Below are 456695 nucleotides of genomic sequence, written 5' to 3' on the forward strand. Positions count from 1 at the left end.
TCGCGCCCGTCAAAGATGCGGATAAACGCCAGGGCATAAAGATAGATGCGACGCCCTAGCACTACATCCTGGTTGAGGATGCCGAAACCGCGGACCGTATAGTTCGATGTCCCGATAGGGCTGATTGAATTGAGGATCTGGATGTAGTGCCGGCAATTCGTTCCTTTCACGACCTCGCGCATGTATCCGGCCAGCTCCGCGTTGAGATCGCGGAACAACCTGTCCTTCAATGTGTCCTTGGACTCATCGCGGGGAGGAAATTTCGCCGGGTTGTAGGGGATTCTCAGAACGGACACGCCGGCAGGGACCGCGGCGCGAGTCCGCGCGAAGATCAGATCGTTGAGCCCCCAGCCCGGGATCGGGATCACCATCTTCTTGTTCTGGAATACGGTGAGGCCGGTCGTCAGCACGGTGAACTCATCGCCGGTGGTGACCACGACACCGAAGTCGCACGAGCCGCCGACCACGGGAGCCGGCTTGCCTGTCGCTTCGCTTCGCGTGGTTACCTTGCCTTTGGCCGTGCTCGTCTTTGGCGCTGCCTGGGCCTCAGCCCCCGCCGTCGAGAGCAGATGAGCCGCGACGATCATTGCGACGGCCTGCATCGCCTTGATCATCGCCTTCTTACGAGCCTGGCTTCCCTTCAGCATCGTCACGGCGCGAAATACGGCGGCAAGATCTTGTCCAGCCGCTGGGTCAGAAAGTCGCGCGTGGTGTCGCGCAGGGTGGTGTTGTTGGCGGAGTCCGTGGCCGTCTCCGGAAACATCGACTTGTCCACTTTCTGCAAGAGCTCGTTCGAGACGAAGTTGTCCGCCATATGCTTCATGACACCTTCGAACGTTACGGCCGGGCCCTTCATGATTTCGAAGGTGCGGCCGTCGACCCATGTCACGCCGATATAGGCGAAGACATACGCGTAGGAGATGAGACCGACGCCCCTGCTGAAGATGCCGACGCCGCTGAGCGACTGGTTGGTTCCGTCTAGCTGTCCTTCGCTGCGCATGATGACGAGATAGCGCTCGCAACCGGCATTCCCCGCGACCTGTCGGATCAAGTTCGACAGCTCTTCGCCTCGATTGCGGAACAGGCCGGATTTGGGGTGATAGTAGGAATCGAGCGCGCCTTTGGCGTAAGTGATGCGTCGCACCGGCGTGCTGCCTGCGGCTGCCCGCGCCCGCGCAAAGACGAGATCGTCAAGGCCCCAGGATACCGGGACTTCTGCATAGTCGTTGCCGAACACGGTCAGGCCGATCTTCTGGACGACGAAGATGTCCCCCGTCCCCGCAATCACGCCGACGCCACAAGGACCGGCCGTCGCGGGCTCCGCCGGCTTGGCTGTCGCTTTTGGCTTCGCCGTCGCTTTCTTGGCCGCCGGCTTTGCCGGCGTTGCAGCTTGAGCGGGAGGCGCGGTGGGTGCGGGAGGAGTTTGCGCGGCTGCCGGAGTCAAAATGGGCAGGAGCGCGATCAGCGAGGCAGCAATTCGAAACATGGATTCCAGGAGACCACAGCAGGAGAATGTCGGACGCGTCACACTAGGGTGCGACCGCAACAACCGCAAGCTGCAGCCGGAGATCGCTGTCTATTCGCTGGGCCGTTGCCGCTTCCACCGGTAGTATTTCATCACGAACCCGTTCGACGGTTCGATCTCTTCCTTCTCGAACACAAAACCTTCGCGCTCGTACCAGCGCCAGGCCTTTTCGTTTTCGCGCACGCAACGAAGATGCATCTCGTCCGGCATTTGCGTTCGCGTGAAGGCGAGCAATTGCCGCCCGACCGATTGGCCCTGATAGGCAGGCGCGACGAACAGCATATCGAGATAGAGCTTTGGCAGGTGCAGCGCGAGCATCGCGCCGATCGTGCCGTTATCGTCGGCGACGAACAGGCTCCAGCCGTTCTCCATCTCGCGCCGGATGCGCGCGCGCAAATTTGCCAGCAGGAATTCGCTGGCCTCGCCAAGCCCGGTCGAGACCCAGCTCTCCATCCAGACGCGACCGATCTCGTCGTATTCGTCCGCGCGGGCAGGGCGGATGACGGGTTGCGACATCCGAGCTCAAGCCCTTTGGCTGCGCACGGATTGCCGTGCGCGTACCTTGCCGGCCGACAGGCACACCACTTCGGAGATCTGCAGCAGCTGCCGCGCCAACGGGCTGGTCTTGCGCCAGACCATGCCGATGGTGCGTGAGGGCTCGGGATCGCGAAAGCGCGTCAGCGAGACCGAAGCCGATCGCGTCTCCACCGGCACCGCCATTTCCGGGATCAAGGTCACGCCGATGCCGGCGCTGACCATCTGCACCAGGGTCGACAGCGAATTCGCGTCCAGCATCTCGCGCGGCGGCGCCGACTGCATGTTGCAGAACGACAGCGCCTGGTCGCGGAAGCAGTGGCCCTCCTCGAGCAGCAGCAGCCGCATCTCCCGCATCATCTCGCGCGAGGGCGCCGGCGTCCCTTCATCAGCGCCCGGCCGCACCAGCAGGAATTTCTCCTCGAACAGGGCGACCTCGGTGAGCGAGGGCTCCGACACCGGCAGCGCGACGATGGCGGTGTCGAGCCGTCCCTCCACCAGCTCCTGGATCAGCCGCGGCGTCATCGTCTCGCGCACGCGGATGTCGAGCTCCGGGTGCATGCGCGTGAGGTTCTTGGTGATCGTGGGCAGCAGGTATGGCGCGATGGTCGGGATCATGCCGATGCGAAGCCGGCCGGCGAAGCGGTCCTGCGAGGCCCGGGCGAAATCGCCGAGCTCGTCGACCGAGCGCAGGATATCGCGAACCCGCTGGGCGAGTTCCTCGCCGAACCGGGTCAGCGCGACCTGCCGCGCGCTGCGCTCCAGCAGCAGGCCGCCGAGCGTCTCCTCCAGTTCCTTGATCTGCATCGACAGGGCCGGCTGTGAGATCGAGCAGGACTCGGCCGCACGCCCGAAATGGCCATGGCGCGCCAGCGCATCGAAATACCGGAGCTGGCGCAGCGTCAGATTTATCATAAGAAAATCCTATCGCAGCGATCATTAAAGTCAACTTCACCTGATAGGAGGCGGCGCTTAGAGTGGTTCTACCTGGTCAAAGGCGCCGTCGGACGCCACCAGAGGAGGTAATCATGGACGACACTTCGAAGTGCCCGTTTTCGGGCGGAAAACCCACGCGCGTGAACCGCGACTGGTGGCCCACCCAGCTCAGCATCGAGATGCTGCACAAGAATTCCGACCTGTCCGATCCGATGGGCAAGGAGTTCGATTATGCCAAGGAATTCAAGTCGCTCGACCTGAACGCAGTCGTCAAGGACCTCACCGCCCTGATGACGGATTCGCAGGAGTGGTGGCCGGCCGACTTCGGTCACTATGGCGGCCTGATGATCCGCATGGCCTGGCATAGCGCGGGTACCTACCGCATCACCGACGGCCGCGGCGGCGCCGGTGCCGGTCAGCAGCGCTTTGCGCCGCTCAACAGCTGGCCCGACAACGCCAACCTCGACAAGGCGCGCCGTCTGCTCTGGCCGATCAAGCAGAAATACGGCCGCAAGATCTCCTGGGCCGATCTGATGGTGCTCGCCGGCAACGTCGCGCTGGAATCGATGGGCTTCAAGACCTTCGGTTTCGCCGGTGGCCGCGCCGATGTGTGGGAGCCGGAGGAGCTCTATTGGGGTCCGGAAGGCACCTGGCTCGGCGATGAGCGCTACAGCGGCGAACGTCAGCTCGCCGAACCGCTCGGCGCCGTGCAGATGGGCCTCATCTACGTCAACCCGGAAGGCCCGAACGGCAAGCCGGATCCGGTCGCCGCGGCCAAGGACATCCGCGAGACGTTCGCCCGCATGGCGATGAACGACGAAGAGACCGTCGCGCTGATCGCCGGCGGCCACACCTTCGGCAAGACCCATGGCGCGGGTGATCCCTCGCTGGTCGGACCGGAGCCGGAAGCAGGCGCGCTGGAAGATCAGGGCCTCGGCTGGAAGAGCAAGCACGCGTCGGGCCTCGCGGGTGATTCCATCACCAGCGGTCTCGAGGTGACCTGGACGACGACGCCGACGAAGTGGAGCAACAACTTCTTCGAGAACCTGTTCAAGTACGAATGGGAGCTGACGAAGAGCCCGGGCGGCGCGAACCAGTGGACGGCCAAGGGCGCCGACGCGATCATTCCCGATGCCTTCGACAAGTCGAAGAAGCACCGGCCGACCATGCTGACGACCGACCTGTCGCTGCGCATGGATCCGGCCTACGAGAAGATCTCGCGCCGCTTCCTCGAGAATCCGGCTCAGTTCGCGGACGCCTTTGCCCGCGCCTGGTTCAAGCTGACCCATCGCGACATGGGCCCGATCCAGCGCTATCTCGGCCCGCTGGTGCCGAAGGAAGCGCTGATCTGGCAGGATCGGATTCCGGCCTTGAACCACGAGCTGGCCAGCGACCAGGACATCGCTTCGCTGAAGTCGAACATCCTGGCCTCGGGCCTCTCGGTCTCCGAGCTGGTCTCGACCGCCTGGGCGTCGGCCTCGACGTTCCGCGGTTCGGACAAGCGCGGCGGCGCCAATGGCGCGCGCATCCGCCTTGCTCCGCAGAAGGATTGGGAGGTGAACCAGCCGGCCCAGCTTTCCAAGGTGCTCGGCAAGCTCGAAACGATCCAGAAGGAGTTCAGCACCGGTGCGAAGAAGGTGTCGCTCGCGGACCTGATCGTGCTCGGCGGCACCGCCGCGGTCGAGAAGGCCGCCAAGGATGCCGGCGTCGACGTCAAGGTCGGCTTCACGCCGGGCCGCATGGACGCCTCGCAGGAGCAGACCGACGCGGAGTCCTTCGCGCCGCTAGAGCCGCGGGCCGATGGCTTCCGCAACTACATCGGCAAGAAGCATCAGTTCCTGCAGCAGGAAGAAGCCCTCGTCGATCGCGCGCAGCTGCTCAAGCTCACCGGGCCTGAACTGACCGCGCTGGTCGGCGGCCTGCGTGTGCTCGGTGCCAATGCGAACGGCTCGAAGCACGGCGTGCTCACCGCGAAGGTGGGAACGCTGAGCAACGACTTCTTCGTCAACCTGCTCGACATGAGCGCGCAGTGGACGCCGGTAGCCGACGGCAGCTACGAGGCTCGCGACCGCAAGACCAACGCGGTGAAGTGGACCGGCACCCGCGCCGATCTCATCTTCGGCGCGCACTCGCAGCTCCGCGCCTTCGCCGAGGTCTATGCGACCTCGGACGCCAAGGAGAAGTTCGTCAAGGACTTCGCCAAGGCCTGGACCAAGGTGATGAACCTCGACCGCTACGACATCGCGGCGTGAGCTGCAGCTCCCTCTCCCGCTTGCGGGAGAGGTGACTTCCCGTAGCCCGGATGGAGCGGAGCGCAATCCGGGACGCCGGTCCCGCATTCCGCTTCGCTTCATGCGGGCTACGGACTGCGGAGAGGCGATACGTCAAACACAAATAAAAAGGGCGGCCCTTCGGCCGCCCTTCGTTTTTCTGGACTGTAGCGAGACCTACTCGCCGGCCGCTTCGCGCGGGGCCTTCTCGCCCTCGCCGCCCTTGTCCTTGCCCTCGAGGTCTTCGCCGGTGGTCTGGTCGACCACCTTCATCGACAGGCGGGTCTTGCCGCGATCGTCGAAGCCGAGCAGCTTGACCTTGACCTTGTCGCCTTCCTTGACGACGTCGGAGGTCTTCTGCACGCGTGCCGAAGCGAGCTGGCTGATGTGGACGAGACCGTCCTTGGAGCCGAAGAAGTTCACGAAGGCGCCGAATTCCATCACCTTGACGACGGTGCCGTCATAGATCTGGCCGACTTCGGGGTCGGACGCGATCGACTTGATCCACTTGATCGCGGCCTTCATGGCCTCGCCGTCGCTGGAGGCGACCTTCACGGTGCCGTCGTCCTCGATGTTGACCTTCGCGCCGGTCTTCTCGACGATCTCGCGGATCACCTTGCCGCCGGTGCCGATCACTTCGCGGATCTTGTCGGTGGCGATCTTGAAGGTCTCGATGCGCGGCGCGTATTCGCCGAGCTCGGCACGGGCTGCGGTCAGCGCCTTGGACATCTCACCCAGGATATGGATGCGGCCGTCCTTGGCCTGGGCCAGCGCCACCTTCATGATCTCTTCGGTGATGCCCTCGATCTTGATGTCCATCTGGAGCGAGGTGATGCCCGCTTCCGTGCCGGCCACCTTGAAGTCCATGTCGCCGAGATGGTCCTCGTCGCCGAGGATGTCGGAGAGAACCGCAAAGCGCTTGTCTTCGAGGATCAGGCCCATCGCGATGCCCGCGGTCGGCCGCTTCAACGGCACGCCGGCATCCATCAGCGCGAGCGAGGCGCCGCAGACCGAAGCCATCGAGGACGAGCCGTTGGACTCGGTGATCTCCGACACCACGCGCGTGGTGTAGGGGAATTCGTGGTGCGGCGGCAGCACCGGGTGGATCGCGCGCCAGGCCAGCTTGCCGTGGCCGATCTCGCGGCGCTTGGTGCCGCCGAGGCGGCCGGTCTCGCCGACCGAGAAGGGCGGGAAGTTGTAGTGCAGCAGGAACGTTTCCTTGTACGTCCCCGACAGCGCGTCGATGTACTGCTCGTCCTCGCCGGTGCCGAGCGTGGTCACGACCATCGCCTGGGTCTCGCCGCGGGTGAACAGCGCCGAGCCGTGGGCGCGGGGCAGCACGCCGACTTCGGCGACGATGTTGCGGACGGTCTTGCTGTCGCGGCCGTCGATGCGCTTGCCGGTGTCCAGGATGTTCCAGCGAACGATCTTGGCTTCCAGCTCCTTGAACACGGCAGCGATGCGGAGCTTGTCGTATTTCGGCTCCTGCCCTTCGGGGAAGTAATGGGCGATCACCTTTTCCTTGACCTTGCCGACCGCAGCGTAGCGATCCTGCTTGACCGGAATGGCGTAGGCGGCGCGCAGCTCCTGCTCGACGAGGCCGAGCATCTCCTTCTCGAGCGCGGCGTTGTCGATCACGGTGACTTCGCGCGGCTCCTTGGCGGCCTTCTCGGCGAGCTCGATGATCGCGTTGATCACCGGCTGGAAGTGGCGGTGACCGAACATCACGGCGCCGAGCATGATGTCTTCGTTCAGCTCCTTGGCTTCCGATTCCACCATCAGCACGGCGTCGGCGGTGCCGGCGACGACCAGGTCGAGCTGGGTGTCGACCATCTCGTCGAGCGTCGGGTTGAGGATGAACTCGTCATTGGCGAAGCCGACGCGCGCAGCGCCGATCGGGCCCTTGAACGGAGCGCCGGAGAGCGTCAGCGCAGCCGACGATGCCACCAGCGCGACGATGTCGGGGTCGTTCTCCATGTCGTGCGACAGCACGGTGGCGATCACCTGGGTCTCGTTGCGCCAGCCGTCGACGAACAGCGGACGGATCGGACGGTCGATCAGGCGGGAGACCAGCGTCTCCTTCTCGGTCGGACGGCCCTCACGCTTGAAATAGCCGCCGGGAATGCGGCCGGCAGCGTAGGTCTTCTCCTGGTAGTCGACGGTCAGCGGCAGGAAGTCGACGCCTTCGCGCGGCGCCTTCGCCGCGACGACGGTGGCGAGCACCACGGTCTCGCCGTAGGTGGCGATGACGGCGCCGTCGGCCTGACGGGCGATCTTGCCGGTTTCGAGCTTGAGAGGGCGTCCGCCCCAGTCGATCTCGACCGAATGCTTATTGAACATAGATGTCTTCTTTCATGGTTCTCGAAAGAAGGGACGGCTCGGAAAAACAAAAACCATGCGCAAGATTGCGGGATGCTGATCGAAGCGGGCGATCAGCGTCCTGCGATCCTGCCATGGTTTTTGGATTTCGGATGGCGTCCATCCTTTCGGGTCATACGGGCGCCTTGCCCGTTGTGCCCAGCCGCCGGATTGCTGCTGGACTGTCAGTCGGCACGAATGCGAACACCGAATTGCGGTCTTCGCCCTTCGTGCCTCGGGTGCTCGCCGTCAACGGCCCGCACCCGACGCGCACGCAGCCTCGATCAAAAACCTTTACACAAATGCTTTCGTTCGAAACCACGCGCGAAAACGCGCGCCGTTGGCGCGCGCAGAGCTCTTAACGACGAATGTTGTGCTTCTCGAGCAGCGCCTTGTACCGCGCCTCGTCCCGCTTCTTGAGGTAGTCGAGGAGCGAGCGGCGGGTCGAGACCAGCTTCAAGAGACCGCGACGCGAATGGTTGTCCTTCACGTGGGTCTTGAAATGGTTGGTGAGGTTGTTGATGCGTTCCGACAGGATCGCGACCTGAACCTCGGGCGAGCCGGTGTCGCCGGCCTTGGTGGCATTCGTCTTGATAACTTCCGCTTTGCGTTCTGCGGCAATCGACATCGTCAATTTCTCTCGTTGCGACCGGGGCTGGCAGTCAGGCCGGTCAGGTTGAACACACGCTTGGGGATGATTTCGCCATTGCCAACTTCGGCAAGCGCCAAAAGACGGCCTGCCACCGTGACATAGACTGTGCCGCTACAAGTGGGCGCATCCCGTCCGCGCAACAAAACGGCTTGGCCCCGATGGAGCCTTGCCGCATCAGCCCGAGTGACGGCCAGTGCCGGGATGTCGTCCAGCGCGGTCTCAACGGGCAAAAGCGCGTCGGCGAGGCTGCCCTCGCCGGACGCGGCTCTATCGCACAAAGCCTCCAACTGATCCAGCGGAATCATGTCGTTTTCGCCAAATGGGCCGACCAGGGTCCGCCGGAGCGCGCAGATATGGCCGTAAGTGCCGAGAATCCGGCCCATATCGCGGGCGAGCGCGCGGACATAGGTGCCCTTGCCGCACTCGGCCTCGAACACGGCCCGGTCGTTATCTGGTTGATCTACAAGGGCTAAATGATGAATCTCGACCGGGCGGGGGGCCAGCTCCACGACCTCGCCGTCGCGGGCGAGGTCATAGGCGCGCTCGCCCTGGACCTTGATCGCCGAATAGCGCGGTGGGATCTGCTCGATCACCCCGGTGAAGCGGGGCAGCAGGGCCAGGATGGCGTCCCGGGTCGGGCGCTGGTCGGAGGTCGCGGTCACCCGGCCCTCGATGTCGTCGGTGTCGCGCTCCTCGCCCCAGCACACGGTAAACTGGTAGCGCTTGCGGCCGTCCATCACAAAGGGAACCGTCTTGGTGGCCTCTCCGAGCGCGATCGGCAGGCCGCCGGAGGCGAGCGGGTCGAGCGTGCCGGCGTGTCCTGCGCGCTTGGCGTTGAACAGGCGCTTGAGCACGGCGACCGCCTGCGTCGAGGTCATGCCGATCGGCTTGTCGAGCACGACCCAGCCGTGGACGTCGCGGCGGTCGCGGCGCGGCTGGTTGCCCTTCTGCTGCTTGGCGCGCGGATCGTTGTTGATGCGGCGCGGCTCCTGATGCGGCTGGGAATTGCCGCCCATCTCCGCAAAATTATTGTTCTGCACATCGCGCTGATCGGCCTCGTTGCCGTCGATCGTGCCGTGAGCCGGGTCCATCGTCATTGCTCTTCTTCCCGATCCGAATCCGGATCCTGTTCCAAGTCCTGTTCGAGATCCTTCTGCACCGCAGGTGTTCGCAAAAGCTTCTCGATCCGTTCCGCCTCGTCGAATCGTTCGTCGACGCGGAAGCGAATGTCAGGTGCAAATTTCAGGTTAACGCGCCGCGCGACTTCGCCGCGCAGGAATTTCTTGTTGCGCTCGAGCGCAGCGATGACGATCTCGGTGTCGCGTCCACCGAGCGGCATCACGTAGATTGTTGCGAGCTTCAAATCGGGCGACATCCGTACCTCCGGCACGGTGATGATGTGGCCTTCGAGATCCGCATCATGCACGTTGCCTTGCGCCAGAATCTCGGCCATCGCATGGCGAACCTGCTCGCCGACACGCAGCTGACGCTGCGAGCCGCCGGGCGCGGAACTTTTTTTCTGGTGGTGGCGGGGCATAGTTTGGAAATCACCTCGTCATGCCCGCGTTTGGGACACGGGCATTGTCATTTGTCCTGTTGAAACGAAGAGGCGCGGATGGCCGGAAAAATCCGGCCATCGCACTCCTGCAATTTCAGCTCAAAAAGATCCGAACGCTTCGGTAAGATTTGGACTTACAGGGAGCGCTGGATCGTCTCCACGCGATAACACTCGATCACGTCACCGGCACGCATGTCGTGATAGTTCTCGAAGGCCATGCCGCATTCCTGACCGGCCTGGACTTCCTTCACCTCGTCCTTGAAGCGCTTCAGCGTCGACAGCTTTCCTTCGTGCACGACGACGTTGTCGCGGATCAGGCGCACATTGGCGCCGCGTTCCACGGTGCCGTCGGTGACACGGCAGCCGGCGACCTTGCCGACCTTGGAGATGTTGAAGATCTCAAGGATCTCGGCATTGCCCAGCATGGTTTCGCGCAAGGTCGGCGCGAGCAGGCCGCTCATCGCCTTCTTCACGTCGTCCACGAGGTCGTAGATGATGTTGTAGTAGCGGATCTCGATGCCGTTGCGCTTGGCGGCCGCAGCGGCCTCCTTGTTGGCGCGAACCGAGAAGCCGATGATCGCGGCGTTGAAACCTTCCGCCAGCGTCACGTCGGATTCCGAGATGCCGCCGACGCCGGCATGCAGGATGCGGGCGGCGACTTCGTCGGTGCCGAGCTTCTCCAGCGAGCCGAGGATGGCTTCCAGCGAGCCCTGCACGTCGGCCTTGACGATCAGCGGGAATTCCTTGCGGCCCGCCGTCTTCAACTGCGACATCATCTGCTCGAGCGAGCCGCGCATGCCGGAGATCGAGGCAGCCGCATTCTCGCGCTTCTGGTGCGCGCGGTAGCTGGTGACCTGGCGGGCGCGGGCTTCGTTCTCGACCACAGCGAGACGATCGCCGGCTTCCGGCGGACCGTTGAAGCCGAGCACCTCGACCGGTACCGAGGGACCGGCCTCCTGCACCGTCTCGCCCTGATCCGAGATCAGCGCGCGGACGCGACCCATCTCGGCGCCGGCGACGATGATGTCGCCGACACGGAGCGTGCCGCGCTGGACCAGCACGGTGGCGACCGGACCACGGCCACGATCGAGCTTGGCTTCGATCACGGTGCCTTCGGCCGGACGCTCCGAATTGGTCTTCAGGTCGAGGATTTCGGCCTGGAGCGCGATCATCTCGAGCAGCTTGTCGAGATTGGTCTTGTTCTTGGCGGACACTTCGACGTCGACGACTTCGCCGCCGAAGGATTCCACCTGCACCTCATGCTGGAGCAGCTCGGTGCGCACGCGCTCCGGCTTGGCATCGGGCTTGTCGATCTTGTTGATGGCAACGATGATCGGCACGCCTGCCGCCTTGGCGTGATTGATGGCTTCGACCGTCTGCGGCATCACGCCGTCATCGGCCGCGACCACCAGCACGACGATGTCGGTGACCTTGGCGCCGCGGGCGCGCATCGCGGTGAATGCGGCGTGGCCGGGCGTGTCGATGAAGGTGATCTTCTTGCCGGTTTCGGGCGAGGTCACCTGATAGGCGCCGATATGCTGGGTGATGCCGCCGGCTTCGCCGGAGACCACGTTGGCATGACGGAGCGCATCGAGCAGCGAGGTCTTGCCGTGGTCGACGTGGCCCATCACGGTCACGACAGGCGAACGGGTCTCAGTGTCGGTGGAATCGTCGACCTGGTCGAACAGGCCTTCCTCGACGTCGGAGGCGGCAACGCGCTTGACGGTGTGACCGAGCTCCTCGGCGATCAGCTGCGCGGTGTCGGCGTCGATCACGTCGGTGATCTTGTGCATCGCGCCCTGCTTCATCAGCATGCGGATGACGTCGACCGCGCGCTCGGCCATGCGGTTGGCGAGTTCCTGGATGGTAATCGCTTCCGGAATCGTCACCTCGCGGATGAGCTTTTCCTTCGGCTCGTTCGAGGCGTGGCCCTTCAGGCGCTGGGTGCGGCGGCGGAACGAGGCGATCGAGCGCTCGCGCACCTCGTCGGCATTGAGCGCGGTGACGACGGTGAGGCGACCGCGTTCCTTCTGCGGGCCGGGCTTGTGGGTCGTCTTGGGGGCTGCCGCAGGACGCACAGCGCCGCCGGGACCGCGGCGGATCTGGCGCGGACCATCGTCCTCGTCCGGTCCGGCTGCGACTGCGGGGGCGCGACCCAGCGGGCCACCGCCGGCCGGCCGTTGCGTGGTCGTTCCGGGGCGCGCGGTCGTTGTTCCCGGACGTGCCGTCGCGGGGGCGCCGGGACGCGCTGCGGGCGCGCTGGTGGGACGCGGCGCGGGAGCGGCCGGGGCCGCAGCCGCCGCAGGGCGGGGAGCGGACGGCTGCTCACCTTCGCCAAAGCGCTTCTTGGCCTCGGTCTCGGCCTTCCGCTTGGCTTCGTCCTCGTGACGATGGCGCTCTTCCTCGGCCTTGCGGCGCGACTCGGCGGCCTCGCGCTCGGCGCGTTCGGCGGCCTCGCGGACGGCGCGGCGCTGGGCCTCTTCCTCGGCCTGGCGGCGCTCTTCGACTTCGCGCACCTTGGCATCGGCCAGCGCGCTGGCGCGGGCGGAACGTTCGTCCTCGGTCAACGTGCGCAGGACCACGCCGGAACCGGCATTGCGCGGCGGGGGCGGCGGAGCAGGGCGCGACGGAGCAGGCGCGGCCGGTGCCGGCTTTGCAGCAACCTCAGGCGCGTGCGGCTCGGGGCCGTCACCAATGCGGCGCTTGCCGCGCTTCTCGACCACGACCTGCTTGCTGCGGCCATGGCTGAAGCTCTGGCGCACGGTACCCGTTTCGACGCGCGGCTTGAGCGATAGCGTCTTGCTCGGAACGCTCAGCTTCTTGTCGCCAGGGGTCTTGGTATCAACCATTCAGCAGTCCTAATCCTGATTTATCAGTGTTGTGCGTTGCCGCACCGTCAGATCGGTTCGTCGGTATCTCTCAGAAATCCTGGCCGTGCTTTTCGGCAGTCTTGTCATCGTCCGCCATCCGGTATCGGACCAGCATCTGGCTACGTGACAGGAATGACCTGCTCGCCGGGCCCGCGAGCAGCGCAGCATGTATCACATTTGACCGGGTCAGTGCCAAATCCAATTCTAACGATTTCAGTGCGGTAATGACGGGAATCTGCGGCTTGGCGCCGCGATTTCCGGCATTTTGACGCGCCAGCATGTCCAATTTGCGGATTCCGTCCGCAGCCCCGTCACTGGCGTGGATCAGGACCTCGGCCGTGCCTTCCCGCAGGGCGCTCTCGACCTTGCCGAAGCCGGCCACGATCTGGCCCGCCTTGGCAGCGATCCCAAGGGCTTCCGTCACGCTCCTGACGAGGAGCGCCTCGATGTCGGCGGGAAGCGTCTGGGGAACGCGCAGCTCGCGCTTGAAGGCCTTGCTAAATTGGTGACGCCGCACGGCTTCCGCAACCACCTCGCGCGAGGCGGTGACCCACATGCCGCGTCCGGGCAGCTTGCGCTTGAGATCGGGAACTATGTCGCCTTGCGGCGAGACGACGAAACGGATCAGCTCGTCGATCGGCCGGACTTCGCGACTGACCGCGCACATCCGCATGGTCGCGGACCTTTCGGTCCGCGGTCCATGGTCGAGTTCGGGGTCAGTATCTGCGAGCATCCGGGCGACATTCTCCTTAGCCCTTAAGCCGGCTGATCTTCGGTCGCTTCAGCCTCTTCAGCGGGCTTGGCGAGATCGGCCTCGGTGATCCAGCCGGCCTTGACGCGGGCCTGCATGATCATCGCCTCGGCATCGTCACGGGAGATGTCGATACCGTCGAGCGCACCCGGATATTTGGTCTGCTCGCCGCCTTCCTTGCGCTCGGTCCAGCCGACCAGATCGTCGGTGGCGCAGCCGGCGAGGTCGTCGACGGTCTTGATGTCGTTCTCGCCGAACTTCACCAGCATCTTCGAGGTGACGCCGGGCACGTCCTTGAGAGCGTCCTCGACACCGAGCTCCTTGCGCCTCGCCTCGAGCTCGGCTTCCTGCTGCTCGAGATATTCGCGGGCGCGGTTCTGGAGTTCCTGTGCGGTCTCCTCGTCGAAGCCCTCGATGCCGGCGAGCTCCTTGACGTCCACCATCGCGAGCTCCTCGACCGAGGTGAAGCCTTCGGACGCGAGCAGCTGGCCGACCACCTCGTCGACGTTGAGCGATTCCATGAAGACGCGGGTGGAGTTCTCGAAGTCGGCCTGGCGGCGCTCCGATTCCTCCTGCTCGGTCAGGATGTCGATGTCCCAGCCGGTAAGCTGCGAGGCCAGACGCACGTTCTGGCCGCGGCGGCCGATCGCCAGCGAGAGCTGGTTGTTGGTGTCGGGGACGACGACCTCGATGCGCTCGCGGTCTTCGTCGATGACGACCTTGGAGACTTCCGCCGGCGCCAGCGCGTTGACCACGAAGGTCGCGATGTCGGGCGACCAGGGAATGATGTCGATCTTCTCGCCCTGCAGCTCGTTCACCACGGCCTGCACGCGCGAGCCGCGCATACCGACGCAGGCGCCGACCGGATCCACCGAGGAATCCCGGGAAATCACGCCAATTTTCGCGCGCGAGCCGGGATCGCGGGCGACCGCCTTGATCTCGACGATGCCGTCATAGATCTCAGGCACTTCCTGCGCGAACAGCTTCGCCATGAACTGCGGATGGGTGCGGGAGAGGAAGATCTGCGGGCCGCGCGTCTCGCGGCGGACGTCGAAGATGTAGGCGCGGACGCGGTCGCCGTTGCGGAACACTTCGCGCGGCAGCATCTCGTCGCGGCGGATGATGGCTTCACCGCGGCCGAGATCGACGATCACGCTGCCATATTCGACGCGCTTGACGACGCCGTTGACGATGTCGCCGATGCGATCCTTGAATTCCTGGTACTGCCGGTCGCGCTCGGCCTCGCGCACCTTCTGCACGATCACCTGCTTGGCCGACTGCGCGGCGATGCGGCCATATTCCAGCGGCGGCAGGGTGTCGGCGATGGTGTCGCCGACCTGGGCGCCGGGATTGGCGCGCTGCGCATCGACCAGCGAGATCTGGTTGGAGTGATTCTCGACCTTGTCGACGACCAGCATGTGGCGCGACAGCCGCAGCTCGCCCTTCTTCGGGTCGATCTCGGCATGAACGTCAGTCTCGCTGCCGTAGCGGGCCCGTGCGGCCTTGGCGATGGCGTCCTCCATCGCCGCGATGACGATGCCGCGGTCGATCGATTTCTCGCGGGCAACGGCATCGGCGATCTGAAGCAATTCAAGTCGATTGGCGCTGACTGCCATGGCTAGTCTCCTTGGTCAGGCTCGAACTCGCCGCGCCGCGCGCGCTCGGCGGCAAGGCGATGTTTCTTGGTATTGGTCGGGGCCGGCTTCTTTTTCGGCTTGGTGTTCTTGGTGGTTTTTTCGCTGATTTTCGCGTGCGGCGCCTGCGGCGGCGCGAGGCCGAGATCCCTGCGCATCTGGCGCTCTTCGGCCTTGCCACGGCGCATGGATTCGGCGATCAGCTCGTCGGTCAGCACCAACCTAGCCTCGCCGATATCCTCCATGGTCAGGAGAACGTCGGCATCGTCGCTCGCCTTGACGTCGTCGCGATGCAGATGGACGCGGTCGCCTTCGACGGCGCCGAGCGTGCCGCGGAACCGCTTCCGTCCCTCATGCGCGACCGCCATCTCGACCTTCACCAGATGGCCGGAATAACGCTCGAAATCGGAGCGCCGCACCAGCGGGCGGTCGATTCCCGGCGAGGAGATCTCCAGCCGGTAGGCGCGATCGATGGGGTCGGCGACATCAAGTACGGGCGACAGCGCCCGCGAGATCGCCTCGCAATCCTCGAGCTGCATCGAACCGTCCGGCCGTTCGGCCATGATCTGCACGGTGCAGCCGGCTTCCCCGGAGATGCGGATCCGGACCAGGCGGTAACCCATGCCCTCGAGCACGGGAGCCGCGACAGCAGACACCCGTGCCGCCACGCCAGGCTCGACCACGAGCCTCGGCTCGGCCAGCAGTTCGGCATCGGTGGAACCAGTGTTCGGTTCGGTCATATCAGCGGTCAAGGCGCTCGTTGGTTAACGCTTGGGTTAAGGCTTGGTTAAGACTTCAAAGCCTGCTTTGGAACTCTCCCGACCGCGCGTCGGGCCGGATCTTCCGCCAACCCGCGTTCAGGTAATAAAAAAGAGCGGGTCCTTTCGGGCCCACTCTCACTACGCGGATCGTATGAGAAGATGAATTGGCGCTGATATAGCCCTTTCTGCCCTCCCGGACAAGGCCCATCGCTGGGGCTGCAAGGCTTTTTGCGCCCGGTTTGTGGCCTTCGGCGCAACGCTTCCTTCATTTCCGAGGCCTAAATTCCCTGATTGTGGGGCGGCTTGGACCTAGGGCGCACCCGCGGCGTGCCCTGTACGAGTTTGCGTTTCATGACCGCTGCCACGTCGCTCATTCCCGGACTGGACGCTATCGTCAAGCGCGGCGACCCCCGCCGTCGCGGCGAGATCGCGCGTGCCATCGCCGGGCTGTTCTTCCAGGATCCCACGAGGCTCGGTCCCGAGCTCATCGATCTCTTCGACGATCTCTTGATCGATCTCGTCCCGCATGCGGAGCTCACCTCGCGCGTCGATCTCGCCGAGCGCTTCTCGCGCCTGGACAACGCGCCGCCGCATCTGGTGAACCAGCTCGCGCGCGAAAACGAGATCATGGTGGCGGGACCCGTGTTGCGCCGCTCGCCCGTGCTCGATGACGCCGCTCTCGTCGAGATCGCGCGGCTGAAGGGACAGGGTCATCTGCTGGCGATGACGGAGCGCCCCGTCCTGCCGGCCGTCGTCACCGACGTGCTGGTCGAGCGCGGCGATCGCGATGTCGTGCGCCGCGCCGCGGGCAATGCCGGCGCAGTGTTTTCACCGGGCAGCTATTCCGAGCTGATCAAGCGTTCCGCGCAGGACGGCGTGCTGACGCTCAAGATCGGCCAGCGCAGCGATCTCTCCGGCGAGCACCTGAAACAGCTTCTCGACGGTACGCTCGACGTCATCCGCCGCCGTCTCTCCACCGTGGTCAATCCCGTGCGCCAGGTCGAGATCAAGCGTGCGATGGCGGCGATCGAGGAGGCCGCGCTGCCGCCCGGGCCGCGACGCGATTTCTCCGCGGCGCAGCGCACGGTGCTCACCTTGCATCGCGAGGGCCATCTCGGCGAGAGCGCGCTGCTTGGCTTCGCCAAGGCGCACAAATACGAGGAATCGATCGCCTCGCTCTCGGCGATGGCCGGCATCCGCATCTCGATCCTCGACCGTCTGATCGCGGGCGACCGCTACGATCCGATCCTGATCCTCGGCCGCGTGCTCAATCTCGGCTGGCCTACGGTGCGCGCACTGATCCTGCTCTGGTATGGCCCCAATCGCACACCGGCCGATGCCGACATCGAGGCCGCGCGCATGAACTTCACGCGCCTGATGCCGACGACGGCCGAGCGCGTCGTGAATTTCTGGCGCAACCGGCAGACGATCTAGTTTCTAACCGACCCGCCTGAACCGCAGATAAGCCGCCTTGCGGCCTTCGCGCGCCGCCTTCCGGCCGTAGCGCGTCATGGTGTAGCCGGGCCATGGCTGCCGGAAATCGTCGGCGCGCTCCGCGAGCCAGACGAAGTCCGACGAGCGCGCAAGATGCGACAGCGTCCAGGCGCAGTAATCGTCGATGTCGCAGACGAAGCGGAATTCGCCACCCGGCTTCAGCACGCGCGCCATCGCTGCGATCGTCCTGTCCTGGACGAAGCGCCGCTTCCAGTGCCGCCGCTTCGGCCAGGGATCCGGATGGATCAGGTCGATCCGCGACAGCGAAGCCTTCGGCAGCCAGGCCAGCAGCTCGGCGGCGTCGCCGGCGAACAGGCGGATGTTGGCGATGTTCGCAGCTTCGATCTGTGCGAGGATCTTCGCCATGCCGTTGACGTAAGGCTCGCAGCCGATGAAGCCGGTCGTGGCGAAAGCCTGCGCCTCGGCCGCGAGATGCTCGCCGCCGCCGAAGCCGATCTCGAGCCGCAGGTCATCAGCCGCGGGATCGAAGATCTCGCTTGCATCGGCCGGCTTCTCGCCCTCGATGTCGAGCGCAAGATGCGGCAGCAGATGATCGATCAGCCCGGCCTGGTGCTGCCTGAGCTTGTGGCCCTTGCGGCGCCCGAAGAAGGCGCGCTCGCTGTCGTCGCGATCGGGGTCTGACTTGCGCTCGCTCATCGCAGCGTCTGATACAGCCGGTAGAGCAGCCGCGCGCGCGGTTCGAGCGACGAGACATAGAGCTGCTCATAATGGGTGTGCGCGCCCTTGCCGTCGACGCCGAGCCCGTCGAGCGTGCCGGTGTAGGGCGCGGTGAAATTGCCGTCCGAGCCGCCGCCGGTATAGGTGTCGATCAGCTCGAAGCCGATCTCCGAGGCGAGCGCCTTGGCGTGCTCGTAGAGCGAGGCGCCTGCATTGCCCTTCTCGTAGGGCGGACGATTGAGCTCGCCCGTGACCGTGACGGTGACGCCCTCCGTCTTCGATTTCAGCCCGAGGATCTTGCCGACGAATTCGTCCGCGTCGGTGAAGCTCGGAACGCGCAGGTCGATTTCGGCATAGGCCTCTTCCGGCGTCACGTTGGGGCGCGTGCCGCCGCGCACCACACCGACATTGACGGTGACGCCGCGCTTGAGGTCGTTCATTCCCTCCAGCGCATGGATGATGTTGGCGAGCTCGCGGATGGCGCTGCGGCCGTCTTCGGGCCGCGAGCCGGCATGCGCGGGCACGCCCTTGATGAACACCTCGAAGCGTCCGACGCCCTTGCGTCCGGTGACGATCTTGCCGCCGTCGCGCGCCGGCTCCGTCACCAGCACGTATTTGGCCTTGCGTCCTTCCTGCTCGATCAATGCGCGCGAGGTGGGGCTGCCGATCTCTTCGTCGGAGGTGAACATGTGGGTGATGCCGAGCGGCGGACGCTTGCCGTCGGCGCAGAGCGCAGCGAATGCGTGATGGGCGATGTAGGCGCCGCCCTTCATGTCGTAGATGCCGGGACCGAACGCGCTGTCGCCCTCGACCTTGAACGGCAGGCGCTCGATGAAGCCGAGGGGGTGCACGGTGTCGAGGTGGCTCAGCACCAGGATGCCCGGCTGCTCCTGTCCCCATGTCGAGCGGGCCAGAAGATGATCGCCGCAGCCGTCGACGCCGGCGATGCGCTCGAGCGTGACGGGCAGATCGCGGTGTTGATCCGCGACCAGTGACACGAGTTTGTTGACCTGCTCAGGCGCCTCGGTCGGCGTCTCGATCTCCACCCAGCGCCGGATGCCGTCGAGAATAGTTTGGGTATCGAACCAGTTGGAGTTCGTCATGGGCGCATCTATGCCTTTGAATCGCATCATCCGGGAGGGCGCGCGTCAACGCGCGGCCGCAAATGACGACATAGGCCAGATTTGGCGCAGCCTCAAATCGGATTGAGCTGGTGCGCCTCAGCGCTTGTCGGGGCCTTCGCGGGCCGCGATCTGCTCGACGAGATCGACGATCGAGCGGCGCATCTTCGAATCGGTGATTCGGGTGAACGCCTTGGTCAAGGCGAGACCTTCGGAGGTCGCGAGGAAGTCGGAGACGTAGGAGGGCGAAGCACCTTCAGCGAAGCCGTCCGGGCCGGCCACACCGCTCGGGCCGCCCTCGAACAGGAACGACACAGGCACCTGGAGAATCTCGGCAATCTGCTGGATGCGGCTCGCGCCGACCCGGTTCGTGCCCTTCTCGTATTTCTGAATCTGCTGGAACGTCAGGCCCAAAGCTTCACCGAGCTTTTCCTGGCTCATGCCCAACATGATGCGGCGCATGCGCACGCGGCTGCCGACATATTTGTCAACAGGGTTGGGCGCTTTCGACATTTCCTCAGCCTCCAAACACCACCCTCAGCGCAATCGACCGGAATGCCTCAGGTGCCAGCAGCGTAAAAATCAAACCCTGTTATTGGGAAACATTGCGGAGAAATTTAGCAATGCCCACTGTCTTTCGCGGCGGGTGCAGAATGAGGAACCCGCCTGCAATCTGTCAACCGTGGGACTACGGTTGTCAAAGGATTCCGGCCGCCTCGGCGACGACGGCGCGATCAGGGGTGCCGTTTGGCAACACGTCGGCGGACCGCGAGTATCACGCCGAGCGCGACGAGCATGGCTGCGGGCACATCGCCTAGCCGCGCGTAGACGGTCGGCGGTATCGCGGCGGGCAGGCTTGCATCCAAAATGCCTTCGATGCCGAGACCGAGGCTGGCGACGGTTCGTCCGACCGGATCGATCACCGCGGAGATGCCGGTATTGGCGGAGCGGACCAGCGGCAATCCGAGCTCGATCGCGCGCATGCGTGCCTGCTCCAGATGCTGATAGGGACCGGTCGAGATGCCGAACCAGCCGTCATTGGTGAGGTTCACGATCCAGCCGGGACGTTCGTTTCGTCCTGCCACCTCACCGGGAAAGATGGCCTCATAGCAGATCAGCGGCAGTGCCGATGGTGCGGTGGGGACCGGCAGTGCATGCCGCACGCTGCCGGCGATGAAGCCGCCGCGCACACGCGTCAGCTGCTCGAAACCGAGCTTCTCCATCAACTCCTGATAGGGAAGAAACTCGCCGAACGGCACGAGGTGCAGCTTGTCGTAGACCGCGAGAACGCTGCCGTCGTGATCGATCACGTAGATCGAATTGTAGGCGCGCGTGATCGGCGTTCCCCGCGGCAGGTCGGGCGCGCGCACCGACCCCGTGATCAGCACCGTGCCCTTCGGCAACAGATCGGCGATTTGCGCCATCGCGTCGGCTTCGCGGGTCAGGAAGAACGGGAAGGCGGATTCCGGCCAGATCAGGATGGTGGCATCGCGCACGCCGGTCGATTGCGGTCCGGAGGCGCGGTCCGACAGCGCGAGGTATTTCTTCATCACCTCCGCTTTCGCAGCGTAGTTGAACTTGGCGTCCTGCTGCAGGTTCGGTTGCATCAGGCGCAGCTTGGCGCCAGCGACCATCGTTGTCGGATTGAGCGACAGGCGGATCGCGCCGAAGATGCTCATGACAATCAGCAGTGCGATCGCTGCGGCCGGTGCGCGCCACGCCACGCGGCGATCGGGCGTGCGGTCGATCAGAGCCGCGGGGCTCGCAAAGATCGCAACCGTCAGGAAGGTCATGCCCCACAGGCCGATCAGCGAGGCGGTCTGCGCCAGCGGCAGCGGCTCGGACAGCGCGTAGCCGAACGCGTTCCAGGGAAAACCGGTCAGCGCATGACCGCGCAGCCATTCGGCGATGGTGAGGCTTGCCGCGAGCGCAAGCACGCGCGTGGCGTTCTTGGTCCAGAGCAGGCGCGCCAGCGCAAATCCGAGCGCCGTGAAGATGGAGAGATAGGCCGGCAGGCCCAGCACGGCGAACGGCGTCAGCCAGGCGAAGATGTCGGCCTCGACGAAGAAGGCGTAGCCGATCCAGTAGAGGCCGGGGACGAAATAGCCGAGACCGAACCAGTAGCCGGTCAGCGCCGCGGCGGGGATGCCGCCATATCGTCCGGCGCCGGTGCCGTCGATCAGCCAGACCAGCACCGGAAAGGTGATGAACAGCACCGGGAAGAGGTTGAACGGCGCCAGCGCCAGCACCGACAGCGCGCCGGCGGCCATGGCGATGACGGCGCGCTTCCATCCCCAGGTGAGGATGATGGCAAGCGCGATCTGCCGAAGTCGCTGCAACGGACTCACTGCGGGCCGGTCCCGTCGCTCGGCGGCGGGGTCGGCGTGTCACTGGCCGGCGGCGGGCTGCTCTCCGGCGCGGCCTCGCGTCGCCGGCTCTCGCGCTGGGTGCGCGGCGCGGGACGTTCCTTCCGCGTCGAGATCCGCAGCCGCTTGACGCGGCGCGGATCGGCATCGAGCACCTCGACCTCGTAATTGCCGGGGCCCGAGATCACCTCGCCGCGCACCGGCAGGCGTCCGACGAAGCTGACGAGATAGCCGCCGAGCGTCTCGACCTCCTCGCCGGCCTCGCCGGTGACGAAGTCGGCGCCGATCACGGTGCGGACGTCGTCGAGGCTGGCGCGGGCATCGGCGATGAAGGCGTTGTCCGGCAGGCGCACGATCGAGGGCGGCTCGTCGCTGTCGTGCTCGTCGTCGATCTCGCCGACGATCTGCTCGACGATGTCCTCGATCGAGACCAGTCCGTCGCTGCCGCCATATTCGTCGACGACCAGCGCGAGGTGGATGCGGGTGGCCTGCATCTGCGCGAGCAGGTCGATCGCCCGCATCGACGGCGGCACGTAGAGCAGCTTGCGGATGATCCGCGCATCCTCGAGCGGCATCGCCAGATCGACCGCGCGCAAATCGAGGCCGGCCGGCAGCGGCTTCTTGCGCTTGGTCTTGGTGGCCTCCGACACGCGCGCCCGCACGGTCATGAAGGCGAGCAAATCGCGGATGTGGACGATGCCGACGGGATCGTCGAGCGTCTCGTTGTAGACGACGAGGCGGGAATGGCCGGCGCTCTCGAAGCGGTCCATCAATTCGCCGAGCGGGATGTCGCGCTTCACCGCGATGATGTCGGCGCGATGCACCATGACGTCGGCGATGCGGCGCTCGTGCAGGCCGAGGATGTTGCGCAGCATGGTGCGCTCGACGGCGGAGAAGCCGGTGTCGTCGGGCGTGGTGGCGTCGAGCACGACCTGGAGATCGTCGCGCACCGATCCCGCCTTCCAGCCGAACAGCGTGCGGATGGCGCGCAGCAACCAGCTTTCCGCGGTCGGGCGCAGCACCTCGCCTGATGTCACCACGGCCGGCAGGTTGGGCGTGTTGCGGGGATTGTCGTGGGTAGGCTCGGAGTCGGGCATCTCAGTGCGTCCCCGGGCGGTCGGCATAGGGATCGGGGATGCCGAGATGGGCGAGGATCTCAGTCTCCAGCGCTTCCATCTCCTCGGCGTCGTCGTCGTTCTCGTGGTCGTAGCCGATCAGGTGCAGGAAGCCGTGCACGGCGAGATGGCTCAAATGATGCTCGAACGGCTTGTGTTCCTCGTCCGCCTCGCGCCGCATGGTCTCGTAGGCGATCGCGATGTCGCCGAGCATGCGCGGCGCATCGCCTTCCTTCCATTCGCCTTCCGGCTGGAGCGCCGGAAACGACAGCACGTTGGTCGGCTTGTCGATGCCGCGCCAGTTGCTGTTGAGGGTGCGGATGCCGGCATCATCGGTCAGCATCACCGCGACTTCGGCGTCGGCAACGTCTTCGTCGACGCTCTCGGCGGCGGCGGCGACCGCGCGCTGGATCACGGCTTCGGAATCGGGCTCGCGCTGCCAGCAATCGGCAACGACGAGGACCTCGGTCATGGGAAGGTTCGGATGTGACATTGTCTTTGTTCGGAACGAAGAGCGCCGTGTCTGCGCCCTCTTGGTCCGGCTGTTGTCCCGTCAGGATTTATCGGCGGCCGGCCGCTGCGGCGAACCCTCATAGGCGGCGACGATCCGCGCCACGAGCTCGTGGCGGATCACGTCCTCGGCTTTGAAATGAACTTGGGCAATGCCTTCGACGCCGCCGAGCAGGCGCGTTGCCTCGGCAAGACCCGAGGTCTGGCCGTTCGGCAAATCGATCTGCGAGGGGTCGCCCGTCACGATCATGCGGCTGTTCTCGCCGAGACGCGTCAGGAACATCTTCATCTGCATCGACGTGGTGTTCTGCGCCTCGTCCAGGATGATGGCGGCATTGGTGAGCGTGCGGCCGCGCATGAAGGCGAGCGGCGCGATCTCGATCTCGCCGGTCTGCAGCGCGCGCTCGACGATGCGCGCGTCCATGAGGTCGTAGAGCGCGTCGTAGATCGGGCGCAGGTAAGGATCGACCTTCTCGCGGAGATCGCCGGGCAAAAAGCCGAGCCGCTCGCCGGCTTCCACCGCCGGGCGCGACAGGATGATCTTGTCGACCTCCTTGCGCTCGAACAGCTGCGCGGCATGCGCGACCGCGAGCCAGGTCTTGCCGGTGCCGGCGGGGCCGATGCCGAACACCAGTTCGTGGCGCTTCAGCGCGCGGATGTAGGAATCCTGCGCGGCCGTGCGCGCGCGCACCGGGCGCTTGCGCAAATTGATGCTGTCGAAGGTGGACTTGGCCGACTTGGCGTCGAACTCGAACAGCGAGCCCTGGGCGATCACGGCGCGGATCGCGCCTTCGACCTCGCCCTGGTCGAGATCCTGCCCCTTCACGGCCTGGGCGTAGAGCGTCTCCAGCACGCGGCGGGCGGCATCGCAGCCGTCGCGCGTGCCGCCGATGGTGATGTGGTTGCCCTTGGAGTCGACGACGACGCCGAGCCGCCGTTCGATCTGCGCGAGGTGCTGGCCGTACGGGCCGACCAGCGCGGAAGCGGCGCGGTTATCGTCGAAATCGATGACGACCTGGGTCTCGGGCGGAACTTGCATGTCGCGGTCAAATTTGCGGCTGGGAGCGATAGAAGACGAATCCGATGCGCTTTTTGGCAAGGGTTCAGGCTCCAGTGGCTTGCGATAAAGCGGGCTCGCGCGCGGTGTGCGCGGTCGCGAGCTCGCCGAGAAAGCTGTAGCGCTCGAGGCTGTCGATTCTGACAGCCAGGATTTGTCCGATGATGTCGGGCGAGGCCATCACATGCGCAGGTTGGAGAAAAGCGGTGCGGCCGACGATCTGGCCGTCCTTGCGCGCCGGACGCTCGAACAGCACATCGACCGTCGAGCCAATCGCAGCCTTGTTGAAGGCCGATTGCTGGCTGTCGATCAGTTCCTGGAGCCGCTCCAATCGCTGGTCCATCTCGGCGGGGGACACCGTCTCCTGCATGTCCGCGGCCGGCGTTCCCGGCCGGGCGGAGTATTTGAACGAATATGCTGCAGCGTAGCCGATTTGCGTGACAAGCGCGAGGGTGGCAAGAAAATCTTGCTCGCTTTCGCCGGGGAAGCCGACGATGAAATCTGATGAAAAAGCAATGTCTTGGCGGGCGGTACGGAAACGGTCGATGACACGCCGATAATCATCGGCGGTATGTTTCCGGTTCATGGCGGCGAGAATCCGGTCCGAGCCCGACTGCACCGGCAGGTGCACGAACGGCATCAGGGCATCGAGATCGCGATGCGCCGCAATCAAACTGTCATCGACGTCGCGGGGGTGGCTGGTCGAATAGCGCAGCCGCGCGATGCCTGGAATCGCCGCCAGATGTTCGAGCAACCGGCCGAGCGGCCAGGTTTTTCCGTCCGGTCCCTCGCCGTGATAGGCGTTGACGTTCTGCCCGATCAAGGTGAGCTCGCGGACGCCGTTGTCGGCAAGCCGCTTCACGTCGTCGACGATCTTCGCCACCGGGCGCGAGACTTCGGCGCCACGGGTGTAAGGCACGACGCAGAAGGTGCAGAACTTGTCGCAGCCTTCCTGCACGGTGACGAAAGCGGAAATGCCGCGCCCGCGGATCGCGGCGGGCTTCGGCTGGGCCAGGAAGCCGAATTTGTCCTCGGCCGGAAATTCGGTCTCGATCGCGCGGCCTTCGCTGCCGGCGCGCTTCAGGAGCTCCGGCAGATGATGATAGCTCTGCGGTCCCACCACGACGTCGACCACCGGCGCGCGGCGCACGATCTCCTCGCCCTCGGCCTGCGCCACGCAGCCCGCGACCGCGATCTGCATCGCGCGGCCCCCGCGCGCGGCCTCGTCCTTGGCGACGCGTAGCCGCCCGAGCTCGGAATAGACCTTTTCCGAGGCCTTCTCGCGGATATGGCAGGTGTTGAGGATGACGAGATCGGCCTCCTCGGCGCTCGCCGTCTCCACGAATCCCTCCGGAGCCAGCGTGTCCACCATGCGCTGGGCATCGTAGACGTTCATCTGGCAGCCATATGATTTGATGTGCAGCTTGCGCGGCGGCGTCATGGAACCCGAAATGGCGGTGGAGGACGGCCCTCAGATATAGGCTGGAGGGCCGAAAATCCAGCGAATGGAGGCATTTTCAGCCGTCATTCCGGGGCGCGCGCCAGCGCGAACCCGGAATCTCGGCCAAAACCTCTGGATTCCGGGTTCACGCGCTGGGCGCGTGCCCCGGAATGACGCCCCAGCGGCGGAAATCAGCCCGCCAGGGCCTCCGTCTCGACCCGCCGCACCAGTTCCGGCAATTGCCGCATATCGTCAAAGGTCAGTGCGGCGCCGGCAGCCCGCAGCCTTTCGGCATGGCCCGGGGGGCAGTGGCTGCCGCCGTGAAAGCCCAGCACGGTCATTCCGGCGGCGTGCGCGCCGGTCACCCCGGGGACGCTGTCCTCGATCACGAGGCACCGCTCCGGTGCGACCTTCATCTGCGCGGCGGCGAATAGGAAGAGATCGGGTGCGGGCTTGCCGCGCGCGACCTGGCTCGCCGAAAAGATGTGTGGGGCGAGCAGGTCGTGGAGCCCGGCGCACGTCAGGCCGTGATGGATCTTGTTCGGCGTGCCGCTCGATGCCACGCATCTCGGCAAATCGATCGCGGCGATCGCCGCGGCGACATGGGTGATTGGTTGCAGATCGCTGGCGTAGAATTGCAGCGTGGCCGCATTCACTTGGCTCTCGAGATCGTCGGGAAGACTGCGGCCGATCTCCTGCTCGACCATCCGCCGCGCGTCTTTCTCGGAGACGCCGAGGAAGCGCACCAACACCTGCTCCGACGTGATCGGATAGCCGTGCCGCGTCAGCACATCCGCATGCGCGCGACAGGAAATGACCTCGCTGTCCACGAGCACGCCGTCGCAATCGAAGATTATCAGTTCGACAGCCACTAGATCAGGACGTCGGCTTGTCGTCGTCGAGCGGGACGCAATAGAGCTCGAGCCGATGGTCGACCAGCTTGTAGCCGAGCTTGCGGGCGATCTCCGCCTGAAGCTTCTCGATCTCTTCGGAGGTGAATTCGATCACCTTGCCGTCGCGCAGATTGATGAGGTGGTCGTGATGGCTGTCGCGCATCGTCTCATAGCGCGCGCGGCCCTCGCGAAAATCATGGCGTTCGATGATACCGGCATCCTCGAACAGCTTGACGGTGCGATACACGGTCGAGATCGAGATCTTGTCGTCGACGGCAACGCAGCGCCGGTACAATTCCTCGACGTCGGGATGATCGACCGCCTCCGCGAGCACGCGGGCGATGACACGGCGCTGCTCGGTCATGCGCATGCCGGTGGCGGCACAGCGCGCCTCGATGCCGGACGCCTTGGATGCGGAAGAGGGTTTCAGTGCGGTCATGATCTGTCTGCCTGACGGGGCGCTTTCTGCCATCGATGTTACGACAAGTCACGTCGCATCAGAAGGGCGTTCAATTGTTCCCCATTCGGCTGCTTATAGTAGCGTTCGCGGCGTCCGACCACCATGAATCCGGCCCGGTCGTAGAGTCGCCGCGCCGGCTGGTTATTTTCCTCAACTTCGAGAAATATCGTGCGCACGCCGCGCCCCGCGAGATGGCCGAGATGGGTCATCAGCAGCGTGCGGGACAGGCCGCGGCCGCGATGCGCCTGGTCGACCGCGACCGAGAGGATCTCGGCCTCGTCCGCGCCGATCCGCGAGACGGCAAAGCCGATGATCTTGCGGCCGAGGCGCAACCGATGCACGAGCGTGTTGCGCTCGCTGATCATGCTCTCGAACTCGCCTTCGCCCCAGCCATGCGCGAAGGAAGCGCCGTGTAGCTGCGCCAGCCGCGCGGCATCGCGCAAGGAAACCGGCTCGACGGCGGCCGTGCCGCCGCGCCACCATTCCGACAGCCATCCCATCATGAGCTTGCGGCTTGTGCGAGCGGCGGAGTTGCGGCCGGCTTTGCGTCGGGCGCCTTCAGGTAGAACGGCCGCGCCGGATTCGTTTCGGGATCCGCCGCAGCGCCGAGCCATGCGACCCAGCCGATGTCGGGGGCGGGCTGCGCGTCGACCGCGACCGGCGGCGGCGCATCCTTCGGCCAGCGATCGGCGAGGATGTTCGCGGCATTGCCGACCAGATGCGGCGCGCCGAATTGCGAGGCCGCGATCGCATCATTGATGGGCGCGATGCCCGGCCGCACCAGCAGGCTGCCGTCGCCGGCGACGACCTGGAAATAGACGTGATCGTGCCGCGCATCGATCGCGGAGATCACCGGCGCCGGTTTGCTCTGGCCGACGACGGTGGCGGCATAGGCCGACAGCGTCGTCAGCCCGACCGCCGGACGTTTCGCCGCAAGCGCAAGGCCGCGCGCGGCCGAGATGCCGACACGCAGGCCGGTGAAGCTGCCCGGGCCGACGGTGACGGCGATGCGGTCGAGCGAGGTGAAGGCGAGATTGGCCGATTGCATCACGCGCGCGATCATCGGCATCAGCGCCTCGGCGTGGCCGCGCTTCATGAGCAGCGATTCTTGCGCGAGGAGCTCGCCGGCGTCGGTGTCGAGCACGGCCGCCGCGCACGCCTCGAGCGCAGTATCGATGGCAAGGATCAGCATGGAATAGCGAATGGCGAGTGGCGAATGGAGAGCAGTCTAGCGAACCGAGCGCCTATCCGCCATTCATCACGCACGATTTGCAGGCCCCCAAATGCCCTACTTCGTAGGGTGGGCAAAGCGAAGCGTGCCCACCACAACCGTTTCGGTGGGCACGGCGCAAGCGCGCCTTTGCCCACCCTACGACAGCTCGATTACATCGGCCGGACTTCGACCACGTCGGGCACGAAGTGCTTGAGCAGGTTCTGGATACCGTGCTGGAGCGTTGCGGTCGATGACGGGCAGCCGGAGCAGGCGCCCTTCATGTTGAGATAGACGATGCCGTCCTTGAAGCCGCGGAAGGTGATGTCGCCGCCGTCATTGGCGACCGCCGGCCGCACGCGGGTCTCGATCAGATCCTTGATCATGTCGACCGTCTCGGCATCGGCCTCGTCGAAGAACTCGTCCTCGTCGTCGAGATCGACATCGCTGTGTGCTTCGCCGCCGGCGAGCAGCGGCGCGCCGGACATGTAGTGCTCCATGATGGCGCCGAGGATCGCGGGCTTGAGCTGCTGCCATTCACCGCTCGCCTTGGTCACGGTGATGAAGTCCGATCCGTAGAACACGCCGGTAACGCCGGGCACCTCGAACAGCTTCTCGGCCAGCGGCGACCGCGCGGCCGATTCGCGGCTCGAAAATTCCATCGGGCTGCCGTCGACCACGACGCGGCCGGGAATGAACTTCAGCGTGGCGGGATTGGGGGTGGCTTCGGTTTGAATGAACATGGTTTTCTCCAGACGTCGCCGGTTCAAGGCCGGCGCGTGCTCTATCACCTAGCAGATGGCGACGGGGAACGCACGGTCAAGGGGAGGGGGAAATTTCGCTTATAAATTTCAGTGAGTTAGGGCGCTTCTTACCCTCCCCTGGAGGGGGAGGGTCGGCGCGAAGCGCCGGGGTGGGGTGATCTCTCTGCACGGGCACTGTCGGATGGGGAAACACCGTCACCCCACACCGCTCGCGCTGCGCGCGATCGACCCTCCCCCTCCAGGGGAGGGTAAGAGACCACCTACGACAGCGAATCCACGCTTTGGTCGCTCAGGGCGCCCGAGATGATCGTCACCGGCACCGGGAACGAGCCGAGCGCATGCGCCAGCAGCGCGACCAGCGGTCCCGGACCCTCCGCGCCGGGATTGGCGGCGAGCACCAGCATGGCGATGTCAGGGTCCTCGTCGATGACAGCGAGCAGCTGTTCCATCGCGGCGCCTTCGCGGATCACCCGTTCCGGTGTTATTGCGGCGATGCCGTTGGCTCTCCCGGCGGCGCGGTCGAGCGCGGCCTCCGCGGCCTCCTGCGCCTCGGCGCGCATGATGTCGGCGACCCCAAGCCATTCCTGGGTTTGCTCCTCGGGCTCGATGATGCGCAGCATCACCACGCCGCCGGCGGCTCGGATCGCCCAGCGGCTGGCGTAATAGACCGCACGATCCCATTCGGCGCTGTCGTCGACGACGACGAGGCATTTGGGCTTGTGACCCGGCTCGAAGCAAAGTCGCTTGCTGGTCATGCATGTCCCGGCATGTGCACGGCCGACATGCTGCCACACTCCCGCAATGTTTGGGAGAGGCGAAGCGGGCCGGCGCAATGGCGCCAGCCGGTCTTGCGAAGCGCGCCTTAGCGCCGGCGGATGAAGCCGACGATGTCCTTCGAGAGCTTCATGGTCTCGTCGGCGATGGCGCGGGCCCGGTCGGAACCCTCGTTCAGGATCGTGTCGATATGGCCGGGGTCGGCGACGAGGCGCTTCATCTCGCCGGCGATCGGCGCGAGCTTGGTGACGCACAGCTCCGCCAGCGCGTTCTTGAAGCTGGAGAACTGGCCGCCGCCGAAATCGCGGAGCACGTCGGCCTTGGAACGGCCGGAGAGCGCGGCGAAGATGCCGACGAGATTGTCGGCCTCGGGGCGTGCTTCCAGGCCCTTCTCTTCCGTCGGCAGCGGCTCCGGATCGGTCTTCGCCTTGCGGATCTTCTGCGCGATCGTGTCAGCATCGTCGGTGAGGTTGATGCGCGAATTGTCGGAGGCATCCGACTTCGACATCTTCTTGGTGCCGTCGCGCAGGCTCATCACGCGCGTCGCCGGGCCCGTGATCAAGGGTTCCGGCAGCGGGAAGAACAGGCCGTCATTGGCGCCGTGGCTGCGGATCGAGTCGCCGAAATCGTTGTTGAACTTCTGCGCGATGTCGCGCGAGAGCTCGAGATGCTGCTTCTGGTCCTCGCCCACGGGAACGTGGGTGGCGCGGTAGAGCAGGATGTCGGCGGCCATCAGCACGGGATAGTCGAACAGCCCCACGGACGCGTTCTCGCGGTCCTTGCCGGCCTTCTCCTTGAACTGGGTCATGCGGCCGAGCCAGCCCATGCGCGCGACGCAGTTGAAGATCCAGGCGAGCTCGGCGTGTCCCGAGACCTGGCTCTGGTTGAACACGATGTGCTTCTTCGGATCGATGCCGGCGGCGATGAACGCCGCCGTCACCTCGCGGGTGTTGCGCGCGAGCTCGACCGGTCCGCCCCAGACGTCCACGCCTTGCGTGATCGCGTGCATGTCGACGACGCAATAGATACAGTTGTGGGTTTCCTGCATCTTCACGAAGTTGACGATGGCGCCGAGATAATTGCCGAGGTGCAGATTGCCCGTCGGCTGGACGCCCGAAAAGACCCGTTCAACGAATGGCATGGTCAGCCTTCCCAAAGGTATTTGGCCGTCGTTTCCAACAGCGGCGCTGCTCCGTCAAGGGTAATTCGATGGCCTGCATGCCGGGGCTGGGCTAGGCAGGCCGCTTCAAGGCGGCAGTCGCCTCGCGCCAGGAGGCGGCGCCGAGGGTCTGCAGCAACAGGCCGTAGACGGCGATTCCGGCCGCGATCTGCACGCCCAGCACGATGAAGCGGATCAGGCCATGCGTCTCGGCGGGCATAAGGCCTGTCGTCAGCCAGAGCAGGGCACCCATCACGGCTGCGGCGAGCACGATCCGCGGCAGCCGTTTTCGCGCGGCGGCGTCCACCGAGAAACCGAATTCGCCGGTGCCCTTCCGGAGCAGCGAAATCGCGCTGCTCCAGGCCCCGGCCGCGATGCTTGCGGCGATCCCGCTGGCGCCGAAGAAATGCCCGAGCAGGACGGCGAGCGCGACCGCGACCACAAAGCCTTTGGCGGTGGCCATGAGCGGCGTCATCGTGTCGCTGCGGGCATAGAACGCCGGCGACAGCGCCTTGATCAGCACGTGGGCCGGCAGGCCCAGCGCCAGCCACATCAAGGCATGCGCAGTTGCCGTGCTGTCGTCCGCGCCGAAGGCGCCGTGCTCGAACAGCAGCCGCACGATCGGCTCGGCCAGCACGATCAGGCCGAGCGTCGCCGGCAGCGCCAGCCCGGCTGCAAGCTCCAGCGCCCGCGATTCCGCATGCGCCACCGCCTCGCGGTCGCCGCTGGTGACGGCGCGCGTCAGCTCCGGCACCAGCACGGTGCCCATGGCGACGCCGACGATGCCGAGCGGCAGCTCGATCAGGCGGTTGGCGAAATAGAGCCAGGACACGGCGGACGGCGTGGCCGACGCAATGATCGCGCCCGCGACCATCAGCCATTGCGGCCCCGAGCTTGCGATCATGCCGGGAATGGCCTTGGCGAAAAAGCCGCGCATCTCCTTGTCGAAGCTGACGCGGAGCGGTGTCGCAAGATTCGCACTGCGCTGCGACAGCAGCATCAGCAGTTGCAGCAGGCCGGCGATGCCGACGGTCGCTGCCAGCATCCATGCTGCGAAGGTCGCGTCGGCATGCCCGACGAGCAGCGCTGCGATCGCGGCGATCAGCGCGATGTTGAACAGCAGCGGCGAGAAGGCCGTGAGCGCAAAGCGTCCTTGCGCGTTCAGCAACCCCATCAGCACCGTGACGGGCCCGGCGAAGGCGAGATAGGGCAGCATCAGCCGCGCATTCGCGACGGCGAGATCGAGCGTGCTGCTCCCGAGAAAGCCCGGCGCGATGATCGTGATGATCAGCGGCATCACGAGCGCAATCACAGCCGAAATTGCGATCAGGGCCACGCTGACGGTGCCGAGCACGCGGCCCGCGAAGGCGGAAGCAGCCTCCTCGCCATCGCGGTCACGGACGCGCAGCCAGGCCGGGATCAGCGCCGCATTGAGCGCACCCTCGCTGAGCAGCCGTCGCACCACGTTGACGAGCTGGAACGCCGCCAGAAACGCATCCGCCACCGCGCCGGTGCCGAGCAGTGCGGCAATCATGGAATCGCGCGCAAAGCCCAGCAGCCGCGAGGCCAGTGTTCCCGTCGAAACTGTCAGGAAGGAGCGGATCATCGAGCGTACATAATACCGTTGCTTGCCCCTGCAGGGCCGGTCGTGATAGGCCGCGAGCCAGATTTCAGGCTGACAGGAAGCGGATTTCCGCAAGGATCGCAATCCGCCAAACAGGATCAAGGTGAATGGCTGACGTGAAATATGACGTTCTCGGGATCGGCAACGCGCTGTTCGACGTGCTGGTCAGGACCGACGAAGCCTTTCTGGCCAAGCACGGCATGACCAAGGGCAGCATGTCCCTGATCGACGAGGCGCGCGCCGCCGCCATTTACAAGGACATGGGTCCGGCAACGGAAGTCTCGGGCGGATCGGCCGCCAACACCATCGTCGGCATCGGCAGCCTGGGGGCGCGCGCGGCCTATGTCGGCAAGGTCAAGGACGACCAGATCGGCAAGCTCTACGTCCACGACATCCGCGCCGCCGGCGTCGCCTTCAACACGCCCGCCGCGACGGACGGTCCCGCCACCGGCTGCTCCTACATCCTGGTCACGGATGACGGCGAGCGCACCATGAACACCTATCTCGGCGCGGCGCAGGACCTGTCGCCCGCCGATATCGATCCGGCCGAGATCGCGTCCGCCGGCATCGTCTATCTCGAGGGCTATCTCTGGGACCCCAAGAACGCCAAGGATGCCTTCGTCAAGGCGGCCAAGATCGCCCATGACGCGAAGCGCAAGGTGGCGCTGACGCTGTCGGATTCCTTCTGCGTCGATCGCTATCGCGACGAGTTTCTCTCACTTATGCGCAACGGCACCGTCGACATCGTCTTCGCCAACGAGTCCGAGCTGCATTCGCTCTACACGACCTCGGATTTCGACACCGCGCTGAAGCAGCTGCGCAACGACGTCAATCTCGGCGTGGTCACCCGCAGCGAGAAGGGCTGCATGGTGGTGTCGTCGGAAGACGCCGTCGCAGCGCCGGCCTTCCCGGTCGACAAGGTCGTCGACACCACCGGCGCCGGCGACCTCTTCGCCGCCGGCTTCCTCTATGGTCTGGCGCGCAATCTCGCCTACAAGCAGTGCGGCGAGCTCGGCGCGCTCGCGGCCGCCGAAGTGATCCAGCACATCGGCGCCCGGCCGCTGGTGTCGCTGAAGCAGCTCGCCGGCCAGCGCGGGCTGACAGTTTAAGGCTCGTCTCTCTTGCGAGGATCTTGTAGCCCGGATGGAGCGTAGCGAAATCCGGGTTCTGTCCCCGCGGCAAGTCGGCCCCGGATTGCGCGTCGCTTCATCCGGGCTACAGGCCTCATCCTCCGCTCTCATCGCCCGGCGTGCGAGCCGGGCGATCCAGTCGTTGCATCGTGAGAGCGCTCAGTCCCTCACGCCGCCTTCTGCCCGCTCCCCGCATCGAGCCCGGCATAGATCCCGCGCTCGAAGCCCGTGAAGGCCTCGATGCACTTGGCGTCGACGAACGGCAACACCTGCATCAGGATCACGCCGGAAACATCGCGCGCCGGGTCGATCCAGAAATAAGTGTTGGCGAGACCAGCCCAGGCGAGGCTGCCGGCACTGCGGCCTTCCGGTGTTTTGGCGGTATTGATCAGGAAGGACAGCCCCCACTTCTTCACGATGTCAGGGAAGAGATCGACATCGTTGGTGTACATGGGCGCAACCGTCGTCATCTTGCCAATGGTGAGATCGCCGATGTGGTTCTGTCCCATCGTCGCGACCGTGTCGGCCTTCAGCACCTGATTGCCGTTGCCGCGGCCCTTGTTCAGGATCATCTGGGTGAACTTGATGTAGTCGCCGGCAGTGCCGTAAAGGCCGCCACCACCCATGCAAAATTCCGGATTCTGCTCGATCTCGAACGGGATCGGCGCCAGCGATCCATCCTCGCCGCGAGCATGGGTGGCGACCAGCCGCTTGCGCATGTCGTCGGTGATCTTGAAGCCGGTGTCGCTCATGCCGAGCGGGGTGAAGAGATTGTCGCGCAGATAGGCATCGAGCCGCTTGCCGCTGACGGCTTCCACGGCCTTGCCGACGAAGTCGATGTTGATGCCATATTCCCAGCGCGTACCGGGATCGGACATGATCGGCGTCTTCAGCGCGATGTCCTGGCAGGAGAAGATGTTCGGGGTCCCGGTCTTCTCCAAATAGACCGCGAGATCGCCGTTCCACACATTGTAGGCAAAGCCGGCGGTATGGGTCATGAGCTGGCGCAGTGTGATCGCACCCTTGGCCGGCCGCAGCTTCGGCTCGCCCTTGGCATCAAAGCCTTCCAGCACCTGCGGCTTGGCGAGATCGGGCAGCACGTCGCCGATCGGCTTATCCAGCGACAGCTTGCCCTGTTCGACCAGCTGCATCGCGCCTGCCGATGTCACCGCCTTCGTCATCGAGGCGATCCAGAACACGCTGTCCAGCGTCATCGCATCGGGCTTGGAGAGGTCGCGCTTGCCGAACGCGCCCTGATACAGCACGTCGTTACCGCTCGCGGCGATCGCGACGACGCCGGGAATCTCCTTGGCATCGCTGGTCTTGCGCAGAATCTCGTCGATCTGGGCCTGGCTTTGCATGCGCGTTTCCTCCGGTTTGATTATTGTTGGAAGTGATCGATTGTCCTCCCGCGGCTCGCGCGCGGCAAGCGCCTCCACCTTCGCGCCGGTCGCGATGTCGTGACTTGACGGCCCGCGCCCCACGCAGGACGAGAAGGCGGCTGGACGGCAACACTCCGTCACAATCTGCGGTGGATGACCGCAACGAGCCGTGACCACGGATGGGTCGTGGCGATATGTTTTTCGTGTTTGGAAGCACTTGAAACATTTTGTGCGTTGCGACGTTCAGCACTCGGCCGATCGACGGCCGACGTTAAGACTTGATGCAAATTTGGCGGCCGGTACCCGGCCGCGGGGGACCTCAAATGATTTCGACCTGGAGCGAATGGAAGCGCTATCCCCGTCCCGGACGGGGCGACAACCTTGAGGCGCCGATCTCGCCCGGCATTTACGAGGTCCGTGTCGCCGGCACCGGCGCACTCTATTCGTTCGGCGCGGTCGACAATCTGGCGCAGTCGCTGGCGCTGCTGCCGGTCGGCTCGAAATCCTGGTTCGGTCGCCGCGACACCTCCGACGTTCCCGATCTCGAATACCGGACCTGCGCGACGTCCTCGAAGGCCGACGCCAAGGCAGCCGCCGAGCGCATGATCGGCCGGCGCGAGACCTATATGAGCGGCGCGGCGTAAGGCCGCTGCGAGTTTAACTGCCATCAGCTGTGCGTTGCGGGGCCGTGCATTGCGCGCCGCCTGTCCCTATATTCCGGGCCAATCCGATCGCCCTCAGGGAGAACGCCATGACCCCGACTGCCGCCGCCCGCGCCACGCAAGCCACCGCCACCCTGCGCGACCGGTTGAAGGACCCCTCGCTGCTGAAGGAAGCCTGCTATATCGACGGCGCCTGGGTCGGCACGCCGGTCTTTGCCGTCAACAATCCCGCCACTGGCGTCGAGCTCGCAAAGGTCCCGCAGCTTGGCGCGGACGACACGACCAGGGCGGTCGAGGCCGCCGAGCGTGCCTTCCCGGCCTGGGCCAAGCACACCGCCAAGCAGCGCTCCAACATTTTGCGCAAATGGTTCGAGCTGATCACCGCCAATCGCGAGGATCTCGCGCTGATCCTCACCTCCGAGCAGGGCAAGCCGCTCTCCGAGGCGCTCGGCGAGGTCGATATCGGTGCCGCCTATATCGAGTTCTTCGCCGAGGAAGCCCGCCGCGTCTATGGCGAGACCATTCCGAGCCAGCGGCCCGATGCGCGTCTGCTCGCGATCAAGCAGCCGATCGGCGTCTGCGGCGCGATCACGCCGTGGAATTTCCCGAACTCGATGATCACCCGAAAGGTCTCGCCGGCGCTGGCCGCGGGCTGCACCGTGGTGCTCAAGCCCGCCAACGAGACGCCGCTGTCGGCGCTGGCGCTGGCCGTGCTCGCCGAGAAGGCCGGCATCCCCAAGGGCGTGCTCAACATCATCACCGGCGATGCGCCGCCGATCGGCAAGGTGCTGTGCGAGCATCCCGCGGTGCGCTTCGTCGGCTTCACCGGCTCGACCGCGGTCGGCAAGATCCTCTACCAGCAGGCCTCGGTCGGCGTGAAGCGGCTCGGCCTCGAGCTCGGCGGCAACGCACCGTTCATCGTGTTCGATGACGCCGACATCGATGCTGCCGTCGAAGGCGCGATCGTCTCGAAGTATCGCAACATGGGCCAGACCTGCGTCTGCGCCAACCGCATCTACGCCCAGGACAAGATCTACGACGCGTTCGTGCAGAAGCTCTCGAAGAAGGTCGCGGCGATGAAGATCGGCGACGGCACCGAGAGCGGCGTCACGCAGGGGCCTCTGATCAACATGAAGGCGGTCGACAAGGTCGAGCGGCACATCGCGGATGCCGTGAAGCGCGGCGCCAAGGTCGTCACCGGCGGCAAGCGCAGCGAGCTCGGACGCTCCTTCTTCGAGCCGACGGTGCTCGCCGACGTCAAGCCGGACTCGCTGGTGTCGCAGGAAGAAACCTTCGGCCCGCTCGCGCCTGTGATCCGCTTCAAGGAAGAAGCCGATGTCATCGCGATGTGCAACGCCTCGCCGTTTGGTCTTGCCTCCTACTTCTACTCCCGCGATCTCGGCCGCGTCTGGCGCGTCGCCGAAGCGCTGGAATCAGGCATGGTCGGCGTCAACACCGGCCTGATCACCACGGAAGTCGCGCCCTTCGGCGGCGTCAAGGAAAGCGGCCTCGGCCGTGAAGGCTCGCGTCACGGCATGGAAGAATATGTCGAGATCAAATACGTGATGATGGCGGGGGTGTGAGGCCCGTCGTCGTCGCGGGCACGCGAAGACCGCGTCGTCAGGGTGGGCTGATCCACGGACTGTCCACACCGACGACGATGCTCTTCGCCCAATCGATGAAGACCCGCACTTGCGGAGCCAAATGCTCGCGTGCCGGAAACATGATCGACAGCGGGCGATGGACCGGCCGCAATTTCGGGAGGACCCGCACAAGCTCTCCGCTCTTCAAGTAGTCTTTGACGACGCAACCGGGCACCTGAATAAGCCCCATGCCGGCGAGAGCGCACGCAAGGAAGGCTTCCGTGTCGTTCACGAGGATGCCTGTTTCAAGGCGCAGTTCGCGCTCGCCGGGTCCCTGCGGGAGACGCCAGGGGATGGCGATATGGCCCCTGCCTGAAAAATAGTTGACCGCGAGATGATCGCTGAGGTCCTCGACACTTTCCGGAGTGCCGTACCTGTCGAGGTAGGCCGGTGATGCGCAGATCAGCATGGCCATCTTGGCGAGAACGCGCCCGACGAGACTGCTGACCGGCAGATCGCCTATCCTCAAGACACAATCGACACCCTCAGCGATCAGATCGACCGGCTGATCGCTGACGCCAAGAATGAGATCGATATCCGGGTATTTCGCCTGGAAGTCCGGAAGATTGGGAATGATCAGCGGTTTCGCGATCGCGACCGGGATGTCGACGCGCAGGCGTCCTTTCGGAGCATCGCCCACGCCGCCAAACAGGTTCCGCGCTTGCCCGACCTCGTTCAATATTGCGACCGCGCGATCATGAAACAACCGTCCTTCACTCGTCAGCGAGGTCTGGCGCGTCGTTCGATGCAGCAGCCTTGCGCCGATTGACGCTTCCAGTTCGTTCACGGCGTTCGTGACCGTTGGACGGGTCGCGCGCAGGGCCTCGGCCGCCCGCGTGAAGCTCCTGTTCTCCGCCACGGCCACGAAGACCCTCAATTGCTGCAGAAAGTCCATTCGTCTCCGCCGTGCGGGTCAATCGGGCTCGTCCTCGATTGTTATCTTATTATATAACAATCAAGTCCGAATTTCGTCGCTTCTGAAGAACAAATGGCGAGGCTATTTCCCAGCTGCTCCGAATGATCCGAAAAGGCAGCAGATGGCTCGCGTTGTTCGCTTTCACGACTATGGTGACCCCGACGTTCTCAAGATCGAGGACGTCGATGTCGCGGCTCCCGATGCGGGCGAAGTCCAGATCGACGTGCGCGCGATCGGGCTCAATCGCGCCGAGATCATGTTTCGCCGCAACGCCTACGTCCAGCAGGCACAGCTGCCCAGCCGATTGGGCTATGAGGCTGCCGGTGTCGTCAAAGCGGTTGGCTCGTCGGTGAGCGATTTCCGTCCGGGCCAGTCGGTGAGTGTCATTCCGACGGAAGATATGGCGCGATGGGGCACCTATGGCGAAGTCATCAACATTCCGGCCCGCCATCTGGTGGTGCATCCCGAAAACCTCACCTTCGAGCAAGCCGCTGCGTCGTGGATGAAGTACGTCACCGCGTGGGGCGCGCTGATCGAGCAAGCGAAGCTGACGGCGGGCGACTATGTGATCGTCACGGCGGCATCCAGCAGCGTCGGGACTGCGGCGTTTCAGATCGCGCGCGCGGTGGGAGCAACGGTCATCGCGACGACGCGGACTTCCGCGAAAAGCAAGGCGCTGTTGGATGCAGGTGCCCATCACGTCGTCGCAACCGCTGAGGCGGATCTCGTCTCGCGGGTGATGGAGATCACGAGCGGCAAGGGAGCGCGCGTCGTCTTCGATCCGATCGGCGGCCCCGCCATCGAGCAATTGGCGAATGCGATGTCTCATCGGGGAATTCTGCTCGAATACGGTGCCTTGAGCCCGGACATTGGCGCTTTCCCCCAATTCGCCGTGCTTCGGAAGAGCCTGACGATCAAGGGATATTTGTACAACGAAGTCGTGGCTGACGACGACGCGCTGGCGCGGGCGAAGCAGTTCATCTCGGATGGCCTTTCATCCGGGACGCTGAAGCCGCTGATCTCCCGAAGCTTCAAGTTCGAACAGATCCAGGAGGCGACGCGCTTCCTGGAGTCGAACGAGCAGATCGGAAAAATCGTCGTCACTGTTTGAGACGCGCAACGCAGTTAGGGGTGATGGAATGACGAACGCGAACAAATGGCAGGCTCCCGGCCTGAACCGGCGGAAGATCGGCGACTATGTCGTCACCGCTATCGTCGATGGCATCGTCGGTGTGCCGTTCGACTTCCTGTCCGGAATAGGACCCGATGAGGCGATGAGCATGACGGTGGCGGCGGGACGTCCTTCGTCATCCGCGATGACCGTCAGCGCCTATCTGATCGAGGGAAAGGGCCGGACCATATTGGTGGATGGCGGTGGCGGCGGCATCAACGGGTGGGGCGGGCGACTGCACACCTCGCTTGCTGCGGCCAACGTGGATCCGCTCGCAATCGACCAGGTTCTCCTGACCCACGCCCATCCGGATCACATCGGAGGTCTCGTCGGAGCGTTGCCGTCGGCGCCCCAGTTTCCCAACGCCGAAATCGTGATGCACGACGCCGAATTCGCTTTCTGGACGGATGATGCGAACCTCAATCAGGCCCCGGATCCGGTCAAGCCGTTCTTTCACGCCGCCCGCGCCGCATTCGCGGCCTATGGCGCCCGGCGCCGGACGGTCAGCGCGGGGCAAGTCGCGCCCGGCATCATGATCGAACATCTGCCCGGCCATACGCCGGGGCATAGCGGCTATCGGATCGATGGCGGCGCTGCGTCCCTGCTCATCTGGGGTGACATCGTTCATTATCCGGACATCCAGGTGCAAAGACCCGAGGTGACGATCGCGTTCGACGCGGATCCGCAGGCGGCGGCAGAGACCCGAACGAAAATGCTGGAAAGAGTCTCTGCGACCGGCGAGCTCGTCGCCGGAATGCACCTGAATTTCCCCGGGTTCGCGCGGCTGTCGAAGAAGGGACGGTCGTTCGAGATCTGTCATGAGCCCTGGTCCGCGGAGCTCATCTGACGCGTTCTCCTTCGTCGTCCTGGCGAAAGCCAGGACCCATTGCCCCAGGGAGAAGTGGCGAAGATTCCGGTACTTGCACCGCTCGCAATCGATAGATTCCGCGGTATGGGTCTTGGCTTTCGCCAGGACGACACCGAGGTTGTGGCGCGCTAACGGCTTTGCCGCCTTAGCATCGTAGCCCGGATGAGCGCAGCGACATCCGGGGTCTCAGCTCCCGCATATCGCTGCGCTCCATCCGGTCTACGCCGCTCTTACCGCCTCAACACCGCAATCATCCGGTTCGCAAATGTCAGCCGCTCGGCCATGACCGACACGAAATAGGTCAGCAGCTTGTTGCTGAGCGCGGGGGCTTCGGACTTGATCGCGTCGAACTGGTGGATGTTGAGCACGTAGAGCACGCTGTCGACCTCGGCCTGGATCGTCGCGCTCCGCGGCGTGCGTGAGACCAGGCCCATCTCGCCGATCGTGGTGTAGCGGCCGAGGCTGCGCACGCGCGTGGTGCGGCCGTCGTCGGCGGGGATCATGATGCCGACGCGGCCGTCGAGGATGAAATGCATGGAATCGGCGGGGTCTCCGGCGTTCACGATGACCTCGCCGGCCTCGACCTCGATGCGCTGGCAGCGGCGGATCAGCTCGTCGGCATCGTCCTCGCTGCCGAGGATGCGCGCGAACCAGTCCCGCAGGCTGGCTTCTTCCCGCGCCAGGTCCTGATGCTGCGAGATGATCTCGTTCTCGCACCATTCCAGTGCGTGATCGAGCTCGGGGATGATGGTGACGCCCTCGCCGATGAAGTCGCTGGCGCGCAGCACCTTCTCGGCCGAGGTCGACAGATGCACCAGGATCAGCTCGACGCCGAGATCGGCCGCGCTGCGCTTGATCTGGGCAAAGCTGTAGGCGGCCGACGAATCCACCCCGGTGACGAGCTTGAAGTCGAACAGCAGAAAGCGGCATTCGGGACGCTCCTGCAGCAGCTGCTTGACGTGCTGGTAGAGCCGGTTGGCGGAGCCGAAGAACAGATAGCTCTGCAGGTTCAGGCCCTGGATCTTGCCGCCATGGGCCAGCAGCACGTCCTGGTCGTCGCGGGAACGGTCGAGCGAAGAGCGATATTCCGAGCCGTCGAAGCTGTATTTGATCGACTCCACCCTTGCGGCGCTGAACGCAAACGTGGCGCAGCCGATGATCACGCCGATCAGGATGCCCGGCACGAAACCCCAGGTCACGATGATCGCGATGATCGCGAGCAGCGAGAGATATTCGAGCTTCGAAAGCCGCCTGCGCGATTCGATGATCCATTTGTGCAGCTGGTCGGCGCCGAGATAGAGCAGCAGGCCGCCTAGCACGAATTTCGGGATGAAGCCGAGCAGCTGCGGCGCGATCGCCAGCATCAGCAGCGACAGCGCCGCGACGGTGAGGCCGGACAGACGGCCGCGGCCGCCGCTGCTGAAATTGAGGACGGAGCGGCTGATCGAGATGCAGCCGGCATAGCCGCCGAGCGCGCCTGTCAGCATGTTGGCGGCGCCGGTGACGTTCAGCTCGCGTTCCAGATTGGCTTCGCGATGCACGGCGACTTCGATCCCGGTGGTGTTGAACAGCGTGCTCGAAGCCGTGACGAAGATGACGGCGACGAAATTGGCGAGCAGGTCGGGTACGGCGAACCAGGGATAGTGGATGAGACCCTCGGCATGCCAGGGCATCATGAAGGCCGCCTGCGGCGGCGCCTGGAACGTCCAGCCCAGAGCGCGGGCCTCGCCGAGCGAGATGCCGGTGACCCAGAATGCCAGATGCGCCGTGAGTACGCCGCCGACCAGGATGACCGGCAGGCCGAAAGGGCTGCGCGAGCGATGCCAGGTCAGATACAGCACCAGCGCCATGACGCAGGCGGCACCGAGCTCCAGCAATGTCGTGCCGTTGACGAAATGCAGCAGCGTCGCGACGGGATGATCGGTGATGACGCGGATCGCACCCATGACGATCAGGAGTCCGGTGGCACCGAGGAAGCCGCCGACCACGGGGTAGGGCACGTAGCGGATGGCGCGGCCCATCCGCGTCAGGCCCAATCCGCACAGCACCAATCCGGTCAGCACCGTCGACAGGCCGATTGTGATCAGGATCGCCGACAACAGCGGCGTCGACGGGTTGGCGGCCTCGATTCGTTCGAGCACCGAGGCCGCCAGAATTCCCGTCACGGCGGCGGTCGAGCTATCAGGGGCGGCGACCGCGAAGGGCAGGGAGCTGCCGAGCGCGACGACGGCGGCAAGCGCCGCGGAGCTGATGAAGGTCGCCGCGATGCCGTAGGACAGATAGGGCGACAGCGGGCCCGTAAAGATCAGCAATGCGTAGGAGAGTCCGAAGGTGATGGTCAGGACGCTGGCAGCGCTGCCACCCAGTATGTCGTTCAGCGCACGCTTGAGAACCGGCTTGAACCGCGGGTGCGGACTGAGAGTCATCGCTGGGTCGGTCACGTCCTGGCGCTCGCCCCTGAAAAATCCTGTTTGAGACGACGACAGGCTTAGCGCAACAGGCTTCTTGTCGCTATGAAATATCCGGCGGTTTTTGCTGCGGTGACGGTGCAGCCCCCTCTACTGCGGTGACGGTGCAGCCTCATGCTCAACCGTCGTCCCGGCCCCCCGTGCGCAATTGCGCGCTAGGCCGGGACGACGGATAGGCTTAAATCTTCAACTCCGTCCCCGTCACGCGCCGATACGCTTCCAGATACCTTTTGCTGGTCGCCTCCACCACGCTCGCCGGCAGTGGCGGCGGTGGGGCATCGCCGTTCCAGCGGCCGGCGCGGCGCTCGACGTCGAGATAGTCGCGCAAGGGTTGCTTGTCGAAGCTCGCCTGCGGCTGGCCGGGCTTGTAGGCATCGACCGCCCAGAACCGCGAAGAATCCGGCGTCATGACTTCGTCGATCAGGATGATGCGGCCGTTCTTGTCGCGGCCGAACTCGAACTTGGTGTCGGCGATGATGATGCCCTGCTCGCGCGCCAGCTCCTCGCCGAGCGTGTAGATCGCGCGCGTCATGCTCTCGAGCGTGTAGGCGACCTCCTCGCCGACCACGTCGCGCATCTTCGCGATGGTGATGTTCTCGTCGTGCCCGGTCTCGGCCTTGGTCGCCGGGCTGAAGATCGCCGGGTCCAGCTTCTCGCTTTCGACGAGGCCCGCCTTCAGCTTTTCGCCCGCGAGCGTGCCTGAGGCCGCATATTCCTTCCAGGCCGAACCCGAGAGATAGCCGCGGATCACGCATTCGATCGGGAACACGGTGGTGCGCTTGCACAGCATGGCGCGGCCGAGGATCTCGGCGCGGTGCGGCTTCAGGACAGGCACGGCCGCGATGATCTCGTCGGTGTCGGCGCTGATCATGTGATGCGGCACCACGCCCTCGAGCTTGCCGAACCAGAACGCACTGATCTGCGTCAGCACCGCGCCCTTCATCGGAATGGTCTCGCCCATCACGACGTCGAAGGCGCTGATGCGGTCCGTGGTGAGCAGCAGCAGGCGGTCGTCGTCGACGGCATAGATATCGCGCACCTTGCCGCGCCCGATCTTGGTCAGGGGCAGGTCGCTGGAGAGCATGGCGGTCATCGGAAGATCTTTCGAGCAGGACATCCGGCCGCGCCTGATGGCACGGCCGGAGACCGGATTAGCCTATTCCGGCAGCGGAATGAACTCATGTTCCTGCGGAACCGCCGCGAAGCGGCCGGTTTTCCAGTCCTGCTTGGCCTGCTCGATCCGCTCCTTGCTGGAGGAGACGAAATTCCACCAGATGTGGCGCGGGCCCTCCAATGCATCGCCGCCGAGAAACATCATCCGCGTCGCCTTGAGCGCTTTCACCGTGATGCGGTCGCCGGGCCGGAAGATGAGGAGCCGCGGCCCCTCATAGCGTTCGTTCGCAATCTCGACCTCGCCGTCGACGAGATAGATCGCGCGCTCCTCATGATCGGGGTCGAGCGGCACGCTCGCCCCTTCGGCGGCCGTGACCTCGGTGTAGAACCAGGGCGACACCATCGTGACAGGCGAGGTGATGCCGAAGGAGGAGCCCGCGATCACCCGCGCGGTGAAATCGCGCTCGGAGATCATCGGCAGATCGCCCGCCGCATAATGCTGGAACGACGGCGCGATTTCCTCGGATCCCGCCGGCAGCGCGATCCAGCTTTGCAGGCCCAGCATCTTCTGGCCCGAGGCGCGCTGCGCATCCGGCGTGCGCTCGGAATGCGCGATGCCGCGCCCGGCGGTCATCAAATTCATCGCGCCGGGCGCGATCTCCTGGACGTTGCCCTCGCTGTCGCGATGCATGATCGCGCCATCGAACAGATAGGTGACGGTGGCTAGGCCAATATGCGGATGCGGCCGCACGTCCATGCCCTTGCCGGAGACGAACTGCACCGGGCCGAAATGATCGAAGAAGATGAAGGGCCCGACCATCTGCCGCTTGCCGTGCGGCAGTGCCCGGCGCACCGCAAAGCCGTCGCCGAGGTCGCGCGTGCGTGGCACGATGACGAGATCGAGCGCATCGCAGGATTTGGGATCGCCGAGCACGGGATCGTTGTCGGGCATCCAGCTCATGGGTGGGCTCCTTTTTGGCTTTCTTGCGCGCGATGGTAGCAGGAATTTGCAGCGCCGTCGCGACAAAGCCGGGACCCGACGTCACAGGTGCGATAGCGCTGTATTCCGCTGTCGTGCTCCACGACGAGCGGTCGTAGGGTGGGCAAAGGCGCATTAGCGCCGTGCCCACCATCTTTCTCCGATCGAGAAGAAGCCGCGGGCACGCTCCGCTTTGCCCACCCTACGGTCCGTGAAACCGGGCGATGACAGTTGTGGATGCGGATGGTCCTTGAAAAAAGGGGCGCAACGAACGATGTTCGGCGAAATTCCACCGCGCCCGATCGCATCGCCCGATGACACTTGCTGCAACCGAGCTCGTCTTCCGTGCTGCCAGCGTCGCGCTGCTGCTGGTGCTGGCGACGTCATTGGTCTCGGATTTCCGCAACGTGCTGGCAGCCCGCCTCGGTGCGGCCTTCGCGCTCGGCTCGGCCGCGCATGCGGCGAGCTATTCGGTGGACGTCACGTCACCGATCCCGCTCCTGCATGCACCGCTGATCGCGTTATCGACAGGCACCGTCGTGGTGTTCTGGCTGTTCACAAGCTCCCTGTTCGACGATGAGTTTCGCCTTCGCTGGTGGCACGGATGGGTCTGGGCGCTGGTGACGGCTTTCAGCTTCGCAGGTTGCGTCTGGATTGCACCCAGCGGCCATGTGCGGTTCTCGGTGACGATGGTCAATCTGATCGTGCTCGGTTTCATCGCGCTTGCGGTCGGGCAGATGATCGCCTCCTGGCCGGCCGACCTGGTCGAGCGACGCCGCCGCGTTCGCGTCTTCATCGTCTGCGCAACCGCGCTCTATGGCGGGCTGAACGCGGTGCTCCAGATCGCGGTCGCCGGCCAGCACGTCAGCGATGTCGCCGAAACCATCAATGCCGGCGTGCTCGCCTGCATCGTCGCGGGAATCGTCTATGCCATGATGCGCGTTGACGGGGCGGATCTGTTTCCGGCCGCGGCGGAGCCCGCACCCCCTGACGTTTTCAGTCAGCCTGCGGCCGATGACGCCGCCGACCAAAAGCTCATCGATGCGCTGATGCGCCTGATGGCGGACGAGCGGATCTATCGCCAGGAGAACATCACCATCGGCGTGCTGGCGGGCCGGCTGAAAATTCCCGAATACCGGTTGCGCCGGCTCATCAACCAGCGGCTCGGCTACCGCAATTTCAATGTGTTCCTGAACAACCACCGTATCGAGGAGGCCAAGGCCGCGCTCGCCGATCCCGCCCAGGCCGAGGTCCCCGTCATCACCATCGCCATGGACGCCGGCTTCCAGTCGCTCGGCCCCTTCAACCGCGCCTTCAAGGCGGTGACGGGCGTGACGCCGACGGAGTACCGGCGGCTGAAGGTCGGGGTTGCGTGATGGGTCCTTCGCCTCTCCCCGCCTGCGGGGAGAGGGAGCGGACCGCCGCGGCGATAACTTTCCCTGGAAGACAAGGCTTTGAAATAGCTTGCCTATTCCAAAATCGGCCAGCCTCGCCCAGTTTCAGCCAGCCCATTTTCCAAATCCGGCGAGCATCCACCGTCCGCATCCCGCTTCCTGCAGCCACATCCCCCAGCCGGAGAAAGCCCGTGACCCGCCGCCGCAAGATCATCCTCCTCACCACCACCATCGCCGCCGCCGGCCTCGTGCTCGGCGCCGCCCGGGCCCGCGACGTCCCGAAGGTCGCGACCGGGTTCGTTGCCGACATCCTCTGCTCCGAGACCTTCGTCTCCGGCCTCGATCCCAGCCACAACTTCACCGAGACCACCGACGCCATGCCCGGGACCAGCCTCATCACCTGGGCGATGGACACCCGGGTCGATCGCGTGCGCAAGGACGTCACGGTCACGCTGTTCGGCATCGGCCGCAGCCACGCCGTCTATCGCGAGGGCCTCGGCTGCACGCTCGAGCACGGCGCCGGCGTTGCCGCCGTCGAGCCGCCGGCGGACGAGAGGCAGCCGGCATTGTTGCCCGAGATCGCCTCCTTCTCCTCGGTCGTTCCGCCGCAAAGCCCCGAGCTGGCTGTCGCGCTCGACCGTGCCTTCACCGAACCCGCGCAGCCGCCGTACCGCCGCACCCGCGCCATCGTCGTGATGAAGGCCGGCCGCGTCATCGCCGAGCGCTACGCCGACGGCATCGCACCCGAGACGCCGCTGCTCGGTTTCTCCATGACGAAATCGGTGGTCTCCGCCCTGATCGGCGTGAAGGTGCGGCAGGGCAGGCTGAAGCTCGACGGACCCGCGCCGGTCGCCGCCTGGAAAGATCCCGATGATCCCCGCCATGCCATCACCGTCGATCAGCTGCTGCGCCACACCGCGGGCCTTGCGCTCGGCAGCTCGCTGGAGGCCTCGCTCGGCTCCGCCTTCGAGCCGGTCAACCGGATGAAGTTCGTGGAGAAGGACATGGCCGCCTATGCTGAGACCATCCCGCTCGAGACCGCGCCCGGCACCGCGTGGAACTATCACGACGGCAACATGCTCATTCTCTCGCACCTGATCCGCGTTGCTGCCGGTGGCAGTCCCGCAGACGCGCTGCGCTTCGCGCGCCGCGAATTGTTCGCGCCGCTCGGCATGCGCCATGCCGTGCTCCAGCTCGATGGCTCCGGCACGATCGAAGGGTCGGGCGAGATGCTCGCCTCCGCACGCGACTGGGCGCGCTTCGGCCAGCTCTATCTCAATGACGGCGTTGTCGGCGGCAAACGCATCCTCCCCGAGGGCTGGGTGAACTACTCCGCGACGGCGACGCCAAACGCGTGGGTCGGCATCGGCGCCGGCTTCTGGACCAATCAGGGCGACAGCTTTGGCGCAAAATTTCGCGTCGAGCATGGCTGGCCGCGCGATGCCTTCTTCGCCAAGGGCACGATCGGGCAGTACACCATCGTGATCCCCTCGGAGAAACTGGTGATCGTGCGGATGGGGCGCTCGCCGAACGCGCCGCCGCAAGCCGACGGCGTGTTCGATCTGGTGCGCGACGTGGTGGCGGCGACGCGCGAGAAAGGAAAGTTAGCGGGGTGAATTGAGGTCTTTCTTACCCTCCAGGGGAGGGTGAGAAGCGGCTGCGGCTCTAGCTCTTACCTCCCCAACTCCGTCGCCTTGGCCACGCGATCGAACCGCTCCAGCGTCATGATCGCATCGGCAAATTTCTCCGCCCGCGCATTCAGCACCGGGCGGGCCAGCGTCAAAAACTTCTGCTGCATCGCCTGGGTGTCCGGGAACGAGGTCGGCTCTCCGGACGGATCGGCATAAAGCCGCTCATGGACGCCGTCGTCCGTGGTGATGCTGACGCGCGCGCCAAAGGGATGGGTGCGGCCGACCTCGAGGCGATCGTCCTGGACCACGTCGAACTTGTCGGCGAGCGCGTCGATCGCGGCGTCGCCAAGGCGGCCATAGTCATCCCAGCCGAACGAGCCCTGGTCGAGCGCGAGCGCGCCGGTGAAGAACATCGAGAACTGGCCGCCGACGATCGAGCGCGGGTGGCGCTTGGTCGCGGCATCGCCGGTCAGCGTGATGCCGTTCCGATGCAAACCGATCTCGACGCGCTTGACCTGGTCCGGCGTCAGATTGTGCTCGCGCCGCATCGCGATCAGCGCGTCGATCGCGGCATGGGTGTAGCGGCAGCTCGGATACGGCTTCACGCCGATCTTCATGGTCTCATAGGTCTTGCCGAGCTCGGCCACCGCCTTGTCCGGATGCGCGTCGTCGGTGTAGCCGGCGAGCAGGCCGTGCTTGCCCTCGACCGATTCGGTCGCGCCGACGAAATCGTTGCGCGCCAGCGTCGCGGCGATCACGCCGTTCATCGCGGCGGCGCCGACCTGGTAGCGCTTGTTCCAGGCGCCGTTGACCAAAAATTGCAGCGAGCCCGCGGCCTGGCTGCCGGAGACGCCGAACGCGGCGATCAGCTGCTGCTCGCTGAGGCCGAACAGCTTGCCGGCCGCCGCGGCGGCGCCATAGGTGCCCGCGGTCGCGGTCGGATGGAAGCCGCGCGCATAATGCGAGGTCGGGTCGAGCGCGTTGCCGAGCCGGCAGCACACCTCATAACCCGCAACGATCGCGGTGAGCACGTCGCGCCCGGAGGCACCCACCATCTCGCCGACGGCAAAGGCGGCTGGAACCACCGGCGCGCTCGGATGCAGCGAGGAATCGGCGTGGGTGTCGTCGAAGTCGAGGGAATGGCCGAGCGCGCCGTTGAGGAGCGCCGCGACCGCGGGCGTCCAGGTCTTGGTGTCGCCGAACACGGTGGACTCGCCTTTGGTGTCGAGCGCCAGCGCCTCCAGCATCTTCAGCATCGATGGGGTCGATTCCGCCTCGCGCCGTGCCCGGATGGCGCTGCCGAGGAAGTCCAGCGTCAGCACTTTTGCCCGCTCCAGCACCTCCGCCGGAATATCCTGGTATTTCAGATTGAAGACGTAGGCGGCGAGCGTTGCGGTTTCGTGGGCCATCATGTTTCCTCGTTTTGGCGGGCAAGTTAGGCGGGCTGATTTGGCCTTTCAAGCGGCCTTGCGGCCGCGGGCATCAGCTATGCTTTTGCTTGGGCGTATGAGGATCGGACCGGGATAGTCGAGCATGGCATTCGCAGGGAAGGTGTTCGAGCGGATCCGGTCGCGGCGCACGCAACTGGGGCTCGCGATCCGGGTCACGGTGGCCGCGACCGCGGCCTATGCCATCGCCACCGCGTTGCATCTGCTATTGCCGCTCTGGGCGGTGCTGACCTCGCTGATCGTGACCCAGATGAGCGTTGGCCGCTCGCTGAAGGCGACGCGCGACTACGTGCTGGGCACGATCGGCGGCGCCATCTATGGCGGCACGATTGCGATCATGATCCCCTATTCGAGCGAGGCGGGCCTGCTCGGTCTGCTCGTACTCTCGGTCGCCCCGCTCGCCTTCATCGCCGCGATCAATCCGAGCCTGAGCGCCGCCACCGTCACCGCGGTGATCGTGCTGCTGGTTCCGACCATGCATCATTCCGATCCCATGACCTCGGCGATCGACCGCGTCAGCGAGGTCGGCGTCGGCGCCATCACGGGCCTCTTGGTCTCGTTCCTGGTGCTGCCCTCGCGCGCGGTGCGGCAGATTCGCGCCGCCGCCGCGCAATTGCTCGAGCTGATCGCGGATGCCCTCACCGAGCTGCTCGCCGGCCTGACGCGCGGCCGCGACAACGACGCGCTGCACCTTATCCAGGACGGCATCGGCACGGCGATGGTCGGCATGAATGCGATCGGCGCCGAGGCCGAGCGCGAGCGTGCCGCGCGGCTGTCGAGCGGGCCCGACACCGGCCCGCTGCTGCGCACCGTGCTGCGGCTGCGCCACGACGTCGTGATGATCGGTCGCGCCACGGTGGTGCCGCTGCCGGTCGAGGTGCAGATGCGGCTTGCAGCTCCCTTGAATGAGGTCTCGACCGTGATCGCGCGCTTCCTGCGCTCGGCCGCCGCGGCCTTGCGCGAGGGCGCCGGAGCGCCGCCGATCCATCCCGTGCACGTCGCGCTTCAGCATTACGCCGAGGCGGTCGCATCCGTCCGTCATGACGGCCTGATCCGCGGTCATCCCGGCGACACCGCCGAGCGCTTCTTCGCGCTCGGCTTCTCCCTGGAGCAGATGCACCAGAATCTCTGCGATCTCGACCGCGTCGTCGGCGAATGGTCGGAAATCGCAACCGACAAGTCCGTGCGCGTGGCGGAGTAAGCAGAGCGTTTTCAAGCGAAGTGGATGCCGGTTCGCGAAGAAAACGCGTCAAAATAGAGTGCTAAAGATCGAAGAACGCGAGCTGCGTTGCATCGCGCCGCTCGATGCCGTCCGTCAGCGCTTTCAGCGCGATGTCGAAGCTCGGCTGCTTCTGCTCCAATTCCCAAGCGCCGTCGTGATCCCATTGGAAGCACCAGCCATAGCGCTCGCCGGGCTCGAGATGGAGCAGCAGGCAGCGGCTGACCTGCGAGGGTTCGGCGATCGGAATCAGATGCTTCAATGAAACGCCGTACGCCTTCCGGAAATAGGCGCAGGCCTCTTCGAGCTCGTCCTCTGAATAGGCGATGAAGTCGAGGACATTGCGCAGCTGCGCGGCGAGCTCGCCCGGCGCATAGAAGCGCAGCTCGGAGGAGGATTCGGGCAGGCGCACCAGCAGTTCGGTCTCGCCCCGGGTCCGCAGGAAGTCGCGATAGTCGTCGGGCAGCCGGACGCCGAGCGTCTGCTCCGCAGCGCTGATATCCGCGTCGCTGACCGGCGTGGCGGGTCTCCAGCGCCAGCCCTTGGCCGATGTCCCCGCCTTGCGCCGCGCTTCATATTCCGCATATTCGGGAAGCCGCATGATGACGTCGTAGCCGCCGAAGCGCGACCATTGATAGGCGTCGTCGAAGGCTTCCTCCCGCCGTTCGGGAAAGAAGCCGCAGAGAAGTTCGGCACGCTGGCGAATGCGATCATGGCTCGGGGCGGTCCGGCATAAATGCTCGACGATCGCCAGCGCAGCGGCCGGATTGCTGGCGAGAAGATAGAGGCCGCTCAGCAACTCCAGGATCTCTCCTTCGAGGTCTCGCTCCGAGATGGACCATGCATAATGCGTCTGTCCGGCAGCCCGCCGTGCGTTGAGCGCAGCGCGCGCCTGGTCTGCATAGCGCAGGGTCTGCGCGAAGTCCTCGCCTGCGGTCTTGCCGTGATCGGCGGCGAGCAACAGATAAAGCGGCTCGTGCTCGGCCGGCGTGCCCCTGAGCGCTGCGATCTGCTTCGCCTGCTCGGCCAGCGGCGAACCGAGCACCAGGATCATCAGCTCATCGAGGCCCTTCTGCCAGTCCGGCTTGGCCTGCGGATCAGGTCCGAGGTCGCGCAGCGTGTAGTCGGTATGATCAGTCTCGACATAGCCCGCCGCGACCAGCTCGGCGACATGGCGGCGGAACGCCGCGGCGGCGTCCTCGATGTCGGAAAAGTCCTTGCGCAGATATTGATCCGATTCCGGATCGTCCTCCCGGTTCATGCGGACGCCGATCACCATGGGATCATTGCCCACGATCAGCATCAGCTCGCGATCGTCGTCGCCGGGCGGGCGATGGAAGAACTTTGCCAGATGCATGCGACCTCCGAAGGCGCCGCCGGCATCGGGGCGCCACGTCTCAGTCGCTCGCTCGAAGCAACCGGTTCACGTCAGCCGGGCTGACGCCGCGCGAGGCCCTTGCCCTGCATGCGCCAGAGCAGCAGGTCGATGCGGTCCTGGCCGAAGAACGGCTCGTTCTCGAACACGAAGGTCGGCACGCCCCAATGGCCCGAGGCGGCGTGGTCCTTCTCGTTCTCCGCGATCACCTGCTCGTAGCGATCCGGGTCGGCGATGATCGCTTCATCCATGGCCGCGAGATCGAAGCCGGCCTTCTCGGCCGCGCGTGCGAGATGGTCGCCCTCGTTCCAGCCCGAGACCGAACCGTCCCACAGCACGCGGGCGATCGCGTCTGTGAAGGCGAGCGAGCGTCCCTCAAGCTGCGCCATGGCGCCGAGGCGAGTCAGGCGATGGATGTAGGGCTGCTCGGCCGCGACGTCGAGCGTCGTCAGGTCCTGCACGACCGGATTGGGCCGGGGAAAGCGGAACGGAATGCCCTCATGCTCCGCCACGCGCGTGCTGTCGAGGACCACGTAGCGGATGAATTGCGGATTGGTCTTCTTGAAGAAGCCCGGCACGCGGATCGCCAGCGGATAGACCGGACGCAGGTTCACCGCGAGATCATACTCTTTGACCAGCTTCAGTGTCTTGGGCAGCGCCAGATAGCTGAAGGGACTGCGGTAGGAGTAGAAGAGGTCGACGGACAGCGTCATCGGGCCGCCTCCACGATGCGTCCCATCATGCCGCGGACCACGAGCTTGTGGAAGGGCATGATGAGGGCGAGGTAGCTCCGGCCCAGAAGATTGTGCGTGCGCACCAGCGTGGTCGAGGTGACCTGGCGGCTCGCGGTATCGCCCGCGACCTCGACGACGAGGCGGAAGTCGAGATGAGAATCGTTGAAGCCGGCGACCAGCTGCTCCGGCGTCTCGCTCACCACCGGAAACAGGCCGATCAGGCCGTGCGGCGCCGGCGCGCCTTCGCCCGAGGTCTTCAGCCCGAACGGTGTCACCAGAATGTTGCGCAGCCGCAGCAGCACGTCGATCCAGCGAGGTCCGTGCAGCACCATCCGGACGCAGGCCTCGCGCGCATCGATCCTCGCCGCGCCGATCTCGACGCGAAACGCATCGATGAACTGCGCGCCCGCCAGCACCGCGCCGGCGTCGACATTGGGGGTGACTTCGCGGACCGTCCCGATCATCCCGCCAGTTTGCGCGCCAGCATCCGGAAGCGCAAGATCAACAGGGCGGCATAGACGAACGAGCCGATCGAGAAGCCGATCCAGACGCCGACCGCGCCCAGTCCCGTGTGGAAAGCCAGCACCCAGGCGATGGGAAAGGCGACGCACCAATAGCCGATCGCCGCGAACACCAGCGTCATCCGGGTGTCATTGATGCCGCGCAGCGCCCCGCCCATGATGGTCTGGAGGCCGTCGGCGATGAAGAAGCTCGCGCCGACCAGCAGCAATGTCGCCGTCAGCTCCACCGTTGCCGCGCTGGCCTCGCCGCGGCCGAAGAACAGCCGCCCGAGCTCGTAGCGGCCGAGAACGATCGCGACGGTCAGGGCGGAGACGAACGCGATCCCGAGCACCGCTGCGACGAGACCCGCGCGCCTCACCGCGACCATGTCGTCGCGGCCGAAGGCGTGGCCGACGCGCACTGTTGCCGCCATGCTGATGCCCAGCGGCACCATGAACAGCACGGCGGTGACCTGGAGCGCGATCTGGTGCGCGGCGAGCGCCGTGGTCGAGATCAGCCCCATCAGCAGCGCGGCCGAGGAGAACAGGCCGTATTCCAGCAGCAGGGAAAACGAGATCGGCGCGCCGACCGCGACGAGCTGGTGCATCAAGGGCCAGTCGATCCGCCAGAGACGGGCGAGCGGATGATAGTCGGCGAACGGTTTGCGCAGCCCTGCGATCGCGAGCGCGGCGAGGAAGGTGCCGAGATTGACCAGCGTGGTCCCAAGCCCCGCACCGAACAGGCCGAGCTCCGGCAGCCCGAACCGGCCGTGGATCAGCGCATAGACCAGCACGGCATTGACCGGGATCGCCGCGACCGTGATCCACAGCGGCGCCTGCGGCCGGTTCACCGCGCTCATCATGCTGCGCAGCGCGATGAAGCCGAGCGCCGGCGCAATGCCCCAGGCAAGGCCGTTCAGGTAGCGCTGCGCCAGCGCGGCCGATTGCGGCACCTGACCGAGCGCGAGCAGGATCTGCTCGCCATAGAGCGGCGAGGCCATCATCGGCAGCGAGATCAGCAGCGCGGCCCAAAGGCCGACACGCAGCGAGCGGCGGATGCGCCTGACATCGCCGGCGCCGAACGCCTGCGCCGCCAGCGGCGACACCGCGGACATCAGGCCGAGCCCGAAGGTGAAGCTGACGAAATAGACCGTATGCGCCAGCGCGGCGGCGGCGACCGCGCTCTCACCGAGGTGACCGATCATCGCGAGATCGGTCGTGATCATCGCGATCTGCCCGAGCTGCGTCAGCATCATCGGCACGGCCAGCCGCAGCGTCTCGACGAACTCGTCGGCGAGACGGCCTTGCGGCACGCCGGCTTGCGGCTGCGCTTGATGTTGGACGGTGTCGAGCATGGCGGCTCATTAGCACAGCCACACGTCGAAAACATGGCCCGTGTCCCGGACGCAGTGCAGCGCGTAGCGCTGCTCCGCAGAGCCGGGACCCAGAAGCCAGCAGCGCATCACCGATGTGCTGCGCTGCGTCCGGGGCACGAGATGGGTGTGGGATGCTCTATCCGCTAGCTCGGAATCGTAGGGTGGGCAAAGGCGCACTTGCGCCGTGCCCACCACCTGTCAAATGCTGCATGGAAGCCGTGGGCACGCTTCGCTTTGCCCACCCCACGATACTGTGGGAAGGGCACCACCTTCTCCCGCAAGGGGAGAAGGAAGAAAGAACCTCAGCTCTTCCGTTCCGGCACGCGCTTGATCTTCGCGCCCAGCGCGTTCAGCCGTTCCTCGATGCGCTCGTAGCCGCGTTCGATCTGGTCGGCGTTGTTGATCGTGGACGTGCCCTCGGCGCAGACGGCGGCCAGCAGCATCGCCATGCCGGCGCGGATGTCGGGCGAGATCATCGATGCGCCGCGCAGGCGGCTGGGGCCTGCGATGATGGCACGATGAGGATCGCAGAGAACAATTCTTGCGCCCATCGCGATCAGCTTGTCGACGAAGAACATCCTGGATTCGAACATCTTCTCGAACATCAGGATCACGCCTTCGCATTGCGTGGCGGTGACGATCGCGATCGACATCAAATCGGCCGGGAAGGCCGGCCACGGCTGGTCCTCGAGCTTGGGCACATGGCCGCCGAAATCGTCCTGGATCTTCAATGTTTGATTGGATGGCACGATGAGATCGTCGCCCTCGACCCGGCAGACGATGCCGAGCCGCTCAAAACCCATGCGGATCGAGCGCAGATGCTCGACGCCCGATCGCACGATGCGAAGCTGCGAGCGCGTCACGGCGGCAAGGCCGATCAGCGAGCCGACCTCGATATGGTCGGGCTGGATCCGGTAGGTCGTTTCTCCCAGCGTCGCCGGACCATGGATGACCATGGTGTTGGTGCCGATGCCCTCGATCTTGGCGCCGAGCGCGACCAGGAAGTTGGCAAGGTCCTGCACATGCGGCTCGGACGCGGCGTTGCGTAAATATGTGACGCCGTCCGCGGCGACCGCCGCCACCAGCGCGTTCTCGGTCGCGGTCACGCTCGGCTCGTCCAGGAACACGTCGGCACCGGCGAGCTTCGCCGCGCGGAATTCGAGCCGGTCGGTCGCGGTGACCTTCGCGCCGAGCTGTTCGAGCGCCAGCACATGGGTGTCGAGCCGGCGCCGGCCGATGACGTCGCCGCCCGGCGGCGGCAGCATCACCTCGCCGCAGCGGGCGAGCAGGGGACCGGCGAGCAGGATCGAGGCGCGGATGCGGACGCACAGCTCGGGGTCGAGGTCGGCGGCGCGGATGCTCTTGGCATGGATGTGAAGCGTGTTGCGCGCGGTCCATTCCGCGGAAGCGCCGACCGAGCGGATCAGCTCGACCAGCGTCTCGGTGTCGCGGATCCGCGGCACGTTCTCCAGCGTCACCGGATGCTCGGTGAGCAGAGCGGCGGCGATGATCGGCAGCGCCGAATTCTTGTTGCCGGACGGCTCGATCGAGCCCGAGAGCCGGTGACCGCCCTCGACGATGTACTGGATGGGCGCCACGGGGATCTCTCCGTCCTGATGGGTTGGGGCGGGCTGCTTTGGAGGCGGAAACTATAGGGAATTGAGCGCGGTAGCAATTGTGCAGGGCGCGATTCGGAGCCTGCTTGCCGGCCTTGGAGACGCCGCCAGACCCTCATGGTGAGGAGCGCGGAACGCGCGTCTCGAACCATCAGAGGCCCGGCTTTCGCCCCCGGCTATCCTTCGAGACGCCCGCTGTCGCGGGCTCCTCAGGATGAGGACCTGAGTTCGTGGCAGGCGCCCGTCAAAGCAGTCCGATGATATTTCCCACCACATAAAGAATGACGATCAGCATCAGCACGCCCATGGCCAGGAAGGAGATTTCGACGGCAATGGCGCCGGCCCCGAGCGCGGCTGCGACGCCTGAAAGGAGCCGTTCCTCGCGAAACACGAGGGCCAGGACCGAGAGCAGGATGGCAAGCAGGCCGAGCGAGATCGCACCGATCGAGGACGCCTCCCTCAACTGGCTTCCCGTCGACTTCTCCCGCGGCGGGGCCTGGTACTCGACGCCCTTGACGCGCGCGATCAGGCGATCCTTCAGGCGATGGCCGGTATCGACGATCACCTTGTCCGCCGGCGGTGGCGGGTAGATCACCGGGATGACCCAATGTGGCAACACGGCCGCGATCAGCGCCAGCACGCCGACGATGCTACCAATCACGCCGAGACGGCGGGAGGGGAGGGCAGGGCTGGTTGCGGAGGCGGTCATGGCGTGGCGCTGTCCCGGCCGGAATTGGCCGCTGGGTTCATGCCATTTGGTCGTGATGGCGGAGGGTGAGGTTCAGGGGCTGCGGCTCTAGCCCGGTTGCTCGGTGTTGCCGCAACGGTGATCTGCTTCCTCTCCCGCAAGCCGGAGAGCTTACATCGCGTTTCAATTGCGGAACAAATTGATTGCGCCGCCCTCGCCTTTGACTTCGAAATACATGAGATCGATGTAGATCGCAGCCGCAAGAACCAGCGCTCGTTCATCTTCTGTCAGGCTGCGTTCCAGATACTCCACCAGAAAATTATCGTGGTCGGTGAAAAGTTCAGCGCCGAGGCCGGACCATTTTTTCGCAACGCGCGCGTGCTCTCGCCCTCCGCGCATGAACGGAAAGGTCCATACGCGCCAAAATGGCGAACTGACTTCGAGCACCACTCTCCCCTGCGCATCGTGCACATGGAAGGTCTTGGTGAGAATCGAAAACTGACGCTCGATGGTTCCGATGAGGCGGCTGTCGCGCGAACGCAGCTCCAGACACTGAAAGAACCAGCGGAAGGGATGAATCCCGCGCATGACCGGCTGTCGGGCGCCGTCGAAAAAATGAACCTCAAAAGAGCGCCAATGCCCAAATGCCTGGCGTCCGAGGAAGCCGAGAATTCCCTTTTGCTGTTCGGCCGCATAGAGCAGATCGCGGCCATTTTCATCGCGGATGCGATACTTGTTGCGGGTTTCGAAGCCGAAGAGTTCGGCCATTTCGAAGACCTGCTGCACGTACATTTGGCGCTGCTCGGCTAAAATCGGCAACATGTCGCTCGGACCTCTTCCAAGATCTGCCTTCAGGTCCATCGCGCCGGCTCCACATTGGCTCCGGCGCCCTCGTCCAGCGAGCTGCGTGAAATTCGCGTTGGCAACGTGGCACGCGGCCGATGGGCCTACGCCACTTCGTCGCGATTGCGGGGGGTGAGGTTCAGGGGATGCGGCGGCACGTTTGGTATCGCCACGAAGGTGGTGCGCCCCCTCTCCCGCTTGCGGGGGAGGGTTGGGATGGGGGGGCTTCCGCGTCGGGATTATTGAGGAAGTCTCTGCGTGGCGAAAACCCTCACCCGCCGCGCTCTGCGAGCGCGTCGGCCTCTCCCGCAAGCGGGAGAGGCACGGAAGACCTCAGATATCGATCGTCGCGCTGAGCGAGTGTTCCTGAATGAAATCGCGGCGGGGCTCGACCACGTCGCCCATCAGCTTGGTGAAGATGTCGTCGGCCTCGTCGACCTCCTTGACCTTCACCTGCAAGAGCGAGCGCACCTCGGTGTCGAGCGTGGTCTCCCACAGCTGCTCCGGGTTCATCTCGCCGAGACCTTTGTAGCGCTGCAGCGTGATGCCCTTGCGCCCCGAATCCGTCACCGCCTCGAACAGGTCGGACGGACCGTGGACCACGTGCTCGCTGTCCTTGCGCCGCAGCTTGCCGGAACGGGCGTAAACGTCCTGGAGCTTCGTCGTGTACTCGTCGAGCTTGCGGGCCTCGGCCGAACCGAGCAGCGCGTCGTCGATGATGGCCGATTCCTTGACGCCGCGCACGGTGCGCTCGAACAGGAAACCCTGGCCCTCGACGAATTGGCCCACCCAGCCGCGTTCGACTTCCTCGGCCTGGTTGTCCAGGCGGCTCGCGATGTATTGCGCGGCCGCGGCCGCATTCTCCGGATTACCGTAGATCGATTTGTTCAGCACGCCGGTGATGGCGGCCTGCTCGACCACCTTTCGGTTATAGCGGCTGTGCAGATTGCGCAAAATGCTGCGGACCACGCGGGCATCGTCGACCAGCGCGCGCAGATCGCGGCCGGAGCGGTCGCCGCCGGTGCCGGGGATGTACACGCAGTCATCGAGCCCGGCGTCGATCAGATAGTCTTCCAGCGCCCGCTCGTCCTTCAGATACTGCTCGGACTTGCCGCGCGAGACCTTATAGAGCGGCGGCTGGGCGATATAGAGATAGCCGCCGTCGATGATGTCGCGCATCTGCCGGTAGAAGAAGGTGAGCAGCAGCGTGCGGATATGGGCACCGTCGACGTCGGCGTCCGTCATCACGATGATCTTGTGATAGCGCAGCTTCTCGACCGAGAAGTCGTCGCTGATGCCGGTGCCGAGCGCGGTGATCAGCGTGCCGATCTGTTCCGACGACAGCATCTTGTCGGGGCGCACACGCTCGACGTTGAGGATCTTGCCGCGCAGCGGCAGCACCGCCTGGAACTCGCGGTTGCGGCCCTGCTTGGCGCTGCCGCCTGCCGAGTCGCCCTCGACGATGAAGAGCTCGGACTTGGCCGGATCCTTTTCCTGGCAGTCGGCGAGCTTGCCGGGCAGCGAGGAGACCGAGAGCGGGCTCTTCCGCGTCAGCTCGCGCGCTTTTCGCGCGGCTTCGCGGGCGGCGGCGGCCTGGATCACCTTGCCCACGATCATCTTGGCCTCGGAGGGGTGCTCCTCGAACCAGGCCTGGAGCGCCTCGTTGAGGACGTTCTCGACCACGGGACGCACTTCCGAGGACACCAGCTTGTCCTTGGTCTGCGACGAAAATTTCGGGTCCGGCACCTTCACCGACAGCACGGCCGTCAGGCCTTCGCGGCAGTCGTCGCCGGTCAGCGCGATCTTTTCCTTCTTCGCATTGGCCTCGGCATAGCCGTTGACCTGGCGCGTCAGCGCGCCGCGGAAGCCGGCCAGATGGGTGCCGCCGTCACGCTGCGGGATGTTGTTGGTGAAGCACAGCACGTTCTCGTGGTAGCTGTCGTTCCACCACAAAGCGGCCTCGACGCCGATGCCGTTGGCTTCCGAACGCACCATGATCGGCGTCGGCACCAGCGCCTTCTTGTTGCGGTCGAGATATTTGACGAACTCCTCGACACCGCCGGAATAGTACATCTCCTCGCGCTTCTCGACCGCGTGGCGCATGTCGGAGAGCGCAATGTTGACGCCGGAATTGAGGAAGGCGAGTTCGCGCAGGCGATGCTCGAGCGTGGCGAAATCATATTCGATGTTCTTGAAGGTCTCGGTCGAGGCCAGGAACGTCACCTCGGTGCCGCGCTTGCCCGGCGCGTCGCCCACGACTTTCAGCGGTGCGACGGCATCGCCGTGGGCGAACTCGATGTAGTGCTCCTTGTCGTCGCGCCAGATGCGCAAGCCGAGCTTGCTCGACAGCGCGTTGACGACGGAGACGCCGACGCCGTGCAGGCCGCCGGAGACCTTGTAGGAATTCTGGTCGAACTTACCGCCGGCGTGGAGCTGGGTCATGATGACCTCGGCCGCCGAGATGCCTTCGCCCTTGTGGATGTCGACGGGAATGCCGCGGCCGTCGTCGCGCACGGTGACGGAATTGTCGGCGTTGAGGATCACGTCGACGCGCGTCGCATGGCCCGCGAGCGCTTCGTCGATCGCGTTGTCGACGACCTCGTAGACCATGTGGTGCAGGCCCGAGCCGTCGTCCGTGTCGCCGATATACATGCCCGGGCGCTTGCGGACGGCGTCGAGACCCTTGAGCACGCGGATCGATTCCGCACCGTATTCGCTCGGATTGGAGGGCTCGTTTTCGGCAGCGGGCTGCCGAGCAGGTTCTGTCATGAGAGGCCTTCGAAATGTCGCCCGAATCAGCGGCGCAAAAGGCGCTGATTTGCGAGCTATTTGTGCCATGAAAGACCGCTTGCGCCTAGCGCAAAGTATCCTCCGGCAACCCTTTGAGCAGATAGGGTTTTTCTGCCGGTTTTCAAGGCTTTTGAAGGTCGATTCGGAGGCTCGCGAAAAGCCCGATTCGAGGCGCCGTTTTGGGCCTCTGGAAGGCGTGGTTTTTGCGGGGCGCAGAGGCCTGTTCCGAGCCGCCGTGGCGCCCCGGAACAGGCTACTCGGTTCAGTAGATCTGGGACGGCTTCTTGTCGTCGCTGAGGCTCCAGGCCTCGCCTGAGGCCAGGGTGACGGTATCGGTGCGCAGCAGAAGGCCCCACGCGCGCAGCTCGTAGGAATACGTGCCGGGCGGCAGATCCAGCGTTTGTGGATGATTTTCGCCGCCAGCGATCTCAATGGTTTGATCGTTGATCACAAGCGAAGCCACGTCTGGCCTTAAGTAGCCGAATATCAGCCGCGCTTGTCCTGATGTCGGCAGGACATTGGCCTCGGCCGCGGCCTCCGGATTCCTTTGCGCCAGGCTGACCGTGGTCTCGCCCTTGGCGCGGCCAAGCTTCAGGGTGGCCGGGCCCTTTGGGGAGGCGAAGGCCAGTTGCACGCGATCGGCGGCGATCACCGCGTCGTCCGGCTTCTCCTGCCAGCCGCGCTTTCCGAGCTCCCTGCGGTAGAAGGCCAGCACCTCGCCGAGCTCCGCGGGCACGCGCGCTTCGATCTCGAGCCGGAGCGGGGCCTTGGCGCCATGGGCCTGCGTGGTGTGGAATTGGCTGAAGCTGCTTTGCTTCGGTGCCGGCATGGCGACGTCGGGATCTGCCGTCAGCGGCTCGTTCGAACAGCCTGCGAGAAGAGTGAGGGCGCACGCCAATAGCCGCCATCGTGCCGGGACCTTCGTCCCGCGCCTTGCCGTCGTCATGCTCGCTCTCCAGGGGTATCGCGCGTCGTGATCTTCGCGCGATGCAGCGGCTGCGACACATCCCGCCGCCGCTTCCAGACGACTAGTCGCCTCGGGAACCGGACAGGTTCAACCTGGCCGTTACAGGCACAGGCGGCGGGATCAATACATCTGCAGCGGCAGCACCTCGCCGGTCGGACCCACCATGAGGCCCCAGGCATCGCCGGCGGCGACCGTGAGGCTCTCGGCGCGGGCCGGACGCCCAGGCATGCGCAGCGCGTACTGGTATGTCCCGGGCGCCAGATCAAGCATCGGACCTTTCGGCGATTGCGGGCCGCCGGCGCCGGCCGCGATCTTGACGGTCTGCTTGTTGATCGTGAGCGAGGCTTCCTTCGGCCCGATATTGCCGAACATCACCCGGGCCTGGCCCGGCTTGGGCATGATGTCCGCCTTGGTCGCGGCATCTGGATTCTTCTGCGCCAGATTGACCGTGGTCTCGCCCCTGGCGCGGCCGAGCTTGAGCACCGCTGGTCCCTGCGGCGAGGTGAATTCGATCTGCGCGCGCTCGGCGGAGACAGTCGCGCCCTCGGTCTTTTCCTGCCAGCCGAGCTTTCCAAGCTCGGTGCGGTAGAACGCCAGCACGTCGCCGAGCGGGGCCGGGATGCTGGCTTCGAGCTCGCGGCGGAACGGCATCTCCGTGCCCGGCAGCTTGGTGGTGGCGAGCGAGGTCGACGACCGCTGCGTCGGCACGGGCAGCTGGGATTCGGGATCGGGCTTGAGCGGCTCGGAGGATTTGGCCTGCACCTCCGGGACGGCCGCGGGCTTCGCGGCAGCCACGATGAGGCCGGAACCGTTGGCGCTGACATTCACCTTCGGGCCCATCTGCATCACGGTCATCGAGATCGACTTGCCGGCCTTTGAGAACGTCATCACCGCCATGTTGGGCTGGTTGATAACGGAGGGCTGCTCCTTCCAGCCCGCATTCTTCAGCGAAGCGCGGTAGAAGGTGCCGAGCGCCTTCACGCTCGAGGTGGAGGAGAATTCCAGCCGGCCGTCGCCGCCTTCGAACTTCACGCTCTCGGCGGTCTCGGGCAGCGGCACCGGTGTCTTGCTGTCGGCGAGCGCATTGAGCGGCGCATCGGACAGCGCGGCCGCCTGCACCTTGCGCCGCGCTTCGTCGGCAGCAATGAGCTGCTTGGCTGCACCTAGCGCATCCCCAAGGAATTTCTCGTCGGCTTCCTTCTTCGCCTTGGCGCGGGCGGCGAGCGCGGATTCCTTCACCTGCGCGGTCAGGCTGACCATGGTGAAATCGTATTTGCGGCCGAGCCGCAGCACGCCGGTTTCATCAGTGTTGGAGATCTTGATCGCGACCTCGTCGCCGGGCGCGAGCGGCGCGCTGCCGTCCTCCTGCCAGCCGCGCGCGGCGAGCTCGCGATGATAGAACGCCAGCACGGCCGGCAGCTCGGCCATCGCGGCCGCCGACATCTCGCGCTTGTTGGAGTCTGCGCTGCCGAGGCTCTTGGCCGTCTTGGTCGGGCTAGGCCGCGGCAGGCCGGCAAGATCGCCATCGGCCTTGAGCTCGCCGGGCAAGGCGAACGGCGCGACGCGGATGTCGACATTGGTGCGGCCGTCGTCGCGGCGCGTCAGCGTCAGCATGACGGGCTTCTGCCTGTAGAAGCCAGTGACCTCGCTGTCGGCATGCTCGTAGAACGCGCGCACGCCGTTCGGAACGGTCTCGTCCAGGCTGCTCGTCCAGCGCGCCGCCGTTTCCGGCGTGAGCTTGCGCCAGCCGATCGCGTCCATCTGGGTCTTGTAGAATTCCGATGTTGCCTCGAGCGCGCTGGGCGCGACGCAGCCGAGATAGGGCCTCGTGCCGTCGAACATGATGTCGCTCGCGCCGTCGGGAAACGGCACGTTGCTGTAGATCCGGTCGGTCGAGTAATAGACCACGGACTGGTCGGGCCGGCCGAGGGCTTGCGTGAAATGAACGGACAGGCCCTGCCGTCCTTTCTTGAAATTCAGCGTGGTGCTCTTCTCCTCCAGCGGGCGCACATAGGGCACCCAGCCGTTCGCGCTGAGGAGCTTCTTCACCGCCGGCGATGTCACCGCTTCTGGCGTCGGCATGCGATATTCGACGCGATATGGGTCGGGGCGCGACGTATCCTCCACCGCGCCCTCGAGCTGCGGCAGCGCGTGGACGTCGACGATGCCCTCATCAGCGGCGGCCGCGATCGAGCAGCTCGCCATCAGGAAGAGGCCGCAGGCAAGCAGCCGCCAGCGTGCCGGGACCTGCGTCCCGCGCTTGATCATCGACATCGCCAAAACTCCTGGATTTCGCGCGGGTCGACCCCTCGCGCAATTGCAGGCTGCGACCCCATGGGCGCGGCCTCAGACGAGGAGTCGCGGCAGGAACCCGTGAGGTTCAAAAAGCTCAATAGAGCAGGAGCGGCGACCATGCCTCGCCGTCGCGCCCGATCGTGAGCTCCCAGGTGTCGCCGGCTGCGAAGTTGAGGACTTTCGTGGTGACCGGATGGCCAGGCACGCTCACCTCGTAGGCGTATTTGCCGGGCTGCAGATCCAGCGACACCGCACGGGTGCCGGCGGCTCGCTTGAGGGTCTGGTCGTTGATGGTGAGCGTGGCTTCGGTCTCGCTGATATTGGAGAACACCAGCATGGCCTGGCCGGGCTCGGGCATGACCCTCGCATTGGCCGCGACGGATGCGTTTTTCTGCACGAGGTTGACATTGGTGCCGGAGTCCTTGCGGTCGAGCGCCAGCATGCCGGGTCCAACCGGGGAGACGAAGGCGAGCTGGACGTGATCGGCGGAGATCACCGCGCCATCGTGCTGCTCCTGCCAACCGAGCTTTCCGAGCTCGGTGCGGTAGAAGGCGAGCACGTTGCCAAGCTCGGCGGGCACGGTGGCCTCCAACCTGGTGCGAAGCGGCGTCTCGACGCCCTGGACGACGGTGGTGTGGATTCCCCTGTAGCTGTAGCGGGTCGGCGCGGGCAGCTTGGTGTCGGGGTCCGGCGTCAGCTCGGCCGAAAACAGTGCTGACACATGCGTCACCCAGGCGCTGGCGCTTGCCGCAAGCAGGCAGCTTGCGAGCAAGACGAGGCCGCACGCAAACGCCCGCCATCGTGCCGGGGCCTGCGCCCCGGACCTTACCGTCCGCATCTCACTCTCCAAGAGATTGCGCGTCATCTCATCGCGCGGTGACGGCTGCGACACCGTCGGCGCGGCCTCGCACAGCTAGTCGCTGACGGAACCGGGCGGGTTCAATGCGAAGGCGACCGGGCCGATACGCGTCCGCTCTCGACGTCAAACACCTCGCCGCCGGCGCCAATCTCGGCGAAGGCGGCGGGGTCCGCGCCGGTCAGCCAGACCTGCGCGCCCAGCTTGCGCAGCTCGTCGAACAGCGCGGCGCGCCGGTTCGGATCGAGATGGGCGACGACCTCGTCGAGCAGCAGCAGCGGCACGATGCCGGTCATCTCGGCGACCAGCGTGGCGTGCGCCAGCACGAGGCCGATCAACAGCGCCTTCTGCTCGCCCGTGGATGCGTCGCGCGCGGGCATGCTCTTCGGCGCGTAGATCACCTGGAGATCGGTGAGATGCGGGCCGTCGGTGGTGCGGCCGGCGATGGCATCGCGCGGACGGTTGTCGCGCAGGATCTGGCGATAGCGGTCCTCGACCGACGTCGCGGTCTCGGTCAGTAGCGCGTTCTCCATCCAGCCGTCGAGCGCGATCTGCGCCGACGGAAATGCGGATTGCTGTGCGCGTGCATTCAACATGCCGGTCAGCCGCGCTGCGGTCTGGCCGCGCGTGGCGGCGACCGCGACCGCAAGCTCGGCGGTCTCGCGCTCGATCGCGTCACACCAATGGTCGTCGTAATTGCGCGTCTCGAGCAGGCGGTTGCGCGAGCGCAGGGACCGTTCGAGCGCGTTGATGCGGCTGGAATGCTCGTTGTCGATGGCGAGCACCAGGCGGTCGAAGAAGCGCCGCCGCTCGGAGCCTGCGCCCATGAACAGCCCGTCCATCGCCGGCGTCAGCCACACCATGCGGATGTGGTCGCCGAAGCTGGCTGCCGAATTCACCGGCTCGCGGTCGATGCGGCAGCGCCGGCTCACAGTGCTGTCCGCGCGCGGCGCATCGATGCCGGTGCCGAGCGTGGCGAGCCCCAGCGCGCCCTCGACCTGCGCGGAGACCGCCCAGGAGCCGTCGCCCTGGTTGTCGGCAACGTCTTCCAGCGTCGCGCGCCGCAGGCCCCGGCCTGGCGACAGGAACGAGATCGCCTCGATGCAATTGGTCTTGCCCGCCCCGTTCGGCCCGACCAGCGCCACCATGTCAGCCGCCGTCTCGAGCCCCGCCGCCCGATAATTGCGAAAATGCGTCAGCGTCAGGCGATGAATGCGAGAGGGGGTCATGAGTTGTTCGTCGTGAACGCGCGCTCTCCCTTTGCGGGAGCATGCCGTAGGGTGGGCAACGGCGCGCTCTGCGCGCGCCGTGCCCACGTCTTGCTTTGATCCGTGCCGCTGCATCGTGGGCACGCTTTCGCCTTCGCTCTTCGAGCTACGGCGCAAGCTTTGCCCACCCTACGGCTCCGATGGATGGCGAGGGAGCACCTCCCTCACACCCGCATCGGCATCAGCACGTACAGTGCGCTCTTGTCGTCGCGGTCCTGGACCAGGGTGGGCGAGCCGGGGTCGGCGAGCCGGAGCGTTGCGACGTCGCCTTCGATCTGGGCGGCGATGTCGAGGAGGTAGCGGGAGTTGAAGCCGATATCGAGCGCGTCGGAGGCGTATTCGACCTCGAGCTCTTCGGTCGCGCTGCCCGAATCCGGGTTGGTCACCGACAGCACCAGCTTGCCCGCCGACAGCGACAGTTTGACCGCGCGGCCGCGTTCGCTCGAGATGGTGGAGACACGGTCGACCGCGTTCTCAAAATCCTTCTTGTCGACGACGAGCTCCTTGTCGTTGCCTTGCGGAATGACGCGGCCATAGTCGGGGAAGGTGCCGTCGATCAGCTTCGAGGTCAGCACCACGTTGCCGATCGTGAAGCGGATCTTGGCCTGCGACAGCTCGATCGTCATCTCGGCGTCGGTGTCCTCGATCAGGCGCTGCACCTCGCCGACGGTCTTGCGCGGCACGATCACGCCGGGCATGCCCTCGGCGCCCTTGGGCTGGACGAGGTCGAGCTGGGCGAGGCGGTGGCCGTCGGTGGCAACGCCGCGCAGGGTCGCGGCCTTGGCGGTGCCCGCGGCATGCAGATAGATGCCGTTGAGATAGTAGCGCGTCTCCTCGGTCGAGATCGCGAACTGGGTGCGATCGATCAGCCGCTTGACGTCCTTGGCGGCGAGCGAGAACGAATGCGACATGTCGCCGGCGGCCAGATCCGGGAAATCATTCTCCGGCAGCGTCTGCAGCGTGAAGCGCGAGCGGCCGGCGCGGATCGCCAGCACGGCGCGGTCGCCGTCGGCCTCGAGCACGATCTGCGAGCCGTCCGGCAGCTTGCGCACGATGTCGTAGAACATGTGCGCCGGCACGGTGGTGGAACCGGCGGTGGCGGTTTCGGCCGCAAGCGTTTCCGTCACCTCGAGGTCGAGGTCGGTCGCCTTCAGCGACAATTTGGCGTTCTCGGCGCGGACCAGCACGTTGCCGAGGATCGGGATCGTGTTGCGGCGCTCGACCACGCGGTGGACATGGCCCAGTGACTTCAGGAGTTGCGCGCGTTCGACCGTAACCTTCATTTCACTACTCGCCCGATCCCCAAGGAAAACTCAGCGTTGAGAAGGCCGGGCGGCGGGACGCGCGCCACGGCACCGAAGACCCCGAAAAGCCGGATCATCCAGCCGATATGACCAAAGCCGTCAGGGTCGCGCAAGGTGGCTCGGATGGCCCCCGGATTCAAGGGATCGGGGGGCAGTTCCCCACGATTAACAGCCTCAAACGAAGACCGCCGCCCAGGCGTGGCCGGGGCGGCGGGAGAAGGGCGGGGAGGAGGCCTAGGCCTTTATTCCTGAAGCTGGCGCTTCAGCGATTCCACTTCCTCCGACAGCGCGGTGTCCTTGGAGACCAGCGCCTCGATCTTGCGCACGGCATGCAGCACCGTGGTGTGGTCGCGTCCGCCGAAGCGGCGGCCGATCTCGGGCAGCGAGCGCAGGGTCAGCGTCTTGGCGAGGTACATCGCCACCTGACGCGGGCGGACCACGTTGGCGGTGCGGCGCGAGGACAAGAGGTCGGAGCGGCTGACATTGTACTGCCGGGCCACCACGCGCTGGATGTCCTCGATCTTGATCCGCTTCGGCTCCTGCGGCCGGACCAGGTCGCGCACCTCGCGCTCGGCCATCTCCAGCGTCACCGGCTGGTTGTTGAGCTTGGAGTGCGCCAGCAGGCGGTTGATCGCGCCTTCGAGGTCGCGGCCGTTATGGGTGATGGTGCGCGCGAGATAATGCAGCACCTCCTCCGGCACGTCGAAGGTCGCATGATGGGCGCGGGCAGCGGCGACGCGCGACTTGAGGATGCCGTGGCGCAGCTCCTCGCCGAGCGAGCCCATCTCGACCACGAGGCCGCCGGCAAGGCGCGAGCGGACGCGGTCATCCAGGCTCTCGAGGTCGGACGGCGGACGGTCGGCCGCGATCACGACCTGGCGGCCGGCATCGATCAGCGCGTTCAGCGTGTGACAGAACTCGGCCTGGGTCGACTTGCCCTGCAGGAACTGCAGATCGTCGATCACCAGCACGTCGATGCCGCGCAGCGCTTCCTTGAAGGCCAGCGCCGTCTGCGTCTTCAGCGCGGCGACGAAGCCGTACATGAATTTTTCCGCCGTGAGATACAGCACCTTGCGCTCGTTGCCGGAATTGCCGGCCCAGGTCACGGCCTGAAGCAGATGCGTCTTGCCGAGGCCGACGCCGGCATGGATGTAGAGCGGGTTGAACATCACGGGGTCGCCGCGGCGACCCTCGGCGACCTGACGCGCGGCCGCATGGGCCAGCGTATTGGAGCGGCCGACGACGAAGCTCGCAAAGGTCAGGCGCGGATCAAGCGGCGAGCCGCCGAGTGCATCATGATTGGCCGAGACCGGCGCGGTCGCGGTCGAGCGCAGCTCGGGTGCGGGCGCGCGGCGTGCCTCGACCGGCGCGGGCGCTTCCTTCGGCTGCACCACCGGGCGCACCGCGGAACGGACCGTGAGGTCGATGCGATGCACTTCCGGCATCTCGGCCTGCCAGCACGACAGCACGCGCTCGGCATAATGAGCCTGGATCCAGCTCTTCAGGAAGCGGGTGGGCACCGAGAGCCGCACGCTCTCCTCCTGCACGCCTTCGAGATCCATGCGAGCAAACCAGCTCGTATAGACGTCCTCGCCAACGCTCGAGCGCAGCCGACCCTTCACGCGTGACCAGCGATCCTGTTCCGATGTGTTCATCGTCAAAACTTCTCTTGAGAGCTCAGATTGAATTTGTGAGCGCCATGCAGGGTTCCTGCCGGAATCCCCGGAATGGCGCGACCTCAAGCGAGTCCATCGTCAGACATGGCTCGACCGTTCGGCGCGAAGCGCCGCGGGTCAGATCAGCGATGTCATTGATGGAGGGGTCGCGAGGTCAGCGCGTACTCGACGCGCCCGTGCACGTAGGAGGCTGGCCACAGGACGGATCGGAAACGGCATCGTCGAGCGATGGAACTTGAATCAATACCGCGTTGAATCCGTAGGACATGATACCCTCCCCGTCCTGCCGTGATCGCTCACGACAAGGTCCTGCGTAAAAGACAACCGCGCCGTACTCCTGTCGCGGATGCCTGCCCGTCTGCACTAGTCGTCCACTCGGCTTCGCCATCGCGTATGTCGGGGTAGCTGCAAGATGTCTCTCATTTGCGCTTGGCGCGAGCGAGATGCTTGAGATCCCGCTTGGAGACATTCAGACAAAGAACTACCATTCCCATATTGCTATGGGTTTTGAACCGACAATCGCTTGTTGAAGCGTCGCCAACGTGCACACCGCCGCCGATTTGCACGCTCGCCCCGTTTCCGATACCGCGCTGGTCTCAAGATCGTGGGCGCCGCGAACGACTTAAGGAATACACTATGCGGAAAGACTCGCAACGGAATTGATTCACACTTGAGGCATCAAAAAACTTGACCTCGGTTAACGTCGCGCGCCACTTGTGCACAGGCTCCGAAGCAAGTTTTTGGATTCGTGCACAGAATCGAAAATGCGGCGCTTCGTGTGACAATTCCCCGCCACCGCCAAAAATTTTTTACAAAAGCGTCACGCATCCGACGCGCAAGCGACTTTTCCAAATGCTTGTCGCCGCTATGTCGATAAGTGATTAGCGAGTCATCGTTTTTTGAGTCTCGTTTCACAGGGTAACTCCACCTGTGGCAGCATCCCGGTGAATCTACGGTGTGCAGAACTTTTCCGCGCGCGGATTCAACTTAGCCCCGCGCCGCAGGGGTTTTTCGCAACGCAGTGTAAGTTTCCGCTGTTGCAAAAACATCCGCAGGTAGAGCTGCGGAACGCATCATAGTGCGCACGACGCAAATCTTCCACTCGGAGATTGCGAGGCACGTGCCTGCTTGCGTGAATATGACAGGCAACAAAAAAGCCCGGCGCGATGCCGGGCTCTTTGTCGTGCTGATCGGATCAACCGATCAGATGATGTCGCAAGCTCACCTGCGAGCTGACTCGCAAGTCTACTTGGAAGCTTACTTGGCGAGCTTGGCGATCTGCGCGGTGAGGCGCGAGACTTTGCGGCTGGCGTTGTTCTTGTGAATGATGTTGCGCTGGGCGGCGCGCATCAGGGCGGGCTCGGCATTCGCCAGCGCCTTCACGGCGGCGGCGCGGTCGCCGGTCGCGATGGCTTCCTCGACAGTGCGCACGGCGCCGCGCATCTGGGTGCGGCGCGACTTGTTGACGGCGGTGCGGCGGGCGATCTTGCGCGTCGCTTTCTTGGCGGAAGTGGTATTGGCCATGGTCTCAATATCCTTTGCGGGTACCGGTCGCGTCTTGGTCGGGTAGCGCCGGCTTGCTTGACCGCGGAATCGACGCTCGGATTTAGGGTGTTCGGTTGCTGGGCCGTTCCCGGAACACGAGGCCTAAAAAGCCTGCAACTGCTCAAAGAACAGCGGCGGCAGGATTGCGCCCGCCGCCAGTTGGCGCCCTTATAGAGAGGGTCTGTGGCACCGTCAACGCTTTCCGGGCTGGAAAACCGGCCTCAAGCGGGCCAGACGGGGGCCGTAACGCCCTGAACAGGTTGAATTTCTGCCGTCCCCCGGCTATTGGCTGGCGGCATTTCGTCGGTGTTTCCAGGGCTCGTCCGATCGGACGACCGTATAGGGTGAGGCATGATCCGCGGCTTTTTCCGACTGATTGGGCTGTTGCTGCTCGCCGGCGGGTTCATCTTCATGGTCTATGACGGCGCCCGCTGGGTCGCCGACCAGACCCTGCGGTTCACCCGGTTCGGCCAGTTCTGGAACGACATCAACCAGGCCAGCCAGACGGCATTCCGGACCTGGGTCGAGGCCAAGGCGCCCTGGCTCTGGACCTCGGTGATCCGCCTCGTGCTGGACCAGCCGGTTTTCGCCGTCCTCGGCATTCTCGGTATCCTGCTGATGGTCCTGTTCCGGCCGCGCAAGCCGCTGATCGGCTATACCCGGGATTGAGCTCTCAATTCCCGCCGGGATTGAGCTTTCGATTCCCGCGAGCGAACGCCGCATCGGGCGCGGCGTAACAGGGCTGCCCTCGCCTGCGTATAAGCCTATATTCCCACCTGATCGCGAGCACGCCGCCTGAGCGCCTGGCTTTGGCGACGGACAGCTCGTTTCGGAGATTGTCCATGCTGTTCATGCGCAAGACCACCGCATTGCCAAGCGCAGCTGAAGCGCTGCCCGGCCGTGCGCAAGCCATCCCGACCGCGACCACCCATTTCGTCAACGGTGCGAAGTTGCAGCCGCCTTATCCCGCCGGCCTCGAGCAGGCGGTGTTCGGGCTCGGCTGCTTCTGGGGTGCCGAGCGCAAGTTCTGGGAGCTCGGTGACGGCATCTACACCACCGCCGTCGGCTATGCCGGCGGCCACACGCCGAACCCGACCTATGAAGAAGTCTGCTCGGGCCGCACCGCCCACACCGAGGTCGTGCTGGTCGTGTTCGATCCCAGGAAGATCGCCTACGAGCGCCTGTTGAAGACGTTCTGGGAGAGCCACAACCCGACGCAGGGCATGCGCCAGGGCAACGATGTCGGCACGCAGTACCGAAGCGCGATCTACACTTCCACGGATGCGCAGAAGAAGGCGGCCGACGAGTCCAAGGCGCTCTACCAGAAGGCGCTTGCCGCGAAAGGTCTCGGTGCCATCACCACCGAGATCGCACCGGCCGGCGAGTTCTATTTCGCCGAGGACTACCATCAGCAATATCTGGCGAAGAATCCCGCCGGCTATTGCGGTCTGGGCGGCACCGGCGTGTCCTGCCCGATCGGCGTCGGCGTGGGCGCGTAGTCGAAATCTCCGCCGCGACGATGCGGTCGCAGCGTGCGCATCTTACCCTCCCCTGGAGGGGGAGGGTCGATCGCGCGTAGCGCGAGCGGGGTGGGGTGACGGTCTCTCCACGTCCAACAGTGCTCGTGTGGAGGGATCACCCCACCCCGCTACGCATTTCGCTCCGCTGCATGCGTAGCGACCCTCCCCCTCCAGGGGAGGGTGCGACCCCATTACCTTTCGCTCAACGCTTTATTAACCATAACCGGTGCATCACTGGAGCCATCTCGTTTCGAGGGACAGGTCCGGTGCCGGTTGCACGCGCGTTTCGATCGTCGATCTCGGCAGTTGCATTGGCAGCGTCCGCCGCGCTGCCCCTTGGCGGCTGCATGCAGACTGCCGGCCCCGTCGCGATGGTACAGCCGCGCCCCGATCTCGATTCGATGGCCTATGGCCAGCCCTACGGGGCGCCGCAGCCTGTCGTCGTCGCCGACGGTGGTGGCGCCATCGGCGCGCTGCGAAATTCCTTTGCTTCCGCGCCTGCACCCATGCCGGTCGGCTACGCCGCGCCGATGGCAGGGCCGGTGCGCTACGACGCCTCCTACCATCTCGATGCCGGCGACAAGCTCCGCGTCGTGGTCTACGGCCAGGAAGGTCTCACCAACAGCTACGCCATCGATGCCGGCGGCTCCATCACCATGCCGCTGATCGGTGCGGTGCCCGCGCGCGGCCGCACCACCGCTGGCCTCGCCGGTGAGATCGCCGGGCGCCTGCGCAACGGCTACATCCGCGAACCCTCGGTCGCCGTCGAGATCGACACCTATCGCCCGTTCTTCATCCTCGGCGAAGTCTCCGCGCCGGGCCAATATCCTTATGTGCCGAACATGACGGTCGAAAGCGCCGTCGCGATCGCCGGCGGCTTCTCGCCGCGCGCCAAGCGCGACGTGGTCACCGTGACGCACACCGAAGCCGGCGGCGCCATGCGCGCCATGGTGCCGCTCGGCACGCCGCTCGCGCCCGGCGACACCGTGTTCGTCGGCGAGCGCTGGTTCTAAGACTCTCTCCTCGTCATTCTCTCCTCGTCATTCCGGGGCGCGCCGACAGGCGCGAACCCGGAATCCATCTCTCTACCGTCACTGACGCACGATGGATTCCGGGCCCCGCGCTATGCGCGTCCCGGAATGACAGCAGAGTGTATCTCCGAAAATCCAGCCGCCCGTTCGGAAAACATCCGTCGATCCTGGCGGCCTCGACCACGCGCCCGACCCACGGCCGCATGATCGCGGGATTGGTCAGGTTGATGTACTTGCCGACCAGCCGGCCCGTCTCGTCGCGCGTAGCATCGATCAGCCCGTGCCGGCGGCCATGATCCCAGTCAAAGCGCAGATAGATGCGCTCGCCCGCAACTCGAACTTCAGCGCGCCCCTCTTTCCACTTGTCCGGCGTATCGCCCGCAATGGTCGGATCGGCGCCACCATTCCAGCGGCTCGCCCAGATGCCCTCGAGTGGATCGGATGCTGCGGCAATGGATGCCCATGGCGCCGCGTTGACGTCGGCGGCATCGCCGGCAAGCGCGGCGGAAGCGGCATAGTTCATCACCTCGGAATCACTGGGCGCAGGGACATCCATGGTTCCGAACGGATTGCGGATAACGAGGTCAGTATTGGCCTGCTGCATGGCGATCTCCCGGCGTGAGTTGGCGTGATCAGCCAGCTCTATCGCCGGGTCTCAGGATGCAGCCACCCGATTCCTGCTCTGGGGGCGTCGCGCAAATCTCTCCTCTCGTCATTCCGGGGCGCGACGAAGTCGCGAACTATGGTGCGCAATTGCGCACCTGAGAATCCATTCCTCCACCGGCTCTGCCGCACGATAGATTCCGGGCTCGCGCTACGCGCGCCCCGGAATGACGCCTGCGGCGTCACTTCAAATGCTTCGCGAAAAACGCCATGCTGCGCGGCCAGGCGATGTCGGAGCTCGCCTTGTCGTAGCTCGGCCGCTCGTCGCAATGGAAGCCGTGTTGCGCGCCGGGATAGATGAAGACCTCGACGTCCGGCCGCTTGGTCTTGATCGTCTCGACGTCGGTCAGCGGAATGCCGGCATCCTTCTCGCCGAAATGCAGCTGCGTCGGAACCTTCGGCGTCTCGTCGGCGAAGCGCACGACCGCGCCTCCATAATAGCCGATCGCAGCCTTCAGGTCGGTCAATCGCGTCGCCGCGACAAAAGCGATGCTGCCGCCGAGACAGAAGCCGATGATGCCGACCGGGCCGATCGCCTTCACCGCATCGATCGCGGCCTGCGTGTCGCGCAGCATCGCCGCCCAGTCGGGATTGGCGACGAATTTGCGCGCCTCGGCGATCTCATCGGGCGTATAGCCCGACTGGAAGTTCGGCGTGGTCCGGTCGAAGATCGACGGCGCGATCGCGACGTAACCTTCCTTGGCGAGGCGGTCGCAGACCGAACGGATGTGATGGTTGACGCCAAAGATCTCCTGGATCACCACCACCGCGCCCTTCGGCGCGCCTGCGGGATCGGCGCGATAGGCGCCGAACTGGAAATTATCGGAGGCCGTCAGTTTGATGTCCTGTCCCACGCGGGTTGTCCTTCTTGGTTGGTCGTCAATCCACTCTCTCCCCTCATCCTGAGGAGCGCGCCTTTGCGCGCGTCTCGAAGGATGAAAGGCCGAGATGCAGCAGCGGGGCCTTCATGGTTCGAGACGGCGATGCGCAGCATCGTCCGTCAGACGGCGCTTCGCGCCTCCTCACCATGAGGGGAGAGACCTCACTCCCACATCCAGTTCTCGCCGTAATCCTCCTTCCATCCCGCCAGCCGTCCGTGGCGGAATTGCAGGAACAGGCGATGGCGGTAGGGGATCAGCCGGCTGCCGCCGATGTTGCGGAGCGCGAGGTAGATCTCGTTGCCGGGACGCCCGCGGACATATTGCAGCGGTTGCCCCAGGGCGCGCGCGGTCTGTTCGGCATCCATGCCGAACGCAAGCGGCGTATTGTTCGACAAGGTCGTGACGAAAGGCTGGCGCGGCGGCACGGCGCCGAACGGCTCGGCCTGCGCAGACATCGATAGCAACACCGCGCCCGCAGCCAACATTGCTCGCTTCATTGCCCACGTCCCTGTTCGGCCTATCCCGGCAAGTTCTTCAGGAAAGGCGCGACCGCGTCAACAAAAGCCTGGGGTTGATCGATGTTGACGGCGTGTCCGGCGGCGGGGATCACGACCTTTTGTGCGCCTGGAATCTTGGCCGCCATGTAGTCGGACGCGGCGAGGAACGGCGTGTCGTCGGCGCCGACCACGATCAGGCTGGGCACCTTGATATCGGGAAGCAGCTCGATCACGCGCGCATCGCGCTGGGTCATCATGCCGCGCGCGGCGAGCGCCAGGCCCTTGGCGTTGCGATGACTGGCGGTGGCGCGCTCGCGCGTCGCCCGCTTCAGCATGTCGAGGCCTTCGCGGTCGAGCCTGTCGGCGGTCGCGAGTGCACGCGCGTTCCAGGCGTCGCGCGCATCGTCCTTCCTGAAGCCGGGGCCGGTGTCGATGATCAAGAGCGCGCGGGCGCGCTCCGGGTGGGCGCGATAGAACGCGAGCGACATGTAGCCGCCGAGTGAGAGGCCGCCGATGATGGCGCGCTCCGCGCCGACGGCATCGAGGATCGCCGCCATGTCGCCGACGGTCAGGTCTTCACTGTAGGCCTTGGGATCGTCGGGGTAATCGGACTGGCCGTGGCCGCGCATGTCCCACAGGATCAGCTTGTGGTCCCTCGCGAGCGCGTCGACCTGCCCGTGCCACATCGCCGAGGTCGAGGAGTAGCCGTGGGTGAGCAGCAGCGGTGGGCCCTCGCCATGGACTTCGTAGTAGATGCCGACGCCGTCCCGATTGATCCCTGGCATGGTTTCCCGCCCCTTCTTGTTTCTCGTTCATTCTAGCCGGGATCATTTCGGTCGCGCGACACGCCCTTGCGCATGAACCCGATGTGTCTCGATAGCCCTCCCTCCCGGCGCTCGAAAAAGCCCAGTATTTTCAATGGTCGTTCTACTGTGCATGGGGTTGTTTTCGCCGCTTTTTTTGTTCCGGTCCCGGAACCCGGACTCCCTAAAATTGCTCCTAAAGCTGAAGGGTTCCATTGAGCACGCCTCTTAAGGCCCGGAGAACCTGATCCGGCTTAGGCTGACGCCAAATCCCGACCCGTGCTCTTGGGGAAGCCATGAACGCCTCAGCCAAACCCGCCGCCAAACGCCGGCTCCTGCTCGCCTCCGACCGGAGCGACGAGAGCACCGAGCTCGCCAGCATTTTGAAGGCGGTCGGCGAGGTCTCGACGGTGACCACGCAGGAGATTCCCGAGCAGCCCTCGCGCGATCTCTCCGGCCTCGTCGTCGACATCAACCTGCGCTCGCCCGAGAGCGTGCAGCGGGTGCGCAACAAGCTGCGCGGCGATGCCTATCGCTCGATGCCGCGGCTGTTCGTGCTGGCGGACGCACTTCATCACGGCACCATGCAGGCCTGGGCGCTGGGCGCCACCGACACGATCTCGCGTCCGCTGCAGCCCGATGCCATCCTGCAGCGCATCCGCGCCGCCTTTCCCGACACCGCCACCTATGACGCGACCGATCGCGGCAAGACCCTGAACCGCGGCGTCGAGGCGGCGCATGCGGTGCTGGCAAAGATGTTCGAGAAGCTGCCGCTCGGCGTGCCCCTGACCTTCGACGACGTCATCGCCGCGGAGAGCAAGATCCTGAAGGCGATCAAGCACTCCTCGCTGCGCGAATGGCTCACCACGGTCGGCTGCCACCATGTCGGCAGCTATCGCCACTGCCTGTTCGTCACCGGCTTTGCGGTCGCCTTCGCGCAGCATCTCGGCATGCGCGAGGACGACCAGCGCCGCCTGACCCGTGCCGCGCTGCTGCACGATGTCGGCAAGGCGTTCGTTCCGTCCAATCTGCTCGACAAGCCCGGCAAGCTCACCGACGAGGAGATGGCCGAGGTCCGCCAGCATCCGCGCCGCGGCTATGACGCGCTCGCAGCCCAGGGTGGCTTCCCGCCGGAGATGCTGGACGTCGTGCTGCATCACCACGAATTCCTCGACGGCAGCGGCTATCCGAATGGCCTGTCGTCGAACCAGATCAGCGACATCGTGCGCCTGACGACGATCGTCGACATCTACGCCGCGCTCGTCGAGAAGCGTGCCTACCGCATGCCCTTCACGCACTCGCGTGCCTTCACCATGATGGAAGGCATGGGCGGCAAGCTCGACCAGCAGCTGCTGCAGGCGTTCCGCCCGGTGGCGCTGGGGTCGTTCTAGGTGAGATGCCGTAGGGTAGGCAAAGCGAAGCGTGCCCACCACTTCCAAGAACGTGGGCACGGCGCTGACGCGCCTTTGCCCACCCTACGGCAGTTTGCCGTTCGGCGACCTCGCTACCCCACCATCTTCCGCAGCTCCGCCTTCGCCACCTTCTCCAGCGTCGAGCGCGGCATGTCGTCGACCAGCCTGATCTCGCGCGGCAGCTTGAAGTCGGCGAGGCCCTTGCGGCAGGCTTCCATCACGCGGTCATGGAAATCGAGCGGCGCAGCCGCGACGCCGCCATGCGGGATGATGAACACGACCGGCACCTCGTCCAGCATCGGATGCTTCTTCGCCACCACGGCGGCCTCGCGCACGCCCGGGACGAGCGCGATCACCTGCTCGATCTCGGAGGCCGCGACGTTCTCGCCGCCGACCTTCAGCATGTCCTTGGCGCGGTCACCGAACTTGATGTAGCCGTTCTGAAGCCGCTCGACGCGGTCGCCGGTGAGGAAGAAGCCGTGCGCATCAAAGCTCTCGCGCGTCGCCGTCTCGTTGTGCAGGTATTCGGCGAACAGCGACAGGCCGGGGATGCCCTTGATCGCGAGATTGCCGGTGTCGCCGACCTCGGTCGGCCGTCCCTCATCGTCGGTGATGCGGATCTGGTACTCTGGCGCGGCGCGGCCGATCGACATGGGTATGTTGGGCTGGTCGACCTCGCCGACGATGCCGTGGGTGATGGTCTCGGTCATGCCCCACCAGCCGATCATCTTGACGCCGAAGGCGGCAAAGGGCGGCGGCTCGTTGATGGCGGTGCCCCACAGGCGGAACTTATGGTCTTTCGGGATCTCCTGCTCGAGCAGCGCCTTCATGCAGAACGGTATGGTCGAGGTCCAGGTCGCGCCGTGCTCGCGCGCGACGCCCCAGAACCGGCTCGCGGAGAAGCGCGGCTGGATCACGCAGGTGGCGCCGACCCACAGCGTCGCCAGCATGGAGTAGGCGAGGGCGTTGGTGTGGAACAGCGGCAAATAGGCCTGGTGCACGTCGCCGGCATGGAGGTCCTCATGCGCGGCGTTGATCTTGGCGCCCCACAGCGCGTTGGCATGGGTCCACAGCACCGCTTTGGGGCGCGACGTCGTGCCTGAGGTATACTGCACGCTGCACGGCGCCAGCGGATCGGCCGCGCGCCTGGGACGGTCGGCGCTGTCGGCGAACAGCGATTCAAAGCTTTCGCCGCGCGAGACCGCTTGCGCAGGCGCCACGCCCGTATCATGCGAGGTCACCGCCAGCCAGCGGACGTTGCGGCAGTTCTGCGCGACGATCTCCGCATAGGCCGGCTGCGTGATCGCGGCGACCGCGCCGCAATGATCGGCGAAATACGCGATCTCCGCCGGTGCCGAGCGGGTGTTGGTGGTGACTGCGATGGCCCCCAGCTCGACACAGGCGAACCAGGCCAGCATCGCCTCGATGCAATTGTCGAGATGAATGAGCACATATTCGCCCGGCTTCACCCCGCGCCGCGCGAGCCCCGCCGCGAGCGCACCGACCCGCTCGTGAAACTCGCCATAGCTCCAGCGCCGCGCCGGCGCGTCGAACGGCGCCCAGATCAGGAACGGATGATCCCGCCGGACCTCCGCGCGCATCCTCAAGAGCCAGGGCACGTCGAGCCCGTCGAACGGACCGACGATTCCGGTTGCGGTGTGTTGAAGTGGCATGAGCACCTCCCCGTGCGGCCCGCATCTTGCTGGCGGCTGCCTTTTGATTATTGCGTCTTCCTGCCATCGGATGACGCGGGGAGCAAATCGGGGAATGGCAGTGCACTGCGCTGTGGCCGCGCGCTCCTTTCGTCATTCCGGGATGGTCCGAAGGACCAGACCCGGAATCTCGAGGTTCTCAGGTGCGCAACTGCGCACCATAGTTCGATGCTGCGCATCGCCCCGGAATGACGGGTCTAGTTTTCGTACGATGAGATCTCGATCAAACTGCCATCGGGGTCCCGGCAATAGACCGAGCGCAGCGTGCCGCGGGCGCCCTGCCTGGGGCCCGGGCCTTCCTCGATGGCGACGCCATGTGCCTTCAAATGCGCCACCACCTCGTCCGGAGCCGAGGAGGTGAGGAAGCAGAGATCCTCGCTGCCGACGGTTGGGTGATCCGCAGTGAACCACTCCACCTTGTCGGCATCGCGCGGCCGGACGTTGATCTTCTGGTTACCGAAATGAAGGGAAGTCCGCGGCGCTTTGCCGCCGCCGGGGTCGAAGACCTTGACTTCCATGCCGAGAATCCTGCGGCACCACTCGGCGGTCACCGCGACATCGGCGACGTTGATCACGAGATGATCGAGGGCTTCGACCTTGACCGGCATGCCTTATCCTTTCGTCGTGATGCGCCCCGCGCACTTTCCGCCCGCAGCAAGCTTTGTTACAACCGCGCGGACGCCGCTTTCAAGACATCCGGCTTTCAAGAACAACGGCCCTTCAAGAACAACACTGGGAGAACCCTTGAGATGATCACTCGCCGTACCGCGCTGGGCCTGCTCGCCGCCAGTCCGCTGGCAGCCACGCCGCTGTCGAAGGCCTTCGCCGCCGATTATCCGGCCCGTCCGGTGAAATGGGTGGTCGGCTATCCGCCGGGCGGTGCCACCGACATCCTGGCGCGGCTGATCGGACAGCGGCTGTCGGAAAAGCTCGGCCAGCAATTCGTGATCGAGAACAAGCCTGGCGCCGGCAACAATATCGGCACCGAATCGGTCATCAATGCCGAGCCTGACGGCTACACGCTGCAGCTGGTCAATCCGGCCAACTACATCAACGCCTCGCTGTACAGCAACCTCAAGTTCAACTTCGTGCGCGACATCGCGCCGGTCGCCTCGTTCCAGCGCGTGCCGAACGTGATGACCGTCAACAAGGACGTGCCGGCCAAGAACGTCGCCGAGTTCATCGAATATGTGAAGGCCAATCCCGGCAAGGTTAACATGGCCTCGTCCGGCAACGGCACCTCGGTGCATCTGTCCGGCGAGATGTTCATGGCGATGACCGGCTGCAAGATGCAGCACGTGCCCTACCGCGGCGCGGCGCCCGCGATCACCGACATGCTCGGCGGCCAGGTGCAGGTGATCTTCGACAACATGCCCTCGATCATCCAGCACATCCGCTCCGGCTCGCTGCGCGCGATCGGTGTCACCACCGCGGAGCGCTCGCCGCAATTGCCCGACGTGCAGCCGATCGCCGACACGGTGAAGGGCTACGAGGCCAGCGCGCTGTTCGGCATGGGCGCGCCGAAGAACACGCCGAAGGAGATCATCGCCAAGCTCAACAGCGAGATCAACACGCTGATGAAGGAGCCGGACATGGCCAAGCGCCTGGTCGAGCTCGGCGGCGAGCCGCGGGTGCAGACGCCCGAGGCCTTCGGCGATGAGATCAAGGCCGAGACCGAGAAGTGGAAAAAGGTGGTCGAGTTCGCCGGCCTGAAGGTCGAGTAGCGATCTTGTGATGATTGGGAAGGGAGCCCTGCCGTTCTGCAGGGCTTTTTTCTTGCGCGTGTCGTTCCGTTGATCTGGAATAAAACGCTGCGGCGAAACCTGATGATAGATGGCGCGTATCTCGCGCCGTGAGCAATGGAGTTGGGATCATGCGCAAGACGCAATTGGCGCTGCTGACGTTGGGTGCAACGATCCTTGCCGGCGTTGTCACCGTCACGCCGGCCGCTGCCGGCGACTATCCCTGGTGCGCCCAGGGCGGTGAATATGACTATCCCGGCGAATGCGCCTACAGCACTTATGGGCAGTGCCTGGCCAGCATCTCCGGCCGCTTGCTGTATTGCGGCCCCAATCCTCGCGTTGCCTACGGCCAGCAGCAGGTGCCGCCGCCGCGCCCGCCCCGGCGCACGCGGCCCGTTGCCCCATACTGATCGCGCTTCCGACGAGCGCAGCCTGATCACGCAGTCGTGCGGACCCGTGCCCGCGGGTTCCGGCTTGACGCATTTTCGTTCGCGCTTATACTAAACCATATGGTTAAGTATCAGGACGAGACGCTGGACCGGACCTTTGCGGCACTATCCGACCCGACGAGGCGTGCATTGCTCGCACGCCTCGGCGAAGCGGACGGCCTGTCGGTGAGCGAGCTGGCCGCGCCGTTCCCGGTCTCGCTGCCGGCGATCATGAAGCATCTCGACGTGCTCGCGGATGCAGGCCTGATCGTGCGCGAGAAGACCGGACGCACGGTGTCCTGCCGGCTCACGGCGCAGCCGATGGAGCAGGCGATGAACTGGCTCAATCGCTACGCCCAGTTCTGGGCCGACAATCTCGATCGTCTTGCCGCCTTCGTGGAGGAAGAGACATGGCCAACACAGCCGTCAACGCCGCCGAACGATCAGCGGAACGCCCAAGCCTCACGCTCACGCGCCGGCTTCGCGCACGGCCGGAAAAAGTCTACGCCGCCTGGACGCAAGCCGAGCAGCTAGTGCAGTGGTTCGGGCCGCCGAACATGAGGCCGGCGACGCTGCAAGCCGAGCTCGATGTGCGCACCGGCGGCAGCTTTCGCATCAGCTTCACCCGCGACGATGGCGAATATTTCGAGGCCGGCGGCAGCTATCGCGAGGTGGTGCCGAACGAGCGCCTGGTCTTCACCTGGGCCTGGCATTCGACGCCGGAGCGCGAATCGCTGGTCACGATCTCGTTCAAGCCTGATAGCGCCGGCACCCTGATGGTGTTCCATCACGCCCAGTTCGCCGACGAGACCGCACGCGACAACCATCAGCGCGGCTGGAGCTCGTTCTTCGACAAGCTCGACGCCTTCGTCGCCTGAATTCCAAGGGAGGATGCCATGCAGCAACATCAGATCGTTTCGCGCGAGCAGTGGATTGCGGCACGCAAGGCTCATCTCGCCCATGAGAAGGAGTTGACGCAGGCCCGCGAACGGCTTGCCGACGAGCGCCGCCAGCTTCCCTGGGTGAAGGTCGACAAGCCCTACGTCTTCACCGGGCCGAACGGCAAGGTCACGCTGTCCGACCTCTTCAAGAACCGCCCGCAGCTCGTCGTCCAGCACGTGATGTTCGCGCCCGACTGGGACGCGGCCTGCAAGAGCTGCTCGTTCTGGGCCGATGGGTTCGAGCGCATGGTGCCGCATCTGGCCGCGCGCGACACGTCCATGGCCGCGGTCTCGCTGGCGTCAAGCGCAAAGCTCGAGGCCTTCAAGAAGCGGATGGGCTGGACCTTCGACTGGGTCTCGTCGGGCGACAACGATTTCAACCGAGATTACGGCGTGACGTTCTCGCCGGACGAGATCGCGACCGGCAAGCCGATGTACAATTTCGGTACTACGCCGATCTACGGACCCGAGCTGCCCGGCATCAGCGTGTTCTATCGCAACGAGGCCGGCGAGATTTTTCACACCTATTCCTGCTTCGCCCGCGGCCTCGACATGATGAACGCCGCCTATCAGTATCTCGATCTCACCCCGCTCGGCCGTCACGAGGAAGGCCTGCCCTATCCGATGGATTGGGTGCGCCTGCGCGACCAGTACGAGCCGCAGACGGCGAAGGCGGCGTGCTGCCACGGGTGAGGGGGCGCGGGCACGCCGGATCCTCAGCAAAGGTGTCATCGCCCGGCTTGACCGGGCGATCCAGTACTCCGAGACGGTCATGATTTATCGATAGGCCGCGGCGTACTGAATTCCCCGCCTTCGCGGGGAATGACAGCGAAGATCGACGCGCAGCTACCGCTTCGCGTCCGCCTGCTCCGTCGCGTTGCACGAGATCAGCATCGTATAGGGCCGGGCGTTACCGGCGATATCGGTGGTCTTGAGCTCGCTCTTCGGCTCGGCGGTCTGATAGGGCACCACGGAGTTGTCGAGGAAGTCGCGCAGCACGCCGGTCTTGATGGCGAAGTTGATGTTTTCGGGAATGTTGCCGGTCGCAGCGGCGATACGCAATGCCGGGATCTTTCCGGTGACCACGCCCACGACCTGACCGGTGGTATCGAACAGCGGCCCGCCGCTATTGCCGGGCTGTATGGGGGCACTGATTTGCAGGAAACGCGAATCGTTGCGCATGCCGCTGAGCGAGCTGACGATGCCGGTGGTCACGGTGAAATCCGAGCTCAGGAGGCCATGGAAGGGAAAGCCGATCGCGACCACGGAATCGCCGGAGCGGATTGAACGGTCGCGGATCCGCGCAAACTCCTTGAATGTCGTCGTCGACGGCGCCTGCAGGAGAGCGAGATCGTTGTTCGCATCGCTCGACACGACGCGCAGTACCATCGAGGCCTCGCCGGTGAGGTTGCCCTTGATGTCGCCGACGCAGCCGTCGATCACATGGTTGTTGGTGACGATGTGGCCGTTCGCGCTGACCACGAAGCCAGTGCCGTTCTTGGCCCTCGTAGGTTTGCCGCCGGCCGGCGGTGGCGCCTGTTTCTCCGCCGTGGCTGCCGGCTTGGCCGCGCCCTTGGTGAAATCGCCCGCCTTGCTCAGCCCGTCGGCCTTCACCCTGGTGACGCAATTGGCCAGAGCCGCGATCACGGGTCCGGTCGAGGTCAGATCGAAATTCAGGACGGTGCGGCCGCTCGTCGCGACCATCAGGCTTGCCTTCTGAAACGTTCGCACGACATTGGCGGGCATGACGGCCGTGAGCATGTTCGGCTGATTGGCGGTGGCAAACAATCTTGCCTGCTCCTGTCCGTCGAAGATGACGTCGATCGCGGCGTTCTCGCCCTGTTTGAAGCGGTAGCTGGGACTCGCAAAGGCCAGCGACCAGGTGCCGGCGGCATTGTAGCCCACCACGAGAATGACGCCGTTGGCGTAGGGCGTCGTCGCCGCACAATGCGAGAACGCACCCGTCGCGTCATTGCTGAAGGCGCCGCCGATCCAGTTGCCGACATTGACGGAGCCGAACGGCCCCGCCGCGTTCGCCCCGACGACACCCACCTGCAACACAGACGCTACGATCAACGACTTAAGCCACATGCCAGCCCCCGGAACGCTTTTGCACGCATCTTATCTGCGGGGACGGGTGCTGTGCAACCGGCAGTTGTCGGCGCGGATCCAGTCCCGCCGGAGCGACTTTCGGGCTTGCCATTACTTTGCGATCCGATATACTTTGCAATACAAAGTAAGAGGGCGTTCGCCCTCGCAAACCTGGGCGAAGCGAGGTTTCGGCGTTGCCGATGCGCGATCTCGACAAGGCACTGGCTGACATCGTGGCGATCCGCAGCCAGATCGCGGCGGGCACGGCGTTCCGCGGCTATGGCCCGGCGACGATGGCGGCGACCGGCGCCGTCGCGCTGCTCACCGCTGTCCTGCAAGCCTGGTTGCTGGGTGACCCGACCAGCGAGCCGGTCGGCTTTTTCTTCGGCTGGTTCGTCGCCGCCGTGCTGTCCTGCCTGATGATCGGGATCGAGATGCGCGCGCGTTCGCGCCGTCATCATTCCGGCCTTGCCGATGCCATGATCCATCAGGCTGTCGAGCAGTTTCTGCCCGCGGGCGTTGCCGGCGTGTTGCTCGCGGTGGTGATGTGGAAGTTTGCGAGCGAGACGCTGTGGCTGTTGCCGGGCCTGTGGCAGATCCTGGTGTCGCTCGGCATCTTCGCCTCGGTCCGCTCGCTGCCGCGCACCGTCGCACTCGCGGGGGCCTGGTATTTCGTTTCGGGCTTTGCGGTCGTGGTGCTCGCGAGCCGAACCCATACGCTGTCGCCATGGACCATGGGGCTGCCCTTCGTGATCGGGCAGTCGGTGATGGCGGGCATTCTGTACTTCGCGTCCGGAGACAACGATGTCGAAGACTGACAGCGCGCCTTTTTCCTATGAAGGGCTCGACCGCGTGATCCACGAGAAGGCGAGGCTCGGGCTCCTGACCTCGCTGATGGCGCACCCGAAGGGTCTGGCGTTCGCGGACCTCAAGCAACTCTGCGGCCTGACCGACGGCAATCTCAGCCGGCATCTCGCCGTGCTCCAGGAGGCCGGCCTCGTCGAGGTGACCAAGGGCTATGAGGGCAATCGTCCGCACACCACCTGCCGCCTGACCAAGGCCGGCCGCCGCCGCTTCCTCGATTATCTCGCCGTGCTCGAACGCCTGGTGCGCGATGCGGCGAAAGCCGCCGGCCGCGAGGCGCAGCCGCTCGGCCGCCTTGGTATCGTCTCGACCTGATCCTCCCCTTTTTTGACCGGAGACTTTGCAATGCAAAGTGCAATCACGTCCCGCAACGACAAGCTTCATGTCGGCATCATCATGGACGGCAACGGACGATGGGCCACGCGGCGCGGCCTGTCGCGCGTGCGCGGCCACGAGGCCGGCGTCGAGACCATCCGCCGCATCGTCGAGGCGGCGCCCAAGCAGGGCATCGGCACGCTGACGCTCTATGCGTTCTCCACCGACAATTGGCGGCGGCCCAAGGCCGAGGTCGCCGCGCTGATGACCCTGCTGCGTTTCTATCTCGCCAACGAGGTGCAGAGCCTCGTCAGGAACGGCGTGCGTCTCACCGTGATCGGCCGCCGCGACCGGCTGCCTGACGGCATCGCCAATGCAATCGCGCGCGCCGAAGAGGCGACCGCCCATGGCAGCACGCTGCATCTGCGCATCGCGGTCGATTACTCCGCGCGCGATGCCATCCTCAACGCGGCGGCCAAGGCGGCGGCGCTGACCAGCCTCACCCGCGAAGCCTTCTCCCAGCTCGTCACCGGCGAGGCCGGTTTACGCGACGTCGATCTCATCATCCGTACCTCGGGCGAGAAGCGGCTGTCGGACTTCCTGCTCTGGGAAGGCGCCTATGCCGAGCTGCACTTCACCGAGCGGATGTGGCCCGAATTCGAGGCGAGCGATCTCGCTGACGCGCTCGCCGCCTTCCACAACCGCGAGCGCCGCTTTGGCGGCCTGCAGGCTATCCTGCCCGAAGAGGTGCCCTCGCTCTCGCGTGTGTGACGTGCGGCACTGGGAAACGAGCTGTTCGTTTTCAGCCGCATGATTGCAGCGATGTCCAAGTACTGGTGGGCGGTCTCGCCAAGCGCCTCCCGCGCCGGACGCACCCGCGTTGATTTGCCGCGTGGCACGGATCGTGCTCTAGTATCGGGACGATATATCCCCAGCGATGGGAGCTTTCGCAAGATGCGCGCAGTCCTGGACTATTGCACCGGCGGAACGGAACGGCAGGTTGCAGCCGGCACGCTCGTCGTCACCGAGGGTGGCACCAGCGGCCATCTCTACGTGCTGATGCAAGGCAAGCTCGAAGTGCTCAAGGGCGAGATGGTGGTCGCCACCGTCACCGAGCCCGGTGCGGTCCTGGGCGAAATGTCGGTGCTGCTGGGCCTGCCGTATACCGCAACCGTGCGGGCCTGCTCCGATGCCGTCATCTACGAATTGGAGGACGCCGCCTCGTTCCTCAAGAAGGAGCCGGGCATCGCGCTGCTGATCGCAAAGATGCTGGCGCAGCGGCTCAACGTCGCCAACACCTATCTTGCCGATCTCAAGCGGCAATATGCCGGCCACGGCACGCATCTGGCCATGGTCGGCGAGGTGCTGCAGAGCATGATCAACCTGCCGCCGCTTGAGGTCTCGCCAGGCTCGGATCGGCAATCTGATCCAAGAATGTGAGCCAGTCGGGCGGCGCTTCGATCGGAGCGGCGGGCCGCTTCAGCGGCGCGGCAAGGTCGATCCACTGCGCTTCGCCGGCCGCCAGCCAGAACGCCTTGTCCGCATCGAAATCCAGCACGATGTAGGTCGGAGGACGGCCGGGCTGCAGGCCGGTGTTGAAGACCCAGGTCTGGCCCAGCCGGTCGAACCACGATCCATTGGTGATGAAGGGCGATTGATGCACATGGCCCGAGATCACCATGGAAGGCTGGTACTGCATGATCCACTGCACCAGCTCGACATCGCCGAAGAAGCGTTTGCCGCCCCAGCTCGTCGGTGAATCCGCCGGCGGCGCATGATGCACCCAGATCCAGCGCTGCGGCCGGCTCGCGGCGGCATCGCGCAACTGCTCGACGAGACGCTGCTTCACCAGCGGGCCATCCCACCACGGGCACACCGTGAACAGAGTGTCGCCGATGCTGAGGCTGTCGCCGTCGCAGGCAATGCCGAGCTCGCGCACCTCCGAGATCCAGCGCGAGATCTTTTCGCCCTCCGCATTGCGCTCGTCGAGGTCGTGATTGCCGGAGCAGAGGATCACGCGGGTCTTTGCGGCCAGCAGCGCGAGGTATTTCTTCACCACCACGATCTGCGCGCGAAAATCCACCATCGAGCCGATGTCGAGCGCATCGCCGGCGAAGATCAAAAGGTCGAATTGCGGCGCCGCGCTGACGAGCCAGTCGAGCTGCGGCAGCGAGTAGTGCAGGTCGGCCACGACCAGGCAGCGCATGAAAAATCCGTCGGCGAGAGATCGAAAAATGTCAGGGGATTCCAAAACGGCATAGAGCAAGAAGCAGACCAGCCCGGCCGCTCCTTCAGGTCAATGCAACGAACGACAGCATGCTGCGGCGCGTCGCAGAGTGCAAGGGGGGCAGGTAACGCGAGGGCTGGACCGGATCGCCGAATTCTGGTGTCGTGGCCTTCCCTCAATACCTGTGTCCACATGACCTCCTTCAAGACCATTCGTGCGCGCGCCGAGAAGCGCAAGGGCGGGCCCAAGGCGCTGGACAAGCTGATGCCTGACAAGCCCGACCTGAAGCGTCTGGCCAGGCTCGGCGACGACCGCATCCTCGCCGAGATGACCAAGCGGGTGTTTTGCGCCGGCTTCGCCTGGAGCGTGATCGATTCGAAATGGGACGGCTTTGAAGACGCCTTCCTGCATTTCCAGCCGGCCAAGCTGAGCTTCCAGCCCGAGGACTATTGGGAAGGCCTGCTGCGCGATGCGCGCATCGTGCGCAATGGCGCCAAGATCATGTCGGTGCGCGACAACGCCGCCTTCGTGCAGGAGATCGCGAAGGAGCACGGCAGCTTCGGCAAGTTTCTGGCGAAATGGCCGCCGTCGAACGAGGTCGGCCTGCTCGATCTCCTCACCAAGCGCGGCAGCCGGCTGGGCGGCAATACCGGCCAGATGCTGCTGCGCTTCGTCGGCTGGGACGGTTTCGTCACCTCCAAGGACGTCGTCGCGTGCCTGCGCGACGCCGGACTCGACATCGCCGAAGAGGTGAAATCGAAGGGCGATCTCGCCAAGGTGCAGGCGCAGTTCAACGCCTGGGCCGAGGAGACCGGTCTGCCCTACACATATCTGTCACGCATCTGCGCGCTGTCGGTCGGCGAGAACCGCAGCGAGCAATAGGTCACGAGCACCTCGGAGAAACAAAATGGCCAAAGCCTATTGGGTTGCCACCTACCGTGCGATCAAGAATCCCGATGCGATGGCGGCCTACGCCAAGCTGTCGCGGCCGGCGATCGAGGCGGCCGGAGGCCGCGTGCTCGCACGCGGCGTGCCGGCGGCGGCCTTCGAGCTCGGCCAGATGGAACGCGTCGTTCTCATCGAGTTCGACAGCGTCGAGAGCGCCAAAGCGGCCTATGCAAGCCCGGCCTACCAGGCCGCGCACGATCTGCTCGGCGACGGTGCCGATCGCGACATCCGGATCGTCGAAGCCGCAGATTAGCGCATCCACGCCGGATCATGTGCATCGTGTGGCGATCTCGTGCCGTCAGCGCGGCAAATGAAACGCACGATCACGAAATGCATTTTGAGGGAACATTTGTGCGCAGCACCTGTTCGGAAGTCTGAGCCAGGCGGCACAGGCGCAGGGAACGCCCGCTCTGGCCCAAGCCGATGAAACCGGACACGATAGCAACGGAGCAGCGCATGAAGCTAACATCCGAACAGGTGAAGCAGACCGTTCATCAACTCGGCGCCCAGGTGCTGCCCGACGAGCATCCGGCCATGCCGCAGCTCAACAGCATGTTCGGCGAGCACACCTTCTTTGTCGACGAGATGGGCCTCAAGGTGCTCGAACCCACTCCGTCACTCGGAGCAGACCGGCAGAGCGGCGAGGTCGTCAGTCTCGCCGACTGGAGCGATTCGGACCTGACGCGCCTGATGGCGCATGAGCCCGAGCCGACCGGCGTGATCGTGGTGTTCGAGCAGATGAAGCATTGAGTGGTCCGCCAGGATCGACACTCGCGTCGGTGGCGGGCTTGAACATCCCGCCACCGTCAGGCCTCGACCGGAATCTCGATGGCGATCTGAGTTCCCGGACCCGTCTTGCTCTCGAGCCGCAGGCGCCCGTTGAGCGATGACGCGACCAGGTTGAACGCGATGTGCAGGCCGAGCCCGGCATTGCCCCTTTCGCGGCTCGTCGTGACGAACGGATCGAAGATGTGCCCCTGCAGTTCGTCGGGAATGCCGACGCCGTCATCGGTGCAGACGAGGCGGACCGATTTCGGTTCCGGCTGGCTGACCGTGATCGCAAACCTGCCGCCTTTCTTGTCGGGATAGGCGTGCCCGGCGGTATTGAGCGCGAGGTTGCTGATCACCTGCGCCAATGCGCCGGGGTAGCTGTTGAGCCTGATTCCCGCCGGGCACTGGACATCGACCGCCAGAGCATGGTGCGACAGCAGCGGCCCGAGCCTGGACATCAACTCCGACAGCCAGTCCCTGAGCTCGAATGTGCGCCGGTCCTCGTCGGCCTGGTTGACGGCGACCTGCCTGAAGCTGTGCACCATTTCAGATGCGCGGTGCAGACTATTGAAAGTCAGGTTGAGCCCCTGCCTGAGCCGGTCAATTCCCCTCGTGAGATCGGATCGTCGCACCGACGTTCCATTCAATGCATCCGCCATCGTCTGCAGATCGGTCTGCATCGTCGTCGAGGTCGTGAGCGCCAGGCCGAGCGGGGTGCTGACCTCGTGCGCGACACCTGCCACCAATTGGCCGAGCGAGGCGAGCTTTTCTGCCTGCACGAGGTGCTCCTGGGTCGCGCGTAGATCGCGCAGCGATTTCTCCGAGCGTTCTTTCTCCCGTTGCAGCGCCTCGGACGTCCGGAACTGTTTTCGCGCCCGGTACTCGCGTGCAGCCACGGCGTAGAGCGATAGCGCATAAGCGTTCCCGACCAGCGAGTGATTGATGAAGCGCAGGCCCATCGGCAATGTCGGCGCGAACGTCTCGGCGACGATCAGCGCCACCCAGGACAGCAGGCAGAAGATCGCCAGCGAGCCGATCCGCAACGGCAGCATGGTCGAGACGAACAGGATGATCATCATCATGCCGGGCGCGGCAAAGGTGAAGCCCGACGGCAGGACCAGATAGATGCTCGGCAGGATGCAGCCGGGAATGACGCAATAGACGAGGAAGATCGTCTCCGCCCATGGCTTCATCCATCGCCGCGACAGCAGCGCGGTCAGTGGCAGCAAAATGAACACGGCCGTGCCGCCGCGGATGGCAAGCGTGGTCGGGACCACCTCGGGGTAGAGCACCCAATCCCACAGCGTGTAGCCGGCATAGGTGGCGGCGCCGAGCAGCATCGCGATCTGCGTCCACCCGAGGCTGCCCCGGACGTATTGGTCGACAAACCGCCGCTCCTCGATCCGGTCTTCGAAGCGCAGTCCCAGACGTATCAATAAGGCAAGCATTCCGACATCAATGGCAATAAGGCATATCCAGTGTCTCTACGACAGGTCGGCCGCCGCGTCGCGGATAAAGATGTCGCGTTTGCCGAGGGCTGGCCTGGCTCAGATGCCCAGCGTGAGCTGCGGCTCCGCATCGTCCCCGTCCTGGAGGGAGGACAGCGACACGCCCAGCAGCCTGACGCGCTTGGGCAGGGGCATTTCGACTTCGAGCAGGCCGCAGGCCAGCCGCTCCAGTTCGTCCCGGCCCGCAACCGCCGCCGCGATCGACCTGCTGCGCGTGATGATCTCGAAGTCGGCGAACTTGATCTTCAAGGTGACGGTGCGGCCGCGGTTGCCGGTCGCCTCGCAATGGCGCCAGACCTTGTCGACGAGAGGCTTGAGCTCGGTCACCAGCGCGTCGAATGCGTCGAGGTCGGTCGAGAACGTGGTCTCCGCGCCGATCGACTTCCGGATCCGGTTGGCCCGGACCGGCCGTTCGTCGACGCCGCGCGAGATCCAGTAATAATAGCCGCCCGACTTGCCGAAATTCGCGTTCATGAACTCCAGCGTCTGGTTGCGGATGTCGAGGCCCGTGAACAGGCCAAGTGCGTTCATCTTCGCAGCCGTCGCCGGACCGATGCCATGGAACTTGCCGACGGGCAGCGTCTCGACGAAGGCAGGACCCATCTCCGGCGAGATCACGAACTGCCCGTTGGGCTTGCGATGATCGGAGGCAAGCTTGGCCAGAAACTTGTTGTAGGAGATGCCGGCCGAGGCGTTGAGGCCCGTCTCTGATTTGATCTTCTCGCGAATGCGCAAGGCGACGTCCCGTGCCAGCGGGATGCCTTGCAGGTTTTCGGTCACGTCGAGATAGGCTTCATCCAGCGACAACGGCTCGATAACCGGCGTGTGCTCGGCAAAGATTTCGCGGATTTGCCTGGAGATCGCCTTGTAGACCTCGAAGCGCGGCTTGACGAAGATCAGCTCGGGGCATTGCCGCTTCGCAGTGACCGAGGGCATCGCGGAGCGGACGCCGAACTTGCGGGCCTCATAGCTGGCGGCGGCAACGACACCGCGTTCCGCCGAGCCTCCGACCGCAACCGGCTTGCCGCGCAGCTCCGGATGATCGCGCTGTTCCACGGACGCATAGAAAGCATCCATGTCGATATGGATGATCTTGCGCACGGGCGAGGCTGCGCCCGTCACCGTGTCGGAATCGCTCATGCCAGGATGATACAATCGCGCAAAGAGAAGCGCGAGCTGTTGGAGGCTTCAGTTGTTGTTGTTCGTCGCCGCTGGATGGCCTTTGCCGGCGTGCTCAATGCGTCCATCCGGCGTTTGAATTGAGGCGTTCAGTCTCGATGGGTTCAAAGAACACTCTCAGGCTTGTGAGTGGCAGGGCCCGGAATATGGTCCCATATGAGCCTCGGAGGACGGCCCATGCAATACAGCTCCGAACTCATTCAGACGATGCGTCAGGCACTCGAGACCGTGATGGCGAGTGTGCCGGCCGATCAATCGGTGTTCGGCCTGAAAGCGGCCGTCGCCGAATGCATCCTGAAGGCCGCCGCGCACGGCCAAACGTCATATGACGGACTGGTGACGTCTGCGTCCGATCAGGTTCAGGCGATCATTTCAATGCTGACGTGACCGGGGTTCTAGGTGGAGCAGACGCGCTGGACGTGCAGTTCGCTGACGCCAGGTCCGGTCGTGCCGTTGCGCTCCGCCCTGTCGAGGTCGGAGCGCGAGGTCCGGTGATCGCGGCCTTACTTCGTGCCGCCGGCCCGATAGGCGTCGGGATCGCCGCTGTCGATCAGATGCGCGATCGCGCGTTTGAGCGGCGCGCTCATCGGAACGTTGAGATTGATGCCCTTCGGCAGCGTCGGAGCCTGGAACCATTTGGCATAGATCTTTTCGATCTCGCCGCTGCGATAGACGGCGGCGATTGCGTCATCGACCACTTTCTTGAACGCAGGATCGTCGCGGCGCATCATGATGCCGTACGGCTCGATCGACAACGTCTCGTCGGATACGGTGTAGTCGCCGGGATTCGCCGAATCCGCCACCCGGCTGTAGAGCAGGATGTCGTCCATCACGAAAGCATCGGCGCGATTTGACTCTAGCATCCGGAATGCCTCGCCATTGTCCTTGGCCGCGAGGATGGTGAGATTGAGGTTTTGCCGTCCGTTGAGGTCGCTGATCTGCTTGATGTTGGTGGATCCGATGGTGGATACGACGACTTTGCCCTTGAGGTCATCCAGCGTCCGGAGCTTGGCGGCCGCCCTGGCGGCGAAGCGGTTCGCGGCGACGAAATAGGTCGTCGAGAACGACACCACCTTCTGCCGCTCGAGATTGTTGGTGGTCGTTCCACATTCGAGATCGATCGCTCCGCTGAGGATCGACGGGATGCGACCCGATGGCGTGACCGGCACCAGCTTGACGTCGAGCTTCGGCAGGCCAAGCCGCGCCTTCACCGCGTCGACCGCGAGGTAGCAGAGGTCCATGGCGTAACCGACGACCCTTTCATTCTCGTCGTAGTACGAGAACGGGATCGACGATTCGCGGTGGCCGAGCGTGATGGTGCCGGTGCGCCGTATCTTGTCCAGCACGCCGGTCAGCTCCTCGGCCGTCGCCGCCTGGGCCGCGATGCTCAGCGCCGCCGCGGCCAGGATCATCCTGATGGTCATGTTCCAGCCCTTCGTTGGAGATCGACAAATCGTATCTGGAGCGGGTCGATCATGCCGTCCGCTCAAGCCGTGGATGCAAGGCCGGCCCAAGCCTCGGACCGATCGAAGCGATCCCGGCCGACGATCCGTGCGTATTGCCGGATCGCGCCGGGCCGTCCGATCAGGAAGCCCTGTGCATAGTCGCAGCCTGCGTGGGAGAGCACGTCGAGCTGGGCCTGCGTCTCCACGCCCTCCGCGGTGACTGGAAGCTCGAGCCCGCGCGCCAGCCCGATGACGCCGCGCAGGATCGCCTTCGATTGCGCGTGATCGAGGTTCGAAATGAAGCTGCGATCGATCTTGATCATGTCGAAGGGGAAGGCCTGGAGATAGGACATCGACGAATAGCCGGTGCCGAAATCGTCGAGCGCGATGCGCACGCCGAGCGCCTTGAGCCTGCGCAGGATCGAGACCGCGCCGGAGAAGTCGTCGATCAGCACACCCTCCGTGATCTCGAGCTCGAGCCGGTGCGGACGCAGCCCGCTGCTGATCAGGGTCTCGTGGACGAGGCGCACGATGTCGTCGTTGCGGCACTGCACCGGCGACAGGTTCACGGAGATCTTCAATTCGTTCGGCCAGGATGCGGCCTCGCGGCACGCTTCACGCAGGATCCATTCTCCCATCGCGACGATCAGCCCGTTCTCCTCGGCGAGCGGAATGAAGGTGCCGGGTGGGACGAGGCCGCGACGCGGGTGATGCCAGCGGACCAATGCTTCGAAGCCGACGATCTCGCCGCCGATCCGTACCAGCGGCTGGAAATCGAGCCGCAGCTCGTCATTGGCCACGGCGGACTGAAGATCGTGCTGCAACTCGCTGCGGTCGCGCAGCTGCGCCCCCATCTCCGGCTCGAAGAAACGGATCGCGTTGCGTCCCTCCGCCTTGGCGCGGTAGAGCGCGATGTCGGCATTGGCCAGCAGCGTGGTCGGGTCGTTTCCGTCGGCCGGCGCGCGCGCGATGCCGACGCTCAATCCGATGCGTACCTGCCGGCCGGCAAGCTCGATATCGCCGACGAGAGCCGTCCGCAGCCGCTCCGCCAGCTGACCGGCCGCCGCGGCCTGCGCATCGCCGAGCAGGACCACGATGAATTCGTCGCCGCCGACCCGCGCCAGGAAGGCGTCCCCTGCGACCTCTTGCAGGCGCCGCGCCACCTCGCGCAGCAAGGCGTCACCGACGAGATGGCCATGCAGATCGTTGATCTCCTTGAAGCGGTCGAGATCGAGGCACAGGATCGCGAATGTCTCGCCGGCCCGGATCGCCTCGTCCACCGTGGTCGCGAGATATTCGGAGAACGAAGCGCGGTTGTGCAGGCCCGTCAGCGCATCGTGATGTGCGATATGCGCGATCCGCTTCTCCGCGCGCTTCTGCTCGGTGATGTCCTCGACCGTCATCACGAAGCCGCCGCCCGGCACCGGCCGGAACACGATCACGACGGCACGTCCGTCCGACAGCTCCGCGACGATGCTCGCCGGCTCGTTGGCCGTTACGATGGTCATCAGCCCGCGGATATGGTTCTCGCCGCCGCTTTGGGAATGGAGACCTTGCGAGATCTGATGGTCGAAGATCTGTCGCAGCGTGGTCCCGGGCCGCGTGAACTCGCCAGGGAGATGAAACATCTCCGCGTAGCGGTCGTTGCACACGATCAGGCGGTGATGCGCATCGTACATGCACACGCCCTGCGACTGGTTGTTCAGCGTGGCGTCGAGCTGGATGCTCTGCTTGCGGAAATACTGGACGACGACGGCTCCGGTGCCGCCGATGGCGACGACCAGCACGATCGTGAGTCCGATCAGGAACAGGGCCTCGGTCCACCAGCCGGCCAGTGCGGCGGACAACGTGGTGCTGGTGGTCAGGAGCACCGGAAGGCCGGCAAGGTGCGCGGCCGCGATCAGGCGCTCGGAGCCGCTGGCCTCGTCACGCCACCGGACCACGCCGCCGCCGGATCGCGTGATCTCGCTCAGCTTGCCCTCGGACAGGGACTTGCCGAGCGGGGATCTGCCCATCGCGCTATCGGCATGCGGATGGCTCGCCAGCATCGTGCCGTCCTGGCGAAGCAGTGTGATGGATTCATCGGGGCCGCGGACCAGCGTTCGGTACAGCTCCTCGAAATATTGAGCCTTGATGGTGCCGACCACGAGGCCGAGGAATTCTCCGTCGGATCCCATGAATTTCCGGGCCAGCGGGATCGTCCAGGCTCCGCTGCGGGGATCCTGCTCCAGCCGGCCCAGCTTCGTGTTCAGGGCGGGGTCGGCCTTGAGTGTCCGGAAATAATCCCGATCCGCGATATTGAGGGGCGGGGTCGGCCACGCCACGGACGAGTTGATCACCTTGCCGTCGGCGCCGACCAGCATCACGGCCTCGATATGCGGGAAGCCGCCGATCTTGTCCTCCAGCATGAGCTGGATGTCACGGCTTGCCATGGCACGCGCGTAGACCTCGTCGGAGACGACTGCGAGCGTCTGCATGTGCTCGATCAGGCTCGCCTCGATCAGATTGGCGGCGTCGAAATCGCGCGCCGCCTGATTGGCCAGCACGGTGGCGGTTGCGAGCAGCTGCTGCTTGCTCTCCTCGATCGCGTGATAGCGCAGGTTGGACAGGATGAGGGCGATGGTGCAGACGACCAGCGCGATCAGGAATCCGCCGCATAGCATCAGCACGACGACCGGACGCGTCGAGGCGATGCGGCGCATGGGAGGTGGCTGTCCCTCCTGCGCGAACTCCGCCAACAACCCTTTGTTTGCGCGAGCGGCCAGCAACGTTGCTCCCTGCGACGGTCGGTCTTCGGGGGAGGACGTTAGGCTTCGGGTATTTGGAATGAGGTTAAAGCCGGCGCCTCGCCGGTGCCGCAAACTCGAATACGGTTACGTGCGTGTTACGTCGCCGAGGATGATGCGAGGGGAATACGGCCTCGGTCTGCGTGTTTCCCCGGTAGTTCTACCGGGTCCTGCGCAATTATTGTGCGCCCATCCTCGCCAATTCGTCCTTCGCCCGCGTGCTCCAGCGTGCGGCGCGCCTGAGATACGCGACCGCCCGGGCCTTGCTCGCCTCAAAGCCTCCGCCACCCTCTGCCATGTAGCGCGCGAGTGCGAGGACCGCATCGCTGTTGCCCTGATCGGCCGCCAGTCCGTAGAGGCGTGCTGCCTCACGGGCATCCCGGGGCAGTCCACCCTTGCCCTCCTCGTAGAACCTCGCGAGGTCGTATTGCGCGGATGCATTGCCCTCGTTGCTTGCCTGCTGGTAGAGCCGGGCGGCTTGCTTTTCGTCCTTCGGCAGGCCGAAATTGCCTCGCTCATAGAGCATCGCGACCGAGTCCCACGTCTGGGGATCGTCGCCGGCCACTGCCTGTTGAAAAAGGCGCGAGGATTCCTCCGGGTTCTTCGCCAGGCCGTGACTGCCCCGGAAATACAGCCTTGCGAGATCGCGAGCCGCGGGAGCGCTGCCGTGCGCCGCCGCCTTGTGCAGGAGCCGAGCAAGTTCTGCTTGCGCGTCCGGGCCCGCGCTTAGGTTCAACGGCAGGCTGAGCGCATAGAGCGCGTCGGCATCACCGGCATCGGCGGCGTCCTTGATGATGCGAATTTGCGTCTCGCTGGCGTCAGGATTGAAGGTCGTGTCTCCAAACAGGTTCTGGCGCTGCGCGTTGGCCTCCTTGGTGTCCGACGCCATCGCCTTTGCCAACAGACGCATGGCCTGTCCCGTGTCCCGCTGCAAGCCGCCCCAGCCGTACCAATAGAAAGCCGCCAGGGCGACTTGCGCCGCGGGATAGCCCTGGTCTGCCGCGACCTTGAAATTGCGTCCGGCCTCTGCCTTCTGGTCGGGCCGCTTGTCGACGAGGCTGCTCGCGTCATGCGCCCGGCCGAGATTGAAGAGGAGGCGCGGATTGCTCGGGTCGGCAGCCGATGCCCTTTCGCAAGCCACGATGGCCTCAGCCGCTTCGATCCCGTACAGGCCAATTCCCGCGCCGGCCCGGTTTGGGTCGGTGGGCGAGCCGGCCAGGCGGTCGCATTCGGTCGGTTCGGCGGCAGATGCAGCCCCAGCCAGCAACAATCCAAACAATCCGGCAACGATCGTTCGACATGCCTGCATGGAGCCCTCTTTCCCGTCCGGTTCTCAAAACTGTAGCTGGATGTCGCAACTGGCGCATGCACCGCGGCGCTCATGCCGTGGCCTAACGTCGTATCCATACCGATTTTCCGCGAATTCTAACCGATCGGGTTCCCGCGCGTCGCCCCTCTTCGCAAAGCCCTTCGCCCGGTTGCGGCAAAGGGATATGCTAAACTCCGAGTTGACGGCCCGTCTTCGGAAGAGACGCAGACGAGGCGGGCCGGTCCACCGATATTTCCTCGGTCTCGCGCGAGTAGCTGGCTTGTCTTCGTCCAGGTGCGCGCTCGCTATCCGGGGAGGGTAGGTCAGCATGCTCGAAGCATTGCAGTTGATCGCCGACACGAATTGGATTCAGCTCGCGCTCGCGGTCATCATCTTCGATATTCCCCGCTACACGTTTTCACTGCTGTCGCTTTCCCTGCTCGGCCTGGCCGGAGCGCTGCCCCAACGGCAAACGCCGATCAGCGCATCGGTCAGCGTGATCGTGCCCGCTTTCAACGGCGGGCCCGGCCTGCTTCGTTCGATCGAGTCGCTGCGTCGGCAGACCCTGCCGCCGCTCGAGATCATCGTCGTCGATGACGGCTCCACCGATGACACGCGCGCAATTGCGGAGCGGGCACGCGCGGCGGGGCTGGTGGATATGGTCATCTGCCACGGCACGCGTTGCGGCCGAAGTGCCGCGATCAACGCCGCCGCCCGATTCGCCAGCGGCGAGCTGCTCCTGACGGTCGATGCCGACACGCTGTTCGAACCGGCGGCCATCGCCGGGCTCGCATCCGCCTTCACGGATCCGCGCGTCGCGGGCGCGAGCTGCAACATCGCGATCAGCAACGAAGCCAGCTCGATCTGGACGCGGCTTCAAAGCATCGAATATTTGATGTCGATCAGCGCCGGCAGGACCGTCCTCGACACCGTCGATGCGATCGCCTGCCTTTCCGGCGCCTGCTCCATGTATCGTCGCGACGTCTTCATGCGGCAGGGTGGGCTCGACGTTGGTCCGGGAGAGGATCTGGAGTTCAGCCTGCGGCTGCGACGGCTGGGTTATCTCGTTCGCTTCGTGCCCGAAGCGTGGGTCGAGACGGCGGGACCCGTCAGCGGCCTCGGCCTGCTGCGCCAGCGTGCGCGGTGGGATCGCGACGCCTTGCGAATCCGCCTCATCATGTATGGCGAATTGCGGTTCTTCCATCGCTTCGAGCGGTTCCCCGACACGCTGCAGAGGCTGGATTTCATCCTGTTCGACCTGATCCCCACGCTCAGTTTTCCGTTCTACCTCGTCTATCTCCTGGCCTTGCACGGCTCCGACGCGTTCTGGCTTCTCGCCGCGATCTACGTCCTGCTGACATGGATCTCGTTCTTCAACCTCGGGCTCGCCTTCGTCCTGTTCAAGCGTGCGCCGAGAATTCTCGATCTCGGGGCCGCGCTGGTCTTCCCGGTCTATCAGAGCGTCTATCTGAAATGCGCCCGGCTGGTCTCCTACTCCTCCGAGATCATCTTCGCCGCTTCAGTGAATGATGACTTCGTGCCGCCGCGCGTCCGTCGCGCACTGTTTTCCGGCTAGGGGAGGAGCACGCCGATGAATGTCGCGATCAACAGGCTGGACCCGAATGTCCCCGATCCCGTGGAAAGCCGCCGCAGCGCTGCGGGACGGCTCGTGCGCCTCACCTATGCGACGGCCGTTTTCGGCGTGCTCGCCTTCCTGGTCGTCTATTTCGGCGCGCCACTGGTCTATCTGAGCGGACCGGGGACCGTCTCGTCCCCACCGCACGTCGTTTCGCTTCCCTATCTGGTGCAGGTCGCAGAGGTCATGGTGACGCCGGGCACCACGGTCAAGGCCGGGGACCGGATCGCACAGATCCGGTCGCCCGAGCGCGACAACATCGTGGCGACCTATATGCGCGCATTGGCCGACATCGCGAGCCGGCGATCGGAGCTGCGCATCAGGGCACGCGTCGCGCAGGAAACGCTCGAAGCGGCGAAAGCGTACAGGACGTTGACGGAAGATGCCGTCGACCAGATCGAAGCGTCGAGCGCAGCGAGCCTGGCGTTTCGCCTCGAACTGCTGCGGGAGCGCGGTCTCGCCCGCAAGTCCGTCATTTCGCAGGAGGCGGAGATCGCGGAGTCCATCTCCCAGCTGGCGGATCTGGACGATTTTGGCCAGCAGCTGCGCGACCATCTCGACGACGTGGAGCGGAATTTCGCCGGCGGCCAGGTGCTGGCGCCCGTCGCCGGCATCGTCTCGACCAATCTCGCCAATGTCGGGCAATCGCTCGTGGCGGGCACGGCGATCGCCGAAATCCTCGATCCCACCGACATCTTCGTCGACTGGTACATTCCGAATGCGCGCCTGGTCGAGCCCAGGGTCGGCAATCAGGTGCTCGTGGTGTTCGGCAACCGCCGCATCGCCGGAACGATCGCGGAGATCCTGCCGGTCTCGGTCGTCTATGCCGCAGGCCGGCAACCGCTGACGCGCGAGCGCACGGCTGCCCAGATCGCGCGCATCCGCTTCGTCGCGGACGCCGCTCCGCCCCCGCTGAATTCGACGGTTTCCGTTCACATGTACTACACGAACCTGGCGTCCCGATTTGCCGCAGCTTTGGTCCGGCTGCTGGGCCTGCAATAGGGTCGAAGACGTCGGATCGAAAGGAAACGAAGGTGCAGATCAGCGCGGATGAAACGATGTGCCCGGTCTGCCGAAATGGTCTCGCATTCGACCGGATCCTGCATCACATGATCTGCGCCTATGTCGGGCCATCCAGCGATTTCGTCGAGAGAGCTGACGGCTATGTCTGTCCGAAATGCCGGCGCAGCATCAGCTCAGGCGATCCGGCCTGCGAGGTCGTCGGCACGAGTGCGCGGTGCGGCGCCTGCGGCAAGGAGATGATCGTGTCGCCGGTCGCGGGCTCGATCTGAAACCCTCACGGAGGGAGAGGGGCGGGCGCCTGCCCGGACGGCATTCACCAGATTGGGGGAGCGGCGTGGCCGTTGGTCTGGCAGGCCATTGGGATCGCTGGCGCACCCGACACGATTCGAACGTGTGACCTTTGCCTTCGGAGGGCAACGCTCTATCCAGCTGAGCTACGGGTGCAGTGGCGTTCATTTAGCCGATTGGCGCGGGACGGGCAACCGCTTCTCGCCGCACGGCGGCTAGGCCGATTTGCGCCGGAAAGGCGCCGGAACCGCTGCCGCCTCCCGGCCGAGGGCCGCGAACTCGGCCAGCACCCTTTCGGCGCAGATGACGCGGTTGCGGCCGAGCCGTTTGGCGACATAGAGCGCCTCGTCGGCCTCGCCCAGCAGCCGGTCGGGGCCGCCGTCGGCCGCGCCGGGAATGCGGCTGGCGACGCCGACACTGAGGGTGACGTGGTCGCCGGCCCCATGGGCGCCATGGGCGATCCGCAAGGCCATGACGGCGATGCGGATCTCTTCGGCGATGACGCAGGCGGCATCGCAATCCATGTCCGGCAGGATCAGCGCGAATTCCTCGCCGCCATAACGGCTGGCGAGGTCGAGCGGGCGCACGGCATGCCGGCTGACGACGGCGGCGATCGCGCGCAGGCATTCGTCGCCGGTCTGGTGGCCGTGGTGGTCGTTGAACAGCTTGAAATGATCGACGTCGACGAACAGCAGCGCCATCGGCTTCTGCGTGCGCTCGGCGCGGGCCCATTCGCTCATCAGCATCTGGTCGAACGAGCGGCGGTTCGACAGGCCGGTGAGCCCGTCCTTGGTGGCGAGCTCCTTCAGCGCCATCTCGGCGCGCTTCTGGTCGGTGAGGTCGCGCAGCGTCTCCACCACCGCGATCAGCTGGCCGGCCTCGTCGTGGATGGGGCCGGCATCGATGGCGAGATAGAGCTGGTTGCCGAGCTTCGGCATCACGCACCAGTTCTCGGCGGAAAAGCCGAGCCCGTTATGGCCGCGCGCGGCATATTCCGAATAGAATTCCGGCAGCCGCTCGGGACGGTCGAGCGCGACAAGATCGGCAAGGCAGGGGCGCCTCGTCTCATAGAAGGCCTGCCAGTGCTTGCTGGTGCCGATCACCTCGGAGGCGGTGACGCCGGTCAGCCGCTCGCAGGCCCTGTTCCAGATCACGACGCGGCGCTTCGGGTCGATCACGAAGGTCGGCACCACCAGATGCTGCATCAGCCGCGCGGCATAGGAATCCGCAGCGTCGACGCTCCCGGTCCGCGCCTTGCCCGGCTTCGCCATCTCAGGCCACCGCCGCCACCGGCGCGGCATTGCCGGGGCCGAACAGTTTTCGCACCTCGGCGGCCGGCTTCGGCGCGCTGAACAGGTAGCCCTGCATCTCGGTGCAGCCGAGGTTACGCAGCATCTCGCGCTGGGCCTCGGTCTCGACACCCTCGGCGACCGTGGTCATGCTGCTGGCGGCGGCGATGTTCACCACCGCCTGCACGATGACGGGCGCGCCGCTGGTCTCCGCGATGTCGGCGACGAAGCAGCGGTCGATCTTGATCTTGTCGAACGGGAAGCGCTTGAGGTAGCTGAGCGAGGAATAGCCGGTGCCGAAATCGTCGAGCGCGATGCGCACGCCGATCGCACGGAGCTGGTGCAGGATCGACAGCGCCGCCTCGTCGTCGCGGATCAGCACGGCCTCGGTGATCTCGAGCTCGAGCCGGCGCGGATCAAGGCCAGAGGCGGCGAGCGCGCTGGCAATCCTGAGCGCCAGCGTGTCGCATTTGAGCTGCACCGGCGAGACGTTGACCGCAACCCGTATATGCGTCGGCCAGGTCGCGGCTTCGTTGCAGGCCATGCGCAGCACCCAGTCGCCGAGCTCGTTGATGAGGCCGGTATCCTCGGCGATCGGAATGAACTCCGCCGGGGAGACCATGCCGCGCTCGGGGTGGCGCCAGCGCAGCAGCGCCTCGCAGCCGGAGATCTCGCCGGAGCGCAGATCGACCAGCGGCTGATAGTGGATCTCGAAGCCGCCGTTCACCAGGGCCTGACGCAGGTCCTGCTCCATGGTCAGGCGCGCCTTGGCGCTCGCATCCATCTCCGGCTCGAAGAAGCGGTGGGTGCGGCGGCCCTCGGCCTTGGCGCCGTACATCGCGAGGTCGGCGTTCTTGATGAGCTGGTCGAGATCGCTGCCATCCTGCGGCGCCAGCGCAATGCCGATGCTCGCGTCGGTGGAGAGCTGGTGGCCGAGGCAGTGATAGGGCTGCCGGATCGCCTCGTAGATCCGCGTGACGAAGGACAGCACGTCGGCGGAGGATCGGATCCCGGTCTGGATCACCGCGAATTCGTCGCCGCCGAGCCGTGCGATCAGGTCGCCCTTCTTGAGGCAGCCGCGCAGCCGGGTCGCGATCGCCTTCAGCAGCTCGTCGCCGACGTGATGGCCGAGCGAATCGTTGATGCCCTTGAACTCGTCGACGTCGATATAGAGCAGCGCGAATTGCTCGCCGCCGGCGGCCTTCGCAAGCTCGCGCTCGATCTGCTCGCGGAACAGCGTGCGGTTCGGCAGGTCGGTCAGCGCATCGTAATGCGCCATATGCGCGATCTTCTCGTGGGCACGCCGCCGCTCGGTGACGTCCTCGACGACACTGATGAGATAGCGCGGCTCGCCGGACTTGTCGCGAATCCCGATCCGGGTCGAGGTGATGTAGCGCATCCCCTTGGTCAGGCTCGGCCAGGGATGCTCGTCCTTGAACAACCCGGTGTCGGTTAGCAGCGCCTCGCCGTCGTCCTCGGTGACAATCCTGGCGGAGTCATCCGGGTAGATGTCGCGGGGGGTCTTGCCGATAATGGCTTCGCTCGATTGGCCGAACTGCTCCTCGGCGGTCCGGTTGATCAGCAGATATTGCCGTGTGCGAGCGTCCTTCACCGTGATCTGGGAGGGGATGTGATCGATGATCTCGCGCAGGAACATGTAGTTGCGGTCGCGCTCCTGCTCCAGATTGCGCCGCTCGGTGATCTCCTCGATCGTGGCGACCCAGCCGCCTTGCGCGAGCGGGGTGTTGATGACCTGGAAGGCGCGGCCGTTGGGCAGCTCGTGGATCCTGGTGGAGACCGTGCCTTCGGCGACGATCCTCATGACATCGGCGCAAAACGCCTCGACGTCGCCGCCGAACGCGCCGCGTTCCCTACGATGATACATCGCCTCGCGGATGTGACAGCCGGGCTTGATGACGTCGTGGGAAAGGCCGAACATGTCGGCGTAGCGGCGGTTGCAGGTGACGATGTAGCCGCTCGCGTCGTACAGGATCAGCCCTTGCGACATGTTGTTGAGGGCGGTGTCGAGCCGCAGCCGCTCCGCCTCGATCCGCTCCTGGGCCTCGCGGTTCTGCCGGTGGATCTGGCGAATGATCAGATAGAGGATCAGGGCGATCACGGCGGCCGAAAGCGCGGCCGTGGTAACCATGAAGCCGGTCTGCTGCCGCCAGTCCGCAAGCGCTGCAGCCGTGGTGTTGGTGGCGACGATGACCAGCGGGAAATGCTGCAGTGACGCCGCCGAGCCGAGCCGCTCCTCGTGGTCGACCGGACTAATCACGCGAAGCGTGTGCTGGCCGCCCTTGGTCAGCACCTTCCGCATCAGCGGCGCATCCTTGAAGCTCCTGCCGATCAGCTCCTCGGCATGCGGGTAGCGCGCCAGCATCTTGCCTTCGCGGTCGAACAGCGAGATCGCCGTGCCTTCCGCAAGTGCCACGGATGCGAAATAGTTCTGGTAGCTGTCCGGATCGATCCGGCGGACCATCGCGCCGAAGAAGGTGCCGTCGGCGCCGCGCAGCCGTCGTGCGACGACCGTGGTCCATTTGCCGATGATGAAGCTGCGAACCGATTCCAGGATCACCGGCTCGGCCATCGGATCGGATTTGAGCGTCTGAAAATAGGCGCGCGCGGACACGTTGATCTTGGGCAGCGGCTGGGCCCGCGACCAGTTGATGAGCTCTCCGTCGGCATCGTAGATCGCGATGTCGCCGAGATAGGAGACCGAGCTGACCTTGCTGCGCAGCATCTGGTTCGCCGCAAGGCCCGATAGGCGCTCGCGGAACATCGCGGGCGAGCTGATCTCCGGCAGGTTCATCTGCCCGATCAGATCGGCGGCCACGACATCGGAGTCTTCAAACTGCTGATCGAAGTGCCGCGCGATCAGCTGCACCGTGTTTTCCAACTCGCGCTCGCGGTTGGCCAGGGTCCGCTCGCGAAATTCGCCGACGGCCATGGCGGTCACGGCGAAGATTCCCGCGACCAGCAATACGCCGCACAGGGTCAGCCACAGGACAGGGCCACGACGCGCCAAGGCGGCCCAGCCGTTTTTCGCGGCTACGGACATTGCGGCTGCCATCGTGGAAAAGACCTGGCGCATTCCCCCTCCCTGGAGGAACAGGAATACACCTCACAAATGGCGCAAAGCTTAGGAAAACCAGTTACCTAAGGATTAAATACGGTTGTGCTGTCGCGCTCGTGCGTCGGCAGGCGCGAAGCACGTCGCAGTTGCGTTGTTTCCGCAGCAACCGCTGCGCTGCATCATTAATCGATGCTTAATGCGAGGCGCCCACGGTCTTCTTGCCGCCGCCATGGCGCAGCCGTCCGACCACGCCAGTCGGAAAGAAGTAGACGCTGGCGATGAAGAGCAGCCCGAGCCACAGCAGCCAGCGGTCGGGATGCAGCAGTCCCGGCAGCAGCGGCAGGCCGGCTTCCGACGCCGCCTTCGAGGCGACGCCCATCAGCGACTGCAGATAGTTCTGGGCGAGGATGAAGATCGTGGCGCCGATGATCGCGCCGTAGATCGTGCCCATGCCGCCGATCACCACCATCAGCAGGATGTCCAGCATGATGGAGAAGCTGAGCGAGGTGTCGGGACCGGCATAGCGCAGCCACAGTGCGTTCAGGATGCCGGCGCTGGCGGCGACGAGGGCAGCGAGGCAGTTGGCGTAGGTCAAATGGAAGACGGTGCGGAAGCCGAGCGCCTCGGCGCGGAACCGGTTCTCGCGGATCGCCTGCAGTACGCGGCCGAACGGCGAGTTCACCACCCGCAGCAAAGCGAGGATCATCAGCGCCGAGATCGCGAACACCAGGTAGAACGTCAGGATACGGCCGTTGATCTCGAAGCCGAACAGGTTCTTGGAGATCAGCACCGTGCCGGGCCGCAGCAGCTCAGGCAGCTGGAAGCTGCGTCCGTCTTCGCCGCCGGTCAGCCATGACAGCTGCGATGCCAGCACCTGGAAGGCGGAGGCGACCGCGAGCGTGATCATGGCGAAGAAGATCGCGGCCACCCGCAACGAGAACAGGCCGATCGCGAGCGCAAGCAGCGCCGCAAGCGGAAGGCCGGTGACGATGCCGGTGGCGACCGCCGCCCAGTTCGGGCCCATCCCGTACAGCGCGATCGCGATGGCGTAGCTGCCGATGCCGTAGAACATGGTGTGGGCGAACGACACCGAGCCGGTATAGCCGAGCAGGAGATCGTAGGAGGCGACCAGCGCGGCGAAGACGCAGATCTTGGCCGCGACGTTCAGCGCCTTGGCGCCCGGGAACAGGAACGGCGTCGCCGCCAGCGCCAGGATGACGACGACGAGGAGGAGGGTGAGGACGCGGCTGCGCGGCGGATCGCCGGAGAGGATCATCATCGGCTGGTCACCGCATAGAGGCCGCGCGGCCGCCACATCAGAATGGCGACCATCAGCAGGATGTTGGAGACGAGGGCGAGTTTCGGCACCAGGAAGCCGCCATAATTGGCGACCATGGCGACGAGGATCGCGCCGATGAAGCAGCCGCCGATCGACCCCAGGCCACCGATGATGACGACGATGAAGATCAGGACGGTGAGGTCGTCGCTCATGGAGGCGTGGACCTGCTCGCGATACAGCGCCCACATCACGCCGCCGAGGCCGGCCAGCGCCGAGCCCGTCATGAACACGCCGAGGAACAGCCGGCGGATGCGATAGCCGAGCGCCTCGACCATCTCGCGGTTCTCGACGCCGGCGCGGATCAACAGGCCGAGCTTGGTGCGGTTGAGCACGACCTGGATCGCGATGAAGACGGCAAGCCCGATCAGCATCGCCAGCACGCGGTATTTGGCGATGGCGACGTCGCCGAGGATGAAGGAGCCGCGCAGCGAGGCCGGCAGCGGCATCGGGATGATCTGCGGCCCCCACAGCGCATAGAGCGTCTGTTCGGCGACGATCAGGCCGCCGGTCGTCATCAGGATCTGCTTCAGATGCTGGCCGTAGACTGGCAGGATCAGCACCCGCTCGACGACGAGGCCGAGCGCGCCCGACACCGCCATCGACAGCAGCGCGGCCGGGGCGAGCACCGCGAGGTTCATCCAGAGCGAATCCGCCTGGATGGACGCCGCGAACGGCGCCAGCACCAGGGTCGCGACATAGGCCCCGACGGCAATGAAGGCGCCGTGCCCGAAATTGAGCACGTCCATCAGGCCGAACACCAGCGTGAGCCCCGAGGCCATGATGAAGATCATCATGCCCATGGCAAGGCTCGCGGCGGTCAGGGTCAGCCAGGAAGAGGTCGAGCCGATCAGCGGGATCATCAGAAGCGCGAGAGCGATCGGCAGCAGGGCCGGCGCGATGTCGCGCTTCGGCTTCGGCAGGGGATCGGTTGCAGCAAGGTCAGTCACTGATGCGCCTCCAGGCTCAGGCCGAGCAGCCGCTCCTGCAGCGGCACGTCGGCGGCGAGCGCCGCCATCTCGCCGCGATGGACGATGGTGCCGTTGTCCATCACCAGCACATTGTCGCCGAGCTCGCGGGCGGCAAAGAAATTCTGCTCGACCAGGAGGATCGTCGCGCCCTTGCGCTTGATCTCCTTCAGGCACTCGATCAGCGCCATCACGATGGCGGGCGCCAGCCCCTTGGTCGGCTCGTCGATCAGGAGCAGTTTTCGCGGTTCAACGATCGCGCGCGCGATAGACAACATTTGTTTTTGTCCGCCCGAGAGACTCCCCGCCCGCGACAGCCAGAACCGGCGCAGCGCCGGGAAGAAGCCGAAAATCCATTCCAGCTGCTTGTCGTCCATCGGTGCGTCGCGCGCCGCGAGAACGAGATTCTCCTTCACCGTGAGGTCGGAGAACACCGCCATGCTCTCCGGCACGTAGCCGACGCCGAGCCGGGCGATGTCGGGCGTGGCGCGGCTTTCGATGCGCATCCCGGCGAGGCTGATCTCACCGCTGGAGGCCTGCCACAGGCCCATGATGGTGCGCAGCGTCGTGGTCTTGCCGGCGCCGTTGCGGCCGAGCAGCATCGTGACCTGTCCTTGCGGGACGGCAAGATCGATGCCCTGGAGGATGTGATAGCGCCCGATATGGGTGTGCACGCCGGAGAGTTTCAGGAGATCGGTCATGCGGCACTCTTCGGTGCGACGCCGAGATAGGCTTCCTGTACGATCGGCGAGGCGATCACCTCGGCAGGCGGGCCGTCGGCAACGAGCTGGCCGTTATGCAGCACGATGATGCGGTCGGCGAGCGAGCGCACCACGTCCATCTTGTGCTCGACCAGCAGGATGATCTTGCTCCTGTCCTGCTTGAGCTGTGCGATCAGGTTGAGGACGACAGGCACCTCGTCGATGCTCATGCCGGCGGTCGGCTCGTCGAACATGAACACTTTCGGCTCCAGCGCGATCATCAGGGCGACCTCGAGCTTGCGCTGGTCGCCATGCGACAGCGCGGTAGCAGTGACGCCGCGGCGATTGCCGAGCGCGACCTGGTCGAGGATGGCATCGGCCCGCGCGATCAGGTCGCGGCGCACCATCCAGGGCCGCAGCATGTCGTAATGAGTGCCGTTCGCCGCCTGCACCGCGAGGCGGACGTTCTCTTCCACGGTGAGATTCGGAAAGAGATTTGTCAGTTGGAACGCGCGTCCGAGACCCGCACGGGTCCGCATCGGCGCGGAATGCTGGGTGATGTCGGTGCCGTCGAACAGAATGCTGCCGCTCGATGCGCGCAGCTGGCCCGAGATCAAGTTGAAATAGGTGGTCTTGCCGGCGCCGTTCGGCCCGACGATGGCGGTGAGCTCGCCCGGGCGGAACGTGCAGGTGACGTTGTTGACCGCGACATGCCCGCCGAAGCGGATGGTGAGGTCGCGGGTTTCGAGGGTGAGCGTCATGTCGGTAAGGTGTCTCGGCTGGGACGGTAAACCTCTCCCCGGGGGAGAGGTCGATTTGCGCCTGGCGATGCGACGCATCGTCCAGCAGCAACTCGGGTGAGGGGACTGAGGTCCCACGAGAGAGCTTAACCCCTCACCCGCGCCTTCGGCGCGACCTCTCCCGATGGGAGAGATGGAGCCATCACCGCTTGTTGCGGACAGGAACGTCCATGTCCTCGATCTTCAGCTCGCGCACCGGCTCGAGCACGGCCCAGGCGACGTTCGGATCGACCTTGACCTTGAAGTGATACATGCTCTGCAGCGCCTGATGGTCTTCCTTGCGGAACACCATCTTGCCCTTCGGCGTGTCGAACTCCAGGCCTTCCATTGCCGTGATCAGTTTCTCGGTGTCGGTCGACTTCGCCTTGGTGACAGCGGCGACGACGGACATCGCGGCCGCGAAACCGCCCGCGGTGAAGAAGTCCGGCGGCGCTTTGAAGCGCTTCTGGTGCTCGGCGACCAGCCAGTCGTTCACCGGGTTCTTCGGGATCTCGTAGAAGTAATAGGTCGCGCCTTCCATGCCCGGCAGGCTCTTATAGGCGGCGAGCGCCGGCAGGATGTTGCCGCCGGTCGACAGCTCGATGCCGTAGCGCTTCGGGTCCATGTCCTGGAGCTTTGCCAGCGGATTGCCGGCGCCGGCCCAGATCACCCAGATCACCTTGCGGCCGGGCTTGTCCTTCAGCGCGTCGAACAGGCGCTGGCCGACCGCGGTGAAGTCGGTGGTCGAGGTCGGGGCATATTCTTCCGCTGCCAGCGTCGCGCCGGTCTTGGCCAGCGCCTCCTTGAAGGCGGCGACGCCGTCGCGGCCGAAGGCGTAGTCCTGCGCCAGCGTCGCGACGGTGACGCCCTGCTTGCCGATCGCGACCGCGTTGGAGATCGCGTCCTGCGAAGAGTTGCGCGCGGTACGGAAAATGTAGCGATTCCACTTCTCGCCGGTAATCTGGTCCGCGACGGCGGGCTCGACGATCAGGATCTTCTTGTTCTCTTCGGCGACCGGGAGAATCGCGAGCGCCGCAGCCGACGAGGTCGTGCCGATGGCGATGTCGGCCTTGTCGTCCTGATAGGCTTCCGCGAGCGCGGCCTTGGCAAGGTCCGGCTTGCCCTGGTCGTCCTTGGTGATGATGACGATCTTGCGACCGTCGAGGGTCATGGTGCCCTTGGTGGCGTATTCAAAACCCATCTGCAGGCCGGTCTCGGTCTGCTTGGCATAGGCTTCCAGCGGACCGGTCTTGCCGTAGATCAGCGCGACCTTGAAATCGTCGGCCCGTGCGGAGGTGCTCGCGGCGAGAGCGAGGATGGTTGTTGTTATGATGAATGATCGACGCACGATGGTCCCTCCTGATTCAAAGTTTCTCGATAACAGCGATTTGCACAACACTACGAACATTGCAATTGAACCTCCGGCCGAGCGTGTCGGCCTTTCGAGCATGCATCATTTTTGGGCTTGCCGCATGGTGTGCGATGCGTCGGCCCCCTCGGCCTGACGTCGATCCGACTGGGCTTCCTCCGCGCTCTCGAAGATATGCGGCGCGACGCCGCGCTTCTCCAGGGCTTCGCCGAGCTTGATGCGCAGGAAGCCCGACGTGGTGTAGCGCGACACGCCGGAATAGAAGCGGTCGACCAGGCTGCGCACCATGGCCGAATAATCGTCCATCAGCTCCGGCAGGATGGAAAAGTTGTCATAATTGACGATGGTGTAAACCCGGCGGCCGAGCGGAGCGAGCTTTGCTTCGACGAGCGCCGCGATGGCGTCGATCTCGGCCTTGCTGCGCAGCGGATAGCGCTCCAGATTGACGAAGAACAGGTTCTGCTGCTCGTCCAGCGTGAAGCGCTGGTCGAGCGGGATGGTGAGCAGGCGCTCGCGCAGCTCCATGGGTCCGTCGCGGAAGATGCGGGCATCCATCAGGGCAGGATCGCGCGGGATCAGCGGCTTGAAGTCCATCAGGCGCAGGATGTCGCGCTCGATGTCGATGCCGGGCGCAACTTCCGTGAGCTCGAGCCCGTCCGGCCTGAGCTCGAGCACGCAGCGTTCGGTGACATAGAGCGTGCGTTGCTTGCGCGCGGCGGCGAACGGGCCGCTGAAGGTGACGTGCTCGACCTTGTCGACGAACTTGCGTGATTTGGCTTCGTCGAGGATGGCGAGCTTGCCGTCATTCACCGCGATGCGCTGCTTGCCTGCGCCGAAGGTGCCGACGAAGACGACCTCCTTGGCATTCTGACTGATGTTGATGAAGCCGCCCGCACCCGCAAGCTTCGGGCCGAACTTGCTGACATTGAGGTTGCCGGCGCGGTCGACCTGGGCCAGGCCGAGGAAGGCGGCATCCAAGCCGCCGCCGTCGTAGAAGTCGAACTGATAGGGCTGGTCGATCACCGCCTGGGTGTTGATCGCCGCGCCGAAATCGATCCCGCTCGCCGGGATGCCGCCGATCACGCCCGGTTCCGCCGTCAGCGTGATGAGGTCGATGATCCGCTCTTCATTGGCGACCGAAGCGATGCCCTCGGGCATGCCGATGCCGAGATTGACGACGCTGTTGGCCTTGAGCTCGAGGGCGGCGCGCCGGGCGATGATCTTGCGCTCGCTGACGGGCATCACTGGCAGGGAAGCGGCGCGGACGCGGATCTCGCTCGAGAAGGCCGGATTATATTGCGTGCCGAAGGTCTGCCAATGGTTCTCAGGTCTCGACACGACGACACAGTCGACGAGGATGCCGGGGATCTTGACCTGGCGCGGATTGAGACTGCCACTCTCGGCGACGCGCTCGACCTGGGCGATGACGATGCCGCCGGAATTGTGCGCCGCCATGGCGATGGCGAGCGCTTCCAGCGTCAGCGCCTCCTTCTCCATGGTGAGGTTGCCGTCGGGATCGCCTGTCGTGGCGCGGATGATCCCGACTTGAATCGGGAACGTCTTGTAGAGCAGGCACTCCTCGCCGTGCAGGGTGATCAGCTCCACCATGTCCTCGGTGGTGCGTGCGTTCAGCTTGCCGCCGCCATGCCGGGGATCGACGAAGGTGCCCATGCCGACGCGGGTGATGTGACCGGGCCGATGCGCCGCGATGTCGCGGAACAGGTGCGTGATCACGCCCTGCGGCAGATTATAGGCCTCGATCTGGTTGGCGATGGCGAGCTGCTGCAGCTTCGGGGCAAGGCCCCAGTGCCCGCCGATCACGCGCCGGACCAGGCCTTCATGCGCGAGATGATTGAGGCCGCGGTGCTTGCCGTCGCCCTGGCCGGCCGCATAGACCAGCGTCAGATTGCGCGGCTTGCCTTGGGTGTAGGGCGCATCGCCCTCGTTGGAGAGATAGAGCTCCTCCAGCGCAATCGCGATCTCCTCGGCAAAGCCGATGCCGACGAAGCCGCCGGTGGCGACCGTGTCGCCGTCACGGATCAGCATGACGGCTTCCGCCGCGGTGACGACTTTGCCCTTCTCGGCGTTACGCAAATAGGGCAAGGCAGGATGCTGGCTCATGGCATTCCCTCCCATGTCTGTTGCGGACCGCATGCCGGTTCTTCTCGCTTGCCTCTATTCGTACCGCGTGGAGCGGCTGGCGACCAGCCGCTCCGGCGTCGCGGGGGGGCGCGCTCGGCCCGTTCAGGGCTGGGCGACCTTGCGGGTTTCGGTGGCGAAATAGACCGAGACGACCGTGATGACCGCCAGCGCGATCATGTAGAGCGAGATCGGCCAGGTCGCAGGCGCATAGGCCGTCATCAATCCCGTCGCGATCAGCGGCGACAGCGCGCCGGCGAAGATCGAGGCGAGGTTGTAGCCGAGCGAGACGCCGCTATAGCGCACCTTGGTGCCGAACAGCTCCGACAGGAAGCTCGCCTGCGGGCCGTACATCGCGGCGTGGCCGACGGCGAGACCGAGCACGATCGCGATCCAGGCGTATTGGGGGTTCTTGGTCGAAAGCAGCATGAACAGCGGGAACGACATCAGCGCCGAGAACACCGCGCCGAAGATGTAGATCGGCCGCCGCCCGAGGCGGTCGGAGAGCGCGCCGAAGGCGGGGATGGTGAAGGTCTCGATCGCCGCGCCGATCAGCACGCCGTTGAGCATGTCCTGCTTGTTCATGCCGAGCGATTGCGTGGCATAGGCGAGCACGAAGGTCGCGTAGATGTAGAAGAAGCCGTTTTCGGCGAAGCGCGCGCCCATCGCGAGCAGGATGTTCTTCGGGTACATCCTGATCGCCTCGAGGATCGGCATCTTCACTTCCTGCTTGGTGTCCTTGACCTTCTGGAACTCCGGCGATTCCGCGATGGTGAAGCGGATCCACAGGCCGACCAGCACCAGTGCGATCGAGAACAGGAACGGGATGCGCCAGCCCCAGGCATAGAGCTGCGCATCGGTCAGCATCGCTGACACCACCGAGAACACCAGCGTGCCGAGCACGAGGCCGAGCGGCGCTCCGAGTTGCGGCCAGCTGCCGTAAAACCCTTTCTTGTCCGCCGGCGCATGCTCGACCGCCATCAGCACCGCGCCGCCCCATTCGCCGCCAAGACCAAAGCCCTGGATCAGGCGGCATGTCACCAGCAGGATCGCGGCCCAGATGCCGGCGGTCTCGTAGGTCGGCAGGAAGCCGATCGCCGCGGTCGCCGCGCCCATGATCAGCAGCGTCAAATAGAGCATGGTCTTGCGGCCGATCTTGTCGCCGTAATGCCCGAACACGATGCCGCCGAGCGGCCGCGCGATGAAGCCGAGCGCGTAGGTCGCGAACGCCAGTAGCGTGCCCATCATCGGGTCGAAGGTCGGAAAGAACAGCTTGTTGAAGATCAGCGCCGCGGCGGTGCCGTAGAGGAAGAAGTCGTACCACTCGATCGCCGTGCCGATCAGGCTCGCGGTGGCGACCGTGACGTGCGAGGGCTGTCTGGTCTGAAGCTGATGGACCGAGATCGCTTCACTCATCTTGCGTCCTCCCTGGTTGCGAATGCGCATGTGCAGCACGCGTCATTGTGCAAAGCGAAGAGCAAGCTCCGCGCCAGATGCCACAGGTTTGCGCAAATTGGCTGAAAACCCAGCAGATTCAGCAAAGGCCTCGGGAAAGAGCGGCCAGGTCGCGTGTCAGGATTCCGAGACTCTGGACGGCTGAGTCTCGAAACTCAGACGGCGGCCGGTCCCGTGGCGAGGCCGAACTTGGCGAGCTTCTTGTAGAAGGTCGCGCGCGAGATCTGCAGCATCTTGGCGGCTTCCGAGATCTGGCCGTTGCTGGCGGCGAGCGCCTGTTCGAGCGTGTGCTTCTCGAACTCGGCCTCGGCCTCGGCATAGGGCACCACCGTTCCGGCCGGCCGCTCGGGCGGTGCGAGCCTGACCTCGGCGCCAACAGGGAGAATGCGGACGAAATCGTCGCCGGTCAGCCGCCCGGAATCGCTGAGGATCAGCGCACGCTCGAGGATGTTGCGGAGCTCGCGGACGTTACCCGGCCAGTCATAGCGGGCGAGTGCGGCGAGCGCGCTCGGCGTGATCTTGGCCTTGACGTAGTCGCCGGACGCGCTGATGTCGTCGAGCAGCCGGCCGCAGATGTCGGGCAGATCGTCGAGGCATTGACGCAGCGGCGGCAGGTCGACCGAGAGCACGTTGAGGCGATAATAGAGATCGGGCCGGAATGCGCCGTCGCTGACGCGCTTGCGGAGGTCGACATTGGTCGCAGCGATGACGCGGACGTCGACCTTGCTGATCTTGTCCGAGCCGAGCGGCTCGATCTCGCGCTCCTGCAGCACGCGCAGGAGCTTTGCCTGCAGCTGCAGCGGCATCTCGCCGATCTCGTCGAGGAACAGCGTGCCGCCGTCGGCGATCCGGAATTTCCCCTCGCGCCCTTTGCGGTCGGCGCCCGTATAGGCCCCGGGCGCGGTGCCGAAGAATTCGGATTCGATCAGCGTCTCGGGGATCGCGGCGACATTGACGCTGACGAACGGCTTGTCGGCGCGGGAGGAGGCGTTGTGGATCGCCTGCGCCAGCATCTCCTTGCCCGTGCCGGTTTCGCCGGTGAGCAGCACCGTGACGCTCTGCCGCGCGGCGCGGCCTGCGAGCTCCTTGGCCTGCGCGATTCCCGGCGTCGTGCCGACGAAATCGGCGAAGGTGAAGCGCGCGGCACGGGCGTTGGACAATTGCCGTCGCGCTAGCCGAAGATCGCTCTCGAGCTGGGCGACGCGGGCGAGCAGCGGCTTGAGGCTCTCCAGATGGTCGTAGAGCACGAAGCCGATCGCGCCGATGACCTTCCGGTTCTCGTCCTCGATCGGCATCCGCGTCACCACGAGCTGCTCGCCGCCGAGCTCCATGATGTCGAGCAGGATCGGCTCGCCGGTCTCGGCCACCTTCCGCATCAGGCTGTTCGGGATGATTTCCTCGATCGGCCGGCCGATCGCGTCCGCCGTATGCTCGAGGCCGAGCGAGGCCAGATATTTCTCGTTGACGTAGACGACGCGCCCGCCGCGATCGATCGCAATCGCGCCCTCGCAGAGGTTCTCCAGCCGCTCGAACAGCGTCACCATCGCGCGCGCACGGAGATAGGCGGGGTCGCTGACGGCAGAAGTGGGAACGGACATGGCGTGCCTCGCGGGAAGCCCGCCTGTGTATTAGCAAAAGGACAGCAATTTCAAAGGGGGAATTGGGCGTTGGGGCGCAGGCCACACCCTCCATTGTCATGCCCCGGCTTGACCGGGGCATCCAGTACGCAGCGGCCTATCGATTCAACAACGACTGTCTCTGGAATACTGGGTCGCCCGGTCAAGCCGGGCGACGACACCGAGATTGGAGCGGCGCTTGCCACCCTACCTCCGATACCCGCTCGCCCGCGAATAGCCCTGGCGGTTCTGCTGCATCGGGCGGCTGGCGATGCCGGGACGCGACTCGCTGGAGACCGGCGTTGCGAGCTTCAGCTCCTCCAGGAAGATCGGCCGCGAGAAGTAATAGCCCTGCGCGTAGCGGATCTTGGTCGCGGCCTGGAGATAGGCGAGCTCCTCGTAGGATTCGAGGCCCTCGGCGATCACGGTGATGCCGAGCGCTTCGCTTAAGGATTCGATCGCGCGCAAGATGCCCTGGCTGCGCGGACGCTTGTGGATGTCAGTGATGAAGGAGCGGTCGATCTTGATCTCGTCCGCGGTGATGTCGGCGAGTGCCGAGAGCGAGGAATAGCCGGTGCCGAAATCGTCGATCGAGATGCCGACGCCGAGCTTGCGGAACATCGGCAGGATCTCGGCCTGGAAATGATTCTTGGCGACGAAGGCGTCCTCGGTCACCTCGATCATGAAGCGCTGGGGAAAGCCGGTATCTTCCAGCGCCCGCGCGAAGCTGCGCATGAACTCGGGATTGCCGGCCTGCTTGGCGGCGACGTTGATGCTGATGGTCGCTTCCGCGCCGAACGTGTCGTTGATCAGGTCGATCGACTTGACGATCTCGGCCAGCACGAGATGGGTCAGCTCGTCGATCAGCCCGAGCTCGCCGGCGAGGTTGATGAACGAGCCCGGCGCCTGGATCACGCCTTCGTCGTCGCGCAGGCGCACCAGGGCCTCGATGCCCTTCACGGCCTGCGTGCGGATGTCGACCTTGGACTGGAAGGCGCAGCAGAAGCGCTTTTCCAGGATGGCGAGCCGCAGCGACTGCTCGATCTTGCTCCGCGCCAGCGCCTCGCGCTCCATGCTGGCGTCGAAGAACGCGGCCAGTCCCTTGCCGTTGTTCTTGATGCGGTACATCGCGATGTCGGCGTTCTGCCGCAGCGTCTCGAAGCTGCGGCCGTGGTCGGGATAGAGGCTGATGCCGACCGAGGTCGAGGCGAAGACTTCCGAATGGTCGATGAAGAACGGCGCGGTCAGCCGCTCCAGCGTCGATTGCATGAACTCGGCGACTTCCTCCTGGCTCTGGATCGGAGAGAGCAGCAGCAGGAATTCGTCGCCCGAGATGCGCGACAGCATGTCGGAATCGCGCAGGTCCCGCCCGAGCCGCTTCGACAGCTCGACCAGCAGCGCATCGCCCACGGCGTGGCCGTAATAGTCGTTGATGTGCTTGAAATTGTCGACGTCGAGAAAGGCGAGCGCGAAGCGTTCGCCGCCGCCATCGCGCGCGAGCAGGCTGTTGGCGCGATGCTCGATCACGCGGCGCGAGGGCAGGCCGGTCAGCTCGTCGAAATAGGCCGAGCGGAACAGCTGGTCCTCGAAATTCTTCTGCTCAGTGATGTCGGAGGAGGCCGAGATCAGGAGCTCGCGTCCGGCGAGGCGAACGGGACGATGGGTCGTGAGCAGCACCTGGCGCGCGGCGCCGTCGTGATGCGCTTCCTCGGTGACGACGGCCCGGCCGGCGCTCAGCGCCCTCCGGCAGGCTTCGCGGCGCGGCGCCAGATCCGGCGAGGGCCGGCTGCCGTCCATGCCGAGCTGGGCCGCGGCAGCATCGTTAACCAGCAGAAGCTCGCCATGGGCGTCCTGCACGGTCAGGCCGGCCGGCAGCATTCTAACGATTTCCTTGAGAAACCCGAGTTCGGCTTCATTCGCGCCGGAATATTTGTTGTCGTTCATAGAAGTCATGAATCTTGTTGTTCAGCGCGCCTTTGCAATGCACGCTATCATGCGCAGCTCCCTCTTAAGTTTGGTTAAGGGGTACGGAGAAATACGGGGGTGTTTTGCGGCGATGCGACGCGCGCAGAAAATCGTCATTAACAGAGCGTCAACGACGCATGCGAAACTGCGAGCGGAGTGCGCGGATCGCTTTCGCTTGGATCGAGTCTAGCCGTTCTTGGGGATGCGGCATTGCATGATGCAATGCAGTCCGGATTTGAGATAGGAGAGCTCGGTCCTGCCGTCGAAAGCCGAAAGCGCCGATTTCAGCAGCTTGGTGCCGAAGCCAGGCTCGGACACCTTTTCCACGCTCGGCCCTTCGGTTTCGTCCCAGGTGACGGTCAGGCGGTCGTCGCTGACGGTCCATGACACCTGCAGCAGGCCGCGGGGCGCGGAGAATGCACCATACTTTCCTGCATTGGTGGCGAGCTCGTGAAACATCAATGACAGCGTGACTGCGAGCTTCGGTGGCAGGAACAGCCGGTCGCCGTTGAGGGTGAAGCGGACGTGGCCGTAGGGCCCGAGTTCGGCGATCAAGAGGTCGCGGATATCGCAGCCGCCCTTGTCGATCCGCGAGATCAGATCATCGGTCGTGGCCAGCGAGCGCAGCCGCGGATCGATCCGGGCCCAGACCTGCGGCTGGTCGTGCAGCACCTGGTGAATCACGGCGTGCACGGTCGAGAGCTTGTTCTTCAGCCGGTGCTGGAGCTCGTCGACCAGCAGCTTGCGGTAGTCTTCTTCCTCGATCAGGCGTTTGGAGATCCGGCGCTGCTCGATCAGGAGCGTGCGATAATGCTCGACGCCCCAGATGGTGAGTGCGCAGACCACCCAGTACAGCGCCAGCAGGGCAAAGCGGGCGTTGTCGGCAATGGCATCGCTGAAATTCAGGACCACGCCAAGCACGCCGCCGATGATCGCCGTCACGATGCCGAGCCGAAAACCTCCGAAGGCGGCGGCAAAGAACACGGCCGGAAAGTACGGGGTGAAGTAGACGTCGGGGCGGACATGGGCGAGGCCCCAGCGCGCCAGCGTCGCAACCAGCAGGCAGGCGATCGCAAAGGCGATGCTGAGGCCGAGCGACGGCGGTGCCACGCCCTGCCAGCCTTTGCGGAACTCCTCGATCAGCTTCTGCATGCGCAGCCCGGTTGCGACGTGCGTTCGCCCTGAATGTTACGCATGTCGGGCGCGCAAGCAAAGCTTGCCTTGTCGGAAGCCGGCAGGAATAGTGACCGTCGCGGCGCCGACTGTCGCGGTGCCGTCGTCGATCGGTGTTCGCCATTCGGCGTCAAGGGGTTCGAAAGCAGGGACATTCCATGGGCAGGCTGGACGGCAAGGTGGCGGTGATCACGGGCGCGACGAGCGGGATCGGATTGCGGACTGCGGAAGTCTTCGTTGCCGAAGGTGCCAAAATTGTGATCGCCGGGCGGCGCATACCGGAAGGCGAGGCGCTGGCGCGGCAGCTCGGGGTGGGCTGCGTCTTCCTCCAGACCGACGTGATGGTCGAAGCGCAGATGCAGGCGCTGATCGCGCTCGCGGTGGAGAAGTTCGGCCGCATCGATTGTCTGTTCAACAATGCCGGCGGCCCGGCGCAGACCGGTGGCATCGAGGGTCTCGAGGTCGACCGCTTCGACGCGGCGATGGCGACGCTGATGCGCAGCGTCATGCTCGGCATGAAGCACGCCGCGCCCCATATGAAGAAGCAGGGATCTGGCAGCATCATCAACAATGGCAGCATCGCAGGCCGTCTTGCCGGCTTCTCCTCGTCGATCGTCTATGGCGCGGCCAAGGCGGCGGTGATCCATCTCACCAAATGCGTGGCGATGGAGCTCGGCGAGTCCAATGTGCGCGTCAACTCGATCTCACCAGGCGCGATCGCGACCGGTATCTTCGGCAAGGCGCTGGGGCTCTCGACCGACGCCGCGGAGAAGACGCCGGCGGTGATGCGCGAGGTCTACAAGACCGCGCAGCCGATCCCGCGCGCAGGTCTTCCCGACGACATCGCCCATGCCGCGGTGTTCCTGGCCAGCGACGAATCCAGCTTCATCAACGGCCACGACCTCGTCATCGACGGCGCCATGACCGGCGGCCGCAACTGGAGCCAGCAGCAGCAGGGCTTGTCGGCGTTGCGCAAGGCGTTCGATCAGGGGGCGTAGGAGCGGCAGACGACGGTGCCGTAGGGTGGGTTAGACAGCGGCTGCGCGAAGCGCAGGCGCTGGCGTAATCCACCACTTCTGTTACCGCGGAGACTAAAGAGGTGGGTTACGCCTTCGGCTAACCCACCCTACGAAAGGTCGCCTAAACCGCCTTCACCGTCACCCGCAGCCCGTCCCGCGGCTTCGGGATCGGCCACATCTGCCAGTCCGGCTTGTAGCCCGGCGCCAGCGACACCTCGATGTTCTGCAGGAAGTGCCGCGCGAAGCATTTGGCCTGCATATAGGCGAAGTGCAGGCCGAGGCACATATGCGCGCCGCCGCCGAACGGCACGAAGGCGAAGCGGTGGCGGCCACGCTGGGCTTCCTCGGTGAAACGCAAGGGATCGAAGCGGTCCGGCTCCGGCCAGATGTCCTTCATGTGGTGCGTGTAGAGCGGATTGACGCCGATCCGGGTCCCAGCAGGAACGGAGTATCCCATAAAGGTGAAATCACGCATGGCATAACGCGGTAACGAGGGCACCGGTGGCCTGATCCTTAGCGACTCCTTGAATGCCATTTCCGACAGAGGCATTTTTTCGAGATCGTCGAAGCTGCTGGGGGCATCAGGAGCAAGTCCGAGCGCCAGAACCTCCGCGCGCAGCTTGCCCTGCCAGTCCGGGTTGGCGGCGAGCTCGCCGATGAAGGAGGTCAGCGACGAGGTCAGCGTGTCGTGCGCGGCCATCATCAGGAAACTCATGTGGTCGATGATGTCCTGCTCCGACAGCAGCGCGCCATCCTCGTGGGTCGCGTGGCAGAGCTGTGAGAATAGATCCTCTCCGCCGCTCCTGGCGCGACGACGCGGAATCTGCTCGCGAAAATAGGCGACGATGCGCTCGCGGCCAGCCACGCCGCGCGCCATCTGCGTGCCCGGCAACGGGCGGCGGATCGGAGCGATGGAGGCCGCGACCATGTCGGCAAAGGCGCGGTTGATCCCCTCGACCTCGGGACCGATATCGGCGCCAAGAAACGATGTCGCTGCGAGGTCGAGCGTTAACTGCTTCATCGCCGGATAGAGCTGAATCGAGCCAGGCTTCGCCTTCCACTGCGCGATCCGCGCTGCGATGCCCTTGTCGAGCTTGTCGAGATAAGACTTCATCGGTCCAGACTTGAACGCGACAGACAGCGCCTTGCGATGCAGGCGGTGCTCGTCGAAATCGAGCAGCATCAGGCCACGCGGGAATAGCAATTCGAGCACATGGTTCCAGCCATGGGTCGACGAGAATAGTTTTTGCTGGTCGAACAGCACGAGCTCGTTGGCCTCGGGCCCGAGCAGCACGACGTTGGTCTGGCCGAAGGAATGGGTCCGAAAGACGAGCCCGTGTTTCGTGGCGTACGCCTCGATGAAACCCTTGGGATCGGCCAGTAGTTGAAACGTCTTGCCGATGATCGGCAAACCCTCGTCGCCGGGAATGTGCGTCAGCTCATTACGCCTGGGCGGCGCGAAGGGGACCTTGGAAGAGGACCCGCCCTGCATCGACATGCTGATAGCTCCGCTTTACTCGCAGGGACAGCATAGCACAGTCCGGACCGAACGATGTGCCGCTATGCCCCTGCGCATTCGCAGCCGTACCGGTCTATCCCATTCGTTTAGCCGCCGCATTCAGATCCGGCGCGTTGACGGCGGGAATGGCGACGCGGCCGGGGCCGGTGACCTTCAGCGCCTCGGCGGCCTTCTCGTTCGCCATGATCTTGGCCATCACGGCCTGGCCTGCACGCTCGAAGATCGCGCGGTTCTCGATCACGAATTTTTGCGACCTGCGCAAGCCATCGATGTAGCCGTTGATCTCCGGCACGACGTAGCGCGCCACCATGTCCCAGCTCCGGCGCGTATTCTCCGGATTGGCCCAGTCGTGCACGAAGCCGATGATGGCGCCGACGCCGCCGGACACGTCCATCACGTTCTTGATGGTTTTGACGAGATCGTCGGGCGTGCCGATGGTGGACGCGGCGCCCTCGACGAAGGCGGTCTTGTCCACGGCCTCATCCGGCGAGGAGAACGCGGTCAGGCCCGGCCGCTGCAGCGTGCCGACATTATATTCGTTGTGCCAGCGCATCAGCCCGGCGCCGGCTTCCTTGCGCGCCTGCTCGCGAGTCTCGGCGATATGGAAGGTCAGCAGCACGCGCCAGTCGGCGCGGCTCACCGTGGTGCCGTGCTTCTTGGCGGCATCCTCGGCGAACTGCCATTGCTGCTGCAGCGACATCAGGCCCTGCGTCGTCATCGATCCCAGCGAGATGATGCCGATGCCGTATTTGCCGGCGAGCGTCATGCCGGACGGCGAGATCTGCGAAGCGACCACGAATGGCATCTCCTCCTGCAACGGGAGGATCTGCAGCGCGGCGTCGTTCATGGTGAACCAGTCGCTCTTGGCGGTGACGCGCTCGCCGTTGAAGAGGCGGCGGATCACGGCGATCGCCTCGTCCTGGCGGTCGCGCTGCGTCATTGGGTCGATGCCGAGGGTGTGCGCGTCGGAGGCCAGCGCACCGGGGCCGGAGCCGAAAATGGCGCGGCCACCGGTCATGTGGTCGAGCTGCACCATGCGCTGGGCGACGTTGAAGGGATGGTGATAGGGCAGCGAGATGACGCCGGTGCCGAGCTTGATCCGCTTGGTGCGCTCGCCGGCTGCGGCCAGAAACATCTCGGGCGAAGCGATCATCTCCCAGCCGGAGGAATGATGCTCGCCGCACCAGAACTCGTCATAGCCGAGCGCATCCAGCTGCTCGACGAGATCGAGATCGCGCCGGAACTGGAGCATCGGATGCTCCCCGATCGGGTGATGCGGGGCAAGGAAGGCTCCGAACTTCAGGCGCGCCATGGCGTTCTCTCCGGCTGAATTTTCTGTTTGTTGAGGCCGTGAGGCTACGTGCTGAAACAAGCGAACGCAATCGCGCGATGTCCCGCGCGGCGGAATGCAGCTATGTGTTGATGCTGCCTCTTCTCCCTCTCCCCGCTTGCGGGGTGGGCTATCGCAGGTGATTTCTTGGTGGCGGCCTGAGCAAGCGCCTCGTCCTTCGAGACGACCGCTTCCAGCGGTCTCCTCAGGATGAGGCTAAGCAGCATAGGCCCTGTTGAAAATCGCGGCCGCGCACCCGCCCTCATCCTGAGGGCCCGCCATCGGCGGGCGTCTCGAAGGATGGGCTGCGGGCGAGCTATTCGCCACGCTTCTTCCTGCCGCAAGCGAAGAGTGCTGCAAGAAGCTACCGCGTCATCCTGTTCCACGCATCCAGGCCGGCGATCTTGTAGGCCTCCGCCAGCGTCGGATAGTTGAACGTGTTCTGGATGAAATAATCGATCGTGCCTTTGAGGTTGAGCACGGCCTGGCCGATATGGATCAGCTCGGTGGCGCCTTCGCCGAGGATGTGCACGCCGAGCAGGCGGCGGGTCTTGGTCGAGAAGATCATCTTCATCATGCCGCTGTTCAGCCCCATGATGTGGCCGCGCGAGGTCTCGCGGAAGCGGGCGATGCCGACCTCGTAGGGAATGCCGCGCGTACGGACCTCTTCCTCGGTGAGGCCGGCGGTCGAGATCTCCGGCACCGAATAGATGCCGTAGGGAAAGAACTCCGGCGGCGCCAAGGGCTCCATGCCGAGCGCATGGCAGGCGGCGACGCGGCCCTGCTCCATCGAGGTCGAGGCAAGGCTCGGAAAGCCGATCACGTCGCCGGCGGCGTAAATGTGCGGCACGCTGGTCTGCAAGGTCGCGGGATCGACCGTGATGCGGCCGCGGTGGTCGACCGCGATGCCGGCGGCCTCCAGGTTGAGTCGGTCGGTGGCGCCGACGCGTCCCGCCGCGAACAGCAGCATTTCCGTGGTGACGTGACGCCCGTCCGACAGATGCGTCACGATGTGGCCCTGTGGCGTCTTCTCGATCGACGTCACCTTGGAGCCGAGCCGCAGCGCGACATTGCGGTCGCGCAGCTCGTGCATGAACTCGTCGATCAACTCCTTGTCGATGAAGTCGAGGAAGGTCGGCCGCGGCTCGATCAGGGTGACGGGCACGTCGAGCGCGCTGAAGATGGTGGCATATTCGACCCCGATCACGCCGGCGCCGATCACGGCGAGGCTGCGCGGTAGTTTCGGCAGCTCGATGATCTCGTCGCTGTCGAGCACGCTGGTGCCGTCGAACGGCACATAGTCAGGCCGGAACGGGCGCGTGCCGCAGGCGATCAGGATGAAGGCGGCCGACACCACCTTGGTCTCGCCGATTGAGCTGGTGATCTCGACCTCGTGCGGCGAGACGAAGCGTGCCTCGCCATTGGCGGTGCGCACCAGATTGCGGCTGAACTGATGCTCAAGCACCTCGACCTCGTGGTCGAGCGTCTTCTGCAGCCGGGTCATCAGATCGCTGGCCGCGATGTCCTGCTTCACCCGGTAGGAGCGGCCGTAGAAGCCGCGCTCGCGCCAGCCGGACAGGTTCAGCACGGTCTCGCGCAGCGTCTTCGAGGGAATGGTGCCGGTGTGGACGGAGACGCCGCCGACCCGCCGGCCCTTCTCCACGACCAGCACGCCCTTGCCGAGCTTGGCACATTGCACCGCGGCCCGGCGCCCCGATGGGCCCGAGCCGATCACCACCATGTCGTAGTCGTACATCGGAAGGCTTCCGAACCCCTGCAAATTCAGCGGGAACCGACATGCAGCAATCGGGCCAAAGCGGCAAGGGGAAAGCACGTCCTACCTCGGAGGTAATCGCGCGGATGACGCTGATCTGCGAGTTTTGCGCGCAAATAAATGCCTGAAGGTTCGCGCGAAAATGCATCAAACCGTCACAAAGCAAATCGATTCGACCCGCCGCTGGTGGGTGCTCGCGATCGTCGTCGCCGCCCAGTTCATGTTCGGCGTCGACGCCTTCATCGTGAACGTCGCGATTCCCACCATCGCGGTGGACCTACATGCGACGCCGGCGCAGATCGAATCCGTCATCGCGATCTATCTGATCGCCTATGCCACGCTGGTGGTCACCGGCGGACGGCTCGGCGACATCCACGGCACCAAGACGATCTTCCTGGCCGGCGTGCTCGGCTTCACGGCGACCTCGCTGTGGTGCGGCCTCGCGCAATCCGGCGTCGAGCTGATCATCGCGCGGCTGGCGCAGGGCGCGACCGCGGCGCTGATGGTTCCGCAGGTGCTGGCGACGCTGCATCTTTTGTTCACCGATGAGACGCGCAACCGCGCCTTTGCCGTCTACGGCATCGTGCTCGGCCTTGCGGGCGCAGCAGGCTTCCTGCTCGGCGGCCTTCTCGTCACGCTCGATCTCGCCGGCACCGGCTGGCGGTCGGTGTTCTTCGTCAACGTGCCCTGCGGTCTCGTCATTGCCGCGGCCGCCTGGCGCGTCATGCCGTCGGTGCCGCGGCGGGCCGGGACCAGGCTCGACATCAAGGGCAGCATGGTCCTGTTCGCAGGGCTGTTGTGCCTGATCGGGCCGCTGCTGTTCGGCCATGATGTCGGCTGGGCGCCGTGGCTGTGGTCGGTGATGGCGATCGGGGGCGCGATCCTCGCGGCATTCCTGAAGCTCGAACACGCGGTTGCGCGCGCCGGCGGCATGCCGCTGATCGATCTCACACTGCTGACGGACGCCACCTTCCTGCGTGGCCTTGGGGCGGCGTTCTTTTTCTTCTTCGCCAATCTCTCGTTCTATCTGGTCATGACGCTGTTCATGCAGCGTGGCCTGAAGATTCCGCCGCTCGCGGCCGGCATGGTTTGCATTCCACTTGCCATCGCTTTCGTCGTGGCCTCGCGTCACAGCGGCGCGAGGGCGCGGCATCGCGGCACCAAGGTGCTGATCGAAGGCTGCGCGTTGCAGATCGCAGGCCTCGGCGCGCTCGCGCTTCTTGTGCTCTATGTTGACACGCCGTCGCCGCTCGCACTCGCGCTCACCATGAGCATCTTTGGTTACGGCCAGGGGCTGGTGATGGCGCCGCTGTCCGGTGCCGTGCTCTCGACGGTCAAGCCTGTCGCCGCAGGCTCGGCCTCCGGCATGTACGGCACGACGGCGCAGATCGGAAATGCGGCCGGAGTGGCCGCAATTGGCGCGGTGTTCTTCGCGATCGAATCATTGCAATCAGCGCGCGCAGGATTTTTCGTCTCGCTCGTGCTGTTTGTGACGTTAATCATGATCTGCACCGCATTTCTGACGTGGATGCGCCGCGCATCTGCATCAAGTTGAGGCATTGCGGCTAATACGTGCGGATTCCTGCGGGATTTCCAGTGATTTTCGCGAGATAGACAGCACACGGTCTTTTTATTTCGCAATGCAGCAACTATCTGGTTGGGCTGTACGTTGTACGTCGCCCACCAGGAAATTGCCGTGTCGTTAGCAAGAAATGTCGATTTGTTGAGACGTCTGCCAAAGCTGGACGGTCTGCGCTTCGCCGAGTTCGGCCGGGGCCCGGATTCATCCAGCCCGCTGGAAGAGGTCACGGGCTTCGGCGACAATCCCGGCGCCTTGCGCATGTTCGCGTTCGTGCCGGGGCAGTTGCAGAAGCCGCGCGCGCTGGTCGTCGTGCTGCATGGCTGCGGACAGACGGCGGCTGGCTACGATCTTGGCGCCGGCTGGTCGACGCTCGCGCGGCATTACGGCTTCGCGCTGCTGATGCCCGAGCAGCAGCGCGTCAACAACGGCAACACCTGCTTCAACTGGTTCAATCCGGAGGATACCGCGCGGGACAGCGGCGAGGCGTGCTCGATCCGCGAGATGATCGCGCACATGGTCGAGACGCATCGCATCGATCCCCGGCGCATCTTCATCACCGGCCTCTCCGCCGGCGGCGGCATGACGTCGGTGATGCTCGCGACCTATCCGGACGTCTTCGCTGCCGGCGCCGTCATCGCCGGCCTGCCCTACGGCATCGCCTCGAATTTGCGCGAGGCGCTGGACGGCATGTTTCATTCGCCGGCGCGCCCCGCGCGCGAGCTCGGCGATCTCGTGCGCAACGCTTCCGATCATCGCGGTCCCTGGCCGAAGATGTCGGTGTGGCACGGCAGCGCCGACCGCACCGTCAATCCCGGCAATGCCAACGAGATCGTCAAGCAGTGGCTCGATTTGCACGATCTGCCCGAAGTGCCGATGGCGGAGACCAATGTCGACGGCTATCCGCGCCAGGCCTGGTGGAACAAGGACGGCGAGACGCTGGTCGAGTCCTACGCCATCACCGACATGGCGCACGGCACGCCGCTTGGCCTTGCCGACAACGACCAGCGCTACGGCATGGAAGGCGCCTTCCTGATCGAAGCCGGCATCTCCTCGTCCTATCACATTGCAAAGTTCTTCGGCCTGACCGGCTGGATCGCGGAGGCGAAGAAGGCGGAGGCAAAGCCGGCGCTGACGCCCGCGCCGCATCTCGCCCGCTCCATCCGGGCGAAGGTCGCCGAAGCGGCGGCCGAGCCGAAGCAGGAGGAATCCCGCGGCTTCGATCTCGGCCAGATCATCACCCGCGCACTGACCGCCGCGGGATTGATGAAGTAGCTCCGCTCCCAACTCGTCGTCCCGGCGAAGGCCGGGACGACGGCGGAGTTTGTGGTGACGCGGTCGCGTCGGCTCAGCGGAGCTACCCCGTCTGATCGATCACCTCGATCGGCGTTACCGTCACCTCGCCGCCGGCGACCTTTCGCGTCATCTCCTGATAGGCCCTGAAGAAGTCGCGCGATTGCAGCGCTTTCTGCGCGGCATCGTCGCTGGCGCTGGCGAGGTGGAAGTAGCTGCCGTCGTCGCGGGCCTTCAGGACGCGGTATCCGATCCGTCCCTTCAGCTCCGGATCGCCGTCGATCGCCTTGATGAAGCGGCCGATCTCCCGGTGCCATTCCTCCGTCGTGCCGTTCCTGAACTGGTATCTGATCATGAACTGCTTCATGTGACGCTCCCTGTTCGCTTGTGCGTCATCATCTGCGCCTTGGGCGCGATCCTGCAAGTATGGACAAAATTGATAGTATGGACTTTTTCGCTGTCGCTCCTATCCTTGAGCCAGCTGGCTGCGCATGGAGGAGACGACATGGCGAAGGCAAGAGCGATCCCCGCGCGCACCTGTCCGGTCGCGGCGTTTCAGAAGATGATCAGCGGCAAGTACAAGCTGCGTATCGTCTGGGATCTCAAGGACGGCCCGCGCCGCTACGGCGAGATCAGGAGCGGCCTGCTGCGCGGCACGGAAGGCAGCGCCGAGATCACCCCGCGCGTGCTCAGCCGCGAATTGAAGGCGCTGACGGAGAGCGGCCTGATCGACCGCAAGGATTTCGGCGAGGTGCCGCCGAAGGTCGAGTATCGCCTCACCCGCAAGGGCAAGAGCTTCGTCCCCGTCGTCGCTGCGATCCGCGAATGGGGCGAGCGTAACCTCGGCGAAGCGGCGGCGCTCGCAGACGCCGCCGAATAGAGCATGATCCGGAAAAGTGTGAAGCGGTTTTCCGATTAGATCATGCTCAAACAAAGAGCGCCTACATCTCGCCGGTGATGAACGGATTGGTCATCCGCTCCTGGCCGATGCTCGAGCCGGCGCCATGGCCGCAGATGAAGCCGACATCGTCGCCGAGCGGCAACAGCTTGGTCAGAATCGAGTTGATCAGCGTCGCGTGACTGCCGCCGGGGAGGTCCGTGCGCCCGACCGAGCCCGCGAACAGGACGTCGCCGACATGGGCAAAGCGCAGGTCCTTGTTGAAGAACACCACGCTGCCCGGCGAGTGGCCGGGGCAGTGCAGGATGTCGAACGACAGGCCGCCGATCGACACGGTGTCGCCTTCCTCGAGCCAGCGGTCCGGCGCGAAATTGCGCACGCCGGTCATGCCGAAGCGCGCACCGCTCTCGACCACGTTGTCGAGCAGGAACTTGTCGGCCTGATGCGGGCCCTCGATCGGCACCTTCAGCGCGTCGCGCAAATCCGCCGCGCCGCCGACATGGTCGATATGGCCGTGGGTCAGCCAGATCTTCTCCACGGTGACACCGGTCTGCTTGATCGCGTCCAGGATCTTCGGCACGTCGCCGCCGGGATCGATCACCACGGCCTTCTTGCTTGGCTCGTCCCAGATGATGGTGCAGTTCTGCTCGAACAGCGTCACGGGAACGATGATCGCGCCCGCCTTGGCCTGCGAGGAGTCTTGCGAGGAATCTTGGGTGTCATTTTGCTCGGTCATGGCGCCACAATGCCGATTTTTGCCATGCCGCCAAGCAAAAGATTCGTGCGCGAGCCTGGGGAACAGGTCACACGGCCGTCCCAATTGGCTCGCCAATCTGAACCGGGGCGTTGCTGCCGCGTTCTCCCGCGCGAGAGGCAGTCTTTGGATGGTATTCCGACATGGCTCAGGGCGAGAACTGGTGGCGCGACGGCGTCTTCTATCAGATCTATCCGCGCTCCTTTCAGGACAGCGACGGCGACGGCGTCGGCGACCTCTCCGGCATTCTGCGGCGGCTGCCTTATGTGAAATCGCTCGGCGTCGACGCGATCTGGCTGTCGCCGATCTTTCCCTCGCCGATGGCCGATTTCGGCTACGACATCTCGGACTATACCGGCATCGAGCCGCTGTTCGGCACGATGGCGGATTTCGACGCGCTGCTCGCCGCCGCGCACGACAACGGCCTCAAGCTGATCCTCGACCTCGTGCCCAACCACACCTCGGACCAGCATCCCTGGTTCGTCGAGAGCCGCGCCTCGCGCGACAATCCCAAGCGCGACTGGTACATCTGGCGCGATCCGAAGCCGGACGGCAGCGCGCCGAACAACTGGCTCTCCGAATTCGGCGGCAGCGCGTGGGCTTTCGACGAGGCGACGGGGCAGTATTACTACCACGCCTTCCTCGCCCAGCAGCCGGACCTCAACTGGCGCAATCCCGATGTCCGTGCCGCGATCTACGACGTGATGCGGTTCTGGCTGGAGAAGGGCGTCGACGGCTTTCGCGTCGATGTGATCTGGCACCTGATCAAGGACGCCGAATTCCGCGACAATCCGCCGAACCCGCATTACGTCGAGGGCCGGCCGCCGAACGAGACGATCCTGACGCAATATTCCACCGACCAGGACGAGGTGCACGACGTGATCGCCGAGATGCGGCGCGTCACGGATGCGTATCGCGCCCGCGTACTGATCGGCGAGATCTATCTGCCGCTGCATCGCCTGATGGCCTATTACGGCAACGATCTCACCGGCGCGCAGATGCCGTTCAATTTTGCGCTGCTCTCGACCTTCTGGAGCGCGCGCTCGATCGAGACGATCATCGAGGATTACGAGAAGGCGCTGCCGAAAGGCGCCTGGCCGAACTGGGTGCTCGGCAATCACGATCGCCCGCGCGTGGCAAGCCGCGTCGGCCCCGAGCAGGCCCGCGTCGCCGCCATGCTGCTCTTGACCTTGCGCGGCACGCCGACGCTCTATTATGGCGACGAGATCGGCATGCACCAGCTCGCGATCGCGCCGGAGGACGTGCGCGATCCCTTCGAGAAGAACGTGCCCGGCCTCGGGGTGGGGCGCGACGGCTGCCGCACGCCAATGCAGTGGGATTCTTCGCAGACCAGCGGCTTCTCCGGTGTAAGGCCATGGCTGCCGCTGCCGGAGGACCATATCCACAACAACGTCGCCAATCTCGAAGCCGATCCGCGCTCGATCCTCAGCCTCTACAAGCGTCTGATCGCGTTGCGAAGCGAATGCCTGCCGCTGGTCGCCGGCGACTATCACCCGATCGCGGCGCAAGGCGATCTCCTGATCTATCGCCGCGCAGCCGGAGGCAAGTCGGTGATAGCAGTGCTCAATCTCGGCCCCGACCCGATCGCGGTGACCACCAGCGCGATCCGCTTCGGCAGCGAGATCTTGCTGTCGACGTTCCTCGATCGTGAGGGCGAGAAGCTCGAAGGGGTGCTGGATCTGCGCGGGAATGAAGGGGTGATCGTGCAGGTGCCTTAGCTGTCGTCCCGGCCCCCGCGCGCAATTGCGCGCTAGGCCGGGACGACAGGGAGAATTTATCGACAGCGTCATTCTCCAAAGTCGTCCTGGACAAGCGAAGCGCAGATCCAGGACCCATTACCACAGCGCGTAGTTTGACGAAGGCTGGTGGTCATCAGCTCGCGCGCCAACGACCTCCAGGGGTAATGGGTCCTGGCTTTCGCCAGGACGACGTGATCACCCCGGATGCTTCTTCCCCCGCACCGTAGTCGCGTCGATATCGCTCCGCTTCAACAGATAATCCAGTCCGCCGACGCGGTACCAGCGATAGCCATAGGGCTCCAGCACGACGCGGTGCTGGCCGCGCTTGTCGGCGTGGCTGTGGTCTTCTGCGAGCAGGTTGATCAAATGCGCGCCGGCGTCGCCAGATAGCCCCGACGAGAACGCGATCTCGCGCGGCTTCTCGTCGAGATTGTGCACGAACAGAACGGAATTGTTGCGCCAGTCGTAGCGCATGATGAAGACCGCAGGATCGCGCACAGGGATCACCGTGAAATCGCCCCAGCCGACCTCCGGCACTTCCTTCCGCATGCGGACGATGCGTTCGGTCCAGTTCAGCATGGAGTTGGGATCGCGCCGCTGTTTTGCGACATTGACGTGCGGAAAGCCGTAAGGACCCGCGTCGATGACGGGGCAGGCCGGCTTGTCGCTCTTGGTGAAGCCGCCATGCGGCTCGGTCGACCATTGCATCGGTGTGCGCGCGCAATTGCGCTCGGGCTGCGACAGATCATCGCCCATCGCGATCTCGTCGCCATAGCGGATCACGGGCGTTCCCGGCAGCGTGCACATCAGGCTGTAGGCGAGCTCGAGCCGCCGGCGGTCGCCGCCCAGCATCGGCGCAAGACGGCGGCGGATGCCGCGGTCGTAGAGCTGCATGTCCTTGTCGGGGCCGAAGCATTTGAACACGACCTCGCGCTGCGCCTCGGTCAGCCTGCCGAGATCGAGCTCGTCGTGATTGCGCAGGAACAGGCCCCATTGCGCCGTCGCCGGCCGCGGTTTTGTTGCCTTCAACGCCTTGGCGAGCGGACGGCAATCCGCGGACGCCAGCGCATAGAACAGATGCTGGTTGACGTGGAAGTTGAACATCATGTGCATGCGATCGCCATCGCGCCCGAAATATTCCATGTCCGTCTTCGGCAGCACGTTGGCTTCGGCGAGAATGATCGCGTCGCCCTGCCGCCATTGCAGGAATTCGCGGAACGCGCGCAGCATGTCGTATTGCTCCACCGGCTTCTTCACCTTCGCGCCTTTGGTGGCGATGATGAAGGGAACGGCGTCCATGCGGAAGCCGGAGACGCCGAGCTGGATCCAGAAGCCCATGATCTTGAGGATCTCGGCCTGCACATGCGGGTTCGAGGTGTTGAGATCGGGCTGGAAATCGTAGAAGCGATGGAAGTAATACGCGCCGGCTTCCTTGTCGCGCGTCCAGGTCGATTTCTGCACGCCGGGAAACACCATGCCCTTGTTGGCGCCGGCCGGCTTCTTGTCGGACCAGACATACCAGTCGCGATAGGGCGAGCTCTTGTCGCGCCGCGCCTCCTTGAACCAGTGATGCTGGTCGGAGGTGTGGTTGACGACGAGGTCGATGATGACGCGAATGCCGCGCTGCTTGCAGCCTTGCGCGAACTCGACGAAATCGCCGAGCGTGCCGTAGCGGGAATCGACGCTGTAATAATCGGCGATGTCGTAGCCGTCGTCGCGGCCGGGCGAGGTCTGGAACGGCATCAGCCAGATCGTGGTGATGCCGAGCCCGTGCAGATAATCGAGCCGGCGCAAAAGGCCCTTGAAGTCGCCGACCCCGTCGCCGTCGGCGTCCATATAGGAGCCGACGGAGAGGCAGTAGATCACGCCGTTCTTGTACCAGAGATCGTCGATCATGCGCGCGCGGCCCGTGGTTCCGCCGAGGTGCGGCGGCTGCGTGATAAGTGATTTGAGCGAGGAGGGTTCCGCTTTTCCCGTCGTCCTGGACAAGCGAAGCGCAGATCCAGGACCCATTACCACAGGGCGTAGTTTGGCGAAGACTGGTGGCTATCAGTTCGCGCAACAACAAGCTGTTGTGGTAATGGGTCCTGGCTTCCGCCAGGACGACGACGGAGGAATCGGCTATCCTCACCGCCATGGACAACACCGCCCGCATCACCCTCGTGCCGCCGCCGGATCGCCGCCAGTCGGAGACCGCGCTGGCCATCGCGCGCGGCACGGCGCGGCTGCTCCGTTCGCTCGGCTTCTCCTGCATCAGCGAATTGCCGCTGCCCTCGGGCCGGCGCGCCGATCTGGTGGCGCTGAACGAGCGCGGCGAGATCTGGATCGTCGAGATCAAGTCGTCGGTCGAGGATCTGCGTGCCGACCAGAAATGGCACGAATACCGCGCCCATTGCGACCGCCTGTTCTTCGCCTTCACGCAGGATCTGCCGTGCGAGATCTTTCCTGAAGACACCGGCCTGATCATCGCGGATGCCTATGGCGCGCACATGCATTGCGAGGCGCCCGAGCACAAGCTCGCCGCCGCCACCCGCAAGCAGATGACGGTGCGTTTTGCGATGGCGGCGGCCTTGCGGATCAACCGCCTGGTCGATCCGCAGGGACACGCGGATTTTTGGGAATGAGTTCGTAGTTCGTAGGGTGGGTTAGCCCTGCAGATGCGCGAAGCGCATCTGCTCGGCGTAACCCACCTCTTTCGTTTCCGCCGGGACAAACGGTGGTGGATTACGCCTTCGGCTAATCCACCCTACGACACCGTCACCTCGGCGCGCGCTTGGCCAAAATCCGCTGCAGCGTGCGCCGGTGCATGTTGAGGCGGCGCGCGGTTTCCGAGACGTTGCGGTTGCACATCTCGTAGATGCGCTGGATGTGCTCCCAGCGTACGCGGTCGGCCGACATCGGGTTGGTCGGCAGCTCGGACTTTTCCGCGCTGGTCGAGAGCAGTGCGGCGACGACGTCGTCGGCGTCCGCGGGCTTCGACAGGTAATCGATCGCGCCCATCTTCACCGCGGTCACGGCGGTGGCGATGTTGCCATAGCCGGTCAGCACGATCGCGCGTGCATCCGGGCGCTTCTTCTTCAGCGCCGAGACCACGTCGAGGCCGTTGCCGTCACCGAGTCGCAAGTCGACAACCGCGAATGCGGGAGCCGCCTTGCCGATTTGCGCGAGGCCGTCCGAGACGGTATCGCACGACGTCACCGCGAAGCCGCGGGTCTCCATCGCGCGCGACAAGCGCTCCAGAAACGGCTTGTCGTCCTCCACGATGAGAAGCGAGCGGTCGGCCTGTTCATTCAGTTCGGCGATGGCGTTCAAGGTGTTGTCCTCTCTCCAGCGCGTTTACATATGGCCTCGCAATCGGGCGGTGCCAAGGCCGCCAATAGTCGATCGGCCCTTTTGTGCGACGCAAGGTCGCGGTCTATCCTATTGTTTCTTCGAGCGTCTCGATAGCCTCAAAACGCTGCCTGGGCCATGTGATGTGGACCACCGCGCCGTGTTCCGGAAAGATCCGGTTGGTAAACGAGACCTTGGCGCCGGTGCGTTCGAGCAGGGTCCGCGCGATGAACACGCCGAGGCCCAGGCCGCGCCGTTCGCCGCCGCCGTCATCGTGGGTGCGCCGTCGCGACAGATATGGCTCGCCGATCCGGTTGAGGATGTCAGGCGGAATGCCCGGGCCGTCGTCGGAGATCAGGAGCTCGATCGTGTCCTTGTTCCACCAGGCGTTCACCTCGACGGTGGTATGGGCGAAATCGACGGCATTCTCGACGATGTTGCCGACGCCGTAGAGGATCGCCGGGTTGCGCGAGCCGACTGGCTCGACGGCGGCGGTCACCGCGATCCGCACCTTGATCTCGACGCCGAAATCGCGGTGCGGGGCCACCACCTCCTCGATCAGCTCCGACAGCTTCATGCGGTCGAACGGCGCGCCGGTGGAGGAGAGCTGGGTGATCTTGCTGAGGATGTCGCGGCAGCGCTGGGTCTGCTCGCGCAGCGTCTTCAGGTCGGCGGCAAAGATCGGATCCTTCACCGTCTTTTCCAGCTCGCGCGAGATCAAAAAAATCGTCGCGAGCGGCGTGCCGAGCTCGTGCGCGGCCGCGGCGGCGAGGCCGTCGAGCTGGGTCAGGTGCTGCTCGCGCGTCAGCACCAGCTCGGTCGCGGCCAGCGCGTCCGCGAGCTTGCGCGCCTCCTCGGTCACCTGGAACGAATAGAGGCTGGTGACGCCGATGGCGAGCACGATCGAGAGCCAGACGCCGACGAGATAGATCGGCGGCAGCACCAGCGGATCGTCGGAATCCCAGGGCAGCGGCAGGTGGAAGAAGAACAGCACCGAGGCGCAGGCGACGGCGAGCAGGCCGAGGCCGAAGGTGAAGCGGGCCGGCAGCGCCGTCGCCGAGATCAGCACCGGCGCGAGAAACAGGAATGAGAACGGGTTCTGCAGTCCGCCGGTGAAGAACAGCAGCCCCGCCAGCTCCACGATGTTCAGCGCCAGCAGGCCGGCGGCCTGCATCGGCTCCAGCCGCTGCATCGGATTGGCAGCGGTCTGAAGGCCCAGATTGAGCGCGGCCGACAGCGCGATGATGCTGACGCAGGGGACAATCTCGACATTGAACTCCAGCCCCTGCGCCACGATGAAGATCGCGGCGAGCTGGCCCAGCACCGCGAGCCAGCGCAGCCGCAGGATGGTGTCGAGGCGGATATGCCGCTGCGCGTGGCGGAAGTCGGAAGCGGCAATTTCGGTCATATCGGCCAATGTGGCGGTGCTTTCTGGATCACAAACGCTGGGCTCGCGGAACCACCCCGATTACAAGCCTTGCGCTATCAGCTGCAATAGCAGAAGAACGGCCCAGCATGACCGAGAATGACAAGGCTTCAAGTCGGCCGACTGTCGCGGCGCACGCCTCCTCCGCGGCGATTGCGGTCGATCACCTCGTCAAGCTCTACAAGCAGACCCGCGCCGTCGACGATATCTCCTTTTCGCTGCCGCGCGGCAGCATCACCGGCCTCCTGGGCGGCAACGGCGCCGGCAAGACCACGACCATCGCGATGATCATGGGCCTGGTGCTGCCGACCTCCGGCCGCGTGCAGGTGCTCGGGCATCGCATGCCCGAGGAGAGCGCTGCCGTGCTGGGGCGGATGAATTTCGAGAGTCCCTATGTCGACATGCCGATGCGGCTCACGGTGCGGCAGAACCTCACCATCTTCGGCAAGCTCTATGCGGTCAGGAATCTGTCCGACCGCATTGCGGAGCTCGCCGACGATCTCGACCTCACCGATTTCATCGACCGCGCCAACGGAAAGCTCTCCGCCGGACAGAAGACCCGCGTCGCGCTGGCGAAAGCGCTGATCAATCAGCCCGAGCTGCTCTTGCTGGACGAGCCGACGGCCTCGCTCGACCCCGATACTGCCGATTGGGTGCGGGGCCATCTGGAGCGCTACCGCCGCGACAACAACGCCACCATCCTGCTGGCCTCGCACAACATGCTCGAGGTCGAGCGGCTCTGCGACCGCATCATCATCATGAAGCGCGGCCGCATCGAGGACGACGACACGCCGGAAGCGATCATGGCCCGCTACAACCGCACCACGCTGGAGGAGGTGTTTCTGGACGTCGCCCGCGGCCGGATGAACGGTGCGAAGGAGGCGGTGCGATGACCGAGCTCTCCCTCCATCGCGGCATCTCCGCGCACCGCATCGGCGCGATGATCCTGCGCTATTGGTACCTGCTGCTGTCGTCCTGGCCGCGGCTGCTCGAGCTCTTGTACTGGCCGGCGCTGCAGGTCATCACCTGGGGCTTCATCCAGTATTACATCGCGGAAAACGCCAGCTTCTTCGCGCGGGCCGGCGGCACGCTGATCGGCGCTGTCATCCTTTGGGACATCCTGTTCCGCGGCCAGCTCGGCTTCTCCATCTCGTTCCTGGAAGAGATGTGGGCGCGTAACCTCGGCAACCTCATGATGAGCCCCTTGAAGCCCATCGAGTTTCTGCTGTCGCTGACGGTCATGAGCCTGATCCGGCTCGCGATCGGCATCGTCCCGATGACGCTGCTGGCGCTGTTCCTGTTTCACTTCAACGTTTATGCGCTCGGCCTGCCGCTGATCGCCTTCTTCTGCAACCTGATCTTCACCAGCTGGTCGGTCGGCATCTTCGTCTCGGGGCTGGTGCTGCGGCACGGTCTGGGCGCCGAGAGCATCGTCTGGACCTTGATGTTCGCGATCATGCCGCTCGCCTGCATCTACTATCCCGTCAGCGTGCTGCCGGTCTGGCTGCAATATGTCGCTTGGGCGCTGCCGCCCACCTATGTGTTCGAGGGGATGCGCGCGCTGCTGATCGAGAACACCTTCAGGATCGATCTGATGCTGGAGGCGTTGGTCATCAATGCTGTACTTCTGGTTGCTTCTTTTTGGGCATTCCTTGCCCTTTTGCGCAGCGCCAAAAAGCACGGCTCGCTGCTGTCGGGTGGCGAATAACGTCACTTTCTCGTGGATTCAGGACGATTTAACCGTCTCAGCCACGTAGATGTACGGAGCCGTGCATTGACGCAATATTACGCATTCGGCAGTATGCTGCGATGCGAAGAGGAATATAGCGATGCCTATTGGTGAGTTTGGCGGCGCCCCGCCCCTGGCTGCAGAAGGCAGTCCGGTCCTGACGACGCCGATGTACTGGATGTACGAGATGGCCCACGCCTCTCTCAATCCGGCCCGTGCAGTCACCGACGCGACCAAGCTGCTGTTTCAGAATCCCCTCAATCCCTGGGCCCGTACCGAAGTCGGCAAGTCGGTCGCCGCGGCCTGCGAATTGTTCGAGCGCACCACGCGCCGCTATGGCAAGCCGGAATGGGGCCTCGACGACACCGAGGTCAACGGCATCCGCGTTCCCGTCGAGATCCGTTCGGTCTGGGAAAAGCCGTTCTGCCGGCTGCTCTACTTCGATCGCAAGTTCACCCGTCCGCTGCGCAGCCCGCAGCCGCGCGTGCTGATCGTGGCGCCGATGTCGGGCCATTATGCGACGCTGCTGCGCGGCACGGTCGAGGCCTTCCTGCCTGCGCATGAGGTCTACATCACCGACTGGGCCGATGCCCGCATGGTGCCGCTCAGCGAAGGGCGCTTCGATCTCGACGACTACATCGACTACATCATCGAGATGCTGCACGTCCTCGGCGGCAACACCCATGTGATGGCGGTGTGCCAGCCCTCCGTGCCCGTCGTCGCCGCCGTCTCGATCATGGAAGCCCGGCGCGATCCGTTCGTGCCGACCTCGATGACGCTGATGGGCGGCCCGATCGATACGCGCCGTAATCCGACCGGGGTGAACGACCTCGCCCAGCAGCGCGGCATCGACTGGTTCCGCAACCACGTCATCACCAAGGTGCCGTTCCCGCATCCGGGCATGATGCGCGACGTCTATCCGGGGTTCCTGCAGCTCAACGGCTTCATCAGCATGAATCTCGATCGGCACATGGATGCGCACAAGCAGCTGTTCGCCAATCTGGTGAAGGGCGACGGCGACCTCGTCGACAAGCATCGCGACTTCTACGACGAGTATCTCGCGGTGATGGATCTCTCGGCAGAGTATTACCTGCAGACCGTCGACACCGTGTTCGTGAAGCACTCGCTGCCGAAGGGCGAGATGACCCATCGCGGAACCCTCGTGGATCCTTCCAAGGTCACGCGCGTTGCGTTGATGACGGTCGAAGGCGAGAACGACGACATCTCCGGCCTTGGTCAGACCGAAGCGACGCACGGTCTGTGCAGCTCGATTCCCGATCATCGCCGCGTTCATTACGTCCAGAAGGGCGTCGGACATTACGGCGTGTTCAACGGATCGCGTTTCAAGTCGGAGATCGTGCCGCGGATTCACGACTTCATGGTCTCTGCTGCGAATCCGAGCTCGTTGCAGGCTCTCGCGGCCGAATAATCCTGAATTTCGGCTTTCCCGTCGAAATTTCCGCCCCTGCCGGGGCCTCCGGCAGGGGTAAGTTCCCTCCAGATTCGAGGTATTTAGGTAGCGTTATAGGAGTGAGTCACCCCTCACCCCTTGGGGGTGCCGCATGCGTCCAGCGGGGGCGAAAAAAGCCGGTTCCAACCCCAGTCTGTAGGGTCTCCCGGACTGAAGAACCCCTGTATATTGGGCAAATGATTTGTTTTTGCGCCGAGCGCTTTCCCTGGCGGTGGTTATGGCAGAATCCGGGCGAACTCCTGCCCCCCGGACTGACAGACATGGCCACTCGCGCACTCCTTTATCGGCGGCCCCACGAACCGAAGACCCTCGTCATCACCCATGGATCGCAGTTTTTTGCGATCCGGCTGCGGCGGCACAGACGTGCGCGCCGCTATACGCTCCGAATTCATCCGAGTGATCGCGAAGCCATCCTCACCATGCCGCCGCGCGGCACGCTGGCCGAAGCAAAAGACTTCGCGACGCGTCACGGTGCGTGGATCGCGGCACGTCTCGGCCGCCTGCCGAAGGCCGCGCCGTTCCAGCCTGGCACAGTGATACCGCTTCGCGGCACGCCTCATCGCATCGTTCATCGCGCAGGCATCCGCGGCACGGTGTGGACCGAAACGCGCGACAGCGGTGAAAAGATTCTCTGCGTCGCCGGCGGCGTCGACCATGTCGATCGCCGCGTCAGCGATTTCCTCAAGCGCGAGGCCCGCCGTGACCTGCAGCGTTCGGCGGAGGCCTATGCCGCCGAGCTCAATGTCAGGGTCAAGCGGCTCTCGATCCGCGACCAGTCCAGCCGTTGGGGTTCCTGCACCTCGGCGGGCTCGCTGTCGTTCTCCTGGCGCCTGATCCTCGCGCCACCTTTCGTGCTCGACTATCTCGCCGCCCACGAGGTCGCCCATCTCGTCGAGATGAACCACTCGGCGCGCTTCTGGCGCGTCTGCGGCAAGGTCTGCCCCTCGATGGAGCGCGCCAAGAAGTGGCTCGACACGCACGGCAACGATCTGCACCGGTACGGCGTCGAGGATTAGGGCGCGCTCATCGTTTGCGGGTGGCCAACTCTCTCTCGTCGTCCCGGCGAAGGCCGGGACCCATAACCACAGGGAGAAGTTTGGCGAAGACTAGTTGTTCGGTACACCGACCTTCCGCGATCGATAAATCACGCGGTATGGGTCCCGGCCTTCGCCGGGACGACACCGTGGGTGGAGCAAGAGATCGGCTCTTTGCTCACGCACTGAAATCCGCACTCGCCCCCGCCTGCGCGTGTGACGCCAGGTAGCGTGCCTGCTGCTGCGCCATGACCCTTTGCTCCTCCGCCAGCATCGCCTGGAACGCCGCGTCGAGTTGCTCGCGGCTATAGGTCGTGGACCTGCTTTCACGCGGTGTCCATTGCGATTGGCTGATCGCGGTGGGCGCCTTTTCGACGGTGCCGCCAAGCCGCTCGGCGTATTGGTCGGCCCGCCACTGCGCCAGATCAGGTCCGCTCAGGCCGGGAGGATCCTCGAGCTTGCCAATCTTCGCGGCTGCCGCGTTGGTCATGGTCGAGGAGCCGCCATTGTAGAGCGTGGCTACCACCTGGCCGTCCACTTTCACCTGGGCGTAGATGTTCTCAGGAGCGTCGTCCGAGACGCCGGGTTGAGCTGCACCCGTGTCGCGGGCCATCAACCAGTGCGTTGCCATGAGATCGTGCAGGACAGGATCATCCGCAGCCGATATCGGCTTGGCCCCTGTCAGCGGTTTGACCTGGGACACATCAATCCGGAAGCCGCTGGACGCAGCTTGGGGCGTATCCTCTACCACCGGCTGGAGACCCGATGTCGCATTTGAAGTGGACGTTGATGCGGGCCGCAGATGAGGCAACACCGCGCTGGATACTCCTGAAATCATGGAACGCTCCCCTGTACTCGCACAACCTGTGAGAGCAAATCCCGGGCCGCTGACGGGAGCTTGAAGAGACTGGTATTTTTGCTTTCGGCGAGCTGCGGGCCGCGGAGAATCTTGCCGCGCTAGGCAGGACTTGCCGAAGCGGTGGCGGGGAATGACAGAGAAGACCAACGCAGCATTCTACGCATTTGCGCGATTCTTCTCCGACGCCGCGACGATTGCGCCGGTTGCTTGATTAACCCCGTCGCATCAAACGCTTCGAACGATCCACCCAGCGTCACGCCTGATGTCGCGTTCTACTGTGCATGGGGTTGTTTTCGTAGTTTTTGTTTCGAGGTCACCAGGACCTCAATTCGCAGCTACCGATTCCCGCCAAACAGCCGGTCCATCAGCCAGCCATCGAGCCCGGCCGCCGCTTCCGGCCGCACATTGGCGCGCGTCGGCTGTGGCGGGCGATAGCCACCGGCGCTCGCCTGCGCCGGGCCCGGTGCTGCCGTCGGCGGCGACACTTGTGAGGCTGCCTGCGCGAGGTTCGACAGGCCCCAGGTCGCTTGCGAGCTCGGCAAGTTCGCGACCGGCACGCCCTCGTGCGCCGTTTTCATGAAGCGCGACCAGACTTCGACCGGCAGGCCGCCGCCGGTGGCCTTCTTGGTCGGCGAGTTGTCGTCATTGCCGAGCCAGACGCCGGTGACGAGGTTGGCGGTGTAGCCGATGAACCAGGCGTCGCGGTAGTCCTGGCTGGTGCCGGTCTTCCCGGCCGCCGGCCAGCCGGGGATCTCCGCCTTCTTGGCGGTGCCTGATATCAGCGTCTCGCGCATCATCGCATTCATCATGCCGACATTGCGGGGGTCGATGACCTGGTTCCGCTCGTCGGGCTGGCGCATGTAGAGCAGCTTGCCGCTGAGCGTCCTGATCCGGGTGACGACGTGCGGCGCCACCGCCAAGCCGCCATTGGCGAAGGGCGCATAGGCGCCGACCAGCTCGACCACGGAGACTTCCGACGTGCCGAGCGCGATCGAGGCGTTGGGCTCGAGCTTGGAGGAGATGCCGAGCCGGTGCGCGGTGCGGACCACGTTCTTCGGCCCGACCTCGAGGCCGAGGCGGATGGCGACGGTGTTGAGCGACATCGCCAGCGCCTGCGTCAGCGTCACTGCGCCGAAATATTCGTGGGTGTAGTTCTCGGGCTTCCAGCCCTTGACCTCGATCGGCGCGTCCTGGCGGACGGTGTCGGGCGTCAGCCCCTGCTCGAGCGCGGTCAGGTACACGAACGGCTTGAACGAGGAGCCCGGCTGGCGCCTGGCCGTCACCGCGCGGTTGTACTGGCTCTCGGAATAGTTCCGCCCGCCGACCATGGCGCGCACCGCGCCGTCGGGCGTCATTGCCACCAGCGCGCCCTGGCTGACATTGAACTTCACGCTTTTGGCGGCGAGCTCGTCGATGATGGCGGCTTCCGCCACGCTCTGCAGCTTCGGATCGATCGTGGTCTCGACCTTGATGCTCTCGTCGATCTGGCCGACCAGATCGTCCAAGACCTCGCCGATCCAGTCGGCGACGTAATTGACCGTGCCGGCGCCGGCCGGCTTCACGTTGTAGGAGGGATGGCCGATCGAGGCCTGCGCCTGTGCTTCCGTGATGAATTTTGCATCCGCCATCGCCGCAAGCACGATCTGCGCGCGCGCTTCGGCGCCTTCGGGGTTGCGGTTCGGCGCAAGGCGCGAGGGCGACTTGACGAGGCCGGCCAGCATCGCGGCCTCGGCGATGGTGACGTTCCTGGCCGATTTGCCGAAATATTTCTGCGCGGCTGCTTCGACGCCGTAGGCGCCGGAGCCGAAATAGACGCGGTTGAGATAGAGCTCCAGGATCTCGTCCTTGGAGTGCTTGCGCTCGAGCCAGATGGCGAGCTCCGCCTCCTGCAGCTTGCGCTGCATGGTCCGCTCCTGGGTCAGGAACAGGTTCTTGGCGAGCTGCTGCGTCAAGGTCGAGCCGCCCTGCGACACGCCGCGATGGAGCACGTTGGTGACGAGCGCACGCAGGATGCCGATGGGGTCGATGCCGAAATGCGAATAGAAGCGGCGGTCCTCGATGGCGATGAAGGCCTTCGGCAAATACGGCGGCAGATCCTTCAGGGCGATATTGGCGCCGGCCATCTCGCCGCGCTGCGCCAGCATGCTGCCGTCGATGCCGACGATCTGGATCGTCGGCGGGCGTTTTGGAATCTCCAGCGACTGGATCGGCGGTAGGTGGGCGCCGACATAGATCACGACGCCGATCACCGCGATCACGCCCCACAGGCTCAGCACCGCGCCCCAATAGACCAAGCGGCCAAGGCTGAACCCGCCGCCGGATTTCGAGCGCCGCTTGGCGCCGCTGCGGCCGGCCGGTGCCTTGCGCTCGCGCGGCGGCTCGTCGCCGGCATCGTCGCTCTTGCGCTTGGCGGATGATTTCGCTGGTTTCTTCGGCTTGTCTTCGCCGCCGGGGATGCGGTCCGCCGCCGTCAGGCGCAGATCGGCGAGCGCCGCGGGCAAGCCGAACAGCGGCTCCTTCCGCCCACCCTTTTTCTTTCCCCACGCCATACGCAAAACGCCCGGTCAGCCCGCCCCGCCGCACGCTAGCGGTCGCTGTTTAAGGCCGGGTTACCCCGGCGTTAACGCGCGATTAGGAGATGCGGCATTCGCCCGCCGCAGTTCCGCTTCCAGGGCGCCAGCGCTAGGATCGCCCGCATAAAACAGAGGGAACTCACGAAGGGAGCACGCATGGGCCACATCGATCCGACCAAGGAGATCTTTGCGCAATTCCGGGAGAACGATCGCCCGGGCCCGATCCACATGCTCAACCTGGTGCGCTTGCGCAAGGAAGCGGCTTATCCCGACGGCCGCAAGGCCAGCGGCGCGGAAGCCTATGCCGCCTATGGCCGCGAGAGCGGCCCGGTGTTCGAACGCCTCGGCGGCCGCATCGTCTGGCAGGGCAAATTCGAGCTGATGCTGATCGGCCCGCAGGAGGAGCGCTGGGACCATTGCTTCATCGCGGAGTATCCGAGCGTCGGAGCCTTCGTCGAGATGATCCGCGATCCCGTCTATCGCGAGGCGGTCAAGCACCGTCAGGCGGCGGTGGAGGATTCGCGGCTGATCCGGCACGCCGTGCTGCCGGTCGGGAAGAACTTTGGGGAGATACCGACCTGAGTTCGTAGGGTGGGTTAGCCCTGCGGCTGCGCGAAGCGCAGTCCGCCGGGCGTAACCCGCCTCTTCGCTTTCCCGTGTGTCGGCAGGAGTGGTGGGTTACGCCTTCGGCTAACCCACCCCTACGAAGAGGTTCTCTCTTCTAACCCGCCGGACCTGCATCCTCCAGGATCGGGCCGAACAGTTCCCAGCGCTCGCCGTTGAACTTCATCATCTGAAGCTGCTTGTTGACGCGGTAGTCGGTCGCCGAGGTGTTGGCCTTGATGCCGGGCAGCGCGGTGTCGCTGGCGACGTCCTTCAATGACGCCGCCTGCTTCATGACGTTCTCGCGCGTCAGGTTGTCGCCGCACTGTTGCAGCACATGCACCAGCAGCTGTGCGGTGCTGTAGCCGTAGGTGTTGAAGTTCGAATCCTTGTCGCCGTCCGGATAGTACTTCGCCATGAAGTCGAAATACTTCTTCAGGCCGGGGTCGTCCTTCCAGGTCGGATCGAGCGGTTCCTTGCCGTAGTTGACGCTGATCAGGCCCTTGGCGGCCTCGAGGCCTGCCGGCTTCAGCACCGCGCCGACCGAGGTGGCGTTGATGTCGACGATCTGGATCGGATGCCAGCCCATTTCGGCGATCTTCTTGATCGCCTGCGCGGCCTGCTTCGGTGTCGTCGCGCTGAAGAACAAGTCGACGCCGGCGTCCTTGATCTTGAGGATCTGCGAGTCGACCGTGGGATCGGAGACCTCGTAGGACGCTTCGGTCACGACCATCTTGGCGGCCTTGTCGCCGAGCCCGGCCTTGAGGCCGTTCAGATAGTCCTTGCCGAGGTCGTCGTTCTGATAGAGCACGCCGATCTTGGCGTTCGGATGCTCCTTCAAAATGTACTGGCCGTAGATTCGGCCTTCGACGAAGTAGTTGGGATTGTAGCCCATGGTCCACGGAAAGTTCTTCGGATCGGTGAACCTCGAGGCCCCGGTCGCGGCGAACAGCTGCGGCACCTTCTTGGAATTGAGATATTTCTGCACGGCCGCGTTCACGGGCGTGCCGATGATCTGGAAGGTCAGCAGCACCTCGTCGCTCTCGACGAGCTTGCGTATCTGCTCCACGGCTTTCGGCGGCGAATAGGCGTCGTCATACTGGATCAGGTTGATCTTGCGGCCGTTAATGCCGCCCTGGTCGTTGATCATCTTGAAATAGGCGGCCTGGGTCTTGCCGATCGACGAATAGGCCGACGCCGGTCCCGAGAACGGCATGGTCTGTCCGACCTTGATCTCGGTGTCGCTGGCGCCCGGATCATATTTTTTCTGGGCATTGGCCGCAGAGATCGACAGCGCCAGGGTCAGCGCCGTTGCCGTGGCCAGATGCAGCATTCCATTCCTCATTCGCAATTTCCTCAGTTTGTTATTGCAGGTGATCTGCCGGGCGCTTGTGCGAACCGGACGTCACCGCTGAGGACGAGTGTGGAGGAGGCGTTGCTGCGACGCAAGGTGGGCGGCGCCCATCCTTTGTAGGGTGGGTTAGCCGTAGGCGTAACCCACCACTGTTCATCTCCGCGGACGCAGAAGAGGTGGGTTACGCCCGGCGGATCGCGCTCCGCGCATCCGCCAAGCTAACCCACCCCACGCAGTTACTAACCCGACGGGCCCGTGTCCTCGATGATCGGTCCGAACAGCTCCCAGCGTTCGCCGTTGAACCTCATCATCTGCATCTGCTTGTTGACGCGGAAGTCGTTCGGCCCGGTGTTGATCTTGATACCGGGCAGGGCGAAGCTCGGGGTGAAGTTCTTGATGTTGGCGACCTGCCTCATGATGTTCTCACGCGTCAGGTCGTCGCCGCATTGCTTCAGCACCTGCGTCAGCAACTCGGCCACCGAATAGGCATAGGTGTTGACGGTGTTGAGCTTGTCGCCCTCCGGGAAATACTTGTCCATGAAGGCGAAGAAGGCTTTCACGCCGGGGTCGTCCTTCCACTGCGGATCGCCCGGCTCCTTGCCGTATTGCGTCGAGATGATGCCCTTGGAGATATCGAGGCCGGCCGGCTTCAGCGTCGCCGAGATCGGGCTCGCATTGATGTCGAGGATGTGCACCGGCGTCCAGCCGAGGTCGGCGAGCTTCTTGATCGCCTGTGCCGCGAATTTCGGCGTCGAGGCATCGAAGAACACGTCGACGCCCATCGATTTCAGCTTCACGACCTGCGAATCCACCGTGGGATCAGTGACCTCGTAGGAGACCTCGCCGACGATCATGCTGGCGGCCTTGTCGCCGAGGCCGCTCTTGAGGCCCGCGAGATAGTCGCGGCCCATGTCGTCGTTCTGGTAGAGCACGCCGATCTTGGCGTTGGGATGCTCCTTGAGAATGTACTTGGCGTAGATGCGTCCCTCGGACACGTAGTTCGGATTATAGGCGATGGTCCAGGGATAGTTCTGCGGATCGTTGAAGCGCGCCGCGCCCGTGGAAGCCAGGAGCTGCGGCACCTTCTTGCCGTTGAGATATTTCTGCACGGCGGCGTTGGCCGCGGTGCCGATCAGCTGGAACGTGAAGAGGACCTCGTCGCCCTCGACCAGCTTGCGCACCTGCTCCACCGTCTTCGGCGGCGAATAGGCGTCGTCATACTGGATCAAATTGATCTTGCGGCCGTTGATGCCGCCCTGGTCGTTGATCATCTTGAAATAGGCGGCCTGCGTCTTGCCGATATTGGCGTAGACGGAGTACGGCCCGGAGAACGGCACGGTCTGGCCGATCTTGATCTCGGTGTCGCTCGCGCCGGTGTCGTATTTCTTCTGGGCGAGGGCTTGGCTGGCGGAGAATGTGAAGGCGAGTGCTGTCGTGGCAGCTAGGAAGGCTCTGCGACTGGTCATGTTGGTTGTTCCTCCTGACGGAATTTTCGACCGATGGTCTTTTTCCGTTGTTGCAACGGTCGCCATCGCTGCCTGAGATTGTGGAGGAAGGGCAGCCGCCGCGCAAGGATCGCGGCGCTGCGCCGAAGCGTCTCAGGCGAGAAACAATGCAACCAGCGCGACCGCCGCCGGCACCGCCTGCACGATCAGGATCCGCGTGCTGACGGTCGCCGCGCCATAGGCGCCGGCCACGATCACGCAGAGCAGGAAGAACACCTTGATCTGGAACGCGAAGGCCGGATTGCCGTGGACGAGGCCCCAGATCAGGCCGGCGACGAGGAAGCCGTTATAGAGCCCCTGATTGGCGGCCAGCACTTTTGTGATCGCGGCCTTCTCCGGCGTATTGCGAAACACCTTCAAGCCTTGCGGCTTGTCCCAGAGGAACATCTCCAGGATCAGGAAGTAGGCATGCAGTGCGGCGACCAGCGCCACCAGGACATTGGCGATCAGGTTCAAGTTGAGCTCCCCCAAAAGCGTCAGCTTTCGGGTGGACGTTAGCATGGCCGCCATGGCAAGTGCGATGGGTGTGTTTCGATTACCTGGTGCCGCAATGCCCGCTCGATCAACCAAGACGCCTGAACGCTTCGGCCTCGATCGCCTGGCGACGCCGATCGGGATCGCGCTGCTGGTCACCGATGCCGAGGGCAATCTGCGGGCGCTCGACTGGGAAGACTATGAGCACCGCATGCGCGAGCTCTTGCGCCTGCATTACGGGGCCGTGGATATCGGCGATCGGCCCGCGCCGACCGGGATGCGGACTGCGCTGTCGGGCTATTTCGAAGGCGATCTCGCCCAGCTCGCTGGCATCGCATGGCGCATCGCCGGCACGCCGTTCCAGCAGAAGGTCTGGACCGCGCTGGCTCACATCCCTGCCGGCACCACGATGAGCTACGGCGCGATGGCCGCGAAGATCGATATGCCGAAGGCGATTCGCGCCGTTGGCCACGCCAACGGCTCCAATCCGATCAGCGTGGTGCTGCCGTGCCACCGCCTGATCGGCGCGGATGGTTCGCTGGTGAAATATGGTGGCGGGCTGGAGCGGAAGAGGTGGCTGCTGCGGCATGAGGGTGTGGAGGTTTAGGTCTCTCTCCTCGTCATTCCGGGGCGCCGCGCAAGCGGCGAGCCCGGAATCCATCGTGCCACCGACTCCGCGGATGAATGGATTCCGGGTTCGCGCTGCGCGCGCCCCGGAATGACAAGCTTTATCAGGCCGCCGGCTGCACCGCCTTGTCGCCGGCCATCACATGGGTCAGCGCGCTCTTGATGGCGGACTGCCGGGTCGGCGCGTTGATCTGTGCGCCGAGGAGGTCGGTGACGTAGAACACGTCGCGGGCGCGCTCGCCGAAGGTCGCGACATGGGCCGAGGCGATGTTGAGGTTGAGCTTCGAGATCGCGGTGGTCAGCTCGTAGAGCAGGCCGGGGCGATCGAGGCCGGAGACCTCGATCACGGTGTAGCGGTCGGACCACTGGTTATTGATCGTCACTTCCGGCTCGATCACGAAGGGCCGCGCCTTGCTGCGCACGGTGCGCCGCGCCACCACTTCGGGCAGGCGCAGCTTGCCTTCGAGGACGTCCTCGATCATCTCGCCGATGCGCGTGGCGCGCCGGCCCTCGTCCTCGTCGCGGTCGTATTCCCTGGAGATCGAGATGGTATCGAGCGCACGGCCGTCGGTCGTGGTGTAGATCTGGGCGTCGACGATGTTGGCGCCGGCCGAGGCGCAGGCACCCGCGATGATCGACAGCAGCCAGGGATGGTCGGCCGCGAAGATCGTGAGTTCGGTGACGCCGCGCACCTCGTCGAAGCCGACATTGATCGCGAGCTTGTGGCCGGCCTGCTCGCTTGAGCGCACGAAGCGGGCATGGCGGATCTTGCGCGGCAGCTCCACCTTGAGCCAGTAGGCTGGATAGTGCCGGCCGATATAGGCATCGAGCTCGTCCGCCGGCCACTCGGCGAAGGCGTTGCGGAATTCGGCGTAGGCGGCCGTGAGGCGCTTGCCGCGGTCGACTTCCGAGAAGCCGCCGGTGAGCACCGGCTCGGTCTCGTAATAAAGCGAGCGCAGCAGCTGCGCCTTCCAGCCGTTCCACACGCCGGGACCGACGCCGCGGATGTCGGCGGTGGTGAGGATCGTCAGCAGCTTCATCTGCTCGACCGACTGCACCACGGCGGCAAAATTCTCGATGGTCTTGCGGTCCGACAGGTCGCGCGACTGCGCGACCGTCGACATCGTCAGATGCTCCTCGATCAGCCAGGCGACCAGCTCGGTGTCCGCAGGGCTGAAGCCGAGCCGCGGGCAGAGCCGCCGCGCCACCTTGGCGCCGGCGATGGAGTGATCCTCGGGGCGGCCCTTGGCGACGTCGTGCAGCAGCGTCGCGATATAGATCACCGCGCGGTGCTCGGGTCTCGTTTTGCGCATCAGATCGCTGGCGAGCGCGAACTCCTCGATGCCGCCGCGCTCGATATCCTGGAGGAAGCCGATGCAGCGGATCAGATGCTCGTCGACAGTGTAGTGATGATACATGTTGAACTGCATCATCGAGACGATCTTGCCGAAGGCGCGGATGAAATGGCCGAGCACGCCGGTCTCGTTCATCCGCCGCAGCACGATCTCCGCATTGTCGGAGGTCAGGATCTCCATGAACAGCCGGTTGGCTTCGGGATTCTCGCGCAGCTGCGCGTTGATCAGGCCGAGCGACCGCGTCACGTCGCGCATCGCATCCGGATGGAAGGCGAGGTTGTTCTTCTGCGCCAGGCGGAAGATACGGATCAGATTGACCGGATCGTGCTTGAACACGTCGGGCGCGGCGACGTTGATGCGGTTGTTGTCGACGATGAAGTCGTCGCTGTCAGGCACGCGCCGCTTCACCTGGGTCGGGCGCAGCCGCGCCATCACCCGGCTCAGAACCGGCGCGGGCTTGGCCTGCTGGTCCTCGAGCTTGGCGCAGAGGATGGCGGTGAGGTTGCCGACTTCCTTCGCGACCAGGAAGTAGTGCTTCATGAAGCGCTCGACGTCCTGCATGCCGGGATGCGAGGTGTAGCCGAGCCGGATCGCGATCTCGCGCTGCAGGTCGAACGACAGGCGCTCCTCGGCGCGGCCAGAGTAGAAATGCAGATTGCAGCGCACCGACCAGAGGAAGTCGGCGCAGCGGCGGAAGCTGCGATATTCCTGCGCGTCGAACACGCCGCGCTCGACCAGCTCGTCGGTGTCGCGGACGCGGTAGACGTACTTTGCGATCCAGAACAGCGTGTGCAGGTCGCGCAGCGCGCCCTTGCCGTCCTTGACGTTGGGCTCGACCAGATAGCGCGACTGGCCGCCGCGGCGATGCCGCTCCTCGCGCTCGGCGAGCTTCGCCGTGACGAATTCGGATGCGGTGCCCTGCACCACCTCCTTGTCGAAGCGCTCGACCAGCTCGTCATAGAGCGGCTGGTCGCCGGTGAGGAAGCGCGTCTCCAGGATCGCGGTTCGGATGGTCATGTCGCCGCGCGCCTGCCGGATCGATTCATCGACCGAGCGCGTGGCGTGACCGACCTTCAGGCCCATGTCCCAGAGGCAGTAGAGGATGGCTTCGGCGACCTGCTCGCCCCAGGCCGTCTGCTTGTAGGGCAGGATGAACAAGAGATCGATGTCGGACTCGGGCGCCATCAGGCCGCGGCCATAGCCGCCGGTCGCTACCACCGCCATCCGTTCGGCGCCGCTCGGGATCGGCGAGCGGTAGAGATGGCGGGTCGCGGCCGAATAGAGGATGCGGATGATCTCGTCCTGCACATGGCACAGCCGCTCGGCGCAGCGGCGGCCGTGACGGTCCTTCAAGAGGATCGCCTGTGCTGCGGCGCGCGCCGCGATCAGCTCGGCCTTGAGCAATTGCGCCATGGCGGTGCGGAACGCGTCCTCGCGTCCCTCGTGCTTCTCGGCAAGCGCATCGACCGCGGCCGTGATCCGCGCGGTGTCGAAGCGATCGTCCACCTGTGGCTTCTGCTCAGTTGCGACGCTGTCCATGTCTCACCGGATATAAGAGGTGACAGGCGCTGTCACCCGTCATTCGCTGGCAATAGTCGTTCCGTGCTGGAAAAGGCCGGCTTCGGGCAAATCTGTTCTCGGCCGGCGGCCTTTCAAGGGGCGGATTTTCTCGTTGACCTCTAGATATAACTCATTGAAAAACAATGAAGTTTTGGAGGAGGCCGGGCATGGCTGGGATTACACGACGCATTCTGCTGGCGGGCGCTGTGGCGCTCGCTTTGACCCCTGCGGCGCAGGCCGCCGATCCGCTCAAGGAAATCCGCATCGACTGGGCGACCTACAACCCGGTGTCGATGGTGCTGAAGCAGAAGGGGCTGCTTGAGAAGGAGTTCGCCAAGGACGGCATCACCATCACCTGGGTGCAGTCGGCCGGCTCCAACAAGGCGCTCGAATTCCTCAACGCCGGCTCGATCGATTTCGGCTCGACTGCGGGCTCGGCGGCGCTGGTGGCGAAGATCAACGGCAACCCGATCAAGTCGATCTATGTCTATTCGCGTCCCGAATGGACCGCGCTGGTGACGGGCAAGGACTCCAAGATCGCGAGCGTGGCTGACCTCAAGGGCAAGCGCGTCGCGGTGACGCGCGGCACCGATCCGCACATCTTCCTGGTGCGTGCGCTGCTCGGCGCCGGCCTGACCGAGAAGGACATCACGCCGGTGCTGCTGCAGCACGCCGACGGCAAGACCGCTTTGATCCGCGGCGATGTCGATGCCTGGGCCGGTCTCGATCCCATGATGGCGCAGGCCGAGGTCGAGGAGGGCGCAAAGCTGTTCTATCGCAAGGCCGACGCCAACACCTGGGGCATCCTCAATGTGCGCGAGCAGTTCCTGAAGGACTATCCGGATGCCGCCCGCCGCGTGCTCGCGGTGTATGAAGAGGCGCGAAAGTATTCGCTGGCGAATTACGACGAGCTGAAGAAGACCTTCATCGCCGTGACGAAGCTGCCCGAGGCGGTCGTCGACAAGCAGCTCAAGGAACGCACCGAGCTCACCCACAGCCGCATCGGCGCGCCGCAGCGCGAGTCGATCCTCGCTGCCGGCCTCGCGCTGCAACAGGCCGGTGTCGTCGACGCCAAGGTCGACGTGAAGGCGACGCTGGATGCCCTGATCGACGACCAGGTCCCGCTGCCGACGAATTAGTCGGCAGGGAAGAGGCAAGCGCGCGCACCACACACCGCCGTCGTCCCGGCGTAGGCCGGGACCCATACCCACCGAGCGTAGTTATTGCGCGAAGGCGGTCACTCCGAGTCCCCGTAACCACACTGCCCTGTGGTTATGGCTCCCGGCCTTCGCCGGGACGACGGCTGAGAACATAGCAACACTGTTGCATTCCCTCGTCAGACGCGCTTCCTACCGGCCATGATCTCCGACGCGCCAGTCCTGCAACAAACTTCGGAACCCGCCGAGAGCGCTGCTGCGCCCTCGCGGCTGTCGCGCTATGCGCGTCCGATGCTGGGCGTGCTGCTGCCGCTGACGCTCGCGCTCGGCTGGGAGCTCGTGGTCTGGTCCGGCTGGTCCAACGGACGCCTGGTGCCGCCGCCGTCTCGCATCTTCACCACCATCACCGACCTCGCCCGTTCCGGCGAGCTGGTGCGTCACATCACTGCGACGCTGTGGCGCGTCTCGCTCGGCTTCGCCTTCGGCGTGGTCGCCGGCACCTTGCTCGGTGCCATCTCCGGTTATTGGTCGCTGGCGCGGCGGCTACTCGATCCGACCGTGCAGGCGCTGCGTGCGATCCCCTCGCTCGCCTGGGTGCCGCTGTTCATCCTGTGGCTCGGCATCTTCGAGACCTCGAAGATCGCGCTGATCGCGGTCGGCGTGTTCTTTCCGGTCTATCTCGGCGTGATGGGCGCGATCCTCTCGGTCGATCGCAAGATCGTCGAGGTCGGCCGCACCTTCCGTCTCTCCGGCCCGGCGATGATCCGCCGCATCCTGCTGCCCGCAGTGCTGCCGGCTTACGTCGTGTCGCTGCGCGTTGGCCTCGGTCTCGGCTGGATGTTCGTGGTCGCGGCCGAGCTGATCGGCGCCTCCGAAGGCCTCGGCTATCTCCTGCTCGACGGCCAGCAGCTCGGCAAGCCCGCGCAGATCCTCGCCGCCATCGTGATCTTCGCCATCCTCGGCAAGCTCACGGATTGGCTGATCGAGGTTGCGGCTGCGCCGTTCCTGCGCTGGCAGGACGCCTTCTTCCGCGCGAAGGGAGCGTAGCGCATGCTGGCGCTCGACCGGGTCAGCAAGACCTATCCCAATGGCGTTGAGGCGCTGGCGCGCTTCTCCGCCGAGATCAGGCAGGGCGAGATCATCGCCATCATCGGCGGCTCCGGCTGTGGCAAGTCCACGCTGCTCCGCGCCATCGCCGGGCTCGATCGCGCCAGCTCCGGCACCGTGACGCTCGACCGTGAAGCGATCAGCTCACCGCACGCCAAGATCGGCATCATCTTCCAGGAGCCACGCCTGCTGCCGTGGCTCAGCGTCGCCGACAATATCGGCTTCGGCCTCGCCGATCTGCCCGCCGCCGAGCGGCGCGAAAAGGTGGCGCGCGCACTCGAGCGCGTCGGGCTCACTGATAAGGCACAGGCCTGGCCGCGCGAGCTCTCGGGCGGGCAGGCGCAGCGCGTGGCGATCGCCCGTGCGCTGGTGCCGCAGCCAGAGGTGCTGCTGCTCGACGAGCCGTTCTCCGCGCTCGATGCGTTCACCCGCCGGGATCTGCAGGATCATCTGCTCGACCTCTGGGCCGACACGCGGCCGACCTTGATCCTTGTCACACATGACGTCGACGAGGCCGTGGTGCTGGCCGATCGCGTGCTGGTGATGCGGCCGCGGCCCGGCCGGCTGTTCGACCAGATCGAGATCAATCTGGCCCGGCCGCGCGATCGCAATTCGCCGCTGTTCGAGACCTTCAAGCGAAGTGTGCTGACGTCACTCGACCGTTCGCTCGACCGCAGCGTGCCCGACCGGGACGCAACCCAGGGTCCCGGTCAGGCCATGTGGTGGTGACATTTTTGCTCTGAGCCGGTAAATCGAGGGGCGATTTTTCCGGGAGAGAACAATGGACGCCGCCGAACTGCGCCAGATGCAGGCCCCGATCAAGGAGCGCTACAAGACCGATCCCAAGGCCGCGCTGATCACGTTGAAGGCCAAGGGTTCCACCGACAGCGAAGGTATCGCGTGCAAGGTCGAGACCGGCCGCGCCATCGCGATGGCTGGTCTGCATCCCGCCACCGGCGGCTCCGGCCTCGAGCTCTGCTCCGGCGACATGCTGCTGGAAGCGCTGGTCGCCTGCGCCGGCGTCACGCTGAAATCGGTCGCGACCGCGATCGAGGTGCCGCTCAAGACCGGCAATGTCTACGCCGAGGGCGATCTCGACTTCCGCGGCACGCTAGGCGTCGACAAGGAGACGCCGGTTGGCTTTGCCGAGATCCGCCTCCGCTTCGAGGTCGACACGCCGGCGCCGCAGGACAAGCTCGATCTCCTGCTCAAGCTCACCGAGCGCTATTGCGTGGTCTATCAGACCATCAAGAACGGCCCGAAGGTTTCGGTGTCGATGCAGCGGATGTGACTTTCTTACCCTCCCCTGAAGGGGGAGGGTCGATCGCGCGCAGCGCGAGCGGGGTGGGGTGATCTCTCCACGTCGCACACTGTTCGTGTTGAGAGATCACCCCACCCCGCTGCGCATTTCGCTTCGCTCCATGCACAGCGACCCTCCCCCTCCAGGGGAGGGTAAGAAGAAAAAATGTCCCTCGACCTCCACTTCATCCTCTTTCTCCTTTTGCGCATGGCGATCGCAGCGGCGTTCGTGGTGACGGCGTCTGTTATCACCGAGCGCTCGGGGCCGGTGATCGGCGCGCTGATCGCGACGCTTCCGGTGTCGGCCGGTCCGTCCTACGTCTTCCTCGCGATCGACCATGACGCCGCCTTCATCGCGCAGGGCGCGCTGGCGAGCCTGCCGGTCAATGCGGCGACGATCTTCATGTGCCTCACCTATGTCGTGCTGTCGCAGCGGCACGGCATGGCGGTGAGTTGTGGCAGCGCGTTCGCGGTCTGGATCGCAATGGCCTCGATCATCCGTCAGTTCGAATGGTCGCTCACCGCCGGGCTCGCGGCCAATTTGATCGCATTCGGCATCTGCATTCCGCTGCTCGCAGGCTATCGCCACGCGAAGATGCCGCTGGTGACGCGCCGCTGGTATGACGTCCCGATGCGGGCTGCGCTGGTCGCGACTCTTGTCGCCATCGTGGTCTCGACCTCCGGCTGGGTCGGCCCCCGCATCAGCGGCATCATCGCGCTCTATCCGGTGGTGTTCTCCAGCATCATGGTGATCCTGCATCCGCGCATCGGCGGTCCGCCGACCGCGGCCGTGCTCGCCAATTCCGCATGGGGCCTGCTCGGGTTCGGCATGGCGGTCGCCGTGCTGCATCTCGGCGCCGCCAATTTCGGCTCCGCCATCGGCCTCAGCATGGGGCTTGCGACCTGCGTCGGGTGGAATCTGACGCTGTGGTGGATGGGGCGGAGGAAGCGGCTTGAACTTCGTAGGGCGAATTAGCGAAGCGTAATCCGCCACCTTGCGTTCCGCCGGGATAGACCGTGGTGGGTTACGCCTTCGGCTAACCCACCCTACGGCACCGCTACTGCTTCGGCAGCCTGGCCTTCAACGCATAGAGCGCATCGAGCGCTTCGCGCGGGGACATCTCGTCGGGGTGCAGTGCCTTCACCGCGTCCATCAACAGCTCGGCTTCGCTCGGCGGCGTGGCTTCAGCGGCGGCGCGCGAGGGCACGGCGAACAGCGGCAGATCGTCCACCAAGGCGCGCGCGGTCTGGCCGCGGTCTTGCGCCTCCAGCTTGGAGAGCACGGATTTTGCGCGCGTGATCACGGCCGGCGGCAGGCCCGCGAGTTTTGCCACCTGGATGCCGTAGGAGCGGTCGGCCGAGCCCGGCAGCACCTCGTGCAGGAACACGACATTGCCCTGCCATTCCTTCACCCGCACCGTCGCATTGAACATCCGAGGCAGCTTTGCCGAGAGCGCAGTCAGCTCGTGATAATGCGTGGCGAACAGCGTGCGGCAGCGGTTGCTCTCGTGCAGATGCTCGATCGCGGCCCAGGCGATCGAGAGGCCGTCGAAAGTCGCGGTGCCGCGGCCGATCTCGTCGAGGATGACGAGCGAGCGCTCGCCGGCCTGGTTCAGGATCGCCGCGGTCTCGACCATCTCCACCATGAAGGTGGAGCGGCCGCGGGCGAGGTCGTCGGCGGCGCCGACGCGCGAGAACAGGCGGTCGATGATGCCGATCCGCGCGCGCGTCGCCGGCACGAAACTTCCGATTTGAGCAAGAAGGGCAATCAGCGCGTTCTGGCGCAGGAAGGTCGATTTACCGGCCATGTTGGGGCCGGTGAGCAGCCAGAGCTGGCCGGATTTTTGCGCCGGGCTTGGTGACAGGTCGCAGGCATTGGCGATGAACGGCTCGCCGTTGCGTTTCAGGGCCTGCTCGACCACGGGATGGCGGCCGGCTTCGATCGCGAAGGCGAGAGAGCCATCGACCTCGGGCCGCACATAGTTCTCGTCGATCGCGAGCTTGGCCAGCGAGGTCGCGACATCGAGCAGCGCAAAACCTTGCGCCGCGGCGCGCAGATTGTCGCTGATCTCGAGCGCCTTGGCGCAGAGCTTCTCGAAGATTTCGAGCTCGAGGCCGAGCGCGCGGTCGCCGGCATTGGCGATCTTGGCCTCGATCTCGCCGAGCTCCGAGGTCGTGAACCGCACCTGGCCCGCCAGCGTCTGGCGGTGGATGAAGGTTGCGTTCAGCGGCGCCGACATCAGCTTGTCGCCGTGCTGCGCGGTCACCTCGACGAAATAGCCGAGCACGTTGTTGTGGCGGATCTTCAGGCCCTTGACGCCGGTATCGTCGGCGTAGCGGGCCTGCATTGAGGCCACCACGAGGCGCGAGGCGTCGCGCAGGTTTCGCGCTTCGTCGAGCGCGGGCTCGTAGCCCTGGCGCACGAAGCCGCCGTCGCGCTTGATCAGCGGCAATTGCTCGTCGAGCGCCGTCGCAAACTCGGCGGCGAGCGAGCGCGACGGACGCTGCAAAGCGGCCATCACCGCCGCGATCTCCTGCGGCGGCTGGTCGAGCTCGGACAACCGCGTCAGCACCTGGTCGGCGGCGAGGATGCCGTCACGCAAGCCGGCGAGATCGCGCGGTCCGCCGCGGCCGACCGAGAGACGTGCGAGCGCGCGCGACATGTCGGGCGCGCCGCGCAAGATGCTGCGGATGTCCTCGCGCGCGGCGGAATCGGCAACGAAGCTGCCGACGGCGTCGAGCCGCCGCGCAATTGCCGGCGCGTCGGTCAGCGGCGCCGCCAGCCGTTGCGCCAGCAGACGCGAGCCGGCCGAGGTCACGGTGCAGTCGATGGCGTCGAGCAGCGAGCCGCGGCGTTCGCCGGCAAGCGTCCGCGTCAGCTCGAGATTGGCGCGCGTCGCCGGATCGATCGCCATGGTCGCGCCCGAGGCCTCGCGCGCGGGCGGCGACAACGGCGGGTGCTTGCCGACCTGGGTGCGGTCGACATAGGTGACGGCGGCGGCCGCAGCCGTGGCCTCCAGCCGCGTCAGCTGCGCAAGGCCGTCCATCGTCGCGACCGCAAAGTAGTCGCAGAGGCGCTTCTCGGCGGTGGCGCCATCGAAGACGTCGCGGGTCAGCGGCGTCACCGCCGGCAGCTCGCGCAGGGTCTGCCCGAGCTCGCTGTCGCTATAGAGCGCGTCGGTGACGATGGCCTCGTTCGGGTTGATGCGCGCCAGCGTCGCGGCGAGCTCGCCGCCCGAAACCTCGGTCGCCATGAATTCGGCGGTCGAGATATCGATCCAGGCGAGGCCGAAGCGGTCGCCGCCGGTGGACGAACGCGCGCGCGCGATCGCCAGCAGGTAATTGTTGGCACGCGCATCGAGCAGCGTATCCTCGGTCAGCGTGCCCGGCGTGACCAGCCGCACCACGCCGCGACGGACCACGCTCTTGTTGCCGCGCGCTTTCGCTGCCGCGGGATCCTCGGTCTGCTCGCAGACCGCGACCCGGTGGCCGGCCGAGATCAGGCGATGCAGGTAATCCTCGGAGCGCTCGACCGGGACGCCGCACATCGGGATGTCGGCGCCCTGATGCTTGCCGCGCTTGGTCAAGACGATGCCGAGCGTCCTGGAGGCGATCTCGGCGTCCTCGAAGAACAGCTCGTAGAAATCGCCCATCCGGTAGAACAGCAGCAGGCCCTGATGCGCCGCCTTGATCTCGAGGTACTGTTCCATCATCGGCGTCACGCGCGCGGCGGCTTCCGCTTGAGGCGCGGGCGTTTCGTCGGGCGGCGGTACGGGTATCGGCTGTTGCATCGTCATGGGCGGCGCAACCTACAAAATTTCGCCTCCTGCTCCTATCGGTTTGGCCGTGCGGGGCGGGTTTTCCACGTTGTCCGCACCGCGGCATGCGTGGCGGACCGCAGGCCCCTGCAAATCGCACGCGAAACCGTCAATTGACCTGCCGCGGGCGCCCTCCTAAAACTCCGCCGACATTGAAGAATTTGGCCGGATCGCGGCATTCAGGGAGAACAACGATGCGTGACGTCTTTATCTGCGATGCCGTGCGGACCCCGATCGGCCGTTTCGGCGGCTCGCTCGCCAAGGTGCGTGCCGACGATCTCGCCGCAACCCCGATCAAGGCGTTGATGGCCAAGCATCCCAACCTCGACTGGGCGCAGGTGGACGAAGTCTTCTTCGGCTGCGCCAACCAGGCCGGCGAGGATAACCGCAACGTCGCGCGCATGGCGCTGCTGCTGGCAGGCCTGCCGGATTCGGTTCCCGGCCAGACCCTGAACCGGCTCTGCGCCTCCGGCCTCGACGCCGTCGGCGCTGCTGGCCGTGCCATCCGCTCCGGCGAGATCGAGCTTGCCATTGCCGGCGGCGTCGAATCCATGACCCGCGCGCCCTTCGTGATGGGCAAGGCGCAGGAAGCCTTCTCGCGCTCGGCCGAGATCTTCGACACCACCATCGGCTGGCGCTTCATCAATCCGCTGCTCAAGGCGCAGTACGGCGTCGACGCGATGCCGGAGACCGGCGAGAACGTCGCCGAGGAATTCCAGGTCTCGCGCGCCGACCAGGACGCCTTCGCCATCCGCTCGCAGCAGCGCGCCGGCAAGGCGATCGCGGCCGGCTATTTCGCGGAAGAAATCACGCCGATCACGATTCCTGGCGGCAAGGCCGGTCCGATCACGGTCGACAAGGACGAACATCCGCGCCCTGAGACCACGCTGGAAGGTTTGGCAAAACTGAAGCCGATCGTACGCAATCCCGGCACCGTCACCGCCGGCAACGCCTCGGGTGTCAATGACGGCGCCGCCGCGATGATCCTGGCGTCCGAAGCCGCGGTGAAGAAGCACGGCCTGACGCCCCGCGCGCGCATTCTCGGCCTGGCCTCGGCCGGCGTGCCGCCGCGCATCATGGGCATTGGTCCTGTGCCCGCGACCCGCAAGCTGATGGAGCGTCTCGGCAAGAAGATCAGCGATTTCGACCTGATCGAGCTCAATGAGGCCTTCGCCTCGCAGGGCGTCGCCTGCATGCGCCAGCTCGGCGTCGCCGACGATGCCGATTACGTCAATCCGCATGGCGGCGCCATCGCGCTCGGTCATCCCCTCGGCATGAGCGGCGCGCGCCTCGCGCTCACCGCCGTGCACGGCATGGAGAAGCGCGGCGGCAAGCTCGCGCTGGCCACCATGTGCGTCGGCGTCGGCCAGGGCGTCGCCGTCGCGATCGAGAAGGTGAATTGACGAAACGCGCAGCGTCTCGTCATCCCGGGGCAGCCCGAAAGGGCTGAGCCCGGGATCTCGAGATTCCGGGTTCAGCCCTCTCGGGCTGCCCCGGAAAGACAGGGAGAAAAAGCCAGCATGATCATCGAGCGCGAGCAGGACGTCACGGCCGCGGCCCTGGCGGTGATGGAGCGGACATCCGATCCGCGGCTGCGGCAGATCATGGTCTCCCTGGTCAAGCACCTCCATGCCTTCGTGCGCGACGTTCGCCTGACCGAGAAGGAGTTTCGCGACGCCACCGCTGTCATCGCCGAACTCGGCAAGTTGACCACCGACACGCATAACGAAGTCGTGCTGATGGCGGGATCGCTCGGCGTCTCCCCGCTGGTGTGCCTGCTCAACAATGGCGATCAGGGCAATACGGAGACCGATCAGTCGCTGCTCGGACCGTTCTGGCGGCTGAACTCGCCGCGGGTCGAGAATGGCGGATCGATCGTGCGCTCGGAGACACCGGGTGCGCCGCTGTTCGTCAATGGCCGCGTCGTCGACAGGGACGGCCGTCCCGTCGCCGGGGCCGAGGTCGATGTCTGGCATGCTTCGCCGGTCGGCCTCTACGAGAACCAGGACCCTGAGCAGGCCGATATGAACCTGCGCGGCAAGTTCACCACCGACCAGGACGGACGCTTCGCCTTCCGCTCGGTGATGATGGTCGGCTATCCGATTCCGACGGATGGCGTGGTCGGCCGCCTGCTGGAGGCGCAGGGCCGGCACCCCTACCGCCCCGCGCATCTGCATGCTTTGATCTTCAAGCCCGGATTCAAGGTGCTGATCTCGCAGGTCTACGATCCCGCCGATCCGCATATCGACAGCGACGTGCAGTTCGGGGTGACGCAGGCGCTGATCGGCAAGTTCCAGCGCCACGATACGCCGCATCCGACCGCACCCGATGTCGCGACACCCTGGTATTCGCTCGATCACACCTACCGGCTCGAGACCGGGGAAGCCGTGTTGCCACGTCCGCCGATCAAATAGCGTTGGCGCAGGAGGCTTAAACCCGCTTCCCCAAATTAGTTATATCCTATAATGATTGGCGGAAGCGTTGACCGGCTGGACCTAAAATGGCCGGGGAGGAGTTCGCCAATGACATTCATCTATCCCGTCGACAGCAACAAGGCGCATCCGCTGCCGCTGTCGCCCGACTACAAGAGCTCGATCAAGCGCGCGCCGAACAAGCCCTTGATCCCGATGCGTCACACGCTGTCGGAATTGACCGGTCCGGTCTACGGCCACGAGACCGTGCGCAAGGGCGACAACGATCTCACCACCCAGCACACCGGCGAGCCGATCGGCGAGCGCATCATCGTGCACGGCCATGTGCGCGATGAGGACGGCCGCGGCGTGCCGAACTCGCTGGTCGAGATCTGGCAGGCCAATTCCTGCGGCCGCTATGTCCATGTCCGCGACCAGCATCCGGCGCCGCTCGATCCGAATTTCACCGGCGCGGGCCGCACCGTGAGCGATGCCGCCGGCTACTACCGCTTCGTCACCATCAAGCCGGGCGCCTATCCCTGGGGCAACCATCACAATGCCTGGCGTCCCGCGCACATCCATCTCTCGGTGTTCGGCCATTCCTTCGTCACGCGCCTGGTGACGCAGATGTACTTCCCGAACGATCCGCTGTTTCCGTTCGACCCGATCTTCAACTCGGTGCCGGACGAGAAGGCGCGGGCGCGCATGGTTTCCTCGTTCGATCTCGAGAATACCCAGCCCGAATGGGCGTTGTGCTACCGCTTTGACATCGTGCTGCGCGGCAAGAACGCTACGCCCATGGAGAACCACTAACGTGCAGGATAACGGGATCACCCCATCGCAGACCGTCGGTCCGTTCTTCAAATACGGCCTGACGCCGACCGGCGACTATGCGTGGAACGACGCGTTCACCAACTCGACGCTGACGCCCGATGTCACCGGCGATCGTGTTCGCATCGAGGGCCGCGTGTTCGACGGCGACGGCGTCGTCGTGCCGGATTGCATGCTGGAGATCTGGCAGGCCGATGCGCAAGGGCGTTTCGCCGACCCCCAGGACAAGCGCGCGCTGCCCAATGCCAGCTTCCGCGGCTTCGCCCGCTGCGGCACCGACAAGGACGGCAATTATTCCTTCGACACCATCAAGCCGGGCGTGGTGCCGGATCCCGACGGCAAGCCGCAGGCGCCGCACATCGTCCTCGCCGTGTTCGGGCGCGGCATGCTCAGGCATCTCTACACCCGGATCTATTTCAGCGACGAGGCCGGCAACGCCTCCGATCCCGTGTTGGCCCTGGTGCCAGCTGAGCGCCGCGCCACGCTGACCGCGGTGCGCGAGGCCGGCAAGCCGGTCTATCGCCTCGACCTGCACCTCCAGGGCGACGACGAGACGGTGTTCTTCGACATGTGAGGCAATGCGTCGCGGCAACTCCGGGTCGCCGCGACGCGCTTCTCATTCAGCGCAATCGCAACCGATGCTGCGCGTTTGAGCGTCAGTCTCGCTGACCAAAACCGATTGATTGACGCCCCATTCCCGTAGTTCTGCGGAGCTTTTCCTTCGGCAACCTGTCCGCGAAGAAAGCCCGTATTTACCGTAGCGATCTAGGCTCGGTGCGGATTTGATTCGCGCCCGGATTGCTTCATGAAAATTCGCCTGTCGTTGTCTTCCGCGATCATTGCGTTCGGCATCGTGCTCGCCATCGGCTTCACTGCGGTCGTCTCGACCAGCCTCTATGCGCTACGCGAGCTCAAGGTCGGCGGTCCGCTCTATTCCGACATCAAGCTCGGCAACGACCTCATCGCCGACATCCTGCCGCCGCCGGAATATGTCATCGAGGCCTATCTCGAAGCCACGCTCGCCATGCGCGAGCCGGATCAGCTGGCCGCCCATGGCGAGCGACTGGTCCAGCTCCGCAAGGATTACGACGAGCGCAAGGCTTACTGGGTCGCCTCCAGCCTCTCGGCCGACCTGAAGACTGCCCTGGTGTCGAAATCCGATGCCGAGGTGCAGAAATTCTGGAAGGCGTCCGACCAGCTCCTGCCGGCCCTCAAGGCCAAGGATACGACTGCCGCCGAGCGCGCCTATGCGCAGCTCAAGGACGCCTACACCGCGCATCGCGCCGTCATCGACAGTATCGTCGAGAACGCCAACAAGCAGAATGCCGCCATGGAGAAGCTGGCCGCGGACCGCGACAGCTCGATCCTCTATATCCTCCTCGGTGTCTCCGCGGCGGTCCTTGCGTTCATTGCCGCCGGCCTGCTCGGCGTCGCCCTTGGCGTGGTGCGCCCGATCGTGCGCATGACCGGCACGATGCAGAAGCTTGCGACCGGCGATCTCGCCGCCGACATCCCCTTCGCGCATCGGCAGGACGAGGTCGGCTCGATGGCCGGCGCCCTCGAGGTGTTCAAGCAGGGGGCGATCGAGAACTCCCGCTTGCGCGAGGAGCAATTGCAGAACGAAGAGGAGGCCGCACGCGCCAAGCGCTCGGCCCTGCACCAGATGGCCGAGACGGTCGAGCGCGAAACCGGCCGTTCGGTCGATACCGCGAGCGCCGCGAGCCAGGGCGTGGAACGGGTCGCCTCCAGCCTGTCCGAGATCGCCCGCTCGCTGTCCACGGAATCACAGGCAGTGGCTGCGGCCTCGACGCAGGCGCTGGGCAGCTCGCAGACGGTTTCGGCCGCGGCCGAGGAGCTGAGCGCCTCGATCCGGGAGATCGCCACCCAGGTCGCACGCACCTCGACCGTCACGAGGTCCGTCGTCGCAGGCCGCGAGCAGGCCCGCTCGACCATCCAGGCGCTGGCCGGATCGGTGAAGAAGATCGCGGAGGTCTCCGACCTCATCGGCGGCATTGCCGGCCAGACCAACCTGCTGGCGCTCAACGCCACCATCGAGGCGGCGCGCGCCGGCGAGGCCGGCCGCGGCTTCGCCGTGGTCGCATCCGAGGTGAAATCCCTGTCCGACCAGACCGCCAAGTCCACCGAGGAGATCGCGCGCCTGATCGCCGAGATCCAGGCCTCGACACAGGCGGCAGTCGACGCCGTCGAGGCCATGGGAGGCCACATCGTCGAGATCGACGGCGTTGCAACCTCGGTTGCCGCCGCGATGGAAGAGCAGGACGCGGCGACGCGAGAGATCGCGCGGTCGATCTCCGAATCGGCGTCCGCCGCCAAGGACGTCTCCGCCAAGATCGGCAATGTCAGCCGCGACGCGGCTTCCGTGAACGAGCGCGCCGCGGAGGTCAGGCAGGCGATCGCTGGCATGGCGGCCAATCTCGAGCAGCTGCGGTCGGTCGTGGTTCGGACCGTACGCGACTCGACTGCGGCGGCGTAGGTCAGGCATCAGGTCGGCCGCTGGTGCCCGGGATCGTGATCGTGCAGTATGGCGCGGGACAGGGGCATCGTGGTCATGACACTTCCACAATTGCCGGCGGTCGTTGAGCCCGCCCGACTGACGGCTGCGCTGCGCCGGGGTGGCGTGCTGGACGCTGGCGCCGTGCGCGAAGTGAAAGTGCTGCACCAGCATGACACCGTCGTGTCACATATCGTCAGGCTCGGGCTGCGCTATGTCGGCGAATCCGCCGGCGCTCCGCAGTCGCTGATCCTCAAGACTCCCAATTCCGCTTTCGCCGAGAGCCTCGCCAATGGCGGCCGGCGCGAGGTGGAGTACTACACCCAGCTTGTGCCGAAGATGCCGCCGGGACTCGTGCCGCGCTGCTTTGACGGGCATTTCGACGGGGATGGCCCCACCTGGCACCTGCTGCTCGAGGACCTCACCGACAGCCACGAGATCGCGATGGCCTGGCCGGTGCCGCCGTCGCGCGAGCAAACCTTCGCCATCGTCACCACGCTCGCACGCTGGCATGCGGCCTGGTGGGACCATCCGAGCTTCGGCGACACCGTCGGCACCTTCGCCAGCACGGACGACAGCGCGCAGCGCATGGAGACGTTTGCGGGCCATTATGACCGCTTTGCCGACGTTCTCGGCAATCGCCTCAGCGAAGAGCGGCGGATCCTCTACCGTCGCCTGATCGATCAGTCGGAACGGCTGTCCCAGCGTTACCATTCACGCCGTCATCTCAGCATCACTCATGGCGACGCCCATACCTGGAATTTCCTGCTGCCGCGCGCCGGCGTCGCCGACACCGTGCGCATCTTCGATTTCGATCTCTGGAGCATCAACGTTCCGACCCACGACCTCGCTTATATGATGGCCATGCATTGGTATCCGGAACGCCGGCAGACGCTCGAACGGCCGCTGCTCAATCTCTATCACGAGACGCTGATCGACAGCGGCATCACCGGCTACACGCGCGGCGCGCTCGACCGCGACTACCGCTGGGCGGTGCTCTGGCAGATCACGCGGCCGGTCTGGCAGTGGAGCATCAACATCCCGCCGCTGATCTGGTGGAACAATCTGGAGCGGGTAATGATCGCGGTCGAGGATTTGGGGTGTGAGGAGTTGTTGGGGTAGGCCCGCAACCCCGATGTCGTCCTGGCGAAAGCCAGGACCCATTACCCCAGGGCGTGGTTGTGGCGCCGAGCTAGCAACCACGAGCCGTCGTCAAACTCCTCCCTGGGGTAATAGGTCCTGGATCTGCGCTGCGCTTGTCCAGGACGACCACGAAGGGGACGACAACAACTACTCCATCACCGCATGTTCCGGCCCCGCTGCCTGCTTGCGCAGTGTGGCCTTGGTCGAGCCGATCATCAGTGCGAGCGGAATGGTACAGAGGATGAAGACCATCACCAGCATGTAGTCGTGGGCGAAGGCGATGATCTGCGCCTGTACGCCGACCATCCTGTCGGCCATGGCGCGGCCGGCGTCGGAGGAGAGGTTGATGATGCCGCGCACGTCGGGCATTTGCAGAGCGTGATTGAACGGGTTGATGTGCTCGGACAGGATCGCATAGGTCCGCCGAGTGCCCTGCGTCAGCTCGGCGATGACGACCGAAATGCCGACTGAGCTCGCGACGTTGCGCATCAGGGTCAGCATGGCGGTGCCGTCGGTGCGCAGATGGTTCGGCAGGGTCAGGAACGCCACCGTCGAGAGCGGCACGAAGACGAGACCGAAGCCGAAGCCCTGGATGATGCTGACAGTGACGATCTCCGGCACCTGGGTCAGGTCGGTCCAGCCGGTCATCTGGAACAGCGAGCCCGCGGTCAGCGACAGGCCGGTGATGATCAGCGTACGGGCCTCGAAATAGCGCATCATGCGGCCGACCAGCATCATGGCGAAGAAGGTGCCGAAACCGCGACTCGCCAGCAGCAGGCCGGCGGTGATGATGGGATAGCCGATCACGTTCTGCATGTAGGGCGAGGCCAGCGCCATGGTGGAGAACAGCACGAGGCCCATCACGATCATGAACATGCAGCCGGTGACGAAGTTGCGATCCCGGAACAGCGCGAAGCGGATGAACGGCGTCGAGGTCGTGAATGAGTGCGCGATGAAGAAGTAGAAGGCGGCGGCCGAGACGATGAACTCCGCGATGATCTCGTTGGATTCCAGCCAGCCAAGCTGCTCGCCGCGGTCGAGCGCGAGCTGCAGCGAGCCGATCGCGATCGCCAGTGCGGCGAAGCCGAACCAGTCGAACTTGAGGCTGAGATCCTTCCTGGTCTCGTCCATGAAGACGATCAGCCCGAGCACGGTGATCGCGCCGAACGGCAAATTGACGAAGAACACCCAGTGCCAGGAATAGGTCTCGGTCAGCCAGGCGCCGAGGGAGGGGCCCATGATCGGGCCCATCATCACTCCCATGCCCCAGATCGACATCGCCTTGGCGCGCTCCTGGAGCGTGTAATAATCGAGCATCACCGACTGCGACAGCGGCACCAGCGCCGCGCCGAACACGCCTTGCAGCAGGCGGAACAGCACCATCTGGTTGATGTCCTGCGCCAGGCCGCACAGCACGGACGCCATGGTGAAGCCGGCCGAGCAGATGATGAAGATGCGCTTGCGGCCGAAGCGGTTGGCGATCCAGCCCACCGGCGCCGTCATGATCGCGGCGGCGACGATGTAGGAGGTCAGCACCCAGTTGATCTGGTCCTGCGACGCCGATAGCGTGCCCTGCATGTAGGGCAGCGCGACGTTGGCGATCGTGGTGTCCAGCGCCTGCATGATGGTCGCGGTCATGGCGCAGATCGTCACCATGTTCCGGCGCAGGCCGGGGACCATCAGGCTGGCATTGGGGCCGGACATCAGATCAGTCCTTATCTTATTCTTTGTATCTTATTCTTTGTCCTGGCCTGCGGTCGCCGACAGGCCGAGCAGGCCGGCGAGCGTGCGCTGGTGGCCGGTGTCGATGGTGGCATAGACGCTCATGCCGGCCTTCAGCTTCCGCACGTATTTGTCGGTCTCGTCGAAATAGATCCTGATCGGCACGCGCTGCACGACCTTGACGAAATTGCCGGTGGCGTTCTGCGGCGGCAGGATCGCGAACTGCGCGCCGGTGCCGGGCGAGAGCGAGCCGATCTTGCCCTTGAAGACGTGGTTCGGGAATGCGTCGACCTCAAGCGTCACCGGCTGGCCCTCCGTGACATAGGTGAGATCGCTCTCCTTCGGATTGGCGTCGACCCAGGGATGGGCGATATCGACGATCGAGAACACCGCCGTGCCCGCCGCCACATAGCGGCCGAGCTGGATCTGCTCGACTTGCGTCGCGACGCCGCCCATCGAGGCCCGCACTACGGCGTGGTCGAGATTGCGCTCGGCGTTTTCGAGCTTGGATTTGGCCTGCGCGTAGGGCGGGAATTTCTCCAGCGGCAGATCGGTGTCGCCGAGCAACTGCGTCTTGGCGGTCGAGATCTGCTGCTTGACGTATTGCGCGATCGAGCCCGAGGTGACCAGCGCGTTCGAGGCGTTGTCGAGATCGAGCTGCGAGCCGAAGCTGTTCTTCACCAGCGCCTGCTTGCGCTCGACGTCGCGCTGCTTGAGGTCGACGCCCTTCTGGGCGAGGTCGAGCATGTCGCCGTAGATCTTGATGTTGGCGCGAAGGTTGTCGTAGGTCGTCTGCGCCTGCATGAGCTGCGCCCTGGCCTCGTCCACCGCGAGGCGGAACGGCACGGGATCGATCTCGAACAGCACGTCGCCCTGCTTGACGAGCTGGCCTTCGCGGACGACGACCTTCTCGATCTTGCCGGAGATGTCGGGCGTCACCAGCACCTTCTGTGCGCCGACATAGGCATCGTCAGTGCCGACATAGCGTCCGCCGTGCAGATAGAATGTGACGCCGCCGATGGCGGCGACAACAGGCAGCACGACCATCAGCAGGAAGCGGCGATAGCGGCGCAGGCCGGCGAGCACGCGGCGGCGCGGATCGGTGCCGGCCTTCCTGGTGGGCTTGCCGCTGTCGTTCTTGTGCTCGGGCTGGAACTTGAGAACCTGATCAGCCATAGCGCTGCTCCTTGCGTGCTTGCTCCGCGCCCGATGTCTGAATCGCGTTACGCACGTTTTCCTTGATTGTTTCGAGTTGGGTGAGGAGACGGTGGGCGTCCGCCGGACTGATGCCGTCGAGCGCGTTCGCCGTGAGCTCCGACTTCAGGCCGCTCATCCGGCCGAGCAGCTGCCGGCCGGCCTTCTTGAGATAGAGGCGCTTGACGCGGCGGTCCGAAGGGTCGCTGCGGCGCTCGATCCAGTCGCTGTCGCAGAGCTTGTCGATCAGACGCGTCAGCGTGATCGGCTGCACCTCGAGCAGCTCGGCGAGTTCGGACTGCTTCATGCCCTCGCTGCGCTCGACCTTGGCCAGCACTGCCCATTGCGCACGGGTGATGCCGAAGCGCGAGGCCTCCTTGTCGGCATAGACGCGCAGCAGGCGGTAGAGTTCGCCGAGCGTAAACAGGAAGTTCTGGTCGACCGACCCGCGGGTCATGAGCTTTGTCTCCAATAAGCTTTGAATAATATAAGCAAGCTTATGATTATTGTGTGGCGGATTATCGGGATGCAGTCCCGCGGGAAGAGCATGGCTGGCAGCCCCGCCGCCGGTGATGCTTTGGGTTCCATCGCCGAAATGCTAGAAGGCAGGCCGCATGACCCTTGCAAAGCCGGCCTTTCCCGCGCCTGACCACGATCACGGCCGCTGCACCGCGGACGCGCTGGCGCATGCCGAGGAGGTTTGCGAGGCCCGCGCGCAGAAATTCACGCCGATCCGCCGCCAGGTGCTGGGAGCCTTGCTCTCCAGCCATCGCCCGCTCGGCGCCTACGAGGTGATCGACGAGCTGGCGAAATCGATGGCGCGGCCGGCGCCGATCACGGTCTATCGTGCTCTCGATTTCCTGATGGCCAACGGCCTCGTACACCGCATCGAAAGCCGCAACGCCTATCTCGCCTGCGCCGCCCATGACCATGACGCGACCTCGGCGGTGGCGTTCCTGATCTGCGAGCGCTGTGGCCTCGTCGGCGAGATCCCGTCGGGATCCTTTGCCGGGGATCTCAATGCCGCCGCGCGCAGCTCGGGCTTTGCGCCGAAGCTGTCTGTGGTCGAGATCACGGGCGTCTGCACCCATTGTCAGAAAACGTCTTGAAGCAACAACGGCGCAAAGCCGGATTTTTGGGAAGAAATGTCCGCACCTCAAGCCATCCCGTCTGCCGGCCGTCCTCTCAGCGCCGGCGCCATCGCCCTGATGCTCATGCTGTGCCTGACCTGGGGATTCAACCAGATCGCGGTGAAGCTGGTGCTGCCGGATATCCCGCCGATGCTTCAGGCGATGATCCGCTCCATGGGCGCGCTGCCGGTGCTGTTCATCATCGGCACCCTGCGTGGCGTGAAATTCTTCGAGCGTGACGGGACATGGAAGGCCGGCCTGATCGCAGGGCTGATGTTCGGCATCGAGTTCGTGCTGATTTTCCAGGGCCTGCGCCTCACCTCCGCCTCTCGCGCGGTGGTGTTCCTCTACACCGCCCCGTTCTTCGTCGCGCTCGGCTCCTACCAGGTGCTCGGCGAGCGGCTTGGCGCCTCGCAATGGCTGGGTCTTGCCATCAGCTTTGCCGGTGTCGCGCTCGCGATCGGGGTGCCGCAGCCGAATGTCGATTCGCATGTCCTGCTCGGCGACCTTCTGATCGTCGGCGGCGCCGGGCTGTGGGCGGCAACGACGCTGGTGGCCAAGGGCACACGTCTGCGCTTCGCCGCACCTGAAAAGGCGCTGGGCTATCAGGTCGCGACCTCGATCCCGATCCTGGGGCTGGCGGCCTGGCTGTTCGGCGAATCCATTACCCACACCCCGGCGCCGCTGTCGCTCGGCCTGATGGCCTTCCAGGCGATCTGGGTGGTGGGAACCACGTTCACGCTTTGGTTCGCGCTGGTGAAGGCCTATTCGGCCAGCAAATTGTCCGCTTTTACCTTCATCACCCCTTTGTTTGGCGTGGTGGGTAGCTATTTCATCATGCACGACACCCTGAGCCTGACATTCGGGGCCGCCGCGGTCCTTGTAATTGCTGGGCTTTTTCTGGTTAACCGTCCCAGCCAATCGGCTGCGGCGCCGCGCGATGCATTGCTGAACGTCACCAAAACCTGATATTTGGACGCCATGAACAAGCTCGAAAACCCTCTCGATTCAGACATCGCGGGCCCCGCGCCCCGGCACCGGACCACCCAGGTCAAGGTCGGCAACGTCGCTGTCGGCGGCGGTGCGCCGATCGTCGTGCAGTCGATGACCAACACCGACACCGCCGATATCGACGGCACCATCGCCCAGGTCGCAGCGCTCGCGCGCGCCGGCTCCGAAATGGTCCGCATCACCGTGGACCGCGAGGAGGCCGCGGCCGCCGTCCCGCACATCCGCGACGGCCTCGCCAAGCGCGGCATCACCACGCCGCTGATCGGCGACTTCCACTATATCGGCCACAAGCTGCTCGCGGCCTATCCGGCCTGCGCCGAAGCGCTCGCCAAGTACCGCATCAATCCCGGCAATGTCGGCTTCAAGGACAAGCGCGACACCCAGTTCGCCGACATCATCGAGATCGCGAACAAGAACGGCAAGCCGGTGCGCATCGGCGCCAATTGGGGCTCGCTCGACCAGGAGCTGCTGACCAAGCTGATGGACGAGAACGCCGCTTCGCCGAATCCGCGCGACGTCCGCGCGGTGACGCGCGAGGCCATGGTGCAGTCGGCGCTGCTCTCGGCCGCACGCGCCGAAGAGCTCGGCATGCCCAAGGATCGCATCATCCTCTCCGCGAAAGTCTCGGCGGTGCAGGACCTCATCGCGGTCTATCAGGATCTCGCCAGCCGTTCCGACTACGCCATCCATCTCGGCCTCACCGAAGCCGGCATGGGCTCGAAGGGCATCGTGGCGTCCTCGGCCGCGCTCGGCATCCTCCTGCAGCAGGGTATCGGCGACACCATCCGCATCTCGCTGACGCCGGAGCCCGGCGGCGACCGCACCCGTGAGGTCCAGGTCGGCCAGGAGCTCTTGCAGACCATGGGCTTCCGCACCTTCGTGCCGCTGGTTGCGGCCTGCCCCGGCTGCGGCCGCACCACCTCGACCACGTTCCAGGAGCTGGCGCGCTCGATCCAGGATTTCATCCGCGACGAGATGCCGACCTGGAAGACCAAATATCCCGGCGTGGAAGAGCTCAACGTTGCGGTGATGGGCTGCATCGTCAACGGCCCCGGCGAATCCAAGCACGCCAATATCGGCATCTCCTTGCCCGGCACCGGCGAAGCGCCGGCCGCGCCCGTGTTCGTCGACGGCAAGAAGTTCCGCACGCTGCGCGGGCCCACCATCTCCGCCGACTTCAAGGCGCTGGTGATCGACTACATCGACCAGCGCTACGGCCAGGGCGCCAAGGTGCCGGTGCCCGCGGCGGAGTAAGCGTCTCCTAAATATCGGAATCGTAGGGCGGGTTAGCGAAGCGTAACCCGCCTTATTTTTTGCGGAGCGAAGTGGCGGGTTACGCTTCGCTAACCCGCCCTACATTGCTACGATGTCTCCCAATCAGAACGATCGGGAGAACCGCCATGAGCTCACTCGCCGGCAAGCAAGGCCCGCGCTATCGCCACACGGCCGAAGACGGCGCGCCCTACGAGACCATCGCGGTCGAAAAGCTCACTCCCATCATTGGTGCGGAAATCTCCGGCGTCGATATCGGCAAGCTCGTCTCCGATGACTCTCGCTCCAACCAACAGATGGACGAGATCCACCGCGCACTCGCCGAAAACCTCGTGATCTTCTTCCGCGACCAGCACATCACGCCGCAGCAGCATCTCGCCTTCGGCCGCAAGTTCGGCGAACTGCATTTCCATCCCGCAGCTCCCCACGAGGATGAAGACCCCGCCTTGATGAAGATCTACGCCGACAAGAATTCGCCGCGAGCGAACGGCGAGGGCTGGCATTCCGACGTGTCCTGCGATCTCGAGCCGCCGATGGGCTCGATCCTCTACATCAAGCAATGCCCGCCGCGCGGCGGCGACACGCTGTTCGCCAACATGTATGCGGCCTATGAGGCGCTGTCGGACCGCATGAAGGCCTATCTCGACGGGCTTACCGCGCTGCACGATGGCGAGCCGATCTATCGCGGGCTCTATGCGAACTACGGCGTCGCCGACCGTCCGTCCTATCCGAACGCCGAGCATCCGGTGGTCCGTACGCATCCGGTCACAGGCAGAAAGGCGCTCTACGTCAATCGCGGCTTCACCCGCCACATCAACGGCATCCCGCGCGACGAGAGCGACGCGATGCTCGCTTATCTCTACCAGCACGCCGAAAACCCGCTGTTCCAGTGCCGCTTCCGCTGGACCGAGAACGCCATCGCCTTCTGGGACAACCGCTGCACCCAGCACCGCGCAATGTGGGACTACTGGCCGCATACGCGCTCGGGCACGCGCGTGACGGTTAAGGGGGAGCGGCCGGTTTAGGCGGCCGTCGCCGATCGCTGAGTGACCTGAATCACGGATTTGGTACGGCCCCTGTCGAATGATGCGGGCTCGGGGTGCTGCTTGCAGGCGCTTCAACCAGCGATATACTCGCAAAGGGTGATTTGGGGGAAATTTATGCGCTGGGTGGCGGTTACCATTCTTGCGCTCGTTTTTTACGGGGTCGCGGATCAGGCTCTGGCTGAGAAGCGCGTCGCTCTGGTGATTGGCAATTCGTCGTACCGGAACGTTCCGAGCCTTCCGAATCCTCGCAATGACGCCGCCGAGATCGCCTCCCTCTTCCGATCTGCAGGATTTTCCGCGGTCGATGCCCGCCGTGACCTCGGAATTTCGGACATGCGGCGCGCGATCAGCGATTTTGCCGAGATGGCAAGCGATGCCGACGTGGCCGTCGTCTATTTCGCCGGCCATGGCATCGAGGTCGACGGTGTAAACTATGTCATTCCCGTCGACGCGAAGCTGTCCCGTGATTTCGACATCGAGGATGAGGCCGTTTCCCTCGATCGCATCCTGAAATCGATCGAGCCTACCAGGCGGCTCCGCCTCATCATCCTGGACGCCTGCCGGGACAATCCGTTTTTGAAGACCATGAAGCGAACCATAGCATCCCGATCGATCGGTCGCGGCTTGGCGAAGGTCGAGCCCGCGATATCCGATACGCTGATTGCCTTCGCGGCCAAGGCCGGATCGGTCGCGCTGGACGGCGATGCGAAAAACAGTCCCTTCACGGCCGCGCTGCTGCACAACATCGCGGCTCCCGGGCTGGACCTGCGGATTGCGTTCGGCCGGGTTCGTGACGAAGTGTTGAAGGTTACCAATCGTCACCAGGAGCCGTTCGTCTACGGATCGTTGGGCGGCTCCGTCATCTCGATCGTCGATGCACCGAAACTGCCGCCTCCGCCAACGACGGATGACATCGTCTGGAACGCCGTGAAGGATTCGACCTATCCGGGTGTATTCGAGGAGTTCATCGCGAAGTTTCCGACGACTCCGCATCTGAAAGCGGCCGAAGCGCGGCGCGACGAGCTGAGACAGGCGCAAGCTGCGGCGGCCGCGCGCATACCCCCGCCGCCGACTGCCGACGAAATCGTCTGGGCGGCAATCAGAGACTCGACCTATCCGGCGATCTTCGATGATTTCCTCAGCAAGTTTCCCGCCAGCAAGCATCGGGCCGAAGCGCAATCGCGTACCGACGAACTGCAAAAGCAGATTGCCGCTGCCGCCGCCCGTATTCCGCCGCCTCCGACCGCCGATGAGGTCGTCTGGGACGCCATCAAGGGCTCGACGCATCCGGCAATCTTCGATGATTTCGCCAGCAAGTTTCCGGCAAGCCCGCATCTGGCCGACGCCCGGACGCGCCGGGATGAGCTCAAGAAGCAGATTGCCGCCACGCAGGCTCCGCCGCCTCCCGCCGCCGAGGACATCGTCTGGGCAGCGATCAAGGGATCGCGCGATCCCGCGATCTTCGATGAGTTCGTGAGTAAATATGCGGCGAGCTCGCACGTCGCGGACGCACGACAGCGCAGGGGTGACCTGAGGAAGGAGATTGCTGCCGCTCAAGCGCCGCCTCCACCGCCTGCCCATGAAATCGTTTGGAACGCGATCAAGGAGTCGCACGACCCCGCGATCTTCGAGGAGTATGCCGCCAAATATTCGAACAGCCCGCACGTCTCTGCAGCGCTGTCGCGTCGCGACGAGCTGAAGAAAGAACGAGCGGCGGCGGCCGCACCGCCGCCGGCAACCGATGAGATCGTCTGGAACGCGATCAAGGACGGGCGTTCGCCAGCCATATTCGAAGAATTCCTCAACAAATTTCCCGAAAGTTCGCGGTCGGCGGAGGTGCGCGGACGTCTCAAGGCATTACAAGGGACGCAGTTGGCCTCCACCAACGCCACGCTCCCCGCCGTAGACACCGCCCCGCCGCGCGAAGGATTGACCGCGCTCGGCATCAAGGTGCTGTCCGATTCGGAAGAGGGAGCCCTGAAGCAGAAGGCGAGCTTCAAGGAATGCGAGAAGTGCCCGGAGATGGTCGTGGTCGCGCCGGGCGCCTTCATGATGGGATCTTCGGACAGCGCATCTAAGCGCGCCACGGAATCGTCCCGCCATAAGGTCACGTTCGGCCGTTCGTTCGCCGTTGGGCGCTACGCTGTCACGTTCGAGGAATGGGATGCCTGCGTCGCTGATGGCGGATGCAACGGATACAAGCCCTGGGACAACGGCTGGGGCCGCGGGAGGCGGCCGGCCATCAACATTTCCTGGTCGGATGCCAAGAGCTACGTGGCCTGGCTGTCGGCCCGCACCGGCAAGACATATCGTCTGTTGAGCGAAGCCGAGCGAGAATATGTGACGCGGGCGGGAACGACGTCGTCGTTTTGGTGGGGAGCCTCGGTCTCTCGAGGGCAGGCCAACTACGATGACAGGGCAGGTCAGGAGAAGAATGCTAGAGGAGGCTCCAGCCAAAAGACGGACCCTGTCGATTCCTTTCAGCCGAATCCGTGGGGCCTCTATCAGGTCCATGGCAATATTTGGGAGTGGGTCGAGGATTGCGTCAACGACACGTATGACGGAGCCCCCACGGACGGTAGCCCTTGGCTGAAAGGCAGGTGCGAGCAGCGTGTCCTGAGGGGAGGCTCGTGGGTCAGCAAGGCGGATGCAGTCGAAGCGGGGAGCCGTTACGGCGTGCAGTCCGAAGGACGCGTGAGCAACGTTGGATTTCGAGTCGCGAGAACCTTGAGATAGCCGGGCACGAGTGCATCGGCCTCGCCAGCCGGAACGATCCCATACAATAACTCTAAGATTTTTTCATTGGAGACTTATGGAATGACAACCTATCCGGTACGCCTACCGACGACCCTCTTGATCAAAATCACTGCGGGGCTCGTCCTGTTCTTCGGAATCCTCTGCGGCGCCCATGCGGGTGGGGGGAACACGTCGCTCGTCGTGAAATCGGGCGAGGCAAAGGAAATCTGCAAATGCGGAGGACACTGGCGCGTCGACGCCAGTGGCAAGGTCTGGCCCGTCAGCATTGAAGTCGTGACTCCGCCAAAGAGTGGCGCCGTGACGACGCGAGTAAGCACCGGGCAACGCAAATTGAGAAACGGAGAGGCCAAGACCGTGCGGCTGACCAGCGTGGTGTACCAATCCAAGAAGGGCTACGTCGGTGAAGACTCCTTCACGTATCGGCGCGTGACGGCAGACCCCACCGACCCGGATAATGGCAAGGTATACACAGTCGCCGTCACCGTCAGGTAATTGCGACGGGGGCCGATCGACGCGAATGATCCGCCCCGTCGGTCCGCGAGAAAGACGGCGGGGCAGGCTTCGCTGACCCGTCCTCGTACCGCCCCGCTGTTCTTGCGTTGACGTCCTCTCACTCTCGCGCCAATCTTCCCGAAAATATTCGGGAGGATCAGCCATGCTCCGCGCCGAGGACAATAAATTCCTGACCGAGTCGGGTGCAGGCACCGGCATGGGCGAGCTGCTGCGCCGGTTCTGGATTCCTGTCCTTCTGTCCGAAGAGCTCCCCGAACCCGATGGCGAGCCGAAGAAGATCATCGTGCTCGGCGAGGACCTGCTGGCCTTCCGCGATTCCCGTGGTGTCGTCGGTGTCATCGACCAGTACTGTCCGCACCGCGGCGCCAATCTTTGGCTCGGACGCAATGAGGAGTGCGGCATCCGCTGCGTCTATCACGGCTGGAAGTTCGACACCGACGGCCGATGCGTAGACATGCCGACCTCCTATCCCGATCTCAACGCCAAGGATCTCATCCGCATCAAATCCTATCCGGTGCGTGAATGGGGCGAGATGATCTGGGCCTATCTGGGCCCAGTGGACGCGATGCCCGAGCTGCCGGATCTCGAGATGGCGCTGCTGCCGGCCTCGCACCGCTACGTCAGCAAGAAATGGCAGGACTGCAACTGGGTGCAGGCGTTGGAAGGCTCGATAGACACCGCGCACTTCACCTTCGCCCATCTCTCCTTCGACAAGGAAGAGAACGAGATCCTGGACATCAAGAAGCATTTTGTGAATCCGCTGGTGCGCATGTCGAGTGACCATATGCGCTGGATCGCAGAGGATCCGCGTCCGGTGATCAAGGTCAACCCGCACGAGGCGGGGCTGACGATCGCCGGCGGCCGGCTCACCGACAGCGACAACATCTACTGGCGCATCGCGCAGTTCCTGATGCCGTTCCATGCCTATGCGCCGAGTGCGATGCCGGGTGAGAACATTTTTGGCCAGACCTTCGTGCCTGTGACCGACACCAATTGCTGGATCTACACCTATGCCTGGAATCCGGAACGGCCGCTGGCGCAGGCCGAGCGCGACGCCTACGATCGCGGCAACGGCGTGATCGCGGAGGTCGACGCCAATTACGTGCCGCTGCGCCACAAGGGCAACGATTACCTGATCGACCGCAAGCTCCAGAAGACCCGCAGCTACACTGGCATCAAGGGTGTCTCCGAGCAGGACGCCGCCGTGCAGGACAGCCAGGGCCCGATCGCCGACCGTACCCGCGAGCATCTCGGTCCGACCGATCTCGGCATCATGCATTTTCGCAAAACCGTGATGGAGCTGGCGCGCGCGCTCCAGCAGGGCGAGCCGCCGCCGCAGGCTGCGCATCAGGATCGCTACGCGGTGCGCTCCGGCGCCTGCGTCACCAGCAAGGCCAAGGACCTGCCGGCCGTGATGCTGGAGCGTTTCGGCGACGTCGCCGGCTTTGTCGGCCGGCCACGAATTGCGGCAGCGGAGTAGCGCTTGAGGCCGTTGCGCAGCATCATCGCCGGGCTGGTCGCGTCGATCCTGTTGTCAGGGCCTGTCGGCGACGTCGCAGCCGCGGCAAAAGCCGCGAAGGCCAGACCGAAGCCGGTGCAGTCACCGGCCAAATGTGAGATGCCGAAATTCCGCATCGTCGTGGATGTCGGTCACACCCCGGACTCCTATGGCGCCTTGAGCGCGCGCAACGATCCGGAGTTCGGCTTCAACTTCCGGCTCGCACGGCTCATCACGGCGAAGCTCAAGTCTGAAGGGTTCGCCGCAACCCGCCTGCTCGTCACGGACGGCAAGGCGCGGCCGAGCCTGTTCAAGCGCGTCAGTGTCGCGAATGACGGCCGGGCCGATCTCTTTCTGTCGGTTCACCACGATTCGGTGCCGGACAAGCTGCTCGACACCTGGGAATTCGACGGCGCGAAGAGCTATTTCAGCGATCGTTTTTCCGGCCACTCGCTGTTCGTCTCCGAGCGCAATCCGCACTTCAGCACCAGTCTGAAGCTGGCCCGGTTGATCGGTCGGCAGCTGAAGGAGCAGGGCCTGCACTATGCCAGCCAATACAGCTTACCGGTGATGGGCCGCTACCGGCGTCAGCTGCTTGACAAGGATGTCGGCGTCTACCGCTATGACGGGCTCATCGTGCTGTCGCGAACAAGAAGCGCTGCCGTGCTGCTCGAAGCCGGCTCCATCATCAATCGCGACGAGGAGATGGAGATGAACTCGGCGGAACGGCAGGAGATGATTGCAGGGGCGGTGGCGGCGGCGGTGGGAGAGTTTTGCGAGAGGCGGTAGCCGGCGAGCGTGAAGATTTCGGTTGTCGTCGTCCTGGCGAAAGCCAGGACCCATTACCCCGACGAGAAGTCGTGTTGCGAACTGACAACCGCGAGCCTTCGCCAAACTCAATCCTGTGGTAATGGGTCCTGGATCGGCGCTCGCTCCGCTCGCTTGTCCAGGACGACAAACGATTGTGGCGAGGGGGGTTACAGCGGCCCGCCTCGATACTCCCGGTTCGCCAGGCTCGCCTCCTCCAGATCCAGATCCCGCTCGATCCGCCGTCTCGTCTCGTCGGTGATCTGGCCGTCGCGGAGGAGGTCGTGGATGAATTTGCGCTCGGCCTCGATCAGGTTGCGGGTCAGTGCGGTGCCTGCGGCGGAGACGTCGTGATGGGCGGGGTCGAGTGAATCCGGCAGCTGGTTGGCGCGGATCTCGTGGCGGGCGCGCAGGAGCTGCATCACCTCGTCGGAGACTTCCTTCTCCGCGGTCAGCGCATCCAGCGATCTCAGTGCGGCATCGAGCGCCTGGCGCCGGGCCGCGATCTCGGCCTCGTGCTCGGCGACATGCTCGTTGCGGCCGGCCTCGGCGACGCCAAGCCAGCGCACCACCGGCGGCAGCGTCAGGCCGACGCCGATCAGGGTGACGAAGATGACGCCGAACGCGACGAACAGGATCAGGTCGCGATACGGAAAGGCCTCGCCGCCGGGCAGCGTAAACGGCAGCGCCAGCGCGGCCGCCAGCGATACCGCGCCGCGCACGCCGGTGAAGGCGAGCACGAACGGCCATTGCCATGGCGGCGACGGGTCGCGCTCGCGCAGCGATTTGGAGAGGATCCGCGGCAGATAGGTCGCAGGATAGAGCCAGGCAAAGCGCGCGGTCACGATGATCGTCAGAACGACGGCGGTCGCGATCAGGATGTCGTCGAGCGGAAACGCCTTCGACTTCTCGTACAGCGCGCGCATCTGGAAGCCGGTGAGCAGGAACAGCAGGCCCTCGATCAGGTAGATGATGAGGTCCCAGAAGAAGATGCCCTGCAGGCGCGTCGCCGAGGAGATCAGCAGCGGGCCGTTCCAGCTGACATAGAGGCCGCAGGCGACGGTTGCGATCACGCCGGAGCCGCCGACATGTTCGGGCAGCCAGTAGGAGACGTAAGGCGTGATCAGCGACAGCGTCAGTTCGACCTGGGGATCCCTCGACCATTTGCGGAAGCGGAGCGAGAGCCAGCCGACGCCGATGCCGAAAGCGATCTCGCTGGCAACGATCAGCAGGAACTCGCCGGCCGCCAGCGGCAGCGAGAAATGTCCGACCATGATGGCGGCGAGCGCGAAGCGGTAGAGGATCAGTGCGGTGGCGTCGTTGGCGAGCCCTTCGCCTTCGAGGATGACCAGGAGCCGCCGCGGCATGTTGAGGCGGCGCGCGATCGCGAGCGGCGCCACCACGTCGGGCGGCGCGACGATGGCCCCGAGCAGGAAGCCCACGGTCAAGGGCAGGCCGATCAGATAATGCGTGGCGGCCGCCACCAGCGCCGCGGTGAAGATCACCGCGCCGACCGCGAGCAGCACGATCGGGCGCAGATTGTTCCTGAACTCGCGCCAGCTCATGGCGACGCTCGCTGAGTAGATGAGCGGCGGCAGCACCATCAGCAGCACCAGTTCCGGCGGCAGCTCGACCGGCGGCATGCCCGGCACGAAGGCGAGGCCGACACCGGAGAGCATCAGCAGGATCGCAGGAGCGATGTTGAAACGGCGGGCGACCAGCGCGGTGCCCGCCAGCACCGCGAGCAGGATCAGGAAGGTCTGGAATTTCGCTGCGATCATGGCCTGTCTTCACCCGGAAGCGGCCAAGAGGTCAACATGAGGTCAATGCGGCGGCCCTACGCCAGCCGCTCTGCCACCATGCGTCCGATGCGGGCAAATGCGGCCGCGATCTGCGCGCCATTCGGCGTGCCGCCCTGGGTATAGGCCGCGATCAGGATCGGCGCATCCGGCTTGTTGTCGAGCTTGGGCCAGACGACCGCGATATCGCCCGACGCATCCTTGCCGTTGTTGCCGGTCTTGTCGCCGATTGTCCAGTCCGCCGGCAGGCCGCCGCGTAGCCGGTTTGCACCGGTCTTGCAGTTCACCATCCAGTCGGTGAGCTGGCTACGCGACGCCGGCGATAGCGCGTCGCCCGTCACCAGCCGGCGCAAATTGCCCGCCATCGCAGCCGGCGTCGTGGTGTCCTGGGGATTGCCGGGTGGCGAGCGGTTGAGCTCGGGCTCGTTGTGGTCGAGCCGCGTGGTGGTGTCACCGAGCGATCGCCAGAACGCCGTGAGCGCGGCCGGCCCGCCGATGCGCGCCAGCAGCAGATTGGCGCAGGTGTTGTCGCTGAGCTCGACGATGGCCTTGCACATCTCGGCGACCGACATCTTGCCGGCCGCGAGATTTTGCTTGGCGACCAGCGCGTAGTCGAGCAGGTCGGCCTGGCCGTAGGCGATCATGGCCGCAAGCTGCTCCTCGCCGCGATCGACCCGCGCCAGCACGCAGGCCGCAAGCGAGGCCTTGAATGTCGAGCACATGACGAAGCGCTCGTCGGCCCGCCAGGAGAGCTTCTTGCCGGTCGCCAGATTTTCCGCGTAGAGCCCGATCCGCCCGCCGCTGTCGCGCTCATAGGATTCGAGTTCAGGCGGCGCCTCCGCGGCAAGCGCGGGAGAAGCGGCCATCCAGGCGAGCGAGGCGAGCAGGGAACGGCGATCGAGAAGCATCGGGGGCCTTTGGGACAACATGAGCGAAGGCATACGGGCGAATGCCTTCATCCAACCTCGCGACGAATGTGTGGCACAGAAGCGCTTTACTTCGCCTCTCCCCGCTTGCGGGGAGAGGCCGGAATGCGCGCGCAGCGCGGATTCCGGGTGAGGGGACTCTCAGCGAATCCAGCTGTTACCGTGATTGCGGAAGCAGCCCCTCACCCCAACCCTCTCCCCGTAAGAACGGGGAGAGGGAGCGCATCAGCGCGCCCCCTCACTCCCTCAGATCATACCTGTACGATTTCGACACGATCTGCCAGCCGTCGGCGAGCTTCATCGCGACCAGATAGTCGGTGAAATAGCGCGGCGGCAGCTGGCAGCGGACCTTGATGAAGGCGGTCTTGTCGTCGGAGCGGTCGATGGTGACGATGAAATCCTCGCGCGGCTTGCCTTCGGCCCTGCCGGAGGGGCGCTTGCGCACGCGATCGAGCCAGTCCGGCACTGTCAGCACCTGCAATTCGCCCTTCTCGACCCAACGCAGATCGGCGGAGGGATGGAAGATGGCGCCGAGCTTTTCGGCATCGCCTTCATAGAGTCCGTCGAAATAGGATTGCACGACGGCTTCGACGCTCGAACGGTTCTGGCTCATGGGTCATCCCTTTGCATGATGGCTTGGTCGGAACTTAGTCGTACACATCAAAATGCGCTATGGGTGTGTCAGCCATTTGCGCGCAGGCCTCGCCATGACCGGATCAGAAAATTCGAACGCTCGTATCCTGCGCGGCGAATGCTATTGCCGCACGGTACGCTTCGAGGTGGCCGACGCGTTCTCCTATGCGATGAACTGCCACTGCTCGAATTGCCGCCGCACCACCGGCTCCGCCTTCAAGCCGTTCGCCGGCATCGCGCAGGACAAGCTCCGCATCGTCCAGGGCGATGACCAGCGCATGATCTACGGGGACGACACCACCCATGACGCCCACTGCGTCCGCTGCGGCTCGCTGCTTTATTCCCGCGTGCGCGAGGGGAAATGGGTCCATGTCGCCATGGGAACCCTGGTCGATACCCCCTCGATCCGGCCGAGCGCCCATATTTTCGTGGGGTCGAAGGCGCCCTGGCACGAGATTACGGACGATCTGCCGCAATATCGGGGGCATGTCGGCGATCCCTAGAGGGAACCCAGCCCGCGCCCCGCTTGTGTCGCCGAACCCCGGCCGCGCTGGCGCGACAAACATAGAGGGTCTTTCGGCCTGTCGTCGAAGCCGCCTTCGTGACCTCCATCACAAGCGCCGGCGATTGGTCCTGCTAAAGCGATCCCAAAGGGGCCCCGATGGCCCTGAACTTCGGAAGTCGTGTGATGCGCAATCTGCTCAGACTTTGTCCGCTTCTTCTTGCTGCCGCGCTGCTGTTTGGCACTGATCCCGCTTTTGCCGGAAGGCGCGTCGCGCTGGTGCTCGCCAACTCGGCCTATCAGCACGCGCCGTCGCTCGCCAATCCCGTCAATGACGGGGCGGTGATGGCCAAGACGCTGAAGGAGGCCGGTTTCGACGTCGTCGAGTCCCGCCACGATCTGTCCGCCCAGGATACGCGGCGTGTGCTGCGCGACTTTGCCGACGCGACCCGCAGTGCCGACATTGCCGTGGTTTACTACGCCGGTCACGGCATCGAGGTCGAAGGCTCCAACTATCTGATCCCCGTCGACGCCAAGCTCGAGCGCGACACCGATGTCTACGACGAGGCGCTGTCCCTCGACCGCGTCCTGGTCGCGGTCGAGCCCGCCAAGCAGCTCCGCCTCGTGATCCTGGACGCCTGCCGCGACAATCCGTTCGGCAAGACCATGAAGCGCACGATTGCTTCGCGCGGCATCGGCCGCGGCCTTGCCCAGGTCGAGCCGACCAGCCCCAACACGCTGATCGCCTATTCGGCCAAGGCCGGCTTCACGGCGCAGGACGGCGACGGCGCCAACAGTCCCTTCACGGTTGCGCTGTCGAAGCATCTGACGACGCCGGGCCTCGATGTCCGCCGTGCTTTCGGCTTCGTGCGCGATGACGTGCTCAAGTCGACCGGCAACAAGCAGGAGCCGTTCGTCTATGGTTCGCTCGGCGGCGACGACGTCCCGCTGGTGCCGGTCAAGGCGGTGGCCGCAGCGCCTGTGGCGAATCCGCAGGCCGACATCCGCCGCGACTACGAGCTCGCGCTCCAGGTCGGCAACAAGCCGGCGTGGGAAGCCTTCCTCGCCCAGCACCCTGACGGCTTCTATGCGAACCTCGCCAAGCTGCAGATCGACAAGATCCAGGCCGAGCAGGCCCATGCGGCGGCGATCGAGAAGGCGAAGCAGGCCGAGGCCGAGCGCGATCGTCTTGCCGCTCTCGGTGCGCAGAAGGATGCGCAGGCCAAGGCCGCGGCTGAGGCGAAAGCCGCCGAACAGGCACAGCTCGCCGCGCAGAAGGCGAAGGAGCAGGCGCAGCAGCAGGCGGCCGCCGCCGAGCAGCAGCGCGTCAATCTCGCCGCCTCGGCGCCGAGCACCGCGCCGGCCAGCACCGCGAGCCCCGCCGGCACCAACGTTGCCTCGCTGACGCCCGCGACCACGCCGGCTGATCTCAGCCGTTCGGTGCAGACCGAGCTTGGCCGCGTCGGCTGCTTCTCCGGTCAGGCCGACGGCAACTGGAATACGTCCTCGCAGCGCTCGCTCTCGCAGTTCAACCGCTATGCGGGCACCAAGCTCGACGTGAAGGTCGCGAGCACCGACGCGCTCGACGTGGTCAAGTCAAAACCGTCGCGGATCTGCCCGCTGGTCTGCGAGCACGGCTTCAAGGCCGACGGCGACAAGTGTACGAAGATCGTCTGCCGTGAGGGCTATGCGGTCAACGACGACAATGAGTGCGAGAAGCAGCGCGCGGCAAAGCCGGCCAAGCCCGCGACCGCGAAGCGCGATGATGGCGATGAACGACCCGCCCGGCAGCGTCGCCAGGCCGGCGGTGCGGCTGCGGGCGGTTATGGTGCCGCTGCGGGCATTGCTGCCGCCGCCGGTGCCAGCCGTCCCTCGGGTGGGCAGGTGTTCTGCAACAGCGGCGGTTGCCGTCCGGTCAGCCGCGGCTGCCATCTCGAATTTCGGGGCGGCGGCGGTCCCGGCAACGACGCCAATGTCGAGGTTTGCCGCTGACACCACTGGGTCGTCCCGGCCTAGTGCGCAATTGCGCACGGGGGCCGGGACCCATAACCCCAGGGAGCGGTTTGGCGAAGACTACAAGTTATTAAGTCTTCGCCGGTACTCGCACCGGCCGAATGCGATAGATCACGCGGTATGGGTCCCGGCCTTCGCCGGGACGACGTCAAGCCGAAATCGCGCTCGCCGCGATGTTGACCGTCAGCGCCAGCAAGGCCGTGTTGTAGATGAAGGACACGATACCGTGGGCGGTGGCGGTGCGGCGGATGGTCTTGTCGGTGATGCCGACGTCGGAGACCTGTGCGGTCATGCCGATCACGAAGGAAAAATAGACGAAGTCCCAATAGTCGGCGTGGTCTTCCTTGTCGCCGCTCGGAAACTGCAGGCCGCCCGGCTTGGCGTTCCTGTAATAATCATGGGCGTAGTGTAGCGCGAAGGTCGTGTGCACGGCGGCCCATGACAGTGCGATCGTGGTGATCGCGATGGTCAGCTCCAGCACCCCGCGATGTGGCGTGCCGAGCTCGGAGACGATCGCCGCGATGCTGGCGAAGGCGCCGATTGCCGTCACCAGCAGGATCACGAAGCGGCCGTCGTCCTGCATCGCGGCGGCGCGACGGATGTGCTGGTGGTCGTTGCACAGCATCATCGCATAGACCAGCACGAGGTAGACCGCGATCAGCGCATCCCAGCCGAACAGCAGCCGCGTCACCAGCCGGTGCGAGCCCGGCAGCAGCAGGCTGACCAGGATGCCGGCCGCGAGCGCGATGAAGGTCCGCGGCCGTGCATAGATCAGCCGCACCGGCCGCGACATTTTGCGGAAGCGGACGAGGACGGGATCTTCTTTGCCCTCGACCGCCATCGGTCTACGTCAGCTCTTCCGCTCGGCGACGAAGCGCGCCGCGGCTTGCAGCACGGCAGCGCGATCGCCAAAGATCGACACGGCGCTGTCGGCGCGCGCCAGCAGGTCGCGCACGCGCTGCTTGGCGCCTTCGATGCCGAGCTGGGTGACGAAGGTGGTCTTGCCGAGCGCGGCATCGGCGCCGGCCGGCTTGCCGAGGGCTGCCGCATCGCCTTCGACGTCGAGCAGATCGTCGGCGATCTGGAACGCTTCGCCGAGCGCGCGGCCGTAATCGTCGAGCGCCTGATATTCTTTCTGCGAGGCCTGGCCGAGGATCGCGCCGGCGATGCAGCCGTAGCGCAGCAGCGCGCCGGTCTTCATCTGCTGAATGCGGGCGACATCGATCGGCTCGTTGCCGCCGAAGCGGCCTTCGCCGGCGAGATCGAGGATCTGGCCGCCGACCATGCCGCCGATGCCGGCGCAGCGCGCCAGCGCGCGCGTCAGCAGCAGCCGCACATTGGCGTCGCGATGGATCTCGTCGCGGGTAACGATGTCGAAGGCGAGCGTGAGCAGGCCGTCGCCGGCAAGGATCGCGGTCGCATCGTCGGTCTGCTTGTGCAGGGTCGGACGTCCGCGGCGCAGGTCCGAATTGTCCATCGCCGGCAGATCGTCATGGATCAGCGAATAGCAGTGGATGCATTCGAGCGCGGCGCCCACCAGCAGCGCGGCTTCGCGCGGCACGCCGAACACCGCTGCGCTTTCGACCACCAGGAACGGCCGCAGGCGCTTGCCGCCGTTGAGGCTCGAATAGCGCATTGCGTCCATCAGTCGCTTGGGCCGGGCGATCTCATCGGGCAGGATGTCGTCCGACAGCAGGCGCCCGAGCAGGGCTTCGGTGTCATCAGCGGTCTTGTCCAGACGTTTGGCGAAATCGGACGGGGACGTGCCGGTCATCAAGAAAGGCTCCAGAACTAAAATTCGGCGGGACAATCCTTTATGCGCCCGCCCCAGTCAATCGTTTGGAAGGCCTAAAAAGTGCTGGAAAAGGCCCGAATTATCACAGACTTAATGGTCCAGCCCGTGGCCGCGGTTCAGTTTGTGCCGGAAAGGTCGATTTGCGCATCGTCAAAATCCTGCTGGTGGTGCTCGCGGTCGTGGTCCTCGCGCCCTATGTGATCGCGCCGTTCTACCGCACCGGCCATCCGGTTTCGACGCTGATGGCCTGGCGCAGCTTGCGGGGCGCGCCGATGCAGCGGGAGTGGATCGATCTGGCCGACATGTCGCCGTATCTGCCGCGCGCGGTGGTGGCGGCCGAGGACGCCCATTTCTGCAAGCATCGCGGCGTCGATTGGGGCGCGCTCCGCGAGGCGATCGACGATGCGAAGGAGGACGGCACCCCCTTCCGGGGCGCCTCCACCATCACCCAGCAGGTGGCGAAAAACCTGTTTCTCTGGCAGGGGCGGGACTTCGTCCGCAAGGCGCTCGAATTCCCGCTGGCGCTGTGGATCGACCTGGTCCTGCCCAAGCCGCGGATTCTGGAAATTTACCTCAACATCGCCGAGCTCGGTCCCCAGGGCCAGTTTGGGGTCGAGGCGGCCAGCGCCTATGCCTTCGGCAAATCGGCCGAAAACCTCTCGCCCCGGGAGGCCGCGCTTCTGGCCTCGATCCTGCCGAATCCGGTCAAACGCAGCGCCCGGACCCCGGGACCGGGTGTCCGGCGGCTGGCGGCCACCTATATGGCGAGGGGGCAGACGAGCTCGCTTGTGACCTGCTGGCGGGAAAATCGCTGATTTCGGGCCCTTTTCGGACGTATTTTCCGGTCCAAGAGCCTAGCTTTACGGCCAACCTTCCTCTATAAGCCCGGCCTTGATCGGCATTCAGCTCGCCTCGTATTGCGGGTGCTGAGCCGTCCCCTCGCGGACGATGCCCTGATGAACACCAATCCCTAGAGGATATTGAAATGGCCGTTCCGAGAAGAAAAACCTCGCCGTCGCGTCGTGGCATGCGCCGCTCGGCAGACGCCATCAAGAAGCCGACCTATGTGGAAGACAAGGACTCCGGCGAGCTCCGTCGTCCGCACCATCTCGACCTCAAGACCGGCATGTACAAGGGCCGTCAGGTCCTGAAGAAGAAAGAGTCCTGAGGTCGGACTCTTCTTCGGGCAGGGTTATCCTCAATCAGGATGACGTGACCTGCCTGATTTCGGCCAACCCATGAGATATGACGGTGACGGCGGCGGAGCGAATGCTTCGCCGCTGCATTGTTCTGTCCGGATATCTTGATCGAGAAGGCACTTCGCCGATGGTCGGTTTCCCGCTGCTTCTGATTCCGCTCGCGGTCTACAACATCATCGCCTTCCTGATGCCCAGCGTGTCCTTCTCGGACGTGCTGTTCAAGGTGCCGATGATCACGGGCGAGACCTGGCCGGTCACGCTCGCCGATCTCCTGCTCGCGCTCGGCGTCGTGCTGCTGCTGCTCGAGGTGGTCAAGGGCGCGCGGCCCGGCTCGAAATTCCTGATGGATCATCTGCTGTCGCTGATCATATTCGGTGCTGCCGCCGCCGAATTCGTGATGTGGCCCAAATTCGGCAACTCCACCTTTTTCCTGCTGGTGCTGCTGGCGATGGCCGATTTCCTCGGCGGCATCGCCCAGCGCACGCGCCGCCGCGTTACCTATGTCGCCGAGACGACAGTACCGGCGCCGCGCAAGGCCAAGCGCCGGGCCGAACCGCCGGCCGATGAAGTTGTGGCCGAGCCCAAGTTCGAGCCGGTCTCCACGCAGCAGGAAACGCCGGCCGCGCCACCCGCGCCCACCGCGCAGTCGGTCGCCGAATCCGTGCTGATGGACCATCCGGCGCCGAAGCCGGCGAGCCCGCCGTCGCCGGAAATCCCCTCGCCGCATTTGCAGCCGGGCAACGGCACGCCGCCGTCCCCCGACGCGCCGCCGCGCTGATTTCTCTGCATTCGCTCGCATCTCACCGCGGCGACAGTGTGCTCCCTCGCCCCTTCTTACGGGGAGAGGGTTGGGGTGAGGGGCCTCTCTCCACGGACGATATAGCCGTGGGACCTGTACCCCCTCACCCGGATCGCAAGAGCGATCCGACCTCTCCCCGCAGGCGGGGAGAGGTAAGAAGCGCCGTCTCACTTCAAATCAATCTCAAGCCACCTGCCGCGTGCGGGCGGTGACGCTTCCGAGCGGACGCTTGCTGCCATAGGCTATCCGCGCATCTTCGGACGAGGCGCGGCGGAGCCGACTGGCCTGGGGCAGGTGCTCGGCGTTGGCGATCAACTGAGTGACGAAGCTCGGATCGGGGCGGGCCAGCGGCACCTTGTGGAGCCATTGCACAGTCGGGATCAGCGGCACCAGGGCCGTGCCCATGCTGCCTGCCGCCTCATCCGATCGATCAGTACTCAACATCGCGATCACCGTTGATCCGGCGGCACTGTCGCGTTTCGGGACGCGAACCGCCGGTGCGTGTCAGTACTCGCAAGGCCTATGCCGGGCGGGCCGGTTTGGTTCCCTGGTCACTTCACAACGTGGTTTCCAAATTGTTTATCAACTTTGCCTAGGGTCGAAGGCGAATCTGGCTCTATCCTGTGCCGGCTCAGGACTCCCTGCTGTCCCGAAATGAGGCGATTTTGACCCCCGCATTGCCGCAAGCCTCCGACATCCTGGCCGCCCTCGGCCAGGCCGTGTTCGCCTGGGACATCGCCAGCGATGCCATTGTCTGGGGCGAGCAGGTCAGCGCCGTCTTTCCCGGCATCCCCCCTGAGCGGCTCGCCACCGGCGCCGAATTCGCCAAGCTGATCGAGCCCGCGCAGTCACTGCGGACCGCGGCACTGGCGCAGACCTCCCCCGTGCACGGCACCGACGGCACGCCCTACCGCGTCGAGTACGGCGTGCGCATGAGCGCCTCCGACCCCGTGGTCTGGATCGAGGAGACCGGCCGCTGGTTTGCCGGCGCCGACGGCCGCCCCACGCGCGCGATCGGCTCCATCCGCATCAACAATGAACGCCACGCCCGCGACGAGGAATTGACCAAGCTCGCCCGGCTCGATCCGCTGACCGGCGAACTCAACCGCTCCCATCTGATCGCGGCGCTGGCCGAGGCGATCGAGGAGACGACCCGCTTCCGCTCGACCGCGGCCTTCATGCTGGTCGGCATCGATCATCTGGCCCGCGTCAACGATGCTTTCGGCTTCGATGTTGCCGACGCGGTCATCCTCGACATCGCCAAGCGCATCCGCTCGCGCCTGCGCGGCGGCGACGTGCTCGGGCGCTTCTCCGGCAACAAGTTCGGCCTGATCCTGAAGAACTGCACCATCGACGACATGAACGTCGCCGCCGAGCGTTTCCTCGCCGGCATCCGCGACGAGGTGGTGCCGACGAAATCGGGTCCGGTCTCGGTCACCGCCTCGATCGGCGCGGTGAGCCTGCCGCGCTATGCCCGCAATACCGACGAGGCGGTCAATCGCGCCCATGAGACGCTGGATGCCGCCAAGCGCCGCCGCGCCGGCTCGTTTGCGGCCTGGCGTCCGGATGCCACGCGTGATGCGCAGCGTCGCGTCAACATCCGCGTCACCGACGAGATCGTCACCGCGCTAAACGAGCGCCGCATCAAGCTTGCCTACGAGCCGGTCGTGTCGGCCGTCTCGCGCCAGCGCGCGTTCCACGAATGCCTGGTGCGGATGGACCAGGGCGACGGCCAGGTGCTGCTCGCACCCGACATCGTGCCGGTCGCCGAGCGGCTCGGCCTCATCCGCCTGGTCGATCACCGCGTGCTCGAGCTGGTGGTCGCCGAGCTCGCGGCTGCGCCCGATGTCAGTCTCAGCCTCAACATCTCGCCCGACACCACCATGGATCCGGACTGGTGGGCGGGCATCGAGTCGCTGATGCTGGCCCATCCCGGGGTCGCCGAGCGGCTGATCGTCGAGATTACCGAGACGGTCGCGATCCAGGACATCGATGACGTGCGCGGCTTTGTCACGCGGCTGAAGAATTTCGGCAGCCGCATCGCCATCGACGATTTCGGCGCCGGCTACACTTCGTTCCGAAACCTGCGCAAGCTTGGCGTCGACATCGTCAAGATCGACGGCGCCTTCGTGCAGAACATCACGCACTCCGCCGATGACCGCGCCTTCGTCCAGACCCTGCTCGACCTCGCCCGCCGCCTCGACATCAAGACCGTCGCCGAATGGGTGCAGGACGAAGAGGCCGCAAACATGCTGCGCGACTGGGGCTGCGACTACATCCAGGGCCGTCTGATCGGACTTGCTTCGGCCGACCGCCCGTGGAGTGTGGCGGCCGACAGCGTATTGCCGGCGGCAAGCTGAGACATCGTAGGGTGGGTTAGCCGGCGGCTGCGCGAAGCGCAGACCGGCGGTGTAACCCACCACTTTTGTCGCGCGCGAGAAAAGGTAGATTACGCCTTCGGCTAATCCACCCTACGTTTGCACCTACGCCACACAGACCCCCGGCACCGCGACCTTCTGAAACAGATGCGGGCTCGCGACGGCGGAAGCGGGGTAGTCCGCGATCTTCGCGCGGAACTCCGGGTGGGTGAACGCCGCACGGAAATGCGCATTGGTCTCCCAGACCGCGTAGTTGAGATAGGTCGGATTGTCGCCGATCGCGCGGTGGAGCTGGGTCGAGATGAAACCCGGCTGCCGCTTCATGAAGGCGGCATCGTCCTGCCAGCTCTTCAGGAAGACCTGCTCATCCGCCGCATCCAGCGTGAACAAATTGACCAGCACCACGGGGCCGGCATCGAGCGCGATCTGGCGGTCGATCGGAAAACTCGGGTCGAGCGGACGCATCTGGGGCATGGCATCACTCCGTGTAAATTGGTATCATCATGTCAATTCGACAATACGTGACGTAGACATTTGACATGATGATGTCAAGATAGGACGATCATTACAAATGAGCAAAATCAAGCGGACCCCGGCGGGCGAGGCCATGACCGGCTTCATTCTCGAGCTGTTCCGGGTCAACGGCCTGCTCCTGACCGCCGGCGACCGGCTGGTCGCCGCGCTCGGCCTCACCAGCGCACGCTGGCAGATCCTGGGGGCGATCGTCGCTGCCGAGCGTCCGGAGCCCGTGGCCTGGCTGGCGCGCAATCTCGGCGCCAATCGCCAGAATGTGCAGCGGATCGTCAACGATCTCGAGCGGGATGGCCTCGTTGCCTTCGAGACCAATCCGCATCACCGCCGGGCGCAGCTCGTGGTGCTCACCGACAAGGGCAGGCAGGTCTTTGATGCCGCCGGCCGTCTGCAGGCCCCTTGGGTCAACGGCTTGGCGGACGGCTTGTCAGTGAAGGAGATCGAGGCGGCCCATCGTGTGATCGGCGCTCTGCGCGACCGGCTGGAGGCCGGCGAGGGGTGATTGCATCTTGCCTCTTGCGTAGATGCCGTAGGGTGGGCAAAGCGAAGCGTGCCCACCACCTCTCTCCAACTCAGGCAGATCGTGGGCACGGCGCATCCGCGCCTTTGCCCACCCTACGAAGTTTGAGCGGAGCGGCGAGGGGCGCGGCGTCTCAAGCCCCCTCATCCAGCGCCACCAGCTCGCGCTTCTTGCGCAGCGCGGGCAGCAGCGGCGCGATCAGCAGCACCAGTGCCAGCGTCAGACACGCCGCCGAGATCGGCCGCTGCACGAAGGTCCAGAGATCGCCCTGCGACAGGATCAGCGACTTGCGCAGATTGTTCTCCAGCATCGGCCCGAGCACGAAGGCGAGCACCAGCGGCGCCGGCTCGTAGCCGAGCTTGCGCATGAAATAGCCGACGATGCCGAATGCGATCATCACATAGACGTCGAACACGTTGTTGCTCGAGCAATAGACGCCGAGGATCGTGAACAGGATGATCAGGGGGAACAGGATGTTGTAGGGCAGCTTCAGGAGCTGCACCCACATGCCGATCATCGGCAGGTTGAGGATCAACAGCATCACATTGCCGATATACATGCTGGCGACGATACCCCAGAACAGGCCGGGGTTTTGCGTGATCAGCAGCGGGCCCGGCTGCAGGCCGTGGATGACGAAGGCTCCGAGCAGCAGCGCCATCACCACGTTCGGCGGAATGCCGAGCGTCATCAGCGGAATGAACGCGCCGCCGGCCGCCGCGTTGTTCGCGGACTCCGGTCCCGCGACGCCCTCGATTGCGCCATGGCCAAACCGCTCCGGCGTTTTCGACAGTCGCTTCTCCAGCGCATAGGACGCAAACGAGGCCACCACCGCGCCGCCGCCCGGCAGAATGCCGAGCAGGAAGCCGAGCAGCGTGCCGCGCGCCACGGGGCCGGCGCTCGCCTGCCAGTCCTCTTTGTTAGGCAGAAGCTGGGTGATCTTGGCGTTGATGATATCGCGCTTGATCGCCTGTTCGGTGTTGAGCAGCACCTCGGCGACGCCGAACAGGCCCATCACGACGGGCACGAGGCCGATGCCGTCGATCAGCTCCATGCGGCCGAAGGTGAGGCGCGGCTGCGCCGTGATGCTGTCGAGCCCGATCAGGCCGAGCACGACGCCGATGCAGGCCATCAGCAGCGCCTTCGGCATCGAACCTTGGGTCAGGAAGGTGAGCACGACGAGGCCGAGCACCATCAGGCTGAAATACTCGGCCGGGCCGAACGCGATCGCGATGCTGGCTAGCTTTGGGGCCACCAGCATCAGGGCGACCAGCGCGAACGTGCCGGCGATGAACGAGCCGAAGGCGGAGATGCCGAGTGCAGGGCCGGCGCGGCCTCGCTTCGCCATCTGGTGGCCGTCAATGCAGGTGACGACGGAGGCCGCCTCGCCGGGGATGTTGACCAGGATCGAGGTGGTCGAGCCGCCATACATCGAGCCGTAGTAAATGCCGGCCATCATGATGATGCCCGATTCCGGCGTGCCCGACAGCGTCACGGGCAACAGCAGTGACATCGCCGAGATCGGCCCGATGCCCGGCAGCACGCCGACCAGCGTGCCGATGAAGACACCGATGAAGCAGTAGAGCAGGTTGATCCCGGTCAGCGCGACGCCGAACCCATGCGCGACATTGGCAAGCGTGTCCATGCGGTCAACCGATTCCGAACAGGCCCGAGGGCAGCTGAATCAACAGCAGGCGCTTGAGCACCCACCACATCCCTGATGGCACCATCACGGCGATCGGGACCGCCAGCGTCCAGCGCACGGGATCGATCAGGCGCAACAGCAGCAGCATCAACGGAATCGACGACAACAGGAATCCCAGCGGCTCCAGCGCAAAGGAGAACGCGGTGAGGCAGGCGATGACGAGCAGCGGCTTGCTCCAGCGTACATTCTCCCAGCGCGAGGCCAGGGTCGGGCCGCCCTCGGTGATCGCCGAGATGATGATGGAGCCCGCGAACACGCACATCAGGATGCCCGTGTAGAACAGCACATAGCCGGAGCCGGGATCGTTGATGGTGCCGAGCTTGAGCTTCAGTCCCTGCCAGATCACGAAGCCGCCGAGTGCGAGCCCGATCAGCCCGCCCCAGAGCTCGGAGTTGGAGAGGCGGAGTTTGACGTTGGTTTGGTCGTTCATTCAAAGCACCTCTCGATCACCGTCACCCTGAGGTGGCCGCTTCTTCAGCGGCCCTCGAAGGGCGGCGGTGCCCCGATCCATCCTTCGAGGCGAGCCGCAAACGCGGCTCGCACCTCAGGATGACGCCAGCGCGTGTGGCAGCAGAACTTTACTTCTTCGCCAGCCCGAGCGTGTCGATCACCTTGCGCTCGGACTCCGTGACCTCGACGACGAACTTCTTGTAGTCCTCGGTGTTCTTGTAGTTCGGCACCATGTCGTATTTGGCGAGCGTGGCGATCACCGCGGGATCCTCGACCGCCTTCTTGAAGGCGTCGTGCAGCTTGGCGACGATTTTTGGATCCATGCCTTTCGGCCCCGCGATGCCGAACGGGGAATCATAGACCATGGGATAGCCGAGCTCCTTCAGCGTCGGCACATCAGGGTAGTTCGGCGACCGCGCGCCGGTCCACACCATCAGCAGCTTGAGCTTGCCGGCGTCGACCAGCGGCCGCCAGCCCGTCGAATCCGCCTGCAGCATCGTGTGCTGTCCCAGCACGGCAGCGTTGGTCTCGGCGCCGCCCTTGAACGGCACCTGCGTCAGCTTGATGCCGGACATCGCCGCGATCTGCTCCATGCCGATATGGAGCGAGGTGCCGGTGCCGGGCGTCGCATAGGTCACCTTGCCCGGGTTCGCCTTCGCGAACTCGACCACGTCCTTCCAGGACTTGAACTGCGACTCCGCGTTGGCGGTCACGCCGAACGTATAGCCGGTGAGGTGGACGATATAGGTGAAGTCCTTCGCCGGATCCCATGACACCTCCTGCATCAGGGGGAGGCGGAACACGGTGATCGGAATCTGCGAGATGGTGTAGCCGTCCGGCTTCGCTGCGGCGGCCATGGTCGCCGGTCCCACCGTGCCGCCGCCGCCGGCCTTGTTGTCGATCACGATCGGCTGCCCCAGCACCTTCGAGGCGCTGTCGGCGATCGCGCGCATCGAGATGTCGGTCGAGCCGCCGGCCGGCCACGGCACGATCAGCGTGATGGGTTTGCTCGGATACTCCTGCGCGCCGGCCGCGGTCGCGAGCAACGCGCCCACAACATGCATGGCGGCAAAGGCAATCGTCTTCAGCCCGTATCCCGACATCGAAACACCTCCCTCGCAGCGGTCTCGTTGGAACGCCGTTTCTCGTTGTTATGAGGGGATTGTCCTCGAAATCATGGGAGAAGAAAAGCGCATTGAACGGATCGCTCGCATGGGCGAGGCAGCGATCCCGGCGGAAACGAGGTGTGCGACAATTGGTCGTTTGGAGGTGTGCCGAGAGGCGGAATTTGAGGAGGCTACGCCACGCGCCGGACCGCGTTCAGCGTCTCGATGGTACGGCCGACCTCCGCCGCGGGGCACGGCTTGCCGAAATAATAGCCCTGCACCGCGGTGCAGCCGCATTCGCGCACGAAATCGAGCTGCTCCTCGGTCTCCACACCCTCTGCCGTGGTCTCGACCCCGAGCACGGAGCCGAGGCTTGCGATGGTGCGGACGATGGCAACGCTCTCCGGGCTTTCGCCGAGCGTGCCGACGAAGGAGCGGTCGATCTTGATGCGGTCGAACGGAAATTTGCGCAAATAGCTCAGCGAGGAATAGCCGACGCCGAAATCGTCGAGGCTGACGCGGACGCCGAGGGCGCGGAGCTGGTGCAGGATCTCGATCGTCGCCTCGCTGTCATCGAGCAGCGCCGTCTCGGTGACCTCGAGCTCGAGCCGCTGCGGCGGAAGGCCGGCTTCCGCGAGCGCGCTCGTGACCAGCGGCACCAGCCCGCGCGAGCGGAATTGCACCGGTGACAGGTTCACTGCGACGGTGACGTCGGGCCATGACGCCGCGGTGGCGCAGGCGGTGCGCAGCACCCACTCGCCGATCGGAACGATCAGCCCGTTCTCTTCCGCGATCGGAATGAATTCGGCGGGCGAGACCAGGCCGCGCGAGGGGTGTTTCCAGCGCAGCAGCGCCTCGAAGCCGGTGAGCTCGGATGAATCGAGCCGCAGCTGCGGCTGGAACACCAGATGGAATTGGCTGGACTCCAGCGCACGGCGCAGGTCGTGCTCCAGCGCGTGCCGGCTGCGCGCCTCTTCCTCCATCTCGGGCTCGAACAGCTGGTAGGCGCCGCGCCCCTTGGCCTTGGCCTGGTACAGCGCAAGGTCGGCGCATTTCATCAGCTCGTCGGCGTCCAAGCCGTGATCGGGCGCGATCGCGATGCCGACGGAGACGCCGACATGGATCGCCTGGCTTTCCAGCGGCGGCGGGTGGCCGATGATCTCGACCAGGCGGCGGGCGAGCTTTTCGGCCGATTGCGGCTGCGGGCCGCGCTGGAGTACGGCGAACTCGTCGCCGCCGAGGCGCGCGACGGTGTCATGCTCGCCGACATTCTCCTTCAGGCGCGCCGCGACCCAGCGCAGCAGCCGGTCGCCGGCGGCGTGGCCGAGGCGGTCGTTGACGGTCTTGAAATTGTCGAGGTCGAAGCACAGCACCGCCATTGCGCCGCCGGCAATCGCCACCTGGTTCAATCCCTCGCCCATCTTCTCGCGGAACAGGGTGCGGTTGGGCAAGTCAGTCAGGGAGTCGTGCCGCGCCATATGCGCGACGCGGGCCTGGGCCTTGTGGCGCTCGGTGACGTCCTCATAGGTGACGACCCAGCCGCCATGCTCCATCCGCTTGTGATTGAGCTTGATGATGCGGCCGTCGCTCAAATGGCGGTGCAGCGTGTGCTCGCCTTCGCGCAGCCGCTCGACATAATCGGCATAGAGCTTGGCCCCGGTCATGTTCGGATGCATGCCGAGCGCGCAACTGTGCTCCATGATCTCGCGCATCGAGATGCCCGGCTTCACCACGTCGGGCGACAGGCCGTACATCTCGATATAGCGGCGGTTACAGACGATCACGCGCAGGCTCGAATCGAGCATGCACAGGCCCTGGCTCATGTTGTTCAGGGCCGCATCGAAGCGCCGATACTGCTCGCTCAGCTCCTCGACTGCATGCTCGCGCTCGGTGATGTCCTCGTAGGTGGCGACGAAGCCGCCTTCGGCCAGCGCGCAGTAGCGGACCGAGATCACGGTGTCGTTCGACATGCGCCGGCGCATCGGCGAGCAGTCGCGGCTCGCGATCCGCGCGCGGGCGGATTCCAGGATCTGCTGCGGGCTGTATTCCGAGGCGAACGCACCGTTCGCGATCGATCGCTCGATCAGCTCGCCGAGATGCGTGCCGGGCCTCGTTTCCTCTGGCGAGAGCAGGTAGATCCTGCGATAGGTGGTGTTGCAGACGCGCAGGCGCATGTCGCTGTCGTAGAAGGCGAGCCCGTGCGCCATGTTCTCCAGCGCCGCGTCGAGGATGAAGTTCTGCTGCCGCAGCGTCTCCTCGTATTGCAGCCGTTCGGTGACGTCCTCGTGCACCGTCACCCAGCCCCCGTCGGGGAGGAAGCGCGAGACCGCCTGCACCATCCGCCCGTCGTAGCGCATCACCAGCAGGGTCTTCGCCTTCCGGGCACGCACGTCCTCGAGCCTGGTGACGTGGAATTCCTCCGCCGACATGCCCGCCATGTTGCCGCGCGAGAGCCAGTGTTCGATGGCCGTGCTGTGCGCGACGCCGGGCTTCACGATGTCGGAGTCGAGATTGTAGAGCTTCAGGAAGCGCTCGTTGCAGACGACGACGCGGCTGTCGGCGTCATACATGATGAGGCCGTGCGACATGTTGGCGAGCGCATGCTGGCTGCGTTCGGTCTGCACGTGCAATTCTGCCTCGAGCCGGGCGAGGCGGCTGACGTCGTCGCAGATCGTCATCCAGCCGCCGCCGGGAAGCGGCTTGAGCTCCAGCGACATGACGAGGCCGCTCGCCAGCCGCTGCTCGGTCCGGAACGACTTGCCGCCCGCGATCTGCGCGATCCGCGCCGAATAGAGCGCATCGAGCTCGCTTTCCGGGAAGTTGCCGCGGCTCGCACTGTGCGCGAGCACCTGGCGGTAGCTCGTGCCGATGCGCACGATTTCGGCGGACAGATCGAACAGCGAGAGGTAACGCCGGTTGACCAGCACGATCCGGTTGTCGGCATCGTAGACGCAGACGCCTTGCTCCATGCGATCGAGCGCAAGCTGGCTCAGCGCGACCAGGGCCTCCGGGCTCTGCTCGCGGGGTGCACCAAGCTCGTTGTCGCAGGTCGATGTCATGGGGTCGGCATGATCTCGGCGGGCAATAGACTTAACGCAACGTAATTCCGCTGCCGAGGGTAGCGAAGAGGCGGGAAAATTCCCTTAAGCGCAGTAGTTTACGGAGCGTGACCGACGATGGAGAGAACTTGCTTGGTCCGCGAGAGTGCTGAGGCGCTTGCAAGCCAGAGTTGGCCGAGGGCCCAACAATTTCCGCCGCAGTGCCCCTACGGCCCGTAAAGCACGAGCTCTGTATCCGTGAGATCGGCGAGCTGCGGCCGGTGCGGGCCCTTGAAATATTTGCGGCCGCGCCGCTCGGTATAAATACCGGCGAGGCCCGGAATCGGGCCGTTGGCATCGACGGCCACCGAGATCTTGCCGAGCCGCAGCAGCAGCCGGCCGATGCGGCCGGCGCATTCGGCATACTCGGCGGGGCTGCGGCAGTAGATCAGCTTCATTGCGGGCGGCGCGATGAAGCCGCGGCGAATGCGCACCGGTTGCAGGATGAAGGGGAACGTTCCCTTCGGCGTGCGGCAGACGAGGCTGAGGCAATTGTAACGCGCATGCCGCGTCAGGAGCTCGGTCTCGTCCTGAGAGAGCCCGTCGATCGTCTTGGCGTGCTGCGAGATCACCTCGATCTTGCTCCAGCGTGGGGCGCGCGCCAGCGCCGGCACCGAGAAGAAGATGCCGCGGCAATAATTGCGAAAACCCTGGGCCTCGATGATCGGCCAGGTCCACGGCGCCGGGCTGATGTTGAGATAGGTGACGTCCTTGTGCCGCTGCGCGACCTTGGTCAGAAACGGAGCGTAGTTGCGGTAGGCCGGATCGACATACCAGCTCGACAGATTGCACTGGATGGCGGTCTCCTCGCCGTGCTTTCGCGTCGTGTAGATCAGCAGCAGCACGCCGACGGGCTCGCCGTCATTGTCGAGCATGTAGCCGAAGCGCGGATAGCCCTCCGGCACGGGCCGGAAGGCCTGCCGGCGCAGCCCCTGCATCCAGTATTCGCGTGAACGGCCGACGAAGCCGCGCGTCAGCAAGTCCGCGATCTTCTCGACGTCGGACTCGGTGATCTCGCGGCAACGGACCTTGGTATGGATCACGCTCGTCTTGCCCGTGGAAATGGTCGGCCTCGTTGGTCTATCGTTTCTGCATGATCTTTCCGGAAAGCCGCTTCGCGCTTTGCGCTAACGCGGCCCTTCGGGTTCGGATCATGCTCTAGCGCCAGCCCTCGCCATGGGCTTCAGTCGCGCGATGCGGCTGCAGGCCCAGCATGTCCCGCACCTTGGCGGGCCAGGCGGAAAGGTCGGTGCCGTGGGTGTGGAACATGGCGACGGCCAGGCGGTCCATGCCGAAGGCGACGCAGCCGGTGTGGGCCGGCTCGCCATTGGCGTCCTGGATGCCCCAGGTCGTGCCGAAATGCTCGCGGTGATAGTTGAAGCTCATGCAGGCGGTCGGCTGCTCCTCCGAGCGCAGCGGGATCAGCAGCTCGAACTTGAGCTGCTGCTGCTTCTGGCTCACCGCCTTCATCTGGCCGACGCGGCCGAAGAAGGGATCGCTGGCATAATCGACGCGGAAGGTCAGGCCGAGGTCGCGGGCGATCGCCTGCGCGCGCACCATCCAGCGTTCGCGGAAATCGGCGACGTCGTCGGGCGTGCCGATGCAGACATATTCGCGCATCCGGAACGATTGCAGCCGGTCGAGATGTTTCGACGGCTCGCGGCGGAAGCAGTCGGCGGCGACGTCGAAGCGCAGGCCGCCCTTCGGCAACTGGCCGCGGCTCGCCGCGATCGGGTAGACGGGATAGCAGGCCGCCGGCGACAGCACGAGGTCGGCCGGGGACAGTGACGTGGTCCAGTCGGCGCCCGCATCGAAGCGGCTCACCGCAGCGTTGATCTCGCGCTCGGTGCCGTGCAGGCCGCAGACGCAGCCGAGCAGGTTCGGGAAGCTCTTGAGATAGCCTGACTTCTCCAGCTGCGCGCGGCTCATCACCGGCGGGAAGCGCAAGGCTTCGGTGCCGGCTTCACGGTGGCTGGTGATCAGCGCGGCGAGTTTCTCGACGATGCCCTCATAGAGCGCGGTGCGGGCGTAGACGCCATCCGAGCCCATGCGGTGGAACAGCTTGTCGGCGAGATGATCGAGCGGATCAACGATCTCAGGCGCGGTTTCGGGCGAATTGGGGAGGACGGCAATATTCATGGGTCGATGTCCTGCTATCTCGAAATTGTTCTTGTTGCTCTGGTCGGGAAGGCACGTCAGTCATGAAGGCTCGACGGCACGCCGCTCATCAGCGTCGAGGTGGCGGCGTTGGCCAGAATACGGTCGTTGTTGATCATGATCGGCGACGACAGCACGTCGCGGAGGTGACGGCCCATGGTGAACTCGCCGTCGTTGCGGTAGCCGGAAAGGCCCGCGGTGCGCATCGCATGCATCACGGTCTCGACCGCGAGCTCGGAGGCCTGCACTTTCAGCAGCGTGATCGACGACTGGAAGTCGAGCGAGCCGAGCGCCCGCTCGTCATGCTCGACACGGGAGAAGGCATCGATGTTGGCGGAGATCAGCGCTCGCAGCTTGGCGAGCGACATCTTCGCGGCGGTGAAATGTGCAGCCGCCGGCGGCATCTGCCCGCCGGAGGTGCGGGCAGCCTTGCGGATGAAGGCCTGCGCACGCGTTACCGCTGCGGCCGCAATGCCGGCCCAGGCCGACGACCAGCACAGATGCGCGAACGGCGTCATGGTCTGCGCGTGAATCTTGTCGTAGGCTTCCGGGAAGACGCGGTCGGCGGGGCAATCGACCTTCAGCTCGAAACCGGTCGAGCAGGTGCCGCGCATGCCGAGCGTTTCCCAGCCCTGCGTCTGTTTCAGTGAATAATCGTCCTTGGCGAGCGCCAGCAGCACCTGGTCGGAGGCGGCGGCGTCCGTGGCGCGGCGGGCGATGGTGACGAGGCCGTCGGCCTCGGCGCCATAGGAGATCACGGTGGCATCGCGCATCAGCGAGACGGTGTCGCCGGCATGGTCGACGGCGGCGGCGCTGGCGCGGATGTTGCCGCCGTTCTGGCCTTCGGTGGTGGAGGAGGCGAGCAGCCACTGGTCGCGCGCGACCCGGCGCATCATGGTTTCCATCCAGGGAATGCCGTGGCCGTGCCTGACGACACAGGCGACCTTGGTCTGGTGCATCGCGTAGATCATCGCGGTCGAGGCGCAGGCGCGCCCGAGCGTGTAGCAGATGTCGGTGACGTCGTGGATGGAGGCGCCAAAGCCGCCGAATTCGACCGGGATCATCACGCCAAGCAGTTTTTGCTCGCGCGCAACCTCGAAAGCCTTGTGCGGGAAGCGGGCGTCGCGATCGACCGCGTCTGCGTCGGCCGCAGCCGCTGCGGCGGTCCGGACGGCGCGCTCGATGAGGGAGGGACCCTGCTCGAGGAAGCTGGCTTGCGTTTCGTCGACAGTAAGGACTGCTTCACGCACGTTCATACTCGTCCGCCTCCGGTTCGTCGTTCAAGACCGCCGGCATCATTCGCGATGCCGTGTAAAGCGATCCTCCGACCATCTTTGCTTGTGAGACGAGGCTACGGATTTAATTCAAATTCGTCGATGAAATAGAGGGTAAACGAAGTCCAATTCCGAATGGACAGTTAAGGTCCGGTTTTTCGCATCCCCCGGATTTCCGCGCTCGCGTTAGTGAACTGGAAGAGGCATGAATTTCAGACAATCTGAGTCATCGTTTACTAAGAAACGCGAAGTAATGGTGACGCCCATTGCGGGATCGGCCGTGCCTGCCCATCGTACCCGGCAGCCCGGTCCGACCTTTCATAGACAGATGGGAATTTACCGATGCAGGCCTTCGAACCCGAATTGCGCAATCGCATCATCAAGATGGTGAAGGGCATCCTTGCGCAGAACTCGCTGTCCGCCGACGTCAGCCCGTCGGCCAAGCTCGTCGACGTCGGCCTGACCTCGATGGACATGGTCAATCTCATGCTCGGCGTCGAAGCCGAGTTCGACTTCACCATCCCGCAGTCCGAGATCACGCCGGAGAATTTCCAGTCCGTCGAGACGCTGGAGCGGATGGTCGCGACGCAGCTGCGGCTGGCGACCGCGGCTTAGCCCCCACTGTCGTCCCGGCGTAGGCCGGGACCCATAACCACAACAGGTGGTTTGGCGAAGACGCGTTGCCCGGTACGCCTATCGTGCACCATCGATAGATCACGCGGTATGGGTCCTGGCCCCCCGCGCGCAATTGCGCGCTAGGCCGGGACGACGTCGAGTCTGAGGCGCTACCTTGCGCCCTCACAGCTGCGCCATCACCTCACCACCCCCGTTCCAAAACCGCCGTAAAACTGGCATAGCTTTAACCATGTCGCACGTGGCGAACAGGGTGGAGCGGGTATGACGCAGGCGGTATTGGGCATCATCGGTGGCTCCGGCATCTACGACCTGCCGGGTCTCGAGGGCGCGCGCGAAGAGGTGATCGAGAGCCCCTGGGGCGAGCCATCGGCTCCCTTAAGGCGCGGCTCCATCGCAGGCCTGCCGATCGTGTTCCTGCCGCGGCATGACAAGGGGCACCGGCTGTCGCCATCGGACATCAATTATCGAGCCAACATCGACGTGCTCAAACGGGCTGGGGTCACCGACCTGATCTCGCTCTCGGCCTGCGGCTCTTTCAAGGAGGAACTGCCGCCCGGCACCTTCGTTCTCGTCGACCAGTTCGTCGATCGCACCCACAAGCGCGAGAGCTCGTTCTTTGGCCGCGGCTGCGTCGCGCATGTGTCGATGGCGCATCCGGTCTCGCCGCGGCTGCGCATTCATCTGGCGGCAGCGGCGGAAGCCGAGGGACTCGCGATCGCGCGCGGCGGCACCTATGTCTGCATGGAGGGGCCGCAATTCTCCACCTATGCCGAAAGCATGACTTACAAGACGCTGGGCTATTCGGTCATCGGCATGACCAACATGCCCGAAGCAAAACTCGCGCGCGAAGCCGAGATCTGCTACGCCACAGTCGCGATGGTGACGGATTTCGATTGCTGGCATCCCGACCACGACGCCGTCACCGTGCAGGACATCATCCGCGTGCTGACGTCGAACGCCGACAAGGCCAAGGCGCTGGTGGCGCGGCTGGCGAAGGATTTTCCGCGCGAGCACGAGCCGTGCCCGATCGGTTCGGACCGTGCGCTCGACACCGCGCTGATCACGGCGCCCGAGGCGCGCGATCCCGAGCTCCTGAAGAAGCTCGACGCGGTGGCAGGGCGCGTGCTGCGGGCGTGATACGAAAGGCAGAATGCCATGAAGGTCGACGGCAAGCATTTCCGCAGCATCTGGCGCGAGCGTGACGGCTGGTCGGTCGGCGCGATCGACCAGCGTCGGTTGCCGCATGAGTTCATCGTCGCGCGTCTGACCTCGTGCGAGGACGCGGCGGTGGCCATCCGCGACATGCTGGTGCGCGGCGCGCCGCTGATCGGCGCGACCGCGGCTTATGGCATGGCGCTCGCCATGCGTGAGGACGCTTCCGACGCCGGCCTGAAGCGCGCCTACGACACGCTCGTCGTGGCGCGGCCGACCGCGATCAATCTGAAATGGGCGCTGGACGAGATGCGCACCGCGCTCGCTCCGATCGATCCGCTGGAGCGGGCGGAAGCCGCCTATGCCCGTGCCGACGAGATCGTCGAGCAGGACGTCGAGATCAACCGCGGCATTGCCGGCAACGGCCTTGCGCTGATCGAGGCGATTGCGGCGAGGAAGCCGGGCGAGGTGGTCAACGTGCTGACCCATTGCAACGCCGGCTGGCTCGCCACCGTCGACTGGGGTACCGCGACCGCGCCGATCTATCTCGCGCATGAGCGCGGCATCAAAATCCATGTCTGGGTCGACGAGACCCGTCCGCGCAACCAGGGCGCCTCGCTCACCGCCTGGGAGCTCGGCCATCACGGCGTGCCGCACACGGTCATCCCCGACAACACCGGCGGGCATCTGATGCAGCACGGCATGGTCGATCTTGCCATCGTCGGCACCGACCGCGTCGCCGCCAATGGCGATGTCTGCAACAAGATAGGCACGTATCTCAAGGCACTGGCCGCGCATGACAACGGCGTGCCGTTCTACGTCGCGCTGCCGTCGCCGACGATCGATTTCGCTGTCCATGACGGCATTCGCGACATTCCGATCGAGCAGCGCAGCGGCGTGGAGGTCACCGACATGACCGGCCGCACCGCGGACGGAAGGCTGGAGACGGTGCGAATCGTGCCTGAGAACTCGCCGGTCGCGAATTATGCGTTCGACGTGACGCCGGCGCGCCTCGTCACGGGCCTCATTACCGAGCGCGGCGTGCTGAAGCCGGATCGAGACTCCCTGGCGGCTGCGTTCCCGGAGCGCACCGCCGCCGCTGCGAAGTAGGCTCTCGTAGGGTGGGCAAAGGCGCGGAAGCGCCGTGCCCACAATCTGCTTGTGGTGGGCACGCTTCCGCCGTCGCTCTTCGAGCTATGGCGGACAAGTCGCTTTGCCCACCCTACGGCTGCCGAATAAATTGCGCTAGCTCAGCTTCAGCCCCGTCGCCGCTTCAAGCTCAGCGATTGCCTGGGCGCCACTCGTCACCTTGATCGTGGTCATGCCCATCTCGCGCGCGGGCTTCAGATTGACGCCGAGGTCATCGAGATAGATGCAGGCCTTCGGATCGACCTTCAGCGTCTCGACCATCAGCCGATAGATGCGCGGGTCGGGCTTGCGCAGGCCGATCTTGGCGGATTCGATGACGTGGTCGAACAGCACCATGACTTCGGCGATGTAGAGCGAGCGCCCGGTCATGCTGCCGATGGCGTTCGCCGGCAGATTGTTGGTGATGCAGCCGGTCTTGAATTGCGCCTTGATCCGCTTCAAGGCCTCGACCATTTCGGGCCGCAGATCGCCCTGAAGCAGCGGCAGCACATCGCGGCCGCGCACCTCGGCACCGAGTGCGAGTGATTCCTCGGCGAACAAACGATCGAACGTCTCGATATCGACTTCGGCGCGCTCGAACCTGGCCCAGGCGTTTTCCAGGTGATTGGCGGCGTTGGTGCGCCGGATGATGTCGGCGGGCAGGCCACGCTCGGTCTCGAACCGCGTGAACGCCTCGAACGGCGAGCTCGTCAGCACGCCGCCAAAATCAAAGATCACCGCCTCGATCGCCAATATCCTGCCCTCGTCAATTCCTTTCCAAGAGGGCTAGCATGCGCTATCGGCAAGGGCCAGCCCGAAGCACTCCGCCGCCTCCATCGATGCCGAAGCGTGTTCCCATGAAGAAGCTTGCCGTCCTCATCGCAGCCGCGCTGCTCGCCACCCCCGCTTACGCCATCGTCGGTGGCGGCACGCCGCAGGCCGACGGTGTCGCGCGCGCCGTCGTCACCATCGTCGGCTCGCGCGGCAATTTCTGCACCGGCACGCTGATTGCCCCGAAGGTCGTGCTGACGGTCGCTCACTGCGTCCAGCCCGGTGCCGACTACAAGATCGTCGATCGCGGCGCCGACGGCGCGCCGCAATTGCTGAACGTCCGCACCGTCGCGATCCATCCGAGCTTCAACATGCAGGCGATGCAGTCGCATCGCGCCACCGCTGACGTGGCGCTGCTGCAACTGGAAATTCCACTCAAGGGAAAATCGACGGTGCCGATCGGCATGCCGACTATTCCGATCCAGGTCGGCAGTCGCTTCGTCATCGCCGGTATCGGCGTCACCGTGCGTGGTGACGGCAAGAGCGGCGGCGCCACGCGTGTTGCCGGCCTCATCGCGACAGGTCAGCCCGGCACGTTGCAAATTCGCCTGGTCGATCCCGTAACCAACGGAGTTCGTGACGGAATTGGCGCCTGCACCGGCGATTCCGGCGGTCCTGTGTTCGAGGACAAGCCGAATGGCACGATGCTTGTCGGCCTCATCAGTTGGTCCACGGGACCGAACGGTGCCGCCGGCTGCGGCGGCCTGACCGGTGTCACGCCGCTCACGCTCTATCGCGACTGGATCTTGCAGACCGCGCGGAGCTGGGGTGCGGCGCTGTAGTTTGACCGCGACTTGATCTATGTCATTTTGAGGCGGAAGTGCGATGGGCGACCATGCCTGTCGCGGAGGAAACGCGCCGTCCGGTCAAGGACGGCCACAAAAACAAGCAAGGCATAGAAGCAACAATGAATGTCGCTGTACGCAGTCACGCCACCACCAAGCAGGCCTCGGAACATTTCGACGTGCTGATCGTCGGCGCCGGCATCTCCGGCATCGGCAGCGCCTATCATATCGAAAAGCAGCTGCCGGGTACGAGCTACGTCATCCTCGAAACGCAGGCGACGTTCGGCGGCACCTGGAGCACGCATCGCTATCCCGGCATCCGCTCGGACAGCGACCTCCATACCTTCGGCTACAGCTTCAAACCCTGGGTCGGGCCGCCGATCGCGACCGCCGAGGAGATTCTCTCCTACATGAAAGAGGTGATCGACGACAACGATATCGCCCGCCACATCCGCTACAAGCACAAGATCAATTCCGCGAGCTGGTCGAGCGAACAGAATCTCTGGACCATCGAGGCGACGACCACCGATACGGGCGAGGCAAAGATCTTCACCACGAACTTCCTCTGGATGTGCCAGGGCTATTACCGCCATTCGGAAGGCTACACGCCGGAATGGAAAGGCATGGACCGCTTCAAGGGCCGCATCGTCCATCCGCAGACCTGGCCGGACGATATCGACCTCGCCGGCAAGAAGGTCGTTGTGATCGGCTCGGGCGCGACCGCGGCGACGCTGGTGCCGAACATCGCGGACAGTTGCGCCCACGTCACCATGCTGCAGCGTTCGCCGACCTATTTCCGTCTCGGCCGCAACGCCATCGAGATCGCCGAGGAGTTGCGCCGGCTTCAGGTCGACGAGGAATGGATCCACGAGATCGTGAGGCGCAAGATTCTGTTCGAGCAGGACGCGTTCACAAAACTCTGTCTGGCCAAGCCCGAGCAGGTCAAGAAGGAGCTGATCGGCCAGATCAGTGCGGTGCTCGGTCCCGACTACGACGTTGAGACGCATTTCACCCCGTCCTATCGGCCGTGGCGGCAGCGCATCGCCTTCGTGCCGGATGCCGATCTGTTCAAGGGCATTGCCAGCGGCAAGGCCTCCGTCGTCACCGACGAGATCGAATGCTTCGTCGAGAACGGCATCCAGCTCAAATCGGGCAAGCTGCTGGAAGCGGATGTCATCGTCACCGCGACCGGCTTCAATCTCTCGGCGCTCGGCGACATCGCCTTCGAAATCGACGGCAAGCCGCTCGCCTTCGGCGACACCGTCACCTATCGCGGCATGATGTTCACGGGCGTGCCGAACCTGGTCTGGGTGTTCGGCTATTTCCGCGCCAGCTGGACGCTTCGCGTCGACCTCGTCGCCGATTTCGTCTGCCGCCTGCTCGGCCACATGAAGGCCAAGGGCAAGAAGAAGGTCGAGGTGAGCTTGCGCCCCGAAGACCACAACATGCCGATCCTGCCCTGGATCGACCCGGAAAACTTCAACCCCGGCTACATCATGCGCAACATGAACCTGCTGCCCAAGCGCGGCGACAAGCCGGAATGGCAGCACAGCCAGGACTACTGGACCGAGAAGGACGAGATCCCGAAGACGGATCTGGACGACAAGGCGTTCGTGTACGGGTGAGGGGACGCCGCGCCCTCAAATGTCGTCCCGGCGCAGGCCGGGACCCATAGCCACAGGCAGCCGTTTGGCGAAGATACGTCGTTCGGAACTGCGACTTTCCGGAATAGAGAGATCACGCGGTATGGGTCCCGGCCTTCGCCGGGACGACACCGAATGAGTCGAGACGCCAACCGTCCAATCAATGGTGTCGTCCTGGCGAAAGCCAGGACCCATTACCCCAAGCAGTGGTTGTGACGTGAGCTGGTAACCTCGAGTCTTCGCCAAACCATGCCCTGTGGTAATGGGTCCTGGATCTGCGCTCCGCTTCGCTGCGCTTGTCCAGGACGACGGCTGTGGCGGCGTCACGAATTCCGTCGCGTCGCATTCGCCGCAATCGCGGCGGCTGCCGTCCGGTTCTCCACGCCGAGCTTGGCGTAGATCTGCTCGAGATGCTTGTCGACCGTGCGCGGGCTGAGGCCCAAAATCTGCGCGATGTCGCGGTTGGTCTTGCCCTTGCTGAGCCAGGCCAGCACCTCGCCTTCGCGCGTGGTGAGGCCGAGCTCGCTGGTGAACTCGGGCGGCAGCGCCGTGCCGGCCTCCTTGGAAAGCCGCAGCAGGAATTCGTTCGGCGCGGTCTCGCCCATGTAGTAGAACCGGAGCTGCGGATTGTCGGGCAGGGAGGCGGCTTGCGACTTCGCGCTTCCTTTGCCCTTGGCCTGCTCCAGCCATTGCAGCAGTGACGGCGGCAGGACGAAATCGTCGGCCTGCGCGCCGTGATGATCGGCCAGCAGCTTCTGGGCCTGCGGGGTCGCCCAGAGCAAATTGCCCTGCCGGTTGACCGCGAACAGGAACCGGCCGGAGACGTCGAGCGCGGCACGCGCGCTCTGCGTCAGGCGGGCGTTGCCGAGATGGACGCGAATGCGCGCCAGCATCTCCTCGATCACGATCGGCTTGGTCACGTAGTCGACGCCGCCAGCGTCCAGCCCGCGCACGATGTGCTCGGTCTCGGCAAGACCCGTCATGAAGATCACGGGGACGTTGGCAAGGCCCGCATCGCGCTTCAGCCGGCGGCAGGTCTCGAACCCGTCGATCCCGGGCATCACGGCATCGAGCAGCACGATGTCGGGCGTGATTTGGTCGACGATGCGCATCGCGCTCGCGCCATCGAGCGCCACCATGACCGTCATGCCAGCGCCGTCGAGCGCATCGGTGAGCAGCCGCAGCGTCTCGGGCGAGTCATCGACAACGAGCGCGACGTCGCGCTTCTTTGGTTCAATGCTCATAAGCATGCAACGTCTTCAATGTGGCCATGTACTGGTCGAGATCGAAGCGATCGACCAGCGACCGCATCTGCGCGACGAAGTCGGCATGTTCCGGATGCTCGCTGCCGATCTCATCCAGCTTCAGCTGGATGCCCTTGACGTATCCGATCTGGCCGAGCCCGATCAACGCCTCGATATGCCGCGCCGGCGGCCGTGAGCCGCTCTCGGGCCGCCAGAACGGCACCGCGATCTCGCCCGAGCCGTACTGCCATTCGATCTTGAGGAGCTGGCGGATCGTCTCCAGCAGCCGCGGAATGTCGATCGGCTTCATCAGGTAGCCGTCATGGAACGGCTGCGCCAGCGGCGTGCCGTGCGCTTCCAGCGCACTCGCCGAGACCATCAGGATGCGCGCCTGATGATGGCCGCTGGCGCGCAAGGCTTCTGCAACGGCCCAGCCGTCCATGGCCGGCATGGAGATGTCGAGCAGGAACAGATCGGGACGGCAATGTTGCGCAAGTGCCAGGCATCCCGCGCCGTCGGGCGCGCTGAGCAGGATGAAGCCGAGCGGCGTCAGCACCTCGCGCAGGAGGTCGCGATGCACGGGGTCGTCGTCGGTGATCAGGATGGTCTTGCGCGCACCGTGATAGCCGGAGACCGGCGCCTCCACCGGCGCGATGCGCTGGGGATTGGTCACCTCCGACAGCAAGATCTTGACCTTGAACGTCGAGCCGGTGCCGACCGTGCTCATCACCTTGATGTCGCCGCCCATGACACCGGCGAGCAGCCGGCTGATGGTGAGCCCCAGGCCCGTGCCGGTTTGCGGCTGCGCCACACCAAGCGCGCCGCGCTCGAACGGCGCAAAAATGCGCTCGAGATCGTCGCCCTGGATGCCGGGGCCGGTGTCGATCACCTCGAACTCGGCAACGGGGCTGCGATAGTGCACGACGAACTGCACGCTTCCGGTCTGGGTGAATTTGATGGCGTTGGAGATCAGGTTGATCAGCACCTGGCGCAGCCGCTTCTCGTCGGCATAGACGACGGCCGGCAGATGCGCGGGACGCCTGAACACGAAGTCGATTCCCTTGGCGGCGGCCTGGAGACGGAACATGCCGACGAGCTGGTCCAGAAATTCGCTGAGCCGCACCTCGTCGCGCGACAGATACAGCCGCCCCGCCTCGATCTTGGAGATGTCCAGAATGCCGTCGATCAGGCCGGAGAGGTGATCGGCGCTGCGACGGACGACGCGGACCTGGTCGCGCGGCTTGGTGTTGAGAGTCGCATCCTGCTCTAGGAGCTGCGCATAGCCGCTAATCGCATTCAGCGGCGAGCGCAGCTCGTGGCTGAGGCCGACGACATAGCGGCTCTTGGCGAGGTTGGCGGATTCGGCGACCTCCTTGGCGCGCTGGAGCTCGGCGTCGGTGCGCTTGTGCGCGTCGATCTCCTGGATCAGCAGCGCGGTCTGCCGCCGCGTCTCCGCTTCCGCCGCGCGGCGGCTCTGCTGCGCCAGCACGAACAGCCAGGCGACCACGCCGATGATGATGCTGAGCGAGAAGAACACCTTCCACAGCACGTTGGAGACCAGCATGTTCTCGCCGTGCACGCTCGCCGAGGTCTGCAGATAGATCAGCCCGAGCACAAGTGCCACGAGGCCGGCGGAGACCACGAAGACGCCGATGTAATGGCCGAATTGAGAGTTGATCCGCTGATAGATCGGCTGCGGCAGGATCTTGCCGAGCGCCTCGGCAAACTGCACCTGCGCCCGCGCATGCGGCTTGCAGAGATCGTGGCAGCGGGCGTCGAGCGAGCAGCACAGCGAGCAGATCGGGCCGGCATAAGCGGGGCAGGAGGTGGTGTCCTCCGGCTCGAAACTGTGCTCGCAGATACAGCACTGGATCGCCTCGATATTGGCCCAGCTCCGCTTCGGCTTGCGCGCGATGTAGAATTTTCCGTCCGTCAGCCAGGCGATCACAGGCGCGGTGACAAAGGCGACCGTCAGCGCGACGAAGGCGGCCAGCGCCTTCATGGTCGGGCCGAACAGGCCGTAGAACGCCGCGATGGAGACGATGATCGCGAGCGTCATGGCGCCGACACCGACCGGATTGATGTCGTAGAGATGCGCCCGCTTGAACTCCATCTGCGGCGGACGCAGGCCGAGCGGCTTGTTGATGACGAGGTCGGACACCAGCGCGCCCACCCAGGCGATGGCGACGTTGGAGTAGAGCGCCAGCGTCTGCTCCAGCGCCTTGTAGACGCCGATCTCCATCAGCAGCAGCGCCACCATCACGTTGAACACCAGCCAGACCACGCGGCCGGGGTGGCTATGGGTCAGGCGCGAGAAGAAATTCGACCACGCGATCGAGCCGGCATAGGCGTTGGTGACGTTGATCTTGATCTGCGACAGCACCACGAAGATGCCGGTCAGCGCCAATGCGAGGTCCGGTTCGGACAGCACATACCGAAACGCGACGAGATACATATGCGCGGGCTCGGCGGCCTCCTCGGGCGGCACGCCGTGGCTCAGTGCAAAGAAGGCGAGAAACGAGCCCGCCAGCAGCTTCAGCGCGCCGAGCACGATCCAGCCCGGTCCCGCGCTCATCAGCGCGATCCACCACGAGGCCTTGGAGGCGCGGCGATCGCGCGGCAGGAACCTGAGGAAGTCGACCTGCTCGCCGATCTGCGCCACCAGCGAGAACACCACCGACGATGCGACGCCGAACAGCAGCAGATCGAATTGCCCGTTGAGGTCGCCGTGCTCGCCGGAGAAGTTGCGCCATTCCGTGAAGGAGTGCGGGTTCGCCCAGGCGATCGCGACAAAGGGCAGGATGTGCAGGACGACCCAGACCGGCTGCGTCCAGAGCTGGAAGCGGCTGATCAGCGTGATGCCGTAGGTCACGAGCGGGATTATCGCCACCGCGCTGATGAGGTAGCCGATCGGGCGGGGAATGCCGAGGCACATCTCCAGCGCGGTCGCCAGGATCACCGCCTCGACCGCGAAGAAGATGAAGGTGAAGGAGGCGTAGATCAGCGACGTCACGGTCGAGCCGATATAGCCGAAGCCGGCTCCGCGGGTCAGGAGATCGATGTCGATGCCGCATTTGGCGGCGTAATAGGCAATCGGCACGCCGCAGCAGAAGATGATGGCGGAGACGACGAGGATCGCCGCGGTGGCGTTGGTGACGCCGTAATTGAGGGTGATGGTGCCGCCGATCGCCTCGAGCACCAGGAAGGAGATGGCGCCGATCGCGGTGTTGGCGACGCGGGCGGCGGACCATCGCCGCGCGCTCTTGGCGGTGAAGCGCAGCGCGTAGTCTTCCAGCGTCTGGTTGGCAACCCATTGGTTGTACTGGCGCCTGACGCGGTCTATTCGCTGCCGCCCTGCCACTCTTTACCCCACTCCCGATACGGACCCGGAGCCCTCGCAAATCCCGTACCAAAAGCCTACGTCGGTATTTTGCGGTGCAGTATACGCGATCTTGCGTATGCTTGCGCTGCACAAATTCGAGCCATCCTCACGGCACCAATCGCGTGTCCTCGAACAAAAAGTGGGGTGCTCATGTCAGACGAAGCAAACAAGGGCCTGTTGTCGCCACTCCGGCGTAAACTATTGATGGGAATGGCGGCCGTGCCCGCCATCACGATGCTGCCGAAGGCGTCTTTCGCGCAGGCCCCGGCGACCTCGGCGGTCAACACCACGGGTCTCGCCGTCACCGACACAGAGGTCACGGTCGGCATCCTGCATTCGGCCACCGGCACCATGGCCATCTCCGAGACCGGCTCGATCGAGGCCGAGAAGCTCGCCATCGAGCAGATCAACGCCATGGGCGGCGTGCTCGGGCGCAAGATCAAGTTCATCCAGGAAGACGGCGCCAGCGACTGGCCGACCTTCGCCGAGAAGGCCAAGAAGCTGCTGGTCAACGACAAGGTCGCGGCGATCATGGGCTGCTGGACCTCGGCCTCGCGCAAGGCGGTGCTGCCGGTCATGGAGCAGTACAACGGCATGCTCTACTACCCGACCTTCTATGAAGGCCTCGAGCAGTCCAAGAACGTCATCTACACCGGCCAGGAGGCGACCCAGCAGATCCTCGCCGGCCTGAACTGGATCGCCAAGGAGAAGGGCGCCAAGACCTTCTTCTTCATCGGCTCCGACTACATCTGGCCGCGCACCTCCAACAAGATCGCGCGCAAGCATGTCGAGAACGTGCTGAAGGGCAAGGTCGTCGGCGAGGAGTACTATGCGCTCGGCTCGACCCAGTTCAACTCGGTCATCAACAAGATCAAGCTGACCAAGCCCGACGTGATCTTCACCGACGTCGTCGGCGGCTCCAACGTCGCCTTCTACAAGCAGCTCAAGGCCGCCGGCATCGACCTCGCCAAGCAGCCGCTGCTGACCATCTCGGTCACCGAGGACGAGATCGACGGCATCGGCGGTGAGAACATCGCGGGCGCCTATGCCTGCATGAAGTACTTCCAGTCGCTCGACAATGCCAACAACAAGACCTTCGTGCCCGCGTTCAAGAAGATGTGGGGCGAGAAGACTGTCATCGGCGACGTCACCCAGGCTGCCTATCTCGGCCCGTGGCTATGGAAGTTGACGGTCGAGAAGGCCGGCTCCTTCGACGTCGACAAGATCGCGGCGGCCTCGCCCGGCGTCGAGTTCAAGGGTGCGCCGGAAGGCTATGTGCGCATCCACGAGAACCATCACCTCTGGTCGAAGACCCGGGTGGGACGCGCCAAGCTCGATGGCCAGTTCGAGCTGATCTACGAGACCGCCGATCTCGTCGAGCCGGATCCGTTCCCGAAGGGCTACCAGTAAGCAGCGACATCACTCGCGCTTTCCTCAAGTTCAAGCCTCTCCCTGGCGTGGATCGCAAGTCCATGCCCAAGACCCCCGCGTCGCGACTCTGCATCGCGACGCGGGACCCTTTCCCCGACGGAGGACATCGATGTTCGGCGACTACTCGCTTGGTGACCTTGGCTCCATCTTCGTCATGCAGGGCTTTGCAGGACTGATCCTGTTCTCGGTCTACGTCCTGATGGCGCTCGGGCTTGCGATCATCTTCGGCCAGATGGGCGTCATCAACATGGCCCATGGCGAGTTCATGATCCTCGGGGCCTACGTCACCTGGATGACCTCCAATCTGTTCCAGACCTACATGCCGAGCCTGTTCGGCGGCTACTTCTTCCTCGCGATGATCCTGGCCTTCCTCGCCTCCGGCGCGCTGGGCATGCTGGTGGAATGGGTGCTGATACGGCATCTCTACAAGCGTCCGCTCGATACGCTGCTTGCGACCTGGGGCCTCAGCCTGATGCTGCAACAGGCCTATCGTTCCGTGTTCGGCGCGCGTGAGGTCGGCGTCGAGTTGCCGCAGTGGATGCTCGGCTCGCTGCACGTCACCGACAGCATCGAAGTGCCGATCAACGGCGTCTTCGTGATGTGCCTCACCGTCCTGATCACCGTCGGCGTCGCCTATGTGATGTACAAGTCGCGCTGGGGCCGCCAGGTGCGCGCCGTGGTGCAGAACCGCATCATGGCCGGTGCCGTCGGCATCAACACCGAAAAAGTCGATCGCTACACCTACGGTCTCGGCTGCGGCATCGCCGGCATCGCGGGCAGCGCCTTCACCATGATCGGCTCGACGGGGCCGACCTCTGGACAGCTCTACATCGTCGATACGTTCCTGGTGGTCGTGTTCGGTGGCGCCGCGAGCCTGCTCGGCACCATCGCCTCGGCGTTCTCGATCTCGCAGACGCAATCCACCCTCGAGTTCTTCATGTCGGGCTCGATGGCCAAGGTGCTGACGCTGCTCGCCGTGGTCGGAATCCTGATGCTGCGGCCGCAGGGGCTGTTCGCCCTCAAGGTCCGCAAGTGAGAAATGGGGCTGATGTTATGACCGACAATCGGTTCTTCAATCGATCGGAGCTGATCGGAATTCTGGTGCTCGCGGTCTTCCTCGTGGTGGTTCTGCCACTCACGCTGGATGTGTTCAGGCTCAACCTCGTCGCAAAATATCTGACCTATGCGTTCGTCGCGCTGGGACTGGTAATCTGCTGGGGTTATGGCGGCATCCTCAGCCTCGGGCAGGGCGTGTTCTTCGGGCTCGGCGGCTACTGCATGGCGATGTTTCTCAAGCTCGAGGCATCGAGCGTGGAGAACACCAAGATCCAGTCCACCCCCGGCATCCCCGACTTCATGGACTGGAATCAGATCACGGCGCTGCCGTTCTTCTGGAAGCCGTTCAACAGCCTCACCTTCACCATCGCCGCCATCATCCTCGTCCCCGGCATCTTCGCCTGGATCATCGGCACAGCGATGTTCAAGCGCCGCGTCGGAGGCACCTATTTCGCCATCATCACCCAGGCGGTCGCGGCCATCCTGACGATCCTGATCGTGGGCCAGCAGGGCTACACCGGCGGCATCAACGGCATGACTGACCTGCGCACGCTGAAGGGATGGGACATAAGGCCCGACCACGCCAAGATCGTGCTCTACTTCTTCGAGGTCGGCTGCCTGTTCGTCTGCATCATGATCGCGCAGTTCGTCCGGCACTCCAAGCTCGGGCGCATCCTGGTCGCGATGCGGGAGAAGGAGGACCGGGTCCGCTTCTCCGGCTACAGCGTCGCGAACTTCAAGATCTTCGCCTTCTGCATCGCCGCAATGTTCGCCGCGATCGGCGGCGCCATGTTCGCGCTCAATGTCGGCTTCATGTCGCCGTCCTTCGTCGGCATCGTGCCGTCGATCGAGATGGTGATCTACACCGCGGTCGGCGGCCGGCTGTCGATCCTGGGTGCGATCTACGGCACGCTGCTGGTCAATTTCGCCAAGACCAGCCTGTCGGAAACCTTTCCCGAATTGTGGCTGTTCGGCCTCGGCGGCCTGTTCATCGCCGTGGTGCTGGCCTTCCCGAACGGCCTTGCCGGGATCTGGGGCGACTACGTGCAGCCGCGCATCGATCGCCTGATCACGTCGCGCAAGTCCAAACCCGACGGCTGGACGGACAGCTCGGTCGCCGACGGCGCCCCGGCGGAGTGAGGAGGTCATCATGCTCGTAGGTCACCACGATGCCGATGCCACGCTGGTAGTGAGGAGATAGGTCATGCTCGTCGGTCATCACGATGCCGATGCCGCGCTGGCAAAGAGGAGATAGATCATGCTCGTCGGTCATCAGCCCAAGGAATTCCTGCTCGCCGTCGAAGCGCTGACTGTGTCGTTCGACGGGTTCAAGGCGGTCAACGATCTCTCCTTCTACGTCGACGAGAACGAGATCCGCGTCATCATCGGCCCCAACGGCGCCGGCAAGACCACGGTGCTCGACCTGATCTGCGGCAAGACCAAAGCGACGTCAGGCTCGATTCAGTTCCGCGGCAAGGAGCTGACGCGGATGAGAGAGAACGAGATCGTCAAGACCGGGGTGGGGCGCAAGTTCCAGAACCCGTCCATCTACGACGATCTCACCGTGTTCGAGAATCTCGAGATCTCGTATCCGCGCGGCCGCTCCGTGTTCGGCGCGCTGACCTTCACCCGCGATGCCGCCGTGCGCGACCGCGTGCACGAGGTCGCCGAAATGATCTTCCTGAAGGATCGGCTCAACATGAATGCCGACCTGCTCAGCCATGGGCAGAAGCAATGGCTCGAGATCGGCATGCTGCTGATCCAGGATCCGGATCTGCTGATGCTGGACGAGCCCGTCGCCGGCATGAGCGTGTCCGAGCGCGCCAAGACCGCCGAGCTGCTCAACCGCATCATCAAGAACCGCTCGGTGCTGGTGATCGAACACGACATGAAGTTCGTCGAAGACATCGCGCACAAGGTCACCGTGCTCCACCAGGGCCAGATCCTCTCCGAGGGCACCATGGAAAAGGTGAAGAACGACCCCAAGGTCGTTGAAGTTTATCTGGGTCATTGAGGAGCGTGTGATGCTGGCAATTTCAGACCTCCACGTCGCCTACGGCCAGAGCGAGGTGCTGCACGGGCTCAATGTCAAGGTCGCGCCGAACGAGATCGTCGCGATCATGGGCCGCAACGGCATGGGCAAGACCACGTTGATGAAGTCGTTGATGGGAATCCTGCCGACCAAGAGCGGCTCGGTGACCATGGACGGCACCGAGCTCGGCTCCTTGCCGAGCTATGAGCGTGTCGCCAAGGGCCTCGCCTATGTGCCGCAGGGGCGCATGATCTTCTCGACCATGACGGTGAAGGAGAACATCGAGACCGGTCTCGTCGTCTCCGGCGGATCCGAGGTGCCTGAAGATATCTACGAATTGTTTCCGGTGCTGCTGGAGATGAAGGGCCGCCGCGGCGGCAATCTCTCAGGCGGTCAGCAGCAGCAGCTCGCGATCGCCCGCGCACTCGCGACCAAGCCGAAGGTGCTGCTGCTGGACGAGCCGACCGAAGGCATCCAGCCGTCGATCATCAAGGAGATGGCGCGCACCTTGAAGCGCATCCGCGACGAGAAGGGGCTCTCGATCGTCGTGTCCGAGCAGGTCTTGAGCTTCGCGCTCGATATCGCCGACCGGGTGCTGGTGATCGAGAACGGCGAGATCGTGCGCGACGATCCGCGCGATGCCGTCGATGCCGCGCAGGTCTCGAAATATCTGTCCGTCTAACCAACCGTAGTAAAAGGGGAGCATCTCGATGCCAGAGACACTGATCAAGGTCGATCTCACCAAGTCGGCTTACGAAAATGACATGGTGCACAACCGCTGGCACCCCGACATCCCGATCGTGGCCTGGGTCAATCCCGGCGACGATTTCATCATCGAGACCTACGACTGGACCGGCGGATTCATCAAGAACAACGATTCCGCCGACGATGTGCGCGACATCGACCTGTCGATCGTGCACTTCCTGTCCGGCCCGATCGGCGTCAAGGGCGCCGAGCCCGGCGATCTCCTGGTCGTCGACCTGCTCGACGTCGGCCCGCTCAAGGAGAGCCTGTGGGGCTTCAACGGCTTCTTCTCCAAGCAGAATGGCGGCGGCTTCCTCACCGATCATTTCCCGTTGGCGCAGAAGTCGATCTGGGACATCAAGGGTCTCTATACCTCGTCGCGCCACGTGCCCGGCGTCAACTTTGCCGGCCTCATTCATCCCGGCCTGATCGGCTGTCTGCCCGATCCGAAGATGCTGGAGACCTGGAACAAGCGCGAGGCCGAGCTGATCTCGACCAACCCGACCCGCGTGCCCGGCCTTGCCAATCCGCCATTCGCACCGACCGCCCATGGCGGTCGCGCCAAGGGTGATGCCAAGGCCAAGATCGGCGCGGAAGGCGCGCGCACCGTGCCGCCGCGCGAGCACGGCGGCAATTGCGACATCAAGGATCTCTCGCGCGGCTCGAAGATCTACTTCCCGGTCTATGTGCCCGGTGCCGGTCTCTCGATGGGCGACCTGCACTTCAGCCAGGGCGATGGCGAGATCACCTTCTGCGGCGCGATCGAGATGGCCGGCTGGCTCCATCTCAAGGTCGAGGTGATCAAGGACGGCATGTCGAAATACGGCATCAAGAACCCGATCTTCAAGCCGTCGCCGATCACGCCGAACTACAAGGACTATCTGATCTTCGAAGGCATCTCGGTGGATGAAGCCGGCAAGCAGCATTACCTCGACGTCCACATCGCCTATCGCCAGGCTTGCCTCAACGCCATCGAGTATCTGAAGAAGTTCGGCTACTCCGGCGCCCAGGCCTATTCGATCCTCGGCACCGCGCCGTGCCAGGGCCACATCTCCGGCGTGGTCGACGTGCCCAACGCCTGCGCCACGCTATGGCTGCCGACCGAGATCTTCGACTTCGACGTGATGCCGTCGGCGGCAGGACCCATCAAGCACATCACCGGCGATATCCAGATGCCGATCTCGCCGGACAAATGATCCCTGCGCGACGGGATGCGGGACGGCCGGCGTTCTTGGCCGCCCCGCGTCCGCCGCCAGGTGTGTTGAACAGGCAAAATGCGTGGGGATGATGCGATGCCGGTCTATGAATATCTCTGTGACGACTGCGGTCCCTTCAAGGACCTCCGCCCGATGGCGGAATGCGACGATCCGCAAAACTGTCCGCATTGCGAGACGATGGCGCCGCGGGTGATCCTGACCGCGCCGAATTTCTTCTGCATGCCGGCGGACAAGCGCAAGGCGCACGCCGTCAACGAGCGCAGCACGCACGCGCCGCAGACGCTGGCGCAGTACAAGGCCTCGCATGGCCCCGGTTGCGGCTGCTGCTCCTCGGGCAAGACCGTGAAGGACAAGAGCGCGCCCGACAAGAAGAAGCCGGCACGGCTGATGACGCAGAGCAAGAGCGGCGCCAAGGGCTTTCCGACGGCGCGGCCCTGGATGATCAGCCACTGACCCCACGCAACCGCCTGATCGGCGGCGACCCAGAACAACAAGTCAAGTACAGGAGCGCTCAAAATGCTTCACGGCGATATCTCCAGCAGCAACGACACGGTCGGCGTCGCGGTGGTCAACTACAAGATGCCCCGCCTGCACACCAAGGCCGAGGTGCTCGACAACGCCCGCAAGATCGCCGACATGATCGTCGGCATGAAGGTCGGCCTGCCCGGCATGGACCTCGTGATCTTCCCGGAATATTCCACGCAAGGGATCATGTACGATTCCAAGGAGATGTACGAGACGGCCTCGGTGGTGCCGGGCGAGGAAACCGCGATCTTCGCCGAGGCCTGCCGCAAGGCGAAAGTGTGGGGCGTGTTCTCGCTCACCGGCGAGCGCCACGAGGAGCATCCGCACAAGGCGCCCTACAACACACTGATCCTGATGAACGACAAGGGCGAGATCGTGCAGAAGTACCGCAAGATCATGCCGTGGGTGCCGATCGAAGGCTGGTATCCCGGCAATTGCACCTATGTCTCCGACGGCCCGAAGGGCCTCAAGGTCAGCCTGATCATTTGCGACGACGGCAATTATCCGGAGATCTGGCGCGACTGCGCCATGAAGGGCGCCGAGCTGATCGTGCGCTGCCAGGGCTACATGTATCCCGCCAAGGAGCAGCAGGTCATGATTTCCAAGGCCATGGCGTGGGCCAACAACGTCTATGTCGCGGTCGCCAATGCCGCCGGCTTCGACGGCGTCTACTCGTACTTCGGCCACTCCGCGATCATCGGCTTCGACGGCCGCACCCTCGGCGAGTGCGGCGAAGAGGACTACGGCATCCAGTACGCGCAGCTGTCGAAACATCTGATCCGCGATGCGCGCCGCAACGGCCAGTCGCAGAACCATCTCTACAAGCTGGTCCATCGCGGCTACACCGGCATGATCAATTCCGGCGACAGCCCGCGCGGCGTCGCGGCTTGCCCGTATGACTTCTACAAGAACTGGATCAGGGATCCCGAAGGCACGCGCGACATGGTGGAGGCGATGACCCGCTCGACGCCGGGCACCGACGAGTGCCCGATCGAGGGCATCCCCAATGAGGCGGCGGCCAGCAATTACTGAACCGTCTCGGATGTCGCAGGGCGACAGGCGCGACCCGGTCATGCGCGGAATGAGACGATTGGCCGCGCAAAACCGTTGCGCGGTTGCAACATGACGCTCGGATTCTGCTTCGGTTGTGGTCCAAACGGACCCATTCCGGCGCCGCCGTAGTTCTACGGAGCCTCGTCATGGCCTAAGTTCCCGGCGGAATTGCTGGGAATGGGGGTGTGGCGTGCAAGGCGAGGGGCCAGGGAGGCGGCAGGATTGGCTGCGCCGATCCGTCACTGCGTCGCTCGCCGGCGTATCGGCGGTCTTCGTCGGCCTCAGCCTTTGCACGACGCCCGCCAACGCGCTCTGCGCGCCCGATCCCGCCACCAGCGGCCAGACCGTCACCTGTAGCGGCACGGATGCCGACGGCTTTCAGGCCGGTGCCGGCGTCGACAGCCTCAATGTCAACGTGCTGTCCGGCGCGACCGTGAACGACAACGGCACGCTCTCGATTGGCGTCAACGATTCCAGCACGGTCACCAACAACGGGACCGTGTCGGCGGGCTCCGGCCTCACCGGCATTGCCGTTGGAAATTCCAACACCGTGATCAATAACAGCACCATCACGGTGCTCGACAACGGCCTCGGCATCCAGGCGATCGATCACAATGTCATCACCAATGCCGGAACGATCACCACCGGCGACAGTGGCGCTGCGATTTCGGTTGGCGACAACAACGTGGTCACCAACAGCGGTGCGCTGTCGATCGGTGCGTCGGGCGTAGGTGTCTTCGCCGGCCAGAACAACACCATTACGAATACCGCGACGGGCACGATCACCGGCGTCGACGATTCGACCGGAATCTTTGCGTTCGGCAGCGTGACCGTGACCAATGCCGGCGCGATCACGGTCGGCGCTTCCAGCGGCTTCACCGGCGGCATTCTGGCGATCAGCAACAACAACACGGTCACCAACACCGCCACCGGCAGGATCACGGTCGGGCAGAACGCCGCCGGCATCTTCATGCAAGGCGATTTCCAGACCGCCAGCAATTTCGGCTCGATCACGGCCGGCGATTTGGGCGTCGGTATTGCCGTGTTGGGCGATGACTCGAAGGTCACCAATGGCGGCACGATCGCGGTGGGGGACAACGGAACGGCCGGCATTTCGATCCAGGGGGACAGAGCCACGATCAGCCAAAGCGGTACGATCACCGTCGGCCAGGCCGGCTGGGGCATCCTCTATAACGGCTCGTCCTCCACGATCACAAACAGCGGGCGGATCACGGGCGGCGATTCGACCGAAGGCATCTTCGCGGTCGGTGACTCCAACACCATCACCAATAGCGGCACGATTACCGTCGGCGCGTTCGGCGTCGGTATCGACGTCAGCTCTTTCAGCACGACCAACCAGATCGTCAACACCGGCACCATCACAGTCGGCGCCAACGGCACTGCCATCATGTTGAGCGGCGGGGGCAGCGTCTTCAACTCCGGCACCATCGACGCCGGCGCGTCGGGGGCTGTTGCGATCGATTTCTGCGGCTGCGGCAACAATACGCTCACGCTCGGCCCCGGCAGCGTCATCAACGGCCAGGTGCTGGCATCCGGAACTGACACGTTCCAACTCGGCGGCACCGGCAAGGATACATTCAATCTCGACCTGATCGGCACTGGCCTGCAGTACGACGGCTTCTCGACCTTCAACAAGGTCGACAGCTCGACCTGGACGGTGACCGGCACCGGCAATCAGGACTGGAATGTGCTCGGCGGCACGCTTCTGCTTGCCGGCACCATCAACGGCACCGTGACCGTCGCGAGCGGCGGCACGTTCGGCGGCGTCGGCACGGTCGGCACCACCACCGTCAACGGCGGCACGCTGGCGCCGGGCAATCCGACCGGCACGCTCACCGTGTCCGGCGACCTCTCGTTCACGTCGGCGTCGAGCTACATGGTGCAGGTCTCGGGTGCCAGCAACGGCCTTGCCGTCGTGACGGGAACGGCAACGCTCGGCGGCGCCACCGTCGTCGTCGTCCCGACCGGCTCGATCGCGAAGCACTACACGATCCTGAATGCGACAACGCTCCCCGATTCCTTCAATCCGGTCGTCGCCGGGCTCTCGTCAAACCTGAAGGCTGTGCTGAGCTACGACCCGCACAACGTCTTCCTCGATCTTTCGCTGAGCTACGGCACTGGCCTCAACGTCAACCAGCAGAACGTCGCCAACGCGCTGACGAATTATTTTGACAGCACCGGCAGCCTTCCGGTGGCGCTCGCCAACCTCTCGCCGGCCGGCCTCACACAGGCTTCCGGCGAATCGGGCACGGGATCGCAGCAGACGACCTTCAACGCGATGAACCAGTTCATCAATCTGCTGACCGACGTGTTTGGCTCGGGGCGCAGCGGTGCGCCTGATGCGACACCGTTTGCCGACGAGGCGAGCGCTTATGCGGCGGCCTCCAAAGGCACGCGTGACAAGAGCGGGCGCGACGCCTTCGCCTCGATTTACCGCAAGGCGCCGCCTGCGACATTCGAGCAGCGCTGGGACGTGTGGGCCGCCGGCTATGGCGGCTCGCAGACCACCGACGGCAACACTGCCAACGGCTCGAACAATACCAGCAGCAGCATCTACGGCACGGCCGTCGGCCTCGACTACCGCTTCTCGCCGTCGACGATCGCCGGTTTCGCGCTGGCCGGCGGGGGCACCGGCTTCAACGTCAACGGGCTCGGCTGGGGCCGCTCCGACCTGTTCCAGGCCGGCGCCTTCGTGCGGCACACGGCGGGACCAGCCTATATCACCGCAGCGCTTGCCTATGGCTGGCAGGACGTCACGACGAACCGCATCGTCACCATTGCCGGCACCGATCAATTGCGGGCGCAGTTCAATGCCAATGCCGTCTCAGCCCGCGTCGAGGGTGGTTACCGCTACGCCACGCAGTGGATTGGCCTCACGCCCTACGCTGCGGCCCAGGCCACCCTGTTCAGCCTGCCGAACTATTCGGAGTTCGCGGTGGTCGGCAACAACACCTTTGCGCTCAATTACGCCGCCAAGGACGTCACCAGCACCCGCACCGAGCTCGGCCTGCGTGCGGACAAGTCGTTTGCGGCGGCCGGCGGCTTGATGACCCTGCGCGGCCGGCTCGCCTGGGCGCATGACTTCAATCCGGACCGTAGCGTCGGTGCGGTGTTCCAGACGCTGCCGGGCGCGGCCTTCGTCGTGAACGGCGCCGCGCAGGCGCGCGATTCCGCGCTGACCACGGCGTCGGTGCAGATGAACTGGATGAACGGCTGGTCCGCCTCGGCAACCTTCGAAGGCGAGTTCTCGAACGTCACGCGATCCTATGCCGGCAAGGGCGTCGTCCGCTACGCGTGGTAGGGACGCGTCGCTATATCTGCCGGGACTGCCACCCTCCCCTGGAGGGGGAGGGTCGATCGCGCGAAGCGCGAGCGGGGTGGGGTGATCTCTCCACTCGGGCACTGTCGGACGGGGAGAGACCGTCACCCCACCCCGTCTCACATTCCGCTGCGCTTCATGTGAGCCGACCCTCCCCCTCCAGGGGAGGGTCAGAAAGCTACCGCTTCTTCTGGTCGGGCTGGCGCGGTGGTCGCGGCGGCAGGGGCGTGCCGGCCATCTTGTTGGCGGTCTCGCTGACGTCGAGCAGCGAGCGGCGAATGTCCTCGATGTAGCTCGCCGACTTCTTCCTCATCATGTCCGCGAGCTCGTGCAGGCCCTGCACCTTCTCGAACAGCTCGTCGGCCTTGCCGTCGACGAAGCCGGGCACCACGCCCTCGATCTTGGTGACCGCCTTGTCGAATCCCGCAAAGGCGCTGTCGACCTTGGCCATCACCGAATCGATCTCGCCGCCCTTGCTTCTGAGATCGGCGGTGTTGGTCTCGAATGTGCGGAGCCCCTCCTTGATCCCAGGGGCGTTGCTCACGATGGTGCGATCGACGCTGTGCAGTGTGTCGACGATGGATTCGGCGTCGCTGAGGTCGGCGGTCAGCACGGGGATGCCGTCCGTATCCAGCGGCACCGGCGGCGCGGAGGGCGCGCCTCCGATCAGCGAGATCGCGGCAACGCCGGTGAGCCCCTGGAACTCGATGCCCGCGACGGTGTCCTTGCGGATCGGTGCGGCGTTGTCGAGCATCACCAGCGCCACGATCCTGCGCGGACTGTCCAGCTTGATCGACAGGATCTGGCCGGCGGGCACACCGTCGAAATTGACCGGGCCGCCGCGGCGCAGGCCGCTGGCGGAACCGCCCTCGAACACCACGCGCAACTGGCTGCGGCTCTGGATGGTGCGCCATTTCTGCACGCCGAGCAGGCCGCCGAACGCCACGGCGATCGCCGCCAGCGTCGCCGTTCCGATCACAAGATTGCTCGCGCGTGCCATGAGGCTGAGTCTACGGCCAAAGCGGGGAAGTTGGAAGAAGGCCGCGATGGTACGTAGGGCGGGTTAGCGAAGCGTAACCCGCCGTTTCTGTTCGCCCGCCACGTGAATTGGTGGATTACGCTGCGCTAATCCACCCTACGGTCCTACGCGACATCAATGTCCCGCCGCACGCTTTGCCGCAGCGTTGTTCAGCACAATCAGGGCATCGACGGCGACACCGGTCTTGGCGTTGATCAGGAACGGGTTGATATCGATCGAGGCGATCCGGTCGCCGGCATCCGCGACGAGATTGGACAGGCCGACCAGCGCCTTCACCGCGGAGGTCTCGTGCAGGGCCGGCTTGCCACGATAGCCGCGCATCTTGATGCCGGCCTTGGTGCGGCCGATCAGGAGCCGCGCCTCGGCCTCGTCCAGCGGCGCGCCGGCGAGCGCGACGTCCTTCATCAGCTCGATGTCGATGCCGCCGGTGCCGAACAGCACGACCGGACCCATCTCCGCGTCGAGCGAGGCGCCGACGACGAGCTCGAGATCGGCCTTGACCTGCTGCGCGATCAGGATGCCGTCGAGCTTCGGCTTGCCTCTGAGCTTCGCGACCCGCGCGGTGATGTCGGTGAACGCCTTCTTCACGTCGGCCGCGCTGTTGAGGTTCAGCACCACGCCGCCGATGTCGGACTTGTGCAGGATCTCGGCACTGACGACTTTTGCCACGACCGGAAAACCGATCTGCTTCGCGATCTTCACCGCCTCCGCCGCCGTCTGTGCGATCGCCTCCTTCGAGATCGGGATGCCATAGGCCTTCAGCAGCTTCTTCGAGGCGACCTCGTCGAGCGCGGCACCATTCGCGGACTTCAGTGCCTTTTCCAGCACGGCACGTGCGGTGGACTTCGAGCTCGAGGCGATGTCGGGCACTTCCTTGCGCAGCTTAGCATAGGCGAGCAGCGACTTGATTGCGGTTACCGCGCGGTCCATGCCCTGCATGACCGCGAGATGGGATAACGATTTGCGCAGGCCCTTGGTGAATTCCGTGAAGCCGATCGACATCGCACTGATATAGATCACGGGCTTTGAAGCCTTACTCGCCATCTCGTTGACGATGCGCAGATTGCGCTCGCGCAGCTCGTGCGGTGCCTTCGGCAGCTCGGCATCGATGATGACGATGTCGATGTCGGGGTCGTCGATCATCAGCTTGATCGACTTCATGTAGACGGACGGGTCGACCACTGCGGCAAAGCCGGCGTCGAGCGGGTTGCCGACGATCGAGCCGGGCCCGAGCATCTTCGCCAGCTCCGTACTGACATGCGGACTCAGCGACGCAAAATTCAGGCCCTCCTTGTAGAAAGCGTCGATCAGCATGCCGCGCTTGCCGCCGGACAGCGTCACGGCGGCGAGTCGGTCGCCCTTGGGCACGGCCGCATGGACGAAGCATTCGGTGGTCTCGATCAGCTCGTCGAGCCCGCCGACGCGGATCACCCCTTCGCGCGTGGCGATCGCGTCGAACGTCTCGATCGAGCCTGCGAGCGCACCGGTATGGGCCATCGCCGCGGCGCGGCCGCCCTCGGACGCGCCGAGCTTGAGCGCGATCACGGGCTTGCTGGCCGCACGCGCCGCCTTGCAGGCATCGCGGAACGCCTTGGTGTTGCGCACGCCTTCGAGGTAGACGACGATCACCTTGATGCTCGGATCCTCGGCGAAATAGCGCATCAAATCCGGCGTCTCGAGCCCGGCCTCGTTGCCGGTCGTCACCATGTAGCCGACCCCGACGCCGCGATCCTCCAGCGCCTGGCGGATCGCCATGACGATGGCGCCGGACTGCCCGGCGATCGCCACCGCGCCCTGTTCCATGGTGACGATGCGGTCGTCGATATTGGTGAAGAGCTTTTCACCCGCGCTCAAATTGCCGAGGCAGTTCGGCCCGGTGACGGCGAGGCCCGTCTCGCGCACCGCCGCCTGCAATTCGGCGGCGAGCCTCTGGCTCTCGTCATCCTGCAACTCGCTGAAGCCCGAGGTGACGATGGTGGCCGAGCGAGCGCCGGCGGCGGCCGCATCGCGGATCACCTGTACGGCGAAGCGTGCCGGCACCAGCACCAGGACGTGATCGGGCTTTTCCGGAAGGCTGGCGAAATCCTTGTAGCAAGTGACGCCCCAGATGCTCTCACGTTTGGCGTTGACCGGATAGAGCCCGCCCTCGAAACTGTATTTGACCAGATTGTTCCAGATGCGCTCGGCATAATTGCCTGGCTTGTCGGTCGCGCCCACCAGCACGATGTTGTGCGGGTGCAGCATGGCATGGATATTTTTGACGATGTCGCTGGCATCGGGCGCCGGAGACCATGGACGGAACGCGGACGTTGCAGACACATGGGCTTCCATGGCGTGACCTCACCTGTTGTTCTTATTTGGTGGCGCGTCACTCTGTTCTATGGCGAGTCCTTCGGAGTGGCAACCGTGTGGCTGGTATGCCGTGTGGTGGAATGAAGTGCGCATCGGTGCGTGTCATTCCGATCGGCGATCTATCTGTCGGCGCCAATCAACGTCGCATGCAGGATGTAGCGCTCGGGTCCGGGAGTGACGGCGTCGAAAGGCCAGCAGGTCGCGAGAACAAGCTCGAATCCCCCTGCCGTGGCGTCGATCCCCGATGCATCGAAACGAACCACGGCGGAGGAATCTGCGCGATAGCGAAAATGTTGGCCGTCGCTGCGCGTGACATCGATGACGTCACCCATGGCAACATTGCGCAGGAAGCGGAAATGGGTGTCGCGATGCGCGGCATAGACGGCAATCCCACGTTCGCCCGCATCGGCCGTGTGCTGGATATGGCCGGGTCCGAAAGCGAGCGCCTGTCCGCTCGCGCCTTCCAGCACGATGGCGCTGGCGCCGATCCGCTTCACCTCGATCCGCGCGACCGGCCAGGTGTCGGCCCACGTCCACGGCTTGACCGCCTGTCCCGTCGCAATGCTTCGGTCGAATGCGCGCTCCAGCAACACCTGCGCCAGCCATGCCTTGGCGTGGATGTAGGCACCGTCGCCGAACAGGATGAGGCCGACGAGTGCCAGAACCAGAGGAGAGATGAGGCGGGGCATTGTTTCCATGCTCTTGCAAAAAAGGCGCGCGCGGCCGTTTGTACGGGACGGGCAGCCGCGCGCGCTAACAGAGGAGTTCGGGGGGCTCCTCTCTCAAGCGGCGTCGGTGAGCAAGGGCCGACGCCGGTTGAACACGAACAGGATCAGGGCGAGCACGATCAGGATGAACCCTGCGATCATCTTCAGCTCGGCCGAGGTCGCAGTCTTGGGCAGGCGGATGGCGTCCGGCGCGGCAGGTGTCGGCCGCCGCGTCGCCGGCTGGTTGCGCGCATCGGCATGGCGCTCGCGCAACTGTGTCGGCGTCAGATGCGGCCGTTCGCCAAAGACCTTCTCGAAATCCCAGCCGGCCGGCAGATTGATCGGCAGGTCGGCGAGCTTGAGCGGTTCGCCCTCGGGCCGGCTCGGCGTCTTGTCGACGGCGACGAGGCTGGTGAGCCGCGTGACGAGCTGATGGTCGAGCGCCAGCGCCAGGATCGCCTTGTCGGACTCATCAGGCGTGATCTCGCGCAGGGTGCGCGCCACCTCGGCATCGCTGATCTTGCGCCTCGCCCAGAGCTTTGACAGGCCCTTGCCTTCGGCCGCGTTCTGCAGCGGCAGCGTCACCGACCACGGGCGGTCGCCGACGCGGCCCTTGATCTCGAGCGAACCGGCGAGCTTGTCGAGCCTCGCCGCCAGCACCAGCGGCTCGTCGCGATAGACGTCGGGAATGATTGCCGGCGTGACATCGGCCTTGGCGTCGGAGAATTTTGCGCTGAGGCCGGTCACGGCCGGGTTCTCCAGCTTGGCGAACAGGCCGCGCATGCGCTCCTCGACCTGCTCGACCGAGCCGATATGGGTGAAGGCGCCGCGGCCGAGCTCGGCGGCGCGGGTCATCAGATAGGTGTTGGGCGCAGAGCCGATGCCGACCATGAACACGCGCGAACGGCCGCGCATCGCGGTGATGGTCTCGAACAATTGCTGCTCATTGCCGATCGCGCCGTCGGTCAGGAACACGACCTGGCGAACCATGTTGCTGTCACTGACCTTGTCGGTGAGCGCCGCACGCATCGCCGGCACCATCTCGGTGCCGCCGCGCGCCTGCAACGCGCCGACGAAGGACGTCGCTTCGCCGACATGCGCCGCATCCGCCGGCACCGAGGCCGGGAACAACACATCCATGGTGTCGTCGAAACGGATCACGTTGAAGCGGTCATTCGGCTGCAGGCGGCCGAGGGCATAGAGCAGGCTGGCCTTGGCCTGGACGATGGAGGTGCCGCCCATCGAACCGGAATTGTCGATCACGAACACCACCTCGCGCGGCAGCGGCTTCTGCGTCGCCTGCTCGGCGCTCGGCGGGGTGACGAAGGCGAGCAGATAATCGGCATCGCCGACATGCTCGCGGAACAGACCGACCGACGGTGCCTTCTCGGCGGCCGGCTTCCAGGTCAGCTCGAAGTCGCGGTCCGCGGGGACAGCGCCATCGGCGAGCGTAATGATGCGCGTCGCATTATCAGGGCTTTCCGTCTTGACGTTATGGTGGTGGCTCCTGACCTCGCCGAGCGCAAAGCCGGCCTTCAGGCGCACCGTGATGCTGGTCGGATTGACCGGCGCGTTCCTGGCCGGGTCCAGCACGGGCGGGGAGATGCGATCGCGATCCGGCACCGGCTCCGACGTCGTCGCGCCCCAGCCGGAGCCGTCCTGGCGGAAGTCCACGCTCTGCACGATCGGGGCCGGATTGTAGCGCGGCGCGACTACCAGCGGCAGGCGCAACGAATATTCATTGCCGGATTGATGCACCGGCTCCTGATATTCGATCTGCACCAGCACGGTCTCGCCGGGGCCGATATTGGCGACCGAATTGGTGAAGATGTTGGGCCGCTCCTGCTCGGTCAACGCAGCCTTCTGGCCCGCGCTGCGCGCCTGCTCGTAGATCACGCGGGCCTGCTGCCGCTCCTTGATGTCGCCGACGATGACGCGGTCGCCGACCACCATCTTCAGCGTATCGACCGCGCCGTTGGTCGCGAGCGGATAGACATAGGTGGCCTCGACCCAGTCCTTGGTCGGATTGCGGAACACCTGGGTGACGCGGGCGCGCAGCGTCGGCCCTGACACCGTGATGTCGATGTCGGTGCCGAGGCGGATAGCCTCGGTGGTGGCGCCGTCCTCCTTCAGCAGCAGGCTGCCCGATCGCGCCTCGCCGGGCTGGAGCAGGCTGACCTGTTCGGTCGTCGCCGACCAGCCCGTCCCGAAGCTCACCAGCAGGGCCACGAAGGCGACCAGCATCACCGCGATGCTCTGTGCGAGAAGAAACAATCCGACCTTGATCAGCCGGCTCAACAGGGGGTGTTCGTCGCCCTCGGCTGTGTCGTAGGTGCTCATTTGGCCTGCTCCCGAAGCATGTTTGCTGGCCTTCAGCATTCGCCGGGAGGGTGTGATTTCGCGAGCAGAATGATCGGCAATGTTCCGCCGCCGCCAGCCGGACGAGCCCGCCGCCGGGGCGGCCATGTGCGGTTTTGTGCTGGTTTGTCCGCCCTGCTAGAATGGGATTCCAAGGCAGGGTTCACGATGCAGACGCAGGCCGACAAGCAGCTTTCGGACGAGCAGAGCCGCGAGATCGCGGAAACCATTCGCGAGGAGCTGGCCAGACGCCGGATTTCGCGGCAGGCGCTGGCCGAGCAGGCCAAGCTTAGTCTGTCGACGCTGGAGAAGGTTCTGGGCGGCCGACGGCCGTTCACACTGGCAACGACAGTCCGGCTGGAGCAGGCGCTCGGCGTGTCCCTGCGCAAGAGCGCCGCCGTGGCGACGCCTCCGGCCGCAAACGACGTCGCGCCCGACAACCTCGGCTCCTATGCGCATCGGGCGGTGACCTGGCTCGAGGACGTCTACATCACCTTGCGGCCGTCCTTCGGCGACAAGGACGCGATCTTCGCCTACCGCACCGAGATTGTCTGGGAGCCGAAGGTCTCCTCGCTGGTCTTCCGCGAGGGCGAGCGGACCGACACCGCCTATGAGCACACCGGTGAAGTCGCCGTTCCCCATCAGTCCGGCTTCATCTATCTCGTCATCATCAAGCACGGCCAGCATCGCGTGATCACGGTGTCGCGGCCGACCGTCGCCGGCGAGATGTACGGCATCATCTCGACGCTCCGCGCCGGCCCGGGCTCGCAGCTGACGCCGATCGCCGCGCCCATCGCCTATGTGCCGATCAGGAATATTCCGAAGCCGTCTTTGGGACGGGTTGCGCCCAGCGACGCCAATTATGAGCTGTACCGAAAGCACCTGCGCCGCACGGTGGAAGAGCCGTTTGCGCTGTTCCTGCCGGCATAGGTTCACTCGCGGATAAAGAGATGGCGGCCTCGCGGCCGCCATCTCCCATGCGCGGACCGAGAGCTAGCCGCTCGGCTCTGCGCTGATGATATCGCCGAACAGCTCCCACTGGCCCTTCTTGAACCGCCACATCTTGAGCTGTTCGATCGGCGCGAAGTCCGTGGCGGAGGTGTTGATCTTGATCCCCGGGATCAGCGTGTCGGGGACGAAGTCCTTCAGGCTGGCGGCCTGCTTCATGACGTTCTCGCGGGTCAGATTGTCGCCCGCCTGCTTCAGCACCTGAACCATCGTCTGGGCCGCCGCATAGGCGTAAACCAGATTGGCATCCGAGATGTTCGCGCCGGGCATGTACTTGTCGATGAAGGTCATGAACTTCTTCATGCCCTCGTCGTCTTTCCACTGCGGATCCGACGCATCCTTGAGATAACCGGCCGACAGCACGCCTTCGGATGCTTCGAGGCCGGCCGGCTTCATCACCGCGCCGATCGACACCGAGACGTCGGTCATCAGGTGCATCGGTTTCCATTCCAGCTCCGCGATCTTCTTGATCGCCTGCGCCGCGAATTTCGGCGTCGAGATGTTGACGAAGACGTCGGCGCCGGTGCCCTTGAGCTTGACGATATGGGCGTCGATCGACGGCTCCGACGTCTCGTAGCTTTCTTCGGCGACGATCAGCTTCGAGGCCTTGTCGCCGAACACGTCCTTGATGCCGGCAACGTAATCCTTGCCGAAATCATCGTTGGCATAGAAGATCGCAACCTTCGCGTCCGGCTTCTCCTTCAGGATGTATTTTGCGAAGATCTGTGCCTCGACCCGGTAGCTGGGCTGGAAGCCCATGGTCCATGGAAAATTCTTCGGGTCGTTCCACTTGCTGGCGCCGGTGGCGAGGAACAGCTGCGGCACCTTCTTGGTGTTGTGATATTTCTGCACGGCGGTCTGGGTCGGCGTGCCCAGCGCGTTGAACACCAGGAACACCTCGTCGCTCTCGATCAGCTTGCGGACCTGCTCCACGGTCTTCGGCGGCGAGTAGCCGTCGTCATAAGAGATCCAGTTGATCTTGCGGCCATTGATGCCACCCTGGTCGTTGATCATCTTGAAATAGGCTTCCTCGGTCTTGCCGATGATGCCGTAGGCGGAGGCAGGACCCGAATAAGCCTCGACATTGCCGATCTTGATCTCGGTGTCGGTGACGCCGGTGTCGTATTTCTTCTGCGCCTGGGCGCCCTGGACCGAGAGCAATGTCAGGGCGGCAGCCGCGGCGAGCAGGGAGAGTTTCTTGTTCTTCATGGAAATTCCTTGGGGTTTCTTGTTGGCTGGGGCAGGCACTTCAAAACAAAAGCGCCCGCAAGGGGCGCTTCGATCAGGCGTTGGCGGCTTTCCTGTCGACCTCCGAGGCGACGGAGAACTCTTTCCGCAGCGTCGGCTTGTGGATCTTGCCAGTGGCGTTGCGCGGCAACGCATCGACGAAGCGGACCTGGCGCGGACATTTGAAGCGCGCCAGATTGGCCGCGCAATGCGCGAACACATCCGCCTCGGTCAGCCGCTGGCCCTGCTTGACCGCGACGATGGCAAGGCCCACCTCGCCCCATTGCGCGTCGGGGATGCCGATCACGGCGGCTTCCGCGATCGCGGTGAGCTGGTGCAGGACGTTCTCGACCTCGGCCGGATAGACGTTCTCGCCGCCGGAGATGTACATGTCCTTCCAGCGGTCGACGATGTAGTAGAAGCCCTCCTCGTCGACGCGCGTCGCATCGCCCGTGTGCAGCCAGCCGTCGGTGAAGGAGGTCTTGTTTGCCTCCGGCCTGTTCCAGTAGCCCGGCGTGATGTTCGGCCCCCGGACCCAGAGCTCTCCGAGCTCGCCGACATCGGCATCGCTGCCGTCGGGCCGCACGATGCGCACCTCGGTGTGCAGCACCGGCTTGCCGGCAGAGCCTGCCTTGCGCGCCGCATCTTCGCGGTCGAGCACCAGCACGGCGGGCGAGGTCTCGGTCATGCCGTAGCCCTGCTGCAGCGCAACGCCGCGCGCCTCCCACACTTTCAGGAGCGCCACCGGCATCGGTGCGCCGCCGACGCCGCCGACGATCAGCCGGCTGAGGTCGGTCGTCGCGAAGGCCGGATGCTGCGCCATGAACTGGTAGATCGCGGGCACACCGAAGAACACGTTGATGCCCTGCGCGGGATCGTTGATCAGGCCGAGCGCCGTTCCGGGGTCGAAGGCGCGCATGATCATGACGGTGCCGCCGGCATGCAGCACCGGATTGGTGTAGCAATTCAGCCCGCCGGTGTGGAACAGCGGCAGCACGGTGAGCAGCACCGAGGACGGCCCGATGCAGGCGGGGCCGCCGAGATTGACGCAATTCCAGAAGGTCATGCCATGGGTGATGGTCGCGCCCTTCGGATGGCCCGTCGTGCCCGAGGTGTACATGATGGTCGAGACGTCATCGAGCGTGACCTCCTCGATTGCCTCGAGCGGCTTTGCGGCGGCGATGCCGGCCTCATAGGCGCCGCCTGGGCCAAGCAGCAGGCTGGTCGCAACGTTGCAGAGCTTTGCGACGCTGAGCGCGGTCTCGGCCAGATCGGTGTCGTGGATCATCACCTTCGGCGCGCAGTCGGCGGTGATGAACTGGAGCTCGGGAACGGTGAGGCGGGTGTTCAGCGGCACGAAGATGGCGCCCAGCCGGCCGCAGGCGAACTGCACCTCCAGCGTATCGGTCGTGTTCAGCGCCAGCACCGCGACGCGGTCGCCGCGCGAGACTTTCAGGGTGTGACGCAGGAACGAGGCGAGGCGCGAGACGCGGGTGTCGAGCTGCGAATAGCTGAAGCGGCGCCCGCTCGCGAGGTCGATGAGCGCGACTTTGCTCGGCGTGCGGCGGCCATGGTGGGCGATCCAGTCGTAGTAACGAACGGCCAAAAATCCCTCCCTCGGCGGGTCTTGTGCCGCCTGTATCCTCGTGCCGGGCACCATGCCCGGCGTGGTCGCGAGGGCCAGCCGGAGTTTGTGCACCAGGTCTTTTTTGATTTGGAGTTGGCCTGCGAGGAGCGAAAATCGTCTTGCGTTGAGTTGCTAGGACATACTCTGCTCCAGAGCGGTTCCTCCGGTCAGCCACTCTGCGCAAGTGAACGGCGAATGTTCCGGCCATGGTGGACGCGACGAATCCGCCAACAGGGCGAGACTGCGATGAAGAGCCCGTTCTATACCGCCGAGCACGACGCCTTCCGCGATGTCATGCACCGCTTCGTCGAGAAGGAGATCGCCCCGTTCGCCCATGAATGGGACGAAGCCGGCGAATTCCCGCGCGCGCTCTATCGCAAGGCCGCCGAAACTGGCCTGTTGGGGCTCGGATTCCCCGAGGAATATGGCGGCATCGCCGCCGACCAGTTCATGAAGATCGTCGCCAGCCAGGAATTGGCGCGGGCCGGCGCCGGCGGTATCAGCGCCAGCCTGATGAGCCACACCATCGGCTCGCCCCCGATCGCGCGCGCCGCGCGTCCCGAGGTGAAAGCGCGCGTGCTGCCGCAGGTGCTGTCAGGCGAAAAGATTTCCGCGCTCGCGATTACCGAGCCGGGCGGCGGATCCGACGTTGCAAATCTCCGCACCCGGGCGCGGCGCGACGGCGATCACTACGTCGTGAGCGGCGAAAAGACCTTCATCACCTCGGGCGTGCGCGCCGATTACCTGACTGTTGCGGTGCGCACCGGCGGCGAGGGCGCCGGCGGCGTCAGCCTGCTCCTGATCGAGGGCGACACGCCCGGCCTGTCGCGAACGAAGCTGAAGAAAATGGGCTGGTGGGCCTCCGATACCGCGACGCTGCATTTCGACGAATGCCGCGTGCCGGCCGAAAACCTGATCGGCGAGGAGGGGCAGGGCTTCAAGATCATCATGCAGAACTTCAACAGCGAGCGCATGGGCATGGCGGCGAGCTGCACTGCCTTCGCCCGCGTCTGCCTCGACGAGGCGATCGCCTACGCGAAGGAACGCAAGACGTTCGGCAAGCCGCTCGCCCAGCATCAGGTCATCCGCCACAAGATCGTCGACATGGCGCAGAAGGTGGCGGCCAGCCAGGCGATGCTGGAGATGCTGGCCTGGCGGCTCGAGCAGGGCGAGAGCCCGGTCGCCGAAATCTGCATGATGAAGAACCAGGCGACGCAGACCATGGCGTTCTGCGCCTCGGAAGCCGTGCAGATTTTCGGCGGCGCCGGCTTCATGCGCGGCATCAAGGCCGAGCGCATCTACCGCGAGGTCAAGGTCAACGCCATCGGCGGCGGCACCGAGGAGATCATGAAGGATCTGGCGTCGCGGCAGATGGGGTTGTGACGAGAGGACAAAATGCTATTCACCGCCGACCACGACGACATCCGCCGTTCCTTGCAAAAATTCATCGCCAACGAGATCAATCCTCATGTCGATGAATGGGAGAAGGCCGACATCTTCCCGGCGCATGAGCTGTTCAAGAAGATGGGCCGTCTCGGCTTCCTCGGGCTGAACAAGCCGGTCGAGTTCGGCGGCTCCGGCCTCGACTATTCCTACGCGCTGATGATGGCGGAGGAGCTGGGCGCCATCACCTGCGGCGGCGTGCCGATGGCGATCGGGGTGCAGACCGACATGGCAACGCCGGCATTGGCGCGCTTCGGCTCCGACGAGGTGCGGCGCGAATTTCTGGCGCCGTCGATCTCCGGCGATTACGTCGCCTGCATCGGCGTCTCCGAGCCCGGCGCGGGCTCCGACGTCGCCTCGATCAAGACCAATGCGCGCGCCGACGGCGACGATTACGTCATCAACGGCGGCAAGATGTGGATCACCAACGGCACCCAGGCCGACTGGATCTGCCTGCTAGCCAACACCGGCGATGGGCCGGTTCACCGCAACAAATCGCTGATCTGCGTGCCCATGAAGAGCAAGGGCGTCACGGTCGCGCGCAAGCTCGACAAGATGGGCATGCGCTCGTCCGATACCGCGCAGATCTTCTTCGACAACGTCCGTGTGCCCAAGCGCAACCGGATCGGCGAGGAGGGCAAGGGCTTCACCTACCAGATGATCCAGTTCCAAGAGGAGCGGCTCTGGGGTGCGGCCGCCTGCCTGAAGGCGCACGAATACATCATCGACCAGACCATCGAATACACCCGCAACCGCAAAGCGTTCGGCAAGTCGATCCTCGACAACCAGGTCGTGCACTTCAAGCTGGCGGAGATGCAGACCGAGGTCGAGCTGCTGCGCGCGCTGATCTATCGCGCTGCCGAGCAGCTGGTCGCCGGCGAGGATGTGACGCGCCTTGCGACCATGGCCAAGCTGAAAGCGGGGCGCCTCGGCCGCGAGCTCACCGACGCCTGCTTGCAATATTGGGGCGGAATGGGCTTTACCAACGAGACGCCGGTCAGCCGTGCCTATCGCGACAGCCGCCTGACCTCGATCGGCGGCGGCGCCGACGAGGTCATGCTGATGGTCCTGTGCAAGATGATGGGCACGCTGCCGGGTAGCAAGGGAAACGCCTGATGATCACGCTCTATCACTGCGACGCCGCGCGCTCGTTCCGCCCGCTCTGGATGCTGGAGGAGATGGGGCTGCCATATGAACTGAAGATGCTGCCGTTCCCGCCGCGCGTCTTCGCCAAGGACTATCTTGCGCTCAATCCGCTCGGCACCATTCCCTTCATGATCGACGGCGAGACCAGGATGACGGAATCCTCCGGCATCTGCCATTACCTTGGCACCAGATATGCCCCGACGCCTTTGATGGTCGGGTCTGAGGATCCCGCCTATGGCGCGTTCCTGAACTGGATGTATTTTTCCGACGCCACGTTAACCTTCCCGCAGACGCTGGTGCTCCGATACACCCAGCTCGAGCCGGAGGAGCGCCGCAATCCGCAGGTTGCTACCGACTATGCAAAGTGGTTCCTGGGACGGCTGCGCGCCGTTGAGGCAGCGACCGCGAATGCCGAAACCTTGTGCGCCAGCCGCTTCACCGCCGCTGACATTGTCATTGGTTATGCGCTGCGCCTCGCCGACAGTATCGGCCTCGCCAAGGACTTCGGGCCAAATGTCGCAGCCTATTGGGCGCGTTTGCAGCAGCGCGACGGCTTCAAGCGTGCCGTTGCTGCGGAGCAAAAGGCAGGCGTCGAGCAGAATGTTGCGCCGAGGGTGAGGGCGTAAGGGAGGCTGTCGTTCCGGGGCGCGCAATAGCGCGAACCCGGAATCTCGAAGTTGCGGCGCGAGGTTCCGGGTCCGCCCTTCGGTCGTCCCGGAACGACGATTTTTTGCGCGCCCTGACAGCGCTATCCCGTCGTGACAGCGCCCAAATTTCCGCTAAGGTGACCTCCGTCCGCAGCGGCCAGAGAGCCGCGCGAGGAGGAGCCCAATGGAATATAGCGGTCGCGAATCCGACCATCTGATGCTGATCACGCCGGAGCGGGTGTTCTATGCGGGCCTGCTCGGTCGCCCCCGCAAGCGGACCCCGGGCTGTTGCCATGTCTATGTGGCGGTGAAGGGCAATCTGCACCTGACCATCGACGACGTCCTCGCGACCGGCGAGCTGTTCGTCACCCTGCCGAACCAGCGGCATTCCATCGCCAGCGACTATCGCACCGCGATCAGCGTGACGCTTGAGCCCGAGAGCATGCCGGATGGTGTCATCGAGGCCCTGGCCGAGCGGCTGACCGGACCCGATCGGGCCGTCTATGCCCGTAAGATCCTTGCCGCCTACGCGCTGCTGCGCCAGCGCCGCTACGGCGATATCACCACCGCCGAATTCGACGAGATGTGTTTTGGCGAGGCGCTGCCGCGCCGCGTGCTCGACCCGCGCGTGACGCGTGCGGTCGCCCGCATCGAGCGCTTCTCCGGCGAGCCGGTGACGGCGGATACCTGCGCCACTGAGGCGGGCCTCTCCGCTTCACGCTTCCTGCATCTGTTCAAGGAGGAGACCGGAATCTCCTTCCGCTCCTTCCGCGCCTGGAAGCGCGCGCGGCATCTGCTGCACTTCGCCAACCAGGACCTCAACCTCGCCCATCTCGCGCAGGATATCGGCTATCCCGATTCCACGCATTTCAGCCACTCGATCCGCCGCTTCTACGGATTGAAGCCCCGCGCGATCTTCGTCGGCTCGCGGGATCTTGCGATCTATCGCAGCACCGAAACGGTGCGGATGGCGGAGGCTTCGTAGGGTGGGTTAGCCGAGCAGATGCGCGAAGCGCATCTGCTCGGCGTAACCCACCACTTCTGTCTCCGCGGAAACTAAAATGGTGGGTTACGCCTTCGGCTAACCCACCCTACGACACCTTCTTTCCCAGCTTCTCCGCGCAAGAAGCCGCATGTCGCGCGTCACATGATCGCAAGCGTTGAATTCTCAACGTGCGAGATATTTTTGGCATGAGCGACAAGGCTGTCATCACCTGCGCGCTGAACGGCGTGCTCACCGACCCGAAGCAGCACAACGTGCCCGTCACGCCCGAGCAGATGGCGCGCGAGGCCAAGGCTGCCTTCGATGCCGGCGCGTCCATCATGCACATCCACCTGCGCCAGCAGGCGCCGGGCAAGGGGCATCTGCCGTCCTGGGAGGTAGCGGTCAGCAAGGAGATCCAGCAGGCGATCCGCGAAGCCTGCCCGGGCGTCATCATCAACCACACCTCGGGCGTGTCGGGGCCGAACTACTCCGGCGCGCTCGACTGCATCCGCGAGACGAAGCCGGAGATCGCCGCCTGCAACGCCGGCTCGCTGAATTATTTGAAGGTGAAGGCCGACAACAATTGGGCCTGGCCGCCTATGATGTTCGACAACGCGGTCGAGAAGGTGAAGGACTATCTCGACGTCATGAACGCCGTCGGCACCATTCCCGAGTTCGAATGCTTTGACGTCGGCATCGTCCGCTGCGTCGGCATGTACCACCAGGTCGGCATGTACAAGGGGCCGCTCGAATATAACTTCGTGATGGGCGTCGCCTCCGGCATGCCGGCTGATCCCGAGCTGCTGCCAATCCTGATCAAGCTGAAACGGCCCGAGGCGCATTGGCAGGTCACCGCCATCGGCCGGGAAGAGATCTGGCCGCTGCACCAGCGCTGCGCCGAGCTCGGCGGTCACTTGCGCACCGGCCTCGAAGACACCTTCTATCTCGCCGACGGCACGAAGGTGACCTCGAACGGCCAGCTGATCGAAGCCGTCGCCGCCTGCGCAAGGCGCGCCGGCCGCGAGATCGCGAGTCCTGCCGAGGCGCGGAAGATCTTTGGGACGAACAGGTAAGGTATCGCCTCACCCGTCATTGCGAGCGAAGCGAAGCAATCCAGAATCTCTCCGCGGAAACAGTCTGGATTGCTTCGTCGCTTCGCTCCTCGCAATGACGAGCAGGATTGAGTGATGTCCATTCTCGAAAACACCATTTCCCCCGGCAGCGCCAGCTACCACACCAACCGAGACGGCATGCTCGCGCTGATCGACCGCATGCGCGCGCTGGAAGAGCGCACGCGTGCGGCGTCGGCGGCGGCAAAAGACCGCTTCCACAAGCGCGGCCAGCTGCTGCCGCGCGAGCGCGTCGCGCTGGTGCTCGATCCCGGTGCGCCCTTCATCGAGCTGTCGACCCTCGCCGGCTACATGTTTGACGTGCCCGATCCGAACAAGAGCGTACCCGGCGGCGGCGTTATCGCCGGCATCGGCTTCGTCTCGGGCATCCGCTGCATGGTCAGCGCCAGTGATTCCGGCATCGACGCCGGCGCGCTGCAGCCTTATGGCCTCGACAAGACGCTGCGGGTGCAGGAGCTCGCGCTGGAGAACAAGCTGCCTTACGTCCAGCTCGTCGAAAGCGCCGGCGCCAATCTCTTGCGCTACCGCGTCGAGGATTTCGTCCGCGGCGGCAACATCTTTCGTAATCTCGCGCGGCTCTCCGCCGCGGGCCTGCCGGTCGTCACCGTGACGCATGGTTCGTCCACCGCGGGCGGCGCCTATCAGACCGGCCTGTCCGACTACATCGTCATGGTGCGCGGCCGCACCCGCGCCTTCCTCGCCGGGCCGCCGCTGCTGAAGGCCGCCACCGGCGAGATCGCGACCGAGGAAGAGCTCGGTGGCGCCGAGATGCACACGCAGATCTCCGGCCTCGGCGATTATCTCGCCGAGGACGATCGCGACGCGCTTCGCATCGCGCGCGAGATCATGGCGGCGATGGAATGGGAGCGGCCGGGCCGGGCCGCTCCAGAGTTCAAGCCGCCGCGCTACGACCAGGACGAGCTGCTCGGCATCATGCCGATGGACCACAAGCGCCCCGTCGACATGAAGCAGGTGATCGCCCGCATCGTCGACGATTCCGACTTCACCGAGATGGCGCCGAATTACGGCCCGGCCACGGTCTGCGGCCATGCCCGCATCGAGGGCCAGGCCATCGGCATCATCACCAACAACGGTCCGCTCGATCCCGCCGGCGCCAACAAGGCGACGCATTTCATCCAGGCCTGCTGCCAGACCCGTACGCCGATCCTCTATCTCAACAACACCACCGGCTACATGGTCGGCAAGGCCTATGAAGAAGCCGGCATGATCAAGCACGGCTCGAAGATGATCCAGGCGGTGACCTCGGCGACGGTGCCGCAGATCACCATCTATTGCGGCGCCTCGTTCGGCGCCGGCAATTACGGCATGTGCGGCCGCGGTTTCCATCCGCGCTTCTGCTTCTCCTGGCCCAACGCCAAGACCGCCGTGATGGGCGGCGAGCAGGCCGCCGAGACCATGGCGATCGTGACCGAGGCCGCCGCCGCCCGCCGCGGCAAGCCCATCGAAAAGGACAAGCTGGATGCGATGAAGGCGCAGATCATCGGCGTGTTCGATGGGCAGATGGACGTGTTCTCGACCAGCGCCCGTGTGCTCGACGACGGCGTGATCGATCCGCGCGACACCCGCGCGGTGCTGTCGGAGGTGCTCGCGATCTGCCGCGAGGGTGATGCGCGCTCGCCCCAGCGCATGCAATTCTCGGTGGCCCGCCCATGAGGAACGGATCAGTGCATCACCGGCCGTTCTTCAAGGTTCTGGTCGCCAATCGCGGCGAGATCGCACTGCGTGTGATGCGCAGCGCGCGGCGGCTCGGTCTCGGCGTCGTCGCGGTCTACTCGGACGCCGATCGCGATGCGCTTCACGTGAAGCACGCGGATCAGGCCGTGCGCATCGGCGAGGCCTTGCCGGCGCAATCCTATCTCAACATCCCCGCGATCATTGCCGCGGCGAAAGCCAGCGGCGCGGATGCCGTTCACCCCGGCTACGGCTTCCTCGCCGAGAACGAGGATTTCGCGCAAGCCTGCAACGATGCCGGCCTCGTCTTCATCGGCCCGTCGCCGCAGGCGATCGAGGCGATGGGCAACAAGGCCGGCGCCAAGGAGATCATGAAAAAGGCCGGCGTGCCCTGCGTTCCAGGCTATCAAGGTGCCGACCAAAGCGACGAGGTCATGCTCGCGGAGGCCAAAAAGATCGGCTTCCCCGTGATGATCAAGGCGGTGGCCGGCGGCGGCGGTCGCGGCATGCGGCTCGTCACCGATGCGGCGTCGTTTCCCGATGCGCTGCGCAGCGCGCGGTCGGAGGCGAAGGCGGCGTTCGGAGATCCCACCGTGATCCTCGAACGCGCCATCCAGAATCCCCGCCACATCGAGATCCAGGTGTTCGGCGACAGCCACGGCAATGCCATCCATCTCGGCGAGCGCGACTGCTCGGTGCAGCGCCGGCACCAGAAGCTGATCGAGGAGGCGCCGTCACCCGCGGTGACGCCGGAACTGCGGGCGAGAATGGGCGAGGTCGCGGTCGCTGCGGTGAAGGCGTTGCGCTATGAGGGCGCCGGCACGCTGGAGTTCCTGCTCGACGAGCGCGGCGAGTTCTACTTCATGGAGATGAATACGCGGCTCCAGGTCGAGCATCCCGTGACCGAGGCGATCACCGGGCTCGATCTCGTCGAGCTGCAGCTGCGCGTCGCGCGCGGCGAGCCATTGCCGGTGAAGCAGCAGGACATCAAGTTCTCCGGCCATGCGATCGAGGTGCGACTGTGCTCGGAGGATGCCGCGCAGGATTTCATGCCGCAGTCCGGCCGCATGGCGCGCTGGCAGGTGCCTGACGGCATCCGCGTCGAGCATGCGCTGCAATCGGGCTCGGAGATTCCGCCGTTCTACGATTCCATGATCGCCAAGGTGGTCAGCCATGGCGCGACCCGCGAGGAGGCGAGGGGGCGGCTGATCGTTGGTCTCGAGCAACTCACCGCGTTCGGCGTGACCACCAACCAGGCGTTCCTGATGTCCTGCCTGCGCCATCCCGGCTTCGCCAAAGGCGAGGCGACGACGGCCTTCATCGGCACGCATCGCGACGAACTGCTGGCGCCGCGTGCGAACGCCGCATTCGACATGGCGCTGGCGGGCCTGCTGCTCTACGTCACCAATCCGCGCGCGCCGTCATGGCAAAGTGGCCGCAGCCTGTCGGCAACGTTTCCGCTGCCCGCGAAGATCGAGATCGCCGGGCACGCGCACGAGCTCGAAATCACCCGCGAGCGCGACGGCAGTTACACCGTCGTCACCGAAGGCCGTCAGGACAAGTTCGAGATCGACCAGCTCGATGCCGACGCAATCCGCTTCCGCCACGACGGCGTGATGGACAGCGCAAAATTTCTCCGCGACGGCGATCGGCTCTACCTCCAGCACCGCGGCATTCCGCTCGTCGTCACCGATCTCACCCTAGCCGCGCCGAAAGCGGCGGCAACGAATGGCGGCGACGGCAAGGTCCGCGCCGCCATGAACGGCCGCGTCGTCGCCGTCCTCGTCAAGCCGGGCGACCGCGTCACCGCCGGCCAGCCGGTGCTGACGCTGGAAGCGATGAAGATGGAGCACGTCCACAAGGCCGGCATCGACGGCGTGATCGCCGCGATCGACGTCGCCGAGGGCGAGCAGGTGACGACGGGACGGATCGTCGCGGAGATCGGGGCCGGGTAGCGCGGCGCAAACGCAGTCTCGTAGGGTGGGCAAAGGCGCGTAGCGCCGTGCCCACGAACCGGCGATTACATTATTGAGGGATGGTGGGTACGCTTCGCTTTGCCCACCCTACGGCACCTGTAATCTGGTCGACGGCTTAAAAGCATAACACTATCAATGTGATGTTCGTCGAGATGCGTCGCGCGCAATCTCTATTGAACATAGTTCATTTTTAAGTTACATATATTGAACAAGGTTCAATATATGTGGAGGTTCCAGGTGCACGCTGATCACCACGTCCAAGCGACCGATCCCATACTCCCGTCAGTGCACCGCCGATGCTCGCTCGCGCCACCGCAGACCCGCGAAAAATACCTGATCGGCGCGCTCGCGCTCCTCACCCTGGCGGCACTCTTCGCACCCGCGCTGCCCGCCGCGGCGTGGCACATCCCGCACTTCGTCGACACCCGCCCCTGGCTGGGTGTCCCCAACGCCGGCGACGTGCTGAGCAATCTCGCCTTCCTCGCGATGGGCGTCTGGGGCTCGGAGCGGCTGCGCGGCCGCAACGATGCGCCCGTAGGCGCGAGCTGGTTCTTCGTGGGACTGATCCTCACTTGCCTGGGCTCAGGCTTCTATCATCTCGATCCGGACGCGCCGCAGCGGCTCGTGGCCGATCGTCTCGGCATGGCGGTGGCGTTCGCAGGCTTTCTGGGCATCGCGGCCGGCGAGCGCATCAGCACGCGTGCAGGCGAGGCGGTGCTGGTGCTGATGATGGTTGCGGGCCTGCTCGCGGCCTGGGTGGCGCGCGAGAATCTCACGCCATGGGTGGCCGTGCAGTTCGGCGGCATGGCGCTCGCCGTGGGACTGGCGTTGACGCGGCCCCGGCCCGGTGCGGTGGGCGTGCCGCTTGGCGGCGTGATTGTCTTTTATGTGCTGGCGAAGCTCTTCGAGCTCGGCGACGCGACTATCTTCGAAGCGACCGGACACATTGTCTCGGGCCATACGCTCAAGCATCTCGCCGCCGCGCTGGCGGCCTGGCCGGTGATCCGGGCGTTGCGCGATCGTAGGGTGGGTTAGCCCCGGGCCGCGCGAAGCGCTGGCGTAACCCACCACTTCTGTCACCGCGGAGGCCAAAGAGGTGGGTTACGCGCTGCGGCCTGCGCTTCGCACAGTCCGCTTCGCTAACCCACCCTACGCAGTCGCGTTGCTCCGACCAGTCCCTTCATTCAGCAAACACGCCACCTGATGCACATCGCCTGCGTCCACCAGCGCCGGCCGCTCCGTCTTGCATCGCTCCATCGCGAATCGGCAGCGCGTGTGAAACGCGCAGCCGGAGGGCGGATTGACCGGACTTGGCACGTCGCCGTCGACCAGCGGCGCGAGCTTCTTTGCCAACGGGTTCGCGATCGGCACCGAGGCGAGCAGGGCCTGCGTATAGGGATGCCTGGGATTGCGGAACAGCTCGTTCTTGTCGGCGATCTCGACGATGCGCCCCAGATACATCACCGCGACGCGGTGGCTGATATGGGCGACCACGGCAAGATCGTGCGCGATGAAGAGATAGGAGAAGCCGTGCTGGCGCTGCAGGTCGATCAGGAGGTTGATGACCTGCGCCTGGATCGAAACGTCGAGCGCGGACACCGGCTCGTCGCAGACGATCAGGCGCGGCCCGAGCGCGAGCGCGCGTGCGATGCAGATGCGCTGGCGCTGGCCGCCTGAAAATTGATGCGGGAAATTGCCCATCTGGTCTGGCCGCAAGCCCACTTGCTCGAACAGCTTGGCGACCCGATCCTCCAGCTCCTTGCCGGTTGCGAGCCCGTGCACGGCGAGCGGCTCGCCGACGATGTCGCCCGCGGTCATGCGCGGATTGAGCGAGGCGAACGGGTCCTGGAACACGATCTGCATCGAGCGGCGGTGCGGGCGCAGCGCAGTCTTCGAGAGGTGCGTGATGTCCTCGCCGTCGAGACGGATCTGGCCCGAGGTCGGCTCGACCAGCCGCAGCACGCTGCGCGCCACCGTCGACTTGCCGCAGCCGGATTCGCCGACGAGGCCCAGCGTCTCGCCGGCGCCAAGCGAGAACGAGACGCCATCCACCGCATGCACGGTGCCGACCTGCCGGCGCAGCACGCCGGCGCGCACCGGGTAGTGCTTCTTGAGTTCGGTGACTTCGAGCAGCGCCTCGGTCATGCCACCTCCGCCACTTCTTCCGCGCGCCAGCACGCCGCGAGATGGCCGCCGCCCCAATCCGCGAGCGGTGGATATTCGGCCTCACAACGCTTGATGGCGAGCTTGCAGCGCGGCGCGAAGGCGCAGCCCTGCGGCAGCCGCACCAGCGAGGGCACGGTGCCCGGAATTTCGTTCAGGCGCGCCTGTGCCGGTGCGCCGGAGGCCGGGACGGCCGGGATCGAGGCCATCAGGCCGCGCGTGTAGGGATGCTTCGGAGCTGCGAACAGCGCCTCGACGCTGGCTTCCTCGACCTTGCGGCCGGCATACATCACGATTACGCGCTGCGCGGTCTGCGCGACCACGCCGAGATCATGCGTGATGAGGACGAGGCCGGTGCCGAGCTCCTTCTGCAGATCGAGGATCAGCGCCAGGATCTGCGCCTGAATGGTGACGTCGAGGGCCGTGGTCGGCTCGTCCGCGATCAGCAGCGCCGGACGGCACGCCAGCGCCATCGCGATCATCGCGCGCTGGCGCATGCCGCCGGAGAGCTGGTGCGGATATTCGCGCGCGCGCCGCGCCGGTTCGGGGATGCGCACCAGCCGCAGCATCTCCACGGCGATATTCTGCGCCTCCTTCGACGAGATGTTCCGGTGCAGCCGTACGGCCTCGACGATCTGGTCGCCAATCCGCATCACCGGATTGAGCGAGGTCATCGGTTCCTGGAAGATCATGGAGATGCGGTTGCCCCTGACCGCGCGCATCTGCGCTTCATCCAGAGCCAACAGGTCGGTGCCTTCGAGCGTCACGGAGCCGCCGACGATGCGGCCGGGCGGATCGGGCACGAGGCGCATCAGGGACAGCGCGGTGACGCTCTTGCCGCAGCCGGATTCGCCGACGATCGCCAGCGTCTCGCCGCGCTTCACGGTGAAGGAGACGTCGTCGACGGCCTTGAACAGCCCGGAGTTGGTGAAGAACACCGTCTTCAGGTTCTTCACTTCGAGCACGAGATCGGATTTTTGTGCCATCAGCCGCGCTGCCGGGGATCGAGGATGTCGCGCAGGGCGTCGCCGAACAAATTGGCGCCGAACACGGCGAGGCTGATCGCGATGCCGGGGAAGATCACCAGCCACGGCGCCGTGCGGACGTATTCGGCGGCGGATTCGGAGAGCATGCGGCCCCATGACGGATAAGGCTCGGGAATGCCGAGGCCGAGGAAGGAGAGCGAGGCTTCGGTGAGGATGGTCGAGCCGAGCTGGGCGGTGGCAAGCACGATCAGCGGCGCCAGCGTGTTCGGCAGCACGTGGCGGAGCGCGATGCGCATCTCGCTCATGCCGATCGACTTGGCGGCCTCGACGAAGGGCTGCTCGCGCAGCGCCAGCGTGTTGGCGCGGATGACGCGCGACACGGTCGGGATCAGCGGAATGGCGATGGCGATGATGACGTTCGGCAGTGTAGGGCCGAGGGCCGCCGTCATGATCAGGGCCAGCACCAGCAGCGGCAGCGCCTGGAGCACGTCGGAGACGCGCTGGAACACGAGATCGACCCAGCCGGAGAGATAACCGGAGGTGAGGCCGACGATGACGCCGATCGTGCCGCCGAGCGCGGTCGAGCCGATGCCGACCGCCAGCGAAATCCGTGCACCGTGGATGATGCGGCTGAACACGTCGCGGCCGAACGAGTCCGTTCCCATCCAGTGCGCGAGACTCGGGCGCGCCAGCGCGCGGGCGGAATCGACCGTGAGGGGATCATAGCGCGCGATGAAATCGGCAAAGATCGCGGTGAGCACGAACACCGCCATGATGACGAGCCCGGCCGCGCCCAGCACATGCCGCTGCGCCATGAACAGCACGCGCCGCCACCCGCCGGGGGCATGCGCTCCGGCCCGCCTCAGTTCAACGTCAAAGTCGATCGCGGCCATAGGTCTACCTTCCCCCTCTCCCCGCGTGCGGGGAGAGGGTCGGGGTGAGGGGGGCTCTCTGCAGGGGAGGTGAGAGTTTCGCTTGCGGAGACGCCCCCTCACCCGAATTTGCGCTTTGCGCAAATTCGACCTCTCTCCGCAGGCGGGGAGAGGTGAAGGAGAGCGCGCGCGCTGTGTGAGAGACAATCATGCGGCTAATCCGTGTACCTGATCCGCGGATCGAACACCGCGTAGAGCATGTCGACGGTGAAATTCGCGAACACCACCACGACGGCAATGAACATCACGAGGTTCTGCACGATCGGATAGTCGCGCCAGCGGATCGCCTCGACCAGGAAACGCGCGACGCCGGGGATGTTGAACACGGTCTCGGTGACGATCAGGCCGCCGATCAGGAACGCGGCCTCGATGCCGATCACGGTGATGACGGGCAGGATCGCGTTCTTCAGCGCATGGTGATAATTCACGGCGGCATCGGAGGCGCCCTTGGCGCGCGCGGTGCGGATATAATCCTGCCGCAGCACCTCCAGCATCGAGGAGCGCGTGATGCGCATGGTCAGCGCCGCGCTGCGGAAGCCGACGGCGGCGGCGGGCACGGCGTAGGTCGCGAACGCTTCGAGCCAGGTCTTGGGATTGGGATTGAAGATCGGTATCTGGCCGAACATCGCCACCGCCGCGGTGAGGATGAGCAGGCCAAGCCAGAACGAGGGCAGCGACAATCCGCTGAGGCTGACGACGCGCAGCGCGTAGTCGAGCCGCGTGCCTTGCTTCACCGCGCTGATGACGCCGAGCGGAATGCCAATGGACGCAGAGAACAACAGCGCGAGGCCAGCGAGCCGTGCCGTGATCGGGATCCGCGGCAGGATTTCCTGGAGCGCCGGCTTCTCCGAGACGTAGGAGTAGCCGAAATCACCGCGCAGAAAACCGCTGATCCAGTGCCAATATTGCACGATCAGCGGCTGGTCGATTCCGAGCTCTTTCTCCAGATTGGCCTTGTCGGCAGGATCGACATAGCCGGCTGCGGCAAACAGGATGTCGACGATGTTGCCGGGCACGATGCGCAGCAGGAAGAAGATGACGACCGAGATCCCGAACAGGGTCACGAGCATCAGGAACAGGCGCCGTACCAGATAGGCAAACATCCTTCGCCTCCTGCCGAACCCGTCAGCCGCCCGCGGCCTGCGCTACTTGTCCAGCCACAGGTCCTCGTAACGATAGCCATTATAGGAGCTGTTCGTCATGATCGTCACGCCCTTGACGTAAGGCTGCCAGCAACTGCCCATACGGCTGTGGAAGATGATCGGACGGGCGACGTCCTCCTGAAGCTTCTTGTCGATGTCCCAGACCAGTTTCTTGCGCTTCTCGACATTGGTCTCCTGCGACTGCTCGTCGAACAGTTTCTCGATCTCCTTGTTGCAGTAGTTGGTGTAGTTGCGCTCGGACCCGCAGGAATAGTTCTCGTAGAAGGACTGGTCGGGATCGTCCACCGCATTGCCGGTGAGGTTGAGCCCGATCATGTAGTCCTTGCGCGCAACCTTCGGGAACCAGTTCGCGGTCTCGACCACGTCGAGCTCGCCGTCGATATAGATGCTCTTGAGCTGGTCGATCAGGATCACCGCGGGATCGCGGTAGACCGGAATGTTGCGGGTTGAGACCTTGACGGCGAGATGCTTGTCGGGTCCGTAACCCGCCTTCTCCATCAGCTTCTTGGCGGCATCGCGATTGGCCTTCACGTCGGGCCCATAGCCTGGAATGGTCTCCAGCATCTCCTTGGGCATGCCCCAGAGGCCGTTCGGCGGCGGCAGCATGGTGCCGCCGACGTCGCCCTGTCCCTCGAACATGATCGAGATGAAGGCCTTGCGGTCGAGCGCCAGCGCCATGGCGCGGCGGATGTCGGCGTTGTCGAACGGCGCTGCCGTCGAATTGACGATGATGTTGGTCGCAACATTGGTCGGCGCGATCTCGCAGACCGCGTTCGGCGCCTGCGATTTCACATCTTTCAGGAGCGGGATGCTCACCTCGGTCGGGAAGGCCATGTCGAATTTGCCGGCGACGAAGGCGAGGATCGCGGTCGAGCGGTTCGGGATGATGGTGAACTCGATGCCGTCGAGATAGGGCCGGCCCTCGCGCCAGTAATCCGGATTGCGCGTCAGCTTGATCGATTCATTGGCCTTGAACTCGACGAATTTGAACGGGCCGGTGCCGATCGGGTGCGTGCGCATGTCGCCCGGCGAGACATGGCAGGGATAGACCGGCGTATAGCCCGAAGCGAGCAGCGCCAGCAGCGAGGGCTGCGGCCGCTTCAGGTTGAACGAGACCTCGAAATCGCCGTTGGTCGAGATGTCGCTGACCTGCTCGTACCAGGTCTTGCGCGGGTTCTGCCGGAACTTCTGCTGCGCCTTGCCCATCAGCATGTCGAAGGTGCATTTGACGTCCGCCGAGGTGAACGGCTTGCCGTCGTGCCATTTCACGCCCTGGCGCAGCTTGAAGGTCAGGGTCTTGTTGTCGTTCACCCAGGCCCAGCTCTCGGCGAGTTCCGGAATGATGTTGTCCATCCGGTTCTGCGCCTCGTCCTGCTTGTAGATGACGAGGTTGTTGAACACGGGCATGAAGGGAACATTGAGCGAGTAGGTCGCGCCTTCATGGATCGAGGCATTGCCGGGGCTGTCCCGGTGATACATCCGCAGGATTCCGCCCTGCTTGGGCTGGCCGGCGAATGCAATGGTCGAAAACGCCAGCAAAGATAGCGCCGCCGTCGCGGCGAGCGCCCGCACGCTCCGCATTCTCGTCCTCCCTGGACTTTAGTCTTTTGGGCCTTTTCCGGCCTGTTTGTCAGGACGATAGCGGGGCAGGTGCAGCGAAGCAACGGCCAAGGGCAGCCGCGCTCTCGGCAATTCGGATGACGCAAGGCCGCGGGGGCTTTCTCTCACCATGTGAGAGTGGTTCCTCCGGCGTCGTCCTGGCGAAAGCCAGGACCCATCACCCCAGAGAGATGTTTGGCGAAGACTGGTCGTTCGGTACTGACGCCGGTGGCGACTGATAGATCACTCGGTATGGGTCCTGGCTTTCGCCAGGACGACGGCGGGGGGCTCACACAATCCGCGACGTCTTGTTTCCCCAATACCGGTCCCGGAGCAGCCGCTTGTACAGCTTGCCGGTCGGCAAGCGCGGCAGTTCCTTCTCGAAATCCACCGAGCGGGGCACCTTCTGCCGCGACAGCGACTGGCCGCAGAACGCGATCAGCTCTTCGGCGAGCGTGGGGTCCGGCACGACGCCGGGCATCGGCTGCACCACCGCCTTCACCTCTTCGCCGAGATCGGGATTGGGCACACCGAACACCGCGGCATCGGCGACCTTCGGATGGGTGATCAAGAGATTCTCGCATTCCTGCGGATAGATGTTCACCCCGCCCGAGATGATCATGAAGGTCGCGCGGTCGGTGAGGTAGAGGAAGCGGTCGGCGTCGACATAGCCGACGTCGCCGACCGTGCTCATGCTGCCGTCGGCCGAGCGCGCTTCCTTCGTCTTCTCGGGATCGTTGAAATATTCGAACGGCGATCCGGTCTTGAACCAGACCTGGCCAGGCGTGCCGGTCGGGCACGGATTCATGTTCTCGTCGAGGATATGGAGGTCGCCGAGCAGCACCTTGCCGACGGTGCCGCGATGCGCCAGCCATTCCTCGCTGTTGCAGGCGGTGAAGCCGAGGCCTTCGGTGGCGCCGTAATATTCGTGGATGATCGGCCCCCACCATTTGATGATGTCGTCCTTGACCAGGGCCGGGCAGGGCGCCGCCGCATGGATCGCGATCTCCAGCGACGACAGGTCGTAATGCTTGCGCACCTCCTCCGGCAGCTTCAGCATACGCGAAAACATCGTCGGCACCAGCTGCGTGTGGGTGATGCCCCATTGCTGCACGAGCTGGAGATAGCGTTCCGGATCGAAGCTCTCCATGATGATCACGGTGCCGCCCATGCGGATCGTGAGGTTCACGGCAGCCTGCGGCGCCGAGTGATAGAGCGGGGCCGGCGACAGGTAGACCATACCCTCGCGGTAGTGCCAGAGCTTGGTCAGGAAATCGAACAGCGGCAGATTGTGTTTGGGCGGCTCCTCCGGCAGCGGCCGCAAAATGCCTTTCGGCCGCCCCGTCGTGCCCGACGAATAGAGCATGGCGGTGCCGAGCCACTCGTCCTGGATCGGCGTCGCGGGCAGACCGGCGGTGGCGTCCGCCAGCCCGACGATGCGCTCGCTCTCGCCGGGACCGTCGGCGACGATGCAGAGCTTGACGTCGGGGCAGGCCTGGATCGCCTCGCGCGCGATGTCGAGCTTCGCCATCGACGTGATCAGGATCTTCGACTGGCTGTTGACGAGCAGATAGGCGAGCTCGCCCGGCGTCAGGAACGAGTTGATGCAGGTGTAGTAGAGCCCCGACCGCTCGCCCGCACCGCAGGCCTCGAGATAGCGCGCATTGTTCTCCATGAAGATCGAGTAGTGGTCGAGCCGCTTGAGGCCGTGCTTGCGGAACAGATGCGCGAGGCGATTGCTGCGTGCCTCCAGCTCGCGATAGGTGACGGCCTCGCCGGTCGCCGCCATGATGAACGCGGGCTGCAGCGGGCGCAGGCGGGCATGGTGACCAGTGTACATCTATCCTCCGGCTTGGATCATGCGGCGAGAGACAGGATTTCTTTGATGTCGGCGGGGCCGGCGATCTTGCGCGGATTGCGCGGGATCCAGTTCGTGCGCATCGCCTGTTCGGCGATGGCATCGAAATGCTCCGGCGAGACGTGCACATCCGCGAGGCTGCGCGGCATGCCGAGCGAGCGGATGAAGGCATCGAGCACGTCGGCGGCGTCATGGCCGGGAAAGCCCATCGCGGCGGCGACGATCACCTGGCGCTCGGCATTGTCGCGCGCATTCCAGCGCATCACCGCCGGCAGCATGACGCAGGAGGTGTGGCCGTGCGGCACGTTGAAGGCCGCGCCCAGCACGTAGCCGATGCCGTGGCTCGCGCCCATCGGCACGCCGGCGGCGAGCGCGCCCATCGACAGCCAGGTTCCGATCTGCGCATCCATGCGTGCGCCGAGATCGGATGGGTTGGCCTTCACCCGGGGCAGCGCATCGGCAAGCATGGCAAGGCCCTTGACCGATTGCGCGTCGGCATAGGGATGCGTCTCTCGCGAGCAGATCGCCTCGACGCAATGGTCGATGGCGCGGATACCGGTCGACAGGAACAGCCATTCCGGCGTGTGCACGGTGATGGCCGGGTCGAGGATGGTCGCGCGCGGCACGGTGAGCGGATGCCGCAGCATCTGTTTCACGTTGGTGCTGCGGTCGGTGACGCCGGCGATCGATGAGAACTCGCCGCCGGCAATCGTGGTCGGTACGCTGACCTGTCGCACGGTCGGCGCATTCATCTCGGGCGCGACCCCCTTGTGCACGCGGATGCGCTCGATGCCGTCGATCGTGTCGATGCCGTTGGCAAGGCAGAGCTGCACCGCCTTGGCGCCGTCGGTGATCGAGCCGCCGCCGACGGTGACGATCAGATCGGCGCCCACCTCGCGCGCCGCGCGAGTGGCTGCGATCACCGCCTCGCGCGGCGTGTGTGCCGGCATGGCGTCGAACAGGCCGGCGCAGCGCGGCCCGAGTGCTTCCTTGATTTTCGCGATCTCGTCGGTCTGCCGGTTCAGCGTCCCTGAGACCATCAGGAAGGCGCGGCGGGCTCCCAGCCGATCCATCTGCGCGACGATCGCGCCGGCTGCCGGATGGCCGAACACGACCTCCTCGATCGCGCCGTAAACGACACGTCCCTGGTGCACGCCTGTCCTCCCCGGACAATTCGTCTTGTTTTGCAAGGGGAAGTCTAGCCGAGCAGCCGCCGCCCGTCATGTGCGAAGACGCTGGCCTTTTCTTACCCTCCCCTGGAAGGGGTCCGGGACGAGCGTAGCTCGCCCGTGGTCGATCGCGCGCAGCGCGAGTGGGGTGGGGTGATCTCTCCACACGGGCACTGCTCGTGGCGGAGAGTCCTTCACCCCACCCCGCTGCGCATGCCGCTTCGCTCCACGCGCAGCGACCCTCCCCCTCCAGGGGAGGGTAAGAGCAGCGCTCCATTCATGAGCCCCGCGAATAAGCCCATTCGCGTCTTGGCCACTAATCGGTGCGCGCGCGGCCGGCTGACTCCCCTGTCAACCCGCCATCCGGCCAGGGCGCTCGCGCGGGCATTGCGCGCGCATTGGTCTTGAAGTGTTCATCATTGCCGCCCATCCTGTAGGGCCCGCGCGATGGCGAATACCCTGCTTTTTCCGCGGTTTTTTGAGTGAGGACCTGGGATGACTGGACCGGACGGAAGCGAGCCATTTGTCAAAAAGCACGATTTCGTTCAATTGCGGCATTACGCGTTAGCGAGCCTCCTCGTCGCTTCATTCGCCCTCGCCGGCTGCGGCCAGCCGGCTTCGCAAGCGTCCGCGCCGCCGCCCGCGCCGGTGACCGTCGCCCAGCCTGTCAAGCGCACCGTCACCGATTGGGACGAATTCACCGGCCGCTTCGAGGCGGTCGAGGAAGTCCAGGTGCGCCCGCGCGTCGGCGGCTTCGTCAACTCGGTCGAATTCCAGGACGGCGCCATCGTGCGTCAGGGCGATCTGCTCTACGTCATCGACCCGCGCCCGTTCGAGGCGGTGGCCGAGCAGGCCGACGGTCAGCTCTCCGACGCGCGCGCCAAGGTCGAGCTTGCCAAGCGCGAGCTCGACCGCGGCCTCAACCTGGTCCAGACCAGCGCCGTCTCCGAGCAGGTCGTCGACCAGCGTCGGCAGGCCTTGCAGGCCGCGCACGCGGCGGAGGTGCAAGCCGCGGGCGCGCTCAAGGCCGCACGCCTCAACATCGAATTCACGCATGTGACCGCACCGCTCACGGGGCGCGTCAGCCGCCATCTCGTCAGCCCCGGCAATCTCGTGCAGGGCAGCGACACCGGCACCTCGACGCTGCTGACCTCGATCGTCGCGCTCGATCCGATCTACGTCTATTTCGACATGGATGAGGCGACCTTCATCAAATACAGCAAGCTGTGGTTCGAAGGTAAGCGCCCGAGCTCACGCGATACGGCGAACCCCGTGCAGGTGACGCTCGCCGGCGAGACCAAGCCGTCGCGTGAAGGCACCATCAACTTCCTCGACAACCGCCTCGACGTCTCCACCGGCACGCTGCGCAGCCGCGCCGTGGTCAAGAACACCGATCTGTCGATCCTGCCCGGCCAGTTCGGCCGCGTCCGCCTGATCGGCAGCGCGCCCTACGAGGCGCTGCTGATCCCCGACGTTGCGATCGCGACCGACCAGTCCCGCAAGATCGTGTTCGTGGTGAAGCCTGATGACACGGTCGAAGCGCGCCCCGTCGTGCTCGGGCCGCTCGACGAAGGCTTGCGTGTGATCCGCGAGGGCCTGAAGGCTGATGACCGCGTCATCGTCAACGGCATCCAGCGCGCCCGCGTCGGCGCCAAGGTCGCCCCCCAGACCGCGCAAGCGCCAGTCGGTGGCAAGTCATGAATCTCGGCCGTCTCTCCATCAACCAGCCCATCCTGGCGATGGTGCTGTCGATCGTGCTGCTGATCGTCGGCGCGCTCGCCTACACCACCTTGCCGGTCTCCGAATATCCGCAAGTTGTGCCGCCCACTGTCGTCGTCACCACGCAATATCCCGGCGCCTCCGCGCAGACCGTGTCCGACACGGTCGCTGCTCCCATCGAGCAGGAGATCAACGGCGTCGAGGACATGCTGTATCTTTACAGCCAGGCGACCTCGAACGGCCAGCTCACCATCACCGTCACCTTCAAGCTCGGCACCGATCTCGACAAGGCCCAGGTGCTGGTGCAGAACCGCGTCGCGATCGCGCAGCCGCGCCTGCCCGAGGAGGTCCAGCGCAACGGCGTCACGACCCGCAAGAACTCGCCCGATATCCTGATGGTCGTGTTCATGCTGTCGCCCGACGACACGTTCGACCAGCTCTACATCTCCAACTATGCGCTGCTCCAGGTCCGCGACCAGCTCTTGCGCATCGACGGCGTCGGCGACATCCAGATCTTCGGCGCGCGCGACTATTCGATGCGGATGTGGCTGGATCCTGACCGCATCGCCAATCTCGGCCTGACCTCGACCGAGGTACTGGCGGCGATCCGGGCCCAGAACGTGCAGATCGCGGGCGGGCAGATCGCCGAGCCGCCGATCGCGGACCGCGCCTTCCAGCCGAACCTGACCTTCACGGGGCGGCTCAAGGACCAGAAGCAGTTCGAGGACATCCTGATCAAGGCCGGCTCCGACGGCCGCACGGTGCGCCTGCGCGACGTCGCCCGCATCGAGCTCGGCGCACTCGCCTATTCCACCAACAGCTTCCTGCTGCGGAAATCAGCGGTCGCCATGCTGGTGACGCAGCGGCCCGGGTCGAACGCGCTTGCGACCGCGAAGCACATCTCCGAGACCATGGCGAAGCTGAAGGAGAGCTTTCCGAAGGGCCTCGACTACAATATCGGCTACAACCCGACCGAGTTCATCGCCCAGTCGGTCCACGAGCTGATCAAGACCATCTACGAGGCCATGCTGCTTGTGGTCATCGTCGTGCTGGTGTTCCTGCAGGGCTGGCGGCCCGCGATCATCCCGATCATCGCGATCCCGGTCTCGCTGGTTGGCACCTTCGCGGTGATGGCGGCGCTCGGCTTCTCCATCAACAATCTCACTCTGTTCGGCCTCGTGCTCGCCGTCGGCATCGTCGTCGACGATGCCATCGTCGTGGTCGAGAATGTCGAACGCCATCTCGAACACGGCTTGAGCCGGCGCGATGCGGCGCTGAAAACCATGGAGGAGGTCGGCGGCGCGCTGGTCTCGATTGCGCTGGTGCTGTGCGCCGTGTTCGTGCCGACCGCGTTCCTCGGCGGCATCTCCGGGCAGTTCTTCCAGCAATTCGCCGTCACCATTGCGGTCGCCACCGCGATCTCCTGCTTCTGCTCGCTGACGCTGTCGCCGGCGCTGGCCTCGCAGATCCTCACCCCGCATGAGGAGAAGCGGCCGCCGGCGAGCTGGAACGTCATCGCGCGCGGCTGGAACGCCTTCACCGGCGTGTTCAACCGCGTGTTCGACCGGCTCTCCCACGGCTATGCGGGCCTCGCCAATTTCGTGATCCGCCATTCGGTGGTGATGCTCCTGATCTACGTCGTGCTGATCGGCAGCGCCGGCTGGCTGATCGTGACCACGCCGCAGGGCTTCATCCCGGCGCAGGATCGCGGTTACGTCATCATATCCGTGCAATTGCCGGGCGCGGCGTCGCTGGCGCGCACCACCGAGGTCGTGCGTGAGATCGAGCGCATCTCGCTCGATACTCCCGGCATCGTTCGCGTCGCGGCCTTTGCCGGCTTCTCCGGCGCGACGCGCACGCAGGCCGGCAATGCGGCGGCGCTGTTCCCGGTGTTCGACGAGCCCGAGGTGCGGATGAAGAAGGGATTGTCTGCGAACGCCATCACGGTCGAGCTGCGCAAGCGCCTGTCCGCGATCCAGGGCGCCTTCATCATCGTGATTCCGCCGCCCGCCGTGCCCGGCATCGGCACCGGCGGCGGCTTCACCATCCGCATCCAGGACCGTCAGGGCCGCGGGCCTGAGCTGCTCGCCGCGGCCACCGACGAGCTTGTCGCCGCGGCGCGCAAATCGCCCTCGCTGCTCGGCCCCACGGTGTTCTCGCCGTTCTCGGCCAACACGCCACAGCTCTTCGTCGACATCGACCGCACCAAGGCGCAGAAGCTCGGCGTGCCCATCGCCAACATCAACGACACGATCCAGACCTATTTCGGATCGACCTATGTCAACGACTTCAACCTGTTCGGCCGCACCTATCACGTCACCGCGCAGGCGGACTTCCCGTTCCGGAAAGAGCCAAGCGATCTCTCGCGCCTGCGCACGCGCAACGCTTCCGGCGACATGGTGATGCTCGGCAGCGTGGTCGAGTTCAAGGACGTCTCGGGTCCGGACCGCGTCGCGCGCTACAATCTCTATGCGGCGTCCGAATTGCAGGGCGAGCCGGCGCCGGGCACCAGCTCGACCACCGCGCTCAACACCATCAAGAAGCTCGCCGACGACACCCTGCCGAGCGGCTTCACCTTCGAATGGACCGATCTGTCGTATCAGCAGATCACCGGCGGCAATGCGGGCCTGCTCGTGTTCCCGATCTGCGTGCTGTTCGTCTATCTCGTGCTCGCCGCGCAATATGGCAGCTGGACGCTGCCGTTCGCGGTAATCCTGATCGTGCCGATGTGCCTGCTGGCGGCCACCATCGGTGTCCGCATCATGGGACAGGACGTCAACATCCTGACCCAGATCGGCTTTGTCGTGCTGGTGGGACTGGCGGCGAAGAACGCGATCCTGATCGTCGAATTCGCGCGCGACATCGAGAACGAAGGCAAGCCGCGGCTGGAGGCGGTGATCGACGCCTGCCGCCTGCGCCTGCGACCGATCCTGATGACCTCCTTCGCCTTCATCCTCGGCGTGCTGCCGCTGGTGATCTCGACCGGCTCCGGCTCCGAGATGCGCCAGGCCGTCGGCGTCGCCGTCTTCTTCGGCATGATCGGCGTCACCCTGTTCGGCCTGCTGTTCACGCCGATCTTCTATGTGGTGGTGCGGAACCTGGCGGAAGGGCGGCGGGACAAGAAGCCGGAGGTGGTGGCTTCTTAACTGTCAGTGATGGCCACCAGTGCTGCAGCATTCACAGCGTCGTCCCGGCGAAGGCCGGGACCCATAACCCCAGGGAGGGGTTGTGGCGCAAGCTGGTAACCAAGAGTCTTCGTCAAACTCAATTCGGTGGCTATGGGTCCCGGCCCCCCGCGCGCAATTGCGCGCTAGGCCGGGACGACACCATTTTTGCGGCACGCCCTTCATACTAACGACCAACATGCAATGGATGGGCATGCGCGGTGTTCTTCACTAGTATCCGCGCGATTTCACAACAGAAGACTGCTGGGAGTTAACATATGAAATCAGCATTTTTGGCCGCTGCGGCCTCGATCGCATTGCTGACGGCGCCGGCCTCCGCGCAGGGTGTCAAGATCGGCATCCTCAACGACCAATCCGGCGTCTACGCCGATTACGGCGGCAAATGGTCGGTCGAAGCGGCCAAGATGGCGATCGAGGATTTTGGCGGCGAGGTGCTCGGCCAGAAGATCGAGCTCGTCACTGCCGACCACCAGAACAAGCCTGACCTCGCGAGCTCGATCGCGCGGCGCTGGTACGACGTCGAGAACGTCGACATGATCACGGAGCTGACGACCTCATCGGTCGCGCTCGCGATCCACGAGCTCTCCAAGGAAAAGAAGAAGATCGACATCGTCGTCGGTGCCGCGACTTCGCGCCTGACCGGCGATGCCTGCCAGCCCTACGGCTTCCACTGGGCCTATGACACCCGCGCGCTCGGCGTCGGCACCGGCGGTGCGCTGACCAAGGCCGGCGGCGACACCTGGTTCTTCCTCACCGCCGACTACGCCTTCGGCTACGCGCTGGAGAAGGACACCAGCGAGATCGTCACCGCCAATGGCGGCAAGGTGGTCGGCTCGGTGCGCGTGCCGCTCAACTCCTCGGACTTCTCCTCCTTCCTGCTGCAGGCGCAGGGCTCGAAGGCGAAGATCGTCGGCCTCGCCAATGCCGGCCTCGACACCACCAACTCGATCAAGCAGGCGTCCGAGTTCGGCATCGTCGCCAGTGGCCAGAAGCTCGCCGGCCTGCTGATGACGCTCGCCGAGGTGAACGGCCTCGGCCTGCAGGCCGCGCAAGGCCTGGTGCTCACCGAAGGCTATTACTGGGATCTCAACGACAAGACCCGCAATCTCGGCGAACGCTTCCTCAAGCGTACCGGCCGGATGCCGAGCATGATCCACGCCGGCACTTACTCCGCGACGCTGAGCTATCTCAAGGCCGTCAAGGCCGCGGGCACCAAGGATCCGGATGCGGTCGCCAAGAAGCTGAAGGAGCTGCCGGTCAACGACGACTTCGCGCAGGGCGGCAAGGTGCTCGAGAACGGCCGCATGGTCCACGATATGTACCTGTTCGAGGTCAAGAAGCCCTCGGAGTCGAAGAAGCCCTGGGACTATTACAAGCTGCTCGCCACCGTCCCTGGCGACAAGGCCTTCTTCACCGCCAAGGAAAGCGGGTGTCCGCTGACGAAGTGAGGCTCTCGTGTCCCGGACGCGCTGCAGCGTGAAACGCTGCTGCGCAGAGCCGGGACCCAGGTTTCTCCGAGCGTCGCGTCCAAAATGGGTCCCGGTTCAGCGGCGCAGCGTTACACGCTGCACTGCGCCCGGGACACGAGCGCGCGTGATGCCGCGCTTCACTACATCAACCGCAACACCACCGCCCCCAGCGCCCCCGCCCACAGCGCAATCGCGGCCAACGCCTGGATCGCGAAACCCGGGCCGCGTTTGGCGGCGGCCTGCGAATAGCCGATGAAATAGACGATGCGGCCGATGATCCACACCGCGCCGATCGCGGCTGCAATGACATCGCCGATATAGATCGCGAACAGCCAGAGCGCCGGCAGGAAGATCGGCATCCATTCCAGCGTGTTCGCCTGGATGCGGAAGGCGCGCTCGAAATCCGGATGCCCCGATGTCGCCGGCACCTTGATCCCCGTCCTCGACCGCGCGCGCGAGACGTTGATGGTCACGAAGAAATAAAATGCGATCGCCAGCAGCGTGACGAGGGCAGTGAGATGATACATGCGAATCCCCTTGAAGAACCCGCGCCTCAATACCCGGTCAGCTCGAGATAGCCAACGCCGTCATGGGTACCGGCAAAGCTGATCGGGCCTTCCCAATACGAGAATCCCGTCCCCATCCAGGCGTTCGGATTGAGCGGCTTGCACAGGATCGAGAACGAGCGCGAGGGGATCGCGATCTGCCACTCCACCGGCAGCTTGCGTCCGCCAACCTCGGCCGTCGCCTTTGGTGCCATCTGGATGTCGCCACCCGAAATCATCTGCGTCTCGCCTGAAGCGCTGATCCAGTTGCCAAACGGATAATCTTTGCCGTCCTTCTGCCGCAGCCGGTACAGCATCAGCTTGTCGCCGGATGCAAGATGCAGCGACAGCCAGTCCCAGCCGGTCTGATCAGTGTCGAGCGGCTGGCTGCTCCATTCGCGGTCCATCCAGGCCTGGCCAGTCACATCGACCGGTTTGTCGTCGATGCTGAGCGTGCCCCGCGCGCGGTAGAATGGCTGGCTATAGTAGTACGATGCTTGGCCGCGCTCCGACTTACGGCTGAAGCCGCGATCGCCTTGCAGCACGACTGGACGATCGGCCTCCAGCGTCAGCGCATAGCTGAAATCGGTGCCTGAGGCCTTCAGCGTCAGCGGCGCCAGGGTGCGATCGTCGGTGCTTTCAAGACCTTTCATCTCCCAATCGTCGATCCAGGCTGCAAACGGTGTTGCCGTGACGCCGGCCTGCCCGATGCCGCCGCGCGAAAACACTTCGTTGAAGCGATGCGTGCCCGCGCGCGTCACTGCCGCATGCGCCATCCAGATCTGCTGATTGGCCCAGCCCTCGCCTTGCGGACCCGGCTGCGTCGCCTGTCGAAACAGCGTCCATTGCAGGCCGCAAGCCGTACCGCTGCTGTCGACGAGATTCGCCGTGAGATACCACCACTCGATGCGAAACTCCGGATGCGGTCCGTGATCTCCGGGGAAGGTGAACGTCTTCCCAGGCGTCACCTTCGCAAAACCGTCGGCGGTCTCGCCGAGCCCGGCATATCCCTGCGCTTGTGCCCGGCGCGCGAGCGCGAGTGCGGCGATGCCGCCGGCAAAAGCGCGCCGCGAGATCCTGTCAGCGCTCATTGGCAAACACCTTGACGAGGTTCGCCGGCTGCATCCGCGCCAGCCGCAGCATCGGCAGCAGCGCCGCTAGCAGCGAGGCCAGCAGCGCAACCGCGACCAGCTCGATCAGCTGCAGCGGGAATACATGGAACGGCAGCCGCCAGCCGAACGCCTTCACATTGACGATCGCGATCAGGCACCACGCCACCAGCAGTCCGAGCGGCACGGCCAGCAGCGCCGTGAACAGCGCGACCGATAGCGTCTTGGTCAATTCGATCGCGGCAAGGCGTGGCCGCGTCAGGCCGATCGCCCATAGCGGCGCGAGTTGCGGCAGGCGCGAATTCGCGAGCGTCAAAAGACTGGTCAGGAGCGCAATGCCGGCGACGCCGAGCGTGAAGGCATTGAGAGCCGAGGTCACCGCAAAGGTGCGGTTGAAGATGCGGATCGATTCCGCCTTCACCGTCGCCTGATCCGCGACGCTGCGGTCGTCGAGCGCGAACTGCTTCTGCAGGGCCGCGATCAGGCCCGCAATCTTGTCCCGCGGAACGATGAGCCCAATCCGCGTCTGCGGCGTTTGCGGAAAATGCCGGATCAGCGCCGCGACATTGACGGCGAGTTGACCCTTGGGATTGCCGTAATCGGCATAGATGCCGACGATGTCGAGCTCCCAGGTCCCGCCAGGCGCCGGCACCTCGATCACGTCGCCGACGCGGACGTTGAGGCGGCGGCTCAATTGCTCGCTGATGAAGGCGGCATTGCCGGGCACCAGCTGAGTCCAGGCGCGCGGCGCGGTCTCGAGCAGCGGCCAGCGCTCGCGATAGAGCGGGTGATCGGGCAGGCCGAACAGCTCCACCGGTTGGCCCTGAATCTGCGCCTCTGCGCGCCCGCCGGACAGGATCGCCTGCACATCGCTGCGCTCCTTCAGCCAGTTGCGGATCGCGACGCCCTGCGAATTGTCGGAGGCGCTGATGTAGACATCGGCCGCAAGCCGTCCGTTGAGCCAGCCGATGAAGGTGCGGCTGAATGTTTCCACCATGGTGGACACTCCGACATTGACGGCGAGCGCGAGCAGCAGCGCCATCAGCGCCAGCGACAGTCCGGAGAGTTGCTGCCGGCTGTCCGCCCAGAACCAGTTCGCAAGCGGCCCCCGCGCGAGGCGTTGGCCCACGAGCAGCATGATGTCGAGGAACGCCGGCAGGATCAGCGCCGCGCCGAGCATCAGTGCAGCTAGCACGCCAAAGCCAGCGATCAACGACACACCATAATGAAGCAGCAGCAGCGCGATTGCGAAAACGGCGCAGGCCGCACAGCTCTGCAGGATCAGCCAGCGGCGCTGCCGCTGCTGCCAGGCGCGCGGCTGGGCGGTCGCCAGCACCGGCATCCTGATCGCCTTGATCAGGCTGGTCGCCGCCGCGACAAGCGCGCCCGCAACGCTGATGCCGATGCCGGCGAGCCACCATTCAGGCCGCAAGCTGAGCTGCCCCGGGATCTGCGCGCCATAGAGCCCGCGCAGCGAGGCCGCGACATCGGGGAGCAGCGCGGCTGCGATGAAATAGCCGCAGACGAGCCCGATCAGGCCTGCGACCAGGGCCAGCGCCACCAGCTCGATCACCAGCACCGTGTTGACCAGCCGCGCCGAGGCACCGCAGGCCCGCAAGGTGCGCAGCATCGGCAGCCGCTGCTCGAAGGCAAGGCCGACGGCCGAGTTGACGATGAAGAGGCCGACGAAGAACGACAGCAGGCCGAAGGCGGTGAGGTTGAGATGGAAGCTGTCGGTGAGACGCTCCAGCTCCGTCTCCGCAGTCGGCTCGACCCGCTGCAACTGCTCGCCGACGACGTCTTGCAGCGGCGCCGGCTTGCCCTTCGGCTTGCCGATCAGCAGCCGCGAGACCTGATCCGGCTTGTTCAGCAGGCGCTGCGCAACGCCGATATCGACCACGAGCACGTCAGGGACCAGCTGCGGCAGCACGTGCAGCGGCGGGAGCTTGGCGCCGCTGCTGATCGGCGCCGCCGCGCCTTCGGTTTCCTGCAGATCGCCCAGCGTCTCCCGCGCCACCAAGGTCTGGCCCGGCGGCGCGACGAAGCTGCGCAGATCCGAGGCACCAAGGCGTGGCGCGTTGCCGACATCGACCGGCATCGTCACCGGCTCGATGCCGAGCAGCCGCACCGACCGTCCATTGACCTGGATGCGTCCCTCCAGCACTGGCGACACCGGCCAGCCGGCGCGGCGAAGCTTGACGAACAGCTCCTGGGAGAAGGTTGCCGCATTTGGCGCCACCAGCATTGCCGTGCGCACGCCGCCGAAGGTCGCCGCGGCGCGGTCATAGGCGTTGCGAGCCTGCTGGTTGATGGCCTGCACGCCGCTCCACAGCGCGGTCGCGGCGATCAGCCCGATCAGCAGCGTCGCGAACTGCATCCCGTGCCGCCGCCAATGGCTCAGGAGCACCGCGAGGACCCAGAGCGCGCGCCTCATGCGATTCGTCCCGCGTGCAAGGTGAGATGCCGGTCGAGCGTGCCGGCCAGATGCAGGCTGTGCGTCACCATCAGGAAGCCGCAGCCGGTGCGCGCGACGAGGTCGCGTGTCAGTGCCAGCACGTCCTCGGCGGTGGCTTCATCGAGATTGCCGGTCGGCTCGTCCGCCAGCAGCAGCGAGGGTTTCGTCGCGAGCGCCCGGCCGATCGCGACGCGTTGCTGCTGGCCGCCCGATAATTGCTCGGGATAACGCTTGAGCAGGCCGCCGAGCCCGAGCCGCTCGATCAGCTCCTTGCTCCAGGCCGCGTCGTGGCGGCCGGCGATCCGCGCCTGGAAGGCCAGATTGTCCGCGACCGACAGGCTCGGGATCAGGTTGAACTGCTGGAAAACCAGGCCAATCCGGTCGCGCCGGAGTTCTGCGCGCCCCGCGTCGGAGAGCTCAGTGACCTCGGTCTCCCCCAGCCGGATCGTGCCACTATCAGCGACGTCGAGCCCGGCGATCAAGTGCAGCAGCGTGCTCTTGCCGCTGCCGGATTCGCCGGTCAGTGCGACGCGCTCGCCGGCCTTGAGATCAAGGTCGACGCCGCGCAGCACGTGGACCGGCTCGCCGGCCGAGGAATAGGTTTTCGAGAGGGTTCGGATATTTAGCAAGACTCAATCGCGCCGCACGGAATTTAACTCAATGTTGCGTAGCACACCTGCCGTGGAAATGCCGGGGTTGCGTTGGCTTTCAAGCCGTTGTTAGCTCCCAGGACGGCCAAATCAAAAAGTGCCGATAATAAAGACCTATAGGGAGAACGATGAGCGCTCAGGGAACGCCCGACATGGGCAGGACGGCAGGGGATTCCAGGGCGACGCCAAAGGGCGCCTGGACCGTCACATTTCTCCTCTTTCTCTTCATGGTGGTGAATTTCGCGGACAAGATCGTCGTCGGTCTCGCCGGCGTGCCGATCATGACCGACATGAAGCTCAGCGCCGAGCAGTTCGGCCTGCTCGGGTCCTCGTTCTTCTTCCTGTTCTCGATCTCGGCCATCGTGGTCGGCTTCATCGTCAACAAGGTGCCGACGCGCTGGGTGCTGCTGACGCTGGCGGTGATCTGGGCGCTGGCGCAATTCCCGATGGTCGGCACCGTCTCCTTCACCACGCTCCTGATCTGCCGCATCGTGCTGGGCGCCGGCGAAGGTCCGGCCTTCTCGGTCGCCGCGCACGCGATCTACAAATGGTTCCCCGACGAGAAGCGCACGCTGCCGACCGCGATCCTGTCGCAGGGCTCGGCCTTCGGCGTGATCCTGGCGGTGCCGGCGCTGAACTGGGTCATCGTCAACCATTCCTGGCACTACGCCTTCGGCGCGCTCGGCGTCGTCGGCCTGATCTGGGTCGCGGCCTGGCTCGCGCTCGGCAAGGAAGGCCCGCTGGAGGACACCCAGGTCCTCGCCGTCACCGAGCCGAAGATTCCGTATGTGCAGCTCCTGACCTCGCGCACCTTCCTCGGCTGCGTGATCGCGACCTTCGGCGCCTATTGGGCGCTGTCGCTCGGCCTCACCTGGTTCACACCCTTCATCGTCAAGGGGCTCGGCTTCTCGCAGAGCCAGGCCGGCTTCATCTCGATCCTGCCCTGGGTGTTCGGCGCCACGATCGTCATCCTCACGGGGTGGATCTCGCAGGTGATGATGGCGCGCGGCTACACCACGCGCATCTCGCGCGGCGTGCTCGGCTCGGTGCCGCTGATCATCGGCGGCCTGATCCTCGCCATGATGGGGCATGTCGAGGGCGCCGGCCTGCAGATCGCGTCGCTGGTCATCGGCTCCGGCCTGTGCGGCGCGATCTACGTGGTCTGCCCGCCGATGCTCGGCGAGTTCACCCCGGCCTCGCAGCGCGGCGCGGTGATCGCGATCTACGGCGCGCTCTACACGCTCTCGGGCATCATCGCGCCGAGCGTGATGGGCACCGTGATCCAGCGCTCCGGCACCATGCTCGACGGCTACCTGACCGGCTTCACCATCAACGCGGTGGTGATGGTCGGCTCCGGCGTCATCGGCCTGCTGCTGCTGTGGCCGAACACGGAAAAGGCGAGGTTGACGCGTGGTGCGGCGGCGCAGCCCGCGGCATTGAAGGGCGCGGTGTCGCCGACGTAAGGAGTGCGGTTCTTACCCTCCCCTGGAGGGGGAGGGTCGATCGCGCAAAGCGCGAGCGGGGTGGGGTGATCTCTCCGCTCGTACACTGTTGGATGGGGGAGACTGTCACCCCACCCCGTCTCACATTCCGCTGCGCTCCATGTGAGCCGACCCTCCCCCTCCAGGGGAGGGTAAGCGGCCGCCTCGCCTCAATTCACCCCCTGCGCCCCACGAATCAGCTTCCCCGGCCGCTTTCCCGTGGCCTCACCCTGCCGCCGCGTCACCACGCCCGAGACGATCGTCGCCTCATAGCCGTCGACATCCTGCAGCAGTCGCCGCCCGCCGACCGGCAGGTCGTAATGCACCTTCGGCGGATGCAGGTGCAGCCGGTCGTAGTCGATCACATTGACGTCGGCCTTGTAGCCGGGCGCGATCAGCCCGCGGTCGGTGAGGCCGACCGACAGCGCGGTCTTGCGCGATTGCGCGGCGACCACGAACGGGATCGACAGCTTCTCGCCGCGCGTGCGGTCGCGGGTCCAGTGCGTCAGCAGATAGGTCGGGAAGCTCGCATCGCAGATGATGCCGCAATGCGCGCCGCCGTCGGACAGGCCCGGCACGGATTGCGGATCGAGCAGCATCTCGCGCGTCGCATCGAGATTGCCGTCGGCATAGTTGAGGAAGGGCACGTAGAGCATGCCGCGCCCCTCGTCCGACAGCACCGCATCATAGGCGAGCTCTTCCGGCTGCCGGCCCTGCCTGCGGGCCTGCGGCCCCAGCGCGTTCTCCGGCGGCTGCTCATAGTCCGGGGGATCGCCGAGCAAAAACATCTTGTCGTAGTTGGGGCGGAAGAACAGCGGATCGTCGGTCGCGGTCGCCGTCTCGCTCAAAATCGCCTTGCGCACGTCGGCTTGACGCAGTCGCGCCAGCCGCTCCCCAAGCGGCAGATGCGCGATCGCCTTGTAGCTCGGATGAGTCTGGAATGGATTGCGCGATAGTTCGAGCCCGAGCAGCAGGCCGACGGGACGCGCTGCGATCTGTGCGGTGATGGAGAGGCCGCGCTGTGCGGCCGCATTGATCTCGTCCAGCGTCTGGCGCCAGCGGTTCGGCGCCTTGTCGTTCTGCGTGATCGAGAACGAGATCGGGCATTTCGTTGAGTCCGCGACCCGCAGCATCATCGGCAGGTCTTCGTGGATGGTGGAGAGATCCAGCACGAATTGCAGCACGCTGCGCCCTTGCCGATGCATGGCGCCGGCAATCGCGGTGAGCTCGTCCTCGCCGGCCTTCAGGGTCGGGGTGAAATCGCCGGTCGAGGTGCGGTGGTTGAGCGTGCGCGAGGTCGAGAAGCCGAGTGCGCCGGAGCGCACCGCCTCGCCCGCGAGCTTCGCCATCGCCGCATTGTCCTCGGCGGTCGAGGGATCGCGGCGCGCGCCGCGCTCACCCATGACATAGACCCGCAGTGCGGCATGCGGCAGTTGCGCGCCGACGTCGATGTCGAAATCGCGCTTGCTGAGCCAGTCCATGTAGTCCGGAAAGCTCTCCCAGGCCCAGGGAATGCCGGCGCTCAGCACCGGCTCGGGAATGTCCTCGACGCCTTCCATCAGCTGGATCAAGCGGGTGTGGTCGGCAGGCTTGCACGGCGCAAAGCCGACACCGCAATTGCCCATGATCGCCGTGGTGACGCCGTTCTGCGACGACGGCGTGATGTCCTGGCTCCAGGTGACCTGGCCGTCGTAATGCGTGTGCACGTCGACGAAGCCCGGCGTCACCAGTTTTCCGCGCGCGTCGATCTCTTCTTGTCCCTTCGCAGCGACCTTCCCGACCCCGCTGATCCTGCCGCCGGTGATGGCGACATCAGCCTCGAACAGCTCGCCGCCACTTCCATCCGCAACGGTGCCGCCGCGGATCACGAGATCAGGATTGCTCATGGTGTCTCTTCCCGTTTTGTTGTTGCTTGTTTTCGTCGTCCCGGCCTAGTGCGCAATTGCGCACGGGGGCCGGGACCCATAACCACGACTGTTGGTTTTGCGAAGACCGGCAATGACCAGCTCGCGCACAACTGCCTTCGTGAGTATGGGTCCCGGCCTTCGCCGGGACGACGCCTGAACCCGTTACTATGCCTTGGCCGGCTTTCGCTCCGTGAACGGCGACAGCACCACCGTCGCCACCATGAAGATCACCGACGCGCCGAACACCCAATGCGGCGCGCTCTGGTCCATGATCCAGCCGAACAGCAGCGGTGAGACGATGCCGCCGAGATTGAAGCCGGTCGAGACGATGCCGAAAGCGCGGCCGGCGGCACCCGCAGGCGCTGCATTGCGCACCAGCATGTCGCGCGAGGGCGCGATCACGCCGGAGAGGAAGCCTGCGGTCGCCATCGTGGCCGTCAGGGCCCAGCCCGGCAGCGTCACCAGCGCGATCAGCAGCACGATCGCCGCATTCGCGGCGAAGCAGGCAGCAGCGACATAGCCGTGGCGCTCGGTGTGGTCGGCGAGGAAGCCGCCCGCGAGCACGCCCGCAGCGCTGCAGCCAAGGAACGCGGTCAGCATGACGTTGGCCGAGGAATAGGAGACGCCATAGCCGCTCATCAGCGCGACCACGCCGAAATTGTTGATGCCGGCGACCGACAGGCTGAGCAGCATGAACAGCATGGTCAGCATCATCAGCGCCGGCGTGATGACGGCCTGCTTCGGGGCACTCTCCGCCCCCGGTTTCTTCTTGTTCGCGCCGGCATCGGGAATGTTCATGACGATCAGCAGAAACGCCACCAGCACAGCGATCGCCCCCGATGCGATCAACGCGCCGGTACCGCCGGACATCGTGACGAGTGCTGCGACGATCGCCGGTGCCACCGCGCCGCCGAGAAAGCCCGCAAAGGTGTGGATCGAGAAGGCGCGGCCCATCCGCGCCTCGTCCATGTGCTCGGCCAGGATCGCGTAATCGGCGGGGTGATAGACGCTGTTGGCGAGCCCGAGCAGCACGGCGCAGGCGATCAGGGAGGCGTAGCTCAGATGCAGGCCGAGCAGGATCAGCGCGCAGCCGCCGAGCGTCAGCCCGATCAGCAGGATTCTGCGCGCGCCAAAATGGTCGACGAGATAGCCCGTCGGCGCCTGCGTCAGGCCCGAGACGACGGCGAGCGTGGTCAGCGAGAAACCGAGCTCGACATAGCCGACGCCGAGCTTCTCCTTCAGGAACGGGAACAGCATCGGCAGGACCAGCAGATGGAAATGGCTGACCCAATGCGCGATCGAAATCCCCGTCAGCGTGCGCAGCGCACTATCCGCCTTGCCTTGCTGCGGTGCGGCGAGAACGTCGACCATTCCAGTTCCGTTTCACTCCCGATGGACGCGCAAACTATCGGGGAGTGCGGTTATTTGTCCATGAACGCAGGCGCATGGCAGGTAGCGCGGGCGGGGGCGTTACGATGCCCCCACATCGTCGTCCCGGCGAAGGCCGGGACCCATACCGCGTGATCCCTCGATTGTGATCGATCGCAGTACCGAACAACGATCCTCCGCCAAACTGCGCTCTGGGGTTATGGGTCCCGGCCTTCGCCGGGACGACGGCGGAATTTGAAGCGCTCGCTGTCTCTACAACGGCTCGTCATCCGGGCCGTATCGATCGCGCTTCGGCGTTGCGATGTCGCCGTCCTCGTAATCGTCGTCGTCGATGTCGTGCGGCGGCGGTGGCTTCTTCGCCTTGTCCTCCGCGGATTTGGGCGGCTCGCCCGGCTTGGCAGTCTTGTTGGCGGTTTTGGCCATGGCTGGTCCCGGATGGTGATGCTGCATCCGAATCTACCCGCCAAATATGTGCGGGGCCTGACTTATCTCAAGGGGCAGCGAGGCCGTCAGTGCACGATCGGCCCGCCCGCCTTCTTCCAGGCATCGATGCCGCCGGCGATATGGGCGGTGTTGAGCAGGCCCGCGTCCTTTGCAGCCGCGACCGCCATCGCCGAGCGCTCGCCGAAGGCGCAGAAGAACACGACGCGGCGCCCCGTGGCGGCCGCGACCTCGCGCAGCATGCCGCCGGGCTTCAGGCTCTCCTCGACGGAGGGATAGGGCGTGTGCAGCGCGCCTTCGAGCATGCCGTGCTTCATCCGCTCGTTGGTCTCGCGTAGATCGACCAGCAGGATATCGGGTCGGTGAAGCGAGCGGATCGCCTCGCTCGCACTGAGTGCGCGGCCTTCTTTCTCCAGCTCTTCCTGATGCAGGCCGACCCGCATGTTGGCGGGCACCGCCACGTCCATCATCTTCGGATTGGGCAGCTTCAAATTCGCCATCAGCTCGATATATTCGTCGACCGAGCGCACCTGGAGCCGCGGATTGTAGCGCTTCTCCTCGCCGATGGTGGAGACGGTGTCGCCCTTGTAGTCATGGGCCGGAAACACCATCGTCTCGTCCGGCAGCTTCAAGAGGCGGTTGAAGATCGAATCGTATTGCGCGCGTGAAGAACCGTTCTGGAAATCGGTGCGGCCGGTACCGCGGATCAGCAGCGTGTCGCCGGTGAAGACGCGGTCGCCCATCAGGTAGGAATAGGAATCGTCGGTGTGGCCCGGCGTGTACATCACGTCGAGCGAAAGCCCCTCGATCGTCACCTTGTCGCCGTCCGCGACCCGCATCGCCACCACGTCGGCCTTGGTCTGATCGCCCATCACGGTCATGCAATGGGTGCGGTCGCGCAGCTCGCCGAGCCCGGTGACGTGGTCGGCATGCAGATGGGTGTCGACCGCTTTCACCAGCTTGAGGTCGAGCTCGCGCAGCAGCTGGCAGTAGCGGTCGACCTTCTCCAGCACGGGATCGAGGATCAGCGCCTCGCCGCCGGGGCGGCTGGCGAGGACATAGCTGTAGGTGCCCGAAACGCTGTCGAAGAGCTGGCGGAAGATCATGGCAGGACCCGGCTTGGAACTGACTTCCAAGATTCTACTATGTTCCGGGCTAGGAAGAGAAGCAATTCACTGTGTAAACAAGAAAATTTAGAAGATTTTTATTGCGGATGAGGGCAGGGACGAGTGCCCCAAATTCGGTGTCGTCCCGGCGAAGGGCGGGACCCATACTCCCAGGGAGGAGTTTGGCGAAGATTAGTCGTTCGGTACTGCCACCGCCTCTCTCGAAAGATCACGCAGTATGGGTCCCGGCCTGCGCCGGGACGACAGCGGAGGGTGTGGCTCAGACTACGGCCGCACCACCGTGTAGCCGTTCTCCGCCAGGAACAGGATCTGCCCGACCCCGACCTGCACCGGCGTCGCCGCCGGGATGAACTCCGGCCGCTTGCCCGTCTCGCGCTCGAGCGTGTCGACCGTGTTGAGGCAGATGTCGAAGCGCACCCCCTGGGCGATCAGGCTTTCGACCTGCTTGCGGCGCTCGCTGCCTGCGAGCAGCAAGTCGATGCCGGGACCGAACGCCACCACCTCGATCGCGACCTTGTCGGGGTCATAGGCCTTCAGCAGATTGTTGGCGACGCTCAGCACCAGCGCCTGCTTCCTCGCATCGCCGTCGGAGAGCTGCAGCACGATCTTGTGCTCGGCGAATGGCTTGTCCTGAAGCGGTACCGGCTGTGCCGAAGCGGGCGACATCGTTGCCCAGGCCAGCAGCGCCAGCAGCATCGTGCGAAACATCCGCAACCCCATCATCCCTATCCCGCAATGCCCGGGTTGCCGTCGACGCCCTTCAGCGCGATGCCGGTGCCGAGCCGCTCCTGAAGCATCCGGCCCGAGCGCAGATATTTGCCGACGACGTCCCACACCGGAGCGCCCTGCCGGCCGTTGACCGAGGCCCAGCCCGCGACCTTGTAGCGATGGTTGGCGCTGATCGCCTTGCCGCCATCGAGCCTCAGCTCCGAGATGCGGCTGCCGATCGCATCCGTCGGCGTGCAGGTGTAGCTGAGCCCGCCGGCGCGCACCATGTCGCCGCCCTGCTGATAGTAGGGGTCGGCGTTGAAGAGATTGTCGCAGACGTCTTCCAGCACGGTCTTGATCTCTGCGCCGGTCATTTCCTGCACGTAAGTTTCGGGATAGGTGATCGCGGTTTCCGCGAGCAGGTCCTCCATGGTCAGCGCCTGGCCCGACAGCGCGGTGACGCCCCAGCGGAAGCCCGGCGACAACGCGATCTCGGCGTCGAGCTCGGTGCGCAGCGCGGTGCAGATCAGCTCGTCCATGGGCCCGGTGAAATTGCCGCGGCGATAGAGCAGGCGGTCGGGTGTCGCGATCTTCTCGGACCAGTCGGCGACATGCGGTGCGCGGACCCGTCCGATCAGCTCGGCCATCGCCGGATCGGGCTTCAGGAGCTCCGAATAGACCGGCAGCAGATGATAGCGGACGTCGCTGAGCTTGCCCTTGTCGAGCGCGAGATCGAGCACGCCCAGGAATTTGCCGTTGGAGCCGGCATTGGTGACGAGTGTCGTGCCGCCGGCGTTCTTCACGGCGATCGGCTGCGGCACGGCATCATGGGTGTGGCCGCCGAGGATGACGTCGATGCCGGTGATGCGGCTGGCGAGCTTGAGGTCGACGTCCATGCCGTTGTGCGACAGCAGGATGACGGCATCGACCTTGTCGGTGCCGCGCAGGGCGTCGACGTGCTTCTGCAGCTCTTCCTCGCGGATGCCGAAGGTCCAGTCCGGCGTGAAGCGTTTGGGATGCGCGATCGGAACGTAAGGAAAGGCCTGGCCGACGATCGCGACGCGATGACCGCCGAGCTCCTTGATGACAGAGGGCTTGAACACGCGCCCGGTCGCGGGGTCGAAGGCGCGGGCGTCGTTGAACGCGGCCTCCTCGGTCAGGAACACGTTCTGCGCCAGGAACTCGCCCTTGAAGCGCTCGAGATTGTCGCGCAGCACCTGCTCGCCATAGGTGAATTCCCAATGCCCGGTCATCGCCTCGATGCCGAGCAGATTGGCGACCTCCACCATGTCGCGGCCCTGCATGACATTGGCAAGCCCGGTGCCCTGCCAGAGGTCGCCGCCGTCGACGAGCATGGAATCTTTCTCGCCGACATCGCCGCGCAGGCGATCGACCAGCGTCTTCAGATGGGCAAAGCCGCCGAGCTTGCCGAAGCGGGCCGCGGACTTCTCGAACTCGAAGCAGGTGAAGGCGTAGGCGTCGGCGCTATCGGGGCGGATGCCAAATCGCTCGAGGAAGGCGCGTCCGACCAGATGCGGCGGCCGTCCCGCCATCTCGCCGATGCCGATATTGACGCTCGGCTCGCGGAAATAGACCGGATTGAGCTGCGCATGCGCGTCGGTGATGTGCAGGATCCGCGCATTGCCGAACCGTTCGAGCTCGTAAATGCTCGCGGTCTCGGTGCCGCGCGCAAGCCGGGGCAGGCTGAGCGATGCGGCGGCAAGGCCTGCAGTCTTCAGGAAATCGCGGCGGCGGAAAGCCATCTCGAATTCTCCGCGCCCCTTCAACGACGGTCCGACAGTTCCAACAGGCCCAGTCTAGCGGATTTCCATCGCCTTCCAGGCCTCTTTTTCAGAGGTCGCCTGGAAGATCGACGCCTTTGCCAGCGCTTCGGCCTCCTTGGCTGCGGCCAGCGCGCGGTCGAAATCGCCGCCATCTGCGGCCCTCTTGGCGGCCGCCAGCGCGGAAACGGTCACGGTCCACTGGTTACGCATGCCGGCTGCCTCCTTGGAGGCGGCTTCGGCGGCGGCATAGGCCGCCTTGTAATCCGCCTCATTTGCCGCGCGCGCGGATGGCGCAAGGCTCAGGGCGAGCAGTATGGCGAGAGCAAATGACCGCTTCATGGCCGCGCTCCCGGGCCCGAGATCGGCAGGCCGTTGGCGACGTAGGAGAGGAAATATTCGACGTCGCGATATTCATCTGCCTGCGGCTCCAGCGGAACCGCGCGGGTCTGGCTGTTGCAGGTGACGAAGCGGCGGCTGGTCGTGCCCATGCCGCTCCATTCGGAGCGGTAGATCGGCATCGCGTTCAGAATGCCGAGCGCCGGCGCCAGGATCTCGGCGCGGATGCGCTCGCCCGGGCTCTGCACATGGCAGCTCGCGCAGGAGAAATTCATCTGGCCGCGCCGCGTGTAGAAATAGCGCTTGCCGTTCTCGAACGCCGCGAGCGCGCGGGGATCATCGGGGATCTTGATGTCCATCAGCTTGCCGCGCGAGGTGTAGGCCATATAGGCGGTCAGCGAGGCCATCTCGTCCTTGACGTAGGAATAGGGCGCCTCGCCATTGGCCTCGCGGCAGCGGTTGAGCGCGAGCTCCAGCGTGACGACCTTGCCTTCCTTCTCGTCGAAATAGGGATAGTTCTGGCGGATGCCGATGCCGCCGTTCGGAAAGCAGTCGGCATAGGTCTTGCCGTTCTTGAACGGGGTCGAAAACATCTCCTTGCCGGCGTCGAGCGCGAACTCGTAAGGCGGGAATTCCTCCTTCTCCTGCCACTGCCGCTTCATGTCCTCGTTCATGGAATAAGGACCGTTGACGAAATCCTCGTGCTTCACGTTCGGAAACTTCTGGAAGAAGAAGTTCTGGAACGCCTTGGCGTCAGTGACGGGATCGACCTTGTCGGCCGCGACCACGCGCGGAGAGGTCAGGGCGAACGCGACCAGCGCGGCGCTGAGCGAGCCAAGCAGGAGGTGGATGCGGGCCTTCATCACGCGATCTTCGCGGTGGTCGTGTCCGAGCCGCCCTTGTTGTCGGTCCAGGTGATCTTGAGTTCGTCGCCCTTCTTGGCGCCCTTGAAGCTGAACTTGACATAGGGGTCCTTGGAGACCGCGGTGCCCCAATCGGCGACGAACACGTCCTTGCCGTTACATTCGAACTTCAGCTGCTGGATGAAATGCGCCGGGATCAGTTCGCCCTTGGAATCCTTGACCAGGCCGGTGTCCATGGGGTGCTGGATCAGCGCCTGCACCTCGGTGATGTCGCCGTTGGCGGTGGCGCGTACGCGAATGCTGGATGCCATCTCCGTTCTCCTTAGCCGCCGCAGCCGCCGACGGTGACCTTGACCTCTTTGGTCGCGCTGTAGAGCTTGCCGTCGGCTTCCACGATCGCGGTCACATTGGTGGTCTTCGCCATCTTCAGGCGATTGGCGACACCAGGCATCGTGCCGTCCGGAATCCTGTAGCTTGCTGCGAGCGCGAACGGGTTCTCGGCGACGAAGAACGAGATCGTGGTCACCTTGTCGAGCGTCGTCGTCACCGAGATCGGCACCACGCCGCCGTTCTCGGCAATCTCGGGCGCATCCAGCTTGATCTTGTCGGAGGGCTCGGCCGTCTTGCCGTAGAGCGCCTTGATCGCGTCCGCCTCGTTCTTCTGCTTGAACGCCTCGTCCGGATATTTGTCGTTCGCCGCCGCGAGCGCAGAAATGGCGCCGAACGGCAGATTGCCGAGGCCGAGCAGTGTGACCGAGGCTGCGCCCTGAAGGATCAGGCGCCGCGTCGGATGAGGGCCGGTGGTGGTGGTCATCTCAGGTCTCCTGGGCCCGCCGTTACAGCGTCTGCAGGAAATCAACGATCGCGCTGATCTCCTGTTCGGTCAAAATCCGGTTCCGGCCGAACGGCGGCATCATGGTCTGGGGATTGCGCTTGGTCTCGTCGAAGATGATCGCCACCAGCTCGTTGCGATCAGGGTATTTTGACTTGATGTCCTTCAGTTCCGGGCCGATCGTTCCCGGCAGGTCGCCGCCTTTGATGACATGGCAGGTCAGGCAATTGCCCTTGCCGCGGTCGAAGGCGAGCTTCTGGCCGTCGGTCACGGCGGATTGTGCTCGTGCCGGGCTGGCGAGGCCGGCGGCGATGGCCAGCAGGAGGAACAGGACAGGCATCCGGAAAAGGGCGGTCAAGGCGTCATTCCGAGGCGTTATGGCGATGGTCTCGATCGCGGCAATAGAAGCGTTCCAAAGCACAAAGGGCGGTCGCTGACAATCAAGACTATGCACGCGGCAAATTGGAGTTAATATCTTCCGCATTGCAACTGAAGAGCTTATTTGTTCGGTCGATTTGGCCTCAAGACTTTAGGGCAATGGGCGCGGGCCGGCTGTTTCCAGGGCGTTTGGGCGCTCATCCTGTTTTCATCGCGTTCTCGTTTTTTCAAGGGGACCTCACTTGGCTGAATATGTCGTCGAATTTGGCAGGGACGGCGGACGGGTCGAGCCGGACGGTCGTCTCGATGCGCCGGCCTTCCATCGCAATCACGAGCCGATCTGGGCGGCGCTGGAGAAGCATCTGGCGGGGCTGACCGGCAACGTGGTCGAGGTCGGCAGCGGAACCGGCCAGCACGTGGTCCATTTCGCTCGCCATACGCCCGGCCTGATCTGGTGGCCGAGCGATCTCAACCAGCGGCACGTGAAGAGCATCGAGGCCTGGCGCGTGCATTCGGGCCTGCAGAACATCCGCTCGCCGTTGCGGATCGATCTCACCGATCCCGACTGGTGTCCGGAGATGAAGAGCGGGCAGGGGCCGACCAGCCTCGCCGCCGTGTTCTGCGCCAATGTCATCCACATCGCGCCCTGGACCGTGGCCGAAGGCCTGTTCGCCGGCGCCGGCCGCTATTTGCGCGCCGATGGCAAGCTGTTCCTCTATGGCCCGTTCAAGCGCGACGGCAAGCACACTGCGCTCAGCAATGCCGTGTTCGACACCTCGTTGCGCGAGGGCAATCCCGACTGGGGCGTCCGCGACGTCGTCGATGTCGAGAAGCTGGCGAAGGCGGCGGGCCTCCGCCTTGTCGACACGATCGAGATGCCCGCGAACAATCTGACGCTGGTGTTTTCGCGCTAAGCCGCGACGGCAGTGCGCTCCTTCTCCGCTTGCGAGGGAGGGTACTCGCATATGAAGGAGCGTGGCGGATAGCTCGCCCGCAGCCCATCCTTCGAGACGCCCGCCGGTGGCGGGCCCTCAGGATGAGGGCGGAGTGCGCGGTTGTAATTTCAACGGGGCCAATGCTGCTTAGCCTCATCCTGAGGAGACCGCGGAGCGGTCGTCTCGAAGGACGAGGCGCTTGCTCTGGCCGCCTCCAAGCAGCTTTCTGCGATAGCCTTTGGCTTGCCTACCTGCTCATGCGAATCGGGCGACGAATTCGGAAATGAGACTTGTCACTTCTGCCGGGCGCTCCAGGCTCGGCAGATGCGCTACGCCCGCCATTTCCCGCTTCTCCGCGCCCGGCACGACCGCCGCAACGTGACGGCTGCGGTCCTGAACATAGGGCAAGTCGAGGTCGCCCCAGGCCACGAGGGTTGGCGCCGCGACGTCGCCGAGCCGGTCGAAGAAGGGCCGAATGTCGACATCCGTTCCGAACGGCGGCGAGCGAAGCGCGATGCCGTTCATGTCGAGGAACAGATCGCGCGTAGGCCCTGTGACGCGACCTTCGCCCGCCAGCGCTCCATCCAGCAGGAGGCGCGCCTTCAACGCGTTCAACCGATCGAGATCGCCGGACGCCTCGGCCTCTTTCGACTGCGCCATCACTCTTGCGATGTCGGGCGTGTAGGTCGGATCGGGCGCGCCGGCGACATTGGGGGCGATCAGGACGAGGGCGCGAACGCGCGGCTTGTGACGGAGGGCGGCATCGAGTGCGATACGGCCGCCGAGGGAGCAGCCAACGAGAATTGCGGGCTTGCCGCCTGCGGTCGCCTCCAGCACCGCCATCAGGTCCGACAGTGCGGAAAAGTCCTCCGGCTCGGCCCGTGTTTCGCCGAACCCGCGCCGGTCATAAGCGACTGCCTTGTGGGTGGCGCCGATCGCATCCAACTGGGCGCGCCACATGCGCCGGTCGCACACATTGGCATGAAGAAAGACAACAGCGGTGCCGTCGCCCACGATCTCGGTCGCGAGCCTGGCGCGACCGGACGCAATGAATTGCATGTTCGCCCCTTCAGCCTTCACCGTCCTTCCATCCGATCTTGTCCTTCAAGAACCGGAAGCCGAGCACCTCAAAACCAGCGCGCTCCTTGTTGTCCTTGCCGTAGCCATGGCCGCCTGCGGCCGGCTCGTAGAACCAGGCCTCATAGCCCATCGCCTGAAGCTTCGCCGCCATCTTGCGGGCATGGCCGGGATGGACGCGGTCGTCACGCCGCGTCGTCGCGATCAGGATCGGCGGATAGGGCTGGCCGTCCCTGACGTTGTGATAGGCGGAGTAGGTCTTCAGCCATTCCCACTCCTCCGCCTTGTCAGGATCGCCATATTCCGCGATCCAGCTCGCGCCGGCGAGCAGCTTTGTGTAGCGGCGCATGTCGATCAGCGGGATGGTGCAGAACAGCGCGCCGAAGCGTTCGGGATAGCGCACCAGCATGTTGGTGATGAGGATGCCGCCGTTGGAGCCGCCCTGCGCTGCGATGCGCTTCGCGCTCGTCACGCCGCGGCGGACGAGGTCGGCGGCGACGGCCGCGAAATCGTCATGCGAGAGCTTCTTTCCGGCGAGGCGCCCGGCATCGTGCCAGCGCGTGCCGAACTCGCCGCCGCCGCGCAAATTCGCCTGCACGGTGGTGCCGCCGCGCTCCAGCCACAGCTTGCCGAGCGAGGCGTTGTAATACGGCTTTACGGAGACGGCGAAGCCGCCATAGGCGCTCATATAGACCGGCGCATCGCCGGTCTCGCCGGCGGGACCGGTCTGCACATAGGGGATGCGCTCGCCGTCAACCGAGATTGCCTCGTGCTGCGTCACCACGAGACCGTCGGCGGTGAATGTCTTCGGCGCCTGCTTCAAGACGGTCGGGCTTGCGACGCCGCGCTGGATCAGCAGCATCGAGGGCGGCGTGAGCGGGTCCTGCACATTGGCGAGCAGGTCGCCGTTGCTTTCGGAGGCGTGCCGATCCAGTGCCCAGACGTCGACGACGCCGATCTGCGGCAGGCCGGGAAGCGTCTCGCGGCTCCAGCCCGCGGCGGATGGCGTGCAGATTTCGAAACGCGGCCTGAGCTCGTCGAGGATCGAGAGGACCAGTCTGCCCGCCGCCCAGAAGAAGCCCTGGACCGCCCGGCGCGGCGCCGGCTCGAACAGCACCTTGAACTCGCGGTCGCCGGCGAGGAAAGCCGGGAGCGAGATGCCGAGCACCGCATCCGCCTTGTACGTCCGTCCGGCCGCGGACCAATCCACGCGCGGTTTGATCGCGAGCCAGTCGCCATGGGCTTGGAGTTCTATGTTGGTCGGGAGGTCGAGCTTTGCGAGCGGACCGGTCTCGTCGCCGATCGAGACGCTGAAGTTGAAGAAATCCAGCATGCGGCCGAACCATATCGTCCGGTTCGAGGTGATGCGATCGACGTAGCAATACGCGGCCATGTCGCTCGCCGAGGCCTCGAACAGCACCGATGCTTGTTCGACCTTTTGACCACGCCGCCACAGGCGAACCGTGCGCGCATAGCCCGAGCTCGTCGCCATGCCCTCGCCATGGGCGCTCGACAGCAGCAGCGTGTCGGCATCGAGCCAATCGACGCCGCCCTTGGCCTCCGGCAGCGTAAAGCCATCGGCAACGAAGCTCCTGGTGTCGAGGTCGAACTCCCGCAGGGTGACGGCGTCGCTGCCGCCGCGCGACAGGCTCAGAATGGCGCGCGCGCTTCCCGGCATCGTGGTGATGGAGCTCAGCAGCCAGTCCTCGCCTTCCTTTGCCGCGAGCTGGTCGATATCCAGCATGGTCTCCCACACTGGTTCGGCTTTGCGAAACTCCGCCAGCGAAGTCCGCCGCCACAGGCCGCGCGGGTTGGCGGCGTCCTTCCAGAGATTGTGCAGGTCGGTGCCGCGGCGGCTGACATAGGGAATGTTGTCGGGCCGGTCGTAGATTCCCGCGAGAATGTCGCGGTCGCGTTCGAATGCCGCTCCGCCGAACGCCTGAAGCGTCAGGCTGTTCTGCCGCTCCACGAAATCGAGCGCCTGCCTGCCCTCGATCTCCTCCAGCCACAGCCAGGGATCGTCGTCGGGAGCGCTGAGCGTGGGCCTGTCGTCGACGGACATGAACGAAACTCCGTAAAATCGCGGCGGATAGGATTTGATCGAGCGCAAGCCGTCAAGGGCGCGCGCCGCTATCATCGCACTGATTGCGTCAGAGGCATGGCCCGCGCCCGTTTGCGTCGGTTGCCCCCTCCTCCGCGCCCCTCCATAGTGGCGGGAATCAACAAGGCCCTCGAAAGCCTCAAGAGCCCCTTGGGGCGGAAGTGCCGATGCTGGACGTAACTGCTGTCAATGAGATCGCCGCCGATGCCCGCGTGCGTGCCAATGTGGTGCGCCTTGCCGCCGCGCAGGCGCTGACCGGCGCCAACTCGGCGGTCATTTTCGCCACCGGCGCGATCGTCGGCGCCACGCTCGCACCCGACATGTCGTTCGCGACGGTGCCGATCTCGATGTATGTGGTGGGGCTCGCCGCCGGCACGCTGCCGACCGGCGCGATCTCGCGCCGCTTCGGCCGCCGCGCCGCCTTCATCACCGGCACCGGTCTCGGTGCGCTCACCGGCTTGCTCGGCTCGTTCGCGATCCTGCACGGCTCGTTCGCGCTGTTTTGTCTGGCGACCTTCCTTGGCGGCCTCTACGGCGCGGTGGCGCAGTCCTATCGCTTCGCGGCCGCCGACGGCGCCAGCGCTGCGTATCGCCCCAAGGCGGTGTCCTGGGTGATGGCGGGCGGCGTGTTCGCCGGCGTGCTCGGTCCGCAGCTCGTGCAATGGACCATGGATGTCTGGCAGCCTTATCTGTTCGCCTTCAGCTTCCTGGTGCAGGCGGCTGTGGCGCTGATCGCGATGGGCATCGTCGCCGGCGTCGACATGCCGAGGCCCGCCCCGGCCGATCTGCACGGCGGGCGGCCGCTGCTCACCATCGTGACCCAGCCGCGCTTCATCGCGGCGGCGCTGTGCGGTGTCATCGCCTATCCCATGATGAACCTGGTGATGACCTCGGCGCCGCTCGCCATGAAGCTGTGCGGCCTCAGCGTCTCCGATTCCAATTTCGGCCTGCAATGGCACATCGTCGCCATGTATGGGCCGAGCTTCTTCACGGGCGCTCTGATCGCGCGCTTCGGCGCGCCGAAGATCGTGGCCGCCGGATTGCTGCTGGAAGCGGGCGCCGCCACCATCGGCCTCTCCGGCCTCACGGCGATGCATTTCTGGGCCACGCTGATCGTGCTCGGTGTCGGCTGGAACTTCTCCTTCATCGGCGCCTCTGCTTTGGTGCTGGAGACGCACCGCCCGCAGGAGCGCAACAAGGTGCAGGCCTTCAACGATTTCCTGGTGTTCGGCATGATGGCGATCGGCTCGTTCTCCTCGGGTCAGTTGCTCGCCAATTACGGCTGGTCCGCGGTGAACATGGTGGTGTTCCCGCCGGTCGTGCTCGGCCTTGCCGTGCTCTCGCTGGTGTCCTGGGCCCGCCGCCGCAAGGCGCGCTTGGAGGCGGCCATGGGTGAGTTCCCGGACGCGGTGTGAATTGGCGGGAGGCTGTCAGCAGCGTTGATGCTTCGATCGCCGTCGAAGTGATTTTCGGGAGTACGGTTGTTACATGATGCTCGTCATCAACAGACGGGCGTGACGCACGGCGCTCGCGGGGGAAACGAAGGACAAGCGCAAATGCTCGACAACCCCCGTCATACCGCGCCAATCGACGAATCCTCGCTCCGCTACGAAGGCTGGCGCATCGTCGCGGTGTGCTTCCTGCTCGCCACCTTCGGCTGGGGCCTCGGCTTCTACGGCCAGAGCGTCTATGTCGCCGAGCTGCAGCGCGCGCGGGGCTGGCCCACCTCGCTGATCTCCTCGGGCACGACCTTCTTCTATTTGTTCGGCGCGCTGCTGGTCGTCTTCGTCGGCGAGGCCGTGCGAAAATACGGTCCGCGGCTCAGCCTGATCGCCGGCACACTGGCGATGGCGGCCGCTGCGGTCGCGATCGGCGCGGTGCGCGAGCCCTGGCAGCTCTATCTCGCCGACGCCGTGCTCGCCTTCGGCTGGGCCGGCACCAGCCTTGCCATGATCACCAACACGATCAGCCTGTGGTTCGACCACAAGCGCGGCATGGCGATCAGCCTTGCGCTCAACGGCGCGAGCTTCGGCGGCATCGTCGGTGTGCCATTGCTGGTGACGCTGATCGGCCATGTCGGCTTTGCCAGTGCGATGTACGCCGCCGCCGGTGCCATGCTGGTGCTGCTCGTGCCGGTGATCCTGTTTCTCGTCGGCCGTCCGCCCGACCTTCACGGCTGGCAGGCAGCGGCGAGAGCGAAGCCGCAATCGTCGACAGAGATCCGCGCCTGGGCGCTGCGCGACGTCGGCTTCCTCACGGTGACCATTGCGTTTGCGCTGGTGCTGTTCGCGCAGGTCGGCTTCATCGTGCACCTGATCTCGTTCCTCGATCCCGTGATCGGCCGCGAGCGTGCCGCGGTTGCCGTCGCGGTGCTGACCGCGATGGCGGTGGTCGGGCGCGTGCTGTTCTCGCTGGTGATCGACCGCCTCAACCAGCGGCTGGCCTCCGCGATCTCGTTCCTGAGCCAGGTCGCCGCGCTCCTCGTCGTCATCAACCTGCACAACGAATATGTGCTGATCGCAGCGTGCGCGGTGTTCGGCTTCTCGGTCGGCAATCTCATCACGCTGCCGTCGCTGATCGTGCAGCAGGAGTTCGATAGCGCTTCGTTTGGCGTGCTGATCAGCCTGAACACCGCGATCAACCAGGTGACGTATGCGTTCGGCCCCGGCGTCGTCGGGGCCTTGCGCGATTGGTCCGGGGGCTACACGCTGCCGTTCTATCTCTGCATCGCACTGGAGGTGGCGGCGGCTGCGTTGATCATGGTGCGCGGTAAGCCGCGGGCGAAGCTCCCGTAGGGTGGATTAGCCGAAGGCGTAATCCACCAACTTCGTCCCGCATTCGCAGAGGCATGGTGGGTTACGCCTTCGGCTAACCCACCATACGCCATCACCCCTCGCGCTGCCTCAACAACGCCTCCACATCCAGCCGCTTGGTGAACATCGCCAGCTTCCCATCCGGCCCGAACGGCCATTGCTCCCGCGGCTTGTCCCAATACAGCTCCACACCGTTCTGATCCGGGTCACGCAAGTAAAGCGCCTCGCTGACGCCATGGTCGCTCGCCCCATCCAGTGCAATGCCGGCAGAGAGCACCCGGTGCAGCGCATCCGCCAGCGCGGGGCGCGTCGGATAGAGGATCGCGGTGTGGAACAGCCCGGTCGTGCCGGGCGGCGGCGGCGAGCCGCCCTTGCTCTCCCAGGTGTTGAGCCCGATGTGGTGATGATAGCCGCCGGCCGAGATGAACGCCGCGCCCGAGCCCATGCGCTGCATCAGCTCGAAGCCGAGCACGCCGCAATAGAAGCCGAGCGCGCGATCGAGATCGGCGACCTTGAGATGGACGTGGCCGATCCGGGTGCCGGCGGCGACGGCCTGGTTTTGCGACATGGGAATGCTCCGTTGAAAACATCCACATAAGGCCGGCCCCGGGACCGCGCTACGGGTCGATCCCGAAACCCATCGTTTCCGAATGGGAAACTAGGCGAGTTCCGACACCTCGCCCTCGGGCAACCCGAACTCAAACGTGTTCAGCGTCATCGACACCAGTGTGTAATAGCCGCACAGCCCGATCACCTCGACGACGCCGCGTTCGCTGAGCAGCTTTACCGCCTCGTCGTACAAGCCCTTCTCGACGCCGTGGCCCTCGTGCAGCGACTTCGCGACGTCGTAGATCATCTTCCCCTTGGGATCGTCGAACTCAGGCGTGCGGCGGTCGCGGATGGCCTCGATGATCTCAGGCTTCATGCCGCCAGCGAGCGCGAGGCGCTTATGCGCATACCATTCGTAATGCGCGGTCCAGTGCCGCGCGGTCACCAGGATCGCGATCTCCGAGAGTTTTGCCGGGAATATCGTGTCGAAGCGCAGCACCTCGCCGAGCCGCGTGGCGTGGCGCGCCATCTCCGGGCTGCTCAGCCAGGCCATCATCGGCGCCGGCGGCTTGCCGCGCTTGCCGGCGATCGACTCGTCATAGGTCTGCCGCTGGCTCTCGTTCATTTCGCCAGGCGAAAGAAGCTTCAGGCGCATTCTGGTTTCCTCTTTGTTTTCAAGCACCGCCATGGCGGCGACTATAGCCGAATGCGGCCCCGCGGAAGTGGTTGAATTCCGCAGGAGCTTGGCCCAGAGTCGCCGCCAACAAGTCGATTTTGATTGATGGAAACGACCAATGACTGACTCTACAACCAGCGATTCTGAGACGGCCCATCTCGAAACATTCCGCAACGAGACTCGTGCCTGGCTGGAAGCCAACTGCCCGCCGGAGATGCGCAAGCCCGCGACGTCGGACGCCGATGTGTTCTGGGGCGGGCGCAACGCAAAGTTCTCGTCGGAGCCGCAGCGCATCTGGTTCGAGCGCATGCGCGACAAGGGCTGGACCGTGCCGGATTGGCCGAAGGAATATGGCGGCGGTGGCCTCAGCGCCGCCGAGCACAAGGTGCTGCGCGCAGAAATGGCCAAGATGGGCGCGCGTCCGCCGCTGTCGAGCTTCGGCATCTGGATGCTTGGGCCGGCACTTTTGAAATACGGCAACGACGCCCAGAAGAAGGAGCACCTGCCGAAGATCGCCGCGGGCGAGATTCGCTGGTGCCAGGGCTATTCCGAGCCGAACGCCGGCTCCGATCTCGCCTCGCTGCAGACCCGCGCTGAAAGCGACGGTGACGATTTCCTCATCACGGGGTCGAAGATCTGGACCTCCTACGCCAACTACGCCGACTGGATCTTCTGCCTGGTCCGCACCGATCCCGCCGCCAAGAAGCACGACGGCATCAGCTTCATCCTGTTCGACATGACCTCGAAGGGCGTCTCGACCAAGCCGATCCTGCTGATCTCCGGTTACTCGCCGTTCTGCGAGACCTTCTTCGACGGCGTCCGCGTGCCGAAGTCGCATGTGGTCGGCACCGTCAACCGCGGCTGGGACGTCGCGAAATATCTGCTCCAGCACGAGCGCGCGATGATCTCAGGCATGGGCGAGCGCGGCGTCGGCCGTCCGCTCGGCCAGATCGCCGCCGACTCCGTCGGTACCGATGCGCAAGGCAAGCTGGACGATTCCATGCTGCGCGGTAGAATCGCGAGCTTCGACGTCGACGAGGCCGCGCTTGCGGCCTGCGCCGAGCGCGCGGTCGATCTCGCCAAGGCGGGACAGGCGCATCCGGCGTTTTCCTCGGCAATGAAATATTACGGCACCGAGCTCAACAAGCGCCGCTACGAAATCCTGATGTCGGCCGGCGGCGTTGATGCGCTGGAATGGGAAAGCGAGCGCTCCAGGCAAGGCGCCCGCCCGCGCGCCTGGCTGCGCACCAAGGCCAACTCGATCGAGGGCGGCACGTCCGAGGTCATGCTCGGCATCGTTGCCAAGCGCATCCTGGATCTGCCGGGGGCGTGAGCCACGCTCTCACCGCCCGTCATTCCGGGGCGCGCGTAGCGCGAGCCCGGAATCCATCTCACCGCGGAAATGCCGCCTGATGGATTCCGGGCCTGGCCCTTCGGGCCATCCCGGAATGACGAACTAGAATAGATTTCGAATCGGAACCAAGCACCATGGCCCTCGTCCTCACCGAAGAACAATCGATGCTCCGCGACTCCGCGCGCGGGCTGATCAGCGACAAGGCGCCGGTGTCGCACCTGCGTCACTTGCGCGACTCCAAGGATCCCACCGGCTTCTCCAAGGAGCTGTGGCAATCCTTCGCCGAGATGGGCTTTGCCGGCCTGCTCGTGCCGGAAGAGTTCGGCGGCAGTGGTCTCGGATTCATGGAGGCCGGCGTCGTGATGGAGGAGATCGGCCGCACCTTGATGCCGTCACCCTTCCTCGCGACCAGCGTGGTCGCGGCCTCCGCGCTGAACCGCGGCGGCAACGCCGCGCAGAAGTCGGAATATCTGCCGAAGATTGCGAACGGCTCGCTGCTTGCGGCGCTCGCGGTCGACGAGGGCGCCAAGCATCGCCCGCTGCAGACCAGCCTGCAGGCCGTGCGCGCCGGCAACGGCTTCAAGCTTTCCGGCGCCAAGGCACTGGTGGTCGATGGTCATGTCGCCGATCTCTTCATCGTCGCCGCCCGCACCGCGGGCTCGGCCGGCGAGCGCGACGGCTTGACGCTGTTCCTGGTGAACCCCAAGGCCAAGGGCGTTGCGGTCGAGCGCACCATCATGGTCGACGCGCACAACGCGGCGCGGATCGAGCTTGCCAATGTCGAGGTCACCGCCGACAGCGTGCTCGGCGAGGTCGATCAGGCAGCAAGCCTGCTCGACGGCGTGCTCGACATCGGCCGCGGCGCGGTCGCCGCCGAAATGGTCGGCCTCAGCGACGAGGTCTTCGGCCGCACCGTCGAGTATCTCAAGAATAGAAAGCAGTTCGGCAAGCTGATCGGCGAATTCCAGGCGCTGCAGCACCGCGCCGCCGAGCTCTATGTCGACATCGAGATCACCCGCGCCGCCACCATGAAGGCGCTGCAGGCGCTGGATGCCGACGTTGCCAAGGCTGCCTCGGCCGTTGCCGTGGCCAAGGCCCGCGCCGGCACCACCGCCACGCGCGCGGTGCAGGAAGGCGTGCAGATGCATGGCGGCATGGGCATGACCGACCAGTTCGACATCGGCTTCTTCATGAAGCGCGCCCGGGTGTGCGAGGAATTGTTCGGCGATGCGAACTACCACACCGAGCAGCTGGCGCGGGCGCGGGGGTATTGAGGGCGGGCGGGGAGAGCGCGTAGCCCGGATGAGCGCAGCGACATCCGGGAATGCCGCGGGCACCGACCCCGCATATCGCTTCGCTCATGCGGGCTACGGCGCTATCGCCTCACAATCGGTGTCGTCGCCCGGCTTGACCGGGCGATCCAGTACGCCGCGGCCTCTCGATTGATCAAAACCGTCTCTGGAATACTGGATCGCCCGCCTTCGCGGGCGATGACAGGGAGTGAATGGGAGGCGCTTGCTCCCACGCTCGCAACGACGGTGGCGAGACCGTCCCTTACCGCATCGGCGGCGCGTACTGCACGCCGCCCGCATTCCACAGCTGGTTCATGCCGCGCGGGATCTTCAGCTTGGACTTCTCGCCGATGTTGCGCTCGTACATCTCGCCGTAATTGCCGACGGTGCGGATGATGCGGACGACCCAGTCCTTGGTGAGGCCGAGCTGCTCGCCGTAATTGCCCTCGGTGCCGACGAGACGCATCACTTCCGGCTTCTTCGACTTCAGGGCCTCGTCGATGTTCTCCGAGGAGACGCCGAGCTCTTCGGCGTTGATCATGGCGTAGAGCGTCCACTTCACGATCATCATCCAGTCGTCATCGCGCTGGCGCACGACAGGAGCGAGCGGCTCCTTGGAGATCATGTCCGGCAGGATCATGTGGTCGCCGGGCTTCGACAGGTTCAGCCTCAGCGCATAGAGCTGCGAGACGTCGGCGGAGAGCGTGTCGCACTTGCCGGTGTCGTAGGCCTTCACCACGTCGTCGAGCTTGTCGAACTTCACCTCTTCATACTTCATGTTGTTGGCACGGAAGTAGTCGGAGACGTTGAGCGCCGTGGTGGTGCCGGCCTGGACGCAGACCTTGCTGCCGGTCAGGTCCAGCGAGGTCTCCTTGTTGCGCGACCGCGGCAGCATGAAGCCGGCGCCGTCGTAATAGGCGACAGCGGGGAAATAGAGATCGTAGTCGAGCTCGCGCGCCATGCTCCAGGTCGAGTTGCGCGAGAGGATGTCGACCTTCCGGCTCTGCAATTCCCTGAAGCGCTCGCTGGCGTCGAGCGGCACGAACTTCGCCTTGTTCGGGTCGTTGAAGATCGCCGCCGCTACCGCGCGGCAGAAATCGACGTCGAAGCCGGTCCAGTTGCCCTTGTCATCGGGGATCGAGAAGCCCGGCAGGCCCTTGTTGACGCCGCACAGCACCTCGCCGCGGCGAACCGTGCGCTTCAGGGTGCGGGTGTCGTAGAATTCATAGACGATGGCCAGGACGCCGACCAGCACGGCGACCGCGAGCCCGATCAGCAGGCCGCCTCGAAATGTGCGCATCATGTTGCTCTCTCGAAAAATCGGGAAAAGGAATTCGGAGGGGGGACGCGGAGCATGATCAGTGCGATCATGCTCCGACCGTAACTCTCAGAGCTCGGGCTTTTGCCGGATCACCACCTTGGTGCCGACAGGGACGCGATCATAGAGATCGGCGACGTCATTGTTGACGAGACGGAAGCAGCCCGAGGACACCTTGGTGCCAATCGTGTCAGGACGGTTGGTGCCGTGGATGCGATAGACGGTGGTGCCGAGATACATCGCGCGGGCGCCGAGAGGATTGCCGGGGCCGCCGGCCATGAAGCGCGGCAGGTAGGGCTGGCGCTGGATCATCTCCGGCGGCGGCGTCCAGTCCGGCCATTCCTTCTTGTTGGTGATGGTCACCAGCCCCTGCCACTGGAAGCCGTCGCGGCCGACGCCGATGCCATAGCGGATCGCGCGCCCGCCGGGTTGCACCAGATAGAGGTGCCGTTCGGCGGTCGAGACGATGATCGTGCCCGGCGGTTCAGTGGTGCGGAAGTACACGACCTGCTTCTGCCATTCCGGATCGAGCTGGTAGGCATCGTCGGCGATCAGGCCCGGCTCGTCACCGCGGTCCGGCTGCTGGGCGGAGGCGTATGAGGTGGTCAGAACCAGGCTGAGGGCCGTGATGAACGCCCCGGTCAGGCGACGATAATCCGTCATTTCAAGCTCTCCCCGCTGCCACAGCGCAAATCATTCGGAACCATCAAATCTCAGGGGCATGTTCATGGCAAGTTAATGGCGCGCGCAGCTGATATGTCACGAGAATGCTTTGGTTTTTTGACGGGGCCGGGGCAATGCCACAAACAGGGGATGGCGCGAAAAGCTTAGATCGGTGCCGCAGTGGTAGTGGGCTCCCTCCTCCGCCTTTGGGGGGAGGGCGATCGCGCAGGAACTTGTTGGCGGCGGCCTGAGCGCGCGCCCCATCCTTCGAGATGCGCGCAAGGGCGCGCTCCTCAGGATGAGGCTAGGACGCACAGGTGGTGGCTGAAACTGCTGCCACGCACTCCGTCCTCATCCTGAGGGCCCGCCGCAGGCGGGCGTCTCGAAGGATGGCCGCGGGTGAGCTGCCAGATTCTCTTCAAATCGCGTTGTCGCAGCGGGGAGAGCTAGATCTTGTTGCTCTCCGCCGCGATCCCGAGCCGCCGCACGATTTCGGTCCCGACGGCGCGGGCTTCGAGTCGTGAGCCGATCCGGGGGCTGCGAAACCTCCGCCCCGAGCGAAGGCGGATCGTGACGATGCAGTGCTCGTCCTCGGAACGGCCGCGGCGATCGACGGTGATCGTCTTCACCTCATGTCCGGCGATGCTGTCCGTGCGCGGCGTACCGTCGCCCCACAGGCGCTCCACGCGGATATCGCCCTGCCGGATCACCCAGAACGCGCCGGTCGCGAGGTTGGCGTATCTGTAGACGGCGAACGCCGCGAGCGCGCCGAGCGGCAGCAGCAGGATGTCGACATGGCTGGGCGGCCATCCGCGCCAGAGCTTGTAGGCGTAGGGCACGGCGGACAGCGCCACGGCGATCAGCGCGACGATCCTTATGTCCCGCGCGGAAAACGCCTCGAGCGGTTCGCCGAGATGCATCTCGGGATTGCTGGCATCGAGCGGATTGACCGGTTCCTCGACATTGGGAACGTCGAAATGCGCGGCGATCCGCGCCACGGTGTCATGAACATGTGTGACGTCGGAGATCGGCGGCGACGTCAGGCGCTCTCCCGAAACAAGCGTGAAGACCAGTTGAAACCGGGCCTTCACCCGCTTGCTGCCGGGGACCTGCAGTCCGCTGATCTCGTCCTTCGCGATGATCCGCGTCTGCAGTTTCCCGAATGGACGCTGATGCCCGATCAGGATCTCGTCAGGCGTGATGATCCACACCACCGCCGGCGCCATCATGATGCCGACAACGAACCCGGCTCCCACCAGCAGTGCCACCACCGAGATGACAATCTCCATGGTGTCGTGCGTGAACAGGCCCGGCGTGAAGCAGAGCGCAACCGCGGCCGCGGAGCCGGCCACGACCAGTCGCTGCGCGATCGAAGAGCCTTCACGAAGGCGAATGTCGGTGCTGGTGTTCGCGTCGGCCATTGCGGGCGGCTGATTCCGATGGCGCGAAACTCCACGGACGGGTCCGTGGAGTCAAGCAACAAGGGTGTTAGACGAGGCCGGCCGCGCGACGCTCGCCTAACTGCTGACGTTCAGCAGCTTGGCCACGGTGCGGTCGATCTCGTCGTAGCGGCCTTCGCCGGCGTGCTGGAACACGATCTTGCCGCTCTGGTCGATGATGTATTGCGCCGGCCAATACTGGTTGCTGTAGGCGTTCCAGGTCCTGGAGTCGTTGTCCTGCGCCACCGGATAGGTGATGCCATGGCGCTTCAGCGCGGCCTGCACGTTCGCGGCCGATCGCTCGAACGGGAATTCCGGCGTGTGCACGCCGACCACGACGAGGCCCCGGTCCTTGTATTTGGCATAGAGGTCGGTGACGTGCGGCAGCGTGTTGACGCAGTTGACGCAGCCATAGGTCCAGAAGTCGACCAGCACGACCTTGCCGCGCAGGTCGGAAAGGCTCAGCGGCTTCGAATTGAACCAGTTGGTGATCCCGGTGAAGTCGGGCGCGGTCTGCTGGCTTGCGGCGGCGGTGACGACAGGCGTCGCACGCGCAGCCTCGTCGCAGATGCCGGGGATGACGGCGCCGGTGACGGTGATGCCGATCAGTGCAGCAGACACGGCGAGCAGTTTGAGAGTCATGGAAGCGTCCTTTCGGTGAAGTTTTGGGATGATCACAGGCCGATCTGGCCGGTGGGATAGAAGCCGGTGAGCCACGCCACGATCAGCGTGTCGTATTGGAAATAGGCGGCAACGGCGAAGGCGATCACGACCACGCCAAAGCCCTGCTGCAGGCGCGGCGAGATCCGCGCAAGGCTGCGCACGCGCGTGGTCGCGGCCTGTCCGCCATAGGCTATTGCCAGCATCGGGATCGCCGCACCGATGGCGTACGCGACCAGCAGCGTGCCGGCCCAGGCCAGATTCTTCGAGGTCGCCACCAGCGTCAGGATCGAGCCGAGCACGGGGCCTGCGCAGGGCGTCCAGACCAGGCCGAGCGTGGTGCCGAGGATGAGGCCGCCGAGCGCGCCCTCGCGCTGCACGCCGCTCGAGTTGCCGAGATCGAGCCAGCCATTGAGCCGGATCGACAGCCACTCGAACGGCGGCGGCCACAGCATCAGCAGGCCGAAGCCGAGCAGCAGGATCGACGCCGCCTCGCGCAGCACGTTCGGATCGAAATCGAACAGGTGCGTGAGCGCACCTAACAGCAGCGCGACCGCGGAGAAGGAGACGACGAAGCCGAGCGCAATCATCGCGGGGCGCAAGTGCCCCGCGCGCCCGATCGAGGCGCCGAGCAGGATCGGCAGCATCGGCAGCGTGCAGGGCGCGGCGATGGTGAGGATGCCGGCGAGGAGGGCGAAGAAAAGCTCGAGCATGGCGCACTCGTGATGGAGGTCACGAGGCCAGTTCGTGTGCGGTGGGGCGGTCGTTACGCGGAGTCACGCCTTCGTGACGGGGCCATTGGTTTGTGAGGCAACTGCGCCAGCGACAACGGCGGTGCGCTCCCTCCCCCCTTGCGGGGGAGGGCGGGGGAGAGGGGTAGCCCAGCAAATGGTCCACCCGTTAGCGATCGTGCCGCGCCACAAATCGAGAGGGTCCCCGTGTGGCACCCCTCTCCCTGCCCCTCCCCCGCAAGGGGGGAGGGAATGAGAGAGCCTGCCCGCCTTACTCGCGTGAGGGAGATAGAGAGCCCGCGGCGGCCACCTCAGCCCCAAATAGAAAACGACCCGGACTGGGGCATCGTCCGGGTCGCTGGAGGTCTTGGGAGGTTTAACGAAACCGTATGTGATCTTTATAGGAGGGAAGTTTTTCCGCCTGATGTTGTCGTTTGTTTCAATTGTTTCGTCGGTGGTAACGCTTCCGTGTCCGGAGATAGGGTCGGAAATCCGGCCCTATCCATTTGAAATCATTGTCCTTACGCGGCGAAACGGTCGACGCCGGCGCCCTTAAGCAAATCGGCCAGTTGCTTGCGGGCATAGAACATCCGGGTCTTCACCGTGCTCTGGGGGATGCCGATGATCTGCCCGACCTCCTCCACCGACTTCTCGTGGTAGTAGACGAGGTTGATGATCTCGCGATGCGCGGGCGACAGCTTGGCGACGCAGGCGCGCAGGATGGCGCTGGTGTCGCTGCGGTCGAGCGAGGTTTCGGGCGTGTCGCAATCGTCGGGGATCTGGCGCACGTCTTCCTGGTCGATGTCCTCGAAGCGGCGCTGGCGCATCGCGGTCAGCGCCTTGAAGCGGGCGATCGAGAGCAGCCAGGTCGAGACCTGCGAGCGGCCCTGGAATTGGCCGGCGGTGCGCCACACGTCGAGGAACACCTGGCTGACCAGATCTTCCGCCGTGGTGGCGTCGCGCACGATGCGCAGGATGAAACGGTAGACCCGCACATTGTGCCGGCAATAGAGGATGTGCATGGCGGTCCGGTTGCCGTCGGCAATGCTCTCGAGGAGCATGTCGTCCGAAGTCGCCTGAGCGGCGATGATGCTCTGGCTGGCCTGGGCGTTGATGGCGATGACGTTCGGCATGGACTTGGCTCCCCGTAGCGCCGCAACCGAGCGGCGTTTCCTTGGACCAAAGTGTTAATCAGCCACCGTTTCGGGACGTCTGCGCGAAAAGCGGAAAATGGTTTCGTGCGCCGCCAAATTGTTTCGTCGGAGAGGGCGCGACGAAACATTCGGAGCAAAAAATCGTGGAATTTCAATATACGGAAAATACGGGGTGGGGATTTGGGGGCGACCGGAGGCGCCTGGAACGTATTTCGGGGGATTGCGTTTGGTCGCGCGACACCCAGCGCCGTCGTCCCGGGGGCGACCCGGGTAGCCGGGACGGTGATCCCGTAGGGTGGGCAAAGGCGCGAAGCGCCGTGCCCACGATCTTTTCGCGAGTAGGTGAGAACGGTGGGCACGCTTCCGCCTTCGCTCTTCGAGCTACGGCGGACAAGTCGCTTTGCCCACCCTACGGCATCTGGCTTCGCCGCCCGCCTTACGCCTTCTCGCCCCCAGGCGAGAACAGATAGCCGCCGCCGCGGATGGTGCGAATCACGGCGGGTTTTGCGGGATCGGGCTCGATCTTGCGGCGGATGCGCATGATGCGGAGATCAACCGCGCGGTCGAAGGCTTCGGCGTCGCGCGCGTTGGCGAGTTCGAGCAGACGCTCGCGCGACAGCACGCGCTTCGGATTGGCCGCGAACACTTTCAAGAGCCCGAATTCGGATGCGGTCAGCGGATGCTCGTTGCCCTCGTCGTCGCGCAGCGCCTGCGCTTCGAGGTCGAGCCATTTGGTGCCGAAGCGCACCAACTGCTCCTTGTCGGATTTCGCGGCTGCTGCCTCTGCCGCGGCCTTCACCGGCGTGCTCCGCCGCAGCACCGAGCGGATGCGCGCCATCAGCTCGCGCAGCTCGCAGGGCTTTGCCACGTAATCGTCGGCGCCGAGCTCGAGGCCGACGACGCGGTCGATCGGGCTCGCGGTCGCGGTCAGCATGATCACGGGCACGTTGATGCGGCTCTTGAGATCGCGGATGATCGAGAGCCCGTCTTCCTCGGGCATGTTGAGGTCGAGCACGACGAGATCGGGCATGCCGCCCTGGATCGCGGCGCGCAAGCTCTTGCCGCCGTCGCACAGCGTCACGGTGAAGCCGTGCATCTTGAGGTAATCGCCGACCATCTCCCGGGCTGGAGCTTCGTCGTCGACGATCATGATGTGCTGGCTTTGGGTCATGGTCTCTAGATCGGTATCTCGGTCGCGGGGAGGGTGATGGTGAAGGTCGAGCCCTTGCCGGGGCCCTCGCTGTCGGCGGTCACCTCGCCGCCGTGCATGTCGATGATACGCTTCACGATGGACAGACCAAGCCCCGTCGAGCTCTCGCCGGCGGTCGGCTTGGCGGACAGCCGCTGGAACCGGCCGAACAGGCGGCCGAGATCCTCCGGCGACAGGCCGGCGCCCTCGTCGCTGACGCGGACGACGGTGTCGCTGCCCTCATGGGTGACGGCGACGCCGATCTTGCCGCCGATCGGCGAGTATTTGATGGCGTTGCTGATCAGATTGTCGATCGCCTCGCGGATGCGGTCGGTGTCGCACATGGTGACGATGTTGGCCGGCGCGGTGACGCTGATCGCCTGCTGCTTGTTGACGGCGAGCGGCTGGTTGGCCTCGGCGACCTCCTTGACCAGCGCGGCGACGTCGACCGGCTCGCGGCGGATGGTGATGTCGAAGGCATCGGCCATCGCGTCCGAGATCAGATGGTCGACCATCGTGGTCAGGCGCTTGGTGGCGTCGCGGATGTGATCGACCTGGGCGACCACGCCGCCTTCCGACGCGCCGGTCGAGATCAGCTCCTTCAGCATCTCGGTGCGGCCGAGGATGACGCCGAGTGGATTCTTCAGATCGTGCGCGACGGTGCCCAGGATCTCGTTCTTGAAGCCGTTGGCGCGCTGCAGCCGCAGCCATTGCGCCGACAGGCGGCGGTTGGCCTGCATCAGGGCGCGGGTGCGCTGGGCGACGCGGTCTTCCAGCTGGGTGTTGGCGTCCTGCAGCTGCTGGTAGAGGATGACGTTGTCGAACGCGATCGAGAGGCGGCTGGAGAAGATCTCGACCAGCGAGCGGTCGGTCTCCGACAGCTCGCGCTCGGCCTGCAGCAGCACCACAACCTCGCGGCCGCTTCCGGTGCGCAAATAGATCACGCTGCGATGGTCGGCGAATTCGTTCTTGCGGCGCTGGAACGCGGCCTCCACCATCTCGCGCAGCTCGGGGTCGAGCGCCTTCGACGACGTGGTGCCGATGAAGCGGCTGTAGCAGCCGCTGCCGGCCAGCACCGAAAGCTCGGGATCGACGCCGCCATTGTCGCGCAGGACCAGTATACCGGCGCAGTCGACGTTGAGCAGCGAGGCGAGCTGGGTCAGCACGCCCTCGGCGAGCCGCTGCATCGACTTGAAGTCGTACAGCGTGGAGGCCGCGTCGATGATGATCTCGAGCCCGCGCCGTGTCTGCACCATGCGCTCGAGCTGCTGATAGGAGCGCAGCGCCGCGGTCAGCGAGGTGAACAGCTTGTCGGCCGTGAGCTCGGTCTTGGCCTTGTAGTCGTTGATGTCGTACTGCACGATCACGCGCCGCTCGGGCGCCTGGCCGGGCTGGCCGGTGCGCAGGATGATGCGCACGGTCTCGTTCCTGATCTCGTTGCGGATGAACTCGACCAGCTCGAGGCCCGCGACATCCGTCTCCATGATGACGTCGAGCAGCACCGCGGCGATGTCGCTGTGCGCGGCCATCAGCTTGCGCCCTTCCGCCGCGGAATAGGCGGAGAGGATCTCCAGGCTCTGGCCGTTGAGGCTGTAGTCCGAAAGTGCAAAACGGGTGCCGTCATGCACGGCCGGGTCGTCGTCGATGACGGCGATCTTCCACTTTCGTGCGTTCTGGTCCTCCGACGCGGTGCCGGTATCGTCGATCAGGTGGAGGACATCGTCCTGTTCGGCCATTGAGAAGTCCCGTCAGTCTCTGTGCTTTGCGCGCCGCCCTTGGCGACCCGGGGCATGATAATGCGAAAAGTGGTGCCTTGTCCCAGCTTGGATTCCAGCATCATGCGACCGCCGAGCTGCTGGGTGACAAGGTTATAGACGATATGCAGCCCGAGTCCCGTGCCACCTTCATTGCGCCGGGTGGTAAAGAATGGGTCAAAGGCCTGGCGCTGCACGTCCGGGGTCATGCCGGCCCCGTCGTCGGTGAAGATGATCTCGATATCGTCGGCCCCGCGCGGCCGCGCCGAGATCGTGATGGTGCCGGCGCGCCCGTCGGCGAAGGCATGGTTGGCGGCGTTGAGGAACAGGTTGGTCAGGATCTGGCCGTAGGAGCCGGGATAGCCGTCCAGCAGCAGCCCCTCGGGCACGTCGACCTCGAGCGTGATCGGCGAGCGCTTCAGCACGGGCCGAAGGCTCGCGATGATCTGGTCGGTGGCTTCGCTGAGTGAGAACTGCCGCCGCTCGGCATGGGAGCGGTCGACCGCGACCTGCTTGAACGACTGGATCAGCTCGCCGGCGCGGGTGAGGTTGGCGACGAGTTGCTGCGAGGCATCGCGCGAGGACTGCACGAACTCCTCCAGCTGCGAGCGGCGCAGGCCGCCGTCGCCCTTGAGCTGGGCCTCGAAGATCTCGGTCCGCCGGGCAAAGCTGGAGGCGACCGTGAGGCTGATGCCGATGGGGTTGTTGACCTCGTGGGCGACGCCGGCGACGAGACCGCCGAGCGCGGCCAGCCGCTCGGCATCGATCAGATTCTGCTGTGCGGTATTGAGCTCGAGCAGCGCGCTCTCGGCCTTCTCCTTCGACGCGCGCAGCTCATCCTCGGTCTCGCGCTTGGCGATGGCGTTCTCGCGGAATACTTCCACCGCGCGCGCCATGGCGCCGACCTCGTCGCGTGCCTTGGTGCCCTGCACCTCGCGGTCGAGATTGCCGAGCGTAATCGCGCGCATCGCGGCCATGATCTGCTGCAGCGGCAGGCGGATCGACAGCGCGATCAAGACGCCGGCGGTGAGGATGATACCGAGGAAGATCACCGCGATGGAGAGCACGCGGCGGGAGATATCGGCCAGCGTGCGGTCAAAAGTCTCCTGCGCCTTCTGCTCGCGCTGGCGCATCTTGGTCGAGAGGTCGTCGATGGCGCCGATCGCCTCGGCCTGGCTGGCGTCGATGGTGTTGCGCAGCAGCTCGGTGCGGCTCATCAGCTGCTCGGAGAGTTTTGCAAAACCCTCACGCAGCGCGGCGGTGCGGGCCCCGAGGCGCTGCAGCGCCATGCGCTGGAGATCGTTGTCGGCGAGATCGATCATCACCGGAATGGTCTTCTCGATCGTCTCGGTGTGGCGGCGCGCATCGTCGGCGGCGCCCGATGACTGCGACAGATAGTAGGAATTGGCCGCGACCAGCATCGCGGTGAAGGCCTCGCGTGACTTGCCGAGCGAGGGCCAGATCAGCGCGTCGCGATGGCCGGTGGCGCCCTCGATGATGGAATAGAGCCCCGCCATGTCCCTGGCCGGGCCCTGCACCTGGTCCTCGTAGGTCTTGGCGATCGTCGCCTGCACGCTGCGCAGCTCGCCGAAGCCGTTGAGGAAGCGCTCGGTGGTGCGCTCCAGCTCCTCGACCGAGCCCGACAGCATCGGGTCCTTGGCGGCGCGGTTGCTCAGCGTGCCCAGCACCGCCTCGCGCAGCAGGAGAATCTCGGCGAACAGGTCCGGGCTCGGCTGGTTGATGTAGCGGTGGATCAGATTGTGCAGGCGCCCGGTCTCGCTCTCGAGCAGCGCCAGGATGCGGTCGGATTCGCGCACCTGGCGCACGTCGTCCCAGGCCGAGCCCAGCACCTGCGAGCCGTTCCAGATCAGCGCCACCAGCACCACCACGACGGCGGAGTTCAAGCCTGCGATCGACAGGATGCGCCAGCGGATCGGCACGGCCCGGAGCGCGCCGACGAGCCGCGCGCGCACCCGCCCGAGCGGGCCGGGCGGCCTGTCTGCGTGCTCGCTGTTTCCAAGCGCGGGCAACTGGGCTCACTCCACCTTGCGGATGCGTTCGATCAGCGCGGCCGCCGCGGGCTCCTGGGCGGCCTTGGTGTAGATCGCGGCCATGGCGTCCTCGAACGGCTTGCGGTCGAGATCCCTGACGATGCTGACGCCGGCCGCGCGCGCCTTGAGCTGTGACTGCTCCTCGAGGTCGCGCCACTTCTCGCGCATGAACCGGCTGGAGCGCTGCGCGGCCTCCCTGAAGATGATCTGGTCCTCCGCCGAGAGGCTCCGCCAGGCCTTCAGCGAGATCACCAGCACCTCGGGGCTCATCGTGTGCTCGGTCAGCGTGTAGTGCCCGGCATGCTTGTAATGGTCGGTCGTCACGAAGGATGGCCAGTTGTTTTCGGCGCCGTCGATCAGGTGGTTGGCAAGCCCGGTCAGCACCTGCCCATAGGGCATCTCGACCGGTTCTGCGCCAAGTGAGCGGATCATCTGGCTCATCAACTCCGACTGCTGCACCCGGATCCGCAGGCCCCGGAGGTCGGCGATGCTCCTGATAGGGCGGATACCGTTGTAGATCGACCGCGCCCCGGAATCGTAGAAGCAGAGCCCGACGAAGCCGTAGGGCTCGAAACTGTTCAGGATCTCGCCGCCGATCGGCCCGTCCAGCACCTTCTGCATGTGCTCGATGGACCGGAAAAGGAACGGCATGGCGAGCACGTTCATCGCCGGAACGAAATTGCCGATCAGGGCGACATTGGTCCGGTTGAGGTCGATTGCGCCGGCCCGGGTCTGCTCGATGGTCTCCTTCTCCTCGCCGAGCTGGCGGGAGTGGAACACCTTGACCTCGTGCCGGCCGCCGGTGCGCTCGGCGATCAGGGCGCCCATGTAGCGCAGCGCCTGCACGGTCGGGTAGTCCTCGGTCTGGGTGTCGGCGGCGCGAAACTCGCGCGCGACGGCGCCCGTCGCGCAGACGGCGAGCAGAAGCGCGACGAAGATCACCCCGGTCCGCGAGAGTTCGGCACGGCTCAACACTGGCACACTCAACCCCTCAGAGATGGAGTCTATGGCAGGAGGAAAAGGTTCAATGCAATCTAGCAGATGGTTAAGGGAAGGCCATCCCGCGCCCGGCCCGCGGGCTGATTGTGCGGCGCGGCGGCCTCTCATTCCCGTTGAAACCGCCAATGCCCCGCCTTAAGCAGGGACAGTCGCCTTTGTCGTGCGAGACGGGAAGAGCCATCGTGACGTCCACATCGCGCCTTCTGCAGATCGTCGCCGTCCTTACGGCTGTCGCATTGGCCGCGCCGGCGCGCGCCGCCACCGACATCGCGCTGTGGCACGCCATGTCCGGCGAGCTCGGGCGGCAGCTGGACAAGCTCGCCGCCGCCTTCAACGCCTCGCAACCGGATTACCGCATCGTCCCGACCTACAAGGGCAGCTACACCGAGACGGTGACGGCCGCGATCTTCGCCTTCCGTTCGCGCAGCCAGCCCGCGATCGTCCAGGTCAACGAGGTCGCCACCGCCACCATGACCGCGGCCAAGGGCGCGATCTATCCGGTGTTCAGCCTGATGCGGGACCAGGGCGAGCCGTTCTCGCTCAACGATTACCTTCCCGCCGTCTCCGGCTACTACACCGACGCGGCCGGCAACCTGCTGTCGTTCCCGTTCAATTCCTCGACGCCGATCCTGTACTACAACAAGACCATGTTCCGCGACGCCGGCCTCGATCCGGAGACGCCGCCGAAGACCTGGCCCGAGCTCGGCGCCGCTGCGAAGCGTCTGCGCGACCGCGGCGCGCCATGCGGCTTCACCACGTCCTGGCCGTCCTGGATTCACGTCGAGAATTTTTCCGCCTTCCACAACCTGCCGCTCGCGACCCGCACCAACGGCTTTGCCGGGCTGGATGCGGAATTGACCATCAACAATCCGTCTCTCGTGCATCACATCGCAGCGCTCAGCGAGTGGCAGAAGAGCAAGCTGTTCGACTATAGCGGTCGCGGACAAGCGGCCGAGCCGCGTTTCCAGAACGGCGAATGCGGCATCTTCATCGGCTCCTCGGCGACGCGCGCCGACATCAAGGCGAATTCGAAATTCGAGATCGGCTACGGCATGATGCCGTACTGGCCGGACGTGAAGGATGCGCCGCAGAACTCGATCATCGGCGGCGCCACGCTGTGGGTGCTGCGCGACCGGCCGCGCGAGGAATACAAGGGCGTGGCGCGCTTCTTCGCCTATCTGTCGCAGCCCGGCGTGCAGGCCGCCTGGCACCAGAACACCGGATATCTGCCGGTTACCCGCGCCGCCTTCGAGCTGACGCGGGCGCAAGGCTTTTACGAGCGCAATCCGGGCTCGGCGATCTCGTTCGAGGAGATTACGCTGCATCCGCCGACGGAGAACTCGAAGGGCATCCGGCTCGGCTCCTTCGTCCTGATCCGCGGCGTGATCGAGGACGAGCTGGAGCAGACCTTTGCCGGCCAGAAGAGCGCGCAGAAGGCGCTCGATTCCGCCGTCGAGCGCGGCAACAAGCTGCTCCGCCAGTTCGAGCGCGCCAGCCCGGAGCGGTAAACCCGTCGCTCGGGCGACCCTCGCGTCCTCGACGAATCCCATCCGACATCACGCAACCCGGAAGTGTGTGCGATCTCACACGCAACGCGGCCTGCGCCTGCGATAATCCCGCATGCGTGACGCCGAGAGGACGCCGACGCCTGCCGGTCGCCGGCAGCAATCATCTTCAAGCTCATTTCATCCATCTATTTTCGGAAAAAGTGCAATGGAGATCATCGATGCCCTGCACGTGCTGCATTATCCCGAACGACGTTCTGACCAGGCTGTCCCAGGACAAGAAGCTGTCCGCCCCGCTGCGCAAGCAAATGGTCGACACGGTCCAGATCAGCCATGAACTGCGCGAATTGCGGAACCAGGCCGCGAAATTCACCAGCGTGACCGCCGCGCGCACCAGAGGTTTGGTCACGCTGGCGGCGGCGCCGTCCGTCACCGTCTACGACTGCAAGCACACGCAGACGCTGCCGGGCACGCCGATCGCGAAGCCGAAGACGTCTTCGGATGCGTCGGTCAAGCGCACCTTCAACCAGACCGCCAAGGTCGCAAAATTCTACCAGCAGGTCTTCAACCGCAATTCGATCGACGACCACGGCATGACCATGATGTCGTCGGTTCACTTCGGCGAGAAGTACAACAACGCGATGTGGAACGGCTCGCAGATGATCTATGGCGACGGCGACGGCAGCATCTTCGTCGACTTCACCAGAGGCAATGACGTCATCGGCCACGAGCTCACCCATGGCGTCACCCAGCACAGCCTCCAGCTCGCCTATAGCGGCGATGCCGGCGGCCTCAACGAGAGCATCTCCGACTGTTTCGGCTCGATGTTCCGGCAGTGGGAGGCGAAGCAGGATGTCAAGAAAGCCGACTGGCTGATCGGCAAGGACATCATGGGGCCGGGCGCCAAGAAGAAAGGGTTCGCCTGCCTGCGCGACATGGCCAATCCGGCAGCCAAGCACTGTCTGGCGCCGCAACCGACCAAATATTCGCAAGTGACGCCGGGCATGGACCCGCATTATTCCAGCGGCCCGCCGAACCTCGCCTTCTACACGGCCTGCACCACGTTCGGCGGATACAGTTGGGCCAAAATCGGCCAGGTGTGGTACAATGCGCTTACCGGTTTCGGGCCGACGCCGAACATGACGATGAAGGCGTTCGCTGCGCGGACCCGGCAGGGTGCCCACACCTTGTATCCGGGCGATGCCGCCGTGTTCGCCGCCGTCGATGCGGGATGGAAGAAGGTCGGGCTGTAGCCGGGCCGCACGGCGTTACGAAAGGAAGCAAGCGTGGATCGCTTGAAGATCGAGCGCGTCGGAGGGTTCGCCGGCTTCGGCGGCCCTCACCTCAAGAGCCGCGGCGAGGTGGCGTTGTCGGATTTGTCGGCTGCCGATCAGAAGACGGTGGAGCAGCTGTTTGCCGATCCGGGCAAGGTCCCCGCCGCGCGTCGGGGTCAGGCCGACGCGTTCAGCTACCGGATCACGCGCGGCGCGCAGACGATCGAAGTCCCCGAGCATGCGGTCCCCTCGGCCATCAAGAGCAGCGTCAAGGATGTCTTGGACTAGGGGCGGGCTGGCGCCGTGATGGAGGGGATGCTGCCGCCGGAGTCCGCGGGCGTTTGGGGCATGTCGGCGTCGACGAGCCTTGAGGCCTATCGCGCCTTGCGCGCCGACCGCACGCGATGGCTGCCGGTCGCGCTCGACATCGCGCGCGGCCACGGTCTCGATATCAGCACGCCGCATGTGTTTGCGACAGGCACCAATCTCGTTGTCGGCCTCGGTGAGCGCCTGATCCTGAAGATCTTCCCGCCGCTGCTTCGCGCTCAATTCGTCTCCGAGCGCGGCTCGCTGACGCAGCTCGCCGGCCGGCTATCCTTGCCGATCCCCGAGATCGTCGCCGAAGGGGTGCGCGACGGCTGGCCCTATCTCGTCATCACCCGCCTTGCCGGCACGCTCGGCTCGGAGGTGTGGCCGTCCCTGGCGGAAGACCAGAAGGAGCGCGTGCTGCGCCAGATCGGCGAGACCATCGCGTCCGTGCAGCGCGCGCCCCTCGGCCCGCTCGCACACATCGAGCCGCGCTGGGACGACTTCATGCGTGCCCAGATGCAGGGCTGCCGCATCAGGCACGAGCGCCTGGGTCTTGCGCCGAAATTCCTCGACGGCCTCGACGATCTCCTGCGCGATGCGGCCGCGCTGATTCCGATGGACGCGCCGCCGGTGATCCTGACCGGCGAATACATCCCTGAGAATTTCCTGCTCGGCTGCGATGACGGCACATGGTCGCTCAAAGGCCTGTTCGACTTCGGCGACGTCCGCGCCGGCTGGCGCGACTACGATTTGCTCGGCCCCGGCGCCTTCATGGCTGCGGGACGGCCGGGCAGGGTGCGCAGCCTGCTTCAAGGCTTCGGCTATACGAAGCTCGACTTCGCGCTCAAGCGCCGCCTGATGGCCCTGATGCTGCTCCACCAGGCCAGCGACCTCAACAGCCACATCTGCATCGAGGGTTGGCAGGAGAGGGCGGATGATCTGGTCGAGCTGCAGGAATTGATCTGGGCGGAGTGAATGCATGCTTGCGCCCCAACCTCCACTGTCGTCCTGGACAAGCGGAGCGCTTGGCAACGCGCAGCGTTGTCATTCGCGGAGCGCAGATCCAGGACCCATACCCCCAGGAAGAGGTTATCGTGCGGGCTGGTAACCGCGAGTCCTCGCCAAATCACCCCTTGGGGTAATGGGTCCTGGCTTTCGCCAGGACGACACCTCTGAATTTGGGAGCGCCGCTCATCCAACAAAAGTGTCGTCCCGGCGAAGGCCGGGACCCATACTCCCAGGAAGGAGCGATTATGTACTTTGCAAACCGCGTCCGGACTCGGTTAAGTTGTGCTGAATGGGCGACACCGATTCGTCCGTGTGCACAAACCGCCAGAATTGGCTTGCCACCTCCAGAATGTCATGAGAGGCGGCCTTAGCCGCTGTGGCGTCCAGGCACTCCAGACGCATCTCTGCCTCGCTCATGGTTCAATTAACTCCATGGGTGATGAATGACTGATTTTAAGAAGGGTGACGTTGTAGTGCTGAAGTCCGGCGGCCCGCGCATGACGGTGGCCAATGTCGGAAAATCAGCCCTTGATGGGGAAGATACAGTCTGGTGCGTTTGGTTTGAGAAGACCAAAAAACACGAAGATTCGTTCGACCCTGAGACGCTTAAGAAGGCTACAGACCCAGGCGCCTCGATTGGCGTCATATCTACCGGGCGCGGTTAATCCTCCTTCTTTGAAGGCTTGTTTTGCTCGCCCGGCTTCTGCCGGGCGATCTTCCCTAGATGCCATCGAAGCGCTTTTCGTCGTCCGTTTCGAGCTCGCGGGCGGTCTGCTTGAACTTATCTAGTTGAGTGCCTTTTGCCATGAGCGAGTCTACGCCGCCATATTCCTACGTTGCTTATATCGACGAAGCCGGCGATCCCGGATTACAGCGCGTGAAGCCGCTGGATGCCAATGGCTCTAGCGAATGGCTAATCCTATCCGCCGTCGTCATTGGCGAGCCAAACGAAAAGAACGTCGCCCCATGGCGCAATGACATTCTACGCGAGACCAAGTCACAGCGAAAGGATTTGCATTTCACGAACCTAAAACCATGGAATAAGCGCATCGCGTGCACTGAATTGGCGAAGCTGCCCGCAAGACTCTTTGTCGTGTGCTCTAACAAGAAGAACATGCGTGGTTATACCAATCCGTTTGCGGAGAAATACCCTGCCCCGAACTGGTTCTATGCATGGCTCTCCCGTCTTCTGCTGGAGCGAGTAACCTATTTCGTCCGTGAAAAATCTCTCGAACAGTACCGCGAAATCAGAAAGGTTCGCCTTGAGTTCAGTTCGCGCGGCGGGCTCAACCGCTTCAGCCTAACCAGCTACTTCAACTGGCTCAAACTCCAAAGCGAAGGAGGTAAGAACTATCTGCCTCTCGGAAATCTCATCTGGGAAACGATAGACGAGAACCAGGTATTCATTTTTAATCATAAGGAACGTGCGGGCCTTCAATTGGCCGATACCGTTGCGAGTGCGTTCTTTAAGGCGTGCGACTATGTTGATACGGGTGAATGTGATCCAGAGTTTGCAAAGCTTCTCGCCCCTCGGATGTGTCACGATCCTGATGGAAGCCAAGGAACGGCGTCGGGCTATAGCGTAAAGCTGATGCCGAAGCTTGCGGACGCAAAGTTGCTCCCCGCTCAGGCGGAGATTTTCACTTACTACGGCTATCCAAGGCAGTGGTGGGCCCCAACCCCTTCTACCAATGCCGTCAGTTCGTGAGAACCGATGCATAGGGCGCCACGGGGATTGCGCTACCTGCAACGCGAGAATTGGCCAGCCCACCTATCTCTATATAGATGATTCCAATAATTAAATCAAGTGGTTAGCTAACCCATTGGCCGGAATCACTTTTCGCGCCCGCAGGAAACTGAACTCTAGTTGGATGCACATCGCCAACTTTCGCCACTGAAATCGCGCGGTATGGGTTCCGGCCTTCGCCGGGGCGACGACGGGGAGAGGGCGCGCTCACCAAATGAGCCGGTGCCAGTAGCAGTCTATTTTATGTGCAAATAACAATCTTTGTATGCAATTCCGTTGCGTGGGGGCGACGGTCGCGGCCGCAACAATCATAGTTTTCTGAATGATTTCAGTTACTTAGCTAAACTGTAAACGCTCCTTAAGCCTTGGCACGAACCTTGCGAATCCAGTTCCAACCAGAAACTTTTGTGTTGGAGCGATTTCATGAAGCGCCGCGATTTCCTCAAGTCCGTTTCCGGATTGGCCGCAGGCGCGGCGCTTCCGGCCGTGCCGTCCGTGATCTCCTCCGCCTATGCCGATGCGCGCTCGGAGACGCTGCTGATCGTCTCGGAAGGCGGCCCCAACAATCTCGACATCCATGGCGTCGGCACCAACGTTCCCGGCTATGAGGTGTCCTGGAATTGCTACGACCGGCTGATCAGCCACGAGATGAAGAGCGGCCCCGGCGGCGTGCCCTATTACGACCGCGACAAGTTCAAGGGCGAGCTCGCCGACGACTTCAAGATCGACGACATGTCGGTCACCTTCAAGCTGAAGAAGAACGCCAAATTCCACGACGGCGCGCCTGTCACCGCCAAGGACGTGAAATGGTCGCTCGACCGCGCCGTCAGCGTCGGCGGTTTCCCGACTTTCCAGATGAGCGCGGGCTCGCTCACGAAGCCCGAGCAGTTCGTCGTGGTCGACGATGCCACCGTGCGCGTCGATTTCGCCAAGAAGGATCGCCTGACGGTTCCCGATCTCGCCGTGATCGTGCCCTGCATCGTCAATTCGGAACTGGTGAAGAAGAACGCGAGCGAGAAAGACCCTTGGGGTCTCGAGTTTACAAAACAGCAGACCGCGGGCTCCGGCGCCTACAAGGTGACGAAGTGGACCGCCGGCACCGAAGTGATCATGGAGCGCAACGAGGATTGGGTCGGCGGTCCGCTGCCCAAGATCAAGCGCGTGATCTGGCGCATGGTGCCGCAGGCCGGCAACCGCCGTGCGCTGCTCGAGCGCGGGGACGCCGACATCTCCTACGAGCTGCCGTTCAAGGATTTCCAGGAGATGAAGGCGAACGGCAAGCTCAACGTGGTGTCGCTGCCGTTCTCCAACGGCATCCAGTATATCGGCATGAACGTCACCAAGCCGCCATTCGACAATGTCAAGGTGCGCCAGGCCATCGCCTATGCGTTGCCGTATCAGAAGATCATGGACGCCGTGCTGTTCGGTCTCGGCAATCCCATGTTCGGCGCGGCCAAGGACAAGGTCACCGAGGTCGCCTGGCCGCAGCCGCACAAATACAACACCGACATGGAGAAGGCGAAGGCGCTGCTCACTGAGGCCGGCTACGCCAACGGCTTCGAGACCACGATCTCGTTCGATCTCAATTTCGCCGGCGTCAACGAGCCGCTCTGCGTGCTGGTGCAGGAGAGCCTCGCCCAGCTCGGCATCAAGACCACCATCAACAAGGTGCCCGGCGCCAACTGGCGCACCGAATTGAACAAGAAGGAGATGCCGCTGTTCACCAACGTGTTCTCGGGCTGGCTCGATTACCCCGAGTACTTCTTCTACTGGTGCTATCACGGCAACAATTCCGTCTTCAACACCATGAGCTACAAGTCGGCGGAGATGGACAAGTTCATCGACGGCGCGCGCACGGCGGCTGCGACCGGCGACACCGCGACCTACGACAAGGATGTGAAGGGTTTCGTCGATCTCGCCTTCGCCGACGTCCCGCGCATCCCGCTCTACCAGCCCTTCGTCAACGTCGCGATGCAGAAGAACATCAGCGGCTACCAATACTGGTTTCACCGGAGGCTCGACTATCGCGCGATGGCGAAGGGGTGAGTCATGACTGGCGCGAGCGATATGTCCGCGTCTTTCTGGGCATTGTGGTCGAGTGAGATGAGCACGCCCTTCAGGCTCCCTCCCCCCTTGCGGGGGAGGGTTGGGGAGAGGGGTAGCCACGAACTCAGACCTCTCCCGGGGCCACCCCTCTCCCTAGCCCTCCCCCGCAAGGGGGGAGGGAACGCAGCAACGCTCGCGGCTAGCAGCGTGCCCAACACGCGCACGAGGAACTCATCATGCTCACCATGATCGGCAAGCGCCTGATGTTTGCGATTCCCTCGCTGATCGGCGTCGTCATCGTCACCTTCCTGCTGACGCGCGCGCTGCCCGGTGATCCCGCGGCGTACTTCGCCGGCCCCGCCGCGACGAAGGAAGCCGTCGAGCAGATCCGCAAAAAACTCGGCCTCGACAGGCCGCTGATCGAGCAGTTCTTCCGCTACACCAACGATCTCGCTCACGGTGATTTCGGCAACTCGCTCACCACCGGCCAACCGGTCGCGGCCGAGATCCGCAACCGCCTGCCGGCTTCGGCCGAGCTGACGCTGCTCGGCCTCATCGTCTCGATCGTTATCGCAATCCCTCTCGGCGTGCTGGCGGCGACACGACCAGGATCATGGGTCGACCATTTATGTCGGGTGACGACAACAGCCGGCGTGTCGCTGCCGGTGTTCTTCACCGGCCTCGTGCTGGTCTATGTCTTCTATTTCCGGCTCGGCTGGTCGCCGGCGCCGCTCGGCCGCCTCGACGTGTTCTACAGCGCGCCGCCGACGGTGACCGGCTTCTATCTGATCGACACGCTGATCGCGCGCGATCTCGAGGCGTTCCGCTCGGCGCTGAGCCAGCTCATTCTTCCCGCAACGACGCTTGCGATCTTCTCGCTGGCGCCGATCGCGCGCATGACCCGTGCCTCGATGCTGGCGGTGCTCGCATCCGAATTCGTCCGCACCGCGCGCGCCAGCGGCCTGTCGCCGGCGACCGTGATCGTCACCTACGCCTTCCGCAACGCGATGCTGCCTGTCATCACCACGCTCAGCATGGTGTTCTCGTTCCTGCTGGGCGCCAACGTGTTGGTGGAAAAAGTCTTCGCATGGCCGGGCATCGGCTCCTACGCGGTCGAAGCGCTGATCTCGTCGGACTTCGCGCCGGTACAAGGCTTCGTGCTGACCATGGCGGTCATGTACGTGCTGCTCAATCTCGTGATCGACATCTTGTACGGCGTGATCGATCCGCGTGTCAGGTTGGAGGGCTAAATCATGAGCTCCGTTGCGCCTGCTGTTGAACCCGTCGGTCCCGCGCGAACGTCGGGCCTCACTGCGATCCTCGAACAGACCCGCTACGTTCTCGGCGAGAACAAGGTCACCGGCTTTGCTTTTGCGCTGCTGATCGTGATCCTGATCGCTGCGATCTTCGGCCCCTATGTGGTGCCCTATGATCCTCTGGCTTCCGACACGGCCGCTGCGCTGAAGCCGCCCTCGGCCGCGCATTGGTTCGGCACCGACCAGCTCGGCCGCGACATCTTCAGCCGCGTCGTGGTGGCGACACGGCTCGATACGTTCATCGCCATCGCCTCGGTCGTGCTGGTGTTCCTGATGGGCGGCCTTGCCGGCATCGCCGCCGGCTATTTCGGCGGCTGGACCGACCGCATCGTCGGCCGCATCGCCGATACCATCATGGCGTTTCCGCTGTTCGTGCTCGCCATGGGCATCGTCGCCGCGCTCGGCAACACCGTGCAGAACATCATCCTCGCCACCGCCATCGTGAACTTCCCGCTCTATGCCCGCGTCGCGCGCGCCGAAGCCAATGTCCGCCGCAATGCCGGCTTCGTGCAGGCCGCGCGTCTCTCAGGCAACGGCGAATTCCGCATCCTGCTGGTGCATATCCTGCCGAACATCATGCCGATCATGATCGTGCAGATGTCGCTGACCATGGGCTACGCCATCCTCAATGCCGCGGGCCTCTCCTTCATCGGCCTCGGCGTCCGTCCGCCGACCGCCGAATGGGGCATCATGGTCGCGGAAGGCGCGGGCTTCATGGTGTCGGGGGAATGGTGGATCGCGTTGTTCCCGGGCCTTGCCCTGATGATCGCCGTGTTCTGCTTCAACCTCCTCGGCGACGGCCTGCGCGACATCGTCGACCCCCAGCGGAGGACGTGATGGCAAATTTCCGGCCGAAATTCACCAATGATTCCAACCCCGTTCTACTGTGCATGGGGTTGTTTTCGACCTTTTTGATTGGCAGGCATCCATGACCGCCCAGCCCCTGCTCGACGTCCAGGACCTCACGGTCGAATTCACCACCCGCCGCGGCATCGTCAAAGCCGTGCAGCACGTCAACATCTCCGTCGCCAAGGGCGAGACGCTGGCGATCGTCGGCGAGTCCGGCTCCGGCAAGTCGGTGACGTCCTATGCGGTGATGCGCATCCTCGACCGCGCCGGCAAGATCGCCGAGGGCTCGGTGATGTTCTCGGGCATCGACGTGAAGGCCGCGACCGAAGACCAGATGCGCGACCTGCGCGGCCGCGAAGTCTCGATGATCTTTCAGAACCCGCGTGCTGCCCTCAATCCGATCCGGAAGGTCGGCGACCAGATCGAGGACGTGCTGCGCACCCATGTGCAGCAGGCCCAGGTCGCCGATCACGGCGAGAAGGCGATCGAGGCGCTGGAGCAGGTCAAGATCGCCCGCCCGCGCGAGCGCTACCACGCCTATCCGTTCGAGCTCTCGGGCGGCATGTGCCAGCGCGTCGTCATCGCGCTCGCGCTCGCCTGCAATCCGCAGCTGCTGATCGCGGACGAACCGACCACCGGTCTCGACGTCACCACGCAGAAGGCGGTGATGGACCTGATCGTCGAACTGACAAAACGCCGTGCGATGTCGACCATCCTGATCACGCACGATCTCGGTCTTGCCGCGGCCTATTGCGACCGCGTCGTCGTGATGGAGAAGGGCCGCGTGGTCGAGACCGCCAAGGCCGCCGACATCTTCGCCAACCCGCAGCACCCCTACACCAAGAAGCTGATGCGCGCGACGCCGCGGCTCGGTGTGAGCTTGCGGGATCTTTTGCCGGAAGAGGAGAGCGCGTCTCCGTCCGCATCCGTCATGGCCGGGCCTGAGCCGGCCATCCATCACGCCTCGCAAGATGGCGCGAAGAGCGAGACGCCCCTCCTGCTCATCGAAAAGCTCGTCAAGGAATATCCCCGGCAGGGCGCCACGGCCACGCTCGGAAAGCTGTTCGGCCGCAAGCCGCCGGTGGAGCCGGACGTGTTCCGCGCGGTCGACGGCATCAGCTTCTCGATCGGCCATGGCGAGAGCGTCGGCCTCGTCGGCGAATCCGGCTGCGGCAAATCGACCACCTCGATGATGGTGATGCGGCTGCTCGACCAGACCTCGGGCCTGATCCAGTTCGACGGCGAGGACATCGGCGGCATTCAGCCTGCTGCCTTCGCCCGGCTGCCGCAGCGCAGCCGCATCCAGATGGTGTTCCAGGATCCGACCGATAGCCTCAACCCGCGCTTCACCGCCGCCCGCGCCATCGCCGACCCGATCATGCAGCTCGGCGACATCAAGGGGCGCGATGCGCTCCGCGCCCGCTGCGAGGAACTGGCCACCATGGTCGGCCTGCCGCACAATCTGCTCGACCGCTTCCCGCACCAATTGTCCGGCGGCCAGAAGGCCCGTGTCGGCATCGCCCGCGCCATTGCCCTGCATCCGAAGCTGGTCATCCTGGACGAGCCGACGGCGGCGCTGGACGTCTCGGTGCAGGCGGTGGTCCTCAACCTGCTTCAGGACCTCAAGGTGCGACTAGGTATGAGCTATCTGTTCGTCTCGCATGATTTGAATGTAGTGCGCTTGCTGTGCGATCGTGTCATTGTCATGCGGACGGGTCGAATCGTCGAGGAAGGCTCTTCCGAAGAGGTCCTCAGCGATCCCAAGGACGACTACACCAAGGAGCTGCTGACGGCGATCCCGCATCCGCCGTTGCCGGTACACTGAGAGCGCACTGATTGTTTGGGAGCGTGATGGCCGAGCCGCTGGACGATTATATCGACGCCGTATCGAAAGCGCTGGCGCTGCCGGTCGAGGAGGCCTTCAGGCCCGCGGTCCGCGCCAACCTCGAAGTCTCGCTGCGGCTCGCCCGCCTCGTCGATGAATTCACGCTGCCGGACGAGACCGAGCCGGCGCCGATCTTCACCGCCTGACGCCGTCATGACCACCAAGCCAGAGATGAACGCTTCCGACATCGCGAAAGCGGTGGCCGGCGGCCAATTGTCCGCGCTCGCAGCTACCGAAGCCGCGCTCGCGCGCATCAAGCAGCACGACACCATCCTCAACGCCTTCACCGACGTCACCGCCGAACGCGCCCGCGCGAAAGCGCGCGCGATCGATGCGGACATTGCCGCGGGCAAGAAAGTCGGCCCGCTCGCCGGTGTGCCCTTCGCCGTGAAGAATCTGTTCGACGTCGCTGGCCTTGCCACGCGCGCCGGCTCGAAGATCAACCGCGACCTCGCGCCCGCCAAGCGCGACGCCACGCTGATCGAGCGGATGGAAGCGGCCGGCGCCGTCCTCGTCGGCGCGCTCAACATGGGCGAATACGCCTACGACTTCACCGGCGAGAACATCCATGACGGTCCCTCGCGCAATCCGCATGACACCACGCGGATGAGCGGCGGCTCGTCGGGCGGCTCGGGCAGCGCCGTCGGCGGCGCGCTGGTACCGATTGCGCTCGGCTCCGACACCAACGGCTCGATCCGCGTGCCCTCCTCGTTCTGCGGCATCTTTGGCCTGAAGCCGACCTATGGCCGGCTGTCGCGGGCGCGCTCGTTCCCGTTCGTCGCGAGCCTCGATCATCTCGGCCCGTTCGCGCGCTCCGTCACCGATCTCGCGCTCGCCTACGACGTGATGCAGGGGCCGGACGCGGACGACGGCGCTTGCACGACGCGCGGGTTAGAGCCCGTCATGCCGCTGCTAGCTGAATCCATCTCGGGCTTGCGCGTTGCGATCGCGGGCGGGCACTTCCAGAAGAACGTGTTTCCGGAAGCTGTCGAAGCCGTCGGCCGTGTCGCCAAGGCGCTTGGCGCGACGCAGGTGGTCGATGTGCCCGAAGCCTCGCGCGCCCGTGCCGCAGCTTACGTCATCACCACAACCGAAGGCGCCTCGCTGCATCTCGATCGCCTGCGCAAGCGTCCGAACGACTTCGATCCCGCCGTGCGCGACCGTCTGATCGCCGGCGCCATGGTGCCGGCAGCGCTGGTCGACCGCGCACAAAAGTTCCGCCGCTGGTATCGCGCGCAGCTCGCCGAGATATTCAAATCGGTCGACGTGCTGATCGCGCCGGCAACGCCCTGCACCGCGCCAAAAATCGGCCAGCTGAATTTCAATCTCGACGGCGTCGAGCTGCCGGTGCGCGCCAATATCGGCATCCACACCCAGCCGATCTCCTTCATCGGCCTGCCGGTCGTGGCGGTGCCGGTGCCGCTCGAGCCGCTGCCGATCGGCGTGCAGATCATTGCCGCGCCCTGGCGCGAGGACGTCGCCTTGCGCGTCGCATACGCCCTGGAACAGATGGGCGTCGCCGCCGCGCCATCGCCGAGAGGATTCTGAAATGGAGATCGATCTCCCCGAGGTGATCGCGGAAGTCAAAGCCGCGTTCGAGCGCTATGAGCAGGCCCTCGTCAGCAACGACGTCGCCGTGCTCGGCGAGCTGTTCCGCAACGATCCCCGCACGCTGCGCTACGGCATTGGCGAGAACCTCTACGGCTACGAGGCAATCTCGGGTTTTCGCGCCGGCCGCTCGCCGGTCGGCCTCAACCGCCGCACCGCCAAGACCGTGATCACCAGCTATGGCCGCGACACGGCCGTGGCCTCCACCTTGTTCTATCGCGACACGGCGCCCGGCAAGGTCGGCCGGCAGATGCAGACGTGGATTCGCTTCCCGGAGGGCTGGCGCGTCGTCGCCGCCCATGTCAGCATCATCGACGAGCCGAAAGAGACCTGATCGAATGACGCTTGACGATCTTCCGCCCGGGACACTGCCGGCCGAGCCGGTGGTGCCCCGCGTCGACCGGGCACTGCCGTCGCTGCAGAAGGTCACGCGCGCCGAGGAGCTGCGTCTTCAGCTTGCCGACGAGATCGTGCGTGGAACCCTGGCGCCGGGCTCGCCGCTGGACGAGACCGACATCGCGCGGCGCTTCAGCGTGTCGCGCACGCCGGTGCGCGAGGCGTTGCGGCAGCTGGTCGCGAGCGGCCTGGTCGAGGCAAGGCCCCATCGCGGCGCGGTGGTGGCGCAGCCCTCGATCGAGCGTCTCAAGAGCATGTTCGAGGCGATGGCGGAACTCGAGGCGCTGTGCGCCGGCCTTGCCGCCGAGCGCATGTCTCCTGCCGAGCGCCATGCGCTCGAGGCCGTCCATGAAGAGCTGCGGCTCTTGAGCTACGCCGGCAATCCCGAGCGCTTCCACGAGGTCAACGAGCGCTTCCACAACACGATCTATGCGGGCTCGCAGAACGGCTACATCGCCGAGATCACGCTGGCGACGCGCGTGCGCGTGCAGCCGTTCCGCCGCGCCCAGTTCCGCAATCTCGGCCGCCTCGCCAAGTCGCAGGCCGAGCACGACCGCGTCGTCGTCGCCATCATGCGCGGCGACAAGCAGGGCGCCGCCGCCGCCATGCGCGCGCATATCGAACTGGTGCGCGGGGAGTACGAGATTTACGCGGTGTCGGTGTAGGGCCGCAAACACAGTGCCGTAGGGTGGGCAAAGGCGCAAAGCGCCGTGCCCACGGTCCCTTAATGATGATGGTGGGCACGCTTCCGCCTTCGCTCTTTGAGCTACGGCGGACAAGTCGCCTTGCCCACCCTACGAGACCTACGTTGTTGCGGCTTCCTTCATGAAGGCGCGCCAGCCACCATACGCCGTAATGTCGCGCGCCTCGCCCAGCACCTCCGGCTCGACGAGAAAGCCCTTCACGTTGCGGCCATCGGCAAGCCGGATCGTGCCGATCGCCATCGGCGCGGGAATCGCGTTGACGAACTTGCCGAACGCAGCCGCCGACAGCGACCAGATCTCCAGCTCGATCGCAGAACCCTTGCCGGCCTCGACGCGCAGCATGCCGGGCTTCGGCGGCGTGGTCGGAAGCGCATAGAGCTTGTAGTCGGGCGCCGTCTTGGTCGCTTCGACCAGCCTCGCGCTCAACGCCTTCAACTCGCCGTTCAGCGCCATGCCGGAGAGATGCGCCCCGACGACTGCGATTGGAATCTCATCGACGCCGCTTGCAGGCAGCGGCGCGAGCGGGGCCTGCGCCACACCCTTCGCGCCAACGGTCAGCTTCGTATCGGCATGAAATACGCGGCCGATGCTCGCGAGCAGCGCATCGCGTCCTGCGGGCGCGAGCAGCGTGATGCCGAACGGGATGCCATCGCTGCGCATCGAAGCCGGCACCGCGAGGCCGCTGAGGTCGAGCAAATTCACAAAGTTTGTGTAGGTGCCGAGCCGGCTGTTGAGCTCGATCGGATTGGCGAGCACCTGAGCGGTCGTGTAGGCGGTCGGGGCGGTCGGCAGCACCAGCGCGTCGATGTTCGCAAACGTGCGCTCGGCGATCTTGCGCAGGCCCTGCAGGCGATAGAGCGCCGAGAAGGTTTCGGCCGCGGTCAGCCGCGCGCCAGCCGCGGTGATCTCGCGCGTCACCGGATGAATTGAGTCGGGTGCCGAGGCGAGCAGGTTCTTGATCACCAGATAACGCTCGGCGACCCACGGTCCTTCATACAGCAGCCGCGCGGTCTCGTAGAACGGCTCGAGGTCGAACTCGACCAGATCAGCGCCAAGTGCGGTCCAGCGCTTCAGCGCATCGGCATAGGCGGCTTCTGATTTCTTGTCGCCGAAGAAGATGAGCTGACCGTTGCGCGGCACGCCGAGGCGCAAGTTCGCGGGGAATTGCGTGAGCGGGCCAAGCGGCCGGTCGCGCGAGAACGGATCGGCCTGGTCGGGGCCTGCCATCACCGAGAGCGCGAGTGCGGCATCGTCCACCGTCAGCGCGAACACCGAGATGCAGTCGAGCGTGCGGCAGGCCGGCACCAGGCCCGCGGTCGAGATCATGCCGAGGCTCGGCTTCAGCCCGACGATGTTGTTGAGCATCGCCGGCACGCGGCCCGAGCCGGCAGTGTCCGTGCCGAGCGACAGCGGGACCAACCCGGCGCCGACAGCGGTTGCCGAGCCCGAGCTCGATCCGCCGGGAATCAGATCCTCGCGGATCGAGTTCTTAGGAATGCCGTAAGGCGAGCGCACGCCGACGAGGCCGGTCGCGAACTGGTCGAGATTGGTCTTGCCGATGATGATGGCGCCCGCCGCGCGCAGGCGCTCCACCGCAGTCGAATCGTGGGTGGGCGCATAGGAGAACGCCGGGCAGGCCGCGGTGGTCGCAAAGCCCAGCGCGTCGATATTGTCCTTCACCGCGACCGGCACGCCATAGAGCGGCAGGCTGGCCGCATCCGCGCGGGCGGCGAGCTTCTCGGCTTCCGCGATCGCGTCCTTCTCGTCGCGCAGGCTGATGAACACGGCGGGATCGTTGTAATCGCGGATGCGCTGATAGGTCCGCGCGATCGTCTCTGCCGGCGTCATCGTCCCCGCGCGATGCGCGGCCACAATCGCGGCGATCGTTTCAGGCTGCTCAGCCCCCATGGCGTCCAAACTCCGGCAACAGGTGTCACCCGGATTGAAGCAAGCGATGTGCCATTGTGTACACAATCCGGGCAGGGCGGTTGCTCCGGATATTATCGTGAGATCAGTGGCTTGGGGATATTTCGTCGGCAGGGCAGGCCATCACATCAGCGCCCCACCAAGGGCATTTGCATAAATTTTAGGCGGTCCGGGTCAAGTGAAGCCGGCAAGGATACGAAGCAGCTGCTCCCGGTTCTCCTTGCCGATCTTTTCTTCGACATTCCGCTCATGCTCGGCGGCGAGACGCTTGAACTTCGCCAGCGCGGTGGCGCCCTGCGCGGTGAGATGCAGCGCGTGGGAGCGCCGGTCCTCTTTCGACTTGATCCGCTTCACAAGCTTGCGCTGCTCGAGGCTGTCGAGCAGATGCACCAGGCGGGCGCGCTCGATGCCGAGGCGTTTTGCCACCGCCATCTGCGACAGGCCGGGATTGGCGCCGATCACCGTCAGCACCGAATATTGCGTCGGCCGGATATCGACATCGCCGAGCGTCCTGGTGAAATCCTGGAAAATCCAGATCTGGAAGCGCCGCACCGCATAGCCGGCGTGGCCGACCAGTGCATCGAGGCCGATCTCGTCCGCGTCGATCCGCCGCGCGGCGCCGTTGCCTCTGCGTTTGCGTGGGGAAGTCTGCGCTGCCGTGGCTGTCACATCGTGTCTCCTGCCGGGCAACCTTAGCGCCTCGACGATCCGAACGAAAGATTGTTGTTGACGACAACAATTGTCCTGCCCAACATTATGGTCAAAGCAGCCCGGAACGAGGCTGCAGCCGATCCCTGCTACGGGCGAGGAGGAAAACCATGACAACCGCCGCACGCGGTGAAGCTTCAAGCCTGTTCGCAGCGCCCAGGACCGTCGCCGAGCATCGCGCCGACGGCAGCATCGTGCTGCGTTCGCCCGAGCCCTTGCGCGAGAGCGCCCGCTGCATCGGGGACTGGCTGGAGCATTTTGCGCGGCAGACGCCCGACACGATCTTCCTCGCCGAGCGCGATGGCGCCGATGCGCCCTGGGCCACTATGACTTACGCGGGAGCCCTGTGGTGGGTACGTGCGGCAGCGTCGTGGATTCTGGCGCAGGGGCTCAGCGCGGAGCGCCCCGTCGTCATTCTCTCCGACAACAGCATCGATCACGCTCTGCTTGCGCTGGCCGCCCAGCATGTCGGCGTGCCCTCGGCAGCGATCTCGCCGGCCTATTCGCTGATGTCGAAGGATTTCGACAAGCTGAAAAGCATGATCGCGCTGCTTCAGCCCGGCGCGATCTATGTGTCCGCCACCAAGCCGTTCGCGGCGGCGCTCGCTGCGATCAAGCCGCTGCATAGCGCGCAGATCATCAGCGGCAATGCCGGCGACGCCGATGCGCTCGCGTTCCGCGCCATCGCGGCAACGGCTGAAACGCCCGACGTCGCAAAGGCCTTCGCTGCGCTCACGCCTGATACGATCGCAAAATTCCTGTTCACGTCAGGCTCGACCGGAACGCCCAAGGCGGTCATCAACACCCAGCGCATGCTGACCTCGAGCCAGCAGGCCAAGGCGCAGACCTGGACGTTCCTCGAGCAGGGCCGCGATCTCGTCATTCTCGACTGGCTGCCCTGGAGCCACACCTTCGGCGCCAACCACAATTTCAACCTCGTGCTGCGCAACGGCGGCTCGCTCTATATCGACGGCGGCAAGCCTGCGCCCGGTCTGTTTGCGACGTCACTCGCCAATCTGAAGAGCGTGATGCCGACGGTCTATTTCAACGTGCCGCGCGGCTTCGATATGCTGATCGCGGCGCTGCGCGGCGACGAGGAGCTGCGCCGCCGCTTCTTCAGCGAGGTGAAATTCGCCTTCTATGCCGGTGCGGCACTGCCGCAGAATCTCTGGGATGCGCTCGAAGAGCTCTCCGTCGAGACCGTCGGCCGTGCGCTGCCGATGGTCTCGGCCTGGGGCTCGACCGAGACCTCGCCGCTCGCGGCCGACTGTCATTTCCTCGCCGAACGCTCCGGCAATATCGGCGTGCCGATTCCCGGCACCGAATTGAAGCTCGTCCCGTCAGGCGACAAGCTTGAGGTGCGCGTGCGCGGCCCTAACGTCACGCCGGGCTACTGGAAGGCGCCCGAGCTGACGAAGCAGGCGTTCGACGAGGAGGGGTTTTATCTGATCGGCGATGCGGTGAAGCTTGCCGATAGCGCGCGGCCGGAGCGCGGCCTGTTCTTCGACGGCCGTGTTGCGGAGGACTTCAAGTTGAATTCCGGCACCTGGGTCAGTGTCGGCACGCTGCGGGTTGCCGGCATCGCCGCGCTGGCGCCGCTCGCGCAGGACATCGTCGTGTCAGGCCATGGCGGCGACGAGGTGCGCTTCCTGGTGTTTCCGAACATCGCGGCCTGCCGCGCTCATGCTGAACTGCCTGAAACGGCAGCGGTGAGCGACGTGCTGGCGCATGCCAAGGTCCGCAGCGCGATCGCGCAGGGTCTCGCGAAGCTGAAACGGCAGAGCGCAAACTCCTCCGGCCATGCCACGCGCGCGCTGCTGCTCGCCGAGCCGCCACCGGTGGACGGCGGCGAGATCACCGACAAGGGCTACATCAACCAGCGCGCCGTGCTGACGCGGCGTGCGGAGGCGGTGGCGCGGCTGAACGACGATGCGTCGGGGGAGTGGGTCGGGTTGTAACGGCCGAGGTAGCGAAGCCACATTCCGCTGTCATTCCGGGGCGCGCCTCTTGGCGCGAGCCCGGAATCCATTTCACCGCAGGTGGTTGCACGATGGATTCCGGGTTCGCGCTGCGCGCGCCCCGGAATGACGAGCGGGATACGCCAGTCATCCTGTCGCAATATCCTGCCGATTCTTTTGTTGCCTAAGCAACTAATTTGTGCGAACCGTTCCGGATCAGGACGACGGCGGGCGAACCGCTGCGTCCGATCTCGGAGGAAACAATGCTCGGCAGGAAGGGTGCCGCGGGCACACGCGGGCGCATGCCCAAAGCCGCCAGTACGACGCAGCCGCGGCGCGGCGCGTCAGCTGTAGCTGCTGTCGGTCACCGCGCCGAGATTCTCGTGCAGCCGGCGGAGCAGATCGATCAGCATCTCGCGCTCGTCCTTGCTCAGGCAGGACAACAGCCGCCGCTCGCGCTCGAACGCTGCCACGATCACCTTGTCATGCGTGGCGCGGCCCCTCGCCGTCAGCGAGATCGAATGGGTGCGGCCGTCGTTGGGATCGGTGCGGATCGAGATCAGTCCGCGCTTCTCGAGGCCTGCCAGCGTCCGGCTCACCGGGCCCTTGTCGAAGCCGATCACCTGGCAGATGCGCGAGGCGGGAATGCCGGGCTCGATCGCCAGCAGCGACATGATCCGCCATTCCGTGACGTTGACGCCGAACTGCTTCTGGTAGAACGCGGTCGCGCTGTTCGAGAGCTTGTTGGCGATGAAGGTGATGAACGCCGGCACGTAACGCTCGAGGTCGAGCGTCGGCCCAGCATCCGTGGGCGCGGGCTTCTGGCGGGCTTTGGTCGAGGACGGCGGCATATCGGGCTTCTGACTCGCGAGGTGCCCGAAGACCTAAGGGCATGCGCCGCCCTTTCACAAGATCAAAATGAGGGAGGACTTCAATGAGCGCACCCGGCTCCGCCATATCAGGCGTCCCGCATCTCGACGTCGATCCCTTCGACATGAATTTTTTCGCCGACCCCTATCCCACGCATGAGTTGCTGAGGGAGGCGGGCCCGGTGGTCTATCTCGACAAGTGGAAGGTCTACGGCGTGGCGCGCTATGCCGAGGTCCATGCCGTGCTGAACGATCCCGCGACGTTCTGCTCCAGCCGAGGCGTCGGCCTGTCCGATTTCAAGAAGGAGACGCCGTGGCGGCCGCCGAGCCTGATCCTGGAGGCCGATCCGCCTGCGCACACCCGCACCCGCGCCGTGTTGTCGAAGGTGCTGTCGCCGACCGTGATGAAGCAGGTGCGCGACCGTTTTGCCGCGGCGGCGGAGGAGCGGGTCGACGCGCTGCTGGACAAGCGCAGCTTTGATGCGATCACCGATCTCGCCGAAGCCTACCCGCTGTCGATCTTTCCCGATGCGCTCGGGCTGAAGGCTGAAGGCCGCGAGCATTTGATTCCCTATGCGAGCGTCGTGTTCAACGCCTTCGGTCCGCCCAACCAGCTCCGCCAGGAGGCGATCGAACGTTCGATGCCCCACCAGGCCTATGTTGCCGAGCAATGCCAGCGCGAGAACCTTGCGCCTGGCGGCTTTGGCGCCTGCATTCATGCGCAAGTCGACGAGGGCGCCATCACGCCCACCGAGGCGCCGCTATTGGTGCGCTCGCTGCTGTCGGCGGGCCTCGATACGACGGTCAACGGCATCGGTGCGGCGGTCTATTGTCTCGCACGCTTTCCCGATCAGTGGCAGCGCCTGCGCGGCGATCTCTCGCTGGCGCGCGGCGCCTTCGAGGAGGCGGTGCGGTTCGAGAGCCCGGTGCAGACCTTCTTCCGCACCACCACGCGCGAGGTCGAACTGTCGGGCGCGCGGATCGGCGAGGGCGAGAAGGTGCTGATGTTCCTTGCTGCCGCCAATCGCGACCCCAGGCGCTGGGACAGCCCCGACAGCTACGACATCTCCCGCCGCACCTCCGGCCATGTCGGCTTCGGCTCCGGCATCCACATGTGTGTCGGCCAGCTCGTCGCCCGCCTCGAAGGCGAGGTGATGCTGACGGCGCTGGCCCGTCGCATCGCGAAGATCGAGATCACGGGCGAGCCGAAGCGCCGCTTCAACAACACGCTGCGCGGGCTCGACAGCCTGCCTGTCACCATCACCCCGGCCTGACGAGGAGTCCTGATGCCCGCCATCACCTTCATTCATCCCGACGGCAAGTCCGACCGCGTCGAGACCGCAGGCGGCGAGAGCGCCATGCAGGCTGCGACCCGTCACGGCCTCGACCGCATCCTGGCCGAATGCGGCGGCAACGCCATGTGCGCGACCTGCCACGTCTATGTCGACGAGAGCTGGCTCGCGCGCCTGCCTGCGGTCGCCGATGACGAAGACGCGCTGCTCGACGGCACCGCCGCCGAGCGGCTGCCGAACAGCCGGCTGTCCTGCCAGATCAACATCACGCCCGAACTCGATGGGCTCGTGCTGCGTCTGCCGGATCGGCAGGTCTGAATCTCGATGTGCCGGCAACGACCGGCGACCAACACACAGGGGAGGGAATGATGAAGCATCTGAAGTGGACGCTCGCGCTGGCCGCGAGCCTGATGGCCGGCGCGGCGAATGCCGAGATATCGGACAACGTCGTGCGCATCGGCGTGCTCAATGACATCTCGGGCATCTTCCAGGACACCAACGGCATGGGCTCGGTCGAGGCCGCGCGCATGGCGGCGGAGGATTTCAACGGCGGCGGCAAGGGCATCAAGGTGGAGATCGTCTATGCCGACCACCAGAACAAGGCCGACGTCGGCAATGCCATCGCGCGCAAATGGCTCGATGTCGAAGGTGTCGATGCCATCGTCGACGTGCCGAATTCGGCCGTCGGCCTCTCCATCAACACGCTGCTGCGCGACAGCCGCATGACCTTCCTGGCGTCCTCGACGGCAAGCTCGGATCTCACCGGCAAGGCCTGCTCACCCAACACTATCCAATGGGTCAACGACACCTGGGCGACCGGCAACACCACCGCGGCCGCAATGGTGTCGCGCGGCGGCAAGGACTGGTACTTCCTCACCGTGGACTTTGCGCTCGGCAAGGGCATCGAGGCCGAAGCGCAGAAATACATCGAGTCGCATGCCGGCAAGGTGATCGGCTCGTCAAAACATCCGCTCGGCACCTCCGATTTCGCCTCCTTCCTGTTGCAGGCGCAGAGCTCGAAGGCGCAAGTGATCGGCCTTGCGAATGCCGGCGGCGACACCATCAATGCGGTGAAGCAGGCCGCCGAGTTCGGCATCCAGCAGAGCGGGCAGAAGCTCGTCGCTTTCCTGCTCTTCATCAACGACGTCCACGGCATGGGCATCAAGGTCGCGCAGGGCCTCCAGCTCATGGAAGCGTTTTATTGGGACATGAACGACGACACCCGCGCATTTGCCAAGCGTTTCGCCGCGCGGCCCGGCATGAACGGCAAGATGCCGAGCGGCAACCAGGCCGGCGTCTATGCTTCGACGCTCGCCTATCTCAATGCGGTCGCGGCGACCGGCAGCGACAATGCCAGGGACGCCGTGCCGGAGATGAAGAAGTTCAGGGGCAAGGACAAGCTGTTCGGCGACACCACGATCCGCCAGAACGGCCGCGTCGTGCATCCGATGTACCTGTTCGAGGTGAAGAAGCCGGAAGAGTCGAAGTATCCGTACGACTATTACAAGCTGGTCTCGACCATTCCGGCGGACCAGGCCTTCCGACCGCTGGCGGAAGGTGGGTGCGAATTGGTGAAGTAGCGGGAGAGAGCGCGGTCTGTCACCCACCCCTGGAGGGGGAGGGTCGATCGCGCGCAGCGCGAGCGGGGTGGGGTGATCTCTCCTCACGGGCACTGCTCGAAGCGGAGAGACTGTCACCCCACCCCGTCTCGTCTCGCTTCGCTCAACATGAGCCGACCCTCCCCGTCCAGGGGAGGGTAAGAGAAACGCCGCTACACCACCTTGCTCGACCCCTGCGTGATCAACCGCGCCGCCCGCTGATCCCGCGCGTAGATCCAGAGCCAGCTCAGCGCGACGCTGAGGCGGTGGCGCAGGCCGATCAGGAAGTAGATGTGGGCGATGCCCCAGATCCACCACGCGATGGTGCCGCGCAGCTTGACCTTGCCGAAATCGATGATCGCGAGCCGCTTGCCGATCTGCGCGAGGTTGCCGGAATGCTTGTAACGGAACGCGCCTTGATTCTCGCCGCGCAGCCGTGCCTTGATGGTTTCGGCGACGTGGCGTCCCTGCTGCTTGGCGGCCGGCGCGATGCCCGGCACCGGCTTGCCGTCCCAGGCGTTGATGCTGACGGTGTCGCCGATCGCGAAGATCTCGGGATGACCTGGAATGGTGAGGTCGGCCTCGACCTGCACGCGCCCGGCGCGATCGCTCGGCGCACCGAGCCATTCGGCGGCGGGCGAGGCGCGCACGCCGGCGGCCCAGATGCGGGTCTTGGCCTCGAGCAGCTTGCCGCCGAACACGACGCCCTCGCGGTTGATCTCGGTGACGGCCTGTCCCAGCACGACCTCGACGCCGATCTTTTCCAGCGAGGCCTGCGCATACGCAGAGAGTTCGTCGGGGAAGCCCGCGAGCACGCGCGGACCGGCCTCGATCAGCACCACGCGTGCCTTGTGGGTGTCGATGTTGCGGAAGTCGGCGGGCAGGGTGTGATGCGCCATCTCGGCAATGGTGCCGGCGAGTTCGACCCCGGTCGGACCGGCGCCGACGATGACGAAGGTCAATCGCGCCGCGCGCCGCTGCGGATCGGTCTCGCGTTCGGCGCGCTCGAATGCCACCAGGATGTGCCGGCGCAAGGTGGTCGCATCCTCCAGCGTCTTCAGGCCCGGCGCCCATGCCTCCCATTCGTCATGGCCGAAATAGGCGTGCCGTGCGCCGGTCGCGAGCACCAAGGTGTCGTAAGCCACCTCGCTGCCGTCGTCGATCAGCACGCAGCGCCGCTCGGCATCGACGCCGCTCACCGTGGCAAACAGCGTCGTCACCTCGCGCCGGTCGCGCATCAAATGCCGGATCGGCCAGGCGATCTCGCTGGTCGCGAGCGAGGCAGTCGCGACCTGGTAGAGCAATGGCTGAAACAGATGGTGGTTGCGGCGGTCGATCAGCGTGATCTCGACCGGGGCGCCTGCGAGCCGATGAGTCGCCTCCAGTCCGCCGAAGCCGGCGCCGACGATGACGACGCGATGGGGATTTGCGGCCATGATGCACCTCGAATCTCGCTGCTTCTCTTACTTATTTAAGTGCGGATTGGGCCGCGCGGTCCAATAGCCGTCATCAATCGCCGCATAGGCCGGGTGTATCGACATCCCGCGAAAAAGCGCCGCAGTCCCCAGACCGGCCCTAGGCCGACCTCGGTCGAGTGAGTAGAATTATATTTCTTGCCATCGCCGATTGGGGCGAAATATGGTGCAGGGGTAGGCGCTGAGCCATTGGCGGCTCGACAGATTTTGCGTTCAATAGAGACAGGCCCGGGGCGGCGATCACCTCGTTTCCGGGACCAATAATAAGGAGGGGAGTGGTTATGAGGACGGCATTCTGGCTGGCGGGCGCAGCGGCGCTGGTGCTGGCGAGCCCGGCATTCGCCGGCGACACCATCAAGATCGGTTTCGTCTCGACCTTCAGCGGCCCGACCGCCGTGATCGGCAACGACATGCGCAACTCCTTCGAGCTCGCGCTCGACCATCTCGGCCGCAAGATGGGCGGCAAGCCGGTCGAGGTGATCTACGAGGACGACGGCCAGAAGCCCGATGTCGGCAAGCAGAAGACCGAGAAGCTGGTGCAGTCCGACAAGGTCGATTTCATCGTCGGCTACATCTGGTCGAACGTGCTCCTGGCCTCGCTCAAGACCGCGGTGGATTCGAAGACCTTCCTGATCTCGGCCAATGCCGGCCCGTCGCAGCTCGCCGGCGAGCTCTGCTCGCCTTATGTGTTCTCGACCTCGTGGCAGAACGACCAGACGCCGCAGGCGGTCGGCACCTACATGAACCAGAAGGGCGTCAAGTCCGTATTCCTGATCGGCCCGAACTATGCGGCCGGCAAGGACATGCTGGCCGGCGTCAAGAGCACCTTCAAGGGCGAGGTGGTCGGCGAGGAATATACGGTGTGGCCGAGCCAGCTGGACTTCTCCGCCGAGCTCACCAAGGCCAAGAACTCCAAGGCCGAGTCGATCTTCGTGTTCTATCCGGGCGCGGCCGGCGTCCAGTTCCTGAACCAATATGCGCAGGCCGGCATCAAGCAGCAGATCCCGCTCTACACCGCCTTCACGATCGACGAATTGTCGCTGCCGCTGCAGAAGGACAACGCGCTCGGCGTGCCCGGCGCGCAGCAATGGGTCAACGACCTGCCCAACGAGGAGAACAAGAAGTTCGTCGCCGACTACCGCAAGAAGTACACCAGCCTGCGCCCGACCTTCTACGGCGCGCAGTCCTATGATGCCGCGAACCTGATCAACAGCGCCGTGGTTGCCGTGAAGGGCGACACTTCCAAGAAGGACGAGATGAAGGCCGAGATGGAGAAGGTGAACTTCAAATCGGTGCGCGGTCCGTTCAAGTACGGCAACAACCACATCCCGATCCAGAATTTCTACCTGCAGGACGTGGTCAAGGACGCCGAAGGCCAGCTCGCGCTGAAGACCGTCGCCACCATCGTCGAGAACGACCAGGATCGTTTCCACGACAAGTGCAAGATGAAGTGAGCTCTCGCTCTTCCCCTCTCCCCGCTTGCGGGGAGAGGCGGAGACCTACACCCTTGGCATGCTCGCGGGCCGCACCTCGCGCGCCTGCGCTGCGAGCCTGATGCCGGCGTTGGCGGCGCCAAAGCCTTGATAATTCCTGCGCTCGACGATCTCGAAGAAGAAGCGCTCGTCGAAGATGTGGGTGTAGACCTGGAAGAACTCGCTGTCGCCCTCGCGGTCGTAGAGGATGTGGTTGGCGCGCAGCTGCGCCATCAGCTCGGGTGCGAGATCGTATTTGGCTTCGATGTCGTCGTAATAGTTGTCGGGGATGTCCAGGAAGTCGGCGCCGCGCTTGCGCATCGCGGCGACGGTGGCAAAAATGTCCTGGCATGCGAAGGCGACATGCTGCACGCCTGAGCCAAAGAATTCCGAGATGAAGCGCGCCGGCAGCGTGCGGTTGGCGGAGGAGCCGTTGAGCACGAAGCGCAGGCTCTGGTCGGCGTTGATGATGGCCTGGCTCTGCACGAGGCCTCTGGGATCGGCGATCTCCATCTGCGGCAGGCGCTTCAGGTCGAGGATGCCGGTGTAGAACAACAGCCAGGACAGCATCTCGTCATAGGGCATCGACTGCGCGATGTGATCGACGGCGAGCAGGGCGTCGGCGCTTGCATCGCTTGCGACTGGTTCGAAATCGGTGTCCCAGTTCTTGCCGGCCTGATCGAGGAAATAGAGCAGGCTGCCGCCGACGCCGTGGATCGCGGGAATCTCGAGCTCGCCCGGTCCGACCGGCTGGTAGAAGGTGCGCGCTTTCAGCGTCTCGGCGCGCTCCATGGCACGGCCGGCATTGTCGACGTCGAGCGCGATCGCGCAGACGCCGGGGCCATGCGTCACGTAGTGCGAATGCGCAAAACCGTCGGTCTCGCAATTGATGACGAGCTCGACCTTGCCCTGCGACCAGCGTTCCACCGCCTTGCTGCGGTGCTTGCCGCTCTTGCGGAAGCCGAGCTGCGAGAACAGGTGGGCGAGCTCGCCGGCCTTGCTCTCGTTGACGGCAAACTCGATGAACCCCGTGCCGCGGCTCTTCGCCTTCGGCGCCAGCGGCTCGCCGGCAAATTTCGGCCAGTCCGGTGCGAGCTGGTCTTCCAGCAGGATCAGCGAACGCAAGCCGTCGACCGCGGTCTGCGCCGCCGAGCCGGCGCGGAACTGGTCGTTGAAGATCTCCAGCGACAGTGGCCCGGCATAGCCGGTCGCCGCAATCGCTTGCATGAACTCGCCGACCGGCAGATCGCCCTGGCCGGGGAAGGAGCGGAAATGTCGGCTCCACGAGAGAATGTCGAGCTCGAGTTTTGGCGCGTCGGCAAGCTGGACCAGAAAGATCTTGTCGCCGGGGATCGAGGCCATGGCGCGGGTCGGAAAGCCCGGCGCCAGCGCATGAAAGCTGTCGAGGATGACGCCGATCGCGGGATGATCGGCGCGGCGCACGATCTCCCAGGCATCACGATAGTCGTTGACGTGGCGGCCCCAGGCCAGCGCCTCGTAGCCGACACGCAAGCCACGTTTTGCGGCATGCTCGCCGAGCTCGCGAAAATCGTCCGCTGAGCGATCGATGCCGCCGAGCGAGGCGGGCGACACGTTGGAGCAGATCAGCAAGAGATCGGTGCCGAGCTCCTGCATCAGATCGAACTTGCGCATCGCGCGTGCGAAATTGCGCGCGCGCTGCGGCTCCGGCATGCCCTCGAAATCACGGAACGGCTGGAACGCGCAGATTTTGAGATTGAGGTCGCCGCAGAGCTTTGCGATGTCGCGCGGCCCTGCGCCGAACGACAGCAGATCGTTCTCGAATATTTCGACCTCGTCGAAGCCGGCGGCGGCGATGGCGCGGAGCTTTTCGTCCAGCGCTCCTGAGAGAGAGACGGTCGCGATCGAGCGTGTGTTCATGCTGCGTTGTCCTCCATCGCGCCCCCAAGGAACAATTGTCCAATGCGGGGATCGTTCAAAATGCGCTCCGCCTTGTCGACCATGCGGGTCTGGCCAAGCTCGAGCACGATGCCGATGTCGGAAATCTCCAGCGCGGAGCGCGCGTTCTGCTCGATCATCAGGATGGTGACGCCGCGGTCGCGCAAGCTCTTGAGGATGTCGAAGGTCTGCTGCACCATCAGCGGCGACAGGCCGATCGAGGGCTCGTCGATCAGCACCAGCTTCGGTTCGAGCAGCAGCGATCGGGCGATCTCGAGCTGCTTCTGCTCGCCGCCGGAGAGCGTCGAGGCCTGCTGCGCCGATTTGCGGCGCAGCGCCGGAAACAGGTCGAGGGCCGCCTCGATGCGCTTGGGCAGGTCGATGCCATTCCCGGCGGAAACCCCGCCAAGCTCGATATTGCTGCGGACCGAGAGCTCCGGGAAGATGTTGCGGCCCTGCGGCACGTAGCAGATGCCGGCATTGAGCAGCGCGCGCTGGCTCAGATTGGTGACGTCGCGGCCGGCAAAGCTGATCTTGCCGTCGCGCAGCTTGAGCAGGCCGAAGATTGCCTTGAACACGGTGGATTTGCCGGCGCCGTTGGGGCCGATGATCGTGGTGATGGTCGCCGGCGGCACCGAGAGTGTCGTGCCGTTCAAGATCGTCATCTTGCCGTAGCCGCCGACGAGGTTGTGAACCGAGAGGATCGGATCGCTCATGGTGACCTCCTCAATGTCCGAGATAGGCTTCGATCACGGCGGGGTTCTTGCGAACCTCGTCGGGACGTCCCATCGCCAGCACCTTGCCTTCCGCCATCACCATCACGCGCGAGCACAGCGACATCACGAACTCCATGTTGTGCTCGATCACGACGAACGTCGCGTTCTTCTCGCGGTTGATCGCGACCAGCCGCTCTTTGAGATCCGCCAGCATCGACGGGTTGACGCCACCGGCGGGCTCGTCGAGCAGCACGAGGCGCGGTCCGCCCATGAAGGCCATGGCGGCATCGAGCAGTTTTTGCTGGCCGTAGGACAGGCCGCCGGCAGGCTCGTCGGCGAGATGGTCGAGCTTGAAGAAGCCGATCATCTGGTTGGCGGCTCCGGTCAGCCCCGCATCGGAGCGGCCGACCAGGCGCGAGGCCATGTTGCCCTGGTGCTCTTGCCCGGCGAGGATCAGGTTCTCGCGCACCGAGAGTTTTGGGAACACTTGCAGCAGCTGGAAGGTGCGGCTGACCCCGAGCTTGTTGAGCTCGGAGGGACGCAGGCCGGTGACGATCTGGCCGTCGAGCTTCACCTCGCCGCCCGATGGCGTGAGCTGGCCGAGGATGCAGTTGAAGAGCGTGGACTTGCCGCAGCCATTCGGGCCGATCAGGCCGAGGATCTCGCCTTCGCGCACGTCGAAGCTGACGCCGTTGACGGCGTGGATGCCGCCAAAGCTCTTCTTGATGTCGGTGACTTCGAGGACCGCGCTCATTGCACCGTCTCCAGGCGCGACTTGGCGACGGCGCGCAGCGCGGAGGCCGCCTTGGTCCGCCGCGCCGCCATGTAACGATCGAGGATTCCCAGAATGCCGGTCGGCGACCAGATCAAGAGCAGCATCACCGCGACCGCGTAGAGCATCAAGTAGTAGCCCTCGGTGAAGCGCAGCCATTCCGGCAGCAGCACCGCGATCATGGCGCCGAGGAACGGACCGAAATAGAAGCCGGCGCCGCCGACGATCACCATCATCAGGAGGTCGAGCGAGAGCGACAGGTTGAAGGGAACAGGATCGATATATTGCGTCAGCGGCGCATAGAGCGCGCCGGCGACGCCGCCGAGCGCCGAGCCGATCGCGAACGCCATCAGCGTGTAGCGCCGCGTGTCGATGCCGAGCGATTGCGCGCGCAAGGGATTCTCGCGCAGTGCCATGAAGGCGCGGCCCCAGGGCGAGCGGATCAGCCACCACACCGCCAGCGACACGATCGCGAGCGAGCCGAGGCAGACATAGTAGAACGGCAGCGGCTTGTTGGTCGCGATGCCGAAGATGTGCGGACGCGGAATGTTGGAGATGCCGTAGATGCCGCCGGTCAGCCAGCTCTCGTTGCGGAACACCAGGAAGGCGAGGGTGGAGAAGGCGAGCGTGACGAAGGCGAGATAGTGGTGCTGCACGCGCAGCGCGGGATAGCCGAGCACCCAGCCGACCGCGAAGCTCAAGGCGATCGCGACCAGGATCGCGGCCGGCAGCGGCCAGCCATGGGTGGTCATGATCGCGGCGGCATAGGCGCCGATGCCGACGAAGGCACCCTGCGCCAGCGAGACCTGGCCGGCATAGCCGAGCGTGAGGTTGAGACCCATCGCGGCGATGCTCATCACCGCCCATTGGCTCAGGATGAACAGGCCGTAGCGGTTGAAGTTCATGGGGATGAAGATCAGGCCGGCGATGACGGCAAGGCCGAGCGCGATCTTTAACGGTTTGGCGAAGCCGCTCATACGGTGCGCTCCTCGGCGCGGCCGAGCAAGCCCTGCGGCCGGAACAGGATGACGGCGATCAGGAAGATCATCGGCACGGCGGCGCGGTACTGCGTCGAGACATAGGCGGCCGCGAGATTGTCGAGCACGCCGATCAGGAGGCCGCCGGCGATCGCGCCGCGGACCTGGTTGAAGCCGCCGACGATCGCCGCGATGAAGGCGGCCTGGCCCAGCACCTCGCCGGAGGAGAACTTTGCGAGGTAGATCGGTGTGATCAGCAGCGAGGCCAGCGCGACCAGGAAGGCGTTGATCAGGAAGGTCAGGAGGATCATGCGCTCGACGGGTACGCCGATGATGCGCGCGACCGTCGGGTTCTGCGCCGCGGCCTGCATCTGGTGGCCGAGCGAGGTACGGTTCAGCAGCGTGGTCAGGCCAAGAACGGCGAGAATGGCGACGGCGAGGACGCCAATGCTTTGCAGCGAGACGGCGTGGCCGAGGATGGAGATGTCGCCGGTCGGCACGATCGACGGGAAGGGCGAGGCTTCGGCGCTGAAGAACTGCTTGACGGCTTCCTTGATGCCGATCGCGAGCGCCATGGTCGCGATCGCCAGCGGCAGCACGCCATGGCGCATCATCGGATCGACCAGCAGCATCTTGAAGGCAAGGCCCAGCAGGATCATCGAGAGCAGGATGCCGAGGATGATCGCGAGCCAGAACGGCGCGCCGGCATGCATCGCCGCCAGCATCAGGAACGCCGGCAGCATCACGAACTCGCCCTGCGCGAAATTGATGGTCTGCGAGGTTTGCCACAGCAACGTGAAGCCGACCGCGACCAGCGCGTAGATCGCGCCGGTGGCCAGTCCTGCGACCAGAAGATCGAATAGGTTGGACATGTTCCCCTCTCGCGTCCCTTCCCCCTCTCCCCGCTTGCGGGGAGAGGCGTAGGCGGCCTACGGCCGCCGTTCTTGAGAACGCCGATGCGAAGCATCGGCTACGGTGAGGGGGAGTCTCCGCGAGGTCGCTGATAGTTGGACTCGTGGAGGCTCCCCCTCACCCGGAATTTGCTAGGCAAATTCCGGCCTCTCCCCGCGTGCGGGGAGAGGCGAAGAAGCCCTCACTTCACCTTCGGCAGCACTTGCTTCACGACCTGCTTGCCTTCGACCACCTCGACCAGGAAGCTCTGGCGGTCGATGTCGCCGGTGTCGCTGAAGGTGACGTCCATCAGGATGCCCGGCTCGTCCGCGGCCTTGATGGTCAGGCCGTGCAGCGTCTCGGCGAACTTCTTCGGGTCGACCTTGCCCATCTTCTCGGTGGTGGCCTTCACCATGTAGACGGCGAGGTAGCCCTTCAGGCCGTTATGGTCAGGGACGTAATTGTACTTCTTGGAAAACTTCTCGCGGAACGCCTTGATCAGATCGACCGGCGCATCGGTGGTGAGGCCGACATGGCCACGTGCGCCGTTGGCGGCTTCGCCTGCAAGCTCGATCACCTTCTGGCCGATCAGCGTGGTCTCGCCCATCAGCGGCGCGGTGACGCCCTGGCGCTTCAGCTCTTTCAGGATGCGCGCGCTCTCTTCCTCGTTGAGATAGACGAACACCGCGTCGGGATTGGCGGCCTTGATCTTGCCGACGTCGGCGGCGAAGTCGGCCTGGCCTGCTTCGGTCGACAGATCCGCGACCACCTTGGAGCCGAGCCGGTCGAGCTCCTTGACGACGACGTCGCGGCCGCCGCGGCCGAAGTCGTTGTTGACCCAGACCACCGCGACGGTCTTCGCCTTCATCTCGTCGTGAATGTACTTTGCGACCTTCGGCATCGACGATTGCTGGCCGAACGAGGTGCGGAACAGGAACTTGTTGCCGGCTTGCGTCAGCTCGGCGGCTTCGCCGCCCATGATCTGCGCGATGCCGGCTTCGGCCGCGAGCGGCGCGGTGACCTTCACCGAGCCGGAATAGCCGGGTCCGAGCAGCACATAGGGCTCGGCGTCGAGCGCCTTCTGCACCTGGGCGCGCGCGACGCCGGGGTTGGATTGCGAGTCGGCGTGGGTGACCTCGAGCTTGCGGCCGAGCACGCCGCCCTTGGCGTTGATCTCCTCGATCGCGAGGTCGATGCCGTTCTTCCAGTTGGTGCCGACGGTGGCGCCGCCGCCCGACAGTTCGGCGACGTCGGCGAGCTTGATCGCCTGGGCGTGGACGCTGGTTGCAGTCGCGAAGGCAAGCAGGGCGCCTGCCAGCAAGGTCGATTTCATGGTCTCTCCTCCCATTGTCGTTGATGTTGTCCGCGGCCTTGTGCCCGGCCGCTTCCGTTACGCTGCGTGATAGGTCGAACTTCGTGCCGCCATCACCTCGTCGAATGCCTCTCCCATGACTTCGGTCGATGGGGCAAGGCCGGTGAACAGTTCGAACGCGTCGGCGGCCTGGTAGATCGCAAGCTCCCGCCCGGTCATGATCCGCGCGCCCTTGGCTTTGGCCGCTGCCAGCAGCGGCGTGATCAGCGGCGAATAGACGGCGTCGGCGACCCACAGGTTTTCGCGCAGCAGCGAGGCCGGGACCGGGGTGTCCCGGTTCGGCAGCATGCCGACCGGCGTGCCGTTGACGAGGCCGGTTGCGCCGTCAAGCGCGTCCTCGACGCTCGCGGCGACCCGCGCGCCACCATGCCTCGCCAGCAGCGCGGCGAGTTTTTCGGCCCGCGCCGGCTCGCTGTCGAAGATGCGGAGATCAGTCACCTTCAGGCTCGCCAGCGCAAAGGCGATCGCCTTGCCGACGCCGCCGGTGCCGATCACGGCCACTGCATTTCCGGAAGAAGCCAGCAGCGGCGCGACCGCGCGCGCAAAGCCCGTCGTGTCGGTGTTGTGGCCGATCAGCCTGTTATCCCTGACGACGACGGTGTTGACCGCCGCCATCCTCGCCGCAGCCGGTGCCAGCTCGTCGAGTAGCGGCACCACGGCCTCCTTGTAGGGGAAGGTGACGTTGACGCCGGCAAAGCCGAGCCGCCGCACGCCTTCGAGCATCATGGCGAGGCCGGCCGCGTCGGCGCCGGCGACCTCGATGAGCTGGTAATGGCCGCGCAGGCCGAGCGCCTCGGCGGCGCGCTCATGCATGGCGGGGGACGCGGAATGCGCGATCGGCGCGCCGATCAGGCCGGTGAGGAGCTTTTTGCTGGCGGCGTATCCGCGCTTCGACATGGTTCGCAATCGTCTCGTTGGGAGCGTTCGATCCCGGCCAATAGCGGGGAAATCGACGCAAGTCCAAGGGGGCCTCCACGTGCGACGATAGTCTTTCCCCCGCCTAACACAATTACCCTTTTATCCAGCAAACCTAACATAATGTTATTTTTTCCGTCCGCGCGCCGGAGCCGCCTTGCCGTTGCCGCGGGACGGCTCGACCGCGCGCATCTCGGCGCGCAGGGATTCGATGAAATATTCGACGTGAAGCGACAGCGGCGCGCCGCGCTTGACCGCGATATAGGTGTCGAACCGCGTCGGCTCGGTGATCTTCAAGAGCTCGATTCCGGGATAACCGCCATGGGCCACCGTGAACTGGTCGATGATGGCGATGCCGAGGCCCGCCTTCACCAGCGCGCAGACCGTGGTGCCGAAGCGCGCGCGGATGGTGATGTTGTAGCCGAGCCGGTGGCGCGCGAAGATCTCGGCCATGATGCGGCCGTAAGGGTCGTTGGGATCGATGCCGATCAGCGGATAGCGGGTGATCTCGGCGGCGGAGACCTGCTTGCGGCCGGCGAGCTCGTGGCCGGGCGGGACGATGCAATAGAGCTCGCCCGAGGCGAGCGGCATGAAGTCGAGCCCGGAATGCTCCAGCCGGTAGCTCATCGCGACGCACTCGCCGCGGCCGAGCAGGAGATAGTCGATGGCCTCCTCGAGCTTGAGGATGTTGATGTCGATGCCGAGATCGGGATAGCGACGGCGGACGCGCTCGATCGCGCGCGGCACCATGACCTGCGAGATGCTCGGCACCGACCCGATGCGCAGCTCCGACAACCCGCCGCGGCCGATCTTGGAGATGATCTCGGAGAGATCGTCGACCTTCTTGTAGACGCCGTTGATCTGCTCGAAGATGTTCTCGGCTTCCGGCGTCGGGAAGTAGCGGCCGTTCTGGCGCTGGAAGAAGCGGATGCCGAGCGAGCGCTCGGTGTATTTGACGAGGCGGCTGATCCCCGGCGCCGAGACGTTGAGCAGCTTCGCCGCGCCGCCTATGGTGCCCGTCACCATCACGGCACGGATCACTTCAACCTGGCGCAGCGTCATCATGGTCTTGGTATCCGAAAACGATCGTGGCGGCGATCATCTCACGAGAGATGCGCTGTCATCCAGCGGCAAGTGTGTGTCGACGTGGAGAGCTGCGCGCGCTGCCTTCCCCTCCAGGGGAGGGTAAGCGTGCAGCCCAATCGTGAGGGATGGCGGAGCAATTTCCCGGTCAGAGTGTTTCGACTAAAATCTGCGCGTTCAGATGGAAGGGCGTCGTCGTCGCGCGATCTTTTTGCATCGGCGTCGCTTGCTGCAACTGCGTTCTAGCTCGCCGGGCCCTCGGGCAAAATGTTGCCCGCCAACTCCGCGCGCTCGCTGTGCAGCACCTCGCGTGCGAACTCGATGATCTTCTGCTTGTTTGCCGTTTCACGCACGGCGAAAAACACGCGGTTCAATTCCAGGCCGAGCACGCTGTTGAGGGCGATGTTCTCGTCGTCCATCGTTGCTTTCCCGCTTTCTACGCCTTTAGGTGTAACTTGAGGTCACTTCTTCCACAAGTAGATTAAGGCCTTGGAGCAGGTCCCCACCGGTAAACTACGGGACCAGCGAATTGAGGCAGCCCTCGAATACGTGCTATACGGGACGGTGTGGGTCAGGGAATGCACCGATGTCCGCCGTAGACTATGGCCGGGAGGCGCTCGACTTCATTGAAGGCCTTGGAGCTTATCGCGCCGTCCCAGACGCGATGAATGCGCTTGAATCAGCCTTCGGTCGCTTCGGCTTCGAAACCATCATCGTGACGGGCCTGCCGAATCCCGATCAGCGCTTTGCGCAGATGGTGCTCGCCAAGCGCTGGCCCGCGGGCTGGTTCAACCTGTATACCCAGAACAATTACGACCGCGTCGACCCGGTGGTGCGGCTGTGCCGGCAATCGGTCAATCCGTTCGAATGGTCGGAAGCTCCCTATGACGCCGAGCTCGAGCCTGATGCGGCCGAGGTGATGAACCGCGCCGGCGATTTTCGCATGTCGCGCGGCTTCATTGTGCCGATCCACGGGCTCACCGGCTATGAAGCCGCTGTGTCGCTTGGCGGCGTTCATCTCGACCTCAATCCCCGCAGCAAGCCGGCGCTGCACCTGATGGCGATGTATGGCTTCGACCACATCCGCCGTCTGCTCGAGCCGGCGCCGTATCCCTCGACGCGTCTCACCCCGCGCGAGCGCGAGGTGATCTCGTGGGCCTCGCAGGGCAAGTCGGCCTGGGAGATCGGCGAGATCCTGCACATCACGCAGCGCACGGCCGAAGAGCATCTTGCAACCGCCGCGCGCAAGCTCGGCGCGGTCAACCGCACGCATGCAGTGGCGCTGGCGATTCGCGGTAAAATCATCAATCCGTAAGCGACGTACTGGGAAATTTCCCAATATCGAACCTGCGTCTTTTGGCAGATTCTTTCCCCCATTGAGGCTGAATGGGGGTTTTCATGATTCACGCAATTTCCGCGGTCAATCGCCACCTTTACGAAGACGTACTCGAGCAACATTTCAGGCTGCGCCACGACATCTTCGTCGAGGAGCGGCGCTGGGAGACACTGCGCCGGCCTGATGGCCGCGAGATCGATTCCTATGACGACGAGGACACTGTTTATCTGCTTGCGCTGGAGGGCCGGCGCGTCGTCGGCGGCCACCGGCTCTATCCGACGACCAAGCCTTCGATGATGAGCGAGGTCTTCCCGCATTTGGCGGCGGTGCGCGGCTGCCCTTCGGATCCGCTGGTCTGGGAGTGGTCACGCTACTTCGTCGTCCGCGACCGGCGCGACGGCGCTCTCAACCTGCAACTGATGGCGGCGGTGCAGGAGTTCTGTCTCAATCAGGGAATCGCGCAGGTCAGCGCGATCATGGAAACCTGGTGGTTGCCGCGCTTCCACGAGGCGGGCTTCGTCGTGACGCCGCTCGGCCTGCCGGCTCTGGTGGAGGACGCATGGACCATGGCGGCCACCATCGATATTCGACGACAGACGCTCGATGCCCTGCATGATCGCATCGGCATGGCTTCCGTCGTGCAGCAGGACGGCCCGCGTCTGGACGCCGTCGCCCGTGCCAACCTCTGCGGTCTTGCTGCCGCACAACGAAAGAGCGCCTGAGATGTCGAACATGATGCGGGACAGCCAGATCATGGCGCAAACCCAGGACGAGAACCTCGGCTACATGTCCGACATGGCACTCGAGCTCGCGCAGATGGCGGAAGACTCCGGACTGACGACGCTCGCCTATCTGTTCCGGATGGCGGCACTGGAGGCATCGACCGTCAACAGCGTGCTCGCCGAGCCGGACGATTTTCCTCAGCAGATGACGTCGCACTAGACGCATCCTTCCTTCATTCGACGACGTGCGCACCCTCTCCCCGGTCGGGGGGAGGGTGATGTCATTTGGGTGCGGCAGGTTGCCCCATCCTGTGCGGCAGCCTTTTTGCATTGCGAGGCGCGTCTCGGCCGCGTGTGCCGGGATGCAACAAAGTGCATGTTTGGTGTCGAATCGCTCTTGCCTCGGAACGATACTGCCATTACCCATTTTTCCGCCTTGATGAGGCAGGGGGAGCTCTTTCACTGATGGCGACTGTGTTCGAACATCGGCGCGCGTCCGGATGCGCCTGAAAGAGTCTTGATGCTGCTCGTCGTCGAACAGTTCTTGAACGGATTGCAGTTCGGCCTGCTCCTGTTCCTGCTCGCCGCCGGCCTGACGCTGGTGTTCGGGATCATGGATCTCGTCAACCTCGCGCACGGCTCGCTCTACATGATGGGCGCCTATTTCGCCGCGACCTTCGCGGCATGGACCGGCAGCTTCCTGCTCGGTGCGCTGATGGCGCTAGGGGCTACGCTCGTGCTCGGCATCGTGCTCGAGGTGACGGCGCTGCGGCATCTGTACGGCCGCGACCATCTCGACCATGTGCTCGCGACCTTCGGCCTGATCCTGTTCTTCAATGAAGCCGTGCGGCTGATCTGGGGCCCGGCGGGTCTCGCGCTGCCCTTGCCAGCCTGGCTCACCGTGCCGGTGCCGATCCTGCCCGGCATTCACTATCCCGCCTATCGCCTCGCCATCATCGCCGTGGCGCTGCTGGTCGCGCTGCTGCTCTATCTCGGCGTGATGCGCACCCGCATCGGCATGCTGATCCGCGCCGGCGCCTCCAACCGCGAGATGATCGGCGCGCTCGGCATCAACATCAAGCTGCTCTACACGCTGGTGTTCGGCCTGGGGGCCGCGCTCGCCGGCCTTGCCGGCCTGATGCAGGCGCCGATCCTCACCGTGCAGATCGGCATGGGCGAGAACATTCTGATCCTCGCCTTCGTCATCATCGTGATCGGCGGCATCGGCTCGATCCGCGGCGCGTTCCTGGCCGCGATCTTCGTCGGCATGATCGACACGCTCGGCCGCGCCTTCCTGCCGAACCTGTTGCGGCAGGTGCTGAGCGGCGCCGCTGCCTCCACCGCCGCGCCCGCGCTGTCCTCCATGCTGATCTATCTCCTGATGGCGATCGTGCTGGTGGTGCGGCCGGAGGGGCTGTTTCCGGCCAATCGTCGATGAAGAGTCTGAGCGTGAGCAAGGCCGTCACGGCCCTGATGCTGGCGGGCCTCGTGCTGCTGCCGCTCTATTCGTCTCTCACCGGCAACGTCTTCATCCTGACGCTGTTCACCCGCATCGTCATCCTGGCGCTGGCGGCGGCGAGCCTCAACCTCATCATGGGCTTTGGCGGCATGATGAGCTTTGGCCACGCCGCCTATCTCGGCATCGGCGGCTACGCGGTCGGCATGCTCGCGCAGGAAGGCGTAGGGAGCGGCTTCATCCAGTTCCCGGTCGCCCTCGCGGCCTCCGCGATCTATGCGCTCGTAATCGGCGCGCTCTCTCTGCGCACCCGCGGCGTCTACTTCATCATGATCACGCTCGCTTTCGCGCAGATGGCCTATTACGTCGCCTCGGGCCTGGCGCGCTATGGCGGCGATGACGGTCTCACCGTCTACAAGCGCAGCGACTTCTCCGGGCTGATCAACCTGTCGGACCGCACGCAGTTCTACTATCTTTGCCTCGCCTGCCTCTTTGGCGTGATCTTCCTGATCTGGCGCATCGTCAATTCGCGCTTCGGCCTCGTGGTGCAGGGGCTGCGCTCCAACGAGCAGCGCATGCAGGCGATCGGCTTTCCGGCCAAGCGCTACCAGCTGGTCTGCTTCGTCATATCAGGCACGATGTGCGGCCTTGCCGGCGCGCTGCTCGCCAACAACACCGATTTCGTCAGTCCGGCCGTGATGTACTGGACCCGTTCCGGCGACCTCATGGTGATGGTGATCCTGGGGGGCATGGGCACGCTGTTCGGTCCGATCATGGGCGCGGTGGTGTTCCTGCTGCTGGAAGAGTTCCTGTCGCAGATCACCGAATATTGGGCGCTGATCATGGGCCCGCTGCTGCTGCTGATCGTGCTGTTCGGCCGCGGCGGCATCATGGGCGTGCTCGGGAGGGCTGGCCGTGGCTGAACCCTTGCTCCGCGTCGAAAAGCTGGTGCGCCGCTTCGGCGGCATCATTGCCACGGACAACGTCTCGCTCGACGTCGCGGCCGGTGAGCTGCACGCCATCATCGGCCCGAACGGCGCCGGCAAGACCACGCTGATCAGCCAGCTCACCGGGCACCTCGAGCCGCATTCCGGCAGCGTCCGGCTTGCGGGGCGCGACATCACCTATTTGCCGGCCTACCGCCGCTGCGCGCTCGGCCTCGCGCGCTCGTTCCAGATCACCTCGCTGCTGCTCGACTTCACCGCCGCCGACAATGTCGCGCTGGCGGCGCAGGCGCATGCCGGCACCTCGTTCCGCTTCTTCGCCAATGCGCGCAAGGAGAAGGGCCTGCGCGATGCCGCGCACGCCGCGCTCGACCGCGTCGGTCTCGGCCATCGTGCCGATGTCGTCGTGAACAGGCTCAGCCATGGCGAGCGTCGCCAGATCGAGCTTGCGGTCGCGCTCGCAAGCAAGCCGAAGCTCTTGCTGCTCGACGAGCCGATGGCGGGCCTTGGCGTGACTGAATCGCAGCGCATGGTGCAACTGCTCCAGGAACTGCGCAAGGAGGTCTCGATCGTGCTGGTCGAGCATGACATGCCCGCGGTGTTCGCGCTGGCCGACCGCATCTCCGTGCTGGTCTATGGCCGCGTCATTGCCTCCGGCGATCCGGCCGCGATCCGCGCCAACGAAGAGGTCAAGCGCGCCTATCTCGGCGACCAGCATGTGGTGACGCATCATGGCTGACACGCTGCTCGAGGTCGACGGCATCGAGACCTGCTACGGCCTCTCCCAGGTGCTGTTCGGCCTGTCGCTCTCGATCAGCTCGGGCGAGATGGTCTCGCTGATGGGCCGCAACGGCATGGGCAAGACCACGACCATCCGCTCCATCATGGGCCTGACGCCGGCGCGATCAGGTGCGATCCGGTTTGCGGGCGCCGAGGTGCGTCAGCTGCCGTCCTACAGAATTGCAAAACTCGGCGTCGGCCTGGTCCCCGAGGGGCGGCAGATCTTCCCGAACCTCACCGTGCGCGAAAATCTTGTCGCCGCCGCCGCGGACCGTTTCGACAGCCCCAATCCGTGGACGCTGGCCGCGATCTACTCCCTGTTCCCGCGGCTTGCGGAGCGCGCCGCCAACATGGGCAACCAGCTCTCCGGCGGCGAGCAGCAGATGCTCGCGATCGGCCGCGCGCTGATGACCAACCCGAAGCTGCTGATCCTGGATGAAGCGACCGAGGGTCTCGCGCCCTTGATCCGCGAAGAGATCTGGAACTGCCTGTCGCTGCTCAAGAGCCGCGGACAGTCGATCCTGGTCGTCGACAAGAACGTCGACCACCTCGCCCGCATCTGCGACCGCCACTACATCATCGAGCGCGGCAAGACGGTGTGGAGCGGCACGTCCAACGAGCTGATGGCCGAGCCGGACCTGCAGCATAAGTATCTGGGGATTTAGCGCTGTCACCGGCGAGGTGAGGTGCGGAATGCCGGCGCCTCAGCGTCGTCCTGGCGAAAGCCAGGACCCATACCGCGTGATCTATTGGCTGCGGTCGGTATCGGTACCGGGTGAGGAGTCTTCGCCAAACCTCTCCCTGGGGTAATGGGTCCTGGCTTTCGCCAGGACGACATCGGGGCCATCACCAATAGATCCCATGCCGATGCAGCTCGCGGATCACGCGCGCCTCAGTGGACGGCTGCCGGCGCTTCGGCTTGGCGGTTTCGGTCGCGGCGGGCCGGGCGGGCGCTGTGGCGGCTGGAGCTGCTGTGGCCGGCGCTGTCGATGCTGTCGGAGCGGTCGCAGCTGTTGACGTTGGCGCGGTCGTCGCCGTCTGCACATTCGTGGTCTGCGGTGCCGGCGGGGCCTGGGTGGTCGGTGGCGCCGTCGCTGTCGTGGCGGTCTGCTCCGTCGCCTGCTGGCTGGCACTGCTGGCGGCCAGGCTCAGGCTTCGCGAACCGCCGGCGTAAGCTCCGGTTGCGAGCAGCGACATCGCTGCGATCAGGATCAGCTTGATCAGCTTGCGCATGATAACCCCCGTCATCTGGTCAATCCGTCTTACCCAATTCGTCTGCACCGGCGACTAACGCGTGAAACGATGCATCCCGATCTCGATCAGGGTGGCCCGGCAGGACAGGCGATAAATCAGGCTGAACAATCGACCCCACATGATCGAACTCCATTGTTGATCACGCCGTCGACTTATAGACCGCGCGCTTTTCCGGCGTTTTTCTCGGCTTCGGGAAAATGGCTTCGTCCGGAATGGCACGATGTCGTCGGAACATTCCGGATGAAGTCGCCTCACAGGGGTGTGAGCACTGCATCGGGTAGAGGCCGGCCGGATTCCGATAGAGGCCGGTAGTTCTCCCGAGATGAAGCGCGCGCGGTGCGGCGATATCGTGCGGCGTCTTCAGGCTGGGCTGTTGAATGAGTTCCGATCGCGAAGAAAACCCGCCGATCCTCATCTGCTCAAAATGCGGGAGGCCAATGAAGTTCCTGGCGACACTACCGGGAATAGTCACGTTGCCTCCGGTGCACGCCTATATTTGTGTCCCGTGTGGTCGCATCGACACGATCCAGCTGAAGTAGGTCACCGGTGCCGGATTGAACCGGACTTGTTCAGAACATCTCGAAATATTCGCGATGCTCCCAGTCTGTTACTTCAGACAGGAAGCGGTCGATCTCGGCGTTCTTGATGTGGGTGTAGTAGTCGACGAATTCCGCGCCGAATTTTTCGCGGAAGAACGGGTCGTCCTTCAGTGCGGCGACGGCATCGCGCAGTGACTTCGGCAGCAGGGGTGCCTTGGTCTCGTAGGGCGTATCGGCCGATGGGCCGGGATCGAGCTTGCGGTCGACGCCGTCGAGGCCCGAGAGGATCTGCGAGGCCATATAGAGATAGGGGTTGGCGGCAGGCTCGCCGATGCGGTTCTCCAGGCGCGTTGCTGCATCATTGGCGCCGCCGAGCACGCGGATCATCACGCCGCGATTGTCGCGACCCCAGATCGCGCGGTCCGGCGCCAGCGAATAGGAGCGGTAGCGCTTGTAGCCGTTGATGGTCGGCGTGGTGAACACGGTGGAGGCGCGGGCGTGGTCGAGCAAACCGGCGAGGTATGAGCGGCCGAATGCGCTGAGCGGCTCCCCGCCGTCCTTTGCCATGAACTGGTTCTCGCTGCTCGCGCGCGAGACGATCGACTGATGCAGGTGCCAGCCGCTCGCGAACACGTTCGGCAGCTTCGGCCGGCACATGAAGGTGGCGTGATAACCGTGCCGCCGCGCGATCTGCTTCACGGCGCTGCGGAACAGCACCATGTTGTCGGCGGGCTCCAGGCCCTTTTTCGGCGCGAAGGTGAACTCGCACTGGCTCGGCCCGAACTCCACCTCGACCGAGCGCAAGGGCAACCCCAGCGCGACGACATCGCGTCGAAGAATCTCCAGCACCGGCTCCATCTGATCGAAGCGCTGCTCGGTGAGGTATTGATAGCCGTGGCTGAGCAGGCTCACCGACGGCGGCGTGCCCGGCTGTCCCGCGTCTTCCGCGCGCATGTGCGGGTCGTCGAGCTTGAAGATGTGGAATTCCACCTCGAGCCCTGCGACGAAATCGTAGCCGCGCGCGCCGAGCTCATCGAGCACGCGCTTGTAGAGCCCGCGCGTCGCGAACGGCACCGGACGACCGTCCTGGAAATAGAGGTCGCACAGCACCCAGCCCGTGGTCGGCGCCCACGGCAGCACGCGAAACGTGGCGGGATCGGCAACCATCAGCACATCGGCCGCGCCCTCCATCTCCTTCATGCCGAACCCGCCGCCCGACGTGAACACCGGAAACACCGTGCGGTGCGAGGTGTCTTTCGCCAGCATGGTCGTGGTGATGGAGCAGCCGCTCTCCAGCGAGGCGATCGCCTCGGTGGCGACGATGGTCTTGCCGCGCAAAATGCCGTGCTGGTCGGGGAAGGCGAGGCGGATGACCTCGAGGTTCTTGTCCTCGACGATGCGGCGCATGCGCGACGCTGCGTCCTTCTGCTCATCCGACCACAGCGCATGGCGCGCGACGAAAGTCACTTCATCACTCCCTCAACTGCCGTAGGGTGGGCAAAGCGAAGCGTGCCCACCAAATCCATCGCCCGCACGGAAACATGGTGGGCACGGCGCTTTGCGCCTTTGCCCACCCTACGGGGTCCGCGCACGCACGTCACTCCGCCGCCGTCAGCCGGTGCACGTTGTCGGCGATCTCCTTCGGCACCGGTGCGGTCCACGGCGCGCCGCGGCGGCGCTTGACGTCGACCTCCATCCAGTAGGTCTCCCAGCCGCGCGTCGGCCCGATGCCGTCCATGGTCGCCGGCCCCTGGATGCTGCGCGCATTGGCCTCGTCCAGGAACAGCATCGGCTTCTCGCCGCCCTGGACCTTCTCGATCTCCTGCCGCAGCAGCCGGCGGTACTGCACGATCGCCTTGTCGCTTTGTCCGAGATGCTCCTTGGTGCGGTCCTGGATCGCGCCCATCGATTCCACCGCCCACTGGTCGTGGACGTTGATGTCGTTGCCCATGCCGGTATAGGTCGCGGTCTGCTGCTCGTGCGGATCGAAACCGTAATCGTTGCTGCGGTTCTTGCGCGACTTGTAGTCTGGCAGCTCATAGAGCTCGAGCCGCTGATCGCGCATCTTCTGCTTGTCGACCGGGTTGGTGTAGCTGGTGAAGATCGCGTACCAGTAGCAGTTCTCGTCGTCGACCGGCACGTGCCATTGCGTGATCGTCATCTCCGTGCTCATGGGGATGACGAAGCCGTGGGGGAACAGCTGGTTGGTGACGCGCACATGCGTCCGCTCCTCGTCGATCTCGCGCAATGCGATCAGTCGCAGGCCATATTCGGTGTGCTCGACATTGATGATCGGGCGATCGTATTCGCGCAGGATCTTCGTCATCGGCAGGTCGCTGCCGGCCGAGGCGCCGCGGAACTGCTTGCCGTAGGCGGTGGAGGTGTCCTCGTCCTCGAAGAAGCGGTGCAGGTAGGAGGCATGCGCGGGATCGATGCCGACCTCCAGCGCCTGCAGCCAGTTGCAGGCCATGTGGCCCTTGAACGCGAAGGTGTGCGTGCCGGGGGCGACGAAGCAGTCGATCTCCGGGAATGCCGGCGGCTCACCCTCGCCGAGATAGGCCCAGAGGATGCCGCTCTTCTCCACCACGGGATAGGAGCGCTGGCGGATGTTCTGGCAGAGCTTTGAGTCCTTCGGCTCGGCCGGCGTCTCGATGCACTGGCCGGTGGCGTCGAACAGCCAGCCGTGGAAGGCACAGCGCAGGCCGCCATGCTCGAGCCGTCCGAACGCAAGGTCGGCGCCGCGATGGGCGCAGTGGCGGTCGATCAGGCCGTAGCGCCCGGTCTCGTCGCGGAACAGCACAAGGTTCTCGCCGAGCAGTTTGACGGGACGGATCGGCCGCGCGCCCTCCAGCTCGTCGACCAGCGCCGCCGGCTGCCAGTAGCTCCGCATCAGTCTGCCGCACGGATCCTTCGGCCCGGTGCGGGTGATCAGGTCGTTCTGCTCCTGGCTCATCATGGCGGTCGCGTCCTTTGTGGCGTTTGTTCGCCTATTGAACGAATGGGCGAATTATGACATGCCTTGGATCGGCAGCAAGCACTATTTTGCAGGATTGTCCCGGCGCCATGCCCAAGCTGAAGCGGAATGACACCGACGAGCGCGCGACGGATTTCGTCGAAGCCCTCGATCGCGGCCTGCGCCTGCTCCAGTGCTTCGGCACCAATGCGGGCCCGATGACGCTGAGCGATCTCGCCCGCGCGGCCGATCTTCCACGCGCGACCGCGCGGCGCATGCTGTTCACGCTCCAGCGTGGTGGCTTCGTCAGTGGTGACGGCAAACTGTTCTCGCTGACGCCGCATGTGCTGACGCTGGCGGCGTCCTATTTGCGATCCAGCCAGCTCGTCACGGTGCTGCAACCGGTGCTCGATCGCGTCGCGACGGCGGCGAATGAGATCTCCTCGCTCGCGGTGCTCGACGGTGACGAGGTCGTGTTCATCGCCCGCAGCAGTCCGGCGCGCATGTTCTCGGGCGGGTTGGAAATCGGCTACCGCCTGCCGGCCTTCTGCACCTCGGTCGGCCGCGCCATGCTCGGCCAGCTCGACGATGCCGATCTCGCCGCGCGCTTGACGGCGATGAAGCGCGAGGCGCTCACGCCGCAGACGGTGACCGACCCGAAGGCGCTGCTCGCGCGCATCGCCGCCGACCGCGCCCAGGGCTATGCGCTGGTCGACCGCGAGGCCGAACCGCATTTCCGCTCGATCTCGGTCCCCGTCCGCCGCTACGACGGCGTGATCGTCGCCGCCATCAACATGGGTGCCCATGTCGATCGCGTGCCGGCGCAGGAACTGATCGACCGCTTCCTGCCACTGTTGCAGGAAGGCGCGGAGGCGGTGCGGTCGCAATTGCTGTAGGTTTGTAGGGTGGGTTAGCTTTGGTGTCTCAGGAGGTTGTCCATCTGGTCTGAACCGAGGAAGCTGAGGTTGCGAAGCTTCAGTGTTCCAAGGAAAGACCAGATGAACGTCCACAAGAATGCGCCTTTGACGCCCAAAGGTCGAGAGGCGATGGTGCGCAGCGTCGTCGAAGGTGGGCTGAGCCAAGCCGACGCGGCCCACCAGTTCAACACGACATCGAAGACCGTTGCCAAATGGGTCAAGCGATTCCGCGCGGAAGGTGTCGAAGGGCTGCGTGATCGCTCCTCAAGGCCTCTTTCATCGCCAAGCCAAACCCCGCCAGCCACGCGCGCCGCCGTCGAGGCGTTGCGCCGGCAGCGCCACACCGGCAAGCAGATCGCAGCCGAGGTCAGGGTGTCACGGGCAACTGTCAGCCGCATCCTTCGCCGCCTAGGATTGAGTCGGATGCGCGACCTGGAGCCCGCCGAGCCGGTGCGCCGGTACGAGCGCGAACAGCCCGGCGAGCTCATCCATATCGACATCAAGAAGCTCGGCAGGTTCGTCAGACCGGGTCACCGCATCACACACGATCGCCAGATGGGTGAAAGCCGGGGCGCCGGCCACGAGTTCGTCCACGTCGCCATCGACGATGCATCGCGCCTGGCCTTCTCCCAGATCCGGCGGGATCAGAAAAAGGAGAGCGCCATCGCCTTCCTCAAGGAGGCCGTCACCTACTACCGCAGCCTCGGCATGAAGGTCACCGGCATCATGACCGACAACGGCTCCTGCTACCGCGCCAAGGCCTTCGCCAGAGCGTGCCGCAAGCTCGGCCTCAAGCACATCTTCACCAGGCCCTACAGACCGCAAACCAACGGCAAGGCCGAACGCTTCATTCAGACAGTCCTGCGCGAATGGGCCTACGCTCGCGCCTACGACACTTCAGATCAGCGCGCCAAAAACCTGCCAATCTGGCTTCATCACTACAACTGGCACAGGCCCCACGGTAGTCTGAAAGCCAAACCACCTATCAGCCGCCTCGGCCTACCGATGGACGATCTCCTGAGATTCCACAGTTAGCCGAAGGCGTAACCCACCACCGTCTGTATCCGCGGAAGCAGAAGAGGTGGGTTACGCTTCGCTAACCCACCCTACTCAGCTATAATGCGCTCCACACAAGACCAGGGAGCACGCCATGCAACACACCATGGTTCCCAGTGACCGCGTGCAGCACGTCGCCGTCTATGGTTCTGACGGCACGAAGCTCGGCACGATCGAACGATTGATGCTCGACAAGGTGAGCGGAACGGTCGCCTACGCGGTGATCAAGACCGGCGGCCTGCTCGGCACTCATCACCACTATCCGGTGCAGTGGAGTGCGCTGAAATATGATCCGGCCCGCCAGGCCTTCCAGGTCGAGCTGACGCCGGAGCAATTGAGCAGCGGCCCCTGCGAGTTCGATGGCGAGGAGTTCGATTGGGGCGACCGCTCGCGGCCCTACCAGCATCCGAATTACTGGTCGATCTAGCTGTGTCGGAAGCGGGCTACGCCCCGGCGAGCAGCCTCACGTCCGGTTGCGCATCCAGTCGGCGAGGCCTGATATCGCCTTGTCGAGATCCTGCCGCGCGGTGCCATCTGTCACCGTCTCCTCCATCGCGCCGCGCATGCAGAGCATCCACGCATCGCGCTCGGCGTCGCCGATGGCGAAGCCGAAATGGCGCTGGCGCAGCCGCGGATGGCCCTTCTCGGGGGTATAGAGTTTTGGGCCGCCGGTCCATTCGGTGAGATAGCGCTTCAGCACGTCCCTGATCAGGCCGAGATCGGCCGCATGCATGGCACGGATCACTTGCGCCTCCGGCAGCGTGTCCATGCGCTGGTAGAAGCGGTCGACCAGACGATCGATCGTGGCACGGCCGCCGATCCGCTCGAACATGGAGATTGCGACGTCGCTATCGGTCATCATCTATCCCAAGGCTTGCTATTGGGCGTTGATATAGTGTTGCCGGAGGTCGCGCAAAACCCCTCGCTGTCGTCCCGGACAAGCGCGCCCTAAGCGCGCGCAGATCCGGGACCCATAACCACAGGGAGACGTTTTGCGAAGGCTAGTCGTTCGGGATTGGCAGCGCGCACAATCGATGGATCACGCGGTATGGGTCCCGGCGTACGCCGGGACGACAGCAGAATATGCCGCGAGAGATTGCCTTACAGCGCCACGCTGCGCAGCCCGAAGCTGCGGGCTTCGTTCTGCAGCACCGGCCGCACCGCATCGATCAGCCGCGCGGCCGCCGCGTCGACCGACAGTCCCGCCGTATCCACCACCGCCGTCGCGCGCGAATACAACGGCTCGCGGCTGAGCAGGATGTTGCGCAACTCCGTCATCGCCGAGCGATCATCGGCCATCGGGCGCAAATCGCCCTGGCGGCGCACGCGCGCCATGTGCTCTTCCGGCTCGGCCTTCAGCCAGATCGTGTAGAACGACGACAGGATCTGGTCGAAGGTCAGGGGCTCGGAGACGATGCCGCCGCCGGTCGCCAGCACCATCAGCTCGTTGCGCGCGAGCAGCTGTTGCAGCGCCGCCTGCTCCATGCGGCGAAAGCCTTCCTGGCCGTAGAGCGCAATGATCTCGGCGACCGAGAGCCCGTTCTGCTGCTCGACCTCCTTGTTGAGCTCGACGAAGCTCCAGCCGATCTTCTTCGCCAGCATCCGCCCAAGCGTCGACTTGCCGGCGCCGCGCAGGCCGATCAGCGCAATGCCGCAGAACGGCGCACGTCGCGGCGCGGACGCGCTGCCGCCGGTGAGCAGATCTTTTGCTTGTGCGATCTGCGCGGGCGTGGCCTTGCGCAAGAGGTCGCGAAACATCTGCCAGTCCGGCGTCGGATCGGTTGAGGGAAGCAGGTCTTCGAGATGCGCGCCCATCGCGCCGGAGACGCGGCGCAGCAGCACGATGGAGACGTTGCCCTTGCCGCTCTCGAGCTGCGCGATGTAGCGCTCCGAAATCCCTGACACCTTGGCGAGCACTTTTCGCGACATGCCGCGCAGCGCGCGCATGGTGCGCACACGCTGGCCGAGCTGTTCGAGGAAGCGGGATTCGGCGTCGGGACTGTCGGTCATGAGCCTTCTTTAGCGGATGCCTTCTTTGAAGGTCCTGCGGCGCGTTTTAATGAAACATAGTGCCTGCTGGCATTGACAGCAAGCCGCCGGAGTGTCTTTCTATGAATTATAATTCTAAATTCGGGAGAGATGTCCGTGAGCGAGGGATCCTATAACGCGGTGACCTGGCTGCTCGACCGTAACGTCGAGGAGGGCAGGGGAGGCAAGCTCGTCTTCGACGACACCGTCTCGCGGCTCACCTATGGCGAGCTCCAGCAACAGACCCGGCGCGCCGCCAACATGCTGCGCCGGCTCGGCGTCCGCCGCGAGGAACGCGTGGCGATGATCATGCTTGATACGGTCGACTTCCCGATCGTGTTTTTGGGCGCGATCCGCGCCGGCATCGTGCCGGTGCCGCTCAACACGCTGCTGACCGCGGACCAGTACGCCTACATCCTCGCCGACTGCCGCGCGCGCGTGCTGTTCGTGTCCGAAGCGCTCTACCCCGTCATCAAGGACGTGGTCGGCCGCATGCCGGATCTCGAGCATGTCGTCGTGTCCGGCGCCAAGCAGAATGGTCACAAGCAACTCGCTGAAGAGATCGCGGGCGAAAGCGATCAATTCACCACCGCCGCGACGCATCCCGATGAGCCCGCGTTCTGGCTCTACTCGTCGGGGTCGACCGGCATGCCCAAGGGCGTGCGCCATCTGCATTCGAATCTGCAGGCCACCGCGGACACCTACGCCAAGCAGGTGCTCGGCATCCGCGAGAGCGACGTCTGCCTGTCCGCGGCAAAATTGTTCTTCGCCTACGGTCTCGGCAACGCCCTGACCTTCCCGATGTCGGTCGGCGCCACCGTGATCCTGAACAGCGAGCGGCCGACGCCGGCGCGCATGTTCGACCTGATGAACCGCTACAACCCGTCGATCTTCTACGGCGTGCCGACATTGTTCGCGGCCATGCTCAACGACGAGACGATGAAGTCCGAACGCGGTGGCAAGGCCTTGCGCATCTGCACCTCCGCCGGCGAGGCGCTGCCGGAATCCGTCGGCAACAGCTGGAAATCGCGGTTTGGCGTCGACATTCTCGACGGCGTCGGCTCGACCGAGTTGCTGCACATCTTCCTGTCGAATGCGCCCGGCGACATCAAATACGGCTCGTCCGGCAAGCCGGTGCCGGGCTATGCGGTGCGGCTCGTCAACGAGGCCGGGCAGGACGTCGCCGACGGCGAGGTTGGCGAGCTCCTGGTCGATGCGCCGTCCGCCGGCGAAGGCTACTGGAATCAGCGCCACAAGAGCCGCCGCACCTTCGAGGGACCGTGGACCCGCACCGGTGACAAATACATCCGCGATGCGGACGGCCGCTACACCTTCTGCGGCCGCGCCGACGACATGTTCAAGGTCTCCGGCATCTGGGTCTCGCCCTTCGAGGTCGAGAGCGCGCTGATCACGCACCCTGCCGTGCTGGAAGCCGCCGTCGTGCCCGAGGCCGATCCGGAAGGGCTCTTGAAACCGAAGGCCTTCGTCGTGCTGCGCCCCGGCGTCAAGACGACGGAGCTGCAGGAGATGCTGAAGGAGCACGTCAAGCAGAAGATCGGCCCGTGGAAATATCCGCGCTGGATCGACGTGGTGGAATCCTTGCCGAAGACGGCAACGGGCAAGATCCAGCGGTTCAAGTTGCGGGAAGGCGCGAATTGAGTGTGACCGTGCGGCGTATGACTCACGCTATGGCGGCAACCTCCACTGCGCTCCCTCCCCCCTTGCGGGGGAGGGCGGGGGAGAGGGGTAGCCCAGCAAACGGTATTCGTCGTCGCGTGCGCTACGTTCTTCGTCACACCGCGAGTCCCCGTGTGGCACCCCTCTCCCTAGCCCTCCCCCGCAAGGGGGGAGGGAACGACTGAGACCGCGGAAGCATCTTGTCGGATCGCTGAAAGAAGAATGCACATGACCAACCTCACCCCCACCGGCTTCCTCAGCATCGGCAGTGCCAGCCTCGAATACAAATGGCTGGCGCCGCAATCAGCCGACGCGCCGACCATCGTCATGCTGCACGAAGGCCTCGGCTCCGTCGGCCTCTGGGGTGATTTCCCCGAGAAGCTGCAACAGGCCACCGGCGCCGGCATCTTCGTTTACTCGCGCGCGGGTTACGGCCAGTCGAGCCCGGCCACGCTGCCGCGGCCGCTCGATTACATGCAGCGCGAGGCGCTGGATGTGCTGCCGAAGCTCCTCGACGCGATCGGCTTCAAGCGCGGCCTGCTGCTCGGCCATTCCGACGGCGCCTCGATTGCCACGATCTATGCCGGTGCGCATCAGGATCATCGTCTGAGCGGCCTCGTGCTGATCGCGCCGCATTTCATCGTCGAGGACATCTCAGTCAAATCCATCGCTGCGATCAAGACGGCTTACGAGACGACCGACCTGAAGCCAAAACTCGCGCGCTGGCACAAGGACGTCGACAACGCCTTCCATGGCTGGAACGGCGCCTGGCTCGACCCGAAATTCCGCGACTGGGACATCTCGGAATATCTCGCCTACATCCGCGTTCCCGTCATGGTCTTGCAAGGCGTCGACGATCAATATGGGACATTGCGCCAGGTCGAAATCGCGCAGGAAGAGTGCTATTGTCCGGTCGATTTTAAAGTCATTTCAGACGCGGGCCATTCCCCGCATCGTGAAGCGCCGGGGGCGACGCTTGACGCGATTGAGCAGTTTGCAACAGCGGCCCTGCGCGACGATCAGGGACCTCAGGGACGCGCCGCATGAACCTGCGGAGGCACATCTGTGAATGTGCCTTCACATGCGACCGGTCCGCTGCCGTGGCCGCGATGGGCCTATGTGCCGGGCGAGACCGGCGGGGTCGACGCCGATTACGAGACGCTCGATAGGGCGAAGGCGCTGGTGCCCTCGGCCTTCCGCGGCTATGTGCCGGCACGGCATCCGGCGCTGCGCTACGGGCTCACGCTCAACGACCGCGGCTATTTCTGGGAATCGCAGGAGGTGCTGGAGGCCGTGTGGGCCGCGGCGCCGCAAGGCGGCCGCGAGCGCATCCTGCTGCGCGCCTGCATCCATGTAGCCAATGCGAATCTGCGGCTGCGGATGCAGAGGCTGCATTCGGCCGCGCGCCTGTTCGGCGACGCGCAGGCCGAGCTTCGGGCGCTGAGCGCGCGCAAGGCGGCGGCCGGCGGCGACGGCTTTGTCGAGAGCTTTCCGATTCCCGCACTGACCGCGCTGCTCCAGGCCAAGCTCGGCCGTCCCCAGCTCTCCAAGGCCGACTGGATTGCGCTTGGCGCTATCGTGCGGTCCTAGGCCATCTGCATGAAGCAAAGTGCATGCGTGAGCGGTTAAGGGCTAGACGCCTTCCAAAAGATGCACTATTGTGCATCTAAAGGTATACGCCAGAACGCATAATCAAGCTCAAGGGTGGCCCATGGCCGGGGAAGATCGGCGCCTCGCAGGCGGCGCGACATTCATCGATTTCCAGACCGAACCGTCCCGCTACAAGCACTGGAAGCTCGCGGTCGATGGCGACGTCGCGACGCTGACCATGGACGTCGACGAGAATGGCGGCCTGTTCGAGGGCTACCTGCTCAAGCTCAATTCCTACGATCTCGGCGTCGATATCGAGCTTGCGGATGCGATCCAGCGCCTGCGCTTCGAGCATCCCGAGGTGAAGGTCGTGGTGATGCGCTCCGCCAAGAACCGCGTGTTCTGCGCCGGCGCCAACATCCGCATGCTCGCGGGCTCGACCCATGCCCACAAGGTGAACTTCTGCAAGTTCACCAACGAGACCCGCAACGGCATGGAGGATTCGTCCGAGAATTCCGGCCAGCGCTTCATCACCGTGGTGAACGGCTCGGCGGCCGGCGGCGGCTATGAGCTCGCGCTCGCCACCGACCACATCATCCTGGCCGATGACGGTGCGTCGTCTGTCGCTCTGCCCGAAGTGCCGCTGCTCGCGGTGCTGCCGGGCACCGGCGGCCTCACCCGCGTCGTCGACAAGCGCAAGGTGCGCCGCGACCACGCCGACTTCTTCTGCACCATCGAGGAAGGCGTGAAGGGCAAGCGCGCCGTGCAATGGCGCCTCGTCGACGAGATCGCGCCGAACTCGAAGCTCGAAGGCAAGATCGCCGAGCGCACCAAGGAGTTCGCGGCCGCATCGAAGCGCAAGGGCAGCGGCAAGGGCATTGCGCTGTCCCCGCTCAAGCGCATCATCGGCGAGACCGGTATCCAATACGGCTTCGTCAGCGTCGATATCGACCGCGCCGCGCGCATTGCGACCATCTCGATCAAGGCCCCCGAGGCCGCGTCGCCCGCCGATATCGACGGCATGATGGCGCAGGGCGCCTCGTTCTGGCCGCTGCAGGTCGCGCGCGAGCTCGACGATGCCATCCTTCACTTGCGCATCAACGAGCTCGAGATCGCCATGCTCGTCTTCAAGAGCCATGGCGACCGCGCCCATGTGCTCGCGCACGACGCGTTCCTCGAAGCCAACAAGGCGCACTGGCTGGTCAACGAGATCAGGCATTACTGGAAGCGCGTGCTCAAACGCATCGACGTCACCTCGCGCACGCTGGTGACGCTGGTCGAGCCCGGCTCCTGCTTTGCCGGCACGCTGGCCGAGCTCGTGTTCGCCGCCGATCGCTCCTACATGCTGATCGGGACGCGCCAGGGCGACAACCGCCCGCCGCCGTCGATCGAGCTCTCAGCGATGAATTTCGGCCCGTACCCGATGAGCCACGGGCTGACGCGTCTGGAATCGCGCTTCCAGGCCGATCCGTCCGACGTCGAGCGCGCGGAAGCAACGCTCGGCACCGCCCTCGACGCCGAGCAGGCGGAAGAGCTCGGCCTCGTCACCTTCGCGCTCGACGACATCGACTGGGACGACGAGGTTCGCGTGTTCCTCGAGGAGCGCGCCAGCTTCTCGCCCGACAGCCTCACCGGCATGGAAGCGAGCCTGCGCTTCGTCGGCCCGGAGACGATGGAATCAAAGATCTTCGCGCGCCTCACCGCCTGGCAGAACTGGATCTTCCAGCGCCCCAACGCCGTCGGCGAGGAAGGCGCGCTGCGCCGCTACGGTAGCGGCCAGAAGCCGAAATTCGATATGACGCGGGTGTAACGACTTTCGTGTCCCGGGCGCGGCGCAGCGCGAAGCGGTGCGACGCAGAACCGGGACCCACACAGACCGAGCAACAGGTCCCGGCTCAGCAGTGCAGCACTTCGCGCCGCACTGCATCCGGGACACGAGACCGATCAAGGAGCACGGCCATGAACATGAACATCATGAACGTCGACTACTCGACCAAAATTCCCAACAACGTGAATCTCGCCGAAGACCGCCAGGTGCTCAAGGCGCTGGAAGGCTGGCATCCCGGCTACATGGACTGGTGGAGCGACATGGGGCCGGAAGGCTTCCAGGAGTCGCTGGTTTACCTGCGCACCGCTTACTCCGTCGATCCGCGCGGCTGGGCCAAGTTCGACTATGTCCGCATGCCCGAATATCGCTGGGGCATTCTCCTTGCGCCCCAGGAAGAAAATCGCGTCGTGCCGTTTGGCGAGCATTACGGCGAGCCGGCCTGGCAGGAAGTGCCGGGCGAGCATCGCGCCATGCTGCGTCGCCTGATCGTGATCCAGGGCGACACCGAGCCCGCCTCGGTCGAGCAGCAGCGCCATCTCGGCAAGACCGCGCCCTCGCTCTACGACATGCGCAACCTGTTCCAGGTCAATGTCGAGGAAGGCCGCCATCTCTGGGCGATGGTCTATCTGCTGCAGAAGTATTTCGGCCGCGACGGACGTGAGGAAGCCGATGATCTGCTGCGCCGCCGCTCGGGCGATGCCGACGCACCGCGCATGTTGGGCGCCTTCAACGAAGCGACGCCGGACTGGCTGTCCTTCTTCATGTTCACCTATTTCACCGACCGCGACGGCAAGATGCAGCTGCACTCGCTGGCGCAGTCGGGCTTCGATCCGCTGTCGCGCACCTGTCGCTTCATGCTCACGGAAGAAGCGCACCACATGTTCGTCGGCGAGACCGGCATCACCCGCGTCGTGCAGCGCACCTGTGACGCCATGCGCGAAGCCGGCATCACGGATCCGACCGATATCGCCAAGGTCCGTGCGCTCGGCGTCATCGATCTGCCGACCATCCAGAAGAAGCTGAACCTGCACTACACGCTGTCTCTTGATCTCTTTGGCTCGGAAGTCTCGACCAACGCGGCCAATGCCTTCAACGCCGGCATCAAGGGGCGCTATCACGAGACCCAGATCGAGGACGACCACCAGCTCAAGAACGCCACCTATCCGGTGCTCAAGTTCATCAATGGTGAGATCAAGCTGGTCGACGAGCCGGCGCTGACCGCGCTCAACATGCGCCTGCGTGACGATTACAGCCAGGATTGCGTCAAGGGTATGCTGCGCTGGAACAAGGTGATCTCGACCGCCGGCTACGACTTCAAGCTGACGCTGCCCAACGTCGCCTTCCACCGCCACATCGGCGAGTTCAAGGACGTGCACGCGACGCCCGACGGCATCCTGATCGACGATGCCACCTGGGCGAAGCGCAAGGACGAATGGCTGCCCTCGACCGCGGATGGCGACTTCATCACCTCGTTGATGCAGCCCGTCACCGAGACCGGCAAGTTCGCCTCCTGGATCTCGCCGCCGAAAGTCGGCATCGACAACAAGCCGGGCGATTTCGAGTACGTGAAGATCGAGTCGTAACGGCTGCTAGCGAAGCGCAATGGCCGCGCCACACACTCACTGTCATCGCCCGGCTTGACCGGGCGATCCAGTATTCCAGAGACGGTCGTGATAGAGTCGAGAGGCCGCGGCGTACTGGATGCCCCGGTCAAGCCGGGGCATGACAGCGGAGTTTGAAACGGCGGCCTACCCCGCAATCTCCAGCCCGGCATTCGCGTACACCACGCCGCCGTCGACGGCGATGGTGTTGCCGACTACGTAATCGCCCGCGCGCGAGGCGAGATAGATCGCCACACCCGCCATGTCCTCGTCGGTTCCGATCCGCCGTGCCGGAATGCGCTTTGCGACCTCGTCCGCGTGGTCGCGCGCGGCGCGATTCATGTCGGACTTGAACGCGCCCGGCGCGATCGCGGTGACGTTGATGTTGTCCTTGACCAGCTTCGTCGCCATGCGCCGTGTCAGATGGATCACCGCGGCCTTGCTGGCGGCGTAGGAGTAGGTCTCGCTCGGATTGACGAAGATGCCGTCGACCGAGGCGATGTTGATGACCTTCGCCGGCCGCTCCGTGCTGGCTGCCGCGCGCAGCGGCTTCGCCAGCGCCTTGGTCAGGAAGAACAGCGACTTGACGTTGAGGTCCATCACCTTGTCCCAGCCGCTCTCGGGGAATTCGTCGAACTCGGCGCCCCAGGCGGCGCCCGCATTGTTGACGAGGATGTCGAGCTTCGGCTCCAGCCTGATGATTTCGCCGGCGCCTGTTGCAGCCTTCGACGGTGGAGATGTCGATCGGCAGCGCGATGCACTCGCCGTCATATTGCGCGGTGAGCTCTTGCGCGGTCGCCTCGCACGGTCCGGCCTTGCGTGCGGTGATGTAGACCTTCGCAGCTCCAGCGCTGAGGTATCCCGCCGCGATCATCTTGCCGATGCCGCGCGAGCCGCCGGTCACGAGTGCGATGCGGCCTTTGAGCGAGAACAGATCGTTGAACATGGTACCTCCCTTGGTTGACGCCCGTTGTGGGCGGGGCGGGCAGGGGAGTCAAGGAAGGGGCAGGAATCGGATGCGAGTGTATCGCGACGGCGGTCCAACTAACTCGGTGTCTTCCCGGCGAAGGCCGGGACCCATACCGCGTGATCTTTCGATTGCGATCGGTATTAATCCCGAACGACCAGCCTTCGCCAAACAGCTCCCTGTGGTTATGGGTCCCGGCGTTCGCCGGGACGACAGCGGAGATTGGAGGGACTACGCCGCCGCAATCCGGCGAAAGCCGTTCCACATCGCCGTTGCCGCGCCCGAGGTCAGCACCGGCAAAATCCGCGTGTCCTGGTAGTTGCCGTTGAGCGAGACGCGCGGCAGTGCGGTCATGTGGCCGGCATTCTCGGCGAACAGCATGCCGGGCCGCGTCGTCACCGCGGTCTTGAAGCCGGCGGAGGCGGCCAGGTTGAATTCGCGTTCGCCCGCGGCATCGCGGTCGCCATAGGGATAGGCGAAATGCAGCACGGGACGATCCAGCGCCTGCTCGATCCGCGTGCGGCTCACCGCCATCTCTTGCGCGGCGATCTCTTCCGCCTGCTTGGCGAGATTGCAATGGCTGATGGTGTGGGCGCCGATCGTGACCAGCGGATCGGCGGCGAACGCCTTCATCTCGTCCCAGGACAAGCAGAGGTCGCGGCACAGCGCTTCCATGTCGACGCCATGGCGGGTGCAGAGCGCTGCGATCTCGCGCGCCAGATCATGCTCGCCGGGCAGCGCGCGCAGCCAGTCGTGCAGGCGGTCGAACGCCGCCTGCTTCGCGGCCGGCGTCGTCGCATCCAGCCGCAGTGCGGAATTCCCGATTGTGACCTCGATCTGCTCGGCCCTGGCGATCGCGGCCTCCAGCGCGGTCCACCACAGCCGTCCGGTGCCTTCCGCAAAATCGCTGGCGACATAGACCGCCAAAGGCGCGTCAAATTCGCGCAGCACCGGCAGTGCATAGTCCAGATTGTCGCGATAGCCGTCGTCCAGCGTGAAGGCGGCGAAGCGGCGGTCGAACCGGCCCTGCGCCAACCGCTCATGCAGCTCGTCCATGCTGACGATGTCGATGTCGCGCGTGCGCAGATGGCTCAGCGTCGCACGGAGGAATTCAGGGGTGACTTCGAGGTGCCGGTTCGGCTGGAACGCATCCTCGCGGGCCGGCCGCACGTGATGCAGCATGAAAATGGCGCCGACGCCCGAGAGCAGCGGACGCAGCAAATGGTGCGCGCCACTGAAGTAGAGCGCCCCCAGCCCGGCGCGGATGACGTTGTTGCGCAGTTGTTTCATTGCAGGCTGGCGGACCCCCGGGCATTCCGCCCGCAACTCTAAGGAAGGACCCTTGAAGAAAAAGTTATTCCAATTGTCCACGCAGGGCCCTCGGAAGGGCATGATTTCCGGTTTGACAGCCCGCCAAGGGTTTGTTTTGTCTCCGGTTCCAGAGTTCGGGTCGTCGAATGCAGAAGCTTTTCAGGTGGGCCAGCAAATGGTGGCCGGGGTTGATTCCCCTGGCCGTCATGTGGGGATTTGCGGCCTGGAATAATACCTTGCCGGTCGAGGCGGATTTGTCCGCCCGCAGCTCGGCGGCGTTGAAGGATACCGTTCTGGACAAGACCCGGATCGCGGTGGACGGCCGCGACGTCAGTCTGGCCGCAGACGCCTTTTCCGAGGAGGGGCGTCGCGACGCGGTGATGGCGGTCGAGCTGGTCCCGGGCGTGCGCCTGGTTGACGACCGCACCCGCCTCGTTCCCGAGGCAAAACCCTTCGTCTGGAATGCCGAGCGCGACGTGGTGCGGGTGACGCTGTCGGGTTCCGCCCCTCTGCCGTCGATCAAGGCCCGCCTGACCGAGGCGGCGCGCAAGGAGGTCGGCGGCGTCGAGGTGGCCGATCAGATGGGTCTTGCGCGCGGCGCGCCGCCGCGCTTCGAGGCTGCCGCGACGCTGCTGCTCGACCAGATAGGCAAGCTCAAGGACGGCAAGATCACGATATCAGACACCAAGGTCAACCTGTCGGGCATGGCGCGTGAGCTCGGCGGTCGCGAAGCGATCGCGGCCGCGCTGAAGAATTTGCCCGAGGGCTTCTCGATCGCCGCCAACGAGATCAAGGCGCCGCCCTACATCTTCCAGGCCTACAAGGATCCGGTCGCCGCGACCGTGACGCTGACCGGCTACGTCCCCGACAACAATGTCCACGCGGCGATCGGCACCAGCGCGTCGCGCAAGTTCTTTGGCGAAAAGGTCGTCGACAATCTCAAGGCCAGCATCGGCGCGCCCGCCTCGTTCAATCCCGCCGTGGTCGCAGCGCTCGGGGCACTGTCGCGGCTGTCGACCGGCACGCTCGTGGTCTCCGACCGCGAGGTGAAGCTGTCGGGCGATGCGCTCTATGAAGGCGCCGCCAACGACATCCGCGCCGGCCTCGGCAAGGATTTCCCGAAGACCTGGCAGTACAAGCCGGAGATCACGGTGAAGCCGGCGGCGGGCCCGGTGGACGGCACGGTCTGCCAGCAATTGTTCTCCGAGCTTCTGGGCAAGGGCAAGATCCGCTTCGCGGCCAAGCGCGCCGACATCGATCCGGATTCCGCCGGCATCCTCGACCATCTGATCGAGACGGCGCTACGCTGCCCCAACGCCAATATCGAGGTCGCGGGCCACACCGATGCCGACGGCGAGGATTCGTTCAACCAGGCGCTCTCCGAGAAGCGGGCGCAGGCGGTGATCGACTATCTGGTCAAGGCCGGCCTGCCCGCCAGCCGCTTCAGCGCGGTCGGCTATGGTGCAACGCAGCCCGTTGCCGGTAACGACACCGACGACGGCAAGGCCCAGAACCGTCGCATCGAATTTCTGGTGAGGTGACGATGCCCTATCTCGTCTCGTTCCATATGGGCTGGCTGATCGGCTCGGTGCTGCTGGGCTTCTGCATGGGCTGGATTTCGGTGGTCCAGCGCGGCAACGGCACCTCGAAGGTCACCGCGCGCTGGCTCGCCTTGCTCGCCGCGGGCCTGGTCGCGGCCTCATTCGCGCATGTGGTCCCCGGCCGCTTCGGCTATTGGCTCGACCTCGGCCTGATCATGTTCGCCTGCTACCTGGTCGGCTGCACCATCGGTGCCTGGCTGCGCGACCGGGTGGTCGCGCGCACCGCGCCGCCCGCCGCTCTGTGATGTTGCTATGCACCCTGACCATTGCGTCAGCAGGCGCCTCCGACACATCCGAAATCCGTGAACGGGCTCCGGAATGTCCCCCTCTTTCAACCGGCCGGCGCGGCCCATAGATTGATTTCGACTTAAGGCGTGAAGGAACATTGTGCGGCCGAAATCATCAAAACTTCATGGCGACTGCGCAGGATTGCCGCGGAGATTCGCGTCAAGCCTTGCCGCCGAAAGCGCCAAACCGTGCATCCGGAGCTCGCAACCTGCCTAAAACATTGAAGGCACGTGTTTTTGTTCGAATTGCCGAATTCCACTCCGCGCCAAAACGCGCTAGTGGAGAGGCGGGGGGCGTGCGCGATGCCGGAGCCGGCGGTGAGGGGCCGTCGAGTGCCTGTGCGTCGTTCGCCTGTTCGCCGGCCGTCCTGGCCGTTGAAGCGTTGTTCGAGGTCTAGATGCTGGAAGCCATACGCAGGGCGATGACGTTTCTGCGCCAGAAGCAAATCCTGCATAAGCTTGGAGTTGTGATCAGCGTCGCGGTGATCGGCATCGCTTGCTATGTGCTCTACCACATGCTGCGCGGCATCGATGTCAACGAGGTCCTCGAAGCGATCAAGAGCACCGAGCCGAGCCAGATTGCGATGGCCGCGCTGTTCGTCGCCGCCGGCTATTTCACCCTGACCTTCTACGACCTGTTCGCCACGCGCGCGATCGGTCACGCCCACGTGCCCTACCGCATCAACGCGCTCGCCGCCTTCACCAGCTATTCGATCGGCCACAATGTCGGCGCCAGCGTCTTCACCGGCGGTGCGGTGCGCTATCGCATCTATTCGGCCTACGGCCTCAACGCGATCGACGTCGCGAAGATCTGCTTCCTTGCCGGCCTGACCTTCTGGCTCGGCAATGCCGCCGTGCTCGGCCTCGGCATCTCCTACCATCCGGAGGCGGCGGCCTCGATCGACCAGCTTCCGCCCTGGCTGAATCGGACGCTGGCGTTGATGATCATCGTGGCGCTGGTCGCCTATGTGGTCTGGGTCTGGACCCAGCCGCGCGTGGTCGGCCGCGGGCCCTGGACCGTGGTGCTGCCGGGCGGGCCTCTGACGCTGCTCCAGATCGCGATCGGCATCATCGACCTCGGCTTCTGCGCGCTGGCGATGTACGTGCTGGTTCCGGACGAGCCCAATCTCGGCTTCGTCGTGGTCGCGGTGATCTTCGTGTCCGCCACCCTGCTCGGCTTTGCCAGCCACTCGCCCGGGGGCCTCGGCGTGTTCGACGCCGCGATGCTGGTCGGCCTCTGGCAGATGGACCGGGAGGAGCTGCTCGGCGGCATGCTCCTGTTCCGCGTGCTCTATTATCTGTCCCCCTTCGTCATATCTGTAATCTTGCTGACGTTTCGCGAAGTTATAATCGGTGCCCGATCGAAGCGCTTGCAGCAGGCGGCGCTCAAGCTCGACCCCGGCCCGGCGCCTGAAGCCGCCTATGTGAGAGAGCGCCGCGACGGCGGCGTCTGACCGGCGCCAGGCCCTTAAAGACAAGGCCGTTAGGACACGTCCTCCAGGAGAAGCCCGCCCGATGGCGATCGACGCCCCTTCTTCTCCCGCTGCCCAGCCCTGGTCCGACCGGCTGCGGCACTCCACCATCATCCTGATCGCCGCGGCGCTGGCGCTGTCGGTGGTGGTCTCGCTCGGGGAATTGTCGGTGCTGCACGCCATTGCCGTGTTCCTCTGCATTGCCGCCGCAGCGCTGATCCCGTGGCGCCTGCACGATCCCGCCGCCTCGCGCGACGATGTCAGGCGCATCAATCCGGTCGAGGGCGCCGCGGTGGCCGCGGTGGTCGCCGGCATGCCGGATCCGGCTGTGCTGCTCGACCGTGCCGGCCGCGTCATCCATCTCAATGCCGCAGCCGCCCAGCTCGCGCCGGCGCTGCGCCGGAACGAGCTGGCCCAGTTCGCGCTACGCTCGCCGGAGATCATCACGGCGCTGCGCGAGTCGATCGCGACCACCGAGCCGCGGCGCGCGACCTATCTCGACCACGTCCCGGTCGATCGCTGGATGGAGCTGATCATCACGCCGGTGCCGGTGCCGACCACCTTCGGCGGTGCCGACAAATGCATGCTGATGACGTTCCACGACCAGACGCCGCTGCGCCGGGTCGAGGAGATGCGCGCCGACTTCGTCGCCAATGCCAGCCACGAGCTGCGTACGCCGCTCGCTGCGCTGTCGGGTTTCATCGACACGCTACAGGGCCAGGCCAAGGACGATCCCAAGGCGCGGGAACGCTTCCTCGGCATCATGCACAACCAGGCCACCCGCATGGCGCGCCTGATCGACGATCTGCTGTCGCTGTCGCGGGTCGAGCTGTCGGCCCATGTCCGGCCCGACACCCTGGTCGATCTCTTGCCGATCATCCGCCAGGTCGCCGACGGGCTGGAGCCGCTGGCGCGCGAGCGCCAGGTCGAGGTCGAGATCCATCTGCCGGAGCCGCCGGTGATGATCGCGGGCGACCGCGAGGAGCTGCTCCGCCTGTTCGAGAACCTGATCGAAAACGCGCTCAAATACGGCGCCTCGGGCGGACGCGTCATCGTGTCGCTGACCTCGAGCGCCGCCGCTGACGGAACTCAGGAAATCCGGGTCATGGTCCGCGATTTTGGCCCCGGCATCGCGCCCGAGCACCTGCCGCGGCTGACCGAGCGGTTCTACCGGGTCGACGTCGGCGACAGCCGCTCGCAGGGCGGCACCGGGCTTGGATTATCGCTGGTGAAACATATTCTTAACCGTCATCGCGGCCGGCTTTTGATCGAAAGCGTGCCCCGGCAGGGGGCGACCTTCACCGCCTGTTTTCCCCAGGCGAAGACCCCGACACAGGCCTGAAATCCAAGCGATTCCAGTCGCTTGGCGGTGTCATCCGACTGTCACGAAACCTTCGTAAAAGCACAGCCGACCGCTCCTAAAGGGGCGGCGCGGGGAGCGCGATCGGGCGCGGATGGCGCTTCGCTCCCCTGTATGGAGACCAGCATGAATTTCATCAAAACGATCGTCGCTGCCGGCTTGGTCGCCGCAACGACGACGGCGGCCTTTGCTGCCGATATCACGGGTGCCGGTGCGACCTTCCCGTTCCCGATCTATTCCAAATGGGCTGACGCCTACAAGAAGGAGACCGGCAACGGTCTGAACTACCAGTCGATCGGCTCGGGCGGCGGCATCAAGCAGATCCAGGCCAAGACCGTGACCTTCGGCGCCAGCGATGCGCCGCTCAAGGCCGAGCAGCTCGAGAAGGACGGCCTCGTCCAGTGGCCGATGGTGATGGGCGCCATCGTTCCCGTCGTCAACATCGAGGGTGTGAAGCCCGGCGAGATGGTGTTCGACGGCGAGACGCTGGCCAGCATCTATCTCGGCAAGATCACCAAGTGGGACGACGCCGCGATCAAGAAGCTCAATCCGAACGTGAAGCTGCCCTCGGAGGCGATCACGGTGGTCCGCCGCTCGGACGGTTCGGGCACCACCTTCAACTTCACCAACTATCTCGCCAAGGCCAGCGCGGACTGGAAGAGCAAGGTCGGCGAGGGCACCGCCGTCGAGTGGCCGGTCGGCGTCGGCGCCAAGGGCAACGAAGGCGTGTCGGGCAACATCAGCCAGACCAAGAACTCGATCGGCTATGTCGAGTACGCCTACGCCAAGCAGAACAAGTTGACCTACACCGGTCTCGTCAACAAGGCCGGCAAGCCGGTGCAGCCGACCGTCGAAGCCTTCCAGGCGGCTGCCTCCAATGCCGACTGGGCCAAGGCTCCCGGCTACTACGTCATCCTGACCGACCAGCCCGGCGACAAGTCCTGGCCGATCACCGCCGCGACCTTCATCCTCATGCACAAGGACGCCACCGACAAGGCGGCCTCGCAGGAAGCCATCAAGTTCTTCCGCTGGGCCTTCAAGAACGGCGGCAAGGCGGCTGAGGAGCTCGACTACATCCCGATGCCCGAAGGCGTCGTGACCCTGATCGAGAAGACCTGGGCTGCCGAGATCAAGAGCTAAGCAAGCTGTCGTGTCCCGGACGCGCTGCAGCGTGAAACGCTGCGGCGCAGAGCCGGGACCCACAAGAACGGCGCCCCGGATCAGCGTCGCACCTCATCCGGGGCACGGGGCCAAAAACAAGCGTATATAAACTGGTACAGGGGATCGGCGTGGCAGAGATGGCCGTTCAGAGCGATATCGTCGACGACGCCGGACCGTATGATCGCGCCAAGGCCTTGAGCGCGTTTAAGCTCGGCGACGTCACCTTCTACTGGATCACACGGCTGTCCGCGATTTCGGTGCTGCTGATCCTCGGCGGCATCATCATCTCGCTGATCGTCGGCGCCTTCCCGGCGATGAAGGAATACGGCATCTCCTTCCTGTGGACGCAGCGCTGGGCGCCGTCGGCCGATCCGCCCGTACTGGGTGCGCTCGGGCCGATGTACGGCACGCTGGTCACCTCCTTCATCGCGATGCTGATCGCCATCCCGGTTGGTCTCGGCATTGCGATCTTCCTCACCGAGCTGTGCCCGCAATGGCTGCGCCGCCCGATCGGCATGGCGGTCGAGCTGCTCGCCGGCATTCCCTCGATCATCTACGGCATGTGGGGCTTCTTCGTGCTCGGCCCGTTCCTGGCCAACACCTTCCAGCCCTTCATGATCAAGATCTTCGACGGCGTTCCCGTCCTGGGCGCGATCTTCGCAGGTCCGCCGTCCTATCTCAGCCTGTTCAATGCGGCGCTGATCCTCGCCATCATGGTGCTGCCCTTCATCACCTCGATCTCGGTCGACGTGTTCAAGACCGTGCCGCCGGTGCTGAAAGAGGCCGCCTACGGCGTCGGCTGCACCACCTGGGAGGTCGTCCGCAGCGTGGTGATCCCCTACACCCGCGTCGGCATCATCGGCGGCGTCATGCTGGCGCTGGGCCGCGCGCTCGGCGAGACCATGGCGGTGACCTTCATCATCGGCAACTCGTTCCGGATCTCCTCCTCGATCTTCGCCCCGGGCACCACGATCTCCGCGGCGATCGCATCCGAGTTCGCCGAGAGCGACGGCCTGCACCAGTCCGGCCTGATCCTGCTCGGTCTGCTGCTGTTCGTGCTGACGTTCTTCGTGCTCGCAGCCGCGCGGCTGATGCTGCTGCGTCTCGAAAAGAAGGCGGGGAAGTGACATGAACCCGATCTACGCACGCCGCCGCCGCAAGGACATTGTGATCCGCGGGCTCTGCATTGCCGCCGCCGCCTTCGGCGTCACCTGGCTCGCGCTGATCCTGATCACGCTGCTCTATAACGGCCTGTCCGGCCTGAACCTCGAGATCTTCGTCGCCGACACGCCGCCTCCGGGCTCGACCGAAGGCGGCCTGCGCAACGCGATCGTCGGCTCGATCATCATGACCGTGCTCGGCGTCGGCATCGGCGCGCCGCTCGGCCTGTTCGCCGGCACCTATCTCGCCGAGTACGGCCGCAACGACCGCCTGACCTCGGTGATCCGCTTCATCAACGACATCCTGCTCTCGGCGCCCTCGATCATCATCGGCCTGTTCATCTACGGCGCGGTGGTGGTGCCGATGCGCGGCTTCTCGGCCATTGCGGGCGCACTCGCGCTCGCCGTGATCGTGATCCCCGTGGTGCTGCGCACGACCGAGGACATGCTGCTCCTGGTGCCGAACGCGCTGCGCGAGGCGGCCTCCGCGCTCGGCCTGCCGCGCTCGCTGGTGATCAAGCGCATCGCCTATCGTGCGGCCCGATCGGGTCTCATCACCGGCGTGCTGCTCGCCACCGCCCGCGTCGCCGGCGAGACCGCGCCGCTGCTCTTCACCGCGCTGTCGAACCAGTTCTTCAGCCTCGGCCTGAACAAGACGATGGCGAACCTGCCGGTCACCATCAACAACTTCGTGCAGAGCCCCTACGCCTATTGGAAGCAGCTCGCCTGGAGCGGTGCGCTGCTGATCACGATCACCGTGCTTGCCCTGAACATTGGCGCGCGCATCCTCGGCGCCGAGAGGACTGCAAAATGACCGACCTTTCCGTATCCGTGAGTTCCAACGCCCATCTGGCCTCGCAGCCGCTTCCGGAAGCGCCCGCCAAGGTGACGGTGCGCAACCTCAACTTCTATTACGGCGAGCACCACGCGCTGAAGAACATCAACCTGACGCTCGGCACCAACCGCGTCACCGCGTTCATCGGGCCGTCGGGCTGCGGCAAGTCGACCCTGCTGCGCATCTTCAACCGGATGTACGACCTCTATCCGGGCCAGCGCGTCACCGGTCAGCTGATGCTCGACCAGACCAACATCCTCGACCCCAAGCTGGACCTGAACCTGCTGCGCGCCCGCGTCGGCATGGTGTTCCAGAAGCCGACGCCGTTCCCGATGACGATCTATGAGAACATCGCCTTCGGCATCCGCCTCTATGAGAAGATCTCGAAGTCCGAGATGGACGACCGTGTCGAGAAGGCGCTGCGCGGCGGCGCGCTGTGGAACGAGGTCAAGGACAAGCTCAACGCCTCGGGCCTGTCGCTCTCGGGTGGCCAGCAGCAGCGCCTCTGCATCGCGCGCACCGTCGCGGTGCGTCCTGAGGTGATCTTGTTCGACGAGCCCTGCTCGGCGCTCGACCCGATCTCGACCGCCAAGGTCGAGGAGCTGATCCAGGAACTGTCCGAGAACTACACGATCGCGATCGTCACCCACAACATGCAGCAGGCGGCGCGCGTCTCGGACAAGACCGCCTTCATGTATCTCGGCGAGCTGATCGAGTTCGACGACACCAGCAAGATCTTCACGTCGCCGAGCGATCGGCGCACGCAGGATTACATCACCGGCCGGTTCGGCTGAGGAGACGGGACATGGGTACTGAACATACCGCAAAGGCCTTCGACACCGACCTCCAGGAGCTCACCCGCCTGGTCGCCGAGATGGGCGGCATCGCCGAGCGCATGATCGTCGATTCCGTCGGCGCGCTGATCCGCCGCGACGTCGCGCTCGGCCAGCGCGTCGTCACCACCGACGCCGATCTCGACGCGCTCCAGAAGCGCATCGAGGAGCGCGCCGTGCTCACCATCGCCCGCCGCCAGCCGATGGCGGTGGATCTGCGCGAGATCGTCGGCGCCATGCGCGTTGCGACCGATCTCGAGCGCATCGGCGACCTCGCCAAGAACATGGGCAAGCGCGTCGCCGCTCTGGAGACCGATTTCCATCCGCTGAAGCTGTTCCGCGGCCTGGAACACATGACCGACCTCGTGCAGCAGCAGGTCAAGTCGGTGCTGGACGCCTATGCCGCGCACGATCTGCCGGCGGCGATGGCGGTGTGGAAGGGCGATGAGGAAGTCGACGCCATCTGCACCTCGCTGTTCCGCGAGCTCCTCACCTACATGATGGAGGATCCGCGCAACATCTCGTTCTGCATCCATTTGATGTTCTGCGCCAAGAACATCGAGCGGATCGGCGACCACGCCACCAACATCGCCGAGACCGTGTTCTACATGATCGAGGGCCAGGCCATCACCGACAAGCGGCCGAAGGGCGACATGACGACCTTCGCCACGACGGTCCCGAATACCTGAAGACTCAAGGAGCGACGAGCCGATGGGCGCACGCATTATGGTGGTTGAGGACGAGGAAGCTCTCACCGAGCTTCTCCGCTACAACCTCGAAGGCGACGGCTATGACGTCGAGACGGTGATGCGCGGCGACGACGCCGACACCCGCCTCAAGGAGCATATCCCCGATCTGATCGTGCTCGACTGGATGCTGCCGGGCCTCTCGGGCATCGAGCTGTGTCGGCGGCTGCGCACCCGTCCCGAGACCAAGCAGCTTCCGATCATCATGCTCACCGCGCGCGGCGAGGAGAGCGAGCGGGTGCGCGGGCTTGCCACCGGCGCCGACGATTACATCGTCAAGCCGTTCTCGGTGCCGGAGCTGCTGGCGCGGGTGAAGGGCCTCCTGCGGCGCGCCAGCCCCGAGCGGCTCGCCACCGTGCTCGCCTATGGCGACATCGAGCTCGACCGCGAGAAGCGCCGCGTGGCGCGCTCGGGCCGGCCGATCGATCTCGGTCCGACCGAATATCGCCTCTTGGAGTTCTTCCTGGAGCATCCCGGCCGCGTGTTCTCGCGCGAGCAGCTGCTCGACAGCGTCTGGGGCCGCGACATCTACATCGACGAGCGCACTGTCGACGTTCATATCGGCCGCCTGCGCAAGCTGCTCAATCTCGGCCGCGAGCAGGACCCGATCCGCACCGTCCGCGGCGCCGGCTATGCGCTCGACGACCGCTTCGCGAAGGCCGAGCAGACGTAAGGTTTGCGAGCTATTGCCGCAACATTGGTGTCGTCCCGGCCTAGTGCGCAATTGCGCACGGGGGCCGGGACACATAACCCCAGGGCGTAATTTGTTGTGCAAAGAGGGTAACTCCGGGTCTTTGTAACCACATCTGCCGGTGGTTATGGGTCCCGGCCCCCGTGCGCAATTGCGCACTAGGCCGGGACGACAGCGGAGTGTGTTGAGCCGTCGCCATGCGACGGCTGCTTCTTGATCTCAGAACAAACTTAGCGCGTGCCCGGCTTCGCCGGCGCGCGACGGCGGTCCGCCGCGGGCTGATAGGCCACGCGCGAGTGCTGGGCGCAGTAGGGCAGGCCGGAGAGCGCCTTGCCGCCGCAGAAGAAGAAATCCGGGCTCGAGGGATCGCCGACCGGCCAGTGGCAGGTTGCCTCGTTCAATTCGAGCAGCGACAGCCGCTGGCTCATCGGCACCACGTTGTCGTAGGTGACAGGCTCCGCCTCGACCTCGACCTCGAAGGCCTGCGCCAGCGCGGTGTTGCCGCGCGCAATGGGGCGGCTGACCCTCATCATGTGCTGAGCGGGACGCGCCTTGCGCGGCCGGGGAGCTGCCGATGAGGGGCTCTTGGCGCGGCCGGACAGGCCGAGCCTGTGCACCTTGCCGATCACGGCATTACGGGTCACGTTGCCGAGCTCGGCTGCGATCTGGCTGGCCGACAATCCGGCCTCCCAGAGCTTTTTCAGCTGCTCGACGCGATCGTCGGACCAGGTCAAAACCGTCATTGCACCCTCTTCCCTCGCCGTGCGGCTGCCGTCCTGGCGCCTTGCGGCGAATGCCTAAGCCTCGAAAAACCCGTGCCGCCAGAATCCCTTAAGGCTCGCCGGGCGTAACCAGAACGCCCGAACGTTTACGCCGGTACATGAGGACTTAGAGGATCAGAACTGCTGCACGAGATGTCGTATCTGACAAGCCAAACGCTACAATATGGCGTGACTCACGCGCAAGAGTCAGCCGACTCGCTTCCACATGTTCCGTGGCAAAAACCCTGCAAATCCGGCACCGCAAGACTACGGATTCAGCGTTTCGCGAGGCTTTCGGGCGGCATTGACACCCGTTCTCCCCGGCATAAGATAGTGTCACGTGCCGCCCTTAAAAGGCGGCACGTTTCGTTTTCCGGGCCGGTTGATGGTGCGCTGCGTGAGCGCGTTCAGGCCGTCCGCAACATCAAGTGATCGTCATGACGAACAGCGCCGCGCCGCATTTGCTCCCCGTCTTCGCCAGGGCCGACCTCGGTTTCGAGCGCGGCGAAGGCTGCTGGCTGATCGCGACCAATGGCGAGCGCTATCTCGATTTCACCTCCGGCGTCGCGGTGAACGCGCTCGGCCACGCCCATCCCGCGCTGGTCAAGGCGTTGCAGGAGCAGGCGACAAAACTCTGGCACATGTCGAACCTGTTCCAGAGCCCGGACGGCGAGAAGCTCGCCGCACGTCTGTGCAATGAGAGCTTCGCGGACCTCGTGTTCTTCTGCAATTCCGGCGCCGAAGCGCTGGAAGGCGTGATCAAGCTGGTCCGCCATCATCACTTCTCCAAGGGCCATCCGGAGCGCTACCGCATCATCACCTTCGAGGGTGCCTTCCATGGCCGCACGCTGGCGACGCTGGCTGCGACGGGATCGGCAAAATATCTCGAAGGGTTCGGTCCGCCGATGGATGGCTTCGACCAGGTGCCGCACGGTGACATCGAAGCCGTGAAGAAGGCGATCGGTCCGCAGACCGCCGGCATCCTGGTCGAGCCGATCCAGGGTGAGGGCGGTGTGCGCTCGTCGACGCCGGCCTTCCTCAAGGCACTGCGCCAGCTCTGCGACGAGAAGGGCCTGCTGCTCGCCTTCGACGAGGTGCAGACCGGCATGGGCCGCACCGGCGATCTCTTCGCCCATCGGCGCACCGGCGTCACACCCGACGTGATGTCGCTGGCCAAGGCGCTCGGCGGTGGCTTCCCGATCGGCGCGATCCTGGCGACCGCGGAGGCGGCGTCCGGCATGGGACCCGGCTCGCACGGCTCGACTTTCGGCGGCAATCCGCTGGCGATCTCGGCTGCGAATGCCGTGCTCGACGTCATGCTCAAGCCCGGCTTCTTCGACCACGTGCAGAAGATGTCGCTGCTGCTCAAGCAGAAGCTCGCCTCCGTGATCGACCGTCATCCCGACGTCGTCAGCGAGGTGCGTGGCGAGGGCCTCTTGATCGGCATCAAGGCCGTCGTGCCCTCGGGCGATCTCGTTGCGGCCTTGCGAAATGAGAAGCTGCTCACCGTTGGCGCCGGCGACAATGTCGTGCGTTTCCTGCCCCCTTTGATCGTCACCGAAGCCGAGATCGAGGACAGCGTCGCGCGGTTAGAGCGCGCCTGCGCTGCGATCTCGTCCAGTCAGACCAAGCGGGCGGCAAGCTGATGAGCAAGTCCCCGAAGCACTTCCTGGATATCAACGAGCTGCCGTTGTCGGAGCTCAAGAGCATGCTCGACGCTTCGTCCGCCATGAAGGCGAAGCAGAAGGCGCATCAGCCGGTGAAGCCGCTCGAAGGCAAGACGCTGGCGATGATCTTCGAGCGTCCCTCGACGCGCACCCGCGTCTCGTTCGACGTCGCCATGCGCCAGCTCGGCGGCGAGCCCATCATGCTCACCGGCGCCGAGATGCAGCTCGGCCGCGGCGAGACCATCGCCGACACCGCGCGCGTGCTGTCGCGCTATGTCGACGCCATCATGATCCGCATCCTCAACCATGATGCGCTGCTGGAGCTCGCGGCGAACGCGACCGTGCCGGTCATCAACGGCCTGACGCGGCGCTCGCATCCCTGCCAGGTGATGGCGGACCTCCTGACCTATCAGGAGCATCGCGGCCCGATCGAGGGCCGGACGGTGGCCTGGACCGGCGACGACAACAACGTGCTGGCGTCCTGGGCGCATGCCGCCGAGCGCTTCAAATTCCAGCTCAATGTCGCAACTCCGCCGGAGCTTGCGCCGAAAAAGGTGATGCGCGACTGGATCAAGGCGACCGGTGCGCCGATCGTGCTCGGCACCGATCCCGAGGCCGCCGTGAAGGGCGCCGACTGCGTCGTCACCGACACCTGGGTGTCGATGGGCGACAAGGAAGGCGAGCACCGTCACAACGTGCTCAAGCCCTACCAGGTCAATTCGAAGCTGATGTCGCTGGCCAAGCCCGACGCGCTGTTCATGCACTGCCTGCCGGCCCATCGCGGCGAGGAAGTCACCGACGAGGTGATCGACGGCCCGCAATCGGTCGTGTTCGACGAGGCCGAAAACCGCCTGCACGCGCAGAAGGGCATTCTGGCCTGGTGCTTTGACGCGGTGAAGTAGCGCGGCGGAATCAGGTAAAATCGGGTCGTCGTCCTGGCTTTCGCCAGGACGACACCGAGTTTGTTGTTGTGCCTGCATGCGATCCATTCGCCGGAACTCACCCCTTCCATTCCCCGCCCACCGACCCCAGATAAAGCGCCATGGTTTTTCAATCCCCTGACATGAAAACCGGGCCTGAAGGCCCGGTTCGCGCGCCATCCGCCGTTCCGGTCGACGACGCCGTGCTGCCCTACGAGGTCGACGCACTCGACGTGCGCGGCCGCCTGGTGCGGCTTGGCCCTGCGCTCGACGACATCCTGACCAAGCACGATTATCCCGCGCCCGTCGGCAAGCTGCTCGGCGAGGCCATCGTGCTGGCGACGCTGCTCGGCTCGGCGTTGAAGTTCGAGGGTCGCTTCATCCTTCAGGCCCAGACCGATGGACCGGTCTCGTTCCTGGTCGTCGACTACAAGGCGCCGGACCATCTGCGCGCCTATGCCCGCTATGACGCCTCGCGCCTGGGCACGGCGAAGGATTCCGGTACGCTGCTCGGCCGCGGCCATCTCGCCATGACCATCGACCAGGGCCCCGACATGAGCCGCTACCAGGGCCTGGTCGCGCTCGAGGGCGGCAGCCTGGAAGATGCCGCTCACGAATATTTCCTGCGCTCCGAGCAGATCCCGACCAAGGTGCGCCTTGCGGTCGGCGAGGAGTGGCGCTCGAGCGACGGCGGCAAGCATCGCTGGCGTGCCGGCGGCATGCTGATGCAGTTCCTGCCGAAGGCGCCGGAGCGCGCGCGGCAGGCGGACCTGCATCCCGGCGATGCGCCCGATGGCGTCGAAGCGCACAGCGTTGCCGAGGATGATGCCTGGGTCGAGGCGCGCTCGCTGATCGAGACCGTCGAGGACGTCGAGCTGATCGATCCCGAGCTCTCCGGCGAGCGGCTGCTCTACCGCCTGTTCCACGAGCGCGGCGTGCGCGTGTTCAAGCCGCTGTCGCTGAAGGCGCAATGCTCCTGCTCGCGCGACGCGGTCGCCTCCATGCTGAAGAGTTTTTCGCCGGACGATCGCGCCGCCATGGTCAAGGACGATAAGGTCGAGGTCACCTGCGAGTTCTGCAGCTCGGTGTATCAGTTCACGCCGCACGAGGCGGGCGTCGAGGACGCGTAGGCGTCGCATGCAACGACGAGTTCGGGGAAGCTGTTTGCCAAGCCTCGGATATCGTAGGGTGGGCAAAGCGAAGCGTGCCCACGATCTCATGCCGTGATCGAAAATGGTGGGCACGGCGCTTTGCGCCTTTGCCCACCCTACGGCACCTGCGCTCGGGTGGCGCTAGTTCAACACCCGCTTATTATCCGGGCTGTCCAGCGAGAACGTCGGCACGTCGATCTCGAAGCGCTCGCCGGTTTCGCTGACCATCTGGTAGCGGCCGGTCATGAAGCCGGAGGCGGTCGTGAGCGGCACGCCGGAGGTGTATTCGAAGCGCTCGCCGGGGGCGAGCGTCGGCTGCTCGCCGACCACGCCTTCGCCCCTGACCTCCTGCTGGCGGCCGGTGGCGTCGGTGATGATCCAGTGTCGCGTCTTGAGCTGCACGGTCTCGTCGCCGGAATTGGTGATGACGATGGTGTACGACCAGAAATAGCGGGAGCGGTCGGCCGACGATTGCTCCGGAACAAAGTTCGGCTCGACGGTCACTTCGATCTGGCGGGTCACGGCGCGGTACATGGCTGCCATCATACCGAAATCCGGCGCCGGAACCAAACCCCGGAGGCGGTTTTGGCGACATCGTGCCGCCAGAATTGGCGAGGAAGTACACCCCCAAGGGGAGACACCCCGAAGACACCCCTATGTGATCCGGCCGCTTTGCGAGATGACGTCCGGACCGGTAAACTCCTTTAACGTCGCGATTTGGGTGAGGGTTCTTAGGCCCCGATGACCATTGCCGACCAAGTGACGGGATCGACCATCGCGGGAACCGCCAAGCCTGCGGAGCCGCGTGCGGCCGCCATCTCACTGCCCGCCATCGGCGAGCGCGAGCTCCGGCTCGACCTGTTCCGCGGGCTGGCGCTGTGGCTGATCTTCATCGACCATCTGCCGGCGAGCCTGCTGACCTGGTTCACGATCCGCAATTACGGCTTCAGCGACGCCACCGAGATCTTCATCTTCATCTCCGGCTACACCGCCGCCTTCGTCTACGGCCGCGCGATGCTGGAGAGCGGCGTCGTCATCGCCACCGCGCGCATCATGCGGCGGGTCTGGCAGATCTACGTCGCCCACGTCTTCCTGTTCACGATCTTCCTCGCCGAGATCTCCTATGTGGCGACCAGATTCGAGAACCCGCTCTACACCGAAGAGATGGGGATCATGGACTTCCTCAAGCAGCCCGACGTCACCATCGTGCAGGCGCTGCTGCTGCGCTTCCGTCCCGTCAACATGGACGTGCTGCCGCTGTATATCGTGTTGATGCTGGCGCTGCCCGTGATCCTGTGGTCGATGAAATGGAAGCCCGACGTCACGCTCGGCCTTTCCGTCGTACTCTACGCGGTGACCTGGGAATACGACCTCTACTTCTCCGCCTATCCGAACGGCTTCTGGGCCTTCAATCCGCTGGCCTGGCAATTGCTTTTCGTCTTCGGTGCATGGTGTGCGCTCGGAGGTGCGCGGCGCATGTCGCGTATTTTAGCGTCCCCGGTAACGATGTGGATCGCGATCGCCTATATCGTGGCGGCGTTCTACGTGACGCTGACCTGGTATCTGCCGCAGCTGTCCCATCTGATGCCGAAGCGGCTCGAGCAGTGGATGTATCCGATCGACAAGACCGATCTCGACGTTCTGCGCTTCACCCATTTCCTGGCGCTGGCCGCGCTCACCGTGCGCTTCCTGCCGCGGGACTGGCCGGGCCTGAAGTCGCCGTGGCTGCGGCCGCTGATCCTGTGCGGCCAGCATTCCCTCGAGATATTCTGCCTCGGCGTCTTCCTCGCCTTCGCCGGCCATTTCATCCTGGCCGAGGTCTCCGGCGGCGCCGCCATGCATGCGCTGATTAGTCTCTCCGGAATCCTGGTCATGTGGGGCGTTGCATGGGTGATTTCGTGGTACAAGCGCGTGGCTGACAAAAGCGGTGCGAAAACCAAAAACGCCGTCGGCAACGCCGATCTGGCGGGAGGGGGCTGATGAAGGCGAGGGTTCTCCTGAGCCTGATCCTGCTATGCGGTGGCCTCGCCGCGCCCCAGGCGCGCGCGGGCGATGCTGCGCCTGCCGCTCCGGCCGTGCCCGCGGCCTGCGAATTGCCGTCCTATCTGCTCACCAGTGAAAGCCAGCTTCCCAAGGTCGCCGATGCCGTCAAGGCGGGCAAGCCGCTCGAAATCCTGGTCATCGGCAGCCGCTCAACCGCGATTCCGGCCTCGGAGGATGCGTCCTATCCGGCGCGCATGCAGGCCATCCTGAAGGACAAGCTGCCGCCGTCGGAGGCCGTGCACGTCTCCGTAGAAATACAGAGCAAGAAAACGGCAGAGGAGGCGGCCGCCACCTTCGTTAAGCTGATGGAAGCAAAAAGGCCTACTTTGGTCATCTGGCAGACCGGGACCGTGGATGCTATCCGAGCCATCGATCCCGACGATTTTCGCGGCGCTGTAACCGAAGGGGTTGCCGCGCTGCAAAATGCAGGGGCTGACGTCGTGTTGATGAACTTGCAGTACAGCCCGCGCACGGAGACCATGATCTCGGTGCCGCCCTATCTCGACAATATGCGGGTGGTGGCGCAGGAGCACGACATCCCGCTGTTCGACCGTTTCGCGATCATGCGGCAGTGGAATGATCAGGGTCAGTTCGACCTGTTCAGCCCGTCCCGCGGGCCAGAGCTGGCGAAACAGGTCCATGATTGCCTTGGCCGGGCGTTGGCACAGTTCGTGTTTGACGCAGCCCATCTGGGGCCGGCCCAGCAGCAAAATTGAGGTCTAGCGTTAATGAGTTCTTTTTGCCCTTTTTTCCCGGCGGCACGGCTGGCTGTATCAGCAGCGGCAGCGCTGCTGTTGCTGACGCCGATGTCGCAGTCGCGCGCGCAGGTGCAAGCCGCGCCGGCGACGCAAGCGCCGGCGCAAACCGCTAATCCCGCTCCCGCATCGCCCGCCCAGACCACGGTCGCCGTGACGTCCCCCGAGCAGCGCGGCATCACCGCGCGCGCCATCGACAAGGTGAAGCAGGTCGCGAAGTCCGCCGGCGACATCTTCAGTCGCGTGCCCTGCCTGCCGCCGAAGGGCGGCTCGAAGACGATGGGCTCGCTGCCGCATGTCGCCGCCAAGCTCGTCGCCGGCAAGCCCGTCGTGATCGTCGCGTTCGGCTCGTCGTCGACCGCCGGCTATGGTGCGAGCTCCCCCGATTTCAACTATCCGAACCGTCTCGCCGCGCAGCTGCGCCGGCACTATCCGAGCGCCGACATCACCGTCATCAACGCAGGCGTCGGCGGCGAGGACGCGCCCGAGATGATGAAGCGTCTTCAGACGCAGGTGATCGACGTGCATCCGGACATGGTGATCTGGCAGGTCGGCACCAACGCCGTGCTGCGCAATCTCGATCCCGGCGACACCGCCAAGCTGGTCGAGGAGGGCATCTCCCACATCCAGGCCGCCGGCGGCGCCGACATCGTGCTGGTCGATCCGCAATATTCGCCGGCCGTCAACCAGCGCAAGGAGAGCGCCGGCAAGATGGTCAAGCTGCTCGGCAAGGTCGCCGAGCTGCGTCACGTCGGCATCTTCCCGCGCTTCGAGGTGATGCGCGACTGGCACGAGAACCAGTCGATCCCGGTCGAGAGCTTCGTCATCGCCGACGGCCTGCACATGAACGACTGGGGCTATGCCTGCTTCGCCCAGCTCCTCGGTGACGACATCATCCGCTCCGTCGGCCAGATCAAGTTAGGGGTGAACGTGCCGACGGATGTGAGGACGTATCGGCCGATGTAGCTCTGCTTTACCCTCCCCTGGAGGGAGAGGGTCGATCGCGCGCAGCGCGAGCGGGGTGGGGTGATCTCTCCATTCGGGCCGTGCCGTAGGGTGGGCAAAGGCGCGCTCTTCGCGCGCCGTGCCCACCATCTATCGGCATTGAGATCGTGATTGGTGGGCACGCTTCGCTTTGCCCACCCTACGAGACCTCGATCGCCTCACGCCTTCTCCAGCGCCGCCGTCAGATCCTCGATCAGATCATCCGCATGCTCCAGCCCCGCGGAGAAGCGGATGAATCCCTCGCTGATGCCGAGCGCGGCGCGGTCTTCCGGCTTGAGGCGCTGATGCGTCGTGGTGGCCGGATGCGTGACGAGGCTCTTGGCGTCGCCGAGATTGTTCGAGATCTTCGCAAGCTTCAGTTCGTTGAGCACGCGGAACGCCGCCGCCTTGCCGCCCTTCACCTCGAAGCCGACCAGCGTCGAGCCGCCGCGCATCTGCTTCTTCACGAGAGCCGCCTGCGGGTGATCGGCGCGGCCGGGATAGACCAGCCGCGAGATCTTCGGATGGCTCGCCAGCACCTCGGCGATACGCGCGGCGGTGTCGGTCTGCGCGCGCACGCGCACGCCCAGCGTCTCCAGGCCCTTGAGCAGGACCCAGGCGTTGAACGGCGAGATCGACGGGCCGGTCTGGCGCATGAAATTATGCAGATGCTCGGCGATGAAGGCTTCCGAGGACAGGATGATGCCGCCGAGGCACCGGCCCTGGCCGTCGATGTGCTTGGTCGCGGAGTAGACGACGACGTCGGCCCCGAGCGCGAGCGGGCTCTGCCAGATCGGCGTCGCGAACACGTTGTCGACCACGAGCCGCGCGCCACCCTTGTGCGCGATCTCGGCGATCCCGGGAATGTCGAGCACATCTAACGTCGGGTTGGTCGGGCTCTCCAGGAAGAACGTCTTGGTGTTCGGCCTCAGCGCGCGCTGCCACTGGTCGAGATCGAGCCCGTCGACCAGCGTGGTCTCGATGCCGTAGCGCGGGAGCAGGTCCTGAATGACGTAGAGGCACGAGCCGAACAGCGCGCGGGAGGCGACCACGTGATCGCCGGCTTTCAGCGGCGCCAGGATCGCGGTCGTCACCGCGGCCATGCCGGTTGCCGCCGAGCGGGCGGCTTCGGCGCCTTCGAGCTCGATCATGCGGCGCTCGAACATCGCAATGGTCGGGTTCGAATAGCGCGAATAGATGAAGCCGGGGTCCTCGCCCTTGAACCGCGCCTCGCACTCCTCGGCGCTGGCGTAGACATAGCCCTGCGTCAGGAACAGCGCCTCCGACGTCTCGCCATATTGCGAGCGCAGGGTGCCGGAATGGACCAGGCGGGTTTCGGGGCGGTAGGTGGCAGGCGACTTCGACATAGGACCCTCCGACATGACCGTTTCGTCGAAAACGGTCACAAAAAAACCGGCCTGGACAAAACCACGGGCCGGGATCACAGAGGTCCCCGGCCTGTTTAGCGACTTATTTAACGTGGCTGCAAGCCGGCCGGCTCAAATCACCACGGGATAAGTGATGCTCATATTCCGCAATGGCCTTTCCGTCAAGGCGTCCATCGGATAGCCGTAAAAGGCTAGTATTTCCTGCATGTCCGGATGCGTTTGACCCCTGATGAGGACCCCCGGTTGAGCTTTTCGATCGCCGCCGACGCCAGTGGTATCCTGCCCGACCGCATGATCGCGGCGATGGCGGAGGCAGGTCTCATCCTGCCCGCATACGATTTCGTCGAAAGCCAGATCCAGCCGGCGAGCCTCGACCTGCGCCTCGGCGACATCGCCTATCGTGTCCGCGCCAGCTTCCTCCCCGGCCCCGGCGCCACCGTCGCCGAGCGCATCGACGAATTGAAGCTGCACGAGTTCAGCCTCGCCGACGGCGCGGTGCTGGAGACCAACTGCGTCTACATCGTGCCGCTGCTCGAGAGCCTCGCGCTGCCGCCGGAAATCGTCGCGGCTGCGAACCCGAAAAGCTCGACCGGCCGCCTCGACGTCTTCACCCGCGTCATCGCCGACGGCACCCGCCGCTTCGACATGATCGGCGCCGGCTATCACGGCCCGCTCTATGCCGAGATCAGCCCGAAGACGTTTCCGGTGCTGGTGCGCGAGGGCTCGCGCCTGTCGCAGGTGCGCTTCCGCACTGGGGACGCCATCCTCAACGCCGACGAGCTCGATGGCTTGCATGCCGCCGAGCGTCTCGTCGACATCGACGATGCCGATCTCTCGGGCGGCGTTGCCGTCTCCGTCGATCTCTCGGGCGAGAAAGCCAATGGCTTCGTCGGTTATCGCGCCAAGCGCCACACCGGCGTCGTCGACGTCGATCGCCGCGCCGGCTACGCGGTGGAAGATTTCTGGGAGCCGATCGCGGCCCGTCCCGACGGCAGCCTGATCCTCGATCCCGGCGAGTTCTACATTCTCGCCTCCAAGGAAGCCGTGCAGGTGCCGCCTGATTACGCCGCGGAGATGGTGCCGTTCGATCCGCTGGTCGGCGAATTCCGCGTGCACTATGCCGGCTTCTTCGATCCCGGCTTCGGCTATGCCGGCGCCGGCGGGCAGGGCGCGCGCGCCGTGCTGGAGGTGCGCTCGCGCGAAGTGCCGTTCATCCTCGAGCACGGCCAGATTGTCGGCCGTCTCGTCTATGAAAAGATGCTGGCGCGCCCCGACGCGATGTACGGCCAGCGCATCGGTTCCAACTACCAGGCGCAGGGCCTCAAACTATCGAAGCATTTTCGGGTGTAGCCCGATCCTGTAGTTGTGAGTCCGGGCATAGTTTGCCCGCAAAGACTGCATGTTCGCCCGCAAATCCGTTCGCAGGCGTCCGCAATTCCGGGCATAGTCGCTCCGCACTGAGAAATTAGATCGAAATTGCAATAGGTCTGGCGCTCCGAGCGTCGCGGCCCCGTTCGTCGTTTGCTCGGTCTCGATAACGAGAGAGAAGCGCTCGGGGATTCCGACCGGAGAGGTGACGTCGAGCATGGCGCCGGTCGCAGAGATGTTCCGGACGGCGCACGTGATCGCGCCGCCGCCGAGGTGATCGTCCCGGCTTTCAAAGTGCGGCCCTTGGGAGCCACTCCTATGCTCATTGGCCAAAGATAGTCGCCTCCTGCTCGATCGTCCAAGCGTAGATGACGCGCACCGTTTGGAATCCTTCGCGCCAGCTTTCGCGTACGTCGGGCGCCCGACATCGGGGTCTTGGCCATCGGACTCCTCCGCCGAAAGCAATCGCAGCGCGGAGAATGAGTTCCTGGTCTGGAGAGCCGAAGGTGTCCCCGGGATTGATCTGGATCAACGGGCCCGCTGATCTTGTCGCACTGTAGGTTCATGAATAAAACTGTCCAACCAGCTTCGGACAAGGAAACGCCATGGCCCGAGCAGTCGCGTCGGGAAGAGGCGCTTCGCGTCGTCGGGGAGTACGCGGACGACTTGCGGCAGGTCATCGAGAAGCTTCGCCGGCGCCTCCATTGACGCTCGCAATCGGCCGGTCCAGTCGTCCCCTACAAGCTTCAAGTAGGCCATAGGGATAGCGTTTTACGGTCTCAGGCGCTCCTGGCGCCTGGCCAAGCGACCACCTGCCCGGACATGACGAGGCGGTCGCGACCACCGTCCTTGGCGGCATAGAGCGCGCGATCGGCCGCCGCCACCAGGGATGGGCAATCCAGGGCGCCTTGCGAGGGCAGGTTGGTCGCGCCGCCCAGGCTCACCGTGACGATCTTGGACGGCAGGTTCAGCGCGTGCAGCATGCCGAGGTCGCGGACCGCTCGCCGCACGTTCTCGCCGAGGAGCTCGCAGCCCTCCGCGTCCGTGTTGGGCAGCAGCAGGGCGAACTCTTCGCCGCCGTAGCGCGCGGCGAGGTCGGCCGGCCGGCGGACCTGCGCAGCCAGGATCCGCGCCAGCGCGCGCAGGCAAGCGTCGCCGGCCTGATGGCCGTATTGATCGTTGAACTTCTTGAAGTGATCGACGTCCACAAGCAGCAGCGAGACTGGGCTGCCGTCGCGCTTGGCCCGAGCCCACTCCTCGGCAAGGCGTTCGTCGAAATGGCGGCGGTTGGCGATGCCGGTCAGGCCGTCCGACGTCGCGAGCGCGGCGAGCTTGTCCTGCAGGTCCTTCTGCTCGGTCATGTCGCGCGAGATCGCCACCACGCCGTCGATCTCATGGGTGTCCGAGGACCGCGTGACCCGCAACGCCGTCTCGACCCATAGCTCCTTTTTGTCGCGGTGATGCACCCGGTAGATGATGCGTGCCTCCTCGGCCTCTCCGGCCTTCAGTGCCGCGACGACTTGCTCAACGCGCGGCCGGTCCGCCGGATTGACGCCGTCGAGGGCCGAGGTCCCCAGCAACCTCGCGGGATCCCAGCCCAGGATCCGCGCGCACGACGGGGACGCGTAGAGAATTCGCTCGTCGAGCCCGACCCGCATTACGACGTCGCTGCATTGTTCGGCGATCAGGCGAAAATCGGCCTCTTTGGCGACGAGGGTGGCCGCCATGCGCTGGCCCTTCGCGAGATAACGAACGAGGAAAAAGCCGATCAGCGCCATCGACAAGGTGAGCCCGGTGACGATGCCGAAGCGCGTGATCGCTTGATGGCGCCACGGGGCCAGAACATCGCTCTGCGCCTTGCTTGCCAGCACGAGGATCGGATAGCGGCCGCTCTTACGGTAGAAGCTCAGCCGCTCCAGCCCGTCCAACGGCGATTTGAAGTAGTAGGCGCCGGCATCCGGTCGTTGGTCCATGGTCCGGAAGAGCGGCGAGCCAGACATGTCGCGTCCGATGTAGGCGCCGTTCTCATCGGGAGTTCTGGCCAGCATGGTGCCGTCGGCATTTAGCAGCGAGACTGAGCCGTTCGGTCCGATGTCGAAGCGGCGGTAAAACTGCGTGAAGTAGGCGACGTCGACGCTCGTCAACACGACGCCGGCGAAGCTGCCGTCGGGGTGATTGAAGCGGCGGGAGGCGGTGATGATCCATTGTCCGCCGGATCGGCTCTTCACCGGCCTGCCTATCAACGTGCCGCGGTCGGCCGAGGTGCGATGGCGCTGGAAGTAGTCGCGATCGCTGTTGTTGAGGCGAGCGAAATCGACGTCTTCGGTCGTCCCGAGCCAACGGCCGGTTTCGTCGTAGACGAAGATGCCGCGGATGCGCTCCCTGTTGTATTTCCGGGATTGCAAGAACCTTTGGATCTTCTCGACCGCTGCCGGACTGGTTCCGCCGACTTCCATCCGATCGACCATTCCGGCAAGGATGGTGTCCGCGAGCTCGAACGTGTCTTCGGCGTGCTGCGTCAGCGACTGGGCGAGATTGGCCATGTCGACTTCGGCATTGCGCACTTCGACCTGGCGGGTCTCCCATTCGCGCCATCCGCTCAACGTCAGGATGGCGACGCATGCCAACGCCACGAATCCCGCCGCCCACACGGGGAAGCGGGCGTTCTCGACCGCGCGGCGGCTGTTCGGCATCGGACGTGGCTCCTTTTCGCGCGAAGGTCCCACGCCGGCCTTAACGTCGGGTTTGCAGCGGCGATAAGATGCTGGCATCGGGTAAGCGTCGACCCATTGCACTGCCGCGAATTTTTATGATCGCAGTGATCGTCCATTAACCACGAAAGACGCAGTCTTCCGGAGACCGTCGTCTGTTGGCAACCCGGGCGGCGATTTGAGCGTTGGGAGGCGCCATGCAGGAGCATCGAGCTACACAGCGACGACGGATGCTGAAGGCCGGCAAGATCTCGTTCGGCGGCGGGGCGATCGACTGCACGGTCCGCAATTTCTCGGATGCGGGCGCCGCGCTCGACGTCGTTTCTCCGGTCGGAATACCCGAACATTTTACGCTGGTAGTTGAAGCTGACCACAGCAGACTGCTCTGCCGCATAGTGTGGCGAAAGGAAAAGCGGATCGGCGTGCGCTTTGAGCAGTGAAGCTCCCCATTCGCCGAGCAGGCGGCTACGCAATCCTCCCCTGCCCGTAGTCGTCCGGTAGCAAATCTTTGCCGCTCCTTAATCATGCGACGTTAGCCTGGGGGAGGCCGGTCCCAGGACGGCCTCTGCAATGACGGGCCCGGGTAGGCTCGCCTCCAGCCCGGGCCCGTTTCCTGTTCAGTGGGTTGCCATGGAGAACGTTGAGCGATCTCTCGAATCCATTCTACGGAATCTTCGCGTTCGGAATGGCGATGACCGTAGCGAGGACGGCCGCGAACCGGACATCACTCGGGTTCGCAGTCCTCCTCGCGTGCGCGAGCCGGCCAGGCAGCCGGAGCCACCGCGACGCTGACGTCGAGGGTCGCGGTATCGAAGCGATATACGAGTATCTGCTGTATGGAGCCGAAGCGCCGCATGGCTTAGAAAATACAAAATCCCGCGCGAAGTTTTGAAGTGAACATTGGTCCACCGCGGCAGTTGGCGCTAAGGTCCGACATAGATATCCTGGTGAAGGACCCGCGTCGGTCATAATTCGTGTTGGCCGGTCACGGTCGTTCAAGGAGAAGCAGCCGTGGCGCCGAAGACAGAAACTCTTCCAAGAACGATGCCCTCGCCCGAGACAGGCGAGACGCTGACCCGTGGCGTGCGGCCGTTTGAGGTCACGTACAAGGGGCGAAGGATCGCCGTGGATCTGCCCGGGTACTACCCGAAAGGTGATGGCGACGGCGTGCATGTTGGAAACGACATGAGCGCCGTCGACAGCGCGATACGGGCGCTTCAGGAGCATTTAGAATGAGCGTCGAACCATCGAACGAGGATCTGGCGGTCCACCGCAGCAGCGGCGACTTCCTGGCCGACCAGGGCATCGCCGATCCCGACGAGTTCAGGGTCAAAAGTCACCTGTGCCACGAGATCGCGACGATCGCCGAGCCGCGCGGCCTGGCTGCGGCAGCCCTGGCTGACCTTGCCGGCGAGCCCGTAGACGACGTCGAGCGGATGCTGCGATCCAGGCACGATGCCTACGAGGTCTGGAGGCTCATCAAGGTGCTGACCGCGCTGGGGGCCGACGTCGGCATCACGGTTTTCCCAGACAGCGGCCACGATCGTGGCGTCGTGCTGTCGGAGACGGTCAGGAAAACCAAGGAGCAGATCTTGCGCGAGCTCGCGGAGATGGACGAGATCGACTATCAGCCCGAGCCCCGTCTCTAGATCAGATGGAAAGCCGGCTCAGGAGCTCTTTCAGGCGGTCGACGGTGTAGGGCTTGGTGTGGCCGCGCAGGAGCTTGGTAAGCTCCCTTGGCGGCAGCCCCATAGTCCGGGCGGCCTTGGCATGGGCCAGGCCGCGTTTCTCGATCGCCTCATCGATTTCGATGACGATGTTCGATTTCGCGAGCTCGGTCTCCGGATCTGGAAAGCCAAGGTCGGCAAAAACGTTGCCAGGGCCGATCGTGCCGAGGGCGGTTTTTCTCAGTCCATCATGTCGAGCGGTCATCTCACACTCTTGAGCGGGCTCGGCCCGGAATCCAGCCAATTTGGCAACAGGCTGTTGCCAAATCTGGAACTTCTATTCTGCCACGATCCCTGAATAGACGCTCTCCAGCGTAATGGAAAAGCCGACTTCGGCGAGATCTATAACAGCCTCGGCGTCGGTCAGGATTGATCGAACATAACCTCCTTCGGTCCTGATATCGTGCTGGACCGCCATGCGTTCAGCATCGACAAGGACAATGTGCCGAATTGTCGGCAGGTTCCAATAGTACGAGTGTTTGAAGTGTTCATCGCGCAGCTTCGATCCGCTCGACATGACCTCGATCACCAAGATCGGGTCATTGATGTAGGTTTGGTCTAAGACCGGGCCGCGGCGGACCAGAATGTCGGGGCGAAGTTCGGTCGCCCTGGATTCCTCGTCGCGACGAACCGCCATCCGGACGTAGGTGAGGCATCCGATGCGATCCATGGCCGGCTTGAGCGCGCCCACGATGTTCATCACGATGTGTTCGTGGTTCTGGTGGCGTCCTCGATCGGAGCCCGGCATCTCGAACGTTTCATCTTCGTCGTGCTCGAACAGCGCGCGCCGGGCGGCATATTCCTCGTCAGTCTCGTCGGGATCTCGCTGGGCCCTGGCGGCCTTAGCTGAATGGGACGCTTTGTTGAGCAGGGCGCGGATCATGGCCGGCCTCGACGACGACCCCGTCGCGCTTGATGGCGCGGATCAGTGCCGGGTTGGTGTGGTGCTCCGGGTTCTCCCATTCGTCCAGCGAGACAGGCACCGTTTGGATATCCAAGCTCGTCTCGACGACCGCGTCATAGGCGAGTTCGGCTAGACGATCCCGGTCCGCGCGGCGGTCGGGTAGGTCACGCAAGACGACGGCGACATCGATGTCACTGTCCGATCGGGCTTCGCCCCTCGAGTGGCTACCGAACAGCACAAGCTGGACAGCCTATCGCCGTAGCGGCGCGGGCGGCACCTCCAAATAGATCCAAGGCCCGGCGAGCCACAGGCGTCAGGGCTTCGGTTTCATGTCCGGAATGGTGCGTTGAGGCGGCCATAACCCACATATAGCGCTCCCGGCCTCCGTCAGAAACTCGGATTGGGTCTGATTCCCGCGAGACGTCAGGCGCCGATCGGCGCTGACACGTCGTTTGATGGCGGTAACGGCACCGCTCGAGAGATGTCCGCTGGCAAGGCCTACGTGGTGAAGCCGCATTCGGCCCAGCCGTGCGGGTCTGCGTCATCCCATCGGGACGAAGCGATGTCGCGCTTGCGCAGCGTGCGCCCCGATGAGCATCGCGGACGGAAGCGCCGATCAGAACCATCGTCATGACAACCTGCGTGAGTATTATGCCGACCTCCTGAGGGCGGCGGCCCAAGGCCGCCGCAGCCGCATCGGCACCCCGCCGGGCGGCGGGTCGTCGTCTTCGCCGTCGAGCCGCCGCAGCGCGGCGAGGATGTCGGCGAGCCGGATCGTGCGGGCCATGCCGGGGATCTCGCGCAGCGCAGGACAGGATTCGACGGCGAACATGTCGGACGCCCAGGACGACAGGATGATCCTCTTTTCCGGCGCGGAGAGTTCGTTGTCGTTCAGGACGTCTTCCGGAGACGCATAGTGTGCGGCCGGATGGAAGAGGGGATGAAGATTGCCTGCGTTCGTGTTGGCATTGGTCATCGGTTGGCTCCCTTTACGCTCCTTTCCTCGGGACGGTTTTCGGTAGGTTCGGGCGGCGGAGACCGCCGCCCGAGACGGTCTTCACTGTGTGCTGATCGCGATGCGCTTGACGCCCGCTCGCGGGTTTTCCGACTTTGGAAGCGATATGGTCAAGACGCCGTTCTTGAACGACGCCTCGGCCTTGTCCTCCTCGACGTCCTCGAGCGCGATCTGCCGCCGGAACGAGCCGTAATAACGCTCGGAGAAGTATTTGCCTTCGTCCTTTCGCTCGCTCTTCTTCTCGCCGCTGATGGTCAGGACGCCGTTCGCGATTTCGATCTGAACGTCCTTCTCCGTCATGCCGGGAAGTTCGGCCGAGATCGTCAGCGCCTTATCGGTCTCACTGAGCTCGATCTTTGGCCAGCCGAATTGCCCTTCCATGAGCGGTGCGAGGCCAGTCCCGCCGAAGCCGCGGAAGACGTCGTCGAACAGACGGTTCATCTCGCGATGAAGCGTCATGAACGGATCGTGGGTGCCGCGCGCCGGCGCGAGCTCCTGGTTTCTGGACCAGGGAATGAGATCACGAACTGCCATGGGTTTTTTCTCCTTCGTTGCGTGAGCCAAGAGCGCGGCCGCGCTTGCGCGCGGCGCGTTCCGGCCGTCGAACCTCGATCCGGCCTCAGGCCGCCTTCTTCTGCTCGATCTGCGAGGCGAGAGAGGCGCCGCTTCCGATCTGGATCCGGCGCGGCTTCATGGCTTCCGGCACCTCGCGGACGAGATCGATGATCAGCAGTCCGTCGCGGAAGGAGGCCTCCTTCACCTGGACGTAGTCGGCCAGGTTGAACACGCGCCGGAACGGACGCGCGGCGATGCCCTGGTAGAGGTACTCGCCGGCCGCTTTCTCGGGCTTCCTGCCCTCGATGGTGAGCGCGTTCTGCTCGGCCGTCACGGCGATGTCGTCGGCTCCGAAGCCGGCGACGGCGAGCGAGATCCGGTAGTGGTCCTCGCCCGAGCGTTCGATGTTGTACGGGGGATAGTGGTCCTCGCTTGCCTGGCGCAGCGTGCTGTCGACGAGGTCGGCCAGGTGGTCGAAGCCGATGGTGGAGCGCCACAGGGGCGCGAAGTCAAAGGTGGTCCTCATAACCAAGTCCTCCAAAGAGCAAGATGGATACAAGGAGCGCAAGGCAGGAGTCAGAGCGGATCTGATGCCCGCCGGGCGCCCGCGCCGGACCCGATCTGGCGCCCGGCACACCGCTTTCGCGGCAAAAAATCAATTAGAAAAACGAGAATTCGTTTCAAGGGGTGGATCGAGAAAATTTGCAGCGCTCCGCCGCGAGCGAGGACTGAGCCGCGGCCGTTTCCGCGCCGCAAAAGGGCTCATGGCGACCTACCCGGGGATTCGAGTCCTCGATAGCCTCCGCGCAGCTTGACACCGGTTGCGCGCCGAATATTTTTGCCCCTGGGAATTTCCGTCCCCGCTTTTCAACATCAAGAAGGACCGTCACGACCGTCAGGAGAGACGAAGATGCTCGATGAAGATTTTGCCCGCATTCGTGCGCACCGCAACAACATCCACCGTTATCGCCGACTGCTGCGAACGAGGCTGTCGGAGCTGGAACGCCAGTTCATCGAGAGACGCCTCGCCGAGGAGCAGACCGCACTCCAAGCTCTGGCTGCCGAAACCTTCCCGGTCGCATTTACCCTTCCAAAAGGTCAGCCGGCTTCCCCGAACTTGGGGGCGGAGCCGTGAGCGACGTTCGCGACCTGCAGATCCGTGGCAGCGGAAAGGTCATCGCTGCCGGCTCCTTCTCGCGAGCTCGAAAAGCGAAAGGGAGCGCGGACTCTATCGAACCCGGATCGAGCGAGTGCAGCGGCTACTCGGACCGGACTAGCCGGCGGCTTCTGGATTCTCTCAGCCGCCAGTCTCAATCCCAAGAGCACCTCTTTAGCCGGACCATCCCTCGACAACGTGGAGCAAGAGGACGTCCGGCGCGTGCGCCTGCGGCCGATCGGATCGCTTCGCCGTGAACGCGCCCAGTCCTTTGCTGGAATCGGCGTAAGATGCCGAAGAAAACGCCCCACCGGCGGCCATTTCGCAGGGCTGGCTCATGTGCCTTCTGCGAGCACTGGTGTTCAAGCTATCCGGGTGATCCGTCGTCGCGACCGGCGAGAAGGCGACGGATATGATCGAGGACCGATCGGTAATCCAGGTGGCCGACCGGACCTTCGTCGCAGAGGTCGCCCGCGAGGTGTAGCACCTTGGCAATCGTTGCGCCGAGCAAGACCCTGATGGAGGAGTGTCCGGACCTGATCCAGCTCGCGAGGGCAAAGCCGTCCTCGCTGGGCGCGCCCTTCACATCGATGAGCACAACGTCGATCCGGTCGCCTCGTCCGGCCACGGCCTGTCGCGCCTCCTCGGCATCGACAGCTTCAAGAACGCGATAACCGCAATCGCGAAGATATTGAGCGAGCGGCTGTCGCACCAATATGTCTCGCTCTACCACAAGGAGAGTGGGCTGCACCATTCGGTTCCTTACTGCGTGCACGCCGCGATGAGCCGCGCGATGCCGCCGGGGTCGTACGGCTTCGAGATGAACTTGCCGAGTTTGCTCGCGGCGCTCTCCAGAGCCGGGTTTGCGGAGCCGATGAGGACCGGCACCATCGGATATCGTGCCCGAAATAGCCCGGCCAAGGCGAGACCATCGAAAGCCCCAGGCATCTGGATGTCCGTAAAGACCAGATCGACAGGCTCTCCCGACTCGACGAACTCGATCGCGGCGTCCGCACGATCGGCCTCGATGACCTCAAATCCAGCCTCTCGAAGCGCAGCCGCCAAGTCCATGCGGATGAAGATCTCGTCTTCGACGAGCAGTATCCGTGCAGGCCGTTTTCCGGGCAGTCGTACAGGATTCGTAGTCATGACGCGCTTCTTCCACCGACGGTAATCGGGCGGCGGGCCCTTTGTTCCTTAGCTTGGCATACCCGCTATTAAGTGAGATTGACGGAACCTGTGCGCCACACGCTTGACCATGAGCGGACCGGAAAAGCTCGGTCTGCACCTCAATCGACCGCTCGCATTCCAGCGGTCGATCGCCCGCCGCATGACCATGCGTGTTGTTGACGACCTAGATCGCCCAGCCGCGCAGCGTCCGGATCGCGGGGCGCCTTTCGCCTGCCGGGACGAATCCTTGCCGTCCCTCGCTGGTTCCGAACGGTTGGCGTAAGGTAGGGATTCGAAATCGCGGTCGCGAGCGTTTCCGAAAACCTACTCCTTTCTCAGGAACGTGACCGAGGACGAGTGCTTGCTGGCTGTCGATCAGCACAAGGATGAAGGACGATATGAGGCCTGTCGCAGCGCTGTCAGAGAGATGGACCAGGTTGCCGCGGAGCCGTCTTCTGCGGACGTCAAAGCGATGGGCATTTGACCGGACCGAGCGGAAGGAAGGCGTCTTCTCTAGGCATAACCGTAAACCGTTCCAGTTTCCCCGCGTTCCCGAACTTTCGGCTCAATCGACCCTCGTCGAAGTCGCGTGGCGCGATTCGCAGAGGAGGCTTGAGTTCTTCGAGCCGAGCGAACGGCCCGCTTAGGCGTAGGATGACACATGGCGCGGGCCTTGTGTGGCATTTAGGGCTACGGCGGTTCTTCACTCACCGGCCCGCCTCATAGTGGATCGCGGCACCCGCCGACCGTAAGCCGGTCAGCAATACAGTTCTTACAGACGCGGAATCGAAGCCGATATCCTTGGCGTTTGGTGGATGAGCCGCGCTGCCCTTCAATCGGAGCGCCAAGTGCAAGTGCTCGCAAAGATGCTGAACAACGAGATTGACCTGATCGTCAGTCATGATCTGCCTATCATTTTGCTACTCCAAAACTAGATAGCACACGTGAAGCTATGGTGGTCGATCTGCGACGCGCCGCCTCTCGAGGGGTTGCGAGCCAACGATCCAGCGTATGGGCCCTAGGAACGCATCGGCGAGGACTTCAATGACCAACGAGCGCGGCTTGAAGTCAGGTTGAACCATCTTAATTTGAACGTAGCCGGACCGCGAGTTCGGCGAAGAAACCGAGCTTAGAGAAGCCCGCATTTTGTGCGGGCGCCTATTTGAGGGAAGGGACATGAGAAAAGTTGCTCTTGCGATTCTTGCGGCAGCAACGCTCCTCATCGGAACGGTTGCGCCTGCTTCGGCCTACTGGCGTGGTCATCATCATTGGGGTGGTCCGGGCATTGGTCCAGCAGTTGCGCTGGGGCTGTTTACCGGCGCGCTGGCTGCGGCTACTGCACCCCCGATCTACTATGAGCCGGTCTATGGACCGCCGGCCTACTATTACGGACCAAGGTACTATCGGGTAGTCCGCTACTATCCACCGGCATACCCCTATTGGTACCCTTGGTGATCCAACGAAAAGGCCCGGCCTATGACCGGGCCTTTTCGCGGCCGCCGTGCGAACAGCAGCCGGCACCTTTGCGCAGAGCTGTGGCTCTCGGCGAAGGCTAGGCGAGTCGCCACGCTTGCCGGTCCGGGAACTGGAGCGCTGGCGAAGAGTTCTGTTGGCGCAACGCAGCTCAGGAAGAATATTCAGGCCAACAAGCGCGAGAAAATTGAGCGTTGCCGTCCGGCAAGATGGCAGCCAGGCAATGCTATCGAGCTCCGACATGACCAAGAAAACCCGCTTCAATCTGGGATACGCCGTCGCCGCTATTCTCGCGGTCTTCTTGATCCAGCATCTCATCTCGACCGCCAGCCAGATAGCCGTTATCCCCTTCAGCGAATACCAGCAGTTGCTGCGTCAAGGGAAAGTCGATGCAGTAGGCATCTCCGATCGCACGCTGCAGGGCACGCTGAGGGAACCGTTGCCGGGCGGACAGAAGCAATTCGTCACGACGCGCGTCGATCAGGACGTCGCCCAGGAGCTCGAAAAGTACAACGTCCGCTTCACCGGCCAGATCGAGAGTACATTCTTGCGCGACCTTCTTTCGTGGGTCATGCCGGTGCTGTTGTTCTTCGGACTGTGGTGGTACATCGGCAAGCGGATTGCGGAAGGCGGTGGTCTCGGCGGCGGGCTGATGGCGATCGGCAAGAGCAAGGCCAAGATCTATGTCGAGTCCGATACCGGCGTCACTTTTGCTGATGTCGCCGGCGTCGACGAAGCCAAAGACGAGCTTCGCGAGATCGTCGATTTCCTGAAGAATCCAACCGATTACGGCCGGCTTGGCGGCCGCATGCCGAAAGGTGTGCTTCTGGTCGGCCCGCCCGGCACAGGAAAAACCTTGCTGGCCAAAGCTGTCGCCGGAGAAGCCAGGGTACCGTTCTTTTCGATCTCGGGTTCAGAATTCGTTGAGATGTTCGTCGGCGTGGGGGCGGCACGAGTGCGCGACCTGTTCCAGCAGGCGCACGAAAAGGCGCCGGCGATCATCTTCATCGACGAACTCGACGCACTCGGACGCGCCCGCGGGATCGGCCCGTTTGCCGGTGGGCACGATGAGAAGGAGCAAACGCTGAACCAGCTGCTGGTGGAGCTCGACGGCTTCGATTCGCGCTCGGGTCTCGTCATCCTCGCCGCGACCAATCGGCCGGAAATCCTCGATCCTGCCCTGCTCCGTGCCGGCCGCTTCGACCGCCAGGTATTGGTCGATCGTCCCGACAAGAAAGGACGCATTGAGATTCTAAAGGTTCATATGAAGAAGGTGCGGCTCGCAGCCGACGTCGAGCCGGAAGCAGTTGCAGCATTGACGCCGGGATTTACGGGTGCCGATCTCGCGAACCTCGTCAACGAGGCCGCGCTGCTGGCGACCCGTCGTGGCGCCGAAGCGGTCAGCATGAGCGACTTCAACAATGCCGTGGAGCGCATGGTCGCAGGCCTTGAAAAACGCAACCGTTTGCTCAACGCCAAGGAACGCGAGATCGTCGCGTATCACGAGATGGGACACGCCTTGGTCGCACTCTCGCTGCCCGGCGTCGATCCCGTGCACAAGGTCTCGATTATCCCGCGCGGGGTCGGTGCGCTCGGCTATACCATTCAGCGCCCGATCGAGGACCGCTTTCTGATGACCAAGGAGGAGCTGGAGAACAAGATGGCGGTGCTGCTCGGTGGCCGCGCAGCCGAGCTGATCGTGTTCGGCCATCTATCCACCGGCGCGGCCGACGATTTACGCCGCGTGACCGATATCGCGCGCAGCATGGTGACGCGTTATGGGATGTCGGAGAAGCTCGGCAGTGTCGCGTATGAGCGAGATCCCGGCAATTTCCTTGCTGGCGCGGAACGGCCCTACCCGGTTCGAGAGCGCGACTATGCGGAGGAAACCGCGGCGGCGGTCGACCGCGAGGTGAAGGACATTGTCGACCAGGTCTTCCAGCGCACCCAGGGCATTCTGAGTACGCGGCGCTCGATCCTGGATCGCGCGGCGAAGAAGCTGTTGGAGAAGGAGACGCTGGAGCAGAGCGATATCGACATGCTGATCCGGGAGCTGCCGAAGGAAGGTCTGCGTGTGATTTAAGTGACTCATCACCGCGGATGCCCGTTCGCAGCCGACCGCGGCGCAAAAAGCGTCACGCAGGCCGGATTAGCCTAACCTCCGTTTGAAGTTCGAGCAGGTGCTTCCCTTAACGATGACGTGCTGTTTGAAAGCAAAGCAGGAGGCGGACCGCTGTTTCTTGGAGATTCGATCTGAGTACCAGCGTCGGCGCGCTTGGCCTGCCATTCGAGGAACAGGTGGCCGGCAACCAACATGATGCCGGCGCATAGTAGCGCGAGCCCTGCGCTTACCAGATCACGATAGTCATCCATCCCACATAGCCGAATGTGCTTGCCGATCGCTCATCGATTGCGCCCCGACGGTCGTTAGTGCCATTGAGCGGACGGCTCAAGCTGCGGGAACGCTTGCGCGCCGCCGCAGCGCGGATTTCGCCGCCCTTGTTCGTCCATCCATGCGCTCCACAGGGCTCAATGGTGGACTACTGTGGCGAGGTGCGTCTTTCGCTGCATCGCCAGGCGCGTCCGGCGACAGCCGCTGTACGAGCCGAAATGCGACGGGCGAGCCCGGCACAAGATCTTCGCCGGCCCGTTTGATCAAACCCCGCGCTGCGAGATCTTTCAAAGCGCTCGCGAATTCACGCGATCGACTCTGCATGCTCGTGTTGACCGCCAGGCTCTCGATCGTGATGGCCCGACCGTCAGCCCCGTGCCGCTCGAAAACAGCAAGCAGCTTGCGCTCGATTTCAAGCAGGTCGCTCGCGAGCAGGTTTTCCATTGTTACTCCTCATTGAACGCCTAGGCCGCTACCCGGCGGTCATTTCCCATCACCGGGTACGGCGTAGTCGAGTGTTGCGGATCGGCGAGCCAGGCGCGGCGGCGGTTCGATAGAACTGCCTCTGCTCGATAAATCCTCGCGATCCATTCAAGCTCTCCGCGCCGTGGACGTGCCGGCCGAGGCCTTGCTGGCCTGTCGCTATTCGTCGCTAGTCGAACCTGTGGCTCGTACGTCAACGATCCGAGCACGGTGTATTGCAGCCCCTGACGCCGCGCATAGGCGATAGCGGCCTCCACTGACGGGAAGGACAATTCCACTTGGGTCAATGGATCGTCGTCCTCAGTCCAGCCCATCAGAGGTTCAGTCCGCAGTGGCGAGCGGCGCTCGAACTTGAGCTTCCATTCCTGCTTCCGCCGTGGTGCTGAGGTCAGGACCGAAGGAGCTGGCTCGTAGATGAGCGCGTGGGCGTCGGCAGGGAAAACCGATCGGGTCAGCGGCGCCGCGTCTCGCGTCTGCGCCGCTGGAGAAAGTGAACGGACAACATTCATCGAAGCCCTCCACGATGTGAGTGTGGGCGGGAGCCAATTGCTCCCGCCTCGATAGGTACGACGGCTCTCAAGGTACGACGGCTCTCACCGCCGGCGCATGCCGCGCTGTACGAAGGGAGTTCGGCAAGCAGCCGGGAGGCTCAGGCCGTATGCTGGTGCTCAATCTGCCGGTTGTCGTTGCCGGCGTTGATCGCAATCTGGCGCGGCTTCATGGCCTCGGGAATCTCCCGCACCAGGTCGATCTTGAGCATGCCATCTTCGAACGAGGCGCCCTTCACCTGCACATATTCGGCGAGATTGAACTGCCGCCGGAACGGACGTGAAGAGATGCCCTGATACAGGTACTGGTGCGCACCCTTGTCGGCCTTCCGGCCTTCAACGGTCAGCACGTTCTGCTCCGCGGTGATGGTGATCTCATCTGGCGCGAAACCTGCCAAAGCGAGCGAGATCCGATAGTGATCCTCGCCGGCTCGTTCGATGTTGTAGGGCGGGTAGTTGTCGCCCGTCCATTGGACGGAATCCTCGAGCAGATCAAACAGGCGATCAAAGCCAACGGTTGAACGCCACAGAGGAGCAAAATCATAGGTGGTCATAGCCACATCCTCCATTCGAGCAACATGGTTACGAGTGCGCCGGACACCGTGCCCGGCGCCCGATTTCCCGGGTCCTCAAGAGGCACCCGGTGGAGCGCAATCCTGCGCTTGCACTAATTGAATTAGAAGGGACGCCGTCTGTTTCAAGGGGCTTTCACGCTTGCCCGGCACGGGCAAGTCTGCCGACGCAGGGAGATCTGCGCCGGCGTGCATTATGAATGGACCTTGGCCCGCGACTAGAGCTGAGCCGACCTCCCGGAACGGCCGGCCTTCCCCCGCCGACTGGTGGGTGCGTGTCTCGAACCCAATGCTGTTGCAGGTCTCGCACTTGCAGCACTATATTCCGCGGCAACGTGCGACCAAAAATCGTCGGAATCCAACTAATTGGGCAAACGAATTAGGGAACATTCCGTTGGCTTCGTAATTCTTCAGGCGCCGTCGACCTGAATCCTTCTGGGCGCCCTCTGGGGCCCAGCGAGGTCAGGCATCCCGGCGATTCGTACCATTTTGCTCTATGGAGGATTTGGATATGAAACCCCTCTGTCTTCTTGCCCGGCATTCTGCCGGCCTTCCACAACCGGTGTGCCGTCCCTCCGGCCACTCGTTGGCGGCAAATCCAGCTGGCCGCACAACCTCGCTTTGTGATGGAGGCAAGTCATGTCAATGACCTCTGCACTCCCTGCCATCCATTCGGAAGCCGGGTTGTCGCGATATCTGAGGGAGATCCACCGTTTCCCGTTACTCGATGCACCGGAAGAAGCGACGTATGCACGGCGGCTGCGAGATTTCGGGGATCGAGAAGCGGCCTACCGCCTGGTGACCAGCCATCTGCGCCTGGCCGCCAAGATTGCGCTGAGATATCGGCGGTACGGGCTACCAATCGAGGATCTCATCTCGGAAGCCAATGTCGGATTAATGATGGCCGTCAAACGCTTCGATCCGGAGAAAGGATTCCGCCTGGCGACTTATGCGACCTGGTGGATCAAGGCCTCGGTCCAGGAATTCGTTCTGAGATCCTGGTCAATGGTAAAACTCGGTACAACCGCGGCGCAAAAGAAACTCTTCTTCAATCTTCGGAAGTTGAAGAGGCGTCTCGGCGCGCCAGAGGAAGCCGAGCTTTCGCAAGAGCAGGTCAAGCAAATCGCCGAACATCTCCAAGTCAAGGATGCCGAAGTTGTCGAGATGAACGGTAGGATCCGCGGCGACATGACGCTCAATGTGCGGCTTAGTGAGGAGGAAGGCGAAGAATGGCAGGATCGGCTTGCCGACCCATCTCCTGATCCTGAAAGCCTGCTTCTGCACTCCAGTGATCGTGAAAGGCAGAAGGCTGCATTGTCGGAAGCGCTGGCTTCGCTGTCTTCGCGAGAACGCACCATCATTGAAGCTCGTTGCATGGCGGAGGAGCCAAGAACACTCGATGACCTGGCTGCAACCTTCGGGATCTCGCGCGAGCGGATCCGCCAGATCGAGCAGCGCGCGCTGCAACGCCTGAAGTCGATGATATGTGCTAGCCTATCAGACCTTAACGCGGCGCAAGTGAACGCTCTCTAGCCGCCGCCGCAGAGCGCTGCCGAGCCGGCTGCTGATCCTGATCGACCGATCAGCAGCCCCTGCAGATATCCGGCACAACGACCTCTGCTGAAAAGTCGCGGTCGTTGCGATGGTCGAGCCGGGTCCTTGAGGGTTTGCCCCGAAGCTGGGCGACCGGATTATTTACCAATTGCTTGACGGTCCCGGTCGGGCTCCGCATTCCGCGCGGCGAGTCCATTTCCCTGGCCTGGAGCGCAACCACAGTTCCAAGCAAAACAGCAGCTACCGCTAGGGTCCGCATCTTTGATCATCCTCCTTCTCATGATGCCGAAAGCTTGCCGCCACGCTGCCGCAAGTAGCCAACATCTGGCGCGATGTCCTCCATTTTCAATACGGGTCTCGTGGAACTATCGCGTGCCGGGGAGGCCGCGAGCTACGAGCACCTCGGCTTGAGCAGCGGCCCCGTGAATCGAAAAAAGTTTCAAATCCCTCTTGAAAGAGGAAGCTTCGCTCCTAGGTGGTTTTTCGCCCGGGGGCCGGTTCCGGACCCGGATTTTGGACATCGCTGAAGTAATCAAGGAGGATGTGCATGCATTTCCGTCCATTGCACGATCGTGTGCTCGTGCGACGCCTCGACGCCGAAGAGAAGACCGTAGGCGGCATTATCATTCCCGACACCGCCAAGGAGAAGCCGCAGCAGGGCGAGATCATCGCCGCCGGGCCCGGCGCACGCAACGAGCAGGGTCAACTCGTCCCGCTCGACGTCAAGCCTGGCGACCGCGTGCTGTTCGCCAAGTGGTCTGGCACCGAGGTCAAGATCGAAGGCGAGGAGCTCCTCATCATGAAGGAAAACGACCTTCTGGGTGTCGTCGAGACGACCGGCACGCTGAAGAAGGCCGCATAAGGCTGACAGTCATAGAGAGAAAGGAGATATCCAAAATGGCTGCCAAAGACGTGAAATTCGCAACCGAGGCCCGTGAGCGCATGCTGCGGGGCGTGGACACACTGGCGAACGCGGTGAAGGTCACGCTCGGTCCCAAGGGGCGGAATGTAGTCATCGAAAAGTCCTTCGGCGCGCCGCGCATCACCAAGGACGGCGTGACAGTAGCCAAAGAAATCGAACTTGAGGACAAGTTCGAAAATATGGGCGCACAGATGGTACGCGAGGTCGCATCGAAGACCAACGATCTCGCGGGCGACGGTACCACCACTGCGACCGTGCTGGCGCAGGCGATCGTCAAGGAAGGCACCAAGGCTGTTGCGGCCGGTATGAACCCAATGGACCTGAAGCGCGGCATCGACCTGGCGGTCGAAGCCATCGTGGCCGACCTGAAGTCGCATGCCAAGAAGGTCACCTCCAACGACGAGATTGCCCAGGTCGGCACCATCTCGGCCAATGGCGACACCGAGATTGGCCGCTTCCTCGCCGACGCCATGCAGAAGGTCGGCAACGAGGGTGTCATTACGGTCGAAGAAGCCAAGAGCTTGCACACAGAGCTTGAGGTGGTTGAAGGCATGCAATTCGACCGAGGCTATGTCTCGCCTTACTTCGTCACCAATGCGGAGAAGATGCGGGTCGAGCTCGAGGACCCCTACATCCTAATCCACGAGAAGAAGCTTTCGGGCTTGCAGACCATGCTGCCGCTACTCGAGCAGGTCGTCCAGTCCGGTAAGCCGCTGCTGATTATCGCCGAGGATATCGAAGGCGAAGCCCTCGCCACCCTGGTCGTCAACCGACTGCGTGGCGGACTGAAGGTCGCGGCCGTCAAGGCGCCGGGCTTCGGGGATCGCCGCAAGGCGATGCTTGAAGACATCGCCGTCCTTACCGGCGGCACCGTGATTTCCGAAGACCTCGGCATCAAGCTGGAGAAGGTCACGGTGAAGATGCTCGGACGCGCCAAGAAGGTGGTGATCGACAAGGAGAACACGACGGTCGTCGGCGGCGCTGGCGCCAAGAAGGATATCGAGGCGCGTAGCCAGCAGATCAGGGCTCAAATCGAGGAAACCACCTCCGACTACGACCGCGAGAAGCTGCAGGAGCGGCTGGCAAAGCTTGCTGGCGGCGTGGCGGTGATCCGGGTTGGTGGTGCGACCGAGGTCGAAGTGAAGGAGCGCAAAGACCGCGTTGATGACGCCATGCATGCGACGCGCGCAGCGGTGGAAGAAGGCATCCTCCCCGGCGGCGGCGTGGCCCTTCTGCGTTCGCTCAAGGCCCTGGACGGCATCAAAACGGCGAACGCCGACCAAAAGGCCGGCATCGATATCGTTCGCCGCGCGATTCAGGTGCCTGCGCGCCAGATCGTGCAGAACGCCGGCGAGGATGGGTCGCTCGTCGTTGGCAAGCTTCTGGAGCACCAGAGCTACAACTGGGGCTTCAATGCGGCGACTGGCGAGTATCAGGACATGGTAAAAGCCGGCGTGATTGACCCCGCCAAGGTCGTTCGCACCGCTCTACAGGACGCCGCCTCGGTCGCTTCGCTGCTGATCACTACAGAGGCGCTTGTGGCTGACAAGCCGAAGAAGGCGGAAGCCACCCCGACAGCTCCCGCTATGGATTTTTGAGGCAACTGGAGCTCGGCCGATAACGGCCGGGCTCCGCAACTTGAACAGGAGCACTCTCTTTCACGAAATCGGAGCTTGGCAATGAACAGGTCAATTCGTCGACGGCTCAGGCAAAGCCAGGACGCGTTCCATTGGTTCATGTTCTACCTGAGCTTCGTAACCATCGTCTGGATCTGCTTTCGAACAATAGGAGGGGTATAGATGATCAATGATCGCCGTACGTTCTCCGCCCGGTCGGAGACTGTCCACAACTTGCGACGGCACCTAATCTCGTTGGCAATCGGCGGCGCACTTTCACTGACCGCCTTCGGTGCCTACGGCATGGAGAGTCCGCGCGCCAAGGAGGCGACGCAGGATGCCTTTGCCGCAATAACGCTTCCGCCAATCCCGTATCTCGACACGATGCCTTGGTTGAAGTGGTGGCCGGCCGCAACGATGAAAGTCGACATGCTGATGCCACCGGCGTTCGCGCCATCAGGCATCCGGCTGGGGCCGACGCCACATCCGGTTGGGCGGCCGGCAACGAGTTGATCTCAGGGGAGCGGCGGTCAAGCCGCTCCCTACTCTCGTGCCGGATTGGTGTTGATTCCAAAGCTTGGACTACGGACCGTCGGGGAATGACGACGATGCTCGATGCGAACTTGGCCCGCATTCGTGTGCACAAACTGTCGGGCATAGAACGTCCTTTCCTCCAGAAGCGCCTCTTCGCGGAGTTGATTGTGCTTAAGGCCTTGGCCGCCGAAGTCGTTCCAGCCGCCAGTGCCCTCTCGACACTTGCGAGAGTTGCGGCAAACATGGGAGCAGAGCCATGACCAGCGTTCGAGACCTGCTCATTCGAGGCAGCGAGAAGGTCATCGGTCACTACGAGCTGCTTCTTGCAAGTGCGAAGAGCGAGGAAGAGCGCCAACTCTATCAGGAACGGATCGAGCGAGAGCAGCGACTACTGCACACTCTACTCCAAGGCGGCTTTCCCGATCGCTTCGCCGCGTAAGAGCGGCCGTGCGCAGAGTTGAAGCAGCGGCGGACGGCTCATCCGCTGCTGGATATCCGGAAAATCCGAGGCTTGCCGGTCAAAAAACCTTTCCGCCCTCTTGAACTCGCCGCGTCTCGTTCTAAGTGGTTTCTCGCCGCGAGAGCGGTGTGCCGAGCGCCATATCGGGGTCGGCACGAGCGTTGGACCGGTGTCTTCGGCCTCTGAAACCCCTGTCTTGCGCTCCTTCGTATCCATCTTGCTCCTTGGAGGACTTGGTTATGAGGACTCTTGATTTCGCGCCCCTGTGGCGCTCCACCATCGGCTTCGATCACTTGGCTGACCTCGTCGACAGCACACTGCGCCAGACCACCGATGACAACTATCCCCCCTACAACATCGAACGATCCGGCGAGGACCATTACCGGATCTCGCTGGCCGTGGCCGGCTTCGGCGTCAACGACGTCACCGTGACGGCCGAGCAGAATGTGCTCACGATCGAAGGCAGAAAGCCCGATGGTGCTGCGCACGATTATCTGTATCAAGGAATCGCCGCACGTCCGTTCCGGCGCGTCTTCAACCTTGCGGACTACGTTCAGGTCAAGCAGGCGTCCTTCCAGGATGGTCTCTTGGTCATCGACCTCGTTCGCGAGGTTCCGGAAGCGATGAAGCCGCGCAACATCCGGATCGTCAGCGGTGCATCGCAGATCGAGCAGAAGAAAGCAGCTTAGATACTCTCGATACACGGAGAGCGGAGTGCGGCGCCGGCGTGCGTCCGCACTCCGCTGGCCAATGGCCGTCATCGTCCAGCGACTAGAGTTCCGTCCCTTGGAAAGGAGAGAATAGGGAGGAGTGAGCAATGACCGACATCAAAGCTAACCATAGTAGCATTCATCCGTTCTTCCACCCCGCTGCTCACTACGCTTCGCCCGCCGAGGTCCTGAATGATAAGGAACTCTCGACGCCTGAGAAGCGGATCATCCTGTCATCGTGGGCGTCCGACATGTACGCGGTGGAATCCTGTCCCGCCTTGCGTGAGATTCCTGGCACGGGCCGCTCGGTACGACTGGCCGATATTCTTGCGGCGTTGCGCCAGCTCGACGGAGATGGCGACGATGATCCGCCCCGCGGCGGCGGCATTGCGATGCGGTTGCGGCGGCCTAAGGCCGCCGCACAGGAGAGGTCGCCATGATGCTCACGCAAACCGTTCTGGCGGTCGTGCTGCTTGGCCATGCGGTGGCGGCATGGGCTGTTCCGATCGTAGCGCTCTGCGTCTCAAGGAGCGAATCTGTTGCGCTCGGTGATCATGTGGGCAGCTAACGGGTGATCAAATGCTAGGCCATCGAGTATTATTGCCGGCTCTTCTCGTGCTGGCGCTTTCCACGTCATATCCAACTGCGGCGCAAGTGCCGGACTTAAAAACGAGCGGCACGGTCCCCACACTGGCGCCCGTGGTTCGCCAGGTAACGCCAGCGGTCGTCAATATTTCCGTGCACGGCCGAATCCGTGAAGACAATCCGCTCTATCGCGATCCATTTTTTCGCGAATTCTTCGACCTGCCGAAGCAGGTAGAGAAGGAAATCAATGCAACCGGCTCAGGCGTCATTGTCGACGCCCAGCGCGGCTACGTGCTGACCAACAATCATGTAGTCGAGGGCACCTCCATCGTTCAGATCACGACCAAGGACAGCCGCCAGTTCTCTGCAAAGGTGATCGGGCGCGACCCGCTGACGGATGTTGCGGTGCTTCAAATCCAGAACCCGAGCCGGCTTCAAGGACTTCCTTTTGGCGACAGCGACGCGCTGGAAGTTGGCGACTTTGTGCTGGCGATCGGCAATCCGTTCGGACTCGGTCAAACTGTCACGTCCGGCCTCGTCAGTGCGTTGGGACGAACAGGTCTGAGTAAGCAAGGCTATGAAGATTTTATCCAGACCGATGCTGCGATCAATCCCGGGAATTCCGGTGGTGCGCTGGTCAGCCTGCGCGGCGAGTTGATTGGCATTAACTCGGCAATCATCTCGCCCGCTGGTGGGAATGTCGGGATCGGCTTTGCCATTCCAGTCAACATGGCGCGGCGAGTGATGGAGCAGATCGTAGCCAAGGGACGTGTTGAGCGTGGTCGTATAGGCGTCTCGCTACGCGACTTAACCCCGTCGGTAAATCAGGGTCGTAGTGAGGGCGCGGTGATCGCCGAAGTCGCGCCCGACTCTCCGGCCGAGAAAGCAGGTCTGCGCAAAGGCGACATCATCGTCACGGCGGACGACCGTCCGGTCCGGACCGCTGCGCAACTTCGCAATAAAATAGGCCTCGCACGCGTCGGTGAGGACGTAAAGCTCAACGTGGAACGCGGTGGCCGTATGACTACGATTGTGGTCACGGTCGCTCCGCCTCTTGAGGAACATAGCGCATCCAGCACGCGTACCTCGCCGTAGCAAACGATCGAAGTCGTTTCGAACTGACGCCCAGCTCGGGGGTCTTAGGGAGATTACCTCACAACAGTCGTTCCTTGGGCCGTAGCCGGAGGTCCGGTCGAGGCACATGATGGTCCCTTGGTAAGGCGGTGCTTTGATGTCTGTCGTGGAATTTTCTGTTATGACATTCGCAACGCTCTTCGTCGCCATAGGACCCGTTGACACAGCTATCGTGTTCGGTGGGCTAACTGGCGGCGTACATCGTCCGGAGCGCTTTCGTTTGGCCTTTCGAGCAGTGCTGATCGCAGGCAGCGTACTTTTGGGTTTTGCGCTGTTCGGCGTGGGCTTGCTTGCCGCACTCCACGTCTCACTGGAGGCGTTTCGCTTTGCGGGCGGTGTGCTCCTGTTGTTGCAGGGTATCCAACTGATCTTCGGGCATCCAGCCGGTCTTTCTACTCTAACCGCTGGGGAACGGCGCGAAGCGCTTGAACCAGGTGACATCGCGATCTTTCCGTTGGCATTCCCGGTGATCGCCGGTCCAGCGGGATTGACCGCAGTCGTCCTCCTAATGGGGCAAGCAAGCGGAGATCTCATCAAATCGGCAGTTGTGCTCGGGTCGATCTTTGTCTGCCTGATGTTAACCTATGGTGGCATGATCTTCACCGATGTCCTGCATCGCATTCTCAAGACGACTGGTGCCAATGTTATCGCCCGTCTCGCCGGCGTGATCCTCGCCGGACTGGCGGCACAGTACATCTTCGATGCGATACGAGAAGCGCGCATTCTGAGCGGCTAGGCGACCCACGCAGCTCTTCATAGACCTTGCTTGCCGCAGCAGAGGAGCCTGCAGAATGTGGTCGCCCCCCAGGCATTAGGAACAGGGTAAAATTTACCGGGTTGGACCGCATGCAGCTGTACGTCGAGCGCGACTATGCCACGCTACTATTTCGATTTACATGACGGTCACGGCGTTGCCGAAGACGAAGAAGGAATGGAACTCTCTAGCATGCGTCAGGTGCAGGAGGAAGCGGCTCGTTCCTTAGCCGACATGATCCGCGAGGCTTCCAGTGATACTCTTGACAGTAAGTCGCGTCGATGGGCCGTTGAGGTTCGAGACGAAAACGGGTCGGTGTTTGAACTGAAGTTCACGTTCGATGAAGGCACGACCAGGCATTAAAATGAACGAACTGCTCCCCCTGTACGGAAAAACGATCCGTAGGCCAACATCTCCGGGTGTATCCCGAGAAGCGCTAGCCGGAGCGATCGCCGAGTGCAGGCGCCGGCCGCAGCTACATAGCTCAGCCCGCTCCAGTCGCGCAGGGAGACACCCGGACTTCCTCATCTCAATGTCTCTCGCCTAAATCCACTTAACTTCCTCAATTCTGTAAGTCTTATCGCCGCCAGGAGCTTCGACCACTACGACTGTGCCTTTCGTCTTGCCGATCAATGCCCTTGCGAGCGGTGAACCGACCGAAATCTTTCCTCTGGCGGCATCCGCTTCCGGCTCACCAACTATCTGGCAGATCCGCTGCTCGCCCGTATCTTCGTCGATCAGCTTCACCGTTGCGCCGAACTTGATGGTGTCGCCGGAGAGCCTGGACACATCGATGATGTCAGCACGCGCAAGCTTGTTTTCCAACTCGGCTATCCTGGCTTCGTTGACAGCTTGCTCCGCCAGCGCGGCCTGATATTCCGAGTTCTCGACCAAGTTGGGATCATCAGCGATCGCCTGCTGAATCCAAGCGGCAAGAAGAGGCCGCTTCGTTTTTATGCGGTGTTTTAGTTCGTCCCGAAGGGCAGTGTGACCCGCTGCCGTCATTGGAAAGTTTCGCATCTGAGTAATTTCCACACAAAAGCGATTTACGCATCCTGACTATGTTGGGGGCAAGTCTGCGGGCGAGGTGCTCGCTGGCCACCCTCCTGCTTGCCTGCGCCGCGGCACGCGGGCGAGGCCTGCCCCAATCACAGTGGGTCGCAGCTGCGCGGTTGGCACGCTCCCCCGAAGGTCATCTCCCATTTGAGTGCGGGCCATCCTTTATTTGGCGGCGCAAAAAGAGGTGTGAGCCATAGCGGCTGCCAAACGGGGCTCGACGATGGTTGTTCCATTCGAGGACGATCGTTATTTGGTCAATAACGACTGCGTCAACGGCCGAACGGAGAGGCCTTTGCGGCTGGTTGGAACTTCCGGCCGCGATTGCGGAACCGGCTCTCCTCTCGTGAGTTCTGGAATGGCCGCCTTTTGCACGGGCGAGGGCGTGCGTGCTTTGCGGACCTTCCTCATTTTGTGGTGGTGTCGTCAATGTTCCAGCATCATGAACGCGCACCTTCGATGACGAGCATCGCAACGCTACTGACACGAAAGCAGAAGCTGCTCAGCCGCTTGGAAGAATACCCTGGTCCCAATGAGCGCGAGCACATCGAGCGTCTTCTCGACAAGATAGACGCCGAACTGAATACAGTTAGGCTCTGAAATCGCTCGAAGGGGGCGCCATCCAAAGCGGTTTCCGCGTGGCGCGCCGGTGCGACGGGTTGAGGACCGGCGGCGTCCCTCGTCCTAATCGACGCTGAGTCAAGCAGGTCTCCGCTCATCGCGCAACGGCATCTTGACAACCGCGGGCCGACCGCAAACGAGGCCGGCGACCCCGAACATTAGCAGCACAATGTCCGGCCGATTGCGCGAACTTGATCAGATGGCCTCAAGGCGAGCCTTCCTATCGTTGAATCCAGTCCACGCGAACGGGAGTGCTACGGCGCAGAGAATTGCCATGGGAAGGAATGCCGCTCCGGAATAGGAGGCGTATAGACTGCCGGATAACAGCGTCAGTGCCGCAGTTGCCAGGCCTGAGCCAAGCGCGTAGAGGCCTTGTGCTCCGGCAGCGACACTTCTCGGAATCACGTCAGCCATGATGTGCATGCAAGCGAGATGAAGCAGCGCGAAGGTCAATCCGTGCAATGGCTGTATCAGCGAAAGCGCCAAGACGGACGTCGTTTGACTTGCAACAGTCCACCTTAGAAGCCCAGCGACAGCTGCCAAGACAGCCGCCCAACGGGCGCCAAACTGGTCGAGCACTGCCGGACCAACGAGTGAAAACACTAAGACCTCGGCCAGCACGGCCTCCGACCACAGGACACTAATTACCGAAGCGCTGATGCCAGCATCACTCCACCGGATTACGGCAAATGCATCATGCGTTGCGTGGCTGCCATATACCAAACTTGAAACCAAGATCACGCTTCGAAACTGCGGGATCCTAAACAGGGCTTTGACCTCAACTAAAGGAGAAGAATGCGAACGCTGCAATGGGATCCGATTCGTCACACCCGGTACCAATCCCGTGGCGCCACTTGCCGCAATCAGGAACGCGGCATTCATCCAGATCACGGGCGTGAGATCGTCAGGCCTTATGAGCTGCCCAACGATGAGCGTGCCCGCTACGAAAGCGGCCGAAGCCGAGCCGCGGACCCAGCCGTACCCGAACGGTCGTCCCGCCATTCGCGGGCTGGCGATGCTAACAGCCAGCGCGTCGGCGATGGAAGTCGTGGGGGCAAGAGCGGCAGCTTGCATCAACGCAACAAGAACAAGCAGCCAGAAAGGTCTCGCCCAGATCAGTGCGAGGGCTGCCGCAGCAGCTGAGGCAGCACAACTCGCGAGTACGAGGCGCCACGATCCGAACTGATCGGCCAGGATTGCAACCAATGGTCCAAAGATTAGGCGCGTGAGTAATCCAAGGCTCAATATCAAACCGATCTGTTCAGGAGCGAGAGCTCTTGTTTCGAAGAACTTTGGCCAGAACGGAGATGCCACGCCGAACGCTGCGTACAAAGCGATGTACAGAACAATGTAGGCGATCGGCCCAGGAAGGCGCATGTCGCAGCCGTGCGGTTAAATCTCGATACAGTCGCGCCTCTGCCGCGTCTGAGCTCGCCGCTCCAAGCGGCTATGGAGAGCGGATTGCGAACGCTGATCAGCCTGTTCGGGCGGGTTGATCCTATCAGTACCAGTGCTCATCGTTTCGCGAACCAACAAACGCGTCCCACGTTGATTTGGCTCCAGGCTCCAGCAGAAAGCTTGGTTAATAAACGTCAGCCATGCCGACCAGCTCCTATCACGATCTCCGTGCCGCCAGTGAGGATGACCAAGTTTATCTTGAATCGCTGATCCGCGAGGATTTCGAGCGATGCCATCCCGGAGAAACGCTGGAAGATCTCAAGCGGCGGGCGTCGTTTTCCAGGGAGGATAGGGGCTTGTTGCGGGATTGGATGGCGGTGGCGGCGGCTCGCGCGGCGGCTGCCGGTCGCAAGTAATCGGGACGGGCATTCAACCTCCAGCGGGGTTCATCTGAGCCCAGGCTAGCTGCAATGGCAGATTGCTCTCCCCCGGGCAGCCCCTCGGCTTGACAGAACAGGGGGAATTCGTACCAAAATGACCGTCCGGGAGCTGTTCGAGTCAAGGTGCCTGCTCAAGGGCCTTGGCCTTGTCTTCGCGAAATCACAACCAGTCAACGAGCTATGCCGGTCGGGCGGAGCAAAGCCTGTGCGCCGGCGCGCGCCCGCACGATCGGAAAGGCAAATGAACATCGCGGAAAGCAGCACCAAGACCAACGCCATTTCCACCGGCATCGCCGGCTTTGACGGCATCCTCGATGGTGGATACGCATCGAACCGTGTCCACCTGATTGAGGGCCAGCCTGGAACTGGAAAGACGACGCTTGCCCTTCAGTTTCTGCTCGATGGTGCATTTAGGGGTGAGCGCTGTCTCTATATCACACTTTCAGAGAGCAAGGACGAACTGAGACAAGTTGCCGAAACCCACGGTTGGAATCTTGAGGGGATCGAGATCTTTGAGCTAGTCCCCGCCGAACTCAGCCTAGATCCCAAGCAGCAACAGACGGTGGTCTACGCCTCTGATCTCGAACTCGGCGAAACCACAAAGATGACTTTCGATGAAGTGAAGCGGGTTGCCCCTGCCCGGGTGGTTTTTGACAGTCTCTCCGAAATCAGGCTCCTCGCCCAGAACCCGCTACGCTACCGCCGGCAGGTAATTGCTCTGAAGCATTTCCTGGCTCAGGAGCGATGCACGGGGCTATTTCTGGACGATCTCACGGATCAAGCCGACGACCTCAATTTGCACAGTCTTGTGCATGGCGTAATCAGGCTCGAACATTACGCCCTGCAATACGGCGCCGAGCGCCGCAGGCTGCGTATCTTCAAGATGCGCGGACGCAGCTTCCGCGGCGGCTTCCATGATTTCGTCATCCGAAAGGGCGGCATCGTTCTTTTTCCACGCCTGGTCGCAGCCGAGCACGTCGACGGCACGGCCGCGGCCGAGCCGCTTATGAGCGGGATTGACGAGCTGGACCAGTTGCTGGGTCGTGGGCTCGACCGCGGCACCAATACTCTCTTGATGGGACCGTCTGGCTCCGGGAAATCATCTATCGCCCTGCAATTTGTCATGGCGGCGCTCGGTCGCGGCGAACGCGCCCTCTTTGTCACCTTCGACGAGACCAAGGCGATCCTGACCAAGCGCGCAGCTGGGATGGGTTGGCTACTGGAACAGCCGATCGCATCACGGCAACTGGTCCTTGAGCAGGTCGACCCGGCAGAACTTTCTCCCGGAGAATTAACCGGGATGGTCCGCAGGCACGTCGAGGCGGACAATGTTCGGGTCGTGGTGCTGGACAGCTTGAGCGGCTATCAAAACGCCATTCCTGCCGAGCAGTTCATGCTGCTGTTGATGCATGAAATGCTGACTTATCTGAATCATCGCGGCGTTGTGACGATCCTGACTCTTGCCCAGCACGGACTTGTCGGCTCGATGCAATCCAGCGTCGACCTGACCTATCTCAGCGACACGGTCCTGCTTTTGCGCTTCTTCGAGGCCGCTGGAAAGATCCGTCGTGCAATTTCGGTCCTGAAGAAGCGCACCGGGCGGCACGAAGACGAAATCCGAGAGTACCGGCTCGATAATCACGGGATCCGCGTCGGCCCCCCTCTGGCGGAATTCCAGGGTGTCTTGTCAGGCTCGCCGATCTATACCGGCCAGCAGGGCGCGCTGCTTACGGCGAGGATCAATGGGCAGCCGTGAACCAATTCCCAGCTTGCCGGTGCTTGTCTTGGCGCCGTTCGGTCGTGATGCCGCTGTGGTTTGTAGGACGCTACGCGATGCCGGCATCGAAGCTTTGGAGCAGTCTAGCCTGTCTGAATTGGTGGCCAACCTGGACCAGGCAGCTGCGGCCGTGATTGCGGAGGAGGCGCTGTTTCACGAGTATCGAGGCGCGCTAGCCCAGTGGATCGCTCGCCAACCGCCATGGTCGGATTTCCCCTTCGTGCTGCTAACCTTACGAACAGGCCAAAACGGTCCGGCCTTGACCGAGCTGATCGAGCTCCTTGGTCACGCTACCGTACTGGAACGACCGTTGGCCGCGACGTCGCTCAAGAGTGCAGTCTTGGCAGCCGTGCGCGGCCGCAGGCGACAGCGCCAGGCCGAGCAATATCTTCGGCAATTGAAGGATCTGGCTGACACACTCGAGCGGCGCGTGGAAGAGCGGACAGAGCAGCTCTCGCAGGCAAACAGGCGGTTAACAGAGGAAATGGCGGAACGTGAACGCACCGAACTCGCGTTGCGCCAGGCACAGAAGATGGAAGCGGTGGGGCAACTCACGGGCGGTATTGCGCACGACTTCAACAATTTGCTGATGGCGATTATGGGAAATCTTGAGCTGATTGCCGCCCGGGTGGATGAGGAAAAGATTCAGCGATACGTCCGCAATGCCATGCATGGAGCGCAACGCGGGGCCAAGCTCGTTGGCCAGTTATTGACGTTTTCTCGCAAGCAGCATCTTGCCCCCGAGCCCGTCGACGTTAATCACCTGGTACGCACGGTCGCGGAGCTGTTGTCTCGAACGCTGGGAGCCTCGATACAGGTGGATGTGGTGACACAAGACGGTCTTTGGCCTGCTCTGGTCGACGCAACGCAGCTCGAGCTGATGCTGCTCAATCTCGCCATCAACGCGCGAGACGCGATGCCGGATGGGGGCCTCCTGACGATAGAAACGACCATTTTCGATAGCGTCCCAGAGGATATGCAAACCGACCTGAAGCAAGGGCAATACGTATCGATAGCAGTGAAAGACACCGGAACCGGAATGCCGCCCGAGGTTCTGGCCAGAGCTTTCGATCCTTTCTTCACCACGAAGGCGCCCGGCAAGGGAACTGGACTCGGATTGTCGCAGGTGTACGGCTTCGCCCATCAATCTGGTGGGACAGCGACAATTGAAAGTGAAATTGGTCGAGGGACGGTGGTGCGCATTTTGTTACCACGGTCGACGGACCCTGTGATCGGAGAGAACCGGCAAACGGGAACTCCCCGTATGGGAGCAAGAGAGCGCATTCTTGTCGTGGACGACGATGCGAGCGTGCTGGAAACGACGCGGAGCATGCTTGACGATCTTGGATATCGGGCGATCGCCGCTGATAATTTGGATGCCGCGCTTAAGGCAATTTCCGATCAGGTAATCGACTTGGCCATCGTCGATCTCGCGATGCCTGGTGTATCGGGACTCGATGTCGGATTAGAACTTCGGCGGCGGCAGCCCGGTCTGCCCATAGTGTATTGCAGCGGTTATCCGGATCTAATCGAGGAGACTGGGAAACGTCTAAACGGTGGCCTTTTGCTCAGTAAGCCCTATTCCACCCGAGAACTCTCCGCCAAGCTCGAGGCGATGCTTGGCACTAGCTCCATGCATCGCTCCGTTGAAGGCGTCGTCGGGCCTTCGTAGTGGCCCGCCGGAAGCGGCTGGGCTTTTCGAAACCACGTAGTTTGGTCGGATGGCCCTGCGTGAGAAGGCCTTTGAGGTGCGGTTTCAGTCGAGTCCGGTTCGCAAGAGGGCGCGAGCCAATTCGAGCTCACTGATCGCTTGGCGTAGCGATCTACGGGCCGCTCTCTTATCACCGTTCGCGCAAGCTATTTTGAGTTCTTTGAGGTACTCAGCCGCGGCCTCCGCCTGCGCGACCAGATCTGCGGCACCTCCAAAACTCGTTTTCCGTTTTGTGTCCATCGTCGAGCCCGCTTTCGAGAATTCGCCGGAACTCTGCACCCGTCATGAACCTGCAAAGAGGATAAGAGTGCTGGTTTCTATTTCAAGAGTTCGCCAGCTTGCTCGAAGGTTGGCGCTCCGAGAAGTCCGCTTTGCGCCAAGCTCGTGAAGACGCGACAGTGACAGCCCGGCTCCATGACCCAACCAGGGTTGATGGGAGAGGAGATCCTCTCCCATCCGTGCGGCTTATTTCGAGTTGATCGCAATGCGTTTCACTTTTGATTCCGCTTGCGGCAGCTTAGGCATCGTGATCGTCAGCACACCGTTCTTGAAGGCAGCCGAGACTTTGTCCTGATCGACATCTTCGATCGGGATCCGTCGCTCAAACCTGCCATAGTAACGTTCGCTGAACTTGCGATCCTTGTCTTCCGTCTCGGTCTTCTTCTCGCCCTTGATCGATAAGACACCGTTGGTGAGTTCGACCTGGACGTCGTTCTCGTCAAGGCCCGGCAGCTCCGCCGTGACCTTCACGTCCTTCTCGCTCTCATTGAGCTCGATGCTCGGCCACTTCATTGACTGGTCGAAAAAGCCGCCGCCGAATGGCACGGCATCAAAGCCGCGGAAGACGTCGTCGAATAGACGATTCATTTCGCGGTGCAGCGTCAGGACGGGGTTGTAGTCTTCGCCGCGACGCGTAGTCAGATCCCGACCGCGGCCCCAGGGGATCAGATCTGTGATAGCCATAGTTTTCTCCTTTCTCTATTAAGCAAGCCTCCGCGGGCGCGGCGAAGGCCACGCCGCGAACTCCATCACAAGCAGGCGGTCCTACGCCGCTTGCTTGTTCTCAAGTTGCTTGTGGTCGCTGCCTACGTTGACCGCAATCTGGCGCGGTTTCATCGTCTCGGGGATCTCCCGCACCAGGTCGATCTTGAGCATGCCGTTCTCAAACGAAGCTCCCTTCACCTGCACATAGTCCGCCAGATTGAACGTCCGTCGGAATGGGCGCGAAGAGATGCCCTGGTAGAGATACTGGTGGCTGCCCCTCTCTGCCTTGCGACCTTCGACCGTCAGCATATTCTGCTCGGCGGTGATTGAGACCTCGTCAAGCGTGAAGCCGGCAAGAGCCAGCGAGATTTGGTAGTGGTCCTCACCGACGCGTTCGATGTCGTAGGGCGGGTAATTGTCGCCGCCGGTCCATCGGACGGAGTCTTCGATGAGGTCAATCAGGCGATCAAACCCAACAGTCGACAGCCACAGGGGAGCGAGATCAAGGGTGGTCATAGCCATATCCTCCTGCGAGCAACATGGTTACGAGCGCCTGGGACACCGTGTCCGGCGCCCGCTGACCGGACCCTCGGAGAGGCGCCCGGTCCCGCACGATTGCTCGTGCGTGCACTAATCGAAATAGAAGCAACACCCGCTATTTCAAGGGCTCGCTCACCTCTTGCGAACAGAGCGATGCCGCACCCATCTTTTTTTCGGGGCCCGGCCGAGACGAGTGTAAGGAATAAGTGCTCCATCGCCCCGCTGCGTCTCGATCGGTCCCTCCAAGCTCAACCGAGCCGAACGAGAGACACCATGACAGCAGTGCGAGACGATGTGATTGAAACAGCGCTTCTGGAATCCTTTCCGGCGAGTGATCCCCCGTGCTTCGCTGCGCGCGGAGTCAACATCGGCTCTCCCAGGCGGGACGATGCCTCGCGAGAGGCTCATGGCTCGCAGGGCGGCGGTCAAGCATCGACGAATGGTTGGCCCTCCGCCGCATCGCAAAAACATTCTCTGAAACGACCGCCTCCCTCTGAGGTTTCTAACGCTGCCGCACGCGGGCGTGGTCGAACGGCGCGGGACCATGCGAAGGCGGATGGAGGCCGAGGATCACGGACCGAGTTACAGGCACGGAGGACGGGATGAGGATTGCGCAGGTTGCTCCGCTCTTCGAAAGCGTACCGCCGCGGCTCTATGGTGGGACCGAGCGGGTCGTTTATTTCCTGACCGAGGAGTTGGTCAGGCAAGGGCACAAGGTCACGTTGTTCGCGAGCGGGGATTCCATCACCTCCGCCGAACTCGTCCCCTGCACCCCGCGGGCCTTGCGGCTTGATCCCGATGTCCACGATCCATTCCCCCATCACATGCTGTTGCTGGACAAGGTTCGCCAGCGCGCCGAGGACTTCGATCTCCTTCACTTCCACGTCGATTATCTGCATTTCCCACTGTTTCGAACTCATGCAGGACGGACGCTGACAACCCTTCACGGCCGGCAGGATCTTGCCGACCACATGCCGTTCTACGCCCATTTCCCTGAGATGCCGCTGGTCTCCATCTCGAATGCGCAGCGCGCACCGCTACCGCGAGCCAATTTTGTCGCAACCGTGTATCACGGGCTGCCGCTCGATCTGCACAAGCCGACTTTCGAGCCGCGCTGCGGGTATCTCGCCTTCCTCGGACGCATTTCCCCGGAGAAGCGGCCGGACCGTGCCATCGCAATCGCGCGAGAAACGGGCCTGCCATTGAAGATTGCCGCCAAAGTCGACAAGTCTGATGAGACCTATTTCCGCGACGTCATCGCGCCGATGCTCGACGGAGGAGGGGTGGAGTTCATCGGCGAGATCAACGAGAGCCAAAAGACTGAATTCCTCGGGAACGCGGCGGGACTGCTGTTTCCGATTGACTGGCCGGAGCCCTTCGGGCTCGTCATGATCGAGGCGATGGCCTGCGGCACCCCGGTGCTGGCGTTCCGCAGCGGCTCGGTAGCCGAGATCGTCGAAGATGGGATTAACGGACGCATCGTTGAAAGTGTCGAGGAGGCCGTGCAGGCCATGCCAAGCCTGCTCGCGCTGGACCGCCGGGCGATCCGCGCGCGTTTCGAAGAGCGCTTCTCCGCAACGCGCATGGCTGCCGATTACGTGAAAGTTTACCAGAAGCTGCTGCGCAGGCGCCCTGCGCCCGAGCGCCAACTGTCGGCGTTGGCAGCACGCTCGGTCTCGTCAAACGGGCGTGCCGGGCACGTGGCGACTGCTGTAGCAACTCAACATGAAACGAAACAAATTGAGGGGCCACACCGAGGGAGGTGATCATGGCACCCGTCGAGGTCCCCAACACCGGCTCAACCGGTACTGCATTCACCAAGACCGTCCCTGCTGAGGACACTGCAGCCTGGGCGCGCTGCCTGGATGGCGATCGGGACGCCTTCCAGCAGGTGGTGACCGCCCACTTGGACGAACTCTTTGCTGCTGCGCAGCGGGATATTAGCTACCACGTCGCGGTCGGCGACCTCGGAGACGGTGATCTCACGGCTGAGGAGCTCGTCGGCGAGACCTTCCTGCGCGCCTGGCGCGACCGCCGAAGCCGGCCGCAATCCCTCGGTATTCGCCCCTGGCTGTTGGGGCTGCAGTATCGCGTGCTGATGCGCATCGTGCGGCAGGAGCAACTGCTTCGGCGTCTCGTGTCCGTCTCGCTCGAGGCGCGCGCGCCGGAGCCGCCCATCTACGACGATGACGAAGGCTTCTGGGAATGGTTCCAGCCGGACGACTTGGTGCGTTGGGAGGATACCCTCACAGATGACGCCCACCCGGAGCCGGCCATCGAGGCCCTTGAGCAAAATATCCCCGGTCTTTCGTCCCTGGTCCGTCAGGTGCTGTTCCTGCGGCAAGTCCATCGCCTCAGCTTTGCCGAGATCGCCGCAGGCTTACGGATTTCACGGGAAAGCTTGTCGAAGCTCTGGCGGGAGGGGTGCGCCAGCTTGGCTGAGGCAATGAGGAGGAATGCAACATGAAAGCTCCCAGTCTGGCCATTGACGTGCACCACGCACTCACTTCCGAATTGCGGGACCGGATCGTCGAGAACGTTCGCACGCGCATCCAGGAGCAATCTTACCGCCTGCTCTCGCCCGAGCATTTGCGGGGGCTTGCTCAACTCGATACCGGCGGCCCTCCTATAGTCAGCCTGTATCTGCAGCTGACCCCGGAGCGGCGCAGTGGGCGCGCCTGGCACTCGGCGTTCTCGGCGCTCACGCACACGCTCTCTCAAACGATGGACCGCGCTGGGCGCACCGCGGCGGAGGCCGACATCCAGGAGATCAAGCGCGCCCTGATCGATCAGTTGCCCGAACTGGGCCGGGGCGCCGCATTCTTCGCCTGCCGCGAACGCGGCATCTGGCACCAGATCGCCTTGCCAATTCCGCTGCCTGACCGGATCCATGTCGCGTCACGGCCTTACTTGCGGCCGCTACTGCGCAGCTGGGGTCGCAGCGACCGCATGTTGCTTGCCCTCCTCTCGCGGGAGCAGAGCCGGTTTCTTATCAGCCACCTCGGCTCGGTCGAAGAGATCTACCGGGTCGGGGGTCAGCGCATCCGCGGCATGCTGACGGACCGGATCCCTCGCGACCGCCGCGACGCGCTGGCAAACAAGCTCCTCAAGGCCGAGGCCAAGGCCCTGGCGTCGATCGCCGAGATGATCGGACGAGAGTTCGAAACCTCCCACCTCTTGCTTTGCGCCCCGCCTGACATGAGCGCTGCATTTCGCGACCATCTGTCCAAGCTCTCTCTCACCCGGCTCCTGCCATTTGAGACGAGCATCCATGCATCCCCAGCAGAGGTCGGCGCCGCGGCCGCGCCGATGCAAGAGCAGATCAGAGCCCGCGCGGAGCGCGAGCTTGTTGACCGGCTGAGCGAGGCCGCCCCAGCGGCGGTTTCGGCGGGAACGCAGGAGACGCTGGATTGCCTGTGTGAGGGGCGCGTCCTCATTTTGATCGCCGATGACAGCTACGTCGCGCGCGGCAGCCATTGCCGGCATTGCCAGGGCCTGTTTGAAGCCACCCAGCTCTCGAGCTGCCCGATCTGCGGCGGCGCCGAGCTGGAAACGGTCGACGACCTCGTGGAGGCGGCGCTTCAGCAAGCGCTCGAGCGCAACGCGCAGATCACATTCGTCCGCGATCCCGCGGCTCGGTCGGCCATTGCCGCGCCACTGCGCGCCTTGCTGCGATACTGAGCAATGGTGGCCCACATTCCGGCCGCCACTGCGTCTGGTCAGGAACAACCTTTGCCCCGTCCGGAGAAAGTCCTGACGGACGCTGATGACCGTCGGCGCCGGAACGCGATTCCCTCGACATGCTGTCCGCAGGGAAGCGCACGGTCTTCGAAGCACGATGTCCCACGGACGCGCCGAAAAACGCCGGCCGATCCCCCGGAGTTTCGCGTTTGGCAAGAGTAAGCCCGGCAAATCGAACACCGAGCTTTGAGCTGGCCAAGCGCGCGGTCCATGCCCGAATTGCTGAAGCCACTGTGCCGGTCCTTCAAGTGCACAGACCACGAGCTACGCGGCTCGCGATGGGCTCTTGAAAATCACAGTTATCAAACCCAGGTGATTCTGCGGCTGGTATTTCCAGCCGCAGAAACTCGACAACTGGAGAGTTGGAGGAGAAGCCATAAGGTTACGTGTGTTGCGCGCTCGGGAAGCGCATCAGGTCCGGTGCGAAACCGCCCTGACGGTATCATCATTCCGACACGGCGAGCGAGAAGCCGCACGAGGATGACGTCCTTGCGGTCCAGCCTGAAAAATTCATGACTATGACATTAGGGCTGGTGACCGCATTTGGTCGGCAAAATGGTCGTGAATGGCGATCGACGTCGACGGAATCGAGCACCTGATCATGAAACAGAAGGACGCCTTGGTCATGCTGACAGCATGTGCAACCGAGAGGAAGGTCGTTTGACCGCGAAAGCCATGAATGGGCGGCTTAGAGAAACAGACAGCATTCTTCGGGAGAAGGAACGATGAGCGCAAAGGAGGTCCGATTTTCGACTGACGCCCGGGAGAAAATGCTCCGGGGCGTCGATATTCTCGCCAACGCCGTCAAGGTGACACTAGGACCGAAGGGCCGCAACGTCGTGCTCGAAAAGAGCTTCGGCGCACCGCGGATCACGAAGGATGGGGTTACCGTGGCGAAGGAGATCGAGCTTGAGGACAAGTTCGAGAATATGGGAGCGCAAATGGTGCGTGAGGTCGCATCGAAGACATCAGACCAGGCGGGTGACGGTACAACGACCGCGACGGTGCTCGCGCAGGCGATCGTGCGCGAAGGCGCCAAGGCGGTAGCCGCCGGGATGAATCCGATGGATCTCAAGCGTGGAATTGATCTAGCGGTCGACGCAGTTGTGCAGGAGTTGAAGAAAAATTCGAAAAAGCTGACCTCAAACGAGGAGATCGCGCAGATCGCCACCATCTCCGCCAATGGCGACAAGGAGATCGGCCGGTTTTTGGCGGACGCGATGAAAAAAGTCGGCAACGAAGGCGTCATCACCGCCGAAGAAGCCAAATCGCTCGAGACCGAACTTGAGGTCGTTGAGGGGATGCAGTTCGATCGCGGTTACATCTCGCCGTATTTCGTGACCAACCCCGAGAAGATGCGGGTCGAGCTTGAGGATCCTTACATCTTAATCTACGAAAAGAAGCTCGCTGGCCTACAGCCGCTGTTGCCCCTGCTGGAGGCGGTGGTCCAAAGCGGCAAGCCACTGCTGATGATCGCTGAGGATGTGGAGGGCGAAGCGTTGGCGACGCTCGTCGTGAATAGGCTACGCGCCGGGTTGAAGATTGCTGCTGTCAAAGCGCCGGGCTTCGGTGACCGTCGGAAGGCCATGCTGCAGGACATTGCGATCCTCACCGGTGGCAATTTCATCAGCGATGATCTCGGCACCAAGCTTGAGAAAATCACGCTCAATATGCTGGGACGCGCCAAGAAGGTCATGATCGACAAGGATAACACGACCATCGTGCGCGGCGCCGGCAAGAAATCCGAAATCGAAGCGCGGGTCAAGCAGATCAAGAGTGAGATCGAAGAAACCACCTCTGACTACGACCGCGAGAAGCTGCAGGAGCGGCTGGCGAAACTTGCAGGCGGCGTCGCTGTGATCCGGGTGGGGGGCGCAACCGAAGTCGAGGTTAAAGAGCGCAAGGATCGGGTCGATGATGCCATGCATGCAACGCGCGCAGCGGTCGAGGAAGGTATCCTCCCCGGTGGCGGTGTGGCCCTGCTGCGCGCCACCTCGGCGCTATCGAAGTTGAAGCCCGACAGCGAGGATCAGCGACATGGTGTGGAAACCGTGAAGCGGGCAATCACTTGGCCGGCTCGGCAGATTGCGGAGAATGCAGGCGAAGAAGCATCACTCGTGATCGGAACAATCCTCGAAAACAAGGAGTACGCCTGGGGCTTCGATGCGCAGACGGGAGAGTATAGTAACCTATTCGCCAAAGGGATTATCGATCCGACCAAGGTCGTCAGGTCAGCCCTGCAGGACGCCGCATCCATTGCCGGGCTGTTGATCACGACGGAGGCGCTCGTCGCTGAAGCGCCCAAAAAGACCAATGGAGCCGGCCACACCGCTTCTGCGGGCGCCAGCGAAATGGGTCTTTAAGAGTGGAGGGAACAGCGTGCCGAGAAAGGATCGGCTTGTTCGGCACAAAGCAACGGCGCGCCAGTTTTACTTTGTCATACAGCGTGCGCGTCCCGTGCTGAAATTCTGGCTCTGCATCAGTCGACCGAGTAGGCAAGCTGGAGGAAGTCGTTCCCGAGTGCAGATGCAACTGACGAAGCGGTCAGAATCTTGAACAACAATTGCTTCCATAAGCGGTGGCAATTGCATTCCCAGCGGCGCGTGCCGATATCCGCGTGGGGGCGCCGGCACAAATGACCGCCGGCAGAGGCACAGCGGGTTTCTCTGCCCACCTCAGAGTCGATGTCGGGCGTGTGGCGGCGCCCGCCGGATTCATGCCGGACGAGGTGGCGCTGACGGTCGAGCAGAACGTCCTGACGCTGGAACGTGGCAGAAGGGAACGATCCGCGCAACCCGTTGGGCATAGCGGATGCGCCTGCGCGGGCGGTGGCGTGAGCGAGGGGGTTTAAAATCGCGAATTTGCCCCTAAGCCGGCATTGCCGTCCGCCCGTGCCGATCCAGGAAAATCCGCGTTGAAATGGACTGTTTCATGACTGACGTCGCACAGTTGAACAAGGGCCGCTTCTATTGGGTACTGGTGCGCTCGAGCACGAAAGACCCGGAGTGGCAACCGGCGCGCTTCGCCGGCGTTGCTGGCCACGGCGCCTGCGCGAAGTGGGACCTCATCGGCTTCAACAGCGACGTCGGTCACTACTTCGTCGAGGTTATCGAGATCGGCCCCGAGCTCACCGACGGTTCCCGATGGAAGCGGATCGCCGCTGAGCAGCCTGGTCGCCCGACCTTGTGAACGTCGCATCCGGTGGAAAGCGCTCCCCAAGATTTCCGAGGATACTCTCGATCGCCCGCTCGACGGCGGTGTAGGCGGCATCCAACCCTACTTGAACGCTGATGTCGACTTGTAATGCCTTGGATAGCGATGTTGTTTGCCTCGGTCGCCCCCGAGGTGAAGATGATCTCGTCCGGCTCAGCGCCGATAAGCCCGGCCACGCGCTCGCGAGTGTCCTCCACCGCTGTCGCCGCTCTGCGGCCGGCGAAGTGCTCAGAGTGTGGGTTGCCGACCTGATCTAACTCAAGAAACTCGAACATCTTCGCCCTGACGCGCGGGTCGGTGGGCGTCGTGGCCTGATTGTCGAGGTAGATCGATCGACGCATTTCAGCTTTCCGGCGAAGTTGGCGCTTTTCTCGGATTGTGTCGCGCTAGCCATTCCTTGGCGGCTTCTTCCATGACTTCGGACGCGGTCCTGTCCTGTCCGATCGCCGCCTGCTTGATCCGTCGAATGACCTCGGGATCCATGGACGTCAGGAATTGCTTTTTGTCGCCTGAAGGGGGCTTTCGCCCCTTTCTTGGAGACGGTTTTGCGTCCGCCATCGTCCTGCCCGCGCGTTGCGCAATCCCGAGAACCGTCCCATGGGTTGCAGGCGACGGCAAGGGATCGGGGGCGGCCGCCCGGCGATTTTCCCCGACAATCGGCCGCGATTCATCGATTTCAGATCCTTCCATCCCCTTGAAAGCACGGCAATTTCAGCACCTCATCAGCCGTTATATAGATACCTATTCTAAATAGGTCGATATAAATCTATTGACACGGATTAATGTTCCTGCTTTGTTCTCATTTGTAGCGTTTGTGTTGAGGTCGTGTGATGTCGGGCGTCGTGCGGGATTGGCGGGTCGAACTGGTCGAGGCGTATCCGGATCTCTTCCACCCGGTAGGCGATCCGCCCGCGGCGCAGGGCTGGCCCGAAGTTGGCGACGGCTGGCGCGACCTGTTGGAGCGCGCCTGCGCCCGGATCCGGGCGGCGGTCCAGGCCAATGGCGGCTCCTTTCAGGCGACGCAAATCAAGGAAAAGTTCGGCACGCTGCGGTTCTACTGGGATGGCTCTCTGTCTCCAGAGGCATCCGTCCGGGTCGAGGAAGCAATCGACTTGGCCGAAGCCAGGTCGGCCTGCACCTGCGAACTGTGCGGCGAGGAGGGCCGGCTCTACAGGTCCGGCAGTTGGCTGATGACGCGCTGCGCGCAGCACGCCAAAGGCCGGCCCGTCGAGACCGGGCCCGGCTTGGACAACGTCCACATCGTGGAGCGGATCGTCGGCAAGCGCCGCGACATCCGGTGCCGCCGCTACGACCGATCGACCGACAGCTTCGTCGACGTCGATCCCCGCACTCTCGGAATCGAGGAACAGTGAGATGGCGCACGTCATCAACTGGCGGCTGGACTTCATGCTCTCCCACCCGCGTCTCTTCGAAGTGATGGCCGAGGAGCCGGAACTCTCTTTCGGCTGTCCGGCATGCCAGGAGGGCTGGCGGGACGTCCTGGAGCGGATGTGCTGCCGGATCGAGGACGCGCTGCGGAGGAACGAGACGTTCGAGTTCGTTCGCATCAAACAGAAGTTCGGGATCCTGCGTTTTGGCTGGGAAGGCGAGGTCTCGGAGGAGACAAGGGCCCGCATCGAAGAGGCCCTCGCGCTCGCCGAGGCACGCAGCAGCTGCACGTGCGAACTCTGCGGCGCGGAGGGCGATAAGTATCACGCTTCCGAGAGCGTGATGGTCCGCTGCGAGAGGCACGCTGAGGGCAGGCCGATCATGCCGACGCGCGCCAATGAGCGCCTCCACCTCGTGCGTGTGGTGGCGCCGACAGTGCCGCCCGTTCGCATAGTGCGTCGCTACGACCGGGAGACCGACAGTTTCGTTGGTCCGCCGGTGCATGTCGATGCCACACCGCCGCCGGACAGATAAGGAGCATTGATGGCCAGGTTTCGCTGCCGCACCCCGCCGGAAAGAAGGAACGTTCTCTTTTTAACGCGCAACACCACTAGAGGCTCTGAACATGAAGGTCATCACGATCATGGAGGACGGCGAGCGTGCGAGATCGGTCTATGTGAGACCCGACGGCGATGTGACGGTGTTCGACCGCGACTATAAGTTCCGGTTCCGGACCGACATCTCCGGTGCTGAGTCGACATGGCAGATTCTTGAGCGGGTGGTGCCGGCCATCGTTCATGCTGAGACCGCCCGTCTCAAGATCGAAGCCCTCGCCGATCGGTGCCGCACCGGCTGGAGCCCGGGATATCCGGACGAAATCGATCCCGATATCCCGCAACGGACGCTGCGGCCCGCGCGGTTCGGCATCGATTTGATCCGCTATCCGGAAGACGACGAGCTCTACACCCCGGCCACGATCTTGATGGGAATCGAGATGGGCACGGGACCATCGACGAGCCTGGTCGGGAAGAGGGACGGAACGGTATGCGTCACAGGAGAGATCCTCTGGATCGACGCCGCACGCGAGTGGGCGGTCTGCGAGGACGGCTTCTGGTGGACGCCGGCGGAGGAATAGCGATGGCCAGATTTCGCTGCCCCGCATGCGCCAGGAAGGCGAGTTCACCTACGATGCGACGCGGCACGAATGCCCGCGCTGCGGCTCGCCCGACGTGCAGTTCGCACTCGGCATAGACGAGATGCCAGAAGAACTCATCGACCGGATCGTGCGGGCGCTGAGCCAGGCCGAGCCACTGGACGACCATCCAACCGACGAGGACTGAACCGTGCTGTTGTGGATCCTGTCAGATCTGCATGTCGAACTGACCCGCGGCTGGGACCTGCCGTCCGGCGACGCGCAGCCGCGCTTTGATGTGCTGGTGGTAGCCGGTGACCTCATTCCGCGTGCGGAGCGTGGGGTGAAGTGGCTGCGTGAGCGTGTGACCGATCGACCTATCATCTATGTCATGGGCAATCACGAGGCTTACGGCACCGACATCCAGCGGACCTTCGAAGAAGCCAAGGCCTCGGCCGAGGGCACACACGTATACGTGCTGGAGAATGAGACGGTTTGCATAGGCGATGTCACGTTCGCCGGCGCGACACTCTGGACCGACTTCGCCCTAAAAGGCGACGCGTACCGCGCGATGATGACCGCCGGCGACCGCATGAACGATTACAAGAAGATCAGGATCGCGGCTTACCAGCGGCGCTTCCTGCCGCATCACGCTCTCACCCGGCACCTCAAGTCCCGAGCGTTTCTGAAGAATGAGATGCGCCGGCCGCGCCATGAAGGCAAGTTGGTCGTCGTCACCCACCACGCTCCCCTGCCGGAGATGTCCCATCAAGCCAGCCGAGGGGGCAACGACAATACTGGACTCGATCCCGCCTACCGAAGCGATCTCAGATCATTGATGTTGCCGGGGTCGGACGATGGCCGCGGCGCGGTGCGGCCGCCGGACCTCTGCATTTACGGTCACACCCACGAGTCCTTCGACGCCGTGATCGGCGATACTCGCGTAGTGTCGAACGCAAAAGGTTACGGACCGTGGTTGCCACAGCAGCGCACCTGGGATAATCCGCGCTTCGATCCGAACCTCGTGATCGAAATCTGACGTTCGACGGAAGACGGCAAATTCGGACATCGTGAAGGCGATTGTCGTGGGCGCGCCGCTCGAATCCTTACAATGGTGATTGCATCGCCTTTCCCGCTAGCGCTCAGTTCCAAAACGTGCCAATCTACATATTCGGAATTTCCGGTATTCACTGCCAGATCGCGCATCAACACCGGCAATCGAGTCCTTGAATGGCGAAAAGCGCGAGAGCTGACATCAAGAGGCGCTTCGGTCAAAGGGTGAGAGACCGTCGGCTTTCGCTTGACATGTCTCAGGAAGAGTTGGCGAGCGAGGCAGACATTCGTCGCGCGCTCATTAGCGAGATCGAACGAGGCGAAGCCAATCCAACTCTTGAGTCTGTCATCAGGATTGCGACCGCGCTACGCATCAGCCTTTCCGACCTGTTCGAGCATCAATAGATGCCCTTCAACTCCCGCAATCCAAATAACTAGATTTTTGATAGGTCCACACTCTCGCCAAAATTCTGTTGTACGCTATTACGTACAGTACGCGGGCTTTGGGCTCACAGGAATTTCTAGCCCTTGGCAGAACCTGATTGGCTCAGCATTGCTGCGCGTGTGCTTTCTGACCTCGGTCGAACAGGAGTGCGGGATGTCCAGCGATAATGACTGTCGTGTGAGCGCCATCGCAATGTGCAACGGCAACAGGACATCAGGTCATGCGCACGACACAGCTTACCCACCGAGCGATTGGCACGGTCTTATTTGACAGCCCCAAATGCAAGGCTTCCGTTCCGGTTCGAGACCCGCTTCTCAGGTCTGCGCTACAGCAGGCCAGTCTGGACTACGCGGTTCGGTCAATCAGGTATCAAGCCGGACCGCGGCTAGATTGTCCGCGCCTTTCGCTCGCAGGGATCGTGTTGGACCGAATGGACGGCCTTTTCCTGCTGAAGGTGTACCTGGTCAAGCCAAAGCGATCGGCCGGTGAGCACGCTCGAATCGAATTCGCGTTGCGGTGCAACGGGCTTCAGCTCTTGGAGCGAGATGCTCGGGAGATTAGGACAGATCCACTGTTCTCAAATGCTCGTCAGGTTTGGGAGCATCAGCGAGATGGTGTCTCACTGATAGACAGGCTGCGGATATCGGCAGTCCTTGCCGAGTACGGGCCGCAGACAATTTCGGATCTAGAAGAACGTGCGCGACCAGATGGCGACATCCTTAGGACGGTGTGCGCGTTGGCTTGTCAGAACCTGTTGACGCTAAACATCCAGGATAATCCGTTAGGACCGTCCACAATGGTCGCAGCTGGATAAACCGACCTCCAGGTCGGCAGGCAATCCGCGATCCTGCAATTCGGCATATCGATGCCCGACATCGCCGGCTTTACGGCTTCTCGGCGGAGCTTTGCTCCAGACTCTATCAATAAGGGAGGCATTCATGATCGACGTCAATATCCGCTCGAAGCAGAAGAACGCGCAACACGCTCACCTTTCGAGTTCGGGCTCTCGACAATGTTCAAGAGATACGCCTTCCAGGGCCGCCAAGATCTGTTTGTTTCCGCCAAGACGGCAGCCCCGATCCCGGCGCGACATCCGGCGCTTCGAGATGCGCTCGTTCAGGCGTCCCTCGATCCGCAGGTGCGTTCGATCGCTTATCTTGCGTCGGCGAATGTTGCGTCCGAGCAGGTAGAGATCGATGCCGTCATCGTCCGGCGCGATGATGGTCATTTCCTGCTCGATGTCATTCCGGCGCGCAGAATTCGGGATATCGAGCAGGAAGGACTCGCGCTCATTGCGCTATCTAGGCTGGGGCTCGCGCCGCTTACCCTGACCGCCGAGGAAGTTCGGCTTGAGCCGCACTTCACTAACGCAAGGCTTGTCTGGTCTTATCGCGGCGCGCATGTCCCGATCGGCTTGCGGCTCAGCATCCTACAGATCCTACTGGACGAAGGGCCGATGCCGCTCGGCGAGCTTCTGAAGTCGATCCGCAGCGAACGCGACCCAGCTCCTGCCGTGATGGCGCTTGCTTGCGCCGATCTCATCGTCCTTGACCTTGTATCTCAGCCCTTGGGACCGAGCACCGTCGTTAGGAGCCGCTCATGACCAGAAAGACGCTCCCGAGATTGCAACGCCGTCGCGCTGCGCCAAGGATCGCTAGCGCGGGAGCGACGCCGACTGCATTTTTACCTCCGTTGGCCGTGCGGGAGAGAGAGTTCGCCGATGTATTCAGATCTTACTTCCAGAACTGGGTCGTCGAGGACACCGAGGGCAATAGGCCACTCTCGTCCAGCACGCTTGCCGCAAAGAGGGAATTTCCTGGTGCGCGGAGGTCAATCGTGGCGGCCGCGTTTGACCAGGCGACAAATGGAGCCGTTCGGCGGCAGCTCAAGGGTAGATTCGCGCTTGCCGTGATCGTGCTGGTGCCAGGGCCGAGCTGGATTCGGCCTGTCCGGGACCTGTTTGTCGCCCGTTTTGGCGCCCAATGGCTGACGATAACTGCGGACTCGATCAAGACGCCACAACAGAAATCCGACCAGAGCAGAGAGGTAGCTTCCAATCTCGCGCACGGGCAACCAGTGGTCGGCTTCGCCGTGGAGCGCGACGGGCTCCCACCTTCGCTGACGGCAGCCGCCGACCTGACTATTCGCGTTCAGCCGCCGGTAGGGGCAACCGTTCGGCGAGCAATCCGGATGTTCACCGGATGCTCGGCGCCTGCCGACATCGACGAGAACATCGCAGTTGGGCTCGAGTTCGATGACCTTGTCGCAGCCTTCCGAACCGACTCGTCGCCGGCTGAGATCATCGTTCGCCTTCGCAAAGCGTCCGCAGTCGTGAGTGGATCTTCTTCGACAGAACGGCTGCCGAGGCTTGAAGACGCGGTTGAATACGGCGCAGCGCGGACATGGGGGTTGGCGCTGGCGCGGGATTTTGCCGATTACCGTGAGGGATGTATCAATTGGCAGGACATAGATCGCGGTGCCGTATTGCATTCAGAGCCTGGCCTCGGAAAGTCATTGTTTGCGCGAATCCTCGCGAAGGCTTGCGGAGTGCCTCTCGTCGTTTTTTCGGTTGCCGACTTGTTCGCGAGCTCTCCTGGATATCTGGATTCTGTGATCAAGGCCTCTCGTGCAATGTTCCAACGGGCCTCAGCCGTAGCTCCGTGCATCCTCTTTCTTGACGAGATCGACGCGCTGCCTAATCGAGCCACCATGTCACCACGCGGCGCGGACTGGTGGACACCTGTGGTGACAGACTTCCTGCTCAGCTTGGACAATGCAGTCGCCGGAAAGCGTGCTGGCATTGTTGTATGCGCAGCGACGAACAACATAAAGGGCGTCGATGCGGCCTTGCTGCGGCCCGGCAGGCTCGAGCGCGCGATAGAAATCACACGCCCAAACCATGCTGGAGCTGTCAACATCCTTCGTTATCACCTGAACGGCGACCTGCAGAACGCGGATCTGACCGACACCGGTCATCTCCTCGACGGCTGCACCGGCGCCGAGATCATGATGGCAGTGCGCGGAGCGCGCAGGATCGCCCGCCATGCAAAACGCGACCTTGTACTTGATGATCTTGTTCAAGCTATCACGCCGGACGAGGAGATCGCGCCCGCCGCGCTTAATCGAATTTGCACCCACGAGGCCGGGCATGCGGTGGCATCGATCGTTGTCTCTTCGGGAGATCTCAAGCGCTGCGTCATCGGACGTACCGTCGCCGATTCGGCTGGTAGGACGCTGATTGCGAACGAGGGCGGCGGAGACCTAATGACCCGTGACACAGTGGAACGGCGCGCCGTCGTATTACTCGCCGGACGCACAGCGGAGCGCATTCTTATAGGGCACGCCAGCGTGGGGGCTGGCGGTGACGATGATTCCGACCTCGCTCAGGCTACCCAGCTCATTGCGGCGCTGCACGCCTCCGCGGGGCTGGGCGACACACTGACTTACATGGTGTCGCTCCGCGATGCACTCACCGCCGTACGTACCGACCGTGAACTGCGGTCCAAGGTCGAAGAGCACCTTCGGATCCTGCAGACCCGCGCCGAGAACCTCGTTCGACAGCACCGCGATGAGATAATTGCAGTTGTCGATCAACTCCGCGCTCGACGGCAACTATCAGGCGAAGAAATCCGGCGGATCATTGACGCGACGCGATGACGTCGGGCGTACGCGCCGCCGGGCCCGAACTGTTTGAGCTCCTTCGGCGAAACCTGCGGAGCAGATCATGAAGGATTTATCGCCCCTCATTGACGCTCCCGAGCAATAGCAGGGGTGGTGTCGAGGGCTAGGTGCGGGTGGAAAAGCAATTCAGCCATGCTCAACCACACGATGCGAGGAGTACCCGAAAAATGCGTAAGAGTCGCAAGTGGAGAGCAAGCATGAGCTCAGAGAGCGCAGGCGCTATTAGAATCGAACAACCCTGCACATTTTTGATCCGCATAGATGGTCTTTCAACGGGCCGACGTCAGAGATGCCTCGTTACATTTGTCGATGCGGAAACATCAACAGTTGTCGCAACTCGATCGTTCGATTCTAGCTTCGTTGCGCAAGCATCCTTGCGCGAGTTGATGAACATAATGAAAGTCGCATATCACTGTAGATCTCATCGTGTTGAGCAAGCCACGCGTGCGTTGCACTTCACAACGCGGAGCGTTGCTCGCCTCCTATCGGGAGGCGCCACACGCGAGCATCGCAAGAAGCGCAATCGAATGCTTCGCTCGAAGATCCAAGGACTCGATTAACAAAGTCCGAGAAGACAAGCGCTCAAGGATTCGAATGCCGATCGACTTGAAGTCGTCAAGTCAAAACGCCGACTTATCCACATTCCGATTTTGTGGTTGTCGTCGACCGATCTAAGAATTGGTCACGCGAGTGATTCGCCGAAAGGATTCGGGGAAGGATTCTTCCAACTCGCGGTGAAGCAATTAGAGCACGGAGGACACGATGCATTAAACGAAAAACGCGCGACCGGATGACCGACCGCGCGCTCTTCATCACCCAATTAGCGGAAATGGATTAGCCGCCAACCGCTTACTGGGCCACCCTTCAGTCGACTGACATCGACTGAAGTCGATGAAGCATGCTCGCGCGATTCTGCGCGATGAGTCAAGCGCCCCACGGTCAGCCCCATCCGTTGCAGTCGCCGGCAGTTGCGCCGCGCGCGGCGCACTGTCGATCCATCTGAAAACACTAGGCTTTTTCTGATCCGGCGCCGTCTTCAGAGGCGGCGCAATGAGATCGCATGTCCACTTGGGGAATCGACAATGATGATGACGCGAGAACAATACCTAATGCGTGATCCGAACGTGCCGTTGCCATGGGTCACGCCGCGACTGTGGACCCCGCCGCGGCCGTTCCGGGGAGCGCGCGCCATCGGCTTCCGTTCAAAGGGCTCAGCCCGCGCCGCGTTGCAGATCAACGGTTATGCGGAGGGCGCAGAGTCGGAGCTGGAACTCGCGTCCGGCCTTTGGATGCTGACGCATACGGAAATTCTGGATGTGGTCAGTCAGCGTCCTCAAGTGCGTTATCGCGGTCTCGACGGCAAACAGCATGTGTTCACTTTCGATTTCACCTCGCTGCATGCCGATGGGACGCGCACGGCCCATTCCGTCAAGCCAAAGGAGCTAGTCGAGAAGTCGCGGATCGAGCAGATCCATCTACTGCTTCAACGGCAGATGTCGCCAACAATCGCGAACCGCATCAATCTGATTACCGAGGAGAAGCTCGCTCCCGAGGATCGGTTCAACGCGGCCGTCATTTACGCCGCGCGCCGCTTCCCTGTCCCAGCTCACGATGCGGTCATTGCGAACCTGGTCGCCGATCTGCACGGGACAACGACCATCCGGGCGCTGTGCCGAGCGAGCCGCCTTCGTGGAGCGGCCTTTCGCGCAGTAGTGCGTCTGATTGCGGCACGCAAGCTACGCCTCGCGAACCGCGCACGCATTACAGCGGACGCGGTGGTGCGGCGCGGCGAGGAGGGCTGATCGATGGCGAAGCTCCGCATCCAGCCTCCTGCGCCGCAGCCGCTTCCGACCCAAGGCCCTCGGAAGCGTTTCGGCAGGTTCGACCGGATCGTCATCGACGAGGTCGAGTACATGTTCCGCGACGCGGTGGGCGATACGATCACCCTTGCGCACGCGAACAATGCAGACGCAATCCAGGTGGTCACGCAGGCTCAACTGCACGTCCTGCGGCATAGCCGTGGATACCGGCACGATCGCGATTACTACAACCCGGAAGTCGCTCGTGCTCGCATCAACGCGGGCGTGCAGTTTCTCTCCGACCTTCCGGAAGAGGAGCAGGCAGACATCTTGTGGATGCAGCGGTGGTGCCTGATCGCCATCCGTATGCGCGGCCTGGGATACAAGCATGGTGGAATTTCCTTCAGCGACGATGGACTGAAGAAGACCATTCCAGAGATCGCCAAGGAGATCAACGCCGAGGCGAAGGCCGAAGTGGATGGTGGCAAGAAGCCCCGGACAGGCCGCGTGGTCGAAGTGCGTCAATCGCCTTGCCCGAGCACCTTGCTTGGCTGGATCAATGATCTAATCGAAGGAAACATGAACCCGCTGGCGCTGCGGAAGGAGTACCGCAAGTGCGGCAACCGCACACCGAGACTCACTCCTGAGGAGTATGCGTATCTGTGGCAGTACGCCCGCATGGCGGCGACTCCCGAAAAGCCGGACGGGACTGTGCTCTGGCGCAACATGAGTGCAGCCATCTCCGAGGAAAACATCCAACGCCGCAGCGAGGGGCGTCCGGAGCTGAAGGTTCCTTCTTACGATCGCCTATTGGAGGAGATCGACCAAATTCCCTTCTTCGACATGAAGGCCGGCCAACTCGGCCCCGAAAAGGCGAAGAACCTGTGCCGTGCGGTTAATCACGGCCTGGTCGATGTGATCCGTCCGCTGCAACGGGTCGAGTTCGATGAATGGACTGTCCATCTGCACATCCTGCTCATTCTTACTGGGGTCTGGGTGACTCTGACGGACAAGCAGAAGAAGCTCGTAGAGCGCGTGCGCCTTGTCCTTTGCCTTGCAATCGACGTCGCTACGAAGTGTGTGGTCGGGATGAGCCTAGCGAGGGCGGCCTGCCCGGAAAACGCTCTGCGCTGCCTCGAAATGGCTGTCTCGGACAAACAGGAATACGCCGATGCGGCAGGCGCGGTGACACCTTGGGACATGTGCGGCACCATGGAGTCCGCGGTCGCAGATGCCGGAACGAGCTTCGCCAACCTCAAGTTTCGGACGAGGACCGTGGATCTCGGGGTCCAGTTCAAGACGACAGTGGCAGGCGTGCCGTTCCTGCGTGGGACAGTGGAGCGCGTCTTCCGCTCCACCGATGACAAGTTCATCGCGCTGTTCTCGGGGCGTACGTTCTCGGACTCGGTGGAAAAGGGCGACTACGACAGTGAGGGCCGTGCTTGCCTGACCGTCGACGAGTTCGCAGAGGCGCTTGTGCGCTATAAAATCGACCACTACCACAATCATCCACATGACGGCCTCGGCGGCGAGGCACCGAGACCATGTTGGCGGCGGTTGACGGAAGAGTACGGCGTTGACCCGCCGCCGGACGATCACCTGCGCCGCATCGTGTTTGGACTCGAGTTGAGCGTGGTTCTCGGCGCGCACGGTCTGCGAGTGCTGGGCATCGACTACCAGAGCGGGGAGTTGAACGACCTCTTCTGCCGGAGGGGACCCGTTCGCGTGGACGTTCGAGTGGACCTGGGTAATCTCGGAGGCATCTCTGCGAAAATCGGCGACGACTGGCTGCTCGTCGAGGGAGCTCCCGAGCTCTACCGCGTCACGGCGAAAGACTGGATCGCCGTGTGGGACGAATTCCAGGCGCGCAATGCAGCCGTGAATGCCATCACCGCCGGAATTCTCAACGAGACCATGGCTCACCTGGTGAAGATCGGCAGGATCGCACGCGAACGCATGAATATCGCGACGGAGCCCATGAGTCAGGGCGAACTCCAATACCACCACCGTCGGATGAGTATCGGCGTCAAGTTCGTGAAGGAAGCGGCCGACGAGAAGGCGACGGGTCCCCGCGACCTGTTCGATGGAGCCCTCGTGGTCGGCGCTGCGCCGTCGGATTCCGCAGCGGAAGATTCAGAGCCGCTGTGCGAGGAAGTTGTGCCGCAGCAGCCCGCGAGGACAGGGAAACAGGCCGAACGGCCGGACAAGCAGGCGCCTCCAACGAACAAGGCCGAAAGGAAAAAAGAGCGTCGCGCCCACTGGAAGTTTGAGGAATAGTCGATGACGAAAACCAAGCTGAAAGTTGTCGAAACGCTAGAGGAGGTCGACCGGACAGCGTCGCTGCGGACGTTCCTTAAGCAGGAGGACGAGCGCGTTTCTAAGATTATGTTCAAGCTGGAGAGCTGCTATGTCGGATCGCGTCGAGATGACGACATCGCCGTACAGCTCAAGCGCCTGATCAAGAATTCGCTGAAGCGGCGTTTCCCCCCGCGTCCGGAGGGCGATGGCAATCGCAAGGCGGGGGTCGGCTTCGCTGTTGTCGGCAAGAGCGGCTCCGGTAAGACGACAGCGCTGGAGACCATTCTGGCGACGCATCCGGCCTTTCCGGGCTATGCAGTCCCCAAATCCGGCTGCGTATTCATCAGCGTCCTTGTGCCGTCTCCTTGCACGCTCGCTCAGTTGGGAAATGCCGTTCTGGAGGAGCTCGGCTACGACACCGAGGCCCCCCTACGCGAGAACGAGGCCTGGAAACGTGTCCGCGCGCTGCTGAAGAAGAAGCGGATCATGTTTCTGCATTTCGACGACATTCATAACGTCCTGCACCAGGCGAGCGCGCGCGAGATCAAGAAGGTTCAGGACACCCTTCGCAACCTGATGATCTCGCGTATTTGGCCGGTCCAATTGGTTCTAAGTGGCATCGAAGATTCGCTGGGCGTTTTCAAGAAGGATCGGCAGCTCAGGCGCCGCCTCAAGTACGTCGTTTTCGATGATCTCGTGCCGGCCGACGACGCCGACTGGATCCGCAAGGCGGTCAAGGATTTCGTCACCGCGGCTGGCCTGAAATACGTCGAGCGTCCGGGCGCGATGTTGATCGAGCGGCTATTTCATGCCGCGGCCTACCAGTTTGGGCTTCTCTTCGAGATCCTTTTGGAGGCGATCGAGACGGCGGTCTCGGCCAAGCGGATGAAATTTGGCATCGAGGACTTGGAAAAGTCCTATGCGGATCGAACGGCGCAACCCGACGACTTGAACGTTTTCTCGTCGCCGGCTTGGCAAACAATTGACCCCAGCGTGATCTTCGAGAACGAAGACGACGAAGGGGAAGAGCAAGCGACGAAATCGCGTAAGAAGTCCGAAGTGAGGAGGTTCGAATGAAGCTTGACCTCGCACCCGATCTTAAGCCTGGAGAGTTGCCGACGAGCTACCTCTCGCGGTTGGCCGTCGCGCATGGCATCTCCGCGGCGGAGTTCTGCAGCGACTGGCGCATCGCGATGCCGGCGGTGGTCAACGGCAAGCCGGAGGTGTTGGCAAAACTAGCCGATCTCGGTGGGCTCGACCCCAACGATCTGGCGAAATTTGCGTTCGTGAAGAAGCCGGCCCACGACCTCGTATTCGATTATCGAGGTGAGTGTTTGGGGAGCGAATTGTTTCACCGGCGTAGAATCGACGTATGTCCGATCTGCCTTGAGGAGGATCTGGCGCGATACGACGTGGGGGATCCGGAGACCGCTAGGTATCTTCGCGCCGATTGGTGTTTGGAGACGACCCGGGCCTGTCCGACGCATGAACGCGCTATGGCAACCATCGTTGATGATCTCAGCTGGGGCGCTCGCCACGACTTCGTGGCCTTGATCTTGCCGCGCCAAGCCGCGCTCGCGAAAACCTGCGTGCGGGCCGTCTCGATGAGGCCGTCTTTGCTGCAAAACTATGTAGCAGCCCGCCTGGAGGGTAGGCGGGAAAACTCGTTCTTGGATGCGTTTCCCCTTTATGCGGCCGTGAAGACCTGTGAGGTCATCGGCGCAACGGCGATGTTCGGCCGCGACGTGCATCTAGTTAAGCTCGATTTCGAGCGTCGAGCCGATGCTCGCGAGCGAGGTTTTGAGATCGCGTCCGAGGGAAGCGACGGTATTAAGGCATTTCTGACGGAACTTCAGAGAAGCATTGCTAGATCACGGAAGGGGCTCGGGAGCCACGGACGCGTGGCGTTCGAGACCATCCATCGGTTCCTGGGACCGAGGAGAAGAACGTCCGAAGCAAACATCGCATTTGCCCCGTTTCGTTTGGTGGTCAGCGAGTTCATCAAAGAGAACTATCCACTGGCGCCGGGAGAGCTCGTGTTTGATGAGCGCATTCGCGTTCGGACCCTGCACTCGGTGCGGAGCCTTTCGACCGAGACGGGCATGAATCCGCGGCGGCTCCTGAAGCTGCTGCGCGAGGCCGGGGTGGTGAGGGAAGACCAGATCGACCTGTCCGACCGCAACGTGGTTTTCGACGCCGAACGAGCCCGATTGGCGCTGCAGGGTGCGCAAGAAGCGATGTCGGTGAAGGAGGCCGCAGAGCGGTTGGGCCTGACAAAGGGAACGACGCTGAACCTCGTTCGAGAGGGTTTTCTGCGGTCGTTCCTTCCGGCAACGGACGTCAAGCCGCGAATTCCGGGAAGGTCCGTGGCCGACTTTATGGAGCGGTTGCTCGACGGAGCCCAGTTCGTTCGACGTTCTGGCGGCAGGCGAATGCAACTCCGTCTGGCCGCCAGGGAACTGTTTGTCAGCGAGGTCAAGATCGTCCGGTGGATCCTCGAAAAGCGATTGCGGTGGGTCGGACGGCTTAGCGGTGCAGCGGACTGCCGGGGGGTATTGGTGGACGCCGATGAGGTGAAGAGCTTGAAGGTGAGGCCGCCGCTTCCCGGACTCGGTATGCGCGAATTGGCGCTCGCGCTGGGAACATCGGACTGGATCGCCAGCGCCCTGGTACGTCACGGGCATTTCGGCGAAAGAGGGAAGGCCGATCGGTGCATGGCTAAGAGGCCGACGGCCGAGGATGTGCAGCGTTTCAAGGAAAACTACGTGTCGGCTTGGCAGTTATCGTTGCAACTGGGGCGGCATGTTTCGATTGTGAAGCAGGAAATGGCGGATCGCGGCGTGAGGCCGGCTTTCGATCCAAAGCAAGTGGACGCCGTATTCTATCGAAAGAGCGACGTACTGCCACCGAGCAGCGCATAGTATTGCGAGGCCAGCGAAGCGCCTTAGGCGGGCTCTGTGCGCCCCATCAAGGATTTGCGGGCCTACTATGGTCCGAATTGCGGGCGAACGGATCTTTCAAGGATGCAAAAATCGTAGTGAAATCAACAGGCGAATTTTGTGTGCGCTGGCAAACTATGCCCGGATTTACAGTAGTAGCCCGGATGGAGCGCAAGCGTAATCCGGGACTCTCTCGCTTGTGGGATCGATCCCGGATTACGCTTCGCTCCATCCGGGCTACATTCGGGCGAGGTGGTGACATGACCGATCAATCCCAACTCGACGCAAACATCCTCAACGACGTCGCGGACGCGCTGATCTGTTCGGATCGCTCCGGCACGATCACGCGCTGGAATCGCGCCTCGACAGCGCTGTTCGGCTTCACCGCCGATGAAGCGCTCGGCCAGAATCTCGATCTGATCATTCCCGAGCATCTCCGCGCCGCGCACTGGAAGGGCTTCGAGGCCGCGCTCGCGAGCGGCACGATGAAGCTTGCGGGTAAGCCGACGCTGACCCGCGCGCTGCACAAGAGCGGCCGCAAGCTCTACATCGAGATGACGTTCGCGCTGGTGCGCGACACTGATGGCGCAATACAGGGATCGGTGGCGATGGCCCGCGACGTCACCGAACGCGTCGAGCGCGAGCGTGCTGCTAGAGCATGATCCGGAAAAGTGTGCAGCGGTTTTCCGAAAAGATCATGCTCAAAATAACCTAAAGCGCGATGATGATTCGTCCCAATCTCATCGCGCTTTAGGCCTGCGCAAAATTCGTGATGCGGAATTGCCGGGGCCCCGTGCAGGGGCCCTTGCACGCAGGTCAGGTTGCCTGTCACCGGACGCAGTGACACACTCGATCGCAACAACGATCGGGAGCGAACATGACCACGCCAGCGGACACCGCGCAGGAAGCCCAATGGAAGCGCTGGCGCGCGGTCGCTGATCTCTATCACGCCTATTTCACCGGCCTCATCCTCACCGTCGTCACGCGCCGCGGCACGGCGGATGCGGCCGAATTCGTCTTTCGCGTGTTCCGCCGCCAGCAGCAGGAGCGCTTCCTGCCAGGGCTCAAGAAGCTCGGCATCGACCATCTGCCGCCGGCGGTGGCTGCCGCGCAATATCACTATCTCTCCAACTGGATCGGCGGCGTGCATGTCGAGTACATGTACGAGAGCGACCGCAAAGCCTGGATCCGCTATCCGCCGCCGCGCTGGATCTGGAAGGGCACCGCGATCTGCGGCGTGCCGGGCGAGGTCTCACGCGCGATGCTGCGCGGCTGGCACGCCAACAACGGCGTCGCGCTCGGCGATCTCCGCCTCGGCTTCGTCTGCACCAAGCAGAGCGTCGACGGCCAGGACGGGCTCGAAGGTTACTATCACCAGTACGGCCACCCGCTTGAGCTCGATCAGCGCCTCGTGTTCGCGCGGCATCTGGAGGCGCCGATGTTCGACGCTGCGACCGCGCCGGCATTGCCGGTCGCGAGCTGGCCGAAGCCGCGGCTGGAAAAAGCCTATCGCAACTACGCGATGGAATATGTCCGCACCGCCGCGCCCGTGATGGTGCAGCTGTTCGGCCAGGAGGATGCCGGCTATCTGCTGCGCCTCACCGGCAAGCTGATCGGGATGCAATATTTCGACGAGGTTGCAGCGGCGCTGTCGATGACCCGCGGCGGCGCATGCGAGTTCGCATCGTTCCTCAACGCGCTGTTCGCCGCGCAGGATGACGCAGCCGAGATGGCGCAGTCCGAAGGCGGGTTCGAGCTCCGCCAGCAGAGCTGGAAGCTGATGGACGACGTCGCCGACTATCACCGCGCCTGTGCCAAGGTGCTGGAGGGATTGTTCGAAGGGCTCGCCTCAGGTTGCGGCCGACACATCGGCGTGCAGATGCGTCCGAGCGCGGGCGGCCGCCCGCCGCTGGTCTGGACGATCGGCTAATTCCACCCATTGGAATGCGCTGCCGCAGGGCACGCCTGCATCAGGCGCAGGAGGAATCGGCAATCGCCGTGCTAACAAGCCCCTGCCGCGCCTTTCGCGCGAACGAAGCCATTGGCACACCAAATGATTGCCGCGCCGCAAATGGCGCCTGCGTCCGGGAGAGGACATGTCCGACATCGCCGAGATCCCGGTCGATGAGCAAGAGCGCCCGCCGCCGCCGCCGCCGCGTCCCGTGCGGAGCGCGCTGACCGACGGGCCGATCCTGCGCACGCTGCTCGGACTCGCCTGGCCGAACGTGATCGCGCTGTCGGCCGGCACCTGTACCGTGATCGCGGAGACCTCCTATATCGGCCGGCTCGGCGTCGAGGCGCTGGCCGCGATGGCGCTGGTGTTTCCGACAGTGATCCTGACCATGACGATGTCGGGCGGCGCTATGGGCGGCGCGGTTGCTTCAGCCATCGCACGCGCGCTCGGCGCCGGCGATCGCGAGCGCGCCGGCACGCTCGCCGCGCATGCGCTGCTGATCGGCATCAGCTTCGGTCTCGTCTTCATGCTGGGCATGTTGATCTATGGCCCCACGGTGCTCGAAATGCTCGGCGGCCGCGGCGATGTGCTGACGCATGCGATCGCCTACACGCAGGTGTTCTTCGGCGGCGCCGTGCTGCCCTGGCTGCTCAACACCATGGCGGGCATCCTGCGCGGCACCGGCAACATGAAGCTGCCGTCGTTCCTGATCCTCAACTCCGCGGCCTGGCAGATCGTGCTCGGCGGCACGCTCGGCCTCGGGCTCGGTCCGGTGCCGCAGCTCGGCATGCGCGGCGTCGCGGCCGGCGCACTGATCGCCTATTGCATGAACATCTCGATCATGGGCTGGTACCTGTTCTCGGGCCGCGCCCGCGTCGTTCCGAAGCTGCGCGGCCTGCGCATCCAATGGGCGATGTTCTTCGACATCCTCAAGGTCGGCGCCATCGCCTGCTTCTCGCCGCTGCAATCGGTGCTGACGATCTCGATCTTCACCCACATGCTGGCGAAGTTCGGCACTGCGATCCTAGCCGGATACGGCATCGGCGCGCGGCTGGAATTTCTGCTGACCTCGATCGCGTTCTCGTTCGGCATCGCCTCGGTGCCGATGGTCGGCATGGCCATCGGCGCCGGCCGCATCGCGCGTGCCCGGCGCATCGCCTGGATCGCAGGCGCGAGCGCGTTCGTCGCCGTCGGTGCGCCGGCATGCCTCGTCGCGCTGTTCCCCGATCTCTGGGTCAACATCTTCACGGATAGTGCGACCGTGCGCGCCACCAGCCATCAATATCTGTCCACGGTGGCGCCGTTCTACGCCTTCATCGGACTGGCCTCGACGATGTATTTCTCCTCGCAAGGTGCGGCGAAGGTGATCGGCCCGGTGCTGGCGCAGACCGCGCGGCTGATCTACATCTCGGCGGTCGGCTGGTGGTTGCTGACGCACGAGGCCACCGCGCAGAGCTTCTTCTGGCTGGCCGCGAGTTCGATGGTCGTGCTCGGCCTGCTGTCCTGCTCCAGCGTCGTGCTGACGCGCTGGGGACCGCGCGAGGGCAAGCCCGCGATCAGGCCGGCTCTGTCCGGCGCGGCGGATTAGGACGCGCGCCGGATTTTTGTTTCTGAATGTTTCCATCGGTTGCTTGGCAATGCGCGGTAACCGATGCCGCGCCATGCCGAAGGCTCCGCGCCAGCTCCTGGCGACAACTTCGCCGCGAGTTCATCAGCACGGAAAGCCACCATGACCTCGATTTCGTCGCTCTCCTCCCATCACCACACATCGCCGTTGCAGCGACTGCAGGATGAACTGCAGGCGGAAGTCAGTTCCGGCGCGATCAGCTCGTCCGATCAGACGGCGCTGTCGTCAGCGCTCAGCGACATCGATTCCGCCCTGCAGTCGAGCAGCGCGAGCGATCAGTCCAGCGGCAGCAAATTGTCGCCCGACGAGTTCGCGTCCAAGATCGATGATCTCATCCAGCAGGAAGTATCGAACGGCAAGCTGACCGACGAGCAGGCCACCGAGCTGCAAGGTGTGTTCAAGGCGGCGTTCTCCCATGGTCCGGGTGGACCGGGCGGCGCAGGCGGACCGCCGCCCGGGCCGCCGCCGGATGGCGGCGCTTCGGCCAGTGGCACGGACAGTTCGTCGAGCGGCAATCCGCTGGTGGATCTGCTGCAGCAATTCCTTCAGTCGCTGACGAGCTCGTTGACCGATTCGACCTCGTCCACGACCGGATCGAGCGACACGACGACCGGGAGCAGCACAGATAGTTCGTCCAGCACCACGTCCGCGACGGAGTTGCTGCAGCAATTTCTCCAATCACTGAAAGACTCGTTCGCCGACCACACCTACGACGCGGGATCGACCGACGCTGCGACCGCAAACGCTTCGGTGTCAGGCGTCCTTCTCAACGACCGGGTCTGATAGCCCCGACGCATCACGCCCCTGACCCGGTGCAACCATCCTTCGTGCCCCGAAGGGTGGTTGTTTCGTAGCCGGAGTTGCCACGCGGCAGCAGCCAGCGCGTACGGTCTAGCGATGCTTGTGGCGGCGATGGCCGCCGCCACCGACATTGGCGAGCCGCATCAGTTGCGGGATCATCGCCATCATGTCGCCGCCACCGGCACCACCTAGCATGTTCATGATGTCTCCGCCGCCCACGCCGCCGAGGCCAGTCGGCACGCCTCCGCCCATCGGCGCGTAGCCGCCGTAATTCGGGGCGCCAAATCCGCCGCCGCCGTTCTCCATCATGCGGCTCATCATCGGACCCATGGTCTGCATCAGCATGGCGAAGCGGCGCTTGCCCATCTTCGCCTTCATCATCTCCAGCATCGGCGCCATCTGGGTCATCATGTCCTCGCCGCCGGCACCTCCGCCGCTGAGGAACTGCGCCTTGGCCGGCACGCTCGACATCGAAAACAGCAGCAGCACGGCGGCTGCCTGACAGATCACCTTGTCCGCACCTCTCATGGCATGCTCCTCGCGTGCGTGGCGCCGCCGGGAGAGCGGAGCCAACCGGACGCACGCGGGCATGGTTACGGCCGGCGCGAGCGCGGCACTGTGAAGAACATCACGCAAGCGAGCATGATCCGGAAAAGTGTGCAGCGGTTTTCCGAAAAGATCATGCTCAAACAAAGAGCTACCCAGGCGGGAACGCCCGGTGGATCGCGGCGACGGCCTCCTTCGTTTGTCCCTGAACGTAGGCCGAAAGTTCGTTCGGCAGCATGTCGATGATCCAGACCAGCCGGCACCGCGCCTCGCCCTCGGCGATCACCTGCACCGAGGCGCTGTAATGCTTCAGCCGTTCGTTGTTGATCGCATAGACCAGACGCCGTCGCGCGTCGTCGCAATCGACCAGCACCTCGCGCGCGACGGAGCCGTTGGCGAAGGTGACGATACGCGCATCGCCTTCGAGCGTGCACGCCGTGACGAAGCCCGGCGCCAGCCGCTGCGGCAGCGCGCCGTAATCGCGCACCGCGTCCCAGACGTCGCGGGCGGGGACGGGAAGGGGGATGTCGTTGTGGATGGAGGCCATGTTGTTCCTCATGAGATGGAGCTCGTAGGGTGGGCAAAGGCGCAACGCGCCGTGCCCACGATCTGTCAATGATCGCGACAGATGGTGGGCACGCTACGCTTTGCCCACCCTACGGCATCTGCGTATGTGGAGCGCTTGGTCGCGCCTCACACGCAAACCGCCTCGACATTGTTGCCGTCAGGATCGATCAAAAACGCCGCATAATAAGTCGGGCTGTAATCCCTACGCGGCCCGGCGCCGCCATTGTCGCGGCCGCCGCTCTTCAGGCCCTCGCTGTGAAACGCCTTGACCGCGTCATGATCCTCGGCACGGAACGCGATATGCGCGCCGTCGGCCTTCCGGCCCTTGTTCAGGTGCAGCCACAGCGCCGGCTCGCCCTTCGGCCCGAAGCCGGCATAGCCGTCGCCGCTTGAGCACAGGACATAGCCGAGCGGTGCCAGCACCGCGGTGTAGAAGCGCGTGGCGGCGTCGAGGTCGGCAACGCGCAATCCGATATGGTCGTACATATTCGTCTCCATTGCAAAGCGCGCCGCAACTGGCGCGCGCCGGAGACGACCCTAGTCAGTTGAGGGCAACCCGCTCTTGGAGAATCTTGCGCTCGCCCTTCGAGGCCTGCCGGAACTTCGTCGGCGACACGCCGGCGGCGCGATGGAAAGTGCGGACGAAGTTGGAGAGGTCGCCGAAGCCGACGTCATAGGCGACATCGGTGACGGCAATGTCATCATCTGTCAGCAGGCGCGCGGCGTGCCGCAGCCGCGAGCGCACCAGATATTGATGCGGGGTGACGCCGAGCACGGCCGAGAACAGCCGCAGGAAATGGAACGGGCTGAGGCCGGCCTGCTTTGCCGCCTGTTCGAGGTCGAGCTCGGCATACGAATTGTCGTCGATCCACAGCGCGGCCTCGACGGCGCGGCGGCGGTCGCGCGCGGTCGGCGTGGCCGGCTTGCGCGCCTTGCCCGAAACCACATCAATGAAACGGCCCGCAAGAATTTGGCCGATCTCGTCGAGACCCAAGTCGCTGTTGCCATCTGCTGCCGTCTGGGCCAGCTCGCCCAACACCATCAGCTCGGGCAGCGGCGGTGTCGCGCCGACCTGCCAGATCTCGCGCCGTCCCCCGAGGGCATCGACCAGGTTCTCGCTGAAGAAGAAGCCGAGGCAGACGTCGCCCGAGACATGCTCATGCGTGCAGGTGTATTCCTCGCCGGGGGCGCCGACCAGCATCGAGCCCGCCACCAGCTCGAAGAAGCCGGCACGGCAATGGCAGCCAAAGCTGCCGGAGCGGACATAGGCGATGGAATGGCCGGTGCGGCATTCCGCGAACGGCGTGTCGTCCGGTCCCGCATCGCAGCGAAACTCGGAGACGGTCATCGAGCCTGTCTTCAGCAGCGTGGTGGCATCCATGCCGCCTTATCTAGGCATGATCCGGACAAGTGTGTAGCGGTTGTCCGACAAGATCATGCCTAAAAAGACAAGGCTAAGGTGCGATCGGGATCGCGCCTTAGCCGGACGGCCTCGGCGGAGCAACGGGCAGCAGCACCTCGAACAGCGTCTTGCTGGCGACCGGATGGGCGCCCTCCAGCGACAGCAGCCGCCGCTTGGAGATCATCCCGCCGTAAGGCGAGATCCGGCCGGTGTAATTGCCGGCCTCCAGCACGCGGTGGCAGGGCACGATCAGCATGTAGGGATTCTTCGCGATCGCCTGCGCCACCGAATGCGCGGCGCCGGAGGCGCCCAGCGCCTTGGCGATCTCGTGATAGGTGCGCGTCTCCCCGCGCGGAATCGTGCAGGTGTATTCGTAGACCCGCCGGTTGAAGCCGGGCACGCCGCCGGCATCCAGGCTGACGTCGGAAAAATCGGGATCGTTGCCCTGCAGCAGGCTCACGATGCCCTCGATCGCAAGCTCGGTATTGGGCAAAGGCTGCTGCTCGCGCGCCTCGGGATGAGCCTGGAAAATCCGGCGGCGGGTGTCGATCTCCCGCGCCTCCGGCAATTGCACGGCCACGACACCAGTGCTGCTCCAGATGATGCCGCAACGGCCTATCGCCGTGTCGAATACCGTGTAGCCACGCCCCACCATGCACACGCCCCACTCAGTGCACGCTCTTCCCCCGACAGGCCGATCATAACACCGCCACAATCCGGCGCACCCAGAATCTTGCCAGGACATTAACAACCGTCCGGGCGGACGCGCCAAACCGCTTGGCGGGAGGCGCCGTCTCGGCTAATCAGGATGGGCGCGAAGCGCACAAGCGGGCGTAGTTCAATGGTAGAACGGCAGCTTCCCAAGCTGCATACGAGGGTTCGATTCCCTTCGCCCGCTCCAATCCCTTCCCCCGGCCCGATCGGCCCTTTGGTGTTGCGGCCCGAATTCTCCCCGCGGTCTTGAACCGGTGCGCCAACGAACGGGCACGTCGAGCTGATGTGCCGCGCTTAGTCCATTGCGCTTAGCACGAACTGCAGTCTGTCGGCAGGCCGACACGGAGTTCATGTTTCCGGGCACCGCCCGCGCAAATCCGCACGCAGCATCAACGGGTCGGCTCAAGGGCCGGATCGAGATCGAACGAGTCGCACCGCATGTAGAGCGCAAGACCCAGAGGGGAGATGGTCCATGCCTGATGCACGAATCCATATCGTCACAGCCATGATTGCCACATTCGCAATCAGCTCGGCATATCCCATGACCTCGATGCAACCGCAGCAGGGCTCTGCGATCGCGGCGCGGGCCATGGTTGCGAAGAAGCAAGCCGTCGCTCGGCCGGACAAGCCGGCGGCGCATCGGCTCGTGATCCAGGTCAACCAGAACGATCCCGCCGTGATGAATCTGGCGCTCAACAACGCAACCAACGTGCTCGAATACTACCGCAAGAAGGGCGAGGAAGCCGATGTCGAGATCGTGGCGTTCGGTCCCGGGCTGCACATGCTGCCCAAGGACACGACACCGGTCGCCGATCGCATTCACGCTATGAACGAGCTCGCCTTCCCGAGCAAGATCCGCTTCGCCGCATGCGGCGTCACCAGGGAAGGGATGGAAAAGAAGGAAGGCAAGCCGCTGGAGCTGCTGCCGGAGGCGTCCATGGTGCCCTCGGGCGTCGTCCACATGATGGAGCTGCAGGAGAAGGGCTGGAGCTACGTCCGGCCATAGACATAGGAGGCCGCGATGATGCGCAAGCTGCTGTTCATACTGGCCTTGTCGCTGCTCGAGCTGCCCGCTTCCGCGCAAAATGCCAACAGGGCCGGTGGTGACAAGCGATCCGTTGAGCGTGCCGCACCCGCACCGGCGCGCGGGAGCTACGCCGCGCGCCCCGTTCAACCGCGAAGCGCGGAAGCGGAGGTAAGGGATCGCATCAACGCGGGCTCGGTCGGTCTCGCCGCCGGATTGCTGGAAGGCGCGCCGCTCCGCTTCGCCACCGAGATCTCGCGCGTCGTCAACGAGGGCGGAAAGGTCAACGTGCTTCCGATCGTGACGCGCGGACCGACCGAGAACGTCAACGATCTGCTCTATCTCAAGGGGGTCGACGTCGCGATCATCAACAGCGATTCGCTCGACGAGTACCGCGCTCAGGTGCCCGAGATCGGAAACCGTATCGTCCACGTGATGAACCTGTTTCCGTCGGAGCTGCACATCTTCGCGCGTCCGGAGATCAATTCGCTCGCCGACCTCGCGGGCAGGAAGGTGAACTTCAACACGCAGGGCACCGCCGCCGCCTATTCGGGTCCGCTCGTTTTCAGCCGCCTCGGTATCGAGGTCGAGAAGACATTCATGCCTCACCCGGTTGCACTCGAGCAGATGCGCAAGGGCGAAATGGCGGCCGTGGTCTTCGTCACGTCCAAGCCGGTAGACGCGTTCGTGAAGCGCAAGTGGGATGAGGGCTTCAAGTTCCTGCCGGTGCCGTTTGGTCCTGGATTGATCGACTATTACGTGCCCGCCTCGCTGACCTCGGCCGACTATCCGGCGCTGGTGCCGGCGGGACAAACAGTCGAGACGATCGCGGTGTCGACGGTTCTGGTTGCGTATAACTGGAAGCCGGGCTCGCCGCGCCATGACCGTGTGACCGCCTTCGTGAACGAACTGTTCGGCAAGCTCGACGAGCTGCGCGTGTCCGGCTTCGATCCGAAATGGAAGGATGCCGATCCCTCTGCCAGCGTTCCCGGATTGCAGCGCCTGAAGGCGGCCGAGAGCTGGCGGGATCCCCAGATGGCCAATCGGACGGCGCGTCCATGAGGCGGCTCGCCGCTATCCTGTTCGCCATGGTCGAGATCGCGGAAGCCCACGGTCAATCCGCGTCCAGCACCTTGAAGGGCCTGGACGAATGCTTCGCACAGACACGCAACGCTGAAGCCGCCTGCGATCAGGTCAGCAGCGACACTGCGGCTCGTCTTGGCTGCAGGTTGAAGGCGCACAGTGCGGAGAAACAATGCCTCGATCATCTGTTCGCCAACAAGGACGAAGCCCGGCAGTCCGGCGATGGGCCTGCGAAGCCGCGCGCCCGCATGCCGCCCGCGCCGACCGCATCCGGGCCGCCGCCAGTGGCGGCACACCCCGATCGCGACGATCCGACCGCAGCGCTTCCGGCTGCTAAAGGATGGCTCATTAGCGAGACCACGTCCCCGCGAGACTTCTCGCCGCTCTTCGTGGCCAAGCTGTATGCGCTGCCCCCCATTGCCGCCGATGCGCCGCAGACGCTGGTCCTGCGTTGCCGGAACCAGCGGACCGAGATGTCCCTTGGAGCCAACGGCGTCTGGCGCGCCTCGCGCAGTGGTGACGTCGAGGTCGCGCTGTCCTCCGATCTGCCGGCGGCAAGACCGCTACGCTGGCGGTTGGCGATCGATGGCCGCGCCGCCTTCATGGCGGACGACCCGGTCGATCTGGTGCGCGCGCTCGGCGGCGGGCGGATGCCGATCGCCGTGACCGACGGTACGGGGCGCACCATCAGCGCGACCTTTGACCTCGCCGGCATCGACATTGTCCGCGCCAGACTTGCGAATGCCTGCCGTTGGCCGAATGCGACGGTCGAAACGCGAGGGCGGTGACGGCATCCGGCGTGCAAGGCTCGAACGTCTTCCGGGCGCATCGAACGCCTTTCGACGATTCGATCAATGACCTCAGCGCCAAGGACGAAGCAGCCTTCGGAGCAGTCACAGCGGCCAAAATCTGCTCAAGTGTTGATCGGAGACGAAGCAAGACTCATGGATGCTGATTGCCCGAGCATGCGTGTTGTCGTTCGAGCCATGCCGGAATCCATGCACCATCATTCGCAGATTTGCAGCGATGACGCATCGCGCGACATCAAGCGTTCGTCATCCAGGGGCACTAGACTTGCTTTGATCAGCAGTCTGGTCGGCAGCGACTTATTGGCGCCGCGTTTTTGTTTCTGATCATCGAACAAAACATTCGGACCCGGCCTGTTGCCGGGCAAACGGAGGCATGGATGACAAATTCAGCACCTGGTTTCACCACTTGCGGTGGCAACGCCGATGCGTTCACGCGCGTGTCGACCAGCGCAACCGGGGCGCAGGCGGATGGCGCGAGTGTCCAGGCCGTGTTCTCGCCCGACGGCACGAAAGTGGCGTTCGCATCCTATGCCGACAATCTGGTGCCCGGCGATACCAACGGTGCACCCGACGTCTTCGTGAAGGACCTTTCGACCGGGGCGATCACGCTCGTGTCGACCGATGCCAGCGGGGTTCAGCTGGGTGGCTACCAGCCGATTTTTTCGCCCGATGGCACCAAGTTGGCGTTCGCAGCGGGCGCCGACATCTTCGTGAAGGACCTGGCCACCGGTGCCCTCACGCGCGTGTCGACCAGTGCCAGTGGGGAGCAGGCGGACGGCTTCTCGACCACCAATCCAATATTCTCGCCTGACGGCACCAAGGTTGCGTTCCTTTCCGATGCCGACAATCTCGTGCCTGATGATACCGACCACCTGCGCGACATCTTTATCAAGGACCTCACCACTGGCGCGATAACGCTCATAGCGCCCAATCCATACAACGGAGGACCCGGCAACGGCGGCGATGAGAATGGCTTTACCTTCCCCCCCTCGTTCTCGCCCGATGGCACCAAGATCGTGTTCGGGTCGAATACAGGATTTGGCGACACCACCGAGATCTACATCAAGGATCTTGCCATCGGGACCACCACACTGGTGTCGGTCAGCGCCAGCGGCGCTCGCGGGGATCACGGCAGCTTCGACCCGGTGTTCTCGCCAGATGGCACCAAGGTGGCGTTCTATACCTTTGCCGAAACTCTTGTGCCGGGTAGTAACAACAACCGAATCGGTAACATCGTCATTAAGGATCTGACCACAGGCGCGGTCACGCTGGTATCGACCGATGCCGACGGAATCCCGCAGAACAACGGCGAAGCCCAGAAACCTGTATTCTCGCCTGATGGCACCAAGATTGCGTTCTATTCCAGTGCCACCAATCTCGTGCCGGGTGGCCATGGCGATCAGGTCATCTTTGTGAAGGACCTGGTCACCGGCGCCATCACGGCCGTCTCGACCAATGGGGGCTTCCCGTGGGAATTCGGAGGCGGCAGCCGGCTTCCCGTATTCTCGCCTGATGGCACCAAGGTGGCATTCGAGTCTTTAACCAGCATTCTGGTGCCGGGCGATACCAACAAAACCTACGACATCTTTGTGAGAGATCTTACTACGTCTTCCTTCACCGCAGCGAAGCTGACGGACAATGGCGCTGCCCATGTTTCGACATCGCAGGCGGGTTTCTTTGCCGGTACCGACAGGATCGCGGTGACACCGCAAGACGGCAATCTCGGCACACTCACGGCCACCGCCGACGCTGCCGATGGCAAGGTGACGTGGACCTATGATGTCTCTCATGCCAACATCGCTCCGCTCGCGGCCGGACAGACCCATACCGACATCTTCATCTTGGCCCTCGGCGGCTTCTACGGGGCACAGAGCGTCACCGTGACGCTGACCGGAATCGATGATGCGCCCGTGATCAGCTCGGGCACGACGGCAAGCTTCGCGGAGAATGGCTCTGGCGTCGCCTACCACATCGCGGCGACCGATGTGGACAGTCCCGCGCTGACCTACTCGCTGTCCGGCACTGACGCGGCTCTGTTCGACGTGTCGGCGACGGGCGATGTGACGTTCAAGTCCGCGCCCGACTTCGAGGCGCCGAAGGACGCGAATCACGACAACGTCTATGACGTCACCGTCGCGGTCAGCGACGGGACAGAAATCACCACAAAGAACGTCGCGATCACGGTCACTGACGTGAATGACGCCAGCGGCGGCGTTCTGACTGTCACCGGCTCGACCGGCTTCACGTCGATTGACCGGGCCACGATCAATATCAGCGTGACCGGCAATTTGCACGAGACCGGCAGCGCCGGTGTGATCAGCAACAGCACGATCAGCAATCTCGGCTCGCTGAGCGAAACCCAGGCGATGCTCGCGTTCGTGAACGATACGATCGCCGGCGGTTCCCTCGGTGCGATCGTCGCCAATGGCGGCACCATCACCTTCGACAATGTGCATCTGGACGGGACGTCGCTGGATGCGACATCAGGCGGACTCATCGAATCCGTTGCAGGCAGCGGCAACAGCTTCAACAATGTGACGCTCAAGGCTGGTGCCGTGTTCGACGACGGCGCCGGAAGCGTTCTGAATGTCAGCGGCCTGCTGAACAACGGCGGCAGGATCGAGCTCTTCAATGCCGCGAAAGTCATCCTGACCGGCGACACCACGGTCATCGGCAATGGCGAGATCAAGCTCGATCCGGGCTCCCTAATCCTGAGCAGCGGTGGGCATCACACGCTCGACCTCGAAGGCGGCGCGATCGACGGCGCCGGCACCATCGGAAACGGCGATCACGGCCTCACTTTGGATATCGGCGTCTCCGGCATGCTCGAGGCGAACGGGTCCCAGCCGCTCAGCGTGAACACCGGCAATTCCGTCACCAGCAGCGGCCTGATCGAAGCCGTGCACGCCTCGCTCAATTTCGACGACGCCGTTTTCAACACCTTTGGAACGATCACCGCCGACCAGGGCGGTACGATCGATTTCGGGAATGGCCTGACCAATGGCGGCATCGTCAATGTGCACGCCGGCAGCGAGGTGGATGTCTCGGGCAATTTCGTCAACAACGGCACTGTCCTGGATAGCGGCGTGCTCAAGGTCGGCAATCTGGGCGGGGCTGGAGCCGTCAACGTCAACAACGGGACATTGGTGGTCACCGGCAATCTGGGCAGCAACGTCGTCCTGACGGGGACGGACACATTCGTGTTCGGGCCCAATGCCAAGCAAACGTCCGGTGTCATCTCGAACTATACGCCGGGCACAACGCTGGTGCTGGATGGCTTCGACGCCAAGGTGAACGTGGCCTTCGACCCTCAGACCAATATTTTGACGCTGACCGACGCGGATCATCATGCGATGGCGCTTCACCTCGCGCCCGGGTCCATGATCCCGCAGGCCCACGGTGCGGCGCCGGATTTTCTCATCTAGCGAATTTCCCCGGGGACACCCTGCCGAGCCCGCCATGTCCTGGCGGGCTCTGGCAAGATTCCAGAGAATTTGCCGCGCAAAGATTCTAATATATTAGCTCCTCGTTCCCGGCACGCGCGGCTCGCCCGGCTTAAGCTTCTGTTGCCCCGATGGGTGCGGTCCTCGTATCGGGAAATGTTCGGATGACAGCCATGGACCAGCAGAAACTCGACCGCGCGATCGGTCGTCGCTTGAAGACCTTGAGGACGCAGGCGGGCATGACGTTGAACGAACTCGCAGGCCGCTCCGGTGTCAGCCGGGCCATGATCGGGCGGGTGGAGCGGGCGCAGAGCAGCGCGACGGCGGCGCTGCTCAACAAGCTCTGCGCGGCGCTCGACGTTACGCTCAGCGACGTCGTCGCGCTCGCGGAGAAGCCGCCGGAGCGCCTGATGCGGCTCGCCGACCAGCCGCATTGGCGCGATCCCGACAGCGGCTACCGCCGGCGTCATGCCTCGCCGCCGGATGCGGCGAGCGGCCTCGAGATCATCGTCGTCGACCTGCCCGCCGGCGCGCGCGTCTCCTACAGTCCTTGGGGCCGCAACGCCTTCACCCAGCAGCTCCTGATGCTGGAGGGCGCGGTCTGCGTGCATATCGACGCCAAGACGGTGCGCCTGCGCGACGGCGACTGTCTCGACTTCGACGTGATGCGCGCGGTGACCTTCGAGAACGAAACCAGGCAGGACGCGCGCTACGTCATCATCACGCGGCGCGGCACCTCTTACGGGAAGATGTGATGCCGCTGATCGTGCGGGACGCCACGCTGGAGGACGCCGCGGATATCCTCGCGATCTATAATCATGCTGCGCTCAACACCACGGCGGTGTGGACCGACGGTCCGGCCGATCTCGCCTCGCGGCGCGCGTGGATGGGTGCACGGCAGGAGGCCGGCTATCCCGTGCTGGTCGCGATGAAGGGCCGGGACGTCGTCGGCTTCGCCTCGTTCGGCGACTTCCGCCCCTTTCCCGGCTATCGCCATACCGTCGAGAACTCGGTCTACGTCGGTGAGCGGCATCATCGGCTCGGCGTCGGCCGCTGCTTGATGGCAACGCTGATAGAGCGCGCCACTGCGCTGAACAAGCACGCCATGATCGCCGGCATCGAGGCTGCCAACGCCGCCTCGATTGCCTTGCACGCCTCGCTCGGCTTCGCCGAGGTCGGTCGCATGCCGGAGGTCGGCTGCAAGTTCGGCCGCTGGCTCGATCTCGTCTTCATGCAGAAGCAGCTTGCAAGCGGAGTGCGGCCGTGACGATAGAGATCCGCGCCGGCGACACCTTCGATCCGCGCGTCATCGCGCTGCTCGATTATCACGTCACGGCCGCGCGGGCGCAGACCGCGCCGGGCAGCGCGCATGCGCTTGATCTCGCGGGCCTTCGCGCGCGCGACGTCGCGTTCTGGACCGGCTGGGACGGCGAGACGCTGGTCGCCACCGGCGCGCTGAAGACGCTTTCGCCTGGTCACGGCGAGGTCAAGTCGATGCATACGCTGCAGACCGAGCGCCGGCGCGGTTTTGGCGGCCAGATGCTTCGCCACATCATCGCGGAGGCCCGCGGGCGCGGGCTGCAGCGGCTCAGCCTCGAGACCGGTTCGTGGGATTATTTCAAGCCGGCGCATGCGCTCTATCAGGCGCACGGTTTTGTGCTCTGCGGCCCGTTCGAGGGCTATGTCGAGGATCCCAACAGCCTGTTCCTGATGTTGGATCTGACCGGCGGCTAGCCGCGGCCCGGCTCAACCCGGGCTCGAAAATGCCCTGCCGCCCCTCAAAATGAGTTGCGTACCTCAAAACGCCTCTGCTAGCCTTCAGCCATGGCCGACACGCTGACCACCGCCGCGCTGACGCTGAAGGACATCGCCCGCGAGGCGGGGGTGAGCCTGGCAACAGTCGATCGCGTGCTGCACAACCGCCCGGGCGTACGGCCGGACACGGTCCGGCGCGTCAGGGAGGCGATCGAGCGCAATTCATTCCAGCCGCATGTGGCGGCCGCCGAGCTCGCGCGCGGCCGCGCCCGCCGCTTTGCCTTCGTGATGCCGTCGGGGCCGAACCCGTTCATGCAGCAGATCGAGGCCTATCTCGGCGAGATGTCAGGCTGGCTCTCGGCGCGCCGGCTCAATGTCGAGATGGTCGCCACCGACGTGTTCGACGCCTCCGTGCTGGCCGCCTCGCTGGAGGCGCTGTCCGGCGATTACGACGGCGTCGCCGTGGTGGCGCTGGATCACCCCACCGTTCGCGCCGCCATCAATGATCTGGTCGATGCCGGCACCAGGGTCGTGACACTGGTCTCGGACGTGCCGTCCTCGCGCCGCCACCATTATGTCGGCATCGACAACATCGCCGCGGGACGCACCGCCGGCGCGCTGGTCGGGCGGCTGGTCGGCGGCCGCTCCGGCAAGGTTGCCGTCGTCGCGGGTTCGCAAGGGCTGCGCGACCATGCCGAGCGCATCTTCGGCTTCAACCAGGTGATGGCTAGCGAATTCCCTGACCTCAGCGTGCTGCCGGTGCTGGAAGGGCGCGACGAGGACGAGCGCTCGGAGCAGCTGCTGGCCCGGCTGTTGGGCAGGCATGCTGACATTGTCGGCCTTTATAACGTCGGCGCCGGCACGCAGGGTGTCGCCCAAGCGTTGAACAACAAAGCGTTGAGCGAGGCCGGCCGCGACAAGGTCGTGTTTGTCGGGCACGACGTCACCGCGCTGACGCGCCGGCTGCTGCTGCAGGGTGTGATGGATGCCGCGATCTCGCAGAATCCGGGACATGAGGCGCGCGCCGCAGTGCGCGTGCTGCTCGCGCTCGCCCGCGGCGAGCCGATCCTGCGCGAACAGGAGAAGATCAGGATCGACATCGTGATGCGGGACAATCTGCCCTAGCGGCAGGTCGATCTGGAAACGGCCCGTTGCGGGGAAGGCGACATCAAGCTCGCGCACCGCGGCGGAAGAAGGGGAGGATGGCGTGTATCTCGGACTGGACATCGGCACGTCCGGTGTGAAGGCGGTTCTCGTGAACGAAGCCGGCGCGGTGGTCGCGACGGCGGCGCGCGAGCTCGCGCTGTCGCATCCGGCGCCGCTGTGGTCCGAGCAGGATCCCGACGCCTGGGTCGCGGGCGCGATCGGCGCGGTCGACGATCTCGCAAGCCATCATCCGCGCGAGGTGGCGCGGGTTGCCGGCATCGGCCTGTCGGGCCAGATGCATGGCGCGACGCTGCTCGGCGAGGACGGGCGCCCGCTGCGTCCCGCGATCCTCTGGAACGACGGCCGTTCGCAGGCCGAATGCGCCATGCTGGAGCGGCGCTGTCCGTCGCTGCACGCGATCGCCGGCAATCTGGCGATGCCCGGCTTCACCGCGCCAAAGCTGTTTTGGGTCGCGCGGCACGAGCCGGAGATCTTCAAGCGCGTCGCCAAGGTGCTGCTGCCCAAGGCCTATGTCCGCTACCGGCTGACCGGCGAGATGGTCGAGGACATGTCGGATGCGGCCGGTACGCTGTGGCTCGATGTCGGCCAGCGCCGCTGGTCGGCCCTGCTGCTGCATGCGACCGGCCTCGATCTCCACCACATGCCGCGCCTCGTCGAGGGCAGCGCAGTGAGCGCCGTGCTCGCGCCGGAATATGCGCAGCGTTGGGGCATGGCGAAGGACGTCGTGGTGGCCGGCGGCGCCGGCGACAACGCGGCGAGCGCGATCGGGCTTGGCGCGATTGCGCCTGGTGATGCCTTCCTCTCGCTCGGCACCTCCGGCGTGGTGTTTCGTGTCACCGATCGCTTTGCGCCGGCGCCGGCGTCAGCGGTGCATGCCTTCTGCCACGCGCTGCCCGGCCTCTGGCACCAGATGGGCGTGATGCTGTCGGCGGCGGCCTCGCTCGCCTGGTTGTCCGATGTCATGGAGACGCCGGCGGCCACGCTTCTCGCGCCGCTCGGCGAGCGCGTCGATGGGCCGAGCCCGATCAAATTCCTGCCCTATCTCGATGGCGAGCGCACCCCGCACAACGATGCCGCCGCGAGCGGCGCCTTCGTCGGGCTGCGCGGCGCTACCGGGCGATCCCAGATCGTGCAGGCCGTGCTCGAAGGCGTCGCGTTCGCCGCGCGCGACAACCTCGCGGCCCTGAGCGCGGCGAGCGGGCCGATCAGCGAAGTCGATCTCGTCGGCGGCGGCTCGCGCTCGCCGCTGTGGGCCCAGATCTGCGCGGACGTGCTCGGCATTCCCGTCCACCGCGTCGAGGAGGGTGAGGTCGGCGCTGCGCTCGGCGCTGCGCGGCTCGGCCGGCTCGCCGCCACCGGCGAAGGTCCCGCGCAAGTCTGCAGCCGTCCGCGGCGGCTCGCGAGCTTCGCGCCCCGCGCATCCGTGACCGCCGCCTATGACGAAGCCTATCGCCGCTGGCGCGCGCTTTATCCCGCATTGAAGGAGTGACTTTAAGTGAACGCGTCAGCCAAATTCTTCGATGCAAGTACCCCCGTCGCCTTCGCCGGCAAGGATGCCGCGAACACGCATGCCTTCCGCTGGTACGACAAGGATCGCCTCGTGCACGGCCGCAGGCTCGAGGATCATCTGCGCTTTGCAGTCTGCTACTGGCATTCGCTGTGCTGGCCGGGCGGCGATCCCTTCGGCGGAGAGACCTTCTTGCGGCCCTGGCATCACGGCACCGATCCGATGGCCATGGCGCGCGCCAAGGCCGATGTCGCCTTCGAGCTGTTCCGCCTGCTGGACGTGCCGTTCTTCACCTTCCACGACGTCGATGCGGCGCCGGAAGGGGATTCGCTCAGCGAGTCCGTCGCCAACCTCAACGCGATCGCCGATGTCTTCGAAGCGAAGATGGCAACCGCAAAAGTCCGACTGCTCTGGGGTACTGCAAACCTGTTCACGCATCGCCGCTACATGGCGGGCGCCGCGACCAACCCGGACCCCGACATTTTCACCTATGCCGCCGGCCAGGTCCGCGCCGCGCTGGAGGTGACGCACCGGCTCGGCGGCCAGAACTATGTGCTGTGGGGCGGCCGCGAGGGCTACGAGACGCTGCTCAACACCGATCTCAAGCGCGAGCTCGACCAGCTCGGCCGCTTCGTCTCGCTCGTCGTCGAGCACAAGCACAGAATAGGCTTCAAGGGCCCGATCCTGATCGAGCCCAAGCCGAAGGAGCCGACCAAGCACCAATACGACTTTGATGTCGCCACCTGCTACGGCTTCCTCGAACGCTACGACCTGCTCAAGGACGTCAAGCTCAACATCGAGCAGAACCACGCCATCCTCGCCGGCCACTCCTTCCATCACGAGGTCGCACTGGCCGAGGCGCTCGGCGTGTTCGGCTCGCTCGACATCAACCGCGGCGACGATCTGCTCGGCTGGGACACCGACCAGTTCGCGATGAACGTGAGCGAATTGTCGCTGGTGTTCCACGAGATCCTGAACCGCGGCGGCTTCACCTCGGGCGGGCTGAATTTCGACGCCAAGATCCGCCGCCAGTCGATCGATCCCGATGATCTCATCCACGCCCATGTCGGCTCGATGGATGCCTGCGCGCGCGCCTTCCTCGCCGCCGCGGACATGCTCGATGCCGGCGTCCTCACCGCGCCGCTTGCGACGCGCTACGACGGATGGGCCGGTCCCGAGGGCCGCGCCATTCTCGGCGGCCAGCGCTCGCTCGCCGATCTCGCCGACCGTGCGATGAGTCCCGGCTTCGATCCGCAGCCGCGCTCGGGCCGGCAGGAATATCTGGAATCCCTGGTCAACCGCTATGTCTGAGGAACGCCGCTGATGACGAAGGCTGACGCGACACCGGTGCTCGAGCTCACCGGCATCGGCAAGGAGTTTGGCGCAATCCGCGCATTGCATGACGTCGACATGCAGGTCTTCCCCGGCGAGGTGGTCGGGCTGATGGGCGACAACGGCGCTGGCAAGTCGACGCTGGTCAAGATCATCGCCGGCAATTTCCGCCCCACGCACGGCGAGATGCGCTTTGCCGGCAGCGCGGTGCATTTCAATCGTCCCGTCGATGCCCGCGCCGTCGGCATCGAGGTGGTCTACCAGGACCTCGCGCTATCGGACAATCTGACCGCGGCCGCCAACGTCTTCCTCGGCCGCGAGCTCAAGCGCAAATTCGGCCCCATCGCGCTGCTCGACCACAAGGCAATGGCGGCGCGCGCGCTGGAATTGTTCGGCGAGCTGCGCTCGGAGACGCGGCCCGACGATCTCGTCAAGCAGATGTCGGGCGGCCAGCGCCAGGCCGTCGCGATCGCGCGGACACGGCTCTCCAATGCGCGGCTGGTGATGATGGACGAGCCGACCGCGGCAATCTCGGTGCGCCAGGTCGAGCAGGTGCTCGGCCTGATCCACCGGCTCAAGGAGCAGGGCGTCGCCGTGATGCTGATCTCGCACCGCATGCCCGACGTGTTCGCCGTGTGTGACCGCGTCATCGTCATGCGCCGCGGCGAGAAGCGGGCCGACAAGCCGATCGGCGAGACCAGCCCAGAGGAAGTCACCGCTCTCATCACCGGCGCGAAGGAGGCGGCGTGATGGCCATGCCCATGGAATCCCCGATCAGCTTCACCAATGTCGGCAAGATCAAATGGTGGCAGCGCGGCATCTTCGCCTCGCAGACCGGCTATGTCCTGCTCGCGCTCGCCGTGCTGCTGGTGATCATGCATTTCGCCAGCCCGTACTTCTTCACCCAAGGCAACATGCAGAACGTGGCGAAGAACTTTTCCTTCATCGCCATCGCCACCCTCGGCGTCACCTTCGTCATCATCACGGGCGGCATCGATCTCTCGGTCGGCTCGATGATGTGCTTCTCCGCCATGATCACCTCGATGGTGATGACCGAGCTGTCGGCGCCCGGCTCGCCGCTGGTGCACATGGCGGCCGACGGCAAGACCGTGCTCGCCAATGTGCCCGGCCTGATCCTGCTGGTCTCGATCCTCGCCGGCCTCGGCGTCGCGCTGATCGCCGGCCTCGTCAACGGCTTCTGCATCGCCGTGCTCGGCCTGTCGCCCTTCGTCACCACGCTCGGCATGCTCTCGATCGTGCGCGGGCTCGGCTATGTCGTCTCCAACGGCCGCGGCAGCTTTCCGGGCGGGCCGGATGCCGATTATTTCTATGCGCTCACCTCGGGCGACGTGCTCGGCGTGCCCGTGCCTTTCATCTATCTCGTGGTCCTCGCGCTGACGATGGCCGTGGTGCTGCACCACACCTCGTTCGGCCGCCACGTCTTCGCGCTCGGCGGCAACGAGAAGGCGGCGGAGCTGACCGGCATCCCCGTGGTGCGGGTGAAGATCGAGGTCTATGTGATCTGCGCGCTCGCCGCAGGGCTCCAGGGCATCATCATCTCCGGTTGGCTCGGATCGGCGCCGGCCAACATGGCGACCTCCTACGAGCTCAACGTGATCGCGGCGGCCGTGATCGGCGGCGCCAATCTCGCCGGCGGCATTGGCGGCCCGCTCGGGGCCATTGTCGGCTGCGTGCTGCTGGAGGTGATCCGCAATGGCCTCGTGCTGGCGCAGGTCTCCTCCTACTGGCAGCAGACGCTGGTGGGCGTGATCATCATTCTGGCCGTGCTGGTCGATCGCATCCGTTCGCGGATGACCTGACGTGACGTCATCTCGGGAAGTCAACGAAAATGCCGCCTGTCCGCTTCCCGGGCGCTTTCGAAGGGATGGGCACCAAACAAGGGTGGAGGAGACAATGAGGAAACTGCTTCTGGCCGGTATCGCCGTTGCGATGATGGCGACGCCGGCGTTCGCCGCGAACTACCGCTTCGTCATCGTGCCCAAGGCGATGAACAATCCGTTCTTCGACTTCGCGCGCGACGGCTGCCTGAAGCGCGCCAAGGAGCTCGGCAACATCGAGTGCATCTACAAGGGGCCGGTCGAGCACGAGCCGGCGACGCAGGCCCAGATCATCCAGGACTTCGTCACCCAGAAGGTCGACGGCCTCGCCATCTCGGTCGCCGACGTCGCCGCCATGACCAAGTCGATCGAGGCGGCGACCGCGGCCGGCATTCCCGTCATCACCTTCGATGCGGATGCACCAGGCTCCAAGCGCATCGCCTATATCGGCACCAACAACAAGGAGTTCGGCGTCGCCCTCGGCAAGGAATTGCTGAAGCTGCGGCCCGACGGCGGCAAGTACGCGATGGTCTCGGGCGGTCCCGGCGCCAAGAACCTCGCCGAGCGCGTCGACGGCGTGCGCGAGGCGCTGAAGGGCTCGAAATGGACCGAGGTCGCGGGCTCGCCGACCTTCTGCAACGACGACCCAGCGCTCGCGGTCCAGCAGATGACGGACATGCGAACCGCAACGCCCGACCTCGCCGCGATCGTTCCCATCGGCGGCTGGCCGATGTTCGCCCCTGAGGGCTTCAAGGCCTTCGCCTCCAGGAACAAGAAGGACATCGATTCCGGCAAGTTCACGCTGGTCGTTGCCGATACGCTCAAGATGCAGCTCAAGCTGCTGCGTGACGGCTATGCCAATGCGCTGGTCGGGCAGCGTCCGTTCGAGATGGGCGAGAAGGCGATGGATACGCTGCTCGCCATCAAGAAGGGCGAGAAGGTGCCGGAGATCGTCTACACCGGCCTCGACCTCGTCACCAAGGACAACGTCGCGCAGATGCTGAAGTAGGAGCGCCGCCAGCCCCGTGCTCCTGCATGCCTCCCCCGCTTGCGGTTTCCGCAAGCGGGGGAGATGATGTTTGGACTGCCAGAAGAAAATTGGAAGAATGGAATGAAACGCTCGCGGCTCGGTTCGCTCGACGTCACCTCACTCGGGCTCGGTTCCGCCCCGCTCGGCGGATTGTTTGCGCCTGTCAGCGATGCCGATGCGGAGGCGACACTGGCAAGAGCCTGGGCGCTCGGCGTCCGCTTCTTCGACACCGCGCCGCTCTACGGCTTTGGCCTCGCGGAGCGGCGGCTGGGCGCGTTCCTGCGGCAGCAGAAGCGCGAGTCCTATGCCATCTCGACCAAGGTCGGCCGCCTGCTGCGCGCCCCCGATGGCGGCGCCGCCGAGGACGAGCATTACAAGGGCACGCCGCGCGAGCGGCCGGTGTTCGATTTCAGCTACGACGGCGTGATGCGCTCGGTCGAGGAGAGCCTTGCCCGCCTCGGGCTCGACCGCGTCGACGTCCTGCTGGTGCATGATCCCGACGATCACTATGACGAGGCTGTCTCCGGTGCCTTCCGCGCGCTGCAGCGCCTGCGCTCCGATGGCACGGTCAGCGCGATCGGCGCCGGCATGAACCAGTCGGAAATGCCGGTCCGCTTTGCCGAAGCTGTTTCGGTCGACTGTTTCCTGCTCGCCGGCCGCTACACGCTGCTCGACCAGGGCGCGCTGGATGCCCTGTTTCCGGTCTGCACGGCCAGGAATATCGGCATCCTGCTCGGCGGCATCTACAACAGCGGCATTTTGGCCAATCCGCACGCGGGTGCGAAGTTCAATTATCAGGACGCCGATCCGGCGCTCGTCGCGCGGGCGCTCGCGCTCGATGAGCTCTGCCGCAAGCACGGCACCGAGCTGAAGGCCGCCGCGCTGCAGTTCTGCATGGCCCATCCGGCGGTGACGGTCGCGGTGATGGGCGCGCGCAATGCCGGCGAGGTCGCCGACAACATCGCGATGTCAGAGACGGCGGTGCCGCCGGCGTTCTGGCAGGAGCTGCGCGCGCGAAACCTCGTCGACGCCCGCGCGCCGCTGCCCGGTGGAGCGTAAGCCATGATCGTCGACGCCCATCAGCATTTCTGGGATCCAGTGCGCGCCGACTATCCCTGGATGGACGCGCCCGAGCTGGCGCCGATCCGCCGCGCCTTCGGCCCCGCCGATCTCGCGCCGCTGCTAGAGGCGAACGGCATCGACGCCAGCATCGTGGTGCAGTGCCGCTCCGCGCTGGAGGAGACCGAGGAGTTCCTGCGGATCGCGCATGCAACACCGTCCGTCGTTGGTGTCGTCGGCTGGGCCGATCTGACCGACGGCGATCTCGGCGAAACGCTCGACCGGCTGCGCGCATTGCCCGGCGGCGACAAGCTGGTGGGCATCCGCCACCAGGTCCATGACGAGGCCGATCCTGACTGGCTGCTGCGCGAAGACGTCCAGCGCGGCCTCACCGCGATGTTCGCCCGCGATCTCACCTACGATTTCCTCGTCCGCGCTCGCGAGCTGCCTGCCGCGATCGCAACCGCACAGGCCTTCCCGCAAGCGCGCTTCGTGCTGGATCACGCCGCCAAGCCGCCGATCGCCGATGGCGGAAGCGACGAATGGAGGGACCGCATCGCAGCGTTAGCTGCCTGCGGCAACGTCTGGTGCAAGATCTCGGGGCTGGCGACGGAAGCGAAGTGGGATGATTGGGATGCAGAGCGGCTGCTTCCGTTCGTCGCGCACGCCGCGAAATGCTTCGGCGAGGACCGTTTGATGTTCGGTTCGGACTGGCCAGTGTGCCTGCTCGCGGGCAGCTACGGCGAGATCAAGGGCGCGCTGGAGGCGTGTCTGGCGAAGCTGGGGCCGAATGTGCGCGAGAGAGCGTTCGGGGAGACTGCGAGGGTGGCGTATCGGTTGCGGATCGTAGGTTAGAACGAAGCCGCGAGCTCCCACCCTCCCCTGGAGGGGGAGGGTCGATCGCGCGTAGCGCGAGCGGGGTGGGGTGATCTCTCCACACGGGCACTGCTTCGGTGGAGAGACTGTCACCCCACCCCGTCTCACATGTCGCTGCGCGCCATGCGAGCCGACCCTCCCCCTCCAGGGGAGGGTAAGATAGATCTCATGCCCCCGCTGGCACCTGGTCCAGAAAACCCGTCACGCTCCGGATCCGTCCGTCCTTCAGCACGGCGAAATCCGTCCCCTTGATCGGACTGTCGACACCGTCAGGACCGAGGCCCCAGCTGAAGCGCACGTGGTCGCCGTAGCCGTTGGGCTCGCCGATCAGCTTGAACCTGAAATCGGGAAAACGCTGCTGCACGCCTGATATCAGCGCGTCGATACCGTCCCGGCCGTCGCCCTTCATCAGGGGATCGACATAGCTCGCGTCCGCCGTCCAGGTCTCGCTCAGCAGCTCGCGCCGGCGGCTCGTCGTGCGCTCGTTCCAGAGATCGATATAGCAGTGGGCGATGGCGGTGTGGTCGGTCATGTTGCTCTCCTTCGATGGCGCCGTGTCCGGCTGACCGCCACTATCGAAGGTTTGCGCGCGCGGGTCGATTACCTCGGAGGTCATCGGCACGTGCAAAAAAATGAAGCGCGATGATGGCCTCATCGCGCTTCATTCGCATGTGTCTGGTTTGCGAAGTTTACTTCGCGGCCGTCACCATGATCTCGACGGTGTATTGCGGGGCCGCCAGCTTGGCTTCGACGGTGGCGCGGGCCGGGGTGTTGCCGGGCGAGACCCAGGCGTCCCACACCGCGTTCATCTCACCGAAGGTCTTCATGTCGGTGATGTAGATGGTGGCCGAGAGCAGCTTCGACTTGTCGGTGCCGGCCTTGGCGAGATGGCCGTCGATGGTCTTCAGGATGTCCTGGGTCTGCTTGGTCACGCTTTCGCCGGCGGCATTGCTGGCGACGACGCCGGCGAGATAGACGGTGTTGCCGTGCACGACGGCCTGGCTCATGCGCGGGCCGGTTTCAAAACGCTGAATGCTCATCTGGGATCTCCTGGTGGAATGGCGGCCCTGTCTAGCCCAGCGGCCTGCGCCGTGCCACCCCGGGCACGCATGCGTTGCCGGGCATGCATGCGTTGCCGCCGATGCATGCGTCACGGAAACTGGCTGAAGAACGCCCAGATCGTCTCGGCGCCGTCGATGTCACCGTTTCGCGGCCCCAGCAGGCTTGTCGCGACCCGCGGGAAGCGAGCATCTGGAGCAAAGCCGGGCATGCGGTGGCCGCCACCATTGACGCGATAGAGCACGACGTCATGGCCCTTCGGGCAGCGCGAGGTGATCCGCGCGACCGTGGACTGGTCCCCGGGGTTCTTCTCAGGCAGATCGACCGTGGCCGCGTCGTCTGCCTCGCAGCCATTGAGCTTGCGCCAGAATGCCAGCGTCTCCTCGGTCGACCAGAATCCGTCTGCGGCAAAGTAACTCGATCCGCGTCCGCCTTCGTAAGGCACCAGCGGGTCGGCGGTGCCGTTCATGAGCAGCATCGGCAGCGGCCGCGACGGATGGCAGGTGACCGCGCCCTCTTCGGTGAGGTTCATGACCACGCTGGCGCCGGCGGCGAACAGATCGGCCCGTGCGCAGAGAAGCGTCATCGCCATGGCGCCGCCATTGGAGATGCCGGCGACATAGACGCGCTTCGGGTCGGCGGTGCCGTTCGCCACCAGCTTCTCGACGAGCTTGGCGATGAAGGCGACGTCGTCGGTGCCATCGGGCGGGCCGCGGAGCGCGGGGCCCGCCTTGGTCCGCGCATCGGCCCAGGCATGGTTGAGGCCATCAGGGAATGCCACGGCGAAACCTTCACGTTTCGCGACCTGCGGCCACGCCGACCGCGCGATCATGTCGGCGCCGCGCTGGGTCTTGCCGTGCAGCACGACCACCAGCGGCACAAGTCTCTTCGCCGGCAGCTGCAATGTGTAGGAGCGCTTCGCGCCGTTGACGTCGATGATGTCGGCGGATGCGGCCGAGGCGGCGGTCAATGCCGCAACAAGCATCCCGAGCTGCATCCACCGCCGCATGATCTATCCCACCGCTTTCGCCGCCGCACGGCCGGCATTGCGGCCCGAGAACAGGCAGCCGCCGAGGAAGGTGCCTTCCAGCGAACGATAGCCGTGCACGCCGCCGCCGCCGAAGCCCGCGGCTTCGCCGACAGCGTAAAGGCCGGGAATGACGCTGCCCTCCGCGCCGAACACGCGCGAGTCGAGATCGGTCTCGAAACCGCCCAGCGTCTTGCGGGTGAGGATGTTGAGCTTCACCGCGATCAGCGGCCCCTGCGCGGGATCGAGGATGCGGTGCGGTGAAGCGGTGCGGATCAGTCTGTCGCCGATATAGCGCCGCGCATTGTGGATGTTCATGACCTGCGCATCCTTGACGTAAGGATTGGCGATCTCGCGGTCGCGCGCCTCGATCTGCATTTTGATGTGATCGAGTTTGAGCAGGTCACTGCCGGCAAGCTTGTTCATCTCCGCAACAAGGTCCTCGATCTTGTCGCGCACGATGAAGTCGACACCATGGCTTTTGAAAGCTTCCACCGGCGCGGGGGCGCCCTTGTTGGTGGCGCGGCGAAGCGTCATGCGCCAGCTCTTGCCGGTCAGGTCGGGGTTCTGCTCCGATCCCGACAGCGCAAATTCCTTCTTGATGATGCTCTGGGTCAGGATGAACCAGGAATAATCATAGCCGGTCGACATGATGTATTTGAGCTGGCCGAGCGTGTCGGAGCCGGGGAACAGCGGCGCCGGCAATCGTGCGCCTGTCGCGTCGAACCACATCGACGAAGGCCCGGGCAGGATGCGGATGCCGTGGCGCGGCCAGATCGGTGACCAGTTCTGGATGCCCTCGACATAATGCCACATGCGGTCGCGGTTGATGAGGCGCGCTCCGGTCGTTTCCGTGATGCCGATCATGCGGCCGTCGACATGCTCGGGCACGCCGGAGATCATGAATTTCGGCGGCTCGCCGAGCCGCTTCGGCCAGTTCGCCCGCACCAGCTCGTGATTGCCGCCGATGCCGCCGGACGCCACGATCACGGCCTGCGCCTTCAGCGCGAACTCTCCGACGACATTGCGCGAGGAGCTCTTGCCGCGCTCGACAGTGTCGGGCGCGAGCAAGGCGCCGCTGACGCCATCCACGGTGCCATTGGTGATGGAGAGCGCATCGACGCGGTGACGGAACTTGAAGACCAGGCGGCCGCTCTTCATCGCCTCGCGCGCACGGCGCTCGAACGGCTCGACGATGCCGGGCCCGGTGCCCCAGGTGACATGGAAGCGCGGCACCGAATTGCCGTGGCCCATCGCGTCATAGCCGCCGCGCTCGGCCCAGCCGACCACGGGGAAGATGCGATGGCCCATCGCGCGCAGCCAGTCGCGTTTCTCGCCGGCGGCGAAGGCGACATAGGCCTCGGCCCATTGGCGCGGCCAAAAGTCCTCGTCGCGGTCGAAGCCGGCGGTGCCGAGCCAG

The 456695-nt window shown here is 64.4% G+C and carries 408 protein-coding genes, 2 tRNA genes, 2 pseudogenes and 1 riboswitch (2 of these 413 only partly in view); of the genes and pseudogenes, 208 read left to right on the forward strand and 204 right to left on the reverse strand.

Annotated elements, in window-relative coordinates; translation table 11 throughout:
• From JQ603_RS14060 to JQ603_RS14075, 4 genes are all read right to left on the reverse strand, one after another.
• On the reverse strand, positions 1-647 hold the 5' portion of the coding sequence (locus JQ603_RS14060) for a hypothetical protein (RefSeq protein WP_245003661.1). 262 nt of this gene lie to the left of the window's left edge; 647 of the gene's 909 nt are visible here — the first part of the coding sequence; its start codon is at positions 645-647; its stop codon lies off the left edge, out of view.
• Positions 648-649: 2 nt separating this feature from the next.
• Positions 650-1486 carry a hypothetical protein gene (locus JQ603_RS14065; protein ID WP_212340181.1) on the reverse strand — a complete coding sequence of 279 codons (837 nt, stop codon included), beginning with the start codon at positions 1484-1486 and terminating at the stop codon, positions 650-652.
• Positions 1487-1576: 90 nt separating this feature from the next.
• A complete protein-coding gene (locus tag JQ603_RS14070) occupies positions 1577-2041 on the reverse strand; it encodes a GNAT family N-acetyltransferase (protein WP_212340183.1) in 465 nt (154 codons plus the stop codon).
• A gap of 6 nt (positions 2042-2047) precedes the next feature.
• Positions 2048-2974 carry a hydrogen peroxide-inducible genes activator gene (locus JQ603_RS14075; RefSeq protein ID WP_212340185.1) on the reverse strand — a complete coding sequence of 309 codons (927 nt, stop codon included), beginning with the start codon at positions 2972-2974 and terminating at the stop codon, positions 2048-2050.
• Positions 2975-3087: 113 nt separating this feature from the next.
• Here JQ603_RS14075 and katG point away from each other — a divergent pair, with 113 nt between their 5' ends.
• Positions 3088-5247 carry a catalase/peroxidase HPI gene (gene katG, locus JQ603_RS14080; RefSeq protein WP_212340194.1) on the forward strand — a complete coding sequence of 720 codons (2160 nt, stop codon included), beginning with the start codon at positions 3088-3090 and terminating at the stop codon, positions 5245-5247.
• Positions 5248-5442: 195 nt separating this feature from the next.
• Here the strand turns inward: katG and pnp are convergent, their stop codons facing one another.
• From pnp to rimP, 8 genes are all read right to left on the reverse strand, one after another.
• Positions 5443-7605: a polyribonucleotide nucleotidyltransferase gene (gene pnp, locus JQ603_RS14085; protein WP_212340196.1), complete on the reverse strand. Its 2163-nt coding sequence runs from the start codon at positions 7603-7605 to the stop codon at positions 5443-5445.
• 376 nt (positions 7606-7981) lie between these two features.
• Positions 7982-8251, reverse strand: coding sequence for a 30S ribosomal protein S15 (rpsO, locus tag JQ603_RS14090; protein ID WP_018644188.1), 270 nt, complete (start codon positions 8249-8251; stop codon positions 7982-7984).
• A 2-nt stretch (positions 8252-8253) separates the two neighbouring features.
• Positions 8254-9372 (reverse strand): tRNA pseudouridine(55) synthase TruB, encoded by a 1119-nt coding sequence (truB, locus tag JQ603_RS14095; RefSeq protein ID WP_212340197.1) that lies wholly within the window; start codon positions 9370-9372, stop codon positions 8254-8256.
• Positions 9369-9812, reverse strand: coding sequence for a 30S ribosome-binding factor RbfA (rbfA, locus tag JQ603_RS14100; protein WP_212340200.1), 444 nt, complete (start codon positions 9810-9812; stop codon positions 9369-9371). Before rbfA ends, truB begins: the two co-directional genes overlap by 4 nt.
• Positions 9813-9967: 155 nt before the next feature.
• Positions 9968-12682, reverse strand: coding sequence for a translation initiation factor IF-2 (gene infB, locus JQ603_RS14105; protein ID WP_212340202.1), 2715 nt, complete (start codon positions 12680-12682; stop codon positions 9968-9970).
• Positions 12683-12752: 70 nt separating this feature from the next.
• Positions 12753-13436 carry an RNA-binding protein gene (locus JQ603_RS14110; RefSeq protein WP_212340203.1) on the reverse strand — a complete coding sequence of 228 codons (684 nt, stop codon included), beginning with the start codon at positions 13434-13436 and terminating at the stop codon, positions 12753-12755.
• A 23-nt stretch (positions 13437-13459) separates the two neighbouring features.
• A complete protein-coding gene (gene nusA, locus JQ603_RS14115) occupies positions 13460-15070 on the reverse strand; it encodes a transcription termination factor NusA (protein ID WP_080133769.1) in 1611 nt (536 codons plus the stop codon).
• Between the two features lie 2 nt (positions 15071-15072).
• The gene (gene rimP / locus JQ603_RS14120; RefSeq protein ID WP_212340204.1) at positions 15073-15828 is read right to left on the reverse strand and encodes a ribosome maturation factor RimP; all 756 of its coding nucleotides are present in this window, start codon (positions 15826-15828) and stop codon (positions 15073-15075) included.
• 372 nt (positions 15829-16200) lie between these two features.
• Here rimP and JQ603_RS14125 point away from each other — a divergent pair, with 372 nt between their 5' ends.
• Positions 16201-17283 carry a DUF2336 domain-containing protein gene (locus JQ603_RS14125; protein WP_212340205.1) on the forward strand — a complete coding sequence of 361 codons (1083 nt, stop codon included), beginning with the start codon at positions 16201-16203 and terminating at the stop codon, positions 17281-17283.
• 3 nt (positions 17284-17286) lie between these two features.
• Here the strand turns inward: JQ603_RS14125 and trmB are convergent, their stop codons facing one another.
• The 16 genes from trmB to murJ form a co-directional block, all read right to left on the reverse strand.
• Positions 17287-18000 (reverse strand): tRNA (guanosine(46)-N7)-methyltransferase TrmB, encoded by a 714-nt coding sequence (gene trmB, locus JQ603_RS14130; protein ID WP_212340206.1) that lies wholly within the window; start codon positions 17998-18000, stop codon positions 17287-17289.
• A complete protein-coding gene (locus JQ603_RS14135; RefSeq protein WP_212340211.1) occupies positions 17997-19154 on the reverse strand; it encodes a M20 family metallopeptidase in 1158 nt (385 codons plus the stop codon). The genes trmB and JQ603_RS14135 overlap by 4 nt, the downstream gene beginning before the upstream one ends.
• Before the next feature lie 87 nt (positions 19155-19241).
• A complete protein-coding gene (locus JQ603_RS14140; RefSeq protein WP_008131807.1) occupies positions 19242-19655 on the reverse strand; it encodes a helix-turn-helix domain-containing protein in 414 nt (137 codons plus the stop codon).
• 221 nt (positions 19656-19876) lie between these two features.
• The gene (gene lnt, locus JQ603_RS14145) at positions 19877-21490 is read right to left on the reverse strand and encodes an apolipoprotein N-acyltransferase (protein WP_212340213.1); all 1614 of its coding nucleotides are present in this window, start codon (positions 21488-21490) and stop codon (positions 19877-19879) included.
• Positions 21487-22605, reverse strand: a complete 1119-nt coding sequence (locus JQ603_RS14150; RefSeq protein WP_245003623.1) for a hemolysin family protein — start codon at positions 22603-22605, stop codon at positions 21487-21489. The genes lnt and JQ603_RS14150 overlap by 4 nt, the downstream gene beginning before the upstream one ends.
• Position 22606: 1 nt before the next feature.
• Positions 22607-23095, reverse strand: coding sequence for an rRNA maturation RNase YbeY (ybeY, locus tag JQ603_RS14155; RefSeq protein WP_433996640.1), 489 nt, complete (start codon positions 23093-23095; stop codon positions 22607-22609).
• Positions 23096-23176: 81 nt separating this feature from the next.
• Positions 23177-24172 carry a PhoH family protein gene (locus tag JQ603_RS14160; protein ID WP_212340226.1) on the reverse strand — a complete coding sequence of 332 codons (996 nt, stop codon included), beginning with the start codon at positions 24170-24172 and terminating at the stop codon, positions 23177-23179.
• A 64-nt stretch (positions 24173-24236) separates the two neighbouring features.
• Positions 24237-25631 carry a tRNA (N6-isopentenyl adenosine(37)-C2)-methylthiotransferase MiaB gene (gene miaB / locus JQ603_RS14165; protein WP_212340228.1) on the reverse strand — a complete coding sequence of 465 codons (1395 nt, stop codon included), beginning with the start codon at positions 25629-25631 and terminating at the stop codon, positions 24237-24239.
• Between the two features lie 191 nt (positions 25632-25822).
• On the reverse strand, positions 25823-26503 hold the full coding sequence (locus JQ603_RS14170; RefSeq protein ID WP_212340230.1) for an HAD family hydrolase: 681 nt from the start codon (positions 26501-26503) through the stop codon (positions 25823-25825).
• Positions 26504-26507: 4 nt separating this feature from the next.
• Positions 26508-26963: a Fur family transcriptional regulator gene (locus JQ603_RS14175; RefSeq protein ID WP_011083619.1), complete on the reverse strand. Its 456-nt coding sequence runs from the start codon at positions 26961-26963 to the stop codon at positions 26508-26510.
• 38 nt (positions 26964-27001) lie between these two features.
• Entirely contained in the window at positions 27002-27487 is a 486-nt protein-coding gene (gene rimI / locus JQ603_RS14180; RefSeq protein ID WP_212340231.1) for a ribosomal protein S18-alanine N-acetyltransferase, read from the reverse strand.
• Positions 27484-28176 (reverse strand): tRNA (adenosine(37)-N6)-threonylcarbamoyltransferase complex dimerization subunit type 1 TsaB, encoded by a 693-nt coding sequence (tsaB, locus tag JQ603_RS14185; RefSeq protein WP_212340232.1) that lies wholly within the window; start codon positions 28174-28176, stop codon positions 27484-27486. The genes rimI and tsaB overlap by 4 nt, the downstream gene beginning before the upstream one ends.
• 191 nt (positions 28177-28367) lie before the next feature.
• Positions 28368-28937, reverse strand: a complete 570-nt coding sequence (locus tag JQ603_RS14190) for a NifU family protein (RefSeq protein ID WP_212340233.1) — start codon at positions 28935-28937, stop codon at positions 28368-28370.
• A gap of 281 nt (positions 28938-29218) precedes the next feature.
• Positions 29219-29713, reverse strand: coding sequence for a universal stress protein (locus tag JQ603_RS14195; RefSeq protein WP_212340234.1), 495 nt, complete (start codon positions 29711-29713; stop codon positions 29219-29221).
• Between the two features lie 107 nt (positions 29714-29820).
• The gene (gene trpS, locus JQ603_RS14200) at positions 29821-30873 is read right to left on the reverse strand and encodes a tryptophan--tRNA ligase (protein ID WP_212340237.1); all 1053 of its coding nucleotides are present in this window, start codon (positions 30871-30873) and stop codon (positions 29821-29823) included.
• Between the two features lie 91 nt (positions 30874-30964).
• Positions 30965-32497, reverse strand: coding sequence for a murein biosynthesis integral membrane protein MurJ (gene murJ / locus JQ603_RS14205; protein ID WP_212341516.1), 1533 nt, complete (start codon positions 32495-32497; stop codon positions 30965-30967).
• Positions 32498-32622: 125 nt separating this feature from the next.
• Here murJ and JQ603_RS14210 point away from each other — a divergent pair, with 125 nt between their 5' ends.
• The gene (locus tag JQ603_RS14210; protein ID WP_212340239.1) at positions 32623-33624 is read left to right on the forward strand and encodes an adenosine kinase; all 1002 of its coding nucleotides are present in this window, start codon (positions 32623-32625) and stop codon (positions 33622-33624) included.
• Positions 33625-33812: 188 nt separating this feature from the next.
• Here the strand turns inward: JQ603_RS14210 and JQ603_RS14215 are convergent, their stop codons facing one another.
• Positions 33813-35006, reverse strand: coding sequence for a serine hydrolase domain-containing protein (locus tag JQ603_RS14215; RefSeq protein ID WP_212340241.1), 1194 nt, complete (start codon positions 35004-35006; stop codon positions 33813-33815).
• 344 nt (positions 35007-35350) lie between these two features.
• On the opposite strand from JQ603_RS14215, the gene JQ603_RS14220 reads away from it, so the two are divergent.
• Both JQ603_RS14220 and JQ603_RS14225 read left to right on the forward strand, forming a co-directional pair.
• Positions 35351-35671: a hypothetical protein gene (locus tag JQ603_RS14220; RefSeq protein ID WP_063685845.1), complete on the forward strand. Its 321-nt coding sequence runs from the start codon at positions 35351-35353 to the stop codon at positions 35669-35671.
• 107 nt (positions 35672-35778) lie between these two features.
• Complete coding sequence (locus tag JQ603_RS14225; RefSeq protein ID WP_212340243.1) at positions 35779-37272, forward strand: NAD-dependent succinate-semialdehyde dehydrogenase; 1494 nt, start codon at positions 35779-35781, stop codon at positions 37270-37272.
• Positions 37273-37309: 37 nt separating this feature from the next.
• Here the strand turns inward: JQ603_RS14225 and JQ603_RS14230 are convergent, their stop codons facing one another.
• Entirely contained in the window at positions 37310-38227 is a 918-nt protein-coding gene (locus JQ603_RS14230; RefSeq protein WP_212340244.1) for a LysR family transcriptional regulator, read from the reverse strand.
• Between the two features lie 142 nt (positions 38228-38369).
• Here JQ603_RS14230 and JQ603_RS14235 point away from each other — a divergent pair, with 142 nt between their 5' ends.
• Both JQ603_RS14235 and JQ603_RS14240 read left to right on the forward strand, forming a co-directional pair.
• Positions 38370-39359: a zinc-dependent alcohol dehydrogenase family protein gene (locus tag JQ603_RS14235; protein ID WP_212341517.1), complete on the forward strand. Its 990-nt coding sequence runs from the start codon at positions 38370-38372 to the stop codon at positions 39357-39359.
• A 28-nt stretch (positions 39360-39387) separates the two neighbouring features.
• Positions 39388-40266 carry an MBL fold metallo-hydrolase gene (locus JQ603_RS14240; RefSeq protein ID WP_212340246.1) on the forward strand — a complete coding sequence of 293 codons (879 nt, stop codon included), beginning with the start codon at positions 39388-39390 and terminating at the stop codon, positions 40264-40266.
• A 251-nt stretch (positions 40267-40517) separates the two neighbouring features.
• Here the strand turns inward: JQ603_RS14240 and JQ603_RS14245 are convergent, their stop codons facing one another.
• The 3 genes from JQ603_RS14245 to JQ603_RS14255 form a co-directional block, all read right to left on the reverse strand.
• Positions 40518-42728: a SulP family inorganic anion transporter gene (locus JQ603_RS14245; protein WP_433996641.1), complete on the reverse strand. Its 2211-nt coding sequence runs from the start codon at positions 42726-42728 to the stop codon at positions 40518-40520.
• A 205-nt stretch (positions 42729-42933) separates the two neighbouring features.
• On the reverse strand, positions 42934-43848 hold the full coding sequence (locus JQ603_RS14250; protein ID WP_212340250.1) for a phosphoribosylaminoimidazolesuccinocarboxamide synthase: 915 nt from the start codon (positions 43846-43848) through the stop codon (positions 42934-42936).
• Between the two features lie 63 nt (positions 43849-43911).
• On the reverse strand, positions 43912-44829 hold the full coding sequence (locus tag JQ603_RS14255; protein ID WP_212340252.1) for a pirin family protein: 918 nt from the start codon (positions 44827-44829) through the stop codon (positions 43912-43914).
• Between the two features lie 332 nt (positions 44830-45161).
• On the opposite strand from JQ603_RS14255, the gene JQ603_RS14260 reads away from it, so the two are divergent.
• Both JQ603_RS14260 and JQ603_RS14265 read left to right on the forward strand, forming a co-directional pair.
• Entirely contained in the window at positions 45162-46223 is a 1062-nt protein-coding gene (locus tag JQ603_RS14260) for an AraC family transcriptional regulator (RefSeq protein ID WP_212340254.1), read from the forward strand.
• Positions 46224-46432: 209 nt separating this feature from the next.
• Entirely contained in the window at positions 46433-47857 is a 1425-nt protein-coding gene (locus JQ603_RS14265) for a serine hydrolase domain-containing protein (RefSeq protein WP_212340256.1), read from the forward strand.
• A gap of 56 nt (positions 47858-47913) precedes the next feature.
• On the opposite strand, the gene JQ603_RS14270 is transcribed toward JQ603_RS14265, so the two are convergent.
• Positions 47914-49281 (reverse strand): MmgE/PrpD family protein, encoded by a 1368-nt coding sequence (locus JQ603_RS14270; RefSeq protein WP_212341518.1) that lies wholly within the window; start codon positions 49279-49281, stop codon positions 47914-47916.
• 124 nt (positions 49282-49405) lie between these two features.
• Between JQ603_RS14270 and JQ603_RS14275 the strand changes: the two genes are divergently transcribed.
• Positions 49406-50521, forward strand: coding sequence for an FUSC family protein (locus JQ603_RS14275; protein WP_212340258.1), 1116 nt, complete (start codon positions 49406-49408; stop codon positions 50519-50521).
• Between the two features lie 61 nt (positions 50522-50582).
• Here the strand turns inward: JQ603_RS14275 and JQ603_RS14280 are convergent, their stop codons facing one another.
• The 15 genes from JQ603_RS14280 to rpsT form a co-directional block, all read right to left on the reverse strand.
• Entirely contained in the window at positions 50583-51896 is a 1314-nt protein-coding gene (locus tag JQ603_RS14280; RefSeq protein ID WP_212340260.1) for an SMI1/KNR4 family protein, read from the reverse strand.
• A gap of 71 nt (positions 51897-51967) precedes the next feature.
• Positions 51968-52627 (reverse strand): 2-hydroxychromene-2-carboxylate isomerase, encoded by a 660-nt coding sequence (locus JQ603_RS14285; RefSeq protein WP_212340262.1) that lies wholly within the window; start codon positions 52625-52627, stop codon positions 51968-51970.
• On the reverse strand, positions 52624-53112 hold the full coding sequence (locus JQ603_RS14290) for a DUF2867 domain-containing protein (RefSeq protein ID WP_212340264.1): 489 nt from the start codon (positions 53110-53112) through the stop codon (positions 52624-52626). The genes JQ603_RS14285 and JQ603_RS14290 overlap by 4 nt, the downstream gene beginning before the upstream one ends.
• The gene (locus tag JQ603_RS14295) at positions 53109-54503 is read right to left on the reverse strand and encodes an MATE family efflux transporter (protein ID WP_212340266.1); all 1395 of its coding nucleotides are present in this window, start codon (positions 54501-54503) and stop codon (positions 53109-53111) included. Before JQ603_RS14295 ends, JQ603_RS14290 begins: the two co-directional genes overlap by 4 nt.
• A gap of 323 nt (positions 54504-54826) precedes the next feature.
• Positions 54827-56122: a UDP-N-acetylglucosamine 1-carboxyvinyltransferase gene (gene murA, locus JQ603_RS14300; RefSeq protein ID WP_212340270.1), complete on the reverse strand. Its 1296-nt coding sequence runs from the start codon at positions 56120-56122 to the stop codon at positions 54827-54829.
• A gap of 262 nt (positions 56123-56384) precedes the next feature.
• On the reverse strand, positions 56385-56849 hold the full coding sequence (locus tag JQ603_RS14305; RefSeq protein ID WP_212340278.1) for a hypothetical protein: 465 nt from the start codon (positions 56847-56849) through the stop codon (positions 56385-56387).
• A gap of 162 nt (positions 56850-57011) precedes the next feature.
• Entirely contained in the window at positions 57012-57689 is a 678-nt protein-coding gene (locus tag JQ603_RS14310) for a phospholipid scramblase-related protein (RefSeq protein ID WP_212340280.1), read from the reverse strand.
• 315 nt (positions 57690-58004) lie between these two features.
• Positions 58005-60440: a DNA topoisomerase (ATP-hydrolyzing) subunit B gene (gyrB, locus tag JQ603_RS14315; protein ID WP_212340281.1), complete on the reverse strand. Its 2436-nt coding sequence runs from the start codon at positions 60438-60440 to the stop codon at positions 58005-58007.
• Positions 60441-60723: 283 nt separating this feature from the next.
• Positions 60724-61407 carry a hypothetical protein gene (locus tag JQ603_RS14320; RefSeq protein ID WP_212340282.1) on the reverse strand — a complete coding sequence of 228 codons (684 nt, stop codon included), beginning with the start codon at positions 61405-61407 and terminating at the stop codon, positions 60724-60726.
• A 141-nt stretch (positions 61408-61548) separates the two neighbouring features.
• Positions 61549-63702 (reverse strand): hypothetical protein, encoded by a 2154-nt coding sequence (locus JQ603_RS14325; protein ID WP_212340283.1) that lies wholly within the window; start codon positions 63700-63702, stop codon positions 61549-61551.
• A gap of 115 nt (positions 63703-63817) precedes the next feature.
• Positions 63818-64561, reverse strand: coding sequence for a hypothetical protein (locus tag JQ603_RS14330; RefSeq protein WP_212340284.1), 744 nt, complete (start codon positions 64559-64561; stop codon positions 63818-63820).
• Positions 64562-64662: 101 nt separating this feature from the next.
• A complete protein-coding gene (gene recF, locus JQ603_RS14335; RefSeq protein ID WP_212340285.1) occupies positions 64663-65808 on the reverse strand; it encodes a DNA replication/repair protein RecF in 1146 nt (381 codons plus the stop codon).
• 203 nt (positions 65809-66011) lie between these two features.
• Positions 66012-67130: a DNA polymerase III subunit beta gene (gene dnaN / locus JQ603_RS14340; RefSeq protein WP_018644236.1), complete on the reverse strand. Its 1119-nt coding sequence runs from the start codon at positions 67128-67130 to the stop codon at positions 66012-66014.
• Between the two features lie 263 nt (positions 67131-67393).
• Positions 67394-68806, reverse strand: coding sequence for a chromosomal replication initiator protein DnaA (dnaA, locus tag JQ603_RS14345; protein WP_212340286.1), 1413 nt, complete (start codon positions 68804-68806; stop codon positions 67394-67396).
• A gap of 1278 nt (positions 68807-70084) precedes the next feature.
• Positions 70085-70351, reverse strand: coding sequence for a 30S ribosomal protein S20 (rpsT, locus tag JQ603_RS14350; protein WP_027563963.1), 267 nt, complete (start codon positions 70349-70351; stop codon positions 70085-70087).
• Between the two features lie 372 nt (positions 70352-70723).
• Here rpsT and JQ603_RS14355 point away from each other — a divergent pair, with 372 nt between their 5' ends.
• The 3 genes from JQ603_RS14355 to JQ603_RS14365 all read left to right on the forward strand — a co-directional run bounded on the left by JQ603_RS14355 (position 70724) and on the right by JQ603_RS14365 (position 72905).
• Positions 70724-71041, forward strand: coding sequence for a hypothetical protein (locus tag JQ603_RS14355; RefSeq protein WP_212340287.1), 318 nt, complete (start codon positions 70724-70726; stop codon positions 71039-71041).
• Between the two features lie 173 nt (positions 71042-71214).
• Positions 71215-71871 (forward strand): peptide-methionine (S)-S-oxide reductase MsrA, encoded by a 657-nt coding sequence (gene msrA / locus JQ603_RS14360; protein ID WP_212340289.1) that lies wholly within the window; start codon positions 71215-71217, stop codon positions 71869-71871.
• Positions 71872-72158: 287 nt separating this feature from the next.
• On the forward strand, positions 72159-72905 hold the full coding sequence (locus JQ603_RS14365) for a polysaccharide biosynthesis/export family protein (protein WP_212340290.1): 747 nt from the start codon (positions 72159-72161) through the stop codon (positions 72903-72905).
• 142 nt (positions 72906-73047) lie between these two features.
• Here JQ603_RS14365 and JQ603_RS14370 read toward each other — a convergent pair.
• From JQ603_RS14370 to JQ603_RS14385, 4 genes and pseudogenes are all read right to left on the reverse strand, one after another.
• Positions 73048-73527 (reverse strand): annotated as a pseudogene (locus JQ603_RS14370) (hypothetical protein); the annotation flags it as partial.
• Between the two features lie 241 nt (positions 73528-73768).
• The gene (locus JQ603_RS14375; protein ID WP_212340292.1) at positions 73769-74440 is read right to left on the reverse strand and encodes a dienelactone hydrolase family protein; all 672 of its coding nucleotides are present in this window, start codon (positions 74438-74440) and stop codon (positions 73769-73771) included.
• 188 nt (positions 74441-74628) lie between these two features.
• Positions 74629-74964: a hypothetical protein gene (locus JQ603_RS14380; RefSeq protein ID WP_212340294.1), complete on the reverse strand. Its 336-nt coding sequence runs from the start codon at positions 74962-74964 to the stop codon at positions 74629-74631.
• Positions 74965-74984: 20 nt separating this feature from the next.
• Positions 74985-75749 (reverse strand): alpha/beta fold hydrolase, encoded by a 765-nt coding sequence (locus JQ603_RS14385; protein WP_212340296.1) that lies wholly within the window; start codon positions 75747-75749, stop codon positions 74985-74987.
• Between the two features lie 314 nt (positions 75750-76063).
• Here JQ603_RS14385 and JQ603_RS14390 point away from each other — a divergent pair, with 314 nt between their 5' ends.
• The gene (locus tag JQ603_RS14390; RefSeq protein ID WP_212340298.1) at positions 76064-77158 is read left to right on the forward strand and encodes an HD-GYP domain-containing protein; all 1095 of its coding nucleotides are present in this window, start codon (positions 76064-76066) and stop codon (positions 77156-77158) included.
• A 113-nt stretch (positions 77159-77271) separates the two neighbouring features.
• Here the strand turns inward: JQ603_RS14390 and JQ603_RS14395 are convergent, their stop codons facing one another.
• Together JQ603_RS14395 and JQ603_RS14400 are read right to left on the reverse strand one after the other, a co-directional pair.
• Positions 77272-78852 (reverse strand): AMP-binding protein, encoded by a 1581-nt coding sequence (locus tag JQ603_RS14395; RefSeq protein WP_212340300.1) that lies wholly within the window; start codon positions 78850-78852, stop codon positions 77272-77274.
• A gap of 236 nt (positions 78853-79088) precedes the next feature.
• Entirely contained in the window at positions 79089-79499 is a 411-nt protein-coding gene (locus tag JQ603_RS14400; RefSeq protein ID WP_212340302.1) for a VOC family protein, read from the reverse strand.
• A 141-nt stretch (positions 79500-79640) separates the two neighbouring features.
• Between JQ603_RS14400 and JQ603_RS14405 the strand changes: the two genes are divergently transcribed.
• The 5 genes from JQ603_RS14405 to JQ603_RS14425 all read left to right on the forward strand — a co-directional run bounded on the left by JQ603_RS14405 (position 79641) and on the right by JQ603_RS14425 (position 82695).
• Entirely contained in the window at positions 79641-80615 is a 975-nt protein-coding gene (locus JQ603_RS14405) for a Bug family tripartite tricarboxylate transporter substrate binding protein (RefSeq protein ID WP_212340304.1), read from the forward strand.
• Positions 80616-80764: 149 nt separating this feature from the next.
• Positions 80765-81043, forward strand: a complete 279-nt coding sequence (locus JQ603_RS14410; RefSeq protein ID WP_212340306.1) for a DUF3551 domain-containing protein — start codon at positions 80765-80767, stop codon at positions 81041-81043.
• 168 nt (positions 81044-81211) lie between these two features.
• On the forward strand, positions 81212-81595 hold the full coding sequence (locus tag JQ603_RS14415; protein ID WP_245003626.1) for an ArsR/SmtB family transcription factor: 384 nt from the start codon (positions 81212-81214) through the stop codon (positions 81593-81595).
• Positions 81595-81939, forward strand: coding sequence for an SRPBCC family protein (locus JQ603_RS14420; RefSeq protein WP_271582903.1), 345 nt, complete (start codon positions 81595-81597; stop codon positions 81937-81939). Before JQ603_RS14415 ends, JQ603_RS14420 begins: the two co-directional genes overlap by 1 nt.
• Before the next feature lie 18 nt (positions 81940-81957).
• Positions 81958-82695, forward strand: coding sequence for a DUF899 domain-containing protein (locus JQ603_RS14425; protein ID WP_212340312.1), 738 nt, complete (start codon positions 81958-81960; stop codon positions 82693-82695).
• Positions 82696-82848: 153 nt separating this feature from the next.
• Here the strand turns inward: JQ603_RS14425 and JQ603_RS14430 are convergent, their stop codons facing one another.
• The gene (locus JQ603_RS14430; protein ID WP_212340314.1) at positions 82849-84093 is read right to left on the reverse strand and encodes a S1C family serine protease; all 1245 of its coding nucleotides are present in this window, start codon (positions 84091-84093) and stop codon (positions 82849-82851) included.
• Positions 84094-84293: 200 nt separating this feature from the next.
• Here JQ603_RS14430 and JQ603_RS14435 point away from each other — a divergent pair, with 200 nt between their 5' ends.
• The 4 genes from JQ603_RS14435 to JQ603_RS14450 all read left to right on the forward strand — a co-directional run bounded on the left by JQ603_RS14435 (position 84294) and on the right by JQ603_RS14450 (position 86712).
• A complete protein-coding gene (locus tag JQ603_RS14435; RefSeq protein ID WP_212340316.1) occupies positions 84294-84911 on the forward strand; it encodes a hypothetical protein in 618 nt (205 codons plus the stop codon).
• Positions 84898-85272 (forward strand): winged helix-turn-helix domain-containing protein, encoded by a 375-nt coding sequence (locus tag JQ603_RS14440; RefSeq protein ID WP_212340318.1) that lies wholly within the window; start codon positions 84898-84900, stop codon positions 85270-85272. The genes JQ603_RS14435 and JQ603_RS14440 overlap by 14 nt, the downstream gene beginning before the upstream one ends.
• Before the next feature lie 30 nt (positions 85273-85302).
• Positions 85303-86043 carry a di-trans,poly-cis-decaprenylcistransferase gene (locus tag JQ603_RS14445; protein ID WP_212340320.1) on the forward strand — a complete coding sequence of 247 codons (741 nt, stop codon included), beginning with the start codon at positions 85303-85305 and terminating at the stop codon, positions 86041-86043.
• A gap of 183 nt (positions 86044-86226) precedes the next feature.
• Positions 86227-86712: a Crp/Fnr family transcriptional regulator gene (locus JQ603_RS14450; RefSeq protein ID WP_212340322.1), complete on the forward strand. Its 486-nt coding sequence runs from the start codon at positions 86227-86229 to the stop codon at positions 86710-86712.
• On the opposite strand, the gene JQ603_RS14455 is transcribed toward JQ603_RS14450, so the two are convergent.
• Positions 86651-87478 (reverse strand): metallophosphoesterase family protein, encoded by an 828-nt coding sequence (locus tag JQ603_RS14455; RefSeq protein ID WP_212340324.1) that lies wholly within the window; start codon positions 87476-87478, stop codon positions 86651-86653. The two genes, JQ603_RS14450 and JQ603_RS14455, sit on opposite strands and share 62 nt — an antisense overlap.
• 213 nt (positions 87479-87691) lie before the next feature.
• On the opposite strand from JQ603_RS14455, the gene JQ603_RS14460 reads away from it, so the two are divergent.
• From JQ603_RS14460 to JQ603_RS14470, 3 genes are all read left to right on the forward strand, one after another.
• Positions 87692-88381: a DNA-3-methyladenine glycosylase I gene (locus JQ603_RS14460; protein WP_212340332.1), complete on the forward strand. Its 690-nt coding sequence runs from the start codon at positions 87692-87694 to the stop codon at positions 88379-88381.
• 25 nt (positions 88382-88406) lie between these two features.
• The gene (locus JQ603_RS14465; protein WP_212340334.1) at positions 88407-88700 is read left to right on the forward strand and encodes a DUF1330 domain-containing protein; all 294 of its coding nucleotides are present in this window, start codon (positions 88407-88409) and stop codon (positions 88698-88700) included.
• A gap of 203 nt (positions 88701-88903) precedes the next feature.
• Positions 88904-89197: a hypothetical protein gene (locus JQ603_RS14470; RefSeq protein WP_212340336.1), complete on the forward strand. Its 294-nt coding sequence runs from the start codon at positions 88904-88906 to the stop codon at positions 89195-89197.
• 56 nt (positions 89198-89253) lie between these two features.
• Here the strand turns inward: JQ603_RS14470 and JQ603_RS14475 are convergent, their stop codons facing one another.
• Both JQ603_RS14475 and dinB read right to left on the reverse strand, forming a co-directional pair.
• Positions 89254-90666 carry a sensor histidine kinase gene (locus tag JQ603_RS14475; protein ID WP_212340338.1) on the reverse strand — a complete coding sequence of 471 codons (1413 nt, stop codon included), beginning with the start codon at positions 90664-90666 and terminating at the stop codon, positions 89254-89256.
• 99 nt (positions 90667-90765) lie between these two features.
• Positions 90766-91866 carry a DNA polymerase IV gene (dinB, locus tag JQ603_RS14480; protein WP_212340339.1) on the reverse strand — a complete coding sequence of 367 codons (1101 nt, stop codon included), beginning with the start codon at positions 91864-91866 and terminating at the stop codon, positions 90766-90768.
• A 216-nt stretch (positions 91867-92082) separates the two neighbouring features.
• Here dinB and JQ603_RS14485 point away from each other — a divergent pair, with 216 nt between their 5' ends.
• The gene (locus tag JQ603_RS14485) at positions 92083-92292 is read left to right on the forward strand and encodes a hypothetical protein (protein ID WP_212340340.1); all 210 of its coding nucleotides are present in this window, start codon (positions 92083-92085) and stop codon (positions 92290-92292) included.
• 116 nt (positions 92293-92408) lie between these two features.
• On the opposite strand, the gene JQ603_RS14490 is transcribed toward JQ603_RS14485, so the two are convergent.
• From JQ603_RS14490 to JQ603_RS14500, 3 genes are all read right to left on the reverse strand, one after another.
• A complete protein-coding gene (locus tag JQ603_RS14490) occupies positions 92409-93329 on the reverse strand; it encodes an amino acid ABC transporter substrate-binding protein (protein ID WP_212340342.1) in 921 nt (306 codons plus the stop codon).
• Between the two features lie 62 nt (positions 93330-93391).
• Positions 93392-96052, reverse strand: coding sequence for a bifunctional diguanylate cyclase/phosphodiesterase (locus tag JQ603_RS14495; RefSeq protein ID WP_212340344.1), 2661 nt, complete (start codon positions 96050-96052; stop codon positions 93392-93394).
• Between the two features lie 262 nt (positions 96053-96314).
• Positions 96315-97445 (reverse strand): tetratricopeptide repeat protein, encoded by a 1131-nt coding sequence (locus JQ603_RS14500; RefSeq protein WP_212340346.1) that lies wholly within the window; start codon positions 97443-97445, stop codon positions 96315-96317.
• Between the two features lie 328 nt (positions 97446-97773).
• Here JQ603_RS14500 and JQ603_RS14505 point away from each other — a divergent pair, with 328 nt between their 5' ends.
• The 3 genes from JQ603_RS14505 to JQ603_RS14515 are packed head-to-tail and all read left to right on the forward strand — an operon-like array spanning position 97774 to position 100373.
• A complete protein-coding gene (locus JQ603_RS14505) occupies positions 97774-99021 on the forward strand; it encodes a glycosyltransferase family 2 protein (protein ID WP_212340349.1) in 1248 nt (415 codons plus the stop codon).
• A 15-nt stretch (positions 99022-99036) separates the two neighbouring features.
• Complete coding sequence (locus JQ603_RS14510; RefSeq protein ID WP_212340351.1) at positions 99037-100083, forward strand: HlyD family secretion protein; 1047 nt, start codon at positions 99037-99039, stop codon at positions 100081-100083.
• A gap of 32 nt (positions 100084-100115) precedes the next feature.
• Positions 100116-100373: a hypothetical protein gene (locus JQ603_RS14515; RefSeq protein WP_212340352.1), complete on the forward strand. Its 258-nt coding sequence runs from the start codon at positions 100116-100118 to the stop codon at positions 100371-100373.
• A gap of 98 nt (positions 100374-100471) precedes the next feature.
• Here JQ603_RS14515 and JQ603_RS14520 read toward each other — a convergent pair.
• The 13 genes from JQ603_RS14520 to JQ603_RS14580 all read right to left on the reverse strand — a co-directional run bounded on the left by JQ603_RS14520 (position 100472) and on the right by JQ603_RS14580 (position 118237).
• A tRNA-Arg gene (locus JQ603_RS14520) sits at positions 100472-100548 on the reverse strand.
• Positions 100549-100607: 59 nt separating this feature from the next.
• Complete coding sequence (locus JQ603_RS14525; protein ID WP_212340354.1) at positions 100608-101663, reverse strand: sensor domain-containing diguanylate cyclase; 1056 nt, start codon at positions 101661-101663, stop codon at positions 100608-100610.
• Position 101664: 1 nt separating this feature from the next.
• Positions 101665-104775, reverse strand: a complete 3111-nt coding sequence (locus JQ603_RS14530; RefSeq protein WP_212340355.1) for a bifunctional diguanylate cyclase/phosphodiesterase — start codon at positions 104773-104775, stop codon at positions 101665-101667.
• A gap of 175 nt (positions 104776-104950) precedes the next feature.
• Positions 104951-106036, reverse strand: a complete 1086-nt coding sequence (locus tag JQ603_RS14535; protein WP_212340356.1) for a branched-chain amino acid ABC transporter permease — start codon at positions 106034-106036, stop codon at positions 104951-104953.
• Positions 106033-107043 carry a branched-chain amino acid ABC transporter permease gene (locus JQ603_RS14540; RefSeq protein WP_212340357.1) on the reverse strand — a complete coding sequence of 337 codons (1011 nt, stop codon included), beginning with the start codon at positions 107041-107043 and terminating at the stop codon, positions 106033-106035. Before JQ603_RS14540 ends, JQ603_RS14535 begins: the two co-directional genes overlap by 4 nt.
• Positions 107040-107762, reverse strand: coding sequence for an ABC transporter ATP-binding protein (locus tag JQ603_RS14545; RefSeq protein ID WP_212340358.1), 723 nt, complete (start codon positions 107760-107762; stop codon positions 107040-107042). Before JQ603_RS14545 ends, JQ603_RS14540 begins: the two co-directional genes overlap by 4 nt.
• A complete protein-coding gene (locus JQ603_RS14550) occupies positions 107759-108523 on the reverse strand; it encodes an ABC transporter ATP-binding protein (RefSeq protein ID WP_212340363.1) in 765 nt (254 codons plus the stop codon). Before JQ603_RS14550 ends, JQ603_RS14545 begins: the two co-directional genes overlap by 4 nt.
• Positions 108524-108704: 181 nt before the next feature.
• Entirely contained in the window at positions 108705-109889 is a 1185-nt protein-coding gene (locus JQ603_RS14555) for a substrate-binding domain-containing protein (protein WP_212340365.1), read from the reverse strand.
• A 105-nt stretch (positions 109890-109994) separates the two neighbouring features.
• Entirely contained in the window at positions 109995-112031 is a 2037-nt protein-coding gene (locus tag JQ603_RS14560; protein ID WP_212340367.1) for an acyl CoA:acetate/3-ketoacid CoA transferase, read from the reverse strand.
• Positions 112032-112154: 123 nt separating this feature from the next.
• Positions 112155-113465 carry an MFS transporter gene (locus JQ603_RS14565; protein WP_245003628.1) on the reverse strand — a complete coding sequence of 437 codons (1311 nt, stop codon included), beginning with the start codon at positions 113463-113465 and terminating at the stop codon, positions 112155-112157.
• A 194-nt stretch (positions 113466-113659) separates the two neighbouring features.
• Positions 113660-115102, reverse strand: coding sequence for a sigma-54 interaction domain-containing protein (locus JQ603_RS14570; RefSeq protein WP_212340371.1), 1443 nt, complete (start codon positions 115100-115102; stop codon positions 113660-113662).
• Positions 115103-115327: 225 nt separating this feature from the next.
• On the reverse strand, positions 115328-117064 hold the full coding sequence (locus JQ603_RS14575; RefSeq protein WP_212340373.1) for a putative bifunctional diguanylate cyclase/phosphodiesterase: 1737 nt from the start codon (positions 117062-117064) through the stop codon (positions 115328-115330).
• A 207-nt stretch (positions 117065-117271) separates the two neighbouring features.
• Positions 117272-118237, reverse strand: a complete 966-nt coding sequence (locus JQ603_RS14580; protein WP_212340375.1) for a sensor histidine kinase — start codon at positions 118235-118237, stop codon at positions 117272-117274.
• A gap of 179 nt (positions 118238-118416) precedes the next feature.
• Here JQ603_RS14580 and JQ603_RS14585 point away from each other — a divergent pair, with 179 nt between their 5' ends.
• Positions 118417-119256 (forward strand): SDR family NAD(P)-dependent oxidoreductase, encoded by an 840-nt coding sequence (locus JQ603_RS14585; protein WP_212340377.1) that lies wholly within the window; start codon positions 118417-118419, stop codon positions 119254-119256.
• A gap of 142 nt (positions 119257-119398) precedes the next feature.
• Here the strand turns inward: JQ603_RS14585 and JQ603_RS14590 are convergent, their stop codons facing one another.
• The 3 genes from JQ603_RS14590 to sthA form a co-directional block, all read right to left on the reverse strand.
• Entirely contained in the window at positions 119399-120775 is a 1377-nt protein-coding gene (locus JQ603_RS14590) for a cytochrome P450 (RefSeq protein ID WP_212340378.1), read from the reverse strand.
• A 94-nt stretch (positions 120776-120869) separates the two neighbouring features.
• Positions 120870-122108 carry an LLM class flavin-dependent oxidoreductase gene (locus JQ603_RS14595; RefSeq protein WP_212340380.1) on the reverse strand — a complete coding sequence of 413 codons (1239 nt, stop codon included), beginning with the start codon at positions 122106-122108 and terminating at the stop codon, positions 120870-120872.
• Between the two features lie 382 nt (positions 122109-122490).
• Entirely contained in the window at positions 122491-123882 is a 1392-nt protein-coding gene (gene sthA / locus JQ603_RS14600; protein WP_212340382.1) for a Si-specific NAD(P)(+) transhydrogenase, read from the reverse strand.
• A gap of 160 nt (positions 123883-124042) precedes the next feature.
• Here sthA and JQ603_RS14605 point away from each other — a divergent pair, with 160 nt between their 5' ends.
• Positions 124043-125455, forward strand: a complete 1413-nt coding sequence (locus tag JQ603_RS14605) for an MFS transporter (protein ID WP_212340384.1) — start codon at positions 124043-124045, stop codon at positions 125453-125455.
• A gap of 141 nt (positions 125456-125596) precedes the next feature.
• Entirely contained in the window at positions 125597-126754 is a 1158-nt protein-coding gene (locus JQ603_RS14610; RefSeq protein WP_212340386.1) for an extracellular catalytic domain type 1 short-chain-length polyhydroxyalkanoate depolymerase, read from the forward strand.
• 82 nt (positions 126755-126836) lie between these two features.
• Here the strand turns inward: JQ603_RS14610 and JQ603_RS14615 are convergent, their stop codons facing one another.
• Complete coding sequence (locus JQ603_RS14615) at positions 126837-127139, reverse strand: hypothetical protein (protein WP_212340388.1); 303 nt, start codon at positions 127137-127139, stop codon at positions 126837-126839.
• Between the two features lie 138 nt (positions 127140-127277).
• Here JQ603_RS14615 and JQ603_RS14620 point away from each other — a divergent pair, with 138 nt between their 5' ends.
• Positions 127278-127652, forward strand: coding sequence for a winged helix-turn-helix transcriptional regulator (locus JQ603_RS14620; RefSeq protein WP_212340389.1), 375 nt, complete (start codon positions 127278-127280; stop codon positions 127650-127652).
• Between the two features lie 61 nt (positions 127653-127713).
• On the opposite strand, the gene JQ603_RS14625 is transcribed toward JQ603_RS14620, so the two are convergent.
• Entirely contained in the window at positions 127714-128406 is a 693-nt protein-coding gene (locus JQ603_RS14625) for an MBL fold metallo-hydrolase (protein ID WP_212340390.1), read from the reverse strand.
• Positions 128407-128567: 161 nt separating this feature from the next.
• Between JQ603_RS14625 and JQ603_RS14630 the strand changes: the two genes are divergently transcribed.
• Complete coding sequence (locus JQ603_RS14630; RefSeq protein WP_212340391.1) at positions 128568-130163, forward strand: alpha-amylase family glycosyl hydrolase; 1596 nt, start codon at positions 128568-128570, stop codon at positions 130161-130163.
• A 216-nt stretch (positions 130164-130379) separates the two neighbouring features.
• On the opposite strand, the gene JQ603_RS14635 is transcribed toward JQ603_RS14630, so the two are convergent.
• Positions 130380-132080, reverse strand: coding sequence for an alpha-amylase family protein (locus tag JQ603_RS14635; RefSeq protein ID WP_212340392.1), 1701 nt, complete (start codon positions 132078-132080; stop codon positions 130380-130382).
• 239 nt (positions 132081-132319) lie between these two features.
• On the opposite strand from JQ603_RS14635, the gene JQ603_RS14640 reads away from it, so the two are divergent.
• Positions 132320-132808: an MmcB family DNA repair protein gene (locus JQ603_RS14640; RefSeq protein ID WP_212340394.1), complete on the forward strand. Its 489-nt coding sequence runs from the start codon at positions 132320-132322 to the stop codon at positions 132806-132808.
• A 133-nt stretch (positions 132809-132941) separates the two neighbouring features.
• Here JQ603_RS14640 and JQ603_RS14645 read toward each other — a convergent pair whose 3' ends face one another.
• Both JQ603_RS14645 and JQ603_RS14650 read right to left on the reverse strand, forming a co-directional pair.
• On the reverse strand, positions 132942-133496 hold the full coding sequence (locus JQ603_RS14645; protein ID WP_027563303.1) for an ActR/PrrA/RegA family redox response regulator transcription factor: 555 nt from the start codon (positions 133494-133496) through the stop codon (positions 132942-132944).
• Positions 133497-133599: 103 nt separating this feature from the next.
• Positions 133600-134922, reverse strand: coding sequence for an ActS/PrrB/RegB family redox-sensitive histidine kinase (locus JQ603_RS14650; protein WP_212340396.1), 1323 nt, complete (start codon positions 134920-134922; stop codon positions 133600-133602).
• A 107-nt stretch (positions 134923-135029) separates the two neighbouring features.
• Between JQ603_RS14650 and JQ603_RS14655 the strand changes: the two genes are divergently transcribed.
• The 4 genes from JQ603_RS14655 (at position 135030) to JQ603_RS14670 (ending at position 139156) form a co-directional block, all read left to right on the forward strand.
• Complete coding sequence (locus JQ603_RS14655; RefSeq protein ID WP_212340398.1) at positions 135030-135833, forward strand: ABC transporter ATP-binding protein; 804 nt, start codon at positions 135030-135032, stop codon at positions 135831-135833.
• The gene (locus tag JQ603_RS14660) at positions 135830-136648 is read left to right on the forward strand and encodes an ABC transporter permease (RefSeq protein WP_212340400.1); all 819 of its coding nucleotides are present in this window, start codon (positions 135830-135832) and stop codon (positions 136646-136648) included. The genes JQ603_RS14655 and JQ603_RS14660 overlap by 4 nt, the downstream gene beginning before the upstream one ends.
• 121 nt (positions 136649-136769) lie before the next feature.
• Positions 136770-138098 (forward strand): polyhydroxyalkanoate depolymerase, encoded by a 1329-nt coding sequence (locus JQ603_RS14665; protein WP_018644330.1) that lies wholly within the window; start codon positions 136770-136772, stop codon positions 138096-138098.
• Between the two features lie 218 nt (positions 138099-138316).
• A complete protein-coding gene (locus JQ603_RS14670) occupies positions 138317-139156 on the forward strand; it encodes a M48 family metallopeptidase (RefSeq protein WP_212340402.1) in 840 nt (279 codons plus the stop codon).
• Between the two features lie 196 nt (positions 139157-139352).
• Here JQ603_RS14670 and JQ603_RS14675 read toward each other — a convergent pair whose 3' ends face one another.
• Both JQ603_RS14675 and JQ603_RS14680 read right to left on the reverse strand, forming a co-directional pair.
• The gene (locus JQ603_RS14675) at positions 139353-140012 is read right to left on the reverse strand and encodes a hypothetical protein (RefSeq protein WP_212340404.1); all 660 of its coding nucleotides are present in this window, start codon (positions 140010-140012) and stop codon (positions 139353-139355) included.
• 356 nt (positions 140013-140368) lie between these two features.
• A complete protein-coding gene (locus tag JQ603_RS14680) occupies positions 140369-142582 on the reverse strand; it encodes a transglycosylase domain-containing protein (protein WP_212340406.1) in 2214 nt (737 codons plus the stop codon).
• A gap of 180 nt (positions 142583-142762) precedes the next feature.
• Here JQ603_RS14680 and JQ603_RS14685 point away from each other — a divergent pair, with 180 nt between their 5' ends.
• Positions 142763-143188 (forward strand): DUF1330 domain-containing protein, encoded by a 426-nt coding sequence (locus JQ603_RS14685; protein WP_212340413.1) that lies wholly within the window; start codon positions 142763-142765, stop codon positions 143186-143188.
• A 139-nt stretch (positions 143189-143327) separates the two neighbouring features.
• Here JQ603_RS14685 and JQ603_RS14690 read toward each other — a convergent pair whose 3' ends face one another.
• The 3 genes from JQ603_RS14690 to JQ603_RS14700 all read right to left on the reverse strand — a co-directional run bounded on the left by JQ603_RS14690 (position 143328) and on the right by JQ603_RS14700 (position 146569).
• Positions 143328-144554, reverse strand: coding sequence for an ABC transporter substrate-binding protein (locus JQ603_RS14690; RefSeq protein WP_212340415.1), 1227 nt, complete (start codon positions 144552-144554; stop codon positions 143328-143330).
• A gap of 248 nt (positions 144555-144802) precedes the next feature.
• Complete coding sequence (locus JQ603_RS14695; RefSeq protein WP_212340417.1) at positions 144803-146029, reverse strand: ABC transporter substrate-binding protein; 1227 nt, start codon at positions 146027-146029, stop codon at positions 144803-144805.
• A gap of 132 nt (positions 146030-146161) precedes the next feature.
• Entirely contained in the window at positions 146162-146569 is a 408-nt protein-coding gene (locus JQ603_RS14700; RefSeq protein WP_433996642.1) for a DUF1304 domain-containing protein, read from the reverse strand.
• 49 nt (positions 146570-146618) lie between these two features.
• Here JQ603_RS14700 and JQ603_RS14705 point away from each other — a divergent pair, with 49 nt between their 5' ends.
• Complete coding sequence (locus JQ603_RS14705; RefSeq protein ID WP_212340421.1) at positions 146619-147149, forward strand: methylated-DNA--[protein]-cysteine S-methyltransferase; 531 nt, start codon at positions 146619-146621, stop codon at positions 147147-147149.
• Positions 147150-147273: 124 nt separating this feature from the next.
• On the opposite strand, the gene JQ603_RS14710 is transcribed toward JQ603_RS14705, so the two are convergent.
• Entirely contained in the window at positions 147274-150063 is a 2790-nt protein-coding gene (locus JQ603_RS14710; RefSeq protein ID WP_212340423.1) for a [protein-PII] uridylyltransferase, read from the reverse strand.
• 188 nt (positions 150064-150251) lie between these two features.
• Here JQ603_RS14710 and JQ603_RS14715 point away from each other — a divergent pair, with 188 nt between their 5' ends.
• From JQ603_RS14715 to JQ603_RS14735, 5 genes are all read left to right on the forward strand, one after another.
• Positions 150252-151223 (forward strand): aliphatic sulfonate ABC transporter substrate-binding protein, encoded by a 972-nt coding sequence (locus JQ603_RS14715; protein WP_212340424.1) that lies wholly within the window; start codon positions 150252-150254, stop codon positions 151221-151223.
• Positions 151224-151442: 219 nt separating this feature from the next.
• On the forward strand, positions 151443-152288 hold the full coding sequence (locus tag JQ603_RS14720) for an ABC transporter permease (RefSeq protein ID WP_212340426.1): 846 nt from the start codon (positions 151443-151445) through the stop codon (positions 152286-152288).
• Positions 152289-152291: 3 nt separating this feature from the next.
• Positions 152292-153077, forward strand: coding sequence for an ABC transporter ATP-binding protein (locus JQ603_RS14725; RefSeq protein WP_212340428.1), 786 nt, complete (start codon positions 152292-152294; stop codon positions 153075-153077).
• Positions 153078-153129: 52 nt separating this feature from the next.
• Positions 153130-153639, forward strand: a complete 510-nt coding sequence (locus JQ603_RS14730; protein ID WP_025033277.1) for an OsmC family protein — start codon at positions 153130-153132, stop codon at positions 153637-153639.
• Positions 153640-153813: 174 nt separating this feature from the next.
• The gene (locus tag JQ603_RS14735; protein WP_212340430.1) at positions 153814-154623 is read left to right on the forward strand and encodes a hypothetical protein; all 810 of its coding nucleotides are present in this window, start codon (positions 153814-153816) and stop codon (positions 154621-154623) included.
• A gap of 82 nt (positions 154624-154705) precedes the next feature.
• Here the strand turns inward: JQ603_RS14735 and mutS are convergent, their stop codons facing one another.
• The gene (gene mutS / locus JQ603_RS14740; RefSeq protein WP_212340431.1) at positions 154706-157444 is read right to left on the reverse strand and encodes a DNA mismatch repair protein MutS; all 2739 of its coding nucleotides are present in this window, start codon (positions 157442-157444) and stop codon (positions 154706-154708) included.
• Between the two features lie 215 nt (positions 157445-157659).
• On the opposite strand from mutS, the gene pcaF reads away from it, so the two are divergent.
• From pcaF to JQ603_RS14770, 6 genes are all read left to right on the forward strand, one after another.
• A complete protein-coding gene (gene pcaF / locus JQ603_RS14745) occupies positions 157660-158868 on the forward strand; it encodes a 3-oxoadipyl-CoA thiolase (RefSeq protein ID WP_212340433.1) in 1209 nt (402 codons plus the stop codon).
• 117 nt (positions 158869-158985) lie between these two features.
• Positions 158986-159879 (forward strand): dioxygenase, encoded by an 894-nt coding sequence (locus tag JQ603_RS14750; protein ID WP_212340435.1) that lies wholly within the window; start codon positions 158986-158988, stop codon positions 159877-159879.
• Between the two features lie 108 nt (positions 159880-159987).
• On the forward strand, positions 159988-160689 hold the full coding sequence (pcaH, locus tag JQ603_RS14755) for a protocatechuate 3,4-dioxygenase subunit beta (protein ID WP_212340437.1): 702 nt from the start codon (positions 159988-159990) through the stop codon (positions 160687-160689).
• Between the two features lies 1 nt (position 160690).
• Complete coding sequence (gene pcaG / locus JQ603_RS14760; protein ID WP_212340439.1) at positions 160691-161281, forward strand: protocatechuate 3,4-dioxygenase subunit alpha; 591 nt, start codon at positions 160691-160693, stop codon at positions 161279-161281.
• Between the two features lie 231 nt (positions 161282-161512).
• Positions 161513-163201 (forward strand): methyl-accepting chemotaxis protein, encoded by a 1689-nt coding sequence (locus JQ603_RS14765; RefSeq protein WP_212340441.1) that lies wholly within the window; start codon positions 161513-161515, stop codon positions 163199-163201.
• A 48-nt stretch (positions 163202-163249) separates the two neighbouring features.
• On the forward strand, positions 163250-164341 hold the full coding sequence (locus JQ603_RS14770) for a phosphotransferase (RefSeq protein WP_212340443.1): 1092 nt from the start codon (positions 163250-163252) through the stop codon (positions 164339-164341).
• Positions 164342-164509: 168 nt separating this feature from the next.
• Here the strand turns inward: JQ603_RS14770 and JQ603_RS14775 are convergent, their stop codons facing one another.
• The 3 genes from JQ603_RS14775 to JQ603_RS14785 are packed head-to-tail and all read right to left on the reverse strand — an operon-like array spanning position 164510 to position 167735.
• Positions 164510-166066, reverse strand: coding sequence for an MDR family MFS transporter (locus tag JQ603_RS14775; RefSeq protein ID WP_212340445.1), 1557 nt, complete (start codon positions 166064-166066; stop codon positions 164510-164512).
• A gap of 30 nt (positions 166067-166096) precedes the next feature.
• On the reverse strand, positions 166097-167260 hold the full coding sequence (locus tag JQ603_RS14780; protein ID WP_212340447.1) for an HlyD family secretion protein: 1164 nt from the start codon (positions 167258-167260) through the stop codon (positions 166097-166099).
• Positions 167253-167735, reverse strand: coding sequence for a MarR family winged helix-turn-helix transcriptional regulator (locus tag JQ603_RS14785; protein WP_212340449.1), 483 nt, complete (start codon positions 167733-167735; stop codon positions 167253-167255). Before JQ603_RS14785 ends, JQ603_RS14780 begins: the two co-directional genes overlap by 8 nt.
• Positions 167736-167892: 157 nt before the next feature.
• Between JQ603_RS14785 and JQ603_RS14790 the strand changes: the two genes are divergently transcribed.
• From JQ603_RS14790 to JQ603_RS14825, 8 genes are all read left to right on the forward strand, one after another.
• On the forward strand, positions 167893-168387 hold the full coding sequence (locus JQ603_RS14790; protein WP_212340451.1) for a Fur family transcriptional regulator: 495 nt from the start codon (positions 167893-167895) through the stop codon (positions 168385-168387).
• 36 nt (positions 168388-168423) lie between these two features.
• Entirely contained in the window at positions 168424-169377 is a 954-nt protein-coding gene (locus JQ603_RS14795; protein WP_212340452.1) for a DMT family transporter, read from the forward strand.
• A 12-nt stretch (positions 169378-169389) separates the two neighbouring features.
• On the forward strand, positions 169390-170673 hold the full coding sequence (gene ispG, locus JQ603_RS14800; protein ID WP_212340455.1) for a flavodoxin-dependent (E)-4-hydroxy-3-methylbut-2-enyl-diphosphate synthase: 1284 nt from the start codon (positions 169390-169392) through the stop codon (positions 170671-170673).
• A 146-nt stretch (positions 170674-170819) separates the two neighbouring features.
• Positions 170820-171716 carry a TauD/TfdA dioxygenase family protein gene (locus tag JQ603_RS14805; protein WP_212340457.1) on the forward strand — a complete coding sequence of 299 codons (897 nt, stop codon included), beginning with the start codon at positions 170820-170822 and terminating at the stop codon, positions 171714-171716.
• 135 nt (positions 171717-171851) lie between these two features.
• Positions 171852-174473: an SUMF1/EgtB/PvdO family nonheme iron enzyme gene (locus JQ603_RS14810; protein ID WP_212340470.1), complete on the forward strand. Its 2622-nt coding sequence runs from the start codon at positions 171852-171854 to the stop codon at positions 174471-174473.
• 81 nt (positions 174474-174554) lie between these two features.
• Positions 174555-174986 (forward strand): hypothetical protein, encoded by a 432-nt coding sequence (locus JQ603_RS14815; RefSeq protein ID WP_212340473.1) that lies wholly within the window; start codon positions 174555-174557, stop codon positions 174984-174986.
• A gap of 163 nt (positions 174987-175149) precedes the next feature.
• Positions 175150-176487 carry a Rieske 2Fe-2S domain-containing protein gene (locus JQ603_RS14820; protein ID WP_212340476.1) on the forward strand — a complete coding sequence of 446 codons (1338 nt, stop codon included), beginning with the start codon at positions 175150-175152 and terminating at the stop codon, positions 176485-176487.
• A gap of 3 nt (positions 176488-176490) precedes the next feature.
• The gene (locus JQ603_RS14825) at positions 176491-177294 is read left to right on the forward strand and encodes an N-acetylmuramoyl-L-alanine amidase (protein ID WP_212340485.1); all 804 of its coding nucleotides are present in this window, start codon (positions 176491-176493) and stop codon (positions 177292-177294) included.
• A 188-nt stretch (positions 177295-177482) separates the two neighbouring features.
• Here the strand turns inward: JQ603_RS14825 and JQ603_RS14830 are convergent, their stop codons facing one another.
• The 3 genes from JQ603_RS14830 to JQ603_RS14840 form a co-directional block, all read right to left on the reverse strand.
• The gene (locus tag JQ603_RS14830) at positions 177483-179093 is read right to left on the reverse strand and encodes a Na+/H+ antiporter (RefSeq protein WP_245003631.1); all 1611 of its coding nucleotides are present in this window, start codon (positions 179091-179093) and stop codon (positions 177483-177485) included.
• Between the two features lie 56 nt (positions 179094-179149).
• Complete coding sequence (bla, locus tag JQ603_RS14835; RefSeq protein ID WP_212340487.1) at positions 179150-180019, reverse strand: class A beta-lactamase; 870 nt, start codon at positions 180017-180019, stop codon at positions 179150-179152.
• 256 nt (positions 180020-180275) lie between these two features.
• The gene (locus JQ603_RS14840) at positions 180276-180650 is read right to left on the reverse strand and encodes a nuclear transport factor 2 family protein (protein WP_212340488.1); all 375 of its coding nucleotides are present in this window, start codon (positions 180648-180650) and stop codon (positions 180276-180278) included.
• Positions 180651-180744: 94 nt separating this feature from the next.
• Here JQ603_RS14840 and JQ603_RS14845 point away from each other — a divergent pair, with 94 nt between their 5' ends.
• Together JQ603_RS14845 and JQ603_RS14850 are read left to right on the forward strand one after the other, a co-directional pair.
• Positions 180745-181173 (forward strand): GFA family protein, encoded by a 429-nt coding sequence (locus tag JQ603_RS14845; protein WP_212340490.1) that lies wholly within the window; start codon positions 180745-180747, stop codon positions 181171-181173.
• A 185-nt stretch (positions 181174-181358) separates the two neighbouring features.
• Positions 181359-183164 (forward strand): caspase family protein, encoded by a 1806-nt coding sequence (locus tag JQ603_RS14850; RefSeq protein WP_212340492.1) that lies wholly within the window; start codon positions 181359-181361, stop codon positions 183162-183164.
• 169 nt (positions 183165-183333) lie between these two features.
• Here the strand turns inward: JQ603_RS14850 and JQ603_RS14855 are convergent, their stop codons facing one another.
• Together JQ603_RS14855 and JQ603_RS14860 are read right to left on the reverse strand one after the other, a co-directional pair.
• A complete protein-coding gene (locus JQ603_RS14855; protein ID WP_212340494.1) occupies positions 183334-184026 on the reverse strand; it encodes a DUF1345 domain-containing protein in 693 nt (230 codons plus the stop codon).
• Between the two features lie 9 nt (positions 184027-184035).
• Entirely contained in the window at positions 184036-184959 is a 924-nt protein-coding gene (locus JQ603_RS14860) for a polyprenyl synthetase family protein (RefSeq protein WP_212340495.1), read from the reverse strand.
• Between the two features lie 161 nt (positions 184960-185120).
• Here JQ603_RS14860 and mtgA point away from each other — a divergent pair, with 161 nt between their 5' ends.
• The 3 genes from mtgA (at position 185121) to JQ603_RS14875 (ending at position 186957) form a co-directional block, all read left to right on the forward strand.
• Positions 185121-185795 carry a monofunctional biosynthetic peptidoglycan transglycosylase gene (gene mtgA, locus JQ603_RS14865; RefSeq protein WP_212340497.1) on the forward strand — a complete coding sequence of 225 codons (675 nt, stop codon included), beginning with the start codon at positions 185121-185123 and terminating at the stop codon, positions 185793-185795.
• 170 nt (positions 185796-185965) lie between these two features.
• Positions 185966-186148, forward strand: a complete 183-nt coding sequence (gene rpmF, locus JQ603_RS14870; RefSeq protein WP_007598106.1) for a 50S ribosomal protein L32 — start codon at positions 185966-185968, stop codon at positions 186146-186148.
• A 158-nt stretch (positions 186149-186306) separates the two neighbouring features.
• Positions 186307-186957: a hypothetical protein gene (locus JQ603_RS14875; protein ID WP_212340499.1), complete on the forward strand. Its 651-nt coding sequence runs from the start codon at positions 186307-186309 to the stop codon at positions 186955-186957.
• 204 nt (positions 186958-187161) lie between these two features.
• On the opposite strand, the gene JQ603_RS14880 is transcribed toward JQ603_RS14875, so the two are convergent.
• Positions 187162-187422, reverse strand: a complete 261-nt coding sequence (locus tag JQ603_RS14880; protein ID WP_212341520.1) for a hypothetical protein — start codon at positions 187420-187422, stop codon at positions 187162-187164.
• 221 nt (positions 187423-187643) lie between these two features.
• Here JQ603_RS14880 and JQ603_RS14885 point away from each other — a divergent pair, with 221 nt between their 5' ends.
• Positions 187644-189338, forward strand: coding sequence for a bifunctional diguanylate cyclase/phosphodiesterase (locus tag JQ603_RS14885; protein WP_212340504.1), 1695 nt, complete (start codon positions 187644-187646; stop codon positions 189336-189338).
• Between the two features lie 123 nt (positions 189339-189461).
• On the opposite strand, the gene JQ603_RS14890 is transcribed toward JQ603_RS14885, so the two are convergent.
• Complete coding sequence (locus tag JQ603_RS14890) at positions 189462-189830, reverse strand: antibiotic biosynthesis monooxygenase family protein (protein WP_212340506.1); 369 nt, start codon at positions 189828-189830, stop codon at positions 189462-189464.
• 97 nt (positions 189831-189927) lie between these two features.
• Between JQ603_RS14890 and JQ603_RS14895 the strand changes: the two genes are divergently transcribed.
• Positions 189928-190389 carry a MarR family winged helix-turn-helix transcriptional regulator gene (locus JQ603_RS14895; protein ID WP_212340507.1) on the forward strand — a complete coding sequence of 154 codons (462 nt, stop codon included), beginning with the start codon at positions 189928-189930 and terminating at the stop codon, positions 190387-190389.
• A gap of 151 nt (positions 190390-190540) precedes the next feature.
• On the opposite strand, the gene JQ603_RS14900 is transcribed toward JQ603_RS14895, so the two are convergent.
• From JQ603_RS14900 to JQ603_RS14930, 7 genes are all read right to left on the reverse strand, one after another.
• Entirely contained in the window at positions 190541-192049 is a 1509-nt protein-coding gene (locus JQ603_RS14900) for a tripartite tricarboxylate transporter permease (protein ID WP_212340516.1), read from the reverse strand.
• 4 nt (positions 192050-192053) lie between these two features.
• Positions 192054-192539, reverse strand: a complete 486-nt coding sequence (locus tag JQ603_RS14905; protein WP_212340518.1) for a tripartite tricarboxylate transporter TctB family protein — start codon at positions 192537-192539, stop codon at positions 192054-192056.
• Between the two features lie 148 nt (positions 192540-192687).
• A complete protein-coding gene (locus JQ603_RS14910) occupies positions 192688-193662 on the reverse strand; it encodes a tripartite tricarboxylate transporter substrate binding protein (RefSeq protein ID WP_212340520.1) in 975 nt (324 codons plus the stop codon).
• A gap of 194 nt (positions 193663-193856) precedes the next feature.
• The gene (locus JQ603_RS14915) at positions 193857-196724 is read right to left on the reverse strand and encodes a PAS-domain containing protein (RefSeq protein ID WP_212340521.1); all 2868 of its coding nucleotides are present in this window, start codon (positions 196722-196724) and stop codon (positions 193857-193859) included.
• Positions 196725-196930: 206 nt separating this feature from the next.
• Positions 196931-197806 (reverse strand): acyl-CoA acyltransferase, encoded by an 876-nt coding sequence (locus JQ603_RS14920; RefSeq protein WP_212340523.1) that lies wholly within the window; start codon positions 197804-197806, stop codon positions 196931-196933.
• Between the two features lie 115 nt (positions 197807-197921).
• Positions 197922-198902: an amino acid--[acyl-carrier-protein] ligase gene (locus JQ603_RS14925; protein ID WP_212340525.1), complete on the reverse strand. Its 981-nt coding sequence runs from the start codon at positions 198900-198902 to the stop codon at positions 197922-197924.
• A 56-nt stretch (positions 198903-198958) separates the two neighbouring features.
• Positions 198959-200176, reverse strand: coding sequence for an acyl-CoA dehydrogenase family protein (locus tag JQ603_RS14930; RefSeq protein ID WP_212340527.1), 1218 nt, complete (start codon positions 200174-200176; stop codon positions 198959-198961).
• Between the two features lie 360 nt (positions 200177-200536).
• Between JQ603_RS14930 and JQ603_RS14935 the strand changes: the two genes are divergently transcribed.
• From JQ603_RS14935 to mtnA, 3 genes are all read left to right on the forward strand, one after another.
• Complete coding sequence (locus JQ603_RS14935; protein ID WP_212340529.1) at positions 200537-200809, forward strand: phosphopantetheine-binding protein; 273 nt, start codon at positions 200537-200539, stop codon at positions 200807-200809.
• Between the two features lie 282 nt (positions 200810-201091).
• Positions 201092-201967, forward strand: coding sequence for an S-methyl-5'-thioadenosine phosphorylase (locus JQ603_RS14940; RefSeq protein WP_212340530.1), 876 nt, complete (start codon positions 201092-201094; stop codon positions 201965-201967).
• A gap of 18 nt (positions 201968-201985) precedes the next feature.
• The gene (gene mtnA, locus JQ603_RS14945; protein ID WP_212340534.1) at positions 201986-203092 is read left to right on the forward strand and encodes an S-methyl-5-thioribose-1-phosphate isomerase; all 1107 of its coding nucleotides are present in this window, start codon (positions 201986-201988) and stop codon (positions 203090-203092) included.
• A gap of 135 nt (positions 203093-203227) precedes the next feature.
• On the opposite strand, the gene JQ603_RS14950 is transcribed toward mtnA, so the two are convergent.
• On the reverse strand, positions 203228-203863 hold the full coding sequence (locus JQ603_RS14950; RefSeq protein WP_212340535.1) for an HAD-IA family hydrolase: 636 nt from the start codon (positions 203861-203863) through the stop codon (positions 203228-203230).
• Positions 203864-203967: 104 nt separating this feature from the next.
• Between JQ603_RS14950 and JQ603_RS14955 the strand changes: the two genes are divergently transcribed.
• Together JQ603_RS14955 and JQ603_RS14960 are read left to right on the forward strand one after the other, a co-directional pair.
• A complete protein-coding gene (locus JQ603_RS14955; RefSeq protein ID WP_212340536.1) occupies positions 203968-204723 on the forward strand; it encodes a S1 family peptidase in 756 nt (251 codons plus the stop codon).
• 125 nt (positions 204724-204848) lie between these two features.
• The gene (locus JQ603_RS14960; protein ID WP_212340537.1) at positions 204849-206351 is read left to right on the forward strand and encodes a flavin-containing monooxygenase; all 1503 of its coding nucleotides are present in this window, start codon (positions 204849-204851) and stop codon (positions 206349-206351) included.
• A 341-nt stretch (positions 206352-206692) separates the two neighbouring features.
• Here the strand turns inward: JQ603_RS14960 and JQ603_RS14965 are convergent, their stop codons facing one another.
• The gene (locus tag JQ603_RS14965; protein ID WP_212340538.1) at positions 206693-207619 is read right to left on the reverse strand and encodes a response regulator; all 927 of its coding nucleotides are present in this window, start codon (positions 207617-207619) and stop codon (positions 206693-206695) included.
• Complete coding sequence (locus JQ603_RS14970; RefSeq protein ID WP_212340539.1) at positions 207603-210974, reverse strand: hybrid sensor histidine kinase/response regulator; 3372 nt, start codon at positions 210972-210974, stop codon at positions 207603-207605. The genes JQ603_RS14965 and JQ603_RS14970 overlap by 17 nt, the downstream gene beginning before the upstream one ends.
• A 171-nt stretch (positions 210975-211145) precedes the next feature.
• Here JQ603_RS14970 and urtA point away from each other — a divergent pair, with 171 nt between their 5' ends.
• The 9 genes from urtA to JQ603_RS15015 all read left to right on the forward strand — a co-directional run bounded on the left by urtA (position 211146) and on the right by JQ603_RS15015 (position 222375).
• The gene (urtA, locus tag JQ603_RS14975) at positions 211146-212405 is read left to right on the forward strand and encodes an urea ABC transporter substrate-binding protein (protein ID WP_212340541.1); all 1260 of its coding nucleotides are present in this window, start codon (positions 211146-211148) and stop codon (positions 212403-212405) included.
• Positions 212406-212535: 130 nt separating this feature from the next.
• Positions 212536-213462 carry an urea ABC transporter permease subunit UrtB gene (gene urtB / locus JQ603_RS14980; RefSeq protein ID WP_018644389.1) on the forward strand — a complete coding sequence of 309 codons (927 nt, stop codon included), beginning with the start codon at positions 212536-212538 and terminating at the stop codon, positions 213460-213462.
• 17 nt (positions 213463-213479) lie between these two features.
• Positions 213480-214622 (forward strand): urea ABC transporter permease subunit UrtC, encoded by a 1143-nt coding sequence (gene urtC, locus JQ603_RS14985; RefSeq protein WP_212340543.1) that lies wholly within the window; start codon positions 213480-213482, stop codon positions 214620-214622.
• Positions 214623-214740: 118 nt separating this feature from the next.
• The gene (gene urtD, locus JQ603_RS14990) at positions 214741-215496 is read left to right on the forward strand and encodes an urea ABC transporter ATP-binding protein UrtD (RefSeq protein ID WP_100235890.1); all 756 of its coding nucleotides are present in this window, start codon (positions 214741-214743) and stop codon (positions 215494-215496) included.
• Positions 215497-215506: 10 nt separating this feature from the next.
• Positions 215507-216196 carry an urea ABC transporter ATP-binding subunit UrtE gene (gene urtE / locus JQ603_RS14995; protein WP_212340545.1) on the forward strand — a complete coding sequence of 230 codons (690 nt, stop codon included), beginning with the start codon at positions 215507-215509 and terminating at the stop codon, positions 216194-216196.
• 28 nt (positions 216197-216224) lie between these two features.
• Entirely contained in the window at positions 216225-217454 is a 1230-nt protein-coding gene (gene fmdA / locus JQ603_RS15000) for a formamidase (RefSeq protein ID WP_018644393.1), read from the forward strand.
• Between the two features lie 96 nt (positions 217455-217550).
• The gene (locus JQ603_RS15005) at positions 217551-217928 is read left to right on the forward strand and encodes an FmdB family zinc ribbon protein (protein WP_212340547.1); all 378 of its coding nucleotides are present in this window, start codon (positions 217551-217553) and stop codon (positions 217926-217928) included.
• Between the two features lie 63 nt (positions 217929-217991).
• Positions 217992-219032 carry an aliphatic amidase gene (locus JQ603_RS15010; RefSeq protein WP_212340548.1) on the forward strand — a complete coding sequence of 347 codons (1041 nt, stop codon included), beginning with the start codon at positions 217992-217994 and terminating at the stop codon, positions 219030-219032.
• Between the two features lie 211 nt (positions 219033-219243).
• Complete coding sequence (locus JQ603_RS15015) at positions 219244-222375, forward strand: autotransporter outer membrane beta-barrel domain-containing protein (protein ID WP_212340550.1); 3132 nt, start codon at positions 219244-219246, stop codon at positions 222373-222375.
• A 196-nt stretch (positions 222376-222571) separates the two neighbouring features.
• Here JQ603_RS15015 and JQ603_RS15020 read toward each other — a convergent pair whose 3' ends face one another.
• From JQ603_RS15020 to JQ603_RS15035, 4 genes are all read right to left on the reverse strand, one after another.
• Entirely contained in the window at positions 222572-223393 is an 822-nt protein-coding gene (locus tag JQ603_RS15020) for an MlaD family protein (RefSeq protein WP_212340552.1), read from the reverse strand.
• A 153-nt stretch (positions 223394-223546) separates the two neighbouring features.
• Positions 223547-225763 (reverse strand): acetate--CoA ligase family protein, encoded by a 2217-nt coding sequence (locus JQ603_RS15025; protein WP_212340554.1) that lies wholly within the window; start codon positions 225761-225763, stop codon positions 223547-223549.
• A 140-nt stretch (positions 225764-225903) separates the two neighbouring features.
• Complete coding sequence (locus tag JQ603_RS15030) at positions 225904-226473, reverse strand: class GN sortase (RefSeq protein ID WP_212340558.1); 570 nt, start codon at positions 226471-226473, stop codon at positions 225904-225906.
• 93 nt (positions 226474-226566) lie between these two features.
• Positions 226567-228831, reverse strand: a complete 2265-nt coding sequence (locus JQ603_RS15035) for a marine proteobacterial sortase target protein (RefSeq protein WP_212340559.1) — start codon at positions 228829-228831, stop codon at positions 226567-226569.
• A 186-nt stretch (positions 228832-229017) separates the two neighbouring features.
• On the opposite strand from JQ603_RS15035, the gene JQ603_RS15040 reads away from it, so the two are divergent.
• Positions 229018-229779 (forward strand): helix-turn-helix transcriptional regulator, encoded by a 762-nt coding sequence (locus tag JQ603_RS15040; protein WP_212340561.1) that lies wholly within the window; start codon positions 229018-229020, stop codon positions 229777-229779.
• A 63-nt stretch (positions 229780-229842) separates the two neighbouring features.
• Here the strand turns inward: JQ603_RS15040 and JQ603_RS15045 are convergent, their stop codons facing one another.
• Together JQ603_RS15045 and JQ603_RS15050 are read right to left on the reverse strand one after the other, a co-directional pair.
• Entirely contained in the window at positions 229843-231066 is a 1224-nt protein-coding gene (locus JQ603_RS15045; protein ID WP_212340562.1) for an ABC transporter substrate-binding protein, read from the reverse strand.
• 73 nt (positions 231067-231139) lie between these two features.
• Complete coding sequence (locus JQ603_RS15050; protein WP_212340563.1) at positions 231140-232690, reverse strand: acyl-CoA synthetase; 1551 nt, start codon at positions 232688-232690, stop codon at positions 231140-231142.
• A gap of 267 nt (positions 232691-232957) precedes the next feature.
• Here JQ603_RS15050 and JQ603_RS15055 point away from each other — a divergent pair, with 267 nt between their 5' ends.
• From JQ603_RS15055 to JQ603_RS15090, 8 genes are all read left to right on the forward strand, one after another.
• Positions 232958-234094 carry an acyl-CoA dehydrogenase family protein gene (locus JQ603_RS15055; RefSeq protein WP_212340564.1) on the forward strand — a complete coding sequence of 379 codons (1137 nt, stop codon included), beginning with the start codon at positions 232958-232960 and terminating at the stop codon, positions 234092-234094.
• Positions 234095-234106: 12 nt separating this feature from the next.
• Positions 234107-235270, forward strand: coding sequence for an acyl-CoA dehydrogenase family protein (locus tag JQ603_RS15060; RefSeq protein ID WP_212340565.1), 1164 nt, complete (start codon positions 234107-234109; stop codon positions 235268-235270).
• The gene (locus JQ603_RS15065) at positions 235270-235926 is read left to right on the forward strand and encodes a glutathione S-transferase family protein (protein ID WP_212340566.1); all 657 of its coding nucleotides are present in this window, start codon (positions 235270-235272) and stop codon (positions 235924-235926) included. Before JQ603_RS15060 ends, JQ603_RS15065 begins: the two co-directional genes overlap by 1 nt.
• Before the next feature lie 205 nt (positions 235927-236131).
• The gene (locus tag JQ603_RS15070) at positions 236132-236932 is read left to right on the forward strand and encodes a helix-turn-helix domain-containing protein (RefSeq protein WP_212340567.1); all 801 of its coding nucleotides are present in this window, start codon (positions 236132-236134) and stop codon (positions 236930-236932) included.
• A gap of 206 nt (positions 236933-237138) precedes the next feature.
• Entirely contained in the window at positions 237139-238005 is an 867-nt protein-coding gene (locus JQ603_RS15075; RefSeq protein WP_212340568.1) for a 3-keto-5-aminohexanoate cleavage protein, read from the forward strand.
• A gap of 114 nt (positions 238006-238119) precedes the next feature.
• Complete coding sequence (locus tag JQ603_RS15080) at positions 238120-239736, forward strand: acyl-CoA carboxylase subunit beta (protein WP_212340569.1); 1617 nt, start codon at positions 238120-238122, stop codon at positions 239734-239736.
• Complete coding sequence (locus tag JQ603_RS15085; protein ID WP_212340570.1) at positions 239733-241709, forward strand: acetyl-CoA carboxylase biotin carboxylase subunit; 1977 nt, start codon at positions 239733-239735, stop codon at positions 241707-241709. Before JQ603_RS15080 ends, JQ603_RS15085 begins: the two co-directional genes overlap by 4 nt.
• A 258-nt stretch (positions 241710-241967) precedes the next feature.
• On the forward strand, positions 241968-242765 hold the full coding sequence (locus tag JQ603_RS15090; RefSeq protein ID WP_349630740.1) for a hypothetical protein: 798 nt from the start codon (positions 241968-241970) through the stop codon (positions 242763-242765).
• 114 nt (positions 242766-242879) lie between these two features.
• Here JQ603_RS15090 and JQ603_RS15095 read toward each other — a convergent pair whose 3' ends face one another.
• From JQ603_RS15095 to JQ603_RS15125, 7 genes are all read right to left on the reverse strand, one after another.
• Entirely contained in the window at positions 242880-243875 is a 996-nt protein-coding gene (locus JQ603_RS15095; RefSeq protein ID WP_212340571.1) for an ABC transporter ATP-binding protein, read from the reverse strand.
• On the reverse strand, positions 243872-244879 hold the full coding sequence (locus tag JQ603_RS15100) for an ABC transporter ATP-binding protein (RefSeq protein ID WP_212340574.1): 1008 nt from the start codon (positions 244877-244879) through the stop codon (positions 243872-243874). The genes JQ603_RS15095 and JQ603_RS15100 overlap by 4 nt, the downstream gene beginning before the upstream one ends.
• Positions 244879-245772: an ABC transporter permease gene (locus JQ603_RS15105; protein ID WP_212340575.1), complete on the reverse strand. Its 894-nt coding sequence runs from the start codon at positions 245770-245772 to the stop codon at positions 244879-244881. The genes JQ603_RS15100 and JQ603_RS15105 overlap by 1 nt, the downstream gene beginning before the upstream one ends.
• 194 nt (positions 245773-245966) lie before the next feature.
• On the reverse strand, positions 245967-246914 hold the full coding sequence (locus tag JQ603_RS15110) for an ABC transporter permease (RefSeq protein ID WP_212340577.1): 948 nt from the start codon (positions 246912-246914) through the stop codon (positions 245967-245969).
• A 42-nt stretch (positions 246915-246956) separates the two neighbouring features.
• On the reverse strand, positions 246957-248555 hold the full coding sequence (locus tag JQ603_RS15115; protein WP_212340579.1) for an ABC transporter substrate-binding protein: 1599 nt from the start codon (positions 248553-248555) through the stop codon (positions 246957-246959).
• Between the two features lie 307 nt (positions 248556-248862).
• Entirely contained in the window at positions 248863-250413 is a 1551-nt protein-coding gene (locus tag JQ603_RS15120) for an AMP-binding protein (RefSeq protein WP_212340581.1), read from the reverse strand.
• A gap of 17 nt (positions 250414-250430) precedes the next feature.
• Positions 250431-251585: an iron-containing alcohol dehydrogenase gene (locus tag JQ603_RS15125; RefSeq protein WP_212340583.1), complete on the reverse strand. Its 1155-nt coding sequence runs from the start codon at positions 251583-251585 to the stop codon at positions 250431-250433.
• Positions 251586-252095: 510 nt separating this feature from the next.
• On the opposite strand from JQ603_RS15125, the gene JQ603_RS15130 reads away from it, so the two are divergent.
• The 3 genes from JQ603_RS15130 to JQ603_RS15140 all read left to right on the forward strand — a co-directional run bounded on the left by JQ603_RS15130 (position 252096) and on the right by JQ603_RS15140 (position 257952).
• A complete protein-coding gene (locus JQ603_RS15130; protein ID WP_212340588.1) occupies positions 252096-253301 on the forward strand; it encodes an efflux RND transporter periplasmic adaptor subunit in 1206 nt (401 codons plus the stop codon).
• Positions 253298-256465 carry an efflux RND transporter permease subunit gene (locus JQ603_RS15135; protein ID WP_212340593.1) on the forward strand — a complete coding sequence of 1056 codons (3168 nt, stop codon included), beginning with the start codon at positions 253298-253300 and terminating at the stop codon, positions 256463-256465. Before JQ603_RS15130 ends, JQ603_RS15135 begins: the two co-directional genes overlap by 4 nt.
• A gap of 296 nt (positions 256466-256761) precedes the next feature.
• Positions 256762-257952, forward strand: a complete 1191-nt coding sequence (locus tag JQ603_RS15140; RefSeq protein ID WP_212340594.1) for an ABC transporter substrate-binding protein — start codon at positions 256762-256764, stop codon at positions 257950-257952.
• Between the two features lie 161 nt (positions 257953-258113).
• Here the strand turns inward: JQ603_RS15140 and JQ603_RS15145 are convergent, their stop codons facing one another.
• From JQ603_RS15145 to JQ603_RS15160, 4 genes are read right to left on the reverse strand one after another with little or no spacing between them, the layout of a single operon-like run.
• The gene (locus tag JQ603_RS15145; protein WP_212340596.1) at positions 258114-258500 is read right to left on the reverse strand and encodes an MAPEG family protein; all 387 of its coding nucleotides are present in this window, start codon (positions 258498-258500) and stop codon (positions 258114-258116) included.
• A 26-nt stretch (positions 258501-258526) separates the two neighbouring features.
• A complete protein-coding gene (locus JQ603_RS15150) occupies positions 258527-259609 on the reverse strand; it encodes a lipocalin-like domain-containing protein (RefSeq protein ID WP_212340597.1) in 1083 nt (360 codons plus the stop codon).
• Positions 259599-262061: an FtsX-like permease family protein gene (locus JQ603_RS15155; RefSeq protein ID WP_212340598.1), complete on the reverse strand. Its 2463-nt coding sequence runs from the start codon at positions 262059-262061 to the stop codon at positions 259599-259601. The genes JQ603_RS15150 and JQ603_RS15155 overlap by 11 nt, the downstream gene beginning before the upstream one ends.
• Complete coding sequence (locus tag JQ603_RS15160) at positions 262058-262711, reverse strand: ABC transporter ATP-binding protein (RefSeq protein ID WP_212340599.1); 654 nt, start codon at positions 262709-262711, stop codon at positions 262058-262060. The genes JQ603_RS15155 and JQ603_RS15160 overlap by 4 nt, the downstream gene beginning before the upstream one ends.
• A gap of 149 nt (positions 262712-262860) precedes the next feature.
• On the opposite strand from JQ603_RS15160, the gene JQ603_RS15165 reads away from it, so the two are divergent.
• Entirely contained in the window at positions 262861-264195 is a 1335-nt protein-coding gene (locus tag JQ603_RS15165; protein ID WP_212340600.1) for an MFS transporter, read from the forward strand.
• A gap of 188 nt (positions 264196-264383) precedes the next feature.
• Here the strand turns inward: JQ603_RS15165 and JQ603_RS15170 are convergent, their stop codons facing one another.
• From JQ603_RS15170 to soxX, 11 genes are all read right to left on the reverse strand, one after another.
• Complete coding sequence (locus JQ603_RS15170; RefSeq protein WP_212340601.1) at positions 264384-266099, reverse strand: N-acyl-D-amino-acid deacylase family protein; 1716 nt, start codon at positions 266097-266099, stop codon at positions 264384-264386.
• Between the two features lie 186 nt (positions 266100-266285).
• Positions 266286-267491, reverse strand: a complete 1206-nt coding sequence (locus tag JQ603_RS15175; protein WP_212340603.1) for an MFS transporter — start codon at positions 267489-267491, stop codon at positions 266286-266288.
• 270 nt (positions 267492-267761) lie between these two features.
• Complete coding sequence (locus JQ603_RS15180) at positions 267762-267932, reverse strand: hypothetical protein (RefSeq protein ID WP_212340605.1); 171 nt, start codon at positions 267930-267932, stop codon at positions 267762-267764.
• Between the two features lie 86 nt (positions 267933-268018).
• Complete coding sequence (locus JQ603_RS15185) at positions 268019-269056, reverse strand: MBL fold metallo-hydrolase (RefSeq protein ID WP_212341522.1); 1038 nt, start codon at positions 269054-269056, stop codon at positions 268019-268021.
• 285 nt (positions 269057-269341) lie between these two features.
• Positions 269342-269785 carry a hypothetical protein gene (locus tag JQ603_RS15190; RefSeq protein ID WP_245003632.1) on the reverse strand — a complete coding sequence of 148 codons (444 nt, stop codon included), beginning with the start codon at positions 269783-269785 and terminating at the stop codon, positions 269342-269344.
• 17 nt (positions 269786-269802) lie between these two features.
• On the reverse strand, positions 269803-271548 hold the full coding sequence (gene soxB / locus JQ603_RS15195) for a thiosulfohydrolase SoxB (RefSeq protein ID WP_212340609.1): 1746 nt from the start codon (positions 271546-271548) through the stop codon (positions 269803-269805).
• Positions 271549-271602: 54 nt separating this feature from the next.
• The gene (locus JQ603_RS15200; protein WP_212340611.1) at positions 271603-271908 is read right to left on the reverse strand and encodes a hypothetical protein; all 306 of its coding nucleotides are present in this window, start codon (positions 271906-271908) and stop codon (positions 271603-271605) included.
• Positions 271905-272768 carry a sulfur oxidation c-type cytochrome SoxA gene (soxA, locus tag JQ603_RS15205; protein ID WP_212340618.1) on the reverse strand — a complete coding sequence of 288 codons (864 nt, stop codon included), beginning with the start codon at positions 272766-272768 and terminating at the stop codon, positions 271905-271907. The genes JQ603_RS15200 and soxA overlap by 4 nt, the downstream gene beginning before the upstream one ends.
• Positions 272768-273079 (reverse strand): thiosulfate oxidation carrier complex protein SoxZ, encoded by a 312-nt coding sequence (gene soxZ, locus JQ603_RS15210; RefSeq protein WP_212340620.1) that lies wholly within the window; start codon positions 273077-273079, stop codon positions 272768-272770. Before soxZ ends, soxA begins: the two co-directional genes overlap by 1 nt.
• Before the next feature lie 11 nt (positions 273080-273090).
• Positions 273091-273582, reverse strand: a complete 492-nt coding sequence (gene soxY / locus JQ603_RS15215; RefSeq protein WP_212340622.1) for a thiosulfate oxidation carrier protein SoxY — start codon at positions 273580-273582, stop codon at positions 273091-273093.
• A 22-nt stretch (positions 273583-273604) separates the two neighbouring features.
• Entirely contained in the window at positions 273605-273958 is a 354-nt protein-coding gene (soxX, locus tag JQ603_RS15220) for a sulfur oxidation c-type cytochrome SoxX (RefSeq protein ID WP_212341523.1), read from the reverse strand.
• Positions 273959-274220: 262 nt separating this feature from the next.
• Between soxX and JQ603_RS15225 the strand changes: the two genes are divergently transcribed.
• Positions 274221-274892, forward strand: coding sequence for a DUF938 domain-containing protein (locus JQ603_RS15225; protein ID WP_212340624.1), 672 nt, complete (start codon positions 274221-274223; stop codon positions 274890-274892).
• A gap of 276 nt (positions 274893-275168) precedes the next feature.
• On the opposite strand, the gene JQ603_RS15230 is transcribed toward JQ603_RS15225, so the two are convergent.
• A complete protein-coding gene (locus JQ603_RS15230) occupies positions 275169-275972 on the reverse strand; it encodes an alpha/beta fold hydrolase (RefSeq protein ID WP_212340630.1) in 804 nt (267 codons plus the stop codon).
• A 10-nt stretch (positions 275973-275982) separates the two neighbouring features.
• Entirely contained in the window at positions 275983-278052 is a 2070-nt protein-coding gene (locus JQ603_RS15235; protein WP_212340631.1) for a prolyl oligopeptidase family serine peptidase, read from the reverse strand.
• Between the two features lie 206 nt (positions 278053-278258).
• Between JQ603_RS15235 and JQ603_RS15240 the strand changes: the two genes are divergently transcribed.
• The gene (locus JQ603_RS15240) at positions 278259-279506 is read left to right on the forward strand and encodes an MFS transporter (protein ID WP_212340632.1); all 1248 of its coding nucleotides are present in this window, start codon (positions 278259-278261) and stop codon (positions 279504-279506) included.
• 141 nt (positions 279507-279647) lie between these two features.
• Positions 279648-280886, forward strand: coding sequence for an MFS transporter (locus JQ603_RS15245; protein ID WP_212340633.1), 1239 nt, complete (start codon positions 279648-279650; stop codon positions 280884-280886).
• Positions 280887-280977: 91 nt separating this feature from the next.
• On the opposite strand, the gene JQ603_RS15250 is transcribed toward JQ603_RS15245, so the two are convergent.
• On the reverse strand, positions 280978-281472 hold the full coding sequence (locus JQ603_RS15250) for a VOC family protein (protein WP_212340637.1): 495 nt from the start codon (positions 281470-281472) through the stop codon (positions 280978-280980).
• Between the two features lie 90 nt (positions 281473-281562).
• Positions 281563-282108 (reverse strand): carboxymuconolactone decarboxylase family protein, encoded by a 546-nt coding sequence (locus tag JQ603_RS15255; RefSeq protein WP_212340639.1) that lies wholly within the window; start codon positions 282106-282108, stop codon positions 281563-281565.
• A gap of 139 nt (positions 282109-282247) precedes the next feature.
• Here JQ603_RS15255 and JQ603_RS15260 point away from each other — a divergent pair, with 139 nt between their 5' ends.
• Together JQ603_RS15260 and JQ603_RS15265 are read left to right on the forward strand one after the other, a co-directional pair.
• Positions 282248-283462, forward strand: coding sequence for an acyl-CoA dehydrogenase family protein (locus tag JQ603_RS15260; protein ID WP_212340642.1), 1215 nt, complete (start codon positions 282248-282250; stop codon positions 283460-283462).
• 155 nt (positions 283463-283617) lie between these two features.
• Entirely contained in the window at positions 283618-284757 is a 1140-nt protein-coding gene (locus JQ603_RS15265) for an acyl-CoA dehydrogenase family protein (protein ID WP_212340644.1), read from the forward strand.
• Positions 284758-285037: 280 nt separating this feature from the next.
• On the opposite strand, the gene JQ603_RS15270 is transcribed toward JQ603_RS15265, so the two are convergent.
• The 10 genes from JQ603_RS15270 to JQ603_RS15315 form a co-directional block, all read right to left on the reverse strand.
• Positions 285038-286075, reverse strand: a complete 1038-nt coding sequence (locus JQ603_RS15270) for an amino acid ABC transporter substrate-binding protein (protein ID WP_212341524.1) — start codon at positions 286073-286075, stop codon at positions 285038-285040.
• 87 nt (positions 286076-286162) lie between these two features.
• On the reverse strand, positions 286163-286756 hold the full coding sequence (locus JQ603_RS15275; protein ID WP_212340646.1) for a L,D-transpeptidase: 594 nt from the start codon (positions 286754-286756) through the stop codon (positions 286163-286165).
• Positions 286757-287202: 446 nt separating this feature from the next.
• Positions 287203-288177, reverse strand: a complete 975-nt coding sequence (locus JQ603_RS15280; protein ID WP_212340648.1) for a hypothetical protein — start codon at positions 288175-288177, stop codon at positions 287203-287205.
• A 96-nt stretch (positions 288178-288273) separates the two neighbouring features.
• A complete protein-coding gene (locus tag JQ603_RS15285) occupies positions 288274-288837 on the reverse strand; it encodes a thioredoxin family protein (RefSeq protein WP_212340650.1) in 564 nt (187 codons plus the stop codon).
• A 32-nt stretch (positions 288838-288869) separates the two neighbouring features.
• Positions 288870-289568 carry a cytochrome c biogenesis CcdA family protein gene (locus JQ603_RS15290; RefSeq protein ID WP_212340652.1) on the reverse strand — a complete coding sequence of 233 codons (699 nt, stop codon included), beginning with the start codon at positions 289566-289568 and terminating at the stop codon, positions 288870-288872.
• 539 nt (positions 289569-290107) lie between these two features.
• On the reverse strand, positions 290108-290719 hold the full coding sequence (locus tag JQ603_RS15295; RefSeq protein ID WP_018644455.1) for a sigma-70 family RNA polymerase sigma factor: 612 nt from the start codon (positions 290717-290719) through the stop codon (positions 290108-290110).
• 457 nt (positions 290720-291176) lie between these two features.
• Entirely contained in the window at positions 291177-291911 is a 735-nt protein-coding gene (locus tag JQ603_RS15300; RefSeq protein ID WP_212340655.1) for a response regulator, read from the reverse strand.
• 5 nt (positions 291912-291916) lie between these two features.
• On the reverse strand, positions 291917-293665 hold the full coding sequence (locus JQ603_RS15305) for an ATP-binding response regulator (RefSeq protein ID WP_212340661.1): 1749 nt from the start codon (positions 293663-293665) through the stop codon (positions 291917-291919).
• Positions 293635-295713, reverse strand: a complete 2079-nt coding sequence (locus JQ603_RS15310; protein ID WP_212340662.1) for an ATP-binding protein — start codon at positions 295711-295713, stop codon at positions 293635-293637. Before JQ603_RS15310 ends, JQ603_RS15305 begins: the two co-directional genes overlap by 31 nt.
• Positions 295714-295719: 6 nt before the next feature.
• Positions 295720-296715 carry a TRAP transporter substrate-binding protein gene (locus tag JQ603_RS15315; protein ID WP_212340663.1) on the reverse strand — a complete coding sequence of 332 codons (996 nt, stop codon included), beginning with the start codon at positions 296713-296715 and terminating at the stop codon, positions 295720-295722.
• A gap of 143 nt (positions 296716-296858) precedes the next feature.
• Here JQ603_RS15315 and ugpB point away from each other — a divergent pair, with 143 nt between their 5' ends.
• The 14 genes from ugpB (at position 296859) to JQ603_RS15385 (ending at position 311341) form a co-directional block, all read left to right on the forward strand.
• Positions 296859-298241 (forward strand): sn-glycerol-3-phosphate ABC transporter substrate-binding protein UgpB, encoded by a 1383-nt coding sequence (ugpB, locus tag JQ603_RS15320; RefSeq protein WP_212340668.1) that lies wholly within the window; start codon positions 296859-296861, stop codon positions 298239-298241.
• Between the two features lie 218 nt (positions 298242-298459).
• On the forward strand, positions 298460-299491 hold the full coding sequence (locus tag JQ603_RS15325) for a M4 family metallopeptidase (protein ID WP_212340669.1): 1032 nt from the start codon (positions 298460-298462) through the stop codon (positions 299489-299491).
• A 33-nt stretch (positions 299492-299524) separates the two neighbouring features.
• Positions 299525-299800 (forward strand): protealysin inhibitor emfourin, encoded by a 276-nt coding sequence (locus JQ603_RS15330; protein WP_212340670.1) that lies wholly within the window; start codon positions 299525-299527, stop codon positions 299798-299800.
• Between the two features lie 60 nt (positions 299801-299860).
• Complete coding sequence (locus JQ603_RS15335; protein WP_212340671.1) at positions 299861-300796, forward strand: aminoglycoside phosphotransferase family protein; 936 nt, start codon at positions 299861-299863, stop codon at positions 300794-300796.
• Positions 300797-301272: 476 nt separating this feature from the next.
• Positions 301273-301494: a YodC family protein gene (locus tag JQ603_RS15340; RefSeq protein ID WP_212340672.1), complete on the forward strand. Its 222-nt coding sequence runs from the start codon at positions 301273-301275 to the stop codon at positions 301492-301494.
• A 140-nt stretch (positions 301495-301634) separates the two neighbouring features.
• A complete protein-coding gene (locus JQ603_RS15345; RefSeq protein WP_212340673.1) occupies positions 301635-302537 on the forward strand; it encodes a DUF3800 domain-containing protein in 903 nt (300 codons plus the stop codon).
• 462 nt (positions 302538-302999) lie between these two features.
• Entirely contained in the window at positions 303000-304622 is a 1623-nt protein-coding gene (locus JQ603_RS15350) for an ABC transporter substrate-binding protein (RefSeq protein WP_212340674.1), read from the forward strand.
• A gap of 236 nt (positions 304623-304858) precedes the next feature.
• A complete protein-coding gene (locus JQ603_RS15355; RefSeq protein WP_011083857.1) occupies positions 304859-305872 on the forward strand; it encodes an ABC transporter permease in 1014 nt (337 codons plus the stop codon).
• 3 nt (positions 305873-305875) lie between these two features.
• Entirely contained in the window at positions 305876-306775 is a 900-nt protein-coding gene (locus JQ603_RS15360) for an ABC transporter permease (RefSeq protein WP_212340676.1), read from the forward strand.
• A 91-nt stretch (positions 306776-306866) separates the two neighbouring features.
• Positions 306867-308612, forward strand: a complete 1746-nt coding sequence (locus JQ603_RS15365) for a dipeptide ABC transporter ATP-binding protein (RefSeq protein WP_212340678.1) — start codon at positions 306867-306869, stop codon at positions 308610-308612.
• Positions 308613-308638: 26 nt separating this feature from the next.
• Entirely contained in the window at positions 308639-308818 is a 180-nt protein-coding gene (locus tag JQ603_RS15370; protein WP_162500504.1) for a DUF4089 domain-containing protein, read from the forward strand.
• A gap of 7 nt (positions 308819-308825) precedes the next feature.
• Positions 308826-310220, forward strand: coding sequence for an AtzE family amidohydrolase (locus JQ603_RS15375; RefSeq protein ID WP_212340680.1), 1395 nt, complete (start codon positions 308826-308828; stop codon positions 310218-310220).
• A 1-nt stretch (position 310221) separates the two neighbouring features.
• On the forward strand, positions 310222-310614 hold the full coding sequence (gene hpxZ / locus JQ603_RS15380) for an oxalurate catabolism protein HpxZ (protein ID WP_212340687.1): 393 nt from the start codon (positions 310222-310224) through the stop codon (positions 310612-310614).
• A gap of 4 nt (positions 310615-310618) precedes the next feature.
• The gene (locus JQ603_RS15385; protein WP_212340688.1) at positions 310619-311341 is read left to right on the forward strand and encodes a GntR family transcriptional regulator; all 723 of its coding nucleotides are present in this window, start codon (positions 310619-310621) and stop codon (positions 311339-311341) included.
• Positions 311342-311479: 138 nt separating this feature from the next.
• Here JQ603_RS15385 and atzF read toward each other — a convergent pair whose 3' ends face one another.
• Together atzF and JQ603_RS15395 are read right to left on the reverse strand one after the other, a co-directional pair.
• Positions 311480-313288 carry an allophanate hydrolase gene (atzF, locus tag JQ603_RS15390; protein ID WP_212340689.1) on the reverse strand — a complete coding sequence of 603 codons (1809 nt, stop codon included), beginning with the start codon at positions 313286-313288 and terminating at the stop codon, positions 311480-311482.
• 192 nt (positions 313289-313480) lie between these two features.
• The gene (locus JQ603_RS15395) at positions 313481-313975 is read right to left on the reverse strand and encodes a MarR family winged helix-turn-helix transcriptional regulator (protein WP_212340690.1); all 495 of its coding nucleotides are present in this window, start codon (positions 313973-313975) and stop codon (positions 313481-313483) included.
• Positions 313976-314124: 149 nt separating this feature from the next.
• Between JQ603_RS15395 and JQ603_RS15400 the strand changes: the two genes are divergently transcribed.
• Complete coding sequence (locus JQ603_RS15400) at positions 314125-315972, forward strand: feruloyl-CoA synthase (RefSeq protein WP_212340691.1); 1848 nt, start codon at positions 314125-314127, stop codon at positions 315970-315972.
• Positions 315973-316316: 344 nt separating this feature from the next.
• Here the strand turns inward: JQ603_RS15400 and JQ603_RS15405 are convergent, their stop codons facing one another.
• Positions 316317-316823, reverse strand: coding sequence for a MarR family winged helix-turn-helix transcriptional regulator (locus JQ603_RS15405; RefSeq protein WP_212340692.1), 507 nt, complete (start codon positions 316821-316823; stop codon positions 316317-316319).
• Between the two features lie 83 nt (positions 316824-316906).
• Between JQ603_RS15405 and JQ603_RS15410 the strand changes: the two genes are divergently transcribed.
• From JQ603_RS15410 to JQ603_RS15420, 3 genes are read left to right on the forward strand one after another with little or no spacing between them, the layout of a single operon-like run.
• On the forward strand, positions 316907-318115 hold the full coding sequence (locus JQ603_RS15410; RefSeq protein WP_212340694.1) for a cytochrome P450: 1209 nt from the start codon (positions 316907-316909) through the stop codon (positions 318113-318115).
• A 12-nt stretch (positions 318116-318127) separates the two neighbouring features.
• On the forward strand, positions 318128-318451 hold the full coding sequence (locus JQ603_RS15415) for a 2Fe-2S iron-sulfur cluster-binding protein (protein WP_212340696.1): 324 nt from the start codon (positions 318128-318130) through the stop codon (positions 318449-318451).
• 50 nt (positions 318452-318501) lie between these two features.
• The gene (locus JQ603_RS15420) at positions 318502-319713 is read left to right on the forward strand and encodes an ABC transporter substrate-binding protein (RefSeq protein ID WP_212340698.1); all 1212 of its coding nucleotides are present in this window, start codon (positions 318502-318504) and stop codon (positions 319711-319713) included.
• A 191-nt stretch (positions 319714-319904) separates the two neighbouring features.
• Here the strand turns inward: JQ603_RS15420 and JQ603_RS15425 are convergent, their stop codons facing one another.
• Positions 319905-321167, reverse strand: coding sequence for an NAD(P)/FAD-dependent oxidoreductase (locus JQ603_RS15425; protein WP_212340700.1), 1263 nt, complete (start codon positions 321165-321167; stop codon positions 319905-319907).
• A 320-nt stretch (positions 321168-321487) separates the two neighbouring features.
• On the opposite strand from JQ603_RS15425, the gene JQ603_RS15430 reads away from it, so the two are divergent.
• The gene (locus JQ603_RS15430; protein ID WP_212340701.1) at positions 321488-322660 is read left to right on the forward strand and encodes an ABC transporter substrate-binding protein; all 1173 of its coding nucleotides are present in this window, start codon (positions 321488-321490) and stop codon (positions 322658-322660) included.
• A 45-nt stretch (positions 322661-322705) separates the two neighbouring features.
• On the opposite strand, the gene JQ603_RS15435 is transcribed toward JQ603_RS15430, so the two are convergent.
• From JQ603_RS15435 to JQ603_RS15475, 9 genes are all read right to left on the reverse strand, one after another.
• Positions 322706-324577, reverse strand: a complete 1872-nt coding sequence (locus JQ603_RS15435) for a bifunctional sugar phosphate isomerase/epimerase/4-hydroxyphenylpyruvate dioxygenase family protein (RefSeq protein ID WP_212340702.1) — start codon at positions 324575-324577, stop codon at positions 322706-322708.
• Positions 324574-325311, reverse strand: a complete 738-nt coding sequence (locus JQ603_RS15440) for an ABC transporter ATP-binding protein (RefSeq protein WP_212340703.1) — start codon at positions 325309-325311, stop codon at positions 324574-324576. The genes JQ603_RS15435 and JQ603_RS15440 overlap by 4 nt, the downstream gene beginning before the upstream one ends.
• Before the next feature lie 10 nt (positions 325312-325321).
• Positions 325322-326065 carry an ABC transporter ATP-binding protein gene (locus tag JQ603_RS15445; protein ID WP_212340704.1) on the reverse strand — a complete coding sequence of 248 codons (744 nt, stop codon included), beginning with the start codon at positions 326063-326065 and terminating at the stop codon, positions 325322-325324.
• Positions 326062-327060 carry a branched-chain amino acid ABC transporter permease gene (locus JQ603_RS15450; protein WP_212340705.1) on the reverse strand — a complete coding sequence of 333 codons (999 nt, stop codon included), beginning with the start codon at positions 327058-327060 and terminating at the stop codon, positions 326062-326064. The genes JQ603_RS15445 and JQ603_RS15450 overlap by 4 nt, the downstream gene beginning before the upstream one ends.
• Entirely contained in the window at positions 327057-327932 is an 876-nt protein-coding gene (locus tag JQ603_RS15455; RefSeq protein ID WP_018644484.1) for a branched-chain amino acid ABC transporter permease, read from the reverse strand. The genes JQ603_RS15450 and JQ603_RS15455 overlap by 4 nt, the downstream gene beginning before the upstream one ends.
• A 221-nt stretch (positions 327933-328153) precedes the next feature.
• The gene (locus JQ603_RS15460; protein WP_212340706.1) at positions 328154-329284 is read right to left on the reverse strand and encodes an ABC transporter substrate-binding protein; all 1131 of its coding nucleotides are present in this window, start codon (positions 329282-329284) and stop codon (positions 328154-328156) included.
• Between the two features lie 57 nt (positions 329285-329341).
• Positions 329342-330220 (reverse strand): shikimate dehydrogenase, encoded by an 879-nt coding sequence (locus JQ603_RS15465; RefSeq protein WP_212340708.1) that lies wholly within the window; start codon positions 330218-330220, stop codon positions 329342-329344.
• A 144-nt stretch (positions 330221-330364) separates the two neighbouring features.
• Positions 330365-331303 (reverse strand): LysR family transcriptional regulator, encoded by a 939-nt coding sequence (locus tag JQ603_RS15470; RefSeq protein WP_212340710.1) that lies wholly within the window; start codon positions 331301-331303, stop codon positions 330365-330367.
• A 260-nt stretch (positions 331304-331563) separates the two neighbouring features.
• Positions 331564-331740, reverse strand: coding sequence for a hypothetical protein (locus JQ603_RS15475; RefSeq protein WP_212340712.1), 177 nt, complete (start codon positions 331738-331740; stop codon positions 331564-331566).
• A 167-nt stretch (positions 331741-331907) separates the two neighbouring features.
• On the opposite strand from JQ603_RS15475, the gene JQ603_RS15480 reads away from it, so the two are divergent.
• The 7 genes from JQ603_RS15480 to JQ603_RS15510 all read left to right on the forward strand — a co-directional run bounded on the left by JQ603_RS15480 (position 331908) and on the right by JQ603_RS15510 (position 337224).
• Positions 331908-332636 (forward strand): LuxR family transcriptional regulator, encoded by a 729-nt coding sequence (locus JQ603_RS15480; protein ID WP_212340714.1) that lies wholly within the window; start codon positions 331908-331910, stop codon positions 332634-332636.
• A gap of 71 nt (positions 332637-332707) precedes the next feature.
• Entirely contained in the window at positions 332708-333379 is a 672-nt protein-coding gene (locus tag JQ603_RS15485) for an acyl-homoserine-lactone synthase (RefSeq protein WP_245003635.1), read from the forward strand.
• Position 333380: 1 nt separating this feature from the next.
• Positions 333381-333599: a hypothetical protein gene (locus JQ603_RS15490; RefSeq protein WP_212340716.1), complete on the forward strand. Its 219-nt coding sequence runs from the start codon at positions 333381-333383 to the stop codon at positions 333597-333599.
• A 300-nt stretch (positions 333600-333899) separates the two neighbouring features.
• Positions 333900-334817 (forward strand): branched-chain amino acid ABC transporter permease, encoded by a 918-nt coding sequence (locus JQ603_RS15495; protein ID WP_018644491.1) that lies wholly within the window; start codon positions 333900-333902, stop codon positions 334815-334817.
• Positions 334814-335758, forward strand: a complete 945-nt coding sequence (locus tag JQ603_RS15500; RefSeq protein ID WP_212340718.1) for a branched-chain amino acid ABC transporter permease — start codon at positions 334814-334816, stop codon at positions 335756-335758. The genes JQ603_RS15495 and JQ603_RS15500 overlap by 4 nt, the downstream gene beginning before the upstream one ends.
• Positions 335751-336518, forward strand: coding sequence for an ABC transporter ATP-binding protein (locus JQ603_RS15505; RefSeq protein WP_212340720.1), 768 nt, complete (start codon positions 335751-335753; stop codon positions 336516-336518). The genes JQ603_RS15500 and JQ603_RS15505 overlap by 8 nt, the downstream gene beginning before the upstream one ends.
• Positions 336511-337224 (forward strand): ABC transporter ATP-binding protein, encoded by a 714-nt coding sequence (locus JQ603_RS15510; protein WP_212340722.1) that lies wholly within the window; start codon positions 336511-336513, stop codon positions 337222-337224. Before JQ603_RS15505 ends, JQ603_RS15510 begins: the two co-directional genes overlap by 8 nt.
• A gap of 181 nt (positions 337225-337405) precedes the next feature.
• Here JQ603_RS15510 and JQ603_RS15515 read toward each other — a convergent pair whose 3' ends face one another.
• From JQ603_RS15515 to JQ603_RS15530, 4 genes are all read right to left on the reverse strand, one after another.
• Positions 337406-337807, reverse strand: coding sequence for a hypothetical protein (locus JQ603_RS15515; RefSeq protein WP_349630741.1), 402 nt, complete (start codon positions 337805-337807; stop codon positions 337406-337408).
• Positions 337808-337952: 145 nt separating this feature from the next.
• Complete coding sequence (locus JQ603_RS15520) at positions 337953-338285, reverse strand: hypothetical protein (protein WP_212340724.1); 333 nt, start codon at positions 338283-338285, stop codon at positions 337953-337955.
• A gap of 97 nt (positions 338286-338382) precedes the next feature.
• Positions 338383-339819 carry a glutamine synthetase family protein gene (locus tag JQ603_RS15525; RefSeq protein WP_212340726.1) on the reverse strand — a complete coding sequence of 479 codons (1437 nt, stop codon included), beginning with the start codon at positions 339817-339819 and terminating at the stop codon, positions 338383-338385.
• A gap of 130 nt (positions 339820-339949) precedes the next feature.
• Complete coding sequence (locus JQ603_RS15530) at positions 339950-341308, reverse strand: aromatic ring-hydroxylating dioxygenase subunit alpha (RefSeq protein ID WP_212340728.1); 1359 nt, start codon at positions 341306-341308, stop codon at positions 339950-339952.
• 107 nt (positions 341309-341415) lie between these two features.
• On the opposite strand from JQ603_RS15530, the gene JQ603_RS15535 reads away from it, so the two are divergent.
• The 3 genes from JQ603_RS15535 to JQ603_RS15545 all read left to right on the forward strand — a co-directional run bounded on the left by JQ603_RS15535 (position 341416) and on the right by JQ603_RS15545 (position 343705).
• Positions 341416-342201: an IclR family transcriptional regulator domain-containing protein gene (locus JQ603_RS15535; RefSeq protein ID WP_212340730.1), complete on the forward strand. Its 786-nt coding sequence runs from the start codon at positions 341416-341418 to the stop codon at positions 342199-342201.
• Between the two features lie 102 nt (positions 342202-342303).
• A complete protein-coding gene (locus tag JQ603_RS15540) occupies positions 342304-343257 on the forward strand; it encodes an IS481 family transposase (protein WP_212340732.1) in 954 nt (317 codons plus the stop codon).
• Positions 343258-343372: 115 nt separating this feature from the next.
• Positions 343373-343705: a PRC-barrel domain-containing protein gene (locus JQ603_RS15545; protein ID WP_212340734.1), complete on the forward strand. Its 333-nt coding sequence runs from the start codon at positions 343373-343375 to the stop codon at positions 343703-343705.
• Positions 343706-343741: 36 nt separating this feature from the next.
• Here the strand turns inward: JQ603_RS15545 and JQ603_RS15550 are convergent, their stop codons facing one another.
• Together JQ603_RS15550 and JQ603_RS15555 are read right to left on the reverse strand one after the other, a co-directional pair.
• Positions 343742-344137: a group II truncated hemoglobin gene (locus JQ603_RS15550; protein ID WP_212340736.1), complete on the reverse strand. Its 396-nt coding sequence runs from the start codon at positions 344135-344137 to the stop codon at positions 343742-343744.
• A 242-nt stretch (positions 344138-344379) separates the two neighbouring features.
• A complete protein-coding gene (locus JQ603_RS15555; protein WP_018644502.1) occupies positions 344380-345288 on the reverse strand; it encodes a helix-turn-helix transcriptional regulator in 909 nt (302 codons plus the stop codon).
• 135 nt (positions 345289-345423) lie between these two features.
• Between JQ603_RS15555 and JQ603_RS15560 the strand changes: the two genes are divergently transcribed.
• The 5 genes from JQ603_RS15560 to boxB all read left to right on the forward strand — a co-directional run bounded on the left by JQ603_RS15560 (position 345424) and on the right by boxB (position 351984).
• Positions 345424-346965: a benzoate-CoA ligase family protein gene (locus tag JQ603_RS15560; protein ID WP_212340738.1), complete on the forward strand. Its 1542-nt coding sequence runs from the start codon at positions 345424-345426 to the stop codon at positions 346963-346965.
• Between the two features lie 246 nt (positions 346966-347211).
• Positions 347212-348030 (forward strand): alpha/beta fold hydrolase, encoded by an 819-nt coding sequence (locus JQ603_RS15565; protein WP_212340740.1) that lies wholly within the window; start codon positions 347212-347214, stop codon positions 348028-348030.
• An 18-nt stretch (positions 348031-348048) separates the two neighbouring features.
• Positions 348049-348573 carry a DUF309 domain-containing protein gene (locus tag JQ603_RS15570; protein WP_212340742.1) on the forward strand — a complete coding sequence of 175 codons (525 nt, stop codon included), beginning with the start codon at positions 348049-348051 and terminating at the stop codon, positions 348571-348573.
• Between the two features lie 121 nt (positions 348574-348694).
• Complete coding sequence (boxC, locus tag JQ603_RS15575) at positions 348695-350383, forward strand: 2,3-epoxybenzoyl-CoA dihydrolase (protein ID WP_212340744.1); 1689 nt, start codon at positions 348695-348697, stop codon at positions 350381-350383.
• 149 nt (positions 350384-350532) lie between these two features.
• On the forward strand, positions 350533-351984 hold the full coding sequence (boxB, locus tag JQ603_RS15580) for a benzoyl-CoA 2,3-epoxidase subunit BoxB (protein ID WP_028172728.1): 1452 nt from the start codon (positions 350533-350535) through the stop codon (positions 351982-351984).
• 165 nt (positions 351985-352149) lie between these two features.
• Here the strand turns inward: boxB and JQ603_RS15585 are convergent.
• Positions 352150-352948, reverse strand: a pseudogene (locus JQ603_RS15585) (SDR family oxidoreductase).
• A gap of 252 nt (positions 352949-353200) precedes the next feature.
• Positions 353201-354259, reverse strand: a complete 1059-nt coding sequence (locus JQ603_RS15590; RefSeq protein ID WP_212340746.1) for a polysaccharide deacetylase family protein — start codon at positions 354257-354259, stop codon at positions 353201-353203.
• A gap of 167 nt (positions 354260-354426) precedes the next feature.
• Between JQ603_RS15590 and JQ603_RS15595 the strand changes: the two genes are divergently transcribed.
• The 10 genes from JQ603_RS15595 (at position 354427) to phoB (ending at position 364408) form a co-directional block, all read left to right on the forward strand.
• Positions 354427-355821, forward strand: a complete 1395-nt coding sequence (locus JQ603_RS15595) for an OmpA family protein (RefSeq protein ID WP_212340748.1) — start codon at positions 354427-354429, stop codon at positions 355819-355821.
• A gap of 2 nt (positions 355822-355823) precedes the next feature.
• The gene (locus JQ603_RS15600) at positions 355824-356126 is read left to right on the forward strand and encodes a hypothetical protein (protein ID WP_212340750.1); all 303 of its coding nucleotides are present in this window, start codon (positions 355824-355826) and stop codon (positions 356124-356126) included.
• A 440-nt stretch (positions 356127-356566) separates the two neighbouring features.
• Positions 356567-357622 carry a lysylphosphatidylglycerol synthase domain-containing protein gene (locus JQ603_RS15605; protein ID WP_212340752.1) on the forward strand — a complete coding sequence of 352 codons (1056 nt, stop codon included), beginning with the start codon at positions 356567-356569 and terminating at the stop codon, positions 357620-357622.
• A gap of 61 nt (positions 357623-357683) precedes the next feature.
• Positions 357684-358982 carry an ATP-binding protein gene (locus tag JQ603_RS15610; protein WP_212340755.1) on the forward strand — a complete coding sequence of 433 codons (1299 nt, stop codon included), beginning with the start codon at positions 357684-357686 and terminating at the stop codon, positions 358980-358982.
• 144 nt (positions 358983-359126) lie between these two features.
• Positions 359127-360140 (forward strand): phosphate ABC transporter substrate-binding protein PstS, encoded by a 1014-nt coding sequence (gene pstS, locus JQ603_RS15615; RefSeq protein WP_212340757.1) that lies wholly within the window; start codon positions 359127-359129, stop codon positions 360138-360140.
• A 158-nt stretch (positions 360141-360298) separates the two neighbouring features.
• Entirely contained in the window at positions 360299-361288 is a 990-nt protein-coding gene (gene pstC / locus JQ603_RS15620; RefSeq protein WP_212341527.1) for a phosphate ABC transporter permease subunit PstC, read from the forward strand.
• Position 361289: 1 nt separating this feature from the next.
• Positions 361290-362135 (forward strand): phosphate ABC transporter permease PstA, encoded by an 846-nt coding sequence (gene pstA / locus JQ603_RS15625; RefSeq protein WP_212340759.1) that lies wholly within the window; start codon positions 361290-361292, stop codon positions 362133-362135.
• Complete coding sequence (pstB, locus tag JQ603_RS15630) at positions 362132-362950, forward strand: phosphate ABC transporter ATP-binding protein PstB (protein ID WP_130363637.1); 819 nt, start codon at positions 362132-362134, stop codon at positions 362948-362950. Before pstA ends, pstB begins: the two co-directional genes overlap by 4 nt.
• An 11-nt stretch (positions 362951-362961) precedes the next feature.
• On the forward strand, positions 362962-363678 hold the full coding sequence (gene phoU, locus JQ603_RS15635) for a phosphate signaling complex protein PhoU (protein ID WP_212340761.1): 717 nt from the start codon (positions 362962-362964) through the stop codon (positions 363676-363678).
• Positions 363679-363700: 22 nt separating this feature from the next.
• Entirely contained in the window at positions 363701-364408 is a 708-nt protein-coding gene (phoB, locus tag JQ603_RS15640) for a phosphate regulon transcriptional regulator PhoB (protein WP_074122952.1), read from the forward strand.
• 248 nt (positions 364409-364656) lie between these two features.
• On the opposite strand, the gene JQ603_RS15645 is transcribed toward phoB, so the two are convergent.
• On the reverse strand, positions 364657-365169 hold the full coding sequence (locus tag JQ603_RS15645; RefSeq protein WP_018644522.1) for a GcrA family cell cycle regulator: 513 nt from the start codon (positions 365167-365169) through the stop codon (positions 364657-364659).
• Positions 365170-365624: 455 nt separating this feature from the next.
• On the opposite strand from JQ603_RS15645, the gene JQ603_RS15650 reads away from it, so the two are divergent.
• From JQ603_RS15650 to JQ603_RS15660, 3 genes are all read left to right on the forward strand, one after another.
• Complete coding sequence (locus tag JQ603_RS15650; protein WP_212340764.1) at positions 365625-366833, forward strand: aspartate aminotransferase family protein; 1209 nt, start codon at positions 365625-365627, stop codon at positions 366831-366833.
• The gene (gene argF / locus JQ603_RS15655) at positions 366833-367756 is read left to right on the forward strand and encodes an ornithine carbamoyltransferase (protein WP_212340766.1); all 924 of its coding nucleotides are present in this window, start codon (positions 366833-366835) and stop codon (positions 367754-367756) included. Before JQ603_RS15650 ends, argF begins: the two co-directional genes overlap by 1 nt.
• Before the next feature lie 140 nt (positions 367757-367896).
• On the forward strand, positions 367897-368904 hold the full coding sequence (locus JQ603_RS15660; protein ID WP_212340768.1) for an Hsp33 family molecular chaperone: 1008 nt from the start codon (positions 367897-367899) through the stop codon (positions 368902-368904).
• Between the two features lie 162 nt (positions 368905-369066).
• On the opposite strand, the gene apaG is transcribed toward JQ603_RS15660, so the two are convergent.
• Positions 369067-369459 (reverse strand): Co2+/Mg2+ efflux protein ApaG, encoded by a 393-nt coding sequence (apaG, locus tag JQ603_RS15665; protein ID WP_212341528.1) that lies wholly within the window; start codon positions 369457-369459, stop codon positions 369067-369069.
• 207 nt (positions 369460-369666) lie between these two features.
• Here apaG and JQ603_RS15670 point away from each other — a divergent pair, with 207 nt between their 5' ends.
• From JQ603_RS15670 to JQ603_RS15680, 3 genes are read left to right on the forward strand one after another with little or no spacing between them, the layout of a single operon-like run.
• Entirely contained in the window at positions 369667-370905 is a 1239-nt protein-coding gene (locus JQ603_RS15670) for an OpgC domain-containing protein (RefSeq protein WP_212340770.1), read from the forward strand.
• Complete coding sequence (locus JQ603_RS15675; protein WP_212340772.1) at positions 370905-371684, forward strand: SGNH/GDSL hydrolase family protein; 780 nt, start codon at positions 370905-370907, stop codon at positions 371682-371684. Before JQ603_RS15670 ends, JQ603_RS15675 begins: the two co-directional genes overlap by 1 nt.
• Before the next feature lie 12 nt (positions 371685-371696).
• A complete protein-coding gene (locus JQ603_RS15680; RefSeq protein WP_212340774.1) occupies positions 371697-372689 on the forward strand; it encodes an SGNH/GDSL hydrolase family protein in 993 nt (330 codons plus the stop codon).
• Between the two features lie 197 nt (positions 372690-372886).
• On the opposite strand, the gene JQ603_RS15685 is transcribed toward JQ603_RS15680, so the two are convergent.
• Positions 372887-374074, reverse strand: a complete 1188-nt coding sequence (locus tag JQ603_RS15685) for an O-succinylhomoserine sulfhydrylase (RefSeq protein WP_212340776.1) — start codon at positions 374072-374074, stop codon at positions 372887-372889.
• A 74-nt stretch (positions 374075-374148) separates the two neighbouring features.
• A riboswitch (SAM riboswitch) is annotated at positions 374149-374228 on the reverse strand.
• A 110-nt stretch (positions 374229-374338) separates the two neighbouring features.
• On the opposite strand from JQ603_RS15685, the gene JQ603_RS15690 reads away from it, so the two are divergent.
• Entirely contained in the window at positions 374339-375445 is a 1107-nt protein-coding gene (locus tag JQ603_RS15690) for a 2'-deoxycytidine 5'-triphosphate deaminase (protein WP_212340777.1), read from the forward strand.
• A gap of 797 nt (positions 375446-376242) precedes the next feature.
• On the opposite strand, the gene JQ603_RS15695 is transcribed toward JQ603_RS15690, so the two are convergent.
• Positions 376243-378156, reverse strand: coding sequence for a sensor domain-containing diguanylate cyclase (locus JQ603_RS15695; protein ID WP_212340779.1), 1914 nt, complete (start codon positions 378154-378156; stop codon positions 376243-376245).
• Positions 378157-378371: 215 nt separating this feature from the next.
• Between JQ603_RS15695 and JQ603_RS15700 the strand changes: the two genes are divergently transcribed.
• The 3 genes from JQ603_RS15700 to JQ603_RS15710 all read left to right on the forward strand — a co-directional run bounded on the left by JQ603_RS15700 (position 378372) and on the right by JQ603_RS15710 (position 379823).
• The gene (locus JQ603_RS15700; protein WP_212340780.1) at positions 378372-378614 is read left to right on the forward strand and encodes a PilZ domain-containing protein; all 243 of its coding nucleotides are present in this window, start codon (positions 378372-378374) and stop codon (positions 378612-378614) included.
• Positions 378615-379185: 571 nt separating this feature from the next.
• Positions 379186-379410, forward strand: coding sequence for a hypothetical protein (locus JQ603_RS38035; RefSeq protein WP_245003637.1), 225 nt, complete (start codon positions 379186-379188; stop codon positions 379408-379410).
• On the forward strand, positions 379407-379823 hold the full coding sequence (locus JQ603_RS15710; RefSeq protein WP_212340781.1) for an XRE family transcriptional regulator: 417 nt from the start codon (positions 379407-379409) through the stop codon (positions 379821-379823). Before JQ603_RS38035 ends, JQ603_RS15710 begins: the two co-directional genes overlap by 4 nt.
• A gap of 1 nt (position 379824) precedes the next feature.
• On the opposite strand, the gene JQ603_RS15715 is transcribed toward JQ603_RS15710, so the two are convergent.
• The 6 genes from JQ603_RS15715 to JQ603_RS15740 form a co-directional block, all read right to left on the reverse strand.
• On the reverse strand, positions 379825-380106 hold the full coding sequence (locus JQ603_RS15715; RefSeq protein WP_212340782.1) for a helix-turn-helix domain-containing protein: 282 nt from the start codon (positions 380104-380106) through the stop codon (positions 379825-379827).
• A gap of 72 nt (positions 380107-380178) precedes the next feature.
• Positions 380179-380784 carry a Uma2 family endonuclease gene (locus JQ603_RS15720; RefSeq protein WP_212340783.1) on the reverse strand — a complete coding sequence of 202 codons (606 nt, stop codon included), beginning with the start codon at positions 380782-380784 and terminating at the stop codon, positions 380179-380181.
• Positions 380744-381043 carry a nucleotidyltransferase domain-containing protein gene (locus tag JQ603_RS15725; RefSeq protein ID WP_349630742.1) on the reverse strand — a complete coding sequence of 100 codons (300 nt, stop codon included), beginning with the start codon at positions 381041-381043 and terminating at the stop codon, positions 380744-380746. The genes JQ603_RS15720 and JQ603_RS15725 overlap by 41 nt, the downstream gene beginning before the upstream one ends.
• A gap of 411 nt (positions 381044-381454) precedes the next feature.
• Positions 381455-381781 carry a hypothetical protein gene (locus JQ603_RS15730; protein ID WP_212340784.1) on the reverse strand — a complete coding sequence of 109 codons (327 nt, stop codon included), beginning with the start codon at positions 381779-381781 and terminating at the stop codon, positions 381455-381457.
• An 81-nt stretch (positions 381782-381862) separates the two neighbouring features.
• Positions 381863-382354: an Hsp20/alpha crystallin family protein gene (locus tag JQ603_RS15735; RefSeq protein ID WP_212340785.1), complete on the reverse strand. Its 492-nt coding sequence runs from the start codon at positions 382352-382354 to the stop codon at positions 381863-381865.
• Between the two features lie 85 nt (positions 382355-382439).
• A complete protein-coding gene (locus JQ603_RS15740) occupies positions 382440-382901 on the reverse strand; it encodes an Hsp20 family protein (protein WP_212340787.1) in 462 nt (153 codons plus the stop codon).
• A 384-nt stretch (positions 382902-383285) separates the two neighbouring features.
• Between JQ603_RS15740 and JQ603_RS15745 the strand changes: the two genes are divergently transcribed.
• On the forward strand, positions 383286-383510 hold the full coding sequence (locus tag JQ603_RS15745) for a hypothetical protein (RefSeq protein WP_212340789.1): 225 nt from the start codon (positions 383286-383288) through the stop codon (positions 383508-383510).
• Between the two features lie 388 nt (positions 383511-383898).
• Here the strand turns inward: JQ603_RS15745 and JQ603_RS15750 are convergent, their stop codons facing one another.
• From JQ603_RS15750 to JQ603_RS15760, 3 genes are all read right to left on the reverse strand, one after another.
• A complete protein-coding gene (locus tag JQ603_RS15750; protein WP_349630743.1) occupies positions 383899-384285 on the reverse strand; it encodes a response regulator transcription factor in 387 nt (128 codons plus the stop codon).
• Between the two features lie 8 nt (positions 384286-384293).
• On the reverse strand, positions 384294-384680 hold the full coding sequence (locus JQ603_RS15755; protein ID WP_212340793.1) for a response regulator: 387 nt from the start codon (positions 384678-384680) through the stop codon (positions 384294-384296).
• Positions 384681-385408: 728 nt separating this feature from the next.
• Positions 385409-385603 (reverse strand): hypothetical protein, encoded by a 195-nt coding sequence (locus JQ603_RS15760; protein WP_212340794.1) that lies wholly within the window; start codon positions 385601-385603, stop codon positions 385409-385411.
• Between the two features lie 812 nt (positions 385604-386415).
• On the opposite strand from JQ603_RS15760, the gene ftsH reads away from it, so the two are divergent.
• Positions 386416-388257: an ATP-dependent zinc metalloprotease FtsH gene (gene ftsH, locus JQ603_RS15765; RefSeq protein ID WP_212341530.1), complete on the forward strand. Its 1842-nt coding sequence runs from the start codon at positions 386416-386418 to the stop codon at positions 388255-388257.
• A gap of 366 nt (positions 388258-388623) precedes the next feature.
• Here the strand turns inward: ftsH and JQ603_RS15770 are convergent, their stop codons facing one another.
• The 3 genes from JQ603_RS15770 to JQ603_RS15780 all read right to left on the reverse strand — a co-directional run bounded on the left by JQ603_RS15770 (position 388624) and on the right by JQ603_RS15780 (position 390151).
• Positions 388624-389010, reverse strand: coding sequence for a hypothetical protein (locus JQ603_RS15770; RefSeq protein ID WP_212340795.1), 387 nt, complete (start codon positions 389008-389010; stop codon positions 388624-388626).
• Positions 389011-389030: 20 nt separating this feature from the next.
• Positions 389031-389558 (reverse strand): NADH dehydrogenase ubiquinone Fe-S protein 4, encoded by a 528-nt coding sequence (locus JQ603_RS15775; RefSeq protein ID WP_212340796.1) that lies wholly within the window; start codon positions 389556-389558, stop codon positions 389031-389033.
• Between the two features lie 140 nt (positions 389559-389698).
• A complete protein-coding gene (locus JQ603_RS15780) occupies positions 389699-390151 on the reverse strand; it encodes an Hsp20 family protein (RefSeq protein ID WP_212340797.1) in 453 nt (150 codons plus the stop codon).
• Between the two features lie 657 nt (positions 390152-390808).
• On the opposite strand from JQ603_RS15780, the gene rpoH reads away from it, so the two are divergent.
• The 12 genes from rpoH (at position 390809) to JQ603_RS15835 (ending at position 398801) form a co-directional block, all read left to right on the forward strand.
• Complete coding sequence (gene rpoH, locus JQ603_RS15785; RefSeq protein WP_212340798.1) at positions 390809-391702, forward strand: RNA polymerase sigma factor RpoH; 894 nt, start codon at positions 390809-390811, stop codon at positions 391700-391702.
• Positions 391703-392270: 568 nt separating this feature from the next.
• Positions 392271-392585 carry a co-chaperone GroES gene (groES, locus tag JQ603_RS15790; RefSeq protein ID WP_212340800.1) on the forward strand — a complete coding sequence of 105 codons (315 nt, stop codon included), beginning with the start codon at positions 392271-392273 and terminating at the stop codon, positions 392583-392585.
• Between the two features lie 35 nt (positions 392586-392620).
• Positions 392621-394243, forward strand: coding sequence for a chaperonin GroEL (gene groL, locus JQ603_RS15795; protein ID WP_212340801.1), 1623 nt, complete (start codon positions 392621-392623; stop codon positions 394241-394243).
• A 201-nt stretch (positions 394244-394444) separates the two neighbouring features.
• Positions 394445-394774 (forward strand): hypothetical protein, encoded by a 330-nt coding sequence (locus tag JQ603_RS15800; RefSeq protein ID WP_212340802.1) that lies wholly within the window; start codon positions 394445-394447, stop codon positions 394772-394774.
• A gap of 86 nt (positions 394775-394860) precedes the next feature.
• Positions 394861-395055: a hypothetical protein gene (locus JQ603_RS15805; protein ID WP_212340803.1), complete on the forward strand. Its 195-nt coding sequence runs from the start codon at positions 394861-394863 to the stop codon at positions 395053-395055.
• Entirely contained in the window at positions 395052-395234 is a 183-nt protein-coding gene (locus tag JQ603_RS15810) for a hypothetical protein (RefSeq protein ID WP_212340804.1), read from the forward strand. The genes JQ603_RS15805 and JQ603_RS15810 overlap by 4 nt, the downstream gene beginning before the upstream one ends.
• A 260-nt stretch (positions 395235-395494) precedes the next feature.
• Positions 395495-395944 (forward strand): Hsp20 family protein, encoded by a 450-nt coding sequence (locus JQ603_RS15815; protein WP_212340805.1) that lies wholly within the window; start codon positions 395495-395497, stop codon positions 395942-395944.
• Between the two features lie 128 nt (positions 395945-396072).
• A complete protein-coding gene (locus tag JQ603_RS15820; RefSeq protein ID WP_212340806.1) occupies positions 396073-396405 on the forward strand; it encodes a hypothetical protein in 333 nt (110 codons plus the stop codon).
• The gene (locus tag JQ603_RS38300) at positions 396402-396533 is read left to right on the forward strand and encodes a hypothetical protein (RefSeq protein ID WP_283817436.1); all 132 of its coding nucleotides are present in this window, start codon (positions 396402-396404) and stop codon (positions 396531-396533) included. Before JQ603_RS15820 ends, JQ603_RS38300 begins: the two co-directional genes overlap by 4 nt.
• Before the next feature lie 11 nt (positions 396534-396544).
• Complete coding sequence (locus tag JQ603_RS15825) at positions 396545-397645, forward strand: Do family serine endopeptidase (RefSeq protein WP_212340807.1); 1101 nt, start codon at positions 396545-396547, stop codon at positions 397643-397645.
• Between the two features lie 136 nt (positions 397646-397781).
• A complete protein-coding gene (locus tag JQ603_RS15830; protein ID WP_212340809.1) occupies positions 397782-398420 on the forward strand; it encodes a MarC family protein in 639 nt (212 codons plus the stop codon).
• A gap of 135 nt (positions 398421-398555) precedes the next feature.
• Positions 398556-398801 carry a DUF6894 family protein gene (locus JQ603_RS15835; protein ID WP_212340811.1) on the forward strand — a complete coding sequence of 82 codons (246 nt, stop codon included), beginning with the start codon at positions 398556-398558 and terminating at the stop codon, positions 398799-398801.
• A 180-nt stretch (positions 398802-398981) separates the two neighbouring features.
• Here JQ603_RS15835 and greA read toward each other — a convergent pair whose 3' ends face one another.
• Both greA and JQ603_RS15845 read right to left on the reverse strand, forming a co-directional pair.
• Entirely contained in the window at positions 398982-399458 is a 477-nt protein-coding gene (greA, locus tag JQ603_RS15840) for a transcription elongation factor GreA (RefSeq protein WP_212340812.1), read from the reverse strand.
• Between the two features lie 852 nt (positions 399459-400310).
• Entirely contained in the window at positions 400311-401492 is a 1182-nt protein-coding gene (locus tag JQ603_RS15845; protein ID WP_212340813.1) for an MFS transporter, read from the reverse strand.
• A gap of 221 nt (positions 401493-401713) precedes the next feature.
• Between JQ603_RS15845 and JQ603_RS15850 the strand changes: the two genes are divergently transcribed.
• From JQ603_RS15850 to JQ603_RS15860, 3 genes are all read left to right on the forward strand, one after another.
• Positions 401714-401929, forward strand: a complete 216-nt coding sequence (locus JQ603_RS15850) for a hypothetical protein (RefSeq protein WP_212340814.1) — start codon at positions 401714-401716, stop codon at positions 401927-401929.
• A 265-nt stretch (positions 401930-402194) separates the two neighbouring features.
• Complete coding sequence (locus tag JQ603_RS15855) at positions 402195-403709, forward strand: ATPase domain-containing protein (protein ID WP_212340815.1); 1515 nt, start codon at positions 402195-402197, stop codon at positions 403707-403709.
• Positions 403696-405402 carry an ATP-binding protein gene (locus JQ603_RS15860; protein WP_212340816.1) on the forward strand — a complete coding sequence of 569 codons (1707 nt, stop codon included), beginning with the start codon at positions 403696-403698 and terminating at the stop codon, positions 405400-405402. Before JQ603_RS15855 ends, JQ603_RS15860 begins: the two co-directional genes overlap by 14 nt.
• A gap of 504 nt (positions 405403-405906) precedes the next feature.
• On the opposite strand, the gene JQ603_RS15865 is transcribed toward JQ603_RS15860, so the two are convergent.
• Complete coding sequence (locus JQ603_RS15865) at positions 405907-406404, reverse strand: Hsp20/alpha crystallin family protein (protein WP_212340818.1); 498 nt, start codon at positions 406402-406404, stop codon at positions 405907-405909.
• 81 nt (positions 406405-406485) lie between these two features.
• Complete coding sequence (locus JQ603_RS15870; protein WP_212340820.1) at positions 406486-406941, reverse strand: Hsp20 family protein; 456 nt, start codon at positions 406939-406941, stop codon at positions 406486-406488.
• Between the two features lie 626 nt (positions 406942-407567).
• Between JQ603_RS15870 and JQ603_RS15875 the strand changes: the two genes are divergently transcribed.
• From JQ603_RS15875 to JQ603_RS15895, 5 genes are all read left to right on the forward strand, one after another.
• Positions 407568-408731 (forward strand): glycosyltransferase family 4 protein, encoded by a 1164-nt coding sequence (locus JQ603_RS15875; RefSeq protein WP_212340822.1) that lies wholly within the window; start codon positions 407568-407570, stop codon positions 408729-408731.
• Positions 408732-408733: 2 nt separating this feature from the next.
• The gene (locus JQ603_RS15880; RefSeq protein WP_212340824.1) at positions 408734-409432 is read left to right on the forward strand and encodes an RNA polymerase sigma factor; all 699 of its coding nucleotides are present in this window, start codon (positions 408734-408736) and stop codon (positions 409430-409432) included.
• Positions 409429-410646 carry a hypothetical protein gene (locus JQ603_RS15885; RefSeq protein ID WP_212340825.1) on the forward strand — a complete coding sequence of 406 codons (1218 nt, stop codon included), beginning with the start codon at positions 409429-409431 and terminating at the stop codon, positions 410644-410646. The genes JQ603_RS15880 and JQ603_RS15885 overlap by 4 nt, the downstream gene beginning before the upstream one ends.
• Before the next feature lie 785 nt (positions 410647-411431).
• On the forward strand, positions 411432-413069 hold the full coding sequence (gene groL / locus JQ603_RS15890; protein WP_212340826.1) for a chaperonin GroEL: 1638 nt from the start codon (positions 411432-411434) through the stop codon (positions 413067-413069).
• A gap of 568 nt (positions 413070-413637) precedes the next feature.
• Complete coding sequence (locus JQ603_RS15895) at positions 413638-413895, forward strand: hypothetical protein (protein ID WP_212340827.1); 258 nt, start codon at positions 413638-413640, stop codon at positions 413893-413895.
• Here JQ603_RS15895 and JQ603_RS15900 read toward each other — a convergent pair.
• Both JQ603_RS15900 and JQ603_RS38430 read right to left on the reverse strand, forming a co-directional pair.
• Entirely contained in the window at positions 413799-414260 is a 462-nt protein-coding gene (locus tag JQ603_RS15900; RefSeq protein WP_212340828.1) for an aminotransferase class V-fold PLP-dependent enzyme, read from the reverse strand. The genes JQ603_RS15895 and JQ603_RS15900 overlap by 97 nt on opposite strands.
• Position 414261: 1 nt before the next feature.
• Positions 414262-414609, reverse strand: coding sequence for a ribbon-helix-helix protein, CopG family (locus JQ603_RS38430; protein WP_349630745.1), 348 nt, complete (start codon positions 414607-414609; stop codon positions 414262-414264).
• A 140-nt stretch (positions 414610-414749) separates the two neighbouring features.
• Here JQ603_RS38430 and JQ603_RS15905 point away from each other — a divergent pair, with 140 nt between their 5' ends.
• The 16 genes from JQ603_RS15905 to JQ603_RS15980 all read left to right on the forward strand — a co-directional run bounded on the left by JQ603_RS15905 (position 414750) and on the right by JQ603_RS15980 (position 433019).
• Entirely contained in the window at positions 414750-415292 is a 543-nt protein-coding gene (locus JQ603_RS15905) for a hypothetical protein (RefSeq protein WP_212340829.1), read from the forward strand.
• Between the two features lies 1 nt (position 415293).
• On the forward strand, positions 415294-415842 hold the full coding sequence (locus JQ603_RS15910; protein ID WP_212340830.1) for a hypothetical protein: 549 nt from the start codon (positions 415294-415296) through the stop codon (positions 415840-415842).
• A gap of 91 nt (positions 415843-415933) precedes the next feature.
• Positions 415934-416443, forward strand: coding sequence for a hypothetical protein (locus JQ603_RS15915; RefSeq protein WP_212340831.1), 510 nt, complete (start codon positions 415934-415936; stop codon positions 416441-416443).
• A gap of 25 nt (positions 416444-416468) precedes the next feature.
• Positions 416469-416648: a hypothetical protein gene (locus JQ603_RS15920; protein ID WP_212340833.1), complete on the forward strand. Its 180-nt coding sequence runs from the start codon at positions 416469-416471 to the stop codon at positions 416646-416648.
• Between the two features lie 3 nt (positions 416649-416651).
• Positions 416652-417479, forward strand: coding sequence for a metallophosphoesterase (locus JQ603_RS15925; RefSeq protein WP_212340834.1), 828 nt, complete (start codon positions 416652-416654; stop codon positions 417477-417479).
• 191 nt (positions 417480-417670) lie between these two features.
• Positions 417671-417898, forward strand: coding sequence for a helix-turn-helix transcriptional regulator (locus JQ603_RS15930; RefSeq protein WP_212340835.1), 228 nt, complete (start codon positions 417671-417673; stop codon positions 417896-417898).
• Between the two features lie 905 nt (positions 417899-418803).
• Positions 418804-419541, forward strand: a complete 738-nt coding sequence (locus JQ603_RS15935; protein WP_245003638.1) for a hypothetical protein — start codon at positions 418804-418806, stop codon at positions 419539-419541.
• 233 nt (positions 419542-419774) lie between these two features.
• Positions 419775-421595, forward strand: coding sequence for an AAA family ATPase (locus tag JQ603_RS15940; protein WP_349630746.1), 1821 nt, complete (start codon positions 419775-419777; stop codon positions 421593-421595).
• Between the two features lie 1106 nt (positions 421596-422701).
• Positions 422702-423421, forward strand: a complete 720-nt coding sequence (locus JQ603_RS15945; RefSeq protein ID WP_212340837.1) for a hypothetical protein — start codon at positions 422702-422704, stop codon at positions 423419-423421.
• 3 nt (positions 423422-423424) lie between these two features.
• Entirely contained in the window at positions 423425-425695 is a 2271-nt protein-coding gene (locus JQ603_RS15950) for a DDE-type integrase/transposase/recombinase (protein ID WP_212340838.1), read from the forward strand.
• A 3-nt stretch (positions 425696-425698) separates the two neighbouring features.
• On the forward strand, positions 425699-426793 hold the full coding sequence (locus JQ603_RS15955; protein WP_212340839.1) for a TniB family NTP-binding protein: 1095 nt from the start codon (positions 425699-425701) through the stop codon (positions 426791-426793).
• On the forward strand, positions 426790-428637 hold the full coding sequence (locus JQ603_RS15960; RefSeq protein WP_212340840.1) for a TniQ family protein: 1848 nt from the start codon (positions 426790-426792) through the stop codon (positions 428635-428637). The genes JQ603_RS15955 and JQ603_RS15960 overlap by 4 nt, the downstream gene beginning before the upstream one ends.
• 278 nt (positions 428638-428915) lie before the next feature.
• Positions 428916-429317 (forward strand): PAS domain-containing protein, encoded by a 402-nt coding sequence (locus tag JQ603_RS15965; RefSeq protein WP_212340841.1) that lies wholly within the window; start codon positions 428916-428918, stop codon positions 429315-429317.
• A gap of 215 nt (positions 429318-429532) precedes the next feature.
• Positions 429533-430585: a hypothetical protein gene (locus tag JQ603_RS15970; RefSeq protein ID WP_212340843.1), complete on the forward strand. Its 1053-nt coding sequence runs from the start codon at positions 429533-429535 to the stop codon at positions 430583-430585.
• A gap of 166 nt (positions 430586-430751) precedes the next feature.
• Positions 430752-432197, forward strand: a complete 1446-nt coding sequence (locus JQ603_RS15975; RefSeq protein WP_212340845.1) for an MATE family efflux transporter — start codon at positions 430752-430754, stop codon at positions 432195-432197.
• Between the two features lie 63 nt (positions 432198-432260).
• The gene (locus JQ603_RS15980) at positions 432261-433019 is read left to right on the forward strand and encodes a hypothetical protein (protein ID WP_245003639.1); all 759 of its coding nucleotides are present in this window, start codon (positions 432261-432263) and stop codon (positions 433017-433019) included.
• Between the two features lie 108 nt (positions 433020-433127).
• Here the strand turns inward: JQ603_RS15980 and JQ603_RS15985 are convergent, their stop codons facing one another.
• From JQ603_RS15985 to JQ603_RS16005, 5 genes are all read right to left on the reverse strand, one after another.
• Positions 433128-433565, reverse strand: a complete 438-nt coding sequence (locus JQ603_RS15985) for a hypothetical protein (RefSeq protein ID WP_212340846.1) — start codon at positions 433563-433565, stop codon at positions 433128-433130.
• A 169-nt stretch (positions 433566-433734) separates the two neighbouring features.
• Positions 433735-434130 carry an SRPBCC family protein gene (locus JQ603_RS15990; protein WP_212340848.1) on the reverse strand — a complete coding sequence of 132 codons (396 nt, stop codon included), beginning with the start codon at positions 434128-434130 and terminating at the stop codon, positions 433735-433737.
• Between the two features lie 146 nt (positions 434131-434276).
• A complete protein-coding gene (locus JQ603_RS15995) occupies positions 434277-434636 on the reverse strand; it encodes a VOC family protein (protein ID WP_212340850.1) in 360 nt (119 codons plus the stop codon).
• A 55-nt stretch (positions 434637-434691) separates the two neighbouring features.
• Positions 434692-435531: a helix-turn-helix transcriptional regulator gene (locus tag JQ603_RS16000; protein ID WP_212340852.1), complete on the reverse strand. Its 840-nt coding sequence runs from the start codon at positions 435529-435531 to the stop codon at positions 434692-434694.
• Between the two features lie 97 nt (positions 435532-435628).
• On the reverse strand, positions 435629-436207 hold the full coding sequence (locus JQ603_RS16005) for a methylated-DNA--[protein]-cysteine S-methyltransferase (RefSeq protein WP_212340854.1): 579 nt from the start codon (positions 436205-436207) through the stop codon (positions 435629-435631).
• A 172-nt stretch (positions 436208-436379) separates the two neighbouring features.
• On the opposite strand from JQ603_RS16005, the gene JQ603_RS16010 reads away from it, so the two are divergent.
• The 16 genes from JQ603_RS16010 to JQ603_RS16085 all read left to right on the forward strand — a co-directional run bounded on the left by JQ603_RS16010 (position 436380) and on the right by JQ603_RS16085 (position 453168).
• Positions 436380-436453: transfer RNA gene (locus JQ603_RS16010), tRNA-Gly, on the forward strand.
• A 285-nt stretch (positions 436454-436738) separates the two neighbouring features.
• A complete protein-coding gene (locus JQ603_RS16015; protein WP_245003640.1) occupies positions 436739-437272 on the forward strand; it encodes a DsrE family protein in 534 nt (177 codons plus the stop codon).
• Between the two features lie 15 nt (positions 437273-437287).
• On the forward strand, positions 437288-438352 hold the full coding sequence (locus JQ603_RS16020; RefSeq protein WP_212340856.1) for a TAXI family TRAP transporter solute-binding subunit: 1065 nt from the start codon (positions 437288-437290) through the stop codon (positions 438350-438352).
• 26 nt (positions 438353-438378) lie between these two features.
• On the forward strand, positions 438379-439161 hold the full coding sequence (locus tag JQ603_RS16025; RefSeq protein WP_245003641.1) for a type VI secretion protein: 783 nt from the start codon (positions 438379-438381) through the stop codon (positions 439159-439161).
• A gap of 398 nt (positions 439162-439559) precedes the next feature.
• Positions 439560-442607, forward strand: coding sequence for a DPP IV N-terminal domain-containing protein (locus tag JQ603_RS16030; protein WP_212340860.1), 3048 nt, complete (start codon positions 439560-439562; stop codon positions 442605-442607).
• A gap of 191 nt (positions 442608-442798) precedes the next feature.
• Positions 442799-443380, forward strand: a complete 582-nt coding sequence (locus JQ603_RS16035; protein WP_212340862.1) for a helix-turn-helix domain-containing protein — start codon at positions 442799-442801, stop codon at positions 443378-443380.
• Positions 443380-443892, forward strand: coding sequence for a GNAT family N-acetyltransferase (locus tag JQ603_RS16040; protein WP_212340864.1), 513 nt, complete (start codon positions 443380-443382; stop codon positions 443890-443892). Before JQ603_RS16035 ends, JQ603_RS16040 begins: the two co-directional genes overlap by 1 nt.
• 2 nt (positions 443893-443894) lie before the next feature.
• Positions 443895-444359, forward strand: a complete 465-nt coding sequence (locus JQ603_RS16045) for a GNAT family N-acetyltransferase (protein WP_212341534.1) — start codon at positions 443895-443897, stop codon at positions 444357-444359.
• A 90-nt stretch (positions 444360-444449) separates the two neighbouring features.
• Positions 444450-445505: a LacI family DNA-binding transcriptional regulator gene (locus JQ603_RS16050; protein ID WP_212340866.1), complete on the forward strand. Its 1056-nt coding sequence runs from the start codon at positions 444450-444452 to the stop codon at positions 445503-445505.
• An 82-nt stretch (positions 445506-445587) separates the two neighbouring features.
• The gene (xylB, locus tag JQ603_RS16055; protein WP_212340868.1) at positions 445588-447036 is read left to right on the forward strand and encodes a xylulokinase; all 1449 of its coding nucleotides are present in this window, start codon (positions 445588-445590) and stop codon (positions 447034-447036) included.
• Positions 447037-447042: 6 nt separating this feature from the next.
• Complete coding sequence (gene xylA / locus JQ603_RS16060) at positions 447043-448365, forward strand: xylose isomerase (protein ID WP_212340870.1); 1323 nt, start codon at positions 447043-447045, stop codon at positions 448363-448365.
• A 12-nt stretch (positions 448366-448377) separates the two neighbouring features.
• Positions 448378-449136 (forward strand): ATP-binding cassette domain-containing protein, encoded by a 759-nt coding sequence (locus tag JQ603_RS16065; RefSeq protein WP_212340872.1) that lies wholly within the window; start codon positions 448378-448380, stop codon positions 449134-449136.
• A complete protein-coding gene (locus JQ603_RS16070; protein ID WP_212340874.1) occupies positions 449136-450206 on the forward strand; it encodes an ABC transporter permease in 1071 nt (356 codons plus the stop codon). The genes JQ603_RS16065 and JQ603_RS16070 overlap by 1 nt, the downstream gene beginning before the upstream one ends.
• A gap of 94 nt (positions 450207-450300) precedes the next feature.
• Entirely contained in the window at positions 450301-451233 is a 933-nt protein-coding gene (locus tag JQ603_RS16075) for a sugar-binding protein (RefSeq protein ID WP_212340876.1), read from the forward strand.
• A 102-nt stretch (positions 451234-451335) separates the two neighbouring features.
• A complete protein-coding gene (locus JQ603_RS16080) occupies positions 451336-452313 on the forward strand; it encodes an aldo/keto reductase (RefSeq protein ID WP_212340878.1) in 978 nt (325 codons plus the stop codon).
• A gap of 3 nt (positions 452314-452316) precedes the next feature.
• Positions 452317-453168, forward strand: a complete 852-nt coding sequence (locus tag JQ603_RS16085; RefSeq protein WP_212340880.1) for an amidohydrolase family protein — start codon at positions 452317-452319, stop codon at positions 453166-453168.
• Between the two features lie 187 nt (positions 453169-453355).
• Here JQ603_RS16085 and JQ603_RS16090 read toward each other — a convergent pair whose 3' ends face one another.
• From JQ603_RS16090 to JQ603_RS16105, 4 genes are all read right to left on the reverse strand, one after another.
• Complete coding sequence (locus JQ603_RS16090) at positions 453356-453721, reverse strand: nuclear transport factor 2 family protein (RefSeq protein ID WP_212340882.1); 366 nt, start codon at positions 453719-453721, stop codon at positions 453356-453358.
• 157 nt (positions 453722-453878) lie between these two features.
• Positions 453879-454229 carry a RidA family protein gene (locus tag JQ603_RS16095; protein ID WP_211402612.1) on the reverse strand — a complete coding sequence of 117 codons (351 nt, stop codon included), beginning with the start codon at positions 454227-454229 and terminating at the stop codon, positions 453879-453881.
• Positions 454230-454339: 110 nt separating this feature from the next.
• A complete protein-coding gene (locus JQ603_RS16100) occupies positions 454340-455257 on the reverse strand; it encodes an alpha/beta hydrolase family esterase (RefSeq protein ID WP_212340884.1) in 918 nt (305 codons plus the stop codon).
• Between the two features lie 3 nt (positions 455258-455260).
• Positions 455261-456695 carry the 3' portion of an FAD-binding dehydrogenase gene (locus tag JQ603_RS16105; protein WP_212340885.1) on the reverse strand. The gene runs 224 nt beyond the window's last position, so the window shows 1435 of its 1659 coding nt (coding positions 225-1659); the start codon falls outside the window, past its right edge; its stop codon occupies positions 455261-455263.

Source organism: Bradyrhizobium liaoningense, assembly GCF_018130825.1.
Classification (GTDB): domain Bacteria; phylum Pseudomonadota; class Alphaproteobacteria; order Rhizobiales; family Xanthobacteraceae; genus Bradyrhizobium; species Bradyrhizobium liaoningense_B.

What these genes read in the sequence shown, in the direction of transcription:
- JQ603_RS14070 (WP_212340183.1), bottom strand. Translation starts at nt 2,041, where the DNA reads ATGTCGCAACCCGTCATCCGCCCTGCCCGCGCGGACGAATACGACGAG.
- JQ603_RS15130 (WP_212340588.1), top strand. Translation starts at nt 252,096, where the DNA reads ATGACTGGACCGGACGGAAGCGAGCCATTTGTCAAAAAGCACGATTTC.
- JQ603_RS14355 (WP_212340287.1), top strand. Translation starts at nt 70,724, where the DNA reads ATGATCCGCGGCTTTTTCCGACTGATTGGGCTGTTGCTGCTCGCCGGC.
- mutS (WP_212340431.1), bottom strand. Translation starts at nt 157,444, where the DNA reads ATGACGATGCAACAGCCGATACCCGTACCGCCGCCCGACGAAACGCCC.
- JQ603_RS14560 (WP_212340367.1), bottom strand. Translation starts at nt 112,031, where the DNA reads ATGAGCCAGCATCCTGCCTTGCCCTATTTGCGTAACGCCGAGAAGGGC.
- JQ603_RS14295 (WP_212340266.1), bottom strand. Translation starts at nt 54,503, where the DNA reads ATGCTCGACACCGTCCAACATCAAGCGCAGCCGCAAGCCGGCGTGCCG.
- JQ603_RS14140 (WP_008131807.1), bottom strand. Translation starts at nt 19,655, where the DNA reads ATGTCGAAAGCGCCCAACCCTGTTGACAAATATGTCGGCAGCCGCGTG.
- ispG (WP_212340455.1), top strand. Translation starts at nt 169,390, where the DNA reads ATGAACAAGCTCGAAAACCCTCTCGATTCAGACATCGCGGGCCCCGCG.
- soxB (WP_212340609.1), bottom strand. Translation starts at nt 271,548, where the DNA reads ATGGCTTTCCGCCGCCGCGATTTCCTGAAGACTGCAGGCCTTGCCGCC.
- JQ603_RS15175 (WP_212340603.1), bottom strand. Translation starts at nt 267,491, where the DNA reads ATGGTCGACGTTCTCGCCGCACCGCAGCAAGGCAAGGCGGATAGTGCG.
- JQ603_RS14875 (WP_212340499.1), top strand. Translation starts at nt 186,307, where the DNA reads ATGGTCGGTTTCCCGCTGCTTCTGATTCCGCTCGCGGTCTACAACATC.
- dinB (WP_212340339.1), bottom strand. Translation starts at nt 91,866, where the DNA reads ATGAGCGATTCCGACACGGTGACGGGCGCAGCCTCGCCCGTGCGCAAG.
- miaB (WP_212340228.1), bottom strand. Translation starts at nt 25,631, where the DNA reads ATGACGCCGCCGCGCAAGCTGCACATCAAATCATATGGCTGCCAGATG.
- rpsO (WP_018644188.1), bottom strand. Translation starts at nt 8,251, where the DNA reads ATGTCGATTGCCGCAGAACGCAAAGCGGAAGTTATCAAGACGAATGCC.
- JQ603_RS14620 (WP_212340389.1), top strand. Translation starts at nt 127,278, where the DNA reads ATGGCGAAGGCAAGAGCGATCCCCGCGCGCACCTGTCCGGTCGCGGCG.
- rpoH (WP_212340798.1), top strand. Translation starts at nt 390,809, where the DNA reads ATGTCAATGACCTCTGCACTCCCTGCCATCCATTCGGAAGCCGGGTTG.
- JQ603_RS14910 (WP_212340520.1), bottom strand. Translation starts at nt 193,662, where the DNA reads ATGTCGGGATACGGGCTGAAGACGATTGCCTTTGCCGCCATGCATGTT.
- JQ603_RS14595 (WP_212340380.1), bottom strand. Translation starts at nt 122,108, where the DNA reads ATGGCGCGCCTGAAGTTCGGAGCCTTCCTTGCCCCGCATCACCCGATC.
- JQ603_RS16005 (WP_212340854.1), bottom strand. Translation starts at nt 436,207, where the DNA reads ATGGTGGGGCGTGGCTACACGGTATTCGACACGGCGATAGGCCGTTGC.
- JQ603_RS14210 (WP_212340239.1), top strand. Translation starts at nt 32,623, where the DNA reads ATGGCTGACGTGAAATATGACGTTCTCGGGATCGGCAACGCGCTGTTC.
- groES (WP_212340800.1), top strand. Translation starts at nt 392,271, where the DNA reads ATGCATTTCCGTCCATTGCACGATCGTGTGCTCGTGCGACGCCTCGAC.
- JQ603_RS15410 (WP_212340694.1), top strand. Translation starts at nt 316,907, where the DNA reads ATGAGCGCACCCGGCTCCGCCATATCAGGCGTCCCGCATCTCGACGTC.
- JQ603_RS15255 (WP_212340639.1), bottom strand. Translation starts at nt 282,108, where the DNA reads ATGCGCCTGAAGCTTCTTTCGCCTGGCGAAATGAACGAGAGCCAGCGG.
- JQ603_RS14330 (WP_212340284.1), bottom strand. Translation starts at nt 64,561, where the DNA reads ATGCGGACGGTAAGGTCCGGGGCGCAGGCCCCGGCACGATGGCGGGCG.
- JQ603_RS14310 (WP_212340280.1), bottom strand. Translation starts at nt 57,689, where the DNA reads ATGGACCTGAAGGCAGATCTTGGAAGAGGTCCGAGCGACATGTTGCCG.
- JQ603_RS14845 (WP_212340490.1), top strand. Translation starts at nt 180,745, where the DNA reads ATGACCGGATCAGAAAATTCGAACGCTCGTATCCTGCGCGGCGAATGC.
- JQ603_RS14475 (WP_212340338.1), bottom strand. Translation starts at nt 90,666, where the DNA reads ATGCTTGCCTTATTGATACGTCTGGGACTGCGCTTCGAAGACCGGATC.
- hpxZ (WP_212340687.1), top strand. Translation starts at nt 310,222, where the DNA reads ATGGAGATCGATCTCCCCGAGGTGATCGCGGAAGTCAAAGCCGCGTTC.
- JQ603_RS14175 (WP_011083619.1), bottom strand. Translation starts at nt 26,963, where the DNA reads ATGACCGCACTGAAACCCTCTTCCGCATCCAAGGCGTCCGGCATCGAG.
- JQ603_RS15695 (WP_212340779.1), bottom strand. Translation starts at nt 378,156, where the DNA reads ATGCCGAACAGCCGCCGCGCGGTCGAGAACGCCCGCTTCCCCGTGTGG.
- JQ603_RS15860 (WP_212340816.1), top strand. Translation starts at nt 403,696, where the DNA reads ATGGGCAGCCGTGAACCAATTCCCAGCTTGCCGGTGCTTGTCTTGGCG.
- JQ603_RS14780 (WP_212340447.1), bottom strand. Translation starts at nt 167,260, where the DNA reads ATGGCTGATCAGGTTCTCAAGTTCCAGCCCGAGCACAAGAACGACAGC.
- JQ603_RS14665 (WP_018644330.1), top strand. Translation starts at nt 136,770, where the DNA reads ATGCCTATTGGTGAGTTTGGCGGCGCCCCGCCCCTGGCTGCAGAAGGC.
- rbfA (WP_212340200.1), bottom strand. Translation starts at nt 9,812, where the DNA reads ATGCCCCGCCACCACCAGAAAAAAAGTTCCGCGCCCGGCGGCTCGCAG.
- JQ603_RS14860 (WP_212340495.1), bottom strand. Translation starts at nt 184,959, where the DNA reads ATGACCGGCACGTCCCCGTCCGATTTCGCCAAACGTCTGGACAAGACC.
- JQ603_RS15700 (WP_212340780.1), top strand. Translation starts at nt 378,372, where the DNA reads ATGCAGGAGCATCGAGCTACACAGCGACGACGGATGCTGAAGGCCGGC.
- ybeY (WP_433996640.1), bottom strand. Translation starts at nt 23,095, where the DNA reads ATGACCGAGGTCCTCGTCGTTGCCGATTGCTGGCAGCGCGAGCCCGAT.
- JQ603_RS15025 (WP_212340554.1), bottom strand. Translation starts at nt 225,763, where the DNA reads ATGGAAGCCCATGTGTCTGCAACGTCCGCGTTCCGTCCATGGTCTCCG.
- JQ603_RS16095 (WP_211402612.1), bottom strand. Translation starts at nt 454,229, where the DNA reads ATGAGCATTCAGCGTTTTGAAACCGGCCCGCGCATGAGCCAGGCCGTC.
- JQ603_RS15370 (WP_162500504.1), top strand. Translation starts at nt 308,639, where the DNA reads ATGGCCGAGCCGCTGGACGATTATATCGACGCCGTATCGAAAGCGCTG.
- JQ603_RS15820 (WP_212340806.1), top strand. Translation starts at nt 396,073, where the DNA reads ATGACCGACATCAAAGCTAACCATAGTAGCATTCATCCGTTCTTCCAC.
- JQ603_RS14460 (WP_212340332.1), top strand. Translation starts at nt 87,692, where the DNA reads ATGACCTCCTTCAAGACCATTCGTGCGCGCGCCGAGAAGCGCAAGGGC.
- JQ603_RS15830 (WP_212340809.1), top strand. Translation starts at nt 397,782, where the DNA reads ATGTCTGTCGTGGAATTTTCTGTTATGACATTCGCAACGCTCTTCGTC.
- JQ603_RS15990 (WP_212340848.1), bottom strand. Translation starts at nt 434,130, where the DNA reads ATGGCCTCCATCCACAACGACATCCCCCTTCCCGTCCCCGCCCGCGAC.
- JQ603_RS14955 (WP_212340536.1), top strand. Translation starts at nt 203,968, where the DNA reads ATGAAGAAGCTTGCCGTCCTCATCGCAGCCGCGCTGCTCGCCACCCCC.
- JQ603_RS15920 (WP_212340833.1), top strand. Translation starts at nt 416,469, where the DNA reads ATGCGCCAGGAAGGCGAGTTCACCTACGATGCGACGCGGCACGAATGC.
- JQ603_RS14400 (WP_212340302.1), bottom strand. Translation starts at nt 79,499, where the DNA reads ATGCCGGTCAAGGTCGAAGCCCTCGATCATCTCGTGATCAACGTCGCC.
- JQ603_RS14285 (WP_212340262.1), bottom strand. Translation starts at nt 52,627, where the DNA reads ATGACGCTGTCCGTCGACCTCTTCTACTCCTACCGCAGTCCCTTCAGC.
- JQ603_RS14455 (WP_212340324.1), bottom strand. Translation starts at nt 87,478, where the DNA reads ATGCGCTGCCTGGTCGTGGCCGACCTGCACTACTCGCTGCCGCAGCTC.
- JQ603_RS14530 (WP_212340355.1), bottom strand. Translation starts at nt 104,775, where the DNA reads ATGCGCCAGGTCTTTTCCACGATGGCAGCCGCAATGTCCGTAGCCGCG.
- JQ603_RS15120 (WP_212340581.1), bottom strand. Translation starts at nt 250,413, where the DNA reads ATGTACACTGGTCACCATGCCCGCCTGCGCCCGCTGCAGCCCGCGTTC.
- JQ603_RS14905 (WP_212340518.1), bottom strand. Translation starts at nt 192,539, where the DNA reads ATGAACGACCAAACCAACGTCAAACTCCGCCTCTCCAACTCCGAGCTC.
- JQ603_RS15535 (WP_212340730.1), top strand. Translation starts at nt 341,416, where the DNA reads ATGCCCAAGCTGAAGCGGAATGACACCGACGAGCGCGCGACGGATTTC.
- JQ603_RS15815 (WP_212340805.1), top strand. Translation starts at nt 395,495, where the DNA reads ATGAGGACTCTTGATTTCGCGCCCCTGTGGCGCTCCACCATCGGCTTC.
- JQ603_RS14785 (WP_212340449.1), bottom strand. Translation starts at nt 167,735, where the DNA reads ATGACCCGCGGGTCGGTCGACCAGAACTTCCTGTTTACGCTCGGCGAA.
- JQ603_RS15325 (WP_212340669.1), top strand. Translation starts at nt 298,460, where the DNA reads ATGCCCTGCACGTGCTGCATTATCCCGAACGACGTTCTGACCAGGCTG.
- tsaB (WP_212340232.1), bottom strand. Translation starts at nt 28,176, where the DNA reads ATGCTGATCCTTGCCATCGATACTGCGCTCGAGGCGTGCGCGGCGGCC.
- JQ603_RS15055 (WP_212340564.1), top strand. Translation starts at nt 232,958, where the DNA reads ATGAAGAGCCCGTTCTATACCGCCGAGCACGACGCCTTCCGCGATGTC.
- trmB (WP_212340206.1), bottom strand. Translation starts at nt 18,000, where the DNA reads ATGAGCGAGCGCAAGTCAGACCCCGATCGCGACGACAGCGAGCGCGCC.
- pstA (WP_212340759.1), top strand. Translation starts at nt 361,290, where the DNA reads ATGAACCCGATCTACGCACGCCGCCGCCGCAAGGACATTGTGATCCGC.
- JQ603_RS15165 (WP_212340600.1), top strand. Translation starts at nt 262,861, where the DNA reads ATGAGCGCTCAGGGAACGCCCGACATGGGCAGGACGGCAGGGGATTCC.
- JQ603_RS15455 (WP_018644484.1), bottom strand. Translation starts at nt 327,932, where the DNA reads ATGTCCAACCTATTCGATCTTCTGGTCGCAGGACTGGCCACCGGCGCG.
- JQ603_RS15895 (WP_212340827.1), top strand. Translation starts at nt 413,638, where the DNA reads ATGACTGACGTCGCACAGTTGAACAAGGGCCGCTTCTATTGGGTACTG.
- JQ603_RS15975 (WP_212340845.1), top strand. Translation starts at nt 430,752, where the DNA reads ATGTCCGACATCGCCGAGATCCCGGTCGATGAGCAAGAGCGCCCGCCG.
- JQ603_RS16080 (WP_212340878.1), top strand. Translation starts at nt 451,336, where the DNA reads ATGAAACGCTCGCGGCTCGGTTCGCTCGACGTCACCTCACTCGGGCTC.
- JQ603_RS15545 (WP_212340734.1), top strand. Translation starts at nt 343,373, where the DNA reads ATGCAACACACCATGGTTCCCAGTGACCGCGTGCAGCACGTCGCCGTC.
- JQ603_RS15135 (WP_212340593.1), top strand. Translation starts at nt 253,298, where the DNA reads ATGAATCTCGGCCGTCTCTCCATCAACCAGCCCATCCTGGCGATGGTG.
- JQ603_RS14385 (WP_212340296.1), bottom strand. Translation starts at nt 75,749, where the DNA reads ATGCCAGGGATCAATCGGGACGGCGTCGGCATCTACTACGAAGTCCAT.
- JQ603_RS15885 (WP_212340825.1), top strand. Translation starts at nt 409,429, where the DNA reads ATGAAAGCTCCCAGTCTGGCCATTGACGTGCACCACGCACTCACTTCC.
- dnaA (WP_212340286.1), bottom strand. Translation starts at nt 68,806, where the DNA reads ATGAACACATCGGAACAGGATCGCTGGTCACGCGTGAAGGGTCGGCTG.
- JQ603_RS14685 (WP_212340413.1), top strand. Translation starts at nt 142,763, where the DNA reads ATGGGCCACATCGATCCGACCAAGGAGATCTTTGCGCAATTCCGGGAG.
- JQ603_RS15385 (WP_212340688.1), top strand. Translation starts at nt 310,619, where the DNA reads ATGACGCTTGACGATCTTCCGCCCGGGACACTGCCGGCCGAGCCGGTG.
- JQ603_RS14425 (WP_212340312.1), top strand. Translation starts at nt 81,958, where the DNA reads ATGCAGCAACATCAGATCGTTTCGCGCGAGCAGTGGATTGCGGCACGC.
- JQ603_RS14195 (WP_212340234.1), bottom strand. Translation starts at nt 29,713, where the DNA reads ATGACCAGCAAGCGACTTTGCTTCGAGCCGGGTCACAAGCCCAAATGC.
- JQ603_RS15275 (WP_212340646.1), bottom strand. Translation starts at nt 286,756, where the DNA reads ATGACGGATTATCGTCGCCTGACCGGGGCGTTCATCACGGCCCTCAGC.
- JQ603_RS15400 (WP_212340691.1), top strand. Translation starts at nt 314,125, where the DNA reads ATGACAACCGCCGCACGCGGTGAAGCTTCAAGCCTGTTCGCAGCGCCC.
- JQ603_RS15550 (WP_212340736.1), bottom strand. Translation starts at nt 344,137, where the DNA reads ATGACCGATAGCGACGTCGCAATCTCCATGTTCGAGCGGATCGGCGGC.
- msrA (WP_212340289.1), top strand. Translation starts at nt 71,215, where the DNA reads ATGCTGTTCATGCGCAAGACCACCGCATTGCCAAGCGCAGCTGAAGCG.
- JQ603_RS15245 (WP_212340633.1), top strand. Translation starts at nt 279,648, where the DNA reads ATGCTCGACAACCCCCGTCATACCGCGCCAATCGACGAATCCTCGCTC.
- JQ603_RS15035 (WP_212340559.1), bottom strand. Translation starts at nt 228,831, where the DNA reads ATGAGCACCTACGACACAGCCGAGGGCGACGAACACCCCCTGTTGAGC.
- JQ603_RS15915 (WP_212340831.1), top strand. Translation starts at nt 415,934, where the DNA reads ATGAAGGTCATCACGATCATGGAGGACGGCGAGCGTGCGAGATCGGTC.
- JQ603_RS15590 (WP_212340746.1), bottom strand. Translation starts at nt 354,259, where the DNA reads ATGAAACAACTGCGCAACAACGTCATCCGCGCCGGGCTGGGGGCGCTC.
- JQ603_RS16065 (WP_212340872.1), top strand. Translation starts at nt 448,378, where the DNA reads ATGACGAAGGCTGACGCGACACCGGTGCTCGAGCTCACCGGCATCGGC.
- JQ603_RS16030 (WP_212340860.1), top strand. Translation starts at nt 439,560, where the DNA reads ATGACAAATTCAGCACCTGGTTTCACCACTTGCGGTGGCAACGCCGAT.
- JQ603_RS15060 (WP_212340565.1), top strand. Translation starts at nt 234,107, where the DNA reads ATGCTATTCACCGCCGACCACGACGACATCCGCCGTTCCTTGCAAAAA.
- JQ603_RS16000 (WP_212340852.1), bottom strand. Translation starts at nt 435,531, where the DNA reads ATGGATGCCACCACGCTGCTGAAGACAGGCTCGATGACCGTCTCCGAG.
- pstC (WP_212341527.1), top strand. Translation starts at nt 360,299, where the DNA reads ATGGCCGTTCAGAGCGATATCGTCGACGACGCCGGACCGTATGATCGC.
- rimI (WP_212340231.1), bottom strand. Translation starts at nt 27,487, where the DNA reads ATGATGGGATGGCTGTCGGAATGGTGGCGCGGCGGCACGGCCGCCGTC.
- JQ603_RS15770 (WP_212340795.1), bottom strand. Translation starts at nt 389,010, where the DNA reads ATGGAAAACCTGCTCGCGAGCGACCTGCTTGAAATCGAGCGCAAGCTG.
- JQ603_RS14495 (WP_212340344.1), bottom strand. Translation starts at nt 96,052, where the DNA reads ATGCGCCGCATCGCCTCGACGCGTCCGGTCGTCGTGCTGATGCTATGC.
- rpmF (WP_007598106.1), top strand. Translation starts at nt 185,966, where the DNA reads ATGGCCGTTCCGAGAAGAAAAACCTCGCCGTCGCGTCGTGGCATGCGC.
- JQ603_RS14225 (WP_212340243.1), top strand. Translation starts at nt 35,779, where the DNA reads ATGACCCCGACTGCCGCCGCCCGCGCCACGCAAGCCACCGCCACCCTG.
- greA (WP_212340812.1), bottom strand. Translation starts at nt 399,458, where the DNA reads ATGCGAAACTTTCCAATGACGGCAGCGGGTCACACTGCCCTTCGGGAC.
- JQ603_RS14900 (WP_212340516.1), bottom strand. Translation starts at nt 192,049, where the DNA reads ATGGACACGCTTGCCAATGTCGCGCATGGGTTCGGCGTCGCGCTGACC.
- JQ603_RS14275 (WP_212340258.1), top strand. Translation starts at nt 49,406, where the DNA reads ATGGCATTCGCAGGGAAGGTGTTCGAGCGGATCCGGTCGCGGCGCACG.
- JQ603_RS15880 (WP_212340824.1), top strand. Translation starts at nt 408,734, where the DNA reads ATGGCACCCGTCGAGGTCCCCAACACCGGCTCAACCGGTACTGCATTC.
- JQ603_RS14765 (WP_212340441.1), top strand. Translation starts at nt 161,513, where the DNA reads ATGAAAATTCGCCTGTCGTTGTCTTCCGCGATCATTGCGTTCGGCATC.
- boxC (WP_212340744.1), top strand. Translation starts at nt 348,695, where the DNA reads ATGGCCGGGGAAGATCGGCGCCTCGCAGGCGGCGCGACATTCATCGAT.
- JQ603_RS15155 (WP_212340598.1), bottom strand. Translation starts at nt 262,061, where the DNA reads ATGAGGCGCGCGCTCTGGGTCCTCGCGGTGCTCCTGAGCCATTGGCGG.
- JQ603_RS16085 (WP_212340880.1), top strand. Translation starts at nt 452,317, where the DNA reads ATGATCGTCGACGCCCATCAGCATTTCTGGGATCCAGTGCGCGCCGAC.
- JQ603_RS15450 (WP_212340705.1), bottom strand. Translation starts at nt 327,060, where the DNA reads ATGAGCGGCTTCGCCAAACCGTTAAAGATCGCGCTCGGCCTTGCCGTC.
- JQ603_RS15945 (WP_212340837.1), top strand. Translation starts at nt 422,702, where the DNA reads ATGATGATGACGCGAGAACAATACCTAATGCGTGATCCGAACGTGCCG.
- JQ603_RS16050 (WP_212340866.1), top strand. Translation starts at nt 444,450, where the DNA reads ATGGCCGACACGCTGACCACCGCCGCGCTGACGCTGAAGGACATCGCC.
- JQ603_RS14700 (WP_433996642.1), bottom strand. Translation starts at nt 146,569, where the DNA reads ATGCTAACGTCCACCCGAAAGCTGACGCTTTTGGGGGAGCTCAACTTG.
- JQ603_RS14790 (WP_212340451.1), top strand. Translation starts at nt 167,893, where the DNA reads ATGACCCTTGCAAAGCCGGCCTTTCCCGCGCCTGACCACGATCACGGC.
- JQ603_RS15140 (WP_212340594.1), top strand. Translation starts at nt 256,762, where the DNA reads ATGAAATCAGCATTTTTGGCCGCTGCGGCCTCGATCGCATTGCTGACG.
- JQ603_RS15605 (WP_212340752.1), top strand. Translation starts at nt 356,567, where the DNA reads ATGCTGGAAGCCATACGCAGGGCGATGACGTTTCTGCGCCAGAAGCAA.
- ugpB (WP_212340668.1), top strand. Translation starts at nt 296,859, where the DNA reads ATGCCCCGCCTTAAGCAGGGACAGTCGCCTTTGTCGTGCGAGACGGGA.
- JQ603_RS14430 (WP_212340314.1), bottom strand. Translation starts at nt 84,093, where the DNA reads ATGTGGCTTAAGTCGTTGATCGTAGCGTCTGTGTTGCAGGTGGGTGTC.
- JQ603_RS15290 (WP_212340652.1), bottom strand. Translation starts at nt 289,568, where the DNA reads ATGCTCGAGCTTTTCTTCGCCCTCCTCGCCGGCATCCTCACCATCGCC.
- JQ603_RS15115 (WP_212340579.1), bottom strand. Translation starts at nt 248,555, where the DNA reads ATGCGGAGCGTGCGGGCGCTCGCCGCGACGGCGGCGCTATCTTTGCTG.
- JQ603_RS15005 (WP_212340547.1), top strand. Translation starts at nt 217,551, where the DNA reads ATGCCGGTCTATGAATATCTCTGTGACGACTGCGGTCCCTTCAAGGAC.
- JQ603_RS15760 (WP_212340794.1), bottom strand. Translation starts at nt 385,603, where the DNA reads ATGACTGACGATCAGGTCAATCTCGTTGTTCAGCATCTTTGCGAGCAC.
- atzF (WP_212340689.1), bottom strand. Translation starts at nt 313,288, where the DNA reads ATGGGGGCTGAGCAGCCTGAAACGATCGCCGCGATTGTGGCCGCGCAT.
- JQ603_RS14320 (WP_212340282.1), bottom strand. Translation starts at nt 61,407, where the DNA reads ATGACGACGGCAAGGCGCGGGACGAAGGTCCCGGCACGATGGCGGCTA.
- JQ603_RS15360 (WP_212340676.1), top strand. Translation starts at nt 305,876, where the DNA reads ATGAGCTCCGTTGCGCCTGCTGTTGAACCCGTCGGTCCCGCGCGAACG.
- JQ603_RS14720 (WP_212340426.1), top strand. Translation starts at nt 151,443, where the DNA reads ATGATCTCCGACGCGCCAGTCCTGCAACAAACTTCGGAACCCGCCGAG.
- JQ603_RS15960 (WP_212340840.1), top strand. Translation starts at nt 426,790, where the DNA reads ATGAAGCTTGACCTCGCACCCGATCTTAAGCCTGGAGAGTTGCCGACG.
- JQ603_RS15540 (WP_212340732.1), top strand. Translation starts at nt 342,304, where the DNA reads ATGAACGTCCACAAGAATGCGCCTTTGACGCCCAAAGGTCGAGAGGCG.
- murJ (WP_212341516.1), bottom strand. Translation starts at nt 32,497, where the DNA reads ATGATCCGCTCCTTCCTGACAGTTTCGACGGGAACACTGGCCTCGCGG.
- JQ603_RS14250 (WP_212340250.1), bottom strand. Translation starts at nt 43,848, where the DNA reads ATGACCGCCATGCTCTCCAGCGACCTGCCCCTGACCAAGATCGGGCGC.
- boxB (WP_028172728.1), top strand. Translation starts at nt 350,533, where the DNA reads ATGAACATGAACATCATGAACGTCGACTACTCGACCAAAATTCCCAAC.
- JQ603_RS15435 (WP_212340702.1), bottom strand. Translation starts at nt 324,577, where the DNA reads ATGAACACACGCTCGATCGCGACCGTCTCTCTCTCAGGAGCGCTGGAC.
- JQ603_RS14435 (WP_212340316.1), top strand. Translation starts at nt 84,294, where the DNA reads ATGCGCGATCTCGACAAGGCACTGGCTGACATCGTGGCGATCCGCAGC.
- JQ603_RS15270 (WP_212341524.1), bottom strand. Translation starts at nt 286,075, where the DNA reads ATGCGCACATTTCGAGGCGGCCTGCTGATCGGGCTCGCGGTCGCCGTG.
- dnaN (WP_018644236.1), bottom strand. Translation starts at nt 67,130, where the DNA reads ATGAAGGTTACGGTCGAACGCGCGCAACTCCTGAAGTCACTGGGCCAT.
- infB (WP_212340202.1), bottom strand. Translation starts at nt 12,682, where the DNA reads ATGGTTGATACCAAGACCCCTGGCGACAAGAAGCTGAGCGTTCCGAGC.
- JQ603_RS14710 (WP_212340423.1), bottom strand. Translation starts at nt 150,063, where the DNA reads ATGGACAGCGTCGCAACTGAGCAGAAGCCACAGGTGGACGATCGCTTC.
- JQ603_RS14625 (WP_212340390.1), bottom strand. Translation starts at nt 128,406, where the DNA reads ATGACCGAGCAAAATGACACCCAAGATTCCTCGCAAGACTCCTCGCAG.
- JQ603_RS14690 (WP_212340415.1), bottom strand. Translation starts at nt 144,554, where the DNA reads ATGAGGAATGGAATGCTGCATCTGGCCACGGCAACGGCGCTGACCCTG.
- JQ603_RS14160 (WP_212340226.1), bottom strand. Translation starts at nt 24,172, where the DNA reads ATGCAAGTTCCGCCCGAGACCCAGGTCGTCATCGATTTCGACGATAAC.
- JQ603_RS15180 (WP_212340605.1), bottom strand. Translation starts at nt 267,932, where the DNA reads ATGGCCAAAACCGCCAACAAGACTGCCAAGCCGGGCGAGCCGCCCAAA.
- JQ603_RS14605 (WP_212340384.1), top strand. Translation starts at nt 124,043, where the DNA reads ATGCATCAAACCGTCACAAAGCAAATCGATTCGACCCGCCGCTGGTGG.
- JQ603_RS15430 (WP_212340701.1), top strand. Translation starts at nt 321,488, where the DNA reads ATGAGGACGGCATTCTGGCTGGCGGGCGCAGCGGCGCTGGTGCTGGCG.
- JQ603_RS14675 (WP_212340404.1), bottom strand. Translation starts at nt 140,012, where the DNA reads ATGATTTCAGGAGTATCCAGCGCGGTGTTGCCTCATCTGCGGCCCGCA.
- JQ603_RS15235 (WP_212340631.1), bottom strand. Translation starts at nt 278,052, where the DNA reads ATGTCCGTCGACGACAGGCCCACGCTCAGCGCTCCCGACGACGATCCC.
- JQ603_RS15715 (WP_212340782.1), bottom strand. Translation starts at nt 380,106, where the DNA reads ATGACCGCTCGACATGATGGACTGAGAAAAACCGCCCTCGGCACGATC.
- JQ603_RS14510 (WP_212340351.1), top strand. Translation starts at nt 99,037, where the DNA reads ATGAATGTCGCGATCAACAGGCTGGACCCGAATGTCCCCGATCCCGTG.
- JQ603_RS15810 (WP_212340804.1), top strand. Translation starts at nt 395,052, where the DNA reads ATGACCAGCGTTCGAGACCTGCTCATTCGAGGCAGCGAGAAGGTCATC.
- JQ603_RS15495 (WP_018644491.1), top strand. Translation starts at nt 333,900, where the DNA reads ATGCTGCTCGTCGTCGAACAGTTCTTGAACGGATTGCAGTTCGGCCTG.
- rpsT (WP_027563963.1), bottom strand. Translation starts at nt 70,351, where the DNA reads ATGGCCAATACCACTTCCGCCAAGAAAGCGACGCGCAAGATCGCCCGC.
- JQ603_RS15775 (WP_212340796.1), bottom strand. Translation starts at nt 389,558, where the DNA reads ATGAATGTTGTCCGTTCACTTTCTCCAGCGGCGCAGACGCGAGACGCG.
- JQ603_RS14880 (WP_212341520.1), bottom strand. Translation starts at nt 187,422, where the DNA reads ATGTTGAGTACTGATCGATCGGATGAGGCGGCAGGCAGCATGGGCACG.
- JQ603_RS15600 (WP_212340750.1), top strand. Translation starts at nt 355,824, where the DNA reads ATGCCCTATCTCGTCTCGTTCCATATGGGCTGGCTGATCGGCTCGGTG.
- JQ603_RS14220 (WP_063685845.1), top strand. Translation starts at nt 35,351, where the DNA reads ATGATTTCGACCTGGAGCGAATGGAAGCGCTATCCCCGTCCCGGACGG.
- JQ603_RS15660 (WP_212340768.1), top strand. Translation starts at nt 367,897, where the DNA reads ATGGTTTTTCAATCCCCTGACATGAAAACCGGGCCTGAAGGCCCGGTT.
- JQ603_RS38300 (WP_283817436.1), top strand. Translation starts at nt 396,402, where the DNA reads ATGATGCTCACGCAAACCGTTCTGGCGGTCGTGCTGCTTGGCCATGCG.
- JQ603_RS14615 (WP_212340388.1), bottom strand. Translation starts at nt 127,139, where the DNA reads ATGAAGCAGTTCATGATCAGATACCAGTTCAGGAACGGCACGACGGAG.
- JQ603_RS15800 (WP_212340802.1), top strand. Translation starts at nt 394,445, where the DNA reads ATGATCAATGATCGCCGTACGTTCTCCGCCCGGTCGGAGACTGTCCAC.
- JQ603_RS14390 (WP_212340298.1), top strand. Translation starts at nt 76,064, where the DNA reads ATGAACGCCTCAGCCAAACCCGCCGCCAAACGCCGGCTCCTGCTCGCC.
- JQ603_RS15490 (WP_212340716.1), top strand. Translation starts at nt 333,381, where the DNA reads ATGTCGAACATGATGCGGGACAGCCAGATCATGGCGCAAACCCAGGAC.
- JQ603_RS14580 (WP_212340375.1), bottom strand. Translation starts at nt 118,237, where the DNA reads ATGCAGAAGCTGATCGAGGAGTTCCGCAAAGGCTGGCAGGGCGTGGCA.
- JQ603_RS15480 (WP_212340714.1), top strand. Translation starts at nt 331,908, where the DNA reads ATGTCCGCCGTAGACTATGGCCGGGAGGCGCTCGACTTCATTGAAGGC.
- JQ603_RS14935 (WP_212340529.1), top strand. Translation starts at nt 200,537, where the DNA reads ATGCAGGCCTTCGAACCCGAATTGCGCAATCGCATCATCAAGATGGTG.
- JQ603_RS15105 (WP_212340575.1), bottom strand. Translation starts at nt 245,772, where the DNA reads ATGGCCGCGATCGACTTTGACGTTGAACTGAGGCGGGCCGGAGCGCAT.
- JQ603_RS15565 (WP_212340740.1), top strand. Translation starts at nt 347,212, where the DNA reads ATGACCAACCTCACCCCCACCGGCTTCCTCAGCATCGGCAGTGCCAGC.
- pnp (WP_212340196.1), bottom strand. Translation starts at nt 7,605, where the DNA reads ATGTTCAATAAGCATTCGGTCGAGATCGACTGGGGCGGACGCCCTCTC.
- JQ603_RS14680 (WP_212340406.1), bottom strand. Translation starts at nt 142,582, where the DNA reads ATGGCGTGGGGAAAGAAAAAGGGTGGGCGGAAGGAGCCGCTGTTCGGC.
- groL (WP_212340801.1), top strand. Translation starts at nt 392,621, where the DNA reads ATGGCTGCCAAAGACGTGAAATTCGCAACCGAGGCCCGTGAGCGCATG.
- JQ603_RS15440 (WP_212340703.1), bottom strand. Translation starts at nt 325,311, where the DNA reads ATGAGCGATCCGATCCTCTCGGTTCACAACCTCGTCGGCGGCTACGGC.
- JQ603_RS14135 (WP_212340211.1), bottom strand. Translation starts at nt 19,154, where the DNA reads ATGATGCGATTCAAAGGCATAGATGCGCCCATGACGAACTCCAACTGG.
- JQ603_RS14890 (WP_212340506.1), bottom strand. Translation starts at nt 189,830, where the DNA reads ATGCCCCAGATGCGTCCGCTCGACCCGAGTTTTCCGATCGACCGCCAG.
- JQ603_RS15500 (WP_212340718.1), top strand. Translation starts at nt 334,814, where the DNA reads ATGAAGAGTCTGAGCGTGAGCAAGGCCGTCACGGCCCTGATGCTGGCG.
- JQ603_RS14395 (WP_212340300.1), bottom strand. Translation starts at nt 78,852, where the DNA reads ATGCCACTTCAACACACCGCAACCGGAATCGTCGGTCCGTTCGACGGG.
- JQ603_RS14930 (WP_212340527.1), bottom strand. Translation starts at nt 200,176, where the DNA reads ATGAACGTGCGTGAAGCAGTCCTTACTGTCGACGAAACGCAAGCCAGC.
- JQ603_RS15305 (WP_212340661.1), bottom strand. Translation starts at nt 293,665, where the DNA reads ATGGCCGAACAGGACGATGTCCTCCACCTGATCGACGATACCGGCACC.
- JQ603_RS14485 (WP_212340340.1), top strand. Translation starts at nt 92,083, where the DNA reads ATGCAATACAGCTCCGAACTCATTCAGACGATGCGTCAGGCACTCGAG.
- JQ603_RS15845 (WP_212340813.1), bottom strand. Translation starts at nt 401,492, where the DNA reads ATGCGCCTTCCTGGGCCGATCGCCTACATTGTTCTGTACATCGCTTTG.
- JQ603_RS15870 (WP_212340820.1), bottom strand. Translation starts at nt 406,941, where the DNA reads ATGACCACCCTTGATCTCGCTCCCCTGTGGCTGTCGACTGTTGGGTTT.
- JQ603_RS14915 (WP_212340521.1), bottom strand. Translation starts at nt 196,724, where the DNA reads ATGACATCGACCTGCGACAACGAGCTTGGTGCACCCCGCGAGCAGAGC.
- JQ603_RS15350 (WP_212340674.1), top strand. Translation starts at nt 303,000, where the DNA reads ATGAAGCGCCGCGATTTCCTCAAGTCCGTTTCCGGATTGGCCGCAGGC.
- JQ603_RS14440 (WP_212340318.1), top strand. Translation starts at nt 84,898, where the DNA reads ATGTCGAAGACTGACAGCGCGCCTTTTTCCTATGAAGGGCTCGACCGC.
- JQ603_RS14150 (WP_245003623.1), bottom strand. Translation starts at nt 22,605, where the DNA reads ATGCCCGACTCCGAGCCTACCCACGACAATCCCCGCAACACGCCCAAC.
- JQ603_RS15670 (WP_212340770.1), top strand. Translation starts at nt 369,667, where the DNA reads ATGACCATTGCCGACCAAGTGACGGGATCGACCATCGCGGGAACCGCC.
- JQ603_RS15340 (WP_212340672.1), top strand. Translation starts at nt 301,273, where the DNA reads ATGACTGATTTTAAGAAGGGTGACGTTGTAGTGCTGAAGTCCGGCGGC.
- JQ603_RS14575 (WP_212340373.1), bottom strand. Translation starts at nt 117,064, where the DNA reads ATGAACGACAACAAATATTCCGGCGCGAATGAAGCCGAACTCGGGTTT.
- JQ603_RS15745 (WP_212340789.1), top strand. Translation starts at nt 383,286, where the DNA reads ATGCTCGATGAAGATTTTGCCCGCATTCGTGCGCACCGCAACAACATC.
- JQ603_RS15265 (WP_212340644.1), top strand. Translation starts at nt 283,618, where the DNA reads ATGGCCCTCGTCCTCACCGAAGAACAATCGATGCTCCGCGACTCCGCG.
- JQ603_RS14650 (WP_212340396.1), bottom strand. Translation starts at nt 134,922, where the DNA reads ATGACCGAAATTGCCGCTTCCGACTTCCGCCACGCGCAGCGGCATATC.
- JQ603_RS15110 (WP_212340577.1), bottom strand. Translation starts at nt 246,914, where the DNA reads ATGTTTGCCTATCTGGTACGGCGCCTGTTCCTGATGCTCGTGACCCTG.
- JQ603_RS15190 (WP_245003632.1), bottom strand. Translation starts at nt 269,785, where the DNA reads ATGTTTCGCACGATGCTGCTGGCGCTGCTGGCCTGGGCAACGATGTCG.
- JQ603_RS16025 (WP_245003641.1), top strand. Translation starts at nt 438,379, where the DNA reads ATGGTCGAGATCGCGGAAGCCCACGGTCAATCCGCGTCCAGCACCTTG.
- JQ603_RS15710 (WP_212340781.1), top strand. Translation starts at nt 379,407, where the DNA reads ATGAGCGTCGAACCATCGAACGAGGATCTGGCGGTCCACCGCAGCAGC.
- JQ603_RS14815 (WP_212340473.1), top strand. Translation starts at nt 174,555, where the DNA reads ATGACAACCTATCCGGTACGCCTACCGACGACCCTCTTGATCAAAATC.
- JQ603_RS15825 (WP_212340807.1), top strand. Translation starts at nt 396,545, where the DNA reads ATGCTAGGCCATCGAGTATTATTGCCGGCTCTTCTCGTGCTGGCGCTT.
- JQ603_RS15230 (WP_212340630.1), bottom strand. Translation starts at nt 275,972, where the DNA reads ATGCAATTCATTGCGTCCGGTCGCGCCAGGCTCGCGACCGAGATCGTG.
- JQ603_RS14585 (WP_212340377.1), top strand. Translation starts at nt 118,417, where the DNA reads ATGGGCAGGCTGGACGGCAAGGTGGCGGTGATCACGGGCGCGACGAGC.
- JQ603_RS16040 (WP_212340864.1), top strand. Translation starts at nt 443,380, where the DNA reads ATGCCGCTGATCGTGCGGGACGCCACGCTGGAGGACGCCGCGGATATC.
- JQ603_RS14270 (WP_212341518.1), bottom strand. Translation starts at nt 49,281, where the DNA reads ATGGCCCACGAAACCGCAACGCTCGCCGCCTACGTCTTCAATCTGAAA.
- JQ603_RS14925 (WP_212340525.1), bottom strand. Translation starts at nt 198,902, where the DNA reads ATGAATATTGCCGTCCTCCCCAATTCGCCCGAAACCGCGCCTGAGATC.
- JQ603_RS14850 (WP_212340492.1), top strand. Translation starts at nt 181,359, where the DNA reads ATGCGCAATCTGCTCAGACTTTGTCCGCTTCTTCTTGCTGCCGCGCTG.
- JQ603_RS15425 (WP_212340700.1), bottom strand. Translation starts at nt 321,167, where the DNA reads ATGGCCGCAAATCCCCATCGCGTCGTCATCGTCGGCGCCGGCTTCGGC.
- JQ603_RS15555 (WP_018644502.1), bottom strand. Translation starts at nt 345,288, where the DNA reads ATGACCGACAGTCCCGACGCCGAATCCCGCTTCCTCGAACAGCTCGGC.
- JQ603_RS15780 (WP_212340797.1), bottom strand. Translation starts at nt 390,151, where the DNA reads ATGACCACCTATGATTTTGCTCCTCTGTGGCGTTCAACCGTTGGCTTT.
- JQ603_RS15095 (WP_212340571.1), bottom strand. Translation starts at nt 243,875, where the DNA reads ATGACCGAGGCGCTGCTCGAAGTCACCGAACTCAAGAAGCACTACCCG.
- rimP (WP_212340204.1), bottom strand. Translation starts at nt 15,828, where the DNA reads ATGACCGAACCGAACACTGGTTCCACCGATGCCGAACTGCTGGCCGAG.
- JQ603_RS15445 (WP_212340704.1), bottom strand. Translation starts at nt 326,065, where the DNA reads ATGAGCGCGGTCCTCGAAGTCACCGACATCAAGAAGAGCTTTGGCGGC.
- JQ603_RS15510 (WP_212340722.1), top strand. Translation starts at nt 336,511, where the DNA reads ATGGCTGACACGCTGCTCGAGGTCGACGGCATCGAGACCTGCTACGGC.
- JQ603_RS14735 (WP_212340430.1), top strand. Translation starts at nt 153,814, where the DNA reads ATGTCCCTCGACCTCCACTTCATCCTCTTTCTCCTTTTGCGCATGGCG.
- JQ603_RS15835 (WP_212340811.1), top strand. Translation starts at nt 398,556, where the DNA reads ATGCCACGCTACTATTTCGATTTACATGACGGTCACGGCGTTGCCGAA.
- fmdA (WP_018644393.1), top strand. Translation starts at nt 216,225, where the DNA reads ATGCCAGAGACACTGATCAAGGTCGATCTCACCAAGTCGGCTTACGAA.
- mtnA (WP_212340534.1), top strand. Translation starts at nt 201,986, where the DNA reads ATGAAGGTCGACGGCAAGCATTTCCGCAGCATCTGGCGCGAGCGTGAC.
- JQ603_RS14960 (WP_212340537.1), top strand. Translation starts at nt 204,849, where the DNA reads ATGAATGTCGCTGTACGCAGTCACGCCACCACCAAGCAGGCCTCGGAA.
- JQ603_RS15900 (WP_212340828.1), bottom strand. Translation starts at nt 414,260, where the DNA reads ATGCGTCGATCGATCTACCTCGACAATCAGGCCACGACGCCCACCGAC.
- sthA (WP_212340382.1), bottom strand. Translation starts at nt 123,882, where the DNA reads ATGTACGACTACGACATGGTGGTGATCGGCTCGGGCCCATCGGGGCGC.
- JQ603_RS14470 (WP_212340336.1), top strand. Translation starts at nt 88,904, where the DNA reads ATGAAGCTAACATCCGAACAGGTGAAGCAGACCGTTCATCAACTCGGC.
- JQ603_RS14075 (WP_212340185.1), bottom strand. Translation starts at nt 2,974, where the DNA reads ATGATAAATCTGACGCTGCGCCAGCTCCGGTATTTCGATGCGCTGGCG.
- JQ603_RS15465 (WP_212340708.1), bottom strand. Translation starts at nt 330,220, where the DNA reads ATGTCGAAGCGCGGATACGCCGCCAGCAAAAAGCTCCTCACCGGCCTG.
- JQ603_RS15075 (WP_212340568.1), top strand. Translation starts at nt 237,139, where the DNA reads ATGAGCGACAAGGCTGTCATCACCTGCGCGCTGAACGGCGTGCTCACC.
- JQ603_RS15405 (WP_212340692.1), bottom strand. Translation starts at nt 316,823, where the DNA reads ATGCCGCCGTCCTCGACCAAAGCCCGCCAGAAGCCCGCGCCCACGGAT.
- JQ603_RS15365 (WP_212340678.1), top strand. Translation starts at nt 306,867, where the DNA reads ATGACCGCCCAGCCCCTGCTCGACGTCCAGGACCTCACGGTCGAATTC.
- JQ603_RS15980 (WP_245003639.1), top strand. Translation starts at nt 432,261, where the DNA reads ATGCCGCGCCATGCCGAAGGCTCCGCGCCAGCTCCTGGCGACAACTTC.
- JQ603_RS15085 (WP_212340570.1), top strand. Translation starts at nt 239,733, where the DNA reads ATGAGGAACGGATCAGTGCATCACCGGCCGTTCTTCAAGGTTCTGGTC.
- JQ603_RS14535 (WP_212340356.1), bottom strand. Translation starts at nt 106,036, where the DNA reads ATGATGATCCTCTCCGGCGATCCGCCGCGCAGCCGCGTCCTCACCCTC.
- JQ603_RS14280 (WP_212340260.1), bottom strand. Translation starts at nt 51,896, where the DNA reads ATGCATCTGGCAAAGTTCTTCCATCGCCCGCCCGGCGACGACGATCGC.
- JQ603_RS15375 (WP_212340680.1), top strand. Translation starts at nt 308,826, where the DNA reads ATGACCACCAAGCCAGAGATGAACGCTTCCGACATCGCGAAAGCGGTG.
- JQ603_RS14380 (WP_212340294.1), bottom strand. Translation starts at nt 74,964, where the DNA reads ATGAAGCGAGCAATGTTGGCTGCGGGCGCGGTGTTGCTATCGATGTCT.
- urtE (WP_212340545.1), top strand. Translation starts at nt 215,507, where the DNA reads ATGCTGGCAATTTCAGACCTCCACGTCGCCTACGGCCAGAGCGAGGTG.
- JQ603_RS14570 (WP_212340371.1), bottom strand. Translation starts at nt 115,102, where the DNA reads ATGTCCGTTCCCACTTCTGCCGTCAGCGACCCCGCCTATCTCCGTGCG.
- JQ603_RS14725 (WP_212340428.1), top strand. Translation starts at nt 152,292, where the DNA reads ATGCTGGCGCTCGACCGGGTCAGCAAGACCTATCCCAATGGCGTTGAG.
- JQ603_RS14465 (WP_212340334.1), top strand. Translation starts at nt 88,407, where the DNA reads ATGGCCAAAGCCTATTGGGTTGCCACCTACCGTGCGATCAAGAATCCC.
- JQ603_RS15645 (WP_018644522.1), bottom strand. Translation starts at nt 365,169, where the DNA reads ATGACGGTTTTGACCTGGTCCGACGATCGCGTCGAGCAGCTGAAAAAG.
- JQ603_RS14855 (WP_212340494.1), bottom strand. Translation starts at nt 184,026, where the DNA reads ATGGCGGTCGAGGGCAAAGAAGATCCCGTCCTCGTCCGCTTCCGCAAA.
- JQ603_RS14565 (WP_245003628.1), bottom strand. Translation starts at nt 113,465, where the DNA reads ATGAGTGAAGCGATCTCGGTCCATCAGCTTCAGACCAGACAGCCCTCG.
- JQ603_RS14965 (WP_212340538.1), bottom strand. Translation starts at nt 207,619, where the DNA reads ATGCTTATGAGCATTGAACCAAAGAAGCGCGACGTCGCGCTCGTTGTC.
- recF (WP_212340285.1), bottom strand. Translation starts at nt 65,808, where the DNA reads ATGACCCCCTCTCGCATTCATCGCCTGACGCTGACGCATTTTCGCAAT.
- JQ603_RS15200 (WP_212340611.1), bottom strand. Translation starts at nt 271,908, where the DNA reads ATGAAGCGGTCATTTGCTCTCGCCATACTGCTCGCCCTGAGCCTTGCG.
- JQ603_RS15415 (WP_212340696.1), top strand. Translation starts at nt 318,128, where the DNA reads ATGCCCGCCATCACCTTCATTCATCCCGACGGCAAGTCCGACCGCGTC.
- JQ603_RS15515 (WP_349630741.1), bottom strand. Translation starts at nt 337,807, where the DNA reads ATGACGGGGGTTATCATGCGCAAGCTGATCAAGCTGATCCTGATCGCA.
- JQ603_RS15280 (WP_212340648.1), bottom strand. Translation starts at nt 288,177, where the DNA reads ATGGCCGACGCGAACACCAGCACCGACATTCGCCTTCGTGAAGGCTCT.
- JQ603_RS15995 (WP_212340850.1), bottom strand. Translation starts at nt 434,636, where the DNA reads ATGTACGACCATATCGGATTGCGCGTTGCCGACCTCGACGCCGCCACG.
- JQ603_RS14255 (WP_212340252.1), bottom strand. Translation starts at nt 44,829, where the DNA reads ATGAGCTGGATGCCCGACAACGATCCCGTGCTCGGCGATCCCAAATCC.
- JQ603_RS15865 (WP_212340818.1), bottom strand. Translation starts at nt 406,404, where the DNA reads ATGGCTATCACAGATCTGATCCCCTGGGGCCGCGGTCGGGATCTGACT.
- JQ603_RS14630 (WP_212340391.1), top strand. Translation starts at nt 128,568, where the DNA reads ATGGCTCAGGGCGAGAACTGGTGGCGCGACGGCGTCTTCTATCAGATC.
- JQ603_RS15930 (WP_212340835.1), top strand. Translation starts at nt 417,671, where the DNA reads ATGGCGAAAAGCGCGAGAGCTGACATCAAGAGGCGCTTCGGTCAAAGG.
- JQ603_RS15905 (WP_212340829.1), top strand. Translation starts at nt 414,750, where the DNA reads ATGTCGGGCGTCGTGCGGGATTGGCGGGTCGAACTGGTCGAGGCGTAT.
- JQ603_RS15420 (WP_212340698.1), top strand. Translation starts at nt 318,502, where the DNA reads ATGAAGCATCTGAAGTGGACGCTCGCGCTGGCCGCGAGCCTGATGGCC.
- JQ603_RS15460 (WP_212340706.1), bottom strand. Translation starts at nt 329,284, where the DNA reads ATGAAATCGACCTTGCTGGCAGGCGCCCTGCTTGCCTTCGCGACTGCA.
- JQ603_RS15875 (WP_212340822.1), top strand. Translation starts at nt 407,568, where the DNA reads ATGAGGATTGCGCAGGTTGCTCCGCTCTTCGAAAGCGTACCGCCGCGG.
- groL (WP_212340826.1), top strand. Translation starts at nt 411,432, where the DNA reads ATGAGCGCAAAGGAGGTCCGATTTTCGACTGACGCCCGGGAGAAAATG.
- JQ603_RS14240 (WP_212340246.1), top strand. Translation starts at nt 39,388, where the DNA reads ATGACGAACGCGAACAAATGGCAGGCTCCCGGCCTGAACCGGCGGAAG.
- JQ603_RS14750 (WP_212340435.1), top strand. Translation starts at nt 158,986, where the DNA reads ATGATCATCGAGCGCGAGCAGGACGTCACGGCCGCGGCCCTGGCGGTG.
- JQ603_RS14715 (WP_212340424.1), top strand. Translation starts at nt 150,252, where the DNA reads ATGGCTGGGATTACACGACGCATTCTGCTGGCGGGCGCTGTGGCGCTC.
- JQ603_RS14305 (WP_212340278.1), bottom strand. Translation starts at nt 56,849, where the DNA reads ATGACCGCCTCCGCAACCAGCCCTGCCCTCCCCTCCCGCCGTCTCGGC.
- ftsH (WP_212341530.1), top strand. Translation starts at nt 386,416, where the DNA reads ATGACCAAGAAAACCCGCTTCAATCTGGGATACGCCGTCGCCGCTATT.
- JQ603_RS15740 (WP_212340787.1), bottom strand. Translation starts at nt 382,901, where the DNA reads ATGAGGACCACCTTTGACTTCGCGCCCCTGTGGCGCTCCACCATCGGC.
- JQ603_RS14545 (WP_212340358.1), bottom strand. Translation starts at nt 107,762, where the DNA reads ATGACCGATCTCCTGAAACTCTCCGGCGTGCACACCCATATCGGGCGC.
- JQ603_RS14795 (WP_212340452.1), top strand. Translation starts at nt 168,424, where the DNA reads ATGTCCGCACCTCAAGCCATCCCGTCTGCCGGCCGTCCTCTCAGCGCC.
- JQ603_RS15020 (WP_212340552.1), bottom strand. Translation starts at nt 223,393, where the DNA reads ATGGCACGCGCGAGCAATCTTGTGATCGGAACGGCGACGCTGGCGGCG.
- JQ603_RS15030 (WP_212340558.1), bottom strand. Translation starts at nt 226,473, where the DNA reads ATGCCCCGCCTCATCTCTCCTCTGGTTCTGGCACTCGTCGGCCTCATC.
- JQ603_RS14525 (WP_212340354.1), bottom strand. Translation starts at nt 101,663, where the DNA reads ATGGCGAAGCCGGGCAAGGCGCGGACCGGGAGCGTCGACGCTGCGGAT.
- JQ603_RS15485 (WP_245003635.1), top strand. Translation starts at nt 332,708, where the DNA reads ATGGGGGTTTTCATGATTCACGCAATTTCCGCGGTCAATCGCCACCTT.
- JQ603_RS14770 (WP_212340443.1), top strand. Translation starts at nt 163,250, where the DNA reads ATGGCGCGGGACAGGGGCATCGTGGTCATGACACTTCCACAATTGCCG.
- JQ603_RS14190 (WP_212340233.1), bottom strand. Translation starts at nt 28,937, where the DNA reads ATGTTCATTCAAACCGAAGCCACCCCCAATCCCGCCACGCTGAAGTTC.
- JQ603_RS15240 (WP_212340632.1), top strand. Translation starts at nt 278,259, where the DNA reads ATGCTGGACGTAACTGCTGTCAATGAGATCGCCGCCGATGCCCGCGTG.
- pcaF (WP_212340433.1), top strand. Translation starts at nt 157,660, where the DNA reads ATGCGTGACGTCTTTATCTGCGATGCCGTGCGGACCCCGATCGGCCGT.
- katG (WP_212340194.1), top strand. Translation starts at nt 3,088, where the DNA reads ATGGACGACACTTCGAAGTGCCCGTTTTCGGGCGGAAAACCCACGCGC.
- JQ603_RS14230 (WP_212340244.1), bottom strand. Translation starts at nt 38,227, where the DNA reads ATGGACTTTCTGCAGCAATTGAGGGTCTTCGTGGCCGTGGCGGAGAAC.
- JQ603_RS16035 (WP_212340862.1), top strand. Translation starts at nt 442,799, where the DNA reads ATGGACCAGCAGAAACTCGACCGCGCGATCGGTCGTCGCTTGAAGACC.
- argF (WP_212340766.1), top strand. Translation starts at nt 366,833, where the DNA reads ATGAGCAAGTCCCCGAAGCACTTCCTGGATATCAACGAGCTGCCGTTG.
- JQ603_RS15850 (WP_212340814.1), top strand. Translation starts at nt 401,714, where the DNA reads ATGCCGACCAGCTCCTATCACGATCTCCGTGCCGCCAGTGAGGATGAC.
- JQ603_RS15185 (WP_212341522.1), bottom strand. Translation starts at nt 269,056, where the DNA reads ATGATCTTCCGCCAGCTCTTCGACAGCGTTTCGGGCACCTACAGCTAT.
- urtC (WP_212340543.1), top strand. Translation starts at nt 213,480, where the DNA reads ATGACCGACAATCGGTTCTTCAATCGATCGGAGCTGATCGGAATTCTG.
- JQ603_RS15970 (WP_212340843.1), top strand. Translation starts at nt 429,533, where the DNA reads ATGACCACGCCAGCGGACACCGCGCAGGAAGCCCAATGGAAGCGCTGG.
- JQ603_RS15100 (WP_212340574.1), bottom strand. Translation starts at nt 244,879, where the DNA reads ATGGCACAAAAATCCGATCTCGTGCTCGAAGTGAAGAACCTGAAGACG.
- JQ603_RS16100 (WP_212340884.1), bottom strand. Translation starts at nt 455,257, where the DNA reads ATGCGGCGGTGGATGCAGCTCGGGATGCTTGTTGCGGCATTGACCGCC.
- JQ603_RS15040 (WP_212340561.1), top strand. Translation starts at nt 229,018, where the DNA reads ATGCAGACGCAGGCCGACAAGCAGCTTTCGGACGAGCAGAGCCGCGAG.
- JQ603_RS15345 (WP_212340673.1), top strand. Translation starts at nt 301,635, where the DNA reads ATGAGCGAGTCTACGCCGCCATATTCCTACGTTGCTTATATCGACGAA.
- phoU (WP_212340761.1), top strand. Translation starts at nt 362,962, where the DNA reads ATGGGTACTGAACATACCGCAAAGGCCTTCGACACCGACCTCCAGGAG.
- JQ603_RS14655 (WP_212340398.1), top strand. Translation starts at nt 135,030, where the DNA reads ATGACCGAGAATGACAAGGCTTCAAGTCGGCCGACTGTCGCGGCGCAC.
- JQ603_RS16015 (WP_245003640.1), top strand. Translation starts at nt 436,739, where the DNA reads ATGCCTGATGCACGAATCCATATCGTCACAGCCATGATTGCCACATTC.
- JQ603_RS16020 (WP_212340856.1), top strand. Translation starts at nt 437,288, where the DNA reads ATGATGCGCAAGCTGCTGTTCATACTGGCCTTGTCGCTGCTCGAGCTG.
- JQ603_RS14505 (WP_212340349.1), top strand. Translation starts at nt 97,774, where the DNA reads ATGCTCGAAGCATTGCAGTTGATCGCCGACACGAATTGGATTCAGCTC.
- JQ603_RS14670 (WP_212340402.1), top strand. Translation starts at nt 138,317, where the DNA reads ATGATTTGTTTTTGCGCCGAGCGCTTTCCCTGGCGGTGGTTATGGCAG.
- JQ603_RS14550 (WP_212340363.1), bottom strand. Translation starts at nt 108,523, where the DNA reads ATGACGCTCACCCTCGAAACCCGCGACCTCACCATCCGCTTCGGCGGG.
- soxY (WP_212340622.1), bottom strand. Translation starts at nt 273,582, where the DNA reads ATGACCACCACCACCGGCCCTCATCCGACGCGGCGCCTGATCCTTCAG.
- JQ603_RS15730 (WP_212340784.1), bottom strand. Translation starts at nt 381,781, where the DNA reads ATGACCAATGCCAACACGAACGCAGGCAATCTTCATCCCCTCTTCCAT.
- JQ603_RS15735 (WP_212340785.1), bottom strand. Translation starts at nt 382,354, where the DNA reads ATGGCAGTTCGTGATCTCATTCCCTGGTCCAGAAACCAGGAGCTCGCG.
- JQ603_RS15755 (WP_212340793.1), bottom strand. Translation starts at nt 384,680, where the DNA reads ATGACTACGAATCCTGTACGACTGCCCGGAAAACGGCCTGCACGGATA.
- JQ603_RS14235 (WP_212341517.1), top strand. Translation starts at nt 38,370, where the DNA reads ATGGCTCGCGTTGTTCGCTTTCACGACTATGGTGACCCCGACGTTCTC.
- JQ603_RS15955 (WP_212340839.1), top strand. Translation starts at nt 425,699, where the DNA reads ATGACGAAAACCAAGCTGAAAGTTGTCGAAACGCTAGAGGAGGTCGAC.
- JQ603_RS15335 (WP_212340671.1), top strand. Translation starts at nt 299,861, where the DNA reads ATGTCGGCGTCGACGAGCCTTGAGGCCTATCGCGCCTTGCGCGCCGAC.
- JQ603_RS14290 (WP_212340264.1), bottom strand. Translation starts at nt 53,112, where the DNA reads ATGATCGGGACGGTCCGCGAAGTCACCCCCAATGTCGACGCCGGCGCG.
- trpS (WP_212340237.1), bottom strand. Translation starts at nt 30,873, where the DNA reads ATGCCATTCGTTGAACGGGTCTTTTCGGGCGTCCAGCCGACGGGCAAT.
- JQ603_RS14830 (WP_245003631.1), bottom strand. Translation starts at nt 179,093, where the DNA reads ATGATCGCAGCGAAATTCCAGACCTTCCTGATCCTGCTCGCGGTGCTG.
- urtB (WP_018644389.1), top strand. Translation starts at nt 212,536, where the DNA reads ATGTTCGGCGACTACTCGCTTGGTGACCTTGGCTCCATCTTCGTCATG.
- JQ603_RS14490 (WP_212340342.1), bottom strand. Translation starts at nt 93,329, where the DNA reads ATGACCATCAGGATGATCCTGGCCGCGGCGGCGCTGAGCATCGCGGCC.
- JQ603_RS14110 (WP_212340203.1), bottom strand. Translation starts at nt 13,436, where the DNA reads ATGCTCGCAGATACTGACCCCGAACTCGACCATGGACCGCGGACCGAA.
- JQ603_RS16070 (WP_212340874.1), top strand. Translation starts at nt 449,136, where the DNA reads ATGGCCATGCCCATGGAATCCCCGATCAGCTTCACCAATGTCGGCAAG.
- JQ603_RS14125 (WP_212340205.1), top strand. Translation starts at nt 16,201, where the DNA reads ATGACCGCTGCCACGTCGCTCATTCCCGGACTGGACGCTATCGTCAAG.
- JQ603_RS14215 (WP_212340241.1), bottom strand. Translation starts at nt 35,006, where the DNA reads ATGCAAAGCCAGGCCCAGATCGACGAGATTCTGCGCAAGACCAGCGAT.
- JQ603_RS15170 (WP_212340601.1), bottom strand. Translation starts at nt 266,099, where the DNA reads ATGAGCAATCCTGATCTCGTGATCCGCGGCGGCACCGTTGCGGATGGA.
- JQ603_RS14705 (WP_212340421.1), top strand. Translation starts at nt 146,619, where the DNA reads ATGCCCGCTCGATCAACCAAGACGCCTGAACGCTTCGGCCTCGATCGC.
- soxZ (WP_212340620.1), bottom strand. Translation starts at nt 273,079, where the DNA reads ATGGCATCCAGCATTCGCGTACGCGCCACCGCCAACGGCGACATCACC.
- JQ603_RS15150 (WP_212340597.1), bottom strand. Translation starts at nt 259,609, where the DNA reads ATGAGCGCTGACAGGATCTCGCGGCGCGCTTTTGCCGGCGGCATCGCC.
- JQ603_RS15750 (WP_349630743.1), bottom strand. Translation starts at nt 384,285, where the DNA reads ATGGTGCAGCCCACTCTCCTTGTGGTAGAGCGAGACATATTGGTGCGA.
- JQ603_RS15285 (WP_212340650.1), bottom strand. Translation starts at nt 288,837, where the DNA reads ATGACTCTCAAACTGCTCGCCGTGTCTGCTGCACTGATCGGCATCACC.
- JQ603_RS15805 (WP_212340803.1), top strand. Translation starts at nt 394,861, where the DNA reads ATGACGACGATGCTCGATGCGAACTTGGCCCGCATTCGTGTGCACAAA.
- JQ603_RS14260 (WP_212340254.1), top strand. Translation starts at nt 45,162, where the DNA reads ATGACACTTGCTGCAACCGAGCTCGTCTTCCGTGCTGCCAGCGTCGCG.
- JQ603_RS14445 (WP_212340320.1), top strand. Translation starts at nt 85,303, where the DNA reads ATGCAAAGTGCAATCACGTCCCGCAACGACAAGCTTCATGTCGGCATC.
- pstS (WP_212340757.1), top strand. Translation starts at nt 359,127, where the DNA reads ATGAATTTCATCAAAACGATCGTCGCTGCCGGCTTGGTCGCCGCAACG.
- JQ603_RS15475 (WP_212340712.1), bottom strand. Translation starts at nt 331,740, where the DNA reads ATGGACGACGAGAACATCGCCCTCAACAGCGTGCTCGGCCTGGAATTG.
- urtA (WP_212340541.1), top strand. Translation starts at nt 211,146, where the DNA reads ATGTCAGACGAAGCAAACAAGGGCCTGTTGTCGCCACTCCGGCGTAAA.
- JQ603_RS15470 (WP_212340710.1), bottom strand. Translation starts at nt 331,303, where the DNA reads ATGATGACGCTGCGCCAGGTTGAAGTGATCCGTGCCGTGATGGTGACG.
- JQ603_RS15680 (WP_212340774.1), top strand. Translation starts at nt 371,697, where the DNA reads ATGAGTTCTTTTTGCCCTTTTTTCCCGGCGGCACGGCTGGCTGTATCA.
- JQ603_RS15610 (WP_212340755.1), top strand. Translation starts at nt 357,684, where the DNA reads ATGGCGATCGACGCCCCTTCTTCTCCCGCTGCCCAGCCCTGGTCCGAC.
- JQ603_RS14730 (WP_025033277.1), top strand. Translation starts at nt 153,130, where the DNA reads ATGGACGCCGCCGAACTGCGCCAGATGCAGGCCCCGATCAAGGAGCGC.
- JQ603_RS16075 (WP_212340876.1), top strand. Translation starts at nt 450,301, where the DNA reads ATGAGGAAACTGCTTCTGGCCGGTATCGCCGTTGCGATGATGGCGACG.
- JQ603_RS14940 (WP_212340530.1), top strand. Translation starts at nt 201,092, where the DNA reads ATGACGCAGGCGGTATTGGGCATCATCGGTGGCTCCGGCATCTACGAC.
- JQ603_RS38430 (WP_349630745.1), bottom strand. Translation starts at nt 414,609, where the DNA reads ATGGAAGGATCTGAAATCGATGAATCGCGGCCGATTGTCGGGGAAAAT.
- pcaH (WP_212340437.1), top strand. Translation starts at nt 159,988, where the DNA reads ATGACATTCATCTATCCCGTCGACAGCAACAAGGCGCATCCGCTGCCG.
- JQ603_RS15675 (WP_212340772.1), top strand. Translation starts at nt 370,905, where the DNA reads ATGAAGGCGAGGGTTCTCCTGAGCCTGATCCTGCTATGCGGTGGCCTC.
- JQ603_RS14805 (WP_212340457.1), top strand. Translation starts at nt 170,820, where the DNA reads ATGAGCTCACTCGCCGGCAAGCAAGGCCCGCGCTATCGCCACACGGCC.
- JQ603_RS15080 (WP_212340569.1), top strand. Translation starts at nt 238,120, where the DNA reads ATGTCCATTCTCGAAAACACCATTTCCCCCGGCAGCGCCAGCTACCAC.
- JQ603_RS14660 (WP_212340400.1), top strand. Translation starts at nt 135,830, where the DNA reads ATGACCGAGCTCTCCCTCCATCGCGGCATCTCCGCGCACCGCATCGGC.
- JQ603_RS14775 (WP_212340445.1), bottom strand. Translation starts at nt 166,066, where the DNA reads ATGTCCGGCCCCAATGCCAGCCTGATGGTCCCCGGCCTGCGCCGGAAC.
- JQ603_RS15300 (WP_212340655.1), bottom strand. Translation starts at nt 291,911, where the DNA reads ATGACCCAAAGCCAGCACATCATGATCGTCGACGACGAAGCTCCAGCC.
- JQ603_RS15685 (WP_212340776.1), bottom strand. Translation starts at nt 374,074, where the DNA reads ATGTCGAAGTCGCCTGCCACCTACCGCCCCGAAACCCGCCTGGTCCAT.
- JQ603_RS15950 (WP_212340838.1), top strand. Translation starts at nt 423,425, where the DNA reads ATGGCGAAGCTCCGCATCCAGCCTCCTGCGCCGCAGCCGCTTCCGACC.
- nusA (WP_080133769.1), bottom strand. Translation starts at nt 15,070, where the DNA reads ATGGCAGTCAGCGCCAATCGACTTGAATTGCTTCAGATCGCCGATGCC.
- JQ603_RS15910 (WP_212340830.1), top strand. Translation starts at nt 415,294, where the DNA reads ATGGCGCACGTCATCAACTGGCGGCTGGACTTCATGCTCTCCCACCCG.
- JQ603_RS14895 (WP_212340507.1), top strand. Translation starts at nt 189,928, where the DNA reads ATGAGCAAAATCAAGCGGACCCCGGCGGGCGAGGCCATGACCGGCTTC.
- JQ603_RS15965 (WP_212340841.1), top strand. Translation starts at nt 428,916, where the DNA reads ATGACCGATCAATCCCAACTCGACGCAAACATCCTCAACGACGTCGCG.
- JQ603_RS15650 (WP_212340764.1), top strand. Translation starts at nt 365,625, where the DNA reads ATGACGAACAGCGCCGCGCCGCATTTGCTCCCCGTCTTCGCCAGGGCC.
- JQ603_RS15045 (WP_212340562.1), bottom strand. Translation starts at nt 231,066, where the DNA reads ATGAAGAACAAGAAACTCTCCCTGCTCGCCGCGGCTGCCGCCCTGACA.
- JQ603_RS14820 (WP_212340476.1), top strand. Translation starts at nt 175,150, where the DNA reads ATGCTCCGCGCCGAGGACAATAAATTCCTGACCGAGTCGGGTGCAGGC.
- JQ603_RS14640 (WP_212340394.1), top strand. Translation starts at nt 132,320, where the DNA reads ATGGACAACACCGCCCGCATCACCCTCGTGCCGCCGCCGGATCGCCGC.
- JQ603_RS14325 (WP_212340283.1), bottom strand. Translation starts at nt 63,702, where the DNA reads ATGTCGATGATCAAGCGCGGGACGCAGGTCCCGGCACGCTGGCGGCTG.
- urtD (WP_100235890.1), top strand. Translation starts at nt 214,741, where the DNA reads ATGCTCGTCGGTCATCAGCCCAAGGAATTCCTGCTCGCCGTCGAAGCG.
- JQ603_RS15935 (WP_245003638.1), top strand. Translation starts at nt 418,804, where the DNA reads ATGCCCGACATCGCCGGCTTTACGGCTTCTCGGCGGAGCTTTGCTCCA.
- JQ603_RS15595 (WP_212340748.1), top strand. Translation starts at nt 354,427, where the DNA reads ATGCAGAAGCTTTTCAGGTGGGCCAGCAAATGGTGGCCGGGGTTGATT.
- JQ603_RS14810 (WP_212340470.1), top strand. Translation starts at nt 171,852, where the DNA reads ATGCGCTGGGTGGCGGTTACCATTCTTGCGCTCGTTTTTTACGGGGTC.
- bla (WP_212340487.1), bottom strand. Translation starts at nt 180,019, where the DNA reads ATGCTTCTCGATCGCCGTTCCCTGCTCGCCTCGCTCGCCTGGATGGCC.
- JQ603_RS15250 (WP_212340637.1), bottom strand. Translation starts at nt 281,472, where the DNA reads ATGTCGCAAAACCAGGCCGTCGCCGCCGGCACCCGGATCGGCCACGTC.
- JQ603_RS15295 (WP_018644455.1), bottom strand. Translation starts at nt 290,719, where the DNA reads ATGCCGAACGTCATCGCCATCAACGCCCAGGCCAGCCAGAGCATCATC.
- JQ603_RS14695 (WP_212340417.1), bottom strand. Translation starts at nt 146,029, where the DNA reads ATGACCAGTCGCAGAGCCTTCCTAGCTGCCACGACAGCACTCGCCTTC.
- JQ603_RS15985 (WP_212340846.1), bottom strand. Translation starts at nt 433,565, where the DNA reads ATGAGAGGTGCGGACAAGGTGATCTGTCAGGCAGCCGCCGTGCTGCTG.
- JQ603_RS14840 (WP_212340488.1), bottom strand. Translation starts at nt 180,650, where the DNA reads ATGAGCCAGAACCGTTCGAGCGTCGAAGCCGTCGTGCAATCCTATTTC.
- pstB (WP_130363637.1), top strand. Translation starts at nt 362,132, where the DNA reads ATGACCGACCTTTCCGTATCCGTGAGTTCCAACGCCCATCTGGCCTCG.
- JQ603_RS15355 (WP_011083857.1), top strand. Translation starts at nt 304,859, where the DNA reads ATGCTCACCATGATCGGCAAGCGCCTGATGTTTGCGATTCCCTCGCTG.
- JQ603_RS14065 (WP_212340181.1), bottom strand. Translation starts at nt 1,486, where the DNA reads ATGTTTCGAATTGCTGCCTCGCTGATCGCGCTCCTGCCCATTTTGACT.
- phoB (WP_074122952.1), top strand. Translation starts at nt 363,701, where the DNA reads ATGGGCGCACGCATTATGGTGGTTGAGGACGAGGAAGCTCTCACCGAG.
- JQ603_RS14590 (WP_212340378.1), bottom strand. Translation starts at nt 120,775, where the DNA reads ATGTCGATGCAGGGCGGGTCCTCTTCCAAGGTCCCCTTCGCGCCGCCC.
- apaG (WP_212341528.1), bottom strand. Translation starts at nt 369,459, where the DNA reads ATGTACCGCGCCGTGACCCGCCAGATCGAAGTGACCGTCGAGCCGAAC.
- JQ603_RS14405 (WP_212340304.1), top strand. Translation starts at nt 79,641, where the DNA reads ATGATCACTCGCCGTACCGCGCTGGGCCTGCTCGCCGCCAGTCCGCTG.
- JQ603_RS15530 (WP_212340728.1), bottom strand. Translation starts at nt 341,308, where the DNA reads ATGATGAGCCAGGAGCAGAACGACCTGATCACCCGCACCGGGCCGAAG.
- gyrB (WP_212340281.1), bottom strand. Translation starts at nt 60,440, where the DNA reads ATGACAGAACCTGCTCGGCAGCCCGCTGCCGAAAACGAGCCCTCCAAT.
- JQ603_RS15720 (WP_212340783.1), bottom strand. Translation starts at nt 380,784, where the DNA reads ATGATCCGCGCCCTGCTCAACAAAGCGTCCCATTCAGCTAAGGCCGCC.
- JQ603_RS15065 (WP_212340566.1), top strand. Translation starts at nt 235,270, where the DNA reads ATGATCACGCTCTATCACTGCGACGCCGCGCGCTCGTTCCGCCCGCTC.
- soxA (WP_212340618.1), bottom strand. Translation starts at nt 272,768, where the DNA reads ATGAAGGCCCGCATCCACCTCCTGCTTGGCTCGCTCAGCGCCGCGCTG.
- JQ603_RS15145 (WP_212340596.1), bottom strand. Translation starts at nt 258,500, where the DNA reads ATGTATCATCTCACTGCCCTCGTCACGCTGCTGGCGATCGCATTTTAT.
- JQ603_RS15260 (WP_212340642.1), top strand. Translation starts at nt 282,248, where the DNA reads ATGACTGACTCTACAACCAGCGATTCTGAGACGGCCCATCTCGAAACA.
- JQ603_RS14410 (WP_212340306.1), top strand. Translation starts at nt 80,765, where the DNA reads ATGCGCAAGACGCAATTGGCGCTGCTGACGTTGGGTGCAACGATCCTT.
- JQ603_RS14500 (WP_212340346.1), bottom strand. Translation starts at nt 97,445, where the DNA reads ATGCAGGCATGTCGAACGATCGTTGCCGGATTGTTTGGATTGTTGCTG.
- JQ603_RS15010 (WP_212340548.1), top strand. Translation starts at nt 217,992, where the DNA reads ATGCTTCACGGCGATATCTCCAGCAGCAACGACACGGTCGGCGTCGCG.
- JQ603_RS14450 (WP_212340322.1), top strand. Translation starts at nt 86,227, where the DNA reads ATGCGCGCAGTCCTGGACTATTGCACCGGCGGAACGGAACGGCAGGTT.
- JQ603_RS15070 (WP_212340567.1), top strand. Translation starts at nt 236,132, where the DNA reads ATGGAATATAGCGGTCGCGAATCCGACCATCTGATGCTGATCACGCCG.
- JQ603_RS15855 (WP_212340815.1), top strand. Translation starts at nt 402,195, where the DNA reads ATGAACATCGCGGAAAGCAGCACCAAGACCAACGCCATTTCCACCGGC.
- JQ603_RS16090 (WP_212340882.1), bottom strand. Translation starts at nt 453,721, where the DNA reads ATGACCGACCACACCGCCATCGCCCACTGCTATATCGATCTCTGGAAC.
- JQ603_RS14635 (WP_212340392.1), bottom strand. Translation starts at nt 132,080, where the DNA reads ATGATCGACGATCTCTGGTACAAGAACGGCGTGATCTACTGCCTCTCC.
- truB (WP_212340197.1), bottom strand. Translation starts at nt 9,372, where the DNA reads ATGACGATGGACCCGGCTCACGGCACGATCGACGGCAACGAGGCCGAT.